Annotated in this window: 323 protein-coding genes, 5 tRNA genes, 1 pseudogene and 1 riboswitch (1 of these 330 only partly in view); of the genes and pseudogenes, 152 read left to right on the forward strand and 177 right to left on the reverse strand. The window is 47.8% G+C overall.

Annotated features, from left to right (window positions below; translation table 11 throughout):
* The 4 genes in view from H7F15_RS01240 to H7F15_RS01255 are tightly spaced (at most 49 nt apart) and all read right to left on the reverse strand, a layout consistent with a single transcriptional unit that may run on beyond the window.
* Positions 1–424, reverse strand: partial view of an alpha/beta fold hydrolase gene (locus H7F15_RS01240; RefSeq protein WP_185195128.1) — the 5' portion only. The gene continues 290 nt to the left of window position 1, outside the view; the window shows 424 of its 714 coding nt (coding positions 1–424); it begins with the start codon at positions 422–424; its stop codon lies off the left edge, out of view.
* Positions 425–457: 33 nt separating this feature from the next.
* Positions 458–1,180 (reverse strand): hypothetical protein, encoded by a 723-nt coding sequence (locus H7F15_RS01245; RefSeq protein ID WP_255481023.1) that lies wholly within the window; start codon positions 1,178–1,180, stop codon positions 458–460.
* A gap of 49 nt (positions 1,181–1,229) precedes the next feature.
* Positions 1,230–1,541, reverse strand: a complete 312-nt coding sequence (locus tag H7F15_RS01250) for a hypothetical protein (RefSeq protein WP_185195129.1) — start codon at positions 1,539–1,541, stop codon at positions 1,230–1,232.
* A complete protein-coding gene (locus H7F15_RS01255) occupies positions 1,541–1,969 on the reverse strand; it encodes a GNAT family N-acetyltransferase (RefSeq protein WP_185195130.1) in 429 nt (142 codons plus the stop codon). Before H7F15_RS01255 ends, H7F15_RS01250 begins: the two co-directional genes overlap by 1 nt.
* Before the next feature lie 264 nt (positions 1,970–2,233).
* Between H7F15_RS01255 and H7F15_RS19385 the strand changes: the two genes are divergently transcribed.
* From H7F15_RS19385 to H7F15_RS01275, 4 genes are all read left to right on the forward strand, one after another.
* Complete coding sequence (locus H7F15_RS19385) at positions 2,234–2,371, forward strand: hypothetical protein (protein ID WP_255481024.1); 138 nt, start codon at positions 2,234–2,236, stop codon at positions 2,369–2,371.
* Positions 2,372–2,555: 184 nt separating this feature from the next.
* Positions 2,556–3,923 carry a serine hydrolase gene (locus H7F15_RS01265; protein WP_185195132.1) on the forward strand — a complete coding sequence of 456 codons (1,368 nt, stop codon included), beginning with the start codon at positions 2,556–2,558 and terminating at the stop codon, positions 3,921–3,923.
* 87 nt (positions 3,924–4,010) lie between these two features.
* Positions 4,011–4,190, forward strand: coding sequence for a hypothetical protein (locus tag H7F15_RS01270; protein ID WP_185195133.1), 180 nt, complete (start codon positions 4,011–4,013; stop codon positions 4,188–4,190).
* Between the two features lie 95 nt (positions 4,191–4,285).
* The gene (locus H7F15_RS01275) at positions 4,286–4,555 is read left to right on the forward strand and encodes a hypothetical protein (RefSeq protein WP_185195134.1); all 270 of its coding nucleotides are present in this window, start codon (positions 4,286–4,288) and stop codon (positions 4,553–4,555) included.
* Positions 4,556–4,613: 58 nt separating this feature from the next.
* Here the strand turns inward: H7F15_RS01275 and H7F15_RS01280 are convergent, their stop codons facing one another.
* Positions 4,614–5,000, reverse strand: a complete 387-nt coding sequence (locus H7F15_RS01280; RefSeq protein ID WP_185195135.1) for an Hsp20/alpha crystallin family protein — start codon at positions 4,998–5,000, stop codon at positions 4,614–4,616.
* A gap of 554 nt (positions 5,001–5,554) precedes the next feature.
* On the opposite strand from H7F15_RS01280, the gene H7F15_RS19605 reads away from it, so the two are divergent.
* The 3 genes from H7F15_RS19605 to H7F15_RS01295 all read left to right on the forward strand — a co-directional run bounded on the left by H7F15_RS19605 (position 5,555) and on the right by H7F15_RS01295 (position 8,661).
* Positions 5,555–7,219 (forward strand): T9SS type A sorting domain-containing protein, encoded by a 1,665-nt coding sequence (locus H7F15_RS19605; RefSeq protein WP_185195136.1) that lies wholly within the window; start codon positions 5,555–5,557, stop codon positions 7,217–7,219.
* Between the two features lie 242 nt (positions 7,220–7,461).
* Positions 7,462–7,884 (forward strand): STAS/SEC14 domain-containing protein, encoded by a 423-nt coding sequence (locus H7F15_RS01290; protein WP_185195137.1) that lies wholly within the window; start codon positions 7,462–7,464, stop codon positions 7,882–7,884.
* Positions 7,885–8,019: 135 nt separating this feature from the next.
* A complete protein-coding gene (locus H7F15_RS01295; protein WP_185195138.1) occupies positions 8,020–8,661 on the forward strand; it encodes an OmpA family protein in 642 nt (213 codons plus the stop codon).
* A gap of 143 nt (positions 8,662–8,804) precedes the next feature.
* Here the strand turns inward: H7F15_RS01295 and H7F15_RS01300 are convergent, their stop codons facing one another.
* From H7F15_RS01300 to H7F15_RS01310, 3 genes are all read right to left on the reverse strand, one after another.
* Positions 8,805–9,197, reverse strand: coding sequence for a transposase (locus H7F15_RS01300; protein ID WP_255481025.1), 393 nt, complete (start codon positions 9,195–9,197; stop codon positions 8,805–8,807).
* A 464-nt stretch (positions 9,198–9,661) separates the two neighbouring features.
* Entirely contained in the window at positions 9,662–12,040 is a 2,379-nt protein-coding gene (locus H7F15_RS01305; protein ID WP_185195140.1) for a ribonucleoside-diphosphate reductase subunit alpha, read from the reverse strand.
* Between the two features lie 346 nt (positions 12,041–12,386).
* Positions 12,387–13,346 carry a ribonucleoside-diphosphate reductase small subunit gene (locus H7F15_RS01310; protein WP_185195141.1) on the reverse strand — a complete coding sequence of 320 codons (960 nt, stop codon included), beginning with the start codon at positions 13,344–13,346 and terminating at the stop codon, positions 12,387–12,389.
* A gap of 647 nt (positions 13,347–13,993) precedes the next feature.
* Between H7F15_RS01310 and rplU the strand changes: the two genes are divergently transcribed.
* The 5 genes from rplU (at position 13,994) to lhgO (ending at position 21,444) form a co-directional block, all read left to right on the forward strand.
* Entirely contained in the window at positions 13,994–14,302 is a 309-nt protein-coding gene (gene rplU, locus H7F15_RS01315) for a 50S ribosomal protein L21 (RefSeq protein WP_185195142.1), read from the forward strand.
* A 64-nt stretch (positions 14,303–14,366) separates the two neighbouring features.
* The gene (rpmA, locus tag H7F15_RS01320; RefSeq protein WP_185195143.1) at positions 14,367–14,636 is read left to right on the forward strand and encodes a 50S ribosomal protein L27; all 270 of its coding nucleotides are present in this window, start codon (positions 14,367–14,369) and stop codon (positions 14,634–14,636) included.
* Between the two features lie 260 nt (positions 14,637–14,896).
* Positions 14,897–15,003, forward strand: a riboswitch (SAM riboswitch).
* Between the two features lie 72 nt (positions 15,004–15,075).
* On the forward strand, positions 15,076–18,789 hold the full coding sequence (metH, locus tag H7F15_RS01325) for a methionine synthase (protein WP_185195144.1): 3,714 nt from the start codon (positions 15,076–15,078) through the stop codon (positions 18,787–18,789).
* Positions 18,790–19,022: 233 nt separating this feature from the next.
* A complete protein-coding gene (metF, locus tag H7F15_RS01330) occupies positions 19,023–19,979 on the forward strand; it encodes a methylenetetrahydrofolate reductase [NAD(P)H] (protein ID WP_185195145.1) in 957 nt (318 codons plus the stop codon).
* 241 nt (positions 19,980–20,220) lie between these two features.
* Positions 20,221–21,444 (forward strand): L-2-hydroxyglutarate oxidase, encoded by a 1,224-nt coding sequence (gene lhgO, locus H7F15_RS01335; protein WP_185195146.1) that lies wholly within the window; start codon positions 20,221–20,223, stop codon positions 21,442–21,444.
* A gap of 18 nt (positions 21,445–21,462) precedes the next feature.
* Here lhgO and H7F15_RS01340 read toward each other — a convergent pair whose 3' ends face one another.
* The 3 genes from H7F15_RS01340 to hemW form a co-directional block, all read right to left on the reverse strand.
* Positions 21,463–22,233: a cyclase family protein gene (locus H7F15_RS01340; protein WP_185195147.1), complete on the reverse strand. Its 771-nt coding sequence runs from the start codon at positions 22,231–22,233 to the stop codon at positions 21,463–21,465.
* Between the two features lie 53 nt (positions 22,234–22,286).
* Positions 22,287–22,700 (reverse strand): hypothetical protein, encoded by a 414-nt coding sequence (locus H7F15_RS01345; protein WP_185195148.1) that lies wholly within the window; start codon positions 22,698–22,700, stop codon positions 22,287–22,289.
* Between the two features lie 83 nt (positions 22,701–22,783).
* Positions 22,784–23,911 carry a radical SAM family heme chaperone HemW gene (gene hemW, locus H7F15_RS01350; RefSeq protein WP_185195149.1) on the reverse strand — a complete coding sequence of 376 codons (1,128 nt, stop codon included), beginning with the start codon at positions 23,909–23,911 and terminating at the stop codon, positions 22,784–22,786.
* 191 nt (positions 23,912–24,102) lie between these two features.
* On the opposite strand from hemW, the gene H7F15_RS01355 reads away from it, so the two are divergent.
* A complete protein-coding gene (locus H7F15_RS01355) occupies positions 24,103–25,860 on the forward strand; it encodes a BamA/TamA family outer membrane protein (RefSeq protein ID WP_185195150.1) in 1,758 nt (585 codons plus the stop codon).
* Between the two features lie 74 nt (positions 25,861–25,934).
* Positions 25,935–26,011 (forward strand) — tRNA-Met (locus tag H7F15_RS01360).
* On the opposite strand, the gene H7F15_RS19610 is transcribed toward H7F15_RS01360, so the two are convergent.
* The 4 genes from H7F15_RS19610 to H7F15_RS01385 form a co-directional block, all read right to left on the reverse strand.
* Complete coding sequence (locus H7F15_RS19610) at positions 25,967–27,568, reverse strand: recombinase family protein (RefSeq protein ID WP_370523373.1); 1,602 nt, start codon at positions 27,566–27,568, stop codon at positions 25,967–25,969. The genes H7F15_RS01360 and H7F15_RS19610 overlap by 45 nt on opposite strands.
* A 274-nt stretch (positions 27,569–27,842) precedes the next feature.
* A complete protein-coding gene (locus H7F15_RS01375; RefSeq protein ID WP_185195151.1) occupies positions 27,843–28,706 on the reverse strand; it encodes a hypothetical protein in 864 nt (287 codons plus the stop codon).
* Positions 28,707–28,719: 13 nt separating this feature from the next.
* Entirely contained in the window at positions 28,720–29,289 is a 570-nt protein-coding gene (locus H7F15_RS01380; protein ID WP_185195152.1) for a helix-turn-helix domain-containing protein, read from the reverse strand.
* A 665-nt stretch (positions 29,290–29,954) separates the two neighbouring features.
* A complete protein-coding gene (locus tag H7F15_RS01385) occupies positions 29,955–30,611 on the reverse strand; it encodes a hypothetical protein (protein ID WP_185195153.1) in 657 nt (218 codons plus the stop codon).
* 169 nt (positions 30,612–30,780) lie between these two features.
* Here H7F15_RS01385 and H7F15_RS01390 point away from each other — a divergent pair, with 169 nt between their 5' ends.
* Entirely contained in the window at positions 30,781–31,035 is a 255-nt protein-coding gene (locus H7F15_RS01390; RefSeq protein WP_185195154.1) for a helix-turn-helix domain-containing protein, read from the forward strand.
* 176 nt (positions 31,036–31,211) lie between these two features.
* On the opposite strand, the gene H7F15_RS01395 is transcribed toward H7F15_RS01390, so the two are convergent.
* Positions 31,212–32,186: an ATP-binding protein gene (locus tag H7F15_RS01395; RefSeq protein ID WP_185195155.1), complete on the reverse strand. Its 975-nt coding sequence runs from the start codon at positions 32,184–32,186 to the stop codon at positions 31,212–31,214.
* Between the two features lie 435 nt (positions 32,187–32,621).
* Entirely contained in the window at positions 32,622–32,858 is a 237-nt protein-coding gene (locus tag H7F15_RS01400) for a helix-turn-helix domain-containing protein (RefSeq protein ID WP_185195156.1), read from the reverse strand.
* A 156-nt stretch (positions 32,859–33,014) separates the two neighbouring features.
* On the opposite strand from H7F15_RS01400, the gene H7F15_RS01405 reads away from it, so the two are divergent.
* Positions 33,015–34,202, forward strand: coding sequence for a hypothetical protein (locus tag H7F15_RS01405; protein WP_185195157.1), 1,188 nt, complete (start codon positions 33,015–33,017; stop codon positions 34,200–34,202).
* Positions 34,203–34,275: 73 nt separating this feature from the next.
* Positions 34,276–34,605, forward strand: a complete 330-nt coding sequence (locus H7F15_RS01410) for a hypothetical protein (protein ID WP_185195158.1) — start codon at positions 34,276–34,278, stop codon at positions 34,603–34,605.
* Between the two features lie 133 nt (positions 34,606–34,738).
* Here the strand turns inward: H7F15_RS01410 and qatD are convergent, their stop codons facing one another.
* The 5 genes from qatD to H7F15_RS01435 all read right to left on the reverse strand — a co-directional run bounded on the left by qatD (position 34,739) and on the right by H7F15_RS01435 (position 40,900).
* A complete protein-coding gene (qatD, locus tag H7F15_RS01415; RefSeq protein WP_185195159.1) occupies positions 34,739–35,467 on the reverse strand; it encodes a Qat anti-phage system TatD family nuclease QatD in 729 nt (242 codons plus the stop codon).
* On the reverse strand, positions 35,464–36,837 hold the full coding sequence (qatC, locus tag H7F15_RS01420; protein ID WP_185195160.1) for a Qat anti-phage system QueC-like protein QatC: 1,374 nt from the start codon (positions 36,835–36,837) through the stop codon (positions 35,464–35,466). Before qatC ends, qatD begins: the two co-directional genes overlap by 4 nt.
* Positions 36,837–37,637, reverse strand: a complete 801-nt coding sequence (locus H7F15_RS01425; protein WP_185195161.1) for a hypothetical protein — start codon at positions 37,635–37,637, stop codon at positions 36,837–36,839. Before H7F15_RS01425 ends, qatC begins: the two co-directional genes overlap by 1 nt.
* Positions 37,637–39,547, reverse strand: coding sequence for a P-loop NTPase fold protein (locus tag H7F15_RS01430; RefSeq protein WP_185195162.1), 1,911 nt, complete (start codon positions 39,545–39,547; stop codon positions 37,637–37,639). Before H7F15_RS01430 ends, H7F15_RS01425 begins: the two co-directional genes overlap by 1 nt.
* A gap of 78 nt (positions 39,548–39,625) precedes the next feature.
* The gene (locus tag H7F15_RS01435; protein ID WP_185195163.1) at positions 39,626–40,900 is read right to left on the reverse strand and encodes a DUF1036 domain-containing protein; all 1,275 of its coding nucleotides are present in this window, start codon (positions 40,898–40,900) and stop codon (positions 39,626–39,628) included.
* A gap of 3,620 nt (positions 40,901–44,520) precedes the next feature.
* Between H7F15_RS01435 and ftsZ the strand changes: the two genes are divergently transcribed.
* A complete protein-coding gene (gene ftsZ, locus H7F15_RS01440) occupies positions 44,521–46,893 on the forward strand; it encodes a cell division protein FtsZ (protein WP_185195164.1) in 2,373 nt (790 codons plus the stop codon).
* Entirely contained in the window at positions 46,890–47,687 is a 798-nt protein-coding gene (locus H7F15_RS01445; RefSeq protein WP_185195165.1) for an aminoglycoside phosphotransferase, read from the forward strand. The genes ftsZ and H7F15_RS01445 overlap by 4 nt, the downstream gene beginning before the upstream one ends.
* A 96-nt stretch (positions 47,688–47,783) precedes the next feature.
* On the opposite strand, the gene H7F15_RS19315 is transcribed toward H7F15_RS01445, so the two are convergent.
* The 18 genes from H7F15_RS19315 to H7F15_RS01525 all read right to left on the reverse strand — a co-directional run bounded on the left by H7F15_RS19315 (position 47,784) and on the right by H7F15_RS01525 (position 65,153).
* Positions 47,784–48,059, reverse strand: a complete 276-nt coding sequence (locus tag H7F15_RS19315) for a transposase (RefSeq protein WP_221626956.1) — start codon at positions 48,057–48,059, stop codon at positions 47,784–47,786.
* Between the two features lie 9 nt (positions 48,060–48,068).
* On the reverse strand, positions 48,069–48,857 hold the full coding sequence (locus H7F15_RS01455) for a transposase (RefSeq protein WP_185195166.1): 789 nt from the start codon (positions 48,855–48,857) through the stop codon (positions 48,069–48,071).
* Between the two features lie 36 nt (positions 48,858–48,893).
* Positions 48,894–49,277: a transposase gene (locus tag H7F15_RS01460; RefSeq protein ID WP_185195167.1), complete on the reverse strand. Its 384-nt coding sequence runs from the start codon at positions 49,275–49,277 to the stop codon at positions 48,894–48,896.
* Between the two features lie 163 nt (positions 49,278–49,440).
* A complete protein-coding gene (gene arsB / locus H7F15_RS01465) occupies positions 49,441–50,502 on the reverse strand; it encodes an ACR3 family arsenite efflux transporter (protein ID WP_185195168.1) in 1,062 nt (353 codons plus the stop codon).
* An 11-nt stretch (positions 50,503–50,513) separates the two neighbouring features.
* The gene (locus H7F15_RS01470; RefSeq protein ID WP_185195169.1) at positions 50,514–51,290 is read right to left on the reverse strand and encodes a metallophosphoesterase; all 777 of its coding nucleotides are present in this window, start codon (positions 51,288–51,290) and stop codon (positions 50,514–50,516) included.
* A 60-nt stretch (positions 51,291–51,350) separates the two neighbouring features.
* On the reverse strand, positions 51,351–51,818 hold the full coding sequence (locus H7F15_RS01475; protein ID WP_185195170.1) for a DUF6428 family protein: 468 nt from the start codon (positions 51,816–51,818) through the stop codon (positions 51,351–51,353).
* Positions 51,819–51,837: 19 nt separating this feature from the next.
* Positions 51,838–52,170: a helix-turn-helix transcriptional regulator gene (locus H7F15_RS01480; RefSeq protein WP_185195171.1), complete on the reverse strand. Its 333-nt coding sequence runs from the start codon at positions 52,168–52,170 to the stop codon at positions 51,838–51,840.
* A 129-nt stretch (positions 52,171–52,299) separates the two neighbouring features.
* Positions 52,300–52,797: a VOC family protein gene (locus H7F15_RS01485; protein ID WP_185195172.1), complete on the reverse strand. Its 498-nt coding sequence runs from the start codon at positions 52,795–52,797 to the stop codon at positions 52,300–52,302.
* Between the two features lie 123 nt (positions 52,798–52,920).
* Positions 52,921–53,136 (reverse strand): GDCCVxC domain-containing (seleno)protein, encoded by a 216-nt coding sequence (locus H7F15_RS19395; RefSeq protein ID WP_255481026.1) that lies wholly within the window; start codon positions 53,134–53,136, stop codon positions 52,921–52,923.
* 6 nt (positions 53,137–53,142) lie between these two features.
* Positions 53,143–54,417: a mercuric transport protein MerTP gene (gene merTP / locus H7F15_RS01490; protein WP_185195173.1), complete on the reverse strand. Its 1,275-nt coding sequence runs from the start codon at positions 54,415–54,417 to the stop codon at positions 53,143–53,145.
* Positions 54,414–54,791, reverse strand: a complete 378-nt coding sequence (locus tag H7F15_RS01495; protein ID WP_185195174.1) for a helix-turn-helix transcriptional regulator — start codon at positions 54,789–54,791, stop codon at positions 54,414–54,416. Before H7F15_RS01495 ends, merTP begins: the two co-directional genes overlap by 4 nt.
* A 207-nt stretch (positions 54,792–54,998) precedes the next feature.
* Positions 54,999–57,026, reverse strand: a complete 2,028-nt coding sequence (locus H7F15_RS01500; RefSeq protein WP_185195175.1) for a heavy metal translocating P-type ATPase — start codon at positions 57,024–57,026, stop codon at positions 54,999–55,001.
* A 17-nt stretch (positions 57,027–57,043) separates the two neighbouring features.
* Positions 57,044–57,409: a DUF3703 domain-containing protein gene (locus H7F15_RS01505; protein WP_185195176.1), complete on the reverse strand. Its 366-nt coding sequence runs from the start codon at positions 57,407–57,409 to the stop codon at positions 57,044–57,046.
* Positions 57,410–57,439: 30 nt separating this feature from the next.
* The gene (locus H7F15_RS01510; RefSeq protein ID WP_185195177.1) at positions 57,440–57,889 is read right to left on the reverse strand and encodes a Fur family transcriptional regulator; all 450 of its coding nucleotides are present in this window, start codon (positions 57,887–57,889) and stop codon (positions 57,440–57,442) included.
* Between the two features lie 10 nt (positions 57,890–57,899).
* A complete protein-coding gene (locus tag H7F15_RS01515; RefSeq protein ID WP_185195178.1) occupies positions 57,900–59,054 on the reverse strand; it encodes an efflux RND transporter periplasmic adaptor subunit in 1,155 nt (384 codons plus the stop codon).
* A 55-nt stretch (positions 59,055–59,109) separates the two neighbouring features.
* Positions 59,110–63,501, reverse strand: coding sequence for a CusA/CzcA family heavy metal efflux RND transporter (locus H7F15_RS01520; protein WP_185195179.1), 4,392 nt, complete (start codon positions 63,499–63,501; stop codon positions 59,110–59,112).
* A gap of 110 nt (positions 63,502–63,611) precedes the next feature.
* A complete protein-coding gene (locus H7F15_RS19615) occupies positions 63,612–63,929 on the reverse strand; it encodes a DUF6660 family protein (protein ID WP_370523360.1) in 318 nt (105 codons plus the stop codon).
* Between the two features lie 576 nt (positions 63,930–64,505).
* Complete coding sequence (locus H7F15_RS01525; RefSeq protein ID WP_185195180.1) at positions 64,506–65,153, reverse strand: hypothetical protein; 648 nt, start codon at positions 65,151–65,153, stop codon at positions 64,506–64,508.
* A gap of 131 nt (positions 65,154–65,284) precedes the next feature.
* Between H7F15_RS01525 and H7F15_RS01530 the strand changes: the two genes are divergently transcribed.
* The 3 genes from H7F15_RS01530 (at position 65,285) to H7F15_RS01540 (ending at position 67,970) form a co-directional block, all read left to right on the forward strand.
* Entirely contained in the window at positions 65,285–65,650 is a 366-nt protein-coding gene (locus tag H7F15_RS01530) for a hypothetical protein (RefSeq protein ID WP_185195181.1), read from the forward strand.
* Positions 65,651–66,255: 605 nt separating this feature from the next.
* Entirely contained in the window at positions 66,256–67,233 is a 978-nt protein-coding gene (locus H7F15_RS01535; protein WP_221626958.1) for a YncE family protein, read from the forward strand.
* 26 nt (positions 67,234–67,259) lie between these two features.
* Positions 67,260–67,970 (forward strand): hypothetical protein, encoded by a 711-nt coding sequence (locus H7F15_RS01540; RefSeq protein WP_255481027.1) that lies wholly within the window; start codon positions 67,260–67,262, stop codon positions 67,968–67,970.
* Positions 67,971–68,098: 128 nt separating this feature from the next.
* Here H7F15_RS01540 and H7F15_RS01545 read toward each other — a convergent pair whose 3' ends face one another.
* Positions 68,099–70,732: a multicopper oxidase domain-containing protein gene (locus H7F15_RS01545; RefSeq protein ID WP_255481028.1), complete on the reverse strand. Its 2,634-nt coding sequence runs from the start codon at positions 70,730–70,732 to the stop codon at positions 68,099–68,101.
* Positions 70,733–71,021: 289 nt separating this feature from the next.
* On the opposite strand from H7F15_RS01545, the gene H7F15_RS01550 reads away from it, so the two are divergent.
* Positions 71,022–71,306, forward strand: coding sequence for a hypothetical protein (locus tag H7F15_RS01550; RefSeq protein ID WP_185195183.1), 285 nt, complete (start codon positions 71,022–71,024; stop codon positions 71,304–71,306).
* Positions 71,307–71,314: 8 nt separating this feature from the next.
* Here the strand turns inward: H7F15_RS01550 and H7F15_RS01555 are convergent, their stop codons facing one another.
* The 5 genes from H7F15_RS01555 to H7F15_RS01575 all read right to left on the reverse strand — a co-directional run bounded on the left by H7F15_RS01555 (position 71,315) and on the right by H7F15_RS01575 (position 77,302).
* On the reverse strand, positions 71,315–72,328 hold the full coding sequence (locus tag H7F15_RS01555; RefSeq protein WP_185195184.1) for an efflux RND transporter periplasmic adaptor subunit: 1,014 nt from the start codon (positions 72,326–72,328) through the stop codon (positions 71,315–71,317).
* A 113-nt stretch (positions 72,329–72,441) separates the two neighbouring features.
* Positions 72,442–73,644 carry an efflux RND transporter periplasmic adaptor subunit gene (locus H7F15_RS01560; protein WP_185195185.1) on the reverse strand — a complete coding sequence of 401 codons (1,203 nt, stop codon included), beginning with the start codon at positions 73,642–73,644 and terminating at the stop codon, positions 72,442–72,444.
* 69 nt (positions 73,645–73,713) lie between these two features.
* A complete protein-coding gene (locus tag H7F15_RS01565) occupies positions 73,714–75,633 on the reverse strand; it encodes an efflux RND transporter permease subunit (RefSeq protein ID WP_185195186.1) in 1,920 nt (639 codons plus the stop codon).
* Between the two features lie 2 nt (positions 75,634–75,635).
* Entirely contained in the window at positions 75,636–76,913 is a 1,278-nt protein-coding gene (locus H7F15_RS01570) for an efflux RND transporter permease subunit (RefSeq protein WP_185195187.1), read from the reverse strand.
* Positions 76,914–77,062: 149 nt separating this feature from the next.
* Positions 77,063–77,302 (reverse strand): copper chaperone, encoded by a 240-nt coding sequence (locus H7F15_RS01575; RefSeq protein ID WP_185195188.1) that lies wholly within the window; start codon positions 77,300–77,302, stop codon positions 77,063–77,065.
* A 214-nt stretch (positions 77,303–77,516) separates the two neighbouring features.
* Between H7F15_RS01575 and H7F15_RS19400 the strand changes: the two are divergent.
* Positions 77,517–78,322: pseudogene (locus H7F15_RS19400) on the forward strand (IS5 family transposase); the annotation flags it as partial.
* Positions 78,323–78,496: 174 nt separating this feature from the next.
* On the opposite strand, the gene H7F15_RS01590 reads toward H7F15_RS19400, so the two are convergent.
* From H7F15_RS01590 to H7F15_RS01610, 5 genes are all read right to left on the reverse strand, one after another.
* Positions 78,497–79,306 (reverse strand): PepSY domain-containing protein, encoded by an 810-nt coding sequence (locus H7F15_RS01590; RefSeq protein WP_185195190.1) that lies wholly within the window; start codon positions 79,304–79,306, stop codon positions 78,497–78,499.
* A 92-nt stretch (positions 79,307–79,398) separates the two neighbouring features.
* Entirely contained in the window at positions 79,399–79,848 is a 450-nt protein-coding gene (locus tag H7F15_RS01595) for a DUF305 domain-containing protein (protein ID WP_185195191.1), read from the reverse strand.
* A 170-nt stretch (positions 79,849–80,018) separates the two neighbouring features.
* The gene (locus tag H7F15_RS01600; protein ID WP_185195192.1) at positions 80,019–80,651 is read right to left on the reverse strand and encodes a DUF2911 domain-containing protein; all 633 of its coding nucleotides are present in this window, start codon (positions 80,649–80,651) and stop codon (positions 80,019–80,021) included.
* Between the two features lie 185 nt (positions 80,652–80,836).
* Positions 80,837–81,508 (reverse strand): DUF305 domain-containing protein, encoded by a 672-nt coding sequence (locus tag H7F15_RS01605; protein WP_185195193.1) that lies wholly within the window; start codon positions 81,506–81,508, stop codon positions 80,837–80,839.
* A gap of 244 nt (positions 81,509–81,752) precedes the next feature.
* Entirely contained in the window at positions 81,753–82,079 is a 327-nt protein-coding gene (locus H7F15_RS01610) for a four-helix bundle copper-binding protein (RefSeq protein ID WP_185195194.1), read from the reverse strand.
* Positions 82,080–82,332: 253 nt separating this feature from the next.
* On the opposite strand from H7F15_RS01610, the gene H7F15_RS01615 reads away from it, so the two are divergent.
* Positions 82,333–84,438 carry a copper-translocating P-type ATPase gene (locus H7F15_RS01615; protein WP_185195195.1) on the forward strand — a complete coding sequence of 702 codons (2,106 nt, stop codon included), beginning with the start codon at positions 82,333–82,335 and terminating at the stop codon, positions 84,436–84,438.
* 92 nt (positions 84,439–84,530) lie between these two features.
* Positions 84,531–85,226 carry a DUF305 domain-containing protein gene (locus H7F15_RS01620; protein ID WP_185195196.1) on the forward strand — a complete coding sequence of 232 codons (696 nt, stop codon included), beginning with the start codon at positions 84,531–84,533 and terminating at the stop codon, positions 85,224–85,226.
* A 158-nt stretch (positions 85,227–85,384) separates the two neighbouring features.
* Here H7F15_RS01620 and H7F15_RS01625 read toward each other — a convergent pair whose 3' ends face one another.
* The 4 genes from H7F15_RS01625 to H7F15_RS01640 form a co-directional block, all read right to left on the reverse strand.
* Positions 85,385–86,125 carry an SOS response-associated peptidase gene (locus H7F15_RS01625; RefSeq protein ID WP_255481029.1) on the reverse strand — a complete coding sequence of 247 codons (741 nt, stop codon included), beginning with the start codon at positions 86,123–86,125 and terminating at the stop codon, positions 85,385–85,387.
* Positions 86,126–86,426: 301 nt separating this feature from the next.
* Positions 86,427–87,155 (reverse strand): hypothetical protein, encoded by a 729-nt coding sequence (locus tag H7F15_RS01630; RefSeq protein WP_185195197.1) that lies wholly within the window; start codon positions 87,153–87,155, stop codon positions 86,427–86,429.
* The gene (locus tag H7F15_RS01635) at positions 87,058–87,882 is read right to left on the reverse strand and encodes a helix-turn-helix domain-containing protein (protein ID WP_185195198.1); all 825 of its coding nucleotides are present in this window, start codon (positions 87,880–87,882) and stop codon (positions 87,058–87,060) included. The genes H7F15_RS01630 and H7F15_RS01635 overlap by 98 nt, the downstream gene beginning before the upstream one ends.
* A gap of 232 nt (positions 87,883–88,114) precedes the next feature.
* The gene (locus tag H7F15_RS01640; protein WP_185195199.1) at positions 88,115–88,489 is read right to left on the reverse strand and encodes a helix-turn-helix domain-containing protein; all 375 of its coding nucleotides are present in this window, start codon (positions 88,487–88,489) and stop codon (positions 88,115–88,117) included.
* Positions 88,490–88,638: 149 nt separating this feature from the next.
* Here H7F15_RS01640 and H7F15_RS01645 point away from each other — a divergent pair, with 149 nt between their 5' ends.
* The 8 genes from H7F15_RS01645 (at position 88,639) to H7F15_RS01680 (ending at position 107,896) form a co-directional block, all read left to right on the forward strand.
* Positions 88,639–89,019: a nuclear transport factor 2 family protein gene (locus H7F15_RS01645; protein ID WP_185195200.1), complete on the forward strand. Its 381-nt coding sequence runs from the start codon at positions 88,639–88,641 to the stop codon at positions 89,017–89,019.
* Positions 89,020–89,251: 232 nt separating this feature from the next.
* Positions 89,252–92,602 (forward strand): endonuclease, encoded by a 3,351-nt coding sequence (locus tag H7F15_RS01650; RefSeq protein WP_185195201.1) that lies wholly within the window; start codon positions 89,252–89,254, stop codon positions 92,600–92,602.
* Between the two features lie 351 nt (positions 92,603–92,953).
* The gene (locus H7F15_RS01655; protein ID WP_185195202.1) at positions 92,954–96,562 is read left to right on the forward strand and encodes a gliding motility-associated C-terminal domain-containing protein; all 3,609 of its coding nucleotides are present in this window, start codon (positions 92,954–92,956) and stop codon (positions 96,560–96,562) included.
* A gap of 2 nt (positions 96,563–96,564) precedes the next feature.
* On the forward strand, positions 96,565–97,530 hold the full coding sequence (locus H7F15_RS01660) for a type IX secretion system membrane protein PorP/SprF (RefSeq protein ID WP_185195203.1): 966 nt from the start codon (positions 96,565–96,567) through the stop codon (positions 97,528–97,530).
* Positions 97,531–98,001: 471 nt separating this feature from the next.
* Positions 98,002–104,475: an ice-binding family protein gene (locus H7F15_RS01665; protein ID WP_185195204.1), complete on the forward strand. Its 6,474-nt coding sequence runs from the start codon at positions 98,002–98,004 to the stop codon at positions 104,473–104,475.
* Positions 104,476–104,488: 13 nt separating this feature from the next.
* Positions 104,489–105,448, forward strand: coding sequence for a type IX secretion system membrane protein PorP/SprF (locus H7F15_RS01670; RefSeq protein WP_185195205.1), 960 nt, complete (start codon positions 104,489–104,491; stop codon positions 105,446–105,448).
* Positions 105,445–107,430, forward strand: a complete 1,986-nt coding sequence (locus H7F15_RS01675) for an OmpA family protein (RefSeq protein WP_255481030.1) — start codon at positions 105,445–105,447, stop codon at positions 107,428–107,430. The genes H7F15_RS01670 and H7F15_RS01675 overlap by 4 nt, the downstream gene beginning before the upstream one ends.
* Before the next feature lie 46 nt (positions 107,431–107,476).
* Entirely contained in the window at positions 107,477–107,896 is a 420-nt protein-coding gene (locus H7F15_RS01680; protein ID WP_185195206.1) for a hypothetical protein, read from the forward strand.
* 159 nt (positions 107,897–108,055) lie between these two features.
* Here the strand turns inward: H7F15_RS01680 and H7F15_RS01685 are convergent, their stop codons facing one another.
* From H7F15_RS01685 to H7F15_RS01705, 5 genes are all read right to left on the reverse strand, one after another.
* Positions 108,056–108,823, reverse strand: a complete 768-nt coding sequence (locus tag H7F15_RS01685; RefSeq protein ID WP_185195207.1) for a 3-hydroxybutyrate dehydrogenase — start codon at positions 108,821–108,823, stop codon at positions 108,056–108,058.
* 77 nt (positions 108,824–108,900) lie between these two features.
* Positions 108,901–111,393 carry a TonB-dependent receptor gene (locus tag H7F15_RS01690; protein WP_185195208.1) on the reverse strand — a complete coding sequence of 831 codons (2,493 nt, stop codon included), beginning with the start codon at positions 111,391–111,393 and terminating at the stop codon, positions 108,901–108,903.
* Positions 111,394–111,438: 45 nt separating this feature from the next.
* Positions 111,439–112,422, reverse strand: a complete 984-nt coding sequence (locus H7F15_RS01695) for an alpha/beta fold hydrolase (RefSeq protein ID WP_185195209.1) — start codon at positions 112,420–112,422, stop codon at positions 111,439–111,441.
* Positions 112,406–113,956 (reverse strand): sodium:solute symporter, encoded by a 1,551-nt coding sequence (locus tag H7F15_RS01700; RefSeq protein ID WP_185195210.1) that lies wholly within the window; start codon positions 113,954–113,956, stop codon positions 112,406–112,408. The genes H7F15_RS01695 and H7F15_RS01700 overlap by 17 nt, the downstream gene beginning before the upstream one ends.
* A gap of 348 nt (positions 113,957–114,304) precedes the next feature.
* Positions 114,305–115,060 (reverse strand): LytTR family DNA-binding domain-containing protein, encoded by a 756-nt coding sequence (locus tag H7F15_RS01705; RefSeq protein WP_185195211.1) that lies wholly within the window; start codon positions 115,058–115,060, stop codon positions 114,305–114,307.
* A 109-nt stretch (positions 115,061–115,169) separates the two neighbouring features.
* Here H7F15_RS01705 and H7F15_RS01710 point away from each other — a divergent pair, with 109 nt between their 5' ends.
* Both H7F15_RS01710 and H7F15_RS01715 read left to right on the forward strand, forming a co-directional pair.
* Positions 115,170–117,335: a sensor histidine kinase gene (locus H7F15_RS01710; protein ID WP_255481031.1), complete on the forward strand. Its 2,166-nt coding sequence runs from the start codon at positions 115,170–115,172 to the stop codon at positions 117,333–117,335.
* Positions 117,336–117,408: 73 nt separating this feature from the next.
* Complete coding sequence (locus H7F15_RS01715; protein ID WP_185195212.1) at positions 117,409–118,224, forward strand: alpha/beta fold hydrolase; 816 nt, start codon at positions 117,409–117,411, stop codon at positions 118,222–118,224.
* 73 nt (positions 118,225–118,297) lie between these two features.
* Here H7F15_RS01715 and H7F15_RS01720 read toward each other — a convergent pair whose 3' ends face one another.
* Positions 118,298–118,954 (reverse strand): septal ring lytic transglycosylase RlpA family protein, encoded by a 657-nt coding sequence (locus tag H7F15_RS01720; protein ID WP_185195213.1) that lies wholly within the window; start codon positions 118,952–118,954, stop codon positions 118,298–118,300.
* 298 nt (positions 118,955–119,252) lie between these two features.
* Between H7F15_RS01720 and H7F15_RS01725 the strand changes: the two genes are divergently transcribed.
* Both H7F15_RS01725 and H7F15_RS01730 read left to right on the forward strand, forming a co-directional pair.
* Complete coding sequence (locus H7F15_RS01725) at positions 119,253–120,161, forward strand: DUF72 domain-containing protein (protein ID WP_185195214.1); 909 nt, start codon at positions 119,253–119,255, stop codon at positions 120,159–120,161.
* Between the two features lie 393 nt (positions 120,162–120,554).
* Positions 120,555–120,800: a hypothetical protein gene (locus H7F15_RS01730; protein WP_185195215.1), complete on the forward strand. Its 246-nt coding sequence runs from the start codon at positions 120,555–120,557 to the stop codon at positions 120,798–120,800.
* Between the two features lie 260 nt (positions 120,801–121,060).
* On the opposite strand, the gene H7F15_RS01735 is transcribed toward H7F15_RS01730, so the two are convergent.
* From H7F15_RS01735 to H7F15_RS01750, 4 genes are all read right to left on the reverse strand, one after another.
* Positions 121,061–123,151, reverse strand: a complete 2,091-nt coding sequence (locus H7F15_RS01735; RefSeq protein ID WP_185195216.1) for an insulinase family protein — start codon at positions 123,149–123,151, stop codon at positions 121,061–121,063.
* A gap of 133 nt (positions 123,152–123,284) precedes the next feature.
* Positions 123,285–124,622 carry a pitrilysin family protein gene (locus H7F15_RS01740; RefSeq protein ID WP_185195217.1) on the reverse strand — a complete coding sequence of 446 codons (1,338 nt, stop codon included), beginning with the start codon at positions 124,620–124,622 and terminating at the stop codon, positions 123,285–123,287.
* Between the two features lie 272 nt (positions 124,623–124,894).
* Positions 124,895–126,238: an SGNH/GDSL hydrolase family protein gene (locus tag H7F15_RS01745; protein WP_185195218.1), complete on the reverse strand. Its 1,344-nt coding sequence runs from the start codon at positions 126,236–126,238 to the stop codon at positions 124,895–124,897.
* 17 nt (positions 126,239–126,255) lie between these two features.
* Complete coding sequence (locus H7F15_RS01750) at positions 126,256–127,488, reverse strand: OmpP1/FadL family transporter (protein ID WP_185195219.1); 1,233 nt, start codon at positions 127,486–127,488, stop codon at positions 126,256–126,258.
* Between the two features lie 300 nt (positions 127,489–127,788).
* Here H7F15_RS01750 and H7F15_RS01755 point away from each other — a divergent pair, with 300 nt between their 5' ends.
* Positions 127,789–128,682: an NAD(P)/FAD-dependent oxidoreductase gene (locus H7F15_RS01755; RefSeq protein ID WP_185195220.1), complete on the forward strand. Its 894-nt coding sequence runs from the start codon at positions 127,789–127,791 to the stop codon at positions 128,680–128,682.
* Positions 128,683–128,856: 174 nt separating this feature from the next.
* On the opposite strand, the gene H7F15_RS01760 is transcribed toward H7F15_RS01755, so the two are convergent.
* Complete coding sequence (locus tag H7F15_RS01760) at positions 128,857–129,708, reverse strand: cyanophycinase (RefSeq protein WP_185195221.1); 852 nt, start codon at positions 129,706–129,708, stop codon at positions 128,857–128,859.
* Between the two features lie 437 nt (positions 129,709–130,145).
* On the opposite strand from H7F15_RS01760, the gene H7F15_RS01765 reads away from it, so the two are divergent.
* The 3 genes from H7F15_RS01765 to H7F15_RS01775 are packed head-to-tail and all read left to right on the forward strand — an operon-like array spanning position 130,146 to position 130,727.
* The gene (locus H7F15_RS01765) at positions 130,146–130,310 is read left to right on the forward strand and encodes a hypothetical protein (RefSeq protein ID WP_185195222.1); all 165 of its coding nucleotides are present in this window, start codon (positions 130,146–130,148) and stop codon (positions 130,308–130,310) included.
* A 47-nt stretch (positions 130,311–130,357) separates the two neighbouring features.
* Positions 130,358–130,522, forward strand: coding sequence for a hypothetical protein (locus H7F15_RS01770; protein ID WP_185195223.1), 165 nt, complete (start codon positions 130,358–130,360; stop codon positions 130,520–130,522).
* Between the two features lie 7 nt (positions 130,523–130,529).
* Complete coding sequence (locus H7F15_RS01775; protein WP_185195224.1) at positions 130,530–130,727, forward strand: hypothetical protein; 198 nt, start codon at positions 130,530–130,532, stop codon at positions 130,725–130,727.
* A 455-nt stretch (positions 130,728–131,182) separates the two neighbouring features.
* On the opposite strand, the gene H7F15_RS01780 is transcribed toward H7F15_RS01775, so the two are convergent.
* Entirely contained in the window at positions 131,183–131,755 is a 573-nt protein-coding gene (locus tag H7F15_RS01780; RefSeq protein ID WP_185195225.1) for a hypothetical protein, read from the reverse strand.
* Positions 131,756–131,966: 211 nt separating this feature from the next.
* Positions 131,967–132,371 (reverse strand): alternative ribosome rescue aminoacyl-tRNA hydrolase ArfB, encoded by a 405-nt coding sequence (arfB, locus tag H7F15_RS01785; protein ID WP_185195226.1) that lies wholly within the window; start codon positions 132,369–132,371, stop codon positions 131,967–131,969.
* Between the two features lie 243 nt (positions 132,372–132,614).
* Here arfB and H7F15_RS01790 point away from each other — a divergent pair, with 243 nt between their 5' ends.
* The 5 genes from H7F15_RS01790 (at position 132,615) to dgt (ending at position 140,375) form a co-directional block, all read left to right on the forward strand.
* The gene (locus tag H7F15_RS01790; protein WP_185195227.1) at positions 132,615–134,249 is read left to right on the forward strand and encodes an alpha-amylase family protein; all 1,635 of its coding nucleotides are present in this window, start codon (positions 132,615–132,617) and stop codon (positions 134,247–134,249) included.
* 37 nt (positions 134,250–134,286) lie between these two features.
* Positions 134,287–135,366 carry a site-2 protease family protein gene (locus H7F15_RS01795; RefSeq protein WP_185195228.1) on the forward strand — a complete coding sequence of 360 codons (1,080 nt, stop codon included), beginning with the start codon at positions 134,287–134,289 and terminating at the stop codon, positions 135,364–135,366.
* Positions 135,367–135,470: 104 nt separating this feature from the next.
* Positions 135,471–137,612, forward strand: a complete 2,142-nt coding sequence (locus tag H7F15_RS01800) for a T9SS type A sorting domain-containing protein (protein WP_185195229.1) — start codon at positions 135,471–135,473, stop codon at positions 137,610–137,612.
* A gap of 440 nt (positions 137,613–138,052) precedes the next feature.
* Positions 138,053–138,979, forward strand: a complete 927-nt coding sequence (locus tag H7F15_RS01805) for a DUF3667 domain-containing protein (RefSeq protein ID WP_185195230.1) — start codon at positions 138,053–138,055, stop codon at positions 138,977–138,979.
* A 25-nt stretch (positions 138,980–139,004) separates the two neighbouring features.
* Entirely contained in the window at positions 139,005–140,375 is a 1,371-nt protein-coding gene (gene dgt / locus H7F15_RS01810; RefSeq protein WP_185195231.1) for a dGTP triphosphohydrolase, read from the forward strand.
* A gap of 959 nt (positions 140,376–141,334) precedes the next feature.
* Here the strand turns inward: dgt and polA are convergent.
* From polA to H7F15_RS01830, 4 genes are all read right to left on the reverse strand, one after another.
* Positions 141,335–144,175, reverse strand: coding sequence for a DNA polymerase I (gene polA, locus H7F15_RS01815; RefSeq protein WP_185195232.1), 2,841 nt, complete (start codon positions 144,173–144,175; stop codon positions 141,335–141,337).
* A 1,158-nt stretch (positions 144,176–145,333) separates the two neighbouring features.
* A complete protein-coding gene (locus tag H7F15_RS01820) occupies positions 145,334–146,116 on the reverse strand; it encodes a YgcG family protein (RefSeq protein WP_185195233.1) in 783 nt (260 codons plus the stop codon).
* A 6-nt stretch (positions 146,117–146,122) separates the two neighbouring features.
* The gene (locus H7F15_RS01825; RefSeq protein WP_185195234.1) at positions 146,123–146,560 is read right to left on the reverse strand and encodes a TPM domain-containing protein; all 438 of its coding nucleotides are present in this window, start codon (positions 146,558–146,560) and stop codon (positions 146,123–146,125) included.
* A gap of 95 nt (positions 146,561–146,655) precedes the next feature.
* Positions 146,656–147,234, reverse strand: a complete 579-nt coding sequence (locus H7F15_RS01830; protein WP_185195235.1) for a LemA family protein — start codon at positions 147,232–147,234, stop codon at positions 146,656–146,658.
* A 319-nt stretch (positions 147,235–147,553) separates the two neighbouring features.
* Here H7F15_RS01830 and H7F15_RS01835 point away from each other — a divergent pair, with 319 nt between their 5' ends.
* Complete coding sequence (locus tag H7F15_RS01835; protein ID WP_185195236.1) at positions 147,554–149,752, forward strand: prolyl oligopeptidase family protein; 2,199 nt, start codon at positions 147,554–147,556, stop codon at positions 149,750–149,752.
* Positions 149,753–149,900: 148 nt separating this feature from the next.
* Positions 149,901–150,371: a DUF5362 family protein gene (locus H7F15_RS01840; protein ID WP_185195237.1), complete on the forward strand. Its 471-nt coding sequence runs from the start codon at positions 149,901–149,903 to the stop codon at positions 150,369–150,371.
* A gap of 135 nt (positions 150,372–150,506) precedes the next feature.
* Here H7F15_RS01840 and H7F15_RS01845 read toward each other — a convergent pair whose 3' ends face one another.
* Complete coding sequence (locus H7F15_RS01845) at positions 150,507–151,037, reverse strand: transposase (RefSeq protein WP_185195238.1); 531 nt, start codon at positions 151,035–151,037, stop codon at positions 150,507–150,509.
* Between the two features lie 189 nt (positions 151,038–151,226).
* On the opposite strand from H7F15_RS01845, the gene H7F15_RS01850 reads away from it, so the two are divergent.
* Together H7F15_RS01850 and H7F15_RS01855 are read left to right on the forward strand one after the other, a co-directional pair.
* Positions 151,227–151,967: an acyl-[acyl-carrier-protein] thioesterase gene (locus tag H7F15_RS01850; RefSeq protein WP_185195239.1), complete on the forward strand. Its 741-nt coding sequence runs from the start codon at positions 151,227–151,229 to the stop codon at positions 151,965–151,967.
* A 167-nt stretch (positions 151,968–152,134) separates the two neighbouring features.
* Entirely contained in the window at positions 152,135–152,614 is a 480-nt protein-coding gene (locus H7F15_RS01855; RefSeq protein ID WP_185195240.1) for a GNAT family N-acetyltransferase, read from the forward strand.
* Between the two features lie 75 nt (positions 152,615–152,689).
* Here H7F15_RS01855 and H7F15_RS01860 read toward each other — a convergent pair whose 3' ends face one another.
* The gene (locus tag H7F15_RS01860; protein WP_185195241.1) at positions 152,690–153,022 is read right to left on the reverse strand and encodes a DUF4286 family protein; all 333 of its coding nucleotides are present in this window, start codon (positions 153,020–153,022) and stop codon (positions 152,690–152,692) included.
* A gap of 142 nt (positions 153,023–153,164) precedes the next feature.
* Here H7F15_RS01860 and H7F15_RS01865 point away from each other — a divergent pair, with 142 nt between their 5' ends.
* Positions 153,165–153,653, forward strand: coding sequence for a hypothetical protein (locus tag H7F15_RS01865; RefSeq protein WP_185195242.1), 489 nt, complete (start codon positions 153,165–153,167; stop codon positions 153,651–153,653).
* A 58-nt stretch (positions 153,654–153,711) separates the two neighbouring features.
* Here the strand turns inward: H7F15_RS01865 and H7F15_RS01870 are convergent, their stop codons facing one another.
* Positions 153,712–154,242 (reverse strand): hypothetical protein, encoded by a 531-nt coding sequence (locus H7F15_RS01870; RefSeq protein WP_185195243.1) that lies wholly within the window; start codon positions 154,240–154,242, stop codon positions 153,712–153,714.
* 172 nt (positions 154,243–154,414) lie between these two features.
* Positions 154,415–155,665, reverse strand: a complete 1,251-nt coding sequence (locus tag H7F15_RS01875; RefSeq protein WP_185195244.1) for an MFS transporter — start codon at positions 155,663–155,665, stop codon at positions 154,415–154,417.
* Between the two features lie 168 nt (positions 155,666–155,833).
* Here H7F15_RS01875 and H7F15_RS01880 point away from each other — a divergent pair, with 168 nt between their 5' ends.
* A complete protein-coding gene (locus H7F15_RS01880) occupies positions 155,834–156,457 on the forward strand; it encodes a YdeI family protein (RefSeq protein ID WP_185195245.1) in 624 nt (207 codons plus the stop codon).
* A gap of 168 nt (positions 156,458–156,625) precedes the next feature.
* Here the strand turns inward: H7F15_RS01880 and H7F15_RS01885 are convergent, their stop codons facing one another.
* Both H7F15_RS01885 and H7F15_RS01890 read right to left on the reverse strand, forming a co-directional pair.
* Entirely contained in the window at positions 156,626–157,192 is a 567-nt protein-coding gene (locus H7F15_RS01885; RefSeq protein ID WP_185195246.1) for a hypothetical protein, read from the reverse strand.
* 64 nt (positions 157,193–157,256) lie between these two features.
* Entirely contained in the window at positions 157,257–159,653 is a 2,397-nt protein-coding gene (locus H7F15_RS01890) for a TonB-dependent receptor (protein WP_185195247.1), read from the reverse strand.
* 176 nt (positions 159,654–159,829) lie between these two features.
* Between H7F15_RS01890 and H7F15_RS01895 the strand changes: the two genes are divergently transcribed.
* The 3 genes from H7F15_RS01895 (at position 159,830) to H7F15_RS01905 (ending at position 163,428) form a co-directional block, all read left to right on the forward strand.
* Entirely contained in the window at positions 159,830–160,093 is a 264-nt protein-coding gene (locus tag H7F15_RS01895; RefSeq protein ID WP_185195248.1) for a hypothetical protein, read from the forward strand.
* A gap of 277 nt (positions 160,094–160,370) precedes the next feature.
* Positions 160,371–162,197, forward strand: a complete 1,827-nt coding sequence (htpG, locus tag H7F15_RS01900) for a molecular chaperone HtpG (RefSeq protein ID WP_185195249.1) — start codon at positions 160,371–160,373, stop codon at positions 162,195–162,197.
* Between the two features lie 322 nt (positions 162,198–162,519).
* Entirely contained in the window at positions 162,520–163,428 is a 909-nt protein-coding gene (locus H7F15_RS01905; RefSeq protein WP_185195250.1) for a toxin-antitoxin system YwqK family antitoxin, read from the forward strand.
* Here the strand turns inward: H7F15_RS01905 and H7F15_RS01910 are convergent.
* On the reverse strand, positions 163,425–163,787 hold the full coding sequence (locus H7F15_RS01910; protein ID WP_185195251.1) for a YraN family protein: 363 nt from the start codon (positions 163,785–163,787) through the stop codon (positions 163,425–163,427). The genes H7F15_RS01905 and H7F15_RS01910 overlap by 4 nt on opposite strands.
* A gap of 121 nt (positions 163,788–163,908) precedes the next feature.
* Between H7F15_RS01910 and lipB the strand changes: the two genes are divergently transcribed.
* From lipB to gldN, 10 genes are all read left to right on the forward strand, one after another.
* Positions 163,909–164,643, forward strand: coding sequence for a lipoyl(octanoyl) transferase LipB (gene lipB, locus H7F15_RS01915; protein WP_185195252.1), 735 nt, complete (start codon positions 163,909–163,911; stop codon positions 164,641–164,643).
* Entirely contained in the window at positions 164,627–165,031 is a 405-nt protein-coding gene (locus tag H7F15_RS01920; protein ID WP_185195253.1) for a hypothetical protein, read from the forward strand. The genes lipB and H7F15_RS01920 overlap by 17 nt, the downstream gene beginning before the upstream one ends.
* A 111-nt stretch (positions 165,032–165,142) precedes the next feature.
* Positions 165,143–166,192: an MraY family glycosyltransferase gene (locus H7F15_RS01925; RefSeq protein ID WP_221626960.1), complete on the forward strand. Its 1,050-nt coding sequence runs from the start codon at positions 165,143–165,145 to the stop codon at positions 166,190–166,192.
* A 67-nt stretch (positions 166,193–166,259) separates the two neighbouring features.
* On the forward strand, positions 166,260–167,348 hold the full coding sequence (locus H7F15_RS01930) for a DUF4271 domain-containing protein (protein ID WP_370523364.1): 1,089 nt from the start codon (positions 166,260–166,262) through the stop codon (positions 167,346–167,348).
* Positions 167,349–167,406: 58 nt separating this feature from the next.
* Positions 167,407–168,201, forward strand: a complete 795-nt coding sequence (locus H7F15_RS01935; RefSeq protein WP_185195255.1) for a uroporphyrinogen-III synthase — start codon at positions 167,407–167,409, stop codon at positions 168,199–168,201.
* 174 nt (positions 168,202–168,375) lie between these two features.
* Positions 168,376–169,350 (forward strand): type IX secretion system membrane protein PorP/SprF, encoded by a 975-nt coding sequence (locus tag H7F15_RS01940; RefSeq protein ID WP_185195256.1) that lies wholly within the window; start codon positions 168,376–168,378, stop codon positions 169,348–169,350.
* Positions 169,351–169,583: 233 nt separating this feature from the next.
* Entirely contained in the window at positions 169,584–170,612 is a 1,029-nt protein-coding gene (locus tag H7F15_RS01945; RefSeq protein ID WP_185195257.1) for an SUMF1/EgtB/PvdO family nonheme iron enzyme, read from the forward strand.
* A gap of 79 nt (positions 170,613–170,691) precedes the next feature.
* Positions 170,692–171,495 (forward strand): gliding motility protein GldL, encoded by an 804-nt coding sequence (gldL, locus tag H7F15_RS01950; RefSeq protein ID WP_185195258.1) that lies wholly within the window; start codon positions 170,692–170,694, stop codon positions 171,493–171,495.
* Positions 171,496–171,547: 52 nt separating this feature from the next.
* Positions 171,548–173,149, forward strand: coding sequence for a gliding motility protein GldM (gene gldM / locus H7F15_RS01955; protein WP_185195259.1), 1,602 nt, complete (start codon positions 171,548–171,550; stop codon positions 173,147–173,149).
* Positions 173,150–173,172: 23 nt separating this feature from the next.
* The gene (gene gldN / locus H7F15_RS01960; protein WP_185195260.1) at positions 173,173–174,033 is read left to right on the forward strand and encodes a gliding motility protein GldN; all 861 of its coding nucleotides are present in this window, start codon (positions 173,173–173,175) and stop codon (positions 174,031–174,033) included.
* A gap of 198 nt (positions 174,034–174,231) precedes the next feature.
* Here the strand turns inward: gldN and uvrC are convergent, their stop codons facing one another.
* From uvrC to H7F15_RS01975, 3 genes are read right to left on the reverse strand one after another with little or no spacing between them, the layout of a single operon-like run.
* Positions 174,232–176,040 carry an excinuclease ABC subunit UvrC gene (uvrC, locus tag H7F15_RS01965; RefSeq protein WP_185195261.1) on the reverse strand — a complete coding sequence of 603 codons (1,809 nt, stop codon included), beginning with the start codon at positions 176,038–176,040 and terminating at the stop codon, positions 174,232–174,234.
* A gap of 11 nt (positions 176,041–176,051) precedes the next feature.
* Entirely contained in the window at positions 176,052–178,370 is a 2,319-nt protein-coding gene (locus H7F15_RS01970; protein WP_185195262.1) for a penicillin-binding protein 1A, read from the reverse strand.
* Between the two features lie 4 nt (positions 178,371–178,374).
* Positions 178,375–181,173 carry a tetratricopeptide repeat protein gene (locus H7F15_RS01975; RefSeq protein WP_185195263.1) on the reverse strand — a complete coding sequence of 933 codons (2,799 nt, stop codon included), beginning with the start codon at positions 181,171–181,173 and terminating at the stop codon, positions 178,375–178,377.
* A gap of 312 nt (positions 181,174–181,485) precedes the next feature.
* Here H7F15_RS01975 and H7F15_RS01980 point away from each other — a divergent pair, with 312 nt between their 5' ends.
* The 11 genes from H7F15_RS01980 (at position 181,486) to H7F15_RS02030 (ending at position 190,694) form a co-directional block, all read left to right on the forward strand.
* Positions 181,486–181,713, forward strand: a complete 228-nt coding sequence (locus tag H7F15_RS01980) for an AtpZ/AtpI family protein (RefSeq protein ID WP_185195264.1) — start codon at positions 181,486–181,488, stop codon at positions 181,711–181,713.
* Between the two features lie 6 nt (positions 181,714–181,719).
* A complete protein-coding gene (locus tag H7F15_RS01985) occupies positions 181,720–182,109 on the forward strand; it encodes a hypothetical protein (RefSeq protein ID WP_185195265.1) in 390 nt (129 codons plus the stop codon).
* A 38-nt stretch (positions 182,110–182,147) separates the two neighbouring features.
* Entirely contained in the window at positions 182,148–183,176 is a 1,029-nt protein-coding gene (atpB, locus tag H7F15_RS01990) for a F0F1 ATP synthase subunit A (RefSeq protein WP_185195266.1), read from the forward strand.
* Between the two features lie 36 nt (positions 183,177–183,212).
* On the forward strand, positions 183,213–183,470 hold the full coding sequence (atpE, locus tag H7F15_RS01995) for an ATP synthase F0 subunit C (RefSeq protein WP_163911969.1): 258 nt from the start codon (positions 183,213–183,215) through the stop codon (positions 183,468–183,470).
* 136 nt (positions 183,471–183,606) lie between these two features.
* Complete coding sequence (locus tag H7F15_RS02000) at positions 183,607–184,101, forward strand: F0F1 ATP synthase subunit B (protein ID WP_185195267.1); 495 nt, start codon at positions 183,607–183,609, stop codon at positions 184,099–184,101.
* Positions 184,102–184,155: 54 nt separating this feature from the next.
* Entirely contained in the window at positions 184,156–184,713 is a 558-nt protein-coding gene (atpH, locus tag H7F15_RS02005) for an ATP synthase F1 subunit delta (RefSeq protein WP_185195268.1), read from the forward strand.
* Between the two features lie 2 nt (positions 184,714–184,715).
* A complete protein-coding gene (atpA, locus tag H7F15_RS02010) occupies positions 184,716–186,296 on the forward strand; it encodes a F0F1 ATP synthase subunit alpha (protein WP_185195269.1) in 1,581 nt (526 codons plus the stop codon).
* Between the two features lie 72 nt (positions 186,297–186,368).
* Positions 186,369–187,259, forward strand: a complete 891-nt coding sequence (atpG, locus tag H7F15_RS02015; protein WP_185195270.1) for an ATP synthase F1 subunit gamma — start codon at positions 186,369–186,371, stop codon at positions 187,257–187,259.
* 163 nt (positions 187,260–187,422) lie between these two features.
* The gene (pafA, locus tag H7F15_RS02020; protein ID WP_185195271.1) at positions 187,423–189,081 is read left to right on the forward strand and encodes an alkaline phosphatase PafA; all 1,659 of its coding nucleotides are present in this window, start codon (positions 187,423–187,425) and stop codon (positions 189,079–189,081) included.
* Positions 189,082–189,119: 38 nt separating this feature from the next.
* Positions 189,120–189,686 carry an inorganic diphosphatase gene (locus tag H7F15_RS02025; RefSeq protein WP_185195272.1) on the forward strand — a complete coding sequence of 189 codons (567 nt, stop codon included), beginning with the start codon at positions 189,120–189,122 and terminating at the stop codon, positions 189,684–189,686.
* Positions 189,687–189,794: 108 nt separating this feature from the next.
* The gene (locus tag H7F15_RS02030) at positions 189,795–190,694 is read left to right on the forward strand and encodes a hypothetical protein (protein ID WP_185195273.1); all 900 of its coding nucleotides are present in this window, start codon (positions 189,795–189,797) and stop codon (positions 190,692–190,694) included.
* On the opposite strand, the gene H7F15_RS02035 is transcribed toward H7F15_RS02030, so the two are convergent.
* From H7F15_RS02035 to H7F15_RS02050, 4 genes are all read right to left on the reverse strand, one after another.
* Entirely contained in the window at positions 190,691–192,205 is a 1,515-nt protein-coding gene (locus tag H7F15_RS02035) for an NAD(P)H-hydrate dehydratase (protein ID WP_185195274.1), read from the reverse strand. The genes H7F15_RS02030 and H7F15_RS02035 overlap by 4 nt on opposite strands.
* 814 nt (positions 192,206–193,019) lie before the next feature.
* Entirely contained in the window at positions 193,020–195,422 is a 2,403-nt protein-coding gene (locus H7F15_RS02040) for a DUF5686 and carboxypeptidase-like regulatory domain-containing protein (protein WP_185195275.1), read from the reverse strand.
* A 265-nt stretch (positions 195,423–195,687) separates the two neighbouring features.
* A complete protein-coding gene (locus H7F15_RS02045) occupies positions 195,688–196,497 on the reverse strand; it encodes a phosphatase PAP2 family protein (protein WP_185195276.1) in 810 nt (269 codons plus the stop codon).
* Between the two features lie 186 nt (positions 196,498–196,683).
* Positions 196,684–197,895 (reverse strand): NADH-quinone oxidoreductase subunit D, encoded by a 1,212-nt coding sequence (locus H7F15_RS02050; RefSeq protein WP_185195277.1) that lies wholly within the window; start codon positions 197,893–197,895, stop codon positions 196,684–196,686.
* A gap of 211 nt (positions 197,896–198,106) precedes the next feature.
* On the opposite strand from H7F15_RS02050, the gene H7F15_RS02055 reads away from it, so the two are divergent.
* From H7F15_RS02055 to H7F15_RS02065, 3 genes are all read left to right on the forward strand, one after another.
* Positions 198,107–198,559, forward strand: coding sequence for a hypothetical protein (locus H7F15_RS02055; protein ID WP_185195278.1), 453 nt, complete (start codon positions 198,107–198,109; stop codon positions 198,557–198,559).
* A 1,057-nt stretch (positions 198,560–199,616) separates the two neighbouring features.
* Positions 199,617–199,805: a hypothetical protein gene (locus H7F15_RS02060; protein ID WP_185195279.1), complete on the forward strand. Its 189-nt coding sequence runs from the start codon at positions 199,617–199,619 to the stop codon at positions 199,803–199,805.
* A complete protein-coding gene (locus H7F15_RS02065; protein WP_185195280.1) occupies positions 199,805–200,599 on the forward strand; it encodes an SPFH domain-containing protein in 795 nt (264 codons plus the stop codon). The genes H7F15_RS02060 and H7F15_RS02065 overlap by 1 nt, the downstream gene beginning before the upstream one ends.
* 110 nt (positions 200,600–200,709) lie before the next feature.
* Here the strand turns inward: H7F15_RS02065 and H7F15_RS02070 are convergent, their stop codons facing one another.
* Positions 200,710–201,681, reverse strand: coding sequence for a zinc dependent phospholipase C family protein (locus H7F15_RS02070; RefSeq protein ID WP_185195281.1), 972 nt, complete (start codon positions 201,679–201,681; stop codon positions 200,710–200,712).
* Positions 201,682–201,795: 114 nt separating this feature from the next.
* Between H7F15_RS02070 and H7F15_RS02075 the strand changes: the two genes are divergently transcribed.
* The 3 genes from H7F15_RS02075 to H7F15_RS02085 all read left to right on the forward strand — a co-directional run bounded on the left by H7F15_RS02075 (position 201,796) and on the right by H7F15_RS02085 (position 205,949).
* Positions 201,796–202,668, forward strand: coding sequence for a tetratricopeptide repeat protein (locus H7F15_RS02075; protein ID WP_185195282.1), 873 nt, complete (start codon positions 201,796–201,798; stop codon positions 202,666–202,668).
* A 210-nt stretch (positions 202,669–202,878) separates the two neighbouring features.
* Complete coding sequence (locus H7F15_RS02080) at positions 202,879–203,955, forward strand: calcium:proton antiporter (RefSeq protein WP_185195283.1); 1,077 nt, start codon at positions 202,879–202,881, stop codon at positions 203,953–203,955.
* A 170-nt stretch (positions 203,956–204,125) separates the two neighbouring features.
* Positions 204,126–205,949, forward strand: a complete 1,824-nt coding sequence (locus H7F15_RS02085) for a prolyl oligopeptidase family serine peptidase (RefSeq protein WP_185195284.1) — start codon at positions 204,126–204,128, stop codon at positions 205,947–205,949.
* 123 nt (positions 205,950–206,072) lie between these two features.
* Here H7F15_RS02085 and def read toward each other — a convergent pair whose 3' ends face one another.
* The 4 genes from def to H7F15_RS02105 all read right to left on the reverse strand — a co-directional run bounded on the left by def (position 206,073) and on the right by H7F15_RS02105 (position 207,982).
* Complete coding sequence (def, locus tag H7F15_RS02090; protein WP_185195285.1) at positions 206,073–206,642, reverse strand: peptide deformylase; 570 nt, start codon at positions 206,640–206,642, stop codon at positions 206,073–206,075.
* Positions 206,639–207,058 (reverse strand): Holliday junction resolvase RuvX, encoded by a 420-nt coding sequence (gene ruvX / locus H7F15_RS02095; protein ID WP_185195286.1) that lies wholly within the window; start codon positions 207,056–207,058, stop codon positions 206,639–206,641. Before ruvX ends, def begins: the two co-directional genes overlap by 4 nt.
* Positions 207,059–207,168: 110 nt before the next feature.
* Entirely contained in the window at positions 207,169–207,663 is a 495-nt protein-coding gene (locus H7F15_RS02100) for a DUF2231 domain-containing protein (protein WP_185195287.1), read from the reverse strand.
* 1 nt (position 207,664) lies between these two features.
* Entirely contained in the window at positions 207,665–207,982 is a 318-nt protein-coding gene (locus tag H7F15_RS02105) for a hypothetical protein (RefSeq protein WP_185195288.1), read from the reverse strand.
* Between the two features lie 324 nt (positions 207,983–208,306).
* Here H7F15_RS02105 and H7F15_RS02110 point away from each other — a divergent pair, with 324 nt between their 5' ends.
* The 5 genes from H7F15_RS02110 (at position 208,307) to H7F15_RS02130 (ending at position 214,914) form a co-directional block, all read left to right on the forward strand.
* Positions 208,307–209,968, forward strand: coding sequence for a S41 family peptidase (locus H7F15_RS02110; protein WP_185195289.1), 1,662 nt, complete (start codon positions 208,307–208,309; stop codon positions 209,966–209,968).
* 47 nt (positions 209,969–210,015) lie between these two features.
* A complete protein-coding gene (locus H7F15_RS02115) occupies positions 210,016–211,218 on the forward strand; it encodes a homogentisate 1,2-dioxygenase (protein WP_185195290.1) in 1,203 nt (400 codons plus the stop codon).
* Between the two features lie 71 nt (positions 211,219–211,289).
* Positions 211,290–211,817 carry a hypothetical protein gene (locus H7F15_RS02120; RefSeq protein WP_185195291.1) on the forward strand — a complete coding sequence of 176 codons (528 nt, stop codon included), beginning with the start codon at positions 211,290–211,292 and terminating at the stop codon, positions 211,815–211,817.
* Between the two features lie 14 nt (positions 211,818–211,831).
* Positions 211,832–212,209 (forward strand): co-chaperone GroES family protein, encoded by a 378-nt coding sequence (locus H7F15_RS02125; RefSeq protein WP_185195292.1) that lies wholly within the window; start codon positions 211,832–211,834, stop codon positions 212,207–212,209.
* 182 nt (positions 212,210–212,391) lie between these two features.
* Complete coding sequence (locus H7F15_RS02130; protein WP_185195293.1) at positions 212,392–214,914, forward strand: DUF5916 domain-containing protein; 2,523 nt, start codon at positions 212,392–212,394, stop codon at positions 214,912–214,914.
* 101 nt (positions 214,915–215,015) lie between these two features.
* On the opposite strand, the gene H7F15_RS02135 is transcribed toward H7F15_RS02130, so the two are convergent.
* From H7F15_RS02135 to rocD, 4 genes are all read right to left on the reverse strand, one after another.
* A complete protein-coding gene (locus H7F15_RS02135) occupies positions 215,016–218,786 on the reverse strand; it encodes a S8 family serine peptidase (protein ID WP_185195294.1) in 3,771 nt (1,256 codons plus the stop codon).
* A 180-nt stretch (positions 218,787–218,966) separates the two neighbouring features.
* Positions 218,967–219,941, reverse strand: a complete 975-nt coding sequence (gene hemB / locus H7F15_RS02140; protein WP_185195295.1) for a porphobilinogen synthase — start codon at positions 219,939–219,941, stop codon at positions 218,967–218,969.
* Between the two features lie 182 nt (positions 219,942–220,123).
* Complete coding sequence (locus H7F15_RS02145) at positions 220,124–221,725, reverse strand: rhomboid family intramembrane serine protease (protein ID WP_185195296.1); 1,602 nt, start codon at positions 221,723–221,725, stop codon at positions 220,124–220,126.
* 111 nt (positions 221,726–221,836) lie between these two features.
* Positions 221,837–223,078 (reverse strand): ornithine--oxo-acid transaminase, encoded by a 1,242-nt coding sequence (gene rocD, locus H7F15_RS02150; RefSeq protein WP_185195297.1) that lies wholly within the window; start codon positions 223,076–223,078, stop codon positions 221,837–221,839.
* A 176-nt stretch (positions 223,079–223,254) separates the two neighbouring features.
* Here rocD and H7F15_RS02155 point away from each other — a divergent pair, with 176 nt between their 5' ends.
* The 9 genes from H7F15_RS02155 (at position 223,255) to H7F15_RS02195 (ending at position 229,162) form a co-directional block, all read left to right on the forward strand.
* Positions 223,255–223,422, forward strand: coding sequence for a DUF5522 domain-containing protein (locus tag H7F15_RS02155; RefSeq protein ID WP_185195298.1), 168 nt, complete (start codon positions 223,255–223,257; stop codon positions 223,420–223,422).
* 108 nt (positions 223,423–223,530) lie between these two features.
* On the forward strand, positions 223,531–223,770 hold the full coding sequence (gene rpmB, locus H7F15_RS02160; RefSeq protein WP_185195299.1) for a 50S ribosomal protein L28: 240 nt from the start codon (positions 223,531–223,533) through the stop codon (positions 223,768–223,770).
* Positions 223,770–225,179 (forward strand): aminopeptidase P N-terminal domain-containing protein, encoded by a 1,410-nt coding sequence (locus H7F15_RS02165; protein WP_185195300.1) that lies wholly within the window; start codon positions 223,770–223,772, stop codon positions 225,177–225,179. Before rpmB ends, H7F15_RS02165 begins: the two co-directional genes overlap by 1 nt.
* A 113-nt stretch (positions 225,180–225,292) precedes the next feature.
* A complete protein-coding gene (gene rpmG, locus H7F15_RS02170) occupies positions 225,293–225,481 on the forward strand; it encodes a 50S ribosomal protein L33 (protein ID WP_163910800.1) in 189 nt (62 codons plus the stop codon).
* Between the two features lie 2 nt (positions 225,482–225,483).
* Positions 225,484–225,636, forward strand: coding sequence for a DUF4295 domain-containing protein (locus tag H7F15_RS02175; protein ID WP_162346559.1), 153 nt, complete (start codon positions 225,484–225,486; stop codon positions 225,634–225,636).
* A gap of 110 nt (positions 225,637–225,746) precedes the next feature.
* On the forward strand, positions 225,747–226,709 hold the full coding sequence (ftsY, locus tag H7F15_RS02180) for a signal recognition particle-docking protein FtsY (protein WP_185195301.1): 963 nt from the start codon (positions 225,747–225,749) through the stop codon (positions 226,707–226,709).
* A 9-nt stretch (positions 226,710–226,718) separates the two neighbouring features.
* Positions 226,719–227,237, forward strand: a complete 519-nt coding sequence (locus H7F15_RS02185) for a carboxypeptidase-like regulatory domain-containing protein (RefSeq protein ID WP_255481033.1) — start codon at positions 226,719–226,721, stop codon at positions 227,235–227,237.
* A gap of 3 nt (positions 227,238–227,240) precedes the next feature.
* The gene (gene rimO, locus H7F15_RS02190; protein WP_185195302.1) at positions 227,241–228,554 is read left to right on the forward strand and encodes a 30S ribosomal protein S12 methylthiotransferase RimO; all 1,314 of its coding nucleotides are present in this window, start codon (positions 227,241–227,243) and stop codon (positions 228,552–228,554) included.
* Between the two features lie 212 nt (positions 228,555–228,766).
* On the forward strand, positions 228,767–229,162 hold the full coding sequence (locus H7F15_RS02195; RefSeq protein WP_185195303.1) for a hypothetical protein: 396 nt from the start codon (positions 228,767–228,769) through the stop codon (positions 229,160–229,162).
* A 2-nt stretch (positions 229,163–229,164) separates the two neighbouring features.
* Here H7F15_RS02195 and H7F15_RS02200 read toward each other — a convergent pair whose 3' ends face one another.
* The gene (locus H7F15_RS02200; protein ID WP_185195304.1) at positions 229,165–229,545 is read right to left on the reverse strand and encodes a PH domain-containing protein; all 381 of its coding nucleotides are present in this window, start codon (positions 229,543–229,545) and stop codon (positions 229,165–229,167) included.
* A 96-nt stretch (positions 229,546–229,641) separates the two neighbouring features.
* Positions 229,642–230,022, reverse strand: coding sequence for a GxxExxY protein (locus H7F15_RS02205; RefSeq protein ID WP_185195305.1), 381 nt, complete (start codon positions 230,020–230,022; stop codon positions 229,642–229,644).
* Positions 230,023–230,228: 206 nt separating this feature from the next.
* On the opposite strand from H7F15_RS02205, the gene bshC reads away from it, so the two are divergent.
* Together bshC and H7F15_RS02215 are read left to right on the forward strand one after the other, a co-directional pair.
* A complete protein-coding gene (gene bshC, locus H7F15_RS02210) occupies positions 230,229–231,806 on the forward strand; it encodes a bacillithiol biosynthesis cysteine-adding enzyme BshC (protein WP_185195306.1) in 1,578 nt (525 codons plus the stop codon).
* Positions 231,806–232,378 carry a 5-formyltetrahydrofolate cyclo-ligase gene (locus H7F15_RS02215; RefSeq protein WP_185195307.1) on the forward strand — a complete coding sequence of 191 codons (573 nt, stop codon included), beginning with the start codon at positions 231,806–231,808 and terminating at the stop codon, positions 232,376–232,378. Before bshC ends, H7F15_RS02215 begins: the two co-directional genes overlap by 1 nt.
* A 1-nt stretch (position 232,379) precedes the next feature.
* Here H7F15_RS02215 and H7F15_RS02220 read toward each other — a convergent pair whose 3' ends face one another.
* The 3 genes from H7F15_RS02220 to mnmD form a co-directional block, all read right to left on the reverse strand.
* Positions 232,380–233,510: an endonuclease/exonuclease/phosphatase family protein gene (locus tag H7F15_RS02220; protein WP_185195308.1), complete on the reverse strand. Its 1,131-nt coding sequence runs from the start codon at positions 233,508–233,510 to the stop codon at positions 232,380–232,382.
* A 134-nt stretch (positions 233,511–233,644) separates the two neighbouring features.
* Positions 233,645–233,983: a hypothetical protein gene (locus H7F15_RS02225; RefSeq protein WP_221626961.1), complete on the reverse strand. Its 339-nt coding sequence runs from the start codon at positions 233,981–233,983 to the stop codon at positions 233,645–233,647.
* 161 nt (positions 233,984–234,144) lie between these two features.
* Positions 234,145–234,822 carry a tRNA (5-methylaminomethyl-2-thiouridine)(34)-methyltransferase MnmD gene (mnmD, locus tag H7F15_RS02230; protein WP_185195309.1) on the reverse strand — a complete coding sequence of 226 codons (678 nt, stop codon included), beginning with the start codon at positions 234,820–234,822 and terminating at the stop codon, positions 234,145–234,147.
* A 250-nt stretch (positions 234,823–235,072) separates the two neighbouring features.
* Between mnmD and H7F15_RS02235 the strand changes: the two genes are divergently transcribed.
* Together H7F15_RS02235 and rlmN are read left to right on the forward strand one after the other, a co-directional pair.
* Complete coding sequence (locus H7F15_RS02235) at positions 235,073–235,504, forward strand: thioesterase family protein (RefSeq protein ID WP_185195310.1); 432 nt, start codon at positions 235,073–235,075, stop codon at positions 235,502–235,504.
* Between the two features lie 18 nt (positions 235,505–235,522).
* Positions 235,523–236,596, forward strand: coding sequence for a 23S rRNA (adenine(2503)-C(2))-methyltransferase RlmN (gene rlmN / locus H7F15_RS02240; protein ID WP_185195311.1), 1,074 nt, complete (start codon positions 235,523–235,525; stop codon positions 236,594–236,596).
* 577 nt (positions 236,597–237,173) lie between these two features.
* Here rlmN and H7F15_RS02245 read toward each other — a convergent pair.
* Positions 237,174–238,136 carry a YihY/virulence factor BrkB family protein gene (locus H7F15_RS02245; protein WP_185195312.1) on the reverse strand — a complete coding sequence of 321 codons (963 nt, stop codon included), beginning with the start codon at positions 238,134–238,136 and terminating at the stop codon, positions 237,174–237,176.
* A 133-nt stretch (positions 238,137–238,269) separates the two neighbouring features.
* On the opposite strand from H7F15_RS02245, the gene H7F15_RS02250 reads away from it, so the two are divergent.
* On the forward strand, positions 238,270–239,025 hold the full coding sequence (locus tag H7F15_RS02250) for a DUF6503 family protein (protein ID WP_185195313.1): 756 nt from the start codon (positions 238,270–238,272) through the stop codon (positions 239,023–239,025).
* A 47-nt stretch (positions 239,026–239,072) separates the two neighbouring features.
* Here H7F15_RS02250 and H7F15_RS02255 read toward each other — a convergent pair whose 3' ends face one another.
* The 9 genes from H7F15_RS02255 to H7F15_RS02295 form a co-directional block, all read right to left on the reverse strand.
* The gene (locus H7F15_RS02255) at positions 239,073–240,518 is read right to left on the reverse strand and encodes a DUF4403 family protein (protein ID WP_185195314.1); all 1,446 of its coding nucleotides are present in this window, start codon (positions 240,516–240,518) and stop codon (positions 239,073–239,075) included.
* 337 nt (positions 240,519–240,855) lie between these two features.
* Positions 240,856–241,110 (reverse strand): acyl carrier protein, encoded by a 255-nt coding sequence (locus H7F15_RS02260; RefSeq protein WP_185195315.1) that lies wholly within the window; start codon positions 241,108–241,110, stop codon positions 240,856–240,858.
* Positions 241,111–241,118: 8 nt separating this feature from the next.
* Entirely contained in the window at positions 241,119–244,532 is a 3,414-nt protein-coding gene (locus tag H7F15_RS02265; RefSeq protein WP_185195316.1) for an efflux RND transporter permease subunit, read from the reverse strand.
* Between the two features lie 19 nt (positions 244,533–244,551).
* The gene (locus tag H7F15_RS02270) at positions 244,552–245,733 is read right to left on the reverse strand and encodes an efflux RND transporter periplasmic adaptor subunit (protein ID WP_255481034.1); all 1,182 of its coding nucleotides are present in this window, start codon (positions 245,731–245,733) and stop codon (positions 244,552–244,554) included.
* Positions 245,734–245,737: 4 nt separating this feature from the next.
* Positions 245,738–247,213 (reverse strand): TolC family protein, encoded by a 1,476-nt coding sequence (locus tag H7F15_RS02275; protein ID WP_185195317.1) that lies wholly within the window; start codon positions 247,211–247,213, stop codon positions 245,738–245,740.
* A gap of 24 nt (positions 247,214–247,237) precedes the next feature.
* A complete protein-coding gene (locus tag H7F15_RS02280) occupies positions 247,238–247,879 on the reverse strand; it encodes a TetR/AcrR family transcriptional regulator (protein WP_185195318.1) in 642 nt (213 codons plus the stop codon).
* Positions 247,880–248,124: 245 nt separating this feature from the next.
* Positions 248,125–248,868: a LytTR family DNA-binding domain-containing protein gene (locus H7F15_RS02285; protein WP_185195319.1), complete on the reverse strand. Its 744-nt coding sequence runs from the start codon at positions 248,866–248,868 to the stop codon at positions 248,125–248,127.
* Positions 248,846–249,886, reverse strand: coding sequence for a sensor histidine kinase (locus H7F15_RS02290; RefSeq protein ID WP_185195320.1), 1,041 nt, complete (start codon positions 249,884–249,886; stop codon positions 248,846–248,848). The genes H7F15_RS02285 and H7F15_RS02290 overlap by 23 nt, the downstream gene beginning before the upstream one ends.
* Positions 249,887–249,904: 18 nt before the next feature.
* The gene (locus tag H7F15_RS02295) at positions 249,905–250,723 is read right to left on the reverse strand and encodes a LiaI-LiaF-like domain-containing protein (protein WP_185195321.1); all 819 of its coding nucleotides are present in this window, start codon (positions 250,721–250,723) and stop codon (positions 249,905–249,907) included.
* 991 nt (positions 250,724–251,714) lie between these two features.
* Between H7F15_RS02295 and pheS the strand changes: the two genes are divergently transcribed.
* From pheS to H7F15_RS02320, 5 genes are all read left to right on the forward strand, one after another.
* Positions 251,715–252,740: a phenylalanine--tRNA ligase subunit alpha gene (gene pheS, locus H7F15_RS02300; protein WP_185195322.1), complete on the forward strand. Its 1,026-nt coding sequence runs from the start codon at positions 251,715–251,717 to the stop codon at positions 252,738–252,740.
* 104 nt (positions 252,741–252,844) lie between these two features.
* Positions 252,845–253,702, forward strand: a complete 858-nt coding sequence (locus H7F15_RS02305) for a 3-hydroxyacyl-CoA dehydrogenase NAD-binding domain-containing protein (RefSeq protein WP_185195323.1) — start codon at positions 252,845–252,847, stop codon at positions 253,700–253,702.
* Entirely contained in the window at positions 253,647–254,108 is a 462-nt protein-coding gene (locus tag H7F15_RS02310) for a hypothetical protein (RefSeq protein WP_255481035.1), read from the forward strand. The genes H7F15_RS02305 and H7F15_RS02310 overlap by 56 nt, the downstream gene beginning before the upstream one ends.
* Before the next feature lie 132 nt (positions 254,109–254,240).
* Positions 254,241–254,314, forward strand: a tRNA-Asn gene (locus tag H7F15_RS02315).
* Between the two features lie 528 nt (positions 254,315–254,842).
* Positions 254,843–255,049: a hypothetical protein gene (locus H7F15_RS02320; protein WP_185195462.1), complete on the forward strand. Its 207-nt coding sequence runs from the start codon at positions 254,843–254,845 to the stop codon at positions 255,047–255,049.
* Positions 255,050–255,081: 32 nt separating this feature from the next.
* Here H7F15_RS02320 and H7F15_RS02325 read toward each other — a convergent pair whose 3' ends face one another.
* The 7 genes from H7F15_RS02325 to H7F15_RS02355 form a co-directional block, all read right to left on the reverse strand.
* Positions 255,082–255,690 carry a sterol desaturase family protein gene (locus H7F15_RS02325; protein ID WP_185195324.1) on the reverse strand — a complete coding sequence of 203 codons (609 nt, stop codon included), beginning with the start codon at positions 255,688–255,690 and terminating at the stop codon, positions 255,082–255,084.
* Positions 255,691–255,791: 101 nt separating this feature from the next.
* A complete protein-coding gene (locus H7F15_RS02330) occupies positions 255,792–256,298 on the reverse strand; it encodes a shikimate kinase (RefSeq protein ID WP_185195325.1) in 507 nt (168 codons plus the stop codon).
* An 89-nt stretch (positions 256,299–256,387) separates the two neighbouring features.
* Entirely contained in the window at positions 256,388–257,449 is a 1,062-nt protein-coding gene (locus H7F15_RS02335) for an ABC transporter permease (RefSeq protein ID WP_185195326.1), read from the reverse strand.
* A 59-nt stretch (positions 257,450–257,508) separates the two neighbouring features.
* Positions 257,509–258,117 carry a hypothetical protein gene (locus H7F15_RS02340; protein WP_185195327.1) on the reverse strand — a complete coding sequence of 203 codons (609 nt, stop codon included), beginning with the start codon at positions 258,115–258,117 and terminating at the stop codon, positions 257,509–257,511.
* A 116-nt stretch (positions 258,118–258,233) separates the two neighbouring features.
* A complete protein-coding gene (locus H7F15_RS02345) occupies positions 258,234–259,331 on the reverse strand; it encodes a BT_3928 family protein (RefSeq protein WP_185195328.1) in 1,098 nt (365 codons plus the stop codon).
* 47 nt (positions 259,332–259,378) lie between these two features.
* The gene (locus H7F15_RS02350; protein ID WP_185195329.1) at positions 259,379–259,942 is read right to left on the reverse strand and encodes a hypothetical protein; all 564 of its coding nucleotides are present in this window, start codon (positions 259,940–259,942) and stop codon (positions 259,379–259,381) included.
* Between the two features lie 169 nt (positions 259,943–260,111).
* Positions 260,112–260,666 (reverse strand): DUF1599 domain-containing protein, encoded by a 555-nt coding sequence (locus H7F15_RS02355; protein ID WP_185195330.1) that lies wholly within the window; start codon positions 260,664–260,666, stop codon positions 260,112–260,114.
* A 35-nt stretch (positions 260,667–260,701) separates the two neighbouring features.
* Here H7F15_RS02355 and folP point away from each other — a divergent pair, with 35 nt between their 5' ends.
* Together folP and cdaA are read left to right on the forward strand one after the other, a co-directional pair.
* Complete coding sequence (folP, locus tag H7F15_RS02360) at positions 260,702–261,568, forward strand: dihydropteroate synthase (protein ID WP_185195331.1); 867 nt, start codon at positions 260,702–260,704, stop codon at positions 261,566–261,568.
* Entirely contained in the window at positions 261,565–262,404 is an 840-nt protein-coding gene (gene cdaA, locus H7F15_RS02365) for a diadenylate cyclase CdaA (protein WP_185195332.1), read from the forward strand. Before folP ends, cdaA begins: the two co-directional genes overlap by 4 nt.
* Before the next feature lie 256 nt (positions 262,405–262,660).
* Here cdaA and H7F15_RS02370 read toward each other — a convergent pair whose 3' ends face one another.
* From H7F15_RS02370 to H7F15_RS02380, 3 genes are all read right to left on the reverse strand, one after another.
* Positions 262,661–262,882: a PLDc N-terminal domain-containing protein gene (locus H7F15_RS02370; protein WP_185195333.1), complete on the reverse strand. Its 222-nt coding sequence runs from the start codon at positions 262,880–262,882 to the stop codon at positions 262,661–262,663.
* A gap of 120 nt (positions 262,883–263,002) precedes the next feature.
* On the reverse strand, positions 263,003–264,193 hold the full coding sequence (gene kbl / locus H7F15_RS02375) for a glycine C-acetyltransferase (RefSeq protein WP_185195334.1): 1,191 nt from the start codon (positions 264,191–264,193) through the stop codon (positions 263,003–263,005).
* A 59-nt stretch (positions 264,194–264,252) separates the two neighbouring features.
* The gene (locus H7F15_RS02380; RefSeq protein ID WP_185195335.1) at positions 264,253–265,437 is read right to left on the reverse strand and encodes a hypothetical protein; all 1,185 of its coding nucleotides are present in this window, start codon (positions 265,435–265,437) and stop codon (positions 264,253–264,255) included.
* A gap of 328 nt (positions 265,438–265,765) precedes the next feature.
* Between H7F15_RS02380 and H7F15_RS02385 the strand changes: the two genes are divergently transcribed.
* Positions 265,766–266,740, forward strand: coding sequence for an NAD-dependent epimerase/dehydratase family protein (locus H7F15_RS02385; protein WP_185195336.1), 975 nt, complete (start codon positions 265,766–265,768; stop codon positions 266,738–266,740).
* A gap of 509 nt (positions 266,741–267,249) precedes the next feature.
* On the opposite strand, the gene H7F15_RS02390 is transcribed toward H7F15_RS02385, so the two are convergent.
* The 4 genes from H7F15_RS02390 to H7F15_RS02405 all read right to left on the reverse strand — a co-directional run bounded on the left by H7F15_RS02390 (position 267,250) and on the right by H7F15_RS02405 (position 269,792).
* A complete protein-coding gene (locus H7F15_RS02390) occupies positions 267,250–267,990 on the reverse strand; it encodes a SprT family zinc-dependent metalloprotease (RefSeq protein ID WP_185195337.1) in 741 nt (246 codons plus the stop codon).
* A gap of 238 nt (positions 267,991–268,228) precedes the next feature.
* A complete protein-coding gene (locus tag H7F15_RS02395) occupies positions 268,229–268,423 on the reverse strand; it encodes a hypothetical protein (protein ID WP_185195338.1) in 195 nt (64 codons plus the stop codon).
* Between the two features lie 18 nt (positions 268,424–268,441).
* Positions 268,442–268,984 carry a YkvA family protein gene (locus tag H7F15_RS02400; protein ID WP_185195339.1) on the reverse strand — a complete coding sequence of 181 codons (543 nt, stop codon included), beginning with the start codon at positions 268,982–268,984 and terminating at the stop codon, positions 268,442–268,444.
* Positions 268,985–269,153: 169 nt separating this feature from the next.
* On the reverse strand, positions 269,154–269,792 hold the full coding sequence (locus H7F15_RS02405) for a C40 family peptidase (RefSeq protein WP_185195340.1): 639 nt from the start codon (positions 269,790–269,792) through the stop codon (positions 269,154–269,156).
* A 266-nt stretch (positions 269,793–270,058) separates the two neighbouring features.
* On the opposite strand from H7F15_RS02405, the gene H7F15_RS02410 reads away from it, so the two are divergent.
* Positions 270,059–270,451 carry a hypothetical protein gene (locus H7F15_RS02410; RefSeq protein ID WP_221626962.1) on the forward strand — a complete coding sequence of 131 codons (393 nt, stop codon included), beginning with the start codon at positions 270,059–270,061 and terminating at the stop codon, positions 270,449–270,451.
* A gap of 20 nt (positions 270,452–270,471) precedes the next feature.
* Here H7F15_RS02410 and H7F15_RS02415 read toward each other — a convergent pair whose 3' ends face one another.
* The 9 genes from H7F15_RS02415 to H7F15_RS02455 all read right to left on the reverse strand — a co-directional run bounded on the left by H7F15_RS02415 (position 270,472) and on the right by H7F15_RS02455 (position 278,387).
* The gene (locus tag H7F15_RS02415; protein WP_185195341.1) at positions 270,472–271,359 is read right to left on the reverse strand and encodes a PIG-L family deacetylase; all 888 of its coding nucleotides are present in this window, start codon (positions 271,357–271,359) and stop codon (positions 270,472–270,474) included.
* A gap of 11 nt (positions 271,360–271,370) precedes the next feature.
* Entirely contained in the window at positions 271,371–271,553 is a 183-nt protein-coding gene (locus H7F15_RS02420) for a hypothetical protein (protein ID WP_185195342.1), read from the reverse strand.
* 21 nt (positions 271,554–271,574) lie between these two features.
* Complete coding sequence (locus H7F15_RS02425; RefSeq protein ID WP_185195343.1) at positions 271,575–271,889, reverse strand: putative quinol monooxygenase; 315 nt, start codon at positions 271,887–271,889, stop codon at positions 271,575–271,577.
* A 25-nt stretch (positions 271,890–271,914) separates the two neighbouring features.
* Entirely contained in the window at positions 271,915–272,343 is a 429-nt protein-coding gene (locus H7F15_RS02430; protein WP_185195344.1) for a hypothetical protein, read from the reverse strand.
* Between the two features lie 58 nt (positions 272,344–272,401).
* A complete protein-coding gene (locus H7F15_RS02435) occupies positions 272,402–272,821 on the reverse strand; it encodes an SRPBCC family protein (RefSeq protein WP_185195345.1) in 420 nt (139 codons plus the stop codon).
* A gap of 86 nt (positions 272,822–272,907) precedes the next feature.
* Positions 272,908–273,255 carry a hypothetical protein gene (locus H7F15_RS02440; protein WP_185195346.1) on the reverse strand — a complete coding sequence of 116 codons (348 nt, stop codon included), beginning with the start codon at positions 273,253–273,255 and terminating at the stop codon, positions 272,908–272,910.
* Positions 273,256–273,364: 109 nt separating this feature from the next.
* A complete protein-coding gene (locus tag H7F15_RS02445) occupies positions 273,365–274,285 on the reverse strand; it encodes a hypothetical protein (RefSeq protein ID WP_185195347.1) in 921 nt (306 codons plus the stop codon).
* A 413-nt stretch (positions 274,286–274,698) separates the two neighbouring features.
* Positions 274,699–275,910 (reverse strand): PepSY domain-containing protein, encoded by a 1,212-nt coding sequence (locus H7F15_RS02450; protein WP_185195348.1) that lies wholly within the window; start codon positions 275,908–275,910, stop codon positions 274,699–274,701.
* 86 nt (positions 275,911–275,996) lie between these two features.
* Entirely contained in the window at positions 275,997–278,387 is a 2,391-nt protein-coding gene (locus H7F15_RS02455; RefSeq protein WP_221626963.1) for a TonB-dependent receptor, read from the reverse strand.
* Positions 278,388–278,670: 283 nt separating this feature from the next.
* Here H7F15_RS02455 and H7F15_RS02460 point away from each other — a divergent pair, with 283 nt between their 5' ends.
* Positions 278,671–279,228, forward strand: a complete 558-nt coding sequence (locus H7F15_RS02460) for a type 1 glutamine amidotransferase domain-containing protein (RefSeq protein ID WP_185195350.1) — start codon at positions 278,671–278,673, stop codon at positions 279,226–279,228.
* A gap of 64 nt (positions 279,229–279,292) precedes the next feature.
* On the opposite strand, the gene H7F15_RS02465 is transcribed toward H7F15_RS02460, so the two are convergent.
* Positions 279,293–279,835, reverse strand: coding sequence for a hypothetical protein (locus H7F15_RS02465; RefSeq protein WP_255481036.1), 543 nt, complete (start codon positions 279,833–279,835; stop codon positions 279,293–279,295).
* A gap of 189 nt (positions 279,836–280,024) precedes the next feature.
* A complete protein-coding gene (locus H7F15_RS02470) occupies positions 280,025–280,666 on the reverse strand; it encodes a porin family protein (RefSeq protein WP_185195351.1) in 642 nt (213 codons plus the stop codon).
* A 466-nt stretch (positions 280,667–281,132) separates the two neighbouring features.
* On the opposite strand from H7F15_RS02470, the gene H7F15_RS02475 reads away from it, so the two are divergent.
* Positions 281,133–282,035: a histone deacetylase gene (locus tag H7F15_RS02475; RefSeq protein WP_185195458.1), complete on the forward strand. Its 903-nt coding sequence runs from the start codon at positions 281,133–281,135 to the stop codon at positions 282,033–282,035.
* A gap of 505 nt (positions 282,036–282,540) precedes the next feature.
* On the opposite strand, the gene H7F15_RS02480 is transcribed toward H7F15_RS02475, so the two are convergent.
* The 4 genes from H7F15_RS02480 to H7F15_RS02495 all read right to left on the reverse strand — a co-directional run bounded on the left by H7F15_RS02480 (position 282,541) and on the right by H7F15_RS02495 (position 286,225).
* Positions 282,541–282,693, reverse strand: a complete 153-nt coding sequence (locus H7F15_RS02480) for a hypothetical protein (protein WP_185195352.1) — start codon at positions 282,691–282,693, stop codon at positions 282,541–282,543.
* A 419-nt stretch (positions 282,694–283,112) separates the two neighbouring features.
* Positions 283,113–283,781, reverse strand: a complete 669-nt coding sequence (locus H7F15_RS02485; RefSeq protein WP_255481037.1) for a methyltransferase domain-containing protein — start codon at positions 283,779–283,781, stop codon at positions 283,113–283,115.
* A gap of 13 nt (positions 283,782–283,794) precedes the next feature.
* Entirely contained in the window at positions 283,795–284,916 is a 1,122-nt protein-coding gene (locus H7F15_RS02490) for a type III polyketide synthase (RefSeq protein WP_185195354.1), read from the reverse strand.
* A 175-nt stretch (positions 284,917–285,091) separates the two neighbouring features.
* On the reverse strand, positions 285,092–286,225 hold the full coding sequence (locus H7F15_RS02495; RefSeq protein ID WP_185195355.1) for an NAD(P)/FAD-dependent oxidoreductase: 1,134 nt from the start codon (positions 286,223–286,225) through the stop codon (positions 285,092–285,094).
* 138 nt (positions 286,226–286,363) lie between these two features.
* Here H7F15_RS02495 and H7F15_RS02500 point away from each other — a divergent pair, with 138 nt between their 5' ends.
* The 3 genes from H7F15_RS02500 to H7F15_RS02510 all read left to right on the forward strand — a co-directional run bounded on the left by H7F15_RS02500 (position 286,364) and on the right by H7F15_RS02510 (position 288,448).
* Positions 286,364–286,738, forward strand: coding sequence for a T9SS type A sorting domain-containing protein (locus H7F15_RS02500; RefSeq protein WP_185195356.1), 375 nt, complete (start codon positions 286,364–286,366; stop codon positions 286,736–286,738).
* Between the two features lie 110 nt (positions 286,739–286,848).
* Positions 286,849–287,868, forward strand: a complete 1,020-nt coding sequence (locus H7F15_RS02505; protein WP_185195357.1) for an alkaline phosphatase D family protein — start codon at positions 286,849–286,851, stop codon at positions 287,866–287,868.
* A gap of 133 nt (positions 287,869–288,001) precedes the next feature.
* On the forward strand, positions 288,002–288,448 hold the full coding sequence (locus H7F15_RS02510; protein ID WP_185195358.1) for a hypothetical protein: 447 nt from the start codon (positions 288,002–288,004) through the stop codon (positions 288,446–288,448).
* A gap of 79 nt (positions 288,449–288,527) precedes the next feature.
* Here the strand turns inward: H7F15_RS02510 and H7F15_RS02515 are convergent, their stop codons facing one another.
* The 4 genes from H7F15_RS02515 to H7F15_RS02530 form a co-directional block, all read right to left on the reverse strand.
* Positions 288,528–288,872 (reverse strand): hypothetical protein, encoded by a 345-nt coding sequence (locus H7F15_RS02515; protein WP_185195359.1) that lies wholly within the window; start codon positions 288,870–288,872, stop codon positions 288,528–288,530.
* A gap of 83 nt (positions 288,873–288,955) precedes the next feature.
* Positions 288,956–289,975, reverse strand: a complete 1,020-nt coding sequence (locus tag H7F15_RS02520; protein ID WP_185195360.1) for an LLM class flavin-dependent oxidoreductase — start codon at positions 289,973–289,975, stop codon at positions 288,956–288,958.
* Positions 289,976–290,214: 239 nt separating this feature from the next.
* A tRNA-Arg gene (locus H7F15_RS02525) sits at positions 290,215–290,286 on the reverse strand.
* 36 nt (positions 290,287–290,322) lie between these two features.
* On the reverse strand, positions 290,323–291,549 hold the full coding sequence (locus H7F15_RS02530) for a Pycsar system effector family protein (RefSeq protein ID WP_185195361.1): 1,227 nt from the start codon (positions 291,547–291,549) through the stop codon (positions 290,323–290,325).
* A 276-nt stretch (positions 291,550–291,825) separates the two neighbouring features.
* Between H7F15_RS02530 and H7F15_RS02535 the strand changes: the two genes are divergently transcribed.
* A complete protein-coding gene (locus H7F15_RS02535; RefSeq protein WP_255481038.1) occupies positions 291,826–295,641 on the forward strand; it encodes a metallophosphoesterase in 3,816 nt (1,271 codons plus the stop codon).
* Positions 295,642–295,725: 84 nt separating this feature from the next.
* The gene (locus H7F15_RS02540; RefSeq protein ID WP_185195362.1) at positions 295,726–296,760 is read left to right on the forward strand and encodes a DUF6268 family outer membrane beta-barrel protein; all 1,035 of its coding nucleotides are present in this window, start codon (positions 295,726–295,728) and stop codon (positions 296,758–296,760) included.
* 966 nt (positions 296,761–297,726) lie between these two features.
* Here the strand turns inward: H7F15_RS02540 and ppk1 are convergent.
* The 4 genes from ppk1 to H7F15_RS02560 form a co-directional block, all read right to left on the reverse strand.
* Complete coding sequence (gene ppk1 / locus H7F15_RS02545) at positions 297,727–299,799, reverse strand: polyphosphate kinase 1 (protein WP_185195363.1); 2,073 nt, start codon at positions 299,797–299,799, stop codon at positions 297,727–297,729.
* 68 nt (positions 299,800–299,867) lie between these two features.
* Positions 299,868–300,362 (reverse strand): histidine phosphatase family protein, encoded by a 495-nt coding sequence (locus tag H7F15_RS02550; protein ID WP_185195364.1) that lies wholly within the window; start codon positions 300,360–300,362, stop codon positions 299,868–299,870.
* Between the two features lie 874 nt (positions 300,363–301,236).
* Positions 301,237–302,424 (reverse strand): GTPase HflX, encoded by a 1,188-nt coding sequence (gene hflX / locus H7F15_RS02555; protein WP_185195365.1) that lies wholly within the window; start codon positions 302,422–302,424, stop codon positions 301,237–301,239.
* 3 nt (positions 302,425–302,427) lie between these two features.
* Complete coding sequence (locus H7F15_RS02560) at positions 302,428–303,147, reverse strand: SirB2 family protein (RefSeq protein ID WP_185195366.1); 720 nt, start codon at positions 303,145–303,147, stop codon at positions 302,428–302,430.
* Positions 303,148–303,295: 148 nt separating this feature from the next.
* Between H7F15_RS02560 and H7F15_RS02565 the strand changes: the two genes are divergently transcribed.
* Positions 303,296–304,414: a glycosyltransferase family 4 protein gene (locus tag H7F15_RS02565; protein ID WP_185195367.1), complete on the forward strand. Its 1,119-nt coding sequence runs from the start codon at positions 303,296–303,298 to the stop codon at positions 304,412–304,414.
* 23 nt (positions 304,415–304,437) lie between these two features.
* On the forward strand, positions 304,438–304,980 hold the full coding sequence (rfbC, locus tag H7F15_RS02570; RefSeq protein ID WP_185195368.1) for a dTDP-4-dehydrorhamnose 3,5-epimerase: 543 nt from the start codon (positions 304,438–304,440) through the stop codon (positions 304,978–304,980).
* 84 nt (positions 304,981–305,064) lie between these two features.
* Here rfbC and H7F15_RS02575 read toward each other — a convergent pair whose 3' ends face one another.
* Entirely contained in the window at positions 305,065–305,559 is a 495-nt protein-coding gene (locus H7F15_RS02575) for a hypothetical protein (RefSeq protein WP_185195369.1), read from the reverse strand.
* 40 nt (positions 305,560–305,599) lie between these two features.
* Positions 305,600–306,886, reverse strand: a complete 1,287-nt coding sequence (gene murF, locus H7F15_RS02580) for a UDP-N-acetylmuramoyl-tripeptide--D-alanyl-D-alanine ligase (protein WP_185195370.1) — start codon at positions 306,884–306,886, stop codon at positions 305,600–305,602.
* A 126-nt stretch (positions 306,887–307,012) separates the two neighbouring features.
* Between murF and H7F15_RS02585 the strand changes: the two genes are divergently transcribed.
* The gene (locus tag H7F15_RS02585; protein WP_185195371.1) at positions 307,013–309,205 is read left to right on the forward strand and encodes a T9SS type A sorting domain-containing protein; all 2,193 of its coding nucleotides are present in this window, start codon (positions 307,013–307,015) and stop codon (positions 309,203–309,205) included.
* Positions 309,205–309,600 (forward strand): hypothetical protein, encoded by a 396-nt coding sequence (locus H7F15_RS02590; protein ID WP_185195372.1) that lies wholly within the window; start codon positions 309,205–309,207, stop codon positions 309,598–309,600. Before H7F15_RS02585 ends, H7F15_RS02590 begins: the two co-directional genes overlap by 1 nt.
* A 315-nt stretch (positions 309,601–309,915) precedes the next feature.
* Here the strand turns inward: H7F15_RS02590 and H7F15_RS02595 are convergent, their stop codons facing one another.
* The 3 genes from H7F15_RS02595 to H7F15_RS02605 form a co-directional block, all read right to left on the reverse strand.
* The gene (locus H7F15_RS02595; RefSeq protein ID WP_185195373.1) at positions 309,916–310,689 is read right to left on the reverse strand and encodes an amidohydrolase; all 774 of its coding nucleotides are present in this window, start codon (positions 310,687–310,689) and stop codon (positions 309,916–309,918) included.
* A gap of 89 nt (positions 310,690–310,778) precedes the next feature.
* The gene (locus H7F15_RS02600) at positions 310,779–311,927 is read right to left on the reverse strand and encodes a methionine aminotransferase (RefSeq protein ID WP_185195374.1); all 1,149 of its coding nucleotides are present in this window, start codon (positions 311,925–311,927) and stop codon (positions 310,779–310,781) included.
* A gap of 52 nt (positions 311,928–311,979) precedes the next feature.
* Positions 311,980–312,567 carry a uracil-DNA glycosylase family protein gene (locus tag H7F15_RS02605; protein ID WP_185195375.1) on the reverse strand — a complete coding sequence of 196 codons (588 nt, stop codon included), beginning with the start codon at positions 312,565–312,567 and terminating at the stop codon, positions 311,980–311,982.
* A 274-nt stretch (positions 312,568–312,841) separates the two neighbouring features.
* On the opposite strand from H7F15_RS02605, the gene H7F15_RS02610 reads away from it, so the two are divergent.
* The gene (locus tag H7F15_RS02610) at positions 312,842–313,423 is read left to right on the forward strand and encodes a hypothetical protein (RefSeq protein ID WP_185195376.1); all 582 of its coding nucleotides are present in this window, start codon (positions 312,842–312,844) and stop codon (positions 313,421–313,423) included.
* A gap of 42 nt (positions 313,424–313,465) precedes the next feature.
* Here the strand turns inward: H7F15_RS02610 and H7F15_RS02615 are convergent, their stop codons facing one another.
* From H7F15_RS02615 to mfd, 6 genes are all read right to left on the reverse strand, one after another.
* On the reverse strand, positions 313,466–313,825 hold the full coding sequence (locus H7F15_RS02615; RefSeq protein WP_185195377.1) for a hypothetical protein: 360 nt from the start codon (positions 313,823–313,825) through the stop codon (positions 313,466–313,468).
* Between the two features lie 171 nt (positions 313,826–313,996).
* A complete protein-coding gene (locus H7F15_RS02620; protein WP_185195378.1) occupies positions 313,997–314,776 on the reverse strand; it encodes a hypothetical protein in 780 nt (259 codons plus the stop codon).
* 152 nt (positions 314,777–314,928) lie between these two features.
* On the reverse strand, positions 314,929–315,336 hold the full coding sequence (locus H7F15_RS02625) for a response regulator (RefSeq protein WP_185195379.1): 408 nt from the start codon (positions 315,334–315,336) through the stop codon (positions 314,929–314,931).
* A 247-nt stretch (positions 315,337–315,583) separates the two neighbouring features.
* A complete protein-coding gene (locus tag H7F15_RS02630; protein WP_185195380.1) occupies positions 315,584–317,161 on the reverse strand; it encodes a PAS domain-containing protein in 1,578 nt (525 codons plus the stop codon).
* A 189-nt stretch (positions 317,162–317,350) separates the two neighbouring features.
* The gene (locus tag H7F15_RS02635; protein WP_185195381.1) at positions 317,351–318,565 is read right to left on the reverse strand and encodes a PAS domain-containing protein; all 1,215 of its coding nucleotides are present in this window, start codon (positions 318,563–318,565) and stop codon (positions 317,351–317,353) included.
* Between the two features lie 138 nt (positions 318,566–318,703).
* Positions 318,704–322,081, reverse strand: a complete 3,378-nt coding sequence (mfd, locus tag H7F15_RS02640) for a transcription-repair coupling factor (RefSeq protein ID WP_185195382.1) — start codon at positions 322,079–322,081, stop codon at positions 318,704–318,706.
* A gap of 302 nt (positions 322,082–322,383) precedes the next feature.
* Between mfd and H7F15_RS02645 the strand changes: the two genes are divergently transcribed.
* Together H7F15_RS02645 and H7F15_RS02650 are read left to right on the forward strand one after the other, a co-directional pair.
* Positions 322,384–322,944 carry a transposase gene (locus H7F15_RS02645; protein WP_185195383.1) on the forward strand — a complete coding sequence of 187 codons (561 nt, stop codon included), beginning with the start codon at positions 322,384–322,386 and terminating at the stop codon, positions 322,942–322,944.
* Positions 322,945–323,299: 355 nt separating this feature from the next.
* Positions 323,300–324,097 (forward strand): alpha/beta fold hydrolase, encoded by a 798-nt coding sequence (locus H7F15_RS02650; protein WP_185195384.1) that lies wholly within the window; start codon positions 323,300–323,302, stop codon positions 324,095–324,097.
* Between the two features lie 9 nt (positions 324,098–324,106).
* Here the strand turns inward: H7F15_RS02650 and H7F15_RS02655 are convergent, their stop codons facing one another.
* Complete coding sequence (locus H7F15_RS02655; protein WP_185195385.1) at positions 324,107–325,168, reverse strand: J domain-containing protein; 1,062 nt, start codon at positions 325,166–325,168, stop codon at positions 324,107–324,109.
* A 229-nt stretch (positions 325,169–325,397) separates the two neighbouring features.
* On the opposite strand from H7F15_RS02655, the gene H7F15_RS02660 reads away from it, so the two are divergent.
* Together H7F15_RS02660 and H7F15_RS02665 are read left to right on the forward strand one after the other, a co-directional pair.
* A complete protein-coding gene (locus H7F15_RS02660) occupies positions 325,398–326,636 on the forward strand; it encodes an alpha/beta fold hydrolase (RefSeq protein ID WP_185195386.1) in 1,239 nt (412 codons plus the stop codon).
* Positions 326,637–326,800: 164 nt separating this feature from the next.
* On the forward strand, positions 326,801–327,331 hold the full coding sequence (locus H7F15_RS02665; protein WP_185195387.1) for a DUF2911 domain-containing protein: 531 nt from the start codon (positions 326,801–326,803) through the stop codon (positions 327,329–327,331).
* A 101-nt stretch (positions 327,332–327,432) separates the two neighbouring features.
* On the opposite strand, the gene H7F15_RS02670 is transcribed toward H7F15_RS02665, so the two are convergent.
* A complete protein-coding gene (locus H7F15_RS02670) occupies positions 327,433–327,864 on the reverse strand; it encodes a GNAT family N-acetyltransferase (protein WP_185195388.1) in 432 nt (143 codons plus the stop codon).
* Between the two features lie 429 nt (positions 327,865–328,293).
* Between H7F15_RS02670 and H7F15_RS02675 the strand changes: the two genes are divergently transcribed.
* The 4 genes from H7F15_RS02675 (at position 328,294) to H7F15_RS02690 (ending at position 332,863) form a co-directional block, all read left to right on the forward strand.
* On the forward strand, positions 328,294–328,791 hold the full coding sequence (locus tag H7F15_RS02675) for a YajQ family cyclic di-GMP-binding protein (protein WP_185195389.1): 498 nt from the start codon (positions 328,294–328,296) through the stop codon (positions 328,789–328,791).
* Positions 328,792–328,974: 183 nt separating this feature from the next.
* The gene (locus H7F15_RS02680; RefSeq protein WP_185195390.1) at positions 328,975–329,742 is read left to right on the forward strand and encodes a TerC family protein; all 768 of its coding nucleotides are present in this window, start codon (positions 328,975–328,977) and stop codon (positions 329,740–329,742) included.
* A 140-nt stretch (positions 329,743–329,882) separates the two neighbouring features.
* On the forward strand, positions 329,883–332,201 hold the full coding sequence (locus tag H7F15_RS02685) for a M20/M25/M40 family metallo-hydrolase (protein WP_185195391.1): 2,319 nt from the start codon (positions 329,883–329,885) through the stop codon (positions 332,199–332,201).
* A 107-nt stretch (positions 332,202–332,308) separates the two neighbouring features.
* Positions 332,309–332,863, forward strand: a complete 555-nt coding sequence (locus H7F15_RS02690; protein WP_185195392.1) for a DUF4142 domain-containing protein — start codon at positions 332,309–332,311, stop codon at positions 332,861–332,863.
* 15 nt (positions 332,864–332,878) lie between these two features.
* Here the strand turns inward: H7F15_RS02690 and H7F15_RS02695 are convergent, their stop codons facing one another.
* The 4 genes from H7F15_RS02695 to H7F15_RS02710 form a co-directional block, all read right to left on the reverse strand.
* Positions 332,879–333,535: a hypothetical protein gene (locus H7F15_RS02695; protein WP_185195393.1), complete on the reverse strand. Its 657-nt coding sequence runs from the start codon at positions 333,533–333,535 to the stop codon at positions 332,879–332,881.
* Between the two features lie 214 nt (positions 333,536–333,749).
* A complete protein-coding gene (locus H7F15_RS02700; protein WP_185195394.1) occupies positions 333,750–334,763 on the reverse strand; it encodes a dipeptidase in 1,014 nt (337 codons plus the stop codon).
* A gap of 785 nt (positions 334,764–335,548) precedes the next feature.
* Entirely contained in the window at positions 335,549–338,056 is a 2,508-nt protein-coding gene (locus tag H7F15_RS02705) for a TonB-dependent receptor domain-containing protein (protein ID WP_185195395.1), read from the reverse strand.
* A 269-nt stretch (positions 338,057–338,325) separates the two neighbouring features.
* Positions 338,326–338,853 (reverse strand): RNA methyltransferase, encoded by a 528-nt coding sequence (locus H7F15_RS02710; protein ID WP_185195396.1) that lies wholly within the window; start codon positions 338,851–338,853, stop codon positions 338,326–338,328.
* A gap of 204 nt (positions 338,854–339,057) precedes the next feature.
* Between H7F15_RS02710 and mutS the strand changes: the two genes are divergently transcribed.
* From mutS to H7F15_RS02730, 4 genes are all read left to right on the forward strand, one after another.
* On the forward strand, positions 339,058–341,682 hold the full coding sequence (gene mutS / locus H7F15_RS02715; protein WP_185195397.1) for a DNA mismatch repair protein MutS: 2,625 nt from the start codon (positions 339,058–339,060) through the stop codon (positions 341,680–341,682).
* Positions 341,683–341,691: 9 nt separating this feature from the next.
* On the forward strand, positions 341,692–342,186 hold the full coding sequence (locus H7F15_RS02720) for a GyrI-like domain-containing protein (protein WP_185195398.1): 495 nt from the start codon (positions 341,692–341,694) through the stop codon (positions 342,184–342,186).
* A 196-nt stretch (positions 342,187–342,382) separates the two neighbouring features.
* Positions 342,383–342,455 (forward strand) — tRNA-Gly (locus H7F15_RS02725).
* Positions 342,456–342,534: 79 nt separating this feature from the next.
* Positions 342,535–342,618: transfer RNA gene (locus H7F15_RS02730), tRNA-Leu, on the forward strand.
* A gap of 241 nt (positions 342,619–342,859) precedes the next feature.
* Here H7F15_RS02730 and H7F15_RS02735 read toward each other — a convergent pair.
* Positions 342,860–344,119 (reverse strand): Y-family DNA polymerase, encoded by a 1,260-nt coding sequence (locus tag H7F15_RS02735; RefSeq protein WP_185195460.1) that lies wholly within the window; start codon positions 344,117–344,119, stop codon positions 342,860–342,862.
* Positions 344,116–344,574, reverse strand: coding sequence for a LexA family transcriptional regulator (locus H7F15_RS02740; RefSeq protein ID WP_255481039.1), 459 nt, complete (start codon positions 344,572–344,574; stop codon positions 344,116–344,118). The genes H7F15_RS02735 and H7F15_RS02740 overlap by 4 nt, the downstream gene beginning before the upstream one ends.
* Positions 344,575–345,473: 899 nt before the next feature.
* Here H7F15_RS02740 and H7F15_RS02745 point away from each other — a divergent pair.
* The 3 genes from H7F15_RS02745 to H7F15_RS02755 all read left to right on the forward strand — a co-directional run bounded on the left by H7F15_RS02745 (position 345,474) and on the right by H7F15_RS02755 (position 346,676).
* Positions 345,474–345,884, forward strand: coding sequence for a hypothetical protein (locus H7F15_RS02745; RefSeq protein WP_185195399.1), 411 nt, complete (start codon positions 345,474–345,476; stop codon positions 345,882–345,884).
* Between the two features lie 137 nt (positions 345,885–346,021).
* The gene (locus H7F15_RS02750; RefSeq protein ID WP_185195400.1) at positions 346,022–346,279 is read left to right on the forward strand and encodes a hypothetical protein; all 258 of its coding nucleotides are present in this window, start codon (positions 346,022–346,024) and stop codon (positions 346,277–346,279) included.
* Positions 346,266–346,676 carry a hypothetical protein gene (locus tag H7F15_RS02755; RefSeq protein ID WP_185195401.1) on the forward strand — a complete coding sequence of 137 codons (411 nt, stop codon included), beginning with the start codon at positions 346,266–346,268 and terminating at the stop codon, positions 346,674–346,676. The genes H7F15_RS02750 and H7F15_RS02755 overlap by 14 nt, the downstream gene beginning before the upstream one ends.
* A 255-nt stretch (positions 346,677–346,931) precedes the next feature.
* Here H7F15_RS02755 and H7F15_RS02760 read toward each other — a convergent pair whose 3' ends face one another.
* Positions 346,932–348,062, reverse strand: coding sequence for an acyltransferase (locus H7F15_RS02760; RefSeq protein ID WP_185195402.1), 1,131 nt, complete (start codon positions 348,060–348,062; stop codon positions 346,932–346,934).
* 350 nt (positions 348,063–348,412) lie between these two features.
* Between H7F15_RS02760 and H7F15_RS02765 the strand changes: the two genes are divergently transcribed.
* Complete coding sequence (locus H7F15_RS02765) at positions 348,413–349,069, forward strand: hypothetical protein (RefSeq protein WP_185195403.1); 657 nt, start codon at positions 348,413–348,415, stop codon at positions 349,067–349,069.
* Positions 349,070–349,082: 13 nt separating this feature from the next.
* Here the strand turns inward: H7F15_RS02765 and rodA are convergent, their stop codons facing one another.
* The 6 genes from rodA to H7F15_RS02795 form a co-directional block, all read right to left on the reverse strand.
* Positions 349,083–350,405: a rod shape-determining protein RodA gene (gene rodA, locus H7F15_RS02770; RefSeq protein ID WP_185195404.1), complete on the reverse strand. Its 1,323-nt coding sequence runs from the start codon at positions 350,403–350,405 to the stop codon at positions 349,083–349,085.
* Between the two features lie 6 nt (positions 350,406–350,411).
* Positions 350,412–352,244, reverse strand: a complete 1,833-nt coding sequence (gene mrdA, locus H7F15_RS02775; RefSeq protein ID WP_185195405.1) for a penicillin-binding protein 2 — start codon at positions 352,242–352,244, stop codon at positions 350,412–350,414.
* Between the two features lie 3 nt (positions 352,245–352,247).
* Positions 352,248–352,766 carry a hypothetical protein gene (locus tag H7F15_RS02780; RefSeq protein WP_185195406.1) on the reverse strand — a complete coding sequence of 173 codons (519 nt, stop codon included), beginning with the start codon at positions 352,764–352,766 and terminating at the stop codon, positions 352,248–352,250.
* Complete coding sequence (gene mreC, locus H7F15_RS02785; RefSeq protein WP_185195407.1) at positions 352,759–353,643, reverse strand: rod shape-determining protein MreC; 885 nt, start codon at positions 353,641–353,643, stop codon at positions 352,759–352,761. The genes H7F15_RS02780 and mreC overlap by 8 nt, the downstream gene beginning before the upstream one ends.
* A 9-nt stretch (positions 353,644–353,652) precedes the next feature.
* A complete protein-coding gene (locus H7F15_RS02790) occupies positions 353,653–354,678 on the reverse strand; it encodes a rod shape-determining protein (protein ID WP_163912075.1) in 1,026 nt (341 codons plus the stop codon).
* A 309-nt stretch (positions 354,679–354,987) separates the two neighbouring features.
* Positions 354,988–356,928, reverse strand: coding sequence for an LTA synthase family protein (locus H7F15_RS02795; protein ID WP_185195408.1), 1,941 nt, complete (start codon positions 356,926–356,928; stop codon positions 354,988–354,990).
* A 256-nt stretch (positions 356,929–357,184) separates the two neighbouring features.
* On the opposite strand from H7F15_RS02795, the gene H7F15_RS02800 reads away from it, so the two are divergent.
* The 5 genes from H7F15_RS02800 to H7F15_RS02820 all read left to right on the forward strand — a co-directional run bounded on the left by H7F15_RS02800 (position 357,185) and on the right by H7F15_RS02820 (position 363,243).
* Entirely contained in the window at positions 357,185–357,463 is a 279-nt protein-coding gene (locus H7F15_RS02800; RefSeq protein WP_185195409.1) for a DUF4834 family protein, read from the forward strand.
* A 90-nt stretch (positions 357,464–357,553) separates the two neighbouring features.
* The gene (locus H7F15_RS02805) at positions 357,554–358,474 is read left to right on the forward strand and encodes a hypothetical protein (RefSeq protein WP_185195410.1); all 921 of its coding nucleotides are present in this window, start codon (positions 357,554–357,556) and stop codon (positions 358,472–358,474) included.
* 570 nt (positions 358,475–359,044) lie between these two features.
* On the forward strand, positions 359,045–361,492 hold the full coding sequence (locus H7F15_RS02810) for a YfhO family protein (protein WP_185195411.1): 2,448 nt from the start codon (positions 359,045–359,047) through the stop codon (positions 361,490–361,492).
* 143 nt (positions 361,493–361,635) lie between these two features.
* Positions 361,636–362,535 (forward strand): 1-aminocyclopropane-1-carboxylate deaminase/D-cysteine desulfhydrase, encoded by a 900-nt coding sequence (locus tag H7F15_RS02815; protein WP_185195412.1) that lies wholly within the window; start codon positions 361,636–361,638, stop codon positions 362,533–362,535.
* Positions 362,536–362,613: 78 nt separating this feature from the next.
* Positions 362,614–363,243 (forward strand): DUF4230 domain-containing protein, encoded by a 630-nt coding sequence (locus H7F15_RS02820; protein ID WP_185195413.1) that lies wholly within the window; start codon positions 362,614–362,616, stop codon positions 363,241–363,243.
* Here the strand turns inward: H7F15_RS02820 and H7F15_RS02825 are convergent.
* The 3 genes from H7F15_RS02825 to H7F15_RS02835 form a co-directional block, all read right to left on the reverse strand.
* Entirely contained in the window at positions 363,238–363,483 is a 246-nt protein-coding gene (locus tag H7F15_RS02825) for a PLD nuclease N-terminal domain-containing protein (protein ID WP_185195414.1), read from the reverse strand. The genes H7F15_RS02820 and H7F15_RS02825 overlap by 6 nt on opposite strands.
* A gap of 58 nt (positions 363,484–363,541) precedes the next feature.
* The gene (locus H7F15_RS02830; protein ID WP_185195415.1) at positions 363,542–364,315 is read right to left on the reverse strand and encodes a hypothetical protein; all 774 of its coding nucleotides are present in this window, start codon (positions 364,313–364,315) and stop codon (positions 363,542–363,544) included.
* A gap of 129 nt (positions 364,316–364,444) precedes the next feature.
* Complete coding sequence (locus tag H7F15_RS02835; protein ID WP_185195416.1) at positions 364,445–364,927, reverse strand: regulatory protein RecX; 483 nt, start codon at positions 364,925–364,927, stop codon at positions 364,445–364,447.
* A 216-nt stretch (positions 364,928–365,143) separates the two neighbouring features.
* Between H7F15_RS02835 and H7F15_RS02840 the strand changes: the two genes are divergently transcribed.
* The 3 genes from H7F15_RS02840 to H7F15_RS02850 all read left to right on the forward strand — a co-directional run bounded on the left by H7F15_RS02840 (position 365,144) and on the right by H7F15_RS02850 (position 369,070).
* Positions 365,144–366,007 carry a DMT family transporter gene (locus H7F15_RS02840; RefSeq protein ID WP_185195417.1) on the forward strand — a complete coding sequence of 288 codons (864 nt, stop codon included), beginning with the start codon at positions 365,144–365,146 and terminating at the stop codon, positions 366,005–366,007.
* Positions 366,008–366,109: 102 nt separating this feature from the next.
* Positions 366,110–368,704: a DUF5686 and carboxypeptidase regulatory-like domain-containing protein gene (locus H7F15_RS02845; protein WP_185195418.1), complete on the forward strand. Its 2,595-nt coding sequence runs from the start codon at positions 366,110–366,112 to the stop codon at positions 368,702–368,704.
* Positions 368,705–368,773: 69 nt separating this feature from the next.
* Complete coding sequence (locus H7F15_RS02850; RefSeq protein WP_185195419.1) at positions 368,774–369,070, forward strand: hypothetical protein; 297 nt, start codon at positions 368,774–368,776, stop codon at positions 369,068–369,070.
* A gap of 50 nt (positions 369,071–369,120) precedes the next feature.
* Here H7F15_RS02850 and H7F15_RS02855 read toward each other — a convergent pair whose 3' ends face one another.
* Positions 369,121–370,071, reverse strand: coding sequence for an EamA family transporter (locus H7F15_RS02855; RefSeq protein WP_185195420.1), 951 nt, complete (start codon positions 370,069–370,071; stop codon positions 369,121–369,123).
* Between the two features lie 285 nt (positions 370,072–370,356).
* Here H7F15_RS02855 and H7F15_RS02860 point away from each other — a divergent pair, with 285 nt between their 5' ends.
* The 5 genes from H7F15_RS02860 (at position 370,357) to H7F15_RS02880 (ending at position 380,918) form a co-directional block, all read left to right on the forward strand.
* Positions 370,357–372,825: a bifunctional UDP-N-acetylmuramoyl-tripeptide:D-alanyl-D-alanine ligase/alanine racemase gene (locus tag H7F15_RS02860; protein ID WP_185195421.1), complete on the forward strand. Its 2,469-nt coding sequence runs from the start codon at positions 370,357–370,359 to the stop codon at positions 372,823–372,825.
* A gap of 255 nt (positions 372,826–373,080) precedes the next feature.
* Positions 373,081–373,329, forward strand: a complete 249-nt coding sequence (locus H7F15_RS02865; protein ID WP_185195422.1) for a FeoA family protein — start codon at positions 373,081–373,083, stop codon at positions 373,327–373,329.
* A gap of 10 nt (positions 373,330–373,339) precedes the next feature.
* Entirely contained in the window at positions 373,340–375,493 is a 2,154-nt protein-coding gene (gene feoB / locus H7F15_RS02870) for a ferrous iron transport protein B (protein WP_185195423.1), read from the forward strand.
* 761 nt (positions 375,494–376,254) lie between these two features.
* The gene (locus H7F15_RS02875; protein ID WP_185195424.1) at positions 376,255–379,479 is read left to right on the forward strand and encodes a SusC/RagA family TonB-linked outer membrane protein; all 3,225 of its coding nucleotides are present in this window, start codon (positions 376,255–376,257) and stop codon (positions 379,477–379,479) included.
* Positions 379,480–379,490: 11 nt separating this feature from the next.
* A complete protein-coding gene (locus H7F15_RS02880; protein WP_185195425.1) occupies positions 379,491–380,918 on the forward strand; it encodes a SusD/RagB family nutrient-binding outer membrane lipoprotein in 1,428 nt (475 codons plus the stop codon).
* Positions 380,919–381,993 lie beyond the last annotated feature (1,075 nt).

Raw genomic sequence — 381,993 nt, forward strand, 5'->3', positions numbered from 1 at the left:
CCCAGTTCCGGGGAGCGTGGCGTTCGGCAAGGGTGGCTGCAAACTGCGGTACCTTTTCTTTTATCTTTTCAGGGTTCAGCAGCTTTACTTCTTTGGCAGCAGCCTCTTCAGACCACGCAAATTTGGTAGCCAGTGTAAAAACACTCTTTACCCGGTCAGGATGTCGGGCAGCAAGGTACAGGCCAACGTAGCCGCCCATACTATAGCCGAAAATATGCGCCTGCTGTAGTTGCTGCCGGTCCATGAAATCCAGCACGTTTTGCGCAAACAGCGGTATGCTGAATGGCTCGCTGGCAAAATCGCTGCCGCCATGGCCTGCAAACTCAGGTGTAAATACGGTGTAGCTGGCTGAAAGCGCCTGCTGCAACGGCATTAAGGTAGATGCTGCGCCCAGGGCGCCATGCAGCAATAACAGATTCTCCACGGTTTTTTAAACTATAGCTGTAACGAAACGGGCTTACTGTTTTACCTGGTAATTATAGACCTGCACTGCCTGCATCAGTTTATCTTTCCGGAACAGGTTAAACACCACTTGTCCGCCTAATATACCGGCCCCGGCATACAGTACCGGCGATAATTTTATGTCGCCATCGTAGGTGCGCTGCGAGTTCATGACACCTAAGGCCATAAGCCCGGCTCCGATGATAGTTACCCCTGTGTTTATGTATTTCTCGCGTTTGTAACGCTGTAGCAGAAGCAGGCTTGACGGGTTATCGCCAAGTGCCATTTCCAGGTTCTCGTGGTTATATAAATAAAGCGGACCACCGTCTTTGGAGAAATAGTACACCCGGCGTCGGCTGGTGCGGGGCGGACCATACCCATAACCATACGGCGAGTAAGAATAGCCATCGTAGGTCATGCGCGAAGTGTAGAACTTATCAATGCGTGGTCCTTCCAGTATGCGTTTGGCAAAAGCATCGGAGTGGTTGCCTGGCTCTATGCGGGCAAAATACCCTTCGCTGTTCTGGTAAGCATTTACCATGGCCGGACTATAGCTCAGTGAATCATCCACCAGAAAATAATTAGACTTGAAGAGCGGCGACTTAAGCTGGATCTTGCGGGCTGGTATCACCTCGCCGGTGTGCAGTTTTAAGAAGTAAGGCTGTGTATTCTGCGCCAGCAGCGTTACACTACAGGTAACATACAGCAACAGCAGCAGGCTTAGTTGTTTTCTCATCATGTTTCGGATCATTAACTATAGATTAACGCAGAAGCGCCATTATAGTATTTCAGTTAAAAAGGATAAACAGCATAACCGGCAGGCTTAGCAGGCCCAGGTATACCCAACGCATAAGCTGGCCGCGGTGTTTGCTTGGCACAAAGTTGCTTACTACCATAACGGCAATAAGCAGGCACAACAGGTATAAAAGTATAAAAACAACTGCTTTAACCCAATTGGGCACCACGGTATTCTCTGCCTGGTACTGGTTGGTTTCTCCTATGCCCGAGAGCAGGTAGCTCAGCCCCAGGTACACCACCAGCTCAAATATTACAAAGTAGAGCAGCCACACCCAGAAACCATATCTGCCTTGTTGTTGCATTACAGTGTTTTATAAAAATGATAGCTCTTGATGTGGAAACCCTCGCGGAAGTAGAACCTGTGCGCTGCGTTATTGCTGGTATAAGCATCCAGCATAATGGTCTGGCAACCTTCCTGCAGGGCCAGCGCATGCAGCCAGTCAGATAGGCGCTTGCCCAGTTGCAGTGAGCGGCTGCCGGTATCTACCACAAAGTTATCAATTTCGAGGTACCTGCCGCTGTATAGTTTCGTGTTGATCCAGAAACCAGACAGGCCAAGGCAGGTCTCCCCATCAAAAATACCCACCATGCGGTAGCCGTTTGGCAGCATCTGGCGCAGCAGTTCGGCATAGGCAGTTTCCGGCATCGCAGGGTTCAGTTGTTTTATTAAGTGGTATTGTGCCAGCATCTCATCCGGCAAGGTTATCTCTTTTATAGTTAGCCCGGTCATCGGTTTTTGTTGCAGCTGGCAGTTTTACAGGTTACAGAGTTGCTAATATAAGCATATTTGTATGCTAAGTGCATCATTCTCAATTGTATAAATATTTGCATGAAAGCATGGTATAACTTGGTGATTTTGAAACCATGACCCGGGGGGTAACCGTTTAAAATACCAGAAGATAGTAGGGATATGAGGTTACTGAGAAATATTGAATTAGATAAATATAATTTTTTAGGAAAGAAACGAAAGATCTATAGTATAGGATACGAGGATTTGACAACACTTATCTATTACCAGGACGAGAAGGGAAAGTTCACGCTGGTGGTGGCTAAGGAAGATGATCCACCGCTTATACTGGAGAAAAAGATCTCTCGTGCGGAAGCCTTTCGTTTGATGAATACCCGGCCCTGAAGCCGGGTTTTTTTGTGCCCCTACTTTGCCTTTACCCAACTATAGCGGCTATTCACAAAGAAAATTTATGTAATGGTGTAGATATGTTTATAGTACCTTGTGTTGCATAGTACTGTGTTTTATATTTGTGCTGTCTTCAATTGCAAACTACGGAAGATACCTACACGCACAACAAAATAAAACTATGAAGAAAATCATTTCTACACCTGCTGCCCTGCTCAGAGCATTGGTAGCTTTTACGCTGGTACTGCTGTTGCCCAACGTTACTGCGGCACAACCCTCACAGAATCTGTCGGCTAAACTGGATGAGTACCTGAATGCCCACCTGGCTCAGGGTACGTTCAGTGGTACTGTGGCAGTAACCCAAAACGGCAAAACCATCTATAGCAAAGGCTTCGGCATGGCCGACTACGAAAAAGGTATTCCCAATGGCACGGATGTGAAGTACCGTATCGGCTCTGTCACAAAATCGTTCACGGCTATTCTTATCATGCAGCTGCAGGAGCGGGGCAAGCTAAACGTACAGGATAAACTGAGCAAGTACCTCCCCGATTTCCCGAACAGCGACAAGATTACGTTGCAGCAGCTGCTTACCCACACCGCTGGCTTGCCGGATTACGTGACCATGTGGAAAGATGTAAACACCAAACCAGCTACCAATCAGCAGATAATCGCTTTTTTTAAGGATAACAAGCTGGAGTTTGAGCCTGGCACCAAATGGAAGTACAGCAGCACCGGCTACATATTGCTAGGGCGTGTAATTGAGGTAGTTACTGGCAAGCCTTACGAGAAAGTACTGGCCAGACAAATATTGAAACCGCTGAAAATGCACACAGCCGGGCTGGAGTTTAGCGCCCCGGTGCAAGGCATGGCCAAAGGCTACAACCACGACGGGCTGGAACGTAAGCCTGCCCGGTATATTGATATGAGCTGGTGCCATGCAGCCGGCGGCATGTACGCCACCCCCACCGACCTTGCCAAACTGGATGAAGGCCTGCGCTCAGGCAAACTGCTGAAAGAAGCATCGCTGAAAGAAATGTTTACCCCGGTTATGAAGAACTATGGCTACGGCTGGGTAATAGATTCGGTACACAACACGCTACGCATCAGCCACAGTGGCGCTATAAACGGGTTTAAAGCTAATTTTATACGGTTGCCGCAGCAAAACATAGCCATCACTATTATGAGCAACTATGAGTCGCAGCAGGTAAACGGCCCCATCTCTGCCGACATTACTGCTATCGTTTTAGGGGCGCCTTACGAAGTGCCGGTAGCCCGCCAGGTAGTACTGTTAAGCCCTGAGAAACTGGCAGCTTATGTTGGCGAATACCAGGTGGGTCCCAAAATGGTGTTCACCGTTACTTTAACCGACAACCTGCTGTATGTAAGCGCCGGCCCTGAGAGCTTTCCGATATTCCCGGAGGAGGAAGATAAGTTTTTTGTAAAAGTAGCGCCTGCCCAGGTTACATTTGAGAAAGATGCCGACGGCCGGATAACCAAAATGTACATGCACCACAAAGGTAAAGCCATGCCAGCCACCAGGTTAAATTAATTGTTTAGCTATAGTTTGTTTTAGAGCAGCAGCTCCGGAAGGGGCTGCTGTTTTTGTTTATGCTATAGTTGCTGCGTATATGTGTTCATGAAGTCTGCTGCTACATACTATCGGGTGGCCGTTGGTGGTGCCTTGCTTACTCTGGTGGCACAGGGCTACCTCTGGGTAGCAGTAGACCCGTTTTTGCCTGCTGTACTCTCACCGCTTTATGCCGTCTGGATAATGGTATTTGTAGTAGGCTGGCGCAAAAAACACCCGCGGCGGTAAAAACATGTTTATAAATGATGGTCTGCAGATGGCACTATTTTAGCTTTTATAGGTTTATAGTATAAACCAAAGCCAAAGTAAAGAATAGATTGCCTATGTCTGATCAGGAAATAATGTCGGATGTAAACCATGTACAGCACATGTTTCTGCGTGTAGAGACCAGCGATGCAGACTGCATCCTGAATGTAGCCGGTCACCCGTTCCGGTTGCGCGAACTTATTTATATGATGATCAATAACGGCTGCCGTGTATCGCAAACCACCGCCGATAGTTATAACACTTTCTCCTATGACCAGGAAACCGTAGAGGTGCATGATTACATGACATCCATTATTAAAGCAAAGTTTATAAAGAGCGAACTATAGCTCAGGAGAATTGAAGCGGAAAATAAAAAGGGCTACCCGAAACGGTAGCCCTTCTGTTTTATAGTTGTTTTATCTCGATCTCTTTTGGCCTGATGGCAGCGCTGTGGTAAGGCAACCTTACCTGTAGTTGTCCTTCGTGGTAAACTGCCTCAATTTCGTTAATATTTACCTGTGGCGGAATTACAAACACCCGGTTAAACATCGGTACATGCAGGTCAGGGTTATCATTGCTGTGTAGCAGCGAGAAGATGGTTAGCTGGTTGTTATGCACCATCACCTTAAATGACTCCGGACTTACACTGGCTGCCCACACTTTAATAACAGCTCCCCTGGTGTATTTAGATACTGTAACCTGCGTCTCACTCACCCCACCCGATATAGTATTGAACAGGTTAAGATGCTGCGCTATATTCTTCAGGAATTTCTTGTTATGTATTAAGTTCATGTCGTTCTCCTCTATCGATTACTCACAGGGTATTGTGCAAATCATGTGCCACACCGTTGCCTGCCCGCCTAACTATAAAACCTTGACATTATGGCTCTAAACTATTAAAACGCATTTACAAAGCGTGCCAACCTGACAGTTGCTGAAACAATATAGTGCTATTATGTTAAAGCTGCAACTATAGCCTGCTCTACATTTTTAATGACTCTTTTGCCTACTGTAAAATAGAAGTTAAGCCAGATGTTCAAATTTCCCAAAGACCTATGGTATTTCCCAAATATGGAATAATATAGCGATGGACGAATATTTTTTCGGTCTTACAAAAGATGACAGTTATCACTATTCAAAATTAGGTCTGCTTTATAAAATGCTTTAAATCAGTGCTTTAAATTAAGGGAGATTATAGCCAGTTTAGCGCTAAGTGTGCATAGGCTAAAGAGGCGGCTTATGGCATAGTTATTTCATATATAGCTGCAGTTAATCTGAATATGAAAAAGTTTTTTACTCTCCTCTCCTTAGTTTTATCTCTTACAGTTGCAGCCTCTGCACAGATAGTGCTTTATCAGGAGAATTTCTCTGGTACCGGTTCTGTTGCCGGCGTGTATGCTGCGCCTGCTAATAGCTGGGTGGTTGATAATGCTACTCCAAGCACAGTGGCTACATCCTCTAAAGGTAATTATGCCCGCACCTCTACTACCCTCAGTGGCGAGAAGAACATGTACCTGACTATATCCACCTTAGGGTATAGCAACGCCACTATCATGTGGAACCAGTTCAGAAATCCTCATAACAACAGTAATAGCAGTCAGTTTCAGCTTACAGAGTCTGTAGAACTGCAGTACAGTGTAAACGGAGGCGCTACCAGAACTACATTTTATACATCCAGAAACAACGTGAACAGCACCTGGAATAAGGTAAACAACGGTACTCCTATTGCTTTGCCTGCTGCTGCCATGGGTATGCCTGACGTTAGAATTTACTGGAGAATTGTTTACAACCCACAAAGTAAAGGCGAAGCATACTATGCTATCGATGATGTGATGATCTCAGCTATGCCAGAGACCGGCTTATCTACCTTCGACTGGAGCACACGCCCTTTAGACGAGAACCCGTTCGTAGTATCCGGCCTTACTGCAACAGCACCTTATACTGTAGATGGCGTTACCATGCGTTGGTCTAACTCGCTTAATACAGGCGTAGCTTACGAGATAGCAAAGGTTGATGATAAGAACTTTAAAGCTGGCACAAAATCGCTTACACTGGTGCAGGCAGGAGCCACTGCAACCGCCGGTTCTGTGGTACAGCTCGACCTGAGCCAGCCGGTAGAAGACCTGACCTTCACGATTTTTGACGTGGACATAACTGCGGGCCAGTTTATAGATAAACTGACAGTAGTAGGATATAACAATGGTGTGCAGGTGCCACTTGTAAAAAATAAAGTAAAAACGACCTCTTACAACGAATTGTCGGCAACTACTGCTAACACATTAAACGGCCTGATCTCAAACGACAATACATCTGCTGAAGGTGATGTAACTATAACTTTCCGTAGCGCAGTAACAAAGGTGGTAATACAGTACAACAATGCACTTACCGGAACGCGCAGCAACAATGGCCGTCAGGGTATTTCCATACACAACTTGTCCTGGAGAAAAGAGCAGCCGATCATGGCGCTTCCGGTGGAGTTGCTGGCCTTTAAAGCAGTTAACCGCCAGAGCACAGCCGCCCTTACCTGGGCAACCGCATCCGAGAAAGATAACGACCGCTTTGAGGTAGAGCGCAGCCAGGACGGCAGAAACTTTACTAAAATAGGAGAAGTAGCAGGCAGCGGCACCACCAGTGTTAAACGCAACTATAGCTTTACAGATGCAAAACCTGCTGTCGGAACCAACCACTACCGCCTGCGCCAGGTTGATTTTGATGGAACTGTGACTTACTCTAAAACGGTAGCTGTAGCTTTTGCCGCACCTGCACCAGGCGAGGCCTTAGCCAAAGTGTACCCAACTATGGCCACCAACCAGGTTACTGTAGCCATGTCGCGGGCCGTAGCGTCGGCGGATGTGGTGGTGCTGGATGCTGCCGGTAAAGTGGTAATGCAGTTTGCACAGGTTACCAATGCCGAGCTGGTAGTGCCGGTACAGAACTTAAAAGCAGGTATGTATTTTGTGAATGTAACAAACGGCATTACCCGCGATACTTACCGCTTTGTAAGACAGTAATTATTCTTCAGAAAACTAATCTAAACTATATAGGAAAGCCCTGGTTATATTAGCCAGGGTTTTTTATGCCGGCTTGTAACCTGTGGGTGTTTAGGTAGCGGTTTGCTTAAAGCACATTTTATTTAACATATTAGCCGTATAGTAGGTTATTATATAGCTGGTTTAGCATTGTTGGTAATCTCGCAGCTTTATCTGAATTTAGCACTGTTGGTCAATGCTGCTTTTAAGGTGTTCTATAGTTTATGATCTTAACATATTTCCAGAATGATGTGGTAACCATCACGTACGATGATGAGTTACGGCTTGGGCGTGCTGAGTGGAATGGCTTTATAAGCGGGCAACAGTTCCGGGATGTGGTGCAGAAATGTATAGACCTGATGAACGAATACGAGCCCCTGCGCTGGTTAGGCGATAACCGTAAGCTCAGAGCCCTTCGGCAGGCCGACCAGGATTGGTTTGTAGCGAACGTTATACCTAAAATTGTAGCAAGCTCTTTACGCCGCAATGCAACAGTCGTGTCAGAAGACCTGTTCAACAAAATGGCGGTTGAGCAAATTGTAAAACGTGCCGATAACCTGGGCGATATGGTGGTGAAAGATTTTGAAGACGTGGAAACGGCCATGGCCTGGCTGGCTGAACCTATAGTTGTGCAGGAACAGGCATAGCTCATCTAAAAGCAAACCACTCTCTTTTTCTATAGTTACAGGTATCGCTCTCTGCTGGCTTTTATAGTTTTTTGGGGATGGAATATCCACAGTTTTATCCGTGGCGTACTACTACTATAACTATCCACTTAAACTATGAAAAAGACTTTTTTATACCTGATTTGCGGGTTGTTAGGCGCCATGAGTGCCTGCGATAACATGAGCAAACAAACAGAAGCTGACAAAAATGAAGCATCTGAAGCCACCGCTGATACTGCCGTTGCCTTCGAGAACGAAAACGAACCTGATTCGGCTGCTGATGGCTCTATAGTTGACATTGACGCCAGCGGGGATGCCGACTGGAACAACATTGACATGAATTTGCCTGATGTGGATTGGCCTGAGTTTAAAGGCAGTGACGTAAAGGTGCGTGGCAACGACAAGTATAGCGTGTATGTACTGGAAGAAAGCATCCTGTTTGACACCGACAAAGCTGAGATCAGAAAAGGAGCAGAAGATAACCTGAAAAAGGTCAGTACTTCTATTGCACAACGCAACAAAGATGGCCAGATACGCATTTATGGCTACACAGACGCCCAGGGCGGTGCCGGTTACAACAAAGAACTGGCCCAGAAACGTGCCGAAGCTGTAAAGGACTGGTTACAGAAGAATGGAAACATTGCCGCTGCCCGTATCACAGTTCACTCCGTTGGAGAGGCCAAACCGGCAGCATCTAACGAAACTTCCAAAGGCCGCCAGTTAAACCGCCGTGTAGAGATTGTGGTGCGCAACAGCTAAGCAACTATAAACTATAGTTTGATAAAAGGCACCTGGGAGAGATTTCAGGTGCTTTTTGTTTTATAGTTCAGACGTTAGATGTAGTAAAGCTTACTGCGATTTTCTGTAGTTATTGGTGCTTTCAACAATAACTACAGCTGCTCTTATTCTCTATAGTGTGTCAGGAATCCGAAATCATCGGTATTTTCAATGTAAAATTTTGCGGATGAGAATAGGTATGCCTCGGGCAGAGAGGCGAGTTGCCACCTTTCCTGCAGGGGGTTATTATGAATGTAATCCAGTTTCTGCTCGGTAACAGCAACAGAGTAACAGTAAATTGACAAGGGATTTCGCTCCCATAGTTGGTAACGCCGGTCTTTGGCATCTACCCTAAATCTCTCGAGCACTAAAGGGTGGTTTTTTACAAGATCATACTTTATTTGCTGAGCAGTATACTTCAGAAAATCCCGTTGCACATCTCCCCGCTTATGTAGTTCTTCCATTTTCCAGAGTAAGTGCAGGTGGTTTGGCATGATTACGAAAGCGTAAATCTTCACTCGGTTTTGCTCTACGAGATAGCGTAAGCTATCAACAATGATTTGCTTATACTTATCAGGCTTTAGTAAGTGCTTCCACTCCAGGATAGTAGCTGTAAAAAAGGCGATATGCTCCTGTTCATGCATGTGCGGTCATACTGCTGAGGATATTCTGATGTTGCATAGAGAGGCTATAGGCGTCTTTTAAGGTAGCTCGATCTTTACTCTTCTGTTTACCCTTTCCCTCCGCCGTTGTTGGTGTTTTCACCAACAACTATACTATAGATACGAAGCTATATAAGAAACAATAGACAACACACCTTATCTATAAAAGACAGGCTATAACTATAGGAAGACCCAAAGTGGTTGTTGGTGAAAACACCAACAACGGCGGGACGGCAGATATAATCGGAAACTATAGTTTGTTATGCAAAACAAAAAGGGAAGCCTCTCAGCTCCCCTTTCTATAGTTATAGTTTCAAACTTTACGATCCGCAAGCTTCGCAAGCGTCCGGGTTGTCCAGGCTGCAGGCCATGTCGCTGCGGTTCTGGTCTTGGTTGTAAACCGGCGATAGGGTTTCGGCGGCTTGTTTCTCTACGGTAAACTTAATGGCATCTACAGCGGCTTTGGTGCGCAGGTAGTACATACCTGTTTTCAGGCCGCGCTTCCACGCATGGAAGTGCATTGAAGTCAGTTTACCGAAGTTCACGTTCATTACGTGTAGGTTCAGCGACTGGCTCTGGCAGATGTATGCACCACGGTCAGCACTCATATCAATTACCGTGCGCTGGCTGATCTCCCAAACCGTTTTATACAGATCCTTGATGTTCTGCGGAATGTTCGGGATATCCTGTACCGAACCGTTGGCAGCAATAATCGCATTCTTCATGTTATCATTCCACAGGCCAAGCGCGATCAGGTCTTTCAGCAGGTGCTTGTTCACCACCATAAACTCGCCACTCAGTACGCGGCGCAGGTAAATGTTGGACGTATAAGGCTCAAACGATTCGTTGTTACCCAGGATCTGTGCCGTAGAGGCGGTTGGCATTGGCGCTAACAGCAACGAGTTACGAACACCATGCTCCATTACTTCTTTGCGCAGCTCCTCCCAATCCCAGCGGCCCGACTTAGGCGTTACGCCCCACATATCGAACTGGAACTGACCTTTTGATAGCGGAGAGCCCGGGAATGTTTCATAAGCACCCTGTTTCTTCGCCAGGTCTTTAGAGGCCGTCATGGCAGCAAAGTAGATCGTCTCGAAGATGTCTTCGTTCAGGCGCTTGGCTTCTTCGCTCTCGAATGGCATGCGTAGCGCAATAAACGTATCGGCTAAGCCCTGCACACCCAAACCAATTGGCCTGTGGCGCATGTTGGAGTTACGCGCCTCTTCTACCGGGTAGTAGTTAATATCAATCACCTTGTTCAGGTTCTTGGTAACGTGGTAGGTTACATCAAACAGCTTCTGGTGGTCGAATATCTTATGGTTGCCGTTCTCTTTTACATAGCGTGGCAGGGCCAGCGATGCCAGGTTACAAACAGCAACTTCGTTCTCGTCGGTGTACTCCATAATTTCGGTGCACAGGTTCGAGCTTTTTATAGTTCCAAGGTTCTGCTGGTTGCTCTTGCTGTTGGCCGCATCTTTATATAGCATGTATGGCGTACCGGTCTCTATCTGCGACTCCAGGATATGGAACCACAGGTCCTGCGCTTTCACTGTTTTGCGGGCACGGCCTTCGCGCTCGTACTTTTCGTAGAGGCGCTCAAAGTCTTTACCCCAGCACTCGGCCAGGCCAGGCGCTTCGTTCGGGCAAAACAGGCTCCAATCGCCGTTCTCTTCCACGCGCTTCATAAACAGGTCTGGTGTCCAGAGAGCGTAGAACAGGTCGCGGGCGCGGTTTTCCTCTTTTCCGTGGTTCTTCTTCAGTTCCAGGAATTCGAAGATATCGGCATGCCACGGCTCCAGGTAAATCGCGAAAGCACCTTTGCGCTTGCCTCCGCCCTGGTCTACGTAACGGGCTGTGTCGTTAAACACCTTCAGCATCGGGATAATACCGTTGGATGTACCGTTGGTGCCTTTAATGTAAGAACCCGTAGCACGCACATTATGGATGCTCAGGCCAATACCTCCGGCGCTCTGCGAAATCTGCGCACACTGCTTCAGGGTATCGTAAATGCCCGGAATGCTGTCGTCTTTCATGGTCAGCAGGAAGCACGAAGATAGCTGTGGCTTTGGCGTACCAGCGTTAAATAATGTAGGCGTAGCATGCGTAAACCACTTCTCCGACATCAGGTTGTATGTCTCGATAGCAGACTCGATATCTTCTTTGTGAATACCAACGGCTACACGCATCAGCATGTGCTGCGGGCGCTCCACGATCTTACCATCCAGGCGCAGCAGGTACGAGCGCTCCAGCGTTTTATAACCGAAGTAGTCGTAGTTATAGTCGCGGTCGTAGATTATAGTTGAGTCCAGGGTAGCGGCGTGCTTACGGATGATCTCATACACATCTTTGGCCAGCAGCGATGCATTCTCACCGGTTTTAGGGTCGGTGTAGGTATACAGGCGCTTCATGGTATTGGAGAACGATTTGCTGGTAACCTTGTGCAGGTTTGAGATAGCAATACGTGCTGCTAATACTGCGTAGTCCGGGTGCTTGGTGGTAAGCGAAGCCGCTGTTTCAGCAGCCAGGTTATCCAGCTCTACAGTGGTTACACCATCATAAATGCCATCAATTACCTTTTTGGCAACCTCAATCGGCGATACATAATCAGCATGTAAGCCATAGCACAGCTTCTCTATTCGGGCTGTGATCTTGTCGAATTTAACGGATTCGCGCCGGCCGTCTCGTTTAACTACTAACATAAGGTATACAATTAGCGGGATTAAAGGGCCCGGGTTTTTAACTGATATATTTGGTTTGCCTGCGCCAGTGCCACAAGCTGAAATTTTAATGTGTAAGGTACTGCCAGCTCATACGCGGATAGGTATAAGCCGTTGTAGTACAATAGATTGTAAGTAAAGCAAAATGCCTTTACTATATAGCGGGGATGGCATTCCCCTGGTGGCGCTATGGCCTTTGGTACCGGCCCAGGTTTGCGGTCGCCTCTACTCTTCAGCTACTGCCCGGTTAGGTAAAGAAAGTATAGTTAAGTGGCGGCAGGAGTGCTCGCTGCCTTTGCCACTTAAATATAGAGAAGTTCTGATATTATTAAAAGTCTTCGTCCAGCGAAAAAACATTTTTGTCTTTGTCGCCCAGTACGCCGGCTTTCTGGTACTCGCCTACACGCTTCTCGAAGAAGTTGGTCTTGCCCTGCAGCGAGATCATTTCCATAAAGTCGAATGGGTTGGTGGCGTTGTAGATCTTCGCATAGCCAAGCGAAACAAGCAGTCTGTCGGCTACGAACTCAATGTACTGGCTCATCAGTTTGGCATTCATCCCGATCAGGTCAACCGGCAGCGCGTCAGTTACAAATTCCTGTTCTATAGTTACCGCATCACGGATGATCTCGTGCACGCGCTCCTGTGGCAGCTTGTTTACCAGCATAGAGTATAGCAGGCAGGCAAAATCGCAGTGCAGGCCTTCGTCGCGGCTGATCAGCTCGTTAGAGAAGGTTAAGCCCGGCATTAAGCCACGCTTCTTCATCCAGAAGATAGAGCAGAAAGAACCGGAGAAGAAGATGCCTTCTACAGCTGCAAAAGCAATTAAGCGCTCGGTAAAGTTTTCACTCTCGATCCACTTAAGCGCCCACTCGCCTTTTTTCTTAACGGCAGGCACATTCTCCAGTGCGTTGAACAGGAAATCTTTTTCGCTTTGCTTCTTTACATAGGTATCTATAAGGAGCGAATAGGTCTCGGCGTGGATGTTCTCCATCATGATCTGGAAACCATAAAAACAACGCGCTTCCGGAATCTGTACCTCGTTCATGAAGTTAACAGCCAGGTTCTCGTTCACGATACCATCCGATGCGGCAAAGAATGCCAGTACGTGGCTGATGAAGTGACGCTCGCCGTCGTTCAGGTTCTCCCAGTCTTTCAGGTCCTGGCTCAGGTCTATCTCCTCAGCGGTCCAGAAGCTGGCTTCTGCTTTTTTATACATCTGCCAAACCTCGTCGTGCTGAATGGGGAACAGTACAAAGCGGTTAGGATTCTCTTTCAGTATTGGCTCCATAATATACTAAGTGTTTTATTGGTTGAAGGGGTAAGCGATCCGTTGATCAGCTTAGAAAACACCCCGTGAATACTTTTGTTTTGATGGCCGTTAAATCCGGTCCGGGTAATATCGTGAGTTCAAATATAGACAAATGAACTTGAAACAGCTGGTTAAAGTTGTTCAATTTATGCACAAATATTTAACCTTCTGAATATTAATTGATTGCGCTAAAATCAACACCGTTATCAACATAGTTATTTTACTATATCTTTTGTTCAATATATTGTTAATAATATATCAAATAATTGTTAAGTGCAATGTTTTGCGGGTGCAGGCGCTGCGGTAGCCCCTTTTGCCGTGTGCCTGCCCTGAAGAAGTGCAAATAATAGGGTTTGTTGCTGCAGTTACTCTGCTCGTTGTTATAAGCCGGGTGTGGATTTGTGGAAAACAGAATTTTCCAGGGCGGCCTCTAAAGCATTGAATGGTTAGGTGTTAGGTGTGTTTTTAACAAGGTGTAAAAAGTTAGTCCGGGTATTTCAACATCGTTATCCACAGTGTGCGCAAGTATGGCTATAGTTGCAGAACATTTTAGATTACAAGTGTTTGCATATTTGATATAAGTGCCGTACTTTTGCAGACTAAATTTTAAACATACATTGAAGCTGATGTACGCAATTGTAGAAATCGCAGGTCAACAGACCAAAGTAGAGAGCGGTAAGTTCATCTACGCTAACAAGCTTTCCGGCAATGAAGGTGACGCCGTTGAGTTCGCCAATGTTCTTCTTACAGACGATAACGGAAACATCACCCTTGGTGCTCCTTTCGTAAGCGGTGTTAAAGTGGTTGGTAAAATCCTTGGCAACGTGAAAGGCGAAAAAATCCGTGTTTTCAAGAAGAAGAGAAGAAAAGGGTATAGAAAATCAAGAGGACATCGTTCTCACTATACCAAAGTTCTGATCGAGAGCATTGGATAAGCAGTAAGAGGAAATTTATCGTAGAACCATTTCGGGCCACGGCCTGAGTAAATAGTAAAATAAAATGGCACACAAAAAAGGAGCTGGTAGTTCTAACAACGGTCGTGAGTCGCACTCAAAACGACTGGGTGTTAAGATTTATGGTGGCCAGGATATCATCGCTGGTAACATCATTGTAAGACAAAGAGGTACAGCGCACCACCCAAGCGCAAACGTAGGTATGGGCAAAGACCACACCCTGTTCGCTCTGGTTGATGGTGTTGTAGAATTCAAGAAAGGTAAGAAAAACCGTTCTTACGTATCTGTAATTCCAAGAGTAGAAGCTGAGGCTTAATTCTTGCCGCACAGAATTGAAAGGGATGCCCGATGGCATCCCTTTTTTATTTTAAAACAAACTATAAACTATAGCCGGGGGCTTACGTATAATAAAGCAGAAGGAGTTATAGTTAATACAATTAAACTCTTTTTAGGAAAAGGACACTTAATGTGTCCTTTTCTGTTTTAAGGCCATTGGATAGTCTCAAATCACAACTATAGTTATATTCTAATGCAACAAAAATTCGCTTTTTGCGGATAAGTGTAATAACTTGCAGCTTCTTATCAAGAAAGACCGAGGGAAAGGGCCCTGTGACGTCTTAGCAACCTTGGCAAACTTGGTGCTAATTCCCTTCCGGAAGCATGCTATCCGGAAAAGATAAGATAGTCCATCCTTCACTTCGGGTGTCCTTTCTTGATGAGCGGTAGTAAAACGCAAGCGAGAGAAGGATATCAACATGAAGAAGAACAACCATCCCATTTACAATTTACTGAAAGAGCGTGTACTGGTCCTTGATGGCGCCATGGGCACAATGATCCAGCGTTACCAGCTCTCGGAAGCTGATTTCCGTGGCCAGCGCTTTAAGGCTCATCCCTCCGACCTGAAAGGTAACAACGACCTTTTATCGATCACGCGTCCGGATATTATCAAAGCCATTCATACAGAGTACCTGGAGGCCGGTGCCGACATCATCGAGACCAACACCTTCAGCGGCACAACTATAGCCATGGCTGACTATAAGCTGGAGCACTTGGTATATGAGCTCAACTATGAGTCGGCGAGGCTAGCGCGGGAGGCGGCTGATGAAATAGAAGCCAAAGATCCTTCACATAAACGTTTTGTGGCTGGCGCTATCGGGCCAACTAACCGTACGGCTTCGCTCTCTCCGGATGTGAACAACCCGGGCTACCGCGCCATAACATTCGACCAACTGGTAGAAGCTTATTATGAGCAGGTGCGTGGTTTAGTGGATGGCGGTGCTGACTTGCTGTTAGTAGAAACCGTTTTTGATACACTGAACTGTAAAGCAGCCCTTTTTGCTATTCAGGAATTTGTAAATGACGGTGGTAAAGAGCTGCCGATCATGGTTTCCGGAACTATAACGGATGCCAGCGGCCGTACCTTGTCCGGGCAAACCGTTGAAGCGTTCTGGAATTCCATTTCGCATGCGCCTCTGTTGAGCGTTGGCTTTAACTGTGCCCTGGGTGCGCGCCAGCTGAAGACGCACATTCAGGAGCTGTCCCGTATCTCAGACTGTTTTATCAGCGCTTACCCGAATGCCGGCTTGCCAAATGCTTTTGGCGGTTACGACGAAACAGCCCAGCAAATGGGTGCTATAGTTGAAGAATACCTGAAGGAAGGATTGGTAAACATACTGGGTGGTTGTTGTGGCACTACGCCCGTACATACTAAAGTAATAGCAGACTTAGTGCGAAAGTATAAACCGCACGTTCCTACCCCGGTTGCCCCACTCCCACGCTACAGCGGCCTCGAGCCTTTAACTATAACCCCCGAAAGCCTTTTTGTGAATGTTGGTGAACGCACCAATGTTACCGGCTCTAAGATGTTTGCCCGCCTTATAGTTGGCGAAAAGTTTGAAGAAGCCTTGGCCGTTGCCCGTCAGCAGGTAGAAGGGGGCGCGCAGATCATAGACGTGAACATGGACGAAGGTATGCTTGACTCGGAGCAGGCCATGACCAACTTCCTGAACCTGATCGCTTCTGAGCCTGACATCGCCAAGCTGCCGATCATGATCGACTCTTCGAAGTGGAGTGTGATTGAAGCCGGTTTGAAATGCGTGCAGGGTAAATCTATAGTTAACTCCATCAGCTTAAAAGAAGGCGAAGAAGCCTTTAAGAAACTTGCCCGCAAGGTACGCCAGTACGGTGCTGCCGTGGTGGTAATGGCTTTTGACGAAACAGGCCAGGCTGATACGCTGGAACGCAGAAAAGAAATATGTGAGCGCTCTTACCGCATTTTGGTAGATGAAGTAGGTTTCCCGCCGCAGGACATCATTTTCGACCCGAATATCCTGGCTATTGCCACTGGCATAGAAGAGCACAACAACTATGCAGTAGATTATATCGAAGTAGTAAAATGGATTAAGGAAAACCTGCCACATGCCCTGGTGAGTGGCGGGGTTAGTAACCTGTCGTTCTCGTTCCGTGGCAACGATGTGGTGCGTGAGGCGATGCATACCGTGTTTTTATACTATGCCGTGCAGGCTGGTATGGACATGGGTATTGTAAATGCGGGTATGCTGGGTGTGTACAGCGAGATACCAACAGAGCTGCGCGACCTGATCGAAGACGTGATCTTTAACCGCCATCCGGACGCAACAGAAAAACTGGTAACCTATGCTGAAACTATAAAAGGCAAAGGCAAAACTGCCACCGCGGCCGACACCGCCTGGCGCGATGCCTCTGTGGAAGAGCGCCTGAAACATTCTCTGGTAAAAGGTATAGTTGACTACATAGAAGAAGATACCGAAGAAGCGCGCCAGCAGGCAGTTAAAACCCTGGATGTAATTGAAGGTCCGCTGATGGCTGGTATGGGCGTAGTGGGTGATTTGTTTGGTGCCGGTAAGATGTTTTTGCCGCAGGTAGTAAAAAGTGCCCGCGTGATGAAGAAGTCGGTAGCGTATTTGTTGCCGTTCATGGAAGCCGAAAAGCTGGCCAATGATACCTCCAAATCAACGGCCGGAACTATACTGATGGCGACGGTGAAAGGCGACGTGCACGACATTGGTAAAAACATTGTAGGCGTCGTGCTGGCCTGTAACAACTATGAAGTGATCGATCTGGGTGTGATGGTGCAGCTGGACAAGATCCTGGCGGAAGCTGAAGCGCATAAAGTAGATATCATTGGTCTGAGCGGATTGATTACGCCATCGTTGGATGAAATGGTGTACGTGGCACAGGAAATGGAGCGCCGTGGCATGAAGATACCGCTGCTGATAGGTGGCGCTACTACATCACGCGTACATACAGCCGTGAAGATCGCGCCGCAGTATAGTGGCCCGGTAGTGCACGTGCACGATGCCTCGCGAAGCGTAACGGTGGTAAGTAGTTTGCTCAGCAGCGAGCGTGACGCTTACATTGCCGAGATTAAAGCGGAATATGAAAAGCTACGCGAAGACCACCTGGGCCGTACCAAGGATCGTGCTTTCGCAACTATAGAAGAAGCCCGTGCCAACAAGTATCAGGTAGACTGGAACACTACGCAGCCAACTAAACCGAGCTTCATCGGCAACAAAACATACACCAATTACCCGCTTTCGGAAATTGTGCCGTACATCGACTGGACACCGTTCTTCCATGCATGGGAGCTGAAGCGACAATACCCGAAGATTCTGAACGATCCGGAATTAGGCACGGAAGCTGCCAAGCTGTTTAACGATGCGCAGGCCATGCTAAAAGAGATTGTTGATAACCAGTTACTGGAAGCGCGTGCTGTAGTTGGTTTCTACCCGGCCAACGTGGAAGCGGATGATACGATTGAAGTTTACACCGATGATTCACGTGAAAACGTGCTGACGGAATTCCATACGTTAAGGCAACAAGGTAAGAAAGGAGCAAATGTGCCAAACCTGGCCTTTTCTGATTTTCTGGCTCCAAAGGAAACCGGCGTTAAGGATTATATCGGAGGCTTTGTAGTATCGGCTGGCTTTGGTATTGAAAAGTTGCTGGAGAAATACGAAGCCGAGCACGACGATTATAAATCCATTATGGTGAAAGCGCTGGCCGACAGGCTGGCCGAAGCCTTCGCGGAACTGATGCATGCTAAAGTGCGCACGGAACTATGGGGTTACGCACCGGGTGAGAACCTGAGCAACGAAGACCTGATCAAGGAGAACTATAAAGGCATTCGTCCGGCGCCAGGTTACCCGGGTTGCCCCGACCATACCGAAAAGATAACCTTGTTTAATTTGCTGGATGCAGACAGAACATCAGGGGTGATTCTAACCGAGAATCTGGCCATGTATCCGGCTGCATCGGTAAGCGGGCTGTACTTCTCGCACCCGGAATCGAAATACTTTGGTTTGGGTAAGATCGGCGAAGACCAGGTGACAGATATCGCACAGCGCAAAGGCATGCCGAAAGAAGAACTGGAGCGCTGGTTATCTCCGAACCTGAACTATGAGCCAAAGCCGCTGGCGCAGGTGGTGTAATCCGACCACCCCTACCCCTCCTTATCCAAGGAGGGGAGCCTGCTGTTGTTTTGCTACATTTCAAGTTTTATAGCTGAAGGCTATGGAATGCGATAAAGCAAATTATCAGCTGCATAAGTTGAGTAGTAAGTAATAGTTCCCCGCCTTGGATAAGGAGGGGTTAGGGGTGGTTGGAGCCGGTGCTGCTAAACCAACCATTTAACAATTGAACCATCTAACAATTTAAGTTTAAATTGAAAGTAACAGACCACTTCAAAAATGCGAATGGCAAAACGCTGTTCACTTTTGAGATACTTCCCCCGCTGAAGGGCGAAAACATGAAAACCCTGTTCAGCCACATCGACCCGTTGATGGAGTTTAAGCCACCGTTTATCGACGTGACTTACCACCGTGAGGAATATGTGTACAAACAGCGCGAAAATGGTTTACTCGAGAAGATCACGACCCGCAAGCGCCCTGGTACAGTAGGTATTTGTGCTGCCATCCAGAACAACTATAAAGTAGACACGGTGCCACACCTGATCTGTGGGGGCTTTAACAAGGAAGAGACTGAGAACGCCCTGATAGATCTGCACTTCCTGGGCATTGATAACGTGCTGGTACTCCGCGGTGACTGTGTAAAGAGCGAGCAACGCTTTGTAGCAGAGCCCGGCGGCCATAACTATGCAACAGAGCTGATAGAACAGGTCGTGAACATGAACAACGGTGTTTACCTGGATGATGAGCAGGCCTACCACAACGGTACTGGCTTTTGTATAGGTGTGGCCGGCTACCCTGAGAAGCACTTCGAAGCCCCAAACCTGAAATCAGACCTGCGCTGGCTGAAGAAGAAGATAGAACTGGGCGCCGATTACATTGTAACACAAATGTTTTTCGATAACCAGAAGTACTTCGACTTTGTGAACCGCTGCCGTGCTGAAGGGATAACCGTGCCGATAATCCCGGGGCTGAAACCAATGACTACCAAAACCCAGCTTACCTTACTCCCGAGCCTTTTCCATATTGAAGTGCCGTGTGAGCTGGCCGATGCCATAGAAGATTGTCCGGATAACAAAGCCGCTGCCCAGGTGGGGGTAGAGTGGGCCATCAAACAATCGAAAGAGCTGATGGAATTTGGGGTGCCATGCCTGCATTATTACTCAATGGGCAAGTCAGATTCGGTGCGCAAAGTAGCGGAGGCCTTATTTTAGAACACAACACTACACTCTTACAAACAACTAAACTACCTTAGGCCGGGGCGTATGCTCCGGCTTTTTTTATTTCCTGCAGAAGTATAAACAATTAACGAAGCAACAGCTATAACAGCTTTGCCCCTGAGCAGGCAGAATTTCTTAAAATTCATTGTCGTAAATATTTAAATTCTCGTATCCTTCTCTGTACAAGGCAGGCGCAACCAACAAGCCTGAAATTTCTTCAGTAACACAACCTAACATGTCAGAACAAAAATACGATACCATAGTAGTGGGAGCCGGTTTGGTAGGTCTCTCCGTAGCTTATCACCTGAAGCAGCAAAACCCTGATAACAGAGTACTGCTTATCGAAAAAGAGTCCACCGTCGCGCAGCACCAGTCGGGGCACAACAGCGGTGTTATTCACAGCGGAATATATTACAAGCCGGGCAGCCTGAAGGCCAGGAACTGTATTGCAGGCTATCACTCCATCATCGAATTTGCCGAAGAACACGGCATTCCGTATGATATCTGCGGAAAGATCATTGTGGCGACTTCGGTTGCTGAGCTGCCTAAGCTGAACGATATTTACGAACGTGGCATACAAAACGGGCTTACCGATCTGAAAAGACTTAAAAGCCTGGATGAGATCCGGGAGTATGAGCCGCACGTAGCCGGTGTAGAAGCCATTCATGTGCCACAAACAGGTATCATTGATTATCCGGCCATGGCTGCAACACTTCTGCGCCTGTTTAAGCAGAATGGCGGAGAAGCAGCCTTCGGAGAACAGGTCGTGAAGATCAGATCAGAAAAAGACACCGTGTACGTGGAGACGACGAAAGGCTCCTATACCGCTGCCAGCCTGGTAAGCTGCGGCGGCCTTTTCTCGGACAGAGTAGCCAACCTGACAGAAGAAGAAAATGACCTGCGGATCATTCCTTTCAGGGGCGAGTACTATAAGCTGCGGGAGGAGAAAGAGTACCTGGTGCGTAACCTTATTTACCCGGTGCCGGACCCGAGTTTCCCGTTCCTGGGCGTACACTTTACACGCATGATACAAGGCGGTATTGAGGCTGGTCCGAATGCAGTTCTGGCCTTTAAGCGCGAAGGCTATACGTTCAGCGATTTCAACTTTAAAGACACACAGGATACGTTAACCTGGCCCGGCTTCTGGAAGATTGCAGCCAAATATGGCAAAACCGGCTTGGGCGAGATGTACAGATCTTTGTCTAAAGCGGCATTTACTAAGGCGTTGCAAAAACTGATGCCCGAAGTACAGGAGCAGGACCTGGTGCCGGGTGGAGCAGGCGTACGGGCGCAGGCCTGCGACAGAAACGGTAACCTCATCGATGACTTCGACATTCTGAACCGCCGCAACATTATTCATGTGCGTAACGCGCCTTCGCCGGCGGCAACATCTTCGCTGGCAATAGGGCAATATATCTGTGATCAGTTAGTGGGCAGCCAGGCTATAGTTAAGCAGTAAGCTTTGACTTAGCTATAGCTATAGTTGCGGAAATACCGGCGACAAACTATAGAGTACTGGCTTGCTCGGGCTGGCATCCAGCTGCAGGCTGGCTATCTGTAAGTTTAGCAGGTACAAGCCATCTGCGATATGGTCGGGTACATAGATCAGTTCGGTTATAGTAGCGCCGCAGCGGGTATTTTTAGGGTATTGCCAGAAAGCGTGGTGGCACAGCAGTTTGCCTTCGTCCAGTTCACGGTCTACGGATGGCAGGTCCAGGAGCAGGTGCTGTACACCTTTCTCGGCTAAATACTGGCCTATAGTTGGCTCTAAGTATGGCGGGTTGGTGCCGGAGTAATGGCGGGTGAGTTTATCGTCGGTGTTAGGTAAGGTGCGGAGAATAACGGCTTCACATTTTATGCCCTGTAGTTGTTCGCGTACATCGTCCAGCAATACTACTTCGTCGCCGTTCTGCTGTTTCTGCGGAGCTATAGTTATGAGCTGGGCTACAAATAAAAAGCGTTTCAGGCAGTTGTGGATGGTGGCATACTCATCGGCGGAGATGTGGCCGTAGCACTCGGTGTGGGTACCGTTGCCGTGTGGCGTAAGGTGCACGCGCTTATAGTTGGTACTGCCACCGTTGGCTACTGAGCCTACAAAATCGCCTACCCGGATCACATCAAACTGAACCGGCTCTGCCCAGAAACACTCCGGCTGTGGTTGCCTGTCGTGCAGCGGCATCGAGATATCCAGTGGCTGCAGCGGGTTGAAACTATAGGTCTGGTTGTGGTAGGTAATGGTGGCTTCCATGGTTTGCGGGCTTTTTAACAAGTATAGCAGAAAATCCCGAAACTATAGGTATCCTATTCTTCCAACAGCCAGCGCAAAGCTTCTTCTTCCGAAGTAAAATCCTCGATCTCGTAGTTTAACAAGCCCGTAGCATCAGCCCGCGCTACTACCGAGGCCAGTGCCAGCTTCTTGAACAGGTTATCGGGCATGACGCGTGCCATTCTGCGCAGCGGTGTTTGCGAAAATAAATTGTAGTAGGTGTTGGAGAGCCAGTCTTTGGTTTCGGGACCAAGCACCGATACCTGTTGTGCGTTTACCAGTACCAGCTCAGCTGCCCGGGCTGCAATCACATCGTAGGCCCGCATGGTTTCGGTCTTAAACTGCTCATCGGTTAAAGGGCGCAGCCATTCCGTCCTGACGTAAGAAAGCGCATCATCAGCTTCTATTTTAAAATCATCGGAAAGAAAGACTGTAATAAGTTGCGGCATTTATTTTCGGGCATTGAGGATCATGCGGTAGTCCCAACATACGCAGCAAACAAAATTAGGTGTAAACTATATTATTATTTTAGCTATTCCGTCATCAGATCCAGCGTGATCTGGTCGGCCAATAGTTTGCCTTTGTCGGTCAGGTATAGCACATCATCTTGTATAGTTGCCAGTTCTTTCTGCTGTAGCTCCTGCAGGAATAGTTGGTGTGTTGCCAGCACATCGTAGCTATAGTTGGTGCGGAGTTTTGCCAGGTCGCAGCCCCAGGTGGTGCGGAGGGTAGTCAGCAGGTAGTCGTTGGCCTGGTCAGCTATAGTTAGCTCTTCTACTTCGGCAGGTATCGTTTGCTGCGCGATGGCATCGATGTACTTGCGGTTATTGGCTACATTGTACTGCCGGCTGTGGCCGTTAAACGAGTGCGCGCTCGGCCCCACACCCAGGTAGTGCACGCCACGCCAGTAGTTGCTGTTGTGTTTCGATTCGTAGCCTGGTTTACAGAAGTTAGAGATCTCGTACTGCACAAAGCCATGCTGCGCCATCTGCGCTAACAGGATCTCGAACTGCTGGGCCGTAAAGTCGTCTTCCGATGGCTTGAACTTGCCTTTCTTGCTCCAGCGGCCCAGTGCCGTGTCAGGCTCAATAGTTAGGGCGTAGCACGAAACATGCTGCACGTTCAGCGAGAAAAGCGTTTCTAAATCTTGTAGCCAGATGCTGTGATCCGGTGCCGGGATGCCGTAGATCAGGTCCACGGTAATGTTATCGAAACCGGCAGCCTGCGCATCTTTCACGCATTGTAAACTTTCGGTAGCGTTGTGGGCGCGGTTCATCAATTGCAGGTGCGGCTCATGAAACGATTGCAAACCTATACTTAAGCGGTTGATGCCGGCGGCTTTCAGTTCCTGTAGTTTCTCCGGTTTCAGGTCATCAGGGTTGGCTTCCAGGGTTATTTCCGCATTATCCGAAACTATAAACAGCCGATCTATAGTTTGTAGCAGAAGCTGGAGTTCTGGTTGGGTGAGCAGTGAAGGGGTGCCGCCACCAAAGTAGATGGTCCGTACTTCCTGGCCCTGCAAATAATCTTTTCTGAGTTCCAGCTCGCGGGCAATGGCCTGTATCGTTTTCTCTTTCGTCCCCATCGAGGTGCTAAAGTGAAAATCGCAGTAATGGCAGGCCTGTTTGCAGAAAGGAATATGTAAGTAGATGCCGGACACGGGTTAAATTGCTAAATTGTTAGATTGTTAAATTGTTGATGATCTGGAAACTATAGTTTGTGGTTCTTAAAGTACAGTTGAACCCGTTACCTTTGTTGCTAAACTATAGCTCCCTTTAGGATGACCAATTATGATGACCAACTATAGTTTAACAATTTAGCCATCAAACAATTCAACTAGTAAGAGTACAAATGTATAAAATAGCTGCCGTAGTTTGGTGTTTGCTTTTGTGGCTGCCGTTTGCGCAGGCCCAGACGCAACCAGTTGCGCCGCAGCCAAAAGTGATACTCAAGCTACACACCACGCCGCAGGATGCTCCCCGTCTGCGCGGCTATAGTTACCAAAGCACCCATCCCGATTCGGTAACGGCGGCTAAAGAAGTAAAAGCGCTGGTGTACCAGATGCAGCAGGATGCGTACCTGCTCACTTCTGCGGATAGTTTATTTCTGCGCAACGACACGCTTCACGTGAAACTGTACATCGGCAATCGCTTTGAGTATGCCCGCCTGCGCAACGGTAATTTAAGCGAAGGAATTCTGATCGAGTCTGGTTTCCGGGAGAAGTTTTACCGCGATGTGCCTTTTAAACCTGCCGAGTATGTAAAGCTGCAGCAACGCATACTGGATTATGCCGAGCGCAACGGCTACCCTTTTGCCAGTGTGTGGCTGGATACGATAAAGATAGAAAACGGTAAGATTGATGCAGCCCTGATGGTGGAAAAAGCCTTTGTGGTAACCTACGACTCGGTGCAGGTAATGGGCGGCAGCAAAACCAAACCAAAGTTTCTGATGCGTTACCTGCAGCTGCAACCAGGGCAGCCTTACAACCAGGAACAGATCGAAGCTACCCAGCGCATGCTCACTGCTTTGCCTTACATACGCATAACAAGGCCGCCTCAAGTGCGCTTTGCCCGCGACAAAGCCCGGGTTATTTATTTCCTGGAGGACCGGCAGGCCAACCAGGTGGATGGTATCGTTGGTTTCCTGCCCGACCCGACCCGCCAGGACAAACTGCTGATCACCGGCGAAGCCAACCTGAACATCCGGAACATAAAAGGAACCGGCAAAAGTATAGGGCTGCAGTGGCGGCGCGTCAACAAAGGCTCAGTTATACTCAATGGCGAATACCTGCACCCTAACCTGTTTGGTACACCGTTCGAGCTGGGCACACGCTTTAGTTTACTGAAACAGGATTCCTCCTTCATTACCATCCAGCCGCGTCTGCAACTGGGCTATTATACCTTAAAGTATGGCAAGTTTAGTGTGTATGGCGAGTGGCGCAACTCCCGTATTCTGGGCGCTGCTAATCCGCAAAGCCTGCGTAATTTAGACCTGGCCGATGCCCGCACCAGCACCTATGGCTTCAACTACATCTGGAATAACCTCGATGATTTCTATTTCCCGCGTAGTGGCCGCTTAGTAGAGTTTGACCTTGCTGCCGGTACCAAAACCCTGCTGCGTAACCCCGACCTGGAGAAAAGCTTTTACGACACGTTGGACATGCGCACTACACAGTTAAGCATAAGCCTGCGCGCCGAGAACTTTTTCCGGGTGAGTAAGAACAGCGCCTTACTGGCCAGGCTGCAGGGCGAAGCACTGCTAAATGACCAGCTTTTCCTGAACGACATGTACCGCCTGGGCGGCCTTACCTCTATCCGCGGCTTCGACGATTACTTCTTTTATGCTTCCTCCTACGCCATCGGGACTATAGAATACCGCCTGTTCACGGCCTCCGATTCCTATGTGCTTTTGTTCTACGACCAGGCCTATTACCGCAGCGAGTTGGAGAAATCGAAAGCCAGTGGCTGGCCATCGGGTGTAGGTGGCGGTATAAGTTTCAGTACCGGTGCCGGAATTTTTCAGCTGGTGTATTCGGTGGGGTGCTCTGAGCAACAGCCACTTTCGCTCAAATACTCTAAAATCCACTTCGGGATAACCAGCAAATTTTAACTTTTTTTGCCCTTTTTAAGTATAACCACTTGCAAAGTATACACCGATGTACTACTTTTGTAACACAATAACAGTGCGGGATGGAGCAGTTGGTAGCTCGTTGGGCTCATAACCCAAAGGTCACAGGTTCGAGTCCTGTTCCCGCTACCCAGTAAGACCGATCAGCTTTTTTGCTGGTCGGTCTTTTGTTTTTTGTGCTGTAACTGCTTGACATACTGTAAATTAGTTGAAGTATTGTGTTGGTTCTTTCGGTTCGATAATACTCTTTTTTAGTGCTGTAAGTTATTCCGGCTGGAAATAGGACTTTTTGTACAACCTGTTTCGTGTGAAAATCCCCTAAAAGCCACAATTCTGATAGATTTGTGGCAAATGACAAGCAAGCATCTATGGACTTTTCTAAGTTCGATAATTTTAAAGAAGATTTCGCTGCTTCTGTGTAAAGCTCATCTAATTTCTGTTTGTACTTTCTGCTATAGTTATCATAAATTGACTGGTCCATTTGACCTAGAAATAGCTTCTCTTGGGCATTTTCAATCGTTTCTTCTAATGCTTTGATGGAGGCTTGAATGTCCTTTCGCTCGTCCTCCTGTTGTGAAAAAACTGCCTCTAAAGTTCCATGTATAGCGTCTGTAATGGGAGCAAGGGCTAACTCATTGCAATCGTAGCTATGTAATAAGTCTACAAATTGTTTGTGCATATGTTCTGCACTCTTATTGCTGCCACAGCCTTTTTTGTTGCATTTGTAGTAGTGTTTGCCTTTGCTTTTAACTTCGTACCCCGTCATACTGGTGCCGCAGTGAGCGCACTTTACAAACCGTTTTAGAGGCAATGCATCATCGGTTGTCTTATGCTTAAAGCCGCGGTTATTTTTGGCTCGTTTCTCGTTTATTCTTTTAAAAATTTCCTTAGAAACAAGTCTTTCCTGCCTTCCTTCTATGATGTTGCCATCTAAAAGCGAATGGGAAATCAAGCCACAATAAAACGGGTTGCTAAAAATGGCAGATAGCTTCTGTTTGGATAGCTTCAAGCCCATTTTAGCAAGACGTTCAGCAATCTGCACATCTGTTAAACCTTCATTCGCTTTCATTAGAAAGGCTTTTCGAATCAGTTTACCAGTTTCATTTACAACGATGCGTTGCTCCCCATTTTCAGTTGTATGCGTAAAGCCAAGTGGTGCTCGGGTTACCCAAAATCCCTGGAGAAGGCGCTCTAATGTACCAGCCATGGTCTTCTGTCGGCGCTGATGGTTTTCATATTGCCCGAAAGACAGAAACATGTTTTGGTATAAAGAGCTGCTAAGAGCTGTTGGGTCTACATTCTGCAAAACAGAGTGGACGTATATACCTTCCTTACGTAGGTCTTCTATATTCTTTATGGCCTCTGCTCCAGATCTGGAAAATCTATCGATGCTATAGACAATAATGTTTTGAACTTTCTTAGTGCGTACAAAAGAAAGCATTTCTTTGAATTGCTTTCTTTCGTCAGTTTTAGCGCTCTCATGTGTGCCTCCAAAGTATTTAACTACTTGGAATTTTTTGGTGAGTGCCAGGTGCTCGCATTCTTTCTTCTGTGTTGTAAGGCTTTGGTTGTTTTCAGCCTGTTCCTTGGTAGATACCCTGGTGTAGATGACCGCATCTTGGTTATTGATGTCTGCTGTTTTAGCTGCCTTTGATTTAGCAAATTTTCTGAATTGATCTAGGTTAGTCATTGCTCAAGCTTTTAAAGGTTCTTACTGCGCATTGTGCGATCGTCCATAAGGATTGTACTAGCTCATTAGCCTCTGCGTCTGAAATAGTTTCAAATCCAGGATAGGTGCGAAGTTTCTCTACAGTTAATGGTGATGATGTTTTTTGTTTTTTCTGGTTTTGCTTAAAAGGTTTCAAAATAGTAATTGGTCTAGCACGTACCTGTTATCTGCAGTGTATGTACCGATAGTTATTTGACCCGCTTTCTACGGTGTCATTTGGGCAGCAATTGTTATTTTAAAATCGCAACCTTTTAATATAATTGTAAAACACTGTTTTGTTTTTTATAGAAACCATTGGAGCACTATGGTATGTTGGTAAACTTTCAATAGTTTCATGATATTTCTCTAATGATGATGATTTACTTTTCTTAAGAGTTAAGAGCCAGTTAAAGTTTTTATCAGCTGCAGCTCTATCAACTTGAATGCTCTCCCATTCTTTAGTTCTCATCGATTTTAAAACCTCATTTTCTGATTGTGAAACTAATGTTGAATAAGAAGTTAGGTTCGGTAAGTTTTTATCACCGACAAGCTGTAGTAAAATTTCGTGTACAGAGAATGAAACAGAGCCATTAATTTTTTTGGCTTCTTCAACAGGCACAAAACGGCCAACGAATCCCATTCTCCCATCTTTATTAAAATATATTTGTAAGTCTTCTCTATTACTTATAACTGTGCCTATAATAAAATCAAGCAAAGTGGGCGTTGTTGCAATGTTATATGTAATTCTGAGTGGGTTGCCTATACTATCTCGTTCGAGTTCTTGGTAACTGTGCTCTGACGGGAATATATCTGCAAAGAGCCACAGCTTGAAGTTGTACAAAATATTTGATGGGAAGTTGTAACTGATTAGGTTGTCCAAAATTCTCAACCATATATATTGGCTAGTATTTAATGATGTTTCTTTGTCTTCTGGTAGAAATGCCCATTTCTTCAAAAGTATTTCTTCATATGTACAGTTCTCTAACTCTAGCAAATCAAGAGTTACGATGCCTTTCTTTAAACGAGGTAATAGACTAGATTCAGGGTAATTTAAGCTATAGTTCACTAGACCTTGTTTTCTTTCTTTGAAAGCAGGTTGGCTAACACTTTTGTTGTTCATATGATGGGTTGCGTTATTCTTTGTCCTTTTTCTGTGAACCTTTAGATGTTTCTTTTATCAAAGCATCTAAAAATAGACCGATGCCATATCCCAGGAGGCTGATCTTATATTGCTTATAAGCAGCTAAAAGAGGGTGATCTTCTCCAATATTATCTTTGTTCAATATGAAGTCTACTCCATCAATTGCAAAGACAGAGGCTATAGCATTTGGTATATCATTCCCGCTATCTAGTTTCGATGAGGTGATCGGCTTTTGAAAGTGTTTTATTAGAGCTTCTAGCAGATTTTCTGAATTTGACTTCATGCGTTCAATTTGAGCTGCCTGTTGCTTTACTATTTCCTCAAGGGCTCCATGGTTTGGTAAGCCCAATCTTTCTTGTGCAGTCTCATGGTTGAGTATTTCTTCACTTGTCATGTTGAAAACACTCTGCAGAATTTCGAGCTTCTCAGGTGAAAGTGTTATATCTCCTTTTTCAATTCTGCTATAATTAGCTTTACTCATGCCTAGCTTTATAGCTATATCTTCTTGTTTGAGATTTTTTGCTAGTCGAATAGATTTGATTTTGCTATGTATATTTTGCATAAAGCAAATATATGCAATCTTTATTTTATAATGCAACTATATCAATAGAATAAATTTAAGTGCATTAATTGCAAAAGTTGCGCGCAGCCTGTTTGAGCTTGATAGTTGATTTAGTAGAATTCTATGTGAGGGGGTATAATATAAACAGTGATTTCAAATACAACTTAGTTTTTTCGTTTCTTATAAGATGGAATGTTAATGAAATAAGGAATCTCTAAATGTTAATAAGCATTTCTATCACCATGATTACACTAATTAAGAGCACATTTTTAATCAATGATATGATATGAGTAAGATACCATATGAATTAAGATGTGCAAAATCCGACGGCACAGATAACGGTAGATAGATTAGGATAACTAAAGAGATTTGCCAGTGAAAAAGAAACAGAAGTGCGATAAAGAATGCTATTTTGCTGACTAAATTATAGTCTCATTTTTATAAGGCGCAATATTCTACTAGGTTCATACTTGGATCATGCTGGATTTCTAAACCTAATCAGTGTATTACCATTGTCATAAAAAGCTTCTCCTTTCGGGAAGCTTGTGTAGCATAGATTACTGGAAATTATAGAAGTAAAGTAATTTAAATAGAAACTCCATTTCCAACATAAGCTTCCTACATATATGAACCGGCTTGGTAAAGTATGCTCATATATGCATTACTTAGCAGATCTCTGCAGGTTCAAAAAAGAGCTCCTTAAAAAAGTGAGGAGCATGTGTTGGAGCAAAGTGCACAAGGCTGAAAGCAAACTTAATAGCATACTCTTGTTCGTTAAAAACAGCATACTTTACTAGGTTGTACTTACTAAGTTGATCCAAATATAATTTAAAAATCTTTGGAGCCAGGTTAAAATGGGCTGGCGTAAATACAGCGCCTCCTATGCCTAAGGCTATCTTAGAACCAGTTCCCGCAAAAGCGCCTCTCACCAAGTTTAGGCAGAAGGTTCGTGTGGAATGAGAGAGTAAAAGCTCATCTAGGGCCAGTGGAACTTTGGCCGTTACATGGGTAGGATCATTCGGTTTTGAAATACTCACCAGTACCCGCTGCGCGTGCTTCCACCTCATGCTAGCTGGACAGAAACAAAGCATGTGCTTGAGGTTTTCTATCTGGTTAACAGGATCTGATAATGGAATCTGCAATTTAGTGTATACCTCTGCTGAGTTAAGTTTCCACAGCGTCTTTTCCCATAAAAAAATCCGCATATTGTTCCCATATCCTTCTAGAAAATAGCCATTCCCCAGCACTTCAAGGTGGTACACTCTGCGCAGGAAGTCCCTTCGCCTTATAACGAATTGTGATGAAGATGATTCTGGTTGCATTTGATCACTCTGTTTGGGTGGTCCAGCGAAGTTATCGTACTTTAGAACTTTAGCTTGAATTCTAAAACACACTTTATATTTAACTCAAGGTCCCCAAATATAAGCAACAAACCTTTATTATAGCATATATGCTATAATAAAGGTTTGTCTTTTTCCAGTCCTTTCATGGATGGAAAGAAAAGAGCTGTTTGATGAGGAGGGGCTACGCCTTTTTGCAGAGCACCTGAAGCAGTTGCGTAAGTCAAAGGGCGTATCACAGGAAGAACTCTCTTATCGTTCCGGCTTAGTACTCAGTCAGATTGCCCGCATTGAGACAGCCAGAACTAATCCTCGCTTGAGTACTTTGTTTCAGATTGCCCGCGGATTGGATATTGAACTAGCGGAGCTGTTCAGCTTTAGACTTCAGCCAAAACAACAATCCTAAATAGGTTAGATTCGTAGATAGAGGTTTTCTATTTATGGAAAAACCTATAATCATTGCTTATGTTAGACAGATATAATATGAGTCTATATTACGTAATTAATTTTTACCTGAAATACTAGCAAGCATTCAAATGGATGATCTGCTTTCTAGAAAAGCAGCTTCATTAACCTTTATTATTAGCCTTTCCTGAAAAGGTGACTTAATATCTCTAATCCTAACTTAGTGGTGTAGTACTGTTGTGCCGGACTGCTTAGCTTATCCTTCACAGTTCGATCTAATAGCTTGAACTCAAGTAAAGGTTCAATGTATCTTCTCACATTATCAGTATGATTAGAAAGACCTAACTCCTTCTCTAGTATATCTTTTCGCTTAACAGGTCTAGTCGCATAAGCTAGTATCTTTACTATCTCTAGTCCAATTCCTGCTATGGTCTTTCTTAGCTTCTTCTGTTCTGTAACTCCTAGTACTTGTTCAAGTGTGTCCTCTAACTCCTTTTGAACCTCGCTTCTAGTTTTAGTTCCTAGCCTATCTTGGTCGTTATCTTGGTCGGTTCCGACTAGGTCTTCGACTAGGAATGAAAGATGACAAAAGATCTCTACCTCAAAGAAAGTATGGTTATCATCTGTTCGAAAAGAAGGAACAGGAGATCCATTAATTTCTAGGGTTCGTTTGATAGTAGGAATACCAGTAGCTCTACCCTCAGTAAGATCTAGTTCTTTTAAGAAGTCTCCCAGTCTTCGGTTGCGGTAGCGCCTAGGTCTGATCCTGCCACTTTCTAAATCTTCTTGTCGGATAGAACGGTCTGGACCTCCGTAATTAAGAATGACAATAGAAGCAGGCGTAATGCGAATCTCTACTTGTTCCCGAACCTGGTAATCCCGGTGGTACAGGGCATTTACTATCGCCTCTTCTAAAGCTGCATAAGGATAATTCCAAACACGTACAGCTTCAGGTTGGTCGTGCTGCTTAATTATCTTTCCCCTGAGAAAGTTCGTCTGCAGTAGGTCTAAGGTTTTCTGGATCATGGAAGGCACAGGACCGGTTATCTTGGGGAATTCCGTAAATTCTGGATCTGCCTCACCTTTAGGAAAATATACTACATCCACCCAAGTAGCAGGAAAGAATTGTTCAGGATGTTCATGAAACATCATCAAAGCCACGTTTCGAGGAAACCGATGCTCTGATGGCCCTTCCACGAGTAGCATTTATTCAAACACATTAACTTTGTTTAACTGTGTTAGAGAATGCACTAACCTGCTACCTACTTTTCGTAAGTGATCTTGCACAAGCACAATGGATACATCATCAAGGCTTGCATTAGTATTAGGACGGTCGTCAAAGGGCACCTGGTTCGCTAAACTGATCAGCTCTTGCTGCGTCTCCTGATCCGCCTTAACAGAATTAGCATAACGGCGAACGTAGTAAAAATATCGTTTTTGATTAGCTGTTATCTGCTCGGGTACTTCATAAGGACAATTTGATACACTAGGCATCCAAATGATTATTAGCTGCTGAACATCTACTTCTTCTATTAAGATCTTAGGGCTATAGAGTGGCCTAATCAGATTATTAAACCCGATCAACTTCTATTGAATCTCGGCAATTCCTGAAGTGGCAAGTCCTTTTACTGGAGGCTTTGCAGACCAATTTTCTTCCGCTATCCCTACAATGATGTACCCACTGCCCGTAATATTAAAATCATTAGCAAAGGCACAAATAGACCTATAAATAGCATCAGGGTTCCAGCCTTCTTTAAACTCAATGCGGTCTGATTCGATGGAGCGGTGATGCAGCAGGTCTTCTATATTTATATGTAAGGGCATAAAGTAAAAGTAACATAGTCAAATGGATTGAGCAACATTCTAAAGAGCGAAAAGGCAATCAAATAATATTATAACAATGTAAAGATTTAATGACTAAAGAAATGTGCTTGGGATAGAAAACTCTTTCTATATTTATGTATTGTTATCTATAAGTCTATGACAAAGTCTAAAATTCGCATCTTTAAAATGGAGAACAGCCGGGTGTACTATACTCCGAATGCTTTTATTCCTATCATGAATACTTCCCTGGCAGGCAAAAACGTGCAGTTTGCGCCTAATACCTATTGGGAAGTAGAAATAAATAAATATGATGCTGCTACCGAGGAGATAGAGGTGAAAGTTACGGACTTTAGAAGTACAGCCATAAACGCATTTAAGGTACAGACAACATCAGTACAGCTTAACAGTTTAAAATTTGAACACCTCGCTAAATCTTATGCAAGATCTTCTGATTCAGAGTTTGAGTATCTAGTAAATAAACAAGTTGATTATATAGTACTTAAACAACCAATTGAAATTGAAGAGCAAGAAGAAAAACACCAAATAAGTTACTCTTTAAAGGATTTGGATTTTCAGAATGGGAAAGTCAACCTTACACTTAATGGAAAACACATCCCTGGAATCCTACAGGATGTGCAAGTAACTATCCCCAACCCGGCTTCTATAGAGCAACTAAACGCAATCAAGCCTTATATCATAAAAAGTCTAGGCTCCGAGCTGGTAACAGTACATGTACAGCTGAAAAGAAAAGGACCACGTGTGTATGGGATAACCGGCCACTCTGACGAGTTAGGAAAGATAAATGAGCAGCTTATTGAAAAAGCACAGTATGATTACCTGGTGCACATGATTGCTTCTTCACCTGCTAATCACACTACATCATTTAGCCCTGAAGAGTTTGGAGAGCAGTTAAACCTAAAGATCAATCCGGTTAAAACATTAGACTTTCTTCGGGATCTGAATCAAGTAAAAAAGGCACTTCATTTTGAACACATAGAGTACCTATGTGTTCGGCAGAATGATAGTTTTCCCATCAGGTTTATTACAGCTCCAGCATTTGCCTTTTTACTGGTTATAGAAGCACGTAACAGCTTTTATGCTGTCTTAGAGTGCTATGATAAACCTTTAGCCACCTATATCTGGCGCTATAGTAAAACTACGGAAGACATTAAGACGCAGCTAAAACAAGTGTATGCAGCGGTAGAGAAAGAAGTTGTAAAAGCGGGCAAAAGAGCTAGTTATATTAAAGACAAACCTGATAATTTCGTGAAAGTTGAGCATAACTACAAAGCCTTGAATGGTGCTCAATTATGGCAGCAAGAAATGGAATCGATACTGCTATAACTAGCCTGACGAAGGGCTAGGAAAAACCAAATGCTAAATCAATAGATATTATTCTTAAAGAATTGCTGAGCTTATGAGTTGGAACGTTGAGAGTGCAAACGATTATTTCATAAAGGAATATGAGCGATATAGCCCAGACAAATACAAGCACAAGCCTCAGAACATTATTTATAAAGGTTTGCATGACTTGGAACTGGCATACCAGGACTTATATTACAACTGTGCCCTTAACGCATGTTCCAAAGACGAGCTATTAGACTTCTTAGACTCTGTAAAGCACTCTAAGCTATTACTTGCAGGGAACAGCAAAGCTTTGGATGTAGAGAAATATGCTACTGTGTACGCTGAAAAAGCGACTAAGCTTAAGATAGAGATTGAAGAGGGTAAACTATCTTTCGCTTAAGATATAGCCGACGTATGTACATTTAACTATTCTCATTTGAAAAAGCCTAAGGAGGATGATTTATATTTTTTTATAATACTTAAGGATAAATAGTATAAAGCATTTCACGAAATCAAATTATTTAATTGGGATTTTATCGTAATGGCTTTAGCAAAGATTGGAAGTTGTGCTTTATCTGTTGTTGCACATCATTAGCAGCGATACCCCAAGCTTTCGACAGAAAATTAATAACAACTTTCACATCAGCTGGCTCGACTATTCTATTGTTATATTGGACATAAGGACCATCTGTTTCAGTTAACAGTTGGTTTCTAGGAATTTGCTTAATTAAAGTTTGTCCTTTATTTGATCGAATCATTTCTGGATTGACAGAAAAGTAATAACCCGATTCTGCAATTGTCTTTAGAATACTAGCAGAACCAGTATACCAATGAAATATAGCCAAATTAATCTGGTGCTTCTTTAGCATTGTTAAGGTATCACTCTCCGCACCACGAGAGTGTAAACTTAAAAGCTTTTTTTTGCCTCTTACCTTACTCAAAATATAATCAAAGCTCTTGATTTGTCTTTTTTTAGTTGCTAAGCCAATACGGCTAAAGTCAAGACCTACTTCACCTATATAAGATGTAAGATCGAGATACTTGTCAAAAAGGGAATATTCTTCTGCATGCCGATCTGCATAAAGAGGGTGCATTCCTAAAGCAATTCTAATATTTTTAAATCCCTGCAGATGTTGTATGCCTTGCCCGAAGTGACTAGGAAGATTAGTCATTGCTAAAGTAGTTACACCTGCCTGGTCACAACGTTTAGCTACCGCAATGGGATCAGGATAAAGATCTAAATGACAGTGAGAATCTATCATGGCATTCCGGCTTTGTGTCTGATTACGGAATCAGGATTTTGTCTAATCCAATCTTTTAGCTCTTTACGAGTTTTCTGGACTACATTAGCAAACTGCGGTACCATAGAAAAGTCATTTAGTCCGTTAACTATGAGCTCGGTTTGTATGTCATCAAAGCTTAAGTTATTTTTTAGAAATTCAAGGCATGCGTCAAGATCTTGACCTCGTTTGCCAATTAATCTGGAATTTGATGAATCACGTTTTAACTCTTCTATATAAATACCATATGTAGTATTATCAGCATAATTAGCTAGTGCTGCACGTCGATATACACAAGGCATACAGACACCACAATGGGTTGCACTACGCTTCCACCCGTTTTTGTGCCCACGTTTACCACATGAATTTGAAAAGTTAATGATACTTAGTAAAAATGGCAAGTCTGCGCAATTTACTACCATCTCCCCTTTAGTTAGAGTCTCATAGGGGTTTGTCACATTATTCGCCAATTGTAAGCCACCAAGAAGCTGTCTTACATCTTCAAGTAAACGTGGATGCGTTGTACGGGTACTGCAAGCAGAACGTCTTGAAGGACTAAGTGGGTAATTCAACGATACGCTTCCGTTCTCAGGAACCCATACAGGTATGCTATGACCATATGCGTTCGCTGCAAGTACTGCTAAGCTAATAAACAAAAGAGATCGGCTTCGTAGGGTATTTTCTCTGGTGCCTAAGGACGCATTTTCCAAATACACTCCCACAGATTCGCTCCAAGCGATTGGCTGCTTAAATCTACTAGATAGTTCAGTATATAACTTTATTTGATCCCCTTTAGGCCCAGCCATATTTGGGTCATAATGTGAAATTAATAGTAAGTTCTTAGTCGGTTCTTGTTCCAGGAAGTCTATTGCACCGATTAAAGAGTCCAGACCTCCAGAAAAAAGGTTTACATGATCAATTGTTTTATGTGATAGCAGAACAGTGGCTTGGGAAGGTAATACCAATGAACTTGTTGTGAATTGTACATCCCAATAATCACCAGTTAGAAAAGATAAAATTCCAGCCACTTCCTGCTCTTTACCCTGCCAATTAGTAATATCCAATACAGGCACTGTCATCTTCAGCTCGCGCGACCAGCCATCGACCGAGTAAGGACGACGCTCAATAAATCTATCAATGCCATATGCACAAGCTGCTATAAAGAAAAAATCAAAGGCACTTGCTGGAGCATGAGCGCACAAATCTAATATTCCGTCGCAGTTTATAATAATGTCCGCACTTTGACTTTGATTAGGCGGTGTAGTTCGAGGATCGTTAAATACTATATGAGCGCGCAAAATATTGTCAGCTCCTATTGCTGAACCTGAGCTAATACGTAAATCTAATTTCATTATTGAAAGATAACTAGTACACTATCGAAAATATCGTCTATAATTTGATGCCCCTGTGGCCCGTGCCAATTTATTTGTGATATAGGTTTTGTGGCTCCCATTACACGTACACGGCCAATTATGTCCAGCTTAATTTCATCAAACGTGGCTGAAGAAACTGCCTTTCCTCGATCTTGTGTAATTTTCTCCTGAAACCTCTGAGATAGATGCTCAAAAATGTAAAATCCGAAATATTCGCATAATAGAAACTCTACACCATTTGCAGCGATTGCGCCTTGCATAACTCTCTCAAGGTCTTCTGGTGTTTGGGCTTGTTCAGCATAATGTTGCATGAGGTGATTACAGGCTGCGTTAGCTGCCGTTTCATCCATTCCTGTGCTTGCATCGGAGCAATAAGCCACAATACGTCGTATGATTTCATCATTGGTGAGGCCAGTAAGATTAGCTAAAGGGCTGGTGACAGTAGACAATGCCGCAGCTAAACCACCAGTAGCAACTACTGACAAAAATCCAGAGAGACGCTGAGCTCCACGACGACCTGAGCGGCCGAGCGTAGCAGAGCGACCTGATTTTACTGCTGCTCGCCCACCGGAAGCTTGAATAAGGCGCCCTACAGTTTGTTTTACCTGTTCTTGCCGACGCTTAGTGAGTTGTTGTTGCTTTTTAGTATTAGGTTCATCTTTTTTTTCTTCAGTTTGTTCTTTTTGAATTGTGCCAGCAACAGAAGTAACACCTCTTGATATGTTCCCCCAGTTGGGCTCTCCAGTAACTCCCGGTACAATGCGTTGTGTAGTTCCCATTATTTCTTTTTAGTAATGAAAGCCTTTCCAATCTTAGATTTAGGATCATAAACAGTAGCTAGCTCCATAATAGAAGGTGTTTTGTTTGAGATCAATTCTATAGTGTTATGTATGTGGTATGGAATGTCCGTATGATTGGTTTTACCTAGTGCTTCCTTATAACGAACAAGAGCATTAGGCATTTCTATAGCTATAAATTCCAAGAATATGCGATGTCCTTTTACCAAAGCAGGTCGCTTAACGACTTCCTTTACTAACATTTCTAATAGTATTTCCTGCTCTGTTTCAGTTAAAGTTGCAGTTGCATTTAGTGCTTTAGCCCGTAGAATAGTTTCAGAGCCGTAGTCCATTAAATCCCTGAAGATATTCTTTATATGTGAAGGAATAAGCGAGGCTCCACTTATGCTAGTTGATAGCTGATCTCGTGATAACCAGAAGTAATCTCTCAAATCAACTTCAGTAAGCTTGGGTTCAACTAACAGCCATCTTACTAATTTAGAAGACTTCCAAACTGCCCCATACTTGGCACTGATCTCGTCAAACTTAGAATCACTAGCCCAGCTTTCTAGTTCAGCTAATTCAACTGACTCTCCCTGTTGTGAAGCTTGCCAATCATATAGCTTCCTGAATTGCTCAGGCTCTACATATTCTAACACCATAAGCTTAGCTAAAACATCAAGTTCGAAAGTGGCTAATTTAGCTACACCAGCTAAGCGAGTGCGCAGGGTAAATGAATTTAAGAACCGTTTAATTTGTCTTGGATTACCTTTAAGTCCTTCTGTAATGACAGGTGCTAATGATGTTATTAAAGGAGCACTCTGCCGCAGTTGCTCTTCTTCTGTAGCTGTTAATAGAGTTTGAATATCACCGAATCCAAAGGTTCCATAGCGATTAGCCGATCTAAACTCTGTAAATTTATCTAATACACATTGCTGCCTTTCTGTAGTCAAGTACTTTTCACAGAACAACAATGACAAGTAAGTCTCTACTTCTGGGTCAGATAGACGCGGTAAGTGATATGGCACTTGAATTAGCTTTTCAAGATAATCTTTTACGAATTGATTACTTATTTGCTCTGTCCTTGTGTCAGCGTTTGCAGGATCATCAGAGGTCATACGAGATTTGTATCGAAATTCTATCGCATGTTTAACGATACGGGGATCAGCACCTATTACAAAAGCTGTTTTGGGAACATTTAGGAAAAGCTTAATAGCCTCTAAATTCTCAATAAGTCGCTCAGGACTACAACGGTCTAAGTCGTCAATCAAGACTACTAGACGCTTGATTCTTGTTTCTGCTAAAAGCTCTTCAAACCTATCTCGGAATTCGCGAATGAGCATAGCTTTTTCCTCTGGCGCTTCGTTAAAGATTGAGTTTGAATCGGCTGGTTCAGCCATAGCTTTATCTGAGACTAACTCCTCACCTAAACCAACTATACCTGCTACCTTTTCGCCTAATCCTGTAGGTAATGCGCCCGAAAATGCAGCAGCAATACCTACAGGACCACCTACAGAAGCCATAATTAGTGGTAGCGCTACATTCTTAAATCCTAAGCCCATTGCCCGCATCCAGTTAACAGATTTAAATAGCTGCGTAACTCTAGATTTAACCTCTGCTCCAAACCTCTTCTCATCATCAAAAGCCTTAAGAATAGAGTCAAGTAAGGCGGCTTTGGCATCATCATATCCTTCAAACACCCAACCGTTAAAGTATAGGCAAACGGTATCATCATCAAGTGCCTGCAATCGATTCTCCATCATCTTCATGATGCTGGATTTACCACTTCCCCAATCGCCAAACACGCCTATTGTCACAGGTAGTATTCCATCATCCAGCACTAATGCTTCCAGTAAATCGGCATGCACCCTAAAACCAAGTAAATCATTGGTGGTTTCGCTATCTGACCACATATATTTTTATGTTAACTGAATAAAACATCTTTAATCATGATCTGTAGATTCAACTAATAAATTGAAGTTAATTGATAATTATAAATCCGCTTTGAATTCGACCGGCTCCTCCACAATAGCAACAACCTCTACGGCAAAGTGAATACCATCCAGACTAGCAGGATTGTAGAAGCCAAGAAATAAGTTCTCTCCTTTTTGCTTTACAGGTACAATTGCAGCTGTTAAATTTTCGCGTGAGCCTTCCCACACTGGGTTTGGATTCTGCTTCTGCATAAAATGATTCACCTTTGCTTTGCTGTCGAAGAGATAGACATTACACACGTCTCCTCCTGGGGGCGCAGTTAAAAAATCGGTGGTTAACTTTAATATGCCAGACTGGTCAATCAAAAGTGTCAGTTCCGAAGCTAATTTAAATTTATCCTGAGCAGCTTGCAATTCAGCCTTATTGCGAAAGGCGATGAATTCATAATACCACTCTAGCGTATTATCGGGTAATTTTATGGGTATAAATGTCCGGCTTGGTTGACTATTGTAGTAACTGAAGAGATAACCTTCATGAGGAGGTATCACGGTAACAGTCTTATATACTTTTCTTATATTTATCTCCTTACCATTAATATCCCATCGTCGAACATTTCCGACTATTTTTCCTTCGTGGTAAACAGCTTCTTCTATCTTTTGGCCCTTCTCATCATATGTTATGGAAGTACCCTGACGCACCTCCGGATGTTCCTTTAATAATTTACCATCCCATTGCAACATATTGGAATTTGCATAATAATCGCGTACCAGGCCTATTGGCTTTCCATTCTGATAGGTAACATTTCGAATAAAAGCAGCATCCTGTTGCTGCTGCACTTCTTCTTTATCGCGGTCTAGGTAAACTGTCCAAGCTCCTTGCCTGACGCCATTCTGGGTACAATTAACCAACGGCAGCTGCAGCGTATACTGCCTTTTGCCCTCCGGCACGTCTACTTTGACAAAGCCTACTTTCTGCAGGCCTTTGCTCAGGGTAATGGGACTATCTGTTGCTGCGTTAGCAATGGAAAAGGCTTCTGTTGGTTGAATTTGCATAGCATACTGCCCCTGAAAGAGCTGGTCGCAACCTGCAAGCTTACCAAAGTAGTAGAACTGCCCGCTAGCAATGCCTTCCGGTAGTAGGGTAGCAGAATCATGAGCCGCAATGTTGATCCAGCCCTGTGTGTGCCAGCCTTTAAAGAGTCCCTTCTCATGGTAAAAGCCGATGGCAATCGAGACGGTTTGATTAGAAGGATTAATGACTTTTAGCTGCGCAGAAACTGGCCTGATTGCAAATAAGCTGCAGGCAAGAAAAATAAGTAAAAGTTTATGCATTTCGCTTTCGGTTTATTTTACAGCAACTGTTTAAGCTGATGCCATGGCTGTTAAGGGATTGGATAATAAGCATCTTTGCAGTGCATGCAGCTGCGTGCATTGTCTTTGAAGTAGGTCATGCGGATGTGGAGTAAATATCATTTGTTTTCAATAGTCTTAGGTAGCTTTAGTAATGCTAAAATACTATAATTTTATATTTAATATATAGTAAGTTGCTAATGTTTATTTTCCCGCACAGCAGCTAATTCTACTGCTAGACATCCCATTGCAAAAACGGCCAGCGTATTACCTGCACCGGCCCTTTGTTTCTTATTTTGTAAAGCAGCCACTGCTTTAGCAGCTAATTGGGTATGCCTAATTTATCCGGCATCTGTGGCCTATACCCGACATTCCGGCCATTATAGACATAAACAGTGGCTTTTTTCCTCCCCTTCTTTGGTAAGTAGGTCTTCCTCCACTAATTCTGTTAAATCCCGTAAGGCTGTTCGGTCTGTTATGCTAAATTTTTCTTTGTACTTACTGTTCTGAATCCTGCAATCATTTTTCCAAAGCAGCAATGTCTCTACTGCCGGTTATTTAGTGCTAGCCCCTTAAGATGCTCTTCTGAATAGATGTCTTTGAATAATGTCAAGGAAACTCCGCCAATGGTCTTAATCTCTGGCTACGGAAATCCCAGGCGCCGGCACTCTTCTATGATCTTTACTGTGTACCGGAGCATCTTCATAATGCGGCGCATTTATAGCCTCTATAAGGTTTTATTTTGTACGTAAGCTTACAGATGGTCAGGAGTCGTCTGTTCTGCGGCTAGAAACGCTGTTTAGCGACAAAAGGCACTACAAATACTACATTGATACACCGCTGAAACCAGGTCCACAACTGCGACTGTTGCCAGCTCTCTAATAGTACCTTACCTGATTGCTTCGAAGGGCAAATACAAGCTTCTTCAACTGCCCAAATGAAGTTGCTTTGAAGCCAGGCTTTTCTACTGGAAAAACATTCCTGCCGCAGAAAAGCTATTTCTTACAACTGTATTATCGATACAAAATTTCAGGTACATACAGGTACAACTACTTTAAGCTTATTTAGCATAGAATCTTCCGTGTCAAAAAGCAACTCAATAATAGCTGCAGGGGCAAAGGGCAATGCGGTGAAGATTAATCAAATGCAGTGCTCAAGAAAATGATCTTTTCTCATAGGTAGAATGGCCAGGTACTACCGCAAAATAGCCAAAAGCTATTCTCCCGTAGTTGCGGTTCTACCCAATGCCTTTTTGATCTATAAAATCATGTAATTTTAGTAGTCTTTTCTGGCAGCTGATGCAGTTTAAAAGTGTTAAGTAAGAAAGCGTTATTAACCGGTCTATTGTTATCCTAATTTTACGTCGGCGGATCTAATTTAACGCAAAATAGATTAACGCATGCCCACGCATTTGCAACGGATTTATGTGCTGAATCTAGCTGTTCTAAAAAGGCAGCAAAAACGGCGCAAGATTACGGCAACAACACCGGTGCTTTGTAGCCAGTTTATCTATTCAGAGCAGCCACATTTACGCACTTCTTAATTGCTACTCTCCATATGAAGAAAAAGCAGGTGGTCTAGAGACTAGGCAACATGCCATTTTGCGTAAATCCGATGCCACAAAAACAACCCATTTTTTTAAGTAATACTTGAGTGATAATATCTGTTAACTAACAGCCTATTTTGCGGCCCCATTACTACTATTCCATGAAATTAGAGTAGGTGCAGAACACGCAACAATAGCGTAAAAAGGAGCTAACTTTAAGCAAACCGCGCGTATACACTAAAAGCGCTATAATGGCTGCCAAGTATGCCTGCTAAAATAGTGCACCCTTACAGGCCTTTGTACCACATAAATAGTTCGTTGCTGTGCTTCAAATCAAAACGAACTTTACTTGGCTATTTATAAAAAACAAGAGCAGGACATTTATACGGCTCAGGACGTTGTAACACGATAAATGACCCACTGCAGGAAACTATATATTATGGGATTTTATGCTGTATTAACTACCGCTTATTATTCTAGTTTCTATTCAAGTCTTAAAGCAAAGAAGTAGGTGCCTTTTTAGGCAGCATAGCTTGCCATAAAACAGAGTAGAGCTGTCGTGATAGAATCAGCAGCTTTTATCGCAAAAACAGCATTTTTTGCGCAGAAACTAGCATCCCATTTTAGATTTTTATTAACAATGTTTACCTATAATAGCCCTTGTTCGAACTTCCCGTAAAAGGGGTGTATTTGAACATATTACAACAAGTTTCCTAAGCGCATGATTTATTGCTTCATCGGCTACCATATTTATAGGGCAAAAAATCCTTTCGCAGACGTGCCGTTATAACGCAGAAATGTGCACTTCATACGACCGCAAAAAAGGGTATGCACTAACTTCTGTTTTAGACTACTTCCGGTACGGCTAGTTGGCGTGCAAAATCTGGTCATTTTAAGAGCCTATTTTCGTGCTACAGATGAGCGGAAACAGGTATGAAAAATACCACCTAAAACTGCGCTAGTTTATGGTCATTTTGCGGCATAAAAAACATTGTTGTTTTAGGTATGCATTGTTGCGTGTCTGGAGCACCTATTTTGCGGCTTCGTTGGCTGCATTCGCACAAAATTGATTTTACAGCAGGTATGTAAAATGCGGGGCTCAAACAATAGAAAATATGACCAGTTTTCTGCCTGACTAGTAGCACCTGATCTTACGTCTAAAAAACGATTATTTGCGGCCGCAGAAAGTAGCGTTTTAGAACAGAAAATTCTCCTGCTGAATTTTACTTAGCAGAGCGTTAAAAAAGTAGATCTTTTACGGAGTGTTATCTGCTATTTTAAAAGGCATTTTCTTTAATGGTTACTTTGCTACCGAGAGCAGTCGTAGGTATCGCTTTTAGGTTGTAAAAAACAGGAGTTTTATGGCAGAAGTTAATTTGCAAAAGCAGCATTATTGGATGGGAATTATGACATGTAAAGTCCACCATTTGGAGTAGGACTGTTTTACGTTGGAAGCGCTTCATTGCCACAAATAACTTATACAACTTTACTGTTTACGCGGTAAAATATAGCTGTAAGAAAGGCCTTCTTTTTGGGCATTGAGTAAGGCTACTTTGGCTATTGGATATGCAATATCTGCAGACACCGAAAAATAGCCATTTTAATACACTTTAAGATCATTAATCTCACTACCTAACACAGTTGGACGGAACTCCACGCAGATGTTTTTAGCGTGCACTAAGATCTGTTTATAAAGTCTCTGCCGAAGAAGCGCATCACACCCTACAAATGCGGTAAATTAAGTCGATTTTTTTTATAGTTCTATGCATAAATCCTACAAGAAGATAAAGTGAAAAAAATACCAAACTGACAGCTAAGCAACGTACCTTTCGAGAGAGCGAACAAAGAAGATTAGATAACAAGGTAATAGAATTACATGCGCACTTTCAATGACTCTAGAATATTGATAAGAGTAAGTTTAACTAGTAGATGTAATACAAATTCATTTATTTACCTGTTAAAATAAATACAAGTAGCTTTGCTAAGTCTTTTAACTGATTATACTACTACGAGTTAGTGACGACTATTCATACGCAAATTGTAAAAAGATCTTTAAATGAAGGTACTTGAAGTAAATCTGGAAAATATCCGAGCTATTGAGAAGCTAACTTGGAAATTACCTGATAAATGTCCGCCAGCTGGATGGCATGTTATCTTAGGTGACAACGGATCAGGCAAGTCGTCATTCTTAAGAGCTTTAGCAATAGGTTTACTTGGGTTAGAAAGATCCACAGCACTTTGGGTAGATTATGCTGCCTGGTTACGGCAGAATGCAGATGAGGGCCATATTTCCATCAATATACAAGCTGACGCAGGTGATGAGTTAAGTAATGCGAATGACGGCATCATTAAGGTGATTGGTGTTGGGGGCGGTGGAAGCAACGCTGTGAACCATATGTATAGCCAAGGCATTAAAGATGTTGAGTTTGTCATATGTAATACCGATGCTCATGCTCTTAAAAGTAGCACCGTTCCAACAAGGCTTTCTATCGGCCAAAACCTTACTGAAGGTTTTGGAGCTGGCGCTAACCCTGAGAAAGGCCGTCAGGCTGCTCTGGAAAGCAAAGAAGAAATTCGCGAAATGCTGGGCAATGATACCAAAATGGTATTTATTACAGCAGGTATGGGCGGTGGTACCGGTACAGGTGCTGCTCCGGTAATCGCTAAAGTTGCAAAAGAACTAGGTATACTTACTATAGGAGTTGTCACCATTCCCTTTGCTTTCGAAGGTCGCAAAAAAATGCAGGCTGCTGAAGTTGGCGTGAAAGAACTACGCGAAAACTGCGACACAACGCTAGTTATCCACTGTGACAATTTACGAGAGATATTTGGTAACCTTACTATTCGTGAGGCATTTACAAAAGCAGATAATATAATAATGGCAGCAGTAATGCCTGTTATCGATTTGGTAACGATTACGGCTGAAGTCAACATCGATTTTGACGATGTTAAAACAGTAATGAAAGACTCTGGTGCCGCAGTGATGGGTTCTGCGATAACAGAAGGCGAAGGCCGCGCGCTACGTGCTGCTGAAGAAGCTCTTTCATCTCCGTTATTGAACAACACTGACATCCATGGTGCTCAGAAAATCCTTCTTTCAATCATGTCTGGTGAGCAGGCTGAACTTGAAATGGACGAACTGACTGAGATTACAGAATATATCCAGGACAAAGCAGGCCAGGAAGCTGAAGTTATCTTTGGACATGGTATTGATGCTGACTTGGGTCAAAGCATCCGTGTTACGGTAATTGCAACTGGTTTTGAACTTAGAACTACAACTTATACTTCAGCTAATTCAACTCTAAATGATTCTGATTTAATAGAGCCTTCTCAAGAAGAAAATAGTATTTTATTTGAGCATTCAGGATTTGAGAAACTATCTGAAAGTTATTCTGAGGAACATTTACAGCATAAAAAGTACGTACTAAAAATAAACTTTGGCTTTAATAGTTCATTAAACACATACTGGACAAAGTCTACAGAAAACGGAGTTGATTTTTCCTATAAAACAGCATGGGGCCATAACAACGGATGGTTTTCAGCAGGGTTTGGTCCCTTCAGACGATTTACCGGAGGGGATGCCGAGTATGAAAAGCTTTTAGACGGTCCTAAAAACAAAAAGCTTGCTGCCCACCTTTCCCTTTTCAAAGAAAATGTTGCGTTGTCTGAGGCACTTAATTGGCTTCGCGAGTTGAAATTCCGAAGCCTTGAGTCGCATACTTCTGGTTTTTTAGACCTAATGAAGTCTTTTATAAATCAACCTGATTTTTTACCCCATAATACTCGGCTAGAAGAAGTTTCATCCGAAGGTATTTTCTTTTGTGATGCGAACCATAGCAGAGTAAATATTTTTGAATTGAGTGACGGCTTTCGCTCTGTGTTAAGTTTAGCGTTTGAACTGCTCCGCCAATTAGAAAGTAATTATGGGGAAAACATTTTTGAAGTAATACCTGATACTGAGATGATTCGAGTTAAAGTGCCAGGTGTTGTTTTAATTGACGAAATAGATGCTCACTTACATCCTGTATGGCAAAAACGGATCGGGTACTGGTTAACGAAGCATTTCCCGAAGATTCAATTCTTTGTAACTACACATAGCCCTCTTGTCTGTCAAGCATCTGAAAAAGGATCGGTTTTCCGGTTACCAGTTCCAGGAACAGACGATTTGGGAGGTATGGTAGAGGGGGCTGATTTAAATCGCTTGATATACGGCAATGTATTAGAAGCTTATGGTACAGAAGTTTTTGGGTTGGCATATACGCAATCAGAAGCAGGTCAAGCTTTGGCGACACGGCTTACTACTTTAAATGAAAAGGCACTTAAGACCGAGTTGACTGATGCGGAAAAGATAGAACGGGATGATTTGCGAAAGATTCTCCCAATAAGTGACTCTGAAGCCTTTGTAAAGAAAATATTAGGTGATTTATGATCTACCTAACTGCCCCATTAGCTCTTGAGGTAGCTGATCAGCAAGCTCTGCAAGCTATCCAACAACAAGTAAATAATGAAATAGATTATAGTACTCGGGTTTCACAAGCTAATCAACGCTGGAAGACTAAGCCGGTAGCACTTTTTCAACGAGTTCGTACAGCTCTGGAATCAACCTGTCCGGGAGCTCGACGTTGTGGCTACTGCGAAGATTCTCTTGCGGATGAAATAGAACATATCCGTCCTAAAAGTTGGTTTCCTGAGCTATCCTTCGACCCAAACAACTACCTCTTTGCTTGCGGTCCTTGCAATGGTCCTAAAAATAACTCTTATGCTGTTGTCGATGCAACCGGTGTATTAACAGAAGCAATCCGTTCTATACATCAAGCTGTTGAGCCACCTCCAGCTGGCAAGGAAGCCCTATTACATCCTCGCCATGACAATGCCATTGATTACTTCTTTTTGGATTTAGAAAATACTTTCCAATTTAAACCGCACCTTACTCTCGATACCCAACAGAAAGTTCGTGCTGAATATACATTGAAAGTACTTCGTATTAACAAAGATCCTTTATGTGTAGCTCGTAAAGAAGCTTTTTATGATTTTGTAAGTCGGATGAAGAGTTACTATTTAGCAATGAAGAGTGACGAGTCACTAAATAACCTCACTCGCTATCGTAGTGAACTACTTCAGAAACAACATATATCTGTTTGGCGCGAAATGCAAAGACAATCTATCTCTCTACCCTTCTTACGAGAGCTTTTTGCTCTCGTGCCAACCGCAATAAGCTGGTAAAGTATTCTTTACTGTGCCATTATCTTAAAAAAACGAGGGTGGTTGTTGCACAACTACGTTTAAGAATTACACTTTCTGCGTCTAAACTTCCTAAACTTATAGCTTCACACTAGCTTCAGGAGTTTCCGTTTCATAGCGCAGTAAAAACGTAAAAGAGTTGCTTACAAAAGCTCCTTTTTCCAGCACCTGCGCCATGCTTACAGCTCTGGCTGGCTTGCATTTCATGTACTTTTTGAGGTTGAAGGCAACGGCTGCCAGCAGCATTACTTTATGCGCTCCTGATTTGCCCAGCCCGTTGATCTTGCGCAGCCCATAGTGCTGCACCAGGCTTCCAAACACTGGCTCTATGGTGCTTTGGCGAAGCTTCTTCATGCGATTTCCTTACTTGCTATGTTGCCTGGCGAAAGCCCGCTGGTATTGCTCGTCATACGCGGTGCGGGTAATTTTGCGGCACCTGGTCTTAGGGGCACAGGTAGCTTTGCGAGGACATTGCCTGCAATCACTGGGTGCTGCCCAGTAATGTTTCAGTAACCTGCCGTCTAGTGTATGATCAAAGCTTTTGAACTGTAACGGTTTGCCCATCGGGCAGTTAAACTGATCTGCTTTCTTATCATAGGGAAATCCATTGATTTCAGGCTTGTACATTCCAAAAACCGGTATCCAGGCAGTAATCCCCCGTAGTTCCAGAAAGTAATAGTTCGACCCATTCGAATACCCTGCATCGGCCAGCAGATCTAGCATCAATAGCCCATTGGTTAGGAGTCGGCTTTGCACCTGCCCAGTCAGGTTTGACAGATACTGGCTATCACGGCCATCTGCATAATCGGCCTGTATATGTGAGTTCACTCCCATTGCTGTATCAACTGCCATGCTGCAGTGGTAGTTGAGCTTTCTGGCCTTTCCTGTCTTGACAGAGATGCGGGCATCCGGATCATGTGGGGCATAATGCCTTTTGTTACTAACCAGCTGCGCCTTCTCATGATTTGCCCCTAAAGCAGTTGGAGCGCTTTTGAGATTTTGCTGATGCTTTTCCAGCTTCCTGAGCTGATGGGCAGGAGCGGTAATAAATGGTAGCGGCTTAATGTTCTTAGAATGTTGAACGTCATGAAGCGTAGTGGCCAGGTGCACTTGCTCAGTCTCCTGCGGTTGTTTTAACAGCAGGCTTTCCATCGAAGCGTTGGCTTTAACAGGAGCGGAATCGATTGCCTACACACTGCCCGAGACCATGCCTTGTTCTACGCACAGGCTGACAACCCTGTCGAACAGGGTTTCAAACAGGCGTTCAGGGTACAGCTTGCGGGTGCGTGATACGGTGGAGTGCCAGGGTAACGGTTCGTCGAGCTGGTAGTCCAGAAAGTATAACAGGTCCAGCCGAAGACTGCAGTGTTCGATCAGCTTTCGGTCTGATATGATGTTTTCCAGATAGCTTATCAGGCAGAGCTTGAAGAAGACGACCGGATCAATACTTTGATGGCCGCACTTGCCGTAGAAGGGAGCCGTCAGCTCATAGAGAAACGAAAGGTCAATCCTGTCCTTGAGACGCCGGTAAAAGTTATGTTCCGGCACATGAGCCGAAAGCGAAAAGAGCAATTGCCGCTCATCTTTAAAATTCTTCCTTCCCTGTATAACACCATAGAATTAACCACTACCTATTATTTAACGACTATATCTAAGTTGGTTGTGCAACAGCCACGGAGATATTTTAAGATTGAAGTAAACTTATTTCAGACTAGACAACTAGACAAAGCTTTTCTTATCTATACCACTTCCGCTTAAACCAAAACGCAGCGTTTACCAGCAGGATCAACGCTGGCACTTCCACCAACGGTCCGATCACGCCTGCGAACGCCTGACCTGAATTAATACCAAAGATACCGATGGCAACCGCAATGGCTAACTCAAAGTTGTTACCCGTAGCCGTAAAGGAGATGGCTGCGTTCTTGGAGTAATCTGCACCCAATTTCTTCCCAATAAAAAAGCTGATGAAGAACATGATCACAAAGTACAGTACGAGTGGAATGGCGATCTGTACCACATCAGACGGAATCTGCACAATCAATTCCCCTTTCAGGCTAAACATCAGCACAATCGTAAACAGTAACGCAATCAGCGTGATAGGCGAGATCAAGGGGATGTACTTATTGTTGAACCAGTCCAGCCCTTTCCAACTGATCAAGGCATAACGACTGATCACGCCAGCAAAGAACGGGATGCCCAGATAGATCATCACGCTCTCGGCTATCTGCCCGATGGTAATGTTGATCTCGGCACTCTTTACCCCAAAATATGGTGGTAGCACTGATATGAACAGGTAAGCGTACAGGCTGTAGAAGAAGATCTGGAAGATACTGTTCAACGCCACCAGGCCTGCAGCATACTCCCTACTGCCTTCTGCCAATTCGTTCCACACCATTACCATGGCAATGCAACGGGCAATGCCGATCAGGATCAGGCCGACCATGTACTCAGGCTGGTCATGAAAGAAAATGATCGCCAGAAAAAACATCAGCAGCGGTCCGATCACCCAGTTGAGCATTAGTGATATGCTCAGGATCTTCACATTTCGGAACACTTCACCCATCTTCTCAAAGCGAACCTTTGCCAGTGGTGGGTACATCATCAAAACCAATCCGATGGCAAGCGGTATGTTAGTCGTTCCACTGGAAAAGGAATTGATGAATCCAGAGGATTCAGGTAAAAGATACCCGATACCCACGCCAATAAACATGGCAAGGAAGATCCACAGGGTGAGGTAGCGGTCGAAGAAACGTAGCTTTTTCCGCTCGTGTGTTGGGGCACAGTTGGTAACACTCATATCGTACAGTTTTAACAGCCTTTTCTTAAATTTTCAGCATAATCGTTCGGCAGAATGCATTCTTCAATGGCACGGGCAGCTTTCTCGTAATCGTATTTGAAGCGGATAAACTCTACCTGAATGCTGTTTTTGTCCAGCACCGAACTGTTCTCGTCAATAGTCAGCAGCACGTAGCCACCACGGTTATCGCCATCCTTGGGCTTGCCCACCGATCCGATGTTAATAGCATGTCTGTAGTGTGGCTTGCCCTCTTCCCCAGAATCCAAGATCCTGTGGTACGGCTTGTGCGTGTGCCCGAAGCACATGATGTCGGCATCAGCATCCTTCATAATGCGGAGCATGCTTTTTTCATCCCGATCTTCAAAGAGATACTCGTTTATTTTTCTTGGGCTTCCATGCACCAGCAGCAAGTTCAACTTATCATCGTTTAGCTGGTACTCTACTTTTATATGGGCTGGCAGCGACCGCAGGTACTGGCGTTGTGCTGGTTGGATGATCTCATTGGTAAAAGAGATGGATACTGCACCGTTGGCTTTTTCCTGCTCGGTCTTGTAGGCACAGCCACAATCGTTGCTTTCCCTGCCAATGCCGAAATCATAGTTGCCAGCAATAGTCGGGATGTTGCGTTTACTGATCTCGTCCACCACCTCGTTTGCCCAGATGTTATAGCCCACCAGATCCCCGAGGCAATAAATGAAATCTGGTTTTCTGGTTTCCACATCTTCAAAGAAAGCTTCCAAGGCTGGCAGGTTGGCGTGAATGTCGCTGAAGAGTACAATCTTACTCATAGTGTCTTGTATAAGGGTATATTATATAAGTCTGGATAGCTTTAAAAGAATAGTGGCTGCTTAGCAGCAGCCACTACCTGGTGTACAGGCGTTACCTGACTGCATCTCTTTGAGGTTGATTCTGATTTTCTCTTTCGGGATGCCGCACTTGTCTGGCGAAAGGCAGTTGGTCGTCTTTGACTGTAGCACGAAGGTTTTACCGTTAAAGCCAAGGTCGTACTTGCCGATGGTTTCGACTTGGTACTCTACTTCAATGTCCAGATCTTCCATACCCAACGCCTTTTCAGAAAGGGCGATAATGTTTAGCAGCTTCTGGGGCTTTAAGCGATGTTCGAAGTCGTTGGCTTTCCATAGCTGGAAGTTCGCCACTTTCTCAGTACGCACCGTGCCACCACAGTCAATGAAGTTCTTGGTTACCACACCTACCTCGGTTACGTGGAAATGCTCAGGCACTTTTACTCCGTTATCTAACTGAAAATCCACCGCATCGGCAGTTTGCAGTATATTTTTTACTTGGGATAGTTTCATGGTCGTCTTGTTTAAGATGTCAACAACAGTTTGATTGCTGGCACTTTACGTCTGCCAGTATGTTAGAAAAGTAACCTTTCAGGTAGTCGAATGCGTTTTCATCGAGGCAGTAGCAAACAGCGTTTCCTTCCACCGTGCCTTTGATGATGCCAACGTTCTTCAACTCTTTCAGGTGCTGCGAAACGGTGGCTTGCGCTAACGGAAGTTCGCTGACCAGATCACCGCACACGCAAGTTTTCATTTTCAGCAGGTGTTCGATGATAGCGATCCGTGCTGGATGCCCCAAAGCTTTGAGCAGTTTGGCTATATCGTTTTGCTTTTCGGTAAAGTTCTCTGTTTTCGTCAATCCCATAGATTCTAATCGTATGATTGCAATATTGCGATTAACTTTTCATAAGGCATAACGGTTCAGAATATTTTGTACATAAAAAAAGAGGCAATGCCAGATGCACCGCCTCTATCTGATAATATATTCTACGTGTTATTTTGCAGAGCAGCTTCCATCGCAAGCAGCCTCGGTTACAGCTTCGCTGACTACGGCATCTATACCATCATTGCCATCCCACTTCTCCATAACCTCTGGTGCTGGTCGGGCATTGATTCCCTCTCCATAAACAGTGGCAGTACCATGCGTATAGAATGCTTCCCAATCCACGCCCTGCGGATCTGTGATCCAGGATTTCTGGCTTTTAGAGTAGCAGCAGGTGCATTCGCCTTCTTCGAATACCTTGCCTTTGGCTTCCTGCATGTTGGAATACACGTGCTGTAGTTCCGCTTCGGTTTCCACCTGCAAGCCCAGATGCTCAATGCCAGTTTCGGCATGTCCTGTGGAGATAGCAAAGTTCACCCGTGGATCTTCCAGCATCCACTTGGCGTAATCTGCCTTTAAAATGGTAGCACCAGTATTAAACAATGCGTTGTAGAAAGCTACACTTTCCTCTAAGTTCTTAACTCTAACGTGTACGTGAAATCTTTTCATGGCTGTAGCAATTATAGTTTTTTAGTCCTTGTTTGTAAGGAAGACTGACAAGCCAGCGAAAAGACGCAGGTTTTAAGAAATATTTTATTCAGTGCCTCTGACCCTCTTGGAGCTAATAGTAGGCTATGAGCAACAAGACTTGTTTAACTGGATAGGTGGGCATGCTACCGTGCCATAGCTGCAATACACGCAACAATCACCCTGTTTAGGTTTCAGTACGATATGGCAATTAGCACACTCGTAAAAGTATTGGCAAGCATCCGTCGGCATTGTTTCTTCCTTAACAAAGCCGCATTCAGGACACGTAAGTGTTGACTGTAGATTAGGCGTATTTTCCATCGTAAATTATTTTTTAGAACAGCATGATTTACCACTTTCTGCCGAGCATGCTGGCTCTTTTCCAAAGACTGAGCTAGTAGCAGTGCATAGTTCCACATGCGGCATTTTACCCTTCCCTACATACTTTTCTCCAGCTTGCTGAATCTGACGCTCTACTTTGTTATAGGCTTCGGTGGTCAGGTCTTTGTAAGAAGAAATAGACAAAAACAGGTTTGTGTAGATGCCAGCGATGTCTTTCTCAAACTGCTTTTCAAATGCTGGCTTGATAAGGCCCTCTTTTTTGTAGCCAGCAATCGTGTTCTTCGCAATAATAGCGGCTTCCTGCTGGCTTAACTTATCCACTTCTCTGCCTTTGTACCAGGCGCTACCTTTAGGAAAAGAGGCAGTATAGCTCTTTGCTTCTGCAGAAGCTAATGCAGTTAATTCAATACTATGACTAGTACTTACCGTTTGGATGATCTCAGCTCTCTTGCTGTTAGCAGTGTTTGGTAGCCATTTAATAGCTACCACAGTTCCTTTCTTGTTCAGCCAAGCTCCCTCTACTGCCTCTTTGTGTTTCTCCAGATCGATCAGCATGAACTTGGCTTTACTACCACAGCCGATAGTAGGTGCTGCCTGGCAAACCAACGGGGCTTTATAGAAAGATACATTTGAAGTAGATGCAGTCACAAGGTTATGCGCGGTTACTTTATAGCCTGTCTTTTGTATGGCTGCTGTAATGGTCTTCACATCAACCTTTGCCTGATCAAAAGTCACTAAACTACTGTTGGTCGCATACGAAGTATTGAAGACCTCCACCCCTTTTACCTTAGCAAGTTCTTTGTTTACATGGCTTTCACAACCTGTACAAGTCATGCCCTGGATGGCGAACCTTACCTGTTGTTTAGTGTCATTTAACGCCACAGGAGTAGCCTGTGGTTGTGGCTCAGGATAGAAAACGTTCGCATAGAGCGGGAAGGACATCAGGCCAATCGCAACCACGGTTACGATGGCCAAAAAAGCCTTGGATTGAAGGAAGGATGCCATCTTCGGTGATTCGCAGTTACAGTCCATTGTAGTTGTTTTAACAGGCTTAAGTTTACTATACCAGGCTATGGCAAGCACTACCAGAGACACGCCTATCAGATAAGGCCTGGCTGATTCAAGCCATGAAAAGCTCGCAGCTAAACTGCTGCTGCCAGCCAGTAAGGCAATAACAGGTGAAACACAACAAAGCGATGCTGCCATCGCAGACAGGAATCCAGCACCAGTAAAGGTGCCTGACAATTTTAGACCGCTCATACTTTTTCCAGTTCGTTTGCTTGCTGATTGATATGTTTGAAAAATGGCTGCAGGATTTCCATATTATCCTGTGTGAGTGAATAAAAAATTGTTTGCCCTACTTTTCGGGTCTCCACAATGCTTCCATCCTTCAACTTCCTTAAATGTTGTGAGACGGCAGGAATACTGATACCTAGAATGTCAGCCAGGTCGCAAGGACATAATTCCTTTTCCGCTTCAAGCAGGTAGAGCATTTTTAACCTTACCTCATTGCCCGCTAAGGCTAATATATTGGATAGGTCGGTTAAGGATTTTTGGGCTATATCAAGCTTATCTTTACAATTTCTAATTTGGCCTTGATCTGCAAATAAGCGGCTGCAACTTTTACTACTCATACTGTAAAGATAGTCAGAATAAGTATTTAAGCAAATTCTTAAATACAAACTTTTTATAATCTTAGCTTATCATCGTTGTATCAAAATGTTTACATTAAAAAAGGTGTTGTATCAAGTACTATATTGATAAGTGTCTTCTTAACGTTGTATTGTTTGTAAAATAAAGAAGGAGACCCATACAACAGATCTCCTTCCTATTATTAAATCTTAATCAAAGTGCATCCGTTGAATACGCACCGCATTTAAGATAGCCAAGAAAGCTACGCCTACATCTGCAAATACGGCTTCCCACATGGTAGCCAGTCCACCTGCACCTAAGATCAACACAATGGCCTTCACGCCGAAGGCAAGTGCAATATTTTGCCATACGATCTGCTTCGTTTTCTTGCCAATGTTGATCGCGGTTGCTATTCTGGCAGGATGATCTGTCTGAATCACTACGTCTGCTGTTTCAATAGCAGCATCCGATCCAAGGCCGCCCATGGCCATGCCTACATCAGCCAGGGTGATCACAGGCGCATCGTTGATGCCATCTCCCACAAAGGCTACCATGCGCCCTTGGGCCTTCAGTTTTTCTACATGGCCTACCTTGTCCTGTGGTAATAGTCCACCATACGCTTCATCTAACTGTAGTTCTTTAGCTACCTTCTGTACAATAGAGTCTTTATCCCCCGAGAGCATCACCAATTTCTTTACACCCAGCTCCCGCATTCGCTTCACAGCCAGTGGTGCATCTGCTTTCGTTTTGTCGGCAATGGTAATGTAACCTGCGTAAATACCGTCCACAGCGACCAATACAATCGTCTCTACTATCTCTTTTATACTCGGGTCATAGATGACATTAAACTTCTCCAGCAGTCTTCCATTTCCAACCAGCAGTTCTTTGCCATCCACTGTACCCTTCAAGCCATGACCGGATATTTCTTCTACATTGCTTACAGCATGTTGTTGGTAGGCTTGGCCTGCTTCAGCAACAACAGCTTGTGCAATGGGATGGTTAGACTTGCTTTCGAGAGCGGCCACTGCAGATAAGAACCAAGCCTTATCGGACAAGACCGTTTCTATCTGCTGCACCTGGAAAACGCCTTCGGTGAGTGTGCCGGTTTTATCCATTACCACGGTGTCCACCTGTGTCATCAGGTCTAGGAAATTAGAACCTTTGAACAGTAAGCCGTTGCGCGAAGCAGCCCCGATGCCGCCGAAATAGCCGAGTGGTATGGAAATGACCAGCGCACACGGACAGGAGATGACCAGGAAGATCAGCGCCCGGTACAACCACTCGTTAAAGTCATAACTTTCGAAAACGATGTAAGGAATGAAGGTAAGTCCTACGGCCAGGAAAAACACGATCGGTGTGTATACTTTGGCAAATTTGGTAATGAACTGCTGGGTTTTAGCTTTGCGGCTGCCTGCTTCTTCCACCAGTTTCAGGATCTTTGACAAGGCGCTGTTTTCATAGGCAGAAGTAACCTTTAGTTCGATCACCTGATCCAGGTTGATCATCCCTGCCAGTACAGTTTCGCCTTTTGCCTTGGTATCCGGCTTGGATTCGCCTGTCAGGGCAGCGGTATTGAAAGAAGCGCGTTCGGTCAGCAACTCCCCATCCAACGCTATTTTTTCACCGGCTTTCACCTGCACGACCTCACCTATTTGTACATCCTTTGCCTTTCTCCTAGCCACGCCATTGGCAGTAACCACCCCTACTTCATCCGGTCTATTATCAATAAGTGCTTTGATGGAGCGCCTGGAGCGTAGCACTGCTGCTTCCTGGAAGTGTTCGCCGATCACATAGAAAAGCATCACGGCCACCCCTTCAGCATACTCTCCAATATAGAAAGCCCCAAGCGTTGCCATGCTCATCAGAAAGAACTCGTTAAAGAAACTCGCACGCAGGCTTTTGATGGCGTGCCATACCACCCGCCAGCCAACCAGCACATAAGCAATTCCATAACTTAAAAGGCGTATATAGCCTGTAAACCAAAGGGTATCCAGGTAGTCTAGCAAGATACCACCCAGCAGTAGAGCAAGGCTCAGGGCTGTCGGCAGATAAGATGCTTTAGCCTCTTCTTCGGCATGCGCATGCTCGTCAGCACCCTTTACCTTAGTTTTGCCATCTGCTGAGCAGCACTCTGCACCTACGTTTGGCCCAGGTGCTTCCGCAGTTCTTGGCGAAGTGATCTCTAGTGGTTTAAAATCTTCTTCTATATTTTTAGTTGATTCAGCGTTCTTATCCATATTTTTTACTTTTATAGTTAGCGGGCAGCCTGTATGATTTGCTGCAGATCAAGTGGAATAGGCATCGGTTTTAGTGGTGGTACGCTTGCCCCACCGGTATTGCCAAGCGGGATCATGCCAGCCCAGGATTTGATACCGCCTACTAGCAATCGCGGGATTTGCCCCATGACTTCTTTTCTATCCCTGGTACGAAAGCCAAACAAAAGCATTCGCCAGTGAACAGCGGTATGTGCAACCGGGTAGGGTTGTCCCAGAATATGCGCGCGTTCTAAGTGCTGCCATGCTTGTACTACTTTCCCCTGTTCCCAACTAGTATAGTAAGCAGCTAGCTCCTGCTGGTAATAAGGGCGGAGCGCAGCAGGCATGTTCCAGTTAAACTTCATGATCAAGTTCTTTTAGTTTCTGTTACAAATCTACTGTTCCTTTGCCTGCAACTGCATTGCATTTTCAGGTATGCAGCTTCCACAAATACCCTTTACGATCAGGCTGACTTCTTCCGCTGCAAAATCTGTAGGTATGGAGACTTCAGGAATGCGAGTTGTGGGCAGGCAATACGTTTCGGCACATTTGCTGCAATGGAAATGAACATGCAGGTCCTGATGGTTCTCGGTCTGACAATCACCTGCACACAGCGCGAACTTTACCGATCCCGTTCCGTCTGCAATAGGGTGTACCAATCCTTTTTCTTCAAAGGTCTTTAGCGTGCGGTACAAGGTAATGCGGTCTGAACGGTGAAAAGCGGTTTCCAGATCATTCAGGCTTACTGCTGCCCTTTGGGATTTCAGAAAATCTAGCACCAGCAAGCGCATGGCCGTGGGCCGAATGTGCTTTTCTTGCAGCAGCCTATCTAAGTTTTGTAGCATAGCTTCTTGATTAATGATGACCTTCTTCCTCGGCATTTCGCATTTTGGCCAGCAGCGAATGTGCGCCTTTGGTGACAAAGTTACTTTGTGCCGTATCGACTCCGGCAGGAAGGGCTACCTGTACAAAGCCACCTTCCTCTATGCCGCGTTCTACCGGCACCATGCGGAATTGCTTCATCACAGCCTCACCTTCCTTTGCTTGCCCTGTGTATAGAAAAATAAAGTTGCTGTTATTTTCCTGTACCACTGCCGCCTCCGGTAAAGCCAGTACCTGCCGGTTATCCAGTGCTACCTGTGCCTGCACATACATGCCGGGTACCAGGTCCTTGTCTTCATCTTCCATGTGCGCATGCACCTGTACGGTCCGTTCCGGGCTAATCTCTTTACCAATCAGGTAGATCGTAGCCTGATGGTTCACGACGGTTTCACCCGGAAGCGAGTAATGTACTCTCTGTCCCTTTTTCAACGTAGCCAGGTCTTTCTCGAACACGGTCAGCTCTACGTGCATGTGGTCAGTATCTGCGATGCGGAAAAGCACATCAGTTGGGGCTACATATCGTCCCACATCGGCATTAACATAGGTTATATAGCCTTCCAACGGGGCATAAATAGGTAAAACACGTTTGATCTTACCAGTTCGCATTGAACCGTTGGTAATACCGATGATAGCTAAGCGTTCCTGCAGCGCCTGTACCCGCGTTTGCATGCTTTTATATTCTGCAACGGTTTGCTGGTAAGTTTTCGCAGCTGTGACCTGCTCTTCGTGCAATTCCTTTTGGCGTTTATATTCCAGCTCCAGGTAATCCAGGCGGCTTCTTGCTTCCAGGTAATCTTCCTGTAAGGTCACAAACTCGGGGTTTTCAATCGTAGCCAGTAATTCCCCCTTTCGCACGAAGCGGCCTTCCAGCACTTCTGTTTTCCGGATAAAGCCGCCCAGCGGTGCAGTCACTGAAGCCATGTTTTGCGGTGGCAGATCCAGTTTACCAGTTAATGTAAGCATGTTGCTCAGGTTGCGCATTTGAGGTTTACCCAATGTAATCCCTGCTACCTGATACTGCTCTGCGGTAAGTTCTGCTCTATAGGGGCTTTCTTCTTCATGGGCTTCCGCCTCTTCCTGAACCGGTTCAGCCGTGTTACCACAGGAAGTAAAAATTAGAATGCACATAACGTATGCGATATAGATGATCCTTTTCATATCGGATGATTTCTCTTGTACTTGATTATAGTTGATTTTCCAGGAGGTACTGCAATTCGATAACCGCTCGATCATAAGTATAAAGCGTTTCCAGGTAGTTGGTTCGAATAGTCAGGCCCCTGTTTAAATTCAGAATGTAGTCCTGGTAGCTTATCTCTCCAGCCCGGTAAGCTTTCGTGGCCTGGGTAATAATAAGCTGAGCCTGTGGCAAGGCAGTCTTTTCGTAATAAGCTAAGCTACTTTGTAGTTTTAGAGCTTGCTGTAGTGCAACTTCAGCATCTGCCTGCACCTCGTTGCGGGTCTGCTCTAGGTTCAACTCTGCTGCTTCTGATTGTAGTTTAGCAGCATCTATGCGCCGCTTCTGTGGTCTTGCCCAGAGTGGGATAGCAAGCCCAACAGAAACTTCCTGTGGCGCTTCAAAAGCTTCTGCACCATCGCTGACATGGTTGCCCCCCAGGGTCCGGTTCGTATACCCAAGTTGCAGGTCTGGTAACAACTTCGCGCGTTCCAGCTTTGTTTCTGCCTGCCGTACAGCTACTTGCTGCTGTGCCAGGCGAAGCCTTGGATTTTGTTCCAGTTGCGCCTCAGTTATGATAGGCATAGGCAGCCGGTTCAGCATTGTATCTGTCGTCGCAACAAGCGTATCGGTTACCAGCAATGCCTGTAGCCTTTCCTGGAAGACGGCAACATCAGTTTCTGCCTGAAAAGCGCTGTTACGCACTTCAGACAGTTGTGCTTCGGCAGTTACTTTCTCGAGCAAGTTCGTTTCTCCTGTGCGCAGCCTCGTCTGTGCAGCTTTGGCAAACTGCACATATAAACTGTCCTGGTAGGCAAGTAATCGTAACCGTGACAGGGCATACACCAAACCGTAGTAGTTAAGTCTCACATCCCGTATAACTTCCCGCTGGCGTTGCGTCAGATTAACTTTGCTTACCTGGGTGAGTTCATTGGCAAGCTTGGCCTGCCTGCTATATAAAGTAGGCAGTGAGAAGGACTGCGAAACAGAAACTTCGTTGTCATAGGTGCCAGTGGAGAGTTTACCGGTTGAAAACTGTACTTGCGTTTTGTCCAGATCCCAGGAAGCTCCCTGCAAAGCTTGACTTCTTTTTACCTCTAACTTCGCAGCGCCTACAGCAGGATTCTGCGCGAGTGCGCGTACCTCTGCTTCACGCAAGGTATACTGTATGGCAGACCCTTGCGCTTGTGCAGCAGGTGCTGCGCCTACTATAAAGCCGAAGGTGGCAAGGATAAGGAATACAGAGACAGCAGTTGTAGAAAAATTACCACCGCCCGATCTTCTTTGCTTGCGCTGCAGGTAGTAGTTTTCCAGCAGGATGTAGAGTACAGGCAAGACCACCAGCGTAAGCAACGTGCTTGTAACAAGCCCACCAATCACTACGGTAGCCAATGGTTTCTGAACTTCTGCTCCTGCCGTACTGGAGAGTGCCATTGGCAGAAAGCCTAACGAAGCTACGGTAGCTGTCATCAGCACCGGTCGCAAGCGGATCGCAGTACCGTTCAACACCACATCCCGCAAGCTCATACCGGGCTGCTCTTTGCGCTGCCTGTTAAACTCCGCAATCAAGACGATACCATTCAACACGGCTACGCCAAACAAAGCAATAAACCCAACCCCGGCAGAAATACTAAACGGCATCCCGCGCACCCATAAGGCGAGTACCCCGCCTATAGCGGATAACGGAATCGCTGTAAAGATCAACAGCGAATGACGAACAGAACGGAATGTCAGGAAAAGCAGCAGGAATATCAGCGCCAAAGCTGCCGGTACAGCGACCGAGAGCCGTTTGTTGGCTTGCTCCAGGTTTTCAAACTGGCCACCATAGGTAACAAAGTACCCTACGGGCAGCTGTACGGCACGATCAATCTTTTCCTGTACTTCTTCCACGACACTAGCTATATCACGGCCACGAACGTTAAAGCCCACAATAATACGTCGTTGGGCATCTTCGCGCTGGATCTGGTTAGGCCCCTGTCGGTATTGGATGTTGGCCACCTGCGTGAGCGGTACCTGTAGGCCATTCGGCGTCGTAATATACAGGTGCCGCACATCGTCGATGTCCTGCCGCTCTTCCTGCGTAAGGCGCACGACTATTTCAAAGCGGCGATCCCCTTCATACACCATCCCGGCGCTTTGGCCGGCAAATGCAGCATTGATAGTCTGGTTGACTGTTTCCACATCCAGCCCGAACTTGGCAATCTGGTCACGGTTAATGTCCACTACAATTTGGGGAAGCCCCGATACCTGCTCTACATACAGATCTTCTGCTCCTTCGACGGATGCCACTACGCGGCCTACTTCCTGAGACAATCGGGTTAGCTCTGCCATATCTTCTCCAAAGATCTTGATGCCTACGTCCTGCCGCACACCTGAAATCAGTTCATTGGACCGCAGTTGAATGGGCTGTGACACACCAAACGTAACACCTGGAATAGTTCCCAGTGCTTCGGTCATCTGACTGGCCAGTTCTTCCCTGGTTTCTGCGCTGGTCCATTCTGATTTGTCCTTCAGCATGATGGTAATGTCAGCCGATTCCATTGGCATGGGGTCTGTGGGAATTTCAGCTGCACCGATCTTGCTGATGACTTCCTTTACTTCCGGAAACTGCTCTTTAAGGATACGGGATGCCAGGGATACTTTTTCTATCGTTTCAGATAAAGAGCTGCCGGTCAGCAACCTGGTTTCCAGCGCAAAATCGCCTTCTTCTAAGGTAGGAATAAATTCGCTGCCCATGCGCGAGAAAATAACCATGGACAAGGCAAACAACCCCACTGCCAGCAGTAAGACCAATGCTTTAAACTTTAGCGCGCCCCGAATAACCGGATCATAAAGACGTTGAAAGAAGTCCATCATCTTATCTGAAATATTGCGCTTACGATTCGTGTTTTTGCTAAGTACCAAGGCAGACATCATCGGCACATAGGTCAGCGAAAGTATAAAAGCTCCCAGGATTGCAAATGACACGGTCAAGGCCATTGGGCGGAACATCTTCCCTTCGATGCCTACCAGTACCAGGATAGGTAAATACACGATCAGGATGATGATTTCCCCAAAGGCAGCGGATGTACGTATCTTACGGGCGGAGTCGTAAACTTCTTCGTCCATTTGTGCCTGGGTGAGCCTGTTACCATTCCGAAGCCCCAAATGGTGCATAGTGGCTTCTACAATGATTACGGCACCATCTACAATGATCCCAAAGTCAATCGCTCCCAAGCTCATCAGGTTGCCTGTAACACCAAACAGGTTCATCATGATAATGGCAAAGAGCATGGAAAGCGGGATCACAGATGCTACCACGAGTCCTGCACGGAAATTACCCAGGAATAGTACCAGCACAAAGATCACGATCAAGGCCCCTTCAATCAGGTTACGCTCTACCGTGCCAATCGCCCGGCCTATTAACTCGCTGCGGTCTAGGAAGGCTTCCACGGCCACCCCTTCCGGCAGTGACTTTATGATCTGAGCCATCTTCTCCTTCACGCGAGCTACTACCTGGTTGGTATTCTCGCCTTTAAGCAGCATCACAATACCACCTACAGCTTCGCCTTTTGCATCTGTTAAAGCACCATACCGGTTAGCGGCACCAAACTGCACCTGCGCAATATCCGAGATAAGCACCGGTGTGCCATCTGATGTGTTTTGTACCACCACTTTTCCTACTTCCTCCAGGCTTTCGATCAGGCCTTCGCTGCGGACAAAATAAGCATTCGGTTTCTTATCAATATAGGCTCCCCCGGTGTTACCGTTGTTGCGTTCCAGTGCTTCAAGCACATCTGCGATGCTCAGGTTATGCGCCTTTAACCGGTCAGGATCTACCGCGATTTCATATTGCTTTAAATAGCCGCCAAAGCTGTTTACTTCAGCCACCCCCGGTGTGCCGAGCAACTGTCGGCGAACGATCCAGTCCTGGATGGTACGTAATTCCACAGGGCTATATTGCTTTTCGTAGCCTGGCTTGGCATGAACCACATACTGGTATATTTCCCCAAGACCGGTAGAAATTGGGGCCATTTCGGGACTGCCCACTCCAGGTGGTATGTTTTCGGCAGCTTCTACCAAGCGTTCTGCCACCTGCTGCCTGGCCCAGTACACATCTACCCGCTCCTTAAAGACGATGGTCACTACAGAGAGGCCAAAGCGGGATATGGAGCGTACTTCTTCGATGTTTGGGATAGTAGACATCGTTTGCTCTACCGGGAAGCTGATAAGTCTTTCTACTTCCTGGGCAGCCAGCGAAGGGCTGGTGGTAATAACTTGAACTTGATTATTGGTAATATCCGGTACGGCATCGATGGGCAGCTGCGTCAGGGAATAGCCGCCCCATACAACAAGCACCAGCGTAAAAAGGCCGATAATAAGCTTGTTGTAGATAGAAAAATGAATGATTCTGTCTAGCACTTGTGAGTTGATTAAACTTAAACAACCACATACAAAAGATGTATGCGCACGCTTTCCTGGTCGCATATAGTTGCAACTAAGCGTGTTTTCTTACTCTAAAGAAAAGTAGGTTAAGCTTTAGGCGGGTGCCAGAAGGGGATGATCGGAGCCACAGGCCCACGGACCATATAGGTCGGATGGTAAGTACTTTGTGGAAGCACCAGCGGCTGGGTTACTTTCTGAAATTGAATAGTTAAGGTAATACCTCCGCAGCAGTTGCATTCACATAAAGGGGAACATAGGTCTGCTTCCTGATCAGCGTCTGAATGGGTTAAATCAGCTTGTACTTCTGTTTCTATACCCTGGGCATAGACTGTCCCGCTGTCCGTGCAAGGCAGGCACGCCAGTAGAAAGATAACTATCCCCCAAATGACTGATGGGTACTTCATATACGCAAAGGTAAGAAACAATTTTTATAGGTGTACTCTATTTGCAGCGATGCTGTTTCTGCTTATCCTAATTTAAACCATACATTACAAACAACTTTCAGTCGTACAACCTTACAGAAGTACGATTCTTTGTACTACAAAACATACCGTTCAAGCTGGAAAGTAATCTTCTATATAAGCTAAAACCTTGTGAAAAGAGTTTAACAATGCTGCACTTTGGTCTACTGCAGTAATGCTTAAGAACCCGCTCATTTAGATAAACAATCGTTTATTTCTAGATTATCAAAAAGTTAGCTTGTTGTTAGTTAGCTTTTTAGGTTTTGGTGTATTGTTTCAACTTCAATAGTAAGTAGCATTCAAAGAAAATTTTTTTTCTACAAGATTTGCTAAAGGAGGTTGGCTGCTGCACAACTTTAGAAAAAGATATGATAATGTTTATCGCCTTGCTGCAGTGCGGATTTTCCGTGTCACATCAGCCTAAATTAATTGATAATATTGAATAATGTTACCCTATTAAGCACTTGTTTGTCATCCCGCATTGTGGCAAACCGCTGTTAGTGGCAGATGTTCTTCTTTTTAGTTGTCGTTATAAAATGTCCACTCAAGTTTCAAGGTTTCTTTTGATATGAATTCTTTTATTTTTTTTCTAAATGGTAGTCTGTGTTCTGCACCACAAATAAACAATGCTCTTTCAAATGGATACTGCTTACTGATGTTATATATGTTGCTTAACATAACGTATTCACGTTTGTCATGAAGTATCTTTTCTGCTTTGTGTTGGTTCAATAACTTTAAGTCGTTAATTTCTGTCAAAACTGCTTCTTCGATAGTACTTATCCTATCCAACATTGCTGTACATTCATTGCTGTTTAAAAAAACGTAACCGTCTTGGTTAACTCTCAATAATTTTTGATTCCAAAGGTCACGGTATTCACTACTGGTGTCCCATATGATTTGTGCATCACTCAAAAGTTCAGTTTCCTTGATTGGATAATTATCAACGGGAAAATGCTTAATTGAATGCGTGCGTAAATAGTGTGTGATTGTAATAGCCTCTACTGTTTGTGGTTGATAGCCTGCAGAATAAATTATGTCAAAACCAACATTAGAAAGCTCTTCAAAAATTATTTCTGGCTCTATTTCTTGAATGATTTTATATAATTCATGAGGATTGCATTTACCATGTATTTTGTGAAATGAAGAAAGTAGGGTGATGTTAAACATATCTGAAAACAGGTAGATATAATCAATGATTTAATCTAGGGTCATGGAACCGCAAAGTTAAGTTTATCTTAAATAGGTCAAAGCTGCGTTGAATTTGGAAACTGTTAAGAGATACACCTTAATTCAGCAATATGAAACTAAACAAACAATCAACCAAAGCAGGCAGGAACGTTAGAAATCTAGCAGGAAGAGATATTTCAATCCTAACGGGGAACAACAATATGGCATTCAACAAGATAAGGGGTAATCACAATATTCAGGCAGCCGGTACTGTGATCATCAATTACAATTTCAATAAAAAGCACCTTCAATTTCTTGAGTCTTTAATCGAACGCCTATACAACGAGAAAGAATGCTTACAAACAGAAAACAAAGAACTTAAAGCCCAATTACAGAAGCTTCAATTTGAAGTTAAACAGCAGCTACAAACAGCTCGTGATGTTTCAGGGCAAACTGCTTATAATGCTGATTTGAGTGCTCAGCTGCTTTCTACTTAAACTCTGTACAACAGCCCTAATTTTAGTGTTGGGCCAATACCCAGGCAATGCCAATCTTGTCTCAGTAACTCATATCAAATACAAGAAAATGCTTTTGATTTTTGAGAAGTCAATTTGAGAAAGAATCAAGAAGTATAAAGAGCGGTTTCTACCTCAATCATTTGTATCATAAAATGGAGTTTTGGTGAGAAAACTATTAATATCTAGACAGTAATTTATAGTGATTACTTCAAAAGCTGTGCAGTTGCCTCTTGTGATTTTGCTAGCATTTCCATGTTTATATCATAAGCATTATGATATAAGCGCAGCTCCATGAATTATTCCACAGTTGAGATCTCTCCGAGCAGCAAGGCCTTATCCAAAATTCTTACAGTGTCGGATTTTTCTTAACGACCAGTTACGTACATGTGGTACATTGAACAACTATTTAATTAATTTTAGACCCGGAACTCTACTTGTTAATGCTTCTGAACTTATGAGATTAAATTTTCAAGTAACTATTGTGATGCACTTACTTTAATCTAATTTATCGTCTTATGCTACTTAAAAGATATTTCATTGCAGTCTTACTACTTACTAGCATTTTCCCTAGCTGTAATGACCTTATGGTACATGAAGAGCAGACGATACCTCTAAACATAAACTACCCGGCAGCCTTTGTTGTGAATGGGCAGGATAATACCATCTCCGTTATTAAGCTTAGCGAAATGAAGGTAACCGAAACAATTAAGCTCAAAGATGCCACCACACCACATCATATCACGCTAAGCCCTAATAAAAAACAGCTAGCAGTAGCTATTACATCTGCTGATCTGAGCGGAGGACACGGTGGAATGGAAGAAGATGCCAGTAACTATAAAGTTATTATCCTTGATGCTGTAACAGGGTTGGTAATCAAAACTATCGTTTTACCTAAGATGCCCCACAATGCAGCTTATAATACTACAGGAGATGAACTTTGGATGGGACAGCAAGCAGAAGGTGCCGGGTCAGTTATAGTGTACAATACCACCGACTGGTCTATAAAAGATGTTATACCGGTAGGTAAAAGCCCATCAGAGATTACTTTCTCTGCAGACGGTTCATGGGCATTTGTAGCCAATACTGATGATGCCACAGTCTCTGTCATTGATCCGGTTACAAAATCCATTTCAGCAACTCTTCAAGTTGGGGAAGATCCTGTAGGTGCCTGGCCTGCTGCAGACGGTAACATGTACGTGGACAACGAAAATTCACAAACCATCAGCATTCTAAACGTAGCAACTAAAACTGTAGCGGAAACACTTAACCTGGGCTTTAAGCCTGGATATGCTGCTTACCAGGAAAAAGCCGGAGAGCTATGGGTGAGCAATGCCACGGATGGTAAAGTTGTGATTTACTCCCGCAACAATAACAGCTGGCAGCGCAAAACAGAAATTGCAACAGGAGCTGACGCACACGCCATTATCTTCGATGAGGATATGAAACTTGCCTTTGTCACAAATCAGGGAGCACACACTGTTACGGTTATTAATGCAACAGATTATTCCAAAATAACTACCCTTACAGTAGGCAGAATGCCTAATGGTATTGTTATCCGATAGTATACTTTAAACCCTCTAATTACCCCATGTTTATCAAACCTTACCTGGCGAAACCTATTTTAGGCATAGCTACCTTATACTTACTCTCATTTGCTCCGGCCCTGGCACATGGCGGCGAAAAGCATGAAAAGAAGAAAACTGAAGCCACAGCAGTAAAAAAAGAAGCAGCTGATACTGCCACGTCACAGCAAACTGCACCTGACACGGCAGCAGCATTAACTCCTGCTCCTACAGTTCATATAGAGGCGCACGAGCAAACTCCCAGCAAGGTACATGCTTCGCTCAGCGATTTTCCGAACACGCACCCGCTTATCGTTCATTTCCCGATCATGCTGTTGATGGTAGCGGCTGCTGTACTGCTGGCAAACATTGTTTTCCTCAGAAATGAATTAGACTGGGTAGCAACTATAGCTGCGTTAATAGGCTTTATAACTGCTTACCTGGCTGCTAACTATAACCATCCGCATACCGACGGATTGACTGCACACGCGCAGCTTGTACTGGACCAGCACGACCTGTATGCAGAATGGACAGTATACCTAGGCGGGATTGGTCTGGTAGCACAGCTTCTCAGCCAGTTCCTGTTCAAGGGCAAACGCTGGAGCGTAGCAGTGGCTGCGCTTATTTTAACAGGCTCAGCTTACGCAGTATCTATGGCCGGACATTATGGTGCGCAACTGGTGCACATAGAAGGTGTAGGCCCACAAGGTAAGTTCTTAGAAGAACACCATCATTAGAAGTAGCTAAACTTAAGAAAGTATAAGTTTAAATCTAAAGAAAACGGCTACTTATCATCTTGATAGGTAGCCGTTTTCTTTTATAGTTACCAGACTATATGCAGTATCAATAATTATACTTACCTGCTTTAATACACCAAGGTAAGACCGGCACCATACTTCATGTCGCTGTCGTAATGCGTAGATAGAGATACATACTTGGTAACCACATATCGCAGGCCGGCCATATATTCTTTATCGGTGTTGCCCATCAGGTTTAAGCGCAGGCGGCTGGTCAGTGGTACATCTTCGCGCCGCAACTGGAAACGCAGTTTACCTTTAGTGTCAATCCTCGCTTCTGATACGATCAGCATCGGCAACGTATACTGCACACCGGCCACTGCCACCTTCCGATTGTCCTGGTTGCTTAACTGTCCAAACATGTTTTCCTCTGGCTCATTCTCTATACTATTATAATGATAGTCAAAACCTATGAAAGGGAAGAGCCACTGCATTTTACCGAAATAACGACCAAAGTAGGTCTCGCTTTCAATTCCGTACTCTTTCTTAAATCCGATCCGCCACTCAGTAGAAAGCTGGTAGCGGGAGTTAGCAAGTATAAACTCTCCGTCGCTGCCGTTGCTTTCCAACCCTACCATCCCCGAGGGCAAAAACATTTTTTCCTCCATGTTCAATCTTTTCCAGGCCAGCTTCGGGTCCGGAAGTTCTGGGTTTGGCGGGGAATTCTGGTAGGTGAATACCCGACCCATACCCGCCATCATATGGTAGAGAATATGGCAATGGAAAAACCAGTCGCCGCTCTCGGAGGCTGCAAACTCCAGGGTATCGGTCTCCATCGGTAAAATATCGACTACGTTTTTCATAGGCGCATATTCGCCATGCTTGTTCAGCACCCGGAAATCGTGTCCGTGCAGGTGCATGGGGTGGCGCATCATGGAATTGTTGAACATGATCACTTTTACATTCTCCCCTTTTTTGATTAATATCTTATCTGATTCTGATACCGTCTTGTTATCCAGGGTCCAGACGTAGCGATTCATGTTGCCGGTTAGCTCAAAACGCAGCACTTTTTCCGGCCCGGGTTTAAGGGTTGTTTTCTCAGTTGCACGCAGCATGCCATAGTTCAGGGTTACCATCTCGCCATCGCTGCTACCGGCCGTTTTCATGCTGTGCATGTCATGCCCCTGCATGGTATGGCCCTGGTGTGAGGTGGTATCAGCTTTCTGCTTTATGTGCATACTTGTATCAGTAGCTGGTTTAGCCGCATCTCCTCTGTGTATGCTATGATCCTGTGCTGAGGCTTCCGGGTACATCACGCTGTTCATGTCCATCTGCTGGTTGCTCATGACCATGTCCATCGGCTCCATGTCCCCGTTCATTTTCATCATGTCGTTCATCATCTTCATGCCTTCAAAGTATTTCAGCTTGCCCAGACGCTTTGCGGGCATTTTCATGCCCCTGCCCAGCCACAGCGAGGTAGCATTTGTACGGTCTTCGGCAGTTGCCAGAAATTCGTATTGCATGTTCTCGGGTATGGTCACCAGCAGGTCGTAGGTCTCGGCAGGCGCGATGATCAGGCGGTCTACTTCTACGGGCTCTACATCGTTTCCGTCGTTACCAACCACAGTAATTTTGCTCCCGGAGTAGGTTAGCCAGAAGTAGGTAGAGGCCCCGCCATTTACCACCCGAAGCTTTACGACATCCCCGGCTGTAAAATGTGTCTGCTCGGCAACGTCCTGCCCGTTAGTCAGGAACTTCTCATACGCCACGTCGCTCACATCCATGGCTGTCATCCGCTTCCACTCATTTTTAAGCTTGGTACCGAAGTGCCCTTTCCGGATAGCCTCCGCATAGCCCTGTGTTGCCTCTTTCTGTATGGCAAACCAATCGTTGGCGCTACGCAGCGAACGGTAAACTTCCTTCGGGTTCATATCGGTCCAGTCGCTGAGAACTATAGGTATAGCCGGCATATCGGGCTCATTTACTTTATTAAAGATCAAGGCGCCGTACATACCGCTTTGCTCCTGGAACCCGCTATGGCTATGATACCAGTAGGTGCCGTTCTGGATGATCGGGAATTTGTAGAGGTAAGTAGAATGCGGCTTGATCGGTTTTTGGGTAAGCCACGGAACGCCATCAAATCGGTTGGGCAAGAACACCCCGTGCCAGTGTATAGAGGTTTCCACATCCATCTCATTGTGCACATAGATCTCAGCTGTATCGCCCTGGGTAAAGGTTAAGGCAGGCGCCGGAATGCTACCGTTTATAGCCACCGCTCTCCTGGTTCTTCCGGTAAAGTTTACAAGCGTATCCCTTACATAGAGGTCGTAACGAACGGTGCGGGGTTTATAGGTCTGCCCCGGGCTCTCGGGTTTATGCCCTGCTTTATGTACAGGCTTTTCTTTTTCTTCCGGATTTTGTACAGGTGTGACTGGTTTTTGCTGCGGCGGTTGAGCATGTTTATGTGCAGGCTGTGGTTTTTTCTGCTGCACAGTTTTTTTAGAAGGTGTCGCAGGCTTAGCTTTTACAGCTTTCTTTGGCGGAGCCTGTTGTTGTTTTTTAGCCGGAGCTTTGGGTTTCTGCTTTACCAGCGTCATGCCGCACTTTGGGCATTTACCGGGCTTAGTGCTTTGCACTTCCGGGTGCATGGGGCAAGTATAGATCTCGGTCTGTTGCTGCTGGGTTGGCTTATGCTGTTCGTGCTGTGCGAAAGTGAATTGCCCTATTCCGAGCAATAACACTAATATCAAAAGTTTATACATTTTAAGCTGGTACAAAATAAAAACGTTCCTAGTTTGCCTGTTACTCGCAATGCTAAACGGGTCTTTGAACAAGCTAAGCGAGTGCGGCCACAGTTATAATTCTGTTTTACACAAAACAGCTTAATAGGTTGGATGAATTAATTTTTATGCCTGTGGAAGATGACATTGTGCTTTCGGACAGGATGTAAAATGTAAAATGTAAAATTTAAGATCAAAGGAGCTTTAAAGAAGCACTTCAGGTCAAGGCTTCCGTATCCTTATAGATGTAGGAATACAGGAGTACAGCGTGATGGAAGACAGAACAAATCAACAGCAGTTTGCCCAGTCCGCTTCAGCACTTGGTGCAGGTATACTTGGCTTTGGCCTTGGAGCTAAATGGGGAAGTATAGCAAGTGATTATGCTTTAGTTATTATTCTGGTAGGTGCCGTGCTGCATGTTAGTGGGATGTACTTAACGCAGATGAGAAACACATCCAATACAACAAGTAAAGCTGCTAAAATGCTTTGGTTTTCAGCATGGGTGTGCTTTGTGGTATTAGTTGGCCTTTTAGTATACTTACTAATTAAATCCTAATATTTATATCACATGCCCAGCATGGTATGGGTAGCCCCCTTATCGATGATGTTTTTGCTGTTTAATAAGTATGCTCCCGAGGTCACAACCACCTCCCCTTCCTTCAATCCTTTGAGCACTTGCACCCTGTCTTTGTTTTCTATCCCTGTCTTTACCAGTCGCATCTCGAACTGATCGGTTGATGTCTCCACCCAAACAGCAGTATCTTCCGAAAACAGCAGCGCAGATTTAGGAACCGTAAGCGTCTTTACTTTTGCACCGCTCAGACTCACGTATGCCATCATGCCGGGCCTGAGTGTTCCTGCTGGATTAAGTACTTTGTAGCGCATTAGGTATACCTGGCTGTTCTTCTCAAGAGCAGGGCTCCGAAATGCAGGTATACCTTTGAACATTTGTCCAGGGTAGCCCTCGAATTCGATCTCAACAGGCACCCCGGCCTTCAGGTAGTCCAACTCATTTGAATATACTTGCGCTTCTACCCAAACGTTCGACAGATTGGCTATTCCCATCAGTGGGGTACCTTCTGCCACGTACTCCCCTTCTCTTACCTTCAGGTTCGTGATAAAGCCTGAGGCTGGGCTGTAGAAGGTAACTTTTGGATCGACCCTGCGGGTAGTTGCTAGGGATATGATCTGGTTTTCCGTAAGCCCCCATAACTGTAGCCTTTTTTTAGCTCTGCCTAGCAGTTGTACCATCGTCTGATCTGTGCTTTCCGCAGTTTGAACCAGCTCCAGCGCATTCAGGTATTCGTTTTCGGCAATCAGTAGCTCTTCGCTGTATAGGGCATACAATGCTTCTCCTTTAAGGATCTTTTCCCCGGAATTGCGAACGAACAATTTGTCTAGCCTACCACTTACCCTGGCACTTACCTCCTCTGTTTGGTTTTCAGCTATTACCACTGTACCAAGTATAGCCTGCTGATCTCCCATCCAGGTAGCCCTGGCAGTATCTGTTTCAATATTTGCCAGCAATTTCATCCGCCCGGTCAGGTGTATGGCGTTGTGTTCTTGCGGCGTTTCCATTGTATGGCCAACGTGCCCAGAACTTTTCTTGTCCGATTTACAGGCTGAAGTTATAACCAGAAGCATAACTATTGTAGTTATAGTAAGAACATACGTATGTAGACTGAGCTTTTTCATTCCTTTAGAGCTGCCGCATTAATCATACTTTCACTGTCGGCGAGCAGGCCGGCATCAGAAGCAATTTCCTGCCCTTCTTTTAAACCACTTATGACCTCAGTGGCATTTGCAGTAATGCTTCCGGTTTTCACTTCTATGGCCTCGAATATTTTTTTCCCCTGAGGTGTTTTGCCTGTTAGCAGCCATACTACTTTTTTTCGACCCAGATCCAGGAGCGCAGTGTTCGGAACCGTTAATACCTCTTTGCTGCCGCTTGCAATCATAGCTCGAACCAGGGCGTTTTCCTTGAAGTGCAAATCCTTGTTGGGCAGGTATACCCGTACTGTCACAAATTTCTGCCCTGGCTCAAACACCGGCTCTATCAGATCGATCTTTCCTGTAGTATACCTGGCAGGCTCTCGCTCGCTGTATACTTTAACAGGTGCGCCTGCTCGCAGCTGAGACTGGTGCCGGGCATCTACTGAAAGTAGAGCCCATACTTCACGGTAATCGTTCACTTCAAAAAGCGTTTGTCCCGCTTTTACATAATTCCCTTTCCGAAGCACACCTGGTCTGCTTCCTTCAGCACTTTGAGCTGTATTTAAGCTTGCAGTTTCTTCCCCCATACTGCCCATGCCATTACCCTGATTCGTACCCTGCATCCTTGCTGCTGGTTTTGCCGTAGCATCAGAAAATAAAACAAATCCCTCTGCAGGGCTTTCGATTTCAACTTTCGATTTTGGTATTTTACTAGTTTCTATTTCCCTGACCTGCTTGTTTGATAAACCGAGCAGGCGCAACCTTTGTCTGGCCTGTTCTAGCAGTGCTGCATCTTCAGGGTACTGGCGCAAGTAGCGCAATTCCTGCTGCATAGTGTTCAGCGTAGGGCTGTAAAGCTCCATAATCGGCTGGCCTTTCCTAACGTAGGCGTAATTATACTTTACATGCAGGTCTTCAATGCGACCTTCGAAGCGAGCAGCTACCTTCACATTTCTTCGCTCGTCGCTGCGAATGTAGCCTGTACCACTGAATTCAGATTCTCCAGTTACCGCACCCACTTTTACTGTTTTCTGGTCTGAGATTACATACTTATTTGTTGATTGGGCAATCGTTGCCAGGTAAGCTTCTTCTTCTGTTTTGCCTGAGTGTTCATGGTGGCTGCTATGCTCTTCATTTTTTTTGCCTGAGCAAGCTGATAGCGCAATAAGCAAGACTGCCAAAAGAAAGTATAATGGGTACTTATACTTTAAAGCTCTTCTTTTCCGGTATGGAGGTTGTCTATACATCTGCTATTCCTTTACATCCAACACTCTGATGGTGCCATACTTTCTAAGGTGCCATTCGTGCACTAACTGATAAACGACAGGTAGCACAATCAGAACAAACAGTGTAGCGGAGATTAGCCCGAATACAAAAGGGATCGTGATTGGCCGCATTACGTCGCTACCTGTTCCAGTTGCTAGTAGTACTGGCAAGAGCCCAAGGGTATCTGCCATAACCGTCATTAAAATAGGCCTTACGCGTAGAGCGGCACCACTGAAAACAGAATGGCTGATGTCGGTACTATTGATAGTTTTACTGCTATTCCCCTTTCTGATAGTAAGCCTGCGGAGTTCTTCATTCATGTAAAGTATAATCAGTACCCCCGTTTCGATGGCTACTCCAAAGAGTGCAATAAAACCGACCGCTACAGCCACCGAAAAATTCACGTTGAACAGGTATAGGGAGTATACACCACCAATCAGGGCAACCGGCAGGCTGGTAAGTATAATCAGTGATTCCCGGACTGAGTTAAAGGTGAAGTAAAGTATAAAGGCAATGATAACAAGCGTAATTGGGATGATGATGGATAACCGCTTCTGCGCCCTGACCTGATTTTCATACTGCCCACTCCACTCTATGTAGTACCCTTCGGGCAGTTTTTCGAAGCGTTCGCTTATTCGTTGCCGGGCCTCCTGCACTACACTTCCCATGTCCCGGCCCCTAATGTTGAAGAGCACCGTACCGCGCAGCATGGCATTTTCTGAACTGATCATGGGCGGACCTTCCTGCACCAGAATGTCTGCCACAGCAGATAGCGGAATCACACCATACTTGTTTGTTTGGATAGGTATCCTTTTGATCTCCGACAGATCATCCCGGTAATCCTGTGCAAGCCGCAGGTTTACATTAAACCGCTGTCTGCCCTCTATGGTAGTGGTAAGCGGCATACCACCAATGGCAGTTTCGATTACCATGTTCACGTCATCAATGCTGAGGCCATACCTGCCCACTTCCTTCCGGTTGATCTTAATGTCTAAATACTTTCCGCCTGTAAGCTGCTCTACATATAAATCCTGCATACCTTCCACGCCTTGTAAAGCTTTCTCAATCTCCAGCGATAGCGAGTAAATGCTATCCAGGTTCTGACCATATACTTTGATACCCACATCAAGTCGGATGCCGGTAGACAACATGTTGATGCGGTTGATGATAGGTTGTGTCCAACCTGATATGACACCCGGTATCTGCACTTTCTCGTTCAGCTCCTGCACCAGTTTTTCTTTGGTCATGCCACTGCGCCACTCGGATCTTGGTTTCAGGATAATGATAGTTTCGATCATACTCATTGGCGCGTTATCTGTAGCCGTATAAGCTCGGCCTGCTTTCCCCAGCACATTTTCGACCTCAGGTACTGATTTAATGATCCTGTCCTGCACCTGCAGGATGCGCTTAGCTTCTGTGTTGGAAATATCAGGCATGGTAACGGGCATGAACAAGAGCGATCCTTCGTCCAGCGGCGGCATAAACTCGGTACCCATATTGAGTACCAACGGAATGCTGCCCAGCACAATAAGCAGCGCGATAGCTATCACCGTTTTCTTCCATTTCAGGCACCAGCGGATAATGGGGCTATATACCTTGATGAAAAATGCAGACACCTTATTGCGACTCTCCGGCACTAACCTGCCTTTCATAAACGTGCGCAGCAACATTGGCACGATCAGGATGGCTACGATTGCGGAGCCTATCATGGTAAAGGTTTTGGTCAGCACCAGCGGCGAAAACAGTTTCTGTTCCTGCCCGGTAAGCAGCAGGATGGGCATCAGGGAGATCAGCGTGATTAGGATGGAAAAGAAAACAGCCCGGCCTACCCTTCTGGAAGAGCGTTCGAGTACCTCCACTCTTTTTTCTTCTGAAAATTCCTTTGTGTTGCCTATTCTCTCCATCTTTACTCTTCCGAACTTTGAAGCATTTCATTGGTCAGCGATTTGTAGGCATTTTCCGACATTACAATGCCGGCATCCACGAGGTCGCCAATAGCCAAGGCTATACCACCTAGGGACATAATGTTCAGGCTGATGTCGAAGAAGTGGATGAGCATGAAGCCAATTAGGATAGACAAGGGAATGGTGATAAGCGCTACCGCAGCACTCCGCAGGTGAAACATAAACAACGTAACTACCAGCGCCACTACCAGTATCTCTTCCCATAATGCCTCTTTGAGCGTCGCAATGGCAGCCTCTATCAGATCGCTACGGTCGTAGGCTACTTTGAATTTTACCCCGGGCGGCAGGCCTTTTTCAATTTCGGCAATTCTTGTCTTCACGCGGTCAATCACGACTTTGGCATTTTCCCCGTACCGGCTGATCACGATACCGCCAACTACTTCACCTTCTCCGTTCAGGTCTGTAATGCCGAACCGTAAATCTCCTGTTACCTGCACCGACGCTACATCATTTATCGTAACCGGAACAGATTTATAGTTTCCTATAGCAATGTCCTTAATGTCGTTTATATCGGTGATGTATCCGAGCCCCCGCACCAGGTAACCACTAGCATTTATCTCGTAAATACTGCCGCCTACATCGCGGTTGTTGCTGGCAATGGCATCCGTTACTTCCATCAACGGAATACCATAGTAAACCAGTTTGTTGGGATCGATATTAACCTGGTAGCGTTTCTGGAAACCTCCAAAAGAGGCTACTTCGCTTACACCTTCGGTATTCTGCAGCGCAAATTTGATATACCAGTCCTGCAGGGCACGGAGTTCTCCCAGGTTATAACCTGGGGCTTCCAGTGTATACCAGTATACATGACCAAGCCCGGTGCCATCGGGCCCGAGCGTAGGAGAAATGCCTGGGGGTAAAAAGCGTTGCGCGTAATTCAGCCGTTCCAGCACCCGGGTTCGGGCCCAGTAAATGTCCTCCTCATCTTGAAATACCACAAAAATAAAGCTCATCCCGAACATGGATGCTGCCCGTATGGACTTGACACTTGGAATACCCTGTAGGTTTGAGACAAGCGGATAAGTTACCTGGTCTTCAATGATACGGGGGTTCCTTCCCATCCATTCTGTGTAAACGATCACTTGGTTTTCAGACAGATCCGGAATGGCATCAACAGGGGTTTGCTGTGCAGAATAGATACCACCTACCAGAATAAATAGAATACCCAGCCAGACAAAAAACCTGTTATGCATGGACCAGGAAATGACTCGTTCGATCATGCTGTATAAGCTATAAGCACAGTATTATAGTTTTATACGCAGCACAACTTTTAATAAGTATAAGTATTATATAAATAACACCATAAATCAATTCACATCTCATCAAAAAAAGATGGTGGTCACAAGACTAGCAGTTCCTACCAGCAGTTTTATAAGCCATCCCCGCCAATGCCTATAGCTCGGATGATTTCAGCCATAAATCCTGCTTGCTTCACCACGTTTTCGATCTGCTGGGGATCAAGATCATTGCCAGAAACACTTAACAACTTATCCTGACTTTCTGTGTCAATGTGCCAGCGGCTTATACTTTCTTCTTTATCCAGGAAAGGTGCTACCTTGGACAAGGCTTCCTCATTCTCTACGTTGGTTTTAAACTTGATTATTTCCATAGCAATACGTGTGTTTTTACTTAAAATGAACGTGGCCTATGATAACTGGTTGAGTAATAGACATGGTTTATGGGCTATACACTTTCATTGTACGAGTTGAACTAAACCTGCTAGGGTGTGTCTGAAAAATGGAATTTAGTTAATTCTGCTCTGGTTGTTTCTAGTGGAGGGAGTAGAGAAAGTGAGCCACGGCAGGTACGAGTTAAGTGAGCGGCAATGGGAACTGGTAAGAGAAGAATTGCCACAGCCAGTTGTCAGAGCGGATGGTAAGGGCAGGCCCAGCAGATCCGACAAGGAAATTCTAAACGGGATTTTCTGGATCTTATGTTCGGGCAGCCCCTGGCGGGATTTGCCAGAGAAGTACGGCCCCTGGCAGACAGTGTATGACCGCTTCAGAAAGTATCAACAGCAGGGTGTTTACGAACGGATCCTTCAGAAACTAAGGTTACGCCTGCAACAGGACGGATACCTGGATTTGAGTACCTGGTTTGTAGATGCCACCATCAACAAGGCGCATAAGTCAGCCGCTGGGGCTAAAAAAAAGAAGCAGCAGACCAGGCCTTAGGCAGAAGCAGAGGAGGGTTCTCCACAAAGGTTCACCTGCTGTGCTGTGGCAAAGGTTTTCCCTTGCAGGTGCGGCTAACGGCCGGGCAGGCTGGGGAAGCCGGGCAATGTGTCAGGTTACTGGAACTGGAAGAGAAAAAGCCGAAGGTCTTAGTGGCTGACAAGGGCTATGACAGCCAGCTGATCAGAAAAGCACTGCGTGAGCGCCTGATAAGGGCGCAAATACCGGAGAGAAGCCTTCCGAAAGGAAACAGACGCCGCAGAAAAGGAAGGCCACCTGTGGTAGACAAAATACTCTACAGCCAGCGAAACATTATTGAACGGCTCTTTGGCAGACTCAAGGAAATGAGAAGGTTTGCTTGCAGGTTCGATAAACTGGCTGCTACTTACATGGCTTTTATTCAGCTGGCCTTTATGAGAATATGTCTAAAACCTTATTTTTCAGACACACCCTAGGATGATATTTCTGTAAACTCCTCTACCTTACAGTATACTCTGGTTTATACTTTTAAAAACATTAAAACATTGATTATACTCAAGCAAAAAGCCGCTCTTCATACTAAAGAGCGGCTTTTTGCTTACAAGATTTAATTTTAATGTTTAGGTACTAAAGTATAAGGGGTGCAAGTTCTAGCTAACTTGATGCATTCTCTTTTTTACTTTTTTTACGGAAGGTGAAGAAACGTAATAAAGTACAAAGCCGGAGAGAACAGTAAATAGTCCGAATATAGAAAATGCTCTTAACAGGATATTTCCGAAGTTATCCCTTCCTTCATAATCCATTGTGTGTAGCATCCATAAAAAATCGAACACGCGCCATTGGTTATGCCGGATAGCCTGAAAAGTACCTAACTCCGCAGAAACATACACTGTGCAATTATCGGGTTTGCTAAAGGTAACTGCATACGCTGGCAAAGGTTTTTCGCGGTACTCGTGGTGTGCGCCTACTTCTGTTAAATACTCTACCTTCTCTACTTTTACGGGATCTGCCATCTGGTTTTTGGCTACAGTTACAGCCTCCACTTCAGACAGGGCAGGTATAAATTTTCCGGTTTCGGCATTGGCCAGCTGCACTTTTATATTGGTTGGCTGAGCAGGCATATGCGTTCCTGCCTTGTGTGCTGAGTGGTCCATTTCTCCTGAAAAATACCGGACCTGGTAAGCAGGTGTACCTGCAATCTCAATTAACTGAACAGAATGTACAGAATCGACTTTAGAGCTGGTTTTAAGGGCATCCATCACCACCCTGGGAGATACCAATTTCAGATCGGTGGGAAAATAGCGCTTTTCTTTACGCAGGTGGTCGCCATGTACTTTGTCGATGTCGTTCCAACTGAAGTATAGGCCACCAAGGGTCCAGAACAGGAATTGCACACCAAGAATAATACCCAGGTAGCGGTGAGATTTGCGGATATAGTAGTTATTGCTCTTTAGCTTCATTCAGCTAATATAACAATAAATTAATATGATATAGTTAGGTCTTAGTCAGGCTTTGGTGTTGGTAAAAAGGAAAATGAGTACACCACTAAGTTCTATTCCATTCGCTTCAGAATTGCCTTCATTTCTGCTATTTCCTTTTCCTGCGATTCTATTATTTGCTCTGTTAGCTTTTTTACTTCAGGGTCTTTTATGCTTGCTTCTTGGCTTACCAATATGGCTGAGGAGTGATGTGGGATCATGGATTTTAAAAACTGTTCATCATCCACTAACGCCTGTTTCCTTAGCATGAATAATGTGCCGGCAAACACAACTATACTTACAACTACAATTATAATGTTGAGTTGTTTGTTCTTATACATCCCTGACATAAAACCTAACATAACCAGTGCCATAGGTGATACCATCAACAAAGCCATGTACAGCCTGTTCAGGTTCAGGTATACATGATCAAACTTATCGGCATTCAGGTACATTACCCCGTACATAATTACAAACGATACGCCGAGCATTAAAAGAAACTTCTTATAATTTCCTTTTTCCATTTTTTGACTGTTAAAGTATAACCGTACACTTACTTGACTTCTTCAGGTAAGCAATATTGCTTTTGTTCATTATACCGATACAACTATACTCAGGTTCTGTAATAAATCTAAAAGCCACTCTGGCAACAGTCAGAGTGGCTTTTAAATAAAAATATTTTGATGAGTAATACCTATACAGCAACCGGTACTGTAACTTTCAACTTGTCCCAGCTTATGTTAATGGCGCCTTTACCGTCAGCTTCTGCTGCGATCTCGTAACGAAGGCGCTCCTGTGGCTGAGCTGTTATTTCAGGCTTTATGGTAATGCGCAACACATCTTCCTTTTCTGAGTAATCGTCTGCCAGGTGCTGCTCCCAATTCTTGTTAATGATAATGTTCCACTCGTCTTTACCCGGTATGGTAAACAAGGCATACTTACCGGCAGGCAACTGCTTCCCTCCTATGGTGATGTCTTTGTCTATAGTTAGGCTGGTAGCCGAATGTGCGCCCGTTACCCATACCTGATCGTAAGCCACCAAGCCACCCCAGATGTTACGTCCGCGCACGGCTGGTGAATGGTAGTTGATCGTCAGATGTGCATCATCTATCATACCATGTGCTTCCGCTTTCAGGCTGCCTTTCAACGTATCCGGCTCTGCCTGTTCCTGTATCACCACGGCACCTTCGCTTACTTTTGGAGTATGGTTGGCATGCTCTGTTGCCTGGGCTGCAGGTATTTCCTGCTCCGGCGCCTGCTGGTTGCAAAAAGATAGGGTGCCGCAAAGTACAAGGGCTAAAAAGCTGTTAGAAATTCTGGAGTTCATGGTATTAGGGCGTAGTATGGATGTAAAGCTGGTTCTAGCAAAGTAACCAGTACGTGCTGTTTTTTTTAACTAAAGTTTAAAACTACAAATTTTATACTCCTGAAGAAACGGCTCTTACATAAAAAGCCCGGCTACTGGAAATGTCAGCCGGGCTTGTAAATCGTAAGTAAATTAAGATAAGACTACTACATTTTATGATGCTTGGCAGGGATACCATGTTCATTTAAGAATGCTGCCAGTTCCATTATTTCCTGTGATTGCTCTTCAATAATCAGTCTGGCTTCTTCTAATGCCATTGCATCATCTCCCCACTTCAACTCAGTTTCTGACATGGCTATCGCACCCTGGTGGTGGCATATCATTAACTGGGCAAAATCAACATCCGGATCAGGCGTATCTTTTACGGAACGCATGCAGTGCATCATAGCCATCATATCTTCCCGCATTTCCATCATAAACATCTTGCATTCTTCTTTCGATAGCGGCTCTGCACCGGGGTGCGAAGCAAGAAAAGCCTCCAGCCGTTCTTTGCTTTCCAGGTTACCAGCCTTTGTCTTTTCTGCCAGTTCCAGTGCTTCCGGTTCGTGCCCATACTTCAGCTCAATATCAGCCATCTTCACACCCATTTCGTGGTGCATGATCATCATGTGGGCAAAATCAATATCCGGGTCGCAGGTCATTTCCATCTGGTTCATCATCTTCATCATGGAGTTGATCACCTGCTGCATTTCCTTATCAAATGCTTTGTCATTTTCCCGGTAGGCTCCTTTTGCCGCTTGTTCTGAAGTAGCAGTTAATGGATTGACAACATCTTGATCTTTTTCGCAGCTGCTGAACACAAAGACGGCAACTAGCATAAGCGCAAAGATCTTGAAACTGTTAAATTTTGTTTTCATAAGTAATAGAATATGTGGTAAAAAAATTTTGATCTAGTAATCACTTATTAAGTCTCTTTAACTTGGAGAAACGTATGCCTTTGCCCTGTATCGGACTGTCGCTAAACAAAACACCCTGACCATTCTATAAAGCATAAAAAAATCAGGGTGATTTTATTAGTAATTATTAAGTTAGCATGTATTGGCTACTAAATTTATATTAGTACTACGCCTGCTGACAAGCTTGCTCGCAGCGGCGGCATGCTTCGGCGCACATCTGGCAATGTTCCATATGCGAATGTTTCTCACACTCTGCACCGCACTCGCGGCACACTCTGGCGCAAAGATCCAGAACTTCCCTTTGCATAGTAGAGTCGCGGGATACATAGTCCAGTGCCATCTTACAGATCGCAGCACAATCCAAATCGAGGCGAATGCAGCGCTCCATCATCTTCACATCATCTTCTTGTAAACAGGAAACGACACAATAGTTACAAGCGGCTGCACATTCGGCCAGCACTGAGATAAGTTGCTTATTCATAGTTACGTTCATGGTTTTATCGTTTAAGTGTAATATTCTAAAAGTATACCCATACCCGTAACTGTCGGTTACAAAAGATTAAAATTGAAAGCAATTATACTTACAGGCACAGCTTAATAGTGCTAATCGTTGGGAGTTGATGGAGCGCAACACATGCATAAATAGATAAGGATCCACCAGCAAAGTATATTAGAAACTGAACATCCTCATCAGGAGTATAAAAACAGGCAAAGGCCGCTCTTTTATTATGAACAAATAAAAAAACATGGACCACAACCATCAGCACCACGGGCATAATATAAAACAACAAGCAAGGCAGCAGAAAGACCAGGTAACGGAAAGGCTGGAAGAAAAAACGCTGCACGGCCATGAGCAAGCCATGCACCAGGATACCTCTGGCCATCCACCGCACGGGGCGCACGGCCACGACCATCACCGCATGATGATCGAGGACTTTAAAAAGCGCTTTTGGATCTCGCTCGCGCTGTCTGTACCTGTGATCATCCTGAGCCCGATGGTGCAGCACATTTTGGGCTTTACACTGAATGTACCCTTTGGCATGTACATCGCTTTTGTACTCTCCTCTATCATCTATTTTTACGGTGGCTGGCCTTTTTTAACAGGTCTGGCCGAAGAGGTGAAGAAAGGTGTGCCAGGTATGATGACGCTAATCGGTGTGGCTATCACAGTGGCGTACCTCTACAGTACGGCCATCGTGTTTGGGCTGAAAGGGATGGACTTTTTCTGGGAGCTGGCAACGCTTATAGTTATCATGTTGCTGGGCCACTGGATCGAAATGAGGTCTGTATTGGGGGCATCCAAAGCGCTGGAGCTGCTGGTAAGTATGATGCCTGCTGAAGCCATGCTTATACGGGATGGCGAACCCATAAAAGTACGTATCGAGGACCTGCAGAAAGGAGACCTGATACTGGTAAAGCCCGGCGAGAAAGTACCTGCAGATGGTAAAGTGGAGGATGGCGAAAGTTACCTCAACGAAAGTATGCTGACCGGAGAGAGCAAGCCGGTAAAAAAGAACAAGGACGACAAAGTAATCGGCGGCTCCATCAACGGAAACGGGGCATTGCGGGTGCGGGTGGAGTATACCGGCAAAGAGAGCTACCTCAACAAGGTGATTAAGCTGGTGCAGGAAGCACAAAAGACTAAGTCGGAAACACAGCGCTTGGCAGACCGCGCTGCAAAGTGGCTGACCTATATTGCCTTATTTGCCGGCTTTGGTACGTTTGCCATCTGGCTTATATTGGGGCAAGACCTGGCTTTTGCACTGGAGCGTATGGTAACGGTTATGGTTATTTCCTGTCCGCATGCGCTGGGTCTGGCCGTGCCGCTGGTGGTGGCTATTTCCACAGCTGTTTCTGCCAATAACGGGCTACTTATTCGCAACCGCACTGCCTTTGAGAACTCCCGCCTTATCACCACCATCATCTTCGACAAGACCGGTACCCTTACGCAGGGCTCCCATGAGATTGCCTCTGTGGTAACATTTGATAATGCGATAACTGAGCGTGAAATGCTGCGCCTGGCATCAGGTGTGGAGCAGAATTCGGAGCATTTTATTTCCCAAAGTATACTTCGCAGGGCAAAGGAACAAAGTATAACCGTGCCACCTTCCACGTCTTTTAACTACCTGCCAGGCAAAGGCTTGGAAGGCCTAGTAGAAGGTAGAGATGTAAAAGTGGTAGGTCCAAACTATATAAAAGAGTACAACATTGCCGTACCAGCCAGCCAGGCCGAAGAAGGTGTGGAAACAGTAGTTTACACGATAGTAGACGGAACACCTGTCGGTTACATTGCTATGCGCGACCAAATTCGCCCAGAATCTGCAGAAGCCATACGGGTGTTAAAAGAAAACGGAATCAAAAACCTGCTGCTGACCGGTGATAACGAGCGTGTAGCCAAAAGCGTGAGCGACAAACTGCAGATGGACGGTTACCTGGCTAATGTACTACCGCACCAGAAACAGGAAAAGGTAAGAGAGCTGCAAGCAAAAGGTGAATTCGTAGCAATGACCGGCGACGGCGTGAACGATGCCCCTGCCCTGGCGCAGGCCGACGTAGGCATAGCCGTAGGCTCCGGTACCGATGTAGCCGCCGAAACCGCCGACATCATACTGGTAAACAGCAACCCAGCGGATATTGCTTCGCTTATACTTTTCGGGAAAGCAACCTACCGCAAGATGATACAGAACCTGATTTGGGCCACCGGCTATAACGTCATCGCGTTACCACTGGCAGCAGGCGTGCTCTACAACCAGGGCATTATGGTGTCTCCGGCAGTTGGTGCAGCCCTTATGAGTTTAAGTACTGTAATTGTAGCCATAAATGCCCAACTGCTGCGAAGGCAAATAAAGTAAGCTAGCAGCAACAAGGTATCCCTCTCTTATACAACTACCTGAATAACAAGGCGTAAAACTGATCTTATAGACACATAAATAAACTTAAGACTATGAAAAATTTAGGAAAGCAGATCCAAATATTGGCCCTATGTGCAGTAACAGTGCTATTCGTTACAGCTTGTGGTGGGCAAGAAAGTAAAACAGAAGAAACCACTACAACCACTACAGAAGAGACAACAATTGAAACTGCTTCAGACACTACTATGGATACCGCAATGGCGGGCGGTGGCATGATGGCGCACATGCACCAGAACATGGAAGAAATGCAAGGTATGAAAGCTAATATGACCGGCGATCCCGATTATGATTTTGCCCTGATGATGACACACCACCATCAAGGGGCTATCAGAATGGCAGATGAAGAAATAGCAAACGGCACAGATGCTAAAATGAAGGAGATGGCTCAGAAAACAAAGACATCTAACCAGGCTGATATACAAAAACTACAGGCATTTACCAGCAAGCACACGCCTGCTAAAGGCGACACTACCACTACCATGCGTATGATGCACCCCATGAACCGTATGATGCAGCAGATGCATCAGCAGGATATGAGCAACATGAATACTGACCAGAACTTTGCCACTATGATGATTCACCACCATCAGATGGGTAATGAAATGTCGAAAGAGTTTCTGAAGATTGGAAAGACACAGGAAATGAAACAAATGGCGCAAAAAACCATAGACCAGCAGACAAAAGAGATCAAAGAACTGGAAGCCTGGCAGCAACAGAATAAAGAATAGATTTTAAAATCGCACCTTAGACTTTTATGGAAATCCAACATAACAACCGCTTGTTTAATCAAGTAAGCGGTTGTTATATTTTAAAGAGCTACATAAAACTAACTACATTCTTGTTTAAATCTTACCTTCAAATTTACTTGTAACAATATGTTACACGCTTAAAACAGACTACCTTGTTCTGGTGCCGGAATTAAAATGGCAGGTGTATTATTTGTTACGGAATTTACTAACGGTGATACCGCATAGGCCTTCATTTCAGCTGCTGGAAAAGGCTGCAATAAGTCTAGTAACAACTTGTTACTAGAGTTTTTATCCAGCCAAGATTCTTCATTTTCCGGAGCTAAAATTACCGGCATCCGGTCGTGCGTCGGCTTTACCAGTTCGTTGGCCTGTGTCGTAATGATCGTAAAAGTGTTCAATACCTCACCTGTTTTCGTATCCGCCCATTCATCCCATAATCCGGCAAATGAAAACAGTTCTTCGCTTTTAAGCAGGAACCGGTAAGGTGCTTTACCGGCTGTTGATGTACGCCATTCATAAAAGCCATCAGCCGGAACCAGGCAGCGCTTACTACTTATCAGTTCACGGAAACTGGGTTTGTCCAGCAACGTTTCGGCGCGCGCATTGATTGGTTTGATTTTAGAGTTTCCGTCTTTGGACCAATGGGGTAGTAAGCCCCAGGAAAAATGCTGAACCTGATCCGGCTTATCGCTTGTAACAACTGGTAACGGCTGAGAAGGTGCGGCATTATAGTGCGCTTCTAACTTATACTTCTCCAGTAGCCGGGCTACCCGCGAGGCTTTGTTATTTTTATCTTTTACCGTAATTGCTACGGAATATCTACCGCACATAAAATTACCCTTTTCTGTAGTAATTAATACATAACCTGGACTACACATTTATAGCTGTAACAATTAGTTACCGTCAATATCCAGTGTGCTATTTACCGAATAAAATCTATAGTTTGAAAAGCTAAACAAATAGCTATAGTTACCTAAGCTATAGATAATAAGCACGATGCTGTTACAAAAAGTTATGTGCTTATCAAGCGGCTTGCACAACTTAAATTTATTGTAAAGTTTCATCTCAATAGGTACATACTTTAACCTTATATAGTATAAGGTAAATATAACATTTGAGCTTGTAACAGGCATTATGTAAAATACCTATTGAGAAATTTCTTGCCTGATGCTATGATTTCTAATGCCTTAGATCTGGGGCATCCTTTGGGAATTGAATAACATTACACATTTCTCTAAGTCTAGACCTAGAAATATTCTTATAATATTCTGTCAGTTCTTCCACATTTAGGTTAGTCGTGAAATGGCTTTTAGCACCTGTCTTTTTAAAAAATAGATGACGTATATAAATTAGTTCTTGGCCAACAATAATCTTTCTGCCAAAGTGAGTAATTGGAGGATCTACCCCTAAGTCATCAAATAAACAATCAATTGGTTTACCTGATTGTGAAAAAATAGGTCCAAATCGGTATGGGCTAAGTGCTTTTTCGCCCTTTTCACTACAGTTCATCATTATATCATAAACATATTCCTCCTTGATGCCAGACTTTATAAACTTCTTGAGCATCAATATGATCTCAGTTTTTCCACAACCAACAGGTCCCATCAATAAAAGCCCTTTTTGGGGGTTTATATTTAGCTTTTGCATGGCTTCTATATCTTTTGCAGCATAGGCGGCAATCTTTTCCAATATATCGCGATGCCAGTTGAATTGAATAAGCTTATCTCTTATCTCTTTTGGCCAATCAACACACTGCATGGTCTGTATGAAGTAAGCTAGAATTGTTCCTGTAGACCACTGAGGAGCAATGCTATAACTTGCCGCTGTATTCTTTACTTCTGTCGGTACCGTGGTAGCTAGAGAAGCCCATCCATCTGTTATCTCTCTTATTGATCGTGCTGTGTTCATTTGTGTTAGTATTTGAATATTGGAAATTGCTATTTGTTTTATTTAACCAGTTTCTAACTGCTGCCTGCCAATCTAGAATAGGGCCGGCTTTCATTTGCCAGCCTAAAGCGGAATAATAATCTACAAATGACCGGGCCTCTTTGCCTTCTTTCTTGCTAAGCCATGGCAGCTTCAGGGTTTGCATATAATTCTCTACTTGTTCCTGATTAGGCCACTTTGCTTCAAAATGACTTGAAGAAAATTTTTCAGAATTTTTTCTGGCTTGAGAATACCCTTCTCTATCATCCTTATTTTTAATATTCTTTTTATATATAAGGAGTGAAGCCGTATTCTCTGGTCCATTTTGTCCCGAGGTAGAACCATTAGTGTCCATAGGTATAGACAATTCTGGGGTATCCTCACACAAAAAAATGCTTCTTTTATTTCCTTCTTCTTGATTGATTTCAACCCGGATATAACCGAGTTTGGCAAGGGAGGTGATGCTTCTGGAAATGGTTTTAGGATCTACACCAAACTTTTTGGCAAAGTGTGCATTGGTAGCCCAGCATTTTTTATGCTTTTTAGCAAGACCTATTATTTCAGAGAAAATGATCTTAGCAGTTGAGCTCAGGCGCTTATCGTAACGCACTTCAGCAGTCAGGATAGTTTTGATACCTTGCCTTGCAGCAGGTTGCTTTGAGCATCCTGTGTTTGCTGTGTCCAGTGAATAGGGGAGTTTCTCTGCCATCTCTATTTCTTTTTAGATTTAGAAGATGACTTTGGTTGGCTAGAAGATGTATAGCCGGTTTGGTGGTAGAAAGCTTCTAAGGCAGCAATGTCTTCTTCTAAAAAGTTCGATTGCTGCGCTAGTTGGTCTACCTAAAGAGAAGCCTGATTCAGAAATGAGTCAGGCTTTTTTGTTTTACAGTTCGGTATCAGGTTGTTGCTATAGTTGGCTTCTTTGGCAAACTATAGGCTCGTTACTTTTCCTGTTTTGTTGACCCGTAAATCGACTTTCGATATTCCGTTCCCCAGTTTGCAATTTCATTTATAATCGGTTCAAGCGTTCTGCCATACTCGGTTATCTGATATTCCACGGTAATTGGTTTGGTGTTCAGCACTGTGCGCGACACCAGGTGGTTCATCTCCAGATCCTGCAGTTCTTTTGAGAGCATCTTTGCGCCAATTCCTTCTACCTCCCGGATTAGGTCCATGAAGCGCATTTTATCGCTTTGCAGCAGGGTGCCTATAATATGAAACTTCCACTTACCGGATAGTATTTCCATTGTGTCTCTGATGGCAGTGATTCGGGAATTGCAAGTTGCCGTAGTATTAAGGTAGGCCTGTTTCTTCATCTTTCAGATTGCTTATTAATGCTTTTAGCGAAGATACAGAATAACCTGCAGTTTCCTAAAGGAAACCGGTTTCAAAAGGGAAACGCATACCATTTGTAAACTTAAAGGGGCGTAGGTTTGCATCAGTATTAACCAATAAAGAAATCGAAATGAAAAATTCAGCAAGATCAGTTGTAGAGAAAATGTTCGCTGCTTTTAGCGAAGGGGATGTAGATAAATTTGTTGCTACCGTTTCCGAGGATACGGTCTGGATCTACCACGGCACTCAGGTTATCCCAAAAGGTATTTACGAAGGGAAGGAAGGTGCACGTGCCTTTATCAGTGGCATTCTTAACAACACAGACATTATTAGTTTTGAGCCTCAGCAGTTTATAGTTGAAGATAACAAGGTCGTTGTTTTAGGCCAGGAACACCAGCGGGTTAAAAGCTCAGGAAAAGAACTGAAGCAGAAGTGGGTGCAGGTATATACCGTAGAAAATGACCTTATTACCAGAATGGAAGAGTTTGCTACATCTGAAGTGGTAAGCTAACAGGAGATTCGCAACATAGATGCTCCCGCTAGCTATAAAAGAAAGCCTGGTCCGTTTACGGGCCAGGCTTCTTTAGTTTCCTATACGTCTGTAAATCAAGGCCGACAATAGTTGCATACAAACGAATATACTTTATTTAATACACAAACTTTACCTTTTCTTAATATAGCTATACGGTGATAAATTTTCTTTAATAAAGTACCTTTGTGGCATCAACCCTTAGTTACATTACATGAAAAGATTTTTACTCGCTCTCAGTATTTTACTGTCGGCCACGCTGCAACTGGCAGCACAAACAGCTCCGCCCGCCAATCTTTCTGGCGAAGAGCTTAAGACCTGGCTCCGCACCAACTGGTACGATGGCAAACGGATAGTACTTGATTACAGTACCGCCCGTGGTAAAATGTACAACTACATAGATAACTATAACAACAAGGTTACCTGTGTGTACTCAGGCTATCAGGAGAGCAAAGCCTACAGCGAAACAGGTACATCAACTGCTATCGGCAGCATTAACTGCGAGCACACAGTACCGCAATCATGGTTTAACGAGGCAGTGCGTATGCGTTCAGATATACATCACCTGTTCCCAACTTACGACACCTGGAACAGCGACCGTGGCAGCGACCCGTTTGGCGAGATACCAGATAACCAGACCACAAAATGGGTACGTGGCAGCAGCTCACAAACTGCTATCCCGACCTCGAACATAGATGAGTACAGCGAAGATGGTCCGGGCAAATATGAGCCGCGTGAAGATCATAAAGGTAACCTAGCCCGTGCTGTGTTCTACTTCTATACCATGCACGCTACCCAAAGCTTCGATTCCGGTAAAAACGTGATTACAGCTGTAGCAGACCTTAACACCCTGTACCAGTGGCACCTGCAAGACCCTGTTGATGCCCGCGAGCGAGAGCGTAATGACAGAGTAGAAAAGGCACAAGGTAACCGTAACCCTTACATCGACTATCCTGAACTGGTAGCAAAAGCCTGGGGTCTTGCTCCGGTAAACTGCTCGCCGGCTACCCAGATCAGCAGCCTTACAGTAACAGACAAAACCACTTCATCTGTAAAACTTACCTGGTCTAACGGCTCCGGCGACAGAAGACTTGTGGTGGTGCGCGAAGGCGCTGCTGTTGCTTTTGCACCAACAGGTACTTATAGTGGTGTGAACGCTGATTTCAGTGCAGCTACAGACCAGGGCAATGGCCAGCGCATCGTTTATTACAACAGCGGAAACACGGTAACTATAACCGGCCTGAAAGCCAACACTACCTACTATGTACAGGCGTTCGAGGCTTGTTCATCAGACAATACTTACAATATCACTGCTGCCCCAACTATAACTGCTACCACCCCGGATTATGCCTGCACAGGCGTACCAACGGCCGTTACGGCACTTTCTTCAGCAGATGTTGCGCAAGGCGGCTTTACCCTGAACTGGACCAATGGTTCCGGCGATGGAAGAATTGTAGTGATCCGCAAAGATGTAGCCCCTTCGTTTGTGCCACAGGCTGGTACAGTATACAACGGTGCTTCGGCAAACTATAGCTCGGCAGCTACTTTAACCGATGGCAGCAAACTGATCTACAGCGGCGCAGGCAGCAGCGTAACCGTAACTGGTCTGCAGGCAGGTAGCTTATACTTTGTACAGGTATTTGAAAGCTGCTCTAACGGCAACCAATACGAAACGGCAGCAGCACCGGCACTGGCAGTAACCACATCAGCAGCCAATAACCCGCCAACCGGCAACGGTAACGTAGTTGCCATGCAGGACTTCAATGCTACAGCGACCGATGGCTGGGCAGTAATTTCCGGTTTCGAGAAGGTTTCTAACATAAATACAGGGTATCCGGATAAGCAGCGTCTGAGAAGCGGTTCAAGCTTACAGGTATCTGCCACTCCGGAGCCACATGTGCTGGAACTGAGCGAAGTAACTATAGCCGGCAGACAGGACGTGTACCTGGAACTATACAACTCAGCGGTAGCCACTACATCAGGTAACGGTGTAGAAAACTCTGACCTGTTTGAGGTGTATGTAGCCCTGGATGGCGCCAACTATAGCACTACCCCGGACGTAAGAATGACAGGTACTACCACATCCAACAACATACAGTATGGCATGAACGGTACGGCAACTATAACGACTGCTGCCGGCACGCCTGTTGAAAGAATATTCTCCGAAAATGGCGCTCTTCCTTTGGATAAAGCACCATCTATTCTGCGTGTAACGATCCCGAATGGTACTACTTCAGTAAAAGTAAAGCTGCTTGTAAAAGCGAACAGCGATAAAGAGATCTGGAACGTGGAAGACGTAGCCCTTTACGCAGCTGCTTCCGGCCCAACGGATTGCGATGAGTTTGCTTTGGAAGGCCATGCCGGTGAGGACGTAACATTATATGCAGGTCAATCAGCAACTATAGGTGCAGCGGCTGAAGATGGCTATACCTACAACTGGTCTCCGGCGATAGGTCTGTCTGATGCAACTATAGCTAACCCATCGGTATCGCATACTACACCTGGTACTTATGTGTACACCGTAACAGCAACCAAAGATGGCTGCTCTTCTACTGACGAAATTACTGTAACGGTACAGGCGCTCGCAGCACCAGTAGTTGCTGATGTTACCATCTGCTCTGGCCAGACTGCTGCTTTAGAGGTGTCTAATCCGGATGCTGCCATGGTGTATAAGTGGTACGATGCTGAAACGGCAGGTACTTTACTGGGTACAGGTGCTACTCATAATACTATACAGCTTACAACAACTACCTCTTTCTATGTAGAGGCAGTAAACACACAAGGCATAGCAAGCACGCGCACAAAAGTAACTGTTACAGTGCTGGCAGGTGCTCCGGCAGCTGCAACTATAGCTGGCCCAACCGCAGCCTGCGCCGGCGAAACTATAACTTACACCGCAACTGCTGCAGAAGGCGTAACCAACTATACCTGGACTGTTCCAGCTAACTGGACGATCGTATCAGGGGCGGGAACAGCAACTATAACTGTAACAACGGCAGGTAACTCTGGCGATGTAACGGTTAAAGTAGCAAGTACCTGCGGCGAAAGCGAAGCAACTACCTATGCCGTAACTGTAAATGCAGTGCCGGCTAAACCGGTTATCTCGCAAAACGGCAACCAGCTTACAGCTAGCGTAACCGGCAACACTTATGAGTGGAAGAAAGACGGCGTAGCGATAGCGGATGCTACCACCCAAACTATAACTATAGCTGAGGCCGGTAACTATACAGTTCGTGTAATTGGTGCAGGCGGTTGTGCTTCTGTAGTATCGGATGCATTTGTAGCAACCCTGCAGCCAACTGCTATTGAAGACGAGCTGGCCATGGGCGTTAAAATTTCGCCTAACCCAACTGCCGACAAGTTCAGCATCTCTACAGAAGAACCGTTACAGCAGGCAACTATAGTTGTAACCAACATGCTGGGCAATGTAGTGTACCGCACAGCAGTACCAATGCTTGCAAGCGAGCTGGAAGTTAACCTGAGCCATTTGCCATCTGGTTTATACCTGGTGCAGGTGCAGGCTAAAAAGCTGCGTGTAGTGCGCAAAATACTGTTAACAAAATAACGGTATAAATTTATACTTAACTGAGGCCCTGCAGCTAACCTGCAGGGCCTTTTTGCGTTTATATGCTTTAGTTCGTCAGGCAAACAATACATACCTCTGTTCTGACGTATTTAAAGTATAGTTTGTAATAAACAAAGCTGCCTGTGCGCTTTTGCTGCAAGTAAGCAAAAGTTACAGCCGCTGTATACCTGTGTTCAGCAATCGGAACAGATGTAGAAAGCCTTGTGTGCCGAGGAAAGTGAAAAGTCTGTGGATGCGTGTTTTGAAGTGTGTTGAAACCCGAATAAAACTCTGAAGGTGCAGGCCGTTTGTAGCGTCCTGGCCCGGAATTCACCCTTTAATGATGGCTTAATGCGCTTACCTTTATCAAAGTATATCCGTTGGCCTTTCCTGGTGATCTGCCTGCTGCTTGCACAACTCAGTTTTGCGCAAACGCAACCGGCATGTCAGATAGCTGTAGAGGCAGAAGGTTCTTCCTCGCTTTGCCAGGGAGAAACAGTCGTGCTGCGCGCTGTTTCATCTAACCAGCTTGCCACCTACCAATGGTTACTCAACAATACCGAGATAGCAGGCGCAACTGGTGCCACCATAACTGTCAGTGCTGATGGCGATTATTCAGTTCGTGTTACAGGTAGCACCTGCCAGGTAAATACATCCGCCCCATTCCGGATAACCGTATCGCCGAGGCCCGCCAATCCTAACTTTTTTGTTGACCCTAATTTACCCCAGGGCAGTTGCTCAGGTACTGAGCTAACTTTCAATGTAAATGCTCCGCAGCCTGATATCTTTTACACCTGGTTTTTCGGAGATGGGGCTACTGAACAAGGGCCTTCGGTAAAGCATACCTACAACGAGAAAGGAGTTGGTGTAAGAACATTTAATGCGAAAGTAATAGCCACAACCGCACAAGGCTGCCAATCTGATACGGTAACGCAACAGGTACTTGTAAAACGTCTGCCCGAGGCAGCCTTTGCCGATACATCCGGGTTTATTACCTGTTTACCCGATACCGTAGAAGACGGCGAAATAGAAGTATTTGCCTATATCGAGAACAAAACAGTAGAACCATACCTGTCCGATATAAAAACATACATTGTGAACTGGGGAGATGGCAGCCCGGATCAACTATACACACGCAATCAATTTCCAATAAAGAACCCGGCGGCTTATACCGAAATAGGAGAATATCCGATTAAGATAAGGGCTGTAGCCAGCAACGGCTGCGAGGTTGAGTTCGATACCGTTTATACTGTCAGCAAGGAGCCCAAGGCCAATTTCACTTTAGATAAGCAGCCTGCTTCCACGCCAAGTTCGTGTTTGCCCGTCATTGTGTCGGTGGGCGATAGCTCCACGGGGGGCGGCCTTTCCTATAAATGGACAATAACACCTGAAACCGGCTTTACCGTAGAGCATGGGGGCTTCGACCAGGACACCCTTTCGTTATTGTTTACAGAAAGCGGCATTTACGAAATAGAGCTTATAGTTGCCAACGGCTGCGACGACGATACTACCTCGCAGTCGGTGGTGGTGGGCTGGCCGCAGGTGCAGCTACCCCCAGATACGGTTTCCTGCGGGCCGATAGAATATAAATACACGGTCGGAGCGCAGCCCGGCCTGGGAAACGTGTTTGTCGATCCTAACCTGGGCCGCATCCAGAAAGCCACCTGGACCATAACCAGCCCTACGGGGGCAAGGCGCACACTTTCCGGGCAAAACCAAACTATAAAGTTTACGGAAATAGGGGTGCACGAAGTCTCGCTCGTTGTCGAAAATGAATGTGGCTCGTCGGAAGAACTGACGGGAAGTATGCCTATGGTGCAGCGCATTACGGTACAACCCATCCCGGAGTCGCCTACGGTGCAGGACCTGACTGTTTGTAACGGCGATGATGCAACTATTGAGCCTACAGGTGGCAGCGGTAACTATAACTTTTACGATGAACAGGGCACGCTGCTGGTCACAGGAGCAAATTTCACCGTCACCGGACTTACCCAGACCACCACGTTCCTCGTGGAAAGCATCGGCGACCAGGGTTGCCCGAGTGCGCGCGTGCCGGTAAAAGTAACCGTAGTACCACCATTAGCCAATAATATTATTCAGGGCGACCAGAGTTTGTGCCAGGGCGATGCGCCTGCCCCGTTAACCGGAAACGCACCTTCAGGCGGCACAGGCAGCGGCTACATATATACCTGGCTCAGCAGTACATCCGGCCCCGATGCCGGTTTTGCACCTGCCGCCGGTGTAAATAACGATGTAAACTATACACCGCAGCCATTATCACAACGCACCTGGTTCCGCAGGTTGGTTAGTGCTGCCAGCTGTACGCCGGATACCAGTAATGTAGTGGTGATAAACGCTGTGCCTAAAATACAGAACAACACCATTTCAGAATCGCAGGATATTTGCGAGGGGCAGGCACCGAAACCACTGGTGGGCACACGTGTTACCGGTGGCGATGGCTCAGGCTATACCTTTAAATGGCAGGTAAGCACCGAGGGGCCGGCAACAGGCTTTGTAGATGCACCTGGCAACAATACAGGAGAGAACTATAGCCCCGACGTGCTGGCGCAGGCATCGTGGTTCCGAAGGGTAGTTACCTCGGCCGGTTGTACGGTTATCTCTGAGCCCGTCATGATCGATATAGTGCCGGCACTGGACAACAACACTATTTCAGCAGCACAGACTATTTGTGTGGGCACTACGCCGGCCCCGCTTACAGGCTCTGCCCCCACCGGTGGCTCCGGGCCTTATGTTTATCTGTGGGAGAGCAGCATTACCGGCCCGAATGCAGGATTTGGCCCGGCAGCGGGTACCAACAACGGACAAAGCTATACACCGGGCAACCTGCGCGTAAATACATGGTTCCGCCGTACGGTTACCACACAGGGCTGCGAGGCCAGCATCAGCGAAGCCATCCTGATCACGGTTAACCAGGGGGTAGCCAACAACAGCGTAAGCGCGCCGCAAACTATATGCGCCGGCGATGTACCTGCCGCCCTCACCGGAACAACCCCGATTGGCGGCAACGGCACCTATACCTACCTGTGGCAAAGCAGCATAACAGGCCCCGACAGCGGTTTTGGTTCAGCAGCAGGAACCAATACTGGCCAGAACTATACACCGCAGGCATTAACCCAGAATACCTGGTTCCGAAGGGTAGTAGATTCGCAGGGGTGTAAAGCTACATCAGAACCGGTACTAATTACGGTTAACCCACGGCCATCGCCACCAATACTTACAGTGCGCGATGCTACCACCTGCCCGGGCGGCTCGGCTACGCTGAAGGTACAGAATGCCAATGGTGGTATTTACCAGTGGTTTACCGATGCCACCGGCGGAGAGCCTGTATTTGAAGGTGCCGAGTTCCGTACCCCAAACCTGACGGCACCAGTTACTTACTATGTAGAAGCTGTGAACACCAATGGCTGTGCCAGCGCTACCCGCACCTCCGTAAATGTAACTATAGTTGACCCGGTAGCCGATGCCGGCGAAGATGTAACAATTATACAGGGCAATACTGTAGAGCTGCGCGCCACCGGCGGCGATACCTATATATGGGAGCCGGCCGAGAGCCTGAGTAACCCAACTATAGCTAACCCGATTGCCCGGCCGCAGGAAACTACTACCTATCGGGTAACCGTGAGCACCGAAGAAGGCTGTACCGCTACCGACGAAATAACTGTTACCGTGATACCGGCCATTAAGGTGCCAAACGCCTTTACCCCGAACCGCGACAACGTGAACGAGGTATGGGAGATCGAGAATATCGAGAATTACCCGGATGTGCGCGTGGAGGTATTTAACAGGTGGGGCAACCTTGTATTTGCATCAAACGGGTACGGCAAGCCCTGGGATGGTACCCTGAACGGCGAAGACCTGCCGGTGGCCACTTACTATTACATGATCTTCCTGAACAAATCTGAAAAACCGATCTCAGGCAACGTTACCATCATCCGATAACTATGAAAAAGCGATACCTATACCTGCCTTTAGTTCTGTTGCTTTTGTGTGCGCCAACTATAGTTGCACAGCAGCGGCCGCAGTATAGCCAGTATATGCTTAACAATTTTATTCTTAACCCTGCTATTACCGGTATCGAGAGCTATGCAGATATTAGGGTGAGTAACCGCAGGCAGTGGATAGGGCTGGATGGTGCGCCGGTTACCTATTACCTTACCGCGCATACGCCACTTAACAAAGGCATGGGCAGCACACAGTACCACCGGGCGCTGGCACACCATGGCATTGGCGCCGTACTGCATACCGATAAGACCGGCCCGCTGCGCCGGACCGGAGTTGCCTTTTCCTATGCCTACCATTTGCCTATCACCAACTCCATTAACATTTCCGGTGGGGCTTCGGTGGGTATCATCCGCAACTCTATCAATACCAACGACCTCGAGTTTACCAATAGCAACGATCCGCTGGTAGGTGGCGGCAGCATTAACAACAACGTAGTGGACCTTAACCTGGGCCTGTGGATCTATTCGCGTAATTTTTCGGTGGGGGTAGCCGGGGCGCAGCTGCTGGAAGATGTGGGCAGTTTTAATGCAGCCGAAGAAGACCGTGCCGCCCTGGGTTTGCAGCGCCATTATTTTGCTACAGCCAGTTACCGCTTCGAGCCTACCAGCACACTGGATGTGATACCGTCTGTGATGTGGAAACTGGCAAACCCGAGCCCGGCCTCAGTGGATGTCAGCCTCAGGACAATTTACGACGAACGCTTCTGGGTAGGGGCTGCTTACAGGCACAACGATGCACTGGTAGGCATGGTCGGTGTTTATGTAAGCCCGGTACTTGATATCTCTTATTCCTACGACGCCACTACCTCCAGCCTGAACAAAGTAAGTGCAGGTACACACGAAGTGGTAATAGGCTTTAAGCTGATGAACGACCGGCGCATTCTGTGTCCGCAGTGGATCTGGTAACTATAGTTATATTACAAATAAAAATCAGAACAAAGGTGCTGCTATGCGGCACCTTTTTTGTTGTTCCTGCCTCGCTTCTCCGCACTTTATTTTTGCACCATTTTTCTGAAGAAGGTATCTGCTAATTTTAACATTTTAATAATAAAAATTAGCTCAATATTAGGGGGTGTTTATAATTTTCTTATATTAGTGTACATCTATGTAAGCTGATAATCGGGGAGGTATATTGTAATGCAATCTAAATTTTGTACTTATTTAATATAATTACACTTGCATGAACGATATTCGAAAATAGGATGTAACTTTCTGTGAATAAGCACCTGGAGTATTCTGAAGCAGCTTGGTATTTGGCAAACAAACCTGGTGAGATATTCCTGTAAGAACGAGGACTGATTACGGCTGGTGCTGATAAAATACAATCTATCTACAAACTTAATAGGGTTTATATAGCAAACCTTTACTTTTTGCCAAATGGGAAGAGTCATCAGGAAAGCGCTACTGTTTACAGTGGCTTTCTTTAGTGTTATGGCCAATTGTTTTGCGCAGGACCTTTCCCTGGGTTCTGCTGCTGCATTTAACATTCTGGCCGGCGAAAAGGTAGTAAACAATGGCAGTACCCTGGTACAGGGCAACGTGGGAGTAGGCTCAGGCGCTGTGTTAACGGGTTTTGCACCGGGCAGCATCAAAGGCGAGATCCATGTGAACAATGCCACCTCGTTAAATGCCCTTAGCGACCTCTCTGCTGCTTACCAGGCCAATTTCCAGAAAACGTATAATCAGGTTCTCCCTAACACACTTTCCGACGAAGCCTTCGCTCCCGGTGTTTACAGGATAAACGGCACTGCCAGCATAAAGGGCCCGATCATCCTGAATGCCAATAACAACCCCAACGCTACCTTCATTTTCCAGATCACCAAGGATCTGATAGTGGATCCAAACATCACCATTGCCCTGATAAACGGCGCCCGCGTGAACAATGTGCTGTGGCTTGTTGGCGAGAACGCGCAGGTAGGAAGCAGCGCCTACATTAAAGGTAACCTGGTAGCAAACAAAAACATAGCAGTTGCCGACGATGCCGCTATACTGGGCCGGATCATGAGTCTGGGTGGTAGTATTACCTTAAGTAACAACATTGTATCGCAGCCAACCGACCTAAGCATTGAGAAAACGAAAGTTTCGGACACGCCTAATAAGAAGTACGCCGTTGGCGATACAGTAACTTACCAGATAAAGATCCGGAACCTGGGTCCTGTAGATGACGAGCTGGTAATGGTGCGCGATGTACTGCCTGCCGGACTGAGCTTTATTTCGGCCACAACTTCCAAAGCAGGCACCAGTTACGACCAAACCTATGGCCTCTGGATGGTAGATGTGCTGAAGGTAGGCGAAGTACAGACGCTGACCATAAAAGCGCGTGCCACGATGGCCGGCTATATCGTAAATACTGCTACGGTGGCCGGCTCTACGGTAGACGAAAACCTGAACAACAACAAATCAGATGCTGACCTTTGCGTGGTGCTGTCGGATGCCGGTGAGATACAGGGGCCGACGGCCGTTTGTGCGGGAAGTACCAATACCTATAACATCAAACAAATTCCGGGTGCAACCTATACCTGGTCCGTTCCTTCAGACTGGGTCATTACGGCCGGAAGCAGAAACTCCTCGGAGATAACAGTACGAATTGGCAATACATCCGGATCTATTTCGGTAACGGTTAACAACATTTGCGGGGCCAGCCCGCCAAGCAGACTGACGGTAGAAGTGGTGCAGAACGTGCCGCCTAAACCCGGGCCGATATCCGGTACACTGGAGCTCTGTTCCGGTAAAGCGACCACCTATAGTATAGCACCCGTAGCCGGTGCTATTGGCTATAGATGGACTCTGCCCGCTGGCTGGACCATGGTAAGTGATAATGGTACTTCTATAGTTGTGACCACAGACGGTGATGCTACTACCAAACGCCTGAGCGTATCGGCTTACAACATTTGCGGCGACGGCGAGCCAAGCGTGCTGGATGTAACACCGGTATTAAAAGTGCCAAACCAGCCGGGTGTTATTAGTGGCCCTGCAGCTGTGTGCTCAACGGTAGCATCGGCAACCTACAGTATCAGCAAAGTAAGCAATGCCAGCAGCTATACCTGGACCGTTCCTGCCGGCTGGGTTATCCTGAGCGGCCAGGGCACAAATACTATCACCGTAAAGCCAACCGCGCAGGCCGGCGATATTACCGTAAAAGCCCTGAACGATTGCGGAGAGAGTACTGCTCAGAAATTAGTAGTTACACCGGTAGAGAATCCGCCGCTGGCACCGGGTGCTATTAAAGGCGCTGATGCCGTGTGTGTGAGCTCTGCAGGAAATGTTTATAGCATTGATGCCGTGCCAAATGCCAAAGGCTATACCTGGACCGTACCTGCGGGCTGGACTATAGTTAGTGGTCAGAACACACCTACGATAACGGTAGCAGCTGGTACAACTGGTGGCAAGATAACCGTAGTAGCCCTTAACGATTGCGGTTCAAACGGCAGCAGCTCAAAAGATATTCAGATTACCGACGCTGTTCCAGCTGCACCCACTGCTATCAAAGGCACGCCATACGGTTGCTCAACCCAGACAGCTACCTACACCATTGATCCGGTTTCAGGTGCCATCGGCTATACCTGGACAGTTCCGGCTGGCTGGACGATTATTTCCGGTCAGAACACGACCACGATCACGGTAAAAGTAGGTTCTGGCACAGGCACTATTTCCGTGAAAGCAAAAGGCAGCTGCGGCGATGGCCCGGCTAAATCGTTAACGGTACAGCCGCAAATTAACATTCCGGCTACGCCAGCGGCCATCACAGGTCCGGATGAAGTATGTAAGTCTCAGGCAGAGCTGACCTATAGTGTAACCCCGGTGGCCGGCGTTACCAACTATAGCTGGAGTGTGCCACAAGGCTGGACCATTGTTTCCGGACAGGGCACTGCCACTATAAAGGTAACAGCAGGCACCACACCAGGCGATATTACGGTGAAAGCCACCAACGATTGCGGCACCAGCACAGCCCAGATCAAAGCGGTAAAAGTATCCATAGAAGCGCCGGCCACGCCAGGCCCTATCACAGGGCCGGCCACGGTATGCGGTGGCCAGCAGAGCATCACCTATAGCATTGCAGCGGTAACTGGCGCTACGTCCTATGAGTGGAGCGCCCCGGGCTGGACCATCACTTCTGGTCAGGGAACTACCACTATAACCGTAACGCCGGGCACATCAGCTACAACAATAAAAGTAACAGCTAAAAATGCCTGCGGACTCGGAAGCAGCAACAGCCTGCAGGTGCAGGTTACCAATACACCGCCTCCGGCACCAACCGCTATCAAAGGCACACCTTATAGTTGCGCCACTACAACTGCCACCTACACCATTGATGCTGTAGCGGGCGCCACCGGCTATGTATGGTCCGTGCCAGCCGGCTGGACGATTGTGAGCGGGCAGAACACAACAAGCATTACCGTAAAAGTTGGTATCGGTGCAGGCACTATCTCGGTGAAGGCGAAAGGTGCCTGCGGCGATGGACCGGCCCAGACATTAACAGTACAGCCACAAACAAATATCCCGGCTGCTCCGGCTGCTATCAATGGCCCTTCCGAGGTATGTAAATCGCAGGCAGGCCTTATTTATAGTGTGGTTCCTGTAACAGGCGTCAGCACTTATACCTGGTCGGTGCCAACCGGCTGGACTATAGTTAGTGGTCAGGGCACGGCAACTATAACCGTAACAGCGGGTGCTACCAACGGCAACATTACAGTAACAGCAACTAACGACTGCGGCACCAGCACGGCACAGCAATTCCCGGTAAAAGTATCCACAGAAGCCCCTGCCAACCCGGGAGCAATAACTGGTATCGCCACAGCTTGTGCGGGCCAGCAAAACATAACCTATAGTATTGCAGCGGTGGCCGGCGCAACTTCTTACGAATGGAGTGTGCCAGGCTGGGTAATCGTAAGCGGGCAGGGAACTACCACTATAACCGTAAATGCAGGTGCTGGTAATACAACTATAACAGTAGTAGCAAAGAATGCCTGCGGCAACACCAGCAGCACAACCAAACAAATACAGGTAACCGATGCTGTTCCTGCTGCACCCACAGCTATCAAAGGCACGCCATACGGTTGCTCTACCCAGACAGCTACCTACACCATTGACCCAGTGGCCGGCGCCATCGGCTATACCTGGACAGTCCCGGCTGGCTGGACGATTGTTTCCGGTCAGAACACGACCACAATCACGGTAAAAGTAGGCTCTGGCACAGGCACTATTTCCGTGAAAGCAAAAGGCAGCTGCGGCGACGGTCCGGCTAAATCATTAACGGTACAGCCGCAAATTAACATCCCGGCTGCCCCAGCGGCCATCACCGGTCCGGACGAAGTATGTAAGTCCCAAACAGAGCTGACCTATAGTGTAACCCCAGTTGCAGGCGTTACCAACTATAGCTGGAGTGTGCCACAAGGCTGGGCCATTGTTTCCGGACAAGGCACGGCTACTATAAAAGTAACAGCAGGCACCTCGCCAGGCGACATCACCGTAAAAGCCACCAACGATTGCGGTACCAGCACAGCCCAGATCAAAGCCGTGAAAGTATCCACAGAAGCTCCGGCCACACCAGGCACTATCACAGGGCCGGCCACGGTATGCGGTGGTCAGCAGAGCATCACCTATAGTATTGCAGCAGTAACTGGCGCTACGACCTACGAGTGGAGCGCTCCGGGCTGGACCATAGTTTCAGGACAAGGAACTACAACCATTACTGTAACAGCCGGGGCAACCGGAACTACCATTTCCGTGATCGCGAAGAATGCCTGCGGCAATACCAGCCCGGCCCAGATCGCAGCTGTAGTTACACAGTCTATACCGGCCAAGCCGGGTGCCATTACCGGAACAACAGCTACCTGTGTAGGCAAAGATCAGACCTATACCGTGCCGGCAGTTTCAGGGGCAACAAGCTATAACTGGACCGTGCCGGCAGGCTGGACCATCGTTTCGCAGAATGGTAACACCTTAATAGTAAAAGCAGGAACTACCGCCGGAACTATAAGTGTAGCCGCCGTAAATGGTTGCGGAACCGGCCCGGCTACTACGTTAGCAGTTACTCCGATCACTGGCGCGATAACCGGAATCAACGGCATCACAGGGAATGCAGCTGTCTGCGTTGGTGGTACGGCCACTTTCTCCGTGCCGGCTGGCACCAACGTCAGTAAATACACCTGGGAAGTGCCAGCCGGCTGGACGATCGTTTCCGGTCAGGGCACAACCGAGATCACCGTTAAATCAGGCACCGCGAAAGGCACCATCAAATTAACAGCATCCAACGACTGTAGCGCAGCAACTATAACCAGAGATATTGAAATAGCCACTGCCCTTCCGGCCACACCGGGAACTATAACCGGTAATGCCAGTGCCTGCTCCGGCAGCGCACAAACCTATAGCATCGCCCCGGTAAACGGAGCTGTTAGCTATAGTTGGTCGGTGCCGCAGGGCTGGACTATAGTTGCAGGCCAGGGTACTACTGAGATAACAGTGCAGGCCGGCGCAACACAAGGGGAAATAACTGTAACGGCTGTTAACCCATGCGGTAACAGCAGCTCGGCATCAACCAAGACTATCAGCATTATCAGCAGTGCGCCAGCAGCCGGACCTATAACCGGAACAAGCGCCATTTGTGGGTCTACAAGCGGGTTAACTTATAGTATTGCTTCGGTAAGCGGCGCTACAAACTATAGCTGGAGTGTGCCACAAGGCTGGACAATTGTAAGCGGACAAGGCACCAACAGCATTACTGTAAACGCCGGTACCAACAGTGGTGAGGTGGCCGTGACAGCGGGTAACAGCTGCGGGCAGGGCGCCAGCAGCACCTTAGCAGTTACAATGCCAACACAGGTAAACAAACCGGGACCAATCATCGGGTTTATGGATGCCTGCAGCAGCCTGCCAACTACACAGTACAGCATTACACCGGTGCAGGGCGCTACAGGCTATGTATGGGAAGTGCCACTGGGCTGGACGTTAGTGGCAGGCCAGGGCTCAACAAGTATTACAGTAAATGTAACCAGCGCACCAGGTACTATAAAAGTAAAAGCCGTGAATGCCTGTACCCAGAGCGCTTACAGCGAGCTGATAGTGCAGCCGGTAGCAAACAAGCCTGCCAACCCGGCAGCTGTGCAGGGTCCAGCCGAAGTGTGTGTTGGCCGCGATGTTACCTATAGTGTACATACAGTAGATGCAGCGTCGTCCTACACCTGGGTTGTTCCGGCTACCTGGCGTATCGTATCGGGGCAGGGCACTAACCAGATAACAGTTACGGTTGGGGCTCTGAACGGGAAAGTGGAAGTGATGGCGAACAATGGCTGTGGCTCCAGCGGTGTAACAACAAAAGAAGTGCGGGTGCTGGAACTGGCCTCGATGGGCGAGATAAAAGACCTGAGCAACCCATGCGAGGGGCTGAAATATATGGTAGATCCTGTGCCAGGCGCCACATCTTATAACTGGACTCTGCCGGATGGCTGGAAGATCATAGCCGGGGATGGCACCAATATTATCATGGTACAGGCCGGCCGGTACGATGGTACCATCAGCGTAACAGCTGATAATGGTGTTTGCGGTACTATGCCATCCTCTATCAGAACAGACAAGTCATTGCAGGACACCGAGATCGTACTGCCGAACGTGTTCTCGCCGAACAACGATGGTAACCACGATACCTGGGTGATCAGCAGCTTCGAAAAGTTCACCGATAACGAGATTACCATACTTAACCGTTGGGGCACCGAAGTATTCAAGGCAAAACCCTACAAAAATAACTGGACCGGCGATAACCTGTCGGAAGGGACTTATTATTATGTAGGCAGAGTGAAGCTTTGCGACGGATCTTACAGAACGCTGAAAGGCTATGTAATGATCATCAGATAAAACCACAGACCAGATGAAAACAAAACTACTCTTTTTACTTGCGTTGCTCTGTACCCTTTCGGTGCAGCGGGCGGCGGCACAACAGGCCCCGCAGTACACGCAGTATATTTTTAATGAACTGGTCATCAACCCGGCCTACTCGGGGAGTAAAGATATTCTGAATGTGAACGCTACGTACCGCTCGCAGTGGACCGGGCTGGAAGGAGCACCATCAACCCAGACCCTGAGCGTTGACGGAGCTGCCAAAAACAACAGGCTGGGTTGGGGTTTTCATTTGATGAACGATGCCGCCGGCGCACAATCGCAGACAGGAGCGTATGGCAACATTGCCGTGCGTATTTTCCTGAGCCGCAAATCGCAGCTGTCGCTTGGCCTGGCTGGCGGGGTATCGCAGTACACACTGGATGGCTCAAAGCTAAACCCCGGCGACGATGTGCCCGATGCAGCCATCCCGGAATCGCCGGAGTCGCAGATTTTGCCGGATGCGAAGTTCGGGATGTTCTTTAATACGGAGCGTTATTACGCAGGCCTTTCGGTTGCCAACCTGGTGCCTTTTAAAGATAGCAAGACCATTATTGCCACCCCGCGCCGCCATTACTTCTTCTCGACAGGCTATATGTTTGACCTGGGGCCTTACCTGCGTATGAAGCCAAGCTTTCTGTTAAAAGAAGACTTTAAAGGCCCTGCCAATTTGGATTTCAACGCTTTTTTTGTGATCTATAACCGCCTGTGGCTGGGTGGCTCTTACCGCACGGCTGTGCCTATGTTTACCAAGGTGAAAATGGATGAGATCAAAAAGCGGAATGCGTGGGCGCTGTTAGCTCAGGTATACGCCACACCAAAGTTCCGCATAGGCTATTCTTATGATATGAGCCTCACAAAAATGCGTGATTATGCATCGCATGAAGTATCTTTGGGCTATTCCTTCTTCCGGAAGCAGAACGGCCGGACAATTACCCCGCGTAACCTATGATGTACAAGATCACCCGGTTTATCTTCTTATGGCTTTTTGTTCTGAGCGTAGTGCTGCCAGCCACAGCCCAGGATACGCAGAAAGCAGATAAACATTTTAACGACTTTGAGTTCAGCCTGGCACTGGACGAGTATAAAGCAAGCCTGGAACAGGGCGAGCCTACCCTGGCGGTGGTGCAGCGCATTGCTGATATTTACCGCATTCTGAACAACTCGCAGGAAGCCGAGTTCTGGTATGCCCAGGTAATAAACTTTACGGGCGCCGACCCGGCCAACTACTTTCTGTATGCGGAGTCGGCAAAACGGAATGGCAACTATAGCAAAGCCAAGCAACTGTTCCTGATCTATAGCGAAAGAGTACCGGCACAGGCTGCGCTGGCCAAAAAGCTGGCTGCCTCCTGCGACACCGCTATGAAGTGGATGCGCGACCCGCGACCTTATACCGTAACAGAGGCTAAAACCCTTAACTCAAAAGAAGGAGAGTTCAGCCCGTTCAAGACTAAAGACGGAATATACTTTGCCTCAGACAGATTACAGGGCCAGAACCGTAAAACCTACGCCTGGACCGGCCAGGGCTATATACAGATGTACTTTGCACCGGCGGGCAAAACAGATACGACCTGGGGTACCCCGGAACCACTGCCATCGTCCATTAACACGGCCTTCCATAACGGGCCCGGCGTTTTCCTGGAGAAAGACCAGACGCTGTATTTTACCCGTACCCATGCTGTGCGCCGCGAAAACACACAAAACAACCCTGACCCTACCAGTTGGTTTAAAGGTACCGAGGGCGGCACGCACATAAACCGTCTGGGTATTTACACCGCTGTTAAAAAGAAAGGAAAATGGAAAAAAGCGAAGCCATTCAAGTATAACAAAACAGAGCAATACTCCATCGGACATCCGGCCCTGAGTCCGGATGGCAAGGTGCTGTATTTCTCGTCGGATATGCCGGGCGGCTTTGGCGAAACAGATATTTACTACAGCGAGCGGCAACCAAATGGAGAATGGGGCACGCCGGTAAACGCAGGTAACAAGATCAATACGTCCGGCCGCGAGAGTTTCCCGACCCTGGGGCCGGACGGTACACTGTATTTTTCATCGGATGGGCACCTGGGCATGGGCGGCCTTGATCTGTTCAAAGCCATTGGCACACATAAGAACTGGACTGGAGCCGAGAACCTGAAATACCCGCTCAACACTTCGCACGACGATCTGGGGCTGGCTATGGACCCATCCGGTAAAACAGGGTTGCTCTCCTCAGGCAGGTTAGGGCAGGACGGGCTGGATGACATTTTCCTGTACAAAGAGAACCGCATCCCTTGTACCGTTATCGGCAGAACGATAGAATATGTGGCTGACACGCAGAACCGCGGCAAGAAAAGAGAGCTGGCTGTAGGTAACGTACGACTGGTTATTTCGGAAGTAGGAAGCGATGCCCGCCCGATAGAGATCTTCTCGGGTTCGGATGGTACGTTTATGCTGCCCGTTTATGCCGGTGCAACCTATACGATCCGGGGTTCGAAGCCAAGCTACCTGACACAGACTATAAAAGTATCGCCGGATTGCCGCACAACAGAAGACTCGGTGAAAGTAGAGATGGTGTTTAACCGTGATACCCCGAACAAGCCGATCGTACTGGACAATATTTACTACGACCTGGACAAGTATGACCTGCGGCCAGAAGCTACTGCCGAGCTTGACAAGCTGGTGCAAACTCTGAAGGATAATCCGCACATCCGGATAGAGCTTAGCTCGCACACCGACAGCCGACAGACCAACTACTACAACGAAATGCTTTCGGAGTTAAGGGCTAAATCGGCAGTAGATTACCTGGTAGCCCATGGCATAGAAATGCACCGCCTGGAAGCCAGAGGCTACGGTGAAACGCAGCTTGTAAACAACTGTGCCGACGGCGTAAGCTGTCCGGAAGAAATGCACCAGGAAAACCGCCGTACCGAATTTAAGATCCTGGCGAGGTGATTAACCAAAGTGCGGGCAGAACTGCCTGATGTAAAACGATTATGATATGTTAATCCAGGTAGTTACAAAGGTCCATCTAACTTTTATATACCTGCTTGTTGTTGGTGTTTTCCAGCGCTCGGAGCCCCCGGTAGTGGGTAAGTGGATGTATGAAGGTAATGCCAAGGATAAAACGCAGACAGAGGTAATTGAATGTCCTGATGTGTTTGAGTTCCGTGGCGATGGCACCTATACCGTATCAAACGACTGTTACGGGGATGCTATAAAACCTATCGTAGAAACGGGTAACTGGCAGATCAACGCTTCAGCTCAAAAGCTTATACTTAGCGAGAGAAGGTTTATTACCAATTACCATATCTACTCACCTACGAAAACGATAGCGCTTTCGATTCTGTCAGTTGACAGGAAAAAGCTGGTGATGCAATTCGCGCATGAGAAAGCAGAAGTGTATAGCAGAACAAAATAACTCTTACCTGAATGCGTGTGTAGGTGTAAAATCTACGGCTATAGTTAGTCGGAAATAACGCTAAACTATAGCTATAAAAAGAGCGGCTCCTTTTCGGGGGCCGCTCTTTTTAACTATAGCATTTGTGTAACTATAGCTGTTGCGTTAACTATAGTTGCTCTATTGTGCAGACCAGCCACCATCTATAGGCAGCATGGCGCCGGTCATCTGGCTGGCCGTATCAGAAGCTAAGTATAGTGCCAGGTTGGCAATCGCATCTATTGTTACAAACTGTTTTACGGCCTGTTTTTTCAGCATTACTTTTTCTATCACCTCCGACTCCGACATCTGGTGCGCTTTGGCCTGGTCGGCAATCTGGGCTTCTACCAGTGGCGTGCGTACATAGCCGGGGCAGATGGCGTTGCAGGTAATGTTGTGCGGGGCGCCTTCCAGGGCCAGTACCTTGGTTAAGCCGGCAATACCATGTTTAGCGGTTACGTAGGCAATTTTGTATTCCGATGCCCGCAGTGCATGCGCCGATGCAATGTTAATGATCCGCCCGAAGCCACGTGCCTTCATGCCTTTCCAGACGGCTTTGGCCGCATGAAACGACGCTGACATGTTAATGGAAATAATGGCATCCCACTTGTCTTCCGGAAATTCATCTACAGGAGCCACGTGCTGTATACCGGCATTGTTGATGAGCACATCTACGTGGCCCAGCTCCTGTTCTGCCAGCGCTGCCATGTCGCGTATCTGGTCCGGGTGCATCAGGTTGGCAGGCGAGTGTATTACCTTAACGCCGTACGTTTCAGCCATCTCTTTCACTATGTCCGGCCCGTTCTTCTCAAGTCCGTTTAGCAGCAGGTTGTAGCCTTGTGCAGCAAAGGCGCGCGCTATGCCTAAGCCAATGCCACTGGTGCCGCCGGTAATAAGTGCGTTTTTCATGATGTGTAAACTATAGTGCTGTAAAAAAACCGGAGCGCCCCTAAGGAGCGCTCCGGACAAATTAAACTGTAACCGATCTATTTATTCTCTTTCTTACCTCCAAAGTCGAAACGTAGTTCTACAGAGTACAGGCGGCCGATAACCGGTGAGCCTACATACTCGCGCTGCTCATCATCGAACAGGTTAGATACGCTGGCACCCAACGTAACCCAGTCAGTGAACTTGTAACCACCGCTCAGGTCTACAGATGTAAAGCCGCCCAGCGGGCCATAGTTATAGTTAGAGCCTGGTACACGCGAGCCGGCGCCTTTTTCAGCAGCTATCTGCAGGCCAGAGTAAAAATCAAACTCAGGCAGGTAGCGCAGGTTAAGCGACATAAACAGTCTGTTGTTGGCCAGGTTACGCGCTGTCAGGTTAAAGTTTACGCGGTGCTTGGCTGCATTCAGGCTGCTTTCTGCGTCAGATACCTTTTTGTCGCCGTTGGCATCATTGTCCAGGTTTTCTTTATCTGTAATATCTGAGTTAAAGTAAGAGTATTTCACACCGATGCTATAGTTGTCGTCGATGTAGTAGTTCAGGCCAAGGTCGGTACCCCATGAGTTTACCTTGCCATAGTTCAGGTAAGTAAGGTAGTAGTTCCAGGCAGTAGCTGCTGATTCCGATACATCTACATCGCCTTTTTTGATCACGCGCTCTTTACCGAACAGTGGTGTGATAGCTGTAAGCGGGGAGATAAAGTCTTTGGATTCAGAGTACCAGCTGCTGATGTCGAAATACAGATTTTTAATTGGTGTGCCTTTATAGCCTACTTCGTAGGTCTGTACTTTTTCTACTTTCAGTCTGTCTATCGTTCTGATAGCGCCGGTTTCGGTGTTTTCTATAGTCAGACCCGCGCCGTTACCAAGTATGGCCAGGGCACCGGTGTTGGCATAAAACTCCTGGAACTGGATAGATGGCGCTGAGTAAGCCTGGCCAAAGGTAGCTCTGAACGTACCGCCCAGTGCATTATAAGTTAAGGCAGCTTTCGGGCTGAACTGCGTGCCATAGTTGTCGTGGTTATCTACGCGGCCGGCTACAAGGGCTTTTAATTTGTCGGTCAGTTTACGCTCTACCTGTACAACACCACCGATCTGGTTCAGGATAATGTTGCCTGCTTTGTCGTCGAGGTATGTCTGGCGGCTATAGGCCACGTCGCGCTGGTAGCTGAGGCCGGCAATAACGTCGAAGCCTGCAAAGTTGTTGTTGTACTGTATTTCACCATTTAAGCGGTGGCTCAGGTCAATAAAGCCCGGGAAAGCAACGGCTGGCGAGCCGGCAAAGATCTCGCCTGGCTTGGCACCTGTTTTAGAGTATTTGTGTGCCTGCTCCTGGGTGGCACCGGCAGCTAACAGGGCGTAGTAGTTGTTGGTGCGGGCATTTATCTGGTAAGTATCGCCGGCATCGTTCCAGGTGGCGTAAACCTGCCCGAAAATTCTTGGCGTTACAATGCGGCCCTGCAGGTACTGGAAAGTCCAGTCGTTTATCTGGTTACGGCCGTTGCTGGTTACACCTATGTTAGAGCCCTGTCCAAATCCGTAATCTGCAATAATGTCGATGTTCTCATTCAGGGTGTAGTATAAAGCCGAGCCAAAGCGCTTCGATTGAAACTTATAGTCTACATCGTACTCAGGCAGTGCACCGAGGGCAGCGTTGTACACCGTATCCTGGAATTCGAAATCTTTACCTTGTGTGTACTCGCCGGTTACTTTAAAAGCAAACTTAGGGCTTAACACCATGGCGTGGCGGAAACGTGTGCTCAACACATCCTGGTTACCGGCGCCCAAAACTATAGTTGTACCCTCTGACTGGCGTGGGTCTTTGGTGATGGTGTTGATGATACCGTTGTGAGCGTTAGGGCCATACAGCGCCGACGATGGGCCAAGGATAACTTCTACGCGCTCAATATCTTCTTTGATAGTAGTGTTGTAGAAACCGGCTGGCAGACCCGTACCGCCTGGCAGCATTGAGTTACGGCCGTCGGTCATCTGGTACATTTTCACGTTAAAGGCGTTGTTAAAACCGCGGGCATTTATACCCACACCAATCACCCCGGAGCGTACCACTTCCACGCCCTGTACCTTGTTCAGCATCTCGCCGATGTTAAACGACGGAAGCTCTGTCAGGTCTCTGGAAGAGATCACGCTGATAGCTGCAGGTGCCTCCGTCAGTTTTTCAGGGCGGCGCGTAGCAGATACCACGATCTCATCGCCCATCAGCGCTGAAGAACGCATCGAAACAGCACCCAGCGAAGCCGTGCCCCCGTCGGTTACCGTTACAGAAACTCTGGTCTCGGAATAGCCTATGTAAGTAATGCGCAGGTTATAAGTGCCGGCAGGTACACCGGTTATAGTAAAACCACCATTGGCATCGGTAGTGGCACCTTTGGTAGTTTTTTCTACGAGTACAGATGCACCAATAAGCGGCTCCTGTGTGTCAGAACCAATTATCCTGCCGGTAATGCTCCCGGTTTGCGCCATCGCCACGCCCGTAAAACAGAGCAGCGACAGCAGAAGGAAGTAAAGCTTTTTCATAAATCGATCAGTTAATTTGTGTTTATAGTAAGGTGTTGTAATAACTTAGTTAAGGAACTCCCGGACTGCCTTGTTAAAGGCGTCGGCTTGTTCGTACTGCACAAAATGGCCTGCCTGGGGCAACAGCACTACCTGGCTGTTCTTTATTTTTTCTTTGCCTGTGTTGGCAACGGCCTGGGTCGTTAAGTTCGGGTTCAGGTACTTGTTCGGGATCAGGGCGTCCTGCTCGCCAAAAACAATAAGCGTTGGTGCCTGCAGCTGCGGTAGCTTGTCATACACAGGCTCGTCCACCATGGCGGCAACACTGGCGGCTACCGCTTTGCTATAGTTTCCAAAATCCGCGGACTGTGCCATTTTCAGGCGGTCGTCTATCATGAACTGTGCATCGGCGGGCATCTGGTAAAAATTTACCTTAATGTTGGCGACAGCTTTCTCGTCAGGAGTTTTCTGCACGCTTTCCGGCGTTACGGTGGCCTTAAAAAGTTGCTTCTGCGGTTCTGTAAACGTCTCGAGGCCAGCCGGGGCAGCCAGTACCAGTTTCTTTACCCGCTCCGGTGCCTGCAGGGCGGCGGTAATGGCAATCTGCCCGCCCATCGAGTGGCCCACCAGTACTGCCTGTTTTATCTTTAGTTCATCCATAAGGGCCAGCACGGCCTGTGCATAAGCGGCCATGCCTACCTGCACATTCTCTTTCGATGATTTTCCGTAACCCGGCAGGTCTAATGCTATTGTTCTATAGTTGCGGCTCAGCTCCCCGATGTTCTTGTCCCAGGCGGGCAGGTAGCTGCCGAGGCCATGAATAAAGATCAGTGTTTCGGGACCTTTGCCCTGGTCGGTATAGGCTATAGTTGTGCCGTTGGCCAGTTTCAGTTTTTTGACCGGGTATTTATAGTTCAGATTTTCGAAAACAGCATCGGTAGTGGTGGCCGGTGCTGCTGAAGTAGCGGCAGGAGCCTGGCACTGCGCATGCAGGCACAGCAGCAGGCCGAACCCTGCCAGCACTATAGTTTGTCTAAAATTCCTTTTCATAAGCTACTTTCTCTAAAGGTAAGGCAGCGGTTTCGGCCTCTGCCTCCTCCGGCTTCCGGAAGGTAAAATATAAGATCAGGCCCACCAATACAGAAGCCAGTATGGCCAGCGCGGCAGCAATACCCGGGTTTCGTACCGGAGCATCCATGTAAGAGGTTAAGCCCCCATAATACACTGCAAAATGCACCGCCACCGATGTAAGCGAAGCAGCTACCGGCGCAATAAGTGGCACCCGCTTCAGGAACATACCGAACAGCACCGGTACAAAGGCAGCCGAGAAATAAGCATACACGCCATTCTGCGCAAAAATGCCCACGCTCAGGTTCGGGTGCAGCAGCTGGTCAAACGTGAGCAGAATGGTAACTATAGCTAAGGCCGCAATCACCAAACGGTTAATGAACACACTTTTGGCCAGTCCTTTATCGCCTAACATTGGCGCCAGGATATCAGATGTTATGGTAATGGAAACCGACTGGATCAACCCCTCTAAGGTAGAAAGTCCGGCCGAGATAAGTCCCATTACTACCAGTAAGCCCATGTAAACCGGGAACTCCTGCACCACATACGCCGACATGATGCCATCCACAGGAATAGGAGTACCGTTTATGGTCAGGTCCGGGAACGAGATGCGGGCATACAAACCAGCTATCACTACCAGGAAAAACAGCGCCTGAATAATGATGCCGACTACAAGGTATAAGTTTACATCTTTATCGTTTTTGAGCAACAGCGATTTGGTAATAATATGCGGCTGGCAAACTATAGCAATACCAATGATGATCTGGCAAAAAATAATCTCGAAATTATCCCGGAACAGGAAGCTATCGGGGTTGGTAGTGGAAGTCAGCATCGGGTCGATGGCGGCAAGCTTATCTAAAAAGCCATGCACGCCGTTGCTGAAATGCTCGTAGCCCGAGCCAAGCAGGATAACGGCAACTATAACCATCAGCGCGGCCTGTATCATGTTGGTATACACCATGGAGTTGGCGCCGCCAAACATCATGTATCCGAAAACAAATACCACAATGCCCACGCATACATACAGCTCGTTCAGGTTAAGCACACTGGCCAGCACCTTGGTTAGCCCCACACAGATCAAAACTATAAATGTGATGAGCAGGAGCGATAAAAAGGCGAAAAACAGCGTATAGCCACGGCTTTTATACACAGCTCCCATCCACTGGGCCATGGTCTGTGCTTTTACAGCCGTACCCATTGCCCGGAAGCCTTTGGTAAGCACAACCAGCGAAACCAGTGCCGCTACAGGCAGGGCAATCCCCATCGAGATGACACCGCTGATTCCGTAGAGCGCTACAAAGCCTGGATTGATGATAAAGGTAGCCGCACTTGTCATGGAAGCAGCGAGGGCCAACCCCACCGCTACCGGCGAAAAGGTAACACTGCCCAGCGCATAGTCTGCTATCGAGCGCGTACGGAGTGCGCCGCGTATCACGAAGAACAGAATTACTGCAGCGTAAGTGATAACCAGTATCCAGCCGGCCGTAACCAGTTCCGAAGGGGCTAAATTATTCATGTAAGGAAAGTATAAGTGATGCTAAGTCATGATTAAGGTAAAAATTTAATCAGATAGCTATAAGTCTATACTTGCCAACACAGGATATTTCAAGGTGAAATCAGAAGCTGCGCAGGTGAGGGGTTAATTTTGAATGATCGAATAATTGAATAACTGAGTTTTGAATGAGTGATTGAGTGAATTGGGAATACAACTATAGCCGATAGGCGCAGCTCTAACCGCTATAGTTGGTATAGTTGTAACTATAGCTGCTATAGTTTCATAGCGGAGACGCAAAATCTTGCGTCTCTACATTTACACCCTCTAAACTTTCTAACTCACAAACTCTTTAACTCCAAAACTCCTAAACTATAGTATCTGTAAGCGGTTCAGCAGGTTGTCTTTGTGGGTGTTGCCAATGGGGATGTGTTTTCCGGCGATCAGGATGTTGTTGTCTTCGATGGCTTCGATGGCGGTAAGGCGCACGATGTAGGAGCGGTGCACGCGCATAAAATCTTTGGCAGGCAGGCGCTGCTCCAGGTTTTTCAGGCTCTGGCTTACCAGGTAAATGTGGTTCTGGGTTTTGATGTTGCAGTAAATGTCCTGCGCCTCGACCCAGATAATCTCTTTTAAAGCTACTTTCTCCAGGCGGTTGCGCACCTTTACGAACAGGCTGTTGTGCAGCAGGTAATTGTCGGTCTGTTCCGGGGCAGGAGCAACTTCGCCGGGTTGGGCTTCGGGCTGCTGACGCGTGGCGGCGTTGTGTATGGCTACTTCAATGCTGCTTTGCAGGGTGCGCACATCGAAAGGCTTTACCAGGTAGGCGTGCGGGTTGGTTAATTTGGCGCGGCCAATTGTCTCCTTATCCGACAGGGCAGTCATAAAAATAAAAGGTACCTGTGTGGAGCGGGCCAGTATAGCGGCGGTTTCAATGCCATCCAGTTTGCCATCCAGGGTAATGTCCAGTATCACCAGGTCGGGGTTGTGCTGGTGTACCTGCAACAGCAGGTCTTCGCCGGAGCTAACGGTGCCGCATACCTCATAGCCGGTCTCTTCCAGCGAGAGCGCTAAGTTCTGAGCAATCACCACATCATCTTCTGCAATCAGTAATTTTACCTTAGCCATAGGTTTTAAGCTTGTTCCGAAATACTAAATATAGCAGAATTAAAATAAATAAGCCAATACACTGGGCGCAGCTATAGTTCCGGATGGCTTTATTGCTTAACTTAATAGGATGAACAAGGGGAGCCGCGAATACAGACTTACGCTTGGCCTGCTGATAACAGGCTTGCTGCTGTTGCTGTGCATGACGCTGGCAACGGCAGGGCCGGCTAACGTAGTGGCGCTGCAACCCAATGGCCAGGTAATCCGGGGAACCCTGCAGGTATATCACGATGCAGGCGGCAAAGCAGATCTTAACGCTGTAAAACAACTTCCTTTCAGCCAACTTGATACAACCGCTACACTCGCTGCTGATAAAACTGTGCATTGGGTGCGTGTTATGCTGCACAACGATAGCCGCAGCCCGCAGGAGCGCTACCTGTATGCCGGCGACTGGAGCCGTGTAGAACTATACCTGCAGCACCCCGACGGAACTATAGAAAAACGACAGACAGGCCAGCTGCTGAAAATAGCCGATCGCGATGTGCCTCAGAACAAACCTTATGTGCGGGTACACCTGGCACCAGAAAGCAGCACCTTGCTTTACCTGCGCCTGCAGGGAGAGATAGACCTGTACAAACCCCGCCACCTGAGCCTGCAGCTCGATACGCCCGGGCAGGTAGTAAAAGCCAATAACAGCCGTTTGTTCGGGCAGGGCATTTTTATCGGTATCATCGTGGTGATGGCCCTTTACAACCTGGTGCTCTACATATCGGTGCGCGACCGGAGCTATTTATATTATGTGATGGCGCTAACGGGCACAGGGCTGTACTATATGTTTTACCACGGCTTTGCGCTGGAACTGCTGTGGCCCAATGCCCCGTACTGGAACGCCCATAGTTTTGCCTTTCTGGTTACGTTTAACGGTATTTTCCGCCTGCTCTTTACCCGCAGCTACCTCGATACCCGCCAGACCATGCCTGTCTGGGACAAAGTACTTACTTTCCTGGCGCTGCTGTATGCCATACCGGTAGCCATGGGCCTGCTTTCGTATTTTACTCCTTTAGATCTGCTGAAAGTTTGCGTAGACCTGATTGGCGTGATAGGTGGCGCTGTGCTGGTAGCCATGCTGCTGGTGGGGATTCATGCCTTTTACAAAGGGTACCGCCCGGCCCTGTACTTTGTTTTTGCCAACGTGCTGTTTGTGGTGGGCTCGCTGCTGTTTATTTTAAAGGAGATGCACTGGCTGCCAGATACCATGCTGACCCTTTACGCGGCACAGGTAGGCATGGTGGCGCAAGTGGTACTTTTCTCGCTTGGATTGGCGTACAGACTAAATACTGTTACCAGCGAGCTGGCCAACGAAGTGCTGGAGAAAAAGCGCCTGGAACTGGAAAAAGAAGTAGAGCGCAAACACCTGATAGAGCAACAGAAAGAAGAACTGGAAATAACCGTAGCCAACCGCACCGCTGCCCTGCGCCACAAAACCCAGGAACTGAAGCACACCGTTCGGCAGCTCAAGGCATCAGAGCTCAAACTCATGCGCATCAACAGCATCAAAGACCGCTTCTTTTCCATCATTTCCCACGACCTGCGCACCCCGCTGGCCACACTCGATTCTTTCCTGAACATCCTGCTAAATTTTTCGGACAGGATGAAGCCGGAGCAAATGCAGAAACTGGCTAACCATACCCAACTATCGGTGCGTAACCTGCAGGCTTTATTAGAGAACCTGCTGCAATGGTCGGCGGCACAAACCGGTTCCGGCGATATGGTAAGTTTTGAGCCCGAAGTAATTGAGTTGGCGCAAAGCGTACAGGACAACCTGGCCCTGCTGCAGGATACAGCTGTGGCCAAAAATATAAGCTGGCAGGTAACTATAGTTGATGAGTTAAAAGTATATGCCGATGCCAATATGTTGTCGTTTGTGATCCGGAACCTGCTGCACAATGCCATTAAATTTTCGGAACCAGGTAAAAAGATACAGCTGCACGCAACTATAGCTGGTAACAACATGGCAGAGATCAGCGTGGAAGACGAAGGCATAGGCATGGACGCGGCAACTATAGCCTCGTTGTTCAGCCAGGAGCAACTGGCGCAAACTACCAAAGGCACCGCCAACGAGAAAGGGACAGGGTTAGGCCTGCTGCTTTGCCGGCTTTTTGTGGAGCGTAACGGTGGCTTTATCTGGGTGAAAAGTAAGCCGGGCCAGGGCAGCCGTTTCTGGTTTACAGTACCGCTTGCCCCACAAACACACACCCGCGAGGAGCTGCAAACTATAGCACTTTCCGAAGCATAGCGCCAGCCGTGCATTTTGCTTTCTTATATTTTCGTATAGCTTTGCCGCTGCGAACCTTAAAATCTACCAACCCATGACACACCAACTACCCGACGGACTGAACCTATACTATGAGATACAGGGAAATGCAGAAGCTACCCAAACGCTTGTTTTCCTGAACGGGCTGTCGCAGTCTACGGCAGCGTGGGGAGGCGTGGTGCGGGCCCTGGGCAACAAGTACAAACTGGTGCTGGTCGATCTGCTGTTTCAGGGGCAAAGCGATGCTGCGCCCGGGTACCGCACCTTTGAAGGACATGCCGCCGACCTGGCCGATCTGCTGAAAGCGCTGGCATTGCCGGAAACTATAGTTGTCGGGATCTCTTATGGCGGCGCGGTAGCGCAACGGTTTTTGGTTAATTACCCGGAGTTGGTGCAGGGGGGCGTGTTGTTATCTACCTTCCCGTATAAAGATGCTTATTTTGATGCCATCGGCTATAGTTGGAAACAGGCGTTGCTGGCTGGCGGCTACCCGCTGATGCTGGATGTGATGCTGCCTTTTGTGCTGGGCCGCAGTTATTTTCTGAACCCGATCATCACGATAGAAGACCTGAAAAACAGCAAAGCCGGACAAAGCCCCTCCACCGAAAACCTGCTGAAACTGGTGCGTGCCACCGAAGAAAGCGGCAATTACCTGGAAAACCTGAAAAACGTGCAGCTGCCGGTGCTGGTGGTGCAGGGCGAAGAAGACATGCTTTGCACGCCTGAAATGGGCCGCGCCATGTACCAGGCCCTGCCAAACGCCGAGCTCGAAATACTGCCGAATACAGGACACACCTTAAACTTAGAATGTATACCTGACCTGGCCCAGTTGCTGGATGGCTTTGTAACTAAAGTAAAGCAAACGGTTTAAACTATAGAATAACAAAAAGGGGCGGATCTGATGATCTGCCCCTTTTATTTTATAGTTAAACTATAGTTCCTGTTTACGATTCCAGCACTTTGCCTTCCAGTCCTTCTTCCTTCAGCAGCTCGTTAAAAGCTTCGGCGTGCTGTTTTGTCTCAAACTGGCCAATGCGCAGGCGGTGCATCTTTTTACCCATCACTTTTTCTTCTTTCAGCTCCACTGTCAGGCTTTTGTCAAAGGCTTTCAGTTTCTGGCTTTGCTCCAGGGCAAGCTCTTCTGAGGTGTAGGCACCACGCTGTATGGTGTAAGTGTTCGGTTTAAACGGATCTTCAGCTTTTGATAAGGCGTTTCCCGGCAGTTCAAGTACTTCTACCTTTACCTGGGCTACGCCCTGCTTGTGCATATCCAACTGTTTGGCAGCTACTTCCGATACATCTATAATGCGCTTGCCTACATACGGGCCGCGGTCGTTGATGCGAAGTACTACAGATTCGTTGTTGGCCAGGTTGGTAACTTTTACCTTGGTGCCGAAAGGAAGTGTGTTATGAGCCGCAGTCATGTCGTTTTTATTGTAACGCTCGCCGCTGCTGGTTTTTCTGCCGTGGTATTTGCTGCCGTACCACGACGCTTTACCCGTTTGAGTCTGATTGGAGTCTTGTGCTAATGCGGTTTGGCCTAAGCCGATAAATAGAAAAATGATTACTGATAGCAGGATGCACTTTCTATTATATATCATAGTTTTAATTATTGGTGATCGGCAAATTTACGAATATTTTTTTAAACGAAGCCTTTTACGGCAATATTGCCCTTTGGATGTGGGGGGATACACCTCAATATACAAAGTTGCTATAAGCGATATAAAGCAAAAAGTGCCTTTCATGCGAGTATAGCCTTATTTTAATAGAACATGCAGCAGGTAAAATACAATAAAAAATTTATTAAAATATATTCATAACAACATAATTTCATGCGTCGTTTTTGAAATTCACACCTGCTACTACCGGAAGCGTATAACTAACAAACAGATTTAAACTATGGACTTTGGCAAACTACAGTCGATCGAGCATGTTGATTTTGCGCTGCCGCCAGATCACCCTGGTACACAGCCACTTTTGCGGCAGTATAAGCAGAGTGCGAAGCCGGAAGTATACATTGGGTTGCCGGTTTGGGTGAACAAGGCTTGGGCAGGCACTATATACCCGGCCACCATGCGCGAGAAAGATTCGCTGTTGTGGTATGGCAAACAGTTCAACACCATTGAGCTCAACAGCACACACTACCATATTCCGGGCCCCACCACTATAGACAGGTGGCGCAATGCGGTGCCGCGTGGTTTTAAGTTCTGTCCTAAATTTCCGCAGCTCATCAGCCACGAAAATATGTTGCAGAGCACACAAAGCATTACAGCTGCTTTTTGCGAGTCCATTGCCGGGCTGGAAGATAACCTGGGAAGCTCTTTTCTGCAGTTGCCGCCTTACTTTGCTCCCGAGCAGCTCCCGGACCTGGAGGTCTTCCTGAAATTTATACCGGAAACTATACCCGTAGCCGTAGAGCTTCGCCACCCCGACTGGTTTGTGGATAACATTGCCAGCCTGGAATTATTTGAGGTATTGGAGAAGTATGGCGTAGGAACCGTAATAACCGATGTGGCCGGTCGCCGCGATGTGCTGCACATGCGCCTGACCACGCCCACTGCTATGGTGCGCTTTGTAGGCAACGGCCTGCACCCCACCGATTTTACACGCATCGATGCCTGGGTACAGCGACTGAAACTATGGCTGGAGGACGGCCTGCAGCAACTATACTTTTTCGTGCACGAACCAGACAACACCCTGGCTCCCGACCTGGCCATTTACCTGATAGAGCAACTGAACAAAATTTGTGGTCTGGACCTGAAAGTACCGAAAAAATACGTACAGCCCGTGCAGGGAGAATTGTTCTAAGGTTCGCAGTTCAGGTTTATAGTTACTGGTTTAACAGGTTATGCGCTATGTGTACAAGTGTCTCACCTTTTCCCGGTCCTCACCTTTTATCGGGGCCCCGGGAGATTGTCTGAATCAGGATTTACAAGATTAAAGGATTTACAGGATTTAGAGTTTTGCTATTGTTTGACACTATAGTTCTATAGTAGGCGTTGGTCATCCCCTGCTCCCTTCGAAGAGGGACTTTTTGCTTTTGCTATAGTTTAGATTATAGTTCTATAGTTGCTGTAATCAAACCACCCCTACCCCTCCTTATCTAAGGAGGGGAACTCTGCCTTCAATATATTTTGATTTTTAGTTCTATAGTTTGTCTTATAGTTCTTTAGTTACAGCTCACGGATAGGACAAGTTTACTTGGCCCCACGGAACTACAACCACGAGAAAAATGATTTGCTATCACTACAAGCCAGCGTAGAAACTATAGCCATAGTCGTAGCTATCGAATGTGATCTCAGTCTTTGGGTTGAGCGCCTTGTAGATTTCGGTGCCGAAGGCATTGCGTGGCACGAGCAAAGGAAATGTACAACGCGCGATGCCCGAAGACGGGGCCTCGCGGCCCGGGAGGGAGCCAAGCTAACTATGGCAACTATAGGTGAGTAAAGCTCCCAGGTTAAAAAAAACTATAGCACAAACTGCTTGTGTCCAGTGGCAACTATAGCTAGCTATAAGACATATAAGATGCCTCGGCTGCGCTCGACATGACAAAAGAGCGGAGATGAACTATAGGACAAAAATCCCCCACAGCTACGCAGACTCTCTTCAACGCACATCTTAAGAATGCTCGGGACGGCAAAAGAGCATAAACAAAAAAAGGCTGCCTTAAACAAGGCAGCCTTTTTCAATAATCATGTAAATTCAGATTAGATCTTAAATGTATCGTCGCTGATGCCTTTATTTACTTCTACAGTCTGAACTTCAGCTTTAATAACCTGCGGGCCAACCGTAGTTTCTACTGTGTAAGGTACTTTAATACCATTCACTTCTTTGTAGTTGCTATAGTTTTTGGTCTGCGTCAGTACACCCTGCGGCGACTCCAGGCTTTTTACATCCTTCAGCAGCAGGCCGGTGTTCTTGTCGAAATAGTGCAGTGTTTTCTGGCCATTTGCTGTTGTTGCTTCTACCACATAAGCTGCTTTGCCATCTACATCCTCTATACCGGTTACTTTGGTTTTTACACCCAGTTTGTCGTAACGGGCGTGAGAGAAAATATCCGCTTCCAGTTTTTGAGTAGCAAGCTCTTCAGCAGTCATGTTTTTGTTGATACCCTGCATTGGAGCTTCCATTTTGCCTTTGTCGCCGTTGATTACCAGGCGCTGCAGCGGGCTGTTGTTCATGCTGACGATAGCTACAAACTTGTCAGAGCCTTTTTGCTGCTGCGTAATTACAAGCGGCATGCCCTGTATGGTAGCGTTGCTGGTTACGGTAATATCTTTCACCTTATCGATGTTTGCTTTACCGCCAATTGCTTTAATATAGCTGGCAAGTACTTTCTCAGCAGTTACGTCAGCCGGTACAGTGGCAGAAGCAGCTGTACGTTCTACTTTTTCGCCGGCAGTGTTGTAGTAAGCGATCTGGCCATCTTCCAGGTCAAACTTCTTCAGTTTAGAAGCTATATCAGAGGCATTGCCTACGGCTACAATGTATAGTTGCTCCGGCTTTACATACTTCTGGGCCACACGCTGAATGTCTTCTGCAGTTACGGCTTCCACTTGCTTTAAGTAGTTGGCATAGTAATCGGCTGGCAGGTTGTAGCGGGCAGTGTTTATGGCGTAGATCGCTACTGTAGCAGGGCTCTCAAGGCCACGGGCAAAGTTACCGGTCATGTAGGCTTTGGCGTATGCCAGCTCTTCATCCGACACGCGCTCATTGCGGATCTTGGTAAGCTCTTTCATAAACTCGGTGGCTGCGCTGTCGGTAACGGCGTTGCGCACGTTGGCCGATGCGTTAAAGCGACCCAGGATCTCATCAGAAGAAAGAGAAGAATAAGCACCGTAGGTATAGCCTTTGCTTTCGCGCAGGTTCAGGAACAGGCGGGCAGAGCTGCCACCACCCAGTATCGTGTTCATCAGCTGTGCAGCAACGGCATCCGGAGCGCCCGGCTTCAGGTCGGCAGGGTTCGTGAATGCCAGTACACTTTGCACGGCACTCGGGCGATCCACTATAACAACCTGGGTTTTGGCAGGAGCTTTTGGCAGGTCAAATGTTTTGCCCGGCACCTCGCCTTTTTTCCAGTTCTTCAGAGATTTGTTCAGCAGTTTTTTCGCTTCTTTCGGGGTGATGTCGCCAACTATAGCCAGGTAACCGATGTTTGGTTTAAAGTAAGTACTATAGTAGTTCTGGATGTCGGCCAAAGTGATGTTCTTCACTGTTTCTTCGGTCATCAGCTCGCCATATGGGTGGTTTTTGCCATACAGCAACATGCTGCGTGTTTTGCTGGCAATCGCATCCGGGTTGTCCTTTTCAGTGGCCAGGTTAGCCAGCATCTGCTTCTTTACCTTGTCCAGCTCTTCCTGGGTAAACTTAGGGTTCAGCAGGGCATCCGAAGTAAGGGTAAGCAGGGTTGGCAGGTGCTTTTTAAGGGCAGAGGCATTAAACCCGGTAGAGTTGAACGACAGGTTGGCACCGATGAAGTCTACCTGCTCATCGAATTGGTCTTTGGTGCGGGTAGTGGTACCGGTGCGCATCATCTGGCCGGCAGCCTGCACATAACCAGCTTTGTCGCCTTCCAGGATCGGGTCGCGGTCCAGCACCAGCGACATAGAAACTACCGGCTGCTTGTGGTTCTCTACCACATACACTTTAAGGCCGTTCTTCAGCGTGATCTGCTCGTATTTGCCAAGCTCAATTTTGGGAGCCGGGCCCGCCGGCGGCGGAGACTGTTTTGTTTGTGCCGGAGCAACAGTTACCAGCGCCAGAGCCAGCGCCAGTGTGCTATATAATTTCTTTATCATGATTTCTCGTTGATTTGTACTTTAGATATTAGATGTTAGAAATAGATTTTAGACTTTGAATTCGTTTCGGTTAACTATAGCTGCCAAAATATTACATCTATTATCTAAGATCTTAATACTAATATCTCTTTTGTTACTGTTTTGGCTGGGCTGACTTTGGCAGGTAGTGCAGTACTACACGGTTGTTCTTGGTCAGGTATTCCTTTGCCACGCGCTGGATGTCTTCCTTCGTTACCTTCATAAAGCGGTCGATCTCTGTGTTGATCAGGTTAGCATCTTTGTAGTACACGTGGTAGTTCGCCAGGTTTTCGGCGCGGCCGGCAACGGTGCTGTTCTGCTGTACAAACTGGCTCTCCACCTGGTTGCGCAGTTTCTGGAACTCCTTGTCGCTAAGCGGCTCTGTTTTTACGCGCTCAATCTCAACGTTCATAGCATCTTCCAGGGCCTGGGCATCTACGCCTACATTGGCAATGGCATACGTCAGGAACAGGCCCGGATCTTCCGTCGGGAACGGGATAGACATGGCGGCTACCGCTTTCTGCTGCTTATCAACAAGGGCTTTTGGCAAACGGGCACTCTCGCCACCTGATAACAAGGTAGTAAGCATAGACAACGCGTAGTGGTCTGGTGTGCCCTGCGCCGGAATGTGATACGCCTGGATAACTGCCGGAAGCTGAATGTTGTCATACACAATCTTACGACGCTCTTCTGTCTGGGCAGGCTCTTTTATAGTTGGTCTTGGTATGGCTTTGGTACCCTTCGGAATGCCGCCGAAATATTGCTCTATCAGCTTTTTGGTCTCATCAATTTTGATGTCGCCGGCGATAGAAAGTGTGGCATTGTTCGGCACGTAAAAGGTTTTATAGAAATCGCGGAACTCCTCTATTTTAGCATTGTTCAGGTCCTCGAACGTACCGATCGGCGTTACTTTGTACGGGTGCGTAGTGTAAGCCAGGCCGAACGTGTTTTCCAGGATGGTGCCGTAAGGCTGGTTATCCACGCGCATACGCTTTTCTTCCTGCACTACTTTGCGCTGTGTCTCCACGCCTACTTCGTCTACTTTAGCGCCTTTCATACGCTCCGCTTCCATCCATAATCCCAGGGCTACCTGGTTCGATGGCAGCAGCTCATAGTAGTAAGTTCTGTCGAAAGAGGTGTTGGCGTTAAGCGAACCGCCTGCTGCCTGCACCATGCTCATGTACTGGCCACGGTCAATGTTCTCGGTACCCTCAAACATCAGGTGCTCGAAGAAGTGAGCAAAACCTGTACGGCCTTTCTCTTCGTTTTTAGAGCCAACATGGTACAGCACCGATACTGCCACGTTTGGCGTTGAGTTGTCCTGGTGCAGGATCACGTGTAGTCCGTTCGGGAGGGTGTACTCCGTGAACTCGATCTTGTTGCCTTGTGTCTGGGCCAGTGCAGCTACACCGGACGCACACCACAGCAGGCAGGCGATAATTTTACGTTTCATATTTTAAGTGTAAAATGATACTGTGAAAGAGCAGCAACAGCCCGGATGGGCCACACTTACTCCGTTTAAAATTACTTCAAATACAGCCAACATCCCAGCCTATAGTTGCTTTCCTGTGTTACCATTCTGCAAACACACAGCCCTTGCAGACGAACCCGCCCGATAACTCGACGAACTATAGCTGGCTGTTTCGGGTAGTGCGGGGGGCTAAAATAAAAAGCGCCTCCTGTGCAGGAGGCGCTTTTAGTTATACTACAAACTCTGAGTTATTACTAAGGCAGAGGTATAGCACGGTATTGTGTTTCATCAACTTTTGGTACACTGGCGCCATAGTTCTTGTTGATAACATTGATGAACTCGTTGGCCACGATAGCAGCGCCACGAGGCGTCAGGTGAATGCCATCCAGCGAGAAGATGTTACCGGTAATGAAGCTTGAAGAATAAACTACACCATTTAAAACAAACGGCTTCGCGAAGCGCTCATTAAAGTATTTGTTCACATCAAACACCGGTATTTTGTTAGCAGCTGCTACCTGTGCAATAATGTCATTCAGTACTTTAGTATGATCAGTTACTTCTTTCACTTCATTTACATCCAGCACTTCATTGTCATTCAGTGGGTTTAACGGGTGGAAACCATGAGGAATAGGAGCGGTTCCGTTCGGAGTCTGGATCATGTCCACTCTTCCTAACGCAGACTGTGTAGAAAGCGGGATCAGGTCGCCTGCTGCTATTATTCTGGTAGTTTCACCATCCTTAAAGTAGATGTTCAGGTCCTGGTTGCCGGCCGATGCTCTTACAGCTGCCAGCGTTACTGTTTTAAAGAACGGCACACTTGTTACATCCGGAATGTTAGCGATAACACCTTCTACTTCGCCGCCTTTCGTAAGCGTTGCCACTAAAGCGCCATAGATCTGCTGGAACTGTGCAGCTGGTGTAAGGCCACTGAAAGGGTTGTTAGGATCTGCTACGGCACCGTTAGTTGCATAGGTAAGCACATCGTTGTTTCCTAACCACAGTGTAAAGAAGGTTGGCTGAGACTCACCTACTTTAGTAATATAGTTCTTCTGTCCAACTTCCGCGTCAGTCAGTAAGCGCTCGAAGTGTGGGTTGATACCGCCGTACACAGGTGTGAAGCTTGACAGTACAGACATACCTGGTACACCTAAGTTATTAACAGTGTCTGTGAACTTTGTAAGTCTTGGTCCACCCGGAAGCGGAGCCACATCGGTACGCACAGCCAGGTTGGTAGTAACCGGCGTTAAAATTGGTGATGGGCTTGCACCCGGGTTTGCCGGTGGGTTAAAGCCTGTCAGTTTTAAGTATCCGGTTCCGTTTGCCTGGGCCTCAGTGAAAAGTGGCTGCACAAACGCACCGCCGCCCACAAACGCGAACTGCTGGGCAAGTATAGCCGGGTAAGAGTTTAACTGCCCTTCGCGATATAAACCACGGTCCTGGTAGCCGGCGGTCAGGGAGTTACCTACGGCAACGTACTTTGTAAAATCAAGTTTAGCACCTTTGCTTGGCTCAAAGCCTTCTATTTCAGGGTCGCAGCTTGTAAACAGCACACCGGCAAAAAGGACCAGCGCACTAACTTTATAGATATACTTTTTCATATCAGTTATCGCGTAAATTAAAAGTTATAGTTGAAAGCAACACCCGGAATGTAAGCTATAGACTTAAATGTGCCTGGTACGCCGCCAGAAAGGTTTGCTGCATCTGTTCTCTCTTTCTTATTGATGTAAAGGAAGGAGGCATCTACCCCGAATTTTTCAGAGAAGGCGTAGCCAATACCAACAGACAGACCACGAGAGTCAGCATCAGGTGTTTCCGGAGTTAAATAACCGTCTTCAACTGGTGTTTTGTCTAAGTAAGCACCAGCGCGTAAGGCAAGGGCATCGTTAACTTTATATTCACCACCTAAACGGAAAATGTAAGTGTCTTCGTAGTTGCGGGCATTAACAGAGTTAGGTCTACCGGCAACATCTTTTGTGAAGTCAAAACGCAGTTCTTTGTAAGCGCTCCACTCTACGCGGCTAATGTCCAGTGCTAAGGTTAACTTATTAGTTGGGGTGTAACTGATACCAAGTGTAAGGGTAGCTGGCATTGGCAGCGCAGCAGAGAACTGCGTGCCTGGCTGGAAGTTAGCGCTTGCTGCAGCAGGTACGTTTGTAAAGGTAACGTCTCCTTCTTCAACTTCAAGATCAACCTTAGAGCGGTAGTTCAGACCAAGCGATAGTTTGTCTGTTGCCTGGAAGAAGATACCGGCATTGAAACCGAAAGCAGTATTTGCACCGCCATCCAGTTCTATTTTACCTTCATCGCCGTTCGAGTTTTCTACCGGCAGCGATCGCTGCAGGTTTACGCTACCAAAGGCAACAGTTAAACCGGCACCAATGCCCAATTTATCAGTTAGCTGGTAGCTAAGAGTTGGCTGTACGAAGATAGCCTGTAACGAAAGCTCATTCAGACCAAAACGGCCGTTCCATTCATCGCCCCATCTTACGGTGCTGCCAAATGGTGTATAAGCGCCTATCCCTGCTTTTAATTTATCGGTAATGCCGAACACGCCATATGCATGGAACGGGGTACCGGTTGGGTTATCGGCATTTACTGTGGTGTTTGTCTCCGGTGCCTGGTAGGCAATTTTAGACGTGATAAAGCTGGCCCCGATGGTTACACCGTTGCGCGCCTGTGCCATAGCACCCGGGTTAAAGAATATGCTGGAAGTTCCTGTCTGCAAACCTGTGCCCGTGTGGCCCATCCCTATTTGTCGCTGACTTGCCAGGTTTACCTGATACCCGCCGGCCATGGCTGTGCCTGTGAGCAGGGTGCTACCCAGTAAGGCTAAAATTTTGCTTTTCATAAAGTGCTACTTTTTAATGGTAGAAGTGTTAGTACATCTAAACAAATATAGAAATAATATATATGCTGCCTAATGTGGAGGCATCGATTTTTCAAATATTTTTTACTCTCGGTCGAAAAACCAACTAATATACCTTTTTCCGGATAACAATACCATTTTTTTGTTGCCGAAGTAGCATAACTATAGTTGCTTACAGTGCCGGTCAGGACAATCAGATAAAAAATTAACTCCGTACTACCACCCGGCAGCGGCGGGCTACGTTTACTAACTTTCGAAATAAGAAGTAAACGATACAGCTTTATGTATGATGTTATTATAATTGGCGGTGGCCCGGCCGGCCTGAACGCCGCCATGTTGCTGGGCCGCTCGCGCCGCAAGGTAGTAGTGTTTGACAGTGGAAAGCCCCGCAACCGCTGGGCTGCCAGCATGAACGGTTTCCTGAGCAGCGACGGTATGAGCCCGCTGGAGTTTATAAAAAAGGGAAGAGAAGAGCTGCAGCGCTACAATATAGAGTTACTGGATAAGCTTGTAGTTACGGCAACCTATAGCAAAGGCAGCTTTGTGGTAAACGATGCCGATGGGGCCGTGTACAGATCGAAGAAACTGCTGCTGGCCACCGGACTGAAGGATAAACTGCCTGAAATAGAGGGCATAGAAGCTTTTTACGGTAAAAGCGTGCACCACTGCCAGTACTGCGACGGCTGGGAAAACCGCGACAAGGCCATTGCCGTGTATGGCAAAAACCGCGACGGCATAGGGCAGGCGCTGTCGCTTAAAACCTGGAGCGACCGTGTAACTCTTTATACCGATGGCACCGATAAACTTCGCCGAATAGACAGGGAAAGACTACAGCGCAACGATGTAAAAGTTTGCACCATCCGCATTACCGGGCTGAAAGGCGAAAACGGAATGCTGCAGCAGATCTTGCTGGCTAATGGCGAGGCACACGAGCAGCAGGCCTTGTTCTTTTCATCGGCATCGGTGCAGCAGTGCGACCTGGGTGAGCAGCTGGGGTGCGAGTTTACGAGCAAGGGCATTATTAAAACCCGCCGCCAGCAAAACACGCACATACCCGGCCTGTACGTAGCCGGCGATGCCGACCGCGACATGCAGCTGGTGATAGTAGCCGCTGCCGAAGGTGCCAAAGCCGGTGTAGCCATTAATATAGAGCTGCAGAAAGAAGAATGTAAATAAAGTAGAGAGCAGGGTTTCTCAGGTATGGACCAAACTATAGTTTTATAGTTGCTTCGCCCCTTGCATTAAGGTTTACCGCAGGGGGCGCAAAGGTTTTACGCAAAGAGCGCGACGTACAAAACGCAATGCAGGTGCAGGCTATAGTTGTAGTGCTATAGTTGGGCAGCCTATAGTTTACCTGGCCGGGAGGATGGTACTTTTACCGTTCAGCTCGGCCTGGTAAGCGATAGGCTGGAACAGGTGCTCTTTCAGGCAATAGCGGTAGCCTTCTATCAGCAGGTGCATGACCAGGTTTTCTACAGCAATAGGCTCGTTTTCTTCAGCTTTGCGCACCCGCGAAAATTTTACCTGGCTGGCATCAATTATAGTTACCACACCCGTTCCGAACACTTCTACCAGGTTGCCCTCTTTTATGATGATGCCTGTTTCTTCGCTCAGGCCTATGCCGATGTGGGTTGGGTCGTGGGCCACGGCATGGGCTAGGCGGCCAAAGCGCCCGCGCTCTGCAAAGTGCGTATCGATGTACACATTGTTTATAAAGCCAAAGCCAAACGTGGTTTTCATCTCGCCTTTTATCAGCGAATAATGCCCGTACCCGTCATATATCATTCTGTCGGACATAACGGCAGCACCGGCACTGGTACCGGAAATAATAATGTCTTCCTCGCGGTAGCGGCGGCTCATAATATCCAGCAGTTGGGTGCCCCCCAGAAACTTGGAAAGCCGTAGCTGATCGCCGCCGGTAAAAAAGATAACGTTGGCCTGGGCTATACGCGCTAAGTTTTCAGGGGTATCGGCTTCGTGTTCTTCATCTATGCGCATAAACCGCACATTGCTGCAGCCTAATTCTTCAAATGCTTCCTTATAAGCTTTCCCCGAGTCCACGGCATCGTCGGGTTTGGGGGTGGCAGTGGCAATAACTTCTATATGAGAGTGGATATCGCAGATCTCTGAGCGGATAAGTTTTATCAGGCCATCGTCGTCGCCGCCGCCAAGAGCTATCAGTTTTCCTTTTACCGGTTTCATAGGGTGAGTTTACAGCGTAAGATGTATGTTATACTTCTTTTACCGGCGCTTTGTTGAGGGCGCAGCCATACTTTACCCTATAGTAAACAGCCCTGTTGCAAACCCTAAAGCCGGGCTGCGCCTATAGTTTAAAGGGGCAGAAACTATAAAAGCCGCTCATTCTCAGGTGGTACAGCTGTACGGGTTCCGTGCACCTGTTCGCTTCTGAACAATAAACTGTACGCCGCCGGACACTATTAAACTACAATATATGGATGGTTTGTTTGTAAATAACTGTAAATCAATAATTTATTCTGTTTGGCACGCAAAGTGTAATACGTCAATCAGAAATAAAAAAAATTATAGAGTGCCAAGCAACCTTTTGAGTATGAGCACCATCTATTAGTTACAAGATCAAAAAAAGAACCAAGTTTATAACCACCTAACTACCTAAAATTATGAAAATCATCGCACTTCTAATCGTCATGCTACTGGGCTTCGGAGCCATCTGCAAAAAAACACTGTCAGATAACAAAGAGATCGTTTACCAGCACGAGCTTAACCAGTACAAATCTTACCCTAACCTGTTGCCTGTTGTTGAAGTTGTAGCCCCAAGAGGCTAATGCTAACCCTGTGAATTAAAAGTCTTAAACTATAAAATCCGAAAACTATGAAAATTATTGTTCTGCTTTTAGCCTTCGCTTTTGCTTCTGCATTTGCCTTTAAAAAGGCCGCCGATGATGTAAGAAATATTGCTGCCCAACAGGAACTGAAACAGCTGGAAAAGTACCCTAACCTGCTACCTGTAGTAGATGTAGTGGCCACCCGTACCTAACCAGCCCATGGCCTGCCGCACAGACCACACCCATACCACCACAACTATGAAAACCGTACTGCTTTTGATTGCCCTGCTGATATGCCTTTACCTGGCCCTGGATAAGGTACGGCAGACCCGAAACCTGATTACGCACACCACCTACCCCGAAATGCTGGTTAGCCCTGGCCAGCAGCAACCAGGTGCCGCCGCTATGTTAGTATAAGTTGCCAGCCGGACCGGCACTACTCTGCGCACTCTTCAGAAAAAAAATTCACCCTTAAAACTGACCCCATGTTACAAAAGCAGGCTTTCGGCCTGCTTTTTTGTTTCGTAATGTGGCTCGGTTGGCTGTATTGCGGCTTTTCAGGTTTTAATGCGCTCAAAAAGTGATGTTACAACAGGGCATCCGATTACCTTTTACGGTAACTATAAAGTGCCTAATTTTACTATGCAGAATGAGGTCTAAGGTGTGAAAGTGAAAACTCAGTTCTGCAAACGGGACACGTAAACTATAAACCCCGTTACCAACTATAGTGCGGTTAACAGTAGCCAACAGCAGACTTACCCCTGTTTTAGCTGGCGGCTGCAAACAAAACCAACAAAGAAGACAAACTGCCGCATATGTTTACGTGTACCACAAAAGGCCCGGTTCCCCCCGGGCCTTTTGCTTGTTACAGCTTACTGGTTGCCGCCTTTCAGGATATCCCACACAGACGGGCCTTTGTCGCTGTCTTTATCTTTCTTCTTCTTTTTGTTGTCGTCGTCTTTGTTGCCAAACGGCCAGATGGATTTCTTCTTTTTCTTTTCCTTTACCAGCACATACCGCACCGATACCCCCGACGATAGGCCCACCCAGTCTTCGTGGTTAAGGTGGAAGGCCGGCTTTATGTCTGCGGAAAGCAGGAAAGGCAGCCCGTTTACTTTGTACTCCAGCCCCAGGATGGCATCGGCTCCGGTAAAAACACCTTTGTCTTTTAAATTGCCCAGGTGTGCGCCGGCGCCAATGTAGTAGTTAAAGCGTTCGCCCAGCAATGGGAAATGCCACTCGTACAGGGCCGTGCCGCTGTATTCGCGCTCGCCCAGCGCGCCTATTACTTCTAACGTGCCGCGCTCATGCAGTTTTTGTTGTAACGATAAGCCAATTTTGTCGCTCTCGAATCGTGGGCCAAGCGCCGTGCGGTACTTCTGGGCGGTAGCATCCAGGGCAAGGAATGTAAGCAGTAGCAGGAAACAAAAAGATCTTAAGTTCATAAGGCATGTGGTATTACGTTACAAGCGGCCGGTGCAAAAACCTTTCCGGTAAATGCTCGCAAACTATAGTTCAGGCGCTTTTGTGTAATATCATTTGTTTAATGAAAGAGTAAAGTAGTTAAGTTATATGCCTGCCCTGCAGCTATAGTTGCTACACCTATCTGGTTGCTGATTGTAAACTATAGTTCAGGGATAAGCGCAATGCGCTTGGTCAGGAGGTAAACCGGCGGTCGGCTTTTTTCTGGGCCTGCCGCTTTTTGCTTTCCAGGCGCTGTTTTACCGATGCCCGTGTAGGTTTGGTGGCTTTGCGTTTTTTACGTGGAGTAAGGGCCTGGCGCAACAGTTCGTGAAAGCGGCTGATGCACAGGTTTTTGTTCTGCAGCTGGCTCCGCTCGGTCTGGCACACTACCTGCAGGTACCCATCGCTGTTGATGCGTGCCGCCAGCTTTTCCTGCACTATAGCTTTCTCATCCTCAGTAAGTAGTTCTGAATCCTGTACATGAAAACGCAGCTCTACCTTGGTTGCCACTTTGTTCACGTTCTGGCCCCCTGCACCACCGCTCCGCGATGCCTGAAACTGCAGTTCCTTCTCAAAGTCCCGTTCTGTAATATCCATCTATAGTTGTGTTAGCTGTAGTTTACGTTGCCTATACCATACGCACGAACCATCCTTTAAAGTATAGCCGTAGTACAAAGTACTTAATTAAAATCTGCTTTAACGAGTATGGCTTTGAGCCGGTGCGGTGCGCCAACTATAAACTATAGTTAAAAACTGAAAGCCGGCTATAGTTGGTAGCTCCGTAACCACACCGGAAACCTGGCGGCCTGCCCCGAAAACAGGCTGCCTGAGGAAAAACTGATGAAAGAAAAAGACTTTTGGTATAAGCGGGCAGTGGTATATGCCCTGGATGTGGAAACATTTCAGGACTCTGACAACGATGGCATCGGCGACTTTCAGGGCCTGACCAGCCGGCTGGATTACCTGGCCACACTGGGCATTACCTGCATCTGGCTGCTGCCTTTTTACCCCACGCCCAACCGCGACAACGGCTACGATGTGATGGATTACTATAACATAGATCCGCGCCTCGGCGACCTGGGCGATTTTGCCATTTTTATAAAAGAAGCCAACGAGCGTGGCATGCGGGTAATCGTGGACCTGGTAGTGAACCATACCTCCGACCAGCACCCGTGGTTCCAGGAGGCAAGGCGCAACCCCGACTCCAAATACCGCAACTACTATACCTGGGTAAAAGAAGAACCCAAAGAGCAACTCGGGAAGCCTGCCTTTGCCGACAAGCAGGACGGCATCTGGAACTGGGACGAAGAAGCACAACTATATTACCTGCACCGCTTTTACGAACACCAGCCCGACCTGAACATTGCCAACCCCGACGTGCGCGAAGAGATTCACCGAATCATGCGGTTCTGGCTGATGCTCGGCGTGGCGGGTTTCAGGGTGGATGCCGCGCATATACTGGTGCAGAGCGACAGCGAAAAAGATAAGAACGAGTTTTATGATTTGCTGGAAGACATGCGGGAGTTCATAAATATGCACAGCCAGGATGCCGTGCTGCTGGCCGAAGCCTCGGGGCCGCCGCATGTGGTGGGTTCCTTTTTTAAAGGGCAGGAGCGCATGCACATGATGTTCAATTTTTTACTCAACCAGCATATTTTTCTGGCGCTGGCCCGCAAAGAGGGCGCCCCGATAGCCAAAGGGCTGCGCATGCTTCCCGGCAAGGCCTATTCCTCGCAGTGGCTCAACTTTCTGCGCCACCACGACGAGCTGAACATCGAAGACCTGGAACTGTCGGAGCAGGAAGATATTTTTAACGCGTTTGCTCCCGACGAAGACATGAGGATATTCGGGCGGGGCATCAGGCGCCGGCTGCCGCCCATACTGGGCAACAACCGCGCGCGGCTTGAGCTAAGCTATAGTTTGCTTTTTACCATGCCCGGCACGCCCATGATACAATATGGCTCCGAAATAGGCATGGGCGACGACCTGAGCCTGCCCGGCCGCAGCAGTGTGCGCACTGCCATGCAATGGGCCAACACTGTAAATGGCGGCTTTTCCGATACCGAAGGCGAACTCATCCGGCCTGTCATCAGCAAAGGGAAATACAGCTATAAAAAACTGAACGTAACCGACCAGCTCTGCGACCCCGGCTCGTTCCTGAACTGGATGGAGCGGCTTATCCGGGTAAGGCGGCAGTTTCCCGAACTGGGCAGCGGCGAAGTTACTATAGTAGATACCGGCAACCGGAAAGTATTTGCACACCGCTGTTACCAGAAATTTACGTTATATGTAGTACATAACCTGAGCAGCAAAGAGCAAGCCGTGCAGATACCGGAACTACAGGAAGCAGGGCCCGACCTGACAGAAGTTTTCAGTAACCGGAAGTACGATGCTCCCCAAAGTGGCGAAGTAACGATAGGCCCGTATGGGTACAGGTGGTTCAGGGTGCGGACATCGGTGGCCGGAAGCAGTTAGCAGGCGTACAACAAAAAAGTAACAGGCTATAGTTGATATGAAATGGTCGCTTACATTGGGTAGGGTTGCCGGCATCAGAATACTGGTGCACTGGACCTTTGTGCTGCTGCTGGGTTGGGTGGCATTTACAGAATCGCAGCGCGACAGCGACCTGGGCACCATACTGCTGGCTGTGGCCTTTGTGCTGGCTGTGTTTGCCTGTGTGGTACTGCACGAGCTGGGGCATGCCCTTACTGCCAGGCAATACGGCATTAAAACCCGCATAATCACGCTGCTGCCTATTGGCGGTGTGGCCAGTTTGGAGCGCATCCCCGAAAAACCGAAACAGGAACTGCTGGTAGCCCTGGCCGGCCCCGCCGTAAATGTTGTGATCGCGCTGATCCTATGGCTGGTGCTGCCCGGCCTGGGCACCATGCCTGGCGAGGAATTCTTTAGCAGGATAACGCCTGCCAATTTTTTATACCTGCTGCTGTTCGTAAACCTGATGCTGGTGTTCTTTAATGCCATTCCGGCCTTCCCGATGGATGGCGGGCGGGTGTTGCGGGCGCTGCTGGCGTTTAAGCTGGGCCGTGTGCGCGCCACCCAGATCGCGGCCAACCTGGGGCAGTTGCTGGCCATCTTTTTTGTTTTCTATGGTTTCTTTGTCAATCCTTTTCTTATCCTGATCGGGCTGTTCGTGTTTTTCGGGGCGCATACCGAGAACATGGTTGTGCAGCACCTCGATTTTTTGCGGGGCCACAGCGTGCGCGAAGGCATGATGACCAATTACGTAACCCTGCTCCCCACCGAAACCGTGCGCGATGCGCTGAACAAACTGCTGATGGGCTCGGAGCACGATTTTATAGTTGCCCAGGGCGGCACAGTGGCCGGCATCCTGACGCGCGGGCAACTGATGCAGGCCCTGAAAGAAAACCAGACAGAAGCGCCGGTCAGCAACATCATGAATACAGAATTTACTACATTTGATGTAAAGGGCAAGCTGGCAAATGCTTATACGGAGCTGCAGAAATCGCGCGCGCCGCTGTGCCCGGTGTTGGAAAACGGCCGTCTGGCCGGTGTGATCAATACAGATAACATCAATGAGTTTATCATGATAAAATCTGCCATGATGCATTAGTGCCGTATAGTTTATACTCTCCGGATGATTTTTGCGTAAAAGCAGTGTCGCTGCTGAACTCACGGCATCACTGCACCTGTACTAACGACACAAACAAGCGCTCTATGAACCAACTCTACTCGGGGTACTGCTCTCTTTTTACCCTTACCCGCGCCAGGTTATGGCTGCTGTTATTTGTAAATATATGGCTGGTGCAGTACGCGCTGGCCGGTACTGGCCGGCACATGTTGCCGCTGCCGCTGGAGCAGCGCCTGCAGGCATCCGACCTGGTGGTGGAAGGCGAAGTGATCTCGAAAAGATCGTTCTGGGATGAGCGCCACGAAAACATCTACACCTCCAACATCCTGAAAGTATACAAGGTATTTAAAGGCAGCGGGCAGCCGGAGCAGCTCGAGATCATAACCGAAGGCGGCACCGTAGGCCTGGAGAAGCATGTTTACTCGGTAGGCCTGAAACTGAAAACCGGCGAGCAGGGCATGTTTTTCCTGAAACAGCAGCAACGGAGACCGGTAACACCAAAGCAGGTAACGCTCAGCACACGCCCTTATGGCAGCGAGCAAGGGTTTATAAAATATGATATCCGCACTAAAACCGCCACCGGCGTTTTCGAGACCTACAACACGATAGAACAGGTATACCAGGCCCTGACCAGCCGCACCAATACAAACTATAGAACTATAGCTGTAAACAGGGAGCTGCAACAAGCCCGGCGCAACGCGGATGCCCAAAGCCCCATGGCGCCGGTTATTGCTGACTTTTCGCCGAAAACGATAAGCGGCGGTACCAAGTCTGTGCTGACTATAACCGGTACAGGTTTTGGCGTTACCCGTGGCTCGGGTGCCGTATTTTTCCGGGATGCCGATGATGGCGGTACCAGCTTTACCGAAGCCCCGGAAGACGCCTATCTTTCCTGGACCAATACGCAGATAAGGATGTATGTGCCCTCTACCGGCGCCGATGGCGGAACAGCCGGCACCGGCGAGATAAAAGTTACAGCCAGCGATGGCCTCAGCGCTACCTCGGTAGCCAAGATCACGATCCCTTACTCGTATACCAACCTGTATGAGGAAGACGACGACAACCCGGACGACAACATACCGGGCGTTTTTAAAACCGGCCAGCCTACGCTTATAAACGTGGACGGGCAGGGCGGTTATACCATCCGGTTCGGGCCAAGCATGCAGAATAACCCCGAGGCACAGAAAGGTTTCAGAAGAGCTATGAACAGCTGGATATGCGCCACCGGCGTGAACTGGAAAATAGGAGCCCCTACCACCAAAGCCAAGCCAGCCTCCGACGATGAGATAACGATCGTATTCGGTCCGGAGTCGGATGTGGGTGAAAATGTGCTGGCCCGCACGCTTAGCCGTTACCGCGGTTGCAAGGTGCTCTCTACAGGTGAGATCAGCTGGTGGCTGTCGGAGTTCGATATGGAGATAAATAACAGCGTTACCTGGCAATACGGCCCTGGGCCACCCGCAGGCAACCAGTTCGATTTTGAGACTGTGATGCTGCACGAGTTGGGGCATGCGCACCAGTTAAGCCACGTAATTCTGCCAAATGTTGCCGTAATGCACTATGCCCTCGAGAATGAGAAGTTCTACAGGTTGCTGAGCTCCGCTGATATTGAAGGTGGTAATTTTGTGATGAGCCGTAGCCTGCAGCCTAACATCTGTAACAGGCCGCTGATTGTGCTGAAAGAGGACAGAGCCTGCGAAATAACTGTGCTTGAGGGAGAGTTTACCCCGGAAGCCAATGTGCTACTGACCTGGGAAACCTCATCTGAAGCAGATATAAGCCGGTATGTAATTGAGCGCAGCGCCGACGGCAGAAACTTTGAGGACATAGGAACAGTGCCTGCTTCGGCGGCTAACACTTTTACAGATACCGATCCTCTGCCGGGCACATCCTACTACAGGTTGCGGGTGGTTTACAAAAATGGCGAAGAAAAATACTCCGACGACGTCCTAATCATAGATCCATCGCTGCTGTATGTGTTTGAGGTGGGGCCTAACCCGGTAGGGGCCGACAATAAATTTATGATCACGTTCTTAGTGGACCGGGATACGCCTGCGCAACTATACCTGTACGATACCAGCGGCAGGATCGTGCGCAGCCTGGAGGTTGTGTTTACAGATGTCAATCTTCCGTTGGAGTTCGATCTTTCGGGCGTGTCTTCGGGGCTTTATATTCTGCGGTGGCAGACAAATGCCGGTAGTGGTACCACCCGTATTGTAAAACTATAGTTTACCGGGTAGAACGGGATAAAACAAAGCGGGCGCTACCAGCAAAAGCCGATATGCGCCCGCATCACAAACTCTAACACTTTATGGTTTTTGAGGATCTCTAACACGGTGGTTCTGAGCCACTACGTAAAATTTTAGAGTTGTCGTCTGGTTTATAGCCTGGAAAGGATCGTAAAGTTTAAAGCAAATAACGGATGAATTAACAAGGCGCGCAAGGTAATCGGATGGGTGTTTGTAACATCAGATTCTGAGCCCTTGTTTTAGCGAAAACCGCCCTGCTGGCCTCTAATGGCAGAAAACAGCCAGAAAAAATGACCACTTTTTTGCTGTTTGTAACATTTGGTGCTAAAAAAACTTTTAGGTGTAGTATTGCTCTTTAGCTGTAGCGAGTTATAACTTACATAGTTATCTTTGAATATATAACCGCTACGCCCTGCCTTATGGCCAAAAAACGACGCAAATTTACCCAATGCCCCAACTGTGGCTATAGTTTTGAAGAGGTAAACAACTATTGCCCCAACTGCGGCCAGGAAAACCACGACCTGAATGTGCCGGTAAAGCACCTGATAGCGGAATTCTTTGAAGGAACCATCCACTTTGATACCAAAATCTGGAAGACCCTTAAACTGCTGCTCCTGAAGCCGGGCCTGCTTACCGAGAAATTTAACATCGGGCAACGTGCATCCTATGTTCCGCCATTCCGGCTATACGTTTTCATCAGTATTATTTTCTTTTTCCTGCTCGCTCTCAACCACAATGTAGTTAACATTGGCAGCACCAGGAAATTATCCGGCGACCAGGAACAGCAGCTTAAAGAAGGCCTGCAGGAAGTAGAGCAGGTAGCGCCCGGTATTGTAAAAGCAGATTTCCCCACCGACTCAACCGGCAGTGACAGCACAGCCTATAGTGCCAACCTAAGCTTCGGCGACTCCGAGACAGCCGTTTTTATGGAGAAGAAAGCAGAGCAGTTTTTCAGCAGTGGCGAAACGGCCCGCGCCAAACTCCTGAAAAACACTTCCCTGATGATGTTTCTGCTGATGCCGTTTTTCGGGTACCTGCTCTACCTGTTTTACTACAGGCAACGCCGCAACTATGTAGAGCACCTCATGTTCTCTATACACCTGCATTCGTTCTGGTTTATTCTGCTTAGCGTTATCATGCTCCTTAACATGGCATTTCCGGATGTGTCGCTGATGGGCTGGGGCTTTTTGGTGATGACAATTTACCTGTACCTGGCTATGCTGCGGGTATACAAGCGGCCTTATATCAAAACGCTGTTAAAACTGATACCGGTGGTGTTTATTTACCTGGTTAGCCTGATGGTGTTTTTTGTGGGTACCGTAGTGGTAAGCGCCCTGCTGTCTTAATTTTCTATCGTTCGATTTTACTTTTATGCAACATACTACAACCTGGGACCAGCTGATCTCAAAAAAGCGTTTCGAGAGTACCGATAAAAAGTATGCCTCCGATGAGTCGGTGCGGGGCGAGTTTCAGCGCGACTACGACCGTATTGTGTTCTCATCGGCGTTCCGGCGGCTGCAGAACAAGACCCAGGTAATGCCCATGCCCGAAAGCGATTTTGTACACACACGTCTTACCCATAGTTTGGAGGCATCGGTGGTGGGCCGTAGTTTGGGGCGTATAGTTGGCAAAAGTATACTGGAACGCAACCCGCAGTTAACAAAAGAAAAACACATACAGGAAGCTGATTTCGGGGATATAGTGGCGGCTGCCTGCCTGGCGCATGATATTGGCAACCCGCCCTTCGGCCATTCCGGCGAAGATGCCATTTCCTCGTACTTTGGGAGCGAGGCCGCGCAGCCTTTTATGCAGCACCTGAACGAGGCACAGCGCAAAGACCTGCTGAGCTTTGAAGGCAATGCCGCCGGTTTCCGGGTACTGACCTATACCTATCCGGCACACTGCAACTTGTCGGGTGGCCTGAGCCTGACCTACACCACGCTGGCCACGTTCACCAAGTACCCCAAAGAATCGTTGCCTGTAATTGCTAAAACCAAAAATACCAGCGAGAAGAAATACGGCTTTTTCCAGACCGAGAAAGACTGGTTTAATACCATAGCGCAGGAGTTAGGGCTGCTTAAAAAAGGAGATGACGGTACAGTTTTTTATCACCGCCACCCGCTCGCGTTTTTGGTTGAGGCCGCCGACGACATCTGTTACCGCATCATCGATTTTGAAGACGGCCTGAAACTGGGGCTGGTCGATAACGACAAAGGCATCGGGCTGCTGAAACAAATCCTGAACGACGATCCGAACCGGGTATCAACTATAAAATTTTACGACTGGCGCGAAGAGATCGGTTATTTGCGGGCCCGTATTATTAATAAGCTGATAGAGGAATGTGCCGCTGTTTTTCTGGAGCATGAGCCTGAAATACTGGCCGGCACTTTTGATACACCACTTATTAATTTACTGGATTGCAAAGCTGTGCTGGACGAGATCAAGATGCTTTCGATAGAAAAGATTTACCGTAACCGGCCGGTGCTGGAGATTGAAGCCGCTGGTTTTGAAGTATTAGGTGGTTTGCTGGATGCCTGCATGAAAGCCGTATTTTTGCCAGAGTCGAAGCGCCACCGCAAACTCGCCGACCTGATTCCGGAGCATTACATCAACTTGCCGGAAAACACCTCCGATTACGAGCGCATCATCCACATCACCGACTTCGTCACCAGCCTAACCGACCAGGCCGCCATTAACCTGTACCGGAAGATTAAGGGGATCGAGCTGCCGCGGATGTATTAGGGCGTGTGAAAGGTTAGTAAGGTTTACTTCATCCTATTCTAAAAACAGGAGGGGAGTTTTGTCAGAATCTTTAAATAGGGCCCCTACCCCAAGGATTTATTGGATTAAAGGATTTTCAGGATTTGGGCTTTGGCTATAGTTGAACTTATAGTTTTATAGTTACTGTTGGTCAAACCACCCCTACCCCTCCTTATCCAAGGAGGGGAGCTTATCCAGCCTCTACCAGTTCATGATTTATAGTTCTATTAGTTCTATAGTTGGAGTGTTAACACCCCTGTAGTCCCCTCAAGGGGACAGTTTCCGTCTTTGCAATAGTTTAAACTATAGCTCTATAGTTACAAACCGCGAGCAGGCAGGCGCAGACTGCCCCAAGGAACTACAACCACGAGAAAAACGATCTGCCTTAACCAAGAGCAAGGCACTGAAACTATAGCAATAGGTTAGCTATCGAGCTTGATATCAGTCTTTGGGTTGAGCGCCTTGGCAGGTTCCGGTGCCGATAGGCAGCGCGACGTTAGGAGCGCAGGAAGCTGGCACCGCGCGATGCCCGAAGACGGGGCCTCCCGGCCTCAGAGGGAGCCAAACAAACTATAAAACTATAGGTAAGTAAAGCTCCCAGGATTAGAGAAAACTATAGAACAACGGCTTGTTTCCAGCAGTAGGCAAAGCAGACTATAGAACTATAGCATATCGAACTATAGGACACATAAGATGTCTCGGCTATGCTCGACATGACAATATTCGCTATGGATGGCAGAGAAGCAACTATAGGCTGAGATAGATTTCTCACTTTGTTCGAAATGACAAAAGTGTGGGGATGAACTCTAAGACATATAAGATATCTCACAGCTACACTGGCTTTCTTCGGCTCGCGCCTCAAGAATGCTCGGGATGACAATAAAAAAGCGGTGGCCGGAGAATTATCTCCTGCCACCGCTTTAAATCAAACTATAAAAATCCTAATGTGCTTCGAGCCAGTTATCACCAACACCTAACCCAACCTCCATCGGTACACTAAGCGGCAGGGCATTGGTCATCAGTTCTACTATTTTTGGTGTTACTATCTCCACTTCTTCTTTCGGGGTATCGAACAGCAATTCGTCGTGTACCTGCAGGATCATGCGGGTTTTCAGCTTTTCCTGTTTCAGGTACTCGTGTATGTTGATCATCGCGATTTTGATGATGTCGGCAGCGGTACCCTGTATAGGCGCGTTAATAGCGTTTCGTTCAGCAAAGCCGCGGATGTTCTGGTTGCGGGAATTGATATCGCGGAGGTAGCGGCGGCGGCCCAGCAGGGTTTCCACATACTCATCGTCACGGGCTTTGTCTATGGCATTGTCCATGTACTCTTTCACAGCCGGGAACTCCTGGAAGTAAGCGTCAATGATATCGGCGGCTTCGCGGCGTGGTATGCTTAAACGCTCTGCCAGGCCAAACGCCGAGATACCGTAAATGATACCGAAGTTAATGGTTTTGGCTTTGCGGCGCATTTCGCTGTCTACCTGGTCGAGCGGCACATGGAATACTTTGCTGGCGGTAGAGGCGTGAATATCCAGTCCGTTCTTAAAGGCTTCTTTCATGGTCGGGTCGCCGCTGAAATCGGCCATAATGCGGAGCTCGATCTGAGAGTAGTCAGCAGAAATAAGCAGGTGCTTGTTATCGCGCGGCACAAAGGCTTTGCGTATCTCACGGCCACGCTCGGTACGTACCGGAATGTTCTGCAGGTTAGGGTTGGTGGAGCTCAGTCGGCCGGTAGCGGTTACAGCCTGGTTAAACGACGTATGTACACGACCATCCAGCGCGCAAACCAGCTGCGGCAGCGCATCCACGTAAGTCGATTTTAACTTGGTAAGCTGACGATGGTCCAGAATCAGGCGCACAATTTCATGCTCGCCAGCCAGTTTCGATAAGATCTCCTCGCCGGTAGCGTGCTGCCCGGTCTTGGTCTTTTTGATCTTGCTTTTGCCGTGTAGCTCCAGTTTATCAAATAAAATCTCACCTAACTGCTTCGGCGACCCGATGTTGAACTGCTCGCCGGCAATCTCAAAAATGCGCTTCTCGATGCGGATGATCTCACTCTCCAACTGCGTCGAAATATCAGCCAGTGCATCGGTATCTATCGTTATACCTTCGCGTTCTACATCGGCTAACACCTGCACCAGCGGGGTTTCTACTTCGCGGAACAGCTTCATCAGGCCGCGCTCCTGCAGCAGTGGTTCAAAGTATAGTTTCAGGCGCAAGGTAATGTCAGCATCTTCGCTGGCGTAATCCTTTACCTGTTCCGGCGAAAGGTCGGCCATGTTCAGCTGGTTCTTTCCTTTCGGCCCGATAAGGTCGGTGATCGGAATGGGCGTATAGTTCAGGTAGGTTTCGGCCAGCACATCCATGTTGTGGCGCATTTCGGGCTCCAGCAGGTAATGGGCCAGCATGGTATCGAATAACGGGCCCTGCACTTCCACGCCATAGGTTTTCAGTACCATGATGTCGTACTTGATGTTCTGGCCAATCTTCTGGATAGCCGGGTTCTCGAGCACTGGTTTGTACAGGTCCACAATGCGTTGCGTTTCGGCCTGGTCGTTGTGCGGAACTGGTATGTAATAGGCTTCACCGGAACGGTAACTGAACGACATGCCTACCAGTTTAGCCGTAATGGCATCGATGCTGGTGGTTTCGGTGTCGAAAGAGATTTCTTCCTGTTGCTGCAGGTAATTTATCAGGCTCTGGTGCAGTTCCGGTGTATTTATCAGGTGGTAATCAGCCAGTGAGTTCTGGAAGCTGCGCATAACGGCCGGTGCGGCATCAACTATAGTTTCCTCGGCAGGGGCTTCTATAGTTCCGAAGAGCGAGGTTTGCCCGGCGTCGGCAGTTTTGGCACGGCGGGCAGGTTTGGCAGCCGCACTTGTAGTAGCCGACCCCAACGATTGCCCTAATACACGCTGTGCCAGCTGGCGGAATTCCAGCTCATTGAACAGGTTGATCAGTTGCTCTTCATTCGGATCGTCGCAGTGCAGGCCTTCTTCACTAAACTCCAGTGGCACATCGCAGTGTATAGTAGCCAGCTCTTTCGACATCAGGCCCTGGTCTGCAAAATTCTCTACGTTCTCTTTCTGCTTGCCTTTCAGCTCATGCGAGTTGGCGATCAGGTTCTCCACAGAACCAAAACGCTGGATAAGTGCCTTTGCGGTTTTCTCGCCGATGCCCGGTATGCCCGGAATGTTATCTACGGCATCGCCCTGCAACCCGAGTATATCAATAACCTGGTCTACGCGCTCAATTTCCCACTTCTCCAATACCTTCTGCACATCCCACACTTCAACGGCATTACCTAAAAAAGCAGGCTTGTACAGGAAGATATGATCAGTAACCAGCTGGCAGTAGTCCTTATCGGGGGTCATCATGTACACATCAAAACCAGCTTTTTCGGCTTTACGCGCCATGGTGCCGATAATGTCGTCGGCTTCGTAGCCGTCCAGGATGAGCACCGGAATGTTAAAGGCTTCTACAATTTTTTTGCAGTAAGGTATAGCTACCGAAATATCTTCGGGCATGGCCTGGCGGTTGGCCTTGTACTCGGCAAAGTTTTCGTGGCGGAAAGTTTTGGCAGCGGAATCGAAAGCAACGCCAATATGGGTTGGTTTTTCTTTTTGCAGCACCTCTACCAGCGTGTTGGTAAAGCCTAAGGCTGCGCCCGTATTCATGCCTTTTGAGTTTATTCTGGGGTTCTTGCTGAACGCGAAATGCGCCCGGTAGATCAGGGCCATGGCATCCAGCAGAAACAGTTTTTTTCTTGGTTCGCTCATAGTTATAAAGGTAGCGCGTGTGGGCAATATCTGCAAGTATGGTACGGTTGGAGCTTGGTTAATAGTTTTTCTATAGTTAATCAGCGATTGCTATTGCTGGCGCGAAGGTCCGCGCTCGTGACTAATTTTGATGTTTGGTCTCCAGATTAAACTGGCCTGACAGGGACAAACTTACCAATAGCACTGACTGTAGTTTGTTAAGACCTTATAGCGTGCACAGCTTCTATGAGTGTCTGATACTATAGTTTACTCTGCCCACCATTCGAACTAAGCCTTTCTTTCATAGCTTCTTGTATTCCTGGGAGCTCTAAGAGCCTATCGTCCTATAGTTTGCTTGGCTCCCTCCCGGGCCGGGAGACCCCGTCTTCGGGCATCGCGCTGCTGCCTTCTTGCTATCCTCCTGCGTCGGATTGCCTGACGGCACCGCAACAAGTCAAAGGCGCTCAACCCAAAGACTGAGATCACTTCGATAGCTAAACTATAGCTATAGTTTCCTTATTATCTTTTGGTTAGGGCAGATCGGTTTTTCTCGTGGTTGTAGACTAGAGGGGACAGGTAAACCTGTCCTGCTCATGGTCTGTAACTATAGAACTATAGTTCAAACTATAGCAATATCAAAGTTCCCCTCCTTAGATAAGGAGGGGTAGGGGTGGTTGGAACCTCAGCAACTATAAAACTATAATCTAAACTATAGCAAAAGCAGAAAGTCCCCCTTTGAAGGGGGGAGGGGGATGACCATCGGCAACTATAGAACTATAGCAACCGCCTTTGCCATTTCTGTCTCTACCGAGCCAGTTGAGTTACAAACTCAACACCATAGTTAGGCACGGGTTACAAACCCGCGCCAGCAAAAATGGGCAACTATAAAACTATAGCAAAAAGCTCAAATCCTGAAAATCTTTTCATCCTGAAAATCCTGATTCAGACAAAAACCTGCCGCAGTTTATAGTTAATCCTGCTTTCTCCGGTAACATTTGCCCGGGACAAACTACAGTAGTTGTGTTATAGTTACAAACTATAGTCAGGGCAAAGCGATAGTTGCTGATGAAAGCTGCCGTGCCTGTAGTGCGGCCAAAATAAAAGGAGACAAGGCCAAAACCCTGTCTCCTTTTATTTTTAATTCATAGTTTCTAATTCATAATTGCCCGCAGGGCCAGACTACCAGCTGCTGCTCGCGCCGCCGCCGCCGAAGGAGCCTCCTCCAAAGCCCCCAAAGCCGCCGCCACCTCCGCCGCCGCCAAAAATACCGCCGCCGGTCCGGAACGTGCCAAAGCCGCCCGGAATAATAATAGGACCACCAAAGGTGCGGGAATAGCCCCGGCCACCTCGGCCGCCACCGCCTCCTCTGCCAAACCTCGAGAAGATGAACAGCACCAGCAACGCAATAATGATAATGAACATGATAGAGGGCCCGCCTTCGCCATCTGCATTCTGGCCTGGTTCGGCCTGGTACTCGCCGCTGGCCACGCTGATGATAAACGATGTGGCATCATCCAGCCCTTTGTAAAACTCGCCTTGCTGAAAATTTGGCTTTAACGTGTACTCTGTGATGCGCTTGGCAATGGCATCGGGCACCAGGTGCTCCATGCCGTAACCGGTTTGTATGGCTACTTTGCGCTGCTCTATGGCTACCAGAATAACAATGCCGTTGTCGAATTTTGCAGAGCCTACGCCCCAGCGCTCACCTAATTCGGCCGCATACTGGTTGGCATCGTAATCGCCGATAGATTTAATGGTAACAATAGCGATCTGGGTAGAGGTGGTATCGTTATAGTTTACCAGTTTATGCTCCAGTGCTGCTTCTTCCTGCTGGGTCAGGATGTCGGCCAAGTCGTTTACCAGGCGCGGCGGGTTAGGCCGTGGCGGAAAATCGCTGTCCTGGGCAAGGGCCAGCAGCGGCAGGCAACAAAGGCAGAGAAAAAGTATCGCGTATCTGAGCATAGGAAGTTATTTTCCGAACGAGATGTCGTCGCGAAGTTCGTTCACGTCTCCTTCTCTGTTGAATGGGAAATGCGTTTTAAGCTGCTGACCAGCCATTTTTATACCATTAGCCAGGCCGGTTGCATACTTTTTCTGCTTAAAATGGCGGATCACTTCGGCGGTAATATCTTCCCAGAAATGGTCGGGCACGTTGGCGTTTATACCGGCATCACCGATCACGGCAAACTGATGGTCTTTAATGGCCATGTAAAAAAGCACTCCGTTGCGGAGTTTGGTCAGGTGCATGTGCAGCTCGGCAAATACTTCGGTGGCGCGGTCCAGCACATCGCCCTGGCAGTGGTTTTCGATGTGCACGCGTATCTCCCCGGAGGTGTTCTGCTCCGCTTCCTGTATGGCCGCCATGATCAGCTGCTCATCTTCCGGCGTTATAATGTCTTGGGGCATGACCTTGATGGTTAAATTGTTGGATTGTTAAATTGTTGTTAATCAGGCAGAAAAATAACAATTAAGCAATTCAGCCATTAAACAATTTAAGTGATTTAGAACTGTACCGTCGGGGCTTGCTGGGCTCCGGCTTCTGCTTCAAAGTAGCCTTTCTTCTCAAAATCGAACCAGCCGGCTATAATGTTGCGCGGGAACGAGCGGATGTAGGAATTGTAGTCCTGCACGGTCTCGTTAAACTTACGCCTTTCCACGGATATGCGGTTTTCGGTGCCTTCCAGCTGGGCCTGTAGTTCCAGGAAGTTCTGGTTGGCCTTCAGTTCCGGGTATTTTTCTACGGTAACCAGTAAGCGGCTTAGTGCACCCGACAGCTCGCCCTGTGCCTGCTGAAAACGCTGAATATTTTCCGGGGTAAGGTTATCCGGGCTGATGTTGACGCTGGTTGCTTTGGCACGGGCCTCTATTACACGTGTCAGGGTTTCCTGCTCAAAGTTGGCGGCGCCTTTCACGGTATTTACCAGGTTAGGGATCAGGTCGGCGCGGCGCTGGTAGGCGTTCTGTACGTTGGCCCAGGCAGCTTCCACGTTCTCGTCTTTGGCCACCATTTCGTTATAACCGCACGACGACTGCGAAGCCAGTACTACAAATCCGATCAGGTAAAATAATAGTCTTTTCATAAGTTTATGTTTGGTTTGGGGTATACGTTATAGTTGTGCTGGTAAGGCGTTATGAGTACGCAAATACAGCTCCATCGTTTAAAGTTAGCCTTTTTATATTAAGAAAAGCGAATATAAGGCTGGTGGTAACTATAGGCAAGCATGTAACAGAAGGCCTGAATTATAAGGCAGGCAGCTATGGCGCAAAGGATATAAGGCCGTGCGGGTATAGTTTTTCGAAGATACTTAAAGGCCCGGAAACCCAGCTATAGCCCTTTTCAGGATATTTACTTATCTTAGCTTTTCCCGTATTACAACCTAAACTCAGACGGAAAACATTATGAAAAGAACCACTGTTCTACTGCTGGCTGGCGGCCTCACGGCTGTGTCGGCATGTAAATCCTCCCAAACAGAAACAACAAGTGTGAGTACCGAAACAACTACCGAGGCCGCCGTTGCGACGGCCGAACCTGCCTTAACTTACCCGACTACCAAAAAAGTAGACCACGTTGACACTTACCATGGAAAGCAGGTAGCTGATCCCTATCGCTGGCTTGAGACGCATACCGACGAGGTTGACCAGTGGATAAAAGCGCAGAACGAAGTAACACAGGAATACCTGGGCGACATCGACTTCCGCGATAACATTAAAGCGCGCCTGACCGAGATCTGGAATTACCCGAAATACGGTGCTCCGTTTAAAGAAGGCGGCAAGTATTATTTTTATAAAAACGATGGTTTGCAGAACCAGAGTGTGCTGTATGTGCAGGAAACCCTGGAATCTGAACCAAAAGTATTCTTTGACCCAAACAAGCTGAGCTCTGACGGAACGGTAGCGTTAACGGCGTTCTCTTTCTCTAAAGATGGTAAGCATGTAGCGGTAGGTACATCAAGCGGCGGTTCTGACTGGAACACCTACCAGGTAATGGATGTGGCTACCGGCAAAATGCTGGACGATAAACTGGAGTGGGTGAAATTCTCTGGCCCAAGCTGGTACAAAGATGGCTTCTTCTATAGCCGTTACGACGCCCCGACCGAAGGCAACAAACTGGCTAATAAGAACGAGTTCCACAAAGTATACTACCACAAAATCGGTACGCCGCAAAGCCAGGACAAACTGGTTTACGAAGACAAAGCACACGCGCTGCGCAACTTCTACGGCCAGACTACAGACGACGAGCGCTTCCTGATCCTGAATGCATCGGAAGGTGCCAGCGGAGCCAACGCGCTATACTATAAAGACCTGACTGACCCGAAATCAACTATAAAACCGATTGTAGATAACTTCGAGAGCGAGTACAATGTGGTAGATAACTTCGGCGACAAGCTGCTGGTGATGACCAACAAGAACGCACCACGCTACCGCCTGGTATTGATCGACCCGAAGAAACCGCAGGAGTCTAACTGGAAAACGATAGTTCCGGAATCAGCTAACGTAATGCAGAGCGTATCTACAGTAGGTGGCCGCATAATTGCCAGCTATATGAAAGATGCTACCAGCCAGGTAGTGGTTTACGATCAGAACGGAAAGCAGCTGAATACAGTAGAGTTACCAACATTAGGTACAGTTAGCGGCTTTGGTGGCGACCAGAAAGACAAGGAGACATTCTTCACGTTCACGTCGTTTACCTATCCGCCAACCATTTACCGTTACGATGTACCTAACAACAAAGTAAGTCTGTTCCGCAAAACCGAAGTAAATGTAGATACCGATGCTTTTGAGACGAAGCAGGTGTTTTATACTTCAAAAGATGGTACCAAAGTGCCGATGTTTATCGTGCACAAAAAAGGACTGAAACTGGATGGCACCAACCCGACTTACCTGTACGCTTATGGTGGCTTTAACATATCTATGACGCCTAGCTTCAGCATTGCCAACATGCTGTGGCTGGAGAACGGTGGCGTTTATGCCATGCCAAACCTGCGTGGTGGTGGCGAGTACGGCGAAGACTGGCACAAAGCGGGCATGACGCCAAACAAGCAAAACGTGTTTGACGACTTCATCGCTGCTGCCGAATACCTGATCAACCAGAAGTATACTTCATCAGATAAACTGGCTGTAGCTGGTGGCTCTAACGGTGGTTTGCTGGTAGGTGCCTTCATGACACAGCGTCCTGAGCTGGCTAAAGTTGCCCTGCCTGCGGTAGGTGTAATGGATATGCTGCGCTTCCATAAGTTTACCATTGGTTGGGCATGGGTGCCGGAGTATGGCTCTTCTGATGATGCGGCTCAGTTCGAGAACCTGTATAAATTCTCGCCGCTGCACAACATTAAAGAAGGCGTAAAATACCCTGCTACCCTGGTTAAAACAGCCGACCACGACGACCGTGTAGTTCCTGCACACTCATTCAAGTTTATCTCTGAACTACAGGCCAAAGGTGCTCCGGGCAACCCATACCTGATCAGAGTAGATGTGCGCGCTGGTCACGGTGCCGGTAAGCCAACGTCGCTGGTTATCCAGGAGTATGCCGATACGTATGCTTTCATATACAAAAACATGGGCGTAAACCCTTACGAAGGCGAAGCTCAGAACAAATAACAACAAGTATAGATCTGCCATTTATACTTCAGCCGCGCTGCCTGCTTCAGGTAGCGCGGCTTTTTTATGCTGTGTTATGATGTTAAAGTATAGTAGATCCCTTATATTTAAAGAAGTATAACTTTAACAATCTAACAACCTTAACTTCATGGAAGCAGAACTTTACGCTGACACACCTGCGCCGCAGGGCCTGAACCTGAACCTGGCATCCGAAGACTTTTTGAGAAACACTGCTAAGTGGGGTAAATTCCTGGCTATAGTTGGGTTTGTAGGCGTCGGATTTATGGTGCTGGCAGGCATATTTGCTGGTACTATGCTTGGCGCGGCTATGTCGCAGGCTGGTGGCGATGGATTTGGCAGTGCAGGCGGTGGATTCTTCACGGTTTTCTACCTGATTTTTGCAGCACTTTACTTTTTCCCGGTGCTGTACCTGTACAAATTCTCCGACAAAATGAAAGCAGCCCTCGACAGCAAAGACGAAGATCTGATTACTGAATCGTTTAAGAACCTGAAGTCGCTGTTCAAGTTTATGGGCATTTTAACTATAGTTATCCTCGGCTTTTATGGATTAGCCATCATATTTATGTCTATCGGTGCCGGGCTCGGTGCTATGATGTAAGCTATAGTTTAAGCTAAAGAACTATAGAAAGCACAGCTGGCAACAGTTGTGCTTTCTTGTTTCTATAGTTGGCCAGTTGCCTTCGCTCGCGTCCCGCGAGTGTAAGTTACCAGCGGACTCTGGCCGCACCAAACATTATAGTTCGGCAACTTTTAGCGGACTATCTGCGCAGGCACTGCTATAGTTGTAGTATTCCGGATTGCCAACAATTCCAGCACGGACAGGATTTTGATGGATGTATTCTAGCTTCTGATCAATTACAGCATTTGTATGTAGCAAAGTTGGATGATTAGTATAGTTCCAGAAATGATAATTACTGTATTGCTTGTTGTTACTGGCAAAATGCTCAAAAACGTTTAACAGCCAATCTTTTCTACTCTCTTGTGGATTTCTTCTAATTTCTTCGAGGATCTTTTTAGCTGTATAGCTTTTAAACCTTCCAAGCAGTTCTGTCAATTCCCCATCCTGCCACCTTGCAATCAGGTGCAGATGATTGGTCATGATAACATAAGCGAAAATCTCCAGGTTGAATTTCTCCTGGCAATACTTAAGGTTTTCTATCAGAATATCCTTGTACTCTTTTCTGGAAAACACATCTATCCAACCTGAAACAGTAAGCGTTACAAAGTATAACTCGCCGGGAGCTGTATTGCGGTATTCGCTCATAGAGGCTTTTTAGCAAATAATACGGGTGAAATACTGACGCGGCCTGAGTCCGCTTGTAGCTCACACTCGCGGGACGCGAGCGAGGGCGGCAAGACCACACAAACTATAGCTCACTATCACTAACATAAGCGAGGGCAGAAACTATAACCCAACTTACGTACCTTTGCACACCACCAAACCTCTGAAACTATGAAATCGTATCCCGGCAAAAGCAGTTTTATAGTTCGTTCCAGCGAGATAGATTACCATGGTGATGCTACTATACCGGCGCTGGTAAGCTACATGCAGGAAGCTGCCTGGGAGAACACCCGCAACATGGGCATCTCGATGTACGACTTGTTGGAGCGCGGCCTGACGTGGGTATTGCAGCGCATGCGCGTAGAGATGTTCCGGTACCCCAAACATGGCGAAACTATAATTGTGGAAACCTGGGCATCGGGGCGGGAGCGCGTGTTTCTGCACCGCGATTTCAGGATCTATAGTTCGGAGAATGAGTTGCTGGGGCAGGCGACCAGCGTGTGGCTGGTAATGGATGTGGTGAAGCGCCAGCTGGTATCGGTGCCGGAGTTTATAACGGACATAGAAGTAGCGCCCAACCAGGAACCGCTGCCCTTTGCTAAAGGTAAACTGCCGCAACTACAGGAGCCGGTTTATACCCAGCAAATGCCCGTACGCTGGCACGACATCGACCTGAACCGCCACGTTACCAATACCCGATACCTGCAATGGATACTGGACACGCTGCCGACCAACATCCTAGAAAAGCAACTGAAAGAAATAGATGTAATTTACAAAGCGGAAAGTGTGCTCGGCGATACCGTAATTTCAGAGGCAGGCACTACAGAAGAGCAAACTATAGTTTTGCACAAACTCACCAGCCAGCAAACCGGCAAAGAACTGGTACAGGCCAAAACAGTGTGGGCAGTTTAAGAGTTAGTGAGTTAAAGAAGTTAGAAAGTTAAAAAAGGATAAGTTAGAAAGTTAATATGGTAGAGACGCAATACTTTGCGTGATTTGCAGCAGGAAAATCAACAATGCAACCATCAACAATTTAACAATTACTACCATCCCAACAATCCAGCAATTCGACAATAAAAATGATACAGATACGAAAAGGAACGATAGATGACCTGCCGCAGGTGCTGCAATTAGTGCGGGAACTGGCTGAATACGAAAAAGCACCACAGGAAGTGACCAATACCGTGGAAGATATGCACTGGGACGGCTTTGGCGAGCGACCGATATTTGAGTTTTTTGTTGCGGAGTCGGAAGCGGACGGCATTGTCGGGATTGCGCTGTACTACATGGGCTACTCTACCTGGAAAGGCAAAATGCTGTACCTCGAAGACCTGATCGTGACAGAGCGCCTGCGCCGCAGCGGCATAGGAAGAAGATTATTTGATGCCGTGGCCGAAGAAGCAAAACGCGTCGAGGCCAAGCGTTTCAGGTGGCAGGTGCTGGACTGGAACGAGTCGGCTATTGCGTTTTATAAAAAAATAGGCGCCGACCTGAGCGGCGAATGGCTGAACTGCACCCTGACCGAAGAGCAGATACAGAACTACAAAGGCAAACTATAGCCAACTATAGTTTATAAAAAAGCCCTGGCCGCACGATACGTACAGGCAGGGCTTTTGCTTTCTGCCTGCCGGGTTTTACTCCTGCTCTTTTCGCTCCACATTCACGCCAACTACTTCCAGCATCGTCCGGAAAGAGGCGTAGCGGCCAGCGTAACGGGCATTAACTTTTTGCTGCAGCGCCGGTGAGTGGTCGCGCTGGTATTCCTGCAGGTCTGCCAGGCTGCGGCAGGTGTATTGTACGGCGTAGGTAGTACCGCCTGTATCTTCATCTTCCATCACCCGGCATATCTGGTTGGCCATAAAATAGCCTGTTCCCATCACTTCCGGTATATGTACTTCTTTCATCCACTGCAGCCACTCATCGGCCACGGTGTTGTCTATACTTACAGTTACATTATATAAGATCATATTCAAAATTACGAAATAGGTGCCGGTTTAGTGAGAAATACCCTTAAAATTATGCGTAATGCTATAGTCTTATGGATAAAGGGAAGAGTGGTTGCCACAAAATAATAGTTCTCGTATAAGTTATAAAAAAACTGGTTTAAGTATGAAAAATCTTCTTCTGATCTGTTTATGCCTTGCCGGCATCAGCTGGCTTCAAATACCGGCGGTGGCTGCTCCTGCTCTGGATGTTCTACATGTTGCCAAAGCTGACGTGCATCCTGCCGAAGCCAAGTACGACAAGATAATGGAGAAATATGTCAATGGGCTTAAAGCTGCCTTTGCCGAGAAAGACGATAAGAAAACGATCGTTATGGTGCGGAAACTGAACGATGAGATGGTCTCGTCATTCGAAAAAATAAAGCCTGAGATCGAAAGCTGGATAAAAGGCATGACAGAGGCAGATAAAGAAGCATTTTCTAAAAGAGCCGAGAACAAGCCTTACCTCAAAACCATTTTCACGATCATGTTCGACCCCGAGATCGGCAAGCGTATAGAACAGAACCCCGAACTGAAAGCCGCCCTGGACGAAGGCAATGCCCGCATGAAAGCCCTTGGGTTTGAAGGAGAGGCCGAAGAAGAATCTGATTACTAAACTGGCAAAGCCGGGCCTGTAACTATAGCCAGCCTACTGCAAACTATAGCTTAGCTCTTTACTTACAAATCCAGTTGCCTACGCTGTCGTCGTGCACAGCGCCGGGTAGTGTGCGCTTGTAAGCTACAATAATGGGCGCCTCGCCGGTGGTGGGCTGTAGTTGCATAGGGCCTTCCTGCAGTTGCAGTATTACATGCCCGCTCCTGTCGCTGATGGCTTTCAGGGTGCCATAGTTGTTGCGTAGCTTGTAGCTGTTGTAAGTGCTCAGGCCGGTGGCGGTCAGTTCTTTAACAGCAAACCTGCGCTGCGCAAAAGTAGCTTTAGGTTTACCGGCCGGGGGCAAGCATTCCACTTTCCCACCTATCCAAAGGTTTTCGCCCAGGCACTCCGATGTTTCCACAATCAGGTCAAAATAAGCTTCGTTGCTGGGTACGGTAAGTGCTGCTAATGTTACAGGGGCAGGGGGCGGACCGGCATGCACATGACTTGTCTGTTTTTGCGGTGCCTGGGGCTGCGAAGTATAAAGCACAACCGCCAGCAGAAGCAAAGAAGATATATCCGAGATTCTGGATATCAGGTGCTTCTTCATAACAAGTATAAAATTAGAGTGTGTCCTATGATTTTATACTTGCCCTGCCGGATTTAGTTGTACTGCTAAATGCTTTTAAATAACTGTTTTGGGTTGTAATATGTTGAAATAAAGCCATTTAATGCAACTATAGTTGAACGGATATGACAAGCAACCGGAAGTATAACTATAGTTAGTGCGGCTCCATATAGTCCAGGTCTTTGCCGTAGGTTTCGGTCAGGGTAAGGATAGAGAAGATGGCAACCACCAGGGACACAACAGCCAGCGCCAGCGCAGCAGGTATAAGCCCGATGCTGTCTTTCAGAACTGTAAAGGCAAGAGTTAGAGGTACAACGGCCCCGCGCACAAAATTAGGCACAGTAGTAGTGACAGTAGCCCGGATGTTGGTACCGAACTGCTCGGCGGCTATCGTTACAAAGACAGCCCAGTAGCCACTGGCAAAGCCCAGGGCCACGCACAGCGCATAAAAGCCACTCTCCGATATATGCTCGCTGATCAGGTAAATGCCTATAGTTACAGCAAGCAGCAGCATAAATACCAGCACCACAATGCGCCTGCTCCTGAACTGCTGACTCAGGTAACCGCTGGCAAAATCGCCGAATACCAGGCCCAGGTAGCAGTAAGATACCGCCTTTCCTGCCGAAATGCTGTCGCTGATATTCAGTGCCAGTCCAAACTCCGGCGAGAACGTGATCAGGATGCCAACCACATACCAGATAGGAATACCGATCAGAATGCACTTTAAGTACTTCCGGAAGCGCTTGCCATTGGTGAACAGACTCAGGAAATTTCCACGTGTAACATGTAGCTGCGTTTCCTGCAGGTTCTTAAACATGCCCGACTCGTACACGCCAATTCGCAGAAACAGCAACAGCATGCCCAGCCCGCCGCCAATAAAGTACGCCGTGCGCCAGCCAAAATACGCTCCTACAAAGCCTGCCAGTATCGCCCCCGATATGCCTATAGTTGCTACCACCATCGTACCGTAGCCGCGTTTTTCTTTGGGCAGCACTTCCGATACCAGTGTTATGCCGGCTCCCAACTCCCCGGCCAGACCTACTCCTGCCACAAACCGCAGAAAAGCATACGTAGGGATGTCTGTTACAAAACCATTCAGGATGTTGGCAGCCGAGTACAGGAAAATAGAACCGAACAGCACCGAAAGCCGTCCGCGCTTGTCTCCTAATATGCCCCAGGCCACACCACCCAGCAACATACCGGCCATCTGCATGTTCAGTAGCAGCACGCCGTTTTCCAGCAGTTGCGCCTGCCCGGTTATGCCCAGGTCCTGCAGGCTTTGTATGCGCACAATACTGAACAGCACCAGGTCATAGATATCCACAAAATAGCCCAGCGCAGCAACTATAACCGATGCGTTTAGCAGGTAGTGTTTAAAAGAGGATGCCGGAGATGTAACGGGCATAGTTTTAATAATATAGGTACTATTAAATATATGCGTTTGTACTAAAAAGTGCAACGCTTTGTGTAAAAAGTGCTGCTTAAAATTTATAGTTGCGGCGCCAACGGTTTCTGCTGATTTTACCTTAGTTTAGATGCCCGTATCGTATCATGTTAAGTTCAGAATAAAGTTATGCCCTCTATCTGCCAGAAACTACAGCTGAAAGCTCCCTATAGTTTGTTGCTCCTGAATGCCCCGGTGCACCTGCCCGCTGCCTTTGAGGAAGAAGGCGGTACCGTACAAGCTGCTACCACCACACAGGCGCAGGCCGCCTATGATGCTGTGTTGCTGTTTATAGTTACAAAAGCCGAACTGGATACCCTGGCATCACAGGCCGTAGCTGCTCTTAAACCCAATGGCATGCTCTGGATCGCTTATCCTAAAAAGTCAGCAGGTATAAAGTCGGATATGTCGCGCGACAATGGCTGGGAAACTATAGTTGCGCTGGGCTACGAAGGGGTGCGACTGGTAGCTGTAGATGAAACCTGGTCGGCTTTGCGTTTCAAGCCCAAGGCAGCGCGAAAAGAGCCCTCTAAAATGGGTGTAGATCATCCGGGAATAGACAGAGCTGCCAAAACCGTTGCTGTGCCCGAGGACCTGCAACTGGCCCTGCAGCAGGCAGGTGTGGCAGCGCGCTTTGAGCAACTTGCCTTCACCCACCGCAAAGAACATGTGCTGGCCGTACTGGAAGCCAAACGCCCGGAAACCCGCCAGAGCCGCATCGCTAAAGTAGTGGCAAAACTACAGGCCGTTTAACAGCAACTATAGTTCCGGAAGACTTCATCCACGGTTGGTTTATTCGTTAAACTATAGCAGGGTTATGGCTGAAAGTCCTTTGAGTAAAATCGCAGAATAGCAGTAACTATAGCAATAAAAAAGGGCGCCCGTTCGGAGCGCCCTTTTTTGTATGTTTGATTCAGTGGATTATTCCTGAATGATCACGTCGAATGTAACTTCAACATCTGTTTCACCTTTGGTAGCATCGCCTGGAGCAGCTGCTTTTGTGCCTTTCTGGTGCTTCAGAACTACTTTAAGTGTACCCTGGCTGGCAGCGCCGGTAGTAAAGGTAGTAGCCAGACCTACCGGACGACCTTTAGAGTCTGTATCTGTAGATTCTACTTCCAGGTCTAAGTTACCACCTGGCGTATAGAAGATCTGGTGGTCATCAGCTTCCTCCAGAATTTCATCATGAATCTCTACAGCCGGGTTTTCCTTTTCATTCAGTAAAAGGATTTCGCCGGTGTAAACCGTGTTAGGCTTTAAGATAAGGGTTTCTTTGGTAGGGTTTGCACCGCCTACGCCATCCATGTCTTTAATAGTGGCCATAGCCAGTCCACCTTTTTCAGGCTCCAGTATCAACTGTACTGTTGTGATCACTTCTGCATCAGATGCCGGTGCAGGGGTTGGATCATCATCGCCGCCGCAACCTGTTGTTGCAATCAGAGAACCCATCATTAAAAAGGCAAGGTATGGTCTTAAAAACTTCTTCATAGGTAATGTTTTATGTTAAGATGATAGACAATTACGATGAATTACATTAAATGATACTTATATTTTAAGATGCTTGTTTTAAATGCAGCGGTAAGTTAACACGAATCAGGAACATTCTTGCTGTTTCTGCTGCAAAATAACGCAATCTGTTCTGATAATCGCGATAAACTGTGTTTAGCAAATTGTTACCACTTACACTAATTGTTACCGGCTGGTTGCCAAGGGTTACTGTTGTGCCGGCCTCTGCCTGCAACAAGAAGTAACTGCCCGGCGCCGCTAACACAGGGTCTGTTCGCTCATCGGTACGGTTTTGCCTCGCCACATACGTCCCCCCGACCGAAATAAAACTGTTCTCCAGCCTGGAGCGTTCGTTATTCCCGAACTCATACTGCAGATCTGCTGTCAGGCGGTCGGCTGGGATGCCGGGCAGGTACTCGTTTTCCTGAGTGTTGTATGCCTTAACTATAGTTGCTTTGGTGTCCAGGGCAAGCTGGTCGGTAAAAGCATAGGTCAGGTTTACATCAGCGCCATAAAAACGGGCATCAGCCTGCTTGTAGTAATAAGCCAGGTGGCTGCCGCTTGTGCTTTCCACCAGCTCGGGCAGTAGTTGCAGGTAAATATAGTTGTAAATAGTATTATAAAAAAAGCTGATGCCGCCGTTAAGGTGCTGGTTGCCGTGATAGGTTATAGTTGCATTGGCATTTATGGCGTGTTCCGAGGCGAGGTCAGGATCTCCTTTCTCATAAGATGAGGTTCCATGGTGCACGCCGTCGGCAAACAGCTCGCTTACATGTGGTGCCCTGGAGGCATAGCCCACACTGGTGCCAAACGTAAAATGATAGCCGGCATCGTACAGCGCCCCCACGCTCCCCGACAGGTTATTGAACCTATAGTTCGGTTTGTTCAGGGTATTATCGCGGTCAATGCTTTTTACGCGCAGGTCTTTAAAATCGTAGCGGGCGCCGGCTTCCAGTTGCAGGTTGCCGCTTCTCCATTTTTCTTCTGCAAAAAGGCCTGCCGTAAAGTTTTTATAGAACGGTATAAACTGGCGTCCTTCATAAGTATTGTTCTGCCAGATAGTGCTCACCCCCATGCTGCCGGAAATGGCGGAAGGCAACGCATGTTCCCAAACCAGCTCGGTTGTATGCGTGATCAGGTCCAGGTGCAGTTCCGGTATAGTGGGGTCAGTTTCGGGGCCGCCCGGAGTGCTGCGCTGCACGTGCTTGTCATACTCATCGCGTATGTTGCGCTGAAAGCCATAGGTAAATAACAGTTTGCCGGAGTCTCCGGTGTTATAGTAGCCTTTGAGTTTAAGCAGGTGGTGGCTGATGTCCTGGTAAGGTCGCTCAATGTCATAACTGAACTCGCCGGTCTCCTCGGGTCGGCCGCGCTCTATGGCATGTTCCAAGTCTGTCAGGTTACCGATGTGTGCCGAAGAAAGCAGTCCTGTCTTGTTATGGAACAAACTATAGTAGCCTTCCGCGCCAAACTGCTTTTTATCATAAGCCAGGGTAGCTGCCAGGTTCTGCTCCTCATATCCGGTATTCTTCAGGTTATATTCCGGGGTATGCGAGTCGCCTGCTTTTTTTACTGATGAGTGCAGTCGCCAGCTGATTGGCTGTTGCTTTAGCCTGCCCTGCAGCAGACCGGCTATAGTTCCCATACGGCCGTTGGTATTCCCGATCAGGCCGATGTTGCCGCTTATGCCTGCGGAGTCGGGCATGGGGCTTGGGTTCACGAGGATGGTTCCGGCAATAGCATCAGAACCGTAGCGCACGCCGGCAGCGCCCTTTACTACTTTTAGTTCGTTAGCAGCCAAAGCGTCTATCTCCGGGGCATGTTCATCGCCCCATTGTTGTGCCTCGTGGCGTACACCGTTGTTCAGTATCACAATGCGGCTACCCGACAAACCATGTATCACAGGCTTCGAAACATTGGGGCCTGTCTGCAGTGTGCTCACACCCGGTAATTTCTCCAGCGTCTCGCCTAAGGACAAGCCGCGCGTTTGCGCCAGTTCCTGCCCGGCCAGCCTTTCGGTTGCCTGGGCTTCGTCTATTACTTTGGTGCTTATTACTTCTACGGAGCGCAGCATGGCCACATCGGAGTGCAGTTGCAGGTCTCTGACAGAAGAAGTTGTAATGCGGTAGGTGTAGGCTTCGGTGGTATAGCCTATAAAGCTCACTTTCAGGGTATAGGTGCCCTGGCATACATGATGAAAATGGTAATTGCCATAGGCATCGGCAATGGCGGCCCGGTCCAGTTGCGGAATGTATACTGTAGCACCCGGCAAAGGCGTACGGTTGTCGTGGTCCAGCACCTTCCCCGAAATGGTAAGGCCGCAGTCCTGTACTACATCCAGTTTTTCTTCCGGCGGTAGCATTTGCTGGGCGGCTAACGGCTGCACCAAAAGTACAAGGGGCAGCAGTAGCAGCAATCGCTGCAGGTTCTTATCTATATACACAATAATCAAAGTTAGGAAATATTAGCCAGATGCACTGGTAAAGGCATATTTCATACCCTGCGAGCAACATCGGCTTTACTAAAACATGGTGTGCCTGTAGTTAGCTGCCTGTTAGTGGCAGGTATAACTATAGCACGATGGGAGACTCAGGCTATAGGCGGGCCGCGAAGTAAACAATGCGCAGGAGGAGAACTATAGCTGGCGGCACTATAGGTAACGCTGTAAACGCTGCTGTATACAGCCTGCTCCGACCCGACAACTATAGTTGTGCCCTGAAAGGGAGCATCGAAAAGGTCCTCTACCGGACAATGTTTATGTTTCTGACCAACCTGGGCATCATGAGCATCGGTGTGGTCCGAGTGAACCGAGTGGGTATGTGGGTGCAGTTCCAGTATAAGCGCATCGGGCACCATTACTCTGGCAAAGAGCAGGAGCATTAAAATGGCAGTATAGTGGCTTATGCGGTACACAGTTTTTATAAGGTTCTTTTACAAATATAACATTACCTGCATTACAGTTATAGTTACGCAGCGCTTTTTGACTGTTTTGCAACTATAAGGTTTAACCTGTCAGAAATAACACAACTAATACCTGTTTATGTACCTACACTGCCCGATCGCTGACAACCTGTCACGATTACCGGATATGGAACGCAGTTTGAGAAGTACCCCGCAGAAGCAAATCAACTTTAGATAAAGCAAACTATAAAGTATAAACATGGAAGAAAGAGGCAGTATTTCGATACACACCGAAAACATTTTCCCGATCATCAAGAAGTTTTTATACTCTGATCACGAGATTTTCCTGCGCGAGCTGGTAAGTAACGCCGTAGATGCGTCGCAAAAGATTAAACGTCTGGCTTCTATAGGCGAGTATAAAGGCGAGCTGGGCGAGCTGAAAGTAACCGTTGCTGTTGATAAAGATGCCAAAACTATTACCATTTCGGATAACGGTATTGGTATGACAGCCGAAGAGATCAAGAAGTACATCAACCAGATCGCTTTTTCGGGTGCGTCGGAGTTTGTGGAGCGTTACAAAGAAACAGGTGGCGACAAGAACCAGATTATCGGTCAGTTTGGTCTTGGCTTTTACTCTGCCTTTATGGTGGCCGAGCGCGTGGAGATTGTTACCAAATCATACCAGGATGGCACTGAAGCAGCGCGTTGGACCTGCGATGGCAGCACTGAGTTTGAGATCACTTCTGCTAACAAAGACACCCGCGGTACCAATGTGATTCTGCACGTAGCCCAGGACTCTGAAGAGTTTTTAGAAGCTGCCCGCATCAGAACGATACTGAACAAGTACTGCAAGTTTTTACCAGTAGCGGTTGAGTTCGAAGGCGAAACGATTAACAATCCGAACCCGATCTGGACCAAGCAGCCAAACGAGCTGACCGACGAAGACTATAAGAACTTCTACAAAGAACTATATCCATTCTCAGAGGCGCCGCTGTTCTGGATTCACCTGAATGTAGACTATCCGTTTAACCTGACCGGTATCCTCTACTTCCCTAAGATCAAGAACGACTTTGAGCTGCAGCGCAACAAGATACAACTATACTCGCGCCAAGTGTTTATTACCGACGAGGTAAAAGACGTAGTGCCGGAGTTTCTGATGTTGCTGCACGGTGTGATCGACTCGCCGGATATTCCACTGAACGTAAGCCGCTCTTTCCTGCAGGCTGATTCCAGCGTGAAGAAGATCAACACTTACATTACCAAAAAGGTAGCTGATAAACTGGCAGAGATCTTCCGTAAGGATCGCGAAACGTTTGAGAAGAACTGGGACGATATCAACGTGTTCGTGAAATACGGCATGCTGAGCGACGACAAGTTCTATGAAAAAGCAAAAGATTTTGTGTTGCTGCAGAGCATTGATGGCAAATACTATACGATAGAAGAGTACAAAGCGCTTACGCAGGCTAACCAGACTGACAAGAATGGCAACCTGGTGCTGCTGTATACAACCGATGCTGACAAGCAACACGCCTTTGTAGAAGCCGCCCAGAGCCGCAGCTATGATGTGCTGAAGCTGGATTCGCTGATAGACAGCCATTTTATCGGTATGCTGGAGCAGAAGCTAGAGAAAACTACCCTGAAGCGCGTTGACTCTGAAACTATAAACAAGCTGATAGAGAAAGACGAGACCAAAGACAGCGTACTAAACGACAAAGAGAAAGACAGCCTGAAGGAGATCTACGAAAAAGCCATCGACAACAAGAACATGATGGTGGAAGTAGCTCCGCTGTCTCCGGATGATGCGCCGGTGGTAATTACGCTACCAGAATTTATGCGCCGTATGAAAGATATGAGCAAGACCGGTGGCGGTGGTATGATGTTTATGGGAGATATGCCGGACACATACAACGTAACTATAAACGCCAACCACAGCTTAAACCAGCGCGTGCTGAATGCCAAAGAAGATAACAAAGGCCGCATTGCCCGCCAAGCGTTTGACTTAGCGCTCTTGTCTCAGAACATGCTGTCAGGTGCCGCGCTTACCAGCTTCGTAAAACGTAGCTTCGAGCTGATTGACAAAGAATAGTGAACGATTAGTAATATACCTATAGTTTAAGGGCGGCGCCACAGGTGCCGCATTTTTGCTTTTTCCTGAAACTTACAAGCCGCAGCTATAGTTATAGGCGAGTTGATGGATATATAAAATATGTTCATCTTTACGTTACAACTATAGTATAACTATAGGCTTAATTGTTAGATTGTTAAATGGTTGATTCTTTGATGAGGGGGAAGTGAGATTCTGAATCCTGTTAATTCATTCATCCTAAAAATCCTGATTCAGACAATCACAATTCAGCAATTAACAATTTAACCATTCAGCCATTTAACAATTAATTCATCAAAATTAAATGACAAGGCACGCATCGCATATAGGTTATAGTTTGGTGGCAGTTCTGTTGCTAACCTTTGTTGGCTGTGGTGAGCCCAAATGGAACAGCGACTATAACCTGAACCAGGTGATGCAGAAAAATGCTGGTAAAACGGATTCTTCTGCACTAGCATCCGCCGATACTACCCAGCCTGACCTTAGCAACTCTCTGGTAAAGGATGAAGTAGAGAAAAACGAAAAGAAGAAGAAAAAGAAGCGCAGCCGATATTTCCTGGGCCAGAAAGTGAAAAAAGGCTTTACCCGCACCGGCCAGGGCGACCGCGAAACGCTGGAGTTATTTAGCTATTTACCTGAATATAAAGAACCACATGCCTATGCGCAGGAGAAGTATGTGTATGATGTGCGCAAGAAACGAATAGGCAAATTACGTGGCGAAATAGACCCGGCTAAATATAAGCTGCTGCATGGGCCATACAAGAAGAGCTATGGAGATGTGGTGATAGAAGAAGGATATTTTTACATTGGTACCAAGCACCTGCGCTGGGAAAAATATAACCGCAATGGGTTATTAACAGACAAATCGCATTACGATAAAGGCTTTTTACGTGACGCGGTTATCACCTATTATGATGGCAACTCTGAGAAGATAAAAGAGATCATACCGTATGCCTATGGCGAAGTACAGGGTACTTATTATCGCTTTTATGAAAACGGGCAGCTGGAGTGGATGGGCAACTATGACAAGGGCCGTAAAGTGGGTACCTGGATAAAGCACTACGATTTCAGGAACCGCCGCCACTATGAGTTTCAGTACCCGGAGTCTGCTTACGAACCGGCCGCCGAACCTGTGTTAATAAAGGAATACGACCGCCACGGCAAGCTTATTTACGAGAAAGATAAGTTTGATAAGCGCGCGGCACAGCGTTAATAAAAAGCATCTTCAAAGTGCTCTATAGTTGGTGGCACGGTCAGGGTTACAGCCATAATATCGAACCGGATATCCTGCTCCCAGCCGGTTGCTAAAATGTAAGCTTCGGCGGCACCCAGCAACATTTCTTCTTTGCGGGCACTTACAGCTTCTTCCGGAAAACCGAATTTGTCAGTAGTTCTTGTTTTCACTTCCACAAACACCAGCACATTATCCTTTTTTGCAATGATGTCGATCTCGGCGCGTTTATGTCTATAGTTCCTTTCCTGTATACTATAGCCCTGTTGCTGCAGGTACTGCTGTGCCAATCTTTCGCCGTACTGCCCCGTAAGGATGTGCCCATTTATTGGTGATGCCATGTAAAACTTGTAATTTGCGACAGGTATTACTGATACCCAAACCTTTAATATAAGTATAAGGTTGCGCGGCCCTGCTTTAAACTATAGCACTGCTGCATGTCTTATCACAAACTATAGCAACGTGTTACAGAATAAGGAAATACAGTTCCAGCGCTTAGGGCTGATAGATTATAAAGAAGCCTGGGACTACCAGGATAAGCTTTTCACCGGAATTCTTGATCTAAAATCCAGGAACCGTAACCTACCGGAAGATGCGCAGGTGCAAACGCCCAATTACCTGTTGTTCTGCTCACACCCACATGTTTATACCCTGGGAAAAAGCGGGCACGAAGAAAACCTGTTGATAGATGAACAGGGCCTGCAGGAAAAAGGAGCTACTTTCTACAAGATCAACCGTGGGGGCGATATTACTTATCACGGTCCCGGCCAGATAGTAGGCTACCCGATACTCGACCTCGATAACTTTTTCACGGATATTCATAAATACCTGCGTTTTCTGGAAGAAGCTGTTATCCTGACCCTGGAAGAATATGGTATTACTGCAGGCCGCATTCAGGGCCTTACAGGTGTCTGGCTCGACCATGAAGAGCAGAAAGACCCGCGCAAGATCTGCGCCATGGGCGTAAAGTGTAGCCGCTGGGTAACAATGCATGGTTTTGCGTTCAATATCAACACAGACCTCGATTATTTTAGTAATATTGTACCTTGTGGTATCAACGACAAGAAGGTGACATCGCTGGCAAAAGAGCTTAACCATGAAGTGCCGGAGACTGAAGTGGAAGAAAAACTGCTAAAGCACCTTGCCCATTTGTTTGATGCTGATATTATAACTGCTACGCATGAAGAAAGATATTGATTTTGGGACGGTAGAAGGCATTTCGGTGGCAGTGGCAACTACGCCGAACGAATCGGGAACGGATGCCTGGAATGTGTACCTGATCAACAACAGCCTTAACCCGATCGAAAATGTGCTGGTATCTTCCAAAGGATACGGCATACTGGATGGTGAAGAAGTAAAGACCTCTGTACTGCGGCACATGTTTGAGCGTATAGAAGCCAAAAGCTTTGCCCAGATAGAGCCAATCGACCCGGCTATTTTTCATATAAACAACGAATACTGGGTGAGCTATTACATTAACGGACAGATCTACGACAAGAAGTTTATTTTTGTCCCGGATTCTATTACCCAGGAAAATCTGATAGAGATCAGTATGTTAAACATGCAGGGTGTGCTGCATTCCTGACCCGGTCCGGGTCCGGCAATAATTTTTATAGTTTAATAGTTACAGGTAACAAACCCGGCAGGCTGTACAGTCGTGGCGGAAGAGGATTGCAACATGCCGTAGAGCAGCTATATGGAGCAAAAAGTCATACATCTGGTACTGTCCTTCGCCTGGTCGTTCCTGATCGCCATTTTTGCGGTGCCTTCAATTATCCGGGTGGCGCACCTTAAGAATATTCTCGATCAGCCCAACTTCCGGACAGTGCATGAAGAGCTTACTCCCCGCCTGGGCGGGCTGGCTATGTTTGCCGGCTTCATGTCTGCGCTCACTATTTTTGCGGACCTGGGTAATGGCGTACAGCAACTTCTGGCCGGCTGCGTTATCCTTTTCTTTATTGGCCTGAAGGATGACCTGATTGCTATTTCCGCATTGAAGAAGTTTGCTGTACAGTTATTGGCTACTGGTATCGTCATGTTTATTGCTGATATCCGCATCACCAGTTTTCAAGGGATCTTCGGTATAGGCGAGTTAGATATAGGAACGAGCTACGTTTTTACTTTTTTAGTCATTATCGGCATTACCAACTCCATTAACCTGATTGACGGGCTGGATGGGCTGGCCGGTACGTTGGTGATAATAGCCAGTACTACATTTGGGGTGTTTTTCCAGCTATATGGCGGCTCTAACTATGCCAACTATGCTGCTGTAGCATTTTGCTTGGTAGGTGGAGCTCTCGGGTTTCTGCGCTACAATTTCCATAAGGCAACCATCTTTATGGGCGATACCGGTTCGCTGCTTTGTGGATTTATCATCTCGGTATTGGCTATTCAGTTTGTTGAAATGCGGGAGGTTGCAGCTGCGCCTGCGGTGGCCATCGGAATACTTTTTGTGCCGCTCTTCGATACGATCCGTGTTTTCGCTATCCGGATTTTTAGTGGCAGATCTCCCTTTATACCGGATAAGAACCACGTCCATCACCGCCTGCTTTCTATGGGGCTGAGTCAGATTAATACTGTGCTTGTGTTGGCGGCAGTAAATATTGCTGTTATTCTCTTTGTAGTAAGCTTTAGTAGCTGGGGCAATCTTTATCTGCTTTCCATACTGGTGCTATTCTCAGTAATCTTCAGTATTTTTCTCGGCGTATTTAAATACAGGTCGGCGCAGCGTGTTTCTAAAGTATAAATCTTGCCTTTGGTTCTGGAGCTTTATGCTTGCCTTGCTTCTGGCTTCACAGCCTGTAGCTGCGCAAGTGCTACCTCTTGATCAGGAAAATACCATTACAGCAGACTGGCTGGTTTATAAAGGCAATACAAATCAGTTGGTGCCTTACGTTGCAGGATCAAATGTAGAGAGCCATGCAGTACATCAGTGGCTGCGCATATCATCCGAAAATCCCTTTCCGGTTTCACTTTCAGTGCAGGAAGGCGTATGTCTTTTTCTGAATAACCAACTGCTTTTTGTGGCAGACTCGACGGCGGCATATACCCTGGATTTGTCGGAATATGCGGTAGGCTTAAAACCTATAGATGGTAAATACCTGCTAACTGTTTGGCACCCGGAGCAGCGGCCGGCAATCTCCGGAATCCGGAACACAGAAACGGTACCAACTGTTGTGGCCCGGGAGCAGGACCAGGTTGCTTATAAGGTCAGAGTCCGCGAAACTATAAACCTGAGTCCATTCATCTTATTTATGCTGTTGATAGGCTTGCTGTACGGCGCGCTTAAAAATAACTACCCTTCTGATTTCAGCAGCCTTTATAATATCAACTCCTTTTTGCGGGTTAGCTCGCTGGAAGAAGGCTTTCTGTCAAAGCCGATCAGCTCATGGTCCAGTATCCTGTTCGTGCTTGTTTTTTCGCTGTCCTTATCGCTGCTTATAGCGGCTATACATACCGAGATGCACAATGTCCGGCTGTTTAACCAGATATTTCCGGTCTCGGCAGCTGATATAAGCACAAAGGTTTTGTTCTATACCGTGCTCATATTTCTGTTTATCCTGCTAAAATACCTTTTCCTGAAAATGATGGCCTTTATTTTTGGTCTGGAGCAGATTGTGCAGTTGCAGTATCGTGAGTTTGTAAGAACTATACTTTTCCTTGGTATTTTTATGCCATTTATTGTGCTTGTTTACCTGGCTTTTAATGCCAGTATGCCCGATCTGATCCTGTTTTTTTCGAATGTGGCAGTGGCCCTCGTGTTAATAATCACGGTAATACGCGTTTTTGCTACAGTAAATACCAAGGCTCCTGTACAAAATCTGCATTTATTTTCATACCTTTGCGCCACAGAAGTTATTCCGCTGGCAATAATTCTGAAATTGATTGTGTTTAACTTCTAAAAACACAATTCAGTATAGTTGCAGCGGTATCAGAGGTGTTATATTAAGAACCGCATATATGGTTGAGAGCAAAGCAAAAGGAAGTGCTAATCCTGAAAGACACAAAGTACCAATTAAAAGTATACTGGTAACACAGCCGCAGCCTACCACTGATAACTCACCTTATGTTACAATAGCAGAAAAGTATGGCATTAAAGTAGACTTCAGGGCTTTTATTGAAGTAGAGCCTGTGCCTTACAAGGAGTTCAGAAAAGATAAGGTAGATATACTTTCGCATACGGCTATTATTTTTACAAGCCGTAACGCGGTTGACCATTTTTTCAGAATCTGCCAGGAAAGCAAAATAGAGATGCCTGCGGATATGAAGTACTTCTGTATTTCGGACCAGACAGCTTATTACCTGCAGAAATACATTGTATTGCGTAAACGCAAATTGTTTGTTGGTGAGAAAACGGCAAAGGATCTGTTCGAGGTGATCAAGAAGCACAAGAACGAGAAGTTCCTGTTCCCATGCTCTAATATCCGGAAGGATGATATTCCGGCTTTTATGGCTGCCAACAAAATAAATTTTACTGAAGCTATTATCTATAAAACAGTAGCGGCAGACCTGTCGGATCTGGATGATGTAACGTATGACTGCCTGGCTTTCTTCAGCCCGTCGGGTATTACATCATTGTTTACCAACTTCCCGGATTTTAAGCAGAATAACACGCGTATTGCCGCATTCGGGCCAACCACAGCCAAAGCCGTGCGCGATGCCGGTCTGGAGCTGGACATTGAGGCGCCGATGCCAAATGCCCCTTCCATGACGGGTGCTATTGAGGTTTACATACAGAATCAGAAGCAGAAGTAGGCAAAAAAGCCTTTTGGCTGCAACTTTTCTTTCTGAAATACATAATACTAAACGCAAAGATGAGATAGCGTCATGCTGCCTTGTATTTGCGTTTTAGTGTTTAAGTAGTATATTTAAAACGCTATTCTTGCCAAACTACCTTATACCTTAATCCCAGCATTGTTGCGGTAGCCTATGAAAAAGCTTTTACCTCTGTATTTACTGTTGGTGCTTATTGGCAACCAAACGGTACTGGCTCAGCAACAGCCACAGTTTACCCATTATAGTTTTGCAGGCATGCAGCTTAGCCCTGCCTATGCAGGTATCACAAACAGGCCAGAGGTAATGTCGATTTTCCGGTACCAGTGGCTGGGTTACAATGCTACGTTCGATGATGGCGGGGCGCCACAGACACTTTTGCTGACAGCGCATACGCCGGTGCGTTTGCTGCGTGGCGGGGTAGGAATAACGCTTTTACGGGATAAGATAGCCAACACAACCCAGACAGGCGCAGCCCTTTCCTATTCATTGCACATACCTATCGGCGAAGCAAAATTAGGGTTAGGCATACAGGGAAATGTGAACAATATCAAGAAAGGCAACTATAGAGCCAACGACGACAATGACCCAAGCGTGCCTTACAACAGTTCGGATACAAAATATGACCTGGGAGCCGGTGTATGGTACGAATCAAGCACTTTTTATGCCGGTGGTGGTGTAACCAATCTGCTCAAGTCAGAGTATGAGTTTGCGAACCTGGAGGACGGGATAGTAGATGAAGGTAAGGGAAGCCTGCTGAGTGAAAACCATATTTACGTAACAGCCGGTTACCATTTGCCACTCACAAGCGAATTTGTACTTTCCCCGATGGCCCTGCTGAAGCACGATACCGAGACTTTCTCGTTTGAGGGAGGAGCCAAGGTAACGCTCAGCGAAAAATATTGGGCCGGAGTGAACTACCGTCATAAAGAAGCTGTTGGAGCGCTAATCGGGTTGGGTTTATTTGCAGATAATTCATTAAGAGTAGGATACGCATTTGACTTTACTGTTTTTGACAGAGTTGCCAAGGCCCCGACATCGCATGAAGTGATGTTATCTTACAGGCTGCCCGAGCCTGTGGTGCGGTTCCGGCCGCCAGTGCGGACGCCAAGGTATAACTTTACAAAATAAAGTATGAATACATGATTAAGCCTATATAAAGGCAAAACGCAATTCTTAAAAAAATACAGAAAAAATAGTGGTTTATCTGTAAAATAATCATTCGTAAACAGCGTTCAAAAATAATAAATGCGTGTAGCAGATAAATGTTTGTTTATTTGGTACTAAACCATATATATTTGCTACACCAGTGAAAATGTGCCAACAATACATTGCAGAAAATTTTACCTTTTTTAAGAGTCATCATGAACAAACTATTTAAGCTGTCTTCCTTCGCTTTGGCGGTGATGCTGCTTGCGGGTTGCGGGTTGAGAAACAGACCACAGGGAGACCTGATAGGTACACAGGATCGTCCGGACTACAATGCGCAAGAAATACCTTACGGTATGGTGGCATGCCCGGGCGGTACGTTCCACATGGGACAGGCAGATGAAGATATAGCCGCAACAATGGCTAACCTTAACAAGCAGGTAACCATTGGTGCCTTCTACATGGATGAGACAGAGATCACAAATAATGAATACCGCCAGTTTATGGATGTGATCATGCAGGACTCTCTTGAAATTGTAGGCGAGGCCTGGGTAATGGAAAATCTTTATCCGGATACTACTGTATGGGTAAAAGACTTTACATACCACATGGGCGACCCGTTAATGGAATACTACTACTCTCACCCCGCTTTTGATGACTATCCGGTAGTAGGTGTAAACTGGCACGCTGCGAAATATTTCTCTGACTGGCGTTCTAAAATGAAGAACCAGGCCAATGCTGACAACGGCATGGCGCCAATGCCAAGCTTCAGGCTGCCTTCTGAAGCAGAATGGGAATATGCAGCACGTGGTGGCCGTGATGTAACTGTTTACCCTTGGGGTGGCCCGTACCTGCGCAATGCGAAAGGCTGCTTACTGGCTAACTTTAAACCAGGCCGCGGCGACTACTATAGCGATGGTTTCTCTTACGCTGCGCCGGTTGCACAATACTTCCCGAACGACTTTGGCCTGTACGACATGGCTGGTAACGTAGCAGAGTGGTGCGAAGATGACTATGCAGAAGCGTATGTGCCAATTACATGGGACCTGAACCCGGTTTACAAGGCACCTCTTGATGCGCCAGAGCCTCGCAAAGTAGTGCGTGGTGGCTCTTGGAAGGATATTGCTTACTTCCTGGAAACAGGTACGCGTAACTTCGAATACCAGGACTCAGCAAGATCTTACATCGGCTTCCGTAACGCAATGGTTTACATCGGCCGATCTTCTGGCAGAGAGTTCAGATAAAAGAAACATCCCTCAATTATCATAACACAAACACACAAAACCCAATCACAATCGTTCACACTTTAATTTAGAAAACAACATGAGTAACAAGAAAGAACGCAGCTTTGTATACGACGTGCTGATGCCGAAAGTATACGGTATAGGTGCCGCAGTCGTAATCATTGGTGCCCTTTTCAAGATCCAGCACTGGCCAGGTGCTGACGTGATGCTGATCGCGGGTCTTGGAACCGAGGCCGTGATCTTCTTCCTTAGTGCATTCCAGCCACAGCCACACGATCCGGACTGGGCAAGAGTTTACCCACAGTTAGCAGACGACTATGCTGGCGAAGGTATTGTGCCAGCAACAACAACTGCTGCAGGTGGTAACGGACTTACCCGCAAACTGGATGATATGCTGCTTGATGCAAACATCACCCCAGAAACTATCAACTCATTAGGTTTAGGCCTGAACAGACTGAGCGAAACAACTGCACAACTGGCAGATGTAAGCCATGCCGCTTCAGCTACTTCTGAGTATACTTTAAGAATACAGGAAGCTACAGGTTCATTAGACAGAATGAACGTAGCCTACGCAACTACAGCAGATGCACTGGCCCAGATGGCTGGCTCTACAGTAGATGCACAAGCTTATCACCAGCAGATCCAAAGCATGACCAAGAACCTGGGAGCACTGAATGCAGTGTATGAAATGGAACTTCAGGACTCAAACAACCACCTGAAAGCCATGAACAAATTCTATGGTAACCTGAGCATGGCGATGGAAAATTTAACTGATGCCAGCAAAGATACAGAACAGTTTAAGCAGGAAGTTTCTAAGCTTACGCAGAACCTACACTCACTTAACACAGTGTACGGTAACATGCTGACGGCTATGAAAGGTTAATCCGGCCTATAGTTCTAAATCAAAAGAAAACAACAGTTAAATAAAGTATAAAATGGCTGGAGGAAAAGAGACACCACGGCAGAAGATGATCGGTATGATGTACCTGGTACTGACCGCACTTCTTGCCCTGCAAGTGAACTCGGCAATCCTGTTAAAATTTCAGTTCCTTGATCAAAGTTTGATGGGAGTGAACGGAAAGACAGTAACAGATAATGCCGGCGTACTCACCAATATTAAGAGTTCCGTAAGTAAAAACGGAAACAGACCCAACGATGCCACTGTTCTGAAGCAGGCGCAGGAAATTCGTCAGAAAACATCAGAACTGGTAAACTACATCCATAGCCTCAGAGAGGATCTGATTAAAACTACCGGAGGCAAGAACAAGGATGATGAGAACCAGTATGCCAACCCAAGCGCTGAGGACAAAGTTGCGATTATGATGATTGGCGCTGCCAATAAGAATAACGGGAAAGCATATGAGCTGAAAGAGAAACTGAACGAATATGCTCGTTATATAAAGCAGTTTAACCCGGATACTCCTAATAAGCTGGCTTTTGATGGCAAAGAAGACCCTGTGGCAAAGAATGACAAGTCGCAGCGTAACAAAGACTTTGCTGAGCTTAACTTCGGAGAAACACCATTAGTGGCTGCACTGGCGGTACTATCTCAGAAAGAGAACGAAGTTCTGAAGTATGAGGCAGCAGCGTTACAGAAGCAGGCTCAGAAAGTTGGTGCCGACATGGTGAAGTTCGAGAAGATTTTTGCTATGGCCCGTGCTGAGTCTAAAGTTGTAGCTGCCGGTACAAAGTATAAGGCTGAGATGTTTATTGCAGCTTCTTCTGATGCGATCACGCCAAAAATGAGCTTTAGAGGTCAGCCAATAAAGGTAGTAGATGGTAAAGGTCAGGTAGAGTTTACAGCTTCAGCTTCTCAATACGATGCGGAAGGTAACTCTGAGCAGACATGGAAAGGCCAGATTATACTAAACCAGAACGGCGAAGACAAGGTTTATCCGATTGAAGAAAAGTACATCGTAGCCAAACCAGTAATCCAGGTGCAGTCTGCTGCTGTACAGGCGCTTTACTTCCAGTGTGCCAACGAACTGAACATCCAGGTGCCAGCTTTAGGCGCTGTGTATGATCCAAGCTTCAGTGCAACTGGTGCGCAGACAATAAAAGGAGCTAAAAAAGGTTTAGTAACTATAATACCTTCTTCAACAGAAGTAACACTTAGCGTAAGCAGCGGTGGTAATGCCATTGGTCAGGAGAAGTTTAAAGTGCGTCCTATACCAAAGCCAACACTGGCACTGATTGTGAATGGCCGTCCGTTTGATGCCAAGCGCGGCGTACCTGCACAGGGTATCAGACAGGTAAGCATCGAAGCAATTTCTGATGAAGGCTTTAAACAATTATTACCGAACGAAGCACGTTTTAGAGTTACCAAGTGGAAAGCTTACCTGGTACGTGGTACCAGCATGGTTGACATGATCGAAGTAAACGGACCATCTGAAAACCTGTCTCGTTTTGCAGCAAAGGCAAGCAAAGGCGACAGAGTGGCCATTGAAGTACTGGACGTAAAACGTCTGAATTACAGAGGAACAGCTGTAGATATCAAGCCAAGTGGCGAGTCAATCTACAACATTCCGTTAAACTAATTAAATAGAAGCTTACAAGGAGTATGAAAGTATTAAAAGCTTTAGGTATAGCAGCAGGGGTTTTCCTTAGCATGAATGCAATGGCACAGCAGGTAACTTCAACTACCGCTACCAGCAGCTCATCAGCAAGGCCGATTCCTGAACATGATATCCTGTTCAAGAAAACCGTTTGGCGCAAAATTGACCTGCGCGAGAAGCAGAACAAGCCAATGTTCTCCGAGAACAGACAGATCACTAAGATCATCATGGATGCTGTGCAGAGCGGTGAGCTGACTGCCTACGCCAATGACTCTGTAAACAAGCCGCTGACCCGCGAAGAGTTCTCAACCAACATGACCAAAAAGGATGAAGGTTCAGGGTTAAGCCAGGAGGAAATTGATGCAGGTTTTGGTGCCCAGGAAGAAGAAGATGATGCCTGGGGAGCTGCTTTAGGCACTTCAGACGCAGGTAAATCAGGTCCTGTAAGCAACGTGTATTTCCCACAGGAACTATACCTGCTGGAGCTGAAAGAGAATGTAGTATTTGATAAGAAGCGTTCAAGAATGTATCATGACATTCAGACGATAACGATCAAAATACCAGCTACAACCAACGAACTAGGTATTGAAGTACCATTAGCATCATTTAAAATGAGCGACCTGGTGCGTGTGTTCCGTAACAATCCGGAAACTGCCATCTGGTACAATGCTCAGAACGATGCGCAGCACAAGAACTTAGCAGATGCGTTTGATCTTTGGTTGTTCAGCTCATACATCACCAAGATTTCGAACCCTGGCGACAGAGCACTGGCAGACCAGCATGGCGCAGGCGCTAAAGGCCTGCTTGCCGCACAGGAAGCACTGGAAGCTTTGATTGAATACGAATACAGCCTTTGGAGCTACTAACAATAGCACAGCATAAAAAAAGGAGATCAGCAATGGTCTCCTTTTTTTATGCTGATTAAAAATAAAAATGAGCTTTTAGAGGGTTGCTCCTATATCAAACTATAGTTTAAAGGATGTGAGCAGCTGCTTAAACTATAGCTATAGTTCAGACCTCAGATAGCGAACTATAGTTGTGGGCTAACTATAGTTTTAAACTGATCATTCGGCAGGGTGCAGGTAAGAATAAACTATAGTTGCTTTTGCTTTTCCTACTTCAGTGGTCAGTTCTTCCAGCGTAAGATCGCGCAGCTTTTTAACAGACCGGTACTTGGACAGCAATTGATCGGCGATGACAGGGCCGATTCCTTTAATATCAGTCAGCTCTGTTTTTAAAGTGCCGGCGTCGCGTTTGCTTCTATGAAAAGTAATGGCAAAACGGTGAGCTTCGTCCCGGATACGCTGGATAAGGCGCAGCGATTCAGATTTTTTGTCGATGTACAGTGGCAGGTTGTCGCCGGGGTAAAAGATCTCTTCCAAGCGCTTGGCAATACCAACTATAGCCACCTTGCCCCAGATATCGAGGTCTTTTAATGCCTTAACCGCAAAACTCAGCTGCCCCTTGCCACCATCTATAATAATAAGTTGTGGTAAGGGCTGGTTCTCGTCTAACAACCTCCTGTAGCGGCGTGTAACAATCTCGTACATCGACTCAAAGTCGTTGGGGCCAACAACCGTTTTTATGTTAAAATGGCGGTAGTCTTTTTTGCTGGGCTTGCCGTTTTTAAAACAGACCATAGACGCCACCGGGTTATCGCCCTGGAAGTTGGAGTTATCGAAACATTCGATGTGACGTGGCAACTCTGTAAGGCGCAGGTCTTTCTTAAGCGTTTCCAGCACCCGTAGTTCGCGCTTTTCGTTCAGGTCGCGGTTCTTTTCCTGGCGTCCTTCCCGTTCCTTGCGCAGGTAAAGCGCATTTTTTAGTGACAGGTTAAGCAGTTTGCGCTTATCACCAATCTGCGGATAGGTTACCGTTACGTTATCTAAAGGCAGGTTAACCTCAATATTCGTGATCACCTCGCGGGACGTACTCTCAAATTCCTGCCGTAGTTGCACAATTACAGAAGCCAGTATATCAGCATCTTCTTCATCCAGCTTCTTTTCTATTTCCAGCGACTGTGTCAGGATAATAGAGCCGTTCATTACCTTCAGGTAGTTCAGGAAAGCACACTGTTCGTTCGAGGTGATCGTGAAGACATCAATATTGGTAAGTGTATTACTTACCACCGTTGATTTTGCCTGGAAATCTTCGAGCATGTCCAGCTTCTGTTTATACTGATGTGCCAGCTCAAACTGAAACTCAGCGGCAGCGGCGGCCATATGCTCTTTAAAATAGTTCTTAGCTATAGTTAAGTTACCCGACAGAATGCTTTTTATCTGGGAGATGTGCGCGTTATATTCCGTTTCATCTATCAGCGCTTCGCAGGGGCCTTTGCAATTGCCAATGTGGTACTCGAGGCATACCTTAAACTTACCCGCCGCAATATTCTCAGGCGACAGGTTATAAGTACAGCTCCGGAGCGGATACAGCGTACGGATCAGATCCAGCACAATATTCATGGTGGTCACGCTTGGATAAGGGCCGAAGTATCGGGAACCATCGTTGAGTTTGTTGCGGGTACTGATAACGCGAGGGAAGCGCTCGTTTACGATACAGATGTAAGGATAGGTCTTGCCGTCCTTCAGCAGGATGTTGTACTTAGGCTGATACTGCTTGATGAGGTTATTCTCCAGCAGGAAAGCATCCGCTTCGGTATCAACTATAGTAAACTCAATGTCTTTGATCTGCGAGACAAGCTTCAGCGTTTTTTTATTATGCTGGGCCGAGCGGTTGAAATAGGAGCTCACACGCTTCCGTATATCAACCGCTTTGCCAACATAGATAATGCCGTTGTTATCAAAAAATTTATAGATGCCAGGTTTATGTGGCAGGTGCGATATCTTTTCTTTCAGCTCTTCGTTTGCGGGCATTGCATGGCAAATTATATCTCCGCATCCAGGTTTATTTCAGCGGGCAGCTGCAGGAACTCGTCCTGTTGGGTAGAATCTACCGGGAAAGCCCCGCTGTTATACTTGGCGCAGTCTAATTCTACCGATAAAGGCGCTAAAGGTTTAGGGAATGGCTCTTTTGACAGACCTAATGTTTTGTCGGCATACACTTTCTGCATAAAAGCGCCATAAATAGGCATAGCGAGTTTACCACCTTGGCCTAAGGCAATGGTCCGGAAGTGTATGGAACGGTCTTCACCGCCCACCCAGGTACCCGCAACAAGGTCAGGCGTAAGGCCCATAAACCAGGCATCGGACTGATTCTGTGTTGTACCTGTTTTGGCTGCTATCTCGTTCTTTAAACCATTGCGGTAGCGCAGGCCATAGTAGGCAGTACCACCCGGCTCGGCCGCAGCTTTCAGCATGTGCACCATCATGTAGGCAGTTTCTTCGCTGAGGGCTTCTTTGGTGTCCGGCACAAACTCAGCTACCACATTGCCGTGCTTATCTTCAATACGGGTAATATAGGTTGGCTCTACCCAGGTTCCGCCATTCACAAAAGTGCCATACGCCCCAACCATATCGTAGAGGGTAACATCGCTCGTTCCTAAGGCCAATGACGGTGTAGGATCTAAGGGTGTATGAATGCCCATACGCTTAGCTGTTTTAACCAGCGTTTCAGCGCCCAGCTTGTTTACCAGGAATGCAGAAATAGAGTTTACAGACTCTGCCAGACCTTTACGAAGCGTATATTTTTTACCAGAGAATTTATTGTCGGCGTTATTCGGGCACCACATATTGCCATCCGGAAGCGGAATACACACTTTGGTGTCAATTACTTCGTAGCAAGGGTAGTAGCCGTTTTCGATAGCTGCCGTGTACAGGAACGGTTTAAACGTAGAACCCGGCTGACGTGCGCCCTGCTTTACGTGGTCGTACTTAAAGTGCTTATAGTTGATACCACCTACCCAGGCCTTGATGTGGCCTGTCTGTGGCTCCATGGCCATAAAACCGGTCTGCAGGAAATGCTTATAGTAGCGCAGCGAATCCATCGGGCTCATTTCTACCTGCTTCTCGCCTTCCCAGGTAAAAATGGTCATCGGTATTTTTTTGTTCAGGTAATAGTTAATGGAGTCCTCATCGCCATCAAAGCGGGCTTTCAGGTTGCGGTAACGGTCTGAGCGTTTTATGGCCTGTTCTGCAAAGCCTTTTATTTCCTGGTTGTTGCGGTCTACCCACGGGTTGCGGCCTTTCCAGTGTTCAAAAAACAGCTTCTGCTGCTTCTTCATGTGTTCCGCTACAGCTTCCTCGGCATACTCCTGCATTCTGGAATCTATAGTTGTATAGATCTTCAGGCCGTCGGCATACAAATCGTAGCCGTTTTCGCGACACCACTGCAGCAAAAACTTGCTGGCTTCGGTACGGAAATAAGGTGCTAAGCCGATGTTCTGGTTCTCGACGCGGTAATCCAGCTCAATATCCTTTTCCTTTAGCTTATTGTATTCTTCTTCTGTCAGGAAATCGTACTTCACCATCTGCGAGAGCACCACATTGCGGCGTCGCTTCGAGTTTTCGGGGTTAAGTTTAGGGCTGAAGGCGGTTGGTGCCTTTAACAGGCCTACCAGCACGGCAGATTCCTGTACCTCTAAGTTTTCAGGGACTTTATTAAAGAAAGTTCTGGCAGCTACTTTAATACCAAACGCATTCGATCCGAAATCTACTGTGTTCAGATACATGGTCATGATCTCGCGCTTGGTATAGCTGCGCTCCAGTTTCACGGCCATGATCCATTCCTTTGTTTTCAGGATAAGCATGCCAAGGCCGGGTACATCGTTCAGCAGACCATTGTTCAGTTCTTCGCTACGGGTATCGAACAGATTTTTGGCTACCTGCTGCGTAAGCGTACTGCCACCACCTTTCAGGTCGCCGGTAATGATGCCTGATGCCACACGTAGCATGGCCTGTGGGTCAATACCAGAGTGTTCTTCAAAACGGATATCTTCGGTAGCGACAAGAGCATTGATCAGGTTCTCCGGAAGCTCCTCATAATCCACGGGCGTACGGTTCTCGCGGAAATACTTGCCCAGCAGTTTGTTGTCGGCAGAGTATAGTTCCGATGCCAGTTCGCTTTTAGGATTCTCAAGGGTGCGCAGGTTCGGCAGCTCCCCGAACAAGTTCAGGAAGTTGGCGCTCACAGCCCAGATATACAGTATAAATGCCACAAAGCCGCTCACAAACAGCAACCATAATGTGGTAACCACCTTCGGAACAACCGTTTTCTGTGGTTCAACAGTTTTTTGACGCGTAGTCATGTACTTAATAATTGTTTTTGAAGAAAGTCAGGTATGCCGCAACATCCTTCTTCTGCATGAATTTCTGATAGTTGGCAGAAGATATTACAAAGGTAGTGAATTCTACGCCTCTAATTCTACCAACGGGCGCTTCCGGCCCTTTTTGTCTGATATTATAGCTGTTTGCCAGTTTAAAATTATCAAAAGCGCGTGCCACCAGCATGGTCTTGCCCGCTTCAAATGGTTCTTCTGAGACCGTTAACTGCACCGGCCTGTAAAAGCTCAGGTTAAACCGCTCGTACTTGGTTAAAATGTCCTTAAAGGCGGCATGGTCCGTCGGGTAAATCAGTACATAATAATATGCGGTATCAGGTTCCGTGCTGAAGGTTACCGGAGCTTCCTCTGCAGGGTCAGCTATAGTTGTGGCAGTTGTATCCGCTATAGTTGGCGCAGGTGTTGTTATAGCGGTGGTATCAGGCTGCGTAGTTTGAGTGGTCCTTTTTTCCGGTGTTATAGTTGGCTGCACAGGAGCAGTAGATGCAATAACTGTGCTAACTTTTTCTTCGGGGCTGAGCGACGCTGTAGTTGCTTTGGGTTTAGGCGGTGCTATAGTTGGAGCCTCTGTGCGGAGCATGTTTTTTTGCTCCAGGGAACTATAGCGCTCCAGCAGCGCAGTGGCGTTGGCCTGCAGCGGGCTCGTCGGGAAATCCTTTTTAAACTGCTGTAGTTGCGCACGCAGGGCCTGTGGCTCCTTGGTACGTGCCGTGATCATGATCTCCAGAAAAGCGGCTTTGTCCTGAATGTCGTTGTGGGGGTACTGGCTTACCAACTGGTTCACGATCTGCTGTGCCCGGCTATAGTTGGCGTCCTCGTAAAAGGTGTAGGCTGAGTCGTACAGGGCGCGTGCTTTCAGGTTCTCGGCTGCGTTCTTCACATTAAAATCAGCATCGTCCACCAATTTGGCGAAGGCGGAGTTCGGGAACCGCTCCTTTATCTTGTTATAGTAAACCTGCTTGCGGTCGTTGCCAGCTTTGTCGTAGAGCAGGTACAGGGCATAGTAGGTCTCGGCAGCGTGCTCTGTGTTCGGGAAGCGCTGTAGCAGTTGTTCAAAGGTCTCTGTCGCCTTTTCGCTCTCTTTCAGGTTCTGGTAATAAATATTGCCCAGCGCAAAAAGTGCCTCTTCCACCATCTTCTCCGATCTCTGCATGGCAGCAGTGGTTAGCGGGATTTCCTGCAGATACGTCTGGATCTGGGCTTCGGCTCTGGCTTCAGGGCTTATAGTTGTGTCAGGTGCAGCGGTTATAGCATCCTGTGGTGTTTGTTGTGTCTGGTTGCCACTTTCTCCTTTACTCCTTATCCGCCAGAAATCCTGCAACGGTCTGTCGCCCCAACGCCGGATAAACTCGGAACGGGCACCGGCCATGGCGGCGGGGTTATCGAAATACCATACCCCACCGGTGGTTTGCTGGTTAAAAGCTACGGCCTCGTCAGTGTTTATACCTGAGCGGCGGCGTTCATTCTGTGTTTGTTGTGCCTGTTGTTTTGCCAGTAACTGCTGGCGTTCTTCCTCCTGGCGCTTTACCAGCTGCTGCAAAAAGTCCATCCGGTCGGCTTCGCTCATGCGGGCAATGCGTTGCAGGCTATCCTGTGTATGGATGGTGTTATATTGGGTGGCAAAGGCGGTAAGCACATTGCGGCGCTCGGCTACGGCATCGTACTCCGGGGCTGTTTTAGGATATACCTGCACGGCACTGTCGTAATAGGCCTGGGCCATGTTGTATTTGCCCAGGTGCTCAAAATAGATCTTACCGGCCAGCAGGTAACTATAGGCTTTCTGGTTTGGCAGCGAACCGCGTTCTTTTATAGATTGCTGCAGGTAGGTAAGTGCCTTGTCGAAATTCTCTTTCCGGAGCTCGAACTGCGCCATTTCATACAGGATCTTATCCTTATATTCGACGTTCTTCTCGTCTTTCAGCATTTTTTCGTAAAAGCCGGCAATCTTTTCCTGGTCCTGCTCATCGCTTAGTTCTGATACCTGCCCAATGTAAAGCCTGCTGAAAAAGCCAAGGTCGTAAGGCGGGTTTTTTCGCAGTATCCTGCTGTAATGCTTGTAGGCTTCTTTGTCCTGCCCGGTGGCCTGGTATAGTTGCGCCAGTGCAAAGCGTATGCGTGCTTCGGCATCCTTCTCCTCAAAGTTAGGTACAGATAGTGCCAGGTTCTCGATCACGGCAGCGGTATCGGCCTGCAGCCAGTGGTACTGGGCCCGTGCCAGGTATAGTTCGCGGGCATTGTCGCGGTTCAGGCGCTCTCGGCGTAGCAACTCCGATACCTGGTTGGCGTTGTCCAGTTCCTCCATCTGCAGGTAGGTGCGCATCAGCCAAACCAGGGCCTCGTGGCGGGCATCTTTATTTTTACTTATGGTGTTGGCATACTTAAAGGTACGGGCGGCATCGGCAAAGTCAAGCTGGTAATAACGGGCCCTGCCGATCAGGATGTAGCTGTCATCTATCCATTTGCTGCTCTTGTGGTATTGGATCGGGAACGAAGCTTTTTTTACCACATCTTCCAGGTCGGCGGCGGCTGCTTTGGCAGTAGTAGAATCTATAGTTGGGTAGATCGGGATTACCTTGTTATAGTCGTAGGTCATCTGAGCCTGCAGGGCTTCTTCGATGGCGCGCAGCTTTTCTTTTGCCAGAAAATAGCCATTGTAGCGCGCTGTAGTATTGTGGTAAGTTTTACTTAGCGGGTTATTGCGCTCCACAGAGCACGCGCCAAGTATAGTTGCCACCAGCAGGAGCAGTAAGTATGTTGATCGTTGCTTCAAGTTATATAGCAATACAGAGTAAGGAGTAAGGTACAGAAATAACGCTGCAGCTGGTTTATAAAGTATAGCAGCCCCTGCAACAAAGGCGCTTACGCACTTGCCGGCAACTGGTTTGGTTACAACGCTTCCTGCAAAAATACAGGAATATATGATAACCGGAAGCACCGTGCCAATTCAGGTAATGAACTATAGCCGGGCGGTTTTGGTTTCAGGCGCAGTTTCGGATACCGGTAACTATAGCTTTCGCGCTTATTTAACAGTTACAGCATGTTACATCCAAAAAAAGCCGTAATTTTGTGCAAATTTATACCAATGGCTACAACTCCTGACGATAAGGACAAAGATGGCGGTGTAAAGCCTTACCTGCGGTATTCGGGGCTGGCTTTCCAGATGATCGCGGTTATGGTGCTGGCAGCCTGGGGCGGCATGAAGCTGGATGAGCATTTCGCTACCCAGAATCCGTGGTTTACCATAGGTTTGCTGGTGTTGGCAGTGGTCGCCTCCATGGTTTTGGTTGTACTTTCTTTAAACAAAAAATAAATACCTGTGAATTTTATTAAAAAACTTGGGCTGTACTCTGTCGTGATCGGTTTGCTGGTGGGGGCGTTGCAGTTTTATACCGGTAACCAGCTGGTGCATGTGCATGTGTGGTGGTTGTTTGGGTTCATGATCGTGGTTACGGCACTTACCTTTTATGTGTCCAGGCTGGGTGTGAGCTATGATAACGATAATTTTCAGCTATACTACTTCGGCTCGATGGGTTTCCGGATGATCCTGAGCATTGCCCTGATCTTTGTATATGTATTTTTGTATTCGGAGAATGAGCTGCAGTTTGTACTGAACTTCTTCGTGTTATATTTTCTGTTTACCGGGTTTGAAATTTACAGTTTGTTGGCTAACTTCGCACCGCAATTGAAAAAGCAGAACGAACAATAAAGTAGCACTTTACAAACGTTGCTTCTAACTATCTCTTAATGAAGAAGTTATTTATTTTACTGTTTTCCTTCTTGACGATCACGGCTCATGCTGCGTCTTCTGAAGGTGGGGAGTTCAGACCCGGCGATATGATTACGCATCACATCGCAGATGACTATAGCTGGCACTTTGCTGATGGCGTAGTGTTGTATCTGCCAGTTGTTCTGATAGATAACGGACAGTTCGTTTCGTTTTCATCCAGCAATTTCTACGACGAGAACCATAACCTGGTGCCTTACCGTGGTTATAAGATGGAGCATGGCCATATCTACAAAGTAAACGAGGCCGGCGAACCAATTGAAGGTTACAAGGGTCTGTATGATATTTCTATCACCAAGAACGTGGCCTCTATGTTTGTGAGCGTGGCACTGCTGTTCTTTGTGTTTTTCTCTATTGCGGGCAGCTACAAGAAGAATGCCGGTAAAGCCCCGAGGGGTATGCAGTCTTTCTTCGAGCCGATCATCATCTTTATTCGTGATGAGATAGCGAAGGCGAACATCGGTCCTAAGTATGAGCGCTATATGCCATACCTGCTGACTATCTTCTTCTTTATCTGGTTTAATAACCTGCTGGGCCTGATGCCGGGTGGTGCTAACTTAACCGGTAACATTGCGGTAACGCTTGTGCTGGCAGCCATGACGCTCCTGATCACGGTGTTCAGCGGTAACAAAAGCTACTGGGGACACATCTTCGCAACGCCTGGTGTTCCGAAGTGGCTTGCTCCGATCATGATCCCGGTTGAACTGATCGGTATCTTTACAAAGCCTTTTTCCCTGATGGTCCGACTTTTTGCTAACATCACAGCAGGTCACATCATCATTCTTTCCCTGTTCAGCTTGATCTTTATTTTCCAGAGCATTGCAGTTGGTCCGTTAAGCGTGGCGTTCGCTACCTTCATGAACTTTCTGGAACTGTTTGTGGCGCTGCTGCAGGCTTATATCTTTACCCTGCTTTCGGCCATGTACTTTGGCGGAGCTGTTGAAGAGCACGATCACGTGGACGATATGGGCCACGGTGACGCACATTAATCTGAATTCTTTTTTTAACTATATATAACTACAATTATGTTACTAGCAATTTTGCTTCAAGCAGCGACCGATTTTGGTTTAGCTATCATGGGTGCCGGTATCGGTGCTGGTTTAGTTGCCCTTGGCGCTGGTTTGGGTATCGGTAGAATCGGTGGCTCTGCTATGGAATCTATCGCTCGTCAGCCAGAGGCTGGTGGTAAAATCCAGACTGCCATGATCATCGCGGCTGCCCTTATCGAAGGTGTTGCACTGTTCGGTGTGGTAGTTTGCTTGTTAATCTCTTTCAAAGGCTAATTAAGCTTTTGCTGGTCTCACGTCCGGACGCATGGTCCGGACGATGAGATCAAAAGTAGTTGAATAGTTAAAAAGCCATAGTTGCATAGGCAACGGGCAAATAAATAAAAATCCTAAAAGATAGTTTTCTAAAACAATGGAATTAGTAACCCCTGGATTTGGTCTGATTTTCTGGCAGTTAGTAACATTTCTGATTGTACTGTTTCTGCTGACAAAGTTTGCTTGGAAGCCTATCATGAACGCCCTGCGCGAGCGTGAGACTTCTATTGAACATGCACTGAGCGCAGCTGAAAAAGCAAAGCTGGAAATGCAGGGCCTGAAAGCTGAAAACGAAAAGCTGCTGGCTGAAGCACGCATGGAGCGCGACAAGATCCTGAAAGAAGCATCGGATGCCGGTAACGCGATTGTTGAGTCTGCAAAGAACAAAGCTAACGAAGAAGGTGCCCGCATGATTGCACAGGCCCGCGAAGCGATCGAGAACGAGAAACGTGCTGCACTTGCTGAGGTGAAAAACCTGGCCGCTGCCCTTTCTGTGGATATCGCAGAGCGCATTCTGAGAAAAGAACTGAGTGATCCGCAGGCGCAGCAAGCCCTGGCGCAGGATTACATCCGTGAAGTAACGCTTAACTAATAATAGAACTGGTGGCGTTGCCCGTAGCAACGGCCATACTTTATAAAAAGCAATATGTCAGAAGTAAGAGTTGCTTCCAGATACGCGAAGTCGCTGATAGAACTGGCTGCGGAAAAAGGCGTGCTGGAGCAGGTGAATGAAGACATGAAACTGTTCTCGGATGTTGTTTCCAAAAACAGAGACTTTCAGTTAATGCTTCATAACCCTATCGTAAAGTCAGATAAAAAACTGGCTGTGATAAACGGTGTGTTTAAAGGTAAAGTGCAGGAAATGACACTGTCCTTTTTTAACATCGTAGCCCGCAAAAACCGCGAGTCGCTGCTGGAGTTTATCGCTACCGAGTTTGTGAAGCAGTACAATGTGCTGAAGGGAATACAGAGAGCCAGCATTGTATCGGCTGCTCCGCTTTCTCCGGCACTACGCCAGCAGATAGGTGAAAAACTTGCTGCCCAAACCGGCAAAACCATACAGTTAGAAGAAATGATCGACCCGAGCCTGATAGGCGGCTTCGTGCTGCGTGTAGGCGACAGACAGATCGACAGCTCTGTGAAGAACAGTCTTCGCAAGCTTAAAAATAATTTTAAAGACAACTCCTATATTAATAAACTATAATCATGGCAGAAGTAAGACCTGACGAAGTATCAGCCATACTAAGAGAGCAGCTTTCCGGCTTCCGTTCTGAGGCAGAACTGGAAGAGGTAGGTACAGTACTGCAAGTGGGTGACGGTGTCGCTCGTATCTATGGCCTTTCCAGAGCCCAGTCTGGTGAACTTTTAGAGTTTGAGAACGGACTTCAGGCGCTTGTTCTGAACCTGGAGGAAGACAACGTAGGTGCCGTATTACTTGGCGACTACAGCGAAATTAAAGAAGGTGCAACCGTAAGAAGAACAAACCGCATTGCCTCTGTTAAAGTAGGTGACGGCATTATCGGCCGTGTGGTTAACACTCTTGGTCAGCCTATAGATGGTCGTGGTCCGATTGCTGGTGACTTATATGAGATGCCACTGGAGCGTAAAGCACCGGGCGTAATCTATCGTCAGCCGGTAAACGAGCCAATGCAGACTGGTATCAAAGCGATCGACTCAATGATTCCGATCGGCCGTGGTCAGCGTGAGCTTATCATCGGTGACCGCCAGACTGGTAAATCAGCTGTTGCGATCGATACCATCCTGAACCAGCGCGAGTTCTTCGAAAAAGGACAGCCGGTGTTCTGTATCTATGTAGCAGTTGGTCAGAAAGCATCAACCGTTGCACAGGTAGTTAAGTCTCTTACCGAAGGTGGTGCGATGGATTATACAGTGGTAGTTTCGGCTTCTGCTTCTGATCCGGCTCCAATGCAGTTCTTTGCTCCGTTTACTGGTGCTGCTATCGGTGAGTTCTTCCGCGATACTGGCCGCCCTGCACTGGTTGTGTATGATGACCTTTCTAAGCAGGCAGTAGCTTACCGCGAAGTTTCTCTGCTGCTACGTCGTCCACCAGGACGTGAGGCTTACCCAGGTGACGTATTCTACCTGCACTCTCGTTTATTGGAGCGTGCTGCTAAGGTTAACGCATCTGATGAGATTGCCCGTAACATGAACGACTTGCCAGAGTCTATCCGTCACATGGTGAAAGGTGGTGGTTCTTTAACTGCCCTTCCAATCATCGAGACGCAGGCTGGCGACGTTTCTGCTTATATCCCAACAAACGTAATTTCTATTACTGACGGTCAGATCTTCCTTGAGACGAACCTGTTCAACTCAGGTATCCGTCCAGCGATCAACGTTGGTATCTCGGTATCACGTGTAGGTGGTTCTGCTCAGATCAAGTCAATGAAGAAAGTGGCTGGTACTCTGAAGCTGGATCAGGCACAGTTCCGTGAGCTGGAAGCGTTTGCGAAATTCGGTTCTGACCTGGATGCTGCTACTAAGCTTACTATTGAGCGTGGTCGTCGTAACCTGGAAATCCTGAAGCAGCCACAGTTCTCTCCGGTTCCGGTTGAAGAGCAGGTAGCGATCATTTACGCTGCTACAAACGGTCTGCTGGATGATGTTCCGGTAACTGAAGTAAGAACGTTTGAGAAAGATTACCTGCGTACCATGCGTGCTCAGCACTCTGATGTACTGAACGCCCTGCTGGCAGGTAAACTGGATGACTCAACAACAGGCGTTATGCGCCAGGTAGCGAAAGAGCTATCAGCTAAATACAAGAAGTAATCTATAAGTTATGCGTTAAAGGGTAAGGTGTAAAAGCCTTAGCCTTTAACTTTTGCTCATAACAAAAACCATATGGCAAGTTTAAAAGAGGTTAGAAGCCGCATTACATCGGTATCGTCGACACAGCAGATTACAAAAGCCATGAAAATGGTGGCCGCTGCTAAACTAAGACGTGCTCAGGATAACATCCTGCGCATGCGCCCTTACGCGCAGCGTCTGAGCGGAATTCTGGCTAACCTGTCGTCACTAACCGAGGGTTCTGTAACAAACATCTATTCTCAGAAGCGTGAGCCGAACAGAATATTGATCATTGCAGTAACCTCTGACCGTGGTCTTGCAGGCGCTTTTAACTCAAACATTATAAAAGCGGCTACCTCTTTGGCAGGCAGCAAGTATAGCAGCCAACTGGCAGCAGGTAATGTTACTTTTTTAACTATCGGTAGAAAAGGTACAGAAGCGCTGACGAAGAGAGGCTTTAACGTGATCAGCGAATACAGCAATGTATTCACGAACCTGTCATTCGATACTGTTCGTGCAGCTGCAGAACGCGCTATGAGTGGATTTGTGACTGGCGAGTTCGATCAGGTAGAGATCATCTATAACGAGTTCAAGAACGTAGCTACACAGATTGTTCGTACAGAACAATTCCTGCCGATTGAAGAACAGCCGGTTGATGACAGCAAAGCCGCCACATTAGTGGCAGACTATACGTTTGAGCCTTCTAAAGAAGAGATCATTCAGGAACTGATCCCGAAATCGCTGAAGATACAGGTATATAAAGCTGTGCTGGAGTCGAATGCTTCGGAGCACGGTGCCCGAATGACAGCGATGGACAAGGCAACGGAAAACGCCGGCGAATTGTTGAAGGAGCTGAAACTGACCTACAACAGGACGCGCCAGGCCGCTATCACGAAAGAGATTCTCGAGATCGTGGGTGGTGCCGAGGCCCTTGCTTCAAAGTAAAGAAGAAAGAAATACAGATAAAGCAGCGCCCACTTCTAAAGGTGGGCGCTGTTGTTTTCTGTAGAAGGCCTGTTGATAAACTATAGATGATAATGAAGGTTTAACAGGAATCTTTCTATAAACCAGAATGTGTGTTGTAACTTTAGTGCAAACACAAGAAACCATGAGAATTTTAGCCACCAAAGTCCTGCTTGTTTGGGTGCTCCTGCTAACAGCTTGTGCAGCAAACAAAGAGGCAGCCAGTCAGAAAGAAATTGCCAGTAACCTGAACCGCCCGAAACTGGTGGTAGGAATAGTGGTAGACCAGATGCGGTATGATTTCCTTTTCCGCTACTGGGACAAATACAGCAACAATGGATTTAAAAAGCTGGTACAGCAGGGCTTTAATTTCCAGAATGCCAACTATAGTTATGTACCCACTTACACCGCGCCGGGGCATGCCAGCATTTATACAGGCAGTGTGCCGGCAGTAAATGGCATTATTGCTAACAGCTGGTATAACCGCGAGACGGGCAAAACCATGTACTGTGTGGAAGACAAAACGGTGAAAACAGTCGGCGCTACTTCCAAAGCCGGGCTGATGTCGCCGAGAAACCTGTTGGCAACAACTATAACCGACCAGTTAAAGCTGGCAACCAACAAGCAGTCGAAGGTGATAGCGGTGGCTTTAAAAGACCGTGGCGCTGTAATACCGGGTGGTTATATGGCTGATGGGGCGTATTGGTTCGATTCAGAGTCGGGTAACTTTATTACGAGTACCTTTTATAGAAACGAGCTGCCAGGCTGGGTAAAAGAGCTGAACGAACAGAAACTGGCCGACAAATACCTGAGCCAGACCTGGAATACACTGAAGCCGATAGATCAATACACCAGCAGTACGGCTGATAACATGTACTATGAAGAAGGATTGCCAGGCAAAAAAGAACCTGTTTTCCCATACGACCTGGCTACCCTGAAAGGTAAAGACTATGAGCTGATACGGACGACGCCATTTGGCAACACCCTGACCAAAGACATTGCCCTGAAAGCACTGGAAGGGGAGCAGTTGGGTAAAGGAGCGTCTACAGATTTCCTGTCTGTCAGCTTTTCATCAACCGACTATATCGGCCACGATTTTGGGCCTAACTCCATAGAAGTAGAAGACACCTACCTGCGCCTGGATCTGGAAATTGCAGAACTTCTGGCTGCACTAGAAAAACAAGTAGGAAAAGAGAACCTGCTGGTGTTTTTAACAGCTGACCATGGCATAGCCAACGTACCGGCCTACATGATAGATGAACGCGTAACGGCAGGCGCAATTGGCTACTATACGGTGGGCGATTCGGTGAAAGCTTACATGGGCAGAACGTATGGCGCAGGCAAGTGGCTGGAAAAATATACGAACCAGCAGGTGTACCTGAACCGTAAGCTAATAGCTGAAAAGAAACTGAACCTGGCCGATGTGCAGCAGGATGTAGCCAACTATATAATGACACTGGAAGGCGTAGCAAGAACTATAACAGCCGAAAAATTACAGAATGCCAGCTGGAGCCACGGACAAATGCGTTTGGTAGAGAATGGCTACAATGCCCGCCGCTCCGGCGACGTGATCGTGCAGCTGGAACCAAACTGGCAGAAACACGGACCCAAAGGTACCGCGCACGGCTCTTACTCCACACACGACACCCACGTACCGATGGTGTGGTATGGCTGGAAGGTGAAAGCCGGCGAAAGCGCCGCTCCCGTGGAAGTGACAGATATTGCCCCAACTATAGCTACCTGGCTCTACATGCAGGAGCCGAGCGGCAGTGTAGGCAAAGCATTACAGGAATACATGAAATAACAGTACCGCAAAACGTGCGGGAAGTATAATTTTTATTTATGAACAATACAGACAAAAACAACCCATGGCATAGCGTTAGCTACGGAGAAGAAGCGCCGGGTGTAGTAACAGCCATTATCGAAATACCAAAAGGCTCTAAAGCCAAATACGAACTGGACAAAGATAGCGGTATGCTGAAACTGGACCGTGTTCTTTTCTCCTCTATCCACTATCCTGCCAACTATGGCTTTATCCCGAAAACATACTGCGACGATAAAGACCCGCTGGATATCCTGGTGATCTGCTCGGTAGATGTGCAGCCTATGTGCCTTATTGATGCCAAAGTGATCGGGGTGATGCAGATGATTGACAACAACGAAGAAGATGACAAGATCATAGCTGTTGCTAACAACGACATGTCGGTGCGTCACATCAACGATATTTCGGAGTTGCCGCCACACACGTTGCTGGAAGTACGCCGTTTCTTTGAAGACTATAAGAAGCTGGAGATGAAAGAAGTGATCGTGGAGCAGTTCTTGGGTCGCGAAGCCGCTTATAAGATCATTCAGGACAGCATAGACCTGTACAACACTACGTTTACTGAAGAAAAGCAGAACGTACTGTAATACCTTAATTTCCTGTTTTAGCCTGGCGTGGGGTATCCTGTGTCAGGCTTTTTGTTTGTAGCCGTATGCTTTTGATTAACAAGCTATAGTTGCGAACTTGCAAACCTCATGAAACACGACTACATAGCCACGGAGGATGTGCCGGCCAAAGCAGGTTTGCTGCGCAGGTTACTGACCCATCTGCTCTACAGCAGCGTGTTTATCTCTGTTTGCGCCTTCGCCTTAACTATAGAAACCTATTTGCTGTCAGGCTTACCCGTTTCTGTGCCGATGGCAGTATTCGTGTTTCTGGCGACACTCTTTACCTATAACCTGAGCAGCATACAAAGCGTGTTGTTGCGCCGGAGCGTAAAACTGGAGCGGAACCAGCAGGATTCTTGGTGGCACCGCAACCGCAAGAACATGGCTATAGTTGGTCTGCTGAGTTTGGTGCTGGCCACTATCGTTTACTTCTACTTCGGCCTGCGGCTGAATTTCTGGTTTGTGCTGCACCTGGCCATTATCTCCATCGGGTATACCATCCCCATTGTTTATCGCCGTAAGCGCATGAAGCCGCTGCGCCGTGTGCCGCTGCTAAAGGTGTTCCTTATTGCGTATGTGTGGGCTATAGTTACTGCTACATTTCCGTTGCTGGATGCCGGCATGTTTGTGCTGGACGCGCAGGCCCTGCAGCTGTTTCTGCGTCGTTTCCTGTTCATTTTGGCCCTGGCCTTGCTGTTTGATATAAGAGATTACACCTACGACCGCGAGACGAACACCTTAACCGTGCCCGGCCTGATCGGGGTAAAATATACCAAGCTGTTCTCTATCGGGCTGCTGCTGCTCTATAGTCTGATAGTGGTGCAATCGGAAAGCGGCAGTACAATGACGGCGCTACTGGCCAGTACAACAGGCGCAGCGCTGGTGGTATGGTTGTCGTCGGAGTTCAAGCCGCGGGTGTACTTTTTGTTGTTTGCCGATGGAGCCATGTTACTGCATGCAGCGCTGGTCTTTCTGGTAAAAACTTAGCTATTCCGGAGCGTCATGAAAGCCTGTGGCAGGTAATCAATCACATCCGAAGCAATCAGGCTTATCTCTCCAATTTGTTGCGCTGCCAGGTCTCCGGCCAGGCCATGCACAAATACGCCTAATAAACAGGCATCTTCCAAACTATAGTTTTGCGCTACCAATGCAGTAATTATGCCCGTCAATACATCGCCGGTGCCACCTGTGGCCATGCCTGCATTGCCGGTGGTGTTAAAGTAGATATTCCCCTCCGGCGTACCGATAGCCGTGTGCGAGCCTTTTAAACAAACGTAGCAACCATAGGTCTGGCAGAATTCTTTTAGGTGCTCCAGGCGGTCATAATCGTTTTTGGTTTTGCCTACCAGGTGTTCAAATTCTTTAGGGTGCGGCGTGAAAATAACCCTATTTTTGGGCAACTGCGCTTTCAGGCGGTCGCTACTGGCAATAATGTTAATGGCATCGGCATCTATAACGATAGGCAGTGAAGAAGTGGCCAGTAGCTGACCTAACGTGGTTTTGGTGTCTTTATCTTTGCCAATACCCGGGCCAATTCCTACTACATTAAATTTCTCCATTTCCTCGGGTAGTTCTGAGATGTGTTTCCGGTGCTTGTCGGCTAAGGTCATGGCTTCGGGAACAGCTGTTTGGAGGATGGGATAGCCAGCCGTGGGTGCATGTATCGTTAACAGGCCAGCGCCACTTCGTAAACAGGCTCGCGCAGCCAGTACCGCAGCTCCCATTTTGCCAAACGCACCACACATAAGTAAGGCATGGCCATACGAGCCCTTATGCGAGAACTTACGCCGCGGCCTTACCAACTTCTGAACATCTGCAGCGGTCGTAAAATTATAGTTGCTTGATGCCTGTGCTATAAAAGCAGGGCTCAATCCGATCGGCACCGTATGCCACTCGCCTACATACCGCTCATGCTGCGGTAGGAAAAAGGCCAGTTTGGGCAGCTCAAAACTAATGGTATAGCTGGCCTGAACTATAGCACTCTCCTCGGGTGTCTGGCTGTCGGTGTACAACCCGGATGGTATGTCGATACTGGTGATGCAGGCGCCGCTGTTGTTCAGGTGTTTGATGACATCGGCAAACAAACCGGTTACTGGCCGGTTGAGGCCGGTGCCAAAAAGCGCATCAATAACAACACAATGCCCTGGTTGCAAAGCAGGAAGCTCAGATGCTGAAACTATAGTTTGCCGCTGCACTTGCTCCGGTAAGCGCTGCAGGTTTACCTGGTGGTCGGGAGATGTTTTTTCGGGATCACCCACTATAAATACTTTCACATGGTAGGCCCGCTGCGAAAGTAACCTCGCTACAGCCAGCCCGTCGCCACCATTGTTACCGGGACCACAGAAGATATGTACCTGCTGCGCTGGCGTAAACTTGTTTTCGAAGCAACCTGCAAACGCCCGGGCGGCCCGCTCCATCAATTCCAGCGAGTCAATGTCTTCGAACTGCAAGGTAGCGGCATCGGCGTTTCGGGTCTGGGCTGCGGAGAGTATTTTCATGTGGAACGGTGGTTAGATGTGTTGCATGAATATACTATAGTTTTAGCTACCAAGTTAGCTGCTATAGTTAGCTGTTAAAATATATACTATAGCTCTTTCTTTGTCATTTCGAATGCAGTGAGAAATCTAACTTAGAATATAATGGTTCTTTGTCATCCCGAGCGTTAGCCGAGGGATCTTATGTGTCTTGTAGTTTGATAAGTTATAGTTTTATAGTTTGCTTTGCCTACTACTCGAACCAAGCCGTTGCTCTATAGTTTCACTTCATCCTGGGAGCTCTAATTGCCTACAGTTTTATAGTTTGCTTGGCTCCCTCCTGGGCCGGGAGGCCCCGTCTTCGGGCATCGCGCGGTGTACATTTCCTTTGCTCGTTCCTCGCAATGCCTGACGGCACCGGAAATCTACAAGGCGCTCAACCCAAAGACTGATAACACATTCGATAGCTAATCTATAGCTATAGTTGCTGTATTTGCTCTTCGTCGAAGCAGATCTGATTTTTCTCGTGGTTATAGTTCCGTAGGGACAGGTAAACCTGTCCTGTTCGTGGTCTGTAACTATAGAACTATCGCTGTCAACACAGCAGTAAAAGAAAATTCCCCTCCTTGGATAAGGAGGGGTAGGGGTGGTTTGAACCACAGTAACTATGGAACTATAGCTCAAACTATAGCAAGGGCAGAAAAGTCCCCTTTGAAGGGGGCAGGGGGATGACTAACTGTAACTATAAAACAACAACCCAAACTATAGCAAAAGGTCCTAATCCCGAAAATCCCCTAATCCTGCAAATCCTGATTCAGACAAAAACTATTGTCCTATATCAAAACGCCAACGTAGCAGTGAGCTTGAACTTCAGGTTGTCTTTACTCTTGGGTAGCTCGTAAGCGCCGTAACGGTAAAATACGCCCACGCCAATTCCGGAAAAAGTGGAGCTGATCACGTTATTCAGCATCAGACCGGATTCGAAGAAGCCTTTGTTCATAGTTTTCACCTGCGGTAGTATCGCTTCAGGCAGGGGCTCTTTCAGGTCGCCGATGCCGATGTTGGTGACCAGTACCACGTCGGGTTTAAAGAATTTAGTGCGGAGCAGGCGTTTGCCTAAGTCCTGTTGCAGAAATAGAGCTGAGTAGCGGCTGGAGAAGAACTCGTATGGTGCCATCGTTTCGAAGCCTTCGCCGGCGTATACTTCATAATCGTCGGAATAGCTGCCGTATCCGTTGTACAGGTTTACAAACGGTACATTGCCTTGCACCAGACCGCCGGCTATAGTTATGTTGGTTTTGCCGAAGATGCGGTGCAGCAGGCTTGCTTCCAGGCGCAGGTCATATTTGTTGTAGCTATAGTTTCCGCTCAGCACGTTATCCAAGCCGCGGGTATACTGCAGCCACAATACCGGGTATTTACCTGGCATCGGCATGGTCTGGTTGAACAGCTGCATCAGTTGCTCGCCATAGGCAAAGCGTAGCCCGGCTTTGGCTTCGGTGATGTTATAAGCTATAGTTGGCTGGTCATCGGCAGTAAATAAAGTCGGGCGGCGTTCTTCCTGTTGTAGTTGGGTATGTACCTGCAGGTAGCGACCCAGCCTGCCCGACAGGCTCATGTGGCGGTGGGTAGTATAATCTAATAAAGGCAACAACGGCTGGCGCAAATCGGCAAGCAGGCTTTTCTCGCGGAAAGGCAGGCGGCGGCCACCTGGCTCTGTCACATCTTCCCAGAAAGCGGCCTGTAGTTGTAGGTTCGTCGGCTTGTGTAAGGTGAGGGTGGCATCGGCTCCGTATTTCTCCTGCTCATCTTTAAAGCCATAGCCCCAGTAACCACCCACACTAAACCAGCTCAGCAAACGGTCGTTGGTGTGCGCGCCTATACCTAAGCGCAGGCCTTCAAAATCAGAGATGTGCAGCAGTTTATCCAGGTCCAGGCTGATGGGGCCGATCGGTAGTTTTTTGGTAAGCAGGTATTCCATTAACCGTATCGTTCGGTCAAGGTTCTGCGCTTTGCCTACGCTGTCCATTACCGTGTAAGTGCGCTGCTCAAAAGCGTCTAATGTATCGGGGCGGTATTGCTGCCAGATGTAGTCGGGTTGTTTATTAGCCAGCGGACTTTGCTGCAGGGCAATGGCACTGAAATCGCGTTTCTGCAGGCCGGGGTTCAGGTTGATGTTGGTAATGTAAGTGCGAATGCGGCCGTATGGCTGATGCCCTCTCAGCTCTACCTGCGGAATGGTAATCTCCACATCCAGTTCCGTCGGGAACCACTGGCCCTGCACTTTACTGAACTGTTGCTGCAGGCGTATGTCTCGCTTATCGTCGCTGGCTGACTGGGCGATAACGTTCTGCACCGCCCAGCCATCAGAGTTGATATAAAGCAGGCCTTTTAAGCCGGTAAAGTTTTTGCCCCGCTGCGGCTCAAACGAAATGATAAAGACCGAATCCGGGCCACTGACTACAGTTTCCTGTAGTATAAATTCATACTTGCGCGTGCTGCCCGGGCTCAGGGGGCTCAGGTAGTTCTTCCCGAAAAAGATAGGCATATCGGCGTACACCGAAAAGTCGCGGGCCTCGGCGGCTACTATACCAAAACTGGGCTGCTGCAAACCCGACACGCGGGTGGCAATAATGGTTTCCTGGGTGCGGTTGGGCTTCAGGTAACTATAGTTGGTCACGCTTTCCATTAAAAACAGGTGCTGCTTTTCCAGGAGCTTGCGCATACGGTAGTAGCTCGAGTCTTTGGGGGCGGTGTGCAGGGTATCGGCTAAATCGAGGCCATTGGGGTCGGTGGCGGTGAGCACAAACTTGTTGTAGGTGCGGTAACTATAGCTGGGAAGGTTCTCGATGCGGTGACGGTCGCGGTTCTGAATGGCCAGTTCTATGATGCGGTGCGCCGGGTTTACGCCCGCCCGTACGATGACTTCCTGCAACTGGGCCGCCGATGGCTGCAGGCTGACATTTAGTAAACCGGTGGAGTCGGGCTGAAGGACCTGAGGCGTGTACCCCACATAACTGAAACGCAGGCTGGTAATAGGTTGTGCGTGGCGCAGGTGGTACTGGCCTTCGAGGTTGGTAGTGGTGCCGGTCTCGCCGTTGTTGGCGGCTATGCTTACAAAGGGTAGCTTTTCGCCGGTCTCGGCATCGCGCACGGTTCCGTGTACTTCCCGCACCTGGGCTATAGTTGTAGCAGTGCTCAGGCAAAAAATAAATAGGAAGACCAGGCGGAATTGTAGCATGCCGTAAAGATAATTGTCTGAATCTTTAATATAGGGCCCCTACCCCAAGGATTTACAGGATTTAAGGATTTTCAGGATTTATCGGGATGCTATATTTGGCGCCTCCGCTATGCAACTATAGTTCTGACGCAGAATTTACTCTGCCGTGAAACTATAGCCTAGGGCTTGAAACTCGCGCACTGCGCGGTGCCAGTTAGATACCGGCGCCGGGATAAACTTCATTTCTGTTAATCTTAAAAACCTCCTTCAATCCCGGTTCAGACGATCAAAAGCTGATATACATGCCTACGCCCGGGCTCCCGTTTGGCAGCATAACAGGTATAACGGCTGTGTTTAATCCGCCGCCGTGCGTTAGTTTAGCGTGTATCCAGTATACCGTATTAACCGAAAGTATACCGACGCCGGCGCCCGCCAGTACATCGGCCATCCAGTGGGCATCGTTCAGTACACGCAAAACGCCCGTTGCCCCGGCTATACTATAACTGGCAACGCTTACCCACGGGCTCTTGTGCCGGAACTCTTTATCCATAAAAGTAGCGATGGTAAAGGCATAGGCAGTGTGCCCCGACGGGAAAGCGAATGGCTCGCCATTAGGCCTTTCGACGTCGGTGAGCTTTTTAGTGGGCCAAACCATAGCCGAAGTAAGTGCACCTGCCGAAGCCAGCAGCAATGTTTGCCTGCTTAGCTCGTGCCTGTTCTGCGATGAGACGATGTTAAAGCCATACAGACCCACCAGGGGAGCCAGCATCAGGAAATCATCGGCTCTGGTGGCAAAATCTGGTAGCACCTTGTCGCGGGCATCGTTCACATCCCAACTGCTGATTGGACCACGGTCGTGCATGGTTAAAATGCCTGCCCCGACCAGCATGGCAGAAGGTATAACGGCTCGCTTCAGGTAACGCTTGTTGTTGCCTTCCAGCCTTTGCGATTCTGTGAAAGGATGTTTCTGGCCCGGTAGTACGGTATCGGCAGGTATTACAAAAGCCGAGTCTTTTTCCTGTGCTATGGCCTGCCACGGTGTGGCTACGATGCTAAGCCAGAGCAGGTGTATCGAAATAAGTTTGTATAGTCTCAAGGTATGTTCAGTTTAGGTGAGTTAAACTTCAAGGTTTATACAAACGATAGGAGATGTAGTATGTGTTTCGTTTTTCGTGTTCAGGCTTGAGATGTAACCAGAGAGAAACCTGGAGAATAGTATTCTCTTTGCTCCTCTTCAGAACGGCAGCTAACTAAACACGAAATACGAAACACAAAACACGTTCTACCGGTCCACCTCGCCCAGCACAATATCTACGGAACCTACTATAGCGATCAGGTCGGCCACCATGCAGCCGCGGCTAATCTCGGGCAAAACAGACAGGTTTACGAAGCTTGGGGCACGGCCATGGCAGCGGAAAGGAGCGTCGCTTTTGTCGGTTGTCCGGAAGAAGTAACCCAGCTCGCCGCGTGGTGTTTCGCCCCTAAAGTATAGTTCCTGCGAGCCGGTCATGCGCAGTTTTTTAGGGCAGGCTGCCTGCGGGTCAAAATCAGGGCTGCGTTTATAGTTGCCGGTCAGCTGGTCCAGGCATTGTAGTATAATTCTGGCAGACTCGCGGCATTCCAGGGCGCGTACATAGTTGCGGTCCCAGCAGTCGCCGGTGGTGCCTACAGTGCCCTGACCGATCGGTATCTCGAACTCCAGCTCGGGGTACACACTATAGCCATCTACCCGGCGCAGATCATACTTCAAACCGGAGCCACGCAGCATAGGGCCGGAACAACCATAGTTTATCGCCACATCCAGGGGCAGCACACCCACGTTGGCCGTGCGGTCTATAAAGATCTTGTTATCTAAAAGAATAGTGTCGAGCTCATCCAGTTTTGGCAGCAGGTAGTTAATAAACTCGCGGCAGCGCTCCTCAAACCCTATTGGCAGGTCGTAATACAAACCACCCACCCAGATATAGTTGTACAGCATGCGCGCCCCGGAAGTCCATTCCAGTAAACGCATTATATGTTCGCGGTCGCGCAACAGCCACAGGAAAGGCGTAAAAGCCCCTATGTCGATGGCGTAGGTGCCGATGGCTATAAAGTGCGAGGCAATGCGGTTAAGTTCGGCCACCAGCACGCGGATGTACTCTACCCGTTTCGGGATCTGGTCGGTGATGCCCAGCAGCTTTTCCACGCCCATGCACCACACATGCTCCGAGTTCATGGCAGCCAGGTAGTCCATGCGGTCTACGTAGGGGGTGGTCTGGTTGTAGGCCATGCTTTCGGCGTGCTTCTCGAAACAGCGGTGCAGGTAACCAATGTGCGGCGCCACTTCCTGTATCACTTCGCCATCCGTCACTACTTCAAGGCGCAGAACACCGTGCGTGCTCGGGTGTTGCGGCCCCATGTTCACGATCATCTCGCCCGCCTTCAGGCCATCCAAACTAAACTTGTTCGGTTCCGACTGCAGCAGGTAGTTTTTATACAGAGTAGACTGGCTCACGGCGAATGATTGATGACGAATGATGAATGAATAACAAAGGTCGGAAAATTGGGGGAATTATGCAGGTGTTAGTTATAGTTGGTCTTATGTTATATTTTATCAGGGATATATAGTATATTCGTTAATTCAGTTACGTTTATCCGACTAACGGTAGTTGGCTAAACGTAATAAGATACGTTTATACTATAGTTGTGAGGCATTTAAATAATGAATGAATTTAGAAATTAGATACATAGACTCCCGTGAAAGCTTTGGGATGTCAGGACCGTGGATCGGAAAGCTTGAGATTGGAGGACAGGAACTAAGGTATGAATATCTGGACGGAAACTACGTGCGGACTGATGACAAGGAACTCTACGCCTTTAACTGTTTCCAGCCAGAAAAAATAGAAAGCCGACTGATTGGATTATTCAAAATAGAAAATCAGCTGAGGAAGTTTAGGATATTAGTTTTCATTCCTGCCGTTGACAAATGGTTCATCAGTAAAGATTACTGGACTGGCTTGTATCTCACTCGAATTACTAAAGAGGAAATTTTCTTTACAGAGGCCTTCCATGATGGCGACAGAAAAATGTTTCCAGAGAAATCAATCGCACTTGGAGATGAGAACTTTGGGAAGATGAATGAAGAAGAAATAAGAAAAACGCCTCACAACACTGTGTAAACGCCAGCGGCCGACGGCTCGCCGTCGCTTACATTAGTCCGTTACATAGCATAAAAAGTAAAAATTATCAGATAATAAGTAATGGTGCTATTTCAATATTTATACTACCGAATGTTTAAGGCATACGAAGCCAAAAATGATTCCCCACAAGTGAGAGCCTTTATGTATCTCTCATTAGTGAGACTCTCTTTTGCTGTTGTAGCTTTGATTTATATAGGTGCATTTTCAGAATGGAGCAATCACAATACGGTAACTGAACTTGTGCAGAACAAATACTTTATTGGAGTTCTGGCTATGATAATATTAACCTCTACCTATTTTTTCTACTCAAGACGGGACTATAGATACTATGAAAATAGGTTTATGAATTGTCTTAGCTTGAACAAGAAAATAAAGATATGGATGTTAATCATTTTCCCATTTTTAATTCTTTTTGGCGGAGTGCTCTCTTGTATTTTGCTCTTTGGTGGAATAATATTTGGGAGTCCTGTATCGGGGCTTTTAAACTAAAAAATAAAAGAACATCAGCTAACACTGCACAGGCTCCATATTCGGCTACGCCTCGTTAGCAGCCTATACGTGGCCGTTGGCGTGCATAAGTAAGAATGAGTTTTCAATACCGTTGACCATGTTATTATTTGACTACCTAGGAGCTTTCTACTTTTGGGTCTATTTACTTGTTATCAATAGTTTGAGAGGTAAATCCAGACCTACATTTTTTGACGTAGCAAGTGGCAAAGGAATGTATAATGAAGATAGCTTAATGGACCTTCATGCTTATGGGTGGAAGTTAAAGTTAATTGGTTTTATTGTCACAATGAGCATTGTATCAATATTGACCAAATTTTAGAAATACGAATGCCAACAAAATATATAGTTCATTCCTAGGCTAAAGCCTTGCAAGTCGCATATATGAGAACCGTTATGTACTATAATAAATTTCCCCCGCTGGTGCGAGCTTGTAGCTCATAACTTTTTAATGCAAAATAGTACGAGCTACAAGCTCGCACCAGCAAACTAACTTGCTATTAAGGAATATAGAAAAGTAATACTACCCATGAAACCCCAATACCTACTTCTGCTCATCCTGCTGCTGATCGCCGACATCTTCGCTTATACCGAAGTGGTGGCGCTTATCCGGCAGCCTTCGGATGTGTCGGTTATAGTTGGGTTGGTGTTGCTGGTTGGCCTTATTGTTCTCAATTTTATAGTTATCCGTTTTACCTTTTCCAAACTTAAAGCTTAATGAACCGCCAGATCCTTACCTGGAGCATTTCAGCTCTGCTTATCCTTGTTTTCTCTGTTACCGCCATGACCTCGTGCACCCGCATTGATGCCGGCCACGAAGGCATACTGGTTAAACTATACGGCTCCGACAAAGGCGTGCAGGACGTAAGCCTGGTAACAGGGCGTGTATGGTACAACCCTTTTACCGAAGAGGTTTTCGAGTTCCCGACCTTTGTGCAGACCGTAGACTATAGTTCGTTTACCGTTAACGCCAAAGACGGCTCCGTTTTTACCGTAGACCCGACTATCTCGTTCAGGGTGCTGCCCGGCGAGAGCCCGCGCATCTTCAGCAAGTACCGCAAAGAGATAGCCCAGATAACCGAGACCACCCTTTACAACTATACCCGCGACGCGTTCCGCATCCAGTTTAACCAGTACTCTACCGACAGCATCATATCCAACCGGCAGAGCTTTGAAGACAAAGTGCAGAAGGCCTTAGGCGATGCCCTGCGCCGGGAAGGTTTTGAGTTGGAGCAGATGACCAGCGGTTTGCAGTACCCCGAAGTAATTGTACAGGCCGTAAACCTGAAAAACAAAGCCGTGCAGCAGGCCATGCAGGTAGAGAACGAGTTGAAAGTAGCCGAAGCCCAAGCGCGCAAAAAGATAGTGGAAGCCGAGGCAGAAGCCCGCGCCAACGAACTACGCCAACGCACCCTTACGCCGTTGCTGATACAGCAGCAGTTTATAGAGAAATGGAACGGCAGCACGCCGCTTTATGGCAACTCCCCTACCTTCTTTAAAAACGTACAATAAGTGAGCTACACAAACGATAAAAGGCTGCCGGAAACTATAGCTGGCAGCCTTCTATCGTTTAAAGGGCTTATATGTAAGCAGGTTTATAGTTTGCAGCGTGTACTTTCCGGTCAGTTTCCTTCTTCGCGGGGCAGGTGCGGGCCGGTTTCGTATTCTTTTTTCTCCATCTCCAGGCGGTGCAGTTCTTCGGGGGTAAGCGAGGTAGCAAGCGTACCAAGGCTGGGCTGGCCGGCATCTACCCAGGCGGTATACCAGTAACTGGCCACGGCTTGTATGGCTAAGCGCATCTGTCGCTCTACCTGCCCGTTCAGCCGCTTACTATAGGCCTCCGAAAATTGGCGGGAGTAAACGCGGGTGGTCAGGTTGTTGCGGAGCTCGAAACTATACTTCTTCTCTTCGTCGAACTCGCGGGTAAGCTGTCGCTCAAAATGCAGCACAGAGTCCAGGGCGGTATGGGCGCTGGCTACCAGATCCCAGGCTTTTAACTGTGGGTGCTCTATGTATTGGGCGGGCCCTGTAAAAAAGTCATAGTTATCCGAAAACAGCTCCGGCAACCGCGACTCCCAGAACGCATGAATGCCACGTTGCCCGGTAAGCTGTCCGTTATAGTTGCTGGTAGTGTGCAGCGGCACGCAGGCATCGGCTATGTAATGGCCAATGTCCGACGAAAGCCGCAGGATCTTATCCAGGTTGCGCTCTTTAAAAGCCTGCGTGAGTTGGTACTTCATAAAGTTGATGTGCCAGGGCACAATGCCGTAGGCCATCAGCGTGTCTTCGGTAAACTGTGCTACAGCGGGCTGCCAGTAACGGGGCAGTTTGTACAGAGCGCTGTCGCCGTATTCGTCCAGGTCAATGTAGTGGCGGGGTGCTTCGCCTTCCACGGCATAGCGGCGCTTGTCGGGGTTTACGGCATTCTCGGTAATGTAACGGATGTGCTTTTTGTAGAACCCGACCATTTCGGGAGGCAGGGCAAACACGGCCAGCCGGTTGATGCGCTGGTGTGCATAAAAGCCCCAACTATAGCCATGCAACGGCAACAGCAGAAACAGAAATACAACTATAGTTCTTATTGTCAGATGCATACTGGTGCCATACGGTTTTCAGGCAGAAGAAGCCGGGGTGTGATCTCAAATACAATAAAAAACCTATATTTAGGAACAGATTTTCTGATCAGTCTAACCTTAACCAACCCAGGCATGAAACGCTTAATAACAGTAGCCACCGGCCTCCTGCTGACACTACACCTGCAGGCGCAAACCTTATCCGAGAAAGTGATGCAACAGACATGCGATTGTGTGAGTGAGCTTACCAGCTTACAGCAGTTACAGGATAGTTTGCAGGATTGTACCACCAAAGCCATGGTTGCTGTTATGCAGGCCGGCACTGCCGAAGAGCGGGAAACACTGGGCAGAGTAGAAGGCATTACCGGTGTTTTTAAGGATGTAAAAGAACAACTTCCAGACTATTGCTACAACATGCGGCGCCTGGTAGTAGAAGGAAAAACAAAGGAGTTTTACAAGCTATCGGCAAACAGCAAGGCCAACAAACACTACGATACCGGCAACCAACTGATGGACCGCGGCGATTACCCCGGTGCCATAAAAGCGTTTGAGAAAGCCGTAAAGCTTGACAGGAACTTTGTATATGCCATCGACCACATCGCAGTTGCTTACCGCCGGCAGGAAAATTTTGCAGAGGCAGTAAAATATTACCAACAGTCTCTGGAGGTGTTTCCGGAAGGTAACCTGGCCCACCTGAACATTGCAGTTGCCTATACCTTTTTAAACGATTACGACAACGCCCTGAAGCACTACAAGCAATTGGCTTACCTGTATCAGGATGACCCGGAAGGATATTTTGGAGCCGGTAAGATATTTATGCTGCAGGCAAACTATGCCGATGCCCTGGATAACCTGTTTACGGCGCACCGGATGTATGAAAAAGCAGGCTCTGCTTACAAACAGGACAGCGAGAAACTGATAACTATAGTTTATGGCGAGCTTAAGAACAAAGGACAGCTGGACCTGTTCATGCAAAAGGCAAAAGAATTTAACATAGAGATCAACTAAGTAAGCCTACTGGCAACTATCGGGTGTGAAGGCGTTTGAAAGCTAAACAAAAGCAACTATAGCCAACAACAGACTTTTGCTGGCAAAACAACGGATTTTATGCAGTATCCCGTCAACAGCGACTGCCTTTGTCTCGTTCAGGATACTATAATTCAACACACAATAAATAATTACAACGCTTAAATTTACACCGACACCTAAACTATAACAATGCGATTATTTCTACAATGGACGAGCGTCCTTCCGGTGTTAGCCTGGCTCCTGTTCTTTTCGGGGCTTATACATGACAGCACATTCTTTCAGATCGTGGCAAGCGTACTGCTTATTGGCAGTGTTATGTCGGCGGTACACCATTCCGAGATCATAGCCGAGCGGGTGGGAGAACCGTATGGTACCATTATTCTGGCGGTTTCCATCACTGTTATCGAGGTGTCTATCATCGTGTCGCTGATGATGTCGGAGGGGCAACAGGCGGCTTCGCTGGCGCGGGATACCGTATATGCGGCTACCATGCTCATCCTGAACGGCATCATCGGGCTTTGCCTGCTGATAGGCGGGTTAAAGCATTACGAACAGAACTTCTCGGCGCCTTCCGTAACTATAGCCCTGATCTCGCTTGTGTCTATTATCGTGTTTACGCTGGTGTTCCCTACCTTTACCGAAAGTGTGCAGGGATCCTATTACTCTAATCCGCAACTTATTTTCGCCTCCATCGCCTGCCTGGTCATTTATTCCACGTTCCTGTTTGCGCAAACCAGGAGGTACCGCCAATATTTCCTGACCATTGGTGCCGACGAAAACGAAGAAGCCGCTGAACCCATCGTGATCAGTAACCAGGTATTCATTATAAGCCTTGTATTTCTGCTTGTCAGTTTAGGCATTGTGGTGCTGCTGGCCAAAACATTGTCGCCTACCATCGAGAGCATTATCATCAGCTATAGTTTGCCTAAAACACTGGTTGGGGTTGTTATTGCTGCCATCATTTTATTGCCCGAGGCCATGGCCGCTATCATTGCCGCACGTAAAAACAGGCTTCAGACCAGCATAAACTTATCGCTGGGCTCTGCGCTGGCAAGTATCGGGCTAACTATACCCAGTGTGGCTGTGGTGTGCATTATAATGGGAATGCCCATTATTTTAGGCCTTGATATTAAATCGATCGTGCTGCTGGGGCTGTCGGTATTCACTGTGATGCTGGCCCTAAGCAGCGGCAAATCTAATGTAGTATATGGCGTGGTGCTGCTGGTAAACCTGTTCGCGTTTATATTCCTGATGATCTACCCATGATCAAATACCACCAGCTGCTATAGTTGGTACTCCTTATAATTGCAAAAAAACAGTGCTCTGATAGTAGCTATAGTTAGCCGCTATAGTTTGAGTTGCTTTACTTGCCTTGATGGCTGATAAGACGAAAAGGCTTTTGTTTAGCTATGAGTTAGCACGATAAAATTTCCCTGATGAAGAAAATAGGTTTGGGTATTATCCTCTGGCTGTTGACCGGCAGTGCGTTAAGTGCGCAAAGCATCTCTGATATAGTGCTAAGCCGTGATGGAAAGAAGATAGCTTTTATAAAAGATGCAGACTCATTGTTTATTAAGCGCATAGCTACAGCAGACAGGCCTGTATTTGTTGACAGTGGCTTACGGGATAACGGAAACCAAAGGTTCCTGAACTGGACCTCGGATTCGGAGAGCCTTGTTTATGAGAAAGGCGAGCAGATTAAAGTCTATAGTTGCAAGGCACAGGCTACAAAGCTTGTACAACACCAATACCTTGATTCGCTCTGGTTATTTCAGTTCTACCTGATCCGGCAAACTGCTGTCAGTAATAAAAACGAACTGTTCTTCTCTGCTGAACTTAAAAACCAGAAATTGCCTATCCAACTCTTCAGGCTGAACCTGGAAAACGGGGCTATCAAACAGCTGACCAATTCTAAGTTGCACGTCAGTAATGTTGCGATTTCAAAAGATCAGAAGTATGTAGCTTATGCCTCTTACCAGGTCACAGACAATGTTTCGCAGTCCAGGGTTACTATAATAGAGGCTGGCAGCGGGAAGGCGCTTGCTGAAACAGAACTATACAACAACTGCTTTTTTTCGGAACTGCAATGGTCTGGCAAAGGCTCTCAACTTCTTGCCATTGATAGCGGAAACAACAGCAAACTACTGACCTTTAACAAGCGCGAAGGATTGAAAGAAGGTCCGCACCTCAACCTCTCTTCCACCGAAAAGCCTGTTGCGTTTTATAACAGTGTCAGTGTGCTGTATTCCGATACAAAAAGCGGCAACAACAGAATAGGCATCTATAATTTTACTGACCAGACGAAGAGGATATTACCTGGAAACGGAGCTGCGTACCTGGCTTATAACAATGCTGCAAAAAGGGACCAGCTTTACTATGTAACTGAGTCGCCGAAGCAACCGAAAACGCTGGCAAGCATAACAGTAGGCAAAAGTGACATCGGCAACACTACAACCATTCATAATTTTAGCAGCGAAAACCCTTTGCAGGCATACGGGCACCTAACTTACTGGTACACCAATACAGACGGCGATTCAACTTCCAGCCAGGTGTATTTCCCTAAGTCGTTCACGTCAGCGGGCGAAAAGCAATATCCGCTGCTGGTAATTCCATACGGCGGCTACAATAACTCCTACCCGGACTTTGGCTACTTTCTGAACGAAGTTGTATTCGATTATCTCAACCAGGGCTACATCATCGCCTTCCCGAACACAAGAGGAATTGACTATGAGCGGCAGCAGGATAACTATGGCAAACTGCAACTCGAAGACACAGAGAAATTCATCCGTGAGCTTGGCAAAACGCACCCCGTAGACAAGAGCAGAATAATGGCATTAGGCCACAGTCATGGTGCTACAATGGTATATTATTATTTAACGCACTCGTCGGTGTTTGCAGGAGGAATAGCTATAAATGGCGCCGCAGACTGGATAAAACAGGCAGAACGGAAATCGATGGCTGGTCTGCCTTTTGGCATGGGAGGAATGCCCGCTGAGCTTGAAGATAAATATAGAACCTTCTCCCCCTTCGAGAATATTGGCCAGCTTAAAGCCCCTTTACTGATTATTGCCGGCAAAGAAGACACCCAGATACCCTACGACCTTAACGCAGTAGCCTTTTATAACAAAGCCAGAGAAGCAGGCAAACAGGTTAAACTTGTAGTGTTCGCCGATGAAGGACATTTGATCGGCTCGCACACAAATAAGCAGCTACTGAACCAGGAGATAAAGACTTTTATAAAGCAAAACAGCGGCGAATAACTTTTTCTGCCACACCAACGCATATTAACTATACAGTTAGCTAAAGCTTAAAACACCATCGCCTGCTATAGTTGTATAGCAGGCGATGGTGTTTATATCAAACTATAAACTATAGTTTATAGTTTAGCGGCGCTTATCGGCAGCCGGGAATTTCATCTTATAGTCCGCGTCTACTTCGCCTTTCGATATTTTGGCCAGTTTATTTTTGATCAGGCGCTTTTTCAGGCCGTTCAGGTGGTCAGTGAACAGGATGCCCTCGATGTGGTCGTACTCGTGCTGGATAACGCGGGCGGTCATGCCATCATAGGTATCGGTGTGCTCGTTCCAGTCTTCGTCGAAGTAGTTGATCACGATGCGCTCGGGGCGGTATACGGTTTCGCGTACGCCCGGTATGCTCAGGCAGCCTTCTTCAAATCCCCATTCTTCGCCGTCCTCTTCAATTATCTCCGGGTTAATAAATGCCTTCTTCACGCCTTTGCCTTCGTCCTCATCGTCCATCATTGGCTCTGAGTCTATCACAAACAGGCGAATGCTTTTACCGATCTGCGGCGCTGCCAGGCCTACGCCGTGCGCATGGTACATGGTAGTGTACATGTCCTCGATGAGCTCTTTCAGGTCCGGGAAGTCCTGTGGTATGTCTTCTGCTTCTTTCTTCAGTACAGGGTCGCCGTAGGCTACAATAGGGTAGATCATAATATGTTTTTGCTCTCTAAATACGATTGTAAAATAATGGCAGCACTCACACGGTCAACGGTGCCTTTGTCCTGGCGGTCCTTCTTTTTGAGTCCGCCGGCCAGCATGGCAGCCTGCGCCATTTTAGATGTAAAGCGCTCGTCTATAGTATGCACCGGTATAGCAGGGAGCTCCCGCTGCAGTGTACGCATAAACCCTACCACATGCTGTGTGGCATCAGAGTCTTCGCCGGAAAGGCGGCGTGGCATACCCAGAACTATAGCCTCTACGGGTTCGCGCTGCACATAGGCCTTAATAAAAGCCAGTGCATCTTTGGCATGTACCGTATCCAGTGGATTGGCTGCTATCTGCAGCACATCTGTAACGGCCAGCCCCACACGTTTTGTTCCGTAATCAATTGCCAGTATCCTGCCCATCGTTCGCTTTTATACAGCAAAGGTAAGGATTTAAATTGTTGGTTGATACTGGTTGACTGACAGGAAGAAGTTGGCAGTGCAATTTAGTGGTGACGTATTCCAATACAATTTTATTCAAATCCGGCGCAGTCGGATGTAGGGACGTTTACGCCGCCGGCCTGGTTATACACCACCTGCGCGCCCAGGTGCCCGGCATAGGTCAGGAACCCGGAACCTGCCAGCATCAGCAGTACTATTACAATCCGGACCGGTTTCAACCAGTTTTTCAGGATGCCGAGACCGAGCAAAAGGTTCAGCACCGCAGCCGCCGAAAAAAGATAGGCAAGGTTGAAGGCTGCATTCTCGTGGTCCTTTAAAACCGTAGGGTCGCAGATCTTGCGCGACACAATGCCATCGGCCATGTCGCCGGTGTAAATGCCCACCCAGGCAGTAAAAAAGCCGAGGTAGAGCAGGTAAGAGCCAGCCTTTTGCCAGAAAAGATGCTGTTCATCCCGCACAAAAAGGGCGACAACTTTAGCCAGCGTTGCCAGCAGCAGAATAGCTATCGGGAAATGTACGCTCAGCGGATGCCAGATCTCGGTCCGCCAAAAGGTTGGCTCGTTCATGTTATTCCAGTATTCTTACAGCTTTCGGATCAAGGCGCTGGCCTGTCTTTTCAACATCTACCTCTACCTTACCGCCTTCTTTCAGGTGGTCGAACGGTACAGTTTCGCCGTTATGTGTCAGGGTAGTATTTTCTGTAAAGTATAGTTCCAGCACTTTGCCATCGTCTGTTTTTACATAGATCTCATCCTTATCAGGCTCTACTTCCTGAATGGTGCCCTGGTAGGTTCCGGAGTCAACAACATCTGTTGATTGCTGGCAGCTGTAAAAGAACGGCGCCGCAGCCACAAGTGCTGGCAGAAGCATTTTCGTGATTTTCATGTTTTATAGTTTAAGTGATAAATGAAATATATGATTTCTGAAGTATAACTCCTAAGTACGTATTTTGTTGATAGAAGCACAAGGCAAAAGCGTGATAATGTAAAACAGCCGGCCTGCCATGTAGTATGCCGGCACTACAGGTATACGTTTCGGTGGCCGGGCAGGCTTAATAAGGTAATGTATGCAAATAACATAGGGCGCAGGTAGTTATGCCGCTGCAACCTTGCTAATATTGTATTTGTATAGATAAGGAGCCCTTCCGTATATTTATAGCAACAGGCACTGGCAGGCTGGCTGGGCAGCGCCTATAGGTAAAGAAAAACTATGAACAACAACGCGCACGACGAAGAAAGGAAGAGAGTCCGTAATTCGCCTATTCAGATAAAGTTGCCGCTGTTTATTGCGCTGGCCCTGGCGGCTGGTGTACTGATCGGTGCCAATACGTTTGCCCCATCCTCTACCAACCCGCAGGATACCGCTAAAAGCTACCTCAAGTTCCGCGACATTCTAAGCTACATAGACCGCGACTACGTGGATACCGTGGATGTAGAGCAACTGACAGACTATGCCATCACCGAAATGCTGGAGAAACTGGACCCGCACACTTCTTACATTCCGGCTAAGGATATGGCCATGGCCCGTTCGTACCTCGAAGGCGATTTTGAAGGCATCGGTGTAGAGTTCAACATCTTTAACGATACCATTTATGTGGTTACCCCGCTGAGCGGTGGCCCCTCCGAAGAAGCAGGCCTGCTGGCCGGCGACAAGATCATAAATGTAAATGGCGAAACCGTGGCCGGCACCGGCATTACCAACGAAGGTGTATTTAAGCGGCTGCGCGGCAAAAAAGGCTCGGAAGTAAAGCTGGGCATTATGCGCGGCGATAACGAGAAGCTGCTGCCTTTCACCATCAAACGAGATAAGATACCAACCGTGTCGGTGGATGTGAGCTACATGGTGAACGACAAGACCGGTTATATTAAAGTGAGCCGTTTCTCAGCCAATACCTTTGAGGAATTTAAGCAGGCACTTACCGGCCTTAAAAAGAAAGGCATGACCCAACTGGTACTGGACCTGCGCGGCAACCCCGGCGGCTACATGGACCACGCTACCCGCATGGCCGATGAATTCTTATCCGGCAACAAACTACTGGTGTACACCGACGGCAAAGGCACCCGCTACGACTCCAAAACATTTGCCCGCACCAAAGGTGATTTCGAGAATGGTCCGCTGGTTATACTGCTGGACGAAGGCAGTGCCTCGGCCTCAGAGATTGTGGCTGGCGCCATACAGGACAATGACCGCGGGCTTATCGTTGGGCGCCGCTCGTTTGGCAAAGGCCTGGTGCAAATGCCAATTCCGCTGAACGATGGCTCGGAGCTGCGCCTGACTATATCGAGATACTATACACCAAGCGGCCGCTCAATTCAGAAATCCTACACCAAGGGCACCGATGAATATGAGAAAGATATGCTGAACCGGTTGGAGCGCGGCGAGTTCTTCCACCCCGACAGCAGCCTGTTTGTAGATTCGCTGAAATTCAAGACATCGCGTGGGCGCGTGGTGTATGGGGGCGGTGGCATTATGCCGGATGTGTTTGTGCCGCAGGATACATCGGAGTTTTCGGAATACCTGAGCCAACTATACAGCAAAGGTGTGCTACGCGAATTTGCCCTTAGTTACTACAAGGCCAACCAGAACCAACTGGAGAAAATGAGCCTGGCACAGTTCCGCAAATCGTTTGATGTGACCGACAAGATGCTGCAGGATGTGGTGAAGCTGGCCACAAGGCACGACGTGAAATACGACGCCGCCCAGTTTGCCCGTTCTAAAAACATTATCCGCAACAACCTGAAAGCCTTTTTGGCCCGCAGTGTTTACGGCAACGAGGGTTTTTACCCGGTGCTGCACGAAACAGACGATGAGTTTCAGGCGGCCATGAAGCAGTTTGGCAAAGCACAGAAACTGGCTAAAGGCGGTGTGTAATTATTTGTACATTTGTAAAGCTTACTATAACCTTATAGCAGTAACGCATGGCATTTTATCATAAACTGGGCGAGATCCCGCATAAACGACACACACAGTTCCGGCAGCCCGATGGCAGCCTGTATGCCGAGCAGCTGGTAGGCACGCTGGGCTTCAGTGGTGTTTCGTCGTTGCTGTACCACATTAACCCGCCCACCAAAATAAGCCGCATAGAGGAGCCTGTACCGTTTAAGCCAACTATAGCCGAAGGTATAAAACTGGCCCCGCACCACCTGCGCACTTTAGACATAAAGGTTACCGGCACCGATTACCTGGACGCCCGCAAAACCGTGCTGCTCAACAACGATGTGGACATCAGCATCTGCAACCCGAGCGAGCGCGACATGAACTACTACTATAAAAATGCAGCCAGCGACGAGGTGGTGTTTGTGCACGATGGCAGCGGCGATCTGCTTACCCAGATGGGCCGCATCCCGTTCAAGCCCGGCGATTACCTGGTTATTCCGCGCACGGTTATCCATAAGTTCAGGTTCGATGAAGGCGATGTGCGCCTGCTGATTATTGAGAGCCACAGCCCGATCGAAACGCCGCGCCGTTACCGCAACCACTTTGGCCAGTTGCTGGAGCACTCGCCGTTTTGTGAGCGCGACATGCGCCCGCCCATGGAACTGATAACCGAAACCGAAAAAGGCGAGTACCGCGTGCAGATAAAAAAAGAAGGTTACCTGCACCAGTACTACTATGAGTTCAGTCCGTTTGATGCCGTAGGCTGGGATGGTTACTTTTTCCCGTATGCCTTCTCTATCTATGATTTTGAACCGATAACCGGCCGCGTGCACCAACCACCTCCCGTACACCAGACCTTTGAGGCGCATAACTTCGTGATCTGTTCGTTTGTGCCACGTCTTTTCGATTACCACCCGCTGGCTATACCGGCGCCATACAACCACTCCAACGTAGACTCCGACGAGGTGCTGTACTATGTGGAAGGGGACTTTATGAGTCGCAAAGGTGTAGACAGGGCATCGTTTACCATACACCCGGGCGGCATTCCGCATGGCCCGCACCCGGGCACGGTAGAGGCAAGCATCGGCAAAAAAGAGACCCACGAATACGCTGTGATGATCGACACCTTTAAGCCGCTGCACCTGACCGAGTATGCCGCCGGCCTGATGGACAAAAATTACCCGATGAGCTGGAGCGAAAACCACGACACCAACGGTCCGCGCCCGGCTGATATGATGGATTAAACTATAACTTTGCGGGCCGGAACTGCTTTTCAGAAAGTAAGTCCGGCCCTTTTTACGCTATTTCCTTTTCCATGAAAAAATACTTCGGTGCAGTTTTGTTGCTGCTTATAGTTGCGGCCTCTGCCTGCGATTCGCTGGACGAGCGGTTTGTGTTCTACATCAACAAAAAAGCAGACCTGCAGGTAACGCCCGGCACGCCGGTAGGCACGGTAACCGAGTTAGGCCCTACAACTATAGTTACCAACGCCGATACCACCTTTATGCAGAACCATACCCGTGCCGAGCTGGTGCAGGACATAACACTGGATAAGTTTGGGCTGACGATAGCGGACACCGTTGTGAGAGAGTTCGGGTTTCTGGAGAGCGTGGACGTGTACATGTCTGCGGAGGAACTGGACGAAGTGCGCGTGGCCTTTTTAGAGCGTGTTGCCGAAAACGATACCATCCTTACCCTAAACCTGACCAACACCAAACTGGACGAGTACCTGAAAAAGGAAGCCTATACCATCCACACCCGGGCAAGGCTGCGCAAAGCTGTACCCAAAGATCTTAAACTGGAGGCAGAGATCCGTTTTAAAGTAATTGCCGACCCTATTTAATGCATAGCTTACCCATGAGAATTTCAGAAAAGAACAAACTGGAGAAAATTATTATAGTTGGAGACCGTGTTCTTATAAAACCCAAATCAGCGCGCGAGCAGACTAAAAGCGGCCTGTACCTGCCACCTGGTGTGCAGGAAAAAGAAAAGGTGCAGGAAGGCTACATTATGAAAGCCGGCCCCGGCTACCCTGTACCTACCGACTATGGCCTGGACGAAGAGATCTGGGGCGAAGATGCTGAGAACGTACGCTACATTCCGCTACAGGCCAAAGAAGGCGACCTGGCCATTTACCTGCAACGCGATGCAGTAGAGATCAATTACCTGAACGAGAAATATTTTATAGTACCGCAGTCGGCGGTGTTGATGCTGGTGCGCGAAGAAGACCTATAGTATTAGCTGTAACTATAGTTAAAGAGCCATGCCTGCGGGTATGGCTTTTTTATTTTTCGGTTGGCAGAAAACCGAAGCAACTTTTTGACTTTCGACTGCATCTTTATCGCATCAGGCGATAAAAGCTTACCGGTAAAAATCTAACTTTGTATTCAGAAATTATATACCCGCTCCTATAAACTATGAAGAAACACCTACTGACAGGTTTTATGTGCTCTATGCTATGCCTGTGTTGCCTGCTGGCACAAGGGCAGGCCGCTAAGCAAACTATAGCGCCTAAAAAAGAGCTTACCGCGCTGCGCATTACTGATAAACCTGAGATAGACGGTGTGCTCTCCGAGCCCATGTGGGAGCAGGCCCAGGTTGCGACAGATTTTATCCAGAACCGCCCCAACCCGGGCCCGAAAGAACGCTTCCCGACGCTGGTAAAGATCATATACGACGATGAAGCCATTTACATTGGCGCCGTGATGCAGGATGCCGCTCCCGACAGCATTTTTAAAAGCCTGAGCGAGCGCGATGACCTGGGCAATGCCGACTGGTTTGGCGTATTTCTGGATACCTACAAAGATGAAATAAACGGCTACGGCTTTTTTATAACCCCTGCCGGCGTGCAGTTGGATGCCCGTTACTCATCAAACGGCGAAGACTTTAGCTGGAATGCTGTCTGGGAAAGCGCCGCAACTATAGAGGGCAACAGCTGGGTAGCTGAGATAAAGATTCCCTACTCCGCCATACGTTTCAGTGCCAGGCCCGAACAGCTCTGGGGGCTTAACTTTATGCGCAACCGGCAGGCCACCCGGCGCGGCTATTTCTGGAACCACGTTGACCCCGCCAAAGATGGCTTTGTAAACCAGTGGGGCTTGCTGCATGGCATTAAAAACATCACACCGCCGGTCCGTTTATCGTTTACGCCATATATTTCTGCGGTGGCAAAAAGCTACCCGGTGCAGCCCGTTGGCTCCGACGAAACCACCTTTGAGAGAGAACTTAACTTTAGCGGCGGCATGGACCTGAAATATGGAATCAGTGATGCTTTTACCCTGGACATGACGCTGGTGCCGGACTTCAGCCAGGTACAGTCTGATAACCAGGTGCTGAACCTTTCGCCGTTTGAGATACAGTACAACGAGAACCGGCCATTTTTTCTGGAAGGGACCGAGCTGTTTAACAAAGGCGGCTTTTTTTACTCGCGCCGTATTGGTGGCAGGCCTGTAAATTTTCACATAGATAACGAGACCTTGCCCCAGCACGTGGTCGTATCCGAGAATCCGGTTGAAACAAGGATGATAAACGGCACCAAAGTATCGGGACGTACTAGGGCAGGGCTTGGTGTGGGTATTTTTAATGCCGTAATAGGCCGCTCGTATGCCACCCTGCGCGATACCCTGACCGGAGACACCTTTGAGCGCGAAACCCAGCCACTGACCAACTATAACGTAACTGTGCTGGACCAGTCTCTGAAAAACAACTCGTACGTTACTTTTGTAAACACCAACGTTATGCGGCAGGGCAGCACCTACGATGCCAACCTGAGCGCCCTGCTTTTCCGCCTGAATACCAAAGGCAACAAGTTTGCGATAGATGGTAATTTTGCCCTCAGCCAGCAATATCATACCTCCGAAACTGATCTGGGCTACACCTATAGCATTGGGGCAGGCAAAACCAGCGGTAATTTTACCTATAGTTTAAACCACGTTGTAAAGTCCGATACTTACGACCCCAATGACATGGGAATAAACTTCTACAACAACTTATCGGAGCAAACACTTAACCTGCAGTACAATTTCTACCAGCCATTCTGGAAACTGCTGAACCTTTACACAAACATTGGTGCAATTCACGCGCGCCGCCACGATTCCGGCGACTTCCAGAACTTTGCGATCTATAGCAATGTGAATGGTACGTTTAAGAATTTTCTGGGGGCTGGCCTGTACATGAACCTTGAGCCGGTGCTTACCTATGATTTTTTTGAACCCCGTGTGAGCGGCTGGTATTACGAGTACCCGGTAAACTATAGCATTGGTGGTTACCTGTCGTCGAACTATAGCAAGAGGTTTGCCCTGGATGTGAGCATGGACTACCGCTGGTTTGACGAGAACAATCGCAGGAACTTCGGTTTTGGTGTTTCGCCACGCTTCAGGCCAAACGACAGGTTACTGGTGGTGTACCGGTTTAACAAAGGCTACAACCTGGACCAGATGGGCTATGCCATTAACCTGAAAGGCCGGCAAGGCAAAACAGACCCTACACCTATAGTTGGCCATAAAATTATCTTCGGTCTTCGGGACGTGGATAATGTGTCGAACTCGCTGGAGGCGCAATACATTTTTAACAACAAGATGTCGCTCACATTGCTGGCACGGCATAACTGGTCGCAGGCGGCTTACCATAAGTATTTTGAGTTGTTGCAGAATGGCCGTTTATTAACCTCAGACTATGACCCTGCCAACTATGACGAAGTGCACGATCGTAATTTCAACTCCTTTACCATGGACCTTGAATACTCGTGGTGGTTTGCGCCGGGCAGTGAGCTATCTATAGTTTGGAAGGATGCCTTTCTGGAAGAGACCAACTACCCGAAAGACCGTTATTTCGATAACGTCAATCACACGTTCACATCGCCGCAATCCAACCTGTTATCGGTTAAGTTACTCTACTACATCGACTACCTGACACTGAAGAACCGTTTCGGGAAGAAATAGTCTTGCTGCCTGCCTCCGGCCCTTATAGTTTGCGAGGCAATCAGGCACAACAAAAAAGGCTCTGAAAAATCAGAGCCTTTTTTGTTGTGCTATAGTTTATTTTAATGCTGTATAACCAGTCGTTTTACCACAACGTCGTTGTTTTTGTAGATGCGTAACAGGTACATGCCCGATGCAGCACCGCTTAGGTCTATCTGCGCTTTGTATATCCCGTTAAAGTTGCTGACATCACCTTTACGTAATTCGTGCCCCAGCATGTCGTACACCGTGAAGGTCACTACATCCTCGTGCGCTACTTCTCCTTTTAATGTAAACTCACCTGCACTTGGGTTAGGGTAAACTATAAACTCTTTCCCTAACGGCAGGCCTTCTTCGTAGTCAAAGGTAAACGCCTGGGCATTCTCCGATACGCATCCGTCTTTCCCTACTACTACCGAGTAATCACCGCTTTTTGTCGGGGTATATTCCTTGCCTGTAGCGTCTGGTATAGCTTGGCCATTCAGGTACCACTGGTTGCCTTCGGCCGCGCTGGAGTACAGGGTGTGGCCGGTGCGCGTAATTACAGGTTGTGCCAGCGGTTCGGCACCTTTTACCTGCACGGCTACACGCTCGCTTTTGCAACCAAGGGCTTTTACTTTCAGGTCGTAGAAGTAGTAATAATAGGTATCTGAATCAGGTGATGCCGAGTTGCCGGTTATGGTAAACACACCATTCACACCCATCGGGTACACTACCTGCGACTGGTTGTTTCTATAGATGGTCGCATCATTGTCGTAAGAGATAGCAATGCGGTAATCGCCGGCAGCAGGCAGTTCCAGGCCAAGGAAATACACTTCACCTTTATCATTCGGGTCATCCGGAATATTGCCCGGCAGCGGAACGTTACGGGTTGCAGTAACATCCAGCACCCTCTTCGATACCTCTACATTATCCTTATTATAAACCGTGAACGTGATCTTGCCGCTGTTGCCAATGTACAAACGGGCACTTTCCATAATTACCGGGGCGTGTGTCTTCACAAAAACATCCGGCGTAAACTGGTTGTAGCCGCCACTGTTAAGCGCCGATTTGGTTTTAATCCCTACATTCAGGTCCAGGTCGTTAAGGGCGGCATACATAGTTGTACTTACCTTGGCTTCCGGCACCAGCAGCTCGTTCCCGGCAGCTACCGGGCTGGTATCGGTGGCAGATTTATACCAGAACACGGTACCGTTACCGGAACCAACAAACGAGTAGTTCGGGTCATGACCGCATCTGAAAATAGAAGCCTGCGGAGCAGCGTTGCCCTGGCTGACAGCTAATGTATAGCTCGCTTTGTTGTTGCCAGCCACTACATCGTTCGGTAGCAGTACTTCGGCTGTAATTGTGTAAGTAGCGCCTGCCTCTGTAGCAAATGAAGTAAGCACCAGTTCGGCTGTGCGCGATGGCAGAAGTATGCCTCTGTAAGTGCCGGATAGTTGCGTAAATGACGCCCCGTTCTTAAGCACTGTTACTTTTACCGGTATGTTGCTCTGCTCAGCAGCCCCGTTGTTACGGATCTTTACACGCACCGCCTGCGATGGATTGGCGCATACCAGCTCATTTACCGGCTCTACGCTTAAGGTTGCAAGCTCGCGGGCTGGTTTTGCAAGTTGTACCACATAATCCTGGGTTTCGCCTGCGCTATAGTTACCGCAAGGGCTTATTGTTGCTGCATCGGTGGTTTCGGCCAGGATAACGCGCATACGCACTTTATGATCCAGTGCCATGCCATCCGGGGCGGTTATAGTTGCTGTAATGGCAGTATTATCGGTTACCACTCCTGATACAGCTACCAGTTCGTTGGCATCTGCAAAGCTTCCGTTCGCATTCCAGTCGATAAACACCTTGGCTATTTTAGGAGCCTGTGTAGTGCAGGTGGCCGGCTGTATGGTAATGGTTTTGCTCTGGGCAGGCTCTATAGCGAACATGTGCTCAGTATAGTTGGTGTAAGCGGCACAGCCGGCTGCACGGGCCGGTGAAAGGGGCGCATTATTGATCGCGATGCTCTGGATATAAGTTCCCTGATCTGAAGTTGGTACGGATGTGCAGTACACGTTGCCGCCTACGCCACTGGCAAGCATCGAGAACGCCTGCGGGCCTTTTGCCAGGAAGCCTTTGTGGCTCACTTTTATACTATAGGTTTCGCCGGGCACTGCATTGGCAATGTATACCTGCTCCACGTTATCCAGGGTGTTGTTGCCGGGCACAGCTGCCGCCGCAGGGTTCGCCGGGTTCAGGGTCCAGGCCTGGTAGGTTTTGCCATTATGCAGCACCTGCACGTCCAGGTCGTTTACCAGGCGCGGGGTGCGGTTGTTCAGCACACTTGATAAACTGCTTATCACGGCGGCCTCAGGATCTGTCCAGGCAATAGTAACTTTTAGCGGGCCTGCACCGGATGCCACTACGTCTATTGTTTGGGTCTGGTCCTGCGCTAACTGCCGCTCTTCGAGTAAATGTTTGTATATAGGGTTTGATCCTCGTTTAAATTCAGAAATAAGTGTTGCGGCGCGGCCCATGTTCAGTAGTCCCCAGCCATAAATGTAATCGGGGCCTACGGAGGTGCCGGCCTCATCAGCGGTGTGGATCGCAAGGCCTTTCAGGGTGGCAGCGCGCATTACGTTGCCATTCATCAGGTTGGCATAATGCTCCTGCAGCAGCAAAAGCGAGCCCGATACGTTGGGCGACGACATGGAAGTACCACTGAAAATGCCATAGCTGTCATCTCCGGTAGCTACCGACGACATTACCTGCACGCCGTTTCCAACGATATCTGGTTTTATACGTCCATCGTCAGTCGGTCCCCAGCTGCTGAAAGTAGAGATCTGCACATCGGTAGGCGAACTATAGCCGGCAGGGATCGGGTTTACAGCGCCCACCGTCAGGATATTCTTAGCTGTTCCGCTTGTCGAGATAATGTCGTAGCCATCGTTGCTGCTCATATCGGCCGGGCGGGCAGCTACCAGGTCAAACGAGCCGGATTTGGTACGACGATAAAAAGGCTGCCCTACGGGCGGGCCGTTTTCAGAGCGGTTGTTACCCGACGACTTTACGATCAGGTAATAAGGGGCATCGAACGCGATCTTATCCCAGGCAGAAGCGCCGCTGTCGTAATAACCGAATTTATAGTCTTCGGTGGTGCTCACGTCGGGGTGTCCCCACCACTCCCAATACGGGTCGGTTGCAGTTCCTTTTTTATCTGGATTGTAGCGCCAGCCACTGATAGAGCCGTACGAGTGGTTAGATACCAGCAGGCCTGCGGCAGCACTTGCCATTTCCGAAACGTCGCCGTTAAAATCATAGGCCATCAGCATTTTGTTTCCAAAAGCCATGCCCTTGGCAGACGGATTTACGCCCGACGCCATCATGGTTCCCGCTACGTGGGTAGCGTGGTCGTCGTTAGAAGATGGATTGTCTTTCTGGGTTACACGGCCTTTAAGTTCCTGGTGTGTCTGGCGCACACGGCCACCATCCCATACGCCAAGCTTGTTGGTTACGGCGGCACCTGCCCCACTTAAGGCAAGCCCTAAGGATCCACCGGCCCATACCTGGTCGGTGCCTACTGTAGCGGCTGCACGTGTGTTGTTATAGGTAATGTAGTAGATGGGCATTCCCTGGGCATCGATGCCCTGCAACGAGATGCGGCTTCCGTCGGAGAAAGTTTTTTCTATTACCCAGTCGTTCTTTTTGGCCAGTTTAAGGGCCTTATTTCTACTGGCTTTATAATCTTTTGCTACCGCCGAAGCAAATCTGCTTAACTCCTGTTTGTTTGCCCGCAGTTCGGTCCGCTGGGCAAATGCCGTGGTGCTCGCTGTCAGGCCAAGTACAGCGAGCCAAAGGCTCCATCTTCTCATAAAAGGTAAAAGTTGTAGTTGTATGCTTCTAAATTACATTAAAAAGCTTTATAAAGCCAAAGTCGTTCCGGATTAGGTATAATTTATTATTTGGAGTTATAACATTGAAAACCAGCAAGGCAGAAACAAAAAAGCACCGACGCTGGCCGGTGCTTTTTATAGTTCAATATTTAAATCAGTTTATCTGCGGATAAGCTGGGCGTATTCCTTAGCAAAATAGGTCAGGATCACATCGGCGCCCGCACGTTTAATGCTGGTCAGTACTTCTACCATTGCTTTTTCGCCGTCTATCCAGCCGTTTTGGGCAGCTGCTTTTACCATGGCGTATTCGCCGCTGATGTTGTAGGCCGCAATCGGTAAATTGGAGTTATCGCGCAGCAACTTAATTACGTCCAGGTAAGCCAGGGCAGGTTTAACCATCAGGAAGTCTGCCCCTTCGGCCGTGTCCAGTTCGGCTTCTATCAGGGCTTCGCGGCTGTTGGCAAAGTTCATCTGGTAGGTTTTCTTGTCGCCTTTTTTAGGAGCCGAGTCCAGGGCATCGCGGAATGGGCCGTAGAACGAGCTGGCATACTTGGCAGTGTAGCTCATGATACCTGTTTTCTGGAAGCCGTTCTCGTCCAGCACTTTGCGGATGTGTGCCACGCGGCCATCCATCATATCTGAAGGACCAACTATATCGGCACCGGCCTGCGCCTGTACCAGCGCCATTTTGCCTAATACTTCCAGTGTTTCATCGTTCAGGATTTCGCCATTCTCTACAATGCCATCGTGGCCATCCGAACTATAAGGGTCCAGGGCAACGTCGGTCATCAGCACTACATCCGGGAAATTCTTTTTGATCTCGCGGATCGCTCTCGGGAACAGGCCTTCGGGGTTATAGCTTTCGGTGGCGGTTCTGTCTTTTAACTGTTCTGGTATGCTGGCAAATGGGGCAAAAGCCTTTATGCCAAGCTCCACGCAGCTGTTCACTTCTTCTAAAAGGGTATCGATGGAGTAGCGGTTGATGCCCGGCATGGAGTGGATGCCTGCTTTCTGGTTCTGGCCTTCGATGATAAATAGGGGAAAAATGAAGTCGTTCAGTCCCAGGGTAGTCTCGGCTACCATGTTCCGGATAACTTCGCTTTGTCGGTTACGACGCGGTCTTCTGGTTATCATATCTATATCTGAAAAATATAAAAAGCTTGTAAATCAAGGTGCTGCAAAGGTACGAGTTAAATGCTGATTGTTGAATTGTTAAATTGTTTTAATCCTGCTGCAGTACAAAAAACAAGGATTGGCAACCGTTTGTTCATAAACTATAAAAGCGACACCGTAGCGCCGCTTTTATAGTTTATTGGTCAGGCCGAAATCATTTCTTCAGGTTCTTCTTCGGCAACTTCATCATCTAACTGGCCATAGATAGAAATGTAGTAGCCAAAACCAAGTATAATTCCGGTCATAAGGCCACCTATATGCGCTGCATTATCAATACCACCAGTAAGTCCCATCGCTAAATTTATAGCTATAAAAATTCCGGCACTGATCAGAAGCGACTTATTAATGCTTTTATGGAATACTTTAGTGATCAAAAGCACCAAAAGGAATCCGTATAAACCAAATATGGCTCCTGATGCACCGATACTGACAGTTGCACTGTACCACATAATACTGGCCAGGCTTGCCATTATTCCTGATAGCAGATAAAGGAACGTGAACTTATACTTGCCTAACATAGCTTCTAACAAAGGAGCCACAAAAAGCAGCGCAACTATATTCATAAGCAGGTGCATCAAACCACCATGCAAGAAAATATTCGTCAGCAAACGCCACCATTCTCCGTCGGTAACTACCGCCGGACGCATATTTCCTCCCCAGTTATATAGGTCATAGCTCTCAAAAGAAATAAAGCCTAACCCTGCTATAACCATACAGGCAAACACCAGGACGTTTACAATTAACAAGACCGGTGTTATCAGATAACCTTCTTTAGGTGTGAAAATATCGATAAGATCTTTTAGCTCGTTGTCTTTTAGCTTCTTGCCTTTTTGGTGAAGGCGCACTGCAGGCATGTTTAACCCGGGTATTGAAATCATGAGTAACCATACTGCGGAGATAATTCCCAATGTAGTGAAGAACCAGAAAAGCTTGCTGCCATTGCGTGCTGCGTAGGGCTCGTGTACCGCTACCAGTATTACCGGCTCCTCAGTTGAAGCTGATCTATAGTTTGACTGTTCAATTGCTTGCTTGTACTTGTCCAGATCATAGCTGCTGCCAATTCGGTCAAGGTATTTAAACTGGTGTAGATCTGTTGTTACAAACTTCTGCCAGGTATCTTTCATAAACTCCTGGTAGGCAGCTTCTTTTTCTCCGGGGGATAACCTGTTGCTGACTTTCTTGGAAAAGTTTATGCCCAGCCAAGCCTTGACAGGAGTAGCGTATGATGTGTCAGCTTGTGAGTCAATAATAGGTAAAACAACATGTAAATAAAAGATCAGATCGTTGTTGTGTTTTCCGCTTGTCTCTGATGATGAGTAAGGTATGTATCTTTTCTTATCAATATGGTAATTCTGCAGACTGTAGTACTTTGACTTACTCTGCAGGCTTAAGTCTGATATGTTGTGCAGCTCTGTTAAGCTTCCTGTTGCTGTAATAATATATTTCTGGGCTATTATTACAGGTATCGATAATGCTATCCAGGCAATAAGCAAAAATAAAGTAGGCAGATCGCCGGTTTTGGTTTTTAAACGGAGCATTTTCAGGCGCTTACGCAGGAACAGGAATACAAAAAGGCCTGTGAAAACAACTGGTAAACCAAAATGGATAGTGACTTCGTGTAATGTTATCAGTTCTGCTTTAATGATCAGTAACCAATGCAGAAACGTGTAGATACAGGTAAAACCAATTGCCCAGCAGATGAAAGGGAGAAAAAGTAAGCGAAGCTTAAGTAAAAAGTTTGTCATTATAGCATAATAAGTTGTGTAAAGCTTAGCAATTTACTTGTTTCCGAAACGAGTACAAAAAAAGGCGATGTTTACACACCGCCTTTCTATAGTTTATAGTTTTATAGTTGCTTAAAAGCTCAGCAACACCGATTCTATAATATCGCAGCACTCATTTAATTGCTCTTCTGTAATAACCAGTGGCGGGGCAAAACGGATGATGTCGCCGTGGGTTGGTTTGGCCAGTAGGCCTTTATTCATTAACTCCACACAAACATCCCAGGCAGTGCGGCCATCTACAGTCGGTTCAATTACCACCGCATTCAACAAACCACGACCACGAACTATAGTTACCAGTTCCGGGCGCTGCACTTTTATCTGGTTCATACGCTCCCGGAAGATGTGGCCCAGGCACATGGCATTGTCGGTCAGGTTTTCGTCTTTTACTACTTCAAGGGCGGCAATGGCCACGGCTGCAGCTAATGGGTTACCGCCAAACGTAGAACCGTGCTCGCCAGGCTGTATGCACAGCATAATATCGTCGTTGGCCAGCACACACGATACCGGCAACACTCCACCCGATAAAGCTTTACCAAGTATCAGTATGTCGGCTTTTACATCATCATAATAACCAGCCAGCAGCTTGCCGGTGCGGGCAATACCAGTCTGTATTTCGTCGGTAATAAATAGCACGTCATACTCCTTGCAAAGCGCGTGGCACTTGGCCAGGTAACCTTCGTCGGGTACCATTACACCGGCTTCGCCTTGTATCGGCTCTACTAAAAATCCACACACATTCGGGTTCTCTTTCAGGGCCAGTTCGAGGGCATCAGTATCGTTGTAAGGTATTACCTTGTAGCCCGGCATGTAGGGGCCGAAGCCTTTGGTAGAATCCGGGTCGGTAGAGAAAGAGATGATGCCGGTGGTACGACCATGGAAGTTATGCTCCACCACAATGATCTCAGCGGAGTTTGGAGCAAGGCCCTTTTTGGTATAACCCCATTTGCGCGCCAGTTTAATGGCCGTTTCCACAGCTTCGGCACCCGAGTTCATGTAAAGCGCTTTGTCGTAACCAAAGAACTCACAGATATATTTCTCAGCCACACCCAGCTTGTCGTTGTAAAACGCCCTGGATGTAAGCGTAAGCTGCTGTGCCTGCTCGGTCAGGGCATTAATGATGCGCGGGTGGCAGTGGCCCTGGTTCACGGCACTATAGGCCGACAGAAAATCATAGTAATGCTTGCCTTCTACATCCCAAAGGTGCACGCCTTCGCCGCGGTTAAGCACTACAGGCAGTGGGTGGTAGTTATGAGCACCATATTTATGCTCGATATCGATAGCTTCCTGGCTCGAAGAAATGGTCTGTGTGTTCATAGTTTTTAACGTAAGCTCTGATATTAGGCGCAGGTATACCTTTGCCACTATACTTTTACATAAAATATAGTTTATAGTTGTAAATGTAGCAAAAGCCCGCCTCAAACAAAACCGGAGCGCAGTACTGGTAAGTATTAATTTGGCGAATGCAGCTTATTTGCAGATATTTGCACCCGATGCAGCCGCTGAAAGAAGGAGAGGACTATTACCTGAACGAGCAGGGCCTGATGGTTTTTACGGCAAAGTACCACTTAAAACGCGGCTATTGCTGCCAGAGTGGTTGCCGCCATTGCCCGTATGGTTTTAAAAAGAAGCAGGCTGCACAGCAGAATAAACGCGGTTAACGCAGCGCCCAGGCAGTTTTAGTAAAAATGTTCGCTATGTTTTTGACATTGTGTATCATTTTGCAGATATTTGCACCCCTATTGAAATAATTTAGAAGATAATACAAGATGGCACGAGTTTGCGACCTAACCGGTAAAAGACCTCAAGTAGGAAATAACGTATCACACGCTAACAATAAAACAAAGCGTAGATTCTATCCAAACCTTCAGAAGAAGCGTTTCTATGTACCTGAAGAAGATGCTTGGATCACACTTAAAGTTTCTACTTCAGCTCTGAGAACTATCAACAAGAATGGTATCTCAGCTGTACTTAAGAAAGCAGTAGAGCAAGGCTATATCCTGTACTAATGGCCGCCTTCCGGCTATGCGTGCTGCTGGTTTGGGCAACTATAACAGCTGCCACCGCACAGTCGCGCATCACCCCGGACAAGCCATCTGATACTTTAGATAAAGAATTTCACCGGCAACGGAGAGAGCAACTGCGTAAGCAGTTACCAGCTCGCTCCGTTGCTGTTTTTTTTGCTGCGCCCGTTCGCAATCGCGCCAATGATGTAGACCACTACTATCATCAGGATCCCGATTTCTATTACCTGACCGGTTACACCGAGCCAAACGCGGTGCTTATAGTTTTTGCCGAGCCGCAAGCTATAGACGGCAAACAGATACACGACCTGCTGTTTGTGCAGCCCAACGACCCGCGTGCCGAGCAATGGAACGGCAGGCGCCTGGGCGTAGATGGTACCGCTACAGCTTTAGGCATTGCCGCACAACCCAACACCGCTTTCAAATCCTATCTTAACAAAGCCAACCTTACGCAGGTATTTGCCAAACCGCTGCCCACCGATGTGCGCGACGACGAACGCGATGATGCTGATCTGTATAGTTTGTTGGAACAGTTTAAGGCTAAGAAAGCTCCAACCGATGTAAAAGGCCTGGAAATAGTAATGGCCCAGCTACGGGAGCAGAAAACTCCGGAGGAACTGGAATTGCTGCGTAAAGCCATCACCATTTCGGCGCAGGGGCAGATAGAAGTGATGAAGGCCATGAAACCGGGCATGTCGGAGATGGAGTTGCAGGGCTTGCATGAGTTTGTGCATAATAAGTATGGCGCTCAGTTTGTAGGCTACCCATCTATAGTTGGGGCTGGTAACAATGGTTGTGTGCTGCATTACATCGAAAGTGCCAAACCAACTATAGCCAACAATGAACTGGTGCTGATGGATGTGGGCGCAGAATACAAAGGCTACACCGCCGACGTTACCCGAACTATACCAGCCAATGGCAAATTCTCTCCGGAGCAAAAAGCCATTTACGAACTGGTGCTGAAGGCACAGGATGCCGCTTTTGCGCAGTGCAAAGTAGGCAACCAGTTTGGTGCACCTGGCCAGGCTGCGCAGGAAGTGATTGCCGAAGGCCTGGTGAAGCTGGGCATCATCAAAAACAAATCAGAAGCGCGCCGTTATTTCCCACACGGCACGTCGCATTATCTTGGCCTGGATGTACACGACCCCGGAACTTATGGCCCATTCAAACCCAACACTGTTATTACTGTAGAGCCCGGCATTTATATACCCGACGGCAGCCCTTGCGACAAAAAATGGTGGGGCATAGGCGTGCGCATCGAAGACGATATCCTGATCACCGAAAAAGGCTGGGAAACCCTTTCTAAACTAGCGCCCCGCACCGTAGCCGACATTGAGCAAATGATGGCGCAACCTAGTGCGTTAGATGATTTTGTGCTTCCGGAGATAAAGTAGTAAGCTTATTCAACTTATCTACCGATGAACTTTACAATAAAATTTATAGTTTGTTTGTAGTTAAGAATTTAAGATTCTATATTTGCAGTCCCAAATAAAAAATTACTAGAGAGATGGCTAAAAAAGCAAAAGGTAATAGAATCCAGGTTATTATGGAATGCACAGAGCACAAAGCTACTGGCCTGCCTGGAACTTCAAGGTACATCACTACCAAAAACAGAAAGAATACGGCTGAGCGTTTAGAGCTTAAGAAGTATAACCCGGTGTTGAAAAAAGTAACTGTACATAAAGAAATTAAATAACCATGGCTAAGAAGGTAGTTGCAACCCTAAAGACCGCCACAGGTAAAGACTGGGCAAAAGTGATCAAAGCCGTTAAGTCGCCAAAAACTGGTGCTTATAGCTTTAAAGAAGAAATGGTTCCTGTTGATAAAGTGCAGGAAGTTCTTGCAAAGTAATACAAGCCTACTCTACTATTTAGATAGATAACACGAAGAAGTCCCTGCATTGGGACTTTTTTAGTATATTACCGTTTCATCGCAAAAGCTTACCCAACAACTATAGCAGCATGGGAATTTTTGACTTTTTCAGTAAAGAGAAGAAAAAGGAATCGCTGGACAAAGGGCTGGAGAAAACCAAAGACAGCTTTTTTGGCCAACTGAGCAAAGCCGTTATCGGTAAATCTACGGTTGATGTAGAAGTGCTGGATGAACTGGAAGAAATTCTGGTGCATGCTGATGTAGGGGTAGAGACGACGGTAAAGATCATCGACCGCATTGAGAAGCGTGTTGCCCGCGACAAGTATGTAAATACATCGGAGCTGGACAAAATTCTGCGTGAAGAGATTGCTGCCCTGCTGGAAGAGAACCGCGCCGGAGACGGAGCGAATTTCGATCTGCCAGCCGGCATAAAGCCATACGTGATTATGGTGGTGGGCGTGAACGGTGTAGGTAAAACTACAACGATTGGTAAGCTGGCTGCGCAATTCCACAAGGCTGGTAAAAAAGTAGTGCTTGGCGCTGCCGATACCTTCCGTGCCGCCGCTGTTGATCAGTTGATCATCTGGGGCGAGCGTGTAGGTGTGCCGGTTATATCGCATGGCATGAACACCGACCCTGCTTCGGTGGCTTACGATGCTGTGAAGAAGGGTGTAGAGATTGGTGCTGATGTAGTGATCATTGACACGGCCGGCCGACTGCATAACAAAGTTGGTTTGATGAACGAGCTTTCGAAGATAAAGCGCGTGATGCAGAAGGTAACAGAAGATACCCCGCACGAAGTATTGTTGGTATTGGATGGCAGCACAGGTCAGAACGCCCTGATTCAAGCCCGTGAGTTTACCAAAGCGACCGATGTTACGGCCCTGGCCATTACCAAACTGGATGGCACAGCGAAGGGCGGCGTTGTGATCGGTATTTCGGATGAGTTTAAGATTCCGGTGAAGTATATTGGCGTGGGTGAGAAAATTGAAGACCTGCAGTTGTTTGATAAGCAGCAGTTTGTGGAGTCGTTCTTCTCGCGTAAGAAGTAAACTATAGTTATGAAGGGTATACTGTTTTTGGTGCTGCTAACATTAGCAGCCTGCTGCGGTAGCAAGCAGGGCAAAGCAACTACAGCTTCAGAAACAGGAACTATAACACAACCTGAAAATACGCAGGTGCAGCAAAGCCAGGCAATTATAAAACAAGGTATAACCGGTCGCATTTTATGGCAGGCTGGTAACCAGATGCCATCGCCGGATGCGCCGCCAACTGATAATAAGCGTGGCGTGGAGCGTACGGTTTATATCTACGAGCTGACCAACGCGAACCAGGTTACCACACAAGACGGTGTTTTTCACACCAACATTCAAACTAATTTAGTCGCTCAGGTTGTTACAGATGCTAACGGAAACTTTTCTGTTGCGCTGGAGCCCGGCAAGTATAGCCTTTTTACAAAAGAAGAGAAGGGCTTATATGCCAACTTATTTGATGGGGAAATGAACATTTTCCCGGTTGAAGTGAAGAAGGGCGAAGTGACAACTATAGAGTTCCTGATAAATTACCAAGCAAGTTATTAATACGTGAAAGTAAGAAGCTTAAAGAGAGATAAGGTAAACGTGATCACGCTGGGTTGCTCTAAAAACCTGGTAGATTCGGAAGTACTGATGGGGCAGCTGCGTGCCAACGAGTTTGAAGTGGCGCACGAGTCTGACAAAGATGATTCGAACATCATTATCGTGAACACCTGCGGCTTTATAGATAATGCCAAGCAGGAATCAATAGACACTATTCTGCGTTACGCCGATGCCAAAGAAGCTGGCCAGATAGACAAACTATACGTAACCGGTTGCCTTTCGCAGCGCTACAAAGACTCTCTGGAAGCCGAGATTCCGCAGGTAGATGCTTACTTTGGTACACTGGAGTTACCGCGTTTACTGAAGACACTGGAAGCAGACTATAAGCATGAGTTGATCGGGGAGCGTTTGCTAACCACACCATCGCATTACGCATATTTTAAAATTGCCGAAGGCTGTAACCGCCCATGCTCGTTCTGTGCGATACCGTTAATGCGTGGCAAACACGTTGATCGCCCTATTGAAGACTTAGTAAAAGAAGCGAAGCGCCTGGCAGGGATGGGAACAAAAGAGCTTATACTGATTGCTCAGGACCTGACATACTACGGTTTACAGCACTACGGCGAGCGCAAGCTGGCTGATTTGCTTCGTAACCTTTCGGATGTGGGAGGAATTGAATGGATCAGGATGCAGTATGCCTACCCGTCTCAGTTCCCGATGGAAGTGTTTGATGTGATGAACGAGCGCGACAATATCTGCAAATACCTGGATATGCCGTTGCAGCACATCTCGGATAACATGCTGAAGACCATGCGCCGCGGTATCAGCAAGCGCAGAACCATTGAGCTGGTAGATCAGATCCGCCAGCGCGTGCCGGACATTGCTTTGAGAACTACATTAATCGCAGGCCACCCGGGCGAAACAGACCAGGATTTTAGAGAACTATACGATTGGGTAGAAGAAACGCGTTTCGACAGACTGGGCATTTTTGCTTATTCGCACGAAGACAACACGCACTCGTTTACGTTGCAAGACAATGTGCCGGACGAAGTGAAGCAGGAGCGTGCTGATGCCATTATGGAGTTGCAGCAAGGCATTTCTGTAGAGCTGAACGAAGAAAAAGTAGGCAATACTTACAAGGTACTGTTCGACCGCAAAGAGAGTGGTTATTTTGTAGGCCGTACCCAATACGACTCACCGGAAGTAGACAACGAAGTTCTGGTACCTGCCGACAGTAACTATGTACGCTTAGGTGATTTTGCCAATGTAAAGATCATCGACTCTTCTGATTTTGACCTTTACGGTGAAGTAGTAGCGTAAATAACTACCGCTTAACTATATAAAAGTCCTTACCGGTACAGACTGGTAAGGACTTTTATTTTGTAATTCGGCTTTTCTGTGGCTAATTTGTAGCTGCTATAGTTTATACCTTTTATTTTTTGAACAAGTGCGGCTCAGAATTGTATTTATAGTACAATTGAGCGTTTCAACACCATAAGTGCCTGAACTGGTGGCGAAAGCTTGAATTTACCATGCGACATATAAACCTACTTAAGACAGAGTACCTTACCATTGAATACAATGCGATAGATGATTATGTGTATTCAGAGTGGCATGGCGAACTGACAAACGATACAATTAAGCAGGGATACGAGAGCATCCTGTTCTATCTCAAAAAAGAGTATTGCCACAAACTGCTCGATAACCACTACGATGTGCAGGGGCTGTGGGCTGACCTGGCAGAGTGGTGCGCCTACGACTGGCACCCGCGCGCTGAGGCAGCAGGTCTGAATTTCCACGCCGTTATTTACGCCAACAGCCACTTCAGTAAGCTGTCTACAGACAGAGCCATACAACTGGTGAAAAACGGTATTATTAAAGGCTTTGATTCGGTACAGGATGCTGAAAGCTGGCTTAAGTTTATGTAAGGCTACTTTAGTACGTACTTGCTAAGCACCTTGTAAGCCTCGTTTATATTATCGCCTTTCCGGAAATCCTGTTTTATAGTTGGTGCCGATTCGCCGGTCAGCCAGATCTTTAACTCGGCATCAAAATCCATCATACCGGCTGTCTCTTTTGAGAACATTTTTATGCTGCTGTACGGTATGCTCTGGTAATCCACTTTAGAGCCTGTGAGGCCCTGTTTGTTTACCAGTATCAGGCGTTTATTGGTAAATACCAGCATGTCCCTGATAAGTTTATAAGCTCTCTCTATCTGCTCGTTATCCAGCAAAATCGGCTGAAACTCGTTGGTTAGTTTTTCAATTGATACTTCGGATGCATGGCCCATCAGGCCGCTTAATAGTCCCATAGTTTTATAGTTTAAGGTTTGTCTGAATCAGGATTTACAGGATTTTAGGATTTACAGGATTACCTTCAAGAGTAAAAAATGAGATAAGTTCTGCTCTTATTTCCCTTTGTACCTGCTGTTGAATATCTTTTTGTGTTGCAAGCTGCTTGCTCCAAAATTAATAAGAAGGCCAATTGGTAGATTGTAAGCAAAAACATAATTCTTGGCCTGTGCTAAATGTACATCTTCTAAAGCAATTATCGCTTTTAGTTCAACCACAATATTATTCTCAACTATAAAATCAGCTCTTCTGTTACCTTCTTCTATGTTGTTATAGTATATCGTTTGGTCTTTCTCTCGCTCAAAGCCTAATCCGGCCAATTCCATTTCAATAGCTAAACAGCGCTGATAAATAACTTCCTGAAAGCCATTACCCATCGTATTATGCACTTTCATAGCGCAGCCTATAATTCTGAACGTTATATCATCTAATTGCATGGGTTGATATACGACCAAAACTATAAATGTATAGCTTCAGCCTATTTTCTAACTATAGAAATCCTGCTAATCCTAAAATCCTGTAAATCCTGATTCAGACAAATAAATAAAAGCCGTACTTTGTGGCGTGGGCGGTAAACTATAGTTTACCTGAAACACAAACCCGATAAAGCTGTTAAAGTAGCTATACAAGAACTCCTGTATTGATGGAAGTAACAACAATGAAGATCACGAAGATGGATTATGCCGCCACCGGCGCCTTCTCACAAACTATAGCAGACTACCTTTCCCAAAACGAAAAGCTGAAACCATTCTACAACCGTTTCCCGACGATAGCTGCGTTTGAAGCCCAGCTGCAGGAGAAAGGCTTTGGCCAGGAGCAAAGGCAGGTATTGCACAAAGCCCTGCAGGAGCAATATAGTTCTGTGTCGGAGATCAACCCGAAGGTGCAGCAGAACCTGGATCTGTTGTTGCAGCCCAATACCTACACCATCACCACCGGTCACCAGCTCAACATCTTTACAGGTCCACTATACTTTGTGTACAAGATCGTAACGGCCATAAATACCTGTAAGCAACTGCAGGAGAAGTACCCCAACTATAACTTTGTGCCGGTTTACTGGATGGCTACCGAAGACCACGATTTTGCTGAGATCAACCACTTTAATTTGTTCGGGAAAGGCTATAGATGGGAGAGCGAGCAGAAAGGCGCTGTAGGTAGATTTTCGCTTGATGGCATGGATACACTGTTAGATGAGCTGCCGGAGGAATTCCCGGTGTTTGAAGACGCTTACCGCAACAACAACACCTTAGCCGATGCTACCCGCGCCATTACCCATAGTTTGTTTGGCGAATACGGCTTGGTAACGATTGACGGCGACCACGCAGAACTGAAAAAAGCCCTGACACCTGTAGTTGAAAAAGAGCTGACCGAAAACCTGTCGCATAAACTGGTGTCGGCAACAAGTGCGCAACTGGAGGAAGCCGGCTACAAACCGCAGGTATATTCCCGCGAGATCAATCTGTTTTATTTGGAGGATAACCTGCGTGAGCGTATAGTTGAAGAGAACGGCAACTATAAAGTCCTGAACACAAACTATAGTTTCACGCAACAGGAAATACTGCAGTTAGCCAAAGAGCACCCGGAGCAGTTCAGCCCGAACGTGATTTTGCGCCCGTTGTACGAAGAACTGATATTACCGAACCTGGCCTATATTGGCGGTGGGGCAGAAGTGGTGTACTGGTTCCAGCTAAAGCAGGTGTTTGAGCACTATAAAGTGGCTTTCCCGGTGCTGATGCTGCGCAACTCGGCTCTGTACATAAACCGTGGCAACGCCAGCCGTATGCATAAACTTGGCCTGACCGCAGAAGAGCTTTTTAAACCATACCTGGAGCTGAAGAAACAATTGTCTGGGCAGCTGCACGACGAAGAAATTACCCTGGAAGCACAGCGCCAAACTATAGATGCAGCCTTTAAAGAAGTAGAGAAACTGGCCCAAACGATAGACCCGACACTGGTAAAAGCCGTTGCCGCAGAAGAGCAGAAAGCCCATAATGCGCTGCATATACTGGAGAAAAAGCTCTCCAAAGCACGCGACAGCAAGCACGAGCAAACCTTTAAGCAGTTAGAGAACCTGAAGGAGAAGCTGTTCCCGGGCGGTGGCCTGCAGGAGCGTCACGACAACCTGCTTTCTATACAGGCCAATAACCCGGACTTTATACCGGCACTTGTTGATGCCTTTGAACCACTGGAGTTTAAATTTACGATACTGGAAGAAGAGTAATGCAGAAAGCGGAATTACGGAAACTGATGCTGCAAAAGCGACGTGCCCTGCCTTCGGAAGAAGTACAGCACCGAAGCAAAGCAATAGCGGATCAGTTTTTTGCCACTTTCAAGCTACAGCCCGGCCAAACGGTACACGTATTTCTGCCAATCGTAAAAAACAACGAAGTAAATACCTGGCCTATCATTGAGCGCCTGCGACTGGAGCACCCCGAAGTGCGTGTAGCTGTGCCCGTAACCGATGTGGAGCAGAACATCCTGACGCACCACCACCTCACCGACGACGCCATTTTAATCGAAAACCCGTGGGGAATACCAGAGCCGCAAAATGCACAGCACATATTAGCACCTGAAGTAGACATTGTGTTGATCCCTTTGCTGGCTTTTGATACAGTTGGTCACCGCGTTGGCTACGGCAAAGGCTTCTACGACCGCTTCCTGGCCGACTGCCGCCCTGACGTGCTGAAAGTAGGGTTGTCGCTGGAGCCGCCCGTAGAAACTATAGCCGATCCCAACCCGTTTGATGTGCCGCTGGATGCGGTGATAATGCCGGATGGGGTATGGCGCAAGTAACCTACTGTTGTTTGGCGTTTTCTTCTACTGCTTCTTCTTTGCCTTCCTCAATCAGTTCGCTTGCTTCTTCCTGGGTTTGTTTATCGGCTTCGGGCTCTTCCTGTTCATACTTGTTTTCAGGGGCAAAGCTTAACCTGATATAGATCGGAAAGTGGTCTGAGCCAATGTCTGTCAGCCTTTTGATGCTTTCAACTTTAAAATGTGTCGAGTGAAAGATGTGGTCCAAAGGCCAGCGCAGGAAAAAGTAGTTTACATTAAACGTATTGTAAAAGCCCCGTCCGAGTCGTGGGTCCAGCAGGCCGCTTACCTCTTGAAACAGCTCTGTGGTGCGCGACCAGGCCACATCGTTAAAATCGCCGGCTACAATTACCGGGTATTTTGAGTTGGCAATGTCGCGGGCAATCATCACGATCTCAGCATCACGCCTTTCTGAAGTAGGGTCCTCGGTGGGTACGGGCGGCTTGGGATGCACGGCATGCAGTTCTACCCAAACACCATTACGAAGCCTGACAAACGTCTTCACATTGGGCACATCCTTATCGAGCAGGTAACTTACTTTTTGCTGGCGCAACGGCAGGCGGCTGTACAGGTGCATGCCATAGGTGTTTTCAAGCGGAATCTCTACACGGTAAGGGTAATGTTTTGTAACCGGCGTAAGGGCCTGCTGCCACACAGAATCAGACTCGAGTAACAACACTATGTCGGGTTTCTGCTTCTGAATAAGCGCGATGAGTTTCTCGTGTTCCTGGTTGTCCATGAGCACATTAGAGACCAGTAGGCTAACCCAGGAATTTGGGTGTGTTTTTCTGTCAGCGTCTTTTACCTCTTTGGGGGCCAGAAAAGTGTACGGATAGATATTGACAGCCTGGTAAATAATGGTGATTAAGAGCGCTGCCAGCAAGAATTTGTCGCGTTTGCGGTGCCTTGGGGCCAGCCAGATATAAAGTGGTAAACAAACTATAGCCAGCGCAAAAAGCTGCAGACGAGGGTAATCGAACACGCGCACATACCATTCCTGCGAATGCAAAAGCGGCAGGGCGGTACCCAGAATGGCAAATGTTGCGAGGGCTTGCAGTGCAATTACTACAGCAGGCCTCCTTATAAGGGCAGATGGTTGCGGTTTAGCAGGCACTATATTCTGTAAGAGGTATTTTTGCTGCAGTACGCATTTGGTTTGCCGTAGTTATTTTGCACCTTCCAACTGAAAATCAAAAGCCCTCCCGACAACTGGTGTCAGGAGGGCTTTTATAACTATAGCCGAAGCTGTTATTTCTTTTTATTGCCAGCGTTTTTCAGGTGCTGTACCGGGCCGAACTCCGCCTGCTCTATGGTTTTACCGCTCAGGTAAATTTTGCGCAGCTTCACTTCTACAGGCGCCATAGTTCTGGTCATGTCAGACGATACTACTTTGGTGTAGAACTCTCTTGCTTTTAAAGAAGCGCCGCGCTCAAAGGCGTGAGTCTGCTCGTTTTTGCTAACCGGCAGGCCCGGTATTACCTGGTAGGTAGTGCAAACCACTTCGTATTTCGACTGGAATGGTTTTACAACGCCACGGCCAATTGCCTTTATCGGGCTTACTATTGCTTTCGTAAATAATTTCTTCATTTGTAAACTATAGGGTAAAGGATGTTTCAAGCTAACGCAAAATACTACAATATCCGGAAAGTTAAAGTTCACTTGCTAAATAAAAGTATAAATGCAAGGCCAGTACAGCTATAGTTATACTTCTTGAAAGTGTAATTAACTGATAAGCAGGCAGAAAAAAACTATAGCACAGGGCGTGTGCCACGTGTCATTTCGCGTTTTCCGGGAGGTCCGGGCAGTGCCTCTACAGTAAATCCGGCCGCTTTCAGGTTGCGCTTAAAGGCACCTTTGGCACAGTACGTTACCAGCGCACCGCCGGGGCGAACCGCTTTGTACAGCTTAGCGAATACTTCTTTTGTCCATAGTTCCGGTTGCTTTTCAGGCGCAAACGCATCGAAGTAGATCACATCGTAGTAAGCATCCGGCGGGCAGAACTCTTCCAGGGTTTCGTGTATCTTTTGCAGTGTAAAATACGGGCTTAGGTCTGCGGGCACGTTCCAGGGGGCAGCGTGCATCTTTTTGAAGTAGTCCAGCAGTTCCGGGTTCAGTATAAACTGCTCAAAGTGCAGTTGCTCCACTACCTCGGCTGTAAGCGGATATTTCTCCAGGGTATCGTATTGGATGAACGCCTGCTGGGCCAGGGCGAAAGGCAGCGTCAGGATAGCATTAAGGCCGGTGCCAAAACCGATTTCCAGAATTTTTACATCGCGTTTCTGCTCCAGGGCATGCTCCAGTCCGTGCTTTATAAACACATGCTGCGACTCCTGTAACGCGCCGTGCACCGAGTGGTAGTGCTCGTTTAGTTCAGGTACATACAGGGTGTTAGAGCCATCTTTGGTCTGGCGAATCTCGAGGTGCATGATGATGAGTGTAAGCTACAAATGTAATCATAATTAGCACGATGATTCAGAAGATTTTACGAATTATAAGATTACACTATAGTTGGTAGCGCCATAAATATTTAAAATTAGTGGAAATGATGAGTAAGCCCGGCGGCAAGAGTGATAGTTTACTGGTACTTTTACAGAAATATGCCTGATCCGTTACTAATTCAGGGAGAACTCCTGTTAACAGATGCAGGCAATCAACAACTAACAAGCAGCAATACAAGTGGCACGCATAAAAGTAACCATACCCGAACACATACACTTTACGGCAACCATACCGGTGCGCGTAACCGACCTGAACTATGGCAACCACCTGGGCAACGATGCCCTGCTCTCCATTCTGCACGAAGCACGCATGCAGCTGCTGGGCAACTATGGCTGGAGCGAACTGGGCATAGGCGGCGCCAGTTTAATTATGGCCGATGTAGGCATCGAGTATAAAGGCGAAGGCTTTTATGGACATATCCTGACTATAAACATGGCGTTTGACGACATCAGCAAGTATGGTTTTGATATTACCTACCACGTACTAAACCAGCATGGCAAAGAAGTAGCCCGCGCCAAAACCGGAATGCTGTGCTTTAACTATACCGAACGCAAACTAATGCCCCTCCCCGACGAAGTAAAGGCAAAGATTGAAACTAAAGCCGGATGATTTTTGTAATTTTGTGGTATGAATTTGATCGCAGATATTCCTGTTTTAAATAAAAAAGACATCCGCAAACTGTCGCTCGACGACCTGAAAGCCTGGTTGGTGGAGCAGGGCGAAAAGCCTTTCCGTGCCAAGCAGATCTATGAGTGGCTCTGGAAGCACTCTATCCAGTCGTTTGCGGAGATGAACAACGTGAGCCTGGTCCTGCGCGAAAAGCTGGAACAGCACTTTGCCATTAATGCCGTGCAGGTGGCTACCGAGCAGCTGAGCAACGACGGAACTATAAAATCTGCGTTTAAACTATACGACAGCAACATTGTAGAAGGCGTACTAATACCGCACGACGAGCGCAAAACGGCCTGCGTAAGTAGCCAGGTTGGCTGCTCGCTTACCTGCAAGTTCTGTGCAACCGGCTACATGGACCGCGTTCGTAACCTCGATGCCGCCGAAATTTACGACCAAGTAGTGCGCATAAACGAGCAAAGCATACGCCAGTACGGCGAAGGCCTGACCAATATTGTGTACATGGGTATGGGCGAGCCAATGCTGAACTATGCCAACGTAATGAAGAGCATTGAGCGCATTACCGCGCACGATGGGTTAGGTATGGCCGCACGCCGCATAACAGTAAGTACAGCCGGTATTGCTAAAATGATCAAGAAGATGGCCGATGATGGTGTGAAAGCGAACCTGGCCTTGTCGCTGCACGCGGCAAACGACGAGAAGCGCAACCAGATCATGCCGATAAACGAAACCAACTCGTTGGAAGCCCTGAAGGATGCTCTGAAGCACTACCACCAGGTAACAGGCCGTAAAGTTACCTATGAGTACATTGTGTTCGATAACTTTAATGACAGCCTGCAGGATGCCGAAGAACTGCTTCGCTTCTCCAAGATCATCCCATGCAAGATTAACCTGATCGAATATAACCCGATTGCCAACGCTGATTTTGTGAATACGGATGACGATCGTTTGCAGAAGTTTATCTACTACCTGGCTGACCGTGGCTTACAGGTAAACGTGCGCCGCAGCCGTGGTAAAGACATTGACGCCGCTTGTGGCCAGCTGGCTGTGAAGGAAAAGCAACAGGCTTAAACTATAGCCGTTTCAACTATATAGTATAAACCCCGGTTGTTAAGGCAGCCGGGGTTTTTTGTGGTTCTTTTTGGGTTGGGGCAGGGAAGTAATAGCTCTCGCTCGCGTCCCGCGAGTGTGCGTTACAAGCGGACTCTGGCCGCGTTAAATTATAGCTTATTCTGCGAGTAAAAGTAATACAACTATAATTATAGAATTATAGCCAACATGCTCTTTCGGACTTCCTAATCCGAAAGCTATCTGCTGCGGACATCCGTGTCCGCGCTGCTCACAATGAACGCGTACTTAAAATGCCCCGAACAGCTGAAATCAACTTGTTATAGTTTTATAGTTACGGCTATAGTTTGTTTTGCTTTTGCAAAGCAAAGCCAGTTGAAAACTGGCTGCCATGCACAGCCACAAGTTACGCTGCGCTAAACTTGCGGCAGGAACTATGAACTATAGCTTGGCGCGGCCAGAGTCCGCTGGTAGCGCACACTCGCGGGACGCGAGCAAGGGCGGTAGAGCTATAGAACTATAGTTTGGTTAACTATAGCCCTGACCGAAACACGAAAAACGAAACACCAGACACGAAAATTTACGGATTCTTGTTATACCTGCCTTCTGGTTTTGGCCGGCCGCTGGTTTTGTCTGTTTTGTCAGAGGTTTCTTCTACGGTGCGCACAAATACGGCATGTGGTTTTGGCCGGATGTGCTGGCCGTAACGCTCGGCATATTGCTGTGTAAACTCCGCCCCGAAGAACACGATCATCGACGAATAATAGATCCAGACCAGGATAACGATAATAGAACCGGCCGCTCCATACGCCGAGCCCGGGTCTGACGTGCCGATGTACCAGCTGATCAGGAATTTGCCTAAGCCAAAAAGCAACGCCGTTACCACTGCACCGATCAGCGTGTCTTTCCAGCGGATAATGCCATCGGGCAGGTACTTAAAGATCAGGGTAAACAGCAGCGAGATGAGCCCCACGGAAACTATAAAATCAATTAGCTTGATGAGCCAGACGCCAATGCCGGGCAACATATCCGAGATATAACCGCTCAGGATCGAAATAGCTGCACTCATCACCAGCGAGAACAACATAAGCAACGCAATGCTCAGGATAATGCCGAACGAGAAAAGTCGCTCTTTGGCCATGCGCAGAATGCCATTGGTTGGCTTCACTTTCAGGTTCCAGACAGTGTTCAGGGATTGTTGCAGGGTTACAAAGAAGGTTGTGCCGGCAAATAACAGGGTACCGATACCAACCCAAAGGGCCCAGCCGCTTTCGCTCAGCGTGGCGTTCTGCACTATAGTTTCTACCTGCTTGGCTGCTTCGGGTCCAACTGCCGTCGAGATCTGATTAGAGAGTTCCCCGGAAACGGCCGCCTCGCCGAGGAAAAAGCCGGCGGCCTTTATAATGATAAGCAACAGCGGCGGGATAGAGAAAATGGCATTGAATGCCAGTGCCGCGGCCAGTCGCAACGAGTCGTTGTCAAGGAACTCGGAGACCGACGTTTTGAGTAGCGAGAATATATCTTTAAAAGTAAAAGTAGCCATTAGCGGGGCGGTTTGTTTAGGTTTCTGATTACGTTCTGCTATAGTTGATAGTTGGATTTACTGGTAAACACTTGCAGGTATGGCAATTTAAGCTTCAGGAACGTATAAAATCAAACTATAAACTGGTTGTAACATGGAAAAGCACAAACATACTTTTGGCGCAGCAGGGCTGCTGGCGTTCCTGTTGGTTTTAATAAGTGTGGCTGCTCCCGCTACAGCGCTGGCCCAGGATGCAAAGGCACAGGCAGTGGCGCAACGGGCGCTTAAAAACATGGGTGGCAAAAAAGGCTGGGACAATACCCGCTTTATAGCCTGGAGCTTCAGGGACCAGTACCAGGTGTGGGACAAAAAGCAGGACAAATTCCGGTGGGAGAAAGACAGCCTGGTAGTTATACTGGATACCCGTACCAAAAACGGCAAAGTATATGCTGCCGGAAAGGAAATCACGGATGCCGGAGAAAAACGTAAGTTGCTGGACCAGGCCTATGCCCTCTGGATAAATAACTCTTACTGGCTCGTGATGCCCTTTAAACTACAGGACCCGGGCGTACACCTGAAGTACCTCGGCGAAGGCAAGACCATGGATGGCGCTGTAGCAAATATGTTGGAGATGACCTTCGACCATGTAGGCCTGACGCCGGAGAACAAATATCACCTGTGGGTGGATAAAAAAACGGGATTGGTAACGCAGTGGGCTTACTACAAAGACTTTCATGACAAGAAACCCACTTTTACGCGCCGCTGGTCAGACTATAAACCATACGGAACTATAATGCTGGCATCGGACCGCAGCAACCCGGAAGGCGACTTTACCCTCGAAAACATTGCAACACCCAAGCAGGTGCCGGCACAGGTTTTTAACAGCCCTAAGCCAATCCGGAAACTATAAACGGCCACTTATTTAGCGGCCGTTTATAGTCTGGATATTCGCTTTACCTATAGTTTATCGATCGTGGCAGTCAGGTTGCCTTTGGCGTTTATTACGGTGCGGATGGCCGTCGGCGTCAGGTAAATGTTATCGGGCTCAATGGCCTGTATCTTTCCTTTCAGCATCACCGATTCGTGTACGCGGCCCTGTTTATCCAGCGCTTGCTGCAAAGATTTATGCGCATCTGTCAGCTGGTCTTTCACTGGTATGTTCACCTGCTGCTGAATCATATCCTTAAACTTGTTCTTGGCTAACCAGCTGGCGGTATTCAGCAGTTTGTCTTTCGTTTCTAAAGTATAATCCACGTCGCGCACTTTTATAGAGGATGTGGCTGCATCGTAATATGGGGTGCCGCGCAGGTATACTTTGCCCACTATCTTTTTCGTGAACAGCCCGGCTTTTGTTTTTCCATCCACATCCAGCATCAGGGTAAGCTTGTCGCCGGCAGGTGAGATGGCGGCATCTTTTACCGTGATCTGGCTTTTACCATCGTCGAATTTATAGGTCTGGTTGGCTACCTGCTGCTGCAGCATTTTGCTGGCGTGCGTGTACGGTATATCAGCGGTTAAGCCTACCTGTATGTTGTCGGTTAGCTTATTATCCAGCACCAGTTTTGGCAGGGCTTTGTTGGTTTTAACGGCAGGTTTGCCATCGGTGGTAACGTTTATGTAAGAGGTAATGCCAATGCGCATGGCCAGCGTACCGTTGCGTAGCTGCAGCGGCGTTACGCGTACATCCTGCGGCACTACCTGTAGCCAGGCGTTCATGTCGTCGTTTACTTTTACCGGCTCCTGCAGCATGGTCCAGGCCTGCAGTACGTATTTCTTTACATCTACCTGCTTCTGTAGTTCATTGTCCAGTTGTTTGGTCAGGTTAGCCATTTGCTTGCGTAGCTCCGGCTCTACAAAGCGGGCTAAGCCAATTTTTAGCGGACCCAGCTCCAGTACCGGTTTGGTATTGCCCCACTCAAAATTGCCGGTGGTGGTGGTCTTCAGCTTATAGTCCTCGGTCAGGTTTATTTTGCTTTCCGTATTGATCACCATGTCGAAGCGGGTGTCTTCGGTCTTGTCAATGGCCGGGCAAAGCTGGCAAGGGTCCCATTTCCAGCGGCCTTTGGCATAAATGTTCAGCGGCACGCTAAAGTATAGTTTGTCTTTCTCGGCACGTATGCTGATGCGGCCATTCTTATTTACCGTTACGGCCACGTTGTCATCGTCCAGGTTGGTGTCGCGGTACAATACGCCGGCAAATTCGCGGTTCAGCATCTCTTCTATAGTTGCTACCTGCACACTTACAGGTATAGTTATAGATGAGAGCTTTGGCTGGTAAGACGGGGCCGCCGAAACAGTAGCTTCCGGGGCCTGCGTCTGTAGTTTGGATGTACTGGTGCAGCCGGTTAAGTAAAGAACAGCTGCCAGTAAAAATGTAGAGGTCGAAAACGATACGTTTCTCACAGGTTTTTAGCGTTTTATGAAATTGCGGCGCAAGTTAGCACAGATTTAGGTTAGAGCATGATTAAAATTTATACTTTGAGTTGCAAATGTGCGCTTTCGGAACCTGGCCGCGGCTGTTTCTCGCGCAATAGCGCTGCTATTCCGCTCTAAACGACCCTCGCCAGAACCCAAAATCACCTATTTTCACATTCAAGAATAAAGTTTAATCATGCCCAGATCTAACACAGCTGTTGCAGAAAGAGTGCCTGATTTTATTTGAGCTATAGTTGAGTCTACAGGCCGGAGCATAAAAAAGGCGGGAACAAACCCGCCTTCTATAGGTTAAAATGTAAAAGTTTTACGCCGCTACCAGCTCCGAATGATCGGCCACGTAGGTTACAAAATCACCAACCGTGTTAATCGGAACTTCATCCGGAATAACGATGTGGTATTTCTTTTCCAGGGCAAGTATAATATCAACTACATCCAGGGTATCAAAACCAAGCTTTTGCTCTAAGCTTACGTCGGTTTTCAGGCGGGATGGCTTTACTTTTTTTGTTCTGCTAATGATGCGGATAACCTCCTGCTCAATAGCTTTATCTGTCGTAATCATGGGTACTATTAATATGTGTATTCTCTAACTTTACCATTCACAGGCAATTCGTCCTGCTTTATCTTCAGGGCTGCGGCACGTTTCTTTTTGCCTATCAGCCTGTCTTTCAATTTCTCGTTCAATAGGTACATTACCGGCACAATTAGTAGCGTAACTATAGTTGCAAACCCTAATCCGAAGATGATGGTCCAGGCCAGTGGGCCCCAGAAAGCTGCACTCTCGCCACCCATAAAAAAGTTCGGTTTGAACTCCGTAAACAGGGTATAGAAGTTAAGGTTTACACCCAGTGCCAGCGGTACCAGCCCCAGTATAGTTGCCGTGGCGGTAAGCAGCACCGGGTTAAGGCGCGTTTTTCCGGCCTCCACTATAGCATCCTTCAGTTCCTTGCCTTCTTCCAGCAACAGGTCCGTAAACTCAACTATAAGGATACCGTTCTTCACCACAATACCGGCCAGCGCCACAATCCCCACACCTGTCATAACTATAGACGCATCCATTTTAAAGATCGAGAAGCCCAGGAGCACCCCGATAATGGAGAAAAGTACTTCTGAAAGGATGATGAATGGTTTGGATACCGAGTTGAACTGCGTAACCAGGATCAGGAAGATGATGAAAAACGCCGATACCAGCGCCAGTAACAGGAACTGGAATGTTTCCTGCTGCTCTTCCTGCTGCCCGCCCATGCGTACTTCGTAGCCTTCCGGCGTCTGGAAATTCTGCAGCGACTGCTCTATCTGTTGCACCACTTCGTTGGCGTTGTACCCGGCCAGTACATTCGACTCCAAAGTTACGACACGTTTCAGGTTTTTTCGCTTAATACCGCCATAAGTTGTGCCATATTCTATACTTGCTACCGACGATAACGGGATCTGGCGTACCTGCCCGGAGTTCATGTCGCGGAACGTGATGCGGGAGTCCAGGAGGGCGTCAATGTTTTTGCGGTAAGGCTCGGCGTAACGCACCTGTATCGGGTATTCATCTTCGTCCAGTTTAAACTTAGAGGCTTCCCTGCCAAAGATAGCCGTTCTTATCTCCTGCCCTATCTGAGCGGTGCTGATGCCTTCCCGGTTGGCGCGTTCCCGGTTAATGTTGATCACGATCTCTGGCTTGCTGTCTTCCAGGTCCGATTTCAGGCCTTCTATTCCTTCAATCTGCTGGTTGCCGATGAACTGCTCCACATTTTTAGACAGCGCGATTAACTCCGGAAACTCTTCGCCGGAAATCTCGATGCTGATCGGTTTACCAACCGGCGGGCCATTCTGTTCTTTATCCACGGTAATCTCAGCACCAGGTATCCCTTTCACCGATTCCCTGATCTCACTCAGATATTCCGAAGTAGTTTTATCGCCGGTGCGGTCCATAAACTCTACAAAAGCCACCGTTACTTTGCCTTTATGTGATTGTGCGGTGGTGCTTCGGTCGTTCTGGTCGCCTGCGCCAATCGCCACGTTCGAGATAACCGACTCCACATCCGGATTGTTTTCACCGATCACCTTATAAATTCGCTTTTCTACTACCTGTGTTACCGAGTCTGTAACTACCTGGTCGGTACCTACCGGCAGCTGAATGTAAGCATACACAAAGTTCGGATCGCTGTCGGGGAAGAAAACCACTTTAGGCGAGCGGATGCCAACTAATACTATAGATAATATCAGCAGGCCGAAAATGCTGGCAAATACACCTATCGGGCGTTTGCCTACCAGCATCCAGCGCAGTAACCGTTCATAGCCAGCCATAAACTTAGGCAGTGTGTTGTTCTGGAACTTGTTGATCAGCACGGTGAAAACAAAGCGGTTCAGGGCTACCAGTATCACTCCCAGCATGATCAGGTTAGCCGTACCAAACGAACCTATGATGTAGAAAATAATGGCTATTACCACCGCTACCCCCATAATGATCAGGAAGCGTTTGTTGCTTTTAGCTGTCGGGGCGGCGTGGTCCTTCTTCATAAAAGACACGGCAAATACCGGGTTGATGATAAAAGCTACCAGCAACGATGCCATCAGGGTTACAATGAGCGTGATAGGCAGGTAGAACATGAACTCCCCAACTATACCGGGCCAGAAAAGCAGCGGAAAGAACGGCGCTATAGTTGTAAGCGTGCCCGCCAGCACTGGTACAAACACTTCGCCGGCAGCCACTTTAGCAGCTTTAGCGATGGGTAGGTTTGAGTTATGGAAAATACGGTGCGTGTTCTCGATCACAACTATAGCATCATCCACTACTATGCCCAGGGCCAGCAGGAAGGCAAACAGCACGATCATATTCAGCGATACGCCTGTAGAATCGAACAGCAGGAAGGCCACGAACATAGAAATAGGCACCGAAAGCCCCACGAAAATAGCGTTGGTGGTACCCATAAAGAACATCAGGATGATGGTTACCAGCACAAACCCGATGATGATGGTGTTGATCAGGTCGTTCAGGGTGTGTTTGGTTTGGGTAGCCTGCTCGCCGGTAACCGTTACTTTCAGGTCCGATGGCAGCACCGAGCCTTCCATTTCACTCAGCAGGTCATCTATCTTGTTCGATGCTTCGATCAGGTTTTCGCCGCTGCGCTTGATCACGTTTAGGGTAATAACAGGTGCATTGTCCAGGCGGGCAAAGCTTTCCTGCTCTTCAAAACCCTCTCTTACGGCAGCAATTTCCTTTAACTGGATGTTGGCACCCGGCACCGATTTCACCACAATATCGCCGATCTTGTTCGGGTCTACATACTGGCCCACCACGCGCACTGATCGCTTCATTTCACCCACGGTTACATTACCGCCCGAAAGCGTCATGTTTTCCATGGCAATGGCATTGGCAATATCGTTGAAGGTAACTTTGGCGGCCTGCATTTTATACATGTCCACATCTACCTGCACTTCCTTGTCCAGGGCGCCAGCCATATCCACGCGGGTAATCTCGCTCAGCGACTCAATGCGGTCCTGTATGTCTTCGGCATAGTTCTTCAGCTGGTCCAGACTATAGTTACCCGACACGTTTACCTGCATGATCGGGAACTCCGAGAAGTTGATGTCCTGCACGCTTGGTTCCTGGTCCAGGTCGGTAGGCAGGTCGGAGCGCGCTTTGTCCACGGCATCTTTTACCTGCTGCTTCGCTTCCGATACATCCACATCAGTATTAAATTCCACCACTACCATCGAGAAATCCTGGATGGAATTAGAGGTGATCTTTTTAACCCCTGAGATAGATTTTATTTCCTTCTCGATGGGCCGCGTAACCAGGTTTTCCATATCCGTGGGCGATGTGCCGGGGTAAATAGTACCCACAAACACGGTCGGGATCACGATGTCAGGGAAGTTCTCTTTCTGAATGTTGATGTAAGAAAAGATACCCCACACCGAGAGGATCAGCGTGATAATGTAGATGCTGGTTTTGTTATTGACAGCCCAACTGGTTGGTTTAAACTCTTTCATAGTTTCAAGGATGTAGGGTTTATTTCTGGCTCAGGCTGCTACCGGCGGTTTGCTGAAACACAACAGGCTGGCCTTCGTTCAGGCTTTGGTAGCCGGCGGTAATTACCTGGTCGTTGGCTGCGAGTCCGCTCAGCACTTCGGTTTTGCCCTGGTAGGTCTTGCCGGTCTTTATCTCGCGTTTGGCTGCTATATAGCCGTTGCCTTCTTTTTTAGCCACATACACGTACTCCGATTTCTCGTCTCTCTGCACCAGGTTTACCGGTACCACAATGGTGTTGTCGTTGCTATAGTCCCGGATGCGCACCACGGCCACCAGGTTAGGACGCAGCTCCACGGCTTTGGCATCTTTCAGCTTAAGCTCCACGGTAAATGTGCGGCTGGTCGGGTTTATGAATTTGCCTACTACATCCACTGTTGTTTCTACTTCTTTGTTCAGGTCCGGGAAGTAAACTATAGCTTTATCGCCTTTCTTAATGTTTGTGAGGTATGCCTCCGACACCTCGGCCACTATTTTGCCACCGGCAATGTTCACAACTCTTATAATGCCCACGCCCGGCGCTACTGCTTCGCCTGTATTCGGGATAACTTCGTCTACCACGCCGCTAACCGGAGCTTTCACATTAAACTGATCGCGCTGTTGCTGCAGAGCCGCCAGGTTACGTTCCAAAGCTTCCTTGTTATTTTTGGCCGTAAGGAACTGCATTTCGGTGCCTATTTTCTGGTCCCAGAGGTTTTTCTGTTTCTCATAGGCAATGCGGGCCAGGTCTAAGCGGGTGCGTAGTTCAGCCAGGTTCTGCTCCAGTACCTGTGCATCTATAGTTGCCATGGTCTGGCCTTTGCTTACACGGTCGCCGGGCTGCACGCGTACGCTGGTGAGCACACCAGGCACGCGGGCACTAACCAGCACGTCCTGGTCAAACGCCACTTTGCCCTGCATTTCCAGATAATGGCTAAAGGTATCCGGCTGCACCGTTGCCACCGATACCGGCACTGTTTTCTTTGGCTTGTTTACTTTTTTGCCTTCGGCTTTCAGTTGGGCTTCCAGGTCGGCGATCTGTGCTTCTATTTTAGTTTGCTGCGCGCGCAGGTCGGCTAACTGGGTTTCTTTATCTTTTTTTCCGCAGGCAGTAAGGCTAAGTATCAGCACTATAGTTGCGATGCCTATAATGCGTGTCATTTTCAGTTCTGTCAGGTTTTTCATGGTTTTATTTTGTGGTCAGGGTGCCGTTGGCTTTTTCTAAATTTACTTTGGCTATCAGGGCGTCGTAGATGGCGGCGTAATAGTTGGTCTGTGCCTGGCGCAACTCGGTTTCAGCGGTTATCACTTCCAGGTTAGAGCCCACACCTTCCTGAAACTTGATCTTGGCTACGCGGGCAATACTCTCGGCAAGTTCCAGGTTTTCCTGCTGCGATTTCAGTACATCCAGGGCGTTGGTCAGTTCGGTAGAAGCCTGCTCCAGTTCCAGGTCGATGCTTTGGCGCAGGGTTTCGAAACCATACCTGGTATTTTCTAATTTGAGTTTAGCCTGTTGTGCCTGGTAATGCCTTCTCAGCCCATCAAAGATCGGTACCTGGAATTGTGCGCCCACATACCCAAAGTCGAACCAGTTACGGTCTGTGGTATTGTTGGCGCCGGCGCGTACGCTCATAATATCAGAAAACGATTCCCCGACACCACTGTAACCGTAGCGGGCGTTCAGGTATAGTTTAGGCAGGTATCCGGAGTTAATGTTGCGCACATCCAGGGCAGCCAGGTCGCGCTGTGTTTCCAGAATGGAGTATTCGATGCGGTTGCTATAGTTAAAGTTCTGTGTGTTGGGCTTTGTAACGTCTACCTCCACTTCGTTTAACTTGTCGGTTAACACAATAGCCTGGTTCTGCGGTAAGCCCATCTGGAATTTCAATAGGTTCTCGCTTAGCTGCATCAGGCGATCGGCTTTCTGCTGCTCTACCTTCAGGTTGTTATAAGATACACGCAGGCGGTCTACATCCAGCTGTTCGGCCACCCCGTTCTGGAACATGATGCGGGTCTGGTTCAGGAGTGTGTCCAGGCGCACCAGGTTCTGGTTCAGCAGCTCGATGCGCTCGCGGCTCACCAGCACACCGTAATAGGCTTTGCTCACTTGCTCAGCTATCTCGATCTCGGTTTGCGTAGTGGTTTTGCGTGATAGCTCGGTATAGGTTTTGGCAGCCTTCAACCCGATCAGGTAAGAACCGTCGAACAAGAGCTGGCTGCCGGTTACAGTGGCAGAGCCGGTGTAAGGGCGCACAAACGAGATGACCTGCAAACCACCTTCTCCCGGGCGTGGCTCCGGGGTAGAGTAAGTGGGTGCAAGCGTTATCGGCTGGCCGGAAGCCAGTTGCTCTGGTGTGATCACGAACGGATCGAGTACCTGCGGCGCACCACCAAAGTCCTTGGGGTCCAGTAAAGTTTTCTGCTGAATAAAGTTATTGCCTACTTCAACGGCTGCATTCAGTTGGGGCAGGCCCATGGCGCGTATCTCGCCGGTTCTGGCTTTAGCAATCTTTTCCTCGTTCTGCGCCGCCTTTAAACTGGCTCTGTTTTGCAGGGCATACTCTATGCTTTGCTGCAGGCTTAGCGGCATAGCTTCCTGGGCCTGCGCGCCCGAAAAGCTGAACAGCGCCAGTAAAGCAGCCAGTAGTGTACTTCTTTTTTTCATGTTTTATTCTGGTCAGGTAGTAGGTTATTCTTCTTCTTTTATCTGCTTGAGCTCGTTTATCATTTTATGCCCTTTCAGGGTGGCTAGGCCCAGCATATAATGTTCCAGGGTAGCCATCTGCACGCGTTTCAGGTCATATTTGTGTGGCGGAAAAAGCACCGGGTTAAAGGGCAACTCCACCTGCACCAACCGTACTTTCGCCATCACTTCCACATCCAGGTCTTTGCGGTAAAGGCCTTCCCTGATGCCGCGCAGCAGGTTCAGCTTTATCTTTTCAAACATATAGTCGTCGCGGTGCTGCATCCATAGTTTAAAAGCTTCGGGGTGATATTTCTGCAGGTCGTGGAAAACGGAAGGGTGAAACTGGTTAAAGAGCTCGCGCGTCATGGCCATGATATTGAAAAGCTCTTCGATGGCATTGGCGGAGTCCTGAAAATGTACTTCGCAACGCTGCTGCATGTCCTGCAGGTAAGCGCCCGTAGAGGCCACCACGATCTCATTCTTGTTCTCGAACCACTTGTAGATCGTCTTCTTGGACATCGCCAGGAACTGCGCAATATCATCCATCGACACGCTTTTAATGCCCCGCTGGCAAAACAGCTGGAAAGCGGTGCAGGAAATTTTCTGCTTCGGGTCGGTTCTTTCTTCTATCTCACTAGTGCTCATGATGGCGTAAAACTATGGAAACGATTTTTATATCCAAAGTTTCCGAAAGGGTATTTTGTTTAAGAAAATGTGCATAAATTTCTCATTTCCAGTTATATTACAAAAAGCTATATGATGTCAGGTAAGCCGTGTATCCAGACAAACTCCTGTGTTATATGGACTAATGCCCTGGTAAACTATAGGAATAGCCGGGCAGGGCTTGCGTAAGGGTGATGTTGCAACACAGAAGATTAATAGAAAAAAAATTACAGCCCCAGCACGGTGCGCAGCCTGGTATAACCGCTCTTACTCAGTGGGATACGCACGCCGTTTTTGAGCAGGGCAACGTGGCTGTCTTTCTCTAAGGGTTCTATGCGGGTGAGCTGGGCAATCGGAATCATATAGGAGCGGTGCACGCGAACAAACTGCGCCGGGTCGAGTGTCTGTTCGTAATAGCCCATTGTTTTCTTTTTCAGGAAGAGGCCGTCTTTGCTGTGGATTTTTACATAATCGTCGTAAGCTTCCAGGTACAGCACATCCTGCACAGGTATGATGCGAATATCGTTGCCGGCTTTTACGACAATGCGCATGCGCTCTTCGGGCTGTTTAGCGGGCACTTCGCTCAGGTTTATAGTTGGCTTGTCTATAGTTTCTATCGTTCGCTTTTCCTGCCACTTCTTCAGTGCGGCATCAAAACGCTCCTGGCTGAAAGGCTTTAGCAGATAATCCACCGCATTGGCTTCAAAAGCTTTCAGGGCATAGTTATCGAAGGCGGTGGTAAAGATCACGCCCGGTCGCTGCTCTACCAGTTCCAGCATCTCGAACCCGTTTATCTTCGGCATTTGGATGTCCAGAAAGATAAGGTCGGGCTGGTGCTGCTTGATGGCCTTTATACCTTCAAAACCGTCGCCGCACTCCTGCACTATCGTTACATCGGGGTGCTGCTGCAGGTATTCGGCAACTATACTGCGGGCCAGCGGTTCGTCGTCAATTATGAGGCACTTGATCATAGTTTTGTGGTAAGGTTACGGTGGTGGTAAATTGATTTTCGTGCTGTTGGGTTTGTACTAGGTCGGGGCGGGCGTAAAGCAGGTATAATCTGCGCTGCACCGAGTTTAAGCCAAATCCTGTGCCTTCATGCGCCTGCGAGGCATCCGGGTCAAAAGGGTTCCGAACGCTGATAACTAATCCTTCATCTGCCCGGTCCGCTTTTATGCTTATAGTTGTGTCGCCGGTGGTGCCGTACAGGCCGAACTTAATGGCATTCTCTACCAATGGTTGCAACAATAAAGCAGGTAATTGCAACACTTTTGCATCTTCCGGAACATCAACTATAGTTTGCAACCGGTGCCCGAAACGTACTTTCTCAATAGCTAAGTATAGTTCCAGTTGGGTCAGCTCCTCGGCCAGGGTTACGCGCTGTTGGTTTTCCTTTCGTAGTGTTCCCCGCAAAAAGTCGGAGAGCTGCTGTACCATAGTTCTGGCTTGCTCCGGCCTGCTCCCCACCAGCGCACTGATCGAGTTCAGGCTGTTGAACAGGAAATGTGGCTGCAGTTGCTGGCGCAACGTATACAGTTCGGCTTCACGGGCCAGTTTCTCAGTGGCGGCTTTGCGCTCTTCGTGCTGTCGCTGCTCTTTTGTATAAAACCAGAACCAGTTTATCAGCAACAACAGCAGCAGCAGCAACCACCCAAATACCAGCCGCATCGGCAACGAATCTCCAACAAAATCCAGGTAGAGCTCATGGGTTATTAATCTCTCGATAAGCAAACTATAGATCAGTGTGCAGATACCGGCTAAACCCAAACTCCAGGCTAAAAGCAACACACCCTGGCGCAACGTAGGCTGATAATAGCGCAGCCCCGTGCCTGCAGCGTAACCGGCTATAGTTAGTAGCATGTTGTAAAGCAGCGCATCTTTAAAGGTCAGGCTCAGGCTATAGTTTGCAGGCAATAGCACCAGTACAAATACCCCCGACCAGAAAGCCGCCCACGCCACACAAAGCCAGATTACCCTTGTTGGAGACATCTTTTGCAGTAGTCTAAATTAGTAGCTTTTAATATCCAGGCCGCCAAAAAGGGCAGTGCCTTTTATGATAAGGACTTTGTTTGGATCGTAGCCGCCGGGCAACATCATGCGCTTGTCCGAAACACCGCCTAATATGGCCACAACCTCAGAGCGTACTTCCCAATGTGGCGGGATGATGAGCGATGTGCCTCCAAATATCTGTGTCGTGTCCAGCACAACCGGGTGCTGAATATCTGATTGTGAAAAGTTAAGCTCGTTGCCACCAAATACGCTCACTACTTCGCCGCCTTTAAAATTTTTAGACAGGATGTTGCGCTTTACGCCGCCAAAAATGGCTGTAGAGTTCACATAATCATCTCCGGATGCCGCTGCATCTTCGGTATAATTGCTTGTGGTAACAGGCTCAGAAGTAGCTATTCCAACAGGTGGGAACGTTGTAGTGCCGGCACCGTAACGCGCATTATAGTTATAGCTGTGTCTTGGTTTAAGCATTACCCAAAGGCCGATTACGATCACTACAACTGGCCACAGGTAATTTTTAAATGATATGCCGGGTACAAATCTATCGATCAGAAAGATTAGGCCTAACGCTACCGGCAATATCCAGGCTGGGTTACGGAATGAATGTTTGAAGCCAATAAATAAGCCCACCAAAATAGGAATCATCGGCCACGAGAATAGCCAGTTCGGCAAGAAAATAAGGTTCATTTTAGAAGCCAGCAATACTAAGCCAATGCCTATTAGCAGCAACCCGGCCATTACACGGCCATTTCTGTTGTCGGTACGGTTCTTCCAGTTTTTGTAACCTTTGTTTGTGTTCAGATCTTGATTTTCCATAGTTGTTATGTTTTAATTTCTGATCAAATGTACTTCAATCAGCATGTGGCGGCTATAGTTAGTAGGCTGGCAAAGGCAAAAAGTCGGTAAGCTGCAGGGTTGCGTCGGTAAACGAAGGTGTGCTGATACCCGCCGCTCAACAATAGTATAGTAAAGTTGCTATATTATTTTGATTCTGAAAGCTATCGTTATGGATTTGTCTGAAGCAGGATTTAAAGATTGATAGGAGTAAGACCTCGTAGCGTGCGCAGCTCCTACGAGCGTCTGGGCTATAGTTTGATAAGATGTGGTTCCTCTTTTGTCATGTCGAGCGTCAGTCAAGGCATCTTATATGTCCTGTAGTTGACTTTGCCTACTACTCGAACCAAGCCATTGTTCCATAGTTTCTACCAATCCTGGGAGCTCTAGTTATCTATAGTCTTATAGTTTCGTTGGCTCCCTCCCAGGCCGGGAGGCCCCGTCTTCGGGCATCGCGCCTTTGCCTTCTTGCTATCCTCCTGCGTCGGATTGCCTGCGGCACCGCAACAAGTCAAAGGCGCTCAACCCAAAGACTGAAATCACATTCGATAGTCAATACCTTAGCTATAGTTTACTTACTGTCTCTTGGTTGTAGTAGATCATTTCTTCTCGTGGCTATAGTTCCTTGTGTCAGGCTGCGCCTGCCTGCTCGCGGTCAGTAACTATAGAACTAAAATTCAACCTATAGTAGTAAAGACTGTCCCCTTGAGGGGACTACAGGGGTGTTACAATGCTAACCATAGAACGATAAACCAAACTATAGCTGTCCAAAAACTCCCTCTCCTGTTTTGGGGGTAGGGGCCCTCGATAAAAGGAGAGGGCTGGGGTGAGGTAAATATTCCCCGCCTTAGACAAGGAGGGGTTAGGGGTGGTTGGACCAACAGAAACTATAAAACTATAACTAAGCTCCTTCCCTTGTTTTTAGGGAAAGGTTGGGATGGGGTAATCCTTCAATTTATTATCTTTGCATACTATGGTGGAGAACATACAACGAGTAGCACAAGAGATAGAGGCCGCCCCGCTTGGCAACGCAGCCGAGCTGGAGCAGTTTAGAATTACTTATATAGGTCGTAAAGGCCAGATTGCAGCCCTTTTTGATAACCTGAAAGAAGTTGCACCGGAGCAGCGCCGTGAAGTGGGTCAGCAGCTGAACCAACTTAAAAACCGCGCCCAGGAGCGTTTTGACCAGGCACAGGAACAACTGGCAAACAGCAATGAAAGCAACACCGATACTGGTTTCGACTTTACGCTGCCAACTATTCCGAACACGTTAGGCACACGCCATCCGTTGTCGCTGGTGCGCCGCGAGATCGTGCGCATTTTTGAGCGCATTGGGTTTAACGTAGCCGAAGGACCGGAGATGGAGGATGATTTCCACAACTTTACGGCACTTAACTTCCCGGAGAACCACCCTGCCCGCGAAATGCAGGATACCTTCTTCCTGAGCGAAGATAAGAACCACCTGTTGCGTACCCATACTTCCAATGTTCAGGTGCGCCTGATGGAGAATAACCAGCCACCCCTGCGCAGCATTATGCCGGGCCGTGTGTATCGTAACGAAGCTATCTCTGCCAGAGCGCATATGGTTTTCCACCAGGTAGAAGGCTTGTACGTAAACAAAGGCGTAAGCTTTAAAGACCTGAAAGAAACCCTTTACTACTTTGCCAAAGAGCTTTTTGGCCAGGATACCAAAGTTCGTTTCCGTCCGTCTTTCTTTCCATTCACAGAGCCAAGTGCCGAGATCGATATTTCGTGCCTGATCTGTAAAGGCGAAGGCTGTAACATTTGTAAGCAAACCGGCTGGGTAGAAATCGGCGGCTCCGGTATGGTAGATCCTGCTGTGCTGGAAAGCTGCGGCATCGACCCGAACGTATATTCCGGCTTCGCGTTTGGTATGGGCATCGAGCGTATTACTATGCTGAAGTACCAGATAAAAGACCTGCGCCTGTTCACCGAAAACGACGTGCGCTTCCTTCGCCAGTTTGAAGGGGTGATTTAATTGTTGATTGTTAAACTGTTGATTGTTGAGCTTCGCCTATAGTAAGCCGTTAACTATAACATCAGCTTTTTAACAATTAACAACCAACAACTAGCAATTAAACTATGAAATTCGAGGATATACAGACGATAGGTATAGTTGGTGCCGGTACGATGGGGCAGGGTATTGCGCAGATCTGTGCGCAGGCAGGCTATAAAACCATCCTGTTCGATATAAATGCTACTGTGCTCGAAAAGGCGCAGCAAACCACCGCAGCAAATCTGGATAAGGGCATAGAGCGTGGCAAGCTAACTATAGCTGAGAAAGAAGCGACGCTGGCTAACCTTACTTTTACCGGCAATACGCTGGACCTGCATTGTGATGTCATTATCGAAGCGGTAGTAGAGCGCCTGGAAGTAAAGCAGAGCATCTTTAAAGAGCTGGCCGATATCAACTCTAACCAGACTATACTGGCATCCAATACTTCATCTATTCCGATTACGCGCATTGCGGCAGGTGTGCCCAATCCAGAGCGTGTGGTGGGGATGCACTTCTTTAACCCGGCCCATATTATGAAGCTGGTTGAAGTAATATCAGGAGCGGCCACTGACGCTGAAGTAGCGCATACGATAAAAAAGCTGGCCCAGAAGCTGGATAAAACGCCGGTTATGGCGCAAGATTCGCCGGGCTTTATCGTTAACCGTGTAGCACGCCACTTTTACGTAGAAGGACTGAAGCTGCTGGAAGAAGACGTAGCCGAAGTAGAAACCATTGACAAGCTGATGCAGGCCAGTGGCTTCAAGATGGGACCGTTTGAGCTGATGGACCTGATCGGTGTAGATACCAATTTCTCAGTAACCAGCTCCATGTTCGAGGCTTTCCACTATGATCCTAAATTCAGACCAAGCCGCATACAGCAACAGAAAGTTGACGCCGGCCACCACGGGCGCAAGTCTGGCAAAGGTTTCTACGATTATAAGTAGGCTTTTCGCGCTGCTGGCTATAGTTATAGTTAGTGCCTGTAGTTCTGATACCGTGCGGCCGGGCATACCTAATGTGCCGGTTAACGAGCAGATCAGCGTGAACAGTTTGCAGTACCCCATGCTGCGCCAGGACGGCGGTTATGCTTACATACAGGGCGGCTACCGTGGTATTATAGTGGTGCGCCAGAATGCCAGCACCTATTACGCTTTTGAGCGAGCCTGCCCTTACGACCCCGAAGCCAATTGCGGTGTGGTTTCGGTAGACCAATCGAACCTGTTTTTAACGCATAGTTGCTGTGGTTCGCAGTTTAATTTTCAGGGTGCAGTAACCTCGGGGCCGGCAGTTTATGGCTTGCTGCAATACCGCACCTCGCTTAGCAACAACATTCTTTACATCACCAACTAAATTTTTGCTTTGAAAGTCAGATTCTTATAAAAAAGTAAAAGATTTTTTAGCGACAGGGCTTGCATAATCGCCGGAAGGGCTGTAATATTGCATCATCATTCGGCGGTAGAGGCCGCCACTGAACATAAATATTCCTCCTTAGCTCAGTTGGTTAGAGCACCTGACTGTTAATCAGGGGGTCCCTGGTTCAAGCCCAGGAGGGGGAGCAAAAGCCACTCAGAAATGAGTGGCTTTTTTGCGTTCAGGGCTTTGGGTATCTCATCAGTAACATACCTTGCAAGCCGTTCTTCTGTGTTTTGCAGTCGCGTCGCGCTGCGAGACTTGCTTTACCTCATAGGCACAGCGGTTAAGTCCTCTGCAGGCTTTTGTTTTATGATAGGCATACGCTTTGGGGCTGGCGCAGATATAAACAGTACTCTCGGTGCTAACGGAGGTAGAAACTGCCGGCTTGGTACTTCTAATCCCCGCTGAAGCAAAACCGGCGCATACCATCAGCAGCATTAAAAGCCACAGGCGACTAAGGTTAAATAAGTGTTTCATAGCTATTATATATGGTTTTACTAATATAACTCATGTAGTTGTATTAATACAAGCTGCCAACATGCAAGCTATGTTTTGCTATGGCCACTGCAGGTCCTGCATAAATTCGCCTTCTGCAGTCATCTTCAACCTTTTGCCTGTATTTATAGTATCAACAGATAGGTATATTTTCATGTGACGGGTGATAAAACGCCATGAGAACACCTGTTGAAACTATAAAGGATAAAACTATGAATAACTTAAGGACATATTTACCAGCTCTGATCGTGGTGCTGATGCTGACCATGAGCAGCTGCGAACTGGTAGGAGATATTTTTAAAGCCGGCATGTGGACAGCCCTGATCATTATTGTGCTGATCGTGGTGCTGCTTGCCTGGATATTCCGGAAACTCAGAAGATAAAAAAAGGAGCCGAAAGGCTCCTTTTTCATTTCTTAGCGTTGCCGTTTGGGCATGGTTCCCAAAATGTAATCCCAGAGCGGCGACGATACCCCATAAGCTACTTCGGGGTCTTTATAGTGATGGATGCTGTGATGGATCCAGAGCGTTTTCAGGAAGTTTTTTGGTGGCGCGTAGGCATGAACCGCATAATGCACCCACAGGTACAACGCATAGCCAAATAACACACCCGCCAGAATTCCGAATACCAGTGGCCCGAAGATCAGCTTAAACACAAAGAACAGGAACGACGCGATCAGCACACTAACGATTGGCGGCATAGCCAGGCGCTCTTTGTCTTTGGGGTACTCGTGGTGGTTGCCATGGAAAGTGTACTGGATACGCGCTTTTACAGGCGTGTCGGTATCCATATGGAAGATGAAACGGTGCGCCGAATACTCCATCAGGCTGAAAATAAACCAACCCAGAAAGAACAGGCCGATCGATTCCAGCACATCCATAAAACCATAGGTAAGGCCATAATAGATCAAACCAACCGAGATGGCAATAAAAATAGTAATAGGAAGGGAAATGTGTGTTCTGGTGAGCCTTTCAAGAACAGGGTTCTCGAAGATCTGGGCTCTTCCTTTGTGATTGGGTTTCATAGTTTATTTTACGCTTTAGTTCTTTCAGGCCGCAAAACTAAATAAAATCAGAAAATGCTCCGATGCAGCGCTTAACCGCAGGTATAGTTTGGCTACCTGGTTTACAGCTGAAGCAACGCCAACAGTGCTTTAATAGTATACGGGGGCATTGCCAGTATGTGCTTTGCCTGCACATAAAACTGACGACGTTCTGCTAATGTTTTGCCTAAGAACGAGATTAGTTCGGCTTGTGTTTTGCCAGCCAGCAAAGGGCGCGTAGATAGGTCTGATTGTGAGAGCCTTTGGGCGAGCAATTCTGTTGGCACATCCAGGAAAAAAGTTTCTCCGGCCGCGTTCATCAGGTGCATGTTGTTATGGAAGCAAGCTGCCCCGCCGCCTGTAGCCACTACCGTTTGGCTAAAGTTGGTAACTATAGTTTGCAGCGCCTGATTTTCCAGTTCCCGAAATTTCTCCTGCCCATCGGTAGCAAAAATCTCAGCTATAGTTCTGCCTTCCTTTTCTTCGATAAAGGCATCCAGGTCCACGAAACTATAATTCAGCTTTTCAGCCAGCTCCCTGCCCAGCGTGGTCTTGCCACTCCCCATCATACCGAGTAAAAAGATTAACATCTTTTTTAATGATTAATTATGAATGAGTAATGAATAATTGTGGTCTGACATCATCTTGATATTAATCATTTATCATTATTAATTACTCATTAATCAAGTTTAACGCGTGGATCTAAGGCGGCGTAGAGCAGGTCTACGAAGATGTTGATAAGCACGAAGAGGAAAGCTACAAACAAAGTGGCACCCATTACCAGCGGGAAATCGAGGTTCTGAACGGCTTGTATGGTTACGGCGCCTAGGCCCTTCCAGTTAAAGATGTACTCGATGAAGAACGCGCCCGCCATAAGCGAAGCCATCCAACCCGAAGCTGCTGTAACCACTGGGTTCAAGGCATTTTTAAGGGCATGGCTAACTATAACTTTGCTTCGGTTCAGACCTTTGGCACGAGCCGTACGGATATAGTCCTGCGACATCACATCGAGCATAGAGCTGCGTGTGAGCTGAACTATAACTGCCAGCGGCCGAATACCCAGCGCAAAAGCCGGAAGCAGCAGGTTTTGCAGCTTCAGCTCTTTTCCTTCAAACGGGTCTATTTCGTATAGTTGTCCGGTCAGGCTCAGGCCGGTCCAGTCGCTCCAGTAAAAACCGAAGGTGATGGCAATAAGAATAGCCGCTACGAAAGACGGTACCGAGATGCCCAGCACGGATGTGGTGATGAGTGTATGATCTAATGTACTATGTGGTTTAAGCGATGCCAGTACCCCGAAAAGGATGCCGAATACGGTAGCGATAAGCATGGCAGCCACAGCCAGCCACAACGTGCCCGGGAAATGATCTAACAGGATATCGGTTACAGATTTATTGCTCTGGAACGAGCGGCGCAGGTAAGGCGTTTTCCACACCAATACATCATCGCCAAAATCAACTATAGTTTTGTACTCATACTTCTGCTGGTTGGCTTCCGTATCCTCATGCACCGAGAGCGGCGACACATCGTTTATATAGTACAGCAATTGCGCCGGCAGCGGTTTATCCAGGCCCAGGTCTTTGGTAATGGCTTCGCGGGTGCTAAGGTCGGAGCGCTGGCCGGCCAGCATCGCCACCGGATCGCCGGGCAGTACGTTAAACAGGAAGAATACCGCCACCAGCACACCCAGCATGATCAGCAGGCCGTGCCCCAGTCGGCTAAGTATAAATCCTATGAATTTCATCTATTTAATGGCTGAATTGTTAAATGGCTGAATTGTTAATCTCTGTTCACTAGCTATAGTTAGTTTTTACTAAAGTCTATTCGGTCAATAAGCTGCTTTGGTAAAAGCTTACCAAGCATAACCTTCTGGTCCTTGTCTACAACTACAAATCGCCAATCTGTTTTTCCATCTTTTGAGACAGCATAAACGTCTTTTTCAGCATAAATATCATAGAACTCAGTCTTCTCATCATACTTAACATTTCCTTCGCCAAACATTTTTTCAAATGAAAGTTTCATCAGGTTTATTCTGAACTTTTGCTCATCTTCAGTCTCAGTTTTCACATCAGCATTATTAAACTTCATCTTTAGCACATTAGAGTACTTTAGGAGCATGTAATGCTTGTCGTCAATCTTTTCAGTATCTCCGGCGTGTAGTATCTTAGGTTCTGTGATGTTAAACTCCATAGAAGGGTCGCTGAAAACTTTCTCCATTGCCATAACCATCTGACTTCTCGGAACAATCTCAAACAACTCATCAGGAGCGTAATCCATCGCTTTGTTAAAGTCTTTACTGATCATGTAATTTAGATATTCTGTTAACCTTGCTTCAACAGCTTTCTTATTATCCTGCGCAAAGGCAAAAGAGGACACAAACAGTAACAGTACCAGTAGTAGTTTTGCTTTCATATTTATCTCTAAAGTATAGTTCTTATACTTGTCATTTCGAGCCTTAGCGAGAAATCTATCTCAAATTCTAAATAGATCTCTCCTGACGTCGAGATGACAATGTTGAGTAACGATTATCAATTAGCAAGCGCCGCCTTTACTTCTTCTATAGTTGGTGTGTTGTTATGGTGCCACAGGCCTTTGGTGGTGCCGTCTTTTAGTAGCCAGATGCCCGGGTTGGCGCGCATAATTGTTTTCAGTACCGTATGGTCGGCGAAGTAGTAGGGGGCAGCCAGGTTTACTTCGTGGCGGAACATCTCGAACTCCGGCGCGCTGCTGCTGGTTAGCACCATTGGGGTAATACCTTCTTTCTCAGCGGCGGCTATCAGGGCGTTTATGCGTTCAAAATCGTCGGTGTCGGCTTTGGCTACGCTGTGTATTATAACGATAAGCTTGTTGCCGGTCAGCACTTCCTGGGTATAGTTGCCTTCGTCGGTCCAGACGTTAAAATCGGTGATCTTCGGGCCGTCCTCCGGGTTAACGGCTACCATTTCTTTAAAGGTCCAGGTAGTGTCGGTCGGGTATTCTGTGAACTCCTGCTCCTGGCCACCTTTGGTCATAATATACTTGTACTTCAGCGGTGCCGATGGCTTCATGAGCGTCGGGATATTATTACCGATCTTATAAGCGCGGAAGTCGATGTAAGGCAGGTTCTCGTAAGCAAACCAGCCAATGCCCACCGAAAGGATAGCCGTAAGTGCCGTTATAGTTGCCCCCACTTTCTGGCTGATAAATGGCTGCAGGTAACGTTGTGTCATCAGCAGCACAATGATCATCACAAGCAGCACAATGTCTTTGGTAAACGACTCCCACGGCGTAAGTTTAATGGCGTCGCCGAAGCAGCCGCAGTCGGTTACTTTGTTAAAATAGGCCGAATAGAACGTCAGGAAGGTGAAAAACACGATCATGGCCAGCAGCAGCCAAAGCACTTCTTTCAGTTTCCAGCGCACCAGCAGCGCCACGCCCAGCACAATTTCAAGCGCACTCAGGAAAATAGACAGAAACAGCGCAAACGGCTCCAACGATTTAAAGAACGGCGCAATGTCCGTCGAGAAAACTTCGAAATACTCCTCCAGTTTAATGGCAGTGCCAACCGGGTCGTTTATCTTGATCAGTCCCGAAAAGATGAACAGCACGCCCACAAAGAGCCAGAAGAATTTGGTGATGTATTTCATGGTTCTGCTTTCAGTTAGAAAGTTAGAGAGTAAGAAAGTTAATAAGTTTATAGTTTGTCTTTACTGATATTACAAGGATTGTCTAAATCAGAAAATTGGGTTTCTCCATTTGTGCCCTTTACCAATACATAAGGGCTTTCAGCTTCCTTAAAAATGGTATCTCCTTTTTCAACAAAATCAAACAATTCTGGAATAGCTAAAGTTAGCTCTGTTTCTTTAAAAGTTGACCCATTCACATTTATTGTTAAAGTCTTGAGTGCATGGTTTGGCTGGTCAATATATTTCTCAACTACTACTCCCTGAACAGAATGAGCTAAGTAATCATTATAGCGCCGACACTGCCATTCACCAACGGATTCTGCGCCTGTTATGAAGAAAACAAACATTAAAAATGGGCTTGCAATTGAAGCTAATAGTAGAGTTGCATATTTTCTCTTTTTGACGCTGTCTTCTGTATCAGATACAAGATCAAACATCTTTACATAGTCAGCCGGGCTAACAAGTCCACTTACTTTATATCCTTTCTGCTTAAGTATCTCCTTCATCCAGAATAAGAACACTATGCTAAGCATAGAAAAGGAGATAGCGAGAATCAGGTTAACAACATTCATATCAGGCTGTTTATAAAGTAAGTTGAAAAGTAACTATAAACCCCACTGTCATCTCGAACAAGGTGAGATATCTATCTCAGATTCTGAATAGATTTCTCGCTGCACTCGAAATGACAATTATAGAAGCAACTATAATTGGTAACTATAGCACTCAACCACAAAGTATAGTTTACTGCACCTTCTCCGCCGCACCCAGCTTTATCAGCGCGAAAACGGCGTAGTTGATCATGTCGCGGTAGTTGGCTTCTACACCTTCCGAGATCAGGGTCTGGCCTTCGTTGTCTTCGATCTGCTTGGTGCGGTATAGTTTCATCAGGATAATATCGGTGATGGAGCTAACACGCATATCGCGCCAGGCTTCGCCGTAATCGTGGTTTTTGGCCGTAAGCAGCTTTATATTCTCTTCGATGTGGTGCGTGTACTGGCGCTCTACTTCTTCGGCTGGCAGGGTTTGTTCGGCATCGGCTGGCAGGCTAAGCTGCATCAGGGCAATTACGCAGTAGTTTATAATGCCTACAAACTCATCGCGGATGTCGTCTTCTACCAGCTGCTTGCCCTTCTCCTGGATAGAGCGGATGCGCTGCGCCTTGATAAAGATCTGATCGGTAATAGAAGGTAGCCGGAGCACGCGCCAGGCCGTGCCATAGTCTTTCGTCTTTTTAACAAAAGTATCTTTGCAGCGCTGTACTACCTGATTATATTCCTGGAGTGTTTGACTAATCAACTTTTTAGTTTTAATTTTAAAATCAATAGACCTAAATGCCTACATTGGATTCGAAAGATACGCTTTTTAAGAAAAAATCCACACTCAATTGCCGCGGAAAGCTCCTCTCGCTGGACACGCCGCTGGTAATGGGCATTCTCAACCTTACCCCCGATTCTTTTTACCCCGGCAGCCGCCTGAGTTCTACTGAAGAAGCCGTTGAACGTGCCCGTGTAATGCTCTCTGAAGGGGCTGACATCCTCGATATTGGCGGTTACTCCACACGCCCCGGCGCAGCAGAAGTTTCGTCGCAGGAAGAGCAGGATCGTTTGATACCCGCCATTGAAGCTATAGTTAAGGAGTTTCCGGATGTGGTGATTTCGGTGGATACGTTCCGGGCCGATGTGGCAGAAGCAACTATAAAAGCCGGTGCAGCTATAGTTAACGATGTGGCAGGTGGTACGCTGGATGACAAGATGTTTGAAACTGTAGCCCGGCTGCAGGTACCGTACATTTTAATGCACATGCGCGGCACGCCCCAAACCATGCAAAGTATGGCCAACTATAGCAATGTAACTATAGAAGTATTGGACGAACTGCAGCAGCAGGTGGCTAAATTCACAAAGCTTGGCGTTAACGATATCATACTGGACCCCGGCTTTGGCTTTGCAAAAACGACAGAACATAACTTTGAATTACTGAACCGTCTGGAAGATTTCCGTATATTGGGTTTACCTGTGCTGGTGGGTATGTCGCGCAAATCGATGGTATACAAAACGCTGGGCATTCACCAGACCGACGCCTTAACTGGTACTATAGTTGTGAACACCATTGCGCTGATGAAAGGAGCCAATATTTTGCGCGTACACGACGTAAAAGAAACTAAGCAGGCAGTAGAACTATACAAGAAAACAACACTTTGACATTCTTATTCACGATAGGGTTTTTAGAGATCGAGCTGCTCGATGTAATTGATATACTGCTCGTAACCGCGCTGTTGTATCAACTATACAAGCTGCTGACCGGTAGCGTTGCGCTCAAGATCTTCTTAGGCCTGCTCTCTATTTACCTGTTGTACCTGGTGGTGCGTGCTGCCGGCATGGAACTGCTCAGTATTATTCTGGGCCAGTTTATGGGCGTAGGTGTGCTTGCCGCCATCATCCTTTTCCAGCCCGAGATCCGTCGTTTTCTGTTAATGATCGGTAAAACCACGGCTCTTAACCACGAGCGTTTCTGGGGTTTCCCGTGGCGCCGCGACACCTCCGAAAAGCTGAGCCTTACGCCGTTTATTGAAGCGGCCAAATCGTTGGCTGCCAAGAATACAGGAGCCCTTATTGTGTTTGCCAAGAGCTCTGAACTGAAATACTATGCCGAGTCGGGGGATCTGATTGATGCAGTTGTTTCGAAGCGATTGCTGATGTCGATCTTTAACAAGAACAGCCCGCTGCACGATGGCGCCGTGATCATAGCCAACAATCGCATTAAAGCGGCCCGCTGCATTCTTCCAGTGTCTGAAAACCAGGAAATTCCGGCATCTATGGGCTTACGCCACCGTGCGGCCATCGGCTTAACCGAGATCACGGACAGCATTGTGTTAGTCGTTTCGGAAGAGACCGGCCAAATTGCTTTGGTGCGTAACGGCGAAGCTTTTCGTAACCTGTCATCTGCCGACCTGCGCGTAAAGCTCAACCAGTTCCTGTTCGATACCGACCAGCGCCCAACTATAAGCCCTTCCGAGAAATCTGTAAGTGCTGCCTAATAAGACCGGTGATTAAGGGGATTTTTCTGATTTTCAGGATCTCTGTCTGAACCGGGATTTAGGTGGATTTTTGGGATTAACCGGAATGTAGAGACGCAATACTCTGCGTCTCCGCTATGGAACGATAGGCTCAACTATAGTTTGACGGTGCATTACAACTACACCCCAGCGAGTCTGGAGACTAGCGCTCGCTGCACGTCACCGGTCAGATACCTGCGCCAGTTTGAAGTCATAATAATCAGAGAAATCCCTTAAATTACCGGTATGTGCGCCTTCTCCACATTACCCAATACGCTACCAGCCCAACTATAGGCAGCAGCCACAGGGCCAGCATCCAGAGTAGTCGTTCCTTCAGGTTGTAATCCGATTTAAAGATCAGGTGAATAAGCGACACCAGCGCCCCGGCGTAATAAATAATGAGTAAGGTTACGATGATACTATAAGCCAAAGGGCTAAGGCTAGGAGTGACAATTTCCATGTGGTGTCTGTTGTTTAAACGTCAAGTTAGCAAATCCGAAGCATAAAAAAAGCCACTCCTATAGTTGGAGTGGCTTTCTGTAATTATTATTAAACTGGTGCGATGGTAAACTATAGTTGCTTACTTTATCACACCCAGTTCTTTGCCCACTTCGGTAAAGGCGGCAATACACTTATCAATATGTACACGGTCATGCACAGCTGACAGCTGCACACGGATACGGGCCTGGCCTTTTGGTACAACCGGGTAATAGAAGCCGATCACGTAAATGCCTTTATCCAGCATGCGAGCCGCAAATTCCTGGGCAAGCGGGGCATCATACAGCATTACCGGCACAATCGGGTGGTCGCCTGGCTTAATATCGAAACCGGCAGCGGTTATCTGCTCACGGAAATATTTGGTGTTCCACTCCAGTTTATCGCGTAGCTCAGTAGTTGAGCTCAGCAAGTCAAGCACGGCGATAGAGGCGCCAACTATAGATGGAGCCAATGAGTTAGAGAACAGGTAAGGACGCGAACGCTGACGCAGCATATCGATGATCTCTTTGCGGCCGGATGTAAAACCACCCATGGCACCGCCCAACGCTTTGCCCAACGTACCGGTAATGATGTCGATCTTGCCCATTACGTTGTGGTACTCGTGCGTGCCGCGGCCCGTTTTGCCCATAAAGCCCGTAGAGTGCGAATCATCTACCATCAGAACAGCCTTGTATTTGTCGGCAAGCGCTACAATCTTATCCAGTTGTGCTACGGTCCCATCCATCGAGAAGGCACCATCGGTAACTATAACGCGGTGCTTGGCGCTCTGGGCTTCCTGTAGTTTAGCTTCCAGGTCTTCGAGGTTGTTGTGCTCGTAACGGAAACGCTGCGCCTTGCACAAACGCACACCATCAATGATCGATGCGTGGTTCAGGGCATCAGAGATGATAGCCGAGTCAGCATCAAATAATGGTTCAAACACACCTCCGTTGGCATCAAAGGCAGCTGCGTACAGGATAGTATCTTCCGTACCTAAAAATTCAGATAGTTTACGCTCCAGTTCTTTGTGGATATCCTGGGTACCGCAGATAAAACGCACCGAGCTCATGCCATAACCGTGTGTATCAATAGCGTTTTTGGCTGCTTCAATTACCGCTGGGTGTGCCGACAGGCCCAGGTAGTTATTCGCGCAGAAGTTAAGCACATGTGCCTGCTGCGTTGTGTCGATGTCAGCACCTTGTGGGGTGGTAATGATGCGCTCTTTTTTATATAATCCGGCAGCTTCAATCTCTTTCAGTTGCTGTACCAGATCCGGTTTTAAAGTTTCGTACATGGTTTCGTTATTCGTTTATCGTTGTTCGTTACTCGGTCTGAATTTACTATAAACTATAGTTATACGCCGCTTGCATTGCCAGGCTCATCGGTTTTTGGCGGTGGCCTCCGGATGATGGGCCTTGGGCGAGGCGGCTTTGGTTTTATCGGTTCATCTGTTGGCTCCTGCGCAGGCGTTTCCGGTGCTATAGTTTGCGCAGCAGGAACTTCGGATTCAGTTGCCTTTTCTATAGTTGGCTGCGCCGGTTCTTCCGGTTTGTCTTCAGCTATAGTTTGTTCAGCAGCTGGTGTCGGTCGTTTAATAACCGGGCGCGGTCTTGGCGGCTTCGGTTTCTCAGCTTCCTGGGTCGGCTGAGCTATAGTTTGCTCACTGGCAGTCGTTTCCTCAGGTTTAGCTTCTTCAGTAGCCGGTTTCTGCAACGCAACAGGGCGTTTGATCACCGGTCTCGGGCGGGCTGGTTTAGGCGTTTCTGTGGCTGCTGCTGCTTTTGCTGGATTTATAGTTTCCGGTGTGCCTGTAGTTTCAGCAGGTTTATCTTCAGTTGGTTTCTGTAGTGACGTTGGTCTTTTTATAACAGGGCGTGGGCGCGGTGTTGCTGTTTCAGGCTTTGCTTCCGCAGCCGGAACTATAGTTGTGTCTGGTGCTGCCTCCTGTTTTGGGGTCTCTGCTTCAGTTCCAGGTTTCTGTAATGCAGCCGGTCGCTTAATTACCGGTCGTGGACGGGCAGCAGGAGCAGGGCTATCGGTTACTGGTTTTACTTCTGTAGTTTCTTCTTCTGTTGGTGCAGCCGGTTTGCTGATAACAGGCCTTTTTATAACCGGACGCGGCTTGGCTGGCTCAGCAGACTTGTTTGTTTCAGTTGTTTCCGGTGCTGTGGTTTCGCCTTCGGCTATAGTTGGTCTGGCTATAGTTGGGCGTTTCACTACAGGGCGTGGTTTTGGAGCGTCTTCAGTTGCAGCTGTTTCCTGTGGAACAGTTGGTGTTTCTGTAGTTGTTGCAGCCGGTGCAGCACGCCGCATTACCGGGCGTGGTGCTGCCGTAGCCGGCGCCGCTTTCGGAATGTCCTCTTCTTTTAAATGATAGCGCAACCGTACGTCGTTTATCACCATCTTTACGGCCACATAAAAGCTGTTGGGGTGCATCTGAGCGTACATATCCTGCCAGGCCGCAAAACGGCCGGGGTCGCCGGCGGCAAATGCAGCCTGGTTAATGCGCTTCTTTACAAGATATTCTTCAAACGTCATGCGGTATCCATCAAGCCATTGTGGCTCATACGTACAAATATAGGAAAATCCGGTGCGCAAGCCAGTACGGTAGTGGTTCGTTTTGCAGCCATATTATTTAATCTTTAAGTCTGCTGCCAGCTATTCCGGGACTCAGCTACCGGGCTTACCTTTGTTGCAAGGTGAGTAAAAAGTTAGATTAGTTTGGTAAAGGAGAGCGATGGCAACCGGCTTCGCTCTTTTTGCATTTAGGCAATAATCTTCTGCAAAGGCATGTGTTTCTTATAGTTTATACTTTCAGGATTGCACTGAAATAAGTTACTTTGCGTAACTGATTTTTTCTTTAACTATGGCAAACACAAGCGACACGGTATTGGTGATTGGTGCCTGCGGGCAACTTGGCTCTGAGCTCACCCTGGAGCTGCGTAATATGTACGGCGGAAGTAATGTAGTGGCAGCAGATATTGCAGCACCCAAACAAGCCGACCTGCGCGATTCCGGACCCTTTGAGAAGATAGACGTGCTGGACCCCAAAGCAATGGGCGAACTGGCCGCAAAATATAAATTCAAGCAGATCTACCACCTGGCAGCCGTGCTGTCGGCAACCGGCGAGAAGAACCCAAAATTTGCCTGGAAGCTGAACATGGATGGCCTGTTTAACGTGTTGGATCTGGCCCTGGAGCAGAAAGTGGAGAAAGTTTACTGGCCAAGCTCTATCGCTGTTTTCGGCCCGAACACCCCACGCCAGAACACGCCGCAGCATACCATCATGGACCCGAACACGGTATATGGTATCAGCAAGCAGGCAGGTGAGCGCTGGTGCGAATATTACTTTGAGAAATACGGCCTGGATGTGCGCAGCCTGCGTTACCCTGGCCTGATCGGGTACAAAGCGTTGCCGGGCGGCGGCACCACCGATTATGCCGTAGATATTTACCATCAGGCGCTGGAAAGCGCCAGCTACGAGTGCTTCCTGAGCGAGAATACCTACCTGCCAATGATGTACATGCCGGATGCCCTGAAAGCTACCCTGGACCTGATGCACGCCCCGACCGAGCAGGTGAAAGTACGCAGCTCGTATAACCTGAGCGCCATGAGCTTCTCACCAAAAGAGATCGCAGCTTCTATCCAGAAACATATCCCCGAATTTGAGATCAGCTACAAGCCAGATTCGCGTCAGCAGATTGCCGATTCGTGGCCACAGAGCATAGACGACAGCGCCGCACAGCAGGACTGGAACTGGAAACCAGCTTACGACCTGGATGCCATGACCGCCGATATGCTCCTGAACCTGAAAAAGATGAAAGAAGAGCAGACGGTTTAAGGTTTGCTTTTACCTCCCCCCAGCCCCCTCCTAAAAACAGGAGGGGGTTTTTGTTTGTCTGAACCGCTGATTAAGGGGAATTGTGGGAGTAGTGAGATAGAACTATAGTTCTATAGTTTGATGCAGCATATTTTGCTGGCGCGAGTTTCCAAACTCGTGACTAACTATAGTGTTGAGTCTCCCGACTCAATTGGCCCGTCAGGGACAGGCTGTGGCTATAGTTCTATAGCATTCCTTATCTAAGGAGGGGAACGTTTACTTACCATTCATCTTGTCATCCTGGAAGGCTCTTGTGAGAAGAGGCGTTAAGCCTTTGCCATAACACCCCTGCCCCTCTCAAGAGGGGAATTCCTGCTATAGTTGATACTATAGCCCCAAATAAAAAAGACGACACAGCAATGTGTCGTCTTTTAAGATACTTATAGTTCAGGACCCACAGCAAACTATAGTTGCCACTTAACCTGAATTCTTAAGTCTTGAAAATCTTAAAGTAGTTGTGTTCCGATAGCTTAGAAAATCGAGATCTTGTAATCTTTTAGTTTCTTGTCCAGGGCTTTGGAGTTGCCGCAGATTTTTTCCAGCAGTTTCCAGAAGCGGGGGCCGTGGTTTTTCTCTACCGTGTGGGCCAGCTCGTGCAGGATCACGTAATCGCAGAGGGCGTCGGGCAGGCGCATCAGGTGCAGGTTCAGGTTAATGTTGTTGGTATGCGAACAACTTCCCCAGCGGCCTTTTGCGTTTTTGATAAACACATTCTGGTAACTGAACCCGAACCGCTCTGCAAAAAAGGCAACACGCTGCGGCAGGTATTCCTTGGCCTCCTTGCGGTACGTTTCCTCCACCGATTTGCGGATGAACTTCTGCACCTCAGGATCTTTCTCGCTTTTGTGGGCAGGGTAAAATACGTTAATGTAGCCGTCTTCTATCACGCAACGCATAGTATACTGCGCATGCATCAGCAGGCGTAATTTGTGGAACCTGGTCCTGAACTCCGTGTCGGAATCGTAAACAGTAACTTTGGTTTCCTGTTCCTGCATGCGCTGCTGATGTTCACGTATCCAGTCGGCTTTGGTGTAAATAAGCTGCTCTGCCTTGTCGAAACTGATATGCGGGGGCACTGCTACTCTTACTCCTTTCAGAGGGCGTACACTAATGCTGATGCGCTTGGCTTTATCGCTGCGCTCGATCAGCACTTTCCCGATACCGTCAATGTGAACATTAACAGATGAGAGCTTTAAAAATGTTGTAGGCACCTTGGCTAAAAGTTAAAGTACAAAATCTCTAAAACCAAAGATAGAGAATTATTGCCTTAGCAATCCAATATATAGCGCCGTTTTTTCTTTTTTTATTTAGATAGATGTATTTGAATTGTACTATATCTGAAAGGAGTTAAGCCTGTTATGATGCCTTTGCAGGTAATAAAACAGCGTGTAGTATAAAAAAATACCCTGCCTTGCAGGGGCAGGGTATTGGACAAAATTTTCAGAAATATCAGCGGATGTTGCCGCCGGTGGTCATGTCATCGTGCCGGTTTTTAGGTACGCGGCTGCTGTCTGTAGTTGATGCGCGCAAAGTAGGCTCGCGGTTGGCTTTGCCAGTTCCGGCTACTTCCGGGTCCTGTTCCTTGTTTTGCGGCTGGGTGTTGGGTTTGTTTTGCTGGTCTTTGTCTTTCTTATTGGTTTCCATAGGTATAGTAGTTTAAGGTTATACATCTGTTTGCTTATCTACTTCTACGGTATTGTCCGGGCGGTCGGCGTACTTGGGTGTGCCAAAAGAGGTGTCGGCGTTGTGTGGGGCGCTGTTATGAGCCTCCTGACGCTGCTGCTCCTGCTGCTGCAGGTCCCACTCTTTAAAGCGGTCGAGCTCTGTTTTTATACTGGTCATAAACCAGGCCAGCAAGCTGGCGTCATCCAGCAAACCAACTACCGGTATAAAATCCGGTATCAGGTCGATGGGGGTAATAAAGTAAATGATAACAGCTACGCCACCTACCAGCGTGGTAGTGGGTATGCCTTTATACTCGCCGCCCACAGCAGACTTTATCATGCGCGAAAGCAGCTGCAGGTTTTCCCATGCTTCGGCGGCCAGGGTGCCCACACTTTTTTTCGCGGTCGCTTTTTTAAAGGCTTCGTTCAGGAGTCTGGTTACTTCGGCGGGGTGTTTAATGTAACGTTCTGCCTTCTCTATAAATCGTTGGAATAAAGAGCTCTGCGAAATTTTTTTACCGTCGGGTGCCTGGTTATCCATAGTTTTAATGTGGCTGTATGGTTATAGTTGGTGTGTGTTTCGGGGTGCAAAGTTGATAAACTATTAACAACCTACCTATACTTAGCGCTTATAAAATTGTTGTGCCGGCTGGCAAATAAAAAAGCTCTGCAGGTAGCTGCAGAGCCGGAACTTCTATAGTTGCCACGCCTTAGTTTACACGGCCGGCTGCATAATAGTTTCTGCTGTAAAATGGCTCCTTCAGCGAGCTTACCATCACCCCACCGTTGGTAGCAGAATGGATGAACTTACCGTTTTTAAGGTAGATGCCCACATGAAAAATTGGCTGCTTGGGGCCACGGCGGAAGAAAACCAGGTCGCCGGTGCGGATATTGTCTTTTTTGATGCGCTTCACATCCTGAAACATGGACTGGGAGCTGCGACTCAGATCAATGCCATACACTTCGCGGTAAATGCTGGTTACAAATCCGGAGCAATCGGTGCCTTTTTTAGAGCTGCGGCCGTAACGGTAGGGTGTTCCTAACCAGTCGGCTACCGTTTGGATAAGCGTTTTATTCTTGCTGCTGGCAAACTCCATCTTCAGCCTTTTCGAATAAAAAGATTCTGATTCTGGTTTGGGTTCGGGTTTTGGTTCCGGAAGCGTTACCAGTGGCTCCTGCGCCATAAGAGCAATCGCCAGGTCCTGGCCGGAGTTGATGGCGAGCGGCGAAATAGCGGCTGCCGGCTCTGCTTCAGGTAGCGCCGCCGACTCAGCAGGCGTTACTTCGTAAAAGTATGACAGGGCGAGCGACATGGCTGCCAGTATACTAAGGATGATGGTCTTTTTCATAAAGTTTGGCTTGTAGGCTCCTGCACTGCGCAGTGCCACAGTTTCACCTTATTTAAGCAGCGGTTTTTGCACTAAAATCGATTTAAACTACTGACAGGACATCCTGTTTTAAGCTGCTGCGGGCAAAAATAAGTACAAAAACATTAACAGCCAAACGGGCCACTTATTGTACCGGCCTGTAAATAAGATGCTTTCACCCTGCGTATATAGCCGTTCGCCCTTTGCGTTATAAGTATAGTTTAGGCTAATATTGAAAAAGGTACAAAATGGACTCCGAAAAAATAAACTATAAAATTGTAGAAAAGTCGTGGTTTGCGCGGATCGCACGCATGGTGTTAAAGAGCCGCAACGTAGCCATGGTGCTGGGCAAAAGCATACACCTGAGCGGTGTAGACAAGCAAACATTTTTGAACGACAAAGGCTGGTTTGAGCATGAGCTGTGCCATATCCGGCAGTTTCAGGAGCACGGGTATTTCCGGTTTTTGTGGCTGTACCTGAAGGAAAGTTACCGCGTTGGCTACTATAATAACAAGTACGAAGCAGAAGCCCGCGAAGCCGGCATGAAGCACAAACGCTTTTTCAGTGAGCAGCTTGAAAAAGAAACCGGCAACATTAAACCTACAGGCTTACCATTGCCGGCTGACGAAAAGAAAGTGTAACTATAGTTTATATGCGCCTGTTACTCCTTTGTTATCACCCTGAAAAACTCCCGGTCAAATACTTTAAAGTAAGTTTCGGCATCAAAGTCCTGGAACATGGGAATAAACTTGCCGATAGCATTAAGCTCCTCTTCACGGAACGAGCGGATAAACTCCATTTTAGTATTGGCCTGCTCCTGAATGTTAACCTGTGTGGTTGGTTCAGGCATGCCGTCGGAGTTATAAGCTTCCAGGGCCAGCATATACGGGTTGGGGTAGCCCCATTCTTCCAGCTGTTTGGTCAGGCGTTCTTTCAGGATCTTGTCTTCCATACTATCGGGGTACACGGTCTGGTAAATGTGCCCGGCTTTTATAGTTCCGGAATTAAACAGGTCGGCTACCAACTGGCTGATCAGCACATGCTCGGGGTGGCCGTAGCCGCCAATCTCGCTGTCCATGGTAAAGATCACGGTGGGGTTATAGTCGTTTATCTTTTGCGTTAAGAGTTGCGCGAGTTCTGCTTTGTTGAACACCTTGTCAATTTCGGCTTTGGCAATGGGCATGTAAGGCGCTTCGGTCTGGCTGAAATCGGAGCGGCGCTGGTCATGTGCTTTCCAGATAAATTCCACGTCATCCATAATCAGCTGTGCTGCCTGCACCAGGGCAGTGTCGCGCTCAGGGCTTTCGCTGGTAAAAGTGATCTGTTTTATATCCCAGCCATTTTGCTGTAGTTTGGCTATCGTGCCGGACATACCTACCAGGTCGTCGTCGTGGGCGGTAACTATAAGCGCCCGCTTTTGGGTGGCTGCGCTCAGAAATGTATCGTCCTGAAAGGTCTCGGTCGGGGCCAGAGCGGTTAAATCTGCTTCGGTGGGGCCGCCGCAACTATACAGGGCAGTAAGGCAGGCAAGGGCTAAAAGTTTGCGCATCGTTTTGGCTGTTAAAAGTTAAATTTCTCTTTACAGTAGTGCTGTTTTTCCACAACCGTGTTTCCGGCTGCATCTGTCGTCCGAACTATAGTTTCTTCGCATTCCTGGTGGTCGTTGCTTTTCCAGATAAAGAAAAGGGCGCTGCAGGTTAGCACAAGCGCAGCTATAAAGGCAAAGCGTGGTGTTACGGTCATGGGGCTGAACTATAGGTTATGTTAATTGATGCCTGTTCCGCCTAAGATTCGGAGCTCCTGCCCCTCTTGCGGCATGCTGGCAAGTATAGGCATGGCCTGCCCGATCAGTTCGCGCACGCCCGGCACGCTCAGCGAGTTGTCGTGGTCTTCTTTGCTGTCCCAGGCTTCGGTTACCCAAACGGCATTGTCGTCTTCTTTATCAGTGCTTATCAGGTATAGTTGGCAGCCTTTGGCCGTCGAAACCAGTCTGGAGGCCTCTAACAGGATAGCTGCCAGTTTATCGCGGTTGCCTTCGGAGGCGGTAAGTTTGCCGTGCAGGCCGTAGCGGGTGGTCATGTTGTACAGTTTTTTTAGTTATTGCTTAAGCTATAGTTTGGCGGGTTTTGTTGGGTGCCAGCTTGTAAGCCAGGTAAGCCATTGGCAGATAGGCGAATACCAGATCAACGATAGTATACCACACCGGCGAAGGCAGCATGAAAATGGTAGCAATACCGCCGGCCAGGAAGAACACGCCTATTGCCATCGCGAATTTGAACTTGTGGCTGGCGGCAACTATAGCAGCTACAAAAGCCCCTGCAAAAGTGCCCAGCGCATGCGCCAGAAACGGGAAAATAAAATGCTTCGGCTCAAACAGGTGCATGGCTGCTTTCAGGCCTTCGGAGGTGGTAACATCGGCGCCATCGGGTGGCGGAATAACAGTGCCGCTGATGTTAATAAGGCCCATGTTTACGATGCTGCCGATAACGATACCAGCAACTATGGCTAAAATGTTTCTGAGGAGGGTGTTCATGTGGTGTGCTATAGTTTGGGTCAGGTGTTTTGCGGTTCTTATTCAGTATTTATGGCTGTTAGTTTGCCTCTACGTAGCGCTTAAAGTTATCCAGTATCGCTTGCCAGCCGGCGCGTTGCATTTCCACATCGTTTTCGGTTTCCGCATCAAAAATGGTGGTTACCTTTGTTGAGGTGCCGTCAAGGTCTTTAAACTCGGTTCGCACCTGTCTGCCGTCAGCTAACGTGTAAATAAGTTTTTTCTGGTCTACCACTTCATCATAAACCGCCTCAAAATCAAACCCGAAGCTGCCGTCCTTGGCTTCCATTCTGGCAAAATACTTACCACCGGCACGCAGGTCGTTTTCTGCTTTGGGGCACTGCCAGTCTGGGGTGGCAAAGTTCCAGTTTGTAATGTGGGCCGGGTTTGTATAGTACTCCCATACCTTGCTTATGCCTGCGGCTATAGTTGCCGTAATCGTGATCTGTGTTTTCTCCATGGTTAGTTTATTTAGTTTAGTATGTGGGCTTTTGTGTGGTTGTTTTAGTGTGTATATGCGCTGTAGTTATTGGTGCGAGTGGAAATTTATGCCTTAATCCCAACTATACCGATATACTTTGCCTTTTCAAAGAACTCACGGCATGTCTTCTCATTTCCGGTTTCGCATAAGGTATTGCCATTGCAATCAGTCGGATTAATTGCCACATCCGCACAATGATTATCTAACACATAGTATTGCTTGTTCTGGTACTCATACAGCCGCAGGAAGAACTTACAACCTACATCTTCACCTTTGTAGCTGAGCATCTCATTTTGTTTCAGGTATGATTCCATGCAATCCGCAATACATGTAACTTCCTCTTTTTTATCGCAGCCCAAGCCTATAAAGGAAAGGATAATCAAAATGATGGATAAGCTTGTTTTGACTTTCATGGCCAGAATTGAGGCATAGATTTAATTTATTTCATTACGCACTAACGTGATCGTGTATACCCTGTGTGAGGCTTTCCGCTGAAGCATAAGGTATACACATTGTTGGTCCTTAGTATTTCTTATGCTCAATTCGCTTGTTATCTGACAACTCATACTCCGAGCCGTTATAGATGCCTACTAAGTATTCATCCAAAGCCCCTGATTCTGGTAGGACAATGTTTACAAGTAAGACTGGCATTCCGTTGATTTCTATTGGAGTTGGTAAAACGTCCGCAATCATATACTCCTCGTCCAGGCGCTTTAAGACTTTTATAGTGTTGTTCCTAAATTCAGTTAAGTATGAAATAGTCTTGCCATCTGCCTGATTGAATGCAATAAATGAGAGTACCAAATCGTAGGGCTGAACGCTCACATGTTGTTGATTCCAAATATATTCAGGCTTTATGTTTAGTTCTGCTTTTATCCTATCCGATAGGCCCTCATCCTGTATCGGATGGCTTGACATATCTTCAAGATTCACTTCATCGAAGCTGAGGCAATAGAATGATTTACCTTTTCCTTTAATGGGGCCTTCTGGTTTGTAAGTTGCTATGAACCCGTTGTAGAAAGAAATAAGGTACTCCGTTCTTACCAGCTTTGCACGTGCCACAAACTGGTGTTGTTCGTCATATATTTGAAGCACTTGAGGAAGTGAACTTAGATCAAACTCTTCTTTTGCCAGTTGCATAGGAAACTCATATCTAGCTAATTCATCCTCTTCATAAATCAAGGCCTCTCTTTTGTTACTTAATGCTTCAAACTCCTCAGAGGAGAGTTGCCGTTTCGAGTCCAGGAAAATGTAGAAGTCTCCAGTCTCTGGGAAATAGTCTATTTTGTTCAAATAGGTAGATGAGTCTAAACTAGATTCCTCATGTTCAGATTTATGCACTACATCTTGTTTATGCATCACATCTTGGGTTTCATTACTCTCCGTTTTGCTTGAACAGGAAAGTAACAATGTTAAAAGAACAATTTGATAGAGTGATTTCATTAATTCATATTAGGGCCAACTATAGTATAAACCACAACCTACGCTTATCTGCACTATAAACGTAATTGTTCATTTCATTAGACTGCACCTAAAACCATTGATCGGCCTAATATTGCAGCTTATATTTTATTTATACAATATAGTAGATTTAGCTGAACCTGGCAAACTGAAGGATAGATGAAAGGTATGGGCGGCAGGTGTAAGTAATTGTGTGGACTGAGGCTTGGAGGCAGTAAAGGTGGGTATTTTAAGGCATGGCAAGTGCAGAGGCGTATAAAAAACAAAAGGCTCCTTTTGCAAGGAGCCCTCGTTTATGAATAAGTTTATAAAAAACTTTTCAACTTTTAGCCATCCCTTTTTACGGGCGGGTTTTACCTAAGGTTACAGATTCCTGAAAAAAAATTAAAAAATTTTTAAGCGGCTGCAATTGATCGTGGTCTCTGCTTTTTCTTGCCCTTCTTTTTAAGCTTATTGATCCAGATTATAGTGCCTGTAACCGGTAAGCTGGTGGCTACCAGGCAGGCCAGGAAGTACAGGATCTTGGAGAACGTGCCGTATACATCGCCCAGGTGCAGCGGCTTTATCAACGATACGATCTGCTCGTTCAGGGGCTTTTCGGCGAAGATGTCTACTTTCAGGGGCAGGCCGTTGTGCTGGTCCAGCTGTACTTTGTCGGATGCGTTAAGGGCCATAAAGCCGGCTTTGCTCTTGGTGACAACTATAGCAGTGGTGTTGTTATCGGGCAGCGATATGCGCAGGTTGCCCTCGTAAGGCAGCAGTTTATTGGCTCTTGCTACAAAATCCCCGGTCGATAAGGTGGCGGCATCGGCTCCGGCAAAGGTAGCCATTGGTTTTTCTTTGCGGCCTTTAAATACCTCAGCTCCCATTACCTTGCCCAGTGCTTCGCGGTACCACTCAAACGACCAGCAAAGGCCTGTCAGCGCCATGATCAGCAGCAGGATAAAACTATAGAACCCAAAGGTGTTGTGCAGGTCGTGGTTAATGCGCTTCCAGTTGCCGCTTGTTTTTATTTTAAGGCCCTGCTTCCAGTTGCGCAGCTTTTTAGGCCACCACAGCACAATGCCGGTTAAGCAAAGTATCGCAAAAATGATGGTAGAAACCCCAACTATAATACGACCTACACTATCGCCCATCAAAAGCCAGCGGTGCATTTTCATTACCGTGCCAAAGAACTCGGATGCCGGGCCCTCGGTGGTGCCTAAAACGTCGCCGGTGTAAGGGTTTACAAAGTAGGTGGTTGGTCTTGGTCCGCCTTCGCCACCTTTGCCTTCCGCTTTTGCTCCGGGTTTGCCGGCAGGTTTTTCGGGGGCGGGAGGGGCTATGCTTACTTTGTAGCTTTCTTCTTTGGCAGCCGGTATTTCCAGGCTCACTACTTTGCCGGGTTGCTCCTGTTCCAGTCTGGCTATTAGCTCATCGGTTGGTATGGGCTGGGCAATGGCAGGCACATCCACGCTATATTTTTCAGGTTCCAGCAGCTGCTCAATATCCGCACGGAAAGTATAGATAGTGCCCGTAAGGCAAACTATAAACAGCACCAGGCCGCTGGCAATGCCCAGCCAAAGGTGCACATCGTTAAAAAGCTTGCGCAAACTATAGTTTTTCATGGAGTTAGAGAGCGTTTAGTGTTATAGGTGCTATAGAAAAAAGCTGCCGGTAAATATCGGCAGCTTTTTTATTATATGGAATAAGTCTAATTAAATTTATATGTCAGTACGCCGGCCACATTGCGGGGCTCTATCGGGTTAATGAAAGAGGTACGGTAAGCGTTGTAGCCACTGGCATCCAGAATGTTGTTGGCCAGCAGGCGCAGCCCGATGCTCTTATTGATCTGGTAGCTGGCCTGCAGGTTTACCGTAGTGTATGCTTTCAGGTTCCATGGCTTCTGGCCCGGCGTAATTTCGTGGTAATCTATACCGGCTTTGGTCCAGTCGTTTATCGGGCGCTCGCCTACATAGTATACGCCACCACCCAGCGACAGGCCTTTAAACGTGCCGTATTGCACCTGGTAGTTTGCCCAGAAGTTAGCAGTATGGTCCGGCGTATTTAGTGGCGACGAACCTTCTACAAACGTGGTGTGCTCTTTATACTTGGCGCTGATGCGGGCGTAACCGGCTATCAGTTCCAGGTTTTGCAGTACGCGGCCTACCAGCTCTACTTCCACACCTTTGCGTTCATCGTTACCACCTTTTATGTAATAAGGCATCTGTATCAGCACACCGTTGGCATCGCGTTCTACGGCCTGTATGTTCATGTTGCGGTTGTTTATCTTGTAGAGTGTCAGGTTAAAGCGAAGGCGGTTATCCAGCCAGTCCGATTTTATGCCTGCTTCCAGCTGGTCGATGCGCTCGTTGCCCAGTTCATTTCCATCCTTATCGAGGCGTGTAGCGGTGCGTGGGTTGGTGCTGTTGGTGTACGAGGCAAATACGTTCAGGCCTTTGTAAGGTGTAAGGATGATACCTGCCAGTGGGTTAATAGCATCACCTCTAACTATAGTTGCGTTGGCAGAGCTGCGGCTTTCGGTGGTGCTGTAACGTGCGCCCAGCATGGCTTTGGCCCACGGCGTAAACTCCATCACATCCTGTACCATAAAGCCTACACTGGCCTCGTTGCTTATAGTTGTGCTGTTGATCTTGGATGGTGCCGGCTTCGGCATTGTGTTCGGGATGTCGGTGTACACGTCAATAGTATCCATGATGGTGGAAGCGTAGGTTGGCAGCTCCAGGTTTGTTGTCCTGAAATCCATACCCGTCTGGAACGTGTGCTTGATAAAACCGGTCTTTACATCCTGGCCGATCAGGTCGAGCTGCACCACGGTGTTCTTATCCATGCGGTTAGACTGTGTGATGGAGCGCTGGCGCTGGTTGCCCGGCAGGATAAAGTTGCCATCGGCATCGCGCTTGCCCTGGCTCAGGCTGGTAGCAACTTCAGGCACCTCCAGGTTAGAACGGAAGAAAGCGGCACGCACGTTATAGTTGTCGCTTAGTTTGCGGTTCAGGCGGGCAGCAAAGGTGGTATTTTTAGTAATGGTGCGGTCTGTAGTAAAGCCCAGGAATTTTTCGAACGGCAAACTATAGATGTTGTACGTGTCGTCTGTTAAGGCTATAGTTCCGAGGTCCGGGGTGCGGCTGTCGTTCATATGGTCCATTTCCAGGGTCAGGGTGGTCATGTCATCGGGCTTCCACTCCAGCGACGGGTTAATGTAGAATTTCTCCAGTGATACACCTTTTCTGTAACTATCGGCACGCTCCAAAGCGGCATTCAGGCGGAAGGCAACCGTCCTGGATTGGTTTAAGGGGCCGTATACATCAAACGACGGTCGTACCTGCCCGAAACTGCCAACACGCAACGAAGCATAGCCGCCTTTCTCATATTTAGGTGTTTTGGTAACAATGTTCACAATACCGCCCGGGCTGCCCAGGTCGCCGGCTACACCTTGTGTAATAGAGCTGGCACCTTTCATTACCTGTATACTTTCCACGCCTTCCATATCAGTCAGCACGCCCACTCCCCTGAAATCGGAGTTGATGCGCACGCCGTTCTTTACAACCGGTATGCCCCGGAACCCACGCGAGGAGATGCTTTCGCGCTTGTTACCATAGGTAGCAAAGTTGTAAACGCCCGGCACGTTGCGGGTCACGTCGGTTATGGTCAGGGCGCCTTGCTCGCGTATCAGCCTGTCAGATACTACCGAGATGCTCTGGATCTGGTCGCTTGGTTTCAGGGGCAGGCGGGTAATTACATCCAGTTTCTCTGGTTGTCTGTCCGGCACGCCAAAAATCTCTACTTCGGCTATCTGGTTGCTTTTAGGCAGTAATGTAAACGAGAGGGTGGTCGTTTCGCCGGAGTTCAGGGTCACCTGTTGGGCGCTGCTTTCGAAGCCAAGCAGCAGGGCATGTGCTTTGTAAGTGCCGGCAGGCAGCCTGTTCAGTTCAAACGAACCGTCTTCTTGTGTCATGGTCCCGAAACTAGTGCCTTCCAAAACCACACTGGCAAATTCGATGGGGTTGCCGTTGGCGTCAGTTACTTTTCCGGTCAGGGTAGCACGGCTGTTGTGTTGTGCCGATAATATGCCGGGCATCATAAAGAGCAGGCATATAAGTGTAAACTTGTTAAACATATAGGTGGAATGTATACGAGTTGAGTTATGTTGTTTTTATTTAGATTAATTCTAAACAGTGCAAACATAGTAACAACCAGTCTATAGTTCCAAACTATTTTTCTTTCTTTTTATCCGGCATACTGCAGGCAGCTGGTTGTGCTAACTATAGTTTAAACAATGCTGTGTATTGACAATCAGTGGTTTAACCTATATGGTGTCCTGTCGTTTAAAATATGGAATACAATCATTTTAAAGAGACAGAACTATGGCAAACAAACTTGAAGGAAAGAAAATAGCCGTTTTAGTAGAAGAAGGATTTGAACAGGTAGAGCTTACCAAGCCCATGCAGGCCCTGAAAGATGCCGGAGCCGAAGCCCACATCATTTCGCCGAACAAGAACAGCGAAATAAAAGCCTGGAACCACACCGACTGGGGCGATAAGTTTAAAGTAGATAAAAAGTTAAACGAAGTAAATGCGGATAGCTATGATGGCCTGCTGCTACCGGGCGGTGTGATGAACCCCGATACGCTGCGCGCCAACAAGGATGCCGTAAGCTTTGTGGGCAAGTTTATGGAAACCGGTAAACCCGTTGCTGCCATCTGCCACGGCCCCTGGACTCTGATAGAGACCGGCAAAGTGAAAGGCAGAAAAATGACCAGCTACCATACCCTGCAAACCGACCTGAAAAATGCCGGCGCCGATTGGGTAGACGAAGAAGTGGTAGTAGACCAGGGCCTGGTTACCAGCCGCAACCCCGACGACATTCCTGCCTTTAACCGTAAAATGGTAGAAGAATTTGCCGAAGGAAAACACAACAGATAAGCATTTCCAACTATAGACTACCAACTATAAGCCGCGACAGCCATAACTGCCGCGGCTTATAGTTTTATGGGATCAGATTATACAGCAGCGTGGCTTTATCTTCGAGCAGCGCGGCAAGCACAATATCCAGTATCAGCAGGAAAATGCCCTGCAGCACCACGGCCTGGCCCCAGCCCTGCAACTGTTCTGTTTTCGGAGAGTAGCGTGCACGCTCCTGCAGCCAGATACCAGTCATAAAATAGGCTACATCCAGGCCAATGTTCAGGTAAAGGATCTTTTTATACCAGCTATGTTCCTGTATACTTTCGGCAAGCGTGCGGGTAGCGGGGTCAGTGGTGAGCAGAGAATACAGCGCGATGGCGGCAATAATAAGGTTAACAATGCTCCAGTAAATGTTCATCTGGAAGAAGTAACGCTTGTTGCGGGTGGCCTTCATCAGCCGGAAACTACCGACCAGGATGTTCAGCAGCGCCCATCCGCCCAGCACCATCATGCCCGTTCGTAAAATTTCGGAATGCTGCAGGTTAAAGGTTGCCAGCGTGTTGGTTTGTGCACTCGCCACTCCCGACCAGATCATACACAACAGCAGGCAAAAGTACTTTTTCATACATAAAAGGTTGAATACTATAGCTACAAACGCAGGCAATAGGATTTTAGCGTGCAGGGGCGTTCTTCAGTCAAAAAGCCGGGCGGGTGAGGTGTGGCAGGTTACTTCGGGAAAGCGGGGTGTGGGAGCGGTCTGGCCGGCAGGCATACAGCATGTGCATGCCCGCCGGGAAAAGGGTGTTGTAATTTTCTAAAAGCCTAAGCCTACGTATAGTTGCAGTACGTTATTTTTCAGATCCTGGCCCAGTGGCAGGCCTGTGTCGCCTTCGTCCAGCAGGCCGGCAAAGCCTAAGTTATAGCGTGCACCTACCCGCAGAAACCGGAAACGTGCTTCGGCGCCGCCCGCCAGGCCATAGTCAAAGGTGTTCAGGTCGTCCATGTTTATCTCCTTGCCATCCTGTTTGGCCGCTACCATTACACTTACCTGCGGGCCAAGGTGCAGGCTAATGTTATCCGTGATATTATAAACGGCCAGTAAAGGCACTTCCAGGTAGTCGAAGCGGTTTTCTGTTTCTGTTTCGAAACCTTTGCGCGAGTACAAACCCTCTATCTGCAGCGAGAACGCCTGGCTCAGGGCAAACTGTGCGTAAACCCCCGCATGGAAGTTCGTGTGTGTGCTGGCATCCAGGGCATCGGCATCGTCGCCGTACACGTTGGCAAAGTTTACTCCACCTTTTATCCCGAAGCCGGAGTTTACGGCATCAGCGCCGCTCAGTTCGTTGTGGTTGCGTTGGGTGACTCTTGGCCCGAGCACATCCTCGGGCTCCTGTTCCTGGGCAAAGCAGGCCAGGCTACAGCATAGCAGGATAGCCGAAAGCAGGTATTTTTTCATAGTTTCTGGGTTTAAAGCCGGGGCTGTTTTTTTCAGGTAGGGGCTGCCCCATAAGCTTTATACTATAAACACTATGTATAATGTTGCAACAGTCCTGATCCATTGCCAACTATAGCTGGTTTACCCTTAACTATAAGTAACAAAGCTGCTTCCGGCTGCAGCGCCCCCGTTGACAAAATACTTAGCATAATTTATACTTTGCAGGCTTTGAGTAGGATTATATAATACTTTTAGAAGTATTTCCACGGTAAATGCACAGCTGTTAGTGGATAACTCTGTTGATTCAACATAGTTATCCACATTTATACACATTGCAAAAACGGCATTTTCAGCTTGCTAAGCGGGCTCCGGAAAACTTATGCACCACGCTTGTTTGGGCTGCTAAACAGGTTAGCTTTTGCACTGTTGCCTTACTAAAAACAGAGTTGCTAAACCTGGCCTGGCGTATAGTTGTTACCTTTGCATGATGCTGAAAATTGCCTGGTCTCCGATGTTTGCACATGCCCTGCCCGAGGGGCACCGTTTCCCGATGGCGAAGTACGATTTGTTGCCTGAGCAGCTGCTTTACGAAGGCACTATTACCGAAACCAACCTGTTTGCCCCGGCTCCCCTCCCCGAACGGTTTATAGTAGATACCCACGATGCCGGTTACTGGTGCCGCCTGCGTCAGTTGGAGCTCACCCCATCCGAGATCAGGAAAACCGGCTTTCCGCTGTCGGAGGAACTGGTAAACCGCGAAGTGGTGATTATGAACGGTACTGTGCAGGCTGCCTTGTTTGCGCTGGAGTTTGGCGTAGGCATGAACATAGCCGGCGGCACGCACCACGCCTTTACCGACCGCGGCGAAGGTTTCTGCCTGTTAAATGATATTGCCATAGCAGCCAATTACCTGCTCAACTATAAAAGTATACAAAAAGTACTGGTAGTAGACCTGGATGTGCACCAGGGAAATGGCACCGCCCAGATCTTCCAAAACGAGCCGCGCGTGTTTACCTTCAGCATGCACTGTGGCCACAATTACCCGTTCCACAAGGAACATTCAGATTTAGATATACCGTTGGCCGAGGGGACCGACGATAAAACTTACCTGGCAGTCCTGAACAATACCCTGCCGCGCCTGCTTGACGAATTGGAGCCGGAGTTTGTGTTCTTTCAGTCGGGCGTGGATGTGCTGGCTACCGATAAGCTGGGCAAGTTGGGCATGAGTATCGCCGGCTGCAAAGAGCGCGACCGCACGGTGCTGGAACTCTGCAAACGGCACAACCTGCCTGTTGCCATCAGCATGGGTGGCGGCTACTCCAAACAAATCGCTCACATCGTAGAGGCTCACGCCAACACCTTCCGGCTGGCCCAGCAAATCTGGTTTTAAGTAAGAGATCCGGTTTCAGGTTGATAATTAAAGATGAGCTTTTCGTCATGTCGAGCATTCTTGAAACGCGAGTCGAAAAGAGGCAGCTTAGCCGTGAGACATTTTATTTTACCCATAGTTGTCGCTATTGTCAAGTCGAGCGTAGCCGAGACATCTTATGTGTCCTATAGTAACTATTGTCATTTCGAACAAAGTGAGAAATCTATCTCGGCTTATAGTTCGATAATCCATAGTTCTATAGTTGCCTTTGCCTACTATTCGACACAAGCCATAGTTACATAGCCACTCTTCATCCTGGGAGCTCTAAGAGCCTACTGTTCTATAGTTTCGTTGGCTCCCTCCCGGGCCGGGAGGCCCCGTCTTCGGGCATCGCGCGGTGCCAGCTTCCTGCGCTCCTAACGTCGCGCTGCCTATCGGCATCGGAACCTGCCAAGGCGCTCAACCCAAAGACTGATATCAATTCGATAGCTGCTGCTTTGGCTATAGTTTCTTTCTTCATTCTTGGTTAGAGCAGATCGGTTTTTCTCGTGGCTGTATTTCTGGAGGGACAGGTAAACCTGTCCTGTTCGTGGTCTTTAACTATAGAACTATAGCTGGCAACTATAGCAACATTCCAATCCTGAAAATCTTTGAATCCTGAAAATCCTGATTCAGACAAGCTCCTTCCCCTGTTTTTAGAGGAAGGCTGGGAAGTGGTAAAACTATAGCAGCTATAACCAAAATTATATAAGTACTAACAAGCAGCAATCCGGCAGTTAAATCCCTGTTATTCCCGATGCAGCCAATCTTGTTAAATAAGGTAAGCCCTTTGAATCACTGGTCTCAATGCCGCTTGCCAAGTTTATCATCCTCATCTACTGTTTTCTGGCCAGGGATGATCAGGCGGAGAACCAGGTACACGACTGGGGCGAGCGCTAAAATCAGCAGTAGCATTAAGATCACTTTCAGGGCTTTGACAAACACGGAGATAAGGACAGCCGAGATGACGATGGAAATGGTGATAGTACCCAGAAGTTTATAGTTTGGCGGCTCATGTTGGTTAGGGTTGTTAGGTAGGTTATACTTGGTTCGGTTGGTTTAGGATGTATACAGCACCAGCTGCCACCGGAAAGCCCACATCCAGCGCAAACTATAGTTGGTAATATTAGCCTGCTGCAGCAATTTCTGTAACTCATCTCTTTTAAAGGCCCGCCACACCGAGAGCGGCGCATCGTGCTGCACCAGCCGCGAGCCGGAAAACAGTTTGGTGATGTACTTAATAGAATAATATGCAAACCAGTGCCGGTGCAGGTCGTTGATGACGACGGCTATAGTTGCCTGCCTGTATAGTTGCCGGAAAAGCTTTACCAATTGTGCATCGGTGAAGTGGTGGCAAAACAGGCTGCACACAATGATGTCGTAAGTTTGTGTTGTAAACTCTGGGGAGAAAACGTCGTGCTGGGCTATGGTGATGTTACTATAGTTACGGCAGTGCTGGCGGGCATAGTTTACCATAAAATCATTGGCGTCAACGCCGGTTAACTGCACATTTACATTTTTGCGCTTTGCCCATCGTGCTATTGTTTTCAGGGTGTCGCCGCCACCACAGCCAATGTCGGCTATCGTTATAAGCTGGCCGCTATAGTTGGCGGTTAGTTTTTCCAGCGCATCTAACACTACTTTGTGGCCGCCCAGCCGGTTGTTAATGATCTCCAGCTCGCGCAGGTTCTGCTCCAGCTCGTCGCCGGCCAGGGTCAGATCATCCATCAACTCAGGTTGGTTACTCCGCAGCGCCAGCATAGTGCACTTTTAATAACATGGATTCCAGGGTAAGGCCAGGGCCAAAAGCAAAGCTCAGTACGGGCTCGTTCTTATCTGTTGAGGTCAGGTTCTCCATCAGCGCCTTCAGCACAAACAGCACCGTTGCCGACGACATATTGCCAAACTCGCGGAGCACCTGGTAGGCAAAGCGGTTGTCGTTGCGGGTCATGCCCAGTTCCTGCTCTATTACTTCCAGTATGCGGCGGCCGCCTGGGTGTATGGCGTATAATTTTATTTCAGACAGATTGGTTTTCAGGCCTTGCAGCAAGCGGTCGGTGAGTTGTTTTATACCGGATTTAATAAGATCGGGCACATAAGAAGAAAGCGTCATTTCAAAACCTGTATCGCCGATGTGCCAGGCCATGTCGCGTTTGCCGGCCGGGGCCAGGTCGCAGTGGAAAGATTGTAGTTCCAGGCTCATTTCTTTGCATGGGCGACCCTGCATCAGTACGGCCGCAGCGCCATCGCCAAACAAGGCATTCGATACCAGGTGGTCTTCTTCAGGGTTGTTCTGGAAATGAATGGTACAGATCTCGGTGCAAACCAGCAGCACATTGGCAGTAGCATCAGCTTTACAGATCGCATCAGCAAGTTTTATAGCATTAAAAGCGGCATAACAACCCATAAAATTCACGGCCGTGCGCTGCACTGTGGGCGAAAGCTGCAAACGCTCCACCAGTTCAATATCCAGGCCCGGTGCATACATGCCGGTGCAACTCACGGTGATCAGGTGGGTGATATCGGTTAAAGCTATAGTTGGTGTCTGTTCCAGGCAACGGCGCACCGCCTGCTCCGACAGGTCTACGGCGTGGCGCTTGTACACATCCATGCGCTGCTGCACGGTCGGGAAAGGCTCTAACGTGGGGGTGTTGGGGTAAAAGGTGAACTCGCCGTTCTGGCGTGTATAATCCTGCAACACACTATAGCGCTGCCCGATGCCCGACACACGGTAAAGTGCTTTTAGTTTGCGGGTATTCTGCTCATCGAACTGCAAAGCGCTGGCCATAAACTCTGCTACCTGCATCTGTGGTATTTTGTGTGGCGGGTTGGCTGTGCCTATCGAGCAGAGGTAGCTTTTCATGTAGAACTGCGTTAGCGTGTCTGGTATTTCGTGTGTCGTGTTTTGTCGGGCTGCTTCAAACCAATAACCGTGGCTTGTGTACTCCGAAATACTAAAAACGAAACACGAAAAACGAAGTACGTCATCTGCTTACGCATACGGTAACTATATAGATATGGCAGGCCGAAACTATAGTTCAGAAAGGCTGGCCATGGGTCTGGCGCATCAGCAACTGCACTGCAAAGGGCAGGTGTTTCAGGGTTTTTATAGTTACTTCGGAGAGGACGGGGTGCCCGAACAAGTGCTGCACTGTACGGCCCAGTTGCAGGCGGTTGGCAAACTGTTTTTTCCAGGCACGGCTATAGTTGTCTTCCAATTGCTGTCGGTTTTGTCCGTTCTTAAAGTACAGAGCGGTATGTTCGGCTGACAGCTTACCGGCGTGTATGGCCATAGCCATGCCGTTGCCGCACAAAGGCGCTATCATGCCGGCAGCATCGCCACACATCAGCAGGTGGTTCTCTACGCAGGTTTTAGATGCAAATGATATTTCGTTGATGACCTCGGGTTGCGCATACAGAAATTCGGCTTCTTTAAAAATGCGGCGCAGATGCGGGTTCTGGTGTAGGATAGCCTGCTCCATGGCGGGTATAGTGCCGTGGCGTTTCAGGTTCTGGCGGGTGGTCAGGTAGCAGAAGCAGTAGGTGTCGCCCTCCACAGCCGAGATACCGGCATAGCCATCTTTAAAATTATGCAGCGCAATCAGGTCTTTGGGTTGGCTATAGTTAACATGGTATTTCACGCCAATGTAAGGGGAGCGCTGCGCGAAAAAAGTGCGGTTCAGTTGGCGGTCGAGGTTGGTGCGTTTACCGTAGGCGCCTAAAACTATAGTTGCCTGTAGTTGCTCTCCGTTGCTGAGTTGTAGTTTAAAGCTATCCTGTTCAAATCCAACTTGCTGTACAGTTGTGTTTAAGGCAAACGTAACGCCCCGCGCCATGGCCAGTTGGTACAGGTAATTATCTAAGGTATAGCGACTGATGCCAAAACCGCCCAGGTCCAGGCTCGATTCCAGACTATAGCCCGACGGTGCCGACAACATAAACCGGTTGATTCGCGCAGGTTGAAGTTCCTCTATCTGCACGCCCAGGCCCTGCAGGTAAGGCAGCACCTCGTTGGACACATACTCGCCACACACCCGGTGGAAAGGATACGCTTTTTTTTCGATGACAAGCACCTGTATGCCCTGTGCGGCCAGCGCGATAGCTGCCGTGAGGCCTGCCAGGCCGCCGCCAACTATAATTACAGGCCACTCGGGTGTATTTGTTTTATGCAAAATGTCTGGTGCTAAAATTTGGTGAACGGCCCTGTTTTAAAGGGTATAATGCAATAACTATTTAAAAGCTTGCTCGTTTTAATAAATGGAACGACTTTTGTATTTCTACAACGTAGAATACTTATTTAACTACTTTATATGAAGCAATTTATACTTACGACTATACTTTCACTTTCGATGCTGGCAGCGCAGGCGCAGGAACAACAGGCAGGGCAGCAGGCAGAGAAAGAGAAAACGCTTACGGTACAACAGGACGATAGAGATTTTACTATATACCCGAACCCAAGCAATGGGGTTTTCACGGTTTCGCTTGCCAATTCCAACGCCAGACATGCCGAACTGCGCATCATGAACGTGATCGGTAACGAAATTTACCACGAAGTAATTACGCGTGAAGGCGGGCAGTTGGCAGCAACTATAGACCTCAGCCGTTACTCCAAGGCAAAAGGATTGTATTATGTAAAACTCGAAACGGATAATTTTAGTGTGGTGCGGCGTGTAATTGTGCGCTGATCAATTTCAGATAATACTGCAAAGCGGCAGCTCCGAAGAAGAGCTGCCGCTTTTTTTATGTAGTGCGGGCGCTGTACCTTTACACCGTTTAACCAAACTGCTTTACCTTAATGCGTACTCCTGCTACCTTGCTCCTGCGCCTGCTGCCGTTGCTGTTTATAGTTTCCGCCTGCCAGAAGCCAGCCCTCCAACCGGTTCCGGATCCTGTACAAACAATAGCATTTGGCTCCTGCAACCGCCAGGACCTGCCGCAGGTGATCTGGCCTGCCATAAACCAGCATAACCCCGATGTGTGGGTGTGGCTGGGCGACAACATTTACGGCGACTCTGAGGACATGGCCGTGCTGAAACAGAAATACGACATGGTACTGAACGAGCCGGGGTACCAGCAACTAAAAGCAAAGGCCAGCATTATAGGCACCTGGGACGACCACGACTATGGCCTGAATGATGGTGGAAAAGAATTTAAGATGCGGGAGCAAAGCCAGCAGCTGTTCTGGGATTTTATAGGCGAGCCTGCCGAGAGCCCGCGCCGCAAACAGCAGGGCGTTTATAGTGCACATACCTATGGCCCGGCCGGCAAACAGGTAAAAGTTATACTGCTGGATAGCCGCTATCACCGCGACGAGCTGAAGCGCATAAACCGCGTGTACCAGGTAAACCCAACCGGCGATGTACTGGGCGAAGCGCAATGGCAGTGGCTTGAAAACGAACTCCGGAACAGCAAAGCGCAGGTGCACGTCATAGGCAACGGCATACAGGTACTACCCGAAGAACATGCCTTTGAAAAATGGGCAAACTTCCCGGCGGCCCGTCAGCGGCTTCTCGATCTGATCGTGAAAACCAATGCGCCCGGCGTTATCCTTATCAGCGGCGACCGCCACATTGCCGAGATCTCCAAAGCTATAGTTCCCGGCTTACCTTACCCGGTTTACGAGGTTACCAGCAGCGGCATGACGCACGTTTACAGCGGCAATAATGTAGAGCCGAACAAGTACCGTGTGGGAGAGCTGGTAAACAAGCTGAACTTTGGTATGCTGCGGTTTAACTGGGGCGATAAAGTAAACGTGGAGATGCAGGTGCTCGGAAAAAATAACGAAATATTGTTGTCGGAAAGCATTGAGTATTAAAGTGTAATAAAAAATATTTTTGGTAAAAGGCAGCCAGGTAAAAATTTGGCTGCTTTTTTGTTTATAGTCGGTCAGCGGGCTAAACCATTGAGGAGCAGCTTAGTCAAACAATCAACTTAAAACAGATAATACCATGAAGACCAACCTTCTTAAAAAAGCTTTTGTATTAGGCCTGGGCATGTTCCTGAGTGTAGGAGCAATGGCACAGCAAGGTCCGCAGCAGGACAAGCAACGCAAACAGATGACGCCGGCCGAGCGCCAGGAAAAAATGGTGGAAGCCTACAAAAAGAACCTGGATCTGAGCGACAAGCAAACCAAAAAACTGCAGGAGATTAACCAGAAGCATGTACAGGAAATGCAGGCCCTGCGTAACGACCAGAATCTGACCCGCGAGGCAAAGAAAGAAAAAATGAAAGCCCTGCACGCCAGCCGCGAAGCTGAAGTTACGGCCATCCTGAATGCCGAACAGAAGCAGAAATACGCTACCTGGCAGGCTAAAAAAGAAGAGCGTAAGCAGAACATGCGCGAAAAGCACAATGGCAAGCGCGGTATGCGCCACGGCCAGAAACAAGGCAAATAATTTGTGCTGAGCAGCCTCTAAAGATTAGTTTGTAAAAAGCTCCCGGATCGGTTCCGGGAGCTTTTTTATTTTACAGCAGCTATAGTTGTTCCGGTAAAATGGCTTTGGAGATATAGCCGGTATAGTTTTCGTGATTGCGGTTGATTCGGGCTTTAAAGAACAGGGCATCGCTGGTATCCAGCAGTTGTATGACCTGCGAGGTATCGAACAGCACCAGCGAAACACTCTTAAAATCAGGGTGGCTGTACAGGCTGCCTCCTATCAGCGGCTTGGCAGTGGTCAGTACATCAGCAGGCAGGGCATAGGTTTCCTCACCGGCCTCAGCAACAGCCGAAGTCCCGTCTGCATCTGCCTGGTTGTTATTATTGCAGGCAGTACAGGCTATAGTTGCCGTCAGGCTCAGCAAGCATATCAGTTTCTGCATCGGGCGGTTTTAAAGGTAATACAGGTGCTATAGTTATCCTCCCGAATGGTACGGTGCAGCCCGGGCCGGGTTTAAACTATAGCTTATGCCAGGTTGCCTTTCTTCAGGTCAGCTAATATCTCGTAGGAGTGCAGTCGCGCTGCGTGGTCGTAAATGTTCGAACCTACCATCACCTCATCCACACCCGTGCTGTCCAGAAACTCCTGCAAATCCGATTTTATAGTGGCCGGGCCGCCAATAAAACTATAGACCAGCATCTGCTGCACCGCATACATCTCCGACATATCCCATTTGCCTTCCATGCTGTCAACGGGTGGTTGCATCTGGCGGGCCGTGCCGCGTATCACGTTCAGGAACGACATGTACAGCGAAGTGGCCAGGCGGCGCGCTTCCTCATCCGTATCTGCGGCTACAATGTTTATACCGGCCATAGTGTAAGGTTCTTTCAGGGTCTCGGATGGCTGGAAGCTGTCGCGGTACACTTTTAGGGCCGTATGAAGCAGCGTAGGGGCAAAGTGGCTGGCGAAGGCAAACGGCAGTCCCAGCATACCGGCCAGTTGTGCACTAAACGTGCTCGAGCCCAGCAGCCAGATCGGGATATTCAGCCCCTCGCCGGGCACAGCCCGTACGCGTTGCCCTGGTGTGGCCGGTGCCAGGTAGCTGCGTAGCTCTTCCACGTTGGCCGGAAAATCCTCGCCGGCACCCTGCAGGTCGCGGCGAAGCGCCATGGCGGTTACATGGTCGGTGCCGGGTGCGCGGCCCAGGCCCAGGTCTATCCGGCCCGGGTACAAGGTTTCCAGGGTTCCGAACTGCTCGGCTACTACCAGTGGCGCGTGGTTTGGCAGCATTATTCCACCAGAGCCAACGCGTATCGTTTTGGTGCCGCCGGCAATGTAACCTATCAGTATAGAAGTAGCCGAACTGGCAATGCCTGGCATGTTATGGTGCTCAGCCAGCCAGTAGCGGGTATAGCCCCACTGCTCAGCGTGCCGGGCCAGGTCCAGGCTGTTTTCAAAAGATTCGGCCGCCGTTTTTCCGGCAAGTATCGGAACCAGGTCCAGTATAGAAATGGCAATATCAGAGAGTTGCTTTTTTGTGCTCATGGGTTGTATAACTATGGCTGAAGTATAAACTCTACTTACACGTTATAAGTTGGGTGCAAGTATAAGTGTGTTATAACAGCTGAGCGAAAGGATGGTTTTGAGGAATATAGTAATGAAGCAAGTAGCATACCTTTTAACATGGACTCAGTACCTTTCACTCTCCTGATGGTGGAAGATGCATTATTGGTGCGGGTATTAATAAAAAAAGCCGCTACACAGTTTGTATAGCGGCTTTTCTGTGGCCCCGACAGGAATCGAACCTGTATCAAAAGTTTAGGAAACTTCTATTCTATCCATTGAACTACGAGGCCGGGCAGTGGCCTTGCGGCAAAATTAAAAAAATCTGCCTACAAACCAACCTGCTCGGCAACCGGCACACCATCCGAGAAATAAGCAATGGAAATACCAAACGCGATCACCGTAAGCACCAGGCCCACCATAAAAATAGTGTAGGAAATGCGCAGGATGTTATACTTGCGTTTCAGCACTTCGCCGAGGTAGTATATGTCCGTTATCATGTTGTTGTACAACGATTTTTTGTCGCGCATGATGTTATGCATGCCGTGCTGGAAATCCTCGAGGGGCAGGTTGGTAAAGTTACCGAAGAAGAGCAGGTTTACCTTGCGGCTGTTCATTTTCTCTTTCTTGAACGAGAAGCTGGTTACCTCGGGCTGGGCCGAAATGATAGCAAAAATAACAGAACCAAGTGCCGTGAGCAGTAGCGTGCCCACCGGTATAAGCAGCGAGCGGTGCTGGGCAAACTCGGCACCAGTCACGGAGCTTTTCGTACTCAGGTAGGTAATCACTACCGACAGAATGATCGCATTCAGGCTGATCATCATGTTGGCTTTGTTATCGGCAATAGCGCTCAGGTTCAGGTGCGTGCGGTAGGTGTTCCGGAACATGGTCTCAATGCCGCGTTTGGGCTGTGCCAGTGTTTCGCGGTGTTCCTTGTCCTCCTTCTTCTTTTTCTTGATCTCCTTTTGCAGGCGGTTGCGCTGCTCCTGTATGTTCAGCCCCAGCTGGCCGGCATATTTGCGTTGTGCCTGGTAAGTATAAAAGGTGGTGGATAACAGGAAATCCATCTGAAACTGGGCCCATTCCCTGTCCGAAAACGACTTATCCTGGAAGATCTCCCACTCCACGCGCAGCAGCTCGGCTGTACTGAAAAAGGTATCCTTCCCAATGTTCGACATGTCTGCATCTACCAATATCTCCTGTAGCAGTGTGGCCGGTTCGGTTTTGTGGCGGGTGGCCTCAATGCAGGCAGTTATGCGCTCAATACGCTCCTGCGGGTGGTTGTGCTGCTCCAGCCATTCGCTGGCAAAGCGTATACTTTCCTCTTCATGTCCCTCATACGTATTCACATAGCCGGTATCATGAAACCAGGCGGCCAGCAGCAGGTCTTCCATCTCATCAGGTGCCAGGTGCTGCATTTCGCCCAAGTCACGGGCTTCGTTCACGGTCTCGAAGGTATGGCGGTAATTATGGTATACAAGTTTCTTGGAGAGCTGATTTTTGAACAGCTTAAATACATATTCTCCTGCTTGTTTTACGAGTGTGTTGTGTTCCATCTTTCTGTGTTTGTGCGGCGCCCGGGTACGTAGCGGTGGGTTGCGGTTAACTATAGCCATAACAGGCGGCCCTGCACTACCTGCGTTACGGTTTTATGCTGTTTTTGTTAGCAACAGCGGTATGCCGGCAGCGCTAAAGCATAGCTAAAACTAAATAAACTGGATACTCGTTAATTTAGGTCAGTCTGGCAGCCGGTTACCACTTTATAAGCCGCCTGCCACCAGCCCTTACTGGCCTGTATGCTGCGCCAGCCATACAGTTTTGCTTACCATACTATGAGAAAAAAATACACTCCCGGGCACTCTACCATACTACGGTTTGGCATGGTGCTGTTCATTTTTATACTGAGCGCCTGCGCACCGCACGATGTATACTATGGCCCCCAGGCCGCTAACTGGCAGCAAACCAAGCCGAAACCCGATAGCAATCTACTGTACACCGTTTTCCTGATTGGCGACGTAGGAGCGCCGGACCTGCAGAACGGAGAGCCATCGTTAAAGCTGATGCGCCAGCAGATGATGGAGGCCGGCGAAAAAAGCGCTACTATCTTTTTAGGAGATAACGTGTACCACAACGGGTTGCCCGAGCCCGGCGCTTACGACCGCGAAGTATCGGAGCAACGCCTGAATGCCCAGCTGGACATACTACGAGGGTACCCCGGCGAAAAGTACATGATACCCGGCAACCACGACTGGAACCACAGCGGCCGCGGCGGTCTGCAGGCCGTGATGCGCGAGCAACAGTATGTAAACGAGTACCTGACAGATGAGAACATTGTAACCGGCGGCGACTTTTACGTGCCCGGCAATGGCTGTCCGGGGCCTTATGAGGTAAAGATCAGCGACGACCTGGTGCTTATTGCCTTGGACTCGGAATGGTGGCTGCACCCTTTTGACAGACCTTATGGCGAAAACAGCAGCTGCGGCGCTGCCACCGAGGTAGACCTGCTCATTCAACTGGAAGATATCATAGAGAAAAACGCCGGCAGCGATATCATGATCGTGGCGCACCACCCGCTCAAGAGCCGGGGTGTGCATGGCGGTTTCTTTACCCTGAAAGACCATATTTTCCCGTTTACCCTTCTCCGCGACTGGATCTACATGCCCCTGCCGGTAATTGGTTCTATTTATCCGTTTGCGCGTAAGTACGGTGGTATATTACAGGATATTCCGCACCCGCGTTACCAGGCTTATATTCAGGGCCTTTACAACATCTTCGATAAGTACGACAACATTATTTATGCTGCCGGCCACGAGCATGCCCTCGAGTACTTTAAACACAACAATGCCGGACTGATCGTAAGTGGCTCGGGCTGCAAGATACAGCACATAAAAGGCGGTGGCGATGCCCACTATGCCCACAAGATAAAAGGCTTTGCCAAGGTGCTCTACTATGAGAACGGCGAAGTATGGACCGAATTCTGGACACCTGAAGGCGATGGCTCTACTGGCAAGATCACATTCCGGACGCCGGTCTATTCCAAGCAGCCGCGCAAGGAGCGCCCGGTAATTCAGGACGATACCAACTATGCCGACAGCACCTTAACTATAGCTGCCAACCCCAACTATAAAGCAGGTGGCTTAAAGAAACTGCTGTTAGGCGAGCATTACCGCAAGGAATGGGCCACACCGGTTACCGTGCCTGCCCTGGATATGAAACTGGAGCTTGGCGGATTACGGCCTTACCAGAAAGGCGGCGGCCGCCAGACCACCTCCCTGAAGGTGCGTAACCCCGATGCACGCGAGTATACCCTGCGCAGCGTGAACAAAGACCCGACCATGGTGCTGCCCGAGTACCTGCGCGAAACCGTAGCCCGCGACCTGTTGCAGGACCAGATCTCGGCACAGCATCCGTATGGCGCGCTGGTAGTTCCTAAACTGGCCGATGCCGCCGGTGTATATCATACTAATCCTAAACTGGTGTATATTCCGGAGACGCCTTACCTGCGCCAGTACATGGACGAGTACAGCAACATGCTGGCCATGCTGGAAGAGGATGCCGACGAGAACCACGAAGATGTAGCCAGCCTGGGTAACGCCACCAACCTGATAGGTACCGACAAGTTGCTGGAAGAACTGCACGAAGACAACGACAACGAAGTAGATGAGCAGGAGTTTGCCCGCGCCCGCCTGCTGGATATGCTCATAGGCGACTGGGACCGGCACGAAGGGCAGTGGCGCTGGGCTGAAAAGGACAAGGACCCTGCGAACGGCGACCTGTACATACCCGTGCCCGAAGACCGCGACCAGGCATTTTTTAAAGTGGATGGCGTGCTGCCGTGGCTGGCAACCCGCAAGTGGGGTATCCGCAATATCCAGAACTTTGGCTACGACTATGGCGACATCATTGGTCTTAACCTGAGTGCCCAGTCCGTGGACCGTACCTTTTTGTCCAGCGTAAGCCGGCAGGACTGGCTGCGCATAGCCGAAGACATAAAGGCCAGCATGACCGATGCCGTAATAGAAGAAGCCGTGCGCGACCTGCCCGAGTCCATCTATCCGATATCGGGTCCGGAGATAATTGCCAAACTGAAAGCCCGCCGCGATAAACTCCCTCAGGTGGCCATGCGCTATTACGAGCACCTGGCCAGGTACGTAGATGTAACCGGCAGTAACAAGCACGAACGTTTTATAGTTAACCGCGCCAACGATAACGAGACCAATGTTACCATTTACAAGATAACCAGGGAAGGCGAGCTGCGCGATACGCTGTATAAACGTACTTTTTACACCAACGAAACAAAGGAAATAAGACTGTACGGGTTGGGCGGCCAGGACGAGTTTATAGTTAGCGGCGATGTAGATAAAGGCATTTTAGTACGCATCATCGGCGGCGAAGACCGCGACAGCATTGCTGACAACTCGAATGTAAGCGGTCTTAAAAATTATACGATAGTTTACGATAAATCAGAAGGCAATGCCTTTGCATTTGGCCCCGAAACCAAGGACAAAACTGCTCCTTATGCCGAAGTAAACCAGTACGACCGGACCAGCTATAAACAACCTTATATCGGACCGCGCCTGTCGCTGGAGTATAACGTGGATGATGGCTTATTTGTAGGTGCCGGCATACTGGCCCGCACTCATAAGTTCCGCAAAAACCCGTACGCATCGGAGCATCTGCTGGAAGCCAACTATGCGTTTCTCACAAAGTCATACAACATCCGTTACGCCGGCGATTTCAGACAGGTAATGGGTAGTTTCCACCTGCTGCTGAAGGGCGAAGTGGAAGGCCCACAGTACCAGCGTAATTATTACGGCCTGGGCAACGAAACCGAACAAAAAGCCGGTACAGATGATGCTTACTACAGGGTAAGATTTGAGCGGCAGCGGGTAAGTGCCATGTTGTACAAGGACGTCGCTTCATTCTTCCAGGTGGGCATAGGGCCGGTGTATGACCGGTTTAAGATAACGCAACCACAGCGCGAGAGCTTTATAGTGGACCAGGCACTGGCGGGCAATCTGCAACCGGGCACCTTTAACTCTGAAGAAGGCAGCTTTAATGCACAGCAATACCTGGGCGTGGAGGCTTTTGCCAACATGGATGTAGTGGGCGGCGGCACCGATGCCAACCCGCGTATCGGGTTGCGCTGGTACAACCACATCAGCTACAATCATCAGTTAGGTTCAAATGCCTTGGATTATGGCCGCATCAGCTCCGAGTTCAGGTTCTATATTACGCCGGGCTTCCCGTTCCAGCTTACCTGGGCAGGGCGAGTAGGGGCATCGCATAACTTCGGCGATTTCCGGTTTTACCAGGCCAGCACGCTGGGCGGCACCGACAACCTGCGCGGCTACCGCCGTACCCGCTTTTCGGGGCGCAGCGCTATCTATGGCAATGCCGAGGCCCGTGTCGAGCTGTTCGACTTTAACCTGTACCTGGCACCGGGCAATTTTGGCGTGCTTGGCCACTACGACACCGGCCGTGTGTATGCCGATGATGACCGGAAGTTTAGTTTTATAAAAAGTCTGCACCACGGCTACGGCGCTGGCGTATGGGTCGATTTCCTGAACCGTACCGTGCTTACGCTCACCCGTTCTGTTGGCAGCGATGATGAGCTCTGGATGCTAAACTTCGGTTTCCAGTTCTAAAAGCTACACTTAAACTAAACAGGGCCGTATGTAGAGCATGCACTATTTTCTGCGTAGCCGGCAGACTGCTTACACAACACAACTATGAATAAAAGGAAATTACTGATAATAGGGGCTGTTGCCCTGCTCTGGGCTGCACCTGAAGCAAAGGCACAAGGCCCCGAAACCGAAACAATAGAAGAGTACGCCAGCCCCTCGGTGCGCAACACAGGCAAGAGCCGCGGCATTATTATAGGTTATGAGCGTCTGCCGCAGTTCGATATAGAGTCGGAGTCTAAGGACCCGCGTGTTGAGAGCGGCAGCGGCCGTGTGCGGCGCAATAACAAATTCGAGGCAAAAATATACGCGCCTATCGTTAACCAGCCTCAGACCAAGGTGATAATAGGGTTAGACTACAAACTCGAAGAGTTTAACTTCGACAAGGTAACCCCGGCTGCTTACAATTTATACCAGTACCTGGAGGATAAGAACCTGCACAGCCTGGGAGCCCAAATGGCCTTCCTGCGCTCTATCGATAATCGTCGCTTTTACCTGCTCCGCATAAATGGTGAGCTGAACGGCGATTGGGAGAAAGATGGTGCCAGCAATAACCTTATAGATTACCTGAAAACTACTTTTGAAGCCGGCTATGGCTGGAAAAAATCACCGGATTATGTCATCGGGGTGGGTTTTCAGGTGGGCTATACATTCGGGCGCCGCAGCATTTACCCTGCCATTATCTACAACCGCACCTTTAACGATAACTGGGGCGTAGAAGCGATATTTCCGGCAAACGTGCGCCTGCGCCGTAACGTGAACGAAAAAACACTGCTGTATACCGGCTACAAAATAGATGGCGCCAGCTACAACCTCTACATCGACGAAGGCCCGCTTTCGCAGTTTAAAGAAATAGAGCTGCGGCGCACCGACTTTAAAGGCTTTCTCCGGCTGGAACGTGAGATCTACGATTTCCTGTGGTTCTCGCTGGAAGGAGGTTTCCGGCAATACTACCGCAACCGTGTATTCGACGAGGTCGGCTCCCGCAACGAAATCCTGAACAACGACCTGGCCGGCGCCGGCTATGTCCGAATTGAGTTATATGCCGTGCCACCGAGAAAGTTTATGGAGAAACAAAAGTAAGAGCAGGATTTTGGTTCTATAGTTTAGCTGGCTATATTTAGTATTGTCATGTCGAGCATTCTTGAGACGCGAGTCGAAAAGAGCCAGCGTAGCTGTGAGACATCTTATGTGTCTTATAGTTTGATAATATATCCTGCTATAGTTTGTAAAGACCTAGCAGCGTGCGTAGCTCCTGCTAGTGTCTGGTGCTATAGTTTACTTTGCTTTGCTTACTATTCGACACAAGCCTATTCTTTCATAGCCGCTTTTATTCCTGGGAGCTCTACTTACCTATCGTTTTATAGCTTGGTAAGCTCCCTCTGGGGCCGGGAGGCCCCGGCTTCGGGCATCGCGCTGCTGCCTTCTTGCTATCCTCGTGCCTCGGATTGCCTGACGGCACCGCAACAAGTCAAAGGCGCTCAACCCAAAGACTGATATCATATTAGATAGGTTATGATTTGGCTATAGTTGTCTGTATTTGTTCTTTGTTAAAGTAGATCTGTTCTTCTCGTGGTTATAGTTCCTTGGGGCATGCTGCGCCTGCCTGCTTATGGGCTGTAACTATAGAACTATAGTTGAGACTATAGCAGTATCAGAGTTCCCCTCCTTGGATAAGGAGGGGCAGGGGTGGTTGGATCACGCCAACTATAGGACAGTAGCTTAAACTATAGCAAAAAGCACGAATCCTGAAAATCCTCTCATCACCATTAATCCCAGTTCAGACATTTCTGTCTCTACCGAGCCAGTTGAGTTACAAACTCAACACCATAGTTAGGCACGGGTTACAAACCCGCGCCAGCAAAACGGGCAACCATAAAACTATAGCCACCAACTATAGCCTAATCCTGAAAATCCTTAATCCTGTAAATCCTTGGGTAAGGGCCCTATTTAAAGATTCAGATAATACTCCCTCTCCTGTTTTTAGGAGAGGGCTGGGGTGAGGTAATGAACGGTAACTATAGCTCCGGCCGAAAACAGCGCTTAACCTTAATCCAACAGACTTTGCAGGTAGTTGTAAGTGGCGTATTGGGCACGGATGCTGTCGTCGGATGAGGTTTGTACGTAGCTGTTATCTACGTGGCGCGATTTTGTGTTGTCGGAGCGTTGAAGGTCTATGATGGTGCGTACCTGTTCCACAAGGTTCTGCTGGTAGAGCGGGAAGGCAACTTCTACGCGACGGTCCAGGTTTCGTGTCATCCAGTCGGCAGAGGCTATGTAGTATTTCTCGTTGCCGTTGTTATGGAAAATGTACACCCGGGCGTGCTCCAGGTAGCGGTCCACAATACCCTGCACGGTAATGTTCTCGCTCAGGCCTTTTACACCGGGCTGCAGACAACAGATGCCACGCACCAGCAACTCTATCTTTACACCTGCCTGGCTGGCTGCGTATAGTTTCCGGATCATTTTTTCATCCTGCAGCGCATTCATCTTAAGGATCATAGACGCAGGCAGGCCTTCCTTTGCATGCTTTATTTCCTGGTTTATCAGGTCAGTGAAGCGCTCGCGCATGTTGATGGGGGCTACCAGCAGGTGCTTGAACTTCTTGTCGGGCTGGCGGTCAATAAAGAAATTAAACACCTGTTCCACATCTTTAGTCAGCCGCGGATCGCAGGTAAACAGGGCATGGTCGGCGTATATTTTAGAGGTGTCCTCGTTATAGTTACCGGTGCTCAGGTAGGCGTAGTTTACCAGCTTGCCGTCCTCGTTGCGGGTAATAAGGCCCAGCTTGGAGTGCACTTTCAGGTCCGGGAACCCGAGGATAACATTGGCACCGGCCTTCTGCAGTTTGCCTGCCCAGTACATATTCGATTCTTCGTCGAAGCGGGCTTTCAGTTCCACTACCACTGTTACCAGTTTGCCGTTTTTAGCAGCTTTGGTCAGGGCTTTGGCAATGGCCGAGCCGTCGGCAACGCGGTAAAGGGTAGCGCTAATGGCTGTAACCGCCGGGTCGTTGGCCGCCTCGTTAAACAGCTTTACCACATAGTCAAACTTCTGGTACGGGTAATGCACCATGTAATCCTGCTTTTTGATGGCGGCAAGCATGCTGGGCTCGTGCTCCAGCAACGGGTGCGGCAAAGTAGGCTGTGGCTTATACTTCAGGTCGGGTGTGTTGAAATCCGGGAAGCCGAAAAAGTCGCGGAAGTTGTGGTATTTGCTGCCTTCTACCAGTTCTTCTTCTGTTATACCGGTGTGCGCCATAATCGCATCCAGCAGTGCCTGTGGCGTTTCGGGGTCATAGAGCAGGCGTGAAGGAGTACCTATTTCCCGTTTTTTCAGTCCTTTCCGGATCTTGGTCATCAGGTTAGCCGATACATCTTCTTCAATGTCCAGTTCCGCATCCCGTGATACCTTCACGGCATGCGTCTCGAACCGGGTATACTCCGGAAACAGCAAGGGCATACAGGCGCGGATGGCATCATCTATAAACATCACGTAGCGGTTGTTCTTTTGGGTGGGCAGCTTAATAAACCGGCTTCCGTGCTTTTTGGTAGGCACCTCCAGCATGGCAAACTGCTCCGGTGCGGCGCTGTCTTTTTTGGGGTCACTCATCTGCACACCCAGGTACACGGTCTGGTCTTTCAGGAAAAAGTGTGTTTCCGTGTCGTCCATCACCATTGGCACCAGCAGTGGCTGCAGGTTCTCCTTAAAATAAGCAGTTATGAATTTCCGCTGCGAGGCGCTAAGGTCCTGTTCTGTCAGCAAATGGATCTTTTCCTTTTTCAGGTCGGCCAGAATACCGTTGCGGAACACTTCGCCAAATTCGTCCTGCTGGCGTTTTACTTCTTCCAGCACCAGGTCCAGTGTTTCCGATGGGTCCTCGTCCAGTTTTTCTATAGTTTTGCGCTTCAGTTTTATCAGGCGTTTGAGTGTGGCCACGCGCACTTTAAAGTACTCATCCAGGTTAGACGAGAAGATGGCCATAAACTTGATGCGCTCCAGCAGGGGCACCTGTCTGTCGCGGGCTTCCTGCAGTACTCTATAGTTAAAAGCCAGCCAGCTTAGCTCCCGGTTTATGAATTCCGGGGCAACCTCGTGCTTTTTCTTTTTCTCTTTTTCCATTGCTATAGTTGTTGTGCGGCATACGGCTGCAACGGGTGTACAGCCAGGTAAGCAATCTGTAAATGACCTTATTTGTAGTTCTTAGGGAAGTCGAAGAACAGGAACTCGGCATTGTCGCGGCTTATTTCGTACCAGCTTTCGCATTCGAAGGTCAGGGCAATTATACCGGCCGTCGGGATGCTGCCCACTACTTCCGGCGACAGCATGTTGGCAAAGTCAGTGATTGCCTCGTTGTGGCCTATGATCATCATGTTTTCGTGCTCCAGGGGCGTTTCCTGCACTACTTCAAGCAGTGTGTTCTTATCGGCGCCATAAATACGGTCGTCAATTACAACATCATCGGGGTCGTAGCCCAGTTCGCGGCCTACCAGGGTGGCGGTAGTAATGGCCCGCACCGCAGGGCTCGACACGATCAGTTCGGGCAGCACTCCGCGCGACGACAGTTCCCGCCCCATCAGGGTCGCGTCGGTGCGGCCGCGCTTGTTCAGCGGCCTGTCGTGGTCGCTCAGTTCTTCAAACTCCCAGCTCGACTTGGCGTGTCTCAGGATATATAATGTCTTCATGGGATTAGTGATCAAACAAAACCAACAGCATATTCAGGAGTTGCTATGGTTCTGTGTCTTTACTGTAAGTGCCGGTAATTTGTTGTGGTTGATGGATGGGAGGGGTGTAGTTAGGGGTGCTATAGTTATAGGACTATAGTTTCTCTTTTGTCATGTCGAGCGCAGCCGAGACATCTTACATGTCCAATAGTTCATTTCAACTATTGTCATTTCGAACAGAGTGAGAAATCTATCTCAGCTTATAGTTGAAAGGCTATAGTGCTATAGTTTACTTTGCCTACTACTGGAAACAAGCCATAGTTCTATAGTTTCTACCAATCCTGGCAGCTCTAATAGCCTATAGTTCTATAGTTTGCTTGGCTCCCTCCCGGGCCGGGAGGCCCCGTCTTCGGGCATCGCGCGGTGTACATTTCCTTTGCTCGTGCCTCGCAATGCTTTCAGCACCGGAAATCTACAAGGCGCTCAACCCAAAGACTGATAGCAAGCTCGATAGCTTCTGCTTGAACTATAGTTACTGCTCTTGCTTTTGGTTAGGGTAGATCATTTTTTCTCGCTGTTGTAGTTTCTTGGGGCAGGCTGCGCCTACCTGCTCATGGTCTGTAACTATAGAACCATAGTTGTCAACTATAGCAAAGACAGAGATTGTCCCCTTGAGGGGACTACAGAGGGTGTTGTATTGCTAACTATAGCAAAAGCAGAAATTCCCCTCTTGAGAGGGGTAGGGGTGTGTTTGTAAACTATAAAACTATAGCTGTTCCACTATAGCGAAATCCCCAAACCCCGAAAATCCTGTAATTCTGAAAATCTGATTCAGACAAACTAAAAAAGAGCTACTGTGCGGGTAGCTCTTTCAGAATATGAGTTAAACTATAGCTTACACATTATTAGGGTAGCGCTGGTAGTGTATCTCGGCGACGCGGCGCTGCAGTTCATCGCGCAGGTCATCGATGTTTACTTTGTTGGTAGCGGAAATGAACAGGGCCGGGGCGTGCACTTTTGCCATGTAAGTAGCTTTCAGGTCGTCTATCGATGGCATTACTTCGTGGCCTTCTTCCTGCATTTCCTGCTCACGTTTCTGTAAGTACAGATCTACTTTGTTAAACACCAGCATCACCGGTTTTTCGGCAGCGTTAATGTCTTTCAGGGTATCGTTTACTACCTCAATGTGTTCTTCAAACGACGGGTGCGACACATCCACCACATGCACCAGCAGGTCGGCTTCGCGTATCTCATCCAGCGTGGATTTAAAGGCCTCTATCAGCTTGGTTGGTAGTTTACGGATAAACCCTACCGTATCGGAAAGCAGGAACGGGATATTGTCCAGCACTACTTTGCGCACGGTGGCATCTACGGTGGCAAACAACTTGTTCTCGGCAAACACATCCGACTTGGATAGCAGGTTCATGATAGTAGATTTGCCTACGTTGGTATACCCAACAAGGGCCACACGCACCATGCCCGAGCGGGCTTTGCGTTGCTCAAAGTTCTGCTTTTCAAATTTCTTCAACCGGTCGCGCAGCAACGATATCTTGTCGCGCACAATACGGCGGTCGGTCTCAATTTCGGTCTCACCGGGGCCTTTCATACCAATACCACCTTTTTGCTTGGATAAGTGCGTCCAGAGGTTGGTAAGGCGGGGTAGCAGGTACTGGTACTGGGCCATTTCTACCTGGGCGTGGGCCTGAGCGGTTTTGGCACGAAGCGCGAAAATATCCAGTATCAGCAAACTGCGGTCTACAATCTTTATCTGCAGCTCGTTCTCAATGTTGCGCACCTGCGAGGGGCTCAGGTCATCGTCGAAGATCACCATATCCACGTTGTGCTCCTGCACATACGCCTTTATTTCTTCCAGCTTACCACTGCCCACAAAAGTGGCGCGGTCGGGCCTTTCGAGTTTCTGGACAAAGCGTTTTATAGTCTGGGCACCGGCTGTTTCCGTTAAAAAAGCAAGCTCATCGAGGTACTCTTTTGTCTGTTCATCGGTTTGCCGGTAACCTGGTACGGCCACCAGTACGGCAGTCTCCTGCGGTTTGGCGGTTTCGTAGAATTTCTTTTTACCCATGTATTATTTTTTAAGCGTCAAGGTATAGGCGGCCAGTTCTTCCAGCTCCTGCTCACTCAGTTGCTTTCCGAAGCCCGGCATCAGACCGCGTCCATTGGCAATTACCTGTTTGCGGTCGTTCAGGCTTAACTGACTTTGGGCAAGGTTGGTTGCGCCGCTGGTGCCTTTGGTGCCATCCTGTCCGTGGCATGTAGCGCATTGTTGTACAAAAACAGCCTGTGCATTAACCATAGCTGTTTCGTTAAGCGATGCTACAATCTCCTCGTGCACCACGCCCGATTCGCTCAGCGATACGTCGCCGGTCTCACTTGCGTCGGTTTCAGGGGTGGCTGTTGCGAACGTTTCCTGAAGCTGGTTTTTCTGCATGACCAGGCTGTCGGTTTCGGCAACGCCGTAGCTGTACATAAACACCACCAGCGCCAGTACCGACAGTAGTTTGTTTTCGCGTTTCAGGCCAACTATAGCCACCGGAATTGCGATCAGTACCAGTGTTACTTTCAGGGCGAGCCACGTCGGGATGCCGCCGCTATAGTTATACAGCAGCCAGCCACCCGTAACCAGTATAAGTGTGCCGAAGATCATTTCCAGTACTTTGGTCTTGTTGCGGACAGTGGCAAGGGTGCCGCGCTTGTTCAGCAGCAGCAGTATAACTTTGTAAGTTAAGAGCAACAGAAAAAGAACTACTACCAGCACGTGCGTATGTAAAAAAGCTGTTATAGGCATGGTGGTCTGGTTATAAGTAAAAGGTTTTGGAAGAAAGTATGCAATTTAGGGTAATTTTTCAGATGATAGTGCTATTTTAGGTAACTTGCCACCTTAAAAGACGGCAAAAGGCTGCCACCCGCCCGGCTTTTGGTCCTACACAGCATTTATGCGCATAGCTATTGTTATCAACACTTCCTGGAACATTTTTAACTTCCGGCTGAGCCTGATAAAGGCACTGCTTGCCGAAGGCCATGAGGTAATAGCTATTGCCACACCCGATGCGTACTCGCAGCGCCTGGCAACTGCCGGCTGCCGGTTTGTGCCGGTACCAATGGAAAAAGGCACCAACCCGTTTAAAGACCTGTGGCTGATCTGGCGGCTATACCGCACCTATGCCCGCGTCAAACCCGACGTGGTGCTGCACTACACTATAAAACCAAACATTTACGGTGCTATAGCGGCTCACTTTGCCAACATTCCGGCCATCAACAATGTGTCGGGGCTGGGTACGGTTTTCATAAAAAAGGATTACATCTCCAACATTGCGCTTAAACTATACAAGCAGGCATTTCAGTATCCGGCCAAGGTATTTTTCCAAAACCAGGACGACCGCAGGCTTTTCCTGAAGCACAACCTGGTGCGGGCCGGTGTTACCGAAGTGTTGCCTGGTTCCGGTATCGACCTGCAGGCCTTTACACCGCAGCCTAAACCCGACCCAGCAGCGCCCTTCACTTTCCTGATGATTGCGCGGGTGCTGTACGAGAAAGGTGTGGCCGAATACATGGAAGCCTGCCGCCTGCTGAAAGCAAAGTACCCCGCTGTAAAGTGCCAGCTGCTGGGCCAGGTAGATGAACAAAGCCGTTTCGGGATAAAGCAAACCGTGCTGGATGCCTGGCTGGCCGAGGGTGCTGTAGAATATTTGGGCACCACCGACGACGTAGCCACCATTATTGCGCAGGCCGACTGCGTGGTGTTGCCCTCGTACCGCGAAGGAACGCCGCGTACCCTGCTGGAAGCTGCCGCCATGGCCAAACCGCTGATAGCGACCAACGTACCCGGCTGCCGCGAAGTAGTACAGCAAAACATAAACGGCCTGTTGTGCCGTGTGCGCAACGCCCCCGACTTAGCTGATAAAATGGAACAAATGCTGCAACTGCCACCAGCGCAACTACAGCAAATGGGCCAGGCCAGCCGCCACCTGGCCGAAACAAAATTTGACGTGCACTTTGTGATACAGCGCTACCTGCACGCCATTACCGAAGTGACCGACCCCAGAAAAGTATAAACTATAGTTACCGTAACGTACAGATGGATTTTAAGACATTTGAGATAGAAGGATTAGTTGAGTTTCAGCCACGCGTGTTCCGCGACGACAGGGGCTACTTTTTAGAGACCTTCAGTATGAAGTGGTTCGAGCAGCTGGGTATACAACCCAACTTTGTGCAGGATAACCAGTCTGTTTCCAAAAAAGGCGTATTGCGCGGGCTGCACTTCCAGAAGCCACCTTATGCACAGGGCAAGCTGGTGCGGGTATCGTCGGGCCGTGCCCTGGACGTAGCCATTGACCTGCGCAAAAACTCGCTGACCTATGGCAAGCACGTTACTTGTATACTGGATACCGAAAAGCAGAATGTCTTTTTCGTACCCGAAGGCTTTGCCCACGGCTTTGTAGCGCTGGAGGATAACACTACTTTCCTGTACAAATGCACCAATTATTACCAGCCATCCGCAGAAGGCGGCCTGCTCTGGAACGACCCGGAATTAACTATAAACTGGGGTATTGAAAACCCGCTGGTATCACCAAAAGATGAAGTGCTGCCACTATTAAAGCATTTCGAATCTCCGTTTTAGGGCTATACATTTTAAGAAAGTAGAAAGGCCAGCAACTATAAATTGCTGGCCTTTCTGCTTATTGCATTTTGCTGCTTGCCTGATTTACATAGCATGCCATAAATCCCAATTAAGGTTAGTAATAAGGCTAATTTTATGATTTGATATTTCTGCTGTTCTAAAATCTGAAACTGGAATATTATAACCATAGGTTAAGTTTACTGCTCCAAGTAAACTTAATCCTGCTTCAGGCAGAAGTCTTAAATCGAGTTTTCTATTGTCAATATAACCAACTGCACTTCCTCTGAAAGAAAATATCAATCCTGAAAGTTCATACCCTATTTTAGGAGCATAAATGAAATGTTCAGGATTGAAATTCGTTTCAATACCTATTCTTGGGCCATAAATTGCCGTGCCAGAGTGAGATAATTCAAGTCGTGAATACATTAAGTTGACTTCTCCAAACACTTGATTCTGAAAAGATAAACCCGGCGATAGAATCAACCTTCTTTCCGGCAGATTAACTTGACCAATTACATCTGAAAGAACGATTAAATTAAACACAAGAAAGAGGACGAATTGTCTTGAGATATCTTTCATATAAGTGTAATTCACTCAACCACTCATTCAAAATTCATAACTATAGCAACTCCACCAGCGTTTCCAGGCCCATGCCGCGCGAGCCTTTTATCAGGATGTAACTATCGTTAACCGGATTTTGCTGCAGCCAGTTTTGTAGTTCCTGTTTGGTTTCGAAATGCTTGAAGTTGGCGTTGGCTTTAGCGGCGTGCTGCATATCTTTTCCGCAAAGTATTACCGTATCGAAAGGTTGTTCGGCGGCTATAGTTCCTAAGGCGGTGTGCTCGGCCACACTTTCGGCACCCATCTCAAACATATCGCCCAGTATCACCACTTTGCGTGGCGCGTTCATGTTCCCGAAGTTGCGGATAGCAGCGGCCATCGAGGTCGGGTTGGCATTATAAGCATCCAGGATGATGGTGTTGCTGCCTTTTTGCAGTACCTGCGAGCGGTTATTTACCGGGCTATAGTTGGCAATGGCATCGTTGGCTTTTTGTAGCGGCACACCAAAGTATTTGCCAATGCAGGCAGCGGCTGCCATGTTCTCATAGTTATAGTTGCCTACCAGCTGCGTGTGCACCACGTTCTCCTCTTCATCTTTATACACCACGTACGGCGAAGCCTCCAGTAACTCGCTGTGGTAAAAATCTTCTTTGGCCGGGTAAGTAACTTTGTGTGCAATGCGGCGGCTCATGCGCATCAGGTGGTCGTTGCCGGTGTTTACAAACACGGTGCCTTCCGTTTTATCGAGGTGCACATATAGTTCGCTTTTGCCGCGGGCCACGCCTTCCAGGCTACCAAAACCTTCTAAGTGCGCTTTGCCGATGTTCGTGATCATGCCATGCGTTGGCAGGGCAATGGTACATAGCAGTTCTATCTCACCGATGTGGTTGGCGCCCATCTCTATAATAGCCATTTCGTGCTCCGGCTTAATGCGCAGCAAGGTTAGCGGCACACCAATGTGGTTGTTCAGGTTGCCCTGCGTATACAGCGTATTGAATTTCTGGCTCAGTACCGTGTATATCAATTCTTTGGTAGTGGTTTTGCCGTTGCTGCCGGTAATGCCGATTACTGGTATGCTCAGTGTTTTACGATGGTGGCGCGCCAGGGCCTGTAGCGTTTGCAGGGTGTCTTCTACTACAAATACATTATCAGCGGCCATGTCCGGGTCATCCACTACAGCATATTTAGCGCCTTTTTCAAGGGCCATGGCAGCAAATGCAGCACCCTTAAAGTTCGGGCCATTCAGGGCAAAAAACAGGCTTTGGTGCTGGTCGGCGCGCGAGTCGGTGCTAACGTGGCTGCACTCAAGGTATTTTTGATACAGAAATTCGATGCTGGTCTGCATGAAATAGTTAATTTTAAAGTATAAAAGCTGTAGCCGTTTTTCGTTAACAAATGGCGGCCGAACGGGTTGCAATATACATCCAAAACGGCAAAGGCGCTACAGCCCGTCATCGCCCCAAACAACCCTATGAAAAAGATAGTCCTGCTGCTGCTCTTACTTACCGCTACCCCGGCCATAGCCCAGGAGCCGCTGCAGTTTGCGCTGCGCCACCAGGTGCCGGTAACTATAGCCCAGGGGGCGCTGCCACAACCCTGGAGCGGCGGGCTCAACACACCCCAGTTCTCAACTATAGATCTGAACTTTGATAACCAGCCCGACCTGTTTGCCTACGACCGCATGCAGCACAAAATATTTACGTGGCTGGCAGTAAACCGGAACGGGGCCTGGAGCTATAGTTACGCCCCCGAATACGAAGCCCTTTTCCCTGCCGACCTGACCTCCTGGGTATTGTTGCGCGACTATAACTGCGATGGCCTGAAGGATATTTTTACCAGCACGCCCCTCGGCATAAAAGTATACCGGCAGGAGAAAGGAGCAAACAACCTGCCCCGTTTTGTAGTTGCCCAGGATGCCCTGCTTTACGACAAAGGAGTAAACGTGCAACTGCTTGCTGCCGATATTCCGGCTATAGTTGACGTGGACGGCGATGGCGACCTGGATGTGCTGGTAACAGAGTTCTCGCATGGGCAGCGACTGGAATACTACCGGAACATGCGTGTAGAGAATAACCTGGACTGCAATGCCCTGAGCTTTACACGCAACGCTACGTGGTGGGGCGGCATAACCGAGTGCGATGGCTGCAACAACTACGTGTTCGGGGCAGATTGCCGTGTAGCCGCACCGCAACACTCCGGCCACACCGGCAGCACCCTGCAACTGATAGATATGGATGCCGACGGCGATAAAGAGCTGCTGATCGGGGGCATACAGTGCAAAGACCTGCTGCTGATGGAAAACAAAGGCACGGCACAACTGGCACAGATGGAGGAACTGACAACTGATTTCCCGAAGACGTCGCGCCCGGCCAGCTTCAATGTATTTCCGGCGGCGTATTACGAGGATGTAACTTTTGATGGGATACCTGATCTGCTGGTGGCATCTAACCTGGCCAAAACCGATGAAGTAAAGCCCGAACTACAGCGCTCCATCTGGCTATACCAAAACAAGAGTGCCGTGGATAAACCAGACTTCGGACTGGTGCAGGAAGATTTTTTGCAGAACCAGATGCTGGATTTTGGCGAAGGGGCCTACCCCGCTTTCGTAGACCTGGACAACGACGGCGACCTGGATATGCTGGTGGGGAATAACGGCTCGTACCGCAACGGCAACTATGTGGCAACTATAAGCTACTTCCAGAATACTGGCACCGCCACCGAGCCTGCTTTTACGCTTGTTACCGACGATTACCTGAGCCTGGCAAACGAGCAGCTGCGAAACATTAAACCCACCTTCGCAGACCTGAACGGCGACGGTGCCACTGACCTGGTGCTGACTTACACCCGCATACAAGGCAACGCCACCACAATAGCTTATCTGCCCGGGCCAGACTATAGCTTTAATGATCAGGTAATGGTACACATCGCTATAGCCGGCGATGCTCCTGCTTTTTTTGATGCCGACAACGATGGCGACCTCGACATGCTGCTGGGCAAAGCAACCGGCGAACTGCAACTATACACCAACACCGGCACCGAAAGCAGCGCCAACTATAGCCTGACAAAAACCAGCTTAGGAGGTATCAGTTTCAGTCTGGAAAAGCGCTACCTACACCCGGCAACTATAGACATAGACGGCGACGGAACGATAGACCTGATCACAACGGATGAAAGCGGAACTATAAAAATTTACCGTAACCTGAAAGCCATCCTGCACCAGACCTTTACCCCGGAAACAGATCTCCTGGAAAATCCATTGGCTGATGCGCTGCTGCCCACAAAACTGGGCAAAAACGGGAGCATAACCGCTGCTGCGCTGGGCGGCCCCGGTAAAAATTACCTTGTGGCAGGCACGCAGGGGGGCGGGCTTTACCTGTTACAGCAAACATCCGGTTACCAGACTAACCCCGGCGAGCACACCGGCGACCTTAGCTTAGAAATTTACCCAAACCTGGCGGATAAAAACACACAGGTACGCGTGCAGGCTTCCGAGCCTGTGATATTTATAGTGTATGATGCCATCGGAAGGAAGGTGTATGGCAGCGTTACAAACTATAAGCAATACAACAATGTGCCTATCAGTAATTTTAAAGCCGGCATGTATTTCCTGAAAGCCACTACCCGGCAAGGCAGGCACAAAACGGCGAAGTTTATAGTTCAGTAATGAAAGCGTTTTTATACATCCGTCTGCTAAGTGATGGCGAAACTATAGTTTACGGAAACCCCGTACTCGATCAGGTAAAAAAGCTGTCGCCAGACGTAGCCTTGCTGGACTTAGACTCCCGGTCAGAACAGCTGGTGCTGCATTATGCAAAACAGTTACTGCACGAAGCCACGCAAACTATAGTTTGTATAGATAGCACTACACCCGATGCCGGTTTCGGTAACGTTTTTCCGCTGCTGGAGCAGGTACTGGAAAGCGAAAACAACCAGCTCATCCTTTTCAGAAATAGCCATCACCGCCTGCAGCGCATGGTACAAGCCCGACCAGAATTAAAAGCTATAGTTGTGCAGGATAATGCGGCTTTGTTGCAGGCTGTGGAGCAGTTTTATAGTTAAGGTTACTTCTTCGGGAGCTCTTTCGGACATCCGTGTCCGAGACCTTCCTGCTGCGGACGTCCGCGTCCGCATTTATGGTGAGTGTAACGGGGACATGGATGTCCCTTACAGATTGCTTTCGGACTGAGAAGTCCGAAAGAGCCTATAGTTACCATAGCGCGAGAATCGAACTATAGTTGGGCGTCCCGCCCAGTCGGATTACAAATCCGACATTATGAATAAGTCACGGATCGCAGATCCGCGCCAGCAAAAGTTACCGCACCAACAATAAGCAATTCACAGGCAGAGGGGTAATATATTTAGTCTCTACAAATTCTACAGAAGCTCAAATTCATCGGCATCCAAATGCGCCGGAAAAGCCTCCCTGAAATCCAGAAACTCCTGTTTGTTCAAGGTTATAGTTAAGATGCTTTCCTGCTCGGTTGTCTCCAGTAGCTTATGGCCTTTCGGGTGGATGATGGCGGAATCGCCGGAGTAAGGATGGTTGTTGCCGTCGGTGCCGATGCGGTTGACGCCTACTACGTACGCTATATTTTCGATGGCGCGGGCTTGTAGCAGCGTACGCCAGGCAAGGCTACGAACTTTGGGCCAGTTAGCTACATACAGCAGCAGGTCGTAGCGGTCGCGGTTGTTGCGGCTCCAAACCGGAAAGCGCAGATCATAACAAACAAGGGGGCAGATCTTCCAGCCTTTCAGTTCTACAGTCAAACGCTCGCTTCCGGGGGTGTAGGTATGGTGTTCCTGTGCCATCCGGAACAAATGCCTTTTGTTATACTGCGCATAACTGCCATCTGGTCTAACCCAGTAAAGCCGGTTAAAATACTGCTCGTTTTCCTGCACAATAATGCTTCCGGTAACAACGGCATTATAAGTAGCCGCCTGTTCCCGCATCCAATGCAAGGTGTCGCCCTCGGGTTGTTCGGCCAGCGCCGGAGCATCCATACTGAAACCAGTCGAAAACATTTCCGGCAGCACGATCAAATCTGTTTCAGGAGCGGCTGCAGCCAGTTTATCAGCAAACATATTCCGGTTGGCAGCCGCATCATGCCAATGCAGTTCTGTCTGTACTATCGTTACCCGAAGGTCCATTTTTTTGAATTATGAATTACGAATTAAGAATTATGAATGTGGAATTGTAAAACAATCAACAATCAACAATCAACAATCAACAATCAAACCTATAGTTTTACCAGCTTTTCGGCGGCGGCGCAAAGGGTTTCGTCGCTTTTTGCGAAGCAGAAACGCAGGTAATGGTGGTCGGTTTTGTCGTGGTAGAAGGCTGATACCGGAACGGCAGCTACTCCTACTTCCTGCACCAGTCTTCTGGCAAAATCCTGATCGTGCTCCTGCGAGATGGCGTCATACTTCAGCAACTGGAAATACGTACCAGCCGATGGCAGAAACTCGAACCGCGATGGCGCTAAATAAGCTGCGAACGCATCACGTTTTTCCTGGTAAAAGGCAGGCAGGTTCAGGTAATGCGCTTCGTTGTCCATAAAATCGGCAATAGCCATTTGCAGGGGCGTAACAGTGCAGAATGTAATGAACTGGTGCATCTTGCGCAGTTCTGCTGTAAGGGCAGGCGGCGCTACAGCGTAACCGATCTTCCAGCCGGTGGTGTGGTAAGTTTTGCCAAACGATGAGATCACAAAGCTTCGTTCGCGCAGGATCGGGTTCTCAAGCGCGCTGTGGTGCTTCAGGTCATCAAACACCATGTGCTCGTACACTTCATCGCTGATCACATAAATGTTGTTGCCATTTACAATGCGCGCCAGTTCATCCATGTCGGCCTTGGTCATCACAGCGCCGGTTGGGTTGTGCGGCGTGTTAACTATGATCAGACGCGTTTTAGATGTAACACGTTTTTTCACCAGATCCCAATCCACGTTAAAACCAGGTAAGGCCAGCGGTACATACACCGGAATACCACCACTCAGGCGAATGGCCGGGGCATAACAATCGTAGCACGGCTCCAGCACCACTACTTCATCGCCGGGTTTCACTACGGCCGTAATGGCAGCAAACAAGGCTTCAGTAGCTCCGGATGTAACTGTTATTTCCGCGTTAGGATCCGGGCGGTAACCGTATAGTTTCTCGGTTTTTATGCTGATCTTTTCGCGCAGCGACTGCACGCCGGGCATAGGCGCATACTGGTTAAAACCTTCGTGCATGTACTTTGTAACCAACTCCATCAGCTCATCGGGGCAGTTAAAATCCGGGAAGCCCTGCGACAGGTTAATGGCCCCGTGTTCGTTGGCCAGCGCCGACATGACCGAGAAAATACTGGTGCCTACATCAGGTAGTTTGCTGCTTAGGTTACTTGCCATAGTTTTATGTGTTTTATATCAGTAGGAATTTCTTGCAACGAATATACTATAGTTAGGTTGAGGTGAGCAACTGCTGCACCGTTTCGCGCAGCACGGGCACGGCTTCCTGCTCAAACCAGGGGTTGTGTTTTACCCAAAACTGGTTGCGCGGCGATGGGTGCGGCATGGGCATATAGACAGGCAGATACTCGCGCCAGTTAGCTACTGTTTCCGTTAAGGTTGGTCGGGCGTTGGGTCCTAAAAAGTAATCCTGCGCATACTTCCCAACCAGTAAGGTGAGCTCAATGTTTGGGAGCAGGGACAGTAAAGCCTGATGCCAGTGCGCGGCGCACTCGGGGCGTGGGGGCAGGTCGCCGCTTTTGCCTTTGCCGGGGTAGCAAAACCCCATCGGAACTATAGCCACCTTACTTTCATCGTAAAACACTTCCGGTTCCATATGCAACCAATGCCGAAGACGCTTGCCGCTCTGGTCGTCCCAGGGAATGCCGCTGGCGTGTACCTTCGTGCCGGGTGCCTGACCAACTATAAGCAGCTTAGCCGTAGCGCTTGCACGCAGCACAGGCCGCGGCCCCAGTGCCAGGTGCTCTTCGCAAATGCGGCAGGCGCGTATCTGTTGCAGTAAATCTTCGAGTTGGTCCATAACTATAGCTGCAAAGGTACGAAGGTTTGGTTATTAGTTGCTGGTTATTGGTTGTTGGTAGTTACCGGCAACTATAGCTGTTATGTACTTTGTCTTTTGTCAAAAATCTCATTTGTCAAAAACCTGGGCGTGCCGGCACAGCCGTCGGGCTCTCGCGGCTCGCTCTATAGTTGGTGCCCAACTATAGGAGCTCAGACAACCGCTCCATCCCTCACGCTTTTCTATCTTTGCACCCGGAAACCATTCTATAGTTTAACTTTCGTATAGGTAACTGATGCACCGCTACACGTTTATACTTGCTTTCTGCTTTGCACTTGCTCTGCCCGGCCTGGCGCAGCAGGAAGAAACAGGCTACAAAAACGCTTTTACAGTTAAGTTATTCGGCTTATCGGTACACCTGAAAGAGAGCCCTCACCCCGAAATTTTCCCGAACCGGATTGATGACAAAGGCTATGTTACCCTGAACTATGGCGCTATAGTTGGCTACGACCGGTTTATAGTTGGAAACAAACACGCCATCCGCGCAGAGCAGGGACTTTATGCCGATTGCTCAGCATCCCTGGCAGGTTTTACACACATTGGCTGGCGCGGGCTCATCTTCCAGAAAAACAGGCACTCCATGAACGGTGGCATTGGCCCTACGCTGGTGTACCGCCGCAACTGGAACCGGCTGGATGGCTACCAGGACGATGGCTATTTTAACCAGCGCGGCGATTGGCAATACAAATTCTACTGGTATGCCGGCGAACTGGAGTATAATTACCAGCTAACTAACCAGACAGATTTTTCGATAACTATGGTGCCCGGCCTGCCTGAACTGATTTCGTTTGGGGTTGGTGTAAGGCAGCGGTTTTAAGTCACAAAAAAGCTCCTGATTTTCTCAGGAGCTTTAAAACTGTTAGTAATTTCTTCTGCGCTGTTCCTCGTAAAACCGCTCTGATGCGTGCCTTGGGTGATGATGCGGATGCATTTCCAGCCCTTCGCCCCAACGGTTATCGGCCTGCTGGTTTCTGTGGTGCGGGTGCTGGGTATGCCGGTGCCGGTCGTCCTGGAAGTGGCGGTTACGTGGCAGGTCGAACGGGCGCCAGTTCTGGCGTATATCTTCCTCCATTCTTCCATGCTCTTCCTGGCGCGGGTAATCGTCTTCGTGGCTGCTCATGCGCGGATCTGGTTTGCCCCAGCGGTCGGCTGCGTTTTGTTCGTGCCTGTGTGGGCGTCCGCGTCTTTCGTTATCGTAATATTCCTGTTCGTTTCTCATAGCTGTATCTGCAAAGTTGATATTAAGTTTACGACAGCCGCTTAAGGAAGGATGTAAGCCACAGGTAAGGATGGGCCTGAAAAAAGAAAAGCGAAGCAGGTGGGCCTGCTTCGCTTCTACTAACTAAAACTAATCTATAACCAATCTATCTAACCTGCTCCCTATACGTAACTATCTTCTATAACGTTGGGTTCTGTCGATATCATCGTAATAATTATCTCTTCCGGAGTCTGTTTCATCGGCCCAGCGCGGTCCGCCTTCGTATCCCCGTTCAAACTGCTGGCGGTTATAAAGCTCTGTGCCATAGCGTCTTCTTGAGTTCAGGCGGTCTTCGCTGGATGGGTAGTTGCGCTCGCGTCTGTAGTCCGGGTCATCGGAGTGCATAATGTCGTTCCAGGTATCTTTCAGCCTGCTGAAGAAGCCTCTGTTGTCGCGTTCTTCTGGTGGGGTCTCATCGCGGGTAAAGCGGCCTTCGGTGTACCAGTTATGCGTTCCGCTGCCATAGCGCGCGTCGGTCTCCTTGTAACTGCTGCGTTCACCGGATGTATCGCGCCACATATCGTTGGGCTGGTTGCTATAGTTGCCCTGCTGCGCGCTTCCGCCCTGGCCATAGTGCCGTGACCCGAATGAATCGCCGTGGTCTAAGTAGGAGCGCTCGTTGCGGTAGGTGCTGTTTGGGCGGCTGCCGTAGTGGTCGTTCAGGTGAGCGCCTTCGCCGCGGTGTTGCGGGCCATGCTGCTGCGGGTTGCCGGTGTTGCGGTTCATATTCTCACGGTCCTGGGCGCCGCGGCGGCTCGGGCCGGTATGGAAGTAATTGCCTTCGTTCCATTTCTGGTCTTTTTGTGCGCGGTAACCATAGCGCTGCGGGTGCTGCTGTGGGTTTTGTTCCATGTCGCGGCGGTGCAGGTCACGACCGATGCGCTGGTTCTCTTCTTCGTTATAGTTTGCCATAGCTTTTGATCTTTAGATGCTTTACTACCAAATGGCAGCTATTACACATTACGCAGGCGACAAGGTATTGTTAGCGAAGGGCTTATATGCAGACGGGGTGCACCCGGTAGAAAGTGCACCCCGCCTGAGGGAATAAAATCAATATTTTCGGATCAGAAATGCTCCTGCATAATTTCGCGTACATCAGCTTCTGCCAATGGTTTTGAGTAATGCTTCAGTACATCCGGGAACTGCTTCAACTTCTCAAGATCGTAGAAACTGGCCGAGGAAGTAAGCATCATCATAACAGTTCTTTTCTTATCCTCCTCGTTAAATTTCTGGTATTCTTCCAGGAACTCAAACCCATCCATCACCGACATTTTAATGTCTACAAAGATAAGATCGGGGCGGGGGTAACCTTCTACGTCGGCAAATGCTTTTCCAAGGTAGTCCAGGGCTTCTTCCCCGTTCGTCACAACCCGGATATCTTCAGCGGTATCCATGCGCGAAAGTAGCCGATGGTTCAGATAATTGGTGGTATCGTCATCGTCTATCAGTAAAATGGTTTTCAGTCGCTTCATGATCAATAGGCTGTAGTTGCCGTTTAGGCTATAGTTTACTCAAGTTATAAATAAAAAAGATGTTTACGCAACATCAGGCTGTTATTTAACAGCAGGTTAACAGGGGCCACCGGTTTTGCCGGCGGGTGCGGGTAGCATAACAGGCTAACAGCGTTACTGTTCATTTGTTTTTATGATGCAGGAATTTGTGCCGTTGCAATGCTTTTACGTAACCCGTCTTATACCAGGTTGCAGCCCTGTGGCAGTACTACAAACAGGATTTCTGTTTCTGCAGGGCAAGTGTAAGCCTTTCAGCTTTTTGCTTTGTCAGTACCAGTTCTGTTACTTCAGTGGCGGTGGCAAGTATCCCTTCCGGCTGGCCGTTGTTCAGCAGCGGCCTGTATTCCAGGTTCAGGTACACATCGGAGTATTGCCCGTTCCGCAGTTTGTCTATAGTTAGTTTGTGCTCGTTTACTGTAACTGTTTTACCGGTGGTGTACACTTCTTCCAGGATATGAAAAAAACGGGTATTGCTTAGTTCGGGCCATATTTCGTGTGCCGGCTTGTTCAGGTACTGGCGGTTGCCATAGAGCAGTGTTACGCCGGGAGTAATGTACTGGCAAATGTGCTCAGGTCCGCGCAGCAGACATAAATGTACCGGAGAGTGGTTCAGGATGTTCTCAAGCTGAAGGTCTTTTTCGCGGATGCGGTCCAGGGCCTGTTTCTGCTCTTCCATATCGGTAAGGGTGCCCAGCCAGTATAGTATGCTGCCATCGGAGCCGTGCATGGGCACGCCGCGCTCCAGAAACCAGCGGTATGTTTTGTCGTGGTGGTTGTACAGGCGGTACTCTGCCTCGTAAGGGGTGCCGCTGGCCACCGAATTGTACCACTCTGTTAAAACAGATGCCGTGTCTTCGGGGTGTATAACGCTGGTCCAGCCATCGGTGCTGCCAATGCTCATGCCGGTGTAACTATACCAGTTTTTGTTAAAGTACAGTACCCTGCCGTTGGCGTCAGCCAGCCATGCCATATGGGGCAGCACTTCCAGCAGATGCCTGAAACGGGCATCGCTTTCCTTCAGCTCCGTTTCCGCTTTCCGGTTCTCCGACAAATCGATGATAGAGCCCAACGTACGGATGGCGCGACCATCAGTATGGTAAATTATATAGCCCTGATCAAGCACCGGTACATACGAGCCGTCCGCTTTCCGGAAACGGTATTCGCCTGTCCATACCTTGCTGCCCGAGTTGTTGGCTCTTTCTATGCTTTCCTGCACAGCCTTAAAGTCGTCGGGGTGCACACGCTCGTCCCACGACTCGCCACCGGGCCCCATTTCTTCGGGCGTGTAGCCAAATATTTCTCTCAGGCGTGGGCCCCAGTACATTTTATTGTGTACCAGGTCGTACTCCCACGTTACTGCATTTACGGAACTATGGAGCAGCGAACTATAGTCGTCGGTTTGTGAGGCAGATGACCGGGCTTGTTTCTCGGATGCTTCGCGGGCCTCGTGCAGAATATACAACAGTTCACCGCTGTCTGACAGCACCGGGGTGTTGGTCACGCTCCAGTAGTACTCTTTTGTGCCGCCTCCGAGGGCATCGGGTATGCTGGCGCTAAAACACAGCAGAGTTATATGGTGCTCCTGTTTATGGCTAAGCACCTGCTGTAACGATTGCTCCAACGCCTGCACGGGCGGTGTATGAAAGAGCGAAGGATCTCCGGCAAAGGTATGTGGAAAATACGCGCCTATAAGGCTTTCGCGTGTGGTGTTTCGTGCTTTCAGGTAAGCGTCCGTTACGTCCAGAACTGTTAGTTCGGGCGAGAGGACGGCATAAAGACCGGGCAACTTATTAAAAATTAAACTGAGCTGAGGTAGTGTAGTAGGTTGCAGAGCTGGCATTTTTCAAAAATTTACCTGGCCTCCTTTAGATCAGGTCTGAGTAAATTTAATGAAAGAATTTTCCTGTTACAATATTTCGGAATACAATACTTATTACTATAAGGCGACTTAAAAAAGGTTTAATACCAATTTGCATCAAATCGGTGGAAGGTTATAGTTGCCCCAGGAGTCGCTTTGCTCGCGGGCATCGGTGTAAGAACCCAGCCATATCTTTATGTTGCCTGTGCTGTCGTAAAGCGGAACGCCGCGCTCCAGAAACCACTCGTACCTGTTCTCGAGCTTGTTCTGAAGGCGGTACTCGAGCTCAAAAGGACACCCCGACCGTATAGACTCATGCCAGGTGGTCAGTACACGGGCCGTATCATCCGGGTGCACGTAAGACACCCAGCCTTCCACCTGCCCGGGTGGCATTCCGGTAAAACTGTGCCAGGCTTTGTTAAAACTCTGTATGTTGCCGTTAGGGGATGCGATCCAGGCCATAAAGGGAAGTGCTTCCAGCAGGTGCTTAAAACGGGCGTCGCTTTCTTTGGCTGCCAGCTCCGCTTCTCTGCTTTTAGAAACATCGATCAGGGAGCCGATAATGCGGAGCAGGTTGCCCTCCGGGTCATATATAAAGTAGCGCTGATCGAGTATATGGGCATAGCTGCCATCAGCCTTCCGGAGGCGATACTCCCCTTCCCATAGTTTCGTGTGGTTTTTTAATGCCTCCTCAAAGCTCTGCAGGGTGGTCTCGTAGTTATCGGGGTGCACACGGCTTCGCCATACGTTCTCGTCGGTGCCCATTTCATTCGGTTCGTAGCCCAGCACCTGTTTTAGATTAGAGCCCCAGTTTACCTGTTTTTTTGCGGCATCGTAGCTCCAGGTTACAGCATTCACCTTATTGGCCAGTAACGTGAGGCGCTCCAGGTTCTGTTCGTATAGTTGCTCCTGCAGTACGGTGGCCGTTATGTCGCGCGTTTCGTGCAGAATGTAGACGATGTCGCCGGCAGCATTAAGGATGGGTGTATGAGTAGTGGACCAGTACCTGCGATCGAAGCCGCCCTGCGGCGCTGCCAGCGGCACATCAAAACGGACTACGGGCATGGTATGCGGCTGTTTGTTTTTGAGCACGTAGTGCAACGATGAGATCAGTTCCTGCTTGGCTGCCTCATCTGATTTTTCCGGGTTATCGGGGAAGGTATCCAGAATGTATTTACCTATTGCCTCTTCGATCCTGAAGTTTGAAGTGCGGGAATATAGTTCTGTGCAGTCCAGTATGTTAAGTTCCGTAGAAAGAAGCAGGTACAGGCCCGGCAAAGCACGGAACACAAGTGCAAAATCCGGCGAAAGTTTAACATCTGTTGATACCATGCAGTATTGGCCCCCGATAAGAATGATCTAAAGCAAATTAATGAAACTACGATGGTGTACAAAGAAAAGCTGCCTGTATGTACAAAATCATGCTGGTTATCTCCAAAGCAAGGCCCTGTACATACTTGTCAGGGACGCTTATGCATCCGGAGACATCAGCTCTTTTACGCCAAATCCTTCAAACACCTCCCGGGCATCGGTAATCGTCTGGATATCTTCCACAATAACGATTAGCTTGTCTTTTGCTTCCTTCAGGCGCGAACGGCGCGGATGCTGCTGCACGTATTTCAGGATATTTCCGAACGTTTCGGACTGGAAATACTTATCGTTGTTATCACTTGGCAGGTAGCCTTTCATTACTTCTTTCTTGATCGTCAGTTTCTCGAAGCCAAGTTGCTGTGCCTGCCAGCGTAGTTTCACGATCTCTATCAGTTTCTGTACTTCTTCCGGCAGCGGACCAAAGCGGTCAACTATACTGGCGCGCAGTTTCTCCAGCTCGCTCAGGTCCTTGGTGCTGTCGAGTTTACTGTAGAGGTTCAGGCGCTCCGAAATGTTGCCTACATACCAGTCCGGTATCAGCACTTCCATGTCGGTTTCGATATTGCAGTCGCGAACCGGCTCTAAGAACTGCTCCAGGTTATCGCCCAGAAACAGCTCCCGGAATTCGGTTTCTTTCAGCTCTTTCACGGCGTCATCCAGTATCTGGTGGTACATCTCAAAACCAAGATCGGTGATAAAGCCGCTTTGCTCGCCGCCCAGTAAGTTACCGGCCCCACGAATATCGAGGTCGCGCATCGCAATTTTAAAGCCTTCGCCCAGGTCCGAGAATTCTTCCAGGGTGCTCAGGCGCTTGCGGGCATCGCTTGGCAAACCAGCCACCGGCGGAGTTAACAGATAACAGTAGGCTTTCTTGTTTGATCGGCCCACGCGGCCGCGCATCTGGTGCAGGTCGGACAAACCGAACATGTGCGCCCGGTTAATGATGATGGTGTTGGCATTCGGAATGTCGAGGCCTGACTCGATGATGTTTGTGGAAACCAGTACATCGTACTCGCCCTCCACAAATTTCATCATACGTTTTTCCAGCAGTTCGCCATCCATCTGGCCGTGGGCAAAGGTAATGCGGGCATCCGGCACCAGCTTCAGTATCATGTTAGCAATTTCGTCGATGTCCTTTACGCGGTTATGCACAAAAAATACCTGACCGCCACGTTTCAGCTCAGCCGAAATTGCATCGCGGATCAGTATCTCATCAAATACATGCAACTCCGTTTGCACCGGCTGGCGGTTTGGCGGCGGCGTGGCAATCACACTCAGGTCGCGGGCACCCATCAGCGAAAAGTGCAGCGTGCGCGGGATCGGCGTGGCGGTAAGTGTAAGGGTATCTACGTTCACACGCATCTCTTTCAGCTTATCCTTCACCTTCACCCCGAATTTCTGTTCTTCATCTATCACCAGCAGCCCCAGGTCTTTAAATTTGATATCCTTGCTGACGATGCGGTGAGTACCGATGAGTATATCTACTTTGCCTTCGGCCACGCGCTTCAGGGTTTCTTTGGTATCCTTGGCGGTTTTGAACCGGTTAATATAATCTACTGTAACCGGGAACTGGGCCAGTCGGTCGCGGAAGGTTTTGAAATGCTGCATAGCCAGCACGGTAGTGGGTACCAGCACGGCTACCTGTTTGCCATCGCAGGCGGCTTTAAAGGCAGCACGCATGGCTACTTCAGTTTTGCCAAATCCAACGTCGCCGCACACCAGGCGGTCCATCGGGTGTGGCTGCTCCATGTCGGTTTTCACATCTTCGGTGGCTTTGCCCTGGTCAGGGGTGTCTTCGTAAATAAACGACGATTCCAGCTCAGCCTGCAGAAAGCCATCTTTCGAGAAAGCGTAACCGGGAGCGGCTTTGCGCTTGGCGTATAGTTTAATGAGCTCGGCGGCAATATCCTTTACCTTGCTCTTTACTTTCTTTTTCTTGTTTTCCCACTCCGGCGAACCCAGTTTGCTCATGCTCGGCGGGCCACCCTCCTTGCCGCTGTATTTGCTTATTTTGTGCAGGGAGTGGATACTGACATAGAGTAGATCATCGTCGCGGTATACCAGCCTGATAGCCTCCTGCAAACGCCCGCCTACTTCTACTTTCTCGAGCCCGGCAAAACGGCCAATGCCATAGTCTACGTGGGTGATGTAGTCGCCGGGCTGCAGTGAGCGCAGTTCTTTCAGCGTCATGGCCTTTTGCTTAGAGTGCCCTTCCTTGGCCTTGTGCTGGTAAAATCTGTCGAACAGCTGGTGATCGGTATAACAGGTTACTTTGAGTAGCTGGTCTATAAAGCCTTCGCGCAGGGAAATGCCCAGGTGCTGGAAACGTACGTCGTGGTCCAGCTCATCGAAAATGGTGGTAAGGCGGTTGATCTGGCGGGGCGAATCGGTAGCGATGATGTTCACGAAGCCGGCGCCCTGGTGCTCGTGCAGGTCTTTTACCAGCCTTGTAAAATCCTTGTTAAAAGATGGTTGTGGTTTGGCCTGTAGTTGTATCGTTTCAGCGGTCTTAAAATGGAAACGCTTGCCGATCTCGATGATGTTAAAGTTGTCTAGCAGCTTCTTAAACTGCTTTTGCGTCTGGAAAAGTTGCTCCGGGTCCGATACGATCTGCATACCCCCGCTGCCAGCCATCAGTTTGTCAAATGCCTGCGATGCCTTGTCGAAATACTCATCGATCACATCCAGCGTCTGGCGCACATCCTTGAACCAGATGTTGGTATTCGCCGGCAAAAAGTCCAGGAAGGCTTCGCGGGTTTCCTGTAGCAGCTTGGTTTGTACGTTCGGGATAATGGAGATGGATTTCTTTGTCTCCACCGACAGCTGCGTGTCCGGGTCAAAGGTTCTGATACTTTCAATCTCGTCGCCGAAGAGCTCGATGCGGTACGGCAGGTCGTTGGCATACGAGAACACGTCCACAATACCGCCGCGCACGGCATACTGGCCCGCTTCGTACACAAACTCGGTGCGCTCAAAGCCATACTCAGACAGCATTTCGCTCAGGAAATTCACGTCCAGCTTTTCGCCTACTTTGGCTCCCAGCGTATTCTCGACCAGCGATTTTTTGTTGATCACTTTCTCGGTCAGCGCTTCGGGGTAAGTAACGATGAGCTCGCCCTTGTCGGCTTTGCTATTCAGGCGGTTCAGCACCTCGGCCCGCATGAGTATGTTGGCGTTCTCGGTGTCGTCGAAACTATAGGGCCGCTTGTACGATGTCGGGAAAAGCAGTACTTCCTTCTCATCGCCGAGCAGGTTCTTTAGGTCAGTATAAAAATAGGCCGCCTCCTCTTTATCATGAAGCACGAAAAGTTGGTGCTGGTAATTTATAGTATATACCGCCGAAGCCATCACGGCATCTAAACTACCGGCTATACCTTTCAGCTGCAGGCGGTACGCATTGTTCGTTTTCAGTCGCTCGGCAATCGTTTGCACCATGCCATCGAGACGATATAATTCTAGAAAATCAGATACTTTCATTCAGCTCTATTACAAAACAAGAAAGGCAGAACACAGGGCTTATAGTTTAGCCGCGTTCTGCTGGTAGGTTGTTTACAAAGATACGGAAGTTAAAGTTTTGTTGGGTGGGGGAGTTGGGGTGTCTTAATCAGAATTTACAGGAACTATGGATTTACAGGATGCAGATATTGTGTTATCAGGTGCTTCTGCTTTGTAGCCCCGCCTGTCGCGCGGACAGGTCGCGACCTGTCCCTACAAGGGAATTGTGCGTAAGGTGCAATTTGCATTCAATACAAATTATTCTAGTGCCGTATACTTCTTCCATGAAATGGCCGGATCGGAAACGGAATAGGTTAAATGGTTTTGACTACAGCCGGGATGCGTTATATTTTGTGACTTCGTGCGTGAAGGATAAAGTCTGTGTTTTCGGGAAAGTACAGAACGAAGAAATGCAGCTGAATGAGTATGGTTCTATTGCGGAACAACAATGGCACAGGCTGGCAGAACAGTATCCATATGTTAATCTACATGCTTTTGTGGTAATGCCGAACCATGTGCACGGCATCATCGAAATTGACCGCGAACTTGTAGGGACAGGTCGTGACCTGTCCGCGCGAAGGCTGAATAATGAAACTAAAACTATAAACACCGCTATAGCTGGCTCTTGTCAACTACAGAAAATAAAGTCACTATCTGAGTTAATAGGCGTTTACAAAACGATAACTTCTAAACTAATCCGAGTAGAAGGCCTGTCGGACTTTTCCTGGCAACGCTCCTTCCACGACCACATCATCCGAAGTGATAAAGCCTATAAGAAAATCAGAGATTACATACTCAGCAATCCGGAGAAATGGCCGGAAGATGTGTTTTACCAGCAAGCATAACTATACTTCAAAATTACTTTTGTCATCTGTGGATTATCCTGCAGAGCTCTTTCATTTTGTTTTAACTGCTCCGGATTGATAGTCCTACGTCTTCATCTTGCTTAGCAATGTACCTGCAGTGTTTCCATCACCGAAAGGTGCAGTCGATAGATCTATCCACACTTCTTCTCTACAGTAAATTGATAGATATACCTTCATAACCAGAACAGCTTTTGTAAAAGTTCGCATTATTTATGATAATATTTATAAATAATTGTTTAAATCCGATTTGAAATGCGTATAGTCATTTAGAGTATCTATGACTGTTTAATTGCGCATGTAGTGCACTGCCAAAGAGATCAAATTGGTTGAAACCATGGATGTGATCAGGAGAAACAATGTCAAGCTGTTTGGAGACGGCAGCGAAACCCTTATGTTTGGTCATGGGTTTGGATGTGACCAGAACATGTGGCGCTTCGTGACGCCTGCATTTCAGCACCAACACCAGATTGTGCTCTTCGACCATGTAGGGGCAGGCGATTCTGACATTGCTGCCTATGACAAAGACAAGTATGGCACATTAAACGGGTATGTATCGGATATAATTGAAATATACCGGAGCTTAGACTTAGACAATGTGGTTTTTGTAGGTCACTCGGTAAGCGCTATGATGGGCGTGCTGACTGCGATAAAAGACCCCACATTGTTCAAAAAGCTTATTCTGATCGGACCTTCTCCCTGCTACATCAACGACGGTGATTATGTCGGAGGTTTTGACCGGGCAGATGTACTGACAATGCTGGACTTTATGGAGCATGATTACTTTACCTGGGCCTATACATTTGCGCCCCTAATCATGGGAAACCCTGAAGTTCCGATACTGGGAGAAGAGCTGATTGAGAGCTTATGTAAGACAGATGCTGAAATTGCAAAGCAATTTGCCCGCGTCACTTTCTTATCTGATAACCGGTCCGACCTGTTTAAGCTACAAACAGAAGCGCTGATCATGCAGTGTTCCGAAGACATCATTGCACCGGAAGAAGTAGGGAACTATGTACACAAGGCAATCAGGAATTCTACACTGGTCCATCTTAAAGCTACCGGCCACTGCCCCAATTTAAGCTCCCCTTTAGAGATCATAGAAGTGATGGAGAATTACCTCAAGGCATCATAACTATAACTACTACTTCAAAATCACCTTAATCATCTGCGGATCATCCTGCAGGGTGCGGACATTCTGCTTTAGTTGCTCAAGTTCTCTGGTTAGGTCTTCTTTGGCGGATTTAAATTTTTGATCCATTTGCTTTGGCGTGCCGCAGAAGCGGGTGTAAAATCCTGCATCGGGGCCATTTGCCAAAGCCTGAAATTCCGCTTTTAACTCTTCTAGTTGGTCGGTCAGGATCTTGACGTAGTATTGCAGTTGCTCGTCTTGTAGGGTATCTAAAGCCTTTCCTTGTTCTTGCATAAACTCCATTTGCAGGCGCAGCAGCTCAAAAAAGTCATCGTGGTGATAGGCCTGGGTTACGCGTTTCATGGCTTCTTCTTTCCAGGCGCGTTTGCTTTCGTCAGGTTCTTTGTCAGGGTGCAATTGCTTAGCCAGCTCGGTGTACACGCGGCGGCTGGCTTTGCTGATGTTGCTTAGCTCGGCTTTTGCCTTGGCTTCTTTTTCGCGTTGTGCTTTGGTTTTGCGAGTTTTCTGACGGTTCTGTTTGTCCTGCTCGCGTTGCTCTCGTTCCCGGTCCAGCCGGGCTTGTATGCGCTCAAAATCATCGAGGTCAGCAAAATCGTCTGCTATAGTTTGTTCGCCATCAACTATAGTTTCATGCGTTTCCTCTGTGGCAAAAGCGGTGCGCTCGGAATAGGTATATTCAGCGTACCGGTCGTGCAAGGCTATCATATCGCGGCGCTCATAGCTGGAGATCAGGTCGAACGTGATGTTTTCAATTAGCGCCGATATCTTCAGCTTCTCCCGGATACTGAAAATGGGCAGATGGAAAGCATCGTCCAGCAGGTACGCTAACTCCACTCTCTTTTCCAGTTGCTGCAATATAATAGGGCGCAGTTCCTTCTCGATGCGTTTCTGGGCCAGGTTTATACTTTCGCGACGGGTGGCTATCTCCTTTTTAAGTAGCTCAATCTGCTCTGTTTTCTGGTTAAACTCCTGCTGTAGTTTGCTCAGTTTCCGCTCCGCCGAAGTAGAAATTTGAGGTGTAAGGTTTGGAACAGGTTTATTGGAAGCGGGCATGAAAGAAGGTATTGGGGCTTTATAATTAAGGCTGACTCCTCTGCCATACGAAGGTATTGCTTTTTTGTGAGGCAGGCGCATGTAGCTAAACTATAGTTGCAGCAAAAGTTAAATCAGAAAACAAACTATAGCCAGGCAACCTGCTACTGTAATATAGCATCTGAAAGATATTAGCCTGCTGCGAGAGCTTTATTCCAGCCTGTTAACATCCAACTCACAAACTAAAACTATGATCAAGAGAATTCTACTGCTGCTGTTTTTCTTCGGGAATATGGCCATGGCTACTGCCCAGCAAACACAAATGGTAAACGTCGGGGATCACTCCCTCGAAATGATACAGGCAGGAACAGGCGAGTATACTGTTATTTTTGAATCCGGCTTCGGCACAGACTATAAGGTATGGGGCAATGTGGCTACCGAAATTGCAAATACCAACCAGGTACTGCTCTATTCAAGAGCAGGCACAGGCAAATCTGAACCTAACCCGAAGCCGCAAACCCTGGAGGCAGCCATACAGGACCTGACCACGCTCATCGAGAAAGCTAACCTGAAGGCACCCTTTATTTTAGTGGGGCACTCTTATGGGGCTTTTATTATCCGTGGGTATGCAGCTTTAAACCCTGACAAGGTAAAAGGTTTGGTTTTTGTAGATCCGGCACACGAAAAACTGATGCAGGAGCTCAAAAAGATCGATCATGCCAAAGCCGTGAAAGATGTGGAGCTGCAAAACAGCTTTATGCCAGCCAGGTTTAAACAGGAAAATGACCTGATCAACCAGATCTTCGACAAAGCGACCTTGCCTGATTTCGGGAAGCTGCCGCAGGAGCCTGCTGTGGTACTTACTTCGGTACAGCACAGACCAAACCCGGAAATGTTTTTACACGAGCCACAAGGCGTGGAAGTATGGCGAAAGTTGCACACTGAGTTTTTTGGCCAGTTTACCAGCGGTGCCCATCTCGTAACGGCTAACAGCGGGCATAACATCCATAGGGAAGAGCCGGAGCTGGTAATAAACGCTATAAACCAGGTAATACAGGCGGCTAACAAACAAAAGGCGCGTCAGGAGCATGAAGCAAAGATGACAGCGCTGGGCGAAAAACTGAATAAGGCTTCGGTTTTGCTCTCCAAGCGGAAAGAGCAGCAAGCCGAAACGCTTGTATTCGAAGCCTTGAAAAGCTCCGGTTTCGGCGAACGAACTATAAATTCCATTGCTTACCAACAACTGGGCAACCCACAAACTATGGCTGTGGCAGTACTCATCTTCAGGTATAATACCGTTCAGTACGCCGGGTCTGCCAATGCTTTCGATAGTTACGGCGAAGCGCTGATGCAACTGGGAAAACTAAAGCAGGCAGAACAGCAGTTCAACAAAGCCATTGAACTTGCCACTGCCGCCAACGATGCCGCTACGCTCCGAAACAGCCGCAATAACCTGGAAAAGATCAGTCAGTTAAAAAAGGCAAAATAGCCTGAATTTACCTTCGATTCCCTTTGGTTTCACTTTCAAATGAAAGCCTGAACCGAACTATAGTTTGGCAACTTTATACGTTGGAATATCTCTTTGGCGTTAGATGCGTAGTTATACTTTGTTTGTAAAAAATCACCATTTAATTTCACTTTAAGAGAATCACTATGAAGAACACGAAGATCTTTAGCTTTTTGGCCATGCTGCTGGTAGCGCTGGTAGTTACTTCTTCGGCAATGGCCCAGGACGCGAAACCAAAAGCCAGCCCGCCGGCAACAGCTACCGGTAAGGTGGGCGCTGCTACTGTAACTATAAACTATAGCAGCCCGTCGGTAAAAGGACGTACCATTTGGGGCGAGCTGGTGCCTTACGGCCAGGTGTGGCGCTCAGGAGCAAACGAGGCAACAACTATAACATTTGACAAGGATGTGATGGTAGAAGGCAAGCCGCTGGCAGCCGGAACCTATAGTTTCTACACCATACCTGCTGAAGACAAATGGACGGTGATCTTTAACAAAACAGCCAAACAGTGGGGCACGCAATACGACGAGAAGCAGGACGCCCTGCGCGTAACGGTAACACCACGCAAAGCCCCGACCATGAACGAGCGCCTGAAATACGACGTGAACAACCAGGGTCTGTTGCTGAGCTGGGAGAACATGGAAGTACCGGTTAAGATCTCGACAGCCAAGAAATAACTTAACTATAGTTTAAATTGCAAAAAGCCTCTGCAACCAAGTGTTGCGGAGGCTTTTTTTGTCCGTAGGCCAGTTCGCCCAACTATAGTTATATCCGGCAACTATAGTTGCTTTTCCATTTTATAGTGCTGTATAGTTCCGAACAGCAGGTGCGTTTTCTCAACTATAGCATAACCGTTTCGTTCATAAAAACTGACGGCCTTTTCGCGGGCCTGCAGCACTATAGTTTGCGCGCCCATGGAGCGGGCTTTGTCTTCGAGGTAATCTAACAGCAGTTTGCCCAGCCCTTTGCCCTGGTACTTTTCGTGGATGCCCATAAAACGCAGTTGTGCCTCCTGCGGGGTTTGCAGGTGCAGGCGACAAACTCCTATCGCGTCTCCGTTCTCCTCCACCAGCATGGCGTGTATGGCTGTTGCATCGTCGGGGGCTCGTTCGCTGCCTTCGGGCTGGCCCCATGGCTGGCGCAGGGTAAGGTAACGCAGGTGGTAATACTTCTCAAACTCGTCGGGTGTAGCAGGTTCTATGATGTGCATTGGCAAATGGCTAAATGGTTTAATTGTTAAATGGTTGGTGGCTGATATTGCGTGAGGGATAGAGTGGTTGTTTGAGCTCCTATAGTTGGGCACCAACTATAGAGCGAGCCACGAAAGCCCGACGGCTGTGCCGGCACGCCCAAACTATAGTTTCCTATCAATCTTCTTAGACTTATACTCCAAACTTAACTTATATTTTTGCTCCTCACTAAACTATAAAAGCTATAGTTCTGCATCGGCTTCTACTGCTTTAAGCTTCATTACTATAGTTCAGTTATAAACTTTTCGTTTAGTGATTATCTTAACAGCCATCAACTAATATAGCTGTTTAACAATTAAGCCGCTCTGCAAGTTAACAATCCACAATTAACAATAACTTTGTCGGTTTAAATCAGGTAAATCAGTTTCGACATATAACCTACACAAACTATGGCATCTTTTGATATTGTAAGCAAAGTAGACCCGCAAACCATGGACAACGCCGTGAACGTGGCGCGCAAAGAGATCATGAACCGTTACGATTTCCGCGACACCAAAGGCAGCCTGGAATATGACAAAAAAGGCAGCGAGGTAAAAATTACCATGGAAAACGACATGCGCGTGCAACATACCGAAGACGTGCTGATGAGCAAAATGGTGAAGCAGGGGCTGGATGCCACAGCCCTCGATTTCTCGAAAGAAGCTTACCAGAGCGGCGCTATGGTGAAGAAGGATATCAAAGTAAAAGCCGGCATCGACAAGGAGACATCCAAAAAAATAATGAAGCTGATAAAGGACAGCAAACTGAAAGTATCGGCAGCTATCATGGATGAGACCATACGTGTAACCGGCAAAAAGATAGATGACCTGCAACAGGTAATTGCCATGCTCCGTTCAAACGCCGAAGAAATCGGCATGCCGCTGCAATACGTGAACATGAAAAGCTAAATTGCTGGATGGTTAAATTGTTAAATGGTTGATTGCTGCCTGTTTGTTTATCTCCGGTTTCAGGAGTAAAGGGCAGTTACAGCCAAACTATAGGCTTTAAACAGAAGCCGCAAACTTCAACTATACAGCCTTCAGCCATTTAACAATTAGCCTTCCAACCATTTAACAACCAAAACCTAAACTATGGAAATATTTGCTAACCCGGACACCTGGATCAGCCTGCTGACGCTGACCTTTATGGAAGTGGTGCTGGGGATCGATAACATTGTGTTTATCTCGATCATTGTGGCCCGGTTACCCAAAGAGCAGCAAGGCAAGGGCCGGACTATAGGTTTGGCGCTGGCGCTTGTGTTCAGAGTGATCCTGTTGCTTTTTATCAGCTACATTGTGCAGGCAAAAGAGCCGCTGTTCACCATCGATCTGCCGTTTACCGATAATGTGCAGGCTGTCTCTATCCGCGACCTGATCCTGTTTGCCGGAGGTCTGTTTTTGCTGGCTAAAAGTACAACCGAGATACACAACAAACTGGAAGGCGAAGAAGAATCGCACGGAACCGGAAAAGCAACGGCTACGCTGGGCAAGATCCTGATCCAGATCATCCTCATCGACATTGTGTTCTCCTTCGACTCTATCCTGACAGCGGTGGGTCTGGTAGATAATGTGCTGATCATGATCGTAGCTGTTGTTATCTCGATGATCATTATGCTGCTGTTTGCCAAATACGTGAGTGATTTCGTGAACAAGCACCCGACCGTGAAAATGCTGGCCCTGTCGTTCCTGCTGCTGATTGGCGTGATGCTGGTGGCCGAGTCGTTCCATGTGGAAATACCGAAAGGCTACATTTACTTTGCCATGTTCTTCTCGCTGCTGGTAGAGATACTGAATATGAAGCTCCGCAAAAAAACAACGCCCGTACACCTGCGCCAGAACGAGATAGTGGGAGAAGATTAATAACCTGAACTATAGTAACAACTATAGGAAAGGCTTCCGGCTGCAACAACCGGAAGCCTTTTTGTTTGGGAACAGCAGCATCAATCCGGATTTATAGTTATATTCGGACTATACTATACACAGCTGATACACACGGTACTATGCGCCAACGTGATAATGCCATTGCTGCTTTTCTGCTGTTAGCTCTTACCGGGCTGGCGCTACTTAGTATTTACCTGCTGATGCCTCCCAAACCGGTTCGGGCTACGGCCCCTGCCACGGTGTTTTCGGCGGAGCGTGCTATGCAGTATGTAAACCAGATAGCCCGCGAACCACACGCCATGGGCACCGCCGCGCACGCCAGCGTACGGGCGTACCTGCTGCAGCAAATGCAGGAACTGGGGCTTAACCCGCAGGTGCAGGAAACAACCGTCCCGGATAGCAATGGCCCGGTAGCAAATGTGGGTTATGTGTACAATATAATAGGCCGTAAAAAAGGAACAGGCACCGGCAAACAGGCCATCCTGTTAATGGCCCACTACGACTCGCAGCCCAATGCCCGTGGTGCCGCCGACGATGGTGCAGGCGTGGCCGCTATTCTGGAAACTATAAGAGCCCTGAGCCAGGCAGCACCACTGCAGCATGACGTGATTGTGTTGCTGACCGATGGCGAAGAATATGGGCTGTTCGGGGCGCGGGCTTTTATGGCGCACAGCTGGGCAAAGGATGTAGCTATAGTTCTGAACGTGGAAGCCCGCGGCAACCAGGGCCCGAGCATGACCTTTGAGATGAGTCCGCAGAATGGCTGGGTGGCAAAACAATTCATAAAAGCGGCACCTTACCCGTTTGTCAGTTCACTGGCCTACGAGATCTACAGCCGCATGCCCAACGACACCGACTTCACTGTTTTTAAAGATGCCGGCTACACCGGGCTTAACTCCGCTTTTATAGATGGCTTTGTACACTACCACAAACTCACCGACTCGCCTGAGAACCTGAACTTGGGCAGCCTGCAACAACATGGCAGCAACATGCTGGCGCTGGTGCAGCACTTCGGCCACCAGGACCTTACCCATACCAAAGCCCGCGATACTGTTTTCTTTAACTTTATAAATGGCTGGGTGATCAATTACCCGGTTGGGCTGAACATACTCTGGATTGCCCTGGCAACGCTGCTGCTGTTTGTAACTATAAAAGTGGCACTGTTTAAAAATGAGGTTACCCTATGGCAAACTATAGTTGGAGCGGGGAGTTACCTGTTGCTGCTGGTAGTAGTGGCGGGTGTGTTCATCCCTGTAAACAAGCTGGTGCTGCAACTGCTGCCACTCACGCACGGGCACAATGGTGTATATGGTTCCGATCATTTTTTTATCTCTTATCTGTTGCTGGCGCTGGGGCTGTTTATTTTGCTGAGCTGGCTGGTGTTGCGCTGGCTGCGTTTGCTGCCTTTTATGCTGGGCATCTTTATAGTTCAGTTCGCACTGACTATCGTTTTATACTTGCTGGTGCCGGCTGCCGCTTGCCTGTTGCTGTTTCCGTTGCTGTTTAGCATGGGCGGTGCCTTGCTGGTGCTGATGCAGGACCTTTACAACCAACCGGAAGTTTGCTGGCGCTATGCCCTTATCCTGCTGGTAGCAGCTATTCCCGCTATTTTTATCATGATGCCGATCGTGCAGGTGGTATTTGTGGCGTTCGGGCTGCAGTTGCCGGTAGGGGCCCTGGCGCTGTTTGTGTTGCTGCTTGGGCTGTTGTTGCCCTTGCTGGTTATGCTGGAGCAGAGCTATAGTTGGCGGTTTATCCCGTTGCTGCCCCTGGTGCTGCTGGCGGCCGGTGTGTTGCAGGTGGCGCGTGCCATAGAGGCCGAAAAGCCATCCGATAAACAACCGCTGCACAGCCACGTTGCCTATTATCTGAATGCCGATACAAACAAAGCCTGGTGGGTATCTGCCTTCTTTAAAAATGATGATTGGAACAAACAATTCTTCCCCGCTCCTGAAACCGGAACGATACAGGATATTTACCCGCATGCCCAGCGCATCTATTTAAAAAACACGGCTCCCATTGCCGCACTAACGCCGCCGGTAGCTATAGTTCAGAAAGATTCTGTTAGCGGAGACGAGCGCCTGCTGGAAATAAAGTTGTCATCGCCACGCGGGGCAGCGCACATGGAAGTCATACTACAGCCGGAAACTATAGGTGCACTGCATGCCGTAAGCCTAAACGGAAAACCACTACAACTACAGCCCGTCACTACTGCGGCTGCGCCGGTATATCATATCCGCTACTATGGCCTGCCGGTAACCAAAGATGGTGTGCTGGAAGTGCGCCTTCAGAAAGATGTACCGCTTTACCTGCTGCTTTACGACCATAGTTTAGCACTGCCACAGGAACTGGTAAAGCAACCCATGCCGGCGCATGTAGTACCCGAACAAGGCCGCGACAGCAATCTTAGCGTTGTCCGGAAAGCGTACCATTTCTGAAGGTTTTAAAGATGGAGCTGTGCTTTTTAAGGGAATACCACTGAAACAGAACCTGAAGCACAGGAGGCGTAGTATAGGTAGAGAACCCTGCTACAACACAACAGCTTATGCACAAGATCACGTCACTTGTTCTGGTAACTATAGCACTTGCATGTACCGCCTGCAACAGCCGCACCACCGACACCGAGACAAGAGAATTAACCTACCAGCTGGACCGGAACGAACCAAGCGCCATGTTCTGGGATTATGCCGCCAGCACCAGCCTGCTGCAGAAAGAGCTCGGTGCCCTGGCAAAACAAAAGACCAGCGACCCGCGCATTACTGCCCTCGCCGACAGCATGCTGTATATCCACACCAATGCCCTGCACCGGTTAGTGCATATCGCCAAAAAATATAAGCACGTGCAGCTCCCCGACAGCCTGACCGGCGCCGACAGCACCACCGTAGAGGATTTTAAGCAGCTGGAAGGGGAAGAATTTACAGCCCGCTACCTTGAGTACCTGGAGCAAAGCAGCACCACGCAGCTCGAACGGTACAACGAAACACTTTCGGAAACAGAAGACCCTGCCCTGCGCAGCTGGCTCAATACCATGCGGGCACGTTTAAGCAGTCAGCTGCAGGCCTATACCGCCTTTGCCGACACCGTTACAGAAGATCAATAGGGAATTAAACTATAATCAGCTCCAGAGCTCGGCAGCTTTGCGGGCCATGTTAAAGAACAGATCGCGCTCGAGCCCCGAAACCTGGCGGGCTTCGCACTCGGTGTAGCCGTTTTCTACAGCGTTCAGGTAGTCGTAATAGAGTTGGGCCAGTTCCAGCGAGTCGTCTTCAAAGCACTCGGTCAGCTTGTCTTTTGCCAGTTTCTCCGGCTCAAATACTTTGGAAGGGTATAGTTTATCGAGCTGGTAGATGAGGTATTTCTGCGATGTTTTAGGCTTGCGGGCGCCAAACAGTTCCTCAATGGGCGTATCATCATCGTCATCATCCATGTCGGGCTCATCTTCCACGGCAAGGGGCTCATATACAATAATGTCAAAACCCAGCAGCTCCAGGTACTCGTCAAACTGCTCTTTTATCGGTATCAGGGTGGGGGTGTCGTAGGGTTTGTTTAGGATGTTGGCCATGTGCAGGGCCATTTCCTTTCCTTTCTCGCCGGCAGCAATCAGTATCTGGTTAAACTGCGTGAAATCGCAGCCCAGGTATATAAACTTATACTCGTCGTCGAGCATGGTAAAGCACCAAAGGGTAATAAACTCCGTATCGTCGATTACTACTGTATCGATGTAGAGTTCGTTTATCTGAACGTAGTAAGGCGAATATTCCGGAGCGTCCATGATGGGTTCGTTTAAAAGTCGAAACACATTTTACTGCATGGCTAAAGGCTTGTTGGCATATACGTCAAATCCGGAGATATGGCAGTGCATCTATATAGAAAGTTTGGTGAACTGCTGTATATAAAAGTAAGTTATAGTTGTAAATGTTTGATAAATAAAATGTTAGAATGTGCGGGTTTGCAGATTTTTTTGTAAAAGTATAAGCGTGGCCCTGTTACTCAACTCTCCAGATCCGCTCTAAAAATTGTTTGGCATTCCGGAAGGCAAGCTGCTGCAACTGCTGTTGGCTGAGCTGCTCACGCAGGCGGTTGAGAATGTAATGATAGCTGATACCGGCATTCACCAGGTCGGGGAAGTAGAAAGGCAGTCGGCTGGCATCTTTTTCGTCGGCAGTATAAAAGTAATCGGCCCCGAAGCTGATGACATTTTCGGCTCCGTTTTTAAAACCATACATAATATGGTCCAAAATAGCATCGGGGTTGTCGTTGTGCAGAAAGTGCCGCAGAAAGTTTATCCCTATCAACCCTTGCCGGCGGATGATTTCCTGTGCCAGCTCATCAGGCAGGTTGCGCTCATGCTGCCACAGCGCCCGGAAATTGGAGTGGCTGGCAATAACCGGTATGTCCAATCGCTCCTTATCAATGTGTTCCAGAATATCAAAAGCTAGGGCATCGCTGGTATGCGACATGTCGATGGCAATTTTACGGCCGTGCATGTAATCGAGCAGCATTTTACCATCGCGGGTGATGCCCTGAGTGGTAGAGTTACCACCGCCAAAACGGTTCGCCAAACTATGGGTCATACTGATGTAAAGTAAGCGGCCGGTATCTTCAATGATCTTTTCCAGCTTTTTGAAGCCATCCTCCAATGGCTCATCTTCTTCGCAAAACCCGGATGCATTCTCGATGGCAGCGATCATCCCCGTTGTGTCGGCCTGCAGCGCCTGTTCCAGTTCCTGTACACTGGTCACGGAGGTCAGGCAATTGTCTGCCTCGGCTAATAACTTAAACGCTTCGCTCTGCTTTTTGGCATAGTTAGTACTACCGGGTTTGCTGGGGCAGTAAATGGCCATTACCTGTAACTTTACATTGCCCTGTGTCAGGGCAGGCAGTGCGCAGCCAATCTCCTCTACATTGTCCTGTAAGGAGCCGGGTACATCGGTGAGGTATACCAACAGGTCGCAGTGCAGGTCTATGATAGGTAAGTTGGCAGGGGCTGGCGTGTTCATAAGTTGCAGGTTTTTGCTGTTTTACGGATGAATGGCTGGTTGGTGTTTGGAATATGAATGTAGGAAGAGTTTATGATTTTTCCTGTCTTTTCAGGTCAGGGCAGAAATCTATTTCAAGCTATAGTTTGTAAAGACCTAACAGCGTGCGCAGCTCCTACTAGTGTCTGGTGCTATAGTTGACTTTGCCTACCACTGGAACCAAGCCATTGTTCTATAGTTACTTCTAATCCTGGGAGCTTTAAGAGCCTACAGTTTTATAGTTTCGTTGGCTCCCTCCTGGGCCGGGAGGCCCCGTCTTCGGGCATCGCGCGGTGTACATTTCCTTTGCTCCTATCGTCGCAATGCTTTCAGCACCGGAAATCTACAAGGCGCTCAACCCAAAGAATGAAATCACATTCGATAGTAGCTGCTTTAGCTATAGTTTACTTTTTCATCCTTAGTTAAAGCAGATCGTTTGTCTCGGGGCTGTAGTTCCTTGGGGCAGGCTGAGCCTGCCTACTCTTGGTCTGTAACTATAGAACTATAGCGTAAACTATAACAATGTCAGAGTTCCCCTCCTTGGATAAGGAGGGGTAGGGGTGGTTGGACAAACAGTAACTATATAAAACTATAAGTTCAACTATAGTTATGGTCAAAATTCCCCTCTCGGGAGGGGTAGGGGTGGGTATTTCTCAACCACCGAACCATAGCGCCAACTATAGCAGACAAACCTAATCCTGCAAATCCTGATTCAGATAATACTCCCTCTCCTGTTTTTAGGAGAGGGTTGGGGTGAGGTATCCTTCCTAAAAATCTTCTTCTGAATCACCTCCGTTTTCGTTGTTCTGGCGGCGGTTGCGCTGGGTGTCGTTGTCGCTGTTGAGGCGGTAGGTAAAGCCCAGGTAAACGATGCGGCTCTGGCGGCGGTTCTCACTCTCTGTCCGGAACGTATCGCCATAGCTCAGGAAATTGAACTGACGGGTATTGAACAGGTCTGAAACACGGAGCGTAATGGTACCATTTTTCTTCAGTACATCTTTTTTAACCCCCAGGTCGGCGCTGAACATTTGCTCCATGCGGCCCTGTATGTCGGCCATAGGCGAGCGGTAAGAGGCCGAAAGCTGAATGTCCATGTCTTTCCAGACGGTCATGGAGGAGTTTAATTTGGAATTCCAGCTGACACGGCTACTGCTGAGTTCGGTATCGTTCTGGGTGGTATTTACTTCTGTCTGGAAACCGGACCAGCTGGCATTCAGGCGCCACCACGAGGTAACCGGGTAGTTTACACCGAGCTCAATACCGTAGGCTGTATTGCTGGCCAGGTTCAGGAACGTGATCCGGTTGGCAGGTACTTCACGCTCAACTATATTTCCGTTTTCGTCTGTTTCTGTAATGGTAATAGTAGTAGCCGTCCTGAAACGCTCTATCTCGTCGGTGGTGTGGCGGTAAAAAACAGTACCGTTAAACGAGGCATCGCCCATATAGCGCAGGTAGCCTAACTCCAGCGAGTTCACAAATTCGGGGCGCAGTGCCGGGTTGCCATACCGGACATTGTAAATATCCGAGCGGTCCTCAAACGGGTTCAGGAAGCGGCTGCGCGGCCTGTTGATGCGGCGGCTATAGCTGAACTGCACTTTGTTGTTATCGTCGAAATCGTTAGTGATAAACAGTGTCGGGAACAGGCTGAAGTAGTTGTTATCGATCGGCTCATAGTTGGTGTCCGGGCTGTCGGCGCGCTGGTCTGCGGTGGTCAGGGTTTGCTCGGCGCGTAAGCCTATCTGGTAACTGATGCTTCTGAACTTGTTGTTATAGTTGGCATACACGGCATGTACCGTCTCGTCATACACAAAATGGTTGCTCTGTTTAGGGTCCAATAACAGCTGGTCCGTGGTCCCGTTCTGCGAAAAAAACCTCGAATCTTCATCCAGGCGCTCAAAGGTGCTTCTGAAGCCGGCTTCGAGGTTGCTGTTCTCTGAGAGGGGATGCATGTAGTCTGCATTGGCCACAAACTCATAGTTGCCGTCGTCTACAAGAGAGCGCTGCAGTTCCGGAATGCCACTGTTCAGTTGGCTGAACTCCCTGTAGTTGCTTATTTCGTCGTCTACGTTGGTATTGTATACAATATCGGCTGTCAGTTCCTGTCCTTTTTTTGTAAAGGTCTGGCGGTAGCCCAATGTCAGGTCCAGTGCTTTTTCGTCTTCCAGGTCGTCGGTGTAGCGCAGGCGTACGTCACGCAGGTCGCGGTTCTCGTCCAGGAACGTGTAGCGGTTATACGAATCGCCTTCGTCCTGCCCGAAACGGTAAAGCGCCGACGCCGAAACGGTGATCTTAGGTGTTACAAAATAATCGGCGCCTAACCGGAAATTGTGTGATATATCGGTGCTGTTGCGCTCGCCATACTGCTGGCGGTAACTCGTACTATCCAGGCGGCCCTGTTCATCTAAATGGAAATTGGTAGTAAAGCTTTCGTTCTCGCCGGGGCGGGTGCGCTGCCTGTAATCATAGCCCCCGTTCAAAGACCATTTAAAGTAGCGGTAGTTCAGGTTGAGTGAGGTGTTATAGTTGTCGTACGTGCCGGCCGTAACCGATGCCGAGCCATGGAAGCCCGGCTTATTCTCTTTCTTCATTACCAGGTTGATGATGCCTGAGGTGCCCTCCGGGTTGTATTTGGAGGATGGGTTGGTAATGAGTTCAATGCTTTCGATCAGGTTGGCCGGTATCTGGTCCAGTGTCAGGTTCGAGAGGGCGGAGCGTTTCCCGTCTATCAGGATGGTGACGTTCTCGCTGCCGCGCATGCTTACATTGCCGTCAATATCCACATTTACAGAGGGCAGGTTCTGCATTACTTCGGCTACCGAGCCGCTTTGTGCTGCAATGTCCTTGCTCACGTTCACTACTTTTTTGTCGAGGTCGTACTGCACCAGCTCCCGTTCCGTCACGATCTGCACTTCGCTGAGTTGTGTAGCAGCAGGCTTCAGCGAGATGTTGCCCAGCGCCACCGTAGGGGAAGTAGCTGTAACCGTAATGTTGGGAACATATTTGGTAGGGTAGCCTACCATGGAAACCCGGAGCATGAAACGACCTGTTGGCACGCGTTCCATTAAAAATTTGCCTTCTATATCAGAAGTGGCGCCGGTTACCAGGCTGGAGTCGGTGGCAGTAAGCAGCACTACATTGGCAAAACCAACCGGCGCTTTGGAGGTGGCATCAATCAGGGTACCCGAAATACGCCCGGAAGTAGAAGTTTGAGCCGACAAGACTGCCGGGAAGATCAGGAGGAGAAGGATAACTATAGCTCTGTAATAATCTGTCATTATACTGGTCAATGTCAATTCGTTACAAATTTTAACGTGCCCACGGGTGAGAAAGTGTTCGGTCAGGGCACAAAGGTTCGGGAACAAGCTGGCTGGCCTGCCACAGGATTGAGACTGCAGCAACGTCGCCCTTGTAGGACAAACAAAAAGCCGGTTGGTTTAAAAATTTTCTGAAAAAAGAAGGAGAGGGTAGAAAATAAAACAGCAGCGCCGGCTATAGTTGCCAGCGCTGCTGCGTTTGGAAATGGTTGAGCTATAGTTGGGTACGGCTATAGTTGCTTGCTCAGGAAATCCCAGACCACTACGCCGGTAGCAACCGAAATATTAAGCGAATGCTTGGTGCCGAACTGCGGAATCTCCAACACAAAATCAGAATTGTTGATCACTTCCTGCTCCACACCAAATACTTCGTTGCCCAGCACAAGCGCATAATGCTGGCTTGGTACCGGGTTAAACTCATTCAGCTTTAAACTGTTTTCTGCCTGCTCCACCGAGCCAATCTTATAGTTCTGTTCTTTCAATTTCTTTACCAGTTCCAGTGTATCCGGCACATGCTCCCATTCCACTGACTCTGTTGCGCCCAAGGCGGTTTTTTCGATATCGCGGTGGGGTGGAGTGCCGGTAATGCCGCAGAGGTAGATTCTCTCCACCATAAAAGCATCGGCCGTCCTGAACACAGAACCCACATTATTCAGGCTCCGAACATTGTCCAGCACCAAAACTAACGGTATTTTTTTCTTATTTTTGAATTCTTCAACCGACTCGCGGTTAAGTTCATCCATCGAAAGTTTGCGCATTTTTGAAAGATATCAGACGCCAGACACAAGATGTCAGACTTTGCTTTGTTAGCGTTGCTGCAAAGGTCAGGCTGTTTGAGATAAAATCAAACTATAGTTAAGTGGTTGGTTGTTGAAGAAAGTATAAATCCCCTCCTGGGAGGGGTTAGGGGTGGGTTAACCCATTCATAATTCTTAATTCAGAATTCATAATTAAACTATAGTATGAAAGGAGAAGGCACAGTAACCCCTTTGATGAAACAGTACAACGCTATTAAAGCGAAGCATCCGGGGGCATTGCTGCTATTCAGGGTAGGCGATTTTTACGAGACCTTTGGCGAAGATGCCATTAAGGCCAGTAAGATACTGGATATAGTTTTAACCAAGCGCGGTGCCGGTTCTACTTCCGAAACAGCACTGGCCGGTTTCCCGCATCACTCCCTGGATACCTACCTGCCAAAACTGGTGCGTGCCGGAGAACGTGTGGCCATTTGCGACCAGCTCGAAGACCCCAAATCGGTAAAAGGCATTGTAAAGCGTGGCGTAACCGAACTGGTAACACCGGGCGTGTCGTTTAACGACCAGGTGCTGGAGCGCCGAAGCAACAACTATCTGGCAGCTGTGCATTTTGGCAAAACTGAAACAGGCGTTTCTTTCCTGGATGTATCTACCGGTGAGTTTATTACGGCGCAGGGCGACCGCAACTATATTGGTAAGCTGCTGCAAAGTTTTTCTCCTTCGGAAGTGCTGTTTTGCAAACGCGAAAAAGAAACGTTTACCGAGCGCTATGGCCCTGACTTCAGATACTATGCTCTGGAAGAGTGGGTATTTAACTATGACTTCGCTTATGAATCGCTGACCCGACAGTTCAGTACCAAATCGCTGAAAGGTTTCGGTATTGAAGGCATGGTGGAAGGCATTATTTCTGCCGGCGCAATTCTGCATTACTTAGCCGAAACGCAGCACAAAGAGATCAGCCATATTGCCACCATCTCGCGGCTGGAAGAGGATAAGTATGTGTGGCTGGATAGATTTACCGTGCGTAACCTGGAACTGGTATTTCCGCAACACCAGGAAGGCGTGCCGCTGATACAGGTACTCGACCATACGGTAACGCCAATGGGTGCCCGCCTGCTGAAAAAATGGGTTGTGTTGCCGCTGAAAGATGTGGCCCAGATAAAACGACGCCTGGATACCGTAGAGGCCCTGACTCAACACCGCGAATTGCTGACAGAACTAACTACGCACCTGAAGCAGATTAACGACCTGGAACGCCTGATCTCGAAAGTAGCCGTTCGTCGGGTAAACCCACGGGAACTGGTACAACTGGCAAAAGCCCTGGATGCTATAGTTCCGATACAAACGGCTTTGGCCTTGAGCAACATTCCGGCCCTGCAAAAACTGGCAGCTCAGCTTACACCTTGCGATGGCCTGCGCGAAGAGATCAAGAACATCCTGAAGCCCGAGCCTCCGATGCTCACCAATCAGGGCAACATGATCAACGATGGGATCAATGCGGAGTTGGATGAACTGCGTGCAATTGCTTTTTCGGGCAAGGATTACCTGGCGCAACTACAGCAGCGCGAAGTGAAGAACACAGGCATCAGCTCACTTAAAATAGCCTACAACAAGGTGTTCGGCTATTACCTGGAGGTTAGCAACGCACATAAAGACAAAGTGCCCGTCACCTGGATACGCAAACAGACGCTGGTAAACGCCGAGCGCTACATTACCGAAGAGCTGAAGACCTACGAAGAGAAGATCCTGAATGCCGAAGACCGTATCTATAGTATAGAGTTTGGCCTGTTTAACGAACTGGTGCTGCACGCCCTGGATTACGTGGCGCAGGTGCAGCAAAATGCGAAAGTGGTCGGTGTGATTGACTGCCTGAGCTCTTTTGCAACTATAGCCCTTGCCAACAACTATACCAAGCCGGAAGTAAGCGACAGTCACGTGCTCGACATCAAAAAAGGCCGCCACCCAGTTATTGAAAAGCAATTGCCTTTAGGCGAAAGCTACGTGCCAAACGATATTTTTCTCGACAATGAACAGCAGCAGGTGATCATTATTACGGGTCCGAACATGGCCGGTAAAAGTGCCCTGCTCCGCCAGACTGCACTTATAGTTTTGATGGCCCAGATCGGTTGCTTTGTACCTGCAGAGGCCGCCAGCATTGGCATCATCGATAAGATCTTTACCCGCGTAGGCGCTTCCGATAACTTGTCGAAAGGCGAGTCTACGTTTATGGTGGAGATGACCGAGACTGCCAGCATTCTGAATAATTTGTCGGACAGAAGCCTGGTGCTGATGGATGAGATTGGCCGCGGAACGAGTACTTATGATGGTATTTCCATTGCCTGGGCTATAGTTGAGCATTTGCATAATCATCCGAAGTTTAAAGCCAAAACGCTTTTTGCCACGCACTACCACGAACTGAACCAACTTGCCGAAGAATTGCCGCGCGTGAAGAACTATAACGTGTCGGTGCGCGAGGCAGGCGGCAAAATTCTGTTTATGCGCAAGCTGGTAGAAGGTGGTAGCGAGCACAGCTTTGGTATACATGTGGCCCAAATGGCTGGTATGCCAAACAGCGTAGTATTACGTGCCGATGAGATCATGCATCATCTGGAGAAAGAGAAAGTGGCAGAGCACTCGCCGCAGCAGAAAATGAAATCGGCTCCTAAAAATAATTTCCAGCTAAGTATGTTTGAGCCTGCCGATCAGCAACTGGTGCGCGCAAAAGAACTGCTGGAGCAGCTTGATATAAACACCATTACCCCGGTAGAAGCCCTTTTAAAACTGAACGAGTTGAAAGGTCTGCTGAAAGAAAAGAGTGAACCGGCCCGCTAACATAAAACCATGCAGCAACCTACCTTACAAACTATAGCCGGAAAGAAATTAGTAGGGATGAGTACCGAAACGAAGTTGGCTACGCATAACCCGGCAACGCTCTGGCAACAATTTATGCCCCGTCGTCACGAGGTTGGTGTTATAGTTGGCCCGGAACTATATTCGGTGCAGGTGTATGATGCAGGTTTTGTGAAGGGGGAATTCACAGCAAATTCTGTTTTCCGGGATTGGGCTGCGGTAGAAGTAACAGATAGTACTGACTTACCGGATGGAATGGAACAGCTTAACGTTCCGGCGGGCTTGTATGCGGTTTTCCTTCACAAAGGGCCTGCAAGCGCGTTTCCGGCAACGGCAGGGTATATTTTCGGGGAATGGCTGCCCAACAGCAACTATACCCTCGACGACAGGCCGCATTTCGAAGTGATGGGTGCAAAATACCTTGGTCATGAGCATCCGGATTCGGAAGAAGAAGTATGGATTCCGGTAAAATTGCGGCTGGTTTAGGTTTAAAGCATGCAGCAGAAAGCCGAACTATCCAGAGACTGAAAATAATTTTAAAATTTTCTGCCTGAAAATCAGTTTGAAACGCTTAAATGAGAGATTTTTTTTACGCAGGCTATTGACAAGTGAATTTTTGTCTATATCTTTGTATCACTAAATCGCTGGGACGGAAACGAAATGCGAAATAGTAAGACTAAAAGCGGGAGTAGCTCAGTTGGTAGAGCGCGACCTTGCCAAGGTCGAGGTCGCGAGTTCGAACCTCGTCTCCCGCTCAAAAAAGGCAGATAAAGACGTTGTGATAAACAACGTCTTTGTTTTTTAAAGTCACCTTCGGATGTCGTCCGGATGGCTGCCGGGATGGTGGAATTGGTAGACACGCAAGACTTAAAATCTTGTGGCCGCAAGGCCGTGCGGGTTCGATTCCCGCTCCTGGTACTCTCTTAGTAAAGAGAACCCCTGTAATTCAATGAGTTGCAGGGGTTTTTGTTTTTTGCGGGGTGTATATGGGGTGTTTCATTGGCAATCAAAAGCATTCACCGGCAATTTTGCTCACCTGATAAGTGCCTTCTCCTGCATATCCAAACAGGTAAGGGGTAATCGAATTTTAGACCTACCCCAATCTCCAATGATCTGAAAGTAGAAGTTTAAAGGACGTTTCCCTGCATCTGACAAGTCCCTAAAGTTTTGCTACTAACAAGTCTTCCAATCGGGTGGTGTAGCAAGGGGACAACTTTTCCCGCTTCAGTGTCCATGCGTTGGTAATACCCAATGCCGCTGCCTTAACCGTGCTTCGTCCGTAACGGGAATTTAGGCTGTCGAGTGCCTGCATTAGGTCTTTATGCTTGCCAGTATCAATTCCACTAAAAAGCCCTAATTGCAGGTTGTTTTCCGGTACGAAATCCGATACAATTACTCCTACCTTTTTATAGCTAAACCCTTCCCTGTAAATGCTTCGCAAGGCCATGTTTGCATACTTAATTAAGTAAAGGTCACAGTTCGCTGGGTCTGGTAATTGGATGGTCTTGCTGTTATAATATTGGGGTGTATCGGCATATCGGTTGGTTGTGGCAAACACGGTAATAGCAGCAGCGCATGAGGCCTGCTGGCGTAGCTTATAAGCGCATTTAGACGCGTAAGTAGCCGTTGCTTCCAGTAAGCCATCCAACGTGGTTACAGGCGTTCCAAATGAACGGGATGTGCAGATATTTTGCTTTTGAGGCATTACCTCTTCCAGTTCCAGACACGGTTCCCCGCGTAACTCTCTTAACATGCGCAGGCCTACTACTGTCAGGTGCTTCTTTACCCATGCGTCCGGCTGTTGTGTAAACTCATATGCATTGTGGATGCCATACTTTTGCAGGAAATTAGTGTGCTGTCTGCCAATGCCCCATACATCACTGATTTCCGTTCGCTTCAAGGCCGCTTCTACATGAGCTGGTTCCTGTAACACCAACACACCTTTTGCTTTCGGGCTTTTTTTAGCAAGACGGTTCGCTATTTTTGCCAGCGTTTTGGTTTTCGCTATTCCTACGCTTATCGGTATTTTCGTCCATTGTAGCACCCTTTCCTTTATCTGCCACGCGTATGAGTGCAGGTCTTTTTTATAGAAATGCCCAACATCTAGAAAACTCTCGTCGATGCTATATACTTCAATATGGGGTGTAAAAGTAGAGAGCGTTTGCATCACACGGTTGCTCATGTCCCCGTACAAGGTGTAGTTGCTGCTAAACACCTGTATATTATGCTGCTTAATTAACTCTTTCAACATAAAGTAAGGCGTTCCCATCTTAATACCTAATGCTTTCGCTTCCGCTGTCAGGGATATCACGCACCCATCATTATTACTTAACACTATAACGGGCAGGTGCCTGATTGATGGGTTAAAAGCGCGTTCACAAGACGCGTAGAAGCTGTTGCAGTCTACCAGTGCTATCATGCCTGCCGTCTTCTGCAATCGTGAATAGAATACGTGACTACGCCATAAAATTCAAAATCCATCCCATCGAGCAAGGGAATGGGCTTATAGTCGGGGTTGGCCGGTTCCAGTATTAACTGGTTTCCTTTCTTTCGGAATGTCTTTACAGTAAATTCACCTTCCAACCAGCATATCACATCAAACCCGTCTTTTACTTGTACTGAATAATCTACTATAAGTAAATCTTCATTTCGGATTAAGGCACCATTCATGGAGTTTCCGGTAGTCTTCAAATAGTAGGTAGATGCAGGATTAGAAACCAGATGCTTGTTCAGGTCAATGGTTTCTTCGATGTAGTCAGTGGCAGGGGACGGAAAACCTGCTGCTATCTTGCTGCCGAACAAGGGCAAATCCAGTTCCGTTTGAATGTCAGGGAAATATGCTTTCCCAAACACACTCATGTCCCTGTTGCGCAATACTGTTTCCTTTAACATTTGCTATCTATTTTAGTTGTTTGGATGCTAATATAGCAAATAGCTATTATGTAATACTAAATAAATTAGCATTTTTAACGATAACTGAGGCAGAAGGTTAATTTCTGGCAGGTAATGAGTGGGATAGCCATTCAAGGAATTACCATTCCTTTTTTAGGTGCAAAAATGGGATATCATTACTCATTGCTTACTTACCCCGTTCTTTTTGAAAAAATAGAAAAGTACACGCGTGCTCTCCCCATGCTATCAAAACTTGCAAGGGGGAAACCGGAATTTTGACCTACACTTTTTACGTTTCAAGAACGAGCCAATTTGCCGAAAAGTGATTTCAAACAGTTGTTACTATTTGTGTAAAAGTAGCCAGCTTATCTAACCTATCGTAGCCAGGTATATTGCGGAAGAGCTTTTTTACCAAACAGATCTATGACACCGGCAGAATCTGCAGACCAGTATTAATCCCATTAAACCAGTTAGATCCGGAAGAAGAAGGAACCGATCACTGCAGGCGTTCTGCGGCCTGCATGGCCAATAGCTATTGTTGCCGCTTGGCCTGCCACTCTTCATTCTCTCAGCTTGTAAAAAAGCACAGGTGAAGTTCCGGTATTTATTCTATTTATATAGAGACCTTCACCACCAGATAAAATCAGAAAGTGTATGCTGAATCTTTAGATTAACTCCTTCTTTTTGTCTACAAATCTGATCTTTTTGCCTACGACTTGTGTTATCTAAGTCAAATAGCTTATCTTCGTAACACATCTTTTGATAGCGTGACAAATATGCTGATCTTCTATAGGGAGTTTATCAATTCGACCAACATACTGGCAGCAAATGCAGATATGTGTCTGCCTTACAATTCTACTCTTTAACCGTTTACGCCGCGGATGTTACTTTACGAAGACGCTATCATACAAGTGCATTATGAACCTGCCAGCGATGTACTGACTACCTCGTTGCAATCAGCACGGGCATACGATGCTGGTGAAATCAGAAAAGCCTTCCAGTCTGTTATTACCAATATCAACGCGTATCATGTCACACGCCTGCTGTTAGACCTCTCCCTCAGCCAATCAGGTTTGCCGGAACATGCTTACAAACAGAATATGACCTTGCTTGTGGAAGGGCTGAAACATACTCAATTGCGTAAGATTGCCCGTGTAGGTACGCAGGACTCTGTGCGGGAAGCCAACATCCTTCATATTTTTGAGAATATCAATGCCGGGATCGGGTTGCAGGCCGAATTCCAGAACTTTTCTGCGCAGGCCGATGCGCTCCAGTGGCTGACTGAGGCCTGAGTATCTTCCTGTTTTTAACAGACTGCACCACTTCCTTATATCGCAGTTTGGCTATAGTGACGAACATCATACTTATTGCGATTTGCTTGCTGTAACATTGTAGCCTGATTTGAATTTATAGCAAAGGGCGTATAACGATGCAGGAAGTAAAAGAGCTTTTAAACAAGCTAACCAAAAGTGACTCAGTGCTGGTAACCGAACTGAAAAACAGGTCTTATTGCCGCTTTTTCCGGGATGGGCAGTACATTGACCGGATGTTTGTGACCAACCCTGCATTGCTGGCAGAACTGCTGCCACTGGTAGGTGAAGCATATGAGATTGATGCCACAGGCATTGCAACATTGGCGCAACGTCTTACTACTTCTGATAAACTGTCTTCTGTTGATACTTTATAGCGACCATATCATACGGCTGGAGTACGACCCTGCCTGCGATTTGCTGCTTACTTCCCTGACGGTGGCACGTGAGTACGATGTAAAAGAAGTCCGTAGTGCATTTCTTTCCATTATCACACACGTTAACGAATACAACATAACAAGCCTGCTGCTGGACTTTACCCGCAATACACTGGATCTGCAAGCCGGGGAGTATAAAGTTACTGTAGCACAACTGACCGTAGGGTTGCTGCAGACTTCTCTGCGTAAAGTAGCCCGTGTCAGTACAGCAGATCCCATCAGGGAAGAAAAAATAGCCAGCATGTTACAGGATATCCAAACAGCAGTGCCACTTCCTATACAGGTAAAAATGTTTCCAACAAAAGAGGCCGCTTTGCAGTGGCTGTTGGGCGCGTAAACTATAGTTCCCTGGCGCGTTACAATCAGCTTTGCTCTGAATTAAAGCGGCGGTTTTTATGGGTACGCTGCTAACACGGCTCATTTCAGTTGAAATCTCAGGTAAGTTCCTACGGTATAATCCTGATGAACTATACTCACTCCCTTAGGTCATAAGCAGTTTCATGAGTAAGATGACGCAGTAACATACTAACCACGCTAACGACTCATTTCATTACAGGCACGCAAATCAAGAAAGTTTTTCAGGAGCATACAGTTATGTTTTTGCCTCCGTCACCGGTACGCGGCCTGCCTTCATCAGGCGTATCAGTAGCCTGCCACAAGCGGTGCCGTATCTTTCCAGCGTCTTTTCCGAGATAACAGCCGTTATCAATGTAGCCAGTATAGTGGTCAGGTAGCAGATGAGGAGCACCAGGTGAGCGTCCAGGAAAGGAGAAAGGCTGAGGGCGAGCTCTCCGGAAAAGCTCCAGGCAAATACAAAATGGAACAGGTACATGGCATACGAGAGCTGCCCGATCCGGCTAAGAAACCTCACATTAAGGCTTTTAACTTTTTTTACGAGCTGCAGCAACACAACAAAGATCAACCCTGCTATAAAGGGCTTGCTGGTAATGTTATCCCGGAAAAAAAAGAAACCAGCTGCTAGCACAAGCGCATAACAAACGGCCGGCCATACAAAAGAGGCAGCTGGTAAGCTTACATGTATGTATTTGCGCGTAAAACAGTAATACGAAATGCCCAGCAAAAACACCGGCAACTGATTGAGCAGGTTAAAGTATAGGAAGGCATTTTCGTTCAGGCTATAGTTGCTGATATAGAGTAACAGTTGTGTGAGGAGCAGACAACAGACCATAGCTACCAGCGGGAAAAGCAGCATGCCGGTTCGGTTACGCACACGCCGCTTATAAAAGTAAAATACAAACGGGAAGATAGCGTAAAAAGCCATTTCGGTGCCGATTGACCAGCCACCGGGTACTATCGTGTTATTGGCCGGTATGTAAAACCCGTGAACAAAAAAAACATTGGCCAGTATGTTCTTCAAGGTAAAATAACTGGTGTCAGCACCAATCGCCAGGTGGTATAAGCCATACAGCGCAATGCCAAGGTAATAGAGCGGAGCAATTCTGAAGAAGCGCCTGATATAGAAAAACAGCAACGGGTTATCTTCCTTTTGGCGCTTGCTTGCCGAGAGGCACAGCGTATAGGCCGAAAGGACAAAGAAAAGTTGTACACCCAGTTTACCCAGGTCGGCTAAGGTATTTGTCAGGAAGGGCAGGTCGGGCACTACCTGAGTGGTGTGTACCAGCATCACCATCATAATGGCAACACCACGAAGTGTGTCAATGTACTGGAGCTTTTTAGTTTCGGGTTTGAGAAGAACTGTCATGGTGTTAATAGTTTGTTTACAGGTAATGCCGGCACATATTCTCCCTTGCTTATAGTTAAGCGCTTACCCCGCCCTGTGCCTGATTTCAGATCCGTGTGTTGTTGTACATAAAGGTTGTATTGTGAAATTTATTAATTGTATTATACAAGTATTTAATTAAAAGGTTATATAGCTCTTTATATATTCTGATGTCTTTTTGATTTAATAAGTGTCAGAGGCCTAAATACTTAAGCGCTGTCGCTGTTATCCAATGCCTGTCTGTTGCAACAAATTCGGTAGTTGCCGTACAAACTATAGTTTCCGGATTCTTCAGTCCGCTCTCTCCTTATAGTTGGTAATTTATAGTTAGCATGAACAGGTATATGGTAATGCTGGCGCTGCTGGTATGTAGCCTGCATGTGTCGGCACAAAAGAATAATCCGGTGCAGCACGCCGTATTTATCGGGCTCGGCATCTCTATGGCTCCCGAAGATCTGGCTGGAATTGAAAGTGCGGATAACAAAGGATATGTGAGAAACGGACCTGTCGGAACACTGAGCTACCTGGCCGGAATCCGTAAATATATTGGCGTGGGGGCTACGCTTGGGCACAGCCGGAACGACCTGAACGCCGCCGCCGTGGCGCGCGCTTTTTCCTCGGCCACTACCGTAGAAACAGAGCCTTATGCACTTACTTACCTGATGGCTGATGTTTATGGCATGTACCCTGTAAAACAATGGCAGTTCTATGCCAAAGGGAGCTTAGGAAGCATGTTGCCGGACCTGTGGGAAATGGAGATCAGGAATGATATTGCAACTGGTACCGTGCGAAGCGGTCGTACCTTTGTGCCTGCTTATGCTGGTGCGCTGGGCCTGAACTATAGTTTGGGTAAAGTAACAATAGGGTTGGAGTCCTGCCTGCTGGCTTCAGAACCAGAATTTGAAATAGAGCTTAATAACGTAACTACCTACCGCAAGCAGTGGCTGTCCGCTTTTAACCACATGCTGAAAACGGGCTACCGCTTCTGAAACTATAAGCTCGTTAGCGGGATAAATCCTGGGCGCGGTTGGCATCTATAGCCAGCAATATGTAGAGCAGAATGGTGAACGACCACAGCGATGAGCCACCATAACTAAAGAACGGCAACGGAATACCTACTACCGGTGCCAGACCGATTGTCATGCCGATGTTAACCAGGAAGTGGAAGAACACTATAGAGGCGACGCAATACCCATACGTACGCGCAAACACCGATTTCTGGCGTTCCGCAATGTTTACGATGCGTGTCATCAGCAATAAAAACAGCACAATAAGCACGGTACTTCCTATCCAGCCATGCTCCTCGCCAATGGTACAGAAAATAAAGTCGGTGCTCTGCTCTGGCACGAAATCGAATTTGGTCTGTGTTCCTTCCAGAAAGCCTTTGCCCCAGAAACCACCGGAACCGATCGCGATCTTGGATTGCGTTACGTTCCAGCCATAGCCCAGCGGATCAGCTTCCGGGCTTATAAGCGCCTTGATACGGTTTTGCTGGTGCGGCTGCAGTACATCGTTAATAAAGTAGTCTACACTGAAGATCATGCCGATGATCAGCACAAACAGCGCGATCATGGATTTGATACGGCGCATCAGGCGGTAATCGAACCAGATAGCGGCAGCCATCAGCACAGCGATGCCCAATATAAGGTATAGTTTAGGTACCAGCAGGGTGAGTATAAAAATAGCTGCAGCAGAGCCTCCGATGATCAGGATAAGCGGCGACATGCCTTCGCGGAAGTAAGCCAGGATAAATGCACCAAACACAAGGGCAGAGCCGGTCTCGTTCTGCAGGACGATAATAATAGGTGGCAGCAGCGTTATGAAGGCCAGAATCATCTGGTCTTTCATATTCTGCTGGCGCAGGTTTACATTGCTCAGAAACTTGGAGGCGGCCAGTGCTGTCGCAAATTTGGCCAGCTCAGCAGGCTGTAAACGCACACCACCTCCCAGATCAAGCCACGAGCGCGACCCCGCTACCGGGCTGGCAACTGCCAGCGTAAAAAGCAGCAGCAGAATAATAGCCCCATAGATCGGGTAGGCCAGGTGCTCATAAATCTTGTAGTCTACGGCCAGCATCATCGTGATCAGTATCACAGAGGTGCCTATCCAAAGGAGCTGCTTGCCGGAGTTTATATCAAAGCTGAAGATGTTCACTACGTTGTCCGGACTGTACACCACGGCGTAAATGTTCATCCAGCCCAAGCCTACCAGCAAAAAGTATAACAGCACCGTTACCCAGTCCAGGTTGGCCAGGATATTACGCGAGGTGCGTTTGCTACTGCGGGTAGCAATTTTATACTTTGGTATAGTTTGTTCTGCTGGCATTCGCTTTTACTTAGATCTTATATCAAGGTACTTACGGCTAAGCACCCATTTCTCCTGCTCCTTTATTGTTACCGTATCGGTCAGGTATTTCTCGATCATGAGGCCTGCAATCGGTGCTGCCGACTGACCACCCCACTTACCGTGCTCCACGTAAACAGCGATCGCAATTTTTGGGTTCTCTTTTGGTGCAAAAGCTACGAATACAGCATGGTCCGGACCCTGCGGGTTCTGGGCAGTGCCGGTTTTGCCGCACACTTCTATGCCTACTTTTTCGAGGTTAGCTTTGCGGCCTGTACCGGCACGTACTACATCGGCCATGCCTTCCACAATCGGGTCAAAATGTTTCGGATCAACAGATGTGTAATGCTTTTCCTGGTATTCCTTCAGTGGTTTGCCTTTGTCGCCCACAGCACGGATCATGTGCGGCGTTACGTAATAGCCACGGTTGGCAATGATCGCCATAAAGTTAGCCATTTGCAAAGGCGTTACGCCCAGTTCGCCCTGGCCAATGCTCAGCGAGTAAATGGTAGAATACTTCCAGCGGTTTTTGCCATACACACGGTCGTATAGTTCCGGCGATGCAATGATGCCGGCTTTTTCGCCGGGCAGGTCTATACCTAACTTCAATCCAAACCCAAAGGTCAGCACATGTTCGCGCCATTCTTTCAGGCCAATAGCGGTATCGGTGAAGGTATTGGGCGATTTACCCTGGTTAATGAGTGCTTTGTAAGCCTGGTAAAACCATGGGTTGCAGGAATGCTGCACGGCACCGTGCAGGTCGAGCGGCGATGGGTGCGGGTGGCAGTTTACCAGCGATTTGTTGCAGGCATACTTTGTATTAGGGTCGATCACGCCTTCTTCCAGCGCAATAAGTCCCTGCACCAGCTTAAAGATAGAGCCAGGCGGGTTCTGGTCGGCCATTACAGGACGGTTGAACATGGTTTTGTCCGGGTCCTTGAGCAGCTGCATGTAGTTTTTACCATAGTCCTTACCGGTAAACAGGTTCGGGTCGTAAAACGGAGCCGAAACGTAAGCCAGTACTTCGCCGGTAGCCGGCTCAATGGCAACTATACTTCCTTTGGCGCCATTCATTAACAGCTCGCCGTAAGCCTGCAGTTCCAGGTCTATGGTGCTGTACAGGTTCTGCCCGGCAACCGAGAGGGTATCGTAGGCGCCATCTTTAAAGGGGCCTTTCTCTATGCCGCGCACGTTCACCATAATATGCTTCACGCCGCGCTGGCCCATCAGGTGTTTCTCATACTCCAGCTCAATGCCACTTTTACCGATATAGTCGCCTGGGCGGTAGCCTTTATAGTTACTGGTGTCTTCCAGCTGGCGCGGGCTAATCTCGGCAATATAACCAAGTGCATGCGATAAGCTGGTGTGCGAATAACCACGCGCTGTACGGGCATTGATGTAGAACCCCGGAAAATCGATCAGGTTATCCTGGATGTGGGCAAAGTCTTCGGTGGTGAGTTTCTGGTAAAAGATGGATGGCTTAACGTAGGAATAGGCTCTGGCTTTTTTCAGGCGCTCGCGTACATCTTCCAGCGGCAGGTTCAGGAGTTTGGTCAGGCGGAGCGTGTCCAGGTTCTTGGTTTCCTTGGGCACCACCATCAGGTCGTATACAGGCGTGTTCTCTACCAGCAGTTTTCCGTTGCGGTCGTAAATAAGGCCACGGAACGGATACTGGATAACGGTTTTGATGGCGTTTGTTTCAGCGGCCTGCTTGTAGCTGCTGTCCACTACCTGTATGTAGAACAAACGCAGGGCGAATACCACCCCCACCACTATAAAAATGGCCTGAATAACGTACTTTCTGTTTTCTAAGTAATTCATGTACTATCTCTTCGCTCTTTTAACAGAGAAGAAAAGTAATTGGATGATCACGACTACCACTCCCGTAAACAATGTGCTCAGCAGGATCTTTACCAGCGTATACCACTCAAAGCTAATAATTTCCAGGAAGAAAACGGCTGCGTGGTGCACGGTAATAAGAATTGCGGCATAGGTCAGAAACCAGCTCCAGCCCATTGTGTGCAGGTTAGCGGAATCATTGGTATCGTAACCATCACGGGGGGTGAGAAGGTTCAAAACATGCGGGCGTAAAAATGCCAGTAAAACGCTTGCCGCTGCATGTATGCCCATGGTATCATAAAATACATCTACCGTAAACCCAACTATAAACCCCAGGAAAAGCAGCAGCACTCTGTTTATGTGAATAGGCAGGAACAGCAGAAAGGCGATGTAAATAAAACAGAAGCCCGTACTGAACAGCACCAGGTTGTCCAGGAGCAGGATCTGTAGCGCCACAAACAGAATGAACTGCACAATATGTCGGATGCCTGCTATGCTATTCATTTGGTAAGATGCCTGCTTTATATTCTAAGGTGTCGCGCTCTGCTTTTTGAAGGTTTTCCACCACATACACATAAGAGAGCTGGGCGAAGTCTACGGCCAGCTTCACTTTTATAGTATAAAAACTTTTATCTGCTTCTTTGGCTACGGAGCTTATAGTACCTACCATAATACCTTCTGGGAACACCGTGTTAAAGCCACTGGTAACTATAGTATCGCCTTTTGCCAGCTTTACGTGCAGCGGCACATAGTCCAGGATAGCGGTGCGGTAGTCGCCGCCCTGCCACTTAATGGTACCCATGGTGTTGTTCTTTTTGATCTTGGCCGAGATCAGCATCTGTGAGTGCAGCAGAGAGGTTACGGTTGAATAGTTATCCGAAACTGTTTTAACCCGGCCCACCACGCCATTAGACGCTATGACACCCATGCCCGGCTCCACGCCATCTTTTGTGCCGATGGAGAGGGTCAGGTAGTTGTTGGTTCGGCGCACCGAGTTGTTGATCACACGGCCGGCGTGCAGGTTAAACGTCTGCGGCCCTGTTCTGAGCGAATCAACTATAGTTGTATCGACAGGCACTACCAACGTTGTATCCAGTCTGCTGGTGCTGTCTGTAATGCCGGCCTGGCGGTACGTCAATAGTTCCTGGCGCAGCAAAGCGTTCTCGCGCGCAAGGGTATTGTTTACTGTGGCCAGGTTAAAGTAATCGGTAACGCCGCTCTGGAACTCCAGCACGCGTCCTACATACCTGTTGGCAGAGTTAAAGAAAGCCGCGCCCTGGTAGGTGTTGTACTGCACAATCAGGTAAACGCAAAGCGCCTCCAGCAGCACGAACACCAGGAACGCACGGAACCGGTAAATAAACGCAAAAAGATTCCGCATGCAGCCCTGTTACGTCAGCAGAACGTTTTTAAAGCCTTCAATATTTTTAATGGCAGCTCCGGTACCACGCACCACCGCTCTTAACGGGTCTTCGGCAATGTGGATAGGCAGCTTGGTTTTGGCAGCCAGGCGCTTATCAAAGCCACGCAGCAATGCACCGCCACCTGTCAGGTGAATACCGTTGTCGTAAATGTCGGCAGATAGTTCTGGCGGAGCAATTTCCAGCGCTTTCAGAACGGCTTCCTCTATTTTCGAAACTGATTTATCCAGTGCAATGGCAATTTCCTGGTAGGTAACTTTTATAACTTTCGGAATACCGGTCATCAGGTCACGGCCACGGATCTCATAGTCCGCAGGCGGGTTCTCCAGTTCGGTCAGGGCAGCGCCTACTTCAATCTTGATCTTCTCGGCAGAGCGCTCACCGATCAGCAGGTTGTGCTGGCGGCGCATATAATCCAGGATATCTTTGGTAAACACATCGCCGGCTACGCGGATAGACTGGTCGCAAACGATACCGGAAAGAGCAACTACAGCAATTTCTGTGGTACCACCCCCGATGTCCACGATCATGGAACCGATCGGCTGCTCCACGTCAATACCGATACCGATGGCTGCTGCCATTGGCTCCTGTATCATCCATACTTCTTTGGCGCCGGCATGCTGGGCAGAGTCGCGCACGGCACGTTTCTCCACTTCGGTAATACCAGACGGAATACAGATGACCATGCGGTGCGAAGGCTGGAACAAGCGACGGCCGGTATCGATCATGCGGATCATGCCACGGATCATCTCTTCAGCAGCGTGGAAGTCGGCAATTACACCATCTTTCAGCGGGCGAATGGTTTTGATGTTTTCGTGGGTTTTTTCGTGCATCTGCATTGCCTGGCGGCCTATGGCCAGTACTTTGCCTGTTGTGCGGTCCACGGCAATAATAGACGGCTCGTCTACCACGATCTTGTCGTTATGGATGATCAGGGTATTGGCCGTACCTAAGTCGATGGCTATATCGCTGGAGAAAAAATTAAAAAGTCCCATTTTGTATATGTGCGGGCGTGCGGTTGCCCCTTTAATATTTCAAATATACTATAAATATCGGGTAAAAACCCGCCGCAAAATTAGTGATTTTCAACAGATATTATAATCCGAAGCCGGATTAGCGCTTGCTTTTTACAGATTTAATACATAAAAAGGGCTCTGCTGCTTTATTTCAGGAGTATAACGGCTTTTCAGTGTTAAAATTGGACAGAAATTTTCTGCTGTAACTATAGCCAGGCAACCGGTGCTGGCTTAAAAAATTGTGCAACTATAACCGGTACTTCTGATTAACCATAGCTCCGGCATATGCTACTTTACCTGCAGCCTGTTTTCGATCATGCGGTTGTTGTATTGCTGGATGAACGCTTTTACACGGTTTTCGAGCTGGGCGCGCTTTTCTGGCAAAGTAGTTTTCAGGTCGTGCTGCAGCATTCTGTCCTGCTGGTAATTGTACAGGGCAATGGTCTTGTTGCCATTGAACTGCAGCAGCAGGCTATCTTCTATCCACTGGTACACACCGTTGCTATAGTTAACTGCAAAATCGGGGGCGGTAGTATCCAGTTTGCTTTTCCCGAACGAGAAATACGGTTTGCTATAGTTGAGGTAGCTCAAAATGGTTGGCATTACATCCAGTTGCTGCACTACGCGCTGCTCGGTGCCTTTAAAGGCTGGGTCGCCGGGAGCATAGAACAGGATAGGGGCCGCAAATGCACCCAAAGCGGTATTAAATTCCGGGTAATGGCGCGGCGCGGCCGGGTGGTCTGCCGAGATCACGAACAGCGTATTGTTGTACCACGGCATTTTGCTGGCCTTCTCAAAAAAATGCTGCAGCGCCATATCAGTGTAGCTGATGGTCTCGAAGACAGGCAGTGGCCCTTTGGCAAATTTACCTTTATACTGATCAGGTAATTTGTAAGGATGGTGCGAGGAGAGGGTGAACACTGTGCTCATGAACGGCTCCTGAAATGTGTTGAGCTTATCGACCGTGAACTGCAGAAACTTGTCGTCCCAGATGCCCCACATGCCATCGAAGTCAGCGTCGTTGTTGTACTCGTCCTTGCCATAGTATTCCTGCACGCCGATCAGGTTCATAAAGGCTTTAAAACCCATCGAGCCGTTGGGTGCCCCATGGAAAAAGGCGGTATGGTAGCCTTCTGAGCCAAGTGTGCGGGGCAGGCTGGGCAGGTTGTTGCTGGCATACGGTGTCAGCACGAAGGGCTCCTGTATGCTCGGTATACTGGTCAGGATGGATGGCAGGGCATCAATGGATTTTTGTCCGTTGGTAAACGAGTGCCGGTATACTTTGCTTTCCTGCATCAGTTTGTCCAGGAACGGGGTAAAGGTTTTGTAGCCGTCCTTCTGCAGGGTGTCGCCGTTGTAGCTGCCCATCATTTCCTTTCCAAAACTCTCCAGCACAATAATTACCACATTCTTTTTCTGAAAGGCGGCAGTGTCGGCAGGGAGGTGGATGGGGGAATACAGGGCATTGAGCTCCTGCTCCGGGAAGTAGTCTACTTTGCTAAAGTTGGTTTTGCCTATGGTTCGGAGCATGGAAAAAGGCGTGTTGAGCACCAGGTACATTTCGTTGGGCCGCTTTACATACTCGCCGGCGTTGCTGAGCGTGATGGGGCGTGTGCTGTGCGCAAAGCCGCCGCGCATACCGGCAATACTTAAAAATACTACCAGGCCAAACACTGCCGTATGCGCCGGGTAATACAGCCAGGATGACACCCGGGGCGGCTGCTCCATTTTTATTTTGCCGTACAGCCACACCATAAAGGCTACCAGCAGCAGCCACAACAGCGGAATGTACCAGAAATCAACTATAAAACTACCGGCCAGCGCGCCGCCGTTTTCGTTGGCGAACTCACGCAGCACGCTCCAGGTGGTGCGGCGCATGGTGTAGCGGTAGTACACAATATCTATCAGGTTGGCAGCCAGCGCGATGCTGTTGGTAACTATAAAGGTGTATTTCAGCAGTTTCTGGTATGGTGCCTTGTATCTGAACCGGAACGGGATCAGCATCAGGGCCATAAACAGCAGGTTGGTGTACAGCACCGCCGACAGGTCGAAGCGCAGGCCGGGTAGCAGCAGCGCAGCAAACTCGGTGATGCTGGTGGCCTCGAACAGGTGCCTGTTAAAAACAAAGAACAGAATGCGGGTAATGGTGTAAAGCAGCATGGCCAGGCACAGGTACAAAGCCAGCGCCACGTGCACATTCCGCCAGGTATATTTTTTATCTGAAAGCATTAGGGTCTAAAACTATAGGGCTGCACTCCGTTAAACTATAGTTTGACTGAAGCGCGGTGCAAAATTAAGCTATTTTAGGATGAACTATGGAGTATAACAGGATAAACTATAGCTGGTTCCCGCCGGCTACGGGCTTTCGGAACAAAATTTTTACCTTTGCTTTAAAATCAGGGCAAAGTGTCAGTTTCTGAACAATTGGCAAGCGCTTTGTGTAGTTATAGTAACAACTTTCAGAAAATTCATAATTCCGGTATAGATGCTCAAGTTCATAATCATCACCATTCTTATCTTCATGTTCCTGCGGCTGGTAGCTCCGTTTCTGCTGCGCTTTTTATTAGGCATGTTCCTGAAAAAAAGCATGCGTAACGGTGCCTTTTTTACCAACATGAACCAGCAGCGCCCGCAGCCCAACAATGGTAACTATAGCAGCAATGGCCGCAAGCCCGGCGATGTAAAGATCGACTACATTCCGAACCAGCCTGGCCAGAAAGATTTTAAAGGCGGCGAATACGTAGACTACGAAGAAGTAAAATAAACCTTATAGTTCTTTTCCCGTTTTCGCAGGCACGATACTTGTTGGTTGCTTTGGCTGGTAGTTATCGTTTATACTTTTAAAAGAGCATTTATGCGGAAGTGTTTATACTTCTATTTTGCGGCTGTACTTGCCGTGGCGGTTACAAGCTGTACCGCTCCCCGTTCCGTTATTCACTCCGGCAAGGTTACGCCCAAAGGCCAGTTTAAGGCCGGGTTTAACATGGGCGGCAACATTGCCACCGAGCCCTTGAGCCAGCTCGACGACATCACCGAAGCCGCTGTGGATGCCATTGCCAACGACGAAGAAGTAGAATACAGCCAGCAGATCGACGTGGCTTCCAGAGCGCTGGTAGCCTATGCCCTGGACCCGGTTGGTACTACGTTCGATTTTTACCTGCGCTATGGTGTGGCCGAACGCCTGGATGTAGGCTATAAATATGCTACCGGCGTGCACGTGTTTGACGCCATGTACCAGTTTATGGGCCCGACCGGCACCCCTGAAAACCCCGGCGTAGGTGATTGGTATGGCAGCGTAGGCCTGCAGTATTCCGGGCAAAGCTCCGGCATTTTCGATAAACTGTATTTAGATAAGCTGATACCGGTACTGGAGTTTTCGGCTACGCGCCGCGACATTGTTATTCCGCTGGTGTTCAGTAAATCCTTTGGTCCGGAAGAAGAGATCGGCAATATCTCGTTTGGGCCGGTTTACAACCACACCTTCATCAAATATGGCTTCGACCCGAGCAAGATCGTGAAAGATGCCGCCGGCGAGAAAGTACCTTTAGAGGGCGTTTTTGCGAAAAAGAACTTCCCGTCGTTTGGTCTGTTCGTGAACGGCAAGATCGGCTTTAAATACGTGTACATTCTGCCATCCCTTACCATGTATTACCAGGACTATGGAACGTATGAGTTCCTGGAAGGCAAGCAGTCCGATTTTTCAGGTATCACCATTATTCCATCCATAGGCTTGCAGGCAAATTTTGGCAGCGGCCGTGGTGGCAGAACCCGGTAAACTATAGCTAAGATTATAAACTATAAAAGTGGCAGAAGCAAACTATAGATACTTCTGCCGCTTTTGTTTTATGCACTTAATGATCGAGACACGCTCTGCCGCTCTTTCGGATTTGCAATCCGAAAGTACTGTAAACGCGGATTTGTAATCCGCAATACCAAAGGCCTTAGCAACTAGGAAACAAGCGGATTGCAAATCCGCAGGTAAATGGTTCCGGATTACAAATCCGAAACAGCGGAGTTTTCTGATATTATGGACTTTATTAGCTTTCGTAATTGATCAGAGTATCAATACTATAATTACCGTGCTTATTGGCTGGGCGATTTTCCCTTCATTAATTTTACTCTTTCCGTTGTGGACCAGAAGCAATTTAAGAGAATATAAAAGTGCGTTCATTAATAGTATTCTATTAAATGATTCACATCAGGAATAGTATCTGATTTACCAAGAGTTTTGAGGTTCTTTAACTATAGTTTATACTTCAGAAACAGCTACCGCACCGCGCCATAATGCAGAAATAAAATAATTGTCATATCTTTCATGCTCTATATTGATGCATCTAAAACAGATATGACAGCTTCTATTAACTTTAAACGCGATGTATTACCTCACCTGATCGCGGTTCTTGTTTTCCTGTTACTTACAGTGGTGTATTTTGCCCCGGTCGTGTTCGAAGACAAAGGCATGGCGCAGCACGATATTCTGCAGTTCCGGGGTGGTGCCCAGGAAATTATGCAGCACCGCGAAAAAACCGGCGAAGAAGCCCTCTGGACCAATTCCATGTTCGGCGGCATGCCATCTTACCTCATCAACACGCGCTATCCCGGCGACCTTTCAGGGGTAATTCACACGGTGCTTTCGCTGAACTTGCCGGCTATGGCAGGTAATATATTTGTAACGCTGCTGTGTGCCTATATTCTGCTGGTAACATTGGGCATGCGCTCGTGGCTGGCTATAGTTGGCGCCATCGCGTTTGCGTTCACCTCTTACAATATCATCATCCTGGAGGCAGGCCATAACACCAAATCGTTAACTATAGCTTACATACCGATGGTGCTGGCCGGTTTGCTGTATGCGCTGCGCAAAAACCTGTGGATAGGAGCTGCCCTGTTTGCCCTTGGCCTTACTCTGAACCTGCACTTTAACCACCTGCAGATGACCTACTACATGCTGCTGCTGGTTATAGTTTGGGGCATTGTGGAAGTTATTTACGCTGTTAAGAACGGAACTATAGTTGAGCTCCTGAAGCGTGGTTCGGTACTGTTGCTGGCGGCTGTGCTGGCCGTTGGCGTAAACTTTGGCCGACTGGCAACTACGGCAGAATACAGCAAATACAGCATCCGTGGTAAATCGGAGTTAACCGCACCAAACAGCGGCGATAAAACCAGCAGTGGCTTGGACAGAGAGTATGCCTTTAACTGGAGCTACGGCATCGGCGAAACGATAACCTTACTGATTCCTGATTTTTACGGTGGCGGCAGTACCACTCCGTTAGATAAAGACTCCGAAACTTATAAAGCGTTTGTGGGAATGGGCGCGCCGCCGGTGCAGGCCGAACAGATCGTGCAACAGGGCATGCCAACTTACTGGGGCCCTCAACCTATGACGAGCGGTCCGGTTTACGCAGGAGCTATAGTTTGTTTCCTGTTTGTGCTGGGGCTGTTTATCGTAGATCGCCGCTGGACGAGCTGGCTGGTGGCCGGAACCATCCTGTCGCTGGTGCTGGCATGGGGACATCATTTCTCCGCTTTTAACTACTTCATGTTCGACCATTTTCCGCTGTATAATAAGTTCAGAGCGGTTTCATCGGCGCTGGTAATTGCCCAGATCACTATTCCGTTGCTGGCTATGCTGGCGTTGTGGAGAGTCTTCAGAGATCGTAGCACTATAAAAGACCTGGATAAAAAACTGCTGATCTCGGGTGGAATAACGGCCGGTATCTGTTTGCTGGTTTGGCTGTTTGGCGGCATGGCCAGCTTTACCTCAGCTGTAGATGCTCAGTTGCAACAGGCCCAGTACCCTATCGATGCCATCCGTGCCGACCGTGAAAGCATGATGAAATCCGATGCCTTCCGTTCGCTGGTGTTTATTGTGCTGGCGCTGGCGGTGCTGTATTTCTATGTAAAAGATAAAGTATCGGCAACGATAGCTATTGCCGGCGTGGGTGTGCTGATACTGGTAGACCTCTGGACAGTGGACAAGCGCTACCTGCACAGCGGCGACTTTAAAGAGCAGGTAATTGCCAATTATTTCCAGCCGACCCCGGCAGACCGCATTATACTGGATGATAAAGACCCGGGCAAAGGCTTAAGCTACCGTGTGTTCGATGCGACCAATCCGTTTAACAGTGCGCGCGCCTCTTACTTCCACAAATCAGTGGGTGGTTACCATGGTGCCAAACTGCGCCGCTACCAGGACGTGATCGACCGCCACATTTCGCAAAACAACCTGGAAGTGCTGCGCATGCTGAACACGCGTTACGCTATTACCGGCGACCCGAAACAACCGGTGCAGCGCGTGCCGGGTGCATTGGGCAATGCCTGGTTTGTACAGAACATCGAAAAAGTAAATACCCCGGACGCAGAACTGGAAGCTTTATCAGGTTTTGATGCCGAGACAACTGCTATAGTCGACGTTACCAAGTTCCCGGTGCAGCAGGAGAAGTTCAGTGCAGATAATGCAACTATAAAATTGACCACTTATGAGCCGGATTATCTGAAATACGAGTACCAGGCAGCACAGCCGGGCTTTGTCGTGTTCTCGGAGATATATTACGATGCAGGCTGGCAGGCATATTTAGATGGCAAACCGGTAGATCATATCCGTGCCGATTACATTCTGCGCGCAATGCAGGTACCGGCTGGTAAACATACCATCGAGTTTAAATTTGAGCCAAAGACCTATTATGTGGGTAACACAATATCACTGATTTCTTCTATCATCCTGTTACTGGTAATTGCTGGTGCTATTGCCTACGGTTTCAAGAAGAAACAAAGAGAGGAAGCGATAGCTGCGTAAACTATAGATTTTCTTGTCATCTCGAACAGAGTGAGAGATCTATCTCAAATTCTAAATAGATTTCTCCTTTCGTCGAAATGACAATTGTTTAAACCACCAAAGCCCCGACTATAAAAGGTTGGGGCTTTTGCGTACACCAAACGATGCAGGCACCTTTACAGCAACTACAGCATCCGCTTCTACAAAAACACGGGCTTACCCTTTGGGTAAAGCGCGAAGATTTGCTGCATCCGCACATTTCCGGCAATAAGTGGCGAAAGCTGAAGTATAACCTGCAGGAGGCCAAAGCACAAGGCAAGCAAACTATAGTTACGTTTGGTGGGGCTTACTCTAACCATATTGCGGCTACAGCAGCTGCCGGCGCGGAGTTCGGCTATAAAACTATAGGTATCATTCGCGGCGAAGAACACCTACCCCTGAACCCAACCTTAGCTTTTGCTACAGAGCAGGGCATGGAACTGCATTATATCTCCCGAGAACTATACCGCCATAAAGCTGAGCCTGCATTTTTAGCTGAACTAGCAGAGAAATTTAACCAACCTTATCTTGTTCCGGAAGGTGGCACCAACTTACTCGCCGTAAAGGGCTGCACCGAAATTATAGAAGACATATCGATTGATTTTGATGTGATCTGTTGCGCCAGCGGCACCGGCGGAACTATAGCTGGGCTTATAGCAGGTTTGAGAGGAGAGAAGCAGGTGCTGGGCTTTCCGGCGTTAAAAGGCGGCGAGTTTCTGAAAGAGGAGATAGCCCAACTGGTGTACAACTATAGCGGACATAACTATAGCAACTGGCAGCTGATCACAGATTATCATTTCGGGGGCTATGCCAGGGTAAAACCGGAGTTACTGGCGTTTATTCGTGCGTTTCATGAGCAGCACCAGATTCCGTTGGAGCCGGTCTATACAGGCAAATTATTTTTCGGGCTTTTTGACCTGATTTCTAAAAGCTATTTCCCGAAAGGTACACGCATCGTTGCCATCCATACAGGTGGTTTGCAGGGCAACGCAGGCTTTAAAGAGCGGCTGGGCATTGAGGTGTAGTTATAACAGGAACAGTTTTTGTAACCATAACTATAGTTGCAGGGTTTTACTCCTGAAATCATATAAATCAAAAACCACATGCCCTTACTCCGATTCCTGATTCGCCTGCTCCCCTGGATTTTAATTATAGTGGCGGGTATCTTTATCTGGCGCAGCTTTAAGGATTTTTTCGGTGCTGAGGAAGAAACGCCTGCTGTAACCGTAAACTATAACACCATCCTGACATCGGTGGAAGAGCTGGGCAAAATGGAACTGGTGCGCTACAATTTTAAGGATGTAGTGGAATATGAGAAGGAAGTATCGCGGTACATCCCCAACTCTAAAGTGGTGCTGATTGTGGCCGGTGAGGCCGTAGGCTGCGTGGACTTTACCAAAATAGAGCCCGGCGACATTGTGTTTGAGGGCGACTCTACTGTACAAATTGCGCTGCCGGAGCCGGAACTATGCTACTATAAAATAGACCATAGTCAGTCCAAGGTTTTCAGCAAGGAGAATACTTATTTCCAGGATGCAGAGCTGGTGGAAGAAAGCTTTAAATACGCCGAGAACAACGTAAAACGCGCCGCCCTGAACTCCGGTATTCTGCGCCAGACACAGGTAAATGCCGAGAAAATTCTGAAACCGATGCTGGAAGAAATTACCGGCAAGCGCGTGGTGCTGGTACCGCAGCGGCGCATCCAAAACCCGGAACGGCCCCGCAAACTATAGTTTAACTGTCTTTACTTTTTGTTTACGGCCAATGAGCAGGTAAAGTATAGCGCCAAGTACAGGCACGAAAATGATCGTTACCAGCCAGATAAGTTTGGTAATGCTGTCAGTAAAGTTGCTACGGAGCAGGTCTATCAGAGCGCCAAGCCATAAACCGAAGGGTACAGCAAAAAAGAGAAGGATGAAAAGCAGTTCCTGCGCAGCTAATCCTCCGATAAAAAGTAAAGTTGTTTCAGGCATGTAGATTGGGTTTAGAATTATTAAAGCTTAGGTTTAGTTGACCTTATATTAACATTGACTATTTTTTGACGAACCACCTGTACTTGGGAGCTGTTTCAAAATCTTCAATTTTTAAAATCCCTTTTCTCATAGCAAGATAGATGTCTTTATTTTCAAAATGGATTGAGGAAGGATACAACATTCCCCAATAAAAAGGCGATTTTAGTATTTCTTCAATTTCTAAATTAGAATTTAACCTTAGAATGTACTGGCTAGTGATTATAATCGGTTGATTATCCTTTTTTGCAATCAGAGCAGGTGTTTCTGAAAGCTTTGAAAGTGTCTTGTACTTCCAGATGCCATCTCCTTTAAAAATTTCAATGATCTGTCCGGTTTGACTACCTAAATGTGCAAGCCCTTCTATTGCATACACTTTTGAATCCAATTCAAAAATTTCTTTAATTCTTAAAAACCGTCCAATTATATAGGTGGTTAAACCATCATCAGAAACAAATAAAAGGCCTCCTCCAAACTCTCCACGGTTCAGCCCAACTAAGTATCCTCCCTCAACACTCTTTACAAAACGATTACCCTTGATTTCTTCTAAGTGTTTTTCGATAAATTCCTGTGTAAATGGTAGATTATCTCCTTTTTCAGGTTTGAAATCGTTTTCCTCAATTAATATTTTGTTTCCCTTCTTGACGAAAGTCCAGTTATTTGATGATTGATTTGCAGAATAAAGCCTTTCGCCAGTTGGTAATGAATCTTGTTTCCAAGCCGACAAATCTATTGTTTGAGATTTTGAGCTATAAGCAAGTGAAATAAATAGAACAAAAGTTAAAATAGTTCTCATAGTTTAACTGGTATAACCAAAAATATACACTCAGCTACATTATAGCTATAGTTGTGTAAGCTCAAAAGTGATTACAATATACGCCTTAGCTAATATATAACTTTTTCTCGAATAAATTCAGCTATCTGCTCATTCCTTCTCCAGACCCTTCAGCGCATCCTGCACCAGGTCGTTCTCATAACCTTTGCTAAGCAGGTAATAACTGAGCTTTTGCCGGCGGGTGAAGGGGTTTTTCTCTTTTTCGGTGGTGTTCTTTTTCTCGAGCAGGGTGAGCAGGTTCTGTTCGTATAGTTCGGGGTCAATCTCTTTCATGCCTTGCTTAATGCAGTAATCGGAAATGCCTTTTGCTTTTAAACCCTGCATAATCTTGCGGCGTCCCCACTTTTTTAAGCCATACTTGCCACGAACATAGCTTTGGGCATAGCGCTCTTCGTCAATCAGTTTCTCCTGGCTCAGGCGTACAATCAGCTCTTCCACATCGTCGGGCTCCAGGCCGTAACTATAGAGTTTGTCGCGCACTTCCTGCTGGGTGCGGTCCTGGTATGCGCAATACGAAGCAGCCTTGATCAGCGCTTCTTTCGGGGTGTAGGTTTTCTGTTTTTTCTTCTCCAAACTATAGTTCGTTTACTCAACTATAAACATACGGCAAAGTTAAAGAGTTTGGGAGTTAGAGAGTTTAGGAGTTGTAAAAGTTAGAAAGTTTGGAAGTTAGAAATCCTGCAAATCCTTAAATCCTGTAAATCTTGATTCAGACAATCCAACCATTCAACAATCAACAATCAGCAACCAACAATCAGTTACCTTTGCTGCGCTAAACTATAGGTGCTTATGTTTTCGAAGGGTGTGCAGTACATGTTGCTATCGACGCTGTTTTTTGCGCTGATGAACGTTTGCATTAAGCTGGTTCCGCATATTCCGGCCGTAGAGATCATTTTCTTTCGTTCGGTTATCTCTGTGGTAATGAGCTATATGGTGTTGCGTAGGCAGCAGGTAAACATCTGGGGCACCCATAAAGGCCTGCTGATAACAAGGGGTATAACCGGGGCTGTTGCGCTTGTGCTATACTTTACAACCCTGCAGAATATTCCGTTGGCCACGGCCGTAACCATACAATACCTTTCCCCGATCTTTACCACTATACTGGGCATTTTTATAGTGAAGGAAAAAGTAAAGCCTTGGCAGTGGGTCTTCTTCCTCGTGTCGTTTGCCGGTATCCTGGTTATTGAGGGCGTAGATGTGCGTATTTCGCCGTTTTACCTGATGATAGGCGTAGCAGGCGCGGCTATTTCCGGTATTTCCTATAACATTATCCGTAAGCTGAATACCCGTGAGCACCCGCTGGTAATTGTGTTCTACTTTCCGATGGTGGCGCTGCCTTTTTCAGGAATCTATAGTTTGTTTGAATGGGTGCCACCTGCCGGCTGGGACTGGGCCATTTTGTTGCTGGTTGGTGTTTTTACGCAGCTGGCGCAGTATTACATGACCATGTCGTACCAGTCCGAAGAGCTTTCGAAAGTTGCGCACCTGAACTACATTGGCATTTTTTACGCACTGGTGCTGGGCTTTATTATGTTTGATGAGAGCTTTACGTTTGGCTCCTATGCCGGTATGGCGCTGGTGTTGCTGGGCGTTATCCTGAACATCCGGTACAAAAGCAAACTGGCTAAAACAACTGAAGCAGAGACCTCCTGAAAATAAAACAGGTATAAAAACAAGACAAACTATAAACGAAACGTATAATATGTAACGTTAGCTATATATATTGCATATAAGGCAAAAGCTAACCCAACTTGCATGCGCTTCACCTGGTTATTGTTCCTGCTTTTAGTTCTGCCACTGTTCTGCCTGGGAGGTACCCTGCGCGGTCGCCTTACCGATGAAAATGGCCAGGGCCTGCCGTTCGCCAGCATCTACATAAAAGAAACCAGCAGTGGCACCGCCACCAACGAGAACGGCTACTACCAGCTCCAGCTCGACTCGGGCACTTATACCATAGAGTTTAAATACGTGGGCTACAAGGCTAAAACCGAAGTTGTAAAAATAAACGGCCACCCCGTAGAACTGAATGTACAGTTACTGCCCGAAGTACTGAACCTGCAGGAAGTGGTGGTGCGCGCCTCCGACGAAGACCCTGCCTACCCCATTATGCGCAACGCCATTCGCCTGCGCAAATACCACCTGAACGAAGCCCTTGCCTGGAGTGCCCGCGTGTACATGAAAAGTGTGGCCCGCATGGATAAAGTACCAAGCAAAGTGCTGGGCATACGGGTAGTAGATGTAGATACGGGCATTGTGTACCTGTCAGAATCGGTGTCGCAGTTGCATGTAAAGCAGCCCAATAAAATTAACGAGCGGCTGATCTCCTCGCGGGTGAGCGGGCAGAAAAAAGGCTTTACGTTTAACCAGGCATCGGAAATGAACGTGAGCTTTTATGAGAACCTGCTGAAGATAGACGGCCTGAGCGAGCGCGGTTTTGTGTCGCCGCTGGCCAACAATGCGCTGTTCTTTTACCGGTACCAGTATTTGGGCGATTTTGAAGAGAATGGCCGCATCATTAATAAAATAAAGGTGATACCGCGCCGCCGCAACGACCCTGTTTTTGAAGGAATTATTTACATTGTGGATGGCACCTGGCGCCTGCACAGCACCGATCTGAAGCTGACCAAGAATGCCGGGATCGAGTTTGTGGATTTTATACGCGTGCGGCAGGTGTATGCGCCTGTGCTGGAGCACGTCTGGATGCCGGTATCGCAGAAATTTACGTTTGAGGCTGCCGGGCTGGGCTTTAAAGGGCGTGGCTATGTAACGGGCGTGTACTCCAACTATAAAGTGCAGGCCGCTTATAAAAAACCACCGGTTATAGAAGAAATTGCTCCCGAACCCGAAGAAGCTATAGTTGCCAGCAACCAGGCCGTTAAAACTGCTCCCAAACCAAAGTACAAGATCATAGAGCCCGAAAAAGCCGACCCTAACGAAAAGCCGATCCACAATGACAAGATCTTCAGCAAGGAGATTTTGGTAGTGGATAAGGATGCCAACAAACGCGACTCGCTGTACTGGGACAAGATACGGCCAACACCACTTACCAGAGAAGAGTCCAAAGATTACCTGAAGAAAGATAGTCTCGAGATCATTAAGGAATCAAAAGTGTACCAGGATTCGCTGGACCGTATCCGGAACAAGCCCACTTTTGGCAACCTGTTTTTGAGCGGCTACACTTACCGCAACAGCTACGAAGACAATTACCTGCGCTTCGACCCGGTCGTGAGCCCTACCAATGGCAGCATTCTGCAGTACAACACCGTGGAAGGCCAGGTAGCCGATGTGAAAGTTACTTATGGCCGCCGTTTTGATGACCGCCGCCGCTACATTATTGAGCCAACCGTGCGCTATGGTTTTGCCAACGAAAAGCTGAATGCCAAACTACGGGCCGCCTATGTTTATAATACCACCACTAATAGTATTGTGCAGCTCGAAGGCGGCCGCTATGTGAACCAGATCAACAGTATCGACCCGATAGCGCCCTTCATTAACACGCTGTACACGCTGGTGGCCGAGCGGAACTACATGAAACTATACCAGCGCGACTTTATACGGCTGGCCCACCGCGGCGAGCTCAGGAACGGCCTGCAACTGACAGCCAACCTGGAGTATGCCCACCGTATGCCCTTGCAGAACAGTACCTTCTATTCGTTCAGAGACAAAGGCCCAGAAGGTGAAAGCCGTTTCACCTCTAACGTACCCGAGAATGCTGAACTGGCAAATACGGCGTTCAACCCGCACCAGGTGCTGATGGCTTCGTTCAGCTTAAGTATAAAACCGGGACAGCGCTACATAACCCGCCCGGACCAGAAAATTAACCTCGACTCTAAATACCCAACTATAAGCCTGGCCTACCGCACCGGCATAAAAGCCTTTGGCGGCGATGTGCAGTACAATACCGCCGCACTGCGCATCAGCGATGAACTGAAACTTGGCCTGCTGGGTGCCAGCAACTATAGTTTGACCGGCGGCGTGTTCTGGAACAAAGAGGAAATGACCCTGATGGATTACCGCCACTTTAACGGCAACCGCACCATTTTTGCCGGTGCCTACGAGGGGTTCCAGTTACTCGACTACTATAAGTACAGCACCAACAACAATTACCTCGAGGCGCACTACGGGCATCACTTCAATGGCTTTATTTTTAACAAGATACCGCTCTTCCGGAAGCTGAAACTACAGGAAGTGGTCAGTCTGAATTACCTGAACACACAACAGTCGGGCAATTACCTGGAACTGGGCGTGGGTATCGAGCACATCTTTAAATTTCTGCGGGTAGATTTTGTGACCTCGTTCCAGGAAGGGCAGAAGGCGCGTACCGGGCTGGTGGTTGGCTTTGGGTTTTAGCTATAGTTGCAGATAACTAATTGAGACCGAACGCCGTTAAAAAAAGCCTGAATTAAAGCATGAACCACGATGAAAACGAAACTATCGATACTTAAAACAGGAGTTGCCGTAGCTTTTGCAGCTATAGTTGGCGTTGGGTGCGGCAATAAGCCGGAACCCGGCGATACAGGAACTGCCGATGCTATTGCCGAAGATCCTGAAGTTACCAACCTGTCAGAGCCACGGCCTGCCCCGATCGGCGACACAGCTGTTACCGGCGAACAGGCCGACCAGTTTGGCAACCTGCCACCTAACGTAGACACCGCCGCCCGACAGATGGAAAAACTGGACAAACAGAAAGAACGAGAAGGAGGTCAGCAGCAATAATTTTGTTGAGAACCATAAAAAAGGCCCTGCTTAAACGGCGGGGCCTTTTGCTATTTTAGAGTGGTAGCTGCCGAAGTGGGTGGTACTGGCATGCCGTCTGCAGTTTTGCGCCGCTTCTTCAGGTTCAGGTTATAAATGATCACCGAAATAAAGATGAGCACATAGGCCGCCACTTTTACCGCTGTGGTTTCCTCGTTAAAGTATACAAAGGCAATCACAAAGTTCATGATCGGGTTAATGTACATCAGGATACCAATGGTGCCGGAGGTTAGCTCTTTTAAAGCAAACAGGTTCAGGAACAAGGGCAGCACCGTAAACAAAGCACTCAGGATGCTTACGCTCAGGAAGAATTTTCCATCCAGGGCTATAGTTGCATCGCCTTTAAAGAAACTATAGAACGGCCCGATCAGCATAAATGCCAGCAACAACTGTAGCGTAAGCAGCACAATTTTATCATACGCCCGCAGAATACGCTGCGTGATCAGGTAAAACGCATAGCTCAGGGCAATCATCAGGCTGAACAAAAGGCTTGTCAGCTCTCCGGTACCGATCAGAATACAGCTGACAACACTCAGCCCGATGGCCAGCCATTGGTTGGGGCGCAGTTCTTCTTTCAGCAATAAAAAGCCCAGCACCGCAGTCAGGATAGGGCAGAGCAGGTACGAGAAAGAGCCCGTTTGTATGTTGATGTGATTTACGACGTAGATGAACGTAAGCCAGTTAGTGGTAAGCAGCAGCCCGCCCAGCAAGGTGTAAACTATAAACTGCCGCTTCTCTTTTGGTGCCGCATATTTTACCGTTTTAAGCGTTGCCTGTATGTTACCCCTCCGGAAGAAAACTGAAATAAACAGCAGCAACCCCACCGACAGCGCTACCCGGAAGTACAGGATCAGCCCGCTCGGGTAATCGGCCAGCGCTTTTAGCGGGAAAGGAATAAATCCCCAGATCAGAAAGGCTGCAATGCCAGCCGCATAAAAGGGATTTGCTTTGATTGTTTTCATGTTAAACTATAAAAAGAGCGCAAAGGTAACTGATTGTTGCTTGCTGATTGTTAATTGTTGTTTGGTTGAATTGTAAATTGCTAAATGGCTGCATGGTTAAATGGTTGGATTGTTGGGTTGTCTGAATCAAGATTTACAGAATTAAAGGATTTGCAGGATTTCTAACTTCCTAACTTCCAAACTTTCTAACTTTTACAATTCCTAAACTCTCTAACTCCTAAACTCTTTAACTGAATTAACTTATTTATCTCTTAACTTTCGGGCCTTAACGATAGTACCCTGTATATGCTCACGTTTCAGCAACTTGCCACTAAAACCAACGGAAAAGTACTGCAGTTTGCAGCGCCGCTTCCTGTTAACCAACTACTCACCGATAGCCGCAAATTGTCGCAGCCGGCTGGTACGGTGTTTTTCGCGATAAATGGCAAGTTTAACGACGGGCATAAGTACCTGGCCGGTTTGTACCAGCAAGGCGTACGGCAGTTTATAGTTGAGCACGAGCAGGATGCAAAAGGCTTTAACTATAGCAGGCTTTTCCCGGAGGCCAATATTATAGTTGTAGCCAATAGTTTGCAGGCGTTGCAGCAATTGGCGGCCTGGCACCGCGCACAGTTTACAATTCCTATAGTTGGCATAACGGGCAGCAACGGTAAAACGATTGTGAAGGAGTGGCTGGCGCAGCTGCTTGCCCCCGACGAACTGGTTGTAAAAAGCCCCCGCAGCTATAACTCGCAGTTGGGCGTTCCGCTTTCGGTGTGGCAGTTAAACAGCAACCATACTATAGGTATTTTTGAAGCCGGTATTTCCATGCCCGGCGAAATGGAAAAACTACAGTCCATCATCCGGCCAACTATAGGCATTTTCACCAACATCGGTACGGCACACGACGAAGGCTTTACATCGCGGCAGCAGAAGGTGCAGGAAAAACTAAAACTGTTCACTGGGGTAGATGTGCTTATTTACTGCACCGACTATGAGTTGCTGCATCAGGAAATACAAAAGCAAACTATAAAAACGTTTACCTGGAGCCGCCAGCACCCATCCGATATAACTATAAACGCCACTACCGCCGCCGGCCATAAAACTATAGTTGTGTACACCTACCAGGGCGAAAAACAACGCCTGGCTATCCCGTTTACCGACGAGGCCTCTGTAGAGAATGCCCTGCACTGCCTGGCCGTATTGCTGTACCGCAATGTGCCATTAGCCGAGATACAGGACCGGTTGGACCGGCTGCACCCGGTGGCCATGCGCTTGGAAATGAAGGAGGCCATAAACGGCTGCTACCTGATAGACGACACCTACAACAACGACCTGGCAGGTCTGGCCATCGCCCTGCAGTTTTTAGCAAACCAGCCACAACGCGGTAAGCGCACCATCATCCTTTCCGATCTGCTGGAGTCCGGCTTGTCGGAAGCGGCTTTGTACAGCCAGGTGGCTCTGCTTGTTCAGAACCATCATGTAGATAAGGTTATCGGTATCGGGCCAACTATAAGCCATCACGGGTTAAAGTTTGCTGGCGAGGCCGTGTTCTATAGTAGCACTGCGGAGTTTCTGGGCCAGTTTAAAGCCGAAGATTTCCGGAACGAGCTGATACTGGTGAAAGGTGCCCGTGTGTTTGAGTTTGAGCGGATCGTGCATGCGTTTCAGCAGAAGGTGCACGGCACGGTGCTGGAAGTAAACCTTGATGCGCTGGTACACAACCTGAACTACTATAGATCTAAACTTGCCCCGGAAACAAAGCTGATGGTGATGGTAAAAGCCTTTGCCTACGGAAGCGGAAGCTTCGAAGTGGCCAACCTGTTGCAGTTCCACCGGGTAGATTACCTGGCTGTAGCCTACGCAGATGAAGGTGTACTGCTGCGCGAAAACGGAATAACGCTGCCGATCATGGTAATGAACCCCTCGCCGGATAGCTTTGCCAAACTACGACAGTACAACCTGGAGCCCGAAATTTACTCGCTGGAACTACTGCAACTATACCTGAACGACCTGCCTGCCGAAGGCCCGCGCCACCGCATCCACTTAAAGCTGGATACCGGCATGCACCGCCTTGGCTTTACCCCGGAAGATTTTGATGCCCTGTTCCCGGTGCTGCAACAGCATCCGCAGGTGCAGGTGGTCAGTACGTTTACCCATTTAGCCGGCGCCGACGAAGCCCTGCACAACGATTTCTCGCAACTACAGATCAGCAATTTCAGAAAAATGGCGGCCGAAGTAGAGGCCAGGTTAGGTTACCCTGTTATCAAACACGTGCTGAATTCGGCCGGCATTGTGCGTTTCCCGGAACACCAGCTGGACATGGTACGTCTGGGCATTGGCTTATATGGCGTGGAAGCAACCGGCTCGGAGCAGGAAGCCCTTAAATCTGTCAGTACGCTTAAAACCACGGTATCGCAGGTTAAAAGCATTGTTGCCGGCGAAACCGTAGGCTACAGCCGCAAAGGTATTGCTGATAAGGACAAGACAATTGCAACTATAGCTATAGGTTATGCCGATGGTTACGACCGACGCTTCGGTAACGGAGCCGGTCAGGTCATTATCAACGGAAAACGCTGCCCGATCATCGGTAATGTGTGCATGGATATGTGCATGGTAGATGTAACTGGCCTGCCCGTAAAAGCCGGCGACGAAGCCATTATCTTCGGCCCCCAGCTCACCCTCACCGACATTGCCGACCGCATCGGCACCATCCCTTACGAACTGCTCACCAATGTCAGCTCCCGCGTAAAACGCATCTTTTATTCGGAGTAAGATTGTTGATTTGGAGATTTGAAGATGTGGAAATGATGAATCGCTATGCCTTATTTATATTAACTGAAAGTTACAAACTATAGCATCCTGTAAATTTTCTAATCCTGAGAATCCTGGTTCAGACAACTTTTATCATCTTCAAATTTTCAAATCTCCAAATCTCCTCATCTCCAAATGTGTAAAACTTTTGCTTTAAAGGTGAACACCTTGTAACTTGCGGTTGTTTATAAACAGTCTAAATAAAAACGGCTTACTGTGCAGAATAGGGTAGAAGAGCATAACGACAAGAAAAGTGTACGCGACCTGAGGGTTGGCGAGACAGGTACCATCTGTTGCCTGAAAGATCCTGAAATGGGCTTAAAGCTCCTGGAAATGGGTTGTTTGCCTGGTACGCAGGTAAAATTAAACAGCCGCGCCCCTCTCGGTGACCCGATCACCATCATTGTGAATGACTATACCTTGTCTTTGCGCCTCGACGAAGCCGAAACTATAATGCTGAAATAGCACCGCTTACATGACTGTAGTAGCCCAGCCTGAGAAAATCCAGACGCCGCCAGTTGCAGCCAGCCATGCTGTTGCCAGAGTTGCGCTGGTGGGTAATCCGAACTCAGGTAAAACCTCTTTATTTAACCAGCTTACCGGACTTAACCAGAAGGTTGGCAATTTCCCGGGCGTAACCGTTGATAAAAAAACAGGTACCTGCCATTTAAGTGCTACCCATAAGGTGCAGATCATCGACCTGCCCGGTACCTATAGTTTATATCCGAAGTCGCTGGATGAGCGCGTGATCATTGATCTGCTGTACGACCATACATCCAAGCATTATCCCGACCTTGTAGTAGTAACCGCCGACGCCTCAAACCTGAAGCGTAACCTGTTGCTGTTTACCCAGTTAGCCGACCTGAAAATACCAGCTATACTTGCCCTGAACATGGTAGATGTGGCTGAACAGGAAGGTGTAAGGATCGATATACCTGCGCTGCACAAAGGCCTGGGTGTTCCGGTTGTACCTATGAATGCCCGCAAAGGCGTAGGTGTGGCTGCCCTTAAGATCCTGATATCGCAGCAACTGGAGCCAACGGCCGTGCAGTTTTACACGGTGCCCGATGCGCTGAGACCGGTAACGGAAACTATAAAAGCCCGCTTCGGCCTGAATAACGACTACCTGGCACTGCATTACGCACATCAGTATAAGAGCCTGAAATTCTTATCAGCAGAGGATGTGAGCTTTATTGAGCAGCTGGTAAATGTGCACGAATTTAAATCTAATGTAGCCCAGGCTGATGAAACGATAGCCCGCTATACTTATATAAATGAGTTGCTGCTGGATGTGGTGCGCGTAGAGCGCGTTGAGAAAGACGAGAAGTTCAGTAACCGCTTAGACCAGATCCTGACGCACAAGGTATTTGGCTACCTGATCTTCATGGCTATTCTGTTCCTGGTGTTTCAGGCCATTTTTACCTGGGCCAGTTACCCGATGGACCTGATAGACCAGGGCTTTGCCAGCCTGAACGGACTGATACAGGAAAACTTCAGTGGCCCATTGATCAACCTGCTTACCGAAGGTATTATTGCCGGTTTGGGTGGGGTGATGGTATTCATTCCTCAGATAGCCATCCTGTTTGCTTTTATCGCCATACTGGAAGAAACCGGTTACATGGCCCGCGTTACGTTTATGATGGACAAGATCATGCGGAAGTTCGGCCTGAACGGTAAAAGCGTGGTGCCACTTATATCGGGGGTAGCCTGCGCGGTACCGGCGGTTATGTCGGCCAGAACGATCGAGAACTGGAAAGACCGGATGATCACCATTTTTGTGACGCCGCTCATGAGCTGCTCGGCCCGTATCCCAGTTTACACCGTATTGATCGCGCTGGTAGTGCCAGAGGTGTATTACTTTGGCTTCCTGAACCTGCAGGGCATTGTGCTGATGGCGTTGTACCTGATAGGCTTTTTGGCTGCCATACTTTCGGCGCTGTTATTAAAGGTGATCCTGAAAGCCCGCGAACGCAGCTATTTTATAATGGAGTTTCCGGTGTACAAAATGCCGCGCTGGAAAAACGTTGGCTTAACTATAGTTGAGAAAGTAAAAGCATTTGTGTTTGAGGCCGGTAAGGTGATTGTTGCCATTTCGGTTATACTATGGGTGCTGGCATCCTATGGACCAGGCGACAGCTTTGAGCGGGCAGAACAGCAGGCTATAGTAGAAGCCCGCCAGCAGAACCTGAACGAGACAGAATTGCAGAACCTGATCAATTCGCACCAGCTGGAGTCATCTTACGCGGGTGTGATCGGCAGAACAATAGAGCCTGTAATTGCGCCGCTTGGCTATAACTGGAAGATCGGGATTGCGCTGCTTACCTCTTTTGCTGCCCGCGAAGTGTTTGTGGGTACCATGTCTACGATCTATAGTATAGGCGAAGAAGAGAACGTGACTACCATTAAGGATAAGCTGATGATGGAGAAAGATAAAGAGGGTAATCCTTACTTTACACCGGCCCGCTCGTTCTCGCTTATGATCTTTTACCTGTTTGCTATGCAGTGCGTAAGCACCCTGGCTGTTGTGCGCCGCGAAACCAAATCGTGGATGTGGCCACTGGCCCAGCTGGTATACATGACCGGACTTGCATTTGTGACAGCCTTTATAACTTACCAGGTGCTAAGCTAAATACGATAGCCTGGTAAAAAACAGCCCGGTCTGCCTGCCAGACCGGGCTGTTTTTTTTATCCAATCCTATGTTCTTCGGCTGGCCGCTACAACAACGTATAAATGCCTGGTTTACAAGCCGTCGTTTTAATGCAACTATTGCCTGCCGCAACCGGCCAACTATAAATATTTAGCTGTACGCGCCTGATACGATATGCAATTAACAACTATCAATTCAGTTATGCGTAAAATGCGATAATACCTTTAAATAGTTATGTAAAAATCCTTTTTTATACCCGACTATTTACAATCGTGTTAAGGTGATTCTTACCCGTTCATTAAAAAAAACTATCGCTAAGATTGAATTAAATATTTGTAATGAATGATATTTATACTTATAATTGAAGTGTCGCTCACCTTAAAAACAGATTAAAATATGGATGAACATCTACTTTATCTTACCTTTCCTACTACCACGGCATCGTTCTTCTAAAGAACAATTTGCTAAACCATAGAGAGTTAACTGGCTCAAAACAAGCATATTATGTTTTGTTTCTGCTAAATGTTAAGCTTTCTGTTTCAACGCCACTTTATCATCAGTCAGAGTTTAAGTATAGCTGCAGTGCCTCTTTGGTAATGCAAGTTATTTGGTGATTTCTCTCAGTTCATACTGTCTGAAACGCAAAGGTTTACTTGTAATAGTCTGCAGGTATCTTAGTGCCCATTACTCTTTATTAAACCTATTACCAACTTAACTTTTTTCTTATCTAAAACTAAAGCAAATGAAAAAACTTCTATTATTGAGCTTTTTGCTGGTCTCTGTCTTAGTGCAGCAGGCTATGGCTCAAAGTAGGGCTGTTTCCGGTAAGGTAACAGATGCCGCTACTAACCAGCCATTACCAGGCGTATCTGTTCTGGTAAAAGGAACAACTGTGGGAACTGCCACTGGTGTGGATGGTTCATTCACGCTGAATGTGCCGGAAGGTGCAAACACACTCGTTTTCCGTTACATGAGCTACAAAACTGTAGAGCGTGCCATCGGAACACAGACTACATTTAACGTAGGCCTTGAAACAGATGCAAAACAACTGGATGAAGTAGTGGTAACGGCGCTGGGTATTGAGCGTAACAGAAACGAGCTTGCTTACTCAGCTCAGGAAGTTAGCGCAGAGCAGCTTACCCGTGCCAGAAACGAGAACGTTGTAAACGCCCTTTCAGGTAAAGTTGCCGGTCTGGATATCAGAACGAACAACACACTGGGTGGTTCTACTAACGTTATCATCCGTGGTTATTCTTCTCTTACTGGTAACAACCAGGCTCTTTTCGTTATTGATGGTGTGCCTGTAAGTAACGCCAACAACAACGGTACAAGCCAGGCTACTGGTCGTGGTGGTGCTGACTACGGTAACGCTGCAGCTGACCTTAACCCGGATAACATCGCCTCAGTTACTGTACTGAAAGGTGGTGCTGCAACTGCCCTTTACGGTTCTCGTGCAGCCAGTGGTGTTATCATGATCACAACTAAAAAAGGCCAGAAAAACAGCCTTAACATTACTGTGAACAGCGGTGTTACCTGGAGCAGCATCGACAAGGATACGTATGTAAAATATCAGAAAGAGTATGGTGGTGGTTACTTCCAGGGCTTCCGTGCCAGCAAAGACCTTATTCCGGATGTGGGTGACGGTGTAGCGCCGGTTGTTAGTTTCCAGGATGACGCTTCTTATGGTCCTAAGTTCGACCCAAGCCTGATGGTTTATCAGTGGGATGCACTTGATCCATTCTCTCCTAACTATGGTAAAACAAGACCTTGGTTAGCTGCTGAAAACGATGCAACAACTTTCTTTGAGACTGGTGTTAACTCTAACCAGAGCATCGTGATCAACGGTGGTGGCGACAAAACTACCTTCAACTTAGGTTACACCCGTAACGACATCAAAGGTAACCTGCCTAACTCTACCCTTGATAAAGACATGTTCAACTTTAACGGTTCATTCGAAGCTACTGACCGTTTAACAGTTGCAGCGTCAGCTAACTATACACGCACAGTAGGTGTTGGTAGATATGGTACCGGTTATAGCGGTAACAACCCTAACCAGCAGTTCAGACAGTGGTTCCAGACGAACATTGACCTGATGGAGCAGAAAGATGCTTATTTCAGAAACAGACAGAACATTACCTGGAACTGGAACAGCTCTAACGATGGCCCTATTTATTCTGACAACCCATACTGGACACAGTACGAGAACTACTCAAACGACAGCAGAGATAACATCTATGGTTTTGCATCTGCTACTTACAAACTCACTGACTGGGTTAACGTAGTTGGTAGAGCTTCTTTCAACACTACTACTGACATGCAGGAAGAGCGTGTAGCAGTTGGTAGCGCTGGTCTGCCTTACTACTTCCGTTACAACAGAGACTTCAACGAGTCTAACTTCGACCTGATGTTGAACTTCAACAAAGACATCACCGAAGACCTGAGCTTTACTGGTTTGTTAGGTTCTAACCTGCGCAGAGAGCGTACAAGCTCTATCAGTGCTTCTACAAACGGTGGTCTGGTTGTACCAAGACTGTACTCTCTGTCTAACTCTGTTAGCCCGATCAACCCACCAGCTGAAGCTTATATCCGCAGAGGTGTGGATGGTATCTTCGCTAACGCAAGCCTTGGTTTCAAAGACACTTACTTCCTGGAGCTTTCTGCCCGTCGTGATAAGTCTACAACCCTGCCAGATGGCGATAACGCATACTTCTACCCAGCTGCCGGTGTTAACGTAGAGTTCTCTAACTTCATCGAGACTCCTTGGTTATCACATGGTAAGTTAAGAGTTAACTACGCCGAAGTTGGTAATGATGCTCCTCCATTGAGTATCTATGACGTTTATGACAAACCAACCGGTTTTGGTTCTATTCCGATCTTCTCGCTGCCAAGCACGAAGAACAACCCTAACCTGAAGCCAGAGAGAAAGAAAACGTTGGAAGCTGGTATCGAAGCTGACTTCATGAACAGCCTGTTCGGTTTCGACTTTACCTGGTACCAGTCAACTCAGGTTGACCAGATCATGCCGGTTAGCCAGACTGCCGCATCAGGTTACACAAGCCGTTACGTAAACGCCGGTGAAGTAGAAAACAAAGGTATCGAGGTTACTGCTTTCGTTAACCCGATCCAGACAAACGACTTTACCTGGACAATGAACTTCAACTTTGCCCGTAACAGAAACAAAGTTGTTAGCCTGTACGAAGACGTACAAAACCTGACACTTGCTTCTTTGCAGGGTGGTGTATCACTTAACGCAGCTATCGGTCAGCCTTACGGTGTAATCCGTGGTAACGACTTCGTTTATACAAACGGCCAGAGAACTGTAGGTGAGAACGGTTACTACCTGCGTTCAAGCAGATCTGACCTTGTTATCGGTGATCCAAACCCAGACTGGACTGGTGGTTTCAGCAACAACCTGACTTACAAAGGCCTGTCTCTTGGCTTCCTGATCGATGTTCGTCATGGTGGCGATGTATTCTCTCTTGACCAGTGGTATGGTGAAGCAACAGGTCTTTATGCACACACTGCAGGCCTGAACGCTAAAGGTAACCCATCTCGTCTGCCAGTAGCAGAAGGTGGTGGTGTACTGCTGCCAGGTGTTAAAGAAGATGGTACTCCAAACGACATCTATGCTGAAAACCAGGATGGTGACGGTATGACTCCTTACGGTTACGCTGCTGATAACTATGCAGGTGCTCCAAGAGCAATGTATGTATTTGATGGTAGCTTCGTGAAACTGAGAGAAGTAGCTTTAACTTACGCACTTCCTGAGTCAGTTTTAGGTAACCTAGGTTTCATTAAAGGTGTTGACGTTCAGCTGATCGGCCGTAACCTGTGGATCATCCACAAGAACATGGAGTATTCAGATCCAGAAGAAGGTCTGAGCTCAGGCAACTTCGGTAGAGGCTACCAGTCAGGTGCTTACCCTGCTGTTAGAACTTACGGCTTCAACGTAAAATTAAATTTCTAAAGTAACAGAAAATGAAGAAACTGATAATATGCCTTTTCTCGCTGGTGTTTATGGCATCATGCGTGGATGATCTGGACGAGTATAACTACGACTCGAAGAAGGCAACAGCCGTTCCGGCTGAGACCCTGTTTACAGGTGCTACCAAGAACCTGACAGACGTGTTGACAACTCCAAACGTTAACACAAACAACTACCGTTTCTACGTACAGCACTGGACATCTACACAGTACCTGGATGAGCCAAGATACAACATGACATCGCGTATCATTCCTCAGAACATGTGGACTACGCTTTATCGTGATGTGCTGAACGACCTGAAAGAAGCCAAAAGACTGGTAAGCGAAGATCCGACGCTGCTTGAGGCTGTTAAGAACAACCAATTGGCTCAGATCGAGATCATGGAAGTTTACACATGGTCTGTACTGGTAAATACGTTTGGTGATGTGCCTTATACTGAGGCCCTTGACCCGCTGAACGCACTGCCTAAGTACGATGATGCTCAGACAGTATACAATGATATCCTTGCTCGTCTGGATGTAGCTATCAAAAAGATCACGCCTGGTGCTGATGGTTTTGGAACTGGTGATATCATCTATGAAGGTAACATGAACCAGTGGTTCAGATTCGGTAACTCACTACAGCTGAAATTAGGTATGGTGATTGCTGATGTTGACAATGCAAAAGCAAAGACCCTTGTTGAAGATGCAGTAGAAGCTGGTGTGTTTATTGATAATGATGATAATGCTGCATTCGAGTACTTACCAGCTCCGCCAAACAATAACCCGATTTCTTCAAACGTAAAAGGTCCTCTTTCAACTCGTGAAGACTACGTAGCTGCCAACACACTGGTAGACGTAATGAACGCGCTGAATGACCCAAGAAGAGATGAGTACTTCACTACAGTTGATGGTGCATTTGTTGGTGGTAAATATGGTTTCCCTAACAACTTTGCTACACACTCTACAGTAAGTGCTAAAATTGCAGATCCTACTTTCGAAGCCCTGCTTATGGATTACTCAGAAGTGAGATTCCTGCTTGCAGAAGCAGTAGAAAGAGGTTACGCAGTAGGTGGTACAGCTCAGGAGCACTATAACGAAGGTATCATTGCCTCTATCGAGTACTGGGGTGGCACACGTACTGAAGCGCTGGCTTACATCGCTCAGCCTAACGTAAACTACCTGACTGCACCTGGCGACTGGAGACAGAAGATCGGAACGCAGGAGTGGATCGCTCTTTACAACCGTGGTTACGATGCATGGTTAACCTGGAGAAGATTAGATGCTCCAACACTTCTTCCTCCGGTTGAAGGCCTGATCGTTCCAACAAGATTGATCTATCCTGTTAACGAGCAGACACTTAACCCAGAAAACAACCGTTCTGCAGCATCAGCCATCGGCGGTGACGATAGCAGCACGAAACTGTGGTGGGATGTGAGATAATCTCTCCCACTTATATAAAAGGGCTACCAGTAATGGTAGCCCTTTTTGTTTACTACAACTATAGATAGAGATAAACTATAGCAAAGCTCCGAAGAAGCATGGTAAACTATAGTTACCAAAGGCTATTATTGAGTTACAACTATAGAAATGGAGAAACAAGAGAAATAAGAGAATTTATGTCTGTTAAACTATAGACTATAGTTGGAGAAATAACTAAACTATAGTTGCTATCGATAATTGAGCAATAAAGAAAATAAGGAGTGTAATAAAATATTTACTCCAATCCGGAACTATAGCCTGGTCTTGAACTGTTACCACTTCACGGCCGGCCGACCGGGCAGACCGTCAGAAGCAAGAAGAAGGGAAGTAGCTATAGGAAACAGCCAGGCAAAGGGAAACCTGAAAAATAATCCGGCTTATTTCCAGCTACTTAGCTTTTGACAGGGAGAATCTTTACAGGCCGGGTTTGCAAAACGGAAAAAGAGGTGTACTTTTGCATCCCCGTTCAGCAGGAAGGGCAAGGAAAGTGAGAGAGGAGAAGGGCCGGCAACGGACGGGTGCAAACCCCCGCTGGCACAAGCGTAGCTACACTTTAGCTACCGATCTTCCCCAAAAAAAAACTTTCTGATTTCTTTTTTACAAATGCTTGCAAACATCACCTAAGTGGTGTTACCTTTGCAACCCGGTTCAAGCAGTGAGCCGGAAGCAGTTCAGGGCTTTGTGGAAGGTGGAAACACGCCGACAGTGGCCTTGAAAAAAGAAAAAAAAGATTTTTGAAAAGGTATTGCAAGTTTAAAAATGCTTCTTACCTTTGCACTCCCAAACGGCAGCAGGCCAGAAGGGAAAGATAAGAAAAGCTAATAACAGCAGCTACTTACTAGTAGCAACTCCCTTTGACAGCAGGGGGAGCAATGCCAGCCAAAAGCGACAGGCTTTTGGGGAATAGGCAAAAGAGTTCTTTGAGAGAGTGGAATTGAAACAGACAAGCACAAAGTCTAAATGGTGGGGCCGGCCACCTTTAAAAAATCCGGCAGAAAGATTAGCAAGCATACAGGGGCTGGATCAGGCGAGACAC

Origin of the sequence: Pontibacter sp. Tf4 (assembly GCF_014212495.1) — a bacterium.
Lineage (GTDB): Bacteria > Bacteroidota > Bacteroidia > Cytophagales > Hymenobacteraceae > Pontibacter.

What these genes read in the sequence shown, in the direction of transcription:
- H7F15_RS01245 (WP_255481023.1), bottom strand. Translation starts at nt 1,180, where the DNA reads ATGATGAGAAAACAACTAAGCCTGCTGCTGTTGCTGTATGTTACCTGT.
- H7F15_RS01250 (WP_185195129.1), bottom strand. Translation starts at nt 1,541, where the DNA reads ATGCAACAACAAGGCAGATATGGTTTCTGGGTGTGGCTGCTCTACTTT.
- H7F15_RS01255 (WP_185195130.1), bottom strand. Translation starts at nt 1,969, where the DNA reads ATGACCGGGCTAACTATAAAAGAGATAACCTTGCCGGATGAGATGCTG.
- H7F15_RS01265 (WP_185195132.1), top strand. Translation starts at nt 2,556, where the DNA reads ATGAAGAAAATCATTTCTACACCTGCTGCCCTGCTCAGAGCATTGGTA.
- H7F15_RS01270 (WP_185195133.1), top strand. Translation starts at nt 4,011, where the DNA reads ATGAAGTCTGCTGCTACATACTATCGGGTGGCCGTTGGTGGTGCCTTG.
- H7F15_RS01275 (WP_185195134.1), top strand. Translation starts at nt 4,286, where the DNA reads ATGTCTGATCAGGAAATAATGTCGGATGTAAACCATGTACAGCACATG.
- H7F15_RS01280 (WP_185195135.1), bottom strand. Translation starts at nt 5,000, where the DNA reads ATGAACTTAATACATAACAAGAAATTCCTGAAGAATATAGCGCAGCAT.
- H7F15_RS01290 (WP_185195137.1), top strand. Translation starts at nt 7,462, where the DNA reads ATGATCTTAACATATTTCCAGAATGATGTGGTAACCATCACGTACGAT.
- H7F15_RS01295 (WP_185195138.1), top strand. Translation starts at nt 8,020, where the DNA reads ATGAAAAAGACTTTTTTATACCTGATTTGCGGGTTGTTAGGCGCCATG.
- H7F15_RS01305 (WP_185195140.1), bottom strand. Translation starts at nt 12,040, where the DNA reads ATGTTAGTAGTTAAACGAGACGGCCGGCGCGAATCCGTTAAATTCGAC.
- H7F15_RS01310 (WP_185195141.1), bottom strand. Translation starts at nt 13,346, where the DNA reads ATGGAGCCAATACTGAAAGAGAATCCTAACCGCTTTGTACTGTTCCCC.
- rplU (WP_185195142.1), top strand. Translation starts at nt 13,994, where the DNA reads ATGTACGCAATTGTAGAAATCGCAGGTCAACAGACCAAAGTAGAGAGC.
- rpmA (WP_185195143.1), top strand. Translation starts at nt 14,367, where the DNA reads ATGGCACACAAAAAAGGAGCTGGTAGTTCTAACAACGGTCGTGAGTCG.
- metH (WP_185195144.1), top strand. Translation starts at nt 15,076, where the DNA reads ATGAAGAAGAACAACCATCCCATTTACAATTTACTGAAAGAGCGTGTA.
- lhgO (WP_185195146.1), top strand. Translation starts at nt 20,221, where the DNA reads ATGTCAGAACAAAAATACGATACCATAGTAGTGGGAGCCGGTTTGGTA.
- H7F15_RS01340 (WP_185195147.1), bottom strand. Translation starts at nt 22,233, where the DNA reads ATGGAAGCCACCATTACCTACCACAACCAGACCTATAGTTTCAACCCG.
- H7F15_RS01345 (WP_185195148.1), bottom strand. Translation starts at nt 22,700, where the DNA reads ATGCCGCAACTTATTACAGTCTTTCTTTCCGATGATTTTAAAATAGAA.
- H7F15_RS01355 (WP_185195150.1), top strand. Translation starts at nt 24,103, where the DNA reads ATGTATAAAATAGCTGCCGTAGTTTGGTGTTTGCTTTTGTGGCTGCCG.
- H7F15_RS19610 (WP_370523373.1), bottom strand. Translation starts at nt 27,568, where the DNA reads ATGACTAACCTAGATCAATTCAGAAAATTTGCTAAATCAAAGGCAGCT.
- H7F15_RS01375 (WP_185195151.1), bottom strand. Translation starts at nt 28,706, where the DNA reads ATGAACAACAAAAGTGTTAGCCAACCTGCTTTCAAAGAAAGAAAACAA.
- H7F15_RS01380 (WP_185195152.1), bottom strand. Translation starts at nt 29,289, where the DNA reads ATGCAAAATATACATAGCAAAATCAAATCTATTCGACTAGCAAAAAAT.
- H7F15_RS01385 (WP_185195153.1), bottom strand. Translation starts at nt 30,611, where the DNA reads ATGCAACCAGAATCATCTTCATCACAATTCGTTATAAGGCGAAGGGAC.
- H7F15_RS01390 (WP_185195154.1), top strand. Translation starts at nt 30,781, where the DNA reads ATGGAAAGAAAAGAGCTGTTTGATGAGGAGGGGCTACGCCTTTTTGCA.
- H7F15_RS01395 (WP_185195155.1), bottom strand. Translation starts at nt 32,186, where the DNA reads ATGATGTTTCATGAACATCCTGAACAATTCTTTCCTGCTACTTGGGTG.
- H7F15_RS01400 (WP_185195156.1), bottom strand. Translation starts at nt 32,858, where the DNA reads ATGCCCTTACATATAAATATAGAAGACCTGCTGCATCACCGCTCCATC.
- H7F15_RS01405 (WP_185195157.1), top strand. Translation starts at nt 33,015, where the DNA reads ATGACAAAGTCTAAAATTCGCATCTTTAAAATGGAGAACAGCCGGGTG.
- H7F15_RS01410 (WP_185195158.1), top strand. Translation starts at nt 34,276, where the DNA reads ATGAGTTGGAACGTTGAGAGTGCAAACGATTATTTCATAAAGGAATAT.
- qatD (WP_185195159.1), bottom strand. Translation starts at nt 35,467, where the DNA reads ATGATAGATTCTCACTGTCATTTAGATCTTTATCCTGATCCCATTGCG.
- qatC (WP_185195160.1), bottom strand. Translation starts at nt 36,837, where the DNA reads ATGAAATTAGATTTACGTATTAGCTCAGGTTCAGCAATAGGAGCTGAC.
- H7F15_RS01425 (WP_185195161.1), bottom strand. Translation starts at nt 37,637, where the DNA reads ATGGGAACTACACAACGCATTGTACCGGGAGTTACTGGAGAGCCCAAC.
- H7F15_RS01430 (WP_185195162.1), bottom strand. Translation starts at nt 39,547, where the DNA reads ATGTGGTCAGATAGCGAAACCACCAATGATTTACTTGGTTTTAGGGTG.
- H7F15_RS01435 (WP_185195163.1), bottom strand. Translation starts at nt 40,900, where the DNA reads ATGCATAAACTTTTACTTATTTTTCTTGCCTGCAGCTTATTTGCAATC.
- ftsZ (WP_185195164.1), top strand. Translation starts at nt 44,521, where the DNA reads ATGAAGGTACTTGAAGTAAATCTGGAAAATATCCGAGCTATTGAGAAG.
- H7F15_RS01445 (WP_185195165.1), top strand. Translation starts at nt 46,890, where the DNA reads ATGATCTACCTAACTGCCCCATTAGCTCTTGAGGTAGCTGATCAGCAA.
- H7F15_RS19315 (WP_221626956.1), bottom strand. Translation starts at nt 48,059, where the DNA reads ATGAAGAAGCTTCGCCAAAGCACCATAGAGCCAGTGTTTGGAAGCCTG.
- H7F15_RS01455 (WP_185195166.1), bottom strand. Translation starts at nt 48,857, where the DNA reads ATGGAAAGCCTGCTGTTAAAACAACCGCAGGAGACTGAGCAAGTGCAC.
- arsB (WP_185195168.1), bottom strand. Translation starts at nt 50,502, where the DNA reads ATGAGTGTTACCAACTGTGCCCCAACACACGAGCGGAAAAAGCTACGT.
- H7F15_RS01470 (WP_185195169.1), bottom strand. Translation starts at nt 51,290, where the DNA reads ATGAGTAAGATTGTACTCTTCAGCGACATTCACGCCAACCTGCCAGCC.
- H7F15_RS01475 (WP_185195170.1), bottom strand. Translation starts at nt 51,818, where the DNA reads ATGAAACTATCCCAAGTAAAAAATATACTGCAAACTGCCGATGCGGTG.
- H7F15_RS01480 (WP_185195171.1), bottom strand. Translation starts at nt 52,170, where the DNA reads ATGGGATTGACGAAAACAGAGAACTTTACCGAAAAGCAAAACGATATA.
- H7F15_RS01485 (WP_185195172.1), bottom strand. Translation starts at nt 52,797, where the DNA reads ATGAAAAGATTTCACGTACACGTTAGAGTTAAGAACTTAGAGGAAAGT.
- H7F15_RS19395 (WP_255481026.1), bottom strand. Translation starts at nt 53,136, where the DNA reads ATGGAAAATACGCCTAATCTACAGTCAACACTTACGTGTCCTGAATGC.
- merTP (WP_185195173.1), bottom strand. Translation starts at nt 54,417, where the DNA reads ATGAGCGGTCTAAAATTGTCAGGCACCTTTACTGGTGCTGGATTCCTG.
- H7F15_RS01495 (WP_185195174.1), bottom strand. Translation starts at nt 54,791, where the DNA reads ATGAGTAGTAAAAGTTGCAGCCGCTTATTTGCAGATCAAGGCCAAATT.
- H7F15_RS01500 (WP_185195175.1), bottom strand. Translation starts at nt 57,026, where the DNA reads ATGGATAAGAACGCTGAATCAACTAAAAATATAGAAGAAGATTTTAAA.
- H7F15_RS01505 (WP_185195176.1), bottom strand. Translation starts at nt 57,409, where the DNA reads ATGAAGTTTAACTGGAACATGCCTGCTGCGCTCCGCCCTTATTACCAG.
- H7F15_RS01510 (WP_185195177.1), bottom strand. Translation starts at nt 57,889, where the DNA reads ATGCTACAAAACTTAGATAGGCTGCTGCAAGAAAAGCACATTCGGCCC.
- H7F15_RS01515 (WP_185195178.1), bottom strand. Translation starts at nt 59,054, where the DNA reads ATGTGCATTCTAATTTTTACTTCCTGTGGTAACACGGCTGAACCGGTT.
- H7F15_RS19615 (WP_370523360.1), bottom strand. Translation starts at nt 63,929, where the DNA reads ATGAAGTACCCATCAGTCATTTGGGGGATAGTTATCTTTCTACTGGCG.
- H7F15_RS01525 (WP_185195180.1), bottom strand. Translation starts at nt 65,153, where the DNA reads ATGTTTAACATCACCCTACTTTCTTCATTTCACAAAATACATGGTAAA.
- H7F15_RS01530 (WP_185195181.1), top strand. Translation starts at nt 65,285, where the DNA reads ATGAAACTAAACAAACAATCAACCAAAGCAGGCAGGAACGTTAGAAAT.
- H7F15_RS01535 (WP_221626958.1), top strand. Translation starts at nt 66,256, where the DNA reads ATGGTACATGAAGAGCAGACGATACCTCTAAACATAAACTACCCGGCA.
- H7F15_RS01540 (WP_255481027.1), top strand. Translation starts at nt 67,260, where the DNA reads ATGTTTATCAAACCTTACCTGGCGAAACCTATTTTAGGCATAGCTACC.
- H7F15_RS01545 (WP_255481028.1), bottom strand. Translation starts at nt 70,732, where the DNA reads ATGTATAAACTTTTGATATTAGTGTTATTGCTCGGAATAGGGCAATTC.
- H7F15_RS01550 (WP_185195183.1), top strand. Translation starts at nt 71,022, where the DNA reads ATGGAAGACAGAACAAATCAACAGCAGTTTGCCCAGTCCGCTTCAGCA.
- H7F15_RS01555 (WP_185195184.1), bottom strand. Translation starts at nt 72,328, where the DNA reads ATGGAAACGCCGCAAGAACACAACGCCATACACCTGACCGGGCGGATG.
- H7F15_RS01565 (WP_185195186.1), bottom strand. Translation starts at nt 75,633, where the DNA reads ATGGAGAGAATAGGCAACACAAAGGAATTTTCAGAAGAAAAAAGAGTG.
- H7F15_RS01570 (WP_185195187.1), bottom strand. Translation starts at nt 76,913, where the DNA reads ATGATCGAACGAGTCATTTCCTGGTCCATGCATAACAGGTTTTTTGTC.
- H7F15_RS01575 (WP_185195188.1), bottom strand. Translation starts at nt 77,302, where the DNA reads ATGGAAATAATCAAGTTTAAAACCAACGTAGAGAATGAGGAAGCCTTG.
- H7F15_RS01590 (WP_185195190.1), bottom strand. Translation starts at nt 79,306, where the DNA reads ATGAAGCTAAAGAGCAATAACTACTATATCCGCAAATCTCACCGCTAC.
- H7F15_RS01595 (WP_185195191.1), bottom strand. Translation starts at nt 79,848, where the DNA reads ATGGAAAAAGGAAATTATAAGAAGTTTCTTTTAATGCTCGGCGTATCG.
- H7F15_RS01600 (WP_185195192.1), bottom strand. Translation starts at nt 80,651, where the DNA reads ATGAACTCCAGAATTTCTAACAGCTTTTTAGCCCTTGTACTTTGCGGC.
- H7F15_RS01605 (WP_185195193.1), bottom strand. Translation starts at nt 81,508, where the DNA reads ATGCTAGTTGCCGTCTTTGTGTTCAGCAGCTGCGAAAAAGATCAAGAT.
- H7F15_RS01610 (WP_185195194.1), bottom strand. Translation starts at nt 82,079, where the DNA reads ATGAACGTAACTATGAATAAGCAACTTATCTCAGTGCTGGCCGAATGT.
- H7F15_RS01615 (WP_185195195.1), top strand. Translation starts at nt 82,333, where the DNA reads ATGGACCACAACCATCAGCACCACGGGCATAATATAAAACAACAAGCA.
- H7F15_RS01620 (WP_185195196.1), top strand. Translation starts at nt 84,531, where the DNA reads ATGAAAAATTTAGGAAAGCAGATCCAAATATTGGCCCTATGTGCAGTA.
- H7F15_RS01625 (WP_255481029.1), bottom strand. Translation starts at nt 86,125, where the DNA reads ATGTGTAGTCCAGGTTATGTATTAATTACTACAGAAAAGGGTAATTTT.
- H7F15_RS01630 (WP_185195197.1), bottom strand. Translation starts at nt 87,155, where the DNA reads ATGAACACAGCACGATCAATAAGAGAGATAACAGATGGATGGGCTTCT.
- H7F15_RS01635 (WP_185195198.1), bottom strand. Translation starts at nt 87,882, where the DNA reads ATGGCAGAGAAACTCCCCTATTCACTGGACACAGCAAACACAGGATGC.
- H7F15_RS01640 (WP_185195199.1), bottom strand. Translation starts at nt 88,489, where the DNA reads ATGAAGAAACAGGCCTACCTTAATACTACGGCAACTTGCAATTCCCGA.
- H7F15_RS01645 (WP_185195200.1), top strand. Translation starts at nt 88,639, where the DNA reads ATGAAAAATTCAGCAAGATCAGTTGTAGAGAAAATGTTCGCTGCTTTT.
- H7F15_RS01650 (WP_185195201.1), top strand. Translation starts at nt 89,252, where the DNA reads ATGAAAAGATTTTTACTCGCTCTCAGTATTTTACTGTCGGCCACGCTG.
- H7F15_RS01655 (WP_185195202.1), top strand. Translation starts at nt 92,954, where the DNA reads ATGCGCTTACCTTTATCAAAGTATATCCGTTGGCCTTTCCTGGTGATC.
- H7F15_RS01660 (WP_185195203.1), top strand. Translation starts at nt 96,565, where the DNA reads ATGAAAAAGCGATACCTATACCTGCCTTTAGTTCTGTTGCTTTTGTGT.
- H7F15_RS01665 (WP_185195204.1), top strand. Translation starts at nt 98,002, where the DNA reads ATGGGAAGAGTCATCAGGAAAGCGCTACTGTTTACAGTGGCTTTCTTT.
- H7F15_RS01670 (WP_185195205.1), top strand. Translation starts at nt 104,489, where the DNA reads ATGAAAACAAAACTACTCTTTTTACTTGCGTTGCTCTGTACCCTTTCG.
- H7F15_RS01675 (WP_255481030.1), top strand. Translation starts at nt 105,445, where the DNA reads ATGATGTACAAGATCACCCGGTTTATCTTCTTATGGCTTTTTGTTCTG.
- H7F15_RS01680 (WP_185195206.1), top strand. Translation starts at nt 107,477, where the DNA reads ATGTTAATCCAGGTAGTTACAAAGGTCCATCTAACTTTTATATACCTG.
- H7F15_RS01685 (WP_185195207.1), bottom strand. Translation starts at nt 108,823, where the DNA reads ATGAAAAACGCACTTATTACCGGCGGCACCAGTGGCATTGGCTTAGGC.
- H7F15_RS01690 (WP_185195208.1), bottom strand. Translation starts at nt 111,393, where the DNA reads ATGAAAAAGCTTTACTTCCTTCTGCTGTCGCTGCTCTGTTTTACGGGC.
- H7F15_RS01695 (WP_185195209.1), bottom strand. Translation starts at nt 112,422, where the DNA reads ATGAAAAGGAATTTTAGACAAACTATAGTGCTGGCAGGGTTCGGCCTG.
- H7F15_RS01700 (WP_185195210.1), bottom strand. Translation starts at nt 113,956, where the DNA reads ATGAATAATTTAGCCCCTTCGGAACTGGTTACGGCCGGCTGGATACTG.
- H7F15_RS01705 (WP_185195211.1), bottom strand. Translation starts at nt 115,060, where the DNA reads ATGGCTAAGGTAAAATTACTGATTGCAGAAGATGATGTGGTGATTGCT.
- H7F15_RS01710 (WP_255481031.1), top strand. Translation starts at nt 115,170, where the DNA reads ATGAACAAGGGGAGCCGCGAATACAGACTTACGCTTGGCCTGCTGATA.
- H7F15_RS01715 (WP_185195212.1), top strand. Translation starts at nt 117,409, where the DNA reads ATGACACACCAACTACCCGACGGACTGAACCTATACTATGAGATACAG.
- H7F15_RS01720 (WP_185195213.1), bottom strand. Translation starts at nt 118,954, where the DNA reads ATGATATATAATAGAAAGTGCATCCTGCTATCAGTAATCATTTTTCTA.
- H7F15_RS01725 (WP_185195214.1), top strand. Translation starts at nt 119,253, where the DNA reads ATGGACTTTGGCAAACTACAGTCGATCGAGCATGTTGATTTTGCGCTG.
- H7F15_RS01735 (WP_185195216.1), bottom strand. Translation starts at nt 123,151, where the DNA reads ATGATAAAGAAATTATATAGCACACTGGCGCTGGCTCTGGCGCTGGTA.
- H7F15_RS01740 (WP_185195217.1), bottom strand. Translation starts at nt 124,622, where the DNA reads ATGAAACGTAAAATTATCGCCTGCCTGCTGTGGTGTGCGTCCGGTGTA.
- H7F15_RS01745 (WP_185195218.1), bottom strand. Translation starts at nt 126,238, where the DNA reads ATGAAAAAGTATATCTATAAAGTTAGTGCGCTGGTCCTTTTTGCCGGT.
- H7F15_RS01750 (WP_185195219.1), bottom strand. Translation starts at nt 127,488, where the DNA reads ATGAAAAGCAAAATTTTAGCCTTACTGGGTAGCACCCTGCTCACAGGC.
- H7F15_RS01755 (WP_185195220.1), top strand. Translation starts at nt 127,789, where the DNA reads ATGTATGATGTTATTATAATTGGCGGTGGCCCGGCCGGCCTGAACGCC.
- H7F15_RS01760 (WP_185195221.1), bottom strand. Translation starts at nt 129,708, where the DNA reads ATGAAACCGGTAAAAGGAAAACTGATAGCTCTTGGCGGCGGCGACGAC.
- H7F15_RS01765 (WP_185195222.1), top strand. Translation starts at nt 130,146, where the DNA reads ATGAAAATCATCGCACTTCTAATCGTCATGCTACTGGGCTTCGGAGCC.
- H7F15_RS01770 (WP_185195223.1), top strand. Translation starts at nt 130,358, where the DNA reads ATGAAAATTATTGTTCTGCTTTTAGCCTTCGCTTTTGCTTCTGCATTT.
- H7F15_RS01775 (WP_185195224.1), top strand. Translation starts at nt 130,530, where the DNA reads ATGGCCTGCCGCACAGACCACACCCATACCACCACAACTATGAAAACC.
- H7F15_RS01780 (WP_185195225.1), bottom strand. Translation starts at nt 131,755, where the DNA reads ATGAACTTAAGATCTTTTTGTTTCCTGCTACTGCTTACATTCCTTGCC.
- arfB (WP_185195226.1), bottom strand. Translation starts at nt 132,371, where the DNA reads ATGGATATTACAGAACGGGACTTTGAGAAGGAACTGCAGTTTCAGGCA.
- H7F15_RS01790 (WP_185195227.1), top strand. Translation starts at nt 132,615, where the DNA reads ATGAAAGAAAAAGACTTTTGGTATAAGCGGGCAGTGGTATATGCCCTG.
- H7F15_RS01795 (WP_185195228.1), top strand. Translation starts at nt 134,287, where the DNA reads ATGAAATGGTCGCTTACATTGGGTAGGGTTGCCGGCATCAGAATACTG.
- H7F15_RS01800 (WP_185195229.1), top strand. Translation starts at nt 135,471, where the DNA reads ATGAACCAACTCTACTCGGGGTACTGCTCTCTTTTTACCCTTACCCGC.
- H7F15_RS01805 (WP_185195230.1), top strand. Translation starts at nt 138,053, where the DNA reads ATGGCCAAAAAACGACGCAAATTTACCCAATGCCCCAACTGTGGCTAT.
- dgt (WP_185195231.1), top strand. Translation starts at nt 139,005, where the DNA reads ATGCAACATACTACAACCTGGGACCAGCTGATCTCAAAAAAGCGTTTC.
- polA (WP_185195232.1), bottom strand. Translation starts at nt 144,175, where the DNA reads ATGAGCGAACCAAGAAAAAAACTGTTTCTGCTGGATGCCATGGCCCTG.
- H7F15_RS01820 (WP_185195233.1), bottom strand. Translation starts at nt 146,116, where the DNA reads ATGCTCAGATACGCGATACTTTTTCTCTGCCTTTGTTGCCTGCCGCTG.
- H7F15_RS01825 (WP_185195234.1), bottom strand. Translation starts at nt 146,560, where the DNA reads ATGCCCCAAGACATTATAACGCCGGAAGATGAGCAGCTGATCATGGCG.
- H7F15_RS01830 (WP_185195235.1), bottom strand. Translation starts at nt 147,234, where the DNA reads ATGAAAAGACTATTATTTTACCTGATCGGATTTGTAGTACTGGCTTCG.
- H7F15_RS01835 (WP_185195236.1), top strand. Translation starts at nt 147,554, where the DNA reads ATGAAAAGAACCACTGTTCTACTGCTGGCTGGCGGCCTCACGGCTGTG.
- H7F15_RS01840 (WP_185195237.1), top strand. Translation starts at nt 149,901, where the DNA reads ATGGAAGCAGAACTTTACGCTGACACACCTGCGCCGCAGGGCCTGAAC.
- H7F15_RS01845 (WP_185195238.1), bottom strand. Translation starts at nt 151,037, where the DNA reads ATGAGCGAATACCGCAATACAGCTCCCGGCGAGTTATACTTTGTAACG.
- H7F15_RS01850 (WP_185195239.1), top strand. Translation starts at nt 151,227, where the DNA reads ATGAAATCGTATCCCGGCAAAAGCAGTTTTATAGTTCGTTCCAGCGAG.
- H7F15_RS01855 (WP_185195240.1), top strand. Translation starts at nt 152,135, where the DNA reads ATGATACAGATACGAAAAGGAACGATAGATGACCTGCCGCAGGTGCTG.
- H7F15_RS01860 (WP_185195241.1), bottom strand. Translation starts at nt 153,022, where the DNA reads ATGATCTTATATAATGTAACTGTAAGTATAGACAACACCGTGGCCGAT.
- H7F15_RS01865 (WP_185195242.1), top strand. Translation starts at nt 153,165, where the DNA reads ATGAAAAATCTTCTTCTGATCTGTTTATGCCTTGCCGGCATCAGCTGG.
- H7F15_RS01870 (WP_185195243.1), bottom strand. Translation starts at nt 154,242, where the DNA reads ATGAAGAAGCACCTGATATCCAGAATCTCGGATATATCTTCTTTGCTT.
- H7F15_RS01875 (WP_185195244.1), bottom strand. Translation starts at nt 155,665, where the DNA reads ATGCCCGTTACATCTCCGGCATCCTCTTTTAAACACTACCTGCTAAAC.
- H7F15_RS01880 (WP_185195245.1), top strand. Translation starts at nt 155,834, where the DNA reads ATGCCCTCTATCTGCCAGAAACTACAGCTGAAAGCTCCCTATAGTTTG.
- H7F15_RS01885 (WP_185195246.1), bottom strand. Translation starts at nt 157,192, where the DNA reads ATGAAGAAGTTTTTAAGACCATACCTTGCCTTTTTAATGATGGGTTCT.
- H7F15_RS01895 (WP_185195248.1), top strand. Translation starts at nt 159,830, where the DNA reads ATGCGCAGGAGGAGAACTATAGCTGGCGGCACTATAGGTAACGCTGTA.
- htpG (WP_185195249.1), top strand. Translation starts at nt 160,371, where the DNA reads ATGGAAGAAAGAGGCAGTATTTCGATACACACCGAAAACATTTTCCCG.
- H7F15_RS01905 (WP_185195250.1), top strand. Translation starts at nt 162,520, where the DNA reads ATGACAAGGCACGCATCGCATATAGGTTATAGTTTGGTGGCAGTTCTG.
- H7F15_RS01910 (WP_185195251.1), bottom strand. Translation starts at nt 163,787, where the DNA reads ATGGCATCACCAATAAATGGGCACATCCTTACGGGGCAGTACGGCGAA.
- H7F15_RS01920 (WP_185195253.1), top strand. Translation starts at nt 164,627, where the DNA reads ATGAAGAAAGATATTGATTTTGGGACGGTAGAAGGCATTTCGGTGGCA.
- H7F15_RS01925 (WP_221626960.1), top strand. Translation starts at nt 165,143, where the DNA reads ATGGAGCAAAAAGTCATACATCTGGTACTGTCCTTCGCCTGGTCGTTC.
- H7F15_RS01935 (WP_185195255.1), top strand. Translation starts at nt 167,407, where the DNA reads ATGGTTGAGAGCAAAGCAAAAGGAAGTGCTAATCCTGAAAGACACAAA.
- H7F15_RS01940 (WP_185195256.1), top strand. Translation starts at nt 168,376, where the DNA reads ATGAAAAAGCTTTTACCTCTGTATTTACTGTTGGTGCTTATTGGCAAC.
- H7F15_RS01945 (WP_185195257.1), top strand. Translation starts at nt 169,584, where the DNA reads ATGAACAAACTATTTAAGCTGTCTTCCTTCGCTTTGGCGGTGATGCTG.
- gldL (WP_185195258.1), top strand. Translation starts at nt 170,692, where the DNA reads ATGAGTAACAAGAAAGAACGCAGCTTTGTATACGACGTGCTGATGCCG.
- gldM (WP_185195259.1), top strand. Translation starts at nt 171,548, where the DNA reads ATGGCTGGAGGAAAAGAGACACCACGGCAGAAGATGATCGGTATGATG.
- gldN (WP_185195260.1), top strand. Translation starts at nt 173,173, where the DNA reads ATGAAAGTATTAAAAGCTTTAGGTATAGCAGCAGGGGTTTTCCTTAGC.
- uvrC (WP_185195261.1), bottom strand. Translation starts at nt 176,040, where the DNA reads ATGCCCGCAAACGAAGAGCTGAAAGAAAAGATATCGCACCTGCCACAT.
- H7F15_RS01970 (WP_185195262.1), bottom strand. Translation starts at nt 178,370, where the DNA reads ATGACTACGCGTCAAAAAACTGTTGAACCACAGAAAACGGTTGTTCCG.
- H7F15_RS01980 (WP_185195264.1), top strand. Translation starts at nt 181,486, where the DNA reads ATGGCTACAACTCCTGACGATAAGGACAAAGATGGCGGTGTAAAGCCT.
- atpB (WP_185195266.1), top strand. Translation starts at nt 182,148, where the DNA reads ATGAAGAAGTTATTTATTTTACTGTTTTCCTTCTTGACGATCACGGCT.
- atpE (WP_163911969.1), top strand. Translation starts at nt 183,213, where the DNA reads ATGTTACTAGCAATTTTGCTTCAAGCAGCGACCGATTTTGGTTTAGCT.
- H7F15_RS02000 (WP_185195267.1), top strand. Translation starts at nt 183,607, where the DNA reads ATGGAATTAGTAACCCCTGGATTTGGTCTGATTTTCTGGCAGTTAGTA.
- atpH (WP_185195268.1), top strand. Translation starts at nt 184,156, where the DNA reads ATGTCAGAAGTAAGAGTTGCTTCCAGATACGCGAAGTCGCTGATAGAA.
- atpA (WP_185195269.1), top strand. Translation starts at nt 184,716, where the DNA reads ATGGCAGAAGTAAGACCTGACGAAGTATCAGCCATACTAAGAGAGCAG.
- atpG (WP_185195270.1), top strand. Translation starts at nt 186,369, where the DNA reads ATGGCAAGTTTAAAAGAGGTTAGAAGCCGCATTACATCGGTATCGTCG.
- pafA (WP_185195271.1), top strand. Translation starts at nt 187,423, where the DNA reads ATGAGAATTTTAGCCACCAAAGTCCTGCTTGTTTGGGTGCTCCTGCTA.
- H7F15_RS02025 (WP_185195272.1), top strand. Translation starts at nt 189,120, where the DNA reads ATGAACAATACAGACAAAAACAACCCATGGCATAGCGTTAGCTACGGA.
- H7F15_RS02030 (WP_185195273.1), top strand. Translation starts at nt 189,795, where the DNA reads ATGAAACACGACTACATAGCCACGGAGGATGTGCCGGCCAAAGCAGGT.
- H7F15_RS02035 (WP_185195274.1), bottom strand. Translation starts at nt 192,205, where the DNA reads ATGAAAATACTCTCCGCAGCCCAGACCCGAAACGCCGATGCCGCTACC.
- H7F15_RS02040 (WP_185195275.1), bottom strand. Translation starts at nt 195,422, where the DNA reads ATGCTACAATTCCGCCTGGTCTTCCTATTTATTTTTTGCCTGAGCACT.
- H7F15_RS02055 (WP_185195278.1), top strand. Translation starts at nt 198,107, where the DNA reads ATGAATTTAGAAATTAGATACATAGACTCCCGTGAAAGCTTTGGGATG.
- H7F15_RS02060 (WP_185195279.1), top strand. Translation starts at nt 199,617, where the DNA reads ATGAAACCCCAATACCTACTTCTGCTCATCCTGCTGCTGATCGCCGAC.
- H7F15_RS02065 (WP_185195280.1), top strand. Translation starts at nt 199,805, where the DNA reads ATGAACCGCCAGATCCTTACCTGGAGCATTTCAGCTCTGCTTATCCTT.
- H7F15_RS02070 (WP_185195281.1), bottom strand. Translation starts at nt 201,681, where the DNA reads ATGCATCTGACAATAAGAACTATAGTTGTATTTCTGTTTCTGCTGTTG.
- H7F15_RS02075 (WP_185195282.1), top strand. Translation starts at nt 201,796, where the DNA reads ATGAAACGCTTAATAACAGTAGCCACCGGCCTCCTGCTGACACTACAC.
- H7F15_RS02080 (WP_185195283.1), top strand. Translation starts at nt 202,879, where the DNA reads ATGCGATTATTTCTACAATGGACGAGCGTCCTTCCGGTGTTAGCCTGG.
- H7F15_RS02085 (WP_185195284.1), top strand. Translation starts at nt 204,126, where the DNA reads ATGAAGAAAATAGGTTTGGGTATTATCCTCTGGCTGTTGACCGGCAGT.
- def (WP_185195285.1), bottom strand. Translation starts at nt 206,642, where the DNA reads ATGATCTACCCTATTGTAGCCTACGGCGACCCTGTACTGAAGAAAGAA.
- ruvX (WP_185195286.1), bottom strand. Translation starts at nt 207,058, where the DNA reads ATGGGCAGGATACTGGCAATTGATTACGGAACAAAACGTGTGGGGCTG.
- H7F15_RS02100 (WP_185195287.1), bottom strand. Translation starts at nt 207,663, where the DNA reads ATGAACGAGCCAACCTTTTGGCGGACCGAGATCTGGCATCCGCTGAGC.
- H7F15_RS02105 (WP_185195288.1), bottom strand. Translation starts at nt 207,982, where the DNA reads ATGAAAATCACGAAAATGCTTCTGCCAGCACTTGTGGCTGCGGCGCCG.
- H7F15_RS02110 (WP_185195289.1), top strand. Translation starts at nt 208,307, where the DNA reads ATGAACAACAACGCGCACGACGAAGAAAGGAAGAGAGTCCGTAATTCG.
- H7F15_RS02115 (WP_185195290.1), top strand. Translation starts at nt 210,016, where the DNA reads ATGGCATTTTATCATAAACTGGGCGAGATCCCGCATAAACGACACACA.
- H7F15_RS02120 (WP_185195291.1), top strand. Translation starts at nt 211,290, where the DNA reads ATGAAAAAATACTTCGGTGCAGTTTTGTTGCTGCTTATAGTTGCGGCC.
- H7F15_RS02125 (WP_185195292.1), top strand. Translation starts at nt 211,832, where the DNA reads ATGAGAATTTCAGAAAAGAACAAACTGGAGAAAATTATTATAGTTGGA.
- H7F15_RS02130 (WP_185195293.1), top strand. Translation starts at nt 212,392, where the DNA reads ATGAAGAAACACCTACTGACAGGTTTTATGTGCTCTATGCTATGCCTG.
- H7F15_RS02135 (WP_185195294.1), bottom strand. Translation starts at nt 218,786, where the DNA reads ATGAGAAGATGGAGCCTTTGGCTCGCTGTACTTGGCCTGACAGCGAGC.
- hemB (WP_185195295.1), bottom strand. Translation starts at nt 219,941, where the DNA reads ATGATAACCAGAAGACCGCGTCGTAACCGACAAAGCGAAGTTATCCGG.
- H7F15_RS02145 (WP_185195296.1), bottom strand. Translation starts at nt 221,725, where the DNA reads ATGACAAACTTTTTACTTAAGCTTCGCTTACTTTTTCTCCCTTTCATC.
- rocD (WP_185195297.1), bottom strand. Translation starts at nt 223,078, where the DNA reads ATGAACACACAGACCATTTCTTCGAGCCAGGAAGCTATCGATATCGAG.
- H7F15_RS02155 (WP_185195298.1), top strand. Translation starts at nt 223,255, where the DNA reads ATGCAGCCGCTGAAAGAAGGAGAGGACTATTACCTGAACGAGCAGGGC.
- rpmB (WP_185195299.1), top strand. Translation starts at nt 223,531, where the DNA reads ATGGCACGAGTTTGCGACCTAACCGGTAAAAGACCTCAAGTAGGAAAT.
- H7F15_RS02165 (WP_185195300.1), top strand. Translation starts at nt 223,770, where the DNA reads ATGGCCGCCTTCCGGCTATGCGTGCTGCTGGTTTGGGCAACTATAACA.
- rpmG (WP_163910800.1), top strand. Translation starts at nt 225,293, where the DNA reads ATGGCTAAAAAAGCAAAAGGTAATAGAATCCAGGTTATTATGGAATGC.
- H7F15_RS02175 (WP_162346559.1), top strand. Translation starts at nt 225,484, where the DNA reads ATGGCTAAGAAGGTAGTTGCAACCCTAAAGACCGCCACAGGTAAAGAC.
- ftsY (WP_185195301.1), top strand. Translation starts at nt 225,747, where the DNA reads ATGGGAATTTTTGACTTTTTCAGTAAAGAGAAGAAAAAGGAATCGCTG.
- H7F15_RS02185 (WP_255481033.1), top strand. Translation starts at nt 226,719, where the DNA reads ATGAAGGGTATACTGTTTTTGGTGCTGCTAACATTAGCAGCCTGCTGC.
- H7F15_RS02195 (WP_185195303.1), top strand. Translation starts at nt 228,767, where the DNA reads ATGCGACATATAAACCTACTTAAGACAGAGTACCTTACCATTGAATAC.
- H7F15_RS02200 (WP_185195304.1), bottom strand. Translation starts at nt 229,545, where the DNA reads ATGGGACTATTAAGCGGCCTGATGGGCCATGCATCCGAAGTATCAATT.
- H7F15_RS02205 (WP_185195305.1), bottom strand. Translation starts at nt 230,022, where the DNA reads ATGCAATTAGATGATATAACGTTCAGAATTATAGGCTGCGCTATGAAA.
- bshC (WP_185195306.1), top strand. Translation starts at nt 230,229, where the DNA reads ATGGAAGTAACAACAATGAAGATCACGAAGATGGATTATGCCGCCACC.
- H7F15_RS02215 (WP_185195307.1), top strand. Translation starts at nt 231,806, where the DNA reads ATGCAGAAAGCGGAATTACGGAAACTGATGCTGCAAAAGCGACGTGCC.
- H7F15_RS02225 (WP_221626961.1), bottom strand. Translation starts at nt 233,983, where the DNA reads ATGAAGAAATTATTTACGAAAGCAATAGTAAGCCCGATAAAGGCAATT.
- mnmD (WP_185195309.1), bottom strand. Translation starts at nt 234,822, where the DNA reads ATGCACCTCGAGATTCGCCAGACCAAAGATGGCTCTAACACCCTGTAT.
- rlmN (WP_185195311.1), top strand. Translation starts at nt 235,523, where the DNA reads ATGAATTTGATCGCAGATATTCCTGTTTTAAATAAAAAAGACATCCGC.
- H7F15_RS02245 (WP_185195312.1), bottom strand. Translation starts at nt 238,136, where the DNA reads ATGGCTACTTTTACTTTTAAAGATATATTCTCGCTACTCAAAACGTCG.
- H7F15_RS02250 (WP_185195313.1), top strand. Translation starts at nt 238,270, where the DNA reads ATGGAAAAGCACAAACATACTTTTGGCGCAGCAGGGCTGCTGGCGTTC.
- H7F15_RS02260 (WP_185195315.1), bottom strand. Translation starts at nt 241,110, where the DNA reads ATGATTACGACAGATAAAGCTATTGAGCAGGAGGTTATCCGCATCATT.
- H7F15_RS02265 (WP_185195316.1), bottom strand. Translation starts at nt 244,532, where the DNA reads ATGAAAGAGTTTAAACCAACCAGTTGGGCTGTCAATAACAAAACCAGC.
- H7F15_RS02270 (WP_255481034.1), bottom strand. Translation starts at nt 245,733, where the DNA reads ATGAAAAACCTGACAGAACTGAAAATGACACGCATTATAGGCATCGCA.
- H7F15_RS02275 (WP_185195317.1), bottom strand. Translation starts at nt 247,213, where the DNA reads ATGAAAAAAAGAAGTACACTACTGGCTGCTTTACTGGCGCTGTTCAGC.
- H7F15_RS02280 (WP_185195318.1), bottom strand. Translation starts at nt 247,879, where the DNA reads ATGAGCACTAGTGAGATAGAAGAAAGAACCGACCCGAAGCAGAAAATT.
- H7F15_RS02285 (WP_185195319.1), bottom strand. Translation starts at nt 248,868, where the DNA reads ATGATCAAGTGCCTCATAATTGACGACGAACCGCTGGCCCGCAGTATA.
- H7F15_RS02290 (WP_185195320.1), bottom strand. Translation starts at nt 249,886, where the DNA reads ATGTCTCCAACAAGGGTAATCTGGCTTTGTGTGGCGTGGGCGGCTTTC.
- H7F15_RS02295 (WP_185195321.1), bottom strand. Translation starts at nt 250,723, where the DNA reads ATGGAAAATCAAGATCTGAACACAAACAAAGGTTACAAAAACTGGAAG.
- pheS (WP_185195322.1), top strand. Translation starts at nt 251,715, where the DNA reads ATGGTGGAGAACATACAACGAGTAGCACAAGAGATAGAGGCCGCCCCG.
- H7F15_RS02305 (WP_185195323.1), top strand. Translation starts at nt 252,845, where the DNA reads ATGAAATTCGAGGATATACAGACGATAGGTATAGTTGGTGCCGGTACG.
- H7F15_RS02320 (WP_185195462.1), top strand. Translation starts at nt 254,843, where the DNA reads ATGAGAACACCTGTTGAAACTATAAAGGATAAAACTATGAATAACTTA.
- H7F15_RS02325 (WP_185195324.1), bottom strand. Translation starts at nt 255,690, where the DNA reads ATGAAACCCAATCACAAAGGAAGAGCCCAGATCTTCGAGAACCCTGTT.
- H7F15_RS02330 (WP_185195325.1), bottom strand. Translation starts at nt 256,298, where the DNA reads ATGTTAATCTTTTTACTCGGTATGATGGGGAGTGGCAAGACCACGCTG.
- H7F15_RS02335 (WP_185195326.1), bottom strand. Translation starts at nt 257,449, where the DNA reads ATGAAATTCATAGGATTTATACTTAGCCGACTGGGGCACGGCCTGCTG.
- H7F15_RS02340 (WP_185195327.1), bottom strand. Translation starts at nt 258,117, where the DNA reads ATGAAAGCAAAACTACTACTGGTACTGTTACTGTTTGTGTCCTCTTTT.
- H7F15_RS02345 (WP_185195328.1), bottom strand. Translation starts at nt 259,331, where the DNA reads ATGAAATACATCACCAAATTCTTCTGGCTCTTTGTGGGCGTGCTGTTC.
- H7F15_RS02350 (WP_185195329.1), bottom strand. Translation starts at nt 259,942, where the DNA reads ATGAATGTTGTTAACCTGATTCTCGCTATCTCCTTTTCTATGCTTAGC.
- folP (WP_185195331.1), top strand. Translation starts at nt 260,702, where the DNA reads ATGCCTACATTGGATTCGAAAGATACGCTTTTTAAGAAAAAATCCACA.
- H7F15_RS02370 (WP_185195333.1), bottom strand. Translation starts at nt 262,882, where the DNA reads ATGGAAATTGTCACTCCTAGCCTTAGCCCTTTGGCTTATAGTATCATC.
- kbl (WP_185195334.1), bottom strand. Translation starts at nt 264,193, where the DNA reads ATGTACGAAACTTTAAAACCGGATCTGGTACAGCAACTGAAAGAGATT.
- H7F15_RS02380 (WP_185195335.1), bottom strand. Translation starts at nt 265,437, where the DNA reads ATGACGTTTGAAGAATATCTTGTAAAGAAGCGCATTAACCAGGCTGCA.
- H7F15_RS02385 (WP_185195336.1), top strand. Translation starts at nt 265,766, where the DNA reads ATGGCAAACACAAGCGACACGGTATTGGTGATTGGTGCCTGCGGGCAA.
- H7F15_RS02395 (WP_185195338.1), bottom strand. Translation starts at nt 268,423, where the DNA reads ATGGAAACCAATAAGAAAGACAAAGACCAGCAAAACAAACCCAACACC.
- H7F15_RS02400 (WP_185195339.1), bottom strand. Translation starts at nt 268,984, where the DNA reads ATGGATAACCAGGCACCCGACGGTAAAAAAATTTCGCAGAGCTCTTTA.
- H7F15_RS02405 (WP_185195340.1), bottom strand. Translation starts at nt 269,792, where the DNA reads ATGAAAAAGACCATCATCCTTAGTATACTGGCAGCCATGTCGCTCGCC.
- H7F15_RS02410 (WP_221626962.1), top strand. Translation starts at nt 270,059, where the DNA reads ATGGACTCCGAAAAAATAAACTATAAAATTGTAGAAAAGTCGTGGTTT.
- H7F15_RS02415 (WP_185195341.1), bottom strand. Translation starts at nt 271,359, where the DNA reads ATGCGCAAACTTTTAGCCCTTGCCTGCCTTACTGCCCTGTATAGTTGC.
- H7F15_RS02420 (WP_185195342.1), bottom strand. Translation starts at nt 271,553, where the DNA reads ATGACCGTAACACCACGCTTTGCCTTTATAGCTGCGCTTGTGCTAACC.
- H7F15_RS02425 (WP_185195343.1), bottom strand. Translation starts at nt 271,889, where the DNA reads ATGACCACCCGCTACGGCCTGCACGGCAAACTTACCGCCTCCGAAGGC.
- H7F15_RS02430 (WP_185195344.1), bottom strand. Translation starts at nt 272,343, where the DNA reads ATGAACACCCTCCTCAGAAACATTTTAGCCATAGTTGCTGGTATCGTT.
- H7F15_RS02435 (WP_185195345.1), bottom strand. Translation starts at nt 272,821, where the DNA reads ATGGAGAAAACACAGATCACGATTACGGCAACTATAGCCGCAGGCATA.
- H7F15_RS02440 (WP_185195346.1), bottom strand. Translation starts at nt 273,255, where the DNA reads ATGAAAGTCAAAACAAGCTTATCCATCATTTTGATTATCCTTTCCTTT.
- H7F15_RS02445 (WP_185195347.1), bottom strand. Translation starts at nt 274,285, where the DNA reads ATGAAATCACTCTATCAAATTGTTCTTTTAACATTGTTACTTTCCTGT.
- H7F15_RS02450 (WP_185195348.1), bottom strand. Translation starts at nt 275,910, where the DNA reads ATGAAAAACTATAGTTTGCGCAAGCTTTTTAACGATGTGCACCTTTGG.
- H7F15_RS02455 (WP_221626963.1), bottom strand. Translation starts at nt 278,387, where the DNA reads ATGATGCCCGGCATATTATCGGCACAACACAACAGCCGTGCTACCCTG.
- H7F15_RS02460 (WP_185195350.1), top strand. Translation starts at nt 278,671, where the DNA reads ATGGCAAACAAACTTGAAGGAAAGAAAATAGCCGTTTTAGTAGAAGAA.
- H7F15_RS02465 (WP_255481036.1), bottom strand. Translation starts at nt 279,835, where the DNA reads ATGAAAAAGTACTTTTGCCTGCTGTTGTGTATGATCTGGTCGGGAGTG.
- H7F15_RS02470 (WP_185195351.1), bottom strand. Translation starts at nt 280,666, where the DNA reads ATGAAAAAATACCTGCTTTCGGCTATCCTGCTATGCTGTAGCCTGGCC.
- H7F15_RS02475 (WP_185195458.1), top strand. Translation starts at nt 281,133, where the DNA reads ATGCTGAAAATTGCCTGGTCTCCGATGTTTGCACATGCCCTGCCCGAG.
- H7F15_RS02485 (WP_255481037.1), bottom strand. Translation starts at nt 283,781, where the DNA reads ATGGATGATCTGACCCTGGCCGGCGACGAGCTGGAGCAGAACCTGCGC.
- H7F15_RS02490 (WP_185195354.1), bottom strand. Translation starts at nt 284,916, where the DNA reads ATGAAAAGCTACCTCTGCTCGATAGGCACAGCCAACCCGCCACACAAA.
- H7F15_RS02500 (WP_185195356.1), top strand. Translation starts at nt 286,364, where the DNA reads ATGAAGCAATTTATACTTACGACTATACTTTCACTTTCGATGCTGGCA.
- H7F15_RS02505 (WP_185195357.1), top strand. Translation starts at nt 286,849, where the DNA reads ATGCGTACTCCTGCTACCTTGCTCCTGCGCCTGCTGCCGTTGCTGTTT.
- H7F15_RS02510 (WP_185195358.1), top strand. Translation starts at nt 288,002, where the DNA reads ATGAAGACCAACCTTCTTAAAAAAGCTTTTGTATTAGGCCTGGGCATG.
- H7F15_RS02515 (WP_185195359.1), bottom strand. Translation starts at nt 288,872, where the DNA reads ATGCAGAAACTGATATGCTTGCTGAGCCTGACGGCAACTATAGCCTGT.
- H7F15_RS02520 (WP_185195360.1), bottom strand. Translation starts at nt 289,975, where the DNA reads ATGAGCACAAAAAAGCAACTCTCTGATATTGCCATTTCTATACTGGAC.
- H7F15_RS02530 (WP_185195361.1), bottom strand. Translation starts at nt 291,549, where the DNA reads ATGGAACACAACACACTCGTAAAACAAGCAGGAGAATATGTATTTAAG.
- H7F15_RS02535 (WP_255481038.1), top strand. Translation starts at nt 291,826, where the DNA reads ATGAGAAAAAAATACACTCCCGGGCACTCTACCATACTACGGTTTGGC.
- H7F15_RS02540 (WP_185195362.1), top strand. Translation starts at nt 295,726, where the DNA reads ATGAATAAAAGGAAATTACTGATAATAGGGGCTGTTGCCCTGCTCTGG.
- ppk1 (WP_185195363.1), bottom strand. Translation starts at nt 299,799, where the DNA reads ATGGAAAAAGAGAAAAAGAAAAAGCACGAGGTTGCCCCGGAATTCATA.
- H7F15_RS02550 (WP_185195364.1), bottom strand. Translation starts at nt 300,362, where the DNA reads ATGAAGACATTATATATCCTGAGACACGCCAAGTCGAGCTGGGAGTTT.
- hflX (WP_185195365.1), bottom strand. Translation starts at nt 302,424, where the DNA reads ATGGGTAAAAAGAAATTCTACGAAACCGCCAAACCGCAGGAGACTGCC.
- H7F15_RS02560 (WP_185195366.1), bottom strand. Translation starts at nt 303,147, where the DNA reads ATGCCTATAACAGCTTTTTTACATACGCACGTGCTGGTAGTAGTTCTT.
- H7F15_RS02565 (WP_185195367.1), top strand. Translation starts at nt 303,296, where the DNA reads ATGCGCATAGCTATTGTTATCAACACTTCCTGGAACATTTTTAACTTC.
- rfbC (WP_185195368.1), top strand. Translation starts at nt 304,438, where the DNA reads ATGGATTTTAAGACATTTGAGATAGAAGGATTAGTTGAGTTTCAGCCA.
- H7F15_RS02575 (WP_185195369.1), bottom strand. Translation starts at nt 305,559, where the DNA reads ATGAAAGATATCTCAAGACAATTCGTCCTCTTTCTTGTGTTTAATTTA.
- murF (WP_185195370.1), bottom strand. Translation starts at nt 306,886, where the DNA reads ATGCAGACCAGCATCGAATTTCTGTATCAAAAATACCTTGAGTGCAGC.
- H7F15_RS02585 (WP_185195371.1), top strand. Translation starts at nt 307,013, where the DNA reads ATGAAAAAGATAGTCCTGCTGCTGCTCTTACTTACCGCTACCCCGGCC.
- H7F15_RS02590 (WP_185195372.1), top strand. Translation starts at nt 309,205, where the DNA reads ATGAAAGCGTTTTTATACATCCGTCTGCTAAGTGATGGCGAAACTATA.
- H7F15_RS02595 (WP_185195373.1), bottom strand. Translation starts at nt 310,689, where the DNA reads ATGGACCTTCGGGTAACGATAGTACAGACAGAACTGCATTGGCATGAT.
- H7F15_RS02600 (WP_185195374.1), bottom strand. Translation starts at nt 311,927, where the DNA reads ATGGCAAGTAACCTAAGCAGCAAACTACCTGATGTAGGCACCAGTATT.
- H7F15_RS02605 (WP_185195375.1), bottom strand. Translation starts at nt 312,567, where the DNA reads ATGGACCAACTCGAAGATTTACTGCAACAGATACGCGCCTGCCGCATT.
- H7F15_RS02610 (WP_185195376.1), top strand. Translation starts at nt 312,842, where the DNA reads ATGCACCGCTACACGTTTATACTTGCTTTCTGCTTTGCACTTGCTCTG.
- H7F15_RS02615 (WP_185195377.1), bottom strand. Translation starts at nt 313,825, where the DNA reads ATGAGAAACGAACAGGAATATTACGATAACGAAAGACGCGGACGCCCA.
- H7F15_RS02620 (WP_185195378.1), bottom strand. Translation starts at nt 314,776, where the DNA reads ATGGCAAACTATAACGAAGAAGAGAACCAGCGCATCGGTCGTGACCTG.
- H7F15_RS02625 (WP_185195379.1), bottom strand. Translation starts at nt 315,336, where the DNA reads ATGAAGCGACTGAAAACCATTTTACTGATAGACGATGACGATACCACC.
- H7F15_RS02635 (WP_185195381.1), bottom strand. Translation starts at nt 318,565, where the DNA reads ATGGTATCAACAGATGTTAAACTTTCGCCGGATTTTGCACTTGTGTTC.
- mfd (WP_185195382.1), bottom strand. Translation starts at nt 322,081, where the DNA reads ATGAAAGTATCTGATTTTCTAGAATTATATCGTCTCGATGGCATGGTG.
- H7F15_RS02645 (WP_185195383.1), top strand. Translation starts at nt 322,384, where the DNA reads ATGAAATGGCCGGATCGGAAACGGAATAGGTTAAATGGTTTTGACTAC.
- H7F15_RS02650 (WP_185195384.1), top strand. Translation starts at nt 323,300, where the DNA reads ATGGATGTGATCAGGAGAAACAATGTCAAGCTGTTTGGAGACGGCAGC.
- H7F15_RS02655 (WP_185195385.1), bottom strand. Translation starts at nt 325,168, where the DNA reads ATGCCCGCTTCCAATAAACCTGTTCCAAACCTTACACCTCAAATTTCT.
- H7F15_RS02660 (WP_185195386.1), top strand. Translation starts at nt 325,398, where the DNA reads ATGATCAAGAGAATTCTACTGCTGCTGTTTTTCTTCGGGAATATGGCC.
- H7F15_RS02665 (WP_185195387.1), top strand. Translation starts at nt 326,801, where the DNA reads ATGAAGAACACGAAGATCTTTAGCTTTTTGGCCATGCTGCTGGTAGCG.
- H7F15_RS02670 (WP_185195388.1), bottom strand. Translation starts at nt 327,864, where the DNA reads ATGCACATCATAGAACCTGCTACACCCGACGAGTTTGAGAAGTATTAC.
- H7F15_RS02675 (WP_185195389.1), top strand. Translation starts at nt 328,294, where the DNA reads ATGGCATCTTTTGATATTGTAAGCAAAGTAGACCCGCAAACCATGGAC.
- H7F15_RS02680 (WP_185195390.1), top strand. Translation starts at nt 328,975, where the DNA reads ATGGAAATATTTGCTAACCCGGACACCTGGATCAGCCTGCTGACGCTG.
- H7F15_RS02685 (WP_185195391.1), top strand. Translation starts at nt 329,883, where the DNA reads ATGCGCCAACGTGATAATGCCATTGCTGCTTTTCTGCTGTTAGCTCTT.
- H7F15_RS02690 (WP_185195392.1), top strand. Translation starts at nt 332,309, where the DNA reads ATGCACAAGATCACGTCACTTGTTCTGGTAACTATAGCACTTGCATGT.
- H7F15_RS02695 (WP_185195393.1), bottom strand. Translation starts at nt 333,535, where the DNA reads ATGGACGCTCCGGAATATTCGCCTTACTACGTTCAGATAAACGAACTC.
- H7F15_RS02700 (WP_185195394.1), bottom strand. Translation starts at nt 334,763, where the DNA reads ATGAACACGCCAGCCCCTGCCAACTTACCTATCATAGACCTGCACTGC.
- H7F15_RS02705 (WP_185195395.1), bottom strand. Translation starts at nt 338,056, where the DNA reads ATGACAGATTATTACAGAGCTATAGTTATCCTTCTCCTCCTGATCTTC.
- H7F15_RS02710 (WP_185195396.1), bottom strand. Translation starts at nt 338,853, where the DNA reads ATGCGCAAACTTTCGATGGATGAACTTAACCGCGAGTCGGTTGAAGAA.
- mutS (WP_185195397.1), top strand. Translation starts at nt 339,058, where the DNA reads ATGAAAGGAGAAGGCACAGTAACCCCTTTGATGAAACAGTACAACGCT.
- H7F15_RS02720 (WP_185195398.1), top strand. Translation starts at nt 341,692, where the DNA reads ATGCAGCAACCTACCTTACAAACTATAGCCGGAAAGAAATTAGTAGGG.
- H7F15_RS02735 (WP_185195460.1), bottom strand. Translation starts at nt 344,119, where the DNA reads ATGATAGCACTGGTAGACTGCAACAGCTTCTACGCGTCTTGTGAACGC.
- H7F15_RS02745 (WP_185195399.1), top strand. Translation starts at nt 345,474, where the DNA reads ATGTTACTTTACGAAGACGCTATCATACAAGTGCATTATGAACCTGCC.
- H7F15_RS02750 (WP_185195400.1), top strand. Translation starts at nt 346,022, where the DNA reads ATGCAGGAAGTAAAAGAGCTTTTAAACAAGCTAACCAAAAGTGACTCA.
- H7F15_RS02760 (WP_185195402.1), bottom strand. Translation starts at nt 348,062, where the DNA reads ATGACAGTTCTTCTCAAACCCGAAACTAAAAAGCTCCAGTACATTGAC.
- H7F15_RS02765 (WP_185195403.1), top strand. Translation starts at nt 348,413, where the DNA reads ATGAACAGGTATATGGTAATGCTGGCGCTGCTGGTATGTAGCCTGCAT.
- rodA (WP_185195404.1), bottom strand. Translation starts at nt 350,405, where the DNA reads ATGCCAGCAGAACAAACTATACCAAAGTATAAAATTGCTACCCGCAGT.
- mrdA (WP_185195405.1), bottom strand. Translation starts at nt 352,244, where the DNA reads ATGAATTACTTAGAAAACAGAAAGTACGTTATTCAGGCCATTTTTATA.
- H7F15_RS02780 (WP_185195406.1), bottom strand. Translation starts at nt 352,766, where the DNA reads ATGAATAGCATAGCAGGCATCCGACATATTGTGCAGTTCATTCTGTTT.
- mreC (WP_185195407.1), bottom strand. Translation starts at nt 353,643, where the DNA reads ATGCGGAATCTTTTTGCGTTTATTTACCGGTTCCGTGCGTTCCTGGTG.
- H7F15_RS02790 (WP_163912075.1), bottom strand. Translation starts at nt 354,678, where the DNA reads ATGGGACTTTTTAATTTTTTCTCCAGCGATATAGCCATCGACTTAGGT.
- H7F15_RS02795 (WP_185195408.1), bottom strand. Translation starts at nt 356,928, where the DNA reads ATGCTTTCAGATAAAAAATATACCTGGCGGAATGTGCACGTGGCGCTG.
- H7F15_RS02800 (WP_185195409.1), top strand. Translation starts at nt 357,185, where the DNA reads ATGCTCAAGTTCATAATCATCACCATTCTTATCTTCATGTTCCTGCGG.
- H7F15_RS02805 (WP_185195410.1), top strand. Translation starts at nt 357,554, where the DNA reads ATGCGGAAGTGTTTATACTTCTATTTTGCGGCTGTACTTGCCGTGGCG.
- H7F15_RS02810 (WP_185195411.1), top strand. Translation starts at nt 359,045, where the DNA reads ATGACAGCTTCTATTAACTTTAAACGCGATGTATTACCTCACCTGATC.
- H7F15_RS02815 (WP_185195412.1), top strand. Translation starts at nt 361,636, where the DNA reads ATGCAGGCACCTTTACAGCAACTACAGCATCCGCTTCTACAAAAACAC.
- H7F15_RS02820 (WP_185195413.1), top strand. Translation starts at nt 362,614, where the DNA reads ATGCCCTTACTCCGATTCCTGATTCGCCTGCTCCCCTGGATTTTAATT.
- H7F15_RS02825 (WP_185195414.1), bottom strand. Translation starts at nt 363,483, where the DNA reads ATGCCTGAAACAACTTTACTTTTTATCGGAGGATTAGCTGCGCAGGAA.
- H7F15_RS02830 (WP_185195415.1), bottom strand. Translation starts at nt 364,315, where the DNA reads ATGAGAACTATTTTAACTTTTGTTCTATTTATTTCACTTGCTTATAGC.
- H7F15_RS02840 (WP_185195417.1), top strand. Translation starts at nt 365,144, where the DNA reads ATGTTTTCGAAGGGTGTGCAGTACATGTTGCTATCGACGCTGTTTTTT.
- H7F15_RS02845 (WP_185195418.1), top strand. Translation starts at nt 366,110, where the DNA reads ATGCGCTTCACCTGGTTATTGTTCCTGCTTTTAGTTCTGCCACTGTTC.
- H7F15_RS02850 (WP_185195419.1), top strand. Translation starts at nt 368,774, where the DNA reads ATGAAAACGAAACTATCGATACTTAAAACAGGAGTTGCCGTAGCTTTT.
- H7F15_RS02855 (WP_185195420.1), bottom strand. Translation starts at nt 370,071, where the DNA reads ATGAAAACAATCAAAGCAAATCCCTTTTATGCGGCTGGCATTGCAGCC.
- H7F15_RS02860 (WP_185195421.1), top strand. Translation starts at nt 370,357, where the DNA reads ATGCTCACGTTTCAGCAACTTGCCACTAAAACCAACGGAAAAGTACTG.
- feoB (WP_185195423.1), top strand. Translation starts at nt 373,340, where the DNA reads ATGACTGTAGTAGCCCAGCCTGAGAAAATCCAGACGCCGCCAGTTGCA.
- H7F15_RS02875 (WP_185195424.1), top strand. Translation starts at nt 376,255, where the DNA reads ATGAAAAAACTTCTATTATTGAGCTTTTTGCTGGTCTCTGTCTTAGTG.
- H7F15_RS02880 (WP_185195425.1), top strand. Translation starts at nt 379,491, where the DNA reads ATGAAGAAACTGATAATATGCCTTTTCTCGCTGGTGTTTATGGCATCA.